This is a genomic window from Hymenobacter guriensis, from assembly GCF_015773195.1.
Lineage (GTDB): Bacteria > Bacteroidota > Bacteroidia > Cytophagales > Hymenobacteraceae > Hymenobacter > Hymenobacter guriensis.
Genome location: NZ_JADWYK010000002.1, coordinates 1 through 457,794, shown reverse-complemented (window position 1 = coordinate 457,794; position 457,794 = coordinate 1). Strand labels below are relative to the sequence as shown.

Below are 457,794 nucleotides of genomic sequence, written 5' to 3'. Positions count from 1 at the left end.
CCCGTCGGGAGAGGAAGGTTACTCAGATAAGCCCTTAGCGCCTCAGGTCCCCCGCTGAAACGGGCTAACTCCGTTTTGGTATCGGTGCCAGCGGCGCGGGCTGCCAGTATTTCCTTCACGTTTGGGGGCAGCCGGAATTTGATAGGTAAAGTAAAGGATACCGGCACTGGTTTGCCTACCTGACGACCGGGCGTAAACGCGGGTAGCTTTTCTACGGCTCGCACAGCTTCGGCATCCAGCAGCGGATGCGTGCCTTTGCTCACCTTCACGTCCTCAACGCTGCCTGAAGTGCCTACTATAAACTGCACAAATACCTGGCCTTCGATGCCCTGCTCCAGGGCGGCCGTGGGATAGTATATGGTCTGGCCAAGTGTTTCAAGCAGCCCCGCTTGCCCTCCTGGGAATATAGGCATTTGCTCCACATAGGTGTAGAAGGGCAAATGAGCGGGCTTATCGGTGGTTTGCGCCTGGACAGTTGCGGCGCTGCATAAGGCTACAAAAACCAGCCAACGAAAATAATACATTACAGAATAGAGAGTGAGGTGATAAGGCCAGCAAAGATGCCGGAATTGGCACAAAGACACAAAAAAGCCCCGGAGCAACTGCCCCAGGGCCTGTAAAGCCGAGCCCGGTAATTTCTACCCCAGCAGCCCCATAGCCTGCATCTTTTCAGCAATCTGCACGGCATTGGTGGCGGCGCCTTTGCGCAGGTTATCGGCTACCACCCACATGTTGAGGGTACGGGGCTGGGTTTCGTCGCGGCGCAGGCGGCCCACCAGCACGGCGTCCTTGCCGTGGGCATCCTTGGGCATGGGGTACACGTTGTTTTTCACGTCGTCTACCACTTCCACGCCTTCGGTTTCGCGCAGGATGCGCACCACGTCTTCCAACTCAAATTCCCGCTCAAACTCCACGTTCACCGACTCCGAGTGGCCGCCCATGACGGGAATGCGCACCGTGGTAGCCGTCACCCGAATGTTGTCGTCGCCGAGGATTTTCTTGGTTTCCTTCACCATCTTCATTTCCTCCTTGGTGTAGCCGTTTTCCTCGAACACGTCGATGTGGGGTAGCACGTTCAGGTCGATGCGGTGAGGGTAGGCGGGGTTGCTGGCCGTCTGGCCGGCGCGCTCTTCCATAAGCTGATCCACGGCTTTTTTGCCGGTGCCCGTTACGCTCTGGTAGGTGCTTACCACAATACGCTGCACTTTGTAGGTGTCGTGCAGCTTGTTGAGGGCCACCACCATTTGAATGGTGGAGCAGTTGGGGTTGGCAATGATTTTATCTTCGGACGTGAGGTCCTTGGCGTTGATTTCGGGCACCACCAGCTTTTTGGTAGGGTCCATGCGCCAGGCCGAGGAGTTGTCGATAACCACGGTGCCCACGGCCGCAAAGCGCGGAGCGTGCTCCTTGGAAGTGGAGCCGCCGGCCGAGAAAATGGCTACGGCCGGCCGGGCCGCAATGGCGTCGTCCATGCTTACCACCTTGTATTTCTTGCCCAGAAACTCAATTTCCTGGCCCACCGATTTTTCGGAAGCCACCGGAATCAATTCCGTGACGGGGAACTGGCGCTCTGCCAGCACTTTCAGCATTTCACCCCCGACCAGGCCGGTGGCACCAACGACAGCTACTTTCATAAGAGTTACAAGGTTTGTCGGGCGTAAATGTACACTAGCATCAGGATTGATTTCTCGGTATATTTCTCCCGTTTCCGATTTCTAACGACGCATCCGCTACCCTTAACTGCCGTCCCGTGCGCATCTTTATCTGTTGCCTGCTTGCACTTCTGGCGCTGCCTGCCGCTGCTCAGCTCACCGAAACCTTCGCCGACGGCAACTTCACCCAAAACCCCGCCTGGACGGGCGACGCGGCTGGCTTCGAGATAAACGCGCAGCTCCAGCTCCAGACCAACGGCCCCGCCACCACCGGCACCGTGCAGCAGCTGGCTACGGCCAGCACCGCCGCAAATGGCGCTACCTGGGAGTTCTACGCAAATCTGAAGCTGGCCACCAGCTCCGGCAACTACGCCGATGTGTGGCTGCTCTCGGAGCAGGCTGATCTGAAAGGCGCCGGTAACCGCGGCTACTTCGTGCGCCTGGGCGGCACCCCCGACGAGGTAAGTCTGTTCCGCAAAGATGCCACCGGCAGCCCCGTGTACGTGGTAAATGGCCGCGACCAAAGCCTGAGCTCCACCACCAATAACCTAGCCCGCGTGCGCGTGACCCGCTCCCTGGCCGATGGCTGGACCCTGGAAGTGGACTACACCGGCACCGGCCAAAGCTACCAGCTCGAAGGCATTGGCGAAGACAACACCTACCTGCAAAGCAGTTATTTGGGCGTCATCGTCACGTACTCGTCCAGCAACAACCGCAGCTTTCTGTTTGATGATTTCAAAGTAACGGACCGGCAGGCGCCCGGCCTGGTGCGGGCCATGCCCACTGCTGCCCGCCAGCTGGATGTGGTATTTGATGAGGCCGTGAGCGAAACCCAGGCCGCGGGCAGCTACCAGCTCAGCGGCGGCCCGGCCATCATCAGCGCCACCCGCGACGCGCAAAACCAGAACGTAGTGCACCTCACGCTGGCCGCCGATTTACCCACGGGTGCCAATACGCTGGTCATCCGTACAGTGGCCGATGTGTTCGGGAATGTGCTGACGGGGCCGTTCAACCTGAGCTTTACCAACAGCGGCTTTGCTATTTCGCCCGGCGTCAACCAGCTGCTCATTACCGAAATTCTGGCCGATGAAACGCCGGTGATTGGCCTGCCTGCCTCAGAGTACCTGGAAATCTACAACCCCACGGCCAACATTCTGAATCTGGGCGGCATCCGGCTGCTCAAGCCCGGTAGCAATAGCAACCCGGCCATTTTTCCGGCCACGGCCACGCTATTGCCCGGAGAATATGCCGTGGTGTGCGGCAGTACGCGGGCCGAGCAGTTTGCTGGCACGGGCAAGGTTTTCGGGGTGAGCAACTTTCCCAGCCTCAGCAACGGCGGCGACCAGCTGGTGCTGCGTGCTCCCGCCGGCCAGACGCTGTTCGAAATCCGCTACTCGGATACGTGGTACAAGGATGCTGAAAAAAAAGAGGGTGGCTGGGCGCTGGAAATGATAGATACGGCTAACCCCTGCGGCGGCATCGAAAACTGGACGGCCAGCACCGACCCCAGCGGCGGAACACCCGGCCGCGCCAATGCCGTGCGCACTGCCAACACCGACAGCCGGCCCCCGGCCCTGCAACGGGCGTTGGCGCTAAGCGCTACGTCGGTAAGGCTGTATTTCAGCGAGAAGCTCGACAGTGTGGCCGCCAGCAACTCCGCGCTTTACACCATTGCGGGCAACACCATTACGCGGGTAGCTGCCGTCAGCCCCGATTTTCGGGTGGTGGAGCTGACGCTGGGAACGGCCCTGCAGCCCAGCCAGCCAGTGACCATGAGCGTGCAGCGCGCCACCGACTGCGTGGGCAATGCCACCGGCGCGGCGGCCACGGCTACGGTAGCGCTGCCTTCGGTAGCTGTAAGCGGGGATGTAGTCGTCAACGAAATCCTGTTCAACCCCCGCACCGGCGGCTACGATTTTGTGGAGCTGCTCAACCGCTCGGCCAAGTACATCAACCTGCAGGGCTGGCAGATCGGCAACGAAAAGCCCGATGGCAGCGTGGATGCCGCTTCTATCAGCAGTGAGGCGTACGTGCTGGCTCCCGGCCAGCTGGTGGCACTCACGGAGCGGCCCGATGTGGTGCAGGCTCAATACCCGACCAGCTCGGAGCCGGCTGCCTTCCTGGAGCTAGCCGACCTGCCCACTTTCCCCGACGACGCTGGGATTGTAACACTGTATGACCGAACCGGGGCCCCACTGGAGCGTGTGCCATACAGCGCCAAGCAACACTTGGCAATCTTGGATGATGTGAACGGCGTGTCGCTGGAGCGGATTCGGGCGGCGGGCAGCAACGAGGCCGGCAACTTTCACTCGGCAGCGGGCAGCGTGGGCTACGCTACGCCGGGCCGCCGCAACTCCCAGCTGCAGGAAGACCCCACCGGCACCAAGCTCTTCAGCCTGGAGCCCGAAGTCTTCACGCCCGATGCTGATGGCCAGCAGGATTTTACCACTCTTAACTACACCCTCGACCAAACCGGCTACGCCGCCAGCGTGACCATTTACGACGCGCAGGGCCGCCCCGTGCGCAAGCTGGTGCGCAACCAGACGCTGGCTACCAGCGGCTTCGTGCAGTGGGACGGCCTCACCGACCAGGGCCGTAAAGCCGGCGTGGGCGTGTACGTGTTGCACATCGAACTATTTCGGCCCATCGGTGGCGACAAGCGCGAGTACAAGCGCACGGTGGTAGTAGGGGCGCGGTTTTAAGATAACCTCCAGCTTCGATAAGCTCAAGGCTGCTACCTAATGCTGCACGAGCAAACGAAATGTACGGCTCTGCTTGGATGAGTTCATCGGGGTAATACATACCAGATAAGTTGCCGCGGGTAGCTGCGATACGGGCAGCACAAAGCGGCTGGCTTCAGAGGAGTAAGACTTGAGCAGCCTGCCCTGGGTGGTATATACCTGCACCTCACGGTGAGCTGCAGTGCCAAAATCCAGCGTGGCGTGCCGGGAAGCGGGATTGGGATATAGGCTGATGCTAGTGTCGGGCGCGGCGGTGTGAGGCTGCGTTACCACTGCCCGTTGAGCCGTACTCTCCGGTTGTACCCGGTATATGGGGAAAATGCCGGGCTGGCCGGCGTAAAACTTGCGTAGCGTGCGGCGGTCAAAGCGCAGGCGGAAACTGTCGCGGGCCGCGCTGTGGTAGCGTATCAGGTCGGGCCAAGCGTTCTGCTTAACCAGGGAGGTCAAGCTATCCATTTGCCAATAACCGGTGTTCAGGCCTTGCACCTGTCCGTGCTCAATGCGCACTGCGTGCACCCAGCAGCTGGAGCCCCGTAAGCTCTCGACGAAGTAGTAAAGTCCTCTGAAACGAAAAACTTCAGCTGTCAACAAGGTATCGGTAGCACCTTGCCGTAGCGTGTTCAGGCCTGTATGAGGGTCAAAGGTAATTTGCAGCGCCAGCGTATCCTGCGGGCTGATAAGTGTAGCTCTGGAGCCCAGTAGGCGCGTCAGATTTAGCGGATGGCGGACTGGAAAGGCGTCAAAGCGGGCGGTATTGTCGCAACTGCTCAGCAAAGCAACTGTTGACAGATATAAAAGAACTGGTAGTCGCATAGAGATAAGCAGATGGGTAGGACAAGGAATGCTTATGTGAATGCGCCAACCGGCCAAACGTAACCCAATGTGGTGCGGCCCGCCAAAATGCGGATATTTGCCCCGCTATGCCATCCGTTCCCCTGTCCGTCGTCATTATTACCTTCAACGAAGAAGCCAACATTGCCCGCTGCCTGGAAGCAGTGCGCGGTGTGGCCAACGAGGTAGTGGTAGTCGATAGTTTCTCGACGGACCAGACGGTGGCTATCTGCCAGGCAATGGGCGCCCGGGTAGTACAGCACGCTTTTGAGGGCTACGTGCAGCAGAAGAATTTTGCCACGGCGCAGGCGCTGCACCCGCACGTGCTGCAGCTGGATGCCGATGAAGTACTCACGGCAGCGCTGCGGCAGAGCCTGCTCCAGGCCAAAGCCAGCTGGCAGGGTGCTGGCTACACGCTGGCCCGCCTCACCAACTACTGCGGCCACTGGGTGCGCCACGGCGGCTGGTACCCCGACCGAAAGCTGCGGCTTTACGACCGGCGCCTGGGCCAGTGGCAGGGCCAGCTGCTGCACGAGCGGTACGAGCTAACACCCGGCCAGCCCGCTCCGCTGCCTTTGGCCGGCGACCTGCTGCATTATTCTTACCCCACCATTGAAAGCCATGTGCAGCAACTCAACCGCTTTACTACCATTGGGGCGCAGGAGCTGGCCGGCAAAGGGCGTAGCGCCGCTTGGTGGTACCTAGCGCTGAAACCGGTTGGCAAGTTCTGGCACCTGTACCTGCTGCGGGGAGCCTGGCAGGATGGCTTCGCCGGCTTGTGCATAGCCGCTTTATCGGCCTGGGGAGTGTTTCTTAAATACGCCAAGCTGCGGGCCCTTACCAAAAATCTGTCGGCATGAAGACCTTTCTGATCAGCCGCACCGATGCCATCGGCGACCTGGTGCTGACGCTGCCTATGGCCGGCTGGCTAAAGCAACAGTTCCCGGGCTGCCGGGTGGTGGTGCTGGGCCGCAACTACACCCGGGCAGTAGCCACTGCCTGTCCTTTTGTTGATGGGTTTCTGAGTGACGACGACCTGATAGTGCTTCCCACCCAAGCCCAGGAAGCCCGCTTACAGGCAGTCCGGGCCGATGTTATCCTGCACGTATTCCCTAGCCGGCGGCTGGCCCGGCTGGCCAAGGAGGCTGGTATTCCCATCCGGATAGGAACCCGCAACCGGTGGTTTCACTGGCTCACGTGCAACCGGCTGGTAAGCCTGAGCCGCCGCCACTCGCCCTGGCACGAATCCCAACTCAACATGCTGCTGCTGCGTCCGTTGGGTCTGCAGACTATTCCTGCTCTGGAGGAGCTTGTCCCCCTGGGAAAACTGCAGGCTTCCGAAGCGTTAGCAGCATCTGTGATGGAGCAGCTACAGCGGAAGCCGGTAGGTAAGCTCAACATCATCCTGCACCCCCGCTCCCGCGGCCACGGCCGTGAATGGGGCTTGGCGCACTTCGGTACGCTAGTCCGGCTTCTGCACGCGCAGGGGCATCAGGTGTTCGTCACGGGCACGGCCGCCGAGGCTGATACCATGCGGGAGTGGCTGCAGGCCCACACCGGCCTGCTGACGGACCTCACGGGGCAGCTGTCCTTGCCGCAGTTCCTGGCTTTCATTGCAGCGGCCGACGGGCTGGTAGCGGCCGGCACGGGGCCGTTGCATCTGGGCGCCGCGCTGGGCCGGCAGGCGCTGGGCTTGTTTCCGCCTATCCGCCCGGTACATCCGGGGCGCTGGGCTCCGCTGGGCCCGCACGCCGAGTACGTGGTGTTTGATAAGCCTGATTGTTCGGATTGCCGACAAAACCCGGCGGGTTGTTCCTGCATGCTGGCCATTGAACCAGCTCAGGTAGCCGCCCGCATTGCCCGGTGGCAGCCACTGGCACCGGCAGCTGCTTCCCATGGCTTTTCTGCCTGAAAATGATGAACCGGCATCTTCCCTGGATATTCCGGCTGTACGGGCGCGGCCAGCTTTCCCAGTATCTGCTGCTGCTGGCCTGCGTGGCGGGGGTGGCGGGTTTGCTGGCGTCGCGGGCCTTGGTGGCTATTAGTCCGCTGGTGGGCATTGCGGCAGTGCTGGCCAATCCTGCGTTGCGACAGGAGTGGGGCCGTTACCGGCGGCTGCGTACCGCATGGTTCCCCGCCCTGCTCTATCTGTTCTGGTGGGTTAGCGCCCTCTATACCTCCGATTGGCCGGTGTGGCGCCACGAAGTATACCGCCAGTTGCCCTTGCTGGCCCTCCCGCTGGCCTTTGGGCTAAGTGTGCCGCTCAGTGGGCGGCAGCGCTATGGGGTCGGGCTGCTGTTTGTAGCGGGCACGGCGCTGGTGGCGCTGGGTACGCTGAGGGAGTATTTCCGGCAGTATACGCACGCCAACGAGCTGTTTGCGCTGGGGCAGAACCTGCCTTCTATCACGGGTATTTTTCACATCCATTTCAGCGTTATGCTCGCGCTGGCCGCTTGTTTTGGCTGGCTGTTGGGGCAGGAGCCCGGAGCAGCAGGTTGGCAGCGGGTGTTGGCAGTCGGTAGTGCGGCAGTATGCGTGCTGGTCCTTCACATGCTGGCCTACCGCACCGGGCTGTTTGTTTTCTACGCTACACTTTTGCTGAGGGCCGGAGTGCTGGTGGCCCGGCGACGCTGGCTGCTGGGGGCTGGGCTGCTGGTGCTGCTGGTGCTGGGCCCCCTTGTAGCGTACCACACCTTGCTGCCCGTGCGCAACCGGGTGGCGGCTTCCCTGTACGACCTAGAGCAGTTCACGCTTCGGCACGATATCAACGACTACTCCCTTTCCAAGCGCTTGGCTGCCTGGCACACGGCGCTGGCCGTTAGCCGGCAGCATCCGTGGGTGGGCGCGGCCCCCGCCGATGTTCGCCAGGCTATGCAGGCACAGTATGCCCGCCAGAGCTTCGGCTTGCGGCCCGTCAATCAGGTGATGGTGCACAACCAGTACCTGCATCAGCTGGTAGGGGGGGGCATAGTTGGGCTGGCTTTATGGCTGCTGATGCTCTTTGGCCCCATGGTGCAACCCGGGCAGTGGCAAAACGCGTACGTGTATCATTTCCTGACTCTGCACGCCGTAGCCATGCTGACGGACTCGCTGCTCGAGCTTCAGATAAGTTTTAACCTGTTTGTATTTTGTTACGGATTTCTGCTGGTAGCCGCCGAAAGGCGGCAGCAGATGGATCCTATGGCTGATTCTGCTTGAAGGACTCGTCATAATCCGTACATTTAGCTGCTGCCTATGCAGGTGCCTTACCCCACCCGCTACCGCGTAACTCCCTAGCACCCCATGAGCGATTCTCCCGAACGGGTTTCCAAATTATCCAAAGAAGAGAAGGACCGCCGGTTTCAGGCTGAACTGATGCCGGTAATCGACTCTTTGTACAACTTTGCTTACCGGCTTACGCTGGATGAGGACGATGCCAATGACCTGGTGCAGGAGACGTATCTGAAGGCCTACCGCTTCTTCGAATACTTCGAGCCGGGAACCAACGCCAAGGCTTGGCTGTTTCGCATCCTGAAAAACTCATTCATCAACGACTTCCGTAAAAAAAGTAAACAGCCTGCCAAAGTCGACTACAGCGAAATTGAAGGCTATTACAATACGGAGGATGTGGAGGCTGAGGGCGATGCGGGAAGCACATCGTCTGACTTGCGGCAGCAATCCGTGCGTGACCTCATCGGCGACGAAGTGGCCAGCGCGCTGAACTCGCTGCCCGTGGATTTTCGCACCGTGATTATCCTCTGCGACCTGGAGGGATTCACCTATGAGGAAATGGCCAAAGTGCTGGATATCCCCATCGGTACCGTTCGCTCAAGGCTGCACCGGGCACGTAATTTTTTGAAAGACAAACTTGAAAAATACGCAAAATCAATCGGCTACGGTGGTAACCTTGAGGCCGATGAGGATGCGGAAGACCACGATTAACCCTCTCTTCCCTAACGACTATGGATGTTACCTCTACAAAACAAGACCAACCGGCTGCCGACGCTAACGGTACCGACTGTGAACGAGTGAATACAATTCTGGATCAAATCGTTGAAGGCCGTTCTCCCAGTGAGGAGGACGAGGATTACTTCATAAATCATGCCGAGGATTGCTCTCCGTGCTTCGACACCATTGAGAAACAGCAGGTGTTTATTCACTTCCTGGGCCAGCATGTGGGCCGCAAAGGAGCCCCATCTTCGCTGTCGGAAAGCATCATGGCACGGTTAAATGTAGAAATGGCCTAATTTTGCCCCATGCAGGGGAAAATTATTGCCTTTTCCGCTCCCTCCGGAGCCGGTAAAACCACCATTGTTCACCGGATGCTGGAGCGCATTCCGGAGCTAAGCTTTTCTATCTCAGCGTGTACGCGCGACCGGCGCGGCCGGAGCGAAACCAACGGGCAGGACTACTACTTCATCTCCGTCCAGGAATTCCAAGACAAGATTCGTCACGAGGAATTCGTGGAGTGGGAGGAAGTCTACGAAGGCGCTTTCTATGGCACGCTGAAATCGGAGATTGAGCGCATCTGGGCCAGCGGCAAACACGCCGTGCTGGATGTGGACGTGAAAGGGGGGCTGAGCATCAAAGAGTTTTACAAGGACCGGGCCTTGGCCGTTTTCGTGAAGCCGCCTTCCATGCAGGTGCTGGAACAACGCCTGCGGGCCCGCGCTACTGATTCTGCCGCCAGTATCTCCTCGCGCCTCTACAAAGCCGGGTTTGAGCTGACATTCGAGGACCGCTTCGATGAAGTCGTCATCAATGATGACTTGGATGCCGCTACGGCCCAGGCCGAAAAGCTGGTGCGGGACTTTATTACGGCGGAACCAGCCATTCTGTGAGTTGAGTAAGGCTAAAGTAGGACTGCTTTTCGGCTCCTTCAATCCTATCCATACCGGTCACCTCATACTGGCCGAGTTTATGGCCACGCATACCGATCTGGATGCCGTATGGCTGGTGGTTTCGCCGCAGAGCCCGTTTAAAGTAGGAGAGGAGCTGTTGCCTGAAGCTGAGCGTTACGCCTTAGTGCAGGCGGCTATTGCGAATAACCCCCGGTTGCGGGTGCTGGATATTGAGTTTGGAATGCCCAAACCCAATTACACCATTCACACCCTGGATACCTTGCGGCAGCAATACCCTTTACAAGACTTTGTGCTGCTGATGGGGGGCGACAATCTGCCGGGCCTGCCCCGCTGGAAAGAAGCCAGCCGGATTATGGCTGAGTATAGTATTTATGTGTATCCCCGGCCCGGTACGCCTATAGCCGAAGTGACAGCACAAGTACGGATAGTAGAGGCGCCGCTACTGGATATTTCCGCCACCTTTATTCGTGGGTGTGTGCGGGCTGGCCGCTCTATCCGGTACATGGTGCCGGCCGCCGTCGATGAGCTTATCAAACGCAACAAGTACTGGCAGGCGTAGTGTCTTGCTACAGTCCACATAGAAAAAGCCCCTGCCAAGCGAATGGCAGGGGCTTTTTCTATGTGGACTGGCTGACCTCAGATGGTCATGATTTCAGCTTCCTTCTTGCTGACGAGGTCATCTATCTTGACGATGTAGCTGTCGGTGGCTTTCTGCACTTTGGCTTCGGCATCCTTTACGGCATCTTCCGAAGCACCTTCTTTCAACAGCTTGCGCAGGGAGTCGTTTACATCTTTGCGGATGCCGCGGATACGCACTTTGCCGCTCTCCGATTCGGTTTTCACCTGCTTCACTAGGTCGCGGCGACGCTCCTCCGTCATGGGTGGAATATTCAGGCGCACACCTTCCGCGTCCGACTGCGGGTTGAGGCCCAGGTCGCTGTTCTTGATGGCTTTCACAATTTCGCCTACCATGTTCTTTTCCCAGGGCTTGATGAAGAGCGTGCGGGCATCGGGGGCAGCAATGTTGGCTACCTGGCTTATGGGCGTAGGCGTACCGTAGTAATCGACGCGCAGGCCTTCCAGCATGGCTGGTGAGGCTTTGCCGGCGCGGATACGGCTCAGCTCCGTGCCCGTGTGCTGGAGCGACTTGCTCATCGATTCTTCCGCTTCGTCCAGGTAGAATTTGATTTCTTCGTCCATTGTGTGTAGGCTGAATGGTTAAATGGCTGAGTGAGGAAAGTGGTTGAGGTTCTGAGAAAAGCACTGCACGGCAACCATTTAACCATTCAGCCGTGCAGCGGAAGTATACTATGCCTTGTGAGCAGCCGGTTGCAGGCCGCTGGGCTCAGGTGCCTGCGCCGGGGCGTTGTTTATTTTAACCAGCGTACCTACGGTTTCGCCCGCCAATAGGCGCTGCAGGTTCCCGTGCTTGTTCATATCGAATACGATAATGGGCAGGTTGTTTTCCTTGCACAGCGTGAAGGCCGTCATGTCCATCACGTTCAGGTTTTTGGCCATTACCTCATCGAAGGTGATTTCAGGGTACCGCACGGCCGACGGATCCTTCTCGGGGTCGGCCGTATAAATGCCGTCCACGCGCGTACCCTTCAGTACCACGTCAGCCTCAATTTCAATGGCGCGCAACGACGCGGCCGAATCAGTAGTGAAGTAGGGCGAGCCAATACCGGCGCCGAAGATAACCACGCGGCCTTTCTCCAGGTGCCGCAGGGCGCGCCGCCGGATATACGGCTCGCACACCCGCTGAATCGTCACGCCCGACAGCAGGCGGGTGTTCACGTTCAGCTTCTCAAGGGCGCTTTGCAGGGCCATAGAGTTGATAACCGTAGCCAGCATCCCCATATAATCACCCTGCACCCGGTCAAGCCCGAAGGCTTCGGCCTGCACGCCCCGGAAGATGTTGCCCCCACCAATGACTACGGCCACTTGGGTACCGGTAGCGGCGGCAGCCTTGATTTCTTCGGCGTATTGCATCAGGCGCTCAGCATCGATGCCGTATTGCTGGTTGCCCATTAGGGCCTCACCGCTGAGCTTGAGCAGGATTCGGGTATATTTCAAAACGGAGAAAATTAGCGTGAGAGAAGAAGCGAAGCCAACCAGCCAAGGCGGGGTTTAGCCGAATTGAATAAGAATCTGCCCTTTGGTGACGTTGTCGCGCATCCGCACTTTTACGTCTGAGATAGTACCATCGGCCGGTGCCTTCAGGATGTTTTCCATTTTCATGGCTTCCAGCACCAGCAGCGCATCACCTTTCTGCACGGTTTGGCCCGGCTCTACCCGAACGTCCACGATGAGGCCCGGCATAGGCGCTTTCAGCTGATTTACTTTCTGGGTGGCAGCGGCACCTAGCCCCATTTTATCCAGCAGCAGATCGAAGCGGTCCTTGCCCGTCAGCTCCATCTGCTGGCCATTGATTTTCAGCTCGACCGTTTTGCCGGGGCGGTCTACGTGTACAACCTCGACCGAAAAAGACCGTCCTTCGTGCACCACATGGTACCGCTCATTGCCCAGGGCCATGATATCCCAGTTAAAGGGCTGATCTTGAACCGTAATAGAACCGGGGCGAAAATCTACCTCCCAAACCTTGTCGGAACCGGCGGTGACTTGGAGCATCTGATAGGGGATAAGGTGGGCGGAAAAGGGCCTAAAGATAGGCCAAATCTCAAACTTATTTCGGAAATTGAGCCACATTACCCTATTGCCACCCGCATGAAATACCCGGTTCTCGGCACCCTTAGTTTAGTACTCGCGCTGCATGTGGTAGCACTGGCCCAGAACGTCAGACCAAATCAAGAGACGGTACCCAAAGCTAATACGCGCAAAAAAGCCCAGCCCGCCGAAGTTGTTTTCCCCACCGAAACAGCTACGGTGATTATTCCCTCGTGGCTTCCCTCTTCGGGGCCCACGCAGCCCGCCGCTACAATACTGAGCGACCTGCAGCATACCGCGCTGGACTTGCGCTTCGACTGGGCCAAGCAGCAGGTTATCGGCTCGGCTACCCTGACGGTGCGGCCGCATTTTCATCCGCAAAGCCAGTTGGTGCTGGATGCCAAGGGGTTTGATATCCGGAATATCCGTTTGCTGACCGGCAACGGCAAAGAAAAGGCCCTGACTTACGGCTACGACAAGCGTCAGCTCACCGTTAACCTTGACCGCACGTATGCTCGCACCGAAACCTATCAGGTACGCATTGCCTACGTAGCCAAGCCCAACGAGCTGCCCGCTAGCGGCTCCGATGCCATTACCAGCAACAAAGGGCTGTTCTTTATCAACCCCCTCGGCACGGAAAAGGGCAAGCCCCGCCAGATCTGGACGCAGGGCGAAATGGAAAACAACTCCAACTGGTTTCCGACCATCGACAAGCCCAACCAGCGGATGACGCAGGAAATCACCCTGACGGTGGATGGGCAGTACAAAACCCTGTCGAATGGCTTGCTGGTAGCCTCCAAGAAGAATGCCGACGGCACCCGCACAGATACCTGGAAGCAGGTGCAGCCCGCGGCACCCTACCTGGCCATGATTGCGGTGGGCGACTTTGCCGTGGTAAATGACACCTGGCGCGGAAAAGCCGTCGACTATTACGTGGAGCCGAAGTTTGCCGGTACCGCCAAAGCCGTTTTCGGGAACACGCCCCAGATGCTGGACTTTTTCTCGAAGAAATTCGGGGTGGAGTTTCCCTGGGAAAAATACGCCCAGATTGCCGTGCGCGACTACGTTTCAGGTGCCATGGAAAACACTACGGCCGTGGTGCATGGGGAAGGCATTCAGGCCACCCGCCGGGAACTGCTGGATCAGAACTTCGACTGGGTAATTGCGCACGAGCTGGTACACCACTGGTTTGGCAACTACGTCACCTGCGAGTCGTGGGCCAACCTGCCACTCAACGAAGCCTTCGCGGACTACGGCGAGTTCCTCTGGACGGAGTACAAGTATGGCGCCGATGCGGCCTCAATGGTGCAGGCAACGGCCCTGAACCACTATCTGCAGGAAGCCGAAGACAAGCGCGTGCCGCTAATCCGGTATCAGTATCGGGAAAAGGAAGACATGTTCGACCGGCACTCCTACCAGAAAGGCGGCCGCGTACTGCACATGCTGCGTAAGCACGTGGGCGACGAAGCCTTCTTTCTGGCACTTAATCACTATCTCACGCGCCATAAGTTCTCGGCGGTAGAAATAGATGAGCTGCGGATGACCTTTGAGGAAGTGACCGGCGAGGATCTGCACTGGTTTTTCGACCAGTGGTTTCTGCAGCGTGGCCACCCCGAGCTACGTATTACCCACAGTTATACCAACGGGCAGGTAAGCCTGCGCGTGCAGCAAACCCAGGACTCCACCTTCACGCCCATCTACCGTCTGCCCGTTACGGTAGCCATTTGGGGAAACAACAACCAGTCGACCACGCACCGCATCACCGTAACAAAGGCCGATCAGACCTTCCTGCTGCCTTCGTCGCAGCGGCCCAGTCTGGTGAAGTTCGATGATGAGTCCCAACTGCTGGCTAAAATAGAGGAGGAGCTTTCCCAGGATGAGTTGGTGTACCTGCTACAGCATGCTCACAACTATCAGCAAAAGCAGCAGGCTATTGAGGGGTTGCGCCCTAAAGTAGCAGATCTTACTGTCTCGGCTACCTTGCGAAATGCCCTCAATGATAAGTTCTGGGGGGGGCGCGTAGCCGCTGCCGAAGCGCTGCGGCGCTACAAAGGCCCTGAAGGCGGAGCGGTACGGAAGGAACTGCAGCGCGTAGCAACCACCGATACCCGGAGCGACGTACGAGCCGCAGCCATTACCACGCTGAACTCCTTCAGCAACGAAGACTTTGGCCAGGTCTACGACGCGGCGCTGAACGACAGCTCATATACAGTGGTGAGTGCGGCGCTGGCGGCTCTTACCCGTAATCCTACCGTAGCGTCGCAGCCAAAAATTGCTACCCTGCAGGAAACCCCCAACAGCCGGGTAATCACTGCTTTGGGAGGCTATTATGCGCTAAATGGGCATCTAGATCAGTACGAATGGTTTTTGCGGCACCTGGAAACGCTGCAGGATGCCGACTTGTATACCTTCCTGCCCAACTTCGGGCAGTTTATGCAGCGCATGCCGCCAATTGAGCGGGAGAAAGGCATCAAACGGCTGGAAGTACTGGCCCGGAACAATCCTTCGTATCTGGTACGGCTGGGCGCCTATAAAGGGCTAAGTGCCGTGGCCGAACGCAGCCAGGAGTTGAAAACGATACTGCAGGATATCCGGGCCAAGGAAAAGGACGAAGGGCTGAAGGGTATGTATAACCTGCTGTAACTGGTTAGCGGAGAATAATTCTGTCTGAAAACCGGGTTCAGTAAGCCGCTGAAGTAGAATCGTATACCTAGGCCTGAGGTCAAACCGGTGAAAAAATATTGCAGTAATTAAGCTCAATAGCTTGACTTGCATCTGAAAGCGGCTAATTTTGCAACTCCTTTAGCAATCGGCCTTCAACTAGGGCTGATTTAAGAGGGTCAATGTCAGCGCAAACGGTGCTGATAAAACTAACTGGGGGTATCGCATAGCGGCAATTGCGGGTGACTGTAACTCACCTCCTTCGGGTTCATAGGTTCGAGTCCTGTTACCCCCACAGTCAGTAAGCAGTGAAATAGTGAGTTGTTGGGTTAAGCTCATTATTTCACCATTCGCGGGAGTAGCTCAGTTGGTAGAGCGGCAGCCTTCCAAGCTGCAGGTCGCGGGTTCGAACCTCGTCTCCCGCTCTCTTAATAGTCAGCAGTCATTAGCTAGCTATTAGCTCAAAAAAGAATAAGCCGTTTTAGCTCAGTGGTAGAGCACTTCCTTGGTAAGGAAGAGGTCATGGGTTCAAATCCCATAAATGGCTCACAATTACGGTTGTCAACGGAGCAGCGCGACTGCCCCGTTCGGAGCTGTCAGCTAAGTAAAGCGACGTGCAGTTGTTGCCACTCAGTGGAGCTGCGTTTCGCTTTCTTGCGGTATAGTCAAGTCGCGTTTTCTCTTCTTTCTAAAATTCCTCTTAATCTCTTTACAATGGCCAAAGAAAATTTTGATCGTTCCAAGCCGCACGTGAACATCGGTACGATCGGGCACGTCGACCACGGCAAAACCACCCTGACTGCTGCTATCACCACGGTACTGGCGAACAAAGGTTTGGCCGCGAAGCGTGACTTCTCGTCTATCGACAACGCTCCGGAAGAAAAAGAGCGTGGTATTACCATCAACACCGCGCACGTAGAGTACTCGACCGAAAACCGTCACTACGCTCACGTTGACTGCCCTGGTCACGCTGACTATGTGAAGAACATGGTAACGGGTGCTGCTCAAATGGACGGTGCTATCCTCGTGGTAGCTGCCACCGACGGCCCGATGCCCCAGACGCGTGAGCACATCCTGCTCGCTCGCCAGGTAGGTGTTCCTCAGCTGGTGGTGTTCATGAACAAAGTAGACATGGTAGATGACCCCGAGCTCCTCGAGCTGGTGGAAATGGAAATCCGTGAGCTGCTGTCGTTCTACGACTTCGACGGTGACAACATTCCCGTAATCCAAGGCTCGGCTCTGGGTGGCCTGAACGGCGACGCCAACTGGGTTCCCAAGATCGAGGAACTGATGGCTGCTGTTGACAGCTACATTCCGATTCCTGCCCGTCTGACCGACCTGCCCTTCCTGATGCCCGTAGAGGACGTATTCTCTATCACGGGTCGAGGTACGGTTGCTACTGGCCGTATCGAGCGTGGTATCATCAACTCGGGTGAGCAGGTTGACATCCTCGGCATGGGTGCCGAAGGTCTGAAGTCGACCGTAACCGGTGTTGAGATGTTCCGCAAGATCCTCGACCGTGGCGAAGCTGGCGACAACGTAGGTCTGCTGCTCCGTGGTATTGAAAAAGAAGCCATCCGTCGTGGTATGGTTATCTGCAAGCCCGGCTCGGTAACGCCTCACAAAAAGTTCAAGGCTGAGGTGTACGTACTGTCGAAAGAAGAAGGTGGCCGTCACACGCCGTTCTTCAACAACTACCGTCCGCAGTTCTACCTGCGCACCACCGACGTAACGGGTATCATCACCCTGCCCGAAGGTGTTGAAATGGTAATGCCTGGCGACAACATCACCATCACGGTGGAGCTGATCAACAAAGTAGCTATGGAAAAAGGCCTGCGTTTCGCTATCCGCGAAGGTGGTCGCACCGTAGGTGCTGGTCAGGTTACCGAAATCCTCGACTAGTTTCCACTAGATCAATGCAATCCGCCCTCGATTTTTTCGGGGGCGGATTTGTTTTGTCCAAGCAGTTCAGTACATTTGCAGTCCCAATCCGGCCCCAGGCTGTTTTGAGACGCATCCACGGGCGTAGTTCAAGGGTAGAATAGAGGTCTCCAAAACCTTTGATGGGAGTTCGAATCTCTCCGCCCGTGCCATTACAGCTGCTCCGGCAGCAGGTACCACCAGCCAAATCGGCGACACCATGAGCAAGCTGACCAACTATTTCCGCGAAACGACCGAGGAGATGCGCTACAAAGTAACGTGGCCATCCTTTGAAGAGCTACAGAAGAGCGCTGGCTTGGTGCTCATTGGCTCGCTCGTGTTTGCGATTATCGTTGGCGTGATGGACTTGGTTTTCAAAACGGGGCTGGAAGCGTTCTACAACTCCTTCCGCTAAGCGTTACTGACTAATGGGAGAGTTGAAATGGTACGTTGTCCGTTCGGTCAGCGGGCAGGAGAAAAAGGCTAAGACCTACCTCGAAACCGAGATAGGGCGCCACGGCCTTTCTGACTTGGTGCCGCAGGTGCTGATTCCGGTAGAGAAGGTATTCGAGATGCGTAACGGCAAGAAGCGCGTGCGTGAGCGGAACCTGTATCCCGGCTACATCATCATCCACGCCGACCTGACCCACGGCGAAGTTGACCACATCATCACCAGCACTCCGGGCGTTATCGGATTTCTGAGTGATAAAGAGGGCAAAGCGGCCAACCAGAATACCAAGCCGGTTCCACTGCACATTTCGGAAGTAAACCGCATTCTCGGGATTGTGGACGAAGCCGAAGAGCAGACGGCCACGTTGGAGACGCCTTTCGTTGCTGGTGAGTTGGTGAAGATTGTAGATGGAGGTTTCGCCGGTATGTCGGGCACTGTTTCGGAGGTTTTCGAAGAACGCAAGAAGCTAAACGTCATTGTCAAGATTTTTGGGCGTAGCACTCCCATGGAACTCAGCTACACCCAGGTCGAGAAAGAGTCATAACAGAGCTTAGATTAGGAGAGCTTAGAACTTAGCTGCCAACGCATCTAAGTTCTAAGCTCTGATTTCTAAGTTCTCTTTCAATATCGTCGCAGGCCATTCGCTCCGGGCCGGCGGTGCTTCCACTAGGAGCAAATACATTCATCTGAGGAAGATACGAGTTACGTCGTGTCGTCCGCAGCCTTTCAATCCAAATGGCCAAGGAAATTAGAGGTTATCTGAAGCTTCAGATAAAGGGAGGCGCCGCGAACCCCGCGCCGCCGGTTGGACCTGCACTTGGTAGCAAAGGCCTTAACATCATGGAGTTCTGCAAGCAGTTCAATGCGCGCACCCAAGATAAGGCCGGCCAAGTTTGTCCTGTTCTCATCACCATGTACACCGACAAGTCATTTGACTTCGTGGTGAAGACTCCGCCAGCCCCGGTAATGCTGAAGGAAGCCGCTAAAATTCAGAGCGGTTCCAAAGAGCCTAACCGGAACAAGGTAGGGTCGGTAACGTGGGACCAGATCCGCACTATTGCCGAAGTGAAAATGCCCGATTTGAACGCGTTCAAAATCGAATCGGCCATGAAGCTGGTAGCTGGTACGGCCCGTAGCATGGGTATCACCATCAAGGGAGATTCTCCTTTCGCTGAATAATCTTAACGGAGAAGAATCAGATGGCACAAGTAAGCAAAAAGCGCAAGGAAGCCCTTGCCAAGCACGACCTGACCCAGGTGCGTAACCTCGTTGAGGCTGCCACTGTGGTAAAGGATATCACCTATACCAAGTTCGACGCCTCGGTTGATATCGACGTTCGTCTGGGTGTAGACCCCCGCAAAGCCGACCAGATGGTGCGTGGCGTAGCTACGCTGCCCCACGGTACCGGTAAAACGGTCCGCGTTCTGGCCCTCGTTACGCCCGACAAAGAAGCTGAAGCTACCGCTGCTGGTGCTGACTTCGTTGGTCTGGACGACTACATCTCGAAAATCGAGAAAGGCTGGACGGATATCGACGTAATCATCACGATGCCGGCTGTAATGGCTAAGGTTGGCCGTCTGGGTCGCGTACTGGGGCCCCGTGGCCTGATGCCGAACCCTAAGTCGGGCACCGTAACCACAGACGTAGCCAAGGCTGTGCAGGAAGTGAAAGCAGGTAAAATCGACTTCAAAGTCGACAAAACCGGCATCATTCACTGCTCGGTAGGCAAAGTGTCGTTCGACCCACAAAAGCTGGCCGAAAACGCCATCGAAGTAATTCAGACCCTGAACCGTCTGAAGCCTTCGTCGGCTAAAGGAACGTACATCCGCAGCATCACGCTTTCGAGCACGATGTCGCCCGCCGTTCCGGTTGACACCTCGGTAACTTCCGCATAATTTAAATCAACACGACGATATGATCCGGGAAGAAAAACAAGCCCTCGTCGACGAGTTGAGCGAGAAGTTTCAATCGCACAACGCGTTCTACATCACCGATGCTTCGGGGATGTCAGTGGCGAAAATCAACGAATTCCGTCGCCTGTGCTTTAACCGCGGCCTGGAGTTCAAAGTCTACAAAAACACGTTCATCCGCAAAGCCCTCGACACCCTCGATGGCAATACTGCAGAGATGGACGAGGCGCTGAAAGGCCAGTCGGGCGTGCTGTTCTCGAAAGAGTCGGGCAATGCTCCTGCCAAGCTGCTGAAAGACTTCTACAAGTCGCAGAACTACGGCCGCGGCGTTGAGCCTAAGCCCGTTCTGAAAGGCGCTTACATCGATGCCAGCATCTATCTGGGCGCAACCCAGCTCGAAACGCTGAGCACGCTGAAAGGCAAAAACGAGCTTATCGGTGATGTTATCGGTCTGCTTCAGTCGCCTGCCAAGAATGTTATTTCTGCTCTGTCGAGCGGTGGCAACAAACTGGCTGGTATCCTCAAAACACTTTCCGAAAAAGAAGAGGTTGCAGGCTAACCGCTGCTCATCTTTTTCCCTTTCAATTTCCTTCAACAACCCCCCTTTTTAACAATCTACAGAAATGGCAGATTTGAAAGCATTCGCCGAGCAGCTCGTTAGCCTGACGGTAAAAGAAGTAAACGAACTGGCTGGTATCCTGAAAGACGAGTATGGCATCGAGCCTGCTGCTGCTGCTCCCGTAATGGTAGCTGGTGGCGGTGGCGCTGCTGCTGAAGCTCCCGAGGAGAAGACCTCGTTCGACGTGATCCTGAAGTCGGCTGGCGCTGCCAAACTGGCTGTGGTGAAACTGGTGAAAGACCTGACCGGTCTGGGCCTGAAAGAAGCCAAAGAACTGGTTGACGGTGCTCCCAAGCCCCTGAAAGAAGGCGTAACCAAGGACGAGGCTGAAGGCCTGAAGAAGCAACTGGAAGAAGCCGGCGCTGAAGTAGAAGTTAAGTAATTTCTGCTGCCTGCTCTAACACCAGCAAATAGGGAGAGGCCTGGCAACTAAGCCAGGTCTTTTCCTGTTTGTAGACAACAACTAGAACGGAAGTTCGTTTGCACGCCGCTTTGCGGCTTTTCGTGCCTACGGTGAGTACGGCGCAAGGTTCTGCCTTGCGCTTTCGTGCGACCATTAGGCTACCCGGTCAGAAAATATCTGAGGGGACTGCAACGGGCTTTCGGCTGATTCCCAAGGTAGCGGTTTTGCCGTTACGCTGGGCTGGATTCTCTCAGTGTCCATTTCCTAACCCCACATACATTGGCTACACCGAAAGCACAGACAGGACTGCAAAAACTGCAGGCCGCTGACGAGCGGATCAACTTCGCCAAGATTAAAAAGGTTATTGAGTATCCGGATTTCCTAGACGTGCAGGTTCGCTCGTTCATGGATTTCTTCCAGTTGGAGACGGCTGCCGAGAACCGGACCGATGAGGGGCTGTTCAAAGTATTCGCGGAGAACTTTCCGATTTCGGACTCCCGCGAAAACTTCGTGCTGACCTTTATCGATTACCACGTCGACCCGCCCAAGTACTCAGTTGACGAGTGCATCGACCGGGGCCTGACGTACTCGGTGCCGCTGAAAGCCAAGCTGCGTCTGGTCTGCAATGATACGGACAACGAGGACTTCGAGACGATTGAGCAAGAGGTTTTCCTGGGAAATATTCCCTACATGACCGAAAAAGGCTCGTTCGTTATCAACGGAGCAGAGCGGGTTATTGTGTCGCAGCTGCACCGCTCGCCGGGCGTGTTTTTTGCCCAGAGCAAGCACACCAATGGCACCAAGCTGTATTCGGCGCGTATCATTCCGTTCAAAGGCTCGTGGATTGAGTTTGCCACGGACGTGAACAACGTGATGTACGCGTATATCGACCGGAAGAAGAAATTCCCGGTTACCACGCTGCTACGCGCCATCGGCTACGGCACCGACAAAGACATTCTCGACCTGTTCGGGCTGTCGGAAGAGGTGAAAGCCGACAAGAAAATCCTGAAGAAAGCCGTAGGCCGCAAGCTGGCTGCGCGGGTGTTGCGCACCTGGACGGAAGACTTCGTGGATGAGGACACCGGCGAGGTAGTTTCCATCGACCGGAACGAAGTGCTTTTGGAGCGCGACTCGACCATCGAGGAAGAAGATATTGACACCATCCTAAATGCCGGAGCCAAATCGGTTATCCTGCACCGCGAGAATGTCAACATCGCCGACTTCGCCATCATCTACAACACGCTGCAGAAAGACAACTCCAACTCGGAGAAGGAAGCTGTGGAGCAGATCTACCGTCAGCTGCGGAATACCGAAGCGCCCGACGAAGAAACTGCCCGTGACATCATCCAGAAGCTGTTTTTCTCGGACAAGCGCTACGACCTCGGCGACGTAGGCCGTTACCGCATCAACAAAAAGCTGGGTATCGACACCGGCTGGGATGCCCGCGTACTAACGAATGAGGACATTGTTCTCATCGTGAAATACCTGATCGGTCTGATCAACTCTAAGGCCATTGTCGATGACATTGACCACTTGAGCAACCGCCGCGTGCGCACGGTAGGGGAGCAGCTCTACGCCCAGTTCGGCGTGGGTCTTGCCCGGATGGCGCGTACCATCAAGGAGCGCATGAACGTGCGTGACAACGAGGACTTCAAGCCCGTTGACCTGATCAACGCCCGCACGCTGTCGTCGGTTATCAACTCGTTCTTCGGCACCAACCAGTTGTCGCAGTTCATGGACCAAACCAACCCGCTGGCCGAGGTGACGCACAAGCGTCGTGTATCGGCACTGGGGCCAGGAGGTCTGTCCCGCGAGCGGGCTGGTTTCGAAGTACGTGACGTACACTACACGCACTACGGCCGCCTCTGCACCATCGAAACGCCGGAAGGCCCGAACATCGGTCTGATTTCGTCGCTTTGCGTGCATGCCCGCGTGAACTCGATGGGCTTCATCGAAACTCCCTACCGCACCGTGGAAAACGGCAAGGTAGACACCACGGAGAACGTGAAGTACCTGACGGCCGAGGAAGAAGACACCCACCACATTGCACAGGCTAACGCCCGCATCGATGAGCAGGGCAACTTCATCAACGAACTGGTAAAAGGCCGTTTCGAAGGTGACTTCCCGGTAGTAGGCCCCGGCGAATACAGCTACATGGACGTGGCCCCGAACCAGATTGTGTCGGTGGCTGCTTCGCTGATTCCGTTCCTGGAGCACGACGATGCTAACCGTGCCCTGATGGGCTCGAACATGCAACGTCAGGCCGTACCGCTGTTGAAAGCCGAAGCTCCCATCGTAGGCACCGGGCTGGAAGGCCGCGTGGCTACCGACTCCCGTACGCTGGTAGTAGCCGAAGGCGACGGCGTAATCGACTACGTAGATGCAAACCGCATCGTAGTGAAGTACGACCTGACGGAAGACGACATCCTCGTAAGCTTCGACGCTGAGAAGATTTCGTACGACCTGATCAAGTTCCGCCGCACCAACCAGGACACCTGCATCAACCTGACGCCCCTCGTGAAGAAGGGTGAGCGGGTAAGCAAGGGCCAAGTACTGTGCGAAGGCTACGGCACCAACAAAGGTGAGCTGGCCCTGGGCCGGAACATGCAGGTGGCGTTCATGCCGTGGCAGGGCTACAACTTCGAGGATGCCATTGTCATTTCGGAGAAAGTAGTGCGCGACGACATTTTCACCTCGATTCACATTGAGGAGTTTGAGCTGGAAGTGCGCGAGACCAAGCGCGGCGAAGAAGAGCTGACCTCGGAAATTCCGAACGTGAGCGAAGAAGCCGTGCGCAACCTCGACGACAACGGCATCATCCGTCTGGGGGCGGAGGTTCGCGAAGGCGACATCCTCATCGGTAAGATTACGCCCAAGGGCGAAACCGACCCGACCCCGGAAGAGAAGCTGCTGCGTGCCATCTTCGGCGACAAAGCCGGCGACGTGAAGGATGCCTCCCTTAAGGCGCCACCGTCCCTGAACGGGGTGGTTATCGGGACCAAGCTATTCTCGCGTCCGAAAAAAGACAAAAACCTCCGGGCCAAGTCGAAGAAGGAAGTAGAAGAGCTGAAGGATACGTACGCTCGTGAGCTGCGCGGCATCAAAGCCGTGATGGTGGACAAGCTGGTGCAGCTGCTGGAAGGCAAAACCTCCCAGGGCGTAAAGCACAAGTTCGGCGACGAAATCATCTCGAAGGGTGTGAAATTCGGCAAGAAGAACATTGCCGAAAACCTGTTCCCCGATAAGAACCCCTATAAGGACGAAAGCAACTACGCTGTGCCCGAGGAGGTGAACATGTTCAAAGACCTCGTGCTGGAAGGCTGGACCGCCGACGCCCGCGTGAATGCTATGGTGACCGACTTGGTGAAGAACTACGCCAAGAAGCGCAACACCATCACGGCCCGCTTCAAGCGCGACCGGTTCACGCTGGAAGTAGGCGACGAACTGCCCGCCGGTATCGTGCAGCTGGCCAAAGTTTACATCGCCAAGAAGCGCAAGCTGAAGGTGGGTGATAAAATGGCTGGTCGTCACGGTAACAAAGGGGTAGTAGCCCGCATCGTGCGCGATGAGGACATGCCTTTCCTACCCGACGGCACCCCGATGGACATCGTGCTCAACCCGCTGGGTGTACCAAGCCGGATGAACATCGGTCAGATCTACGAGACCGTACTGGGCTGGGCCGGCCTCAAGCTGGGTCGCACCTACGCTACCCCCATTTTCGATGGTGCTACCGAAGAGGAAGTATCGAAGGAACTGACGGAAGCTGGGTTGCCCACTTTCGGCCGCGCGTACCTGCACGACGGTCTGACGGGTCAGCGTTTCGACCAGCCGGTAACAGTGGGTGTTATCTACATGCTGAAGCTGGGTCACCTGGTTGATGATAAGATGCACGCCCGTTCCATCGGGCCGTACTCGCTCATCACGCAGCAGCCGCTGGGTGGTAAGGCGCAGTTCGGTGGTCAGCGCTTCGGTGAGATGGAAGTATGGGCGCTGGAGGCCTTCGGGGCGTCCAACGTGCTGCAGGAAATCCTCACGGTGAAGTCGGATGACGTGGTAGGCCGCGCTAAAGCGTACGAAGCCATTGTAAAAGGCGACGTGCTGCCCAAGCCAAATATCCCCGAGTCATTCAACGTACTCATCCACGAGCTACGGGGTTTGGCCCTGGAAATCACGCTTGACTAAGATTTGAAAATGGTGGCTGCGGGTGCTTCGGTATCGGCAGCCACTTTTCAGGTCTTTCTATAATACAGAGTACGCGGTTCGGGAAACCGATAACACCTGCCGCCGGCGCCGTTCCGAGATATGGTCAGCACGGCATCAACCTCTGGCAGCAAGTGGCCGCACATATGTTCGGGTTTGCCCAAACCCGAGCCAGTACCCAATCAGACCTAGCAAAACCTACTGCGCGGCGTACCTATCCGACCCGCAGAGCACTTTTCGCAGAGTCGAACTGTTCGATTCCTTCCGACTTGTCTTAAGACCGGCGGAACCAATCAACAGCCACAAGCCAACAGCTAACAGCTTATTACATGGCGTTTGCAAAAAACAAGAAACTGGTACAGGACTTCTCGAAAGTTACCATTTCGCTGGCCTCGCCCGAATCCATTCTGGAACGGTCGAATGGTGAAGTAGTAAAGCCCGAGACGATCAACTACCGGACGTACAAGCCCGAGATGGGCGGCCTGTTTTGCGAGCGGATTTTCGGTCCCGTGAAGGACTGGGAATGCCACTGCGGCAAGTACAAGCGGATTCGCTACAAAGGCATCATCTGCGACCGTTGCGGTGTGGAGGTGACCGAGAAGAAAGTACGCCGGGAGCGGATGGGCCACATCGAATTGGTGGTGCCTGTTGCGCACATCTGGTACTTCAAGTCCCTGCCCAACAAAATCGGCTACCTGCTGGGCTTGCCCACCAAGAAGCTTGATCAGATTATCTATTACGAGCGGTATGTAGTAGTACAGCCGGGCGTACTGGGCGAAGAAGGCGTGCAGCAGCTCGACTTCCTCACCGAAGACGAATACCTCGACATCATCGACAAGCTCCCCCGGGAGAACCAGATGCTGCCGAACGAGGACCCCAACAAGTTTATTGCCCGCATGGGTGCCGATGCCCTGCAACTCCTGTTGGAGCGCATCAACCTTGATGAGCTGTCGTACTCGCTGCGTGACTCTGCTGCCCACGAAACGTCGCAGCAGCGTAAGGCTGAAGCGTTGAAGCGTCTGCGCGTAGTAGAAGCCTTCCGCGACGCCGCTACCCGCGTGGAAAACAAGCCCGAGTGGATGGTAATCCGCATGGTGCCTGTAATTCCCCCGGAGCTGCGTCCCCTCGTTCCGCTGGATGGTGGCCGTTTCGCCACGTCCGACCTGAACGACCTGTACCGTCGCGTTATCATCCGTAACAACCGCCTCAAGCGCCTGATTGAAATCAAGGCCCCTGAAGTGATTCTGCGGAACGAGAAGCGCATGCTGCAGGAAGCCGTTGACTCGCTCTTCGACAACTCGCGGAAAGTAAATGCCGTGCGTGCCGAAGGCAACCGTGCCCTGAAGTCGCTGTCCGACATGCTGAAAGGCAAGCAGGGCCGCTTCCGTCAGAACCTGCTCGGTAAGCGTGTCGACTACTCGGGTCGTTCGGTTATCGTCGTTGGTCCTGAGCTGAAGCTGCACGAGTGCGGTCTGCCCAAGAACATGGCGGCCGAGCTGTTCAAGCCGTTCATCATCCGCAAGCTCATCGAGCGCGGCATTGTGAAGACGGTGAAGTCGGCTAAGAAGATTGTCGACCGCAAGGACGCTGTGGTATGGGACATTCTGGAAAATGTGCTGAAAGGCCACCCAGTGCTCCTCAACCGGGCTCCTACGCTGCACCGCTTGGGTATCCAGGCGTTCCAGCCGCGCCTCATTGAAGGCAAGGCTATTCAGCTCCACCCCCTCGTTTGTACGGCCTTCAACGCTGACTTTGACGGTGACCAGATGGCTGTGCACGTTCCCTTAGGACCGGCCGCTATCCTGGAAGCCTCCATGCTCATGCTGGCCTCGCACAACATCCTGAACCCTGCCAACGGCGCGCCCATCGCGGTACCGTCGCAGGACATGGTTCTGGGCTTGTACTACGTAACAAAAGGCAAGCGCAGCACCGACGAAGAGAAGATCCAGGGCGAAGGCCGTGTTTTCTACTCGGATGAGGAAGTTGTTATTGCCATCAACGAAGAGCAGCTCTCGAAGCACGCCTATATCAAGGTGCGCACGCAGATTCGCGACGAGGACGATAACCTCGTAACGAAGATCATCGAGACAGTTGCCGGCCGCGTGCTGTTCAACCAGCTGGTTCCGAAGGAGGTAGGTTTCGTGGATGAGCTGCTGACCAAGAAAAAGCTGCAGCAGATCATTTCGATGGTATTCAAGCGTACGGGCATGGCCCGCACAGCGCAGTTCCTCGACGACATCAAGACGCTGGGCTTCCAGTCGGCTTACAAAGGTGGTCTGTCGATGGGTCTGGGCGACATTAACATCCCTGCCGAGAAAGACATCCTCGTAGCGCAGGCGCAAGCCGACGTGAAAGCCGTAACCCAGAACTACCAGATGGGTCTGATTACGGACAACGAGCGTTACAACCAGGTTATCGACATCTGGACGCGCATCAACAACCAAATCACTGAAACCCTCATGGGTCGCCTCGAAAAGGAGAACCAGGGCTTCAACTCGATTTACATGATGATGCACTCCGGTGCCCGTGGATCGCGCGAGCAGATTCGTCAGCTCGGTGGTATGCGGGGTCTGATGGCCAAGCCGCAGAAGTCGCTGCAGGGTTCGGTAGGGGAGATTATCGAAAACCCGATTCTGTCGAACTTCAAAGAAGGCCTGGACGTAATCGAGTACTTCATTTCGACCCACGGTGCCCGTAAGGGTCTGGCCGACACGGCGCTGAAGACGGCCGACGCCGGCTACCTGACGCGTCGTCTGGTAGACGTTTCGCAGGACGTAATCGTGAACGAAGTAGACTGCGGTACCCTGCGCGGCATCGAGACCTTCGCTCTGAAGGATAATGAGGACGTGGTAGAGCCGCTGGCTGAGCGTATCCTGGGCCGCGTAGCGGTGCACGATATCATCGACCCGCTGACCGACGAAGTTATCCTCACCGCCGGTGACGAAATCACGGAAGAGGTTACCCGTCGTATCGACGCAACCAGCATTGAGTCGGTGGAAATCCGCTCGGTACTGACCTGCGAATCGAAGCGCGGTATCTGCGGCAAGTGCTACGGCCGTAACCTGTCGTCGGGCCGCATGGTGCAGAAAGGGGAGGCTGTCGGCGTAATTGCTGCACAGTCTATCGGTGAACCCGGCACCCAGCTGACCCTGCGTACCTTCCACGTAGGTGGTACGGCTTCCAACATTGCCGTTGAAGCCAGCCTGAAAGCCAAGTTCGCGGGCGTAGTTGAGTTCGAAGACATCCGTACGGTGGAAACCGCTAACCCTGATGGGGAGCTGGTGAAAGTGGTAATGGGTCGTTCGGGCGAAATCCGTATCGTGGAGAAAGGCACCGGCAAGGTGTTTATCTCCAACCACGTTCCCTACGGGTCCTTCCTGCTGGTGAACGAAGGTCAGGAGGTAGAAAAAGGCCAGGAGCTGAACAACTGGGACCCGTACAACGCCGTTATTCTGGCCGAGTTCGATGGTACCGTTCAGTACGACGCCATCACCGAAGGCATCACCTACCGCGAGGAATCGGATGAACAGACCGGTCACCGCGAGAAAGTGATTATCGAATCGAAGGCCAAGGACCAGAACCCGGCCATCATCATTCGTCCCGGCAAGAAAGGCGACATGGAAGGCCACAAGGCCTACAGCATTCCGGTTGGCTCGCACTTGAACGTAGAGAATGGTGAGAAAATCAAGGCTGGTCAGATCCTGGCCAAGATTCCGCGTGCCGTGGGCAAAACCCGCGACATTACCGGTGGTCTGCCCCGCGTTACGGAGCTCTTCGAAGCCCGTAACCCCTCAAACCCGGCTGTTGTGGCCGAAATCGACGGTGTAGTAACCTACGGTACGGTGAAGCGTGGTAACCGTGAAATCTTCGTGGAGTCGAAAGACGGCGTGAAGAAAAAATACATGGTGCCGCTGTCCAAGCACATTCTGGTGCAGGACAACGACTTCATCCGCGCTGGCTCGCCGCTTTCCGATGGTGCCATCACGCCGTCCGATATCCTGAGCATTCAGGGCCCGGGCGCCGTGCAGGAGTATCTCGTGAATGAGATTCAGGAAGTATACCGCTTGCAGGGTGTGAAAATCAACGATAAGCACATCGAGGTAGTCGTTCGCCAGATGATGCAGAAAGTGGTTATCCTCGATGCCGGCGACACGACCTTCCTGGAGCACCAGGTAATCGACAAGATTATCTTCATGGAGGAAAACGATACCATCATTGACATGAAGGTGGTAACGGATGCCGGCGACTCGACCAACCTGAAGCCCGGCCAGATCGTGACGGCCCGCCGTCTGCGCGACGAAAACTCGTCGCTCAAGCGCCGGGACCTGAAGCTGGTGCAGGTACGCGACGCGCAACCGTCCGTATCGCGCCCCACGCTACAGGGTATCACGCAGGCTTCGCTGGGTACGCAGTCGTTCATCTCGGCCGCTTCCTTCCAGGAAACGACCAAGGTGCTGTCGGAAGCCGCCATCCGTGGCAAGGCCGACGAACTGCTGGGCCTGAAGGAGAACGTAATCGTAGGTCACCTCATCCCGGCTGGTACCGGTCTGCGCGAGTACACGCGTCAGATTGTGGGCTCGAAGGACGAGCTGGAAGCGCTGCAAGCGCCCAAAGCCGACGACGTAGTAGCTCCCGCCAAACGTCCTGCCCGCGCTGCCCGCCGCGAGTCGGTGTAAGCGTTAAGTTGTAAGTAGAGGGAAGGCCGGCCGAAGCAATTCGGCCGGCTTTTTCTTTTTAGCTTTCATAAATTGAATGCACATGGCTCCTGAACTTATGATTAGCACTATATTTCTGCTTGATACGTCTTTCCTTGATTTTGCAGGATCGATAATAAAATTTGTGTTTGCTATTGCGGGCGCTTCAGCTCTATTCCTGATACTAAAAAAAACCTAATTCTACGCATTACAGGATTAATACTTGCTTGGGTTTTAGCTCTCACCTCAACAACATTTTGGGATAGTAGTGGCTGGGGAGAAATGCTTATACTTGCTTCACCACTACTATTCGGTATATATAAAGCATTTTCGCGGTTCATTAAGTGGACTAAGTATAAGTAAAGGCAAGCCTTTACTATTTTGCTTCGTATAGAAGTAGGCTTTTAGCATTTCTGAACTACACAATACGTAATGGCCCAGCAACCAACCGACCCCAACATACCCCAGGACCCGAACGCCATCAACATTGAGCTGTCGGAAGCCATAGCCGAGGGCGAGTACGCCAACCTGGCCATGATTGCGCACAGCAGCAGCGAGTTTGTCATCGACTTTATCCGGCTGATGCCAGGGCTGCCAAAAGCCAAGGTGAAGTCCCGTGTTATCCTCACGCCGGAGCACGCCAAGCGGCTGCTGTCGGCCCTGCAGGAAAACATTGAGCGGTTCGAGCAGACGTTCGGACCAGTGAAAGTGCAGAACGATTCGCCGAGCTACCCCATGGGCTTCGGCGGCACGATGGGGGAGGCATAGTCAAACCCCTATCCCAGGAAAGGCTTCTGCACCCTGCAGAAGCCTTTTTTGTTGGCGCCTATGTGCAGCCGTCGGCCGATTTTCAGGCAGGGGCTGGGCCGTGCCGAATTCCTAAAATTAACTATTTCAACCTGTTTGCTATTTCAAAAGCAAGTCGATACCTTTGCAAGCCTAATTTTTTGGGAGTGAACCCCCCTAGACAAACCATTCCGTAAATGCCTACCATCAACCAGTTAGTACGAAAAGGCCGCGAGAAGCTGACGACCAAGTCGAAGTCGCCGGCTCTTGACTCGTGCCCGCAGCGCCGTGGCGTTTGCACCCGTGTGTACACCACCACGCCTAAGAAGCCGAACTCGGCTATGCGCAAAGTGGCCCGCGTGCGCCTCACCAACGGCAAAGAAGTGAATGCCTACATCCCTGGTGAAGGCCACAACCTGCAGGAGCACAGCATCGTGCTGATTCGTGGCGGCCGTGTGAAAGATCTTCCCGGCGTACGCTACCACATCATCCGGGGCGCCCTGGACACCGCCGGCGTAAACGGCCGTCTGCAGCGTCGCTCGAAATACGGCGCCAAGCGTCCGAAGCCCGGTCAGCCCGTGGCTACCGGCAAAGGCGGCAAACCCGCACCCGGCAAGAAAAAGTAATTGATACGAGTGTGGTAGCCTCCCGTGCTGGATAGCATATGGTTCTTATCCCACTCCCGGCTACCGCCTACTCCCATCTGAACCCATGAGAAAGTCAAAACCGAAAAAGCGCATCCTCCTGCCCGACCCCAAGTTTAAGGAGACGCTGGTTACCCGTTTCGTCAACTATATGATGTATGACGGGAAGAAAAACCTGGCCTACGGAATTTTCTACGATGCCTGCGAACTGGTTGAGCAGCGCACGAAGGAAAGCGGCCTGGAAATGTGGCGCAAAGCCCTGAACAACGTGATGCCGACCGTAGAAGTAAAGAGCCGCCGCGTAGGTGGTGCTACCTTCCAAGTGCCGATTGAAGTTCGCGCCGACCGTCGTATCGCCGTTGGCTCGAAGTGGCTGATTCAATACGCGCGTCGTCGTGGTGAGAAAACCATGAAAGACAAGCTGGCCGGCGAAATCATTGCCGCCGCCAAGGGTGAAGGTGCCGCCGTGAAGAAAAAGGACGACACGCACCGGATGGCCGAAGCCAACAAGGCCTTCTCGCACTTCCGCTTCTAATCAGTTGTTGGGGTCTTAGGGTCTTGGGGTCTTGGTTTATGTTCTAGAATGATTTAGAGCGATAACCAAGACCCTAAGACCCTAAGACCCTAAGACCCCAACAAAAATCATGGCTGTTAATAAAGACCTGCAATACCTCCGGAACATCGGGATTATGGCGCACATCGACGCCGGTAAGACCACGACCTCGGAGCGCATTCTCTACTACACCGGTAAAACCCACAAAATCGGGGAAGTGCACGAAGGTGCTGCCACGATGGACTGGATGGAGCAGGAGCAAGAGCGTGGTATCACCATCACCTCGGCTGCTACTACTACCTTCTGGAACTACCCAACCGACGCCAACGGCGACCCAACCCCGGATACCAAGCAGTACAAGATCAACCTCATCGATACCCCCGGCCACGTTGACTTCACGGTAGAAGTTGAACGCTCGCTGCGCGTACTTGATGGTGCTGTTGCTTTGTTCTGCGCTGTATCGGGCGTAGAGCCTCAGTCGGAAACCGTATGGCGTCAGGCTGATAAGTACAAGGTGCCCCGCATCTGCTTCGTCAACAAGATGGACCGCGCCGGTGCCGACTTCTTCAAGGCCGTAGCTGAGATTAAAGACAAATTGGGCGCTAACCCCGTGCCGCTGCAAATTCCGATTGGCGCCGAAGACACCTTCAAAGGTGTTGTCGACCTGCTGACTGGTAAGGCAATTGTATGGGATGATGCTACCCAGGGCAAATCGTACCACGAAATCCCGGTTCCCGAGGATCTGGTGGAAACTGTTGCTGAATGGCGTCAGAAGCTGGTAGAAAGCGTTGCCGAGTACGACGACGCGCTGCTGGAGAAATTCTTCGACGATCCGGACTCCATCACCCGCGAGGAAATGATGGTCGTTATCCGCCAGGCGGTTATCGACATGAAGTTCTCGCCCGTAATGTGCGGCTCGGCCTTCAAAAACAAAGGTGTGCAGTCGATGCTGGATGGCGTAATGGCTTACCTGCCTTCGCCGCTGGATATGCCTCCCATTATCGGTACCAACCCCGATACCGGTGAGTCAATCGAGCGTCACCCCGACAACTCGGAGCCTTTCACGGCCTTGGCGTTCAAAATTGCTACCGACCCCTTCGTTGGTCGTCTGTGTTTCTTCCGCTGCTACAGCGGGGTGCTGGATGCTGGCTCGTACGTGCACAACAACCGCACGAACAAGAAGGAGCGTATCTCGCGCCTGATGCAGATGCACTCCAACAAGCAGAACCCCATCGACAAAATCCAGGCTGGTGACATTGCTGCTGGCGTGGGTTTCAAAGACATCAAAACCGGCGACACGCTAACCGATGAGAAGTCGCGCGTGGTACTGGAGTCTATGAGCTTCCCTGAGCCCGTAATCGGCTACGCCATTGAGCCTAAGACTCAGGCTGACGTAGATAAGATGGGTATGGCTATTGCCAAACTCGTGGAAGAAGACCCCACGCTGGTGGTGCAAACCGACCCCGAAACCGGCCAGACCGTGTTGAAAGGTATGGGTGAGCTTCACCTTGAAATCATCATCGACCGGATGCGTCGGGAGTTCAAGGTGGAAATCAACCAGGGTGCTCCTCAGGTTGCCTACAAGGAAATCCTGACGAAGTCGGTAGAACACCGCGAAACCTACAAGAAGCAGACGGGTGGTCGTGGTAAGTTCGGTGACATCGTGTTCGAACTCGGTCCGAAACTGACGGATCCGGAGAAACCCGGTCTGGAGTTCGTAAACGACATCACGGGTGGTGTTATCCCCCGCGAATTCATTGCGCCGGTTCAGAAAGGTTTCGAAGAAGCCATGAAGAACGGTCCGCTGGCAGGCTTCCCCATCGAAGGCATGCGCGTACGTCTGTTCTACGGTTCCTACCACGACGTTGACTCGGATGCTCTGTCGTTCGAACTCGCAGCTCGCGGTGGTTTCCGGGAAGCCGGCAAGCTGGCCGGCCCGAAACTGCTTGAGCCCATCATGGCGGTAGAAGTGGTTTCGCCGGACGAATACACCGGCTCGGTAACGGGTGACCTGAACCGTCGTCGGGGTATCATGAAAGGGATGGACACGAAAGGTGGTGCCAACGTTATCAAGGCTGACGTTCCGCTGTCGGAGCTCTTCGGCTACGTAACCACCCTGCGCACGATTTCTTCGGGTCGTGCTTCAGCTTCGCTGACCTTCTCGCACTACGACCAGGTGCCTTCCAACCTTGCTGAGGCCATCATCGCCAAGCAAAAGGGTAACGCCATTCGCTAATACCGCTTTCATTCAACAGACATGAACCAGAAAATTCGCATCAAACTCAAATCCTACGACCACAACCTGGTGGACAAATCGTCGGAGAAGATTGTGAAGGCGGTAAAGGCTACGGGCGCTATCGTAAGCGGTCCGATTCCATTGCCGACCATCAAAGAGAAGTTCACCGTGCTCCGTTCGCCCCACGTGAACAAGAAGAGCCGGGAGCAATTCCAGCTCTGCACCTACAAGCGTCTGGTAGATATCTACTCGACCTCGTCGAAGACGGTAGATGCACTGATGAAGCTGGAACTGCCCAGCGGCGTTGACGTTGAAATCAAAGTCTGAGGACCTGACTTCGTCCATTAACTAAGAAAACACCCCGTAGATGGATACATCTGCGGGGTGTTTTCTTTTTATCCGCCAACTTAGCAGTTCGTTTTCTGCTTGTCAGGCCTGATGCAACGCCTGGCCAGGAGTACGGCTCTTACCGACATCTATGCGTTTTCTGCCAGCTTTCCTACAAGACCCACTTCTTCTGCAGCGGCTAGCCGCGCTGAGCTGTGGTGTCATCATGGCTGGCCTGTTCACGTTCGAGTTTTTGCGCATACTGCCCAGCATTGGCATCATCGGGTTGTTTGTAGCAGCCGGGTGCTACCGCGCCAGTCAGCCTCGGCTGTCAGCCAGTCGTTTTCCGGTGGTGTACTATAGTCTGATGGGCGTATTCGCGCTGAATCTGGCATCCGGGCTGCAAACGCAGGCCGGCTACGGTGCCGAGTTCTGGCGAGGAGTGGTGTTGCAGCTGCCCTTCCTGGTGCTGCCGCTGGCGTTTCTCTGGCTGCCGGGTTTGCCGGGGAAGTATCTGGTGCGACTGAATCTGCTTTTTATTGGGTTGGTGCTGGTATCGGCACTGGGCAGCACAGGCTATTATCTGCTGCACTTCAACCAAATCAATCAATTATACCTACAGTCACAGATTATGCCCACAGCGCCGGATCATATCCGGTTTAGTTTGATGGTGACGTATGCGGTAGCCGCTGCTGTGGTGCTGGTAAGTCGTCGGGTACTGCCGGTACGCTGGCACGGGGTGCTGTGGTTGACGATGCTGTTTCTGGTACTGTATCAGCATATGCTGGCAGTACGTAGCGGCTTGCTCACGCTATATGCCCTGGCTGGAGTGGCTATTATCTGGCTGGTGTTTTGGCGGCGCAACTACCAGGTGGCGGCTATTATTGCAGCGGCTATCCTGGTTGTCCCCACTCTAAGCTACGTGGCGTTTCCGACGTTCCGCAACAAGTTCCTGAACACACAGGAAGACATGGGCCGGGTGGAGCAAACCACCTCGGCCAACAACTACTCGCTCGTGGGCCGGGTGTATTCCTATAAAGTGGCCTTGGAGATTATCGAGGACCATCCGCTCCTGGGAGTAGGGCGGGCCAATATCCGGCCTGCGGTAGCGCACCAGTACCAGCGCCAGTTTCCGGCAATTGAGGAGGACGCCTATATTCTGCCGCATAACCAGTTTCTGTTTTACCTGGTCGCGTACGGAGGTATAGGGGTACTGCTGTTTGTGGTCTGCTTCTACTTTCCGGGTATCCGGATCTGGCCGCACTATGCGCCGTTGCTACTCGCGCAGTACATCATTGTCACGCTTTCCTTCCTCGTTGAATACACCTTGGAAATGCAGGTGGGCTTAACATTTTCTCTGCTTTTCCTGCTGCTGGCGCTTAATGGGCAGGAAAAACCCCTAGTGCTCGAGCAGCAGTGGCGCCCGCGGTAGCCGGAGCCACCGGATTGTATTATGACGGGGCTCGACAGGTACCCGAAAAGCCAAAATCGGCAGATACAAACCCAGAACCGTCGGCAGCTACTGGGATAAAGCACCTGAGACTGAATAACTACGCCGGCCGCAAACCAACCCGTAACTCCCTGAAAATATTTTAGAAAGGGGTTGGAAAATGCGCCAACAATTTCCTAGCTTTGCACTCCCATTCCGAAAACGCCGTTCGGGCGTTTTCGCTGTGTCATTTTCTAAACCCCAAACGAATGCCTGGCATCATCGGTAAAAAAATCGGTATGACAAGCCTCTTCACTCCGGACGGGAAAAATATTCCCTGCACGCTCATCGAAGCGGGTCCGTGCGTAGTGACGCAGGTTAAGACCATCGAAACGGACGGCTACGCAGCCATCCAACTCGGCTACGGCGAGAAAAAAGCCAAGAACACCAACAAGCCCCTGGCTGGCCACTTCGCTAAAGCGGGCACTACGCCCAAACACAAACTCGTTGAGTTTCGCACCGACGAGGTGTACACTGCTGGCAGCGAAATCAATGCTACCCTCTTCGAGGAAGGCGAATTCGTTGACGTAGTAGGTACCTCAAAAGGTAAAGGTTTCCAGGGCGTTGTGAAGCGTTACAACTTCGCAGGTGTAGGCGGGCAGACCCACGGTCAGCATAACCGTCTGCGTCACCCTGGTTCTATCGGTGCTTGCTCCTGGCCTTCGCGCGTATTCAAAGGAATGCGCATGGCAGGCCGTATGGGCGGCGACCGGGTGAAAATCCAGAACCTGAAAGTGCTGCGCGTGGTAGCCGACAAAAACCTGATCGTAGTAAGCGGTTCGGTTCCCGGTTCCCGGAACTCTTACGTGGTACTTGAAAAATAACCCCGAGAGATGGAACTGTCAGTATTAAACATCAAGGGTGAAGACACCGGCCGTAAGGTAACGCTGTCGGACGCTATTTTCGGCCTCCAGCCCAACGAGCACGTAATGTACCTCGACGTGAAGCAGTACCTAGCCAACCAGCGCCAGGGTACGCACAAGTCGAAGGAGCGCAATGAAGTAAGCGGCACGACCAAGAAGCTGAAAAAGCAGAAAGGTACAGGCGGCGCCCGCGCAGGCAGCATGAAATCACCGGTGTTCATTGGTGGTGGTCGTGTGTTCGGCCCCGAGCCCCGCGACTACGGCTTCAAGCTCAACAAAAAGACCAAGCGTCTGGCCCGCCTCTCGGCGCTGTCGTCGCTGGCACAGGACGGCAAAATCGCGCTGGTGGAAAACATCAGCCTGAGCGCCCCCAAAACCAAAGACTTCCTCAACATTCTGTCGGGTCTGAAGCTGAACAACGGCAAAAAGACCCTGCTGGTAACCGGCGAAGTAGACAAAAACGTCGTGCTGTCGGCCCGCAACGTGCAGAAAGTGAAAGTGGCTACCCCCGTAGCGCTGAATACGCACGATCTGCTGAACACCGATACGCTGCTGCTGTCGGAAGCTGGTCTCACGGCTCTGGAACAACTCTACACCTCCGCTGAATAATGAGCACGCTGAAAAAACCCATCGTGACCGAGAAGGCCACGGGCCTGAACGAAAAAGGGCAGTACGTTTTCCAAGTAGAGCGCACGGCCAATAAGGTTCAGATCAAAAAGGACATCGAGCAGCTGTACGGCGTGACGGTAACGGGCATCAGCACGATCCGCACCAACGGTAAGCTCAAGTCCAAGTTCACGAAGACCGGTGCCGTAGCCGGCCGCCGAGCCCATGGCAAAAAAGCCATTGTAACCGTGAAGGAAGGCGACGTTATCGACTTCTACAACGGCATCTAAGGCCCCAGCCTTCCTGCAAAAGAGCATTTCTAAGCTAGCGTAATGGCACTCAAAAAACTAAGACCAACATCACCGGGTCAGCGCTTCCGCATCGCCCCGGCCTTCGACGAGATTACGACGTCGGAGCCGGAGAAGTCGCTGTTGGCACCCCTGAAAAAATCCGGTGGCCGCAATGCAGCGGGTAAAATGTCCAACCGTTACATCGGTGGTGGACACAAACAAAAGTATCGTGTAGTTGACTTCAAGCGTGACAAAGCTGGTGTTCCAGCCACGGTGAAGACGATTGAATACGATCCAAACCGCACGGCGCGTATCGCCCTGCTCAACTACGCCGATGGCGAGAAGCGCTACATCGTAGCGCCCGCCGGCATCGAAGTTGGAGCCACGGTGGTATCGGGTACGGGTGTAGCCCCGGAAGTAGGCAATGCCCTTCCGCTGCGCGAAATTCCCCTGGGTACTATCGTTCACAACATTGAGTTGCACCCCGGCAACGGCGCCGCAATGGCCCGCTCGGCTGGTACGTACGCTCAGCTGGTAGCCCGCGAAGACCGCTACGCTACCCTGAAGCTGCCTTCCGGCGAGATGCGCATGGTACTCGTTACCTGCATGGCTACGGTTGGTACCGTTTCGAATGGCGACCACATGAACGTACGTCTCGGCAAAGCCGGTCGTAATCGTTGGTTGGGCCGTCGTCCGCGCGTACGTGGTGTGGCTATGAACCCTGTAGATCACCCAATGGGTGGTGGTGAAGGTCGTTCGTCGGGTGGTCACCCCCGCAGCCGTAACGGCATCTTCGCTAAGGGGCAGAAGACGCGCAACAAGAACAAGTACTCTGAGCAGCTCATCGTTAACCGTAAAGGCAAGAAGTAAGCAATGGCACGTTCGCTAAAAAAAGGGCCGTACATTGACTTCCGGCTCGAGAAGAAAGTTTCGGCAATGGAAGACTCCGGCAAAAAGTCGGTGGTGAAGACTTGGTCTCGCCGCTCGATGATTTCGCCAGACTTCGTAGGCCACACCTTCGCCGTTCACAACGGCAATAAGTTCATTCCGGTGTATGTAACGGAAAACATGGTTGGCCACAAACTCGGTGAGTTTGCCCCCACCCGTAACTTCCGTGGTCACATCGCCAAGAAAGATAAAGGCAAGCGCTAAGATGGAAGCAGTAGCTAAACTCCGTAATGTGCCCACCTCGCCGCGCAAGATGCGCCTGGTGGCCAACCTGGTACGCGGTCAGAAAGTGACCCGTGCTCTGGGCTTGCTGAAATTCGAAGCAAACTCCGGTGCCGCCCGCGTCGAGAAACTGTTGTTGTCGGCTCTGGCCAACTGGCAGCAGAAGAACGAAGACGAGCGTATCGAAGATGCGAACCTCTACATCAAAGAGATTTTCGTGGATGAAGGCCGTCAGCTGAAGCGTCTGCGCCCCGCCCCCCAGGGCCGTGGCCACCGCATCCGCAAGCGCAGCAACCACGTGACGCTGATTCTGGATTCGAAAGTAGAACCGCTCGGTAGCAAAGCTGCCGCCCAGCAGGCTGCCGAAACCAAGTCTGCCGATAACGCCGCCGCTCCGAAGAAAACGACTCGTCGCAGCTCGGCCAAGAAATCCACTGAAACCACGGCAGAAGCCACCGCATAAGCACTATGGGACAGAAAGTAAATCCGGTTGGCTTCCGTCTGGGCGTCATCAAAGGATGGGACTCGAACTGGTACGGCGGCAAGGATTTTGCCGACAAACTGGTGGAGGACGAAAAAATCCGCAAGTATATCATGGCTCGTATCCCGAAAGGTGGCATTAGCCGCATCGTGATTGAGCGTACCCTGAAGCGTATCACCATCACCATCAACACGGCCCGTCCGGGCGTGGTAATTGGTAAAGGTGGCGCTGAGGTGGATAAGATCAAGGACGAGCTGAAGCAGATTACCGGCAAAGACGTTCAAATCAACATCTTCGAAATTAAGCGTCCGGAACTCGACGCTAAGCTGGTAGGGGAGAGCATTGCCCAGCAGCTGCAGGCGCGTATCTCGTTCCGTCGTGCCATGAAGATGTCTATCCAGGCTGCTATCCGCGTTGGTGCCGAAGGCATCAAAATCCAGTGTGGTGGTCGTTTGGGTGGCGCTGAAATTGCCCGCTCGGAGCAGTACAAGGAAGGTCGTACGCCGCTGCACACGTTGCGCGCCGATATCGACTACGCCCTGTCGGAAGCTCAGACCGTGTATGGCAAGATCGGCATCAAGGTGTGGATCATGCGCGGTGAGGTATTCGGCAAGCCCGACCTGTCGCCTAACCAGGTTCCTGCCAACCAAGGCAACGATACCCGGGGCGGCAACGACCGTGGCCCACGCGGTGAGCGTGGCGACCGTGGTGGTGACCGTGGCCCGCGCCGCGACCGGAACGACCGGGGTGGTGACAACCGTGGCGGTGGTCAGGGTGCCGGCGGCGCGCAGCGTCGCAGCGGTGGTGGCCCCGGTGGCCAGAACCGTGGTGGTCAGGGTGGCGGCCCCCGTCGCTAGTCCTTTTCCTTTCTCTCGACTCTCAATTCAAGAATAACTCATGTTACAGCCGAAAAGGACCAAGTATCGCAAGATGCAAAAGGGTCGCGTGCATGGCCTAGCCTACCGCGGCAGCTCCATTGACTTCGGTTCGTTTGCTATCAAGTCGCTCGAAACGGCTTGGATTACGGCACGACAGATCGAAGCGGCCCGTATCGCCATGACCCGCGCTATGAAGCGTGAAGGCCAGGTGTGGATCCGAATTTTCCCCGACAAGCCAATTACCAAGAAGCCGGCTGAAGTGCGGATGGGTAAGGGTAAAGGTTCGCCCGAGTATTGGGTGGCCGTAGTGAAGCCCGGTACCATCATGTTCGAGTCGGATGGGGTAACCCTGGAAGTAGCGCAAGAGTCGCTGCGTCTGGCCGCGCAGAAACTGCCGGTTCGTACGCAATTCATCGTTCGTCGCGACTATCAAGAAGCATAAACCATGAAGAACGCCGATATCCGCGCCCTCTCCCTAGAGGACCTCAAAAACCAGATCAAGACCGAGCAAGCCACTGGCCAGAGCCTGCGTTTCGCGCACGCTATTTCGCCCTTGGAGAACCCGCTCCGCCTGAATCAAAGCCGCAAGAATGTCGCCCGTCTGCTGACCGAGCTCAAGCGTCGCGAGAACGAGCAGGCAACTAACACTGCTAACTAACGATGGCAAGCAACGAAGCACAGCAGGCCCCTGCCGCCGAAGAGCGGAACCTGCGCAAAGAAATCATCGGGCGCGTTTCCTCCTCCAAAATGGACAAGTCCATTACGGTGATTGTGGAAAGCAAAATGAAGCACCCGATCTACGGTAAGTTCGTTACCAAGTCGACCAAGTTTATGGCCCACGACGAAAATAACGAATGCGGCGAAGGTGATACCGTGCGTATCATGTCGACCCGTCCGCTGAGCAAGAACAAACGCTGGAGACTGGTAGAAATCGTAGAACGCGCCAAGTAAGATGATACAGCAAGAATCCCGTCTGACCGTCGCTGATAACAGCGGCGCCAAAGAAGTTCTCTGCATCCGTGTCCTCGGTGGCACGGGCAAGAAATACGCCAGCGTAGGCGACAAGATCGTAGTAGCCATCAAATCGGCTATTCCGTCTGGCAACGCCAAAAAAGGCGCTGTATCCAAAGCCGTGGTAGTTCGCACGAAGAAGGAAATACGCCGCAAGGACGGTTCCTATATCCGCTTCGACGACAACGCGGCCGTACTGCTCAACAACAACGACGAGCCCCGCGGCACGCGTATCTTCGGCCCTGTGGCCCGCGAACTGCGCGAAAAGCAGTTCATGAAGATTGTTTCGCTGGCTCCTGAAGTTCTCTAAGCAATGGCAACGAAAACGAAAGCAACGCCCGCGAAACTGCACGTAAAAACTGGTGATACCGTATTGGTAATTGCCGGCGACGAGAAAGGCAAAACCGGTGTTATCAAATCGGTGAACCGCTCGACGCAGCGTGTTATCGTGGAAGGCCTGAACCTGGCAACCAAGCACAACAAACCCAGTGCGAAGAACCCCCAGGGCGGCATTACGAAGATTGAAGCCGGCATTCACGTGAGCAACGTGAAGGCGGTGGAATCGACCACCCGCTAACCTGCCCTACCACAATGGCTCGACTCAAAGAGAAATATCAAAAAGAAGTAGTACCGGCGCTCCAGGAGAAATTCCAGTTCAAGAGCATCATGCAGGTGCCACGCATTACCAAGATCTGCATCAACCGCGGCATTGGCGCGGCGGTAGCCGACAAGAAGCTGGTAGACAACGGTGTAGATGAGCTGACGACCATTACCGGTCAGAAAGCTGTTCCTACCATTGCCAAGCGTTCGGTGTCGAACTTCAAACTGCGTGAAGGTATGCCAATCGGTGCCCGCGTTACCCTGCGTGGCAATCAGATGTACGAGTTTCTCGACCGTCTGCTGACCGTAGCGTTGCCCCGCGTGCGTGACTTCAAAGGCATCAATGACAAAGGCTTCGATGGCCGCGGTAACTATACCCTGGGCATCAAAGAGCAAATCATCTTCCCGGAAATTTCGATTGACAAGATCAAATCGATTGCCGGTATGGATATCACCTTCGTAACGACGGCCGAAAACGACGAACAGAGCTACGAGCTGCTGCGCGCCTTCGGTATGCCATTCGCTAACGCCAAGAAACAAAACAATGGCTAAGGAATCGATGAAAGCCCGGGAGCGGAAGCGCATTGCTGTCGTTGCCCGCTACGCCGAGAAGCGCAAAGCCCTGAAAGCGGCCGGCGACTACGAAGGCCTGGACAAACTGCCCCGCAATGCCTCGCCCGTGCGTTTGCACAACCGCGACAAGATTGACGGCCGCCCCCGTGGATACATGCGCAAGTTCGGCATCAGCCGGGTGCGTTTCCGCGAAATGGCCCTCGCCGGCAAAATTCCCGGCGTAACCAAGTCCAGCTGGTAGTACCGCTGCTATTGGCTTGCAACAGTTCGCCTGCGCAAGACAATGATACATGGCAGGTTGCCGAAAGAAACCATTGGCCGAGCCTTAACAAGCCGAGCCGAGTAGTCTTAACCGAAAATTTCGTCGCCGCTTTCCGTGGCGGCGAAATTTTCCTATCTTTGCGGCCCCTAGAATTAGGAGCTTCTTTTCTACATTCTCAATGAATACAGATCCAATTGCCGACTACCTGACCCGGGTACGCAATGCCATCAAGGCAAACCACCGGGTAGTAGAGATTCCGGCCAGCAACATCAAAAAGGAAATCACGAAAGTGCTCTATAAGAAAGGGTACATTCAGAGCTACCGCTTTGATGATGCAGCAGTACAAGGCACGATTAAAATCGCGCTGAAGTACAACCCCACTACGAAGGCTCCGGCCATCACCAAGCTGGAGCGCATCAGTTCGCCTGGTCTGCGCACGTATGCTCACGTAGAAAACCTGCCCCGCGTATTGAGCGGTCTGGGAATTGCAATTCTGTCGACGTCGAAGGGCGTGATGACGGAGAAAGAGGCAAAAGCCGAAAACGTGGGCGGCGAAGTGCTGTGCTACGTCTACTAATCTGAAAGGAAAACGAGACTATGTCACGCATTGGTAAACTGCCCATCAGCCTGCCCGCCAACGTGCAGGTTGAAGTGAGCAACGAAAATACGGTAACCGTGAAGGGCCCGAAAGGCACGCTGGTTGTTCCGGTAGACCGCGACATCATCGTGGCGCAGGAAGACGGCCAGTTGGTGGTAACCCGCCCTACGGAGCAAAAGCGCCACAAAGCTATGCACGGCCTCTACCGTTCCCTGCTGAACAACGCGGTAAGCGGTGTTAGCAACGGTCTGGAAGAAAAGCTGGAGCTGGTAGGTGTAGGTTACAAAGCCTCCATGGCTGGTACCACGCTGGAACTGGCCCTGGGCTACTCGCACAATATCTTCCTGGCGCTGCCGAAGGAAGTAACGGCTACGGCTGTTACCGAGAAAGGTAAGAACCCCATCGTAACCCTCACCAGCATCGATAAGCAGTTGCTGGGCCAAGTAGCCGCCAAAATTCGTTCCCTGCGTAAAGTTGAGCCCTACAAAGGCAAAGGCGTACGCTTCGTGGGCGAGCAGATTCGTCGTAAGGCTGGTAAAACGGCTTCGAAATAACATCACACCATGGCTTTCGATAAAGCAACTAGAAGAAAACGGATCCAGCGCATCATCCGCACTAAGGTGGCTGGCACGTCCGAGCGCCCGCGTTTGTCGGTGTTTCGCAGCAATACGGGCATCTACGCTCAGATTATTGACGACACCATTGGCCGCACGCTGGCAGCTGCTTCCTCGAAGCACGTTTCGGTGGAAGGGGGCAACGGAGTCGCCCTCGCCGCCGCAGTCGGCAAAGAGCTTGCCGCCCGTGCTCAGGAAAAAGGCATTACGAAAGTGGTATTTGACCGTTCGGGTTACCTCTACCACGGCCGTGTAAAATCATTGGCAGAAGGTGCCCGCGAAGGCGGCCTTAATTTCTAACGCATCATGGCAGAATTCAACAACAACCGTGGTGGCGGTAATGACCGGGGCGGCAATGACCGTCGTGGTGGAAACGACCGAGGCGGTAACCGTGACCAAGCGCCCCGCGCCGCCGAGTCCGATCTGAAAGAAAAAGTGGTTGCCATCAACCGCGTAGCTAAAGTGGTAAAAGGCGGTCGTCGCTTCAGCTTCTCGGCTATCGTGGTAGTAGGCGACGGCAACGGCACCGTAGGCTACGGCTTGGGCAAAGCAAACGAAGTAACGGACGCCATTGCCAAAGGCATTGACGACGCCAAGAAAAACCTGGTAAAGGTGCCGCTGTACAAGCACACCGTTCCTCACGTGATGGAAGGCAAGTACTCCGGTGGCTTCGTACTGGTTCAGCCAGCGGCTGCTGGTACCGGTGTAATTGCTGGTGGTGCTATGCGTGCCGTATTCGAAAGCGCTGGTATTAAAGACGTACTGGCTAAGTCGAAAGGCTCATCGAACCCCCACAACGTGGTAAAGGCAACCTTCGATGCGCTGCTGAAAATGCGTGACCCGATGCAGATTGCTCAGGCCCGCGGTATCACACTCGCCCAAGTATTTAACGGCTAAGAGCAGATGGCGCAGATCCAAATTAAACTCGTGAAAAGCGTTATTGACCGCCCCGAGCGTCAAAAACGCACGGTGAAGGCCCTTGGCCTCGGCAAAATGGGTAGCACCAAAAGCGTTGAAAACACGCCCCAGGTTGCTGGCATGGTAAACGCCGTGAAACACCTGTTGGAAGTAACCGAACTGTAGGAAGTATCTCGATCATGAATCTCAGCAATCTCAAACCCGCCGTAGGTGCTACCCGCAATGAAAAGCGCGTAGGTCGTGGTACGGGTTCCGGCCGTGGCGGCACGTCAACGCGCGGTCATAAAGGTGCCAAGTCCCGTTCGGGCTACTCCAAAAAGTCGGGCTTCGAAGGTGGCCAGATGCCCCTGCAGCGCCGCGTACCTAAGTTCGGCTTTAAGAGCCTGAACCGCGTGGAGTACAAAGCCATCAACTTGGATGTGCTGGCGGGCCTCGCCGAAGGTGGTGCTACCACCCTGGACTCTGCTTTCTTTGTAAATGCTGGTCTGGCTTCGAAAAGCGCCAAGATTAAAATCCTCGGCCGCGGCGAAATTGCCACCGCCTTGGAAGTTCATGCCCATGCTTTCTCGAAATCGGCTGTTGAAGCTATTGAGAAGGCCGGCGGTAAAGCAGTGACGCTGTAACGTCTTTTCGGCGATGAAAAAGTTTATCGAAACGATAAAGAACATTTTTGCGATTGAAGATCTGCGTACGCGGATCTTCAATACGCTTTTTTTCATTGCCATCTATCGGCTTGGCTCCTTCGTGGTGCTACCCGGCGTTGATGCCACTAAGCTGAAGCAAGGCGCAGCCGGCATCTTCGGCATCTTGGATACGCTGCTTGGTGGTGCTTTCAGCAACGCCTCGATCTTTGCCCTGGGCATCATGCCATACATTTCGGCTTCTATTGTACTGCAACTGCTGACGATTGCAGTGCCGTACTTCCAGAAACTGCAGAAGGAAGGCGAATCCGGCCGGAAGAAGATCAACCAGTACACCCGTTTCCTGACCATTCCAATTGTGCTGGCGCAGTCGGTGGGCTTTATTGCTACCATCAACGCTGATGCTATTGTTAATCCAGGGGTGCTGTTCACCGTGTCATCCATGATTATCATCACGGCCGGCACGCTGTTTTGCATGTGGCTGGGGGAGAAGATTACGGATAAAGGCATTGGGAACGGTATTTCCATGATCATCATGATCGGGATTGTGTCGCGTTTCCCCGGTGCTATTATCGGTGAAGCGGCGGCTAAGGGCCTGAACGGTGCCCTGATCTTCCTGTTGGAGCTGGTGGTGTTGTTCTTCGTGGTAATGGCCGTAATCGTGCTGACTCAAGCCGTACGGCAAATTCCGGTGCAGTATGCCAAGCAGATTGGTGGCACGGCACAGCTAAACTCGCAGCGGCAGTTCATCCCCATGAAGGTGAATGCCGCCGGGGTAATGCCTATCATCTTCGCTCAGTCGCTCATGTTCGTGCCGGCTATCGTAGCCTCGGTATGGCAGAACGACAGCGACCTGGCGAATACCATCGGCGTGAAGTTCTCGGATTACACCTCGTGGGAGTACAACCTAGTGTTTGGGACGCTCATTCTGCTGTTCACGTATTTCTATACGGCCATCAGTGTAAACCCCAACCAGATTGCCGACGACCTGAAGCGGAGCGGTGGTTTCGTGCCGGGCGTAAAGCCGGGAGCTGATACCTCTGAGTACATCGACGAAGTGCTGACGCGTATCACCCTGCCCGGCGCTTTGGCATTGGCTCTGATTGCCATCTTCCCGGCTATTGCCCTGCTGTTTGGGGTGACGCGTCCGTTCTCAGCCTTCTACGGCGGAACTTCGCTTATCATCATGGTAGGTGTGGTGCTGGATACGCTCAACCAGATTCAGAGCTATCTGCTGATGCGTCATTACGATGGCATGATGAAATCGGGTAAAGTGCGCGGTCGGTCAACGCCCATTGCCTTGGCATCCTAAACTCGGTCATGATCTTCTATAAGACCGAAGAAGAAATAGACCTGATCCGGGCCAGTGCGCGAGTGCTGGCTCAGGCCCACGGAGAAGTTGCGGGCATGATCCGGGAAGGAATTACAACGCGGGAACTAGACCGTCGCGCGGAGGAGTTCATCAAGGATCATGGCGGTAAGCCTTCGTTCAAGGGCTATAGGGACTTTCCCTTCAGCCTGTGCATCTCTCCCAACTCGGTAGTGGTGCATGGTTTTCCGAGTGACGTGGCACTGAAAAGTGGCGACATTATCTCGGTAGACTGCGGGGTAGAACTAAACGGTTACCATGCTGACAGCGCCTATACTTACCCGGTAGGGGAGGTAGCGCCAGAAGTGCTGGAGCTGCTGGCAGAAACCAAAAAGTCGCTGTACCTCGGCATCGAGCAGGCAGTGGCTGGCAACCGAATGGGCGACGTAGGCTACGCTATCCAGAACTATGTGGAGAAGCGTGGCTACGGGGTTGTTCGGGAACTCGTCGGTCATGGTATTGGCCAAAAGCTGCACGAGCGGCCAGATGTACCAAACTACGGCAAGCGTGGTTCGGGGCTGAAGCTGCAGACGGGCTTAGTGCTGGCTATCGAGCCAATGGTAAATCTCGGTACCAAGAGTGTGGTTCAGGAGAAAGATGGCTGGACCATCCGAACCAAGGACCTTAAGCCCTCGGCGCACTTCGAACATACAGTAGTAGTCAGAAAAGACAAGGCGGAAATTCTCACCTCCTTCGAATACATAGAAAAAGCCTTACAGTAGCCTTATGGCCAAACAAACTTCCATTGAGCAGGACGGAGTCATCCTGGAAGCCCTTTCCAACGCCATGTTCCGCGTGGAGCTGGAGAACGGTCACCAACTGATTGCCCACATTTCGGGCAAGATGCGGATGCACTACATCAAGATTCTGCCGGGAGATAAGGTAAAACTGGAAATGTCGCCCTACGACTTGTCGAAGGGACGAATTGTGTACCGTTACAAGTAGCGGGTCTTAGGGACTTGGGGTCTTGGGGGTCTTGGCTGAGAATCAGCCTGACAATCAGACTTCGGTTCCTTAGCCAAGACCCCAAGACCCTAAGCTCCTAACAACTCCATTCACATGAAAGTCAAAGCGTCCGTTAAGAAGCGCAGCGCCGACTGTAAGGTAATTCGCCGCAAAGGCAAGCTTTACGTCATCAACAAAAAGAACCCCCGCTACAAACAGCGTCAGGGGTAGTAGCACCAGACTTTTTTAAAAAAGCACATGGCTCGTATTGCAGGGGTAGATATCCCAGACAACAAGCGCGGTGAAATCGCGCTGACCTACATTTTCGGCATTGGTCGTCCTTCGGCCCAGCAGATCCTTACCAAAGCAGGCATCGACCTGAACAAGAAGGTGAAAGACTGGACGGAAGCAGAGGCTGGTGAAATTCGTAGCATCATTGCTGCTGAGTTCAAAACCGAAGGTGTGCTGCGCTCAGAAGTGCAGCTGAACATTAAGCGCCTGATGGACATCGGTTGCTACCGGGGTCTGCGTCACCGCAAAGGTCTGCCGGTTCGTGGTCAGCGTACCAAGAACAACTCGCGTACCCGCAAGGGCAAGCGTAAGACCGTTGCTGGCAAGAAGAAGGCTACTAAATAATCTGTAGCGGGAATCGGAGCATAGGCCTTCCGGATTGGAAAGCCGGCTTCAACACCTTCCGCAGTTTTTCGCGATAACCAAATGGCACAAAAGAGAAAAGACAAAGCCAAGAAGCGCGTTGTTGTTGTTGAGCCCGTAGGCCAGGTACACATCAAAGCCTCGTTCAACAACATCATCATCTCCATCACCAACAACAACGGTCAGGTTATTTCCTGGGCGTCGGCTGGTAAGATGGGCTTCCGGGGTTCTAAAAAGAACACCCCCTACGCAGCTCAGATGGCTGCCACGGATTGCGGCAAAGTAGCCCATGACCTGGGCATGCGCAAAGCTGAGGTGTTCGTAAAGGGTCCGGGTGCTGGCCGTGAATCGGCTATCCGCACGCTGGGCAACGTGGGTATTGAGGTAACGACCATTAAGGACGTGACGCCGCTGCCCCACAACGGCTGCCGTCCTCCCAAACGTCGTCGCGTTTGATTTAGCGAACTGGCCTTCGCTGGCCAGCGGTGCTGGAAATTAGTTGAAGCCCTTTGGCTGACAGCAATTACCCAACGCGCGCGGTTCAACCCCCTCAACACACAACAACCCCGAAATGGCACGTTATACTGGTCCTAAAACCAAGATTGCCCGTCGCTTCAATGAGCCGATTTTCGGCCCGAGCAAGGCACTCACCAAGAAAGCATACCCCCCCGGCCAGCACGGCCGTGGTCGTCGTAAGAAGCAGAGCGAGTACGCTGTCCAGTTGATGGAGAAGCAGAAAGTGAAGTACATGTACGGCGTCCTGGAAAAGCAGTTCGAGAACCTGTTCCACAAAGCGGCTACGCTGCCCGGCATCACCGGCGACAACCTGCTGGCTTTGCTGGAGTCGCGCCTCGACAACACGGTGTACCGTTTGGGCATTGCGCCCACGCGCCGTGCTGCCCGTCAGCTCGTTCTGCACAAGCACATTACGGTTAACGGCGAAGTAGTGAACATTGCTTCCTACAAGCTGCGTGCTGGCGACGTAGTTGCCGTACGTGAAAAATCGAAGTCGCTGGAAGCCATTACGACCAGCCTCAGCGCCCGCAACGCCCGTGCTTTCTCGTGGCTGGAGTGGGATGGCAAGGAAATGGTGGGCAAGTTCATCAGCGCCCCCTCGCGTGACCTGATTCCGGAGAAAATCACGGAGCAGCTCATCGTCGAGTTGTACTCGAAGTAATACGGGCGGCTCAGCTTTGGCTGGGCCGGCTACTGCTTCGATTTTTTTCCTTGTTACAAACTGGAATTGCATTTGGGTATTGAGTACAAAGCAGCTAGCTAGAAGCGCTTTTTACTTGATACCCATTGCTCCATACTAAAAAACGCCCCACTTATGTCAATCTTAGCTTTTCAAATGCCGGAGAAGGTAGTGATGGAGAAATCCGACGACTTCTACGGAACGTTTGAATTTAAACCGCTTGAGAAAGGCTACGGCGTCACGATCGGCAACGCATTGCGCCGTATCCTGCTGTCGTCGCTGGAGGGCTACGCTATTACGTCGGTTCGGACCAGCAGCGTACTGCACGAGTTCATGACCATCGAAGGCGTGATTGAGGACATGTCCGAAATCATCCTCAACCTGAAGCAGGTCCGCTTCAAAAAGGTGAGCGACGCCATTGAGGACAAAATAACGGTTCGTATCAAGAACCAGGAAACCTTCACGGCCGGCGACATCAACAAGTTCACCAACGGTTTCCAGGTGCTGAACCCGGATCTGGTGATCTGCAATATCGACTCGGCTACCGAGCTTGAGTTTGAGTTTACCATCCAGAAAGGCCGCGGCTACGTTCCCGCTGAGGAAAATAAGCCCGCCGATCAGGTATTTGGCCAGATTGCCATCGACGCCATCTTCACGCCTATCAAGAACGTGAAGTACAGCATCGAAAATACCCGCGTAGAGCAGAAAACCGACTACGAGCGTCTTCTCATCGAGATTCACACGGACGGCTCTATTCACCCGGAGGACGCGCTGAAAGGCGCCGCCCACATCCTGATTCAGCACTTCATGCTGTTCTCCGACAGCACCATGACCTTCGAAACGGCCAAGGCCGAAGAAGAAGAGACGGTAGATGAAGAAACGCTGCACATGCGTAAAGTCCTGAAGACGCCGCTGGCGGACATGGACCTGAGCGTGCGCGCCTACAACTGCCTGAAAGCTGCCGATATCAAAACCCTCGGCGACCTGGTGCAGTTGGATATGGCCGACATGATGAAGTTCCGCAACTTCGGTAAGAAGTCGCTGACCGAGCTGGAAAACCTTGTGGAGGAAAAGGGTCTGACCTTCGGGATGGACCTGGGCAAATACAAGCTCGACGAGGAATAGTTGTTAATGTAAAAATGTGCTGAAGTGTCAGATGTGCGAAATGCACAGTGACCACCTCAGCACATTTTTCATTTACCACATTCTGCACATCAGCACATTTTTCACATTCAACTTTTTTCACCAGTGCGCCCCAGGGGCAGCGGTTCTAATGTGAGAGCAACACTGTTGCTTTCCGCCGTGGTTGCTGCCCGCAAGCGTACATTTTCTCTTTTTTATGCGTCACGGTAAAACCATCAACCACCTCGGCCGCACGGCCTCTCACCGCAACGCGATGCTGTCGAACATGGCATCGTCGCTGATCGTGAGCAAGCGCATCACCACCACGGTGGCCAAAGCTAAAGCGCTGCGCAAGTTCATCGAGCCCCTGCTCACCAAGGCCAAGAGCGATACCACGCACTCGCGTCGTACCGTCTTCTCTACCCTGCAGAACAAAGAATCCATCAAGGAGCTGTTCGACGTGGTAGCTGGCAAGATTGCCAACCGTCCCGGTGGCTATACCCGCATCATCAAGCTGAGCGACTCTCGCCTGGGCGACAACGCCGAAATGTGCGTGATTGAACTGGTTGACTACAACGAAGCCCTGCTGGAAGCCAAATCGGCCGGCGAAGCCAAGACGACTACCCGTCGTTCGCGCGGCAAGAAAAAAGCTACGACGACTGAAGCGGCTGCTCCGGCTGCTGAAGCTGCTCCCGCTGCCGCCGCTACTACGGAAGTTTCGGCTCCGGAAGATACAGCTACCGAAACCCTGCACAACGACGAAACCCGCGAGGAAAAAGCCGCTGAGTAATTGGTTTCGTAAGCTAAGCTTACAAACTGAAAAGGGACGTGCCGCAAGGTGCGTCCCTTTTTCGTGCCCGGTGCGTACGGACTGTTAAATGGATTTTTCCCACAGTTCACCAGTAGTTTCAGCGGCTTGGCAGGATAGGCGGCGGTAGCGGCAGCCTGAACGGCGTGCTTTGAGGCATTCCTTCACGCTAATCCTTTCGTTGCCATGACTACAACCCGCTTTTCCCTGAAAACCCTGGTTTGTGCCGCCAGCATCTGGCTGGGAGCCACCCAAACTTACGGCCAATCGGCAGAGGCTGTGCAGCCGGCGGCGCGTTTTGCGAACGTGCCAGCATCAACCATAAAGTTTGGGGGCAAGGCCGCGTTTCCGGCTTTCGATGCGGCCTTCTACCAGAACGAGCTGTTTCTGCTGGGAGAAGCCCACGGTGTGCAGCGCCCGCAGGAAATTGACCTGGCCCTGCTTAAGCACCTGAACGAGCGGGCCGGCGTGCGAACCTACGTAGCCGAAGTGGACTGCGCCAAAGCATACTACCTGAACGAGTACCTGCGCACCGGGCAGGAAGCTACGCTCGACCGAATCTTCCGCAGCTGGAACGCTGAAACTTCGCAGTGGGCCAACCAGGAACTGCGAGCCAAATTCCAGCAGATTCGCAGCTGGAACCAGACGCTGCCCAAAAAGCGGCAGGTTCGTTTCCTGGGCCTCGACCAGCTGCAGGATCTGCCTCTGGCGGCAGATTACCTCACGGCGGTGCTGCCAAAAAAAGGACTGGATGTAGCATTGCGCGGGCAGCTGGATTCGGTAACTGTGCTGCTCCGACAGTTGCCGCCGGCTGGATCTTTGTTGGGGGCCGTAGCTCAACGCGCTTTGCGCACCCTACAGCAGCCCGAAGGCAACCACCGAACCGCTCTTGGCAAGCGGTATGAGGATGTACGGCATCTGCTGGTGGGCGCTACGCAGAACCGCAGCAGCATGCTGGTCCGGGAAAAGAACATCTTCGCCAACTTTCTGGCGCTGTATGAGGCACAGCACCTGACCGGGCAGAAGCTATACGGCTTCTGGGGGCTGGCGCACGTGCTGCAAAGTCCCCTGCAAAGCGGCGCCACCCTGTTTGCGGGGCTGGTGCGCCAGAGTAGCTTGCCGGTGCGCGACAAAGTAGTGTCGTTGATGTGCGTGTTTGCCGATTGCCAGATGCTGCTGCCGGGCAACTTTCTGTCCACGGCCGGCCCTGCCCAGCGCTACGTCCAATCCGATAAATTCAACCACGACGGCCCGCTGACGCTCATTGATGGAATGGCGGAGCTGAAAGCTCAGACCCAGCCGGGCAGTAGCACCGTATTTCAGCTGAATGCCCCGGCTGCAGCCACCAACCAGCAGCCCATTCGGGTAAGCTACGCGCCGGGCGTGCCCAGGGGCCAGCAAATCCACTTCCGGCCGGAGCTGCCGGCTACGGCTTATGTGCAATACCTGATTCTGGTACGCAACTCGGCCGCTGTGCAGGCCCTGCAGCCGTGAGCATGCACCTGCTTCTGCATGTACTCCCCGAAAAGCGTATTTGCCCGCCCAGCCCCTTGCCTTACATTCGTAGTATGACCTCGTTTCTGCTCAAGCACCGCCTCACGCGCTCCGACGTTCGGCTGATTCTGGCATATTGGGCCGTGGTAGCGCCGGTGCTGCTGCTCCAGTACATATCGGATACCGGCTGGAGCTGGTGGCGGACCCTGCCGGTAGTAGTCGTGACGGTGCTGTTCGATACCACCACAGTGGCGGTAATCGTCGGCCAGTTTCTGCCGCTGTTTCTGGACCGCAGGCACTGGTCGCGGCTGGGGCAGGTGCCGGTGTTCTTGCTGCTGAGCGGGGGACTGTACCTGCTGGTGTACGGCAGCCTGCTCGGGCACCGCATCGATTTGTCGGGTATGCGCATTGTGCTGGGAGCCGTAGCCCACGCCAAAAGCTACGGGCTGCTGGCGGTGCTGCTCACGGCCAAGCGCTACTTCGATCTGCAGCAAAAGCTGCTGCAGGTGCGCCAAGCCCAGACGGAAAGCGAGTTGCGCAACCTCAAAGCCCAGCTGGATCCGCACTTCCTCTTCAACAACCTCAACGTGCTGCGCGCCCTTATCCAGCACGACCCGGCCGAGGCCAATGAGTTTCTCAACCGTTTTGCGGCGCTATACCGCTTTCTTATACGCTACAAGGATGAGGACTTTGTGCCGCTGACGGAGGAACTGCGTTTCGTGGAAGAATACATCTACCTGCTCCGCCACCGTTTTGGAACGGCCTACGACTTCCGGCAGACGCTACCCGAAAACGTAGACCCGGACCGGCTGTTGGTGGTACCGGGCACGCTGCAGCTGCTGGTAGAAAACGCCATCAAGCACAACGCCGGCAACGACGACACGCCGCTGCTAATAACCATTGACGTCACCGAAACTGCGCTGACCGTGACGCACCCGCGCCGGCCCAAGCTCACCACGGTCGACTCGACTGGCACTGGTCTGGCCAACCTGCGGGAGCGGTACCGGCTGCTCGGCAACCGGGAAATTGCGGTGACGGATACGGCCGCTACCTTCGCTGTGACGGTGCCGCTGGTGGCTCCGGCGCGGGCATACTCGGCGGCCTGAAAGGAGTTGCCAGTCGTCCGTTATTAGTTTGCGGCTATACTATGGAGGTCATATAGAATTCAAAGAAGCAACTAGTGTGCAATATGGTAGCCTGATACTAACAACTGGCAGCTGACATCAGAAACGGGCAACTCAACACGATAAGATGCATATCCTAATCCTGGAAGACGAGGAGCCGGCCGCCCGGCAAACGGTGCAGTTCCTGCGGCAGGCGGGCCTGTGCGCCACTGCGCCGCCGGTGGTGCGCAGCGTGGAAAAGGCACTGGCGTGGCTGCAGACACACCCTATGCCCGACCTGATTTTCTCAGATATTGAGCTGCTTGATGGCAACGTGTTTTCACTGTACGAGCGGTTTCGCGTCACCTGCCCCATCATCTTCACCACGGCCTACGACCAGTTTCTGCTGCCCGCCTTCCAGGGCAACGGCATTGCTTACCTGCTCAAGCCATTCACCTACGAGCAGTTTCAGGAGGCGCTGACCAAGTACCAGCTGCTGCAGGGCAGCTTTGCGCAGCCCGCCACCCCAGCCCTTAGCCCGGAGGTAGTGCGCGAGCTAAGCCAGGCCCTGCGCCAGGTAGGCCAGCCGCAGTACCGGCAGCGCTTTTCGGTGCGCATGCGCAATGGCCTCTACATTCTGCAGGTGGAGGAAGTGGCCTACGTGCAGGCTGACGAGGGCGTAACCTTTGCCGTGGACGCAGCCGGCACGCGCTACCCGCTCAGCGGCACCCTCACGGAGGTGGAGCGCCAGCTGAACCCCGCGCACTTTGGGCGCCTGAACCGCTCGGAGCTGGTCAACATTGGTTTCGTGGAGAAAGTGGAGCCGTACTTCAACAACCGGCTGGCCGTGAAGTTGCGCGGCAAAGCCGACGTGGTACTCACCACCAGCGCCGCCCAGACGCCCGAGTTCCGGCGGTGGCTGGAAGGGTAGGGGCGGCCGGCTACGCTTGCGTGCGCATTTTTCGGTGCTGGCTTTGCAAGTGCCGGAAATTGCGCTGGGCTAAAAGACCTGATTGAGTACCTTGCTGCCGCAACGCGGCGGCCGGGCTCGGTTTGGCGCGGCGTTGCTCGGAGCGTTTTCATTTCTCAACCCAAACTTCTTCTTATGAGCATTATCACCGAAATCCACGCCCGTCAGATTTTTGATTCGCGCGGCAACCCCACCGTGGAAGTTGACGTGACCACCGAAAACGGCACCGTCGGCCGCGCTGCCGTGCCCTCGGGGGCCAGCACTGGCAAGCACGAAGCCGTGGAGCTGCGCGACGACGACAAGTCGAAGTACATGGGAAAGGGAGTGCTGAAGGCGGTAGAGAATGTGAACAGCAAGATTGCCGAAGAACTGGTGGGCTTCTCGGTATACGAGCAGGGTTTGCTCGACAAGATCATGCTGGAAATGGACGGCACGCCCAACAAGGCTAACCTGGGTGCCAATGCTATCCTGGGCGTTTCGCTGGCGGCTGCCCGCGCTGCCGCTGCCGAGGCAGGCATGCCGCTGTACCGCTACGTGGGCGGCGTAAATGCCACCACGCTGCCCGTGCCCATGATGAACATCCTGAACGGCGGCTCGCACGCCGACAACAGCATCGACTTCCAGGAGTTCATGATTATGCCGGTGGGCGCGCCTACTTTCTCGGAGGCGCTGCGCTGGGGTACCGAAATCTTCCACCACCTGAAAGACGTGCTCAAGAAGCAGGGCTTCAGCACGAACGTGGGCGACGAAGGGGGCTTTGCTCCCAACATCAAGAGCAACGAAGACGCCATCAAAATTGTCATCCAGGCCATCGAGAAGGCCGGCTACAAGCCCGGCGACGACGTGATGATTGCCATGGACGCGGCCGTGTCGGAGTTCTACGAGGATGGTCACTACCACTTCAAGAAAAGCACCGGCGACAAGCTCACGTCTTCGGAAATGGTGTCGTACTGGACCGACTGGACGAAGAAATACCCCATCATCAGCATTGAAGATGGCATGGATGAGGACGACTGGACCGGCTGGAAGGCCCTCACCGACAGCATTGGCGGCACTACCCAGCTGGTGGGCGACGACCTGTTCGTGACCAACGTGAACCGCCTGCAGCGCGGCATTGATGAGAAGATTGCCAACGCCATCCTCATCAAGGTAAACCAGATTGGTACGCTCTCCGAAACCATCGACGCCATCAACCTGGGCCGCCGCAACGGCTACAAGAGCATCATGAGCCACCGCTCGGGCGAAACCGAGGACAACACCATTGCCGACCTGGCCGTGGCCCTGAACACCGGCCAGATCAAAACCGGCTCGGCTTCCCGCTCCGACCGTATGGCCAAGTACAACCAGCTGCTGCGCATTGAGGAAGAGCTGGGCGAAGTGGCCTACTTCCCCGGCCGCAAGATGTAGGGCGCAGAATAGTACAACCTTACGCGTAAAATTTTCAGGAGCCGGTCTGCCAACAGATCGGCTCCTTTGCTTTACCTTTGAAACCTATGGTTTGGACTACGATGCTGGAGCGGGTGCCCGGTTTTCTGCGCAGCTTTTACTTCCTGGCCGGGTTGGCTTTCCTGGCCTGGATGTTCCTGTTCGATGCCAACGACCTGATCAAACAGTACGATGTGTATTCGAAATGGCGGGAGCTCAATACCGAGAAGGAATACTATCTAAGTGAAATCGATAAAGTAAAGAAAGACCGCGCCGAGCTGCTCAGCAGTCCGGAGTTGCTCGAAAAGTTTGCCCGGGAAAAATACATTATGAAGCGTCCCGGCGAAGACGTATTCCTGCTTGTGCCCCAGGAAGAAGAATAACCTTGCCTTTTCCTTTTTGCCCGCCGGCCTGCCCCAGTGCGTGGTGCCGACTGGCCTGCTCTCTGCTTTTTACTTGCTGACTATATGACCAAACGCTACGCATCAGCCTCGCCGTTCAAGTGGTTTTCTTTCTGGATACTGCTGCTGGCCAGCGGGGTTCTGAGCAACTCGGCCACCGCGCAGTCCTACACCATTCCGGCCTCGGGCACCACCTCCATTACCACGTGCGAAGGCATGCTGTATGATAACGGTGGCGCCAACGGCAACTACACCACCTATGCCGACGGCACTATTACCATTTATCCGGCCACTGCGGGCAGCAAAATCAAGCTGGACTTTTCGGCCGTTTCAACTTACTACTACGATGTGCTGCGCATCTACGACGGGCCATCCACCTCGTCGCCGCTGATTGGTGAGTACACCAACTCGTATTCCTCCAACCCCGGCACGGTGTATGGCACTGGCTCCACCGGCGCCGTAACGGTGCGGTTTGCCACCAGCTATTACAACTACGCCGGCTTTGCCGCCAGCATCAGCTGCGTGACTACCGTACCCAAGCCCGACTTGGCCGTGCAAGGTGCCTCCGTGCAGCCGCTGTCGGTGGTGGCTGGCAACAACGTGTACGTAACATCCTCTATCTACAACCTCACGGGCACCACAGCTACCAGCAGCTCGGTGGGCTACTACCTGTCGAAAGATGCGAAGCTGGACGGCAGCGACATTCTGATTGGCAACAGCACGGGCAGCAACCTGGCCGTAGGCGCCTCCAGCTACCGCGAAGCCTCCGTGCAGATTCCGGCCATTACCAACACGGGCAACTACTACCTGCTGTTTGTGGGCGACTATCAGGATGCCGTAGCGGAAAGCAACGAGGATAATAACATTGCTACCGTATCCGTCAACGTTATTCCGGCGGCGGTGGACCTGGTGATGACGCAGGCCAATGTGTCGCCAACTTCCACGGCGGCCGGCAATGCCATCAGCCTGACTTCGTACATCCAGAATACCGGCAACACCAATGCCAGCTCCAGCAGCGTGGGCTACTACCTGTCCACCGACAACAAGCTCGACAGCAAAGACCAGCTGCTAACGTCTACGTTCGGCGGCACGCTGAATGCCAGCTACTCCAACTACGCCAACGCCTACACCAACATCCCGTCCTCCGTGGTACCGGGCACTTACTACGTGCTGTTCGCAGCCGATTATCAGGATCTGGTAACCGAAACCAACGAGGACAACAACGTGACGGCCGTAGCCATTACAGTGGCCAAAGCCAGCATCGACCTGGTGCCTACCCAGTCGCAGCTAAGTGCCACTTCCGTCACGGCCGGCACTACCATCACGGGCACCACCTACATCTACAATCAGGGCAATACATCGGCCAGCAGCTCCAACGTAGGCTACTACCTGTCCAACGATACCAAGCTCGACAGCAAAGACGTGCTGCTGAACTCGGTGAACGGCTCGGCTCTGGCGGCCAATGCCAGTGACTACCGCGGGTCCTACCTCACCGTGCCGACTACCGCCACGGCGGGCACCTACTACGTGCTGTTCGTGGCCGACTATAAAGATCAGGTAGCGGAATCCAACGAAAACAACAACGTCAGCAGTGTTACGCTGCAGGTAGTGGAACCCTACGTGGATTTGACAGTGCAGTCAACTGGGGTCAGCCCTTCGTCGGTAGCCAGCGGCAGCAGCGTTTCGGTTTCGGCCTACGTGTACAACCAGGGCAACTCTACCGCCAGCTCGTCGAGCCTGGGGTACTACCTCTCCAAGAACTCCACGCTCGATGGCAACGACGTGCTGCTGACGTACAGCACCGTCAGCAACATCAGCGCGGGCTACTATGCCTACCCATATGCTTCCGTGCAGATTCCGGCCGGCACGGCGGCTGGCACCTACTACATCCTGTTTGCGGCCGACTTCCAGAATCAGGTAGCCGAGAGCAACGAGCAGAACAACGTCACGGCCTACACCATATCGGTGATTACGCCCGGCATCGACCTGGCTATCTACTCGGCCTCCCTGTCGCGCTACTCGGTGGCAGCGGGCGGCAGCCTGACCACGACGTTCTCCGTGTACAATGGCGGCAATACGGCCACTGCGTCCAGCAATGCCCAGGTATATCTATCGAAGGATGCCACGCTCGACAGCAACGACGAGCTGTTGACCACGTCTACCGGCGGCTACGTGTCGGCCTATGATTATTCGTACCGCTCGTTCAGCAACACCATTCCTACGGATGCCACGCCGGGGGCCTACTATATTCTGGTAGTGGCCGATGCAACCAACCTGGTTTCGGAAACCAACGAGCAGAACAACGCCACGGCCATTGGCATTACCATAACCGAGCCTTTCAACGGTACCGTGGTTCCTACATCGGGCATGGCCAGCATTACCACCTGCGGCACCAAAATCTACGACAACGGCGGCGCGGACGACTACACTTCCTATGCCAATGGCACGCTGACGATTTACCCGGCTACCAGCGGGGCCAAGGTGCAGCTCGACTTCACGCAGTTCACCCTGAACTACTATTCCTACCTGTACATCTACAACGGGCCGGACACGTCTTCCCCGCTATTGGGCTCCTACACGTACTACAATGCCTCGCCGGGTACGGTGAAAGCAACGGGCAGCACCGGGGCTATTACCATCGTTTTTGCCACCGATTACTACGTTTCCACCGGTTTTGAAGCCACCGTATCGTGTATCGGCGTGGCCGATAACCCGGACCTGACGTTATCGGGCGCTACGCTGAGTGGCAGCACCGTGGATGCCGGCAGCTCCCTTACGTCATCGGTGAAGGTTACGAACTCCGGCAAAGGCAGCGCCAGTGCCAGCACTGTAGGCTACTACCTTTCCACCGATACCAAGTTCAGCACCAGCGACGTACCGCTGGCTACCACCACCGGTGGCACGCTGGCGGCCGGCGCCAATGCAACCCGCAGCGCTACGCTCAGTATTCCTTCGGGCACGGCCGTAGGCAGCTACTACGTGCTGTTTGTAGCTGACCCTTCGGAAGCGGTGGCGGAATCCAACGAAACCAACAACGTAGCTTCCCTGGCGCTGAAGGTGACCAAGCCCCAGCCCAATCTGACGCTGGCTTCGGCTACGCTGTCCGCAACGTCGGTTACCAATGGCGGCGCCCTCACCAGCAGCGTCAGCATCAAAAATGCGGGTACGGCCAGCGCCACGGCCAGCACGGTAAGCTACTACCTGTCGAAAGACGCTACCTATGATGCCAGTGACGTGAGCCTGAGCCAGACCACCGGCAGCAGCCTGGCGGCGGGCAGCACCGCCACGCGCAACGGCTCGTTTACCGTTCCGGCTAGCACCACGGCCGGCAGCTACTACGTGCTGTTCGTGGCCGATGCCGCAGCGGCCGTAGCCGAAAGCGACGAAACCGACAACGTAGCCAGCGTGGCCCTGACGGTGAAAGCCGCACAGGCTGACCTGGCCCTGTCGGCAGCTACGCTGGGCAGCACTTCCGTGCTGGCGGGCAATACCGTAACCAGCTCCATTACCGTCAAAAATCAGGGCCAGGCTTCGGCTGCTAGCAGCACCATCAGCTACTATCTGTCGTCGAACACTACCTGGGACGCGAATGACGCCCTGTTGAAAACCGTGACGGGCGCTGCCCTGAATGCCTCGGCTTCTGACACGCGCACCACTACGCTCACGGTTCCGGCCAGCACCACGGCCGGCAGCTACTACGTGCTGTTCGTGGCCGATGCGGCCGCGGCTGTAGCCGAAAGCAGTGAGACGAACAACACTGCGAGCATAGCGCTGTCGGTAACCGTTCCGGCAGTAGCCGACCTGACGCTGAGCGCGGCCGAACTGCAGAGTACGTCGGTACAGCAAGGCGCCACGGTGACGGCCAGTGTGAAAATCAGCAATGGCGGCAACACGGCGGCTACAACCAGCACCGTAGGCTTCTACCTGTCGAAAAACATGACATTGGATGCCACCGACGTAAGCCTAGGGCAGACCACGGGCGGCAGCCTCGCGGCCAGTGCCACGGCTACGCGCACAGCTACGCTCACCATTCCAGCCGCTACGGTAGCAGGCGGCTACTACGTGCTGTTTGTAGCTGACCCGCTGAGCGCAGTTGCCGAGAGCAGCGAAACCAACAACCTGGCCAGCCTAGCCCTGACGGTGACTGACCCGGTGGCCACGCTGATGCCTGACCTCACGTTTGTGGCTTCTTCTACCAGCCTATCGGCCAATAGCGGTACCGCTGGAGCGACCATAACGGTGAGCAGCACCATCAGTAACACCGGCACGGGCCCGGCCAGCAGCCTCCCGTACGCGGTGTACCTCTCGGCCGATCAGAGCCTTGATGCCGGCGACGTACAGCTGAGCAGCGCCACAGGCACTGTGCTGGCCAGCGGCCAGACGAGCCCCCTGCAGCTTGGCGCGACCATTCCGGCGGCTACGGCTTCGGGCAGCTACTACATTCTGGTGGTGCTGAACCCTGATAACTCCCTAACCGAAAGCAGCAACGACAACAACACGACCAGTCTGGCCTTCACGGTAACCGTAGCCACCGCCGGGCAGCAGCAAACCGCGGGCCTCACCATCGGGGTGTACCCCAACCCGGCGCGCACGGGGTATTTCCTGGTTTCCCTGTCGGGGGCTAAAGCGGCTGCCGACGATGCCACGCTCACGCTCTTCAACACCCTTGGGCAGCGGGTGGCGCAGCGCCTCGTGCCGGGCCGTAACGGCGTGAGCAAGTTCGACACGCAAACGCTCAGCCAGGGTGTTTATCTGCTGCACATCACGGGTAAAAACCTGCACGTGGTGCAGCGGATAGTGGTAGAATAAACTAAAAACACTTTCGCTCGAATCGGCGGTACCGTAGCGTAGGCAGACAGGCCGGCTAGGTACCGCCGATTTTTTTGTGCGCCCGCTGAGTTATTTTCACCGGCGGCCTGTTGTAGCGGCTCTATCCTTCGCGCTGCCTTACTGATGCTACAGAAGTTCTCCTTGAGTGCGCTGGCTTTGTTGGTGGGCACTGCGCTACCGGCTACGCCGGCGCAAACCACCCCACCCACGCAGGTGCAGGTGGCGCGGCAGTTTCTGCAGGCGGTATTGCGGGCCGATTACCCGGCGGCGTACGGCTTGCTGGATGCCAGCGTAAAGCAGCGGGTAACAGCCGCCCAGTTTGCGGAGGTTGTCCGGCCGGTGCATGCGCAGGCCCAGCACTTTGGCCCCGGCTTCGACTTGTACAAGCTGGGGCTGCGGCTGGGCGAAGGCGGGAGTATGCGTTACTTCTGTGCTTTCACGTTCAAGAAAGACACCCTGGCAGGAGCGCCCCACCTTCAGCTGGATGTTTCTTTCCGGGATTCGGTGGCAACGCAGGTGCTGTATTTTACGCCGGTGCCGGCCCAGCCCGGTCAGCCCGGCCTGCCGCTGCCTTAGGCCGGCAGGGAAATCTTGCCGCACAATACCGCCGGCGCACCGGCCGCGTGCAGCTGCGTAGGCGTGCCGGCCACACTCTCATTGGCCAGCAGCGCAAACAGAACGGCTTCTTTCGCATCGGGAGGTACGCCCAGCAAATCAGTACTGACCAGCCTGCAGAAGGACAGCTTTCGTTGCAGTGCTGCCAACAGCGTGGCATTATGCGCACCTCCACCACTTACATACACAGCCAAAGCCGGTACCGGCCCGAATGCCTGTTGCAACGCCCGGGATACGCTCGTGGCACTAAGCTCGGTGAGGGTAGCCAGTAAATCCTCCAAGCCGAGGGCCAGCGTGCCGCTCAGTTCCTGAGCCTGAAGCAGGTAAGCGGCGCTGAACAGCTCCGGGCCCGTGGTTTTGGGCAGCGGCGCCGCAAAAAACGGATGGTCCAGCAAAGCTGTGAGCAGGCCGGCATGTACCTGCCCGGTTGCCGCCAGCTGGCCGCCTTCATCGTACACCAGCTCCGGCCGGTGGGAGCGGATAGCTGAATCCAGCAGGGTGTTGGCCGGGCCGGTATCCGTACTAAATATGGGGAGCACATCATTCTGCAGGCAAGGCAGAAAGGTGAAGTTGGCAATGCCACCCAGGTTGAGCAGGACGCGGGCTTCCGTGAGGCTGCTTAGCAGCAGATAGTCGCCGTAGGTAGCCAGCGGGGCTCCTTCGCCCCCGGCCGCCACGTGCTTCTGTCGGAAGTCACTGAGCGTGATAATGCCGGTACGTATGGCCAGCTGGTCGCCGTCGCCGAGCTGTAGGGTGGCGTTCTGACCTTGGAAGTCGGGTTGCTGGTGCTGGTGGTGCGGGGCGTGAAAAACCGTCTGGCCGTGGCTGGCCAGCAAATCCACGGCGGCGGGCGGCACCTGCCACGCGTGCAGGCAGTCCAGCACCATATCGGCGTGCAGCCGGCCCAGCCACGGATGCAGCAGCGTGAGGTACTCCAGGCTCACCTGGGGCCGGGCAAATACCTGCCGGATGCGGTGGCGCACCTCATCCGAGTACGGCACGGTGGCAAACTCCTCCAACTCCAGCCGGGTGCCTGGTCCGTGCCCGTGCAGGCGGCAAAGCGCCACATCCAGCCCGTCCAGCGAGGTGCCCGACATCAGCCCCGCAATACGGCGGCTGGGCTGTTGCGCAAGGTGGTACAGGCGGGCGACGTGCGGATTCAATGGGCTGAATGGTTATATGGCTGAATGGGTTTCTAATTAAATGGCTACAGGCCTAGACATTTAATCAGAAACCCATTCAGGCCTTTAGTCAATCTTCTTTCCGGCCATAGCCTGGCTGATGGAAATGTTCATTACTCGCTCGGCGAAGGGCCGCGTCAGCTCTTCCAGCTCATCCACGGCTTTCAGAATCACGTCCTTCTCCTGGGTGGTGAGGGCCGCTTTGAGTTGGGCTACGCCCGCCGTCGTCTTCGTAATTTCCTCAGCGGTGAGGTGCTGGCCGTTTTTGGCCACGAAGCGCTCTACTTGGTAAAGCATCTGCTCGGCCACGGTGCGGGCCTCAATCACCATGCGGGCGGCAATATCCTCCCGGGCATGGGTCATTGAGTCCATCAGCATCTGCTCTACCTGCTCGTCTGTCAGGCCGTACTGGGGCTTGATTTCCACTTCCTGGCGGGTGTTAGAGCGCAGCTCAATGGCTTCCACCTTCAGAATCCCGTCGGCATTTAGGATAAAGTTGACATCGACCTTGGGCAGACCGGCGGGCATGGCCGGAATGCCACGCAGGTCGAACTCGGCCAGCTTGCGGTTTTCCTTCACCAAGTCCCGCTCGCCCTGGTACACCGAAATCTTCAGGTTCACCTGTCCATCCACCGACGTCGTGTACTGGCGGCCGGCCTTGGTCGGAATTTTGGAGTTGCGCGGAATAATCGGGTCCATCAGCCCGCCCAGCGTTTCGATGCCCAGCGTGAGCGGCGTTACGTCCAGCAGCAGCACGTCGCGGCGGTTGCCACCCAGAATATCGGCCTGAATGGCGGCTCCCAGGGCTACCACTTCGTCGGGGTTCAGGGAATTGTTAGCTTGCTGCTGGAAAAACTCCGAAACCGCGTTGTACACCAATGGCACGCGGGTAGAGCCGCCCACCAGCAGCACGGCCGTCAGGTCCTGGGGCTGCAGCTTGGCATCGGCCAGGGCTATACGGCAGGAATCAATCGTGCGCTTCACCAATGGCCGGATCAGCTCCTCAAATTCCGGGCGCGTCAGGCGCAGCACCAGGTTGTCTAGGAAGTTGGCCCCGAAGTCGTCGTGCTGGCTGAGGTAGCGCTTGGCGGCTTCGGCCAGCAGGCGCAGCTCCTGCTGTAGTGGGCCGTTGTCGGCCAGGGTGGAAGCCAGATTGTGCTGCTGCGTCCAGTGGTTGATGATGGCGCGGTCCAGGTCGTCGCCGCCAAGGTAGGTGTCACCGTTGGTGCTGAGCACCTCAAAAATGCCCTGGTGCAGGTGCAGGATGCTGATATCGAAGGTGCCGCCGCCTAGGTCGTACACGGCCACGGTTTTTTCTTCCTCGGGGTCGAGGCCGATGCCGTAGGCCAGCGCGGCAGCCGTGGGCTCGTTCACGATGCGCAGCACTTCCAGCCCGGCCAGACGGCCGGCGTCGCGGGTGGCCTGGCGCTGGGAGTCGTTGAAGTAGGCGGGCACCGTAATTACGGCTTTGTTGACGGGCGTTTTGAGGGCGTGCTCGGCACGGGCCCGCAGCTCCTTCAGGATTTCGGCCGACAGCTCGATGGGGGAGTAGAACATCTCACCCACCCGGATTTTCACCAGCCCTTCGGAGTTGTCGTCGATGACCTTGTAGCCCAGGTCGCGGGCGTGCTGGCCCAGGTCTTTGTAGGATTTGCCCAGCAGGCGCTTCACCGAGTAAATCGTGTTCTGCGGGTCGGTAAGCAGGTAGTCTTTGGCATCGGTGCCCACGACGGGCGTTTCGCCGCCGGCCGGGAAGTGCACCACCGAGGGCACGATGGTGCCGCGGCCTTGGTCGTTGATGGCCACGGGCTGCCGGCCGTCGGGGTGGATGTAGGCCACCAGCGAGTTGGTCGTGCCCAGGTCGATGCCGACGATGATTTCTTCCTGCTGAATACTGCCGGTAGAAAGGTTGATTGCAACTTTAGCCATAGCAAAAAAAGAAGCGCCACAAAGGCGCACGAAGGGCGAAACGACGATAAAACAGCCGGAGCGGCAAACCGTTTCGGGTGCTACAAAAGTAACGAAGAATGCGCCGTTATTCTCCGGCTGTACGCGGTGGTAGGGCAGGTGTTTGCCGGTGGGTGCTAACTGAAGCCGCCCAGCGTCACGTCAGCAACCTTGGCCGTCTGGCCTTACCTGAACGGTAAAGTTGCTGTACTTTTCTTGCCGGTTTCTATCATTTCAACGTGCCACTCGCCTTGCGAAATGGGAACTGACCTACTTGCGTCGGCTGCTCCCAATGGATATTTCCCTGAGTAATGCTCTGCCTGAATGCTTGTTCAAATGGGAAGGCCGGCTTGTAGTCAGAACACTAAGTACGAACTTTAGCCCGTGCCGATGCTCAAATCGTTGATTTCTGTTACGTGGGCTGTCTGCTCCTGGCAGCCTCTCTTGGGGCTGATGGCTGTTTTAGCGGCCTGTCAGTCGCCGGAGGTTGCGCGGCAGGAGCCGCGGACCATGCCGGTGCCGCCCACGCCGGTAGCAACTGTGGTGGTGCCCGACTCGCTGCGGCTGACGCCCGTAGCGCCTCTGGCAGCCGTGCCCGATTCGTTGAGGCGGGCTGTACGGGCACTGCATAAACGACTGGGGCCGGCAGCGGCTACGCTGCGCCCTTCTGTATTGGAGCGAGCCTGCGTGGGGTACCTCACTCTGCGCCGGGCCGGGCGGGTACGTCGCGCCGGCGTGCTGGCTGTGGCCGACATGGATTTGCCTTCCTCCGAAAAACGCCTGTGGGTAATTGACCTGCGCCGGGCCGAAGTGCTGGAGCATAGCCCAGTGGCGCACGGCCGGGGCTCGGGCCACCTGCGGGCGCGCCGGTTTTCCAACACCATCAAATCGGCGTGCACGGCGCTGGGCTTCTACGCCACCCAAGACACGTACCAGGGCAAACACGGCCTTTCGCGCCGCCTGCGCGGCCTCGACGCGGGCCAGAACGACAACGCCCTGCGCCGCTACGTGGTGCTGCACGCCGCCGACTACGTGAGCCGCCGCCACCTGCAGCGGCACGGGCAGGCCGGCAACAGCCGTGGCTGCCCCGCCCTGCCCCCGGATCAGTACCGCGCTATCATTGCCGCGGTGCCCGAAGGAAGCTGCCTGCTGCTCAGCGGTCCCGGCCTGGAATCGAAGTGGCTGGATGGGGCAGTTGCTGCCGAAAGGTTGGCAGCGCGCGGGTGGTTGTAGAATACAAATGCTGATTATCGACCAATTAGATATCTTAAAAGATATGATAGTGGAATTTGGAGAGCCAAGCTACTATTGGCTGCCTGTCAGGATTGTCGTAAATGATAGTGAGCTATTATTCAAATCATCAGCAGTATTGCTGGAACCGGTGACAGAATTGGCTAAGGCGCTAAAAGAAGTAGTAATGGGGCCAGACGAAGTTAAAGTGACTATGTATTGGTGGCTGGAGCCAGAGTATTATGATTTCTGCTTTTGTCGAAAGGACACACAATACAAATTGACAATCTGGTATATAGATGATGATTACGCCGGCTATAGAGAGAGGAGAACTATGCACAGTGAAATCACAGGCTCTGTCAACGACATTATATTGCCATTCTATCGAGCAATCAAAAAGTTTGCTTCATATGCGTATGCTGAGACGCACTGGCCGGCACTTGACTCAATAAAAATCACAAGGCTTACACAGATTATTAAAGGCCGTAAAGCCTAATAAGAAAAAGAGCCGCTGGAAACTCCAGCGGCTCTTTTTGCAGATGGGCTTAAGCGGAAATTACCGCACTATCACCTTACTGCTGCGGTTCAGCTCGGGCGAGGAGAGCTGGTACACGCCGGCGGGCAGGGTTTCCACGCTCAGGCGCAGCTCGTTGGTGCCGGGGTAGAGGCGGGCGGTTTGCTGGTGTAGCAGGCGGCCGGTCAGGTCGTAGAGGCGCAGGGTGGCCGTGCGCTGCCCCACCGATTCCACTACTACGTCGATGCGGTTAGCGGCGGTAGGGTTGGGGTACACGTGCAGGGCGTCGGTCAGGGTAGCTTCCGAGGCAACGTCCGTTACGGTGGTGCCGCCCCGGGCCGTCATGGAGCCCACTACAGCCGTGGGGGCCGTGTACGTCACTTTCACAAAGGCGCGCTGGGCGGGGTTGGCGGTGCTGGCGTTTTTGGCGCGCAGCGTAATCCAGCCGGCGGCCGTGGGCGTGTAGGTGCCGGTGAGGTTACCAATACCGGTTTTGCTCGTCAGAATGGTGCCGCTGCCGTTCACCAGCTCCACCGTGAGGCTGCGGGTGGCATCAGTCGGGAAGAGGTTGTAGCTAACGGTTTTGCCGGAAGCCGAGTAGATGCGGCCCGCCGTGCGGTAAGCGGTAGATGCGGCTGGCAGCTGCCCGCCCTGCTTCAGGGAAGAAGCGTGGGAGTCGCCCAAATCATCGGCCAGCTCCCATTCCTGGGTGGTGGCCATAGCTGCCCGCACGTAGTTGGTGCCGATGCCCGTAGGCGCCCACACCGAGTAGCCGCGGCGACCGCCCGCGGCCGTGCCGTTGCAGGGCGGAGTGTTGATGCTCACCGTTTGCGAGCTGCTTACCGTCACGGTAGCAGTGCCGTTGGCGCCGGAGTAGTCCTTCAGCACGGTGCCGGGCGCGAAATCGGTGGAAACAGTGCTGTTCTGCCAGGCGCTCCAGTTGTCGTTGATGCCGATAATGGCCTTGGTGCTGCGCTCAATCACGAGGTGGTCGGCGGCCTGCCAGCGCACTTTGTAGGCGCCGTCCTTGAAGCGCAGGTTCTGGTGGCACCAGATCAGGTTCTCGATGTCGGAGTGGGTAGGCAGGTCGGTGGTGCTGGTGGGCTGGTGCGAGAACCGCTTGCCTGTCGTCGATACGTTAAACAGGTCCTCGAAGAAAATCTGCGGGGAACCATCCAGCGCCAGGGCAGCGGCGTAGGCGGCTGAAATACGCCCGTCGCCGGAGTCAATATGCGGGGCCAGCTCCGAACCGGTGTTCCAGCCCGTGATGTTGCCCGTGGCGTCGGTAGTGGGGCGGTAGGTGTCGTGGTTGTTCACGAAGGGCACGGTGCGGTGCACGTACTGCCCGTTGATGAGCACCACTCGCGTACCCTGCTGGTAGCCGGGCAAGGAGCCAATATCAAAATTGCCGCCCCCACTCACGATATTGTAGATACCGTTGCGCAGGGAAAAATCGAAGGTGCCGGCGCGGTTTTGTACGTTGCTCACCCAGCCGTCCATCTGGCCCGAGGAGCCCACCCATTCGCCTACGGCGTACATGGTGGCCCCGCCGCTGGCCCAGCCGGCATTGCTCTGGAGGTTATACAGGAAATCCTCCATGGCAAAGTCAGGGAAGTGCTTTACGGCATCCAGCCGCACCCCATCAAAGCCTACTTGCTTTTTGTACCACACCAGCCAGTTGCGCATGTTGTTGCGCATATAGTCGGAGGCCTGGGCGGGGTTGAAGGAAGCGTTGGAGCTTTGGCCGTAGGAGCCGGAGTAGTAGCTCACGTCGGGCCCGAAGTACACGGCGTTCCAGTCGCCGGAAGTTGAGTTGTTGCCCGGGTTGGGGTTGAAGTTCTGCCAGTTCTTGGGGAAGCGGCCATTGCGGGCCAGATAGTTGGCCGCATCTTCGGCCGAGGCGGGCTTGGTGTAGCTGGCGTAGCGGAAGTTCTTGTACTTGCTGGTAGAATAGTCTTCCCAGGCGGCTGGGTCCTGGCCGCCGGCGCCGCTCTGGGAACCAGCCCCATCCACGTGGTTGAGCACGATGTCCTGCACCACCTCAATGCCGTTGGCGTGCAGAATGGCCACCGCGCGCAGCAGCTCGTCCTTGGTGCCCAAACGCGTACCTACAAAGCCTTTCTGGTACTTGTCGCCCAGGTCGTAGTGGTCGAAGGGGGAGTAGCCGTTGCCCTGGTTGCCGTTCTTGATGCTCGGTGGCAGCCACACGGCGTCCACGCCCATGGCTTTTAGACGGGGTGCCAACTGAGCAATGTAGTTAGCCCAGCCGTTGGGGTAGTTGGAGTTCCAATAGTCCCACCAGAAGCCCTGCAGAACCACTTTCTGCGCGTGCGCCGGGTGGTTGCCCAGCACACAAAGCGCCGCGCCCGCCAGAACGAGTTTTTGTAACCATTTAATAGAAGTGTGCATGAAGGTTGGGGAATTTGGGGTGATGTAAAAAGAAGAAAGAGCGAAAATTCGCCTTTTTGAAGGAGGTTTCAGCAAAGGCGGTATGTAAATTAGGGAGCTTACTGCTAATTCCCATGAGAAGCCATAATGTTATTATTTGCAGAAAGTGAGTATTCACTCACAAATATTAAGCATGCCAGAATCGTGATGGGCCTATGTATATGTAATTCAGTATATTATCAGATAATTTCAATGCACCCTTGCCTCCTATTCTGCGTATAGCAGAACTACCGCAGGCACTCTTTCCGGGAGGCTGCTATTTTAAACACGCATCAACGCCTAACATCTATATGGAAAAGCCGAGTGTAATTCGCCGCAACCGCCTGAAGCGCCGGGCTCGTCGGGCGGCTCGTCGTATCCTGCCGTTCGTGGCTTCTTTGTTTATGGCCACCCCGCTGGCCACGCCCATGGGCTCGGCCAAAGCCACCGGGGCTGAATACCGTGTGCCCACTGCCTCGGAGCCGCGTACTTCGGCCTTCAATAGCACGGCGCATCAGCTCTACTCGGAGCTGGGTGCCGAGGCCACCGGTCTGCGCTATGAGGTATTTCAAAAGGCCCTGACCGGCTACCTGAATCTGCGTCACGACGGCCGCTTGAGCGACGACAAGCAGTTGCTCACGGTTATCGACTTCGAAAAGCCTTCGACCGAGAAGCGCCTGTGGGTGCTCGATCTGGCCGGCAAGCACATCCTGTTCAACACGCTGGTAGCCCATGGCCACAACTCAGGCGAGAACGTAGCCACGACCTTCTCCAATGAGAATGAGTCGAATATGAGCAGCCTGGGCTTCTACGTAACGCAGGGCGAGTACCAGGGCAAGCACGGCCGCTCGCTCAAGCTGGAAGGCGTGGATGAAGGCTACAACGACAACGCCATGAGCCGCTCGGTGGTGATGCATGGGGCCGAGTACGTGAGCGAAGACTTTATCAAGCAATTCGGCCGCCTGGGCCGCAGCCTGGGTTGCCCCGCGCTGCCCATGGACCAGTACAACGAAATCATCAGCACCGTAACGGGCGGCACCTGCCTGTTCCTGAACGGGGCCGACGCGCAGTATTCATCTAAGTACCTTAACCAGGACGTGGCGCTGCAAACCTATTTCCAGACGGGTGCCTTGGTATAAGTGTTTGACGAAAAGAAAAAAGCCCGGCTGCTTACTGCAGTCGGGCTTTTTTGTGGGGTAGCCGTTTTACAGCTTCACCCCAAACTTGGCGCCCACGGTTTCCAGGTCGCGCACCACAGGCTCCAAGAGCGGAATACCCTCCAGCAGCCGTTGTGCGGAGGTTTCGCGCTCAGGGTCACCGGGGATGAGCACCTGCTGGCCCGGAACGGCCTGGGCCCCGCGGAAGGTGGTAATCCAGTTGTCCATATGGGCCTTGAACTCGTCGGCGGGGCGGAAGGCGTCCACGCGCATGGCCCCGAAGAAGTGGCCGAGCCCCTGGCCTACGGGGTTGGCCGAGGGCTGCAGAAACGCTACAAACGGCGGCACCCATGGCCCGTAGTTGGCTCCGCTCAGCACCGCCGAGAAAATATCGACCACGGCGCCCAGGCCATAGCCCTTATGTGAGCCGGTGGCCCCGCCCAGCGGCAGCAGCGCCCCGCCGTTTTTCACGGCGTTGGCATCCGATGAGCCTACGCCGGCAGCATCCTGGGCCCAGCCTTCGGGAATGGGCAGCTGCTTGCGCTGGGCAATTTCCAACTTGCCGTTGGCGGCGGTGGTAGAGGCCATGTCCAGCACAAAATCGGGCTGCTCGCCGGCGGGCACGGCCACGGCAATGGGGTTGGTGCCCAGCAGCCGCTCCAGCGAATAGGTAGGGGCAACCAGGGGTGAGGCGTTGGTCATAGCCAGGCCAATCATGTCGTGGGCCAGGGCCTTCATGGCATGGTAGCCCGCAATGCCGAAGTGGTTGGAGTTTTTCACCGACACCCAGCCCGTGCCTACCTGCCGCGCCTTTTCGAGGGCTACTTCCATAGCCTTAGGGCCAACGACCAGGCCCAGCCCCCCGTCGCCATCCACCACGGCGGTGCTGGGCGTTTCGTAGGTGACGCCTACGCGCGGGGTGGGGTTGATGCGGCCGGCCTCCCAGAGGCGCACGTAGCCGATGAGCCGCGCCACCCCGTGCGAATCAACTCCGCGCAAGTCAGCCGAGAGCAGGGTCTCAGTGGCCAGCGTGGCATCGGCGGCAGGGCAGCCCATACCCCGGAAAACGGCTTCGGTGAAGGAGAAAAGGTGCGTATAGGAAAAGGTAGTGGTCATGGAGTGCGTTGTTCAGAAGAAGGAGACTGTCAGGCTGAGCAAAGTGGGAAAGGGGGGCCAAGCTCAACGTGACAGATGGATTAAGTTTCCGCTACCAACCTACCCTTCCAGCAGCTCCGCCAGCAGGCCTTCCTTCAGGGCGTAGGAGGAGGCCGTAATGCCGGGCAGCTGGTATGTTTCCAGCACGAAATCAATGAGTACACAGGCCACCACAATCATGTCGGCGCGCAGGGGCGTCATGCCGGGCAGAGCCAGGCGGCCGGCGTGGTTGAGGGAGGTGAGCTGGGCGTAGCTAGCGCGGAAGCTGGCCAGAGGAATAGCCGTTGCCGGGGCGGCTTTGCCCACCAACTCGGGCTGGCCGGCGCGGGCCGCCTGCAGGTCGCAGAGAGTATCGAAGGTGCCGCTGGCGCCTACCAGGGCCACGGGCGCGTGCGTAGCCACAGCCGCCGTGAGGGGCGCCAGTACCTCGGCCAGGTAGGCTTTTTCGGCCTGGATATCTTCGGCGGAAAGCGGGTCGTGGTGGAAAAACTTATCCAGCAGCCGCTGCGCCCCAATTTCAAAGCTTTGCTTCCAAAATATCGAATTGGCGTTGGCTATGATAAATTCCACCGAACCGCCGCCGATGTCCATCAGCAAATGCGTGGCCTCCCCCAGCGGCACGGCCTTCCGAATGCCCTTGGCAATGAGCTCGGCCTCCCGCTCCCCGGGAATTACTTCCACCCGAATGCCGGTTTGCTCGAAGATTTCCTGCACTAGCTCCGGGCCGTTGCGGGCTACGCGCATAGCGCTGGTGGCCGTGGCGCGCACTTCCGTCACCTGATGCAGCTCAATTTCCTCCTGAAAAGCGACCAGCGTGTGCAACGCCCGAGCGTAGGGTTCCGGCGCAATTTCACCCCGGCTAATGCCGCCTTCGCCCAGCTTCACGCCTACTTTGGTGCGCAGCAAAACCACCGGCTCCTGGTGGCGCGGCTCGGGCAATTCCACAATCAGCAGGTGAAAGGTATTGGTGCCCATATCAATAAGGGCCAGGCGGCGGTGGTGAAGCATCGTTCGGTTTTCGTTATGGGTTGTTCGTTTTCTGGTCGACGGCACAGCACCAGCGTACTGCGTCGGCTGAAAACGACGGGGCGTTCCTGCTAACAGGCTGCATGATACGCGTTATCGGCAGACGAAAAACGAACAACCAACAACAAAAAACGGGTCAGTTCGCAAACCGGCAGAACGTGCCCAGGGGCAGCTTGCGGGCGGCCTGGTCATGCAGGTAGATTTCGCCTAGCTCCCGGGTGACGTGGGTTTTCGGGAAGATGTCCGTAACGAGGTTGTCCAGAATTAGCGCCGAGAAGCCAAGGGAGTAGAGGTTGATCAGGAAGAAGTGGTCTTCGGGGTCGAGCAGCTGCTGGCAGAGCTTGAGCATTTCGTTTAGCTGGTCTTCGAGCTGCCACTTTTCCCCGTTCGGGCCGCGGCCGTAGGCGGGCGGATCCAGAATCAGGCCCTGGTACTTGTTGCCGCGCTTTACTTCGCGCTGCACGTACTTCCAGGCGTCTTCCACCAGCCAGCGCACCCCGTCGAGGGAGCTAGCTTCCATGTTGTCGCGGGCCCAGAAGTTCACCTGCTTTACCGAGTCGAGGTGCGTAACGTCGGCCCCGGCAGCGCGAGCGGCCAGGGTGGCGGCTCCGGTATAGGCAAACAGGTTGAGCACGCGCGGCACGGCAGCGCGGCGCTTGCGCGTCTGCTCGTAGATGAATTGCCAGTTGGGGTCCTGCTCGGGAAACAGCCCCACGTGCTTGAACGAAGACAGCCCCAGCCGGAACTTCAGCTTCAGGCCGTCGGGCCGCTCGTAGCCAATCACCCACTGCTCGGGCATATCGGGCCGCAGCTTCCACTGGCCACGCTCCTGGCTGCCTTTTTCGCGGGTGAAGGTGGCGTGGGCGCGCTGCCACTCGCTGGCCGGCAGCTTGGGGTCCCACACGGCCTGGGGCTCAGGGCGGGCCAGCACGTAGCGGCCAAAACGCTCCAGCTTTTCGAAGTTGCCGGCATCGAGCAGCTCGTAATCGGGCCAGGGACTGGTAGTGAGGAAGGAGTACATGCCCGCAAAGGTAACGATGAGAAGAGGTGAGGCTGGTAGGCGCGGCCTGATAAGATAGAGCGGCGCATTATCTTGGGGCAGCCTCCGCTTGCGTAAGCCGACCGCCCCGGGCAGTCTGCACTGGTCGAAACCATCCGGTTAGCGCAGCCCGGTGTACTTTTGCTGACTGGCCGAAACAAACCCGGTGGGACAGAGCTATGCTGGACGCAGGCTTTTCCGCCGCACCCAATCTCGCTATGACGCTACACTTCCATAAATACCAGGGCACCGGCAACGACTTCGTGATGGTGGACGACCGCGCCCGTCAGTTTCCGGCCGACGACCACGCCCTCGTGCGCCGCCTCTGCGACCGGCGCCTCGGCATCGGGGCCGATGGGTTGATTCTGCTGCGTCTGCTTGAGGGCTATGACTTCGAGATGGTGTACTTCAACGCCGATGGCTACCTGGGCTCCATGTGCGGCAACGGCGGCCGCTGCACCGTGGCTTTTGCCCGCTACCTGGGTGCGATAGAGCAAACCACCTCTTTCCTGGCTGCCGATGGTCCTCACCACGCCAGCATCGACCCGGATGGTACCGTACACCTGCGCATGCAGGACGTGGCGGGCCAGCAAGCCGTGGAAGAGGACGTGTTTCTGGATACCGGCTCGCCTCACCTCGTACGCTTTCTTCCCGCAAGTTCTCTGGCCGAGCTCAACGTGTTTGCCGAAGGTCGGGCCATCCGCTACAACGACCGGTTTCGGGAGCGGGGCACCAATGTCAACTTCGTGGAAGCGCCCACGGCTGCCGGTCAGCCCTGGCAGGTGCGCACCTACGAGCGGGGCGTGGAAAACGAAACGTTTTCCTGTGGTACCGGCGTCACGGCGGTAGCGCTGGCCGCCTCGCGCCGCGGAGCCAGCAGCCCAATTCACCTGCGCACCCCCGGTGGCGACCTGCGCGTATCGTTTGAAGCCCGCCCCGATGGCTCTTTCACCCAAGTTTATCTCAGCGGCCCCGCCACCCGCGTGTTTGAGGGAAGGTGGGAAGAGGTGACAGGTAACAGGTAACACGTTACACGTTGTCCTTGGCGGCAGACTTAGGCCAGACTGCCCGCCGCCGGATAGAAGCCAGTCTTCGGACTGGCGGCCGCAAAGCGGCCATCCGGTAAAGCACCCCAGTGTTCCGCCCCGTCTGTTCTCTGTTACTATCACACCTATGCTTGGCAACGACCTCGTTTTCCTGCGCGCCCTCGAAGCGGAGGACCTGGACTTCCTGTACGCGCTGGAAAATGATGCCGACGTGTGGGGCGTGTCCGATACGCTGGCGCCCGTGTCGCGGCACCTGCTGCGGCAGTACCTGGAGCACGCTGCTGCCGATTTTCATCAGGTGCGCCAGCTCCGGCTGGTCATAGCCAGTCAAGCCACTAAGCAGGCCGTAGGCACCGTCGATTTGTTTGATTTCAACCCTCTGCACGGCCGGGCGGGCGTGGGAATTATGGTGCTGGCAACGGAGCGTCGGCAGGGCTATGCCCAGGCTTCGCTGGCGTTGCTGCTGACATATGCCCGTCGCACCCTGCGTCTGCATCAGGTGTACTGCTCGGTGGCCGCCTCCAACGAAGCCAGTCAGCATCTATTTGAGAAAATTGGATTTTCTCGGGTAGGAATACGGCGCCAATGGTTACGTAATACGTTGGGCTGGGAAGACGTAGTAGAATACCAATATATGTTATAAATAACGGATGAGCTTGCTTGTGCAGGATTAAGGATCGGTTAAAAATTTCAGCTTTACCGCTGTATCCTTTTCTCTGGTTTGGGCGTAAGGCAGAAGGCTGACCGGCGCGTGTGGTATCGTTAGAAAGACCCCGGCCAGCACTTCACTTTCTTATTCTCCGTCCGTATGCCGTCCACGACCTCGGCCGAGGCGCCCGCGCGCGCCTCTATCCCGACGCCAGCACATTCCCAAACCGCTCTGCATTCCGCTACCCCTACTCACACCTCATTACCGGATTTAGTTTGTTTTGCGCATCTGCACTGGGACTTTGTGTGGCAGCGCCCCCAGCACCTATTATCGCGCTTTGCCCAGCAGGGCCGGGTGTTTTACGTGGAGGAACCTTTCTTTCACAACGACGACCTGATTGAGCCGCACATCGAAGTGAAAGAGCGGCAAAACGGCGTCAAGGTGATAGTGGCCCACTTGCCGCAGCGCCTGCGGGGCCAGGAAGATGCCACCGACGAAGCCCAGGCCAACCTGCTTACCCGCTTTTTCGCCGATAACAACCTCACCGAATACATTTTCTGGTACTACACGCCCATGGCGCTGGCCAAGTCCCGCCACCTGCAGCCGGTGCTTACCGTGTACGACTGCATGGACGAGCTGGCGGCTTTCAAGTTTGCACCCCCGGCTCTGCGGGAGCGGGAGCAGGAGCTCTTCCAGAAGGCTGATCTGGTATTCACCGGTGGCCACACGCTCTACGAAGCCAAAAGCCTGCAGCATGCCGACGCCCACGCGTTTCCGAGCTCCATTGATAAAGACCACTTCGGGCAGGCCCGCCAGGAAATGCCCGAACCAGCTGACCAGGCCAGTATTGCGCATCCACGCATCGGCTTTTTTGGGGTGGTAGACGAGCGGCTGGACATTGCCCTGCTGGGCGAGCTGGCGGCTGCCCACCCCGAGTGGCAGTTCATTATCATCGGGCCGGTGGTGAAGATTGACCCCGCGCTGCTGCCCCGTACCGCCAACATCCACTACCTCGGTGGCAAAAACTACCAGGAGCTGCCGGCTTACCTGCGCGGCTGGGACGTGGCCACGCTGCTGTTTGCCGACAACGAAAGCACCAAGTTTATTTCGCCCACCAAAACGCCCGAATACCTGGCGGCTGGCAAGCCCGTGGTGAGCACGCCTATCCGCGACGTGGTGCGGCCCTACGGCGACCTGAACCTAGTACACATTGCCGCTACTGCCGACGAGTTCGGCCAGGCCATTGAGAAAGCGCTTGAGCAGAACGCCGATACCGACTGGCGCCACCGCACCGATGAGTACCTCAAAACCATCAGCTGGGACCTCACCTGGCAGCAGATGGTAGACCTGATGGCCCAGCGCCTCGCCACCAAAAAAGCCTGACTTACGTACTAACCTCTGTTAACGCCCTCTTTTTCACCAACCAAGCCCAGCCATATGTTTGATTATCTCATCGTCGGAGCCGGGTTTGCCGGTAGCGTGCTGGCCGAGCGGCTGGCTACTCGCAGCAACAAGAAAGTCCTCATTATCGACAAGCGCAACCACATTGCGGGCAACGCTTACGACCATTACAACGAGGAGGGTATCCTGGTCCACAAATACGGGCCGCACATCTTCCACACCAACTCCCGGGACGTATTCGAGTACCTCTCCAACTTCACCGACTGGCGCCCCTACGAGCACCGGGTGCTGGCTTCGGTTGATGGTCAATTGGTGCCCATGCCCATCAACCTCGATACCATCAACAAGCTCTACGGCCTGTCGCTGAACTCCTTTGAAGTAGAGCAGTTCTTTGAGTCAGTGGCTGAGCAGGTGCCGGTTATCAAGACCTCCGAAGACGTAGTGGTAAGCAAGGTAGGCCGCGAGCTGTACGAAAAATTCTTCAAGAACTACACCCGCAAGCAGTGGGGTATGGACCCTTCGGAGCTGGATAAGTCGGTGACTTCGCGCGTGCCCACCCGCACCAACCGCGACGACCGGTACTTCACCGACACCTACCAGGCTATGCCGCTGCACGGCTACACCCGCATGTTTGAGCGGATGCTGGACCACCCCAACATCAGCATCATGCTGAACACCGACTACCACGACGTAGTCGACTTCATTCCCTTCAAGGAAATGATTTTCACGGGCCCGGTAGACGAGTATTTCGACTTCAAGTTTGGCAAGCTGCCTTACCGTTCCCTGGAGTTCAAGCACGAAACCCTGAATCAGGAAAACTACCTGGCCGCGCCGGTAGTGAACTACCCCAACGACAACCTGTATACGCGCATCACCGAGTTCAAAGCCCTAACCGGCCAGAAACACCCCAAAACAGCGCTGGTGTACGAGTTTCCCAAGGCCGAGGGCGACCCGTACTACCCCGTGCCGCGCCTGGAAAACGCCGAGCTGTACAACAAGTACAAGAAGCTGGCCGACGAAACGCCCAACGTCCATTTCGTAGGCCGCTTGGCTACCTACAAGTACTACAACATGGACCAGGTGGTAGCACAGGCTCTCACGCTGTATAAGAAGCTCACCGACAAGCCCATTGAAAAAGCGGCTACTACGCCTCCTATCACGGGCTCGGCCTCCATCATGGAGAAAATTCTGCCTCGCACTCCGGCCAAGGAATAGCAAAGGCGAAGTTGTGAAATGATGAAGTTGTGAATTGACGTGCTGCTTAAACATTCATATGTCGGCAAAACGTCAATTCACAACTTTACCATTTCACAACTTCACATCTTGCCAATGTGTCTGTCAAAAAGAAACCCCGCACACTCTTTGAGGTGTTGGGGTTTCGTCGTTTCGGGGGATTCCCGAAAAACGCCGTAAATTTGAGTTACGCTGCGGCGTTTTCAGTCAATATCTACCAGCATGTTTGATTTCATAGGGAAGGCAGTTGCCAAAGTGTTCGGTTCTAAGTCCGAGCGGGATTTGAAAGAGATTCTGCCGTATGTGGCACTCATCAACGCCGAATATGCCAAACTGGCACCGCTTACCGACGACCAGCTCCGCCAACACTCCGCCGACGTGCGGGCCCGCATTGACGAACGGCTGAAGGGCATTGACGACCAGCTTGGGGCGTTGCACCAGCGCATCACCGACGAGCCCAATCTGGATATTGTAGAGAAGGAGAAAATCTTCGACCAGATTGATACCCTCGAAAAGCAGCGCAACAAGGACCTGGAAGTGGTGCTGATGGAAGTGCTGCCCGCGGCCTTTGCCACCGTAAAGGAAACCGCCCGCCGCTACAAGGAAAACGGCCAGCTGGTAGTTACCGCTACAGATTTTGACCGGGAAATTGCCCGCCGAAAGAGCAACGTGACCATTCAGGGCGACCAGGCTATCTGGAGCAATAAATGGCTGGCCGGCGGGGCCGAAATCACCTGGGACATGGTGCACTACGACGTGCAGCTGATTGGCGGCGTGGTGCTGCACCAGGGCAAAATTGCTGAAATGGCAACCGGCGAGGGTAAGACGCTGGTATCGACCCTACCCGCCTTCCTCAACGCCCTGGCCCGCCGCGGCGTGCACCTGGTAACGGTGAACGACTACCTAGCCAAGCGTGACTCCGAGTGGAATGCCCCCTTGTTCGAGTTCCACGGCATCACCGTTGACTGCATCGACAAGCACCAGCCCAACACCGATGCCCGCCGCAAAGCTTACGCGGCCGACATCACCTACGGCACCAACAACGAATTCGGCTTCGACTACCTGCGCGACAACATGGCCCGCGAAACCGGCGAGCTTGTGCAGCGCAAGCACCACTACGCCATGGTGGACGAAGTGGACTCCGTATTGATAGACGACGCCCGGACCCCGCTCATCATCTCGGGCCCGGTGCCCCGCGGTGACGTGCACGAGTTCCACGTGCTGAAGCCCCGCATCGAGCGGCTGGTGAACGAGCAGAAAAAGCAGGTGCAGGAGTATCTGGTGCAGGCGCGCAAGCTCATCAAAGAAGGCAACGACGGCCCCAAAGAAGGGGAGGGTGGCCTGATGCTGTTCCGCGCCTACCGCGGCCTGCCCAAGAGCAAGCCCCTCATCAAGTTCCTCTCGGAAACGGGCATGCGCGCCGTACTGCAGAAAGTAGAAAACTACTACATGCAGGACAACTCCCGCCAGATGCCGGCGGCCGATAAGCCCCTGTTCTTCACTATCGACGAGAAGAACAACCAGATCGAGCTGACCGAAAAAGGCATTGACCTGATTACGGCCCAGGGCGAAGACCCGCACCTGTTCATCATGCCCGACATTGGATCTGAAATTGCGGCTATTGAGAAAAGCTCCGTGATTTCGGAAGAAGACAAGCTGCAGCAGAAAGAGCAACTCATCAACGACTACCAGGAGAAATCGGAGCGGGTGCACACCGTGAACCAGCTGCTGAAAGCCTACACCCTGTTTGAGCGCGACGACCAGTACATTCTGAGCGACGACGGCAAGGTGAAGATTGTAGATGAGCAAACGGGCCGCGTAATGGAAGGCCGCCGCTATTCCGATGGCCTGCACCAAGCCATTGAAGCCAAGGAAAACGTGCGCGTGGAAGACGCCACCCAGACCTACGCCACGGTTACGCTGCAGAACTACTTCCGCATGTACCACAAGCTGGGCGGCATGACGGGTACGGCCGAAACCGAAGCCGGCGAGTTCTGGGAAATCTACAAGCTCGACGTAGTCGTGATTCCGACCAACCGCGGCATTTCGCGCAAGGACGAGCACGACAAGGTCTACAAGACGGTGCGCGAGAAGTACAACGCCGTGGCCGAGGAAATCCAGACGCTGGTGAAAGCCGGCCGTCCGGTGCTGGTAGGTACCACGTCGGTGGAAATTTCGGAGCTGGTGAGCCGCATGCTCAAGCTGCGCAACATCCCGCACCAGGTACTCAACGCCAAGCAGAACCAGCGCGAAGCCGAGATTGTGGCCGCCGCTGGTCACCCCGGCACCGTAACCATTGCCACCAACATGGCCGGCCGTGGTACCGACATCAAGCTGCGCGGCACCGCCAAAGAATCGGGCGGACTGGCCATCATCGGTACGGAGCGCCACGAAAGCCGCCGCGTCGACCGGCAGCTGCGGGGCCGCGCCGGCCGCCAGGGCGACCCGGGTTCTTCGCAGTTCTTTGTGAGCCTGGAAGACAACCTGATGCGCCTGTTTGGCTCGGAGCGCATTGCCAAACTCATGGATCGTATGGGTCTGGAAGAAGGCGAAGTTATCCAGCACTCCATGATTACCAGCTCCATTGAGCGCGCTCAGAAGAAGGTCGAGGAAAACAACTTCGGCATTCGGAAGCGCCTGCTGGAGTACGACGACGTGATGAACGCCCAGCGCGAAGTGGTGTATAAGCGCCGCCGCAACGCCCTGTTTGGCGAGCGGCTGGAGCTGGACGTGTGGAATATGATTTACGACGTCTGCGAAGACATCGTAACGGCTCACAAAACCACCAACGACTTCGAAGGCTTCAAGCTGGCCGTTATCCGCCTGTTCAGCTACGATACGCACCTCACGGCCCAGGAGCTCAACAGCATGCCCGCGCCGCAACTCACCCAGAAGCTATACGATGAGGCTCTGGGCTACTACGAAGACAAGAGCCAGGTGATTGGCGAGCATTCCATGCCGCTCATCAACGACCTGATTGCCCAGAACGCACCCTTCGAGAATATTGCCGTGCCCTTCACCGATGGGCGCAAGCAAGTGCAATCGGTAGTGAACTTGCGCCGCGCCCAGGCTACCAACGGCCAGGAGCTGATCCGGGGCATGGAAAAAGTGGTAACCCTGGCCGTCATCGACGAAGCCTGGACCAAGCACCTGCGCGCCATGGACGACCTGAAGCAGGTGGTACAGAACGCCGTGTACGAGCAGAAAGACCCGCTGCTGGTGTACAAGTTTGAGTCGTTTGAGTTGTTCAAGCGCATGATTGCGAAGGTCAACGAGGAAACCGTGCATTTCCTGTTCCGCGCCGACATCCCGATGCAGGCCGGTGAGGCTGGTATCGACGAGCCTGAGTTCTACGTGGAAGACGAAATTCCGCAGGCCGCGCCCCAGCCTAAGCTGCGCGCCGAGAAAGAGGTGTCGTCGGTATCGTTGGGTGCTGGCCCCGAAGACTTGGAGCAGGCCGGGCAGCAGCCCCAGGTGCTGGAAAAGCAGACACCCGCCCGCTCCCAAAAAGTGGCTAACCGCAACGACCGGGTGAGCGTGCAGTACATGGACGGCCGCATCGTGCGCGACGTGAAGTACAAGAGCGTGGAGGAAGACGTGCTCAGCAACCGCGCCGTGCTCATCGACTAAGTTTCCTACAGCTATGTAGTTACAAGCCAGTGGCAGGTGAGTTTCGCCTGCCACTGCTGTTTCCTCTCTTTTCCCGTGCTGCCTATGTCCGCCTCATCCCCCGACCTCGTCGCCCGCATCGACCACACCCTGCTGCGCCCCGACGCTACCCGGGATCAGATTGCCCAGCTCTGCGCCGAAGCGGCTCAGTACCGCTTCGCCTCCGTGTGCGTGCCGCCGTGCTACGTACGTTTTGCGGCCGATGAGCTGCACGGCTCCGGTGTGCCGGTATGCACGGTGGTAGGCTTCCCGTTGGGCTATCAGCTCACGAAGGTGAAGTTCTTCGAAGCGCACCAGGCGCTGAATGATGGCGCGAAGGAAGTGGATATGGTCATCAACGTGGCGGCCTTCAAGTCGGGGCGGCTGGCGGAAGTGGAAGACGAAATAGGGGAGCTGGCTGAGCTGTGCCACTTCAAGCAGGCCATTCTGAAAGTCATCATCGAAACCGCCCTGCTCACGGAGGAGGAAATCATCCGGGCCTGCCAGCTGTGCACGGAAGCCGGGGCCGACTTCGTGAAGACGTCTACCGGCTTTGCCAGCCGGGGCGCTTCGGTGGCCGATATTGAGCTGATGCGCCGCCACCTGCCGGCCCATATCCGTATCAAGGCTTCGGGTGGTATCCGCACCCGCGAGGCCGCTCTGGCGCTGGTAGCGGCCGGCGCCGACCGGCTGGGTTCTTCCAATAGTATAGCTTTGCTGCCGACTGCCGATGAAACTTCTGCTACTTCGTAACGTGCTTTTGCTTTCCGCTTTGATTTCGCTGGGTGCCTGCGCGGCCTCGGCCCCGGCTGCGACTACCGCCAAAACATCGGCCCCGGATACCACCCGTCAGCCCGCTATTCCGACGTTGTCGGCGGAGGAGCTGAGCCGTTACCGACCGGTATTCAACGCTCCTAAAACGCCCGCCGCACCACCGACCAAGACGCCGGTGGCCGTTACGCCCACCAACCAGGTGAATGCCCAGGTGGAGCAGCGCCTGCGCGACCAGGCTTTCACCAATCAAAATGTGAAATATGCCCAGGGTTTCCGCATCCTGGCCTACGTGGGCCTGGAGCGCGAGCAGGCCATGAGCATCCGCCGCGAAGTCATCAGCCGCTACCCCGAGGAAACCGACTACATTGCCTTCAAGCAGCCACTCTATCGCCTCTGGATTGGGGACTACCTCACGCGCCTGGAGGCCGAAGCGGCATTGATGCGCATTCGGCCCTTGGCACCCAAAGCTGAGCTGCAGCCCGCGCAGGTAGTGCTCAGCAAAACCTCTTTTTAGCGCTTATGTCGTCGTTGCGCCAGTTGCAGTGGGATGAGCTGGACCTGTTGCAGGGGCTGGAAGCAACGCCTACGCCCGGCGAAAACGGCAGCTACCGTTACCGCGTGCAGCAGCAGGATCTACAGCTGCGCGTATCATTGTGGCCCGAGCACGGCATGGTGGACGTAACGCTGTTTTCCACTGCTTCCCGGGCTATTCTACTTGATCTGACAGTGGCCGTGCGCGGGCGCATCCGCTACAACAACGACAAGCGCGGCGAGTATCTGGAGTTTGCGGACTGTTTGCTGGTGAGCCGCCTGCTGGCTTCGGATGAGCAGTTGGAAGCCGCCTTCAGCCCCAATACGCCCGGCCGTCCGATGGTGCTTACGGTGAAGCCAACGCTGAGCGTATTGTTTGAATAAAGAGGGGTGCGGTTTTCTGCGGCTGGTCGTTACCTTGCATAGTTATGCAGCATCTTCTTTCCCGCCTAAAAACCCTGGCCGCTGAAGCCGCCGCCGAAACGGTAGCCCTGCGCCAGCACCTGCACGCGCACCCCGAGCTGTCGTTCCGGGAGTTTAACACGGCCGCATTCGTTACGGAGCAGCTGCGCCAGCTGGGGCTCAGCCCGCAGCCTATGGCCAAAACCGGCGTGGTAGCCCTCATCGAAGGCCGCAACCCGGCCAGCCGGGTGGTGGCCCTGCGCGCCGACATGGACGCGCTGCCTATTCAGGAGCAGAATGACGTGCCCTACAAATCTACCAACCCTGGGGTGATGCACGCCTGCGGCCACGACGTGCATACGTCGTCGCTGCTGGGCGTGGCGCGGCTGCTTACCCAGCTGCGCGACGAGTTTGAGGGAACCGTAAAGCTTATTTTTCAGCCCGGTGAGGAAGTGCTGCCCGGGGGCGCTTCACTGATGATTGCGGAAGGCGTGCTGGAAAAACCCGCGCCGGCCAGCGTGCTGGGCCAGCACGTATTTCCGATGCTGCCCGCCGGCCAGATTGGTATTCGGCCCGGCCGCTACATGGCCAGCACCGACGAGCTGTACCTGACGGTTCGCGGTAAGGGCGGCCACGGGGCCATGCCCGAACTCAACCTCGACCCCGTGCTGGTGGCGGCCCACATTATTGTGGCGGCGCAACAAATAGTAAGCCGGCGTGCCAACCCTAAGCTGCCTTCGGTGTTATCGTTCGGTAAAGTCATTGCCAATGGCGCCACCAACGTCATTCCCAACGAAGTGTATATCGAAGGCACTTTCCGTACGCTGAATGAGGAGTGGCGCAACCAGGCGCACGAGCACCTGCGCCGCCTCTGCGAAGGCCTAGCCGACTCGATGGGCGCTGCCTGCGAGCTGGAAATCCGGCGGGGGTATCCGTACCTGGAAAACGAGCCGCAGCTTACCGCTCGTATTCGGGCTGCTGCCGAAGAATATCTGGGCCCGGAAAACGTTATTGAGCTGGACCAGTGGATGGCCGCGGAGGATTTCGCCTACTTCTCGCAGGCCACCAGTGCCTGTTTTTACCGCCTGGGCACCCGCGCCCCCGACGGCCGCCACGCCTCTTCCGTGCATACGCCCACCTTCGACGTGGACGCTCATGCGCTGGAAGTAGGCCCCGGCCTGATGGCTTGGCTGGCCCTTACAGAGCTGGCGGCTATAGTGCCGGCAGCCGCTTCCCAACCCGAAACCACCTATGCATAAACGTATTCTACTAGGAGCTGCGGGGCTGCTGGCGGCCAGCCAGGCGCAAGCCCAGAAGCACATCCGCTACGAGCTGGAGCTGTGGCCCGAAGCTCAGGTAGAATATGCCCTGCAAAGCGGCAATTATGCGTTTGTGGAGCTCCGCGGGCAGCGCACCACCAACGGGGATATTCCCAACCCGGATGGCTTCTACGGCAAGCAGCTGCAGGTAGGGTACGAACATTTCTGGAGTTCGCAGTGGAGCATCGGCGGCACGGCCCGCTACCAGCGGGCGGAGGGTGCCGGTGCCCTGACCCCGGAAATTCTGCTCCGGCACCGGGGCAAGCTGGGCAGCTTCACGCTGGGCCAGCGCCTGAGCGCCGAGTACCGCATCACCGGCGTGGGCCAGAGCCGGGCCAGTACGCGCCTGCGCATAGACTTGGAGCGGGCTTTCCAGATTGGCCGCACTATCCGTATCCGGCCACGCTTGGCCTACGAAGCCACCGCTTACTTGCGTCTGCAGCGCGCTGAGGACGAACCCAAAGAACGTTTCATTGATTTTGGCCTTGCCCGCGCCGAAGTGGGGCTGCGCTTTACCGAATGGCTCGACCTGACGCCCTGGATCGGCTACTCTACTGCCTACCTGCTGGTGCTCGGCCAAACCGATGAGGAAGGCAACCCCATCCCCGGTGGCCCGCGCAACTTCCGCACGCCCATAGTCGGGGCCGATCTGCGCTTTACCCTATTCCAGGGTGGCCGCGTGTTTGAGCGGCGGCAGCTGCCTACGCAGCATTAGCAGATCATGTTGCCACAGGTTAGAGTATTTTATGTCATTATGGCATTTGTAAAAATTTCGTTACATTGATTATAAGTGCTATTTTCGCTGTTTTGATAAATTTCTTAGAAGCTGTATTTGTAAAAAAAGACATTTTGTCTGTATAAAGAAGGTGCTTTGGCGAGTGGTACAGAATTTATAGGAGTAGGGCAGATAGCAATGAATTGCTTCTGTGTTCAACCAACTTTTCTCGTACCACACCATGGCCACGATTCTGTATAACAACCTGCCCGCTCTCCGTCCTTCCCGCGCATTCAACTCCATGCTGAATGAAGTCCTGCGGGATAGTGTAGCGCCAACCGCTAAACCCTCTGCTTCCTTTGTGCCCCAGGCCGATGTGCTGGAAACCTCCCAGGGTTTTGAGCTCCATCTGGCGCTGCCCGGTGTAGCCAAAGAAGACCTCAAAGTAGACTTCCAGGAAGGCCGTCTTGAAATCAGCGGGGAGCGGAAAGCCCCTGCCACCGAAGGCGAAGATGCCCCGCAGCTGCGCCGCATCGAAACCCGCTACGGCACCTTCTCGCGCTCCTTCCGCCTGCCCGATACCGTAAACGTTACGGCCATTGATGCCCAGCTTACCGATGGTATCCTGCGGGTGGTGCTGCCTTTCGATAGTGCCAAAACCACCAGGCAGCACATCGAGGTTCGCTAACTATTTCGACCATTCGGCAAAAAAGGCACTACTGGTTGGTGCCTTTTTTGCAATACGCGGGTTATAGTCAAGCAACCCTATACCAGGTTGTCGGCCTCTTACGTTACGAACCCGCTGCCGCCGCTCACGCGGTATTCATACGGGAATTTGTATCTTAGAACTCTCTTCTTTTCTCAAAAACAAACTCAGTTCTCAATCCATGCAAGCCAAACAAATGATGCTCGGCCTCATGGCTTCCGCCGTGCTGGGCGGGTCGGTAGCCGTGGGCGGATACAAGCTGCTGGAGCCCGAGCGCACCAATTCGCCCCAGGCTCTTGTCGCCGACCCCAATGTGCGCTATACCAGCGAGCTGCGCTCCTCCGATTACGTGGTGCCCGAAGGCCTCAACTTTGTGGCCGCTGCCGGCAGCGTGACGCCGGCCGTGGTGCACGTGATGACTGAATACGCCCCCAAAATGACCCAGAACGACCAGATTCGGATGGACCCGTTTCTGCGCCAGTTCTTCGGCGACGACCTGGACCAGTACCAAGGGCGCGGCCGCTCCCAGGGCCCGCAGATGGGCTCCGGTTCCGGCGTTATCATTGCCGCTAACGGCTATATCGTCACGAACAACCACGTGATTGATAAAGCCGACAAGATTGAGGTAGTGTTGGACGACAAGCGCAAGTATCAGGCTGAGTTGGTAGGTGCTGACCCCACCACCGACCTGGCTTTGCTGAAAGTGAAAGCCGACAACCTGCCCTTCGTGCGCTACGGCAACTCCGACGACGTGAAGGTAGGAGAGTGGGTGCTGGCTGTGGGCAACCCCTTCAACCTAAACTCCACCGTAACGGCCGGTATCATTTCCGCCAAAGGCCGTAATATCAATATTCTGCAGCGCGAAGACCGCATGGGCGTGGAGTCGTTTCTGCAGACGGATGCCGTGGTGAACCCCGGCAACTCGGGCGGCGCCTTGGTAAACCTGAAAGGTGACCTGATTGGTATTAACTCGGCCATTGCCTCGCGCTCCGGCTCGTTTGAGGGCTACTCGTTTGCCGTGCCCAGCTCCATCGTGAGCAAAGTGGTAGACGACCTGCTGAAGTATAAAGTGGTGCAGCGCGCTTTGCTGGGCGTAAACATCCGCGAAGTGGATGCTACGCTGGCTTCCGAGAAAAAGCTCAATACCCTGAATGGCGTGTACGTGATGGGAATGAGCAAGAACAGCGCCGCCGCCGATGCCGGGCTGAAAGAAGGCGACATCATCACCGAAATTAACGGGGCAAAGGTGAATACGTCTTCGCAGCTGCAGGAGCAGGTGGCCCGCTTCCGCCCCGGCGACAAAATTAAGGTAACCTACCTACGCGACGATAAAGAGCGTACGGCCTCGGCTACGCTGCGCAATGCCACCGGTACCACCGATGTGGTGCGCGAAGAATCGATGGCATCGGTGGAATACGAAGGAGCCAAGTTTGCGCCGCTCACCCGCCAGGAAATGAATCGGCTGGACCTTGAAGGCGGGGCTAAAATTTCGGGCGTACGCGGCAGCAACTTCAAGGAAACCGGTATTGGCGATGGGTTCATCATCACCCGCATCGACAAAAACAAAGTAACCAAGCCGCAGGACGTGAAGCGCTTCCTGGAAGAAGCCAAAAACAACCAGGGCGCGCTCGTGGAGGGTATTTACCCCGACGGTCGTAAAGCGTTCTACCCGATTGGGCAGGCCCAATAAGCTGCCTGCACCGGGTTTGTTTGAAAAGCCTCCGCCTCCCCGGCGGGGGCTTTTTTGTTAGCTTTGTGTCGGTTAGGAGTCTTGGATGAAGTTCAAAAAACGTTGCTGTATTCAGGCGCGAAAACCAAGACCCTAAGTTCCTAAGACCCCAAGTTCCCTCAACCCACCCACACCCCATGAAACAAGCCCTCGAAGAAGCTACCGCCACCGGCACCGACGTGCAGGACCACGACCACCACGGTATCCGTCAGGTGCTGCGCGAGCTGGGCATCCAGGAAATAAATGCTGCCTACAGCACTGGTTTGAAGTGGGGCGGCACTGATAATGAGCAGCTCCTCAGCATCACCTCACCTACCGATGGCAAGCTGATTGCAAAAGTGCGCCTGGCCACGGCTGTGGACTACGAGCAGGTAGTGCGCACCGCTGAGGAGGCCTTCACAACCTGGCGGCTGGTGCCGGCTCCCAAGCGCGGCGAGATTGTGCGACAGATTGGCAACAAGCTGCGCGACTACAAAGACCCACTGGGCAAGCTGGTGAGCTACGAAATGGGCAAAATCCTGCAGGAAGGCCTCGGCGAAGTGCAGGAAATGATTGACATCTGTGACTTTGCGGTGGGCCTTTCGCGCCAGCTGCACGGCTTTACGATGCACTCGGAGCGCCCCGCCCACCGTATGTATGAGCAGTACCACCCGCTGGGCTTGGTCGGCATTATTTCGGCCTTCAACTTCCCGGTGGCTGTATGGAGCTGGAACGCCATGCTGGCGGCCGTATGCGGCAATGTGAGCATCTGGAAGCCTTCGGAGAAAACCCCGCTGGTAGCCGTGGCCGTGCAGCATATCATCAAAGACGTGCTGCGGGAAAACGAGCTGCCCGAAGGTATTTTCAGCGTGCTTATCGGTGATGCCGAAATTGGGAGCCGGATGGCGGCCGACGAGCGGCTGCCGCTGATTTCGGCCACGGGCTCCACGCGCATGGGTAAGAAGGTAGGCGCTGTAGTAGGTGCCCGCCTCGGCAAGGCCCTGCTGGAGCTGGGCGGCAACAACGCCATCATACTCACGCCCCACGCCGACGTGGACATGGCCATCCGGGCCGTGCTGTTCGGGGCCGTGGGTACGGCTGGGCAGCGCTGCACCACCACGCGCCGCCTCATCATTCACGAAGAGGTGTACGAAGACGTGAAGCAGCGCCTGCTGAGCGCCTACCCCAAGCTGCCCATCGGCCACCCGCTGCAGGACGGCAACCTGGTAGGGCCGCTCATCGACAAAGACGCCGTGCGCATGTTCTCCGAAGCACTGGAGCGCGTGCAGGCCGAAGGCGGTACGCTGCTGACGGGCGGTGAAGTGCTGAGCGGCACCGGCTACGAAACCGGTACCTACGTGCAGCCCGCGCTGGTGGAGGCCAAAAACGAATACCACACGGTGCAGGAAGAAACCTTTGCGCCTATTCTGTACCTCATCAAGTACAGCGGCGAGGTAGAAAACGCTATTGCCCTGCAGAACGGGGTGCGCCAGGGCTTGTCGTCGAGCATTTTCTCCCTGAACATGCGCGAAACCGAAGCCTTTCTGGCCCACACCGGCTCCGACTGCGGCATTGCCAACGTGAACATCGGCACCTCCGGGGCGGAAATCGGCGGAGCATTCGGCGGCGAGAAGGAAACCGGTGGCGGCCGCGAATCAGGCTCCGACGCCTGGCGCGTGTATATGCGCCGCCAGACCAACACCATTAACTACGGTACTGCGCTGCCTTTGGCCCAGGGCATCAAGTTCGATATCTGAGCAACATATATGGTAAGCCGAAACGGCCCGCCCGGTATTCTGGGCGGGCCGTTTTATTTTGCCTGTCATAACTGCTTAGGTAATATCAAAGGTAATATCAAGGATGGGTCGGTTGAGCCAACCGGCCACAAACTAGGTTTGCGCGGTGGTGCAACCCTGGGGGTAACCGCTTGTCTTTCCTTTGCTTGCCTCCCGGCGCTGGGAGCTTCGCCTGAAAAGTCGGATATTTACCTTTTCTCCGTTTCCCCCTTCCCGCCAACCCGATACCGCATGGAAGCAGTAGCCTACACCGACATCAATGCACCGCTCGTGGAGCGGTGCCGGCTGGGCGACCGGCGCGCACAGGCTGAAATCTACAAGCGCTACTCCCGCGCCATGTTCAATGCTTCCCTGCGCATCACCGGCGACTATGCGGAAGCCGAGGATGTGCTGCAGGAGGCGTTTCTGAGCGCCTTCCGGGAACTGCACACCTACAAAGGCGATTCGTCTTTCGGCTCCTGGCTGAAGCGCATTGTCATCAACAAAAGCATCAACTGCCTGCGCAACCGCCGCCTGCAGCTGGTGCCTTTGGCTGACCAGCACGACGGCATCGGGGCCGATGATGCGCACCCAAGCCTAGATGCCGACACCACGGGCTGGCGGGCCGATGTAGTGCGACGCTGTGTGCAGGAGCTGCCCGATGGTTACCGCGTGGTGCTCACGCTGTACCTGCTGGAAGGCTACGACCACGCCGAAATTGCTGGGATTCTGAATATCACGGAGTCTACCTCGAAGTCGCAGTACAGCCGGGCCCGCAAGAAACTGCTGGAACTGGCCCGCCAGCACGGAATGTAAAATCGGACGTTAGCCGGCGGGGCCACCCAAGCCTTAGCCACGCCGTATAACGGCCCCACGTTGGATTGTGCGAACTACCACCTGTATGCAAAAGAAACCTACCGGGCTTGAAGAATTCTTCGACCGCCACCGCGGCGAGTTCGATGCCTTTGAGCCTAGCCCTGACCTTTGGGACACCCTGGAAGCCAAGCTGAACGCCCCGGCTAATGAGGCAGCAGATGAGCCTGTACTGCGCCTGATGCCCATAGCTGAACCCGCGCCGGAAACCGCCGCGCTGCCCCGGCGGAGCATATCAATAGTGCGCTACGGCGTGGCTGCGGCCGTAACGCTGCTATGCATCCTGGGCATTGGTTTCCTGCTGCCCAACACCGCACCGCCCACGGCTGCCTGGAAGAAGACCCCGCTAGCCCCGTGGGCTATTCAGCCGGAAACCACCACTGCCGACGAAGCCCTGAGCTTTTACACCGGTGGCAACCCCACCGCTATTGCCACGGCGGCCGTCGACTCGCCCCGCCTGGAAATTGCCCGCGCCGTGCACCGCATGGAATCTTACTACGCGGCGCAGATTCTGGAGCGCCAAGCCGAGTTGCGCCAATTGGAGGAAGAAGCCCGCATCACCAACAGCCCCGCCGACTGGAGCCGCGAGCTGGCCAGCCTCGATTCTACCTACCATGAGTTGAAAGTAGAACTGGCCCGCAACCCCGACCCCAACATGGTGCTGGACGCCATGAACCGTAACCTGCAGATTCGGCTGGACATTCTCAACCAGCAGCTGCGCATGCGGGAGCGAATCAACGACTCCCAGCAAACCCCGACGCTTTACGCCGATAACCGATGAACTCCATATTTTCCTGGACTAGCCTTTGGCCCCGGGTCCTGGCCCTCGTGAGCCTGCTGACCTTGGCGGCCCCGGGCCGGGGCCAGATTGCCAGCCACCCGGTGCCCGATGCTCCCGTAGCTGACTATTACCGCCAGCCTGCGGCCGAGCAGGAGCGGAGCCCAGCGCAGACGAGTACCCAAGACCCGCAGGGCCCCCAGGCCGAGCCGACCACGCCTACTATCGAGAAAAGCCGCAAGCTCAGCCGCACGTTCCGGGCGCCGCTTACCAAGCCGTTTCTGCTCAGCACGCGCTACGGCCGGGTGCAGATCAACGTGTGGACGCGCAAGGAAGTGCGCACCGATGTGGACATCATTACGCGGGCCGACAGCGAGGAAAAAGCCCACGAGCTGCAGGAAATGATTCAGGTGGCGCTGCTGGAAAATGACCCGACTACGAACGGCGGCATCACGGTGCGGTCGAAGTTTGGAGCTATGCCTGGCGGCTGCTGGAGCCGGCAGCGGCTGTTTGAAGTCAACTATACCGTGTGGCTGCCCAAGAATCAGGCGCTGGCCGTGGCCAATACCTTTGGCGACGTGAGCATTACCGGTGACCTGACCGCGCCTGTGGACCTGAGTATGGAATACGGAACCCTGCGCACCGGTCGCCTCGAAGGCAGCGCCAACGTGGTGCACGTCAAGAACGGCTCCGCATCCCTGGAGTATGTAAACCGCGCTACGCTCGATGCCAACTACGCCAAGCTGCGCCTCGATGCGGGCGAGGTGGTGGAGCTGCGCAATAACTACTCGGATATCGACATTGGAACGGTACAGAACCTGATAGTGCACAGCAAGTACGGCGACGTAGCCCTGGGCACCGTGCGCAGCCTCAGCGGTACCTCGGGCTTCGGGCGCTTCAGTGTGGATAAGGTGAGTGAGCGGCTGGACATGAAAGTGCAGCACTGCCCCGCTTTTGAGGTGCGCAACACCAGCCCCAACTTCCGCCAGATCAACCTGGACGGAGGCTACAGTACCATTCTGCTGAACTTCCCCGACGGCACAGGCTTCAACTTCGACGTGAACACCCAATTTGGCAAGCTGCTCCTCGACAAGCGCCTCGTGACGGTTCGCTCCGAGGAGTCGAGCCCGGCTTCCAGCGACCTGCAGGGCCAGTACGGGCGCACCACGCCCAAAGCCGGGGGCAACGTAAACATCAAGGCCCGCTACACCAACGTGAGCTTCAACCGCTAACTTTTTGCTGCTAAGAACCCAAAGCCGGCCTCTGTTGCCGGCTTTGGTGTTTTCGGTGGGCTGCGGGCCGCTGGATAGGTATATTTGAGCCTATGTCCTGTTTTTCTCCTCAACCCTGGGGTTGGCTGCTGGTTGCGCTGCTGAGCGGCCAAGTGGCCTACGCGCAATCCTCCTCGCCCGCCGCTATGCCAACGCCCCCTGCCTCCACGCTGCGCACCTACGCCCTGCGCCTGCGCCCCGGCGACGACCTGCGCCGGGAGCTGCAGCGCTTTGTGGAGCAGCATCAGCTGCGGGCTGCGGCTGTGCTTACCTGTGTGGGCAGCCTCACCGAGGTTTCGCTGCGGCTGGCCAACCAGAGCGGTGCCAGCGCCTACCACGGGCACTTCGAAATAGTGTCGTTGGTAGGTACGCTGGCGCTAAGTGGCTCCCACCTGCACCTAGCCGTGGCAGACTCTACGGGCCGGATGCTGGGTGGGCATCTGCTGGAAGGAAACCGCGTATATACCACCGCCGAGCTGGTCATCGGGGAACTGCCGAAGCTGGAGTTCCGCCGCGAAACCGACCCGGTTTCCACCTATCAGGAGCTGACGATTTACCCGGCTACGCCTGCTCCGTCGCGCAAAGGCAAAAAATAAGGGGCAGCCAGTACAATGGGAGGTTGGCCTTTGCCGCTGATGTTGGTACTATTGTAAGAACACCCCGCTCTTTTCGTGTAATGGACGGGTATTATTGAATTTCGTTTTCCTGATTTTATGCGTCTGATTACTGCCAGTGGTGTGCTGCTCGGGTTGCTTTGGGGTGCGGGTCACGCAGCGCTGGGGCAAACCGTCCCCAACCTGCCTCCGCTGGTTAGCTCCACCGAGGTCCTCAAAGACGGAGTAGCCCTGCACGACGAAGGCAAATTCACGGAGGCTATTGCCCGCTACCTGGCCGTACCGGCCAGCGACACGAGCTATGCCCAGGTGCAGTCGGAGCTGGCGCTGTCGTACTACGCCAATAAGCAGTACAAGGAAGCCATTGAAGCCGGCGAACGGGCCATGCTCATGGGCCACCAGGAGCCCGGCATCTACAATACGCTGGCCTCGGCTCAGGAGGAAGTGCTGGGCTACGAAGCCGGGCTGAAAACCTACCAGCGCGGCCTTAAGCAATACCCTTACAGCCAGCTGCTGTGGTACAATCAGGCTCTTACCCAGAATATGGCCAACCAGCCAGAGGCAGCGTTTGCCAGCCTGCGCCGCAGCCTGGAGCTGAAACCTCTGCACGCGGGCACTCATTTGCTGCTGGGTCAGCTGGCTGCCCGCCAGGGCCAGACAACCCACGCCATGCTCAGTCTGATGGCCTTTCTGGCCGTGGAGCCGGGCAGTGAGCGTAGTAATGGTGGCCTGGTGCTGCTGGAGCAGCTGGCCTCCCACGCTACGCAGTACGAAGACAAGGAAAAGCTGCCTTCCACGTTTCCCAACGCTGACTTTGAGGAGCTCGACCAGCTCATCGACGCCAAGATTGCGCTGCGCAAGGAGTACACCACGTCCGTGAAGTTCAACGCCAACCTGGTAAAGCAGGTGCAGCTGCTGGTGGAGAAATACCCCACGGCAGCCAGCCCGGCCGCCGACTTCTGGGTGAGGGCCTACTCGCCCCTGGTAGAAGCCCTCCGCAACCCCGACACGCGCACAGCTTTCACCTATTTCATCCTGTCGTCGGCCAACGACGCGGGCGCGCGCAAGTGGGTGAAGTCCAACAAAAGCAAGGTGGATAAGATGGCCGCTGCCGTGGGCCCTGCCCTGACGCGTCTGCGCGAGCAGCAGCCGGTCAGCTACAAAGGCTACCCTGCGCAGCTGCCTGCCTGGTTTGATGAAGACGGCGACCTATACGGCCTGGGCGCCGGTACGCTGGTTGATGGCAAGGTGCAGGCTACCGGCCCCTGGCTGCTGATAGGCTACGGCGGTGCCGTGAGCGGGGAAGGCAGCTTCGGCCCGAACCACGAGAAAACCGGCGCCTGGCGCTTTTATCAGGCCGATGGCAAGCTGGAAAGCACACCCAGCTACGACGACGCCGGCGAGCTGACCGGCGACTACCGCAGCTACCACGACAACGGCGCCCTGTCGGTAAGCGGGAAGTACCTGGCCGGGGAGCCCGAGGGCAAAGCCACTGTGCACTATTACTGCGGCACGGTGCGGGAGGCCCGCACGTACAAGGCCGGCAAGCTCGACGGTCCGCTGGAGTCCTTCTACCCCGATGGCAGGCTGGAAGCCCGCAGCACGTTCCGCAACGACGAAAAGCACGGCACCGAAACCGGCTTCTACCCCGATGGCACCACCGAGTACGAATACACCTTCGTGGATGGGCGCCGTCAGGGGCCATTTGTGGTGTACTACCCCGGCAAGAAAATCGAGAAGAAGGGTAGCTACGACTTCAGCGAGCTGCACGGTGAGTACGCCGAGTACTTCGACAACGGCCAGGTGATGAGTGCCGGCACCTACGAGCACGGCAAGCAAACCGGCACCTGGAAATCCTTTTTCCGCAACGGCCAGCTCAGCGAGGTAAACAACTTCGATGCGGAAGGTGAGCTGCACGGCCTCTACCAGGACTACGAGGACGACGGCAAGCTGGCCGCCGAAATTCAATACGACCACGGCCGCGTCAGCTCCCTGGCGTACTTCGATAAAGGCGGCAAGGAGCTGGCCCGCACCACCCTCAAAAAAGGCAGCAATGCTGCGCGCGGTCTTTACCCCAGCGGCGCCGTGGCTTACACCGGCACCTACGTGGATGGGCAGCGCAGCGGCGAGTGGCGCTGGCTGCGCCCGGATGGCAGCGTGCGGCTGGTGCGCCAGTTCAAGAATGGGGCGCTGCATGGCCGCTCCGACGGGTTCTACCGCAACGGCCAGCTGGAGTCCCGGCAGGAGTACGTGGAAGGCACGCTCGAAGGGCCTACAACTTCCTTCTACCTCGATGGGGTGACGCGCCAGACGGGCTACTACCGCAACGGCCAGGCCGAGGGCCACTGGCAGGATTTCTATGCCGATGGCACGCTCAGCGAGGACTATAACCTCCACGAGGGCGAATCCCAGGGCCCGGCCCGCAGCTACTCGCCCACCGGCAAGCTCACCGAGGAGCGCCGCAGCGCCAGCGGCCGCCTGCTCACCATGGTCGCCTTCGACTCGACGGGGCAGGTGCTGGACCGCGTGGAGCTGGGGCCCGAGGCCAAGGGCTACACTCTGCGCTACCCCGGGGGCCGTACCCGCCTTACCGTGCCGCTGGGCTGTTACCAGCGTCAGGGCCTGAATACCTGGTTTCATCCGAATGGCAAGGCCTCGGCTACCCTGGCTTACCAGCGCAACCAGCCCGAAGGCCCTTCCCGCAACTACCACCCTAATGGTAAGGTGTCCACGGAAGGCCAGTACCAGAACGGGCAGCGCGAAGGCGAATGGAAGTCCTACTATGAATCGGGGCAGCTGCGCTTTCGGGGCCGCTACCGCCAGGGCAACGAGGAAGGAGAGTGGACCTACTACTTCGAGAACGGTAAGCCCGATGTGGTGCTGACCTACGAAGGTGGCGAGCTGCACGGCGCCAACCGCCAGTACAACCTGCTGGGCGAGCTGATGCTGGAGCGCATCTACCATCACGGCCTACTGACGCAGTACCGGCCACAGGTAGGGGCTACTGGTCCCGCCCAGGCTGTGCCCGCCGGCCTCAACTTTGCGTTGCGCACGCAGTTTGCCAACGGCAAGCCCGCCGCTGAGGAAATCTACCGGGCCGGCTACGTGGAAGGCCCCCGCACTCTCTACTACAGCTCCGGCCAGGTGTACCGCCGCTCCGAAAACAAACAGGGCGGGCTCACCGGCCTGCTCGTCACCTACTATCCCGACGGCAAAAAGATGGAGGAAGAGTACTACCTCCACAACGAGCTGCACGGCCGCAGCAAATATTATCGGCCAAACGGCACGCTGGAGCGGGAAGAGACATACCGCGCTGGGGAAAAAGCCGGGCCTACTGTATATTATGGGGCTGATGGGAAACCATTACGAACCGAAGTGTATTGGAACAACTATGTATACGGCACCAAATAACCGCCTGTGGGCCACTGGCCTGCTGGTCTTTTTCGCCCTCGCTGGCTCACTACCGGCCCGGGCCCAGCAGGCCGCCCAGCAGCTCACCCAGGCCCAGCAGCAGTACCCCGGCGAAAAAGCCGTGTACCTCGACTACCGCCAGGATCTGACGGTAGAAATCGTGGGTGACTCGGTGCAGGTGCTGGCCCGCCACCACTACGACATGCTGCACCTGGAGCCGCAATCGGCCATGTACGCCGACGACCGGGTGTTCAGCTCCCACTTCAACCGCCTGCAGAAGGTAGAAGCCCGCACCCTCGTGCCCAACGGCCGCGACTACAAGGCGGTAAAGGTGACGGACTTCAAATCGAAGTTTGAAACCCAACCCGGTATTTTCTACGACGATACCCGCGTCACCACCTTCAGCTTTCCGCAGGTGGCGCCCGGTGTACGCACCGTCACCGACTACACCGTGCGCCACCCCGACTCGCGCTTTCTGCAGCCGTTCTTTTTCAGCTCCTACGTGCCCGTGCGCCACGCTGAGCTGACGATTACGGCACCGAAAGGGGTGAAGATTGACGCCAAGTCATTTCACACGGAGCAGGCCAAGGTGCAGTTCAGCAAGCAGGAAAAAGGCAATACGGTGGTGTACCGCTGGGTGGCCGAAAACCTGTCCACGCCCCCGCGCGACGACAACGCGCCCGAAGGTGGCTACTACCGCCCGCACCTGATGTACTATATTGAGGAGGCCCCCGTGGCCGGTCAGCCGCGCAAGCTGCTGTCGGGCGTGCCGGAGCTGTTTTCGCTGTATTCCGGCTTTGTGGGCCAGATGGAAAAGCAGGATGCGCCGGCTATGAAGAAGACGGTGGACTCGCTGATGGTGGGCGCCAAAACCGAAGAAGACCGGGTGCGCCGCGTGTTCTACTGGGTGCAGGACAATGTGCGCTACATTGCCTTTGAAAACGGCTTGCGCGGCTTCGTGCCTCACGCGGCCGGTTTAGTGTACGGCCGCCGCTACGGCGACTGCAAGGACATGGCCAACCTCACCCACGAGATGCTGAAGCTGGCCGGCGTGAAGTCATACCTCACTTGGATTGGCACCCGCGACCTGCCTTACCGCTACTCCGAGGTGGCCACGCCCGGCGTCGACAACCACATGATTGCCACCTACGAAGCCAAGCCTGGCCAGTATGTGTTTCTCGATGCCACTGGCCAGTACACCCCGTACGGCCTGCCCTCGTCCATGATTCAGGGCAAGGAGGCGCTGCTGTCGTTGGATGGCAAGAACTACAAAGTGGTGAGCGTGCCGGTGATTGAAAAGGAAAAAAACCACGTAGCCGACGTATCGACGGTCACGCTGGACGGCACCGGGTTGCGCGGCAAAGGCCAGCTTTCCATGGCTGGCTACCCCAAAATCCGGCAGTCGTATGCCCTCGATGGCCTCGACCAGACCACCGAGCCCAAGTACCTGAAGCGCCTGCTGGAGCGCGGCAACAACAAGTTCTTCGTGGATAAGTACGCCGTGCACAACCGCGAGGAGCGCGACCAGCCCCTCACCATCGATTACGAGTACCATGTGCAGGACTACGTGCAGAAGCTCGACGACGAAATTTACGTGAACCTGAACCTGGAGCAGCCCTACGCCAACGACCGGATAGACCCCGCCAAGCGCCGCCTGCCCCGCTACAACGAGTACAACCATACCGACCACACCCGCACGGAGTTTGAAATTCCGGCTGGCTACGATGTGGAGTATCTGCCTGCTAACGCTGAGGGCAAAGACGCGGTGCTGGGCTTCAACATTCGCTATGAACGGCAAGGCAATAAGATTGTGCAGAGCAAGGACATGTATGTGAACTACCTGCTGCTGCAACCTGCCGAGTTTGCCCAATGGAACGCTATGGTTGACAAGCTCACCGCCGCCTACCGCGACGTCATCATCCTCAAGCGCAAGAAAGCCTAGTCGTTCTCGTTTATCGATTCTTTTTCTTGGTAGTCATACCAAGCATAGTTCCTCCGTTCTTTTCCTTTCTGTTTACCTATTTCTGCATGAAATTCAGTGTGTGGGCCCGTTTGTTGGCCGTGCTATCTATCTTTTTGCTGACGGGGCCGCTACTACTGGCCCAATCCATTCCCGCCAACCTTCGCCACGGCGCCTATACCTGGCAGGCTAAGCGCGCCCGCCTGCCCATTTCCGCCGCCGATGCCCAACTGCCCGCCGTGGTGGTGCGCGACTTTACGGCTCATGAGTACCTGTTTGATGAGAAAGGAGAAAACCTCCAGATCTACAGCACCGAGCACCGCATTGTGCGCGTGAACTCCGCCGACGCCATTGAGCGGTTCAACAAAATCTATATTCCGGTGCAGGATGGCGGCCAGCTGCTTTCCATCAAGGCCCGCACCATCAGTCCGCGCGGGGAGATGGTGGAAGTAAACCAAAGCAACATCAAGGAGCTACAGGACGACGACGGCGACCGGCGCTACAAGATCTTCGCGGTGGAAGGCGTGGAAAAGGGCAGCGAGATTGAGTACGTCTACACCCGTTCGCGCCCCATGCGCCTCTACGGCCGCGACTACCTCCAGAGCGAAACGCCCGCCCGCGACGTCACCTTCGAGCTGATTACGCCCGAGGCCCTGCGCTTCGACGTGCGCATCTACCACGGGCCCAAGGCTGAGCGCGACACGGTGGTACAGGGCAAGCGCGTGACGCGCCTGCACCTGGATAAGGTAGCACCCGTGCGCGAGGAGGCTTTTGCCAACGTGCAGGCCGAGCAGATGCGGGTGGAGTACAAGCTGGCCTACAACCAAGCCCGCGGAAATGCCCGCCTCTTCACCTGGACCGACGCCAGCCAGTACCTCTACGAGAACATCTACTCGCTATCCAAGGACGACAACAAAGCCGTGGATAAGCTGCTCAAGCAAGTCAGCGTGCCGGCCGGGGCCACGCCCGAAGCCAAAATTCAGGCCGTGGAGCAATATGTGAAGGGCAACTTCAACCTCGACCCCAGCGCCGATGGGAGTGTGGCCCAGTCGATTTCCACCCGCAACGCCTCCGAAAGCGTGTTCACTAAGCTGTTTGCCGCTTTGTTCACGCGGCTGGGCGTAGAGCACGAGCTGGGCTTTACCACGGGCCGCGACCAGGCGGTATTCGACGAAACCTTCGACACCTGGAACTACCTCGACAACGCCATCTTCTACTTTCCTGGCCCCAAGCAGTGGCTGGCGCCCGCCCGTCCCGACTACCGCTACGGCATGATTCCGGCCGAGTGGACGGCCAACCAGGGCCTGTTCATCCGCACTGTGAAGCTAGGCAGCACCACTTCGGCAGTTGGTAAGGTGCGGGCTATTCCCACTCTCACGGCCGCCCAGAGCAGCAACGACCTGGACGTGAAAGTGAAGTTTGCGCCGGCTCTGGACAAAACTACCGTTGATATTCGTCAGGTATTCGGGGGCTACAATGCGCAGGCTATCCAGCCCTACTATGCCTTCATTCCCGAGGACAAGCGTACTGAGGCCATGCAGGAGCTGGTGAAGGCTAACGTGAAGGACGCCACCTTCAAGAGCCTGAAAGTAACCAACGGGGAGCGGGGCCTTAGCCCCCTGAGCAAGCCGTTCATCGTGGATGCCACCGTAGAATCGGGGGCGCTGCTGGACCGGGCGGGGCCGCGCTACCTGTTCCGCATCGGGGAGCTAATCGGGCCGCAGTCGGAGCTCTACCAGACCGAGGAGCGGCAGTTCGACGTGGAAAACGACTTCAACCGCAGCTACCACCGCGTCATCACCTTCGAGCTGCCCGCCGGCTACCAGGTGCGCAACCTCCAGGACCTGAAGGCCGACGTGCAGGCCGGCTCCGACGCGAAGGCACCTGTTTACTACTTCCGCTCGGGTTACCAGCAGCAAGGCCAGCAGGTCACCGTCACCATCGACGAAGTGTATGACCAGATTCGCTGGCCCAAAAAGGACTTCGAGGCCTACCGTAACGTCATCAATGCCGCCGCCAACTTCAATAAGGTAGTGCTGGTGCTGGAAAAGAAAAGCTAGAAGAATCCCCTCACCCGAAGAACCGCCCGGCAACGGCGCCAGCTACCCGCTAGCTGGCGCCGTTGCCGCGTCTGGCGTGGACGGCCCGGTTGAATAATAGTCGGCATGCCGAACTTTTCGTACTTTGCTTTTCTATGGACAAAGCTGCTGCCTTCCGCCAAACCATTCTAAACCCCGCCAAGCTGCGAGTTTTCATGCTCAAAAGTCTGCCCATGGCCTACCTGGCGGGGCTGCGTGTGGTGTCCCTCACGGCAGAGAAAGCGGCCGTGACGGTGCCGTTTAAGTACCTCACCAAAAATCCATTTCGCAGCATTTACTTTGCCTGCCTGAGCATGGCGGCCGAAATGGCCAGCGGAGTGCTGGCAATGCAGCACATCCAGGCGGCAGCCGGTTCGGTTTCAATGCTGGTAGTGGGCCTGCAGGCGGAGTTCACCAAAAAAGCCGTGGGCCTCGTCACCTTCGACTGCGCCGATGGCGGGCTTATTGCCGAGGCAATTCGGGAAAGCCGGGCTACGGGCGAAGGGCGCCCCGTGGTATGCACCAGCACCGGCCGCGACGAGGCCGGCGACGTGGTAGCCACCTTCCGCATTACTTGGTCGTTCCGGGCCAAAAAAGCCTAGCATACGGCGGCAGCCGTTGGGCTTGCCGTTTATTTTGCGACCTTGCACCACTTTGGTATCGGCTATCCTGGGAAAGAACCGCTTGTTGAGCCCGGTTAGCATTACTCTGGTGGCCCGCGTCCAACGCCCCCAACCCTGAACTCTTACGTCATTGCGCCCGCGCCATGAGCATGAATCGGTATTCCGTTATAACGGCCACGGGCAGCTATTTGCCGCCTCGTACCGTCTCCAACCAGCACTTCGTCGATACCGCGTTCTACGACGCCACCGGCACCCGTCTCGATAAGCCCGGCGCCGAAATAACGTCCAAGTTCGAGCAAATCACGGAAATCGGGGAGCGGCGCTACGCCACCGACGACCTGCTGGCCTCAGACCTGGGCTTCCTGGCCGCGCAGGCTGCGCTGACTTCCTGGCACGGCAACCCCGAAGAGCTGGACTACATCATCGTGGCCCATAACTTTGGCGACGTGGCTGCCGACAACCGGCGCACCGACATGGTGCCCACGCTGGCCGCCCGCATCAAGGCCCGGCTGGGTATCCGCAACCCCTACACCGTAGCTTACGACCTGCCGTTTGGCTGCCCCGGCTGGTTGCAGGGTGTTATTCAGGCCAATTACTTTCTGCGGTCCGGCGATGCCAGCCGCATCCTGGTCATCGGCACCGAAACCCTCTCGCGGGTGTGCGACCCCCACGACCGGGACAGCATGCTCTATGCCGACGGAGCCGGGGCCGTGGTGCTCGAAGCCCGCGCCAGTAATGAGCCGGTAGGCATCCTGGCTCACCTCACCCGCTCCGATACCGCGCAGGAAGCGCACCTGTTGCGTATGGGGGCATCCTACAACCCTACCTATCCCGCCGGCGACCTGTTTCTGAAGATGGACGGGCGCAAGCTTTACGAGTACGCTCTCAAAACCGTGCCTCAAGCCATTCAGGCATGTCTGGAGAAGGCGGGCGTGTCGCTTACGGCGGTGCGCAAGGTGCTTATTCACCAGGCCAACGGCAAGATGGATGAGGCCATCCTCAAGCGCCTGTATGCGCTCTACAACCTGCCCGTCATTCCGGTTGGCGTGATGCCTATGACAATTTCCTGGCTGGGCAACTCCTCGGTAGCTACCCTGCCCACGCTGCTGGACTTACTGCTCCGGGACCAACTGCCCGACCAGCACATAGAGGCCGGCGACGTAGTCGTATTTGCCTCCGTCGGTGCAGGCATGAACATCAACGCCGTAGTATACCAGGCTGTGTAAACCGTCTATGGCTTTGGGCTGCCACCCATCGGTTGGAACAGTCTTCCCCTGAAAAGGAAATGCAAGATTTTTAGCGTGATAAGACGTTAGAACGGTAGCATGTGAGCAAAAACCGGTTAGCCTTTTCTGAAATAGCTATATGGGCTTAGGCCACCTGCCGAGGTTCAACCGGCCGCGCCAGGGTTATTTCTCCAGTTTGGCGTGCTTTATAATCCACTCGCGGATGGTTTCTTGTGCAACCGGCGAAAAGGAAGGCTGTAGTTTTCCTTCTACCATAGCCCACTCCGCCTGGTCGGCCTGAAACAGGTGATTTACACCGGGTAGCTTGCGGGCCGTAACGTCGCGGTTGCCTTTTAGGCCTTTCTCCAGGGCGGTCAGGTTGGTTTCCGGAGCGGCCTGTAGGTCTTTGGTACCATTGAGGGCCAGAACGGGGCAGCGGACTTTAGGCAGAACGGACTGTGGGTTGAAGCTTAAAAAATAGCGGTACCACGGTGTCGTCAACTCGGCAGCGCTAGCCAGCGCAGTGGCATTATCTATGGCCGTGTTGCTTTGCCGGAGCATATTGGCTACAATAGCCTGAGCTTGGGTATTATCAGCCGTTTGGGTGATGATTTCCATCATCGCCTGCTGCCGCTTGTTCATGGCATCAATCTGCGCCGCTTCCATCCCCACGGAGCGCATAATATTGGCTTGCTGCTGCACCAGTACGTCCTGGCCGGGAATGCCATATGCGGCCAATAGTACCACGAAGGCAGGCGGCAGAGGCTCGGCGGCCGCCATTAAGGCCACATTCCCGCCCTCTCCGTGTCCGATCAGGCCAATATGCGTGAGTTCAATTTCGGGGCGGGTACGCAGAAAGTTAAGGCCGGCCTGTGCATCCTTTACTAAGTCGGCGGTAGTGGCCGCCGCAGTGCTTCCCTGCGACTGGCCCACGCCACGGTCATCGTAACGCAGCACCGCAATACCTCGCCGGGTAAGGTAGTCGCCTAAAAGGCCAAACATGCGATATTGTTCCAGGGTCCCATCGCGGTCCTGGGGGCCGGTATCCGAAAGTAGCAGCACTGCCGGAAAAGGACCTTTACCAGCCGGCACGGTAAGGGTGCCCGCTAAACGAATATTGGCGAGGGTATTAGTAAACACCACCTCCTCTACCCGGTAGGGTGGTGGGAACTTAAAGCTCTTTGTTACGGCGGCAGGAGGAGGAGCCAGCGTCAGCTCCATTGAGGCTTTGTAGCCGGGCTGCTGCCAGGTGCCTAGCAGCGCTTTACCACTCTTCTGCAGTCGGCCAGTGAACCGGCTGTCGGCCTCAGCGGCGTAGATAATGACCGTATCGCCGCGCGTTTCCACGGTCATGGGCATACGGTTGACTTTTTGCAACGGCACATCCAGGAAAGCAAACCGCTTGCCGCTCGTCAGCTCTGTGATACTGATAATAATTTCCAGACTACCCCCCGGCATTTTGAGGGGACCCTTCCATTGCCCTGCCAAGCCACCAGCGGCAGGGGGTTGCCCATGACCGGCGAAGGGGAGTAGTAGAAGCACCAGCCACCAACTGTACAGGCAGCGGTTTAAAAAAATCATAAAAAGCGTACGCAAAGAGGTGCAGAGGAGAAGATTGAAAGCCACGTACAAGATCGGTGCCGGAAAACGAAAAACCAGCCACAGAAATTAGCTGCCGTATACCCGGCTGCTATGCCAAGCTTATTGAGCAGCCCGTCCTCTTCTTATTGATACGGGAGCCAAGGCCAGTATACTGGCTCTAAACTAGAAAGTTACAGTCCAAGGCTGTACACAGCTTTCAAGTACACAAACGTACCGTTGAATCCCATTTGAACAGGGTTGTAGGGGAAAATGTCGCGGTTTTCGGGTAAGTTGGATGGCTTGCCGAAGCGGCCCTGATAGTAGGCGTTGAACAATTCTTCCGTAGCAAAGCCGCCCGGGGGGCGCCCATTGCGGGCTGCTTCCGAAACTGTGTTAGGGAATACGTTCAGCACGTTGTTAACGCCCGCGGTGAGGCTCAACGATTTGGTTGGTTTATAGCCAATGAGCAGATCGGTAACAGTACGAGGCGCAAAGCTCAGGAAATAGCTCCCGAAGTCGTTTGTCGGGTCGGTTTGGGTATCGTAGTATTCTACTTTGCCAAAGTAGGTATTGCGCACCACCCCCGAGAACTTGCCGAGCTCGTAGCCCAGGTTAAGCAGGATTTTGCTTTTAGGGTTACCGGTTTCAATCAGCGAAAGCTGGCGGGGGTCGATGTAGTTGGTATTGGGGTTGTCGTCGGTTTCCAGGGACTGAAAGTTCGCGGGTACGTTCAGGCCCTGGATGGTGGTGCGGTTGAAGTTGGCCGCTGCGGTGGCCGTAAACGAACCCCGGCCCAACTCGTGCTGATAACTAGCCACCAGATCCAGGCCCATGGTGCGGGTATCCAAAGAGTTGGTGAAGAACTGGGCCCGGTCAATACTGTAGCGGAACAAAGCGGCATCCAGGTTCTGGTTGATGCCCGGCCCAAACAAGCCCGAAAGAATAATCCGGTCATTGATATCGATACGATAAGCATCGGCCGTGAAGCTGAAGTTGGGCAACGGCGTTAACACCAGGCCTCCGCTGAAGCTGAGGGATTTTTCGGGGCCGAGTGCCGGAATGCCTGCAGCCTGAGTTACTTCATCCTGGTTGTTGAAAATGCCGGAATAGCGCACTCCTGAAGCCGTAGACTCCAGCGAGAGTTGCCGGTAAAGTACCTGTTGGAGGGAAGGCGCCCGGAAGCCCGTGTTGAAAGCCCCGCGCACCGCCAAGGGCTTAACTACCTGAAACCGCGAAGTGACTTTATAAATAAATGCGGAGCCAAAGTCACTGTAGTTCTCGAAGCGCAAGGCCGTGCTTACCGACCATTTTTTGGTTACGTCGGCTTCAATATCAATGAACCCACCTATGTTGCTGCGGTTGCCGGTAACGGCCGAAGCTGGAGCAAACCCTAGAAAGCCTTGCGAGCCGCCTTCGGCACCAATTTCGCCCGCGTCAAATTCTCCCCATGAGGTCTGATCGGCCTCAACGATTTGGTACCGGTCATTGCGGTACTCTGCGCCGAAGGCCACGTTCGTACCCGCCAGTACTTTGGGAAACAGACGGCTTATGGTCGCGTTGGCCACATTCTGCAAGAACTGGAAGCCACCAGCTTCAAACGTTGTGGGCGAGCTTGGGCCAATAGAAGCGTTCAGTGTGTTGCTGACGTTGTAGCGCATCTGGTTGTAGCCCGCAATATTACTCACATCCAGGCTCCAGGGGCCTAGGCCGATAACGGCTCCTACGGCCGCTGAAGCATCATGAATCCGGGTATTGATATTGGGTTGGTAGCCGTACGGAAAGATGGATTCGATGATATCAAATGACTGCGTGGCGGGCAGCACCCATGGCGCGGCGGCATTGCCCCGGCGGTAGTTGTAGCCGCCAAAGGAGTACAGCCGGACTTTATCCGTGGCGGCCACGAGGGCATTGAATATGCCCCGGTAGTTGTCGATGCGCGCGTCGCCGTTACGCTGCTCAAAGTCGGCGTACGTTTTGCCGCTCGCAGCTAACGCGGCTTCTTCCTCCGCTCGGTCAAAGGAGAAAACCGGGCGCGACGCCAGGTCCCGGGAATAGTCGCGGGTAGTGGAGCCGCGGTGGTCGGCATCCAGCGTCAGGTTAAGAAAGCCTTTCGGGCCCAACTTAAACCCCTTATTCACGCTGGCCAGCACCGTTAGCCCGTCGCCCTGCGTCGTAACGCCGGTGCCCACCAGTACGTTGCCGCCTTTGTTGTCCGCTTTCAGATTGATGTTCATTACGCCCGCAATGGCATCAGAGCCATACTGGGCGGCAGCACCATCGCGCAGGATTTCTACCCGGTCTACGGCATTGGCAGCAATGGTATTCAAATCGGTGCCCACGTTGCCTACGCCACGGTTGCCGAATAAATTAATGAGAGCCGTGGTGTGGCGACGCTTGCCGTTTACCAGCACCAGCATCTGGTCCGTGCCCAAGCCTCGCAACGACGCCGGGTCCACATGATCCGAACCACCAGCAGAGGTTTGACGGGTAGAGTTAAAGGAGGGAACCGCGTACTGGAGAATCTGCGTCATGTCCGTCTGCGGAACCGTAGCCGATAAAGTACGCATATCGATAATATCAATGGGCACAGCTGATTCCAGCGCGGTGCGGTCGGAGCGGCGGGTACCTACCGCTACTACCTCCGTACTCAGAGTAAAGGTAAAGGCGGCCTCTTTGCCAGCAACCAAAAATACATTGGTGACCAGCACAGGCCTGAAACCAGGTTGCGCTACCTGTAGGGTATACGGGCCGCCTACTAGCAGCGCATCTATTGCAAACCCGCCACTGCTGTCGCTCGCTGCCGTACGCCGGATGCCGGTAGGCAAGTGAATAGCGGCAACGGTAACGCCAGCTAGCGGTGTATTCTTATCCGATGAAATTGTGCCCTTGATGCTGGCAGTCGTTGCTTGCGCGTGGGTTTGTGACGCACACAACAGGAATAGGCTGCACAGAAGCAGACACAAACGGGTAAAAAGTTGCACAGAGGGTAGTAGATGAGGTTGTAGAGGTATGTGTTAAAAATCAAAAGCCTTCGAAAGTTTTACGAAAGTGTATATTTATACAAAAAAATATAGTTATTAGATATTCGGGTTGTAAAAGAGGCTTTGTCAGGGGCTAAGGAAAGAACAGGGGAGGGCGGGTTTTAAGAATTTTACTATAATTAAATCATATATTACATATAACGTGCAGGTTAATTCGCTTTGAGAAGGTATAATAGAGGCTGTTGTTCCTGTGATTTCCCCTGGGGTTACCCGTTTGCACCAGGCAATGATAAAATTGGCGCAGGGTGTTCTTGCCTGTCTGAGTTTTAGCGATATGAGATTTATCCAAACGAAAAAGAAAGTCATAAACGTCGCTTGGCGGGTAGTAGAAACATTTTATTGATTTTGCGCTTTAGCTCCCACACACCTCGTCTCACTCTCTTACTTACCCTCATGAAAAAGTACGCTTACTTATTTCTGCTCCTGATGGGGCTAACCACTTTTGCCTGCGACAAAGAAGAGGAAGACAAGCCCACGACCGGGATAGTAAACCTCTCCGCTACCTTAGATGGTAAACAGCAGGTGCCGGCTAATAACTCGCCGGGAACCGGCACGTTCACGGGTACCTATGATAAAAGTACCCGCGTCATTACCTATAACATCGTGTTCAGCAACATGACGGCGGCCCCATCGGCCGGCCACTTCCACCAGGGAGCCCCGGGCGTTACCGGGCCCGTATCAGTGCCATTTCCCGGGCTTACTTCCCCTATCAATGGTACGGCAACCCTGTCACAAGCCGATGGCGCAAAGCTGCTGGGAGGTGAGTTCTATGCCAACCTCCATAGCCCTAATTTCCCCAATGGAGAGCTACGGGGGGACATCAAAGTGAAATAAACCTGAACTATCAAACACAAAAGCGGCTGCATTATCTGATGCAGCCGCTTTTGTGTTTGCGCTAAAGCCTGCTATACCTATTCTCCCAGGCTTTCCTTGGTGATGACGTCCACGAGCTTATCCTCGCTCACGACGATAGCCAGGCAGGGGTAGGGCGAGCTTTCTACGTAACGAATAGCTGAGTTGTAGCGGGCACCCCGGGTGCTGGTGCCCCGGCCGGTGGCCTTGCCGTCCAGAATTACGCCAATGGAATAGCAGTAGCCGTCGGGGGCGAGGAGCACGGCACCGTCGATGGCAGTAATGAGGCGGGTGATGAGGGGCGTAAGCGGTACGGGCTCGATGAGGGTGCACTGTAGCTTGAGGCGGTCGGCTTCGGCCAGAGCCTCGGTGGTGATGACGAGCAAGGTGCCATGCTTCTGGCGACTGGCTTCGAGCACCACGTCCCAGAGGCGCTCTATCTTGGCGTTATCGGTAAGGCCGAAGGTGCGGCGCAGGTCGCGGCGGAAGTGGGTACGGTTGAGGCGGGTTCGGGGCAGAGCGGGCTGGCCGTAGTTGGCACGCATAAGCACCTGCCCATCGTGTTGGAACTCCCAGATGTAGTGCTTCACGAAGTTGATGATGAACAAATCTTCGCGGGCAGGGTCGTAGTGGCCCACCAGGCGGCCCAGGGCATACACGTTTTCGCCGTCGGCTAGCAGGCTCACGTCGGGCGTAGTCATCTCCAGCAGCTTGCGCACGGCCTGGTAGTCCGTGAGCGGGGTGGGGCAGGTAAGGGCAAAGACTTCCTCCAGGTTGGGATGGTGGCGGCGGGCCAGCAGTAGCTTGCCCACGCCCTCGGCGCTTTCGTAGCGCAGGGAAGAAATGGTGTTGCAGGTGGCAAACAGCTTGGCGTCGTTGGGGTCGAGGCCCAGGTCCTGGGCGGGCGTATCCATAAACAGCCGCCCCGCCGCCCGTATTACCTCTTCGGTGTCGCGGGGACGCATAAAGAGGCTGAGGCCGGGTTCGGTTTCATTCAGGGCTTTCCAGCACTCCTCGTGAAAGCGCATCACCACCGACTGGATAAGCGAAGTAGCCAGCGGGCGGCCATCAGTGTAGAAGCGCAGAGGCTCCAGGGCAGCGTAGCGGCGCAGTACCTTGGCGTTGAGCTGCAATACCGTGAGCACGAAGTGGTTGTGTACCAGCACAGGCAGCCCTACAAAGCTTGCGCGCTTGGTGGCGGAGGGGTCGGCATCAAACACTTCCTGCACGGCCCGGCGCAGGGCCACGGCTTCCTGCCGCCACTGCTCAAACCACTCCGATACTACCTCGTAGCCCTGAAAAGGCCATGGCTCCTGCTGTTGCAGCTCCTGGCCCCGCTGCCGCACGGCGGCAAACCGCTCCCCGTGGAGCAGGGCCCCATCGGGCTCCAGCCGGATGAGCGGGCCGCCTTCCCCCTCGGGCGTGGCCGGAATGCCCAGCAGCAGCACCGTGGGGTTCAGCTCCTCGTCGAGGGCATCAAAAATGCTTTGGGCGCTCTGCTGGGCAGCCTGCCGAAAGCGGGCCTGGTGAGGCCACATGGCCAGCGGGCCCACCACGGGCTCGGGCACGAGCGGTTGAACAGGCGGAGCACTCAGCAGAGTTAGGGGGGCAAGCATGGGAAAGAATCAGGTAGGGGAATAGATAGCAGAGCAGAAAGGGATGCTTAGTGTAGATGAAGCATGCCCCGTGACGACTGGCTGATGGTTACAACTGGAATACAACCGGCAACACCATCTTTTGCTTTATGGGCTGGCCCTGATAGGTGGCCGGCACCCAGTTGGGCGAGGCCTGAATAAGGCGTACGGCTTCTTCGTCGCAGCCCGAGCCCAGGCGCTTCACCGGCTTGATGTCGGTGAGCGTACCGTCTTTCTGGATGATGAACTCCACAATGACGCGCCCCTCTACCTTGCGCTGCCTAGCCTGGGCGGGGTATTTCAGGTTCTGCTGAATCCAGGCAAAAAAGGCATCGGTCCCCTCCACGGGTCTGGCGGGTTGGTCGGGGGCTACTACGATGGGTTTGTTGGTAACCGCGGGTGCTGGTGGTACGGTGGGAGCCGGAGCTGCCGCAGCGGCGGGAGCAGATGCGGCGACCGGGGTGCTCTGGTCGGCCGGAATCTGGAAGGTGATGGGGATGCTCACGCGCATGCGCACTTTCTCGCCCCGGTTCTGGGCGGGCGTCCACTTTGGGCCTTCCTTGATGACGCGCACGGCCTCCCGGTCCAGGTCGGGGTCGATGGGCTGCTGGGGCTCCACGTGCGACACTACCCCCGACTTTTCCACCACAAACGTGACTACAACTGTGCCCTGCGTGCCGCGCTGCAGGGCGGCCGTAGGGTAGTTCTGCTTGTCGGCCAGGTACTGGGCAAAGGCCTCCATGCCGCCTACGGGCACGGCCGGCTGGGCCGCGGCTTCGTAGATTTTGTCTTCGTCGAGCTTGGGAGCTTTAAGTTTTTTCTGGGCCTGGGCGGGCGCCAGGGAAGAAGCCAGCAGGCCGGCCAGCAACACGCAACGGGAAAGCAACTGCTTCATAGCAAAAGGGGCTAGCGGGAAAGGGAGGTGGACCGGGCGGCCCGGCTTCTCAACGGCGGAAACCGGCTGGCGGGTTCAGCCTCTATACAAAGAGTCGAATTTCAATAGATTTGACTTTATGAAAGCCGAAGAAACTTCCGTTGCTCATCATTCCAGCCGCGCCCCGGAGCCCGTGGGCCTGTACCCGCATGCCCGCCGCGTCGGCCAGCTGCTGTTCCTGTCGGGCGTAGGCCCGCGCCAGCGCGGTCAGGTGGCCGTGCCCGGCGTGGAGCTGGACGAGGCCGGCCGCATCCTGCGCTACGACTTCGAAAGCCAGTGCCACGCCGTGTTCCAGAACGTGCGCTATATCCTGGAAGAAGCCGGGGCCCGCTGGGAAGACCTCGTGGACGTGACCGTGTTTCTGACCAACATGCAGGCTGACTTCGCCACCTACAACCGCCTCTACGCCGAGTACTTCGCGACCAGCCAACCTTGCCGCACCACCGTCGAAATCAACTGCCTGCCCACGCCCATTGCTATTGAACTCAAGTGCATAGCCGTGGTAGCCGGGTAACGGGTTGGGGCAAGAAGTATCCTTGTACGGCCCTGTGCCGTTGCGGGGAGTTGGCCAACAAGTCCTACTGCGATGGGGCGCACCACCAGCTGCCGCCGGGCTGAGACAAGGAATCCTCGGAGGGGCGGTCGGCCAAGCCAGCCCTGTTCGGGGTGGTCCGGCGGCCGGCGCGTACCTTCGCCTTTCCGCCGACGTCCGCTGCCGTGTCTATCGAATCTTCTGCTTTCCGCCCGCTTTCCGTGAATCCCGCCGAACTGTTTGCGGCCAACCTGCCCGCGCACGCCGAGCGGGAGCAGTACTTCGCCAGCCGTCACCAGGCTGTGGCCTGGCTGCGGGTAGCCGTATTCGGAGGCGGGGCTGTGGCCGCGTACCTTCTCCTGAAAGACCGGCAGTGGCTGGCAGGCCTGGGCGTGGTACTGGCCGCTTACCTGGTGTTTGTGCTGGTGTTGCGCTGGCACGCCCGCCTGGGCTACCAGCGCCGCCACTTTCAGTTGCTGGGCCTTATCAGCCAGGAAGAGCTGCACCGCCTGACGGGCCGCCTCACCGACTTCGACCCCGGCCTGCGCTACCAGGACGCTGCGCACCCCTATACTTCCGACCTCGACGTTTTTGGGCCGCACTCTGCGTTTCAGCTGCTGAGCCGGGCCACTTCCCGGCTGGGGCAGGATGCGCTGGCCAGCTGGCTGCAGCAGGCCGCTGCCCCTGCCGAGGTAGAGGCCCGGCAGCAGGCCGCCGCCGAGCTGGCGCCCGATGCCGCCTGGCAGCACGAGTGGCAGGCTCGCGCCCGGCACTTCCCGCACCAGGCCGACGACCCGCGCCGCTTCACGGCCTGGCTGCGCGAGCCGAACTTCTTTGCCGATAAAACTTGGCTGAAAGCGTTGCTGTTTGTGCTGCCGCCGCTGGCCCTAGCCAGCCTGGGCCTGTGGTTGAGCGGCCGGCCTTTTCTGGTAGTCGTGCCGTTTCTGGTGCTGCTGGGAGCCATCAACCACCGCTACCGCGCGGCCCGCGACGCCTACTTCGACCATAGCGAGCAGATGCACGACGTGCTGCGTGCCTACCGCGACCAGTTGGCCCTGCTGGAAGCCCGCGAGGTGCAGGCGCCCCGGCTGCGGGCACTGCGCCGGGTACTGCTCCCGGAGGATGGGCAGCCGGCTTCCGTGCAGCTCGGGCAGCTGGCTACCATCGTGGAGTATTTCTCGATGCGGCAAAGCACGCTGGCAGCCTTCTTTGCCAACAACCTGCTGTTCTGGGACTTCTTCTGGATGTGGCGGCTCGAAGGCTGGAAGCGCCGCCTGGGCTCCCGCCTGGACGAGGTGCTGGACGTGGTAGCCGAAACCGAAGCCCTGGTGAGCCTGGCCGCGTTTCAGCTGGCTAACCCTACGTACGCCGTGCCGGAAATCAGCGCGGAGGCGTTGGAGTTTACGGCTGAGGGCCTGGGCCACCCGCTGATTTTCGCGGCGGAGCGCATCACCAACGACTTCAGCACGGTAGGGGCGGGCCGCACGGGCGTGGTCACGGGCTCCAATATGTCGGGCAAAACCACGTTTCTGCGTACGGTAGGGCTGAACATGGTGCTGGCTCTGGCCGGAGCGGTGGTGTGTGCCCGTCGGCTGCGCGTGCGTTCTGCCCAGGTGTACACGGCCATGCGCACCCAGGACAACCTGGCCGAAAGCACGTCTTCCTTCTACGCCGAGCTTAAGCGCCTGCGCCTGCTGCTGGAACTCACCCAGGCCGGGCAGCCGGTATTTTATCTGCTCGATGAAATCCTGAAGGGCACCAACTCCCTGGACCGGCACCGGGGTGCCCGTGCCCTCATTCATCAGCTCCACCGGCTGCCGGCCAGCGGCCTTATCAGCACCCACGACCTGGAGCTGGGCGCGCTGGCTGAGGAACTACCCGGCTTCGTGACCAACTACAGCTTCAACAGCACCTTCGAGGGCGAGCAGATCCTGTTCGATTACCGCCTCACGCCGGGCGTGTGCCGCTCCTTCAACGCCAGCCAGCTTATGCGCCTCATGGGTATTGAGGTGTAAACGTACATGGCTGAAGGGTTTTCTGGTCGCCAGGCTATTGAAGTTTAGGCCGGCTTGACTCCGGCCGGTGGCATTCCCGGAATAGCCAGAGCCGGGCAGCACAGCCCAACGGCTGGTATGTAGGGTGCCGCCTTAGTATACTTGAGCTGTACCCTGCAACGACTAGCCCGGTTACTTGCGTAAGCAGGCAGCCGCACAGCTCTGCGGCCATTCAACCAGAAGCACCATCCAGCCAGAAAAACCTTTAGCCATGCAGCCATTCAACCATCAACCCCATTGCCTCCGTGTACATCCGTAACAACCTGCGCTGGCGCCTGATCTGGAAAGGGGCGTGGCGAAACATCCTGATTTTTACGCTGTATTCCCTGCTGGTGTGCATCATCTACGGGCCCATCGACTTTCACTCGCTGGCTATTCCGTGGCAGCCGGTGGCCACGCTGGGCATTGCCGTGTCGTTCTATATCGGCTTCAAAAACAGCGGCTCCTACGACCGTTTCTGGGAGGGCCGGCAGATCTGGGGCGGCATCGTGAATGCCAGCCGCACCTGGGCTATTCAGGCCCTGGAGTTCGTCACGTCGGTGGTGGATGCGCCCGGCGTGGAGGCCCCGGCAGCCTCGGCCGCGGAGCTGACGGACCGGCACCGCTGCCTGGTGTACCGGCACGTGGCCTGGTGCAATGCTTTGCGCCTGCAGCTGCGCCGCCAGCCCGAGCTGTGGGACACCGAGGTAGCGCCCTTCCTGCAGGCCGAGGAGTCGGAGAAGATGCGCCGCTTCCGCAACCCGCCAGCCCAGCTTCTGCGCCAGCAGGCCGCCGACCTGCGCATTCTGCGGGAGGAGCGGGGGCTGCTCAACGACTTCCAGCACGTGACGATGATGAACTCCCTGGAGCAGCTTTACACCCTGCAGGGCGGCTGTGAGCGAATCAAGAATACGCCGTTTCCGCGCCAGTACGCCTTTTTCAGCTACGTATTTGTGTGGCTGTTTGCGGCGCTGCTGCCCCTGGGCCTCATCGGTGAGTTTGCCCAAATGGGCCCCGACCACATCTGGCTGACGGTGCCTTTCTCCGTGCTGGTGTCGTGGGTGTTCAACACCATTGAAGTGGTGGGCCACACCAGCGAAAATCCGTTTGAAAACCAGATGAACGACGTGCCTATGACGGCGCTGTGCCGCAGCATCGAAATTGACTTGCGCGAAATGCTGGGCGAAACCGATATTCCGCCCAAGCTGGAGCCCATCAACGATATCCTGTATTAGCGCTGGCCTGCGCGTCACCATCCCGCGTCTGCCTGCGTATAAGCGCGCACCAGCGGCCCCTTGCCAGCGGGCCGCTCAGCCGGCCGAACTAGCCGCTGCTACCTTCCCAGTGCCGTTTTCTACGGAGAATTACCTGCTGCTCTAAGGCGAAGCGTCCTCGCGCTCCGCCGCCCTGCCTCCCCAATATCCCACCCATCATGGAAGTTTACCGCGAAATTCTCCCGGAAAGCTATTTACTGATTTTGGCCGATGAAGTGCCCGCCTCGCCCCGGGAAGAAGCCCTCGACTGGGCTCTGCGCCGGGCGGCCCGCAGCGGCAAGTCCAGCGTCTGGATCGACTGTTCCCACCTCACGCATCTGCCCCCCGACGCGGCGGAGCTGCTCACTTTCTACTACCACAAGCTGCACAAGCACGGCATGAGTCTGGTGCTTTGCCATCTTTCCGGCGAAGTGCGGGCCGAGCTGGAGGCGCTGGCCCCGGTGCTGCACCCGCCCATTGTGGATACCTTGCTCGACGCCGAGCACTACTGCCATCAGCTCCAGGCCGAGCAGCGCCAGGCCTCGTAGCCGTTATGCGTTATCAGTTATTCGTTGTTAGTAAACCAATGACTAACAACCGACAACGAACAACTGACAACTAACTTCTATGCCTGTTTCTTTCCGCTCGATTCGCTACTTCTTTTCCAGTCAGGACTTTTCCGATGGCCTGCGCACCACGCTCACTGTGTTGCTGCCGGGCCTCTGGATGGGCTGGTGGGGGCAGCTCGATGCCGGCCTGACGCTTTGCCTCGGCGCCCTCTGCGTGAGCGTTACCGACTCGCCGGGCCCGGTGATACACAAGCGCAATGGCATGCTCGCCGGACTGTTGCTGCTGCCCTTCGTGGCATTGGTTACCGGGCTGGCGGCTCCGCACCTGTGGCTGCTGGGGCTGGAGGTAGGCGTGCTGAGCTTCGCGTTTACGTTGTTTCTGGTGTATGGCAACCGGGCAGCGTCCGTGGGCACGGCAGGCTTACTGCTGCTCATCCTGATGATGGACCGCCACCTTACCCTGCCCCAACTGCTACAGTATGCCGGGCTGGTGACGCTGGGCGGGGCCTGGTACTTGGTGGTTAGCCTGCTCACGTACACCGTGCGGCCCTACCGGCCGGCCCAGCAGGCGCTGGGGGAATGCATTCGAGCAGTGGCGGGCTTCCTGCGGCTCAAGGCGGAGTTCTACCGCACCGGCACCAGTCTGGAAGAAGATTACCGCCGCCTAATGGCTCAGCAGGTAACGGTCAATGAAAAGCAGGATGCCGTGCGCGAGCTGCTGTTCAAAACCCGCCAGATGATGAAGGAATCCACGGGTACGGGGCGCCGGCTGGTGCTCACCTTCGTGGATGTGGTAGACCTCTACGAGCATATTACCGCCACCTACTACGACTACTCGGCCCTGCACCAGCGCTTTGAGGCTACCGGCGTGCTCGATGCCATTGCGGCCGTGGTGGAGCAGCTGGCCGCCGAGCTGGAAAGCATTGGCTTTGCCATTCAGGCCAACCACGGCTACACGGCCCGGGCCCCGCTACTGGCTTCCCTGGACCAACTCAAAACCCGCATCGATACTGTAGAAGCCGAGGGAAAGACGGGTAATGTACTGGTGCTGAAAAAGATTCTGGTGAATGTGCGCAACCTCACCCAGCGCGTGCAGGATATTCTGGCTTATTTCGACGCCAACGCACCCGCTCCGGCCCGGCGCGAGCTGGAATTTGGCCGCTTTGTCACGCACCAGACTTTTAGCCTGGGTCAGCTGCGCGACAACCTCACACTCAGCTCCGGGGTGTTCCGCCACGCCACGCGCATGACGCTGGCGTGCCTGGTGGGGTTTGTGGTGGCCAAAGTGCTGCTGCCCGGTCACCACAGCTACTGGATTCTGATGACCATTACCTATATGCTCAAGCCCGCCTTCAGCCTCACCAAGGAGCGCAACGTGCAGCGGGTGCTAGGCACGCTGGTAGGCGGCGTGATTGGGGCCCTGCTGCTCTGGCTGGTAACGGACCGGCAGGTGCTGGTGGCCCTGCTGGCGGTGTGTATGCTGGTGGCTTTCAGCTTCACGCGCCGCAACTACATTGTGGCCGTCATCTTCATGACGCCGATGGTGCTTATCCTGTTCAGCTTTGTGGGGCTGCCGTACCTGCAGGTGGTGGAGGAGCGGATGCTCGATACCGTGGTCGGCTGCCTGATTGCCTTTTCGGCCAGCTACCTGCTGTTTCCGCGCTGGGAATCTGAGCAGCTGCACGACTACATGACGGCCGTGCTACGCGCCAACGGCCGCTACCTGCACACGCTGGCCGAGAGCCTGGCCGGCTCGCCGGTAGCCGTGGTCGATTACAAGCTGGCCCGCAAAGAGGTGTACGTAAGTTCGGCCAACCTGGCGGCGGCCTTCCAGCGCATGATATCGGAGCCCCAAGGCAAGCAGCACCGCCCGTCGGAAGTGCACGAGTTTGTGGTACTCAACCACATTCTGTCGTCCAACGTGGCTTCTATAACGTCGTCCATCCTCACCGGCGAAACCCGGCCGCAGCTGTCGGCGGCCAGCCTGCGTAGCGTGCGACAGGCCCAGCAGGCGGTGCACCGCAGCCTGTGGCGCCTCGACCCCACGGAACCCGAAAATCAGCCGGCTGAAGCGCTGCTGCCCCTGGCTGCCGCCACCCCCGACCAGCAGCTACAGGAGCAGCTGGAATTCATCCGCAAAGTCAGCAGCGATATTGGGAAAGTGACGGAAGCCGTGCTAGCCTGACGTCAAGACTACAAAAGAAAAGCGGCGCCTTCCTGGGTGGAAGGCGCCGCTTTTTTGGCTGTTTGACGGTTGGGCGAAGTGCACGGTGCCACGGCAGTTAGTGCGCCACGACCAGGTGCTGCACCGAAACGCTGCTGCCGGAGGCCACGCGCAGGAAATACGTGCCATTCGCCCAGGCATCGGTAACCAGCGTATGGTGCCGACCCACGATGGTGGCCTGGTGCAGCTGACGGCCGCTCAGGTCGTACACCGTCAGCTGGGAGCGGGCAGCTGCGGGAGCATTCAGTTCCAGGCGAACTTGGGCGCTGGCCGGGTTGGGGTAGAGCTGCACGGCCAGCGCGTTGCGGCCGGTAGCGTTGGCCGTGGCCCGGGCCGGGCTGAGCTGCAGCAGCCACGTCTGGTTGGCGCCCAGCGAAGTCAGGTTTACCGACCAGCTGCTGAACCCGCCCCGCGTATCGAGCGAAACACTACCCACCGCCTGCCCGGAAGCCATATCAGTGACCGTATAGCTGCCGGCCGACAACGACGACACAGCGAGGGTAGGCGTGGCTGGGGTGAGGGAAGAACTGCCCAGGTTGGCCAGCACCAGCACGGCTTCGCGCTCATACACCCGGGCGTACCCCAGCAGGGAAGTAGCTGTGGTAGTAAGGGGCAGCAGGTAGCCTTTGCGCAGCGGGGCCGAAGCATTGCGCAGGCCGATCAGCTTTTTGTAGTGGTTGAGCAGCGAAGCCGGATCGGCCTGCATGGTGGCTACGTTGGCCTGGGTGTAGTTGGCGTTGAGGCCGCGCCAGGGCGTGCCGGTCGTGAAGCCCCCGTTGGCGCCGGCTGTCCACTGCATGGGCTTGCGCTTGTTTTCGTCGGCACCGGTGCCCAGCATGCCCACTTCCTCGCCATAGTACAGAAAGGGCACGCCGGGCATGGTGAGGTACAGCGACGCCGCCTGCTTCATGCGGGCTACGTCGTTTTTGAGCGTTTCGAGCACGCGCTCCTGGTCATGGTTCGAGAGGAAGGTGCCATACTGCAGCTTGGGGTAGCTCTGGTCCACGAGCTGGAGCTGGCTTTTGATACCGGCCGCGCTGCCCGCGTTCAGCCCATTGATAATGGCCGACGCCAAGTCAAACTCAAAGCAGGCGTCGAGCCGGTCGTTTGTCACGTAGGGCACCACTTTCGACGTGGCCGACCAGGCTTCGCCCACCGTAAACGCATCAGCTTTGGCGCCCTTCACCACGTCGTTGAATTCCTCCAGCAGCTTAAAGGTTTCCGGGGTGTCTTCCATCTGCCGGTCGTCTTCGTCGAGGTATTTTACTGCGTCGAGGCGGTAGCCGTCCACGCCCTTGTTCAGCCAGAAGCGGGTGGCGTCCCACATAGCGTTCTTCAGGTCGGCGTTGTTCCAGTTCAGGTCGGGCATCCCGTCCCAGAATAGAGCGTAGTAGTAGCTGCCATTGCGGGGGTACCACACAGCCGGTTGACCCCAGGGCCCGGAGTAGCCGGGGTTGGTGGCCGACCAGCGGTACCAGTCGCGGTAGGAGTTGGTGGTGTTGGCCGCCGACTGCGTAAACCAGGGGTGCTGGCTGGAAGAATGATTCAGGACTAGGTCGATGATGACTTTGATGCCACGGGCGTGAGCTGCCGCCAGAAAGGCCTCGAAATCGGCCATGGAGCCGTAATCGGGCTCGGTGGCCTTGTAGTTGGTCACGTCGTAGCCGTGGTAGCTCGGCGACTCCATCATGGGCATGAGCCAGATGCCGGTGATGCCCAGGTCGGTGGTCGTGTTCGGGTCGCCGTCGTTGAGGTAGTCGAGCTTGGCGGTGAGGCCTTTGAAGTCGCCTTTGCCGTCGCCGTTGCTGTCGTAGAAGCTGCGCACAAAGATTTCGTAGAACACGGCATCGTTCCACCAGTGGGTGGTGTACTCGGTGGGCAGGGCATCGCAGCTGGCGCAGGAGCTGTAGCAGAGCGTGCCGGTGGTGTTCACGTCGGCCGTAGCGCTGACGGTTCGGTTGAGGTTTCCGCTGTCGTCAAGGGTGCCGCATTCGGCCGGTACGGGTTCGGCCTCGGCCCAGGTGGTACCGTTGATGAACTTGAACTGAAACAGCCCCGGAGCGGGCAGCAGCACCTCGCCCTCGTAGATGCCGTCCTTGTTCAGATCCGCGAGGGGCGTAGCAGCCGGGTCCCAGTCGGTGCCGTAGCCGGCCAGCGCCTGAAAGTTGCCCGCCACGTGGACGCCCGTTTTCGCCACGGTCTGGCCCTTCATATTCACCGAAAAGCGCAGTACGGTGGCGCAGCCGTTGAAGGCAATGGCCGGCAGGCGCAGCGCGGTGGCGCCTACCGTTACCTCGCGGTTGAGGTTGCCGCCGCCGTCGTCCTGGCCGCAGGCGGCGGGCACGGGCTCGGCGCCGGCCCAGGAGTTGCCATTGATGAACTTGTAGCGGTAGGTGCCGGCCGGCACATCCACCGTCACTTCGTAGATTTTGTCGCCGTCGGCATCCGTCAGGGCCGTGGTGGCCGGGTCCCAGTCGGCCGGGAAGCCGGCTTTGCTCTGGAACGTGCCGGCCACGTGTACGCCGCCGGCCGAAACCGTCTGCTGGCGCATGTCAACCCGAAATGTAAGTTTGGTGGCGTGGGCGCTGAGGCCGCCAGCCAGCAAGGCCAGCAAGAGTAGTACGTGTTTCATGCAGTAGAATTAAGTTGGTCGGCAGCTTGCCCGCACCGTTGTGCAGGCACAGTCTTCAACAGCCCGCTACGAAAATAGTGCCTTGCCGTCGGCGTATCAGTGGAAGTCCGCGTTAATCAACCAGGAAACCACAAAAAAGCCCGGCCACAAGTGCGGCCGGGCTTTTCATACAGGCGGTAAATTTACTTTGTGGCCGGCACCTCGGGCCGTAGCGTGCGGCTCAGCCACTCAAAGAACACCCGGTTCCAGAGCACCGAGTTCTGGGGCTTGCTGATCCAGTGGCCTTCGTTGGGGAAGTAAAGGAACCGACTTGGAATACCGCGCAGCTGCGCCGTGCCGAAGGCTTCCATGCCCTGCCCCTCGGGCACCCGAAAATCCTTGCCGCCGTGGATGACGAGAATGGGCGTATCCCAGTTTCTGGCAAAGAGCTGGGGGTTGAACTCAGTGTAGCTTTTGTGCTGGGGCGTTTCCCAGGGCGCGGCCCCGATGTCCTGCTTGGCGAAGAACATTTCTTCGGTGCTGGGGTACCAGCTGGTGAGGTTGTAGAGGCCGCAGTGGGCAATAAAGGTTTTGAAGCGCCCCTCGTGCTTGCCGGCCAGCAGATACACCGAGTAGCCGCCGTAGGAGGCGCCCACGCAGCCCAGCCGGGCCTTGTCCACGTAAGGTTCGGCACTCACGGCATCAATGGCAGAGAGGTAGTCGCGGATCGGCTGGCCACCCCAGTCGCCGGAGATGCTGTTGTTCCACTCCGTGCCGAAGCCGGGCAGGCCGCGCCGGTTGGGCGCCACCACGATGTAGCCGTTGGCGGCCAGCAGCTGGAAGTTCCAGCGGTAGGAAAAGGCCTGCGTGATGGGGCTCTGCGGGCCGCCCTGGCAGTAGAGCAGCGCCGGGTACTTCTTGTTGGGGTCGAAGTCGGGCGGGTATATGACATACACCTGCATCTGCTTGCCGTCGGTGGTTTTCACCCAGCGAGCCTCCGTGCGGCTGGTTTTTACCCCGGCCAGCTCCTGCTGATTGATGCTGGTAAGGGCCGTTTCGCGGCCGGTTTTCAGATCGATGCGTACGAGGTCGGCGGGCTGGGCCTGGGTGGTTTTGTTGGCAATGGCTACGTCCTTGCCAGCCAGCTCAAAGGAGTTGTAATTGTGCGCGCCCTTGGTGAGCTGCTTGATTTTGCCGCCCTTGCTGGCAATAGAAAACAGCTGCTCGGTGCCTTCCAGCACGCTCACGAAGTAGATGGTTTTGCCATCAGGGCTCCAGCGGATGTTGGCAGCGGCCTGTTCCGAGCCGGCCGTTATGTCTGCGCGCTTCTTCGTTTTGAAGTCATACACCACAATGCCGTTGCGGTCCGACTCGAAGCCGGGCGTGGCCATGCTCAGCCAGGCCACTTTTGAGCCGTCGGGCGAGAAGCTGGGCTCGGTGTCGTAGCCGCCCAGCCCTTCGCTCAGGTTCTGGGTCTGGCCGGTGCGCACGTCGTAGAGGTAGATGTCGGAGTTAGTGCTTTCGGCCTCGGCTTTGCCCGTGAGCTTGCGCGAGGTGTACGCCAGCTGGTAGCCGTCGGGCGAAAAAGCCAGCTGCTCGTTGCCACCGAATGGCTGCAGGGGGGCGTCGAATTTCTCCCCGGCCATGACGTCCTTGCCGTAGCCGGTGGGCTTGCCGTCGTCGCCCATGGGCTGGAAGAACACGTGGCCCACGTGCAGGTCGTCCCACTGGTTCCAGTGACGGTAGTTCAGGTCGTCGATGATTTTGGCGTCGGCCTTGGGCAGGTCTGGGTACCAGTCCTGCACCGATTTGCCGGTTTTCACGTCCTGGGTGTACAAAATAAACTTACCGGTGGGTGCGTACTTGAGGTTGGCCACGCCCGCCTCGGGGAACTGACTCAGCAGCTGCTTGCCCGAGCCGTCGGCATTCATCACGTAGAGCTGCTCCGAGCCGCCTTCACTGCTCAGGAAAGTGAGTTTGCCGTCGGGCCGCCAGTTCAGGGTGCTTTCGGAGCCGGGCGTAGTGGTGAGCTGCCGGGCCGGGCCGCCCGCTACGGGCACCGTCCAGATGTCGGTGTTGCCTTTGTTGTCGGCCAGGGAGTAGCGCGTCACGGTGTAGGCCACCGTTTTGCGGTCCGGCGACACCTGCATTTCGCCCAGGCGGCCCAGTTTCCAGAGCAGCTCGGGCGTGTACACGGCGGAAGATTGGGCAGCGGCGGCCAGCGGCAGCAGCAGTCCGGCAAAAAGAAGTCTTTTCACAGAATACGGGAATAGGGGTGGGGAGGCGCCGGCCGGGCCGGGAGCACCGAAACTTCCGGCAAGATAAAAAAACCGTTGCCGTACTTTGGCGGCCGCTTGTCGCTCCTTTCCCTGCTGCTATGCCCGATTTTCGTTTGCGCGTTTTCCAGACGGTAGCCCGGCACCTGAGCTTCACCAAGGCCGCTCAGGAGCTGTACATCACCCAGCCCGCCGTAACCAAGCACATCCGGGAGCTGGAGCGCACCTACGGACAGCGGTTGTTCGAGCGCCGGGCGGGGCGCGTCACACTCACAGAGGCTGGCCGCCTGCTGCTGCAGCACGCCGCGTCCGTCGAGACCCTGCACCAGCAGCTCACCGATCAGCTTTACGCCCTCCACGATGAAGCCGCCGGCCGCCTGCGCCTGGGCGCCAGCACTACCCTGGCCCAGTACGTGCTGCCGCCCATTCTGCCCGCTTTCCAGCGCCGCTACCCGCAGGTGCAGCTTACGCTGCTCAACGGCAACTCCGAGCAGATTGCCGAGGCGCTGCTGCACGGCCACCTGGATCTGGGCTTTGTGGAGGGGCAGGCCCACACCCGAGACCTGCACTATGAGCTGCTGCTGGAAGATGAGCTGCTGCCCGTGCGCCGCGCTACGGCAGCTGGTCCGCCTGCCGCGCCGGTAGCCCTGGCGGAGCTGCTCCAGCACCCTTTGGTGCTGCGGGAGCGTGGCTCGGGCACGCTGGAAGTGCTGGAGTTTGCCCTGCGGGAGCAAGGCCTCAAGTTCACCGACTTTGCCGTGGCCCTTTACCTCGACAACACCGAAGCCATCAAGTCCTACCTCGAAGCTGCCCCCGACTGCCTGGGGTTTGTGTCGCAGCGGGCGTTGGCGAAGGAGCTGCGGGCGGGGCTGCTGGAAATAGTGCCCATTGCGGGCGTGCGGCTCACGCGCCGTTTCGAGTCGGTGTGGGTGCAGGGCCAGCAGCTGGGCACGCCGGCCCAGCGGTTTCTGCGCTTCGCGGCCAATGCCCTGAGTATGTCGGCTGGCTAGACTATAACTTTAGGTTATAGATGATAATCATTTTTGATTATCGATAGGCGAGAGGCTGCCGTACTTTTGTGGGTAATTCAGGCCCACCCCATGCCCGCCAAAGCTTCCTTCACCCCCCACCTCAACCTACCCGACCTCCTCAAAAACCTGCAGGAAGCCTTGCGCCAGTTCCGGCCGCTAGGCCACTTGTCACTCACGGGCCAGCAGCTTCTGTTTTTCCTGGCTTTGTTGGTTTGCCTGTCGCCAATCGGTTCCCCGCCACTGGCTTTGGTGCTGGGGTTGCTGGTGGCGCTGGTAGTTGGCAACCCGTTTCCGGCTCAGAGCAAACGCTTCACCACGCGGCTGTTGCAGTGGTCGGTTATCGGACTGGGGTTCGGGCTGAACGCGCAGCAGGCGTTACAGGCGGGGCAGGAAGGCTTGCTGTTTTCGGTGGCTTCCATTGTTGGCACGCTGCTGCTGGGCGGGCTGCTGGGCCGCTGGCTGGGCATTGACGGACGTATTTCTCATCTCATTGCCAGCGGCACCGCCATTTGCGGCGGCAGCGCTATTGCGGCGGTGGGCCCGGTGCTGCGCGCCGGCGAAGGCCAGATGTCGGTGGCCCTGGGCACGGTGTTTATCCTGAATTCGGTGGCGCTGTTTCTGTTTCCGGCCGTGGGCCATGCCCTGCAGCTTAGCCAGCACCAGTTTGGCCTCTGGGCCGCCATTGCCATTCACGACACCAGCTCCGTAGTAGGCGCCGCCAGCCAGTACGGCGACGAAGCCCTGCGCATTGCCACTACCGTGAAGCTGGCCCGGGCCCTCTGGATTATTCCGGTGGCACTGGGCACGGCCCTACTGTTCAAAACGCCCGGCGCGAAAGTAGCGCTGCCCTGGTTTATTCTTGGCTTCGTGGGCGCTATGCTGCTCAATACTTACGTGCTCGCCTTGCAGCCCGTAGCTCCGCTAGTAGTGGCCCTGGCCAAAGTGGGCCTTACCCTAACCCTGTTTCTGATTGGAGCCGGGTTATCCGGCACGGTGTTGCGCTCCGTCGGCATCCGGCCCTTTGTGCAGGGCGTGCTGCTGTGGGCGGTAGTTTCCAGCGTTTCGCTGTGGGCTATCCTGAAAATGGTGAAGTTGTAAAAGGTGAAGTCGTGAAAAACAGGCATTGCGAGCATATGGCGCATCAAGCCAGTTTCGAAGCAATCCGTCCTGTACAGCACCAGAGACGTATTTTTACCAGAAAGCCCCTGACGTGTGTACGTCAGGGGCTTTTTACGGTTTTAATGTATGCGCTAGTTCTTCCGGCCGGAGCCGCTCTTTTTGCCGCCGCCATCCTGCTTGTTGACGGTGGCCCAGGCACGTTTTTCGGCTTCTTCTTCCGAAACCCCGCGCTGCTCGTAGCTTTCTTCAATGTGTTCGGCCTGCCGCTTCTGCTTGTCGGTGTACGCCGATTTATCTCCCTGTGGCATGATGTAGAAAGGTTGAGGTGAGAAAAAATCCTGGGAAGGACGCTTAACTATACGCGGGCAGGGGCGGGGTGTTATCGTGGAGTTTTCCCCGGGGTTGGCGCCGGGTGGCTATCTTCGCACCAGTCAATTCGCCTGCCACTTTCTTTGTATGCGCCAACTGGCCGATATTCCGCACCCCGACGCGAAAATCACCCTGTTCTCCTGGAACGGGAAGTACCTTATCAAGCTCGAAAAAGGCCCTTTGGAGCAAACCTACAAGGTGAGCGAGCTGGACGTGACCAGCGAAGCCGACGTGTACGCGCTGCTGGACGCGGAATTTATTCAGGCGGCCGTGCAGCGTTTCACCCTCATGCGCCAGGATTTGCAGGCCGCCTTCGACCGGCAGGGCCTGTAGCGGCCCTTCTTTCCTTGTTCTTTTCCTTTGCTGACTATGAAATACCTCGGATTGTTGACCTTGCTACTTACGCTGCTGGCCAACCTGCCCGCCGCCGCGCAGCTTTACGAAGTGCGCCCCGGCAGCGTGCAGTTTGAAAAGCGGGAGCGGGATGCGGTGAAAGTGCAGATAGACGGCACCGCGCAGTGGACGCGCGAGTTCTGGCAAAGCTGGCTGAAGGATACCTACAACATCAAGCTGAAAGGCGGGGGCGTGCTGGGCGTGGGCAAGAAGGACGTAATGGAAGCCAAGCAGACGCAGGTGTCGAGCGTATCGGGCAAGCTGCTGGATCTGTACTCCGCCGTCACGGCGCCCACCGATTCCACCGCCGAGCTGTCGGTATGGGCCGCGCTGGGGCCGGACGCGTTTCTGCACCCCGACAAAACCGTGTCGGAGTACGCGGCTTTGCGCGGCATGGTGCAGTCGTTTGCCACGGCCGCCCGCCTCAAGGCCTACAAAGAGCAGATTGAGGAGGCCGAGAAGCGCCTCAAGGATGGCGAAAAGGAAAAGGACGACCTGAACAAGGATATCAAAAACATGCAGTCCAACACCACCGCCAACCTGGCCCGCATCGAAGCCCTGAAAAAGCAGAACATCGAAAACACGCTGAAAGCCCGGCAGGACTCGGTGAAGCTCATCGAAAACGCCCGGCTGCTGGAAATTCGCAAAGCCCAGCTGCAACGCCGTAAAGACCGTCTTTCTGCCCTCGACCGTAAATAACCCGGAGCCGCTATTCGGCGGCCGCGCCTTGCTATGTCCCAGGACTCTTCTCCCCTCGAAACCCTGCGCCAGCTGAAAGAATGGCTGGATGCGGGCACCATCACGCCCCAGGAATTCGACACGCTCAAGCGCAAGCTGCTGTTTGGGGAAGGCCAGGCGCCCGCGCCGGCTGCGCCGCCGGTGCCCGTGTCACCCGTGGTGCCGCCCGAAGAGCATGTAATTCCCGGTCCCGTGGAAGACCCGGGCTTGCCTATTTACGTGGAAAGCCCTCCCGCTCCGGCCCCGCCGGCTGCCGAGCTACCGCCCGTGCGCGCTACGCCCGCCGAGTTTTTCACGCACCCTACGGAAGCCGGCCGGCCCCAGGAGTCGCCTTCCGGGCAGCCCGACTTCTCCGCCAGTCCGCCACCCGTAGCCGCGTCGGAGCCGGAGTATGAGGAGCCGGCCCCGCGCAATCCGCTGATGCTGGTGCTGATTATTGGAGGTATCGTGGCGCTGCTGGGCTTGGTGGCGTATCTGGCCATCGGCAACCGCGAATCGGAGCGCCTGACCAGCACGACGATGACGGCTGCCGACTCCCTGGCCGTGCAGCCGGAAGAAGGCCCGCAATCCGAGCAGATAGAGCTGGAACCGGCTGCCGCCCCCGAAACCGTGCGCGTGGCCCCCGTACTGCCACCCGCTGCTCCCGTTACCGATTCGGCGGCCACGGCTCCAGCAGCGCCCGAAACGACGCCCGCCGCTACCCCTGCACCCGACGACAACGCTGTACGGAGTCAAGTAGAAAACGCGCTGACTTCTTACTACGAAGATCTGAAAGCGGCGCCCTTCGATGCTGCCAGCCACTTTGCCCCGCAGGTTGAGCGGTTCTACACCCAGCAGAATGTCACGCCCGCTGCCATCAACGAAGAGCTGGCGAAGTCGCACTTCCCCGAGTTTACGGAGGCCGAAACCAGCATCGAGCCCGGCAGCCTGCAGGTAGGGCCCGTGACGGAGGATGGCTCCCGCATGATTACCTACCGCGAGAAAAGCCGGGCCTTCCGCCAGTCCAAGCAGCAGCACCAGCAAACCACGGCGCAGGTGCGCGTGCGCCTCGACAAGAACTTCAAGATAACCTACTTGCGTCAGGAGCGGCTGTTGGAAAATGTATTCAGTGAATAAGGCGGGAGCATGGATTGGCCTGCTGCTGGTGGCAATGCTGGCTGGCTGCAGCATCAACGTTATCCGGCCTAAGCAAACCTTCACGGCTACCGTGCCCGCTGCGCCCGACTATAGTCGGCCCGAAAGCTGGGCCGCCCTGCCCACTACCCGGGACTCGGCCGACGCCCACCCGGACCATACCGCTTTCCGCGACCAGCAGGCTACGGCCCCGGCTGACGTATTTTTCCTGCACCTCACTACCCTTATCCGCCCCAAAGCCTGGAACGGCGACTTAGCCGATACCGAGCTGAACCGCTTCACCGATAGGTTCAGCATCCGTAAGCAGGGCAGCGTATTTAACGCCGCCGGCCGCATCTACGCGCCCCGCTACCGGCAGGCGGCGTTGTTTTCGTTTTTCGACAGCTCGGCCAACGCCCGTAACGCCCAGGAATTGGCGTACCAGGACGTGAAAAAGGCTTTTCAGTATTACCTGGCCAACTACAACCAGGGGCGTCCTATTATCCTGGCAGGGCATAGCCAGGGTAGCTTCCACGCCCGGCGCCTGCTGAAGGAGTTTTTCGACAATGACCCGAAGCTGCGCCGCCAGTTGGTAGTGGCGTACCTGGTGGGTTTCTCCGTGAACCCCAAGGAATACCAGACCCTGCAGCCCTGCCCCGATTCGTTGGCTACCGGCTGCTACGTGAGCTGGAACGCGGCCTCCTGGGGCAAAGAGTACCCGCCTTACGTGGGCTCGGCCGTCGTCAACCCGCTTACCTGGACCACCGACACGGCTGCCGCCCCTGCTTCCCTTAACCGCGGCAGCGTGCCCTACGGCTTCGACCGGCTCGATACGGCCGCCGTGGATGCCAAAATTCACAACGGCATTCTGTGGGTGCATCCACCCAAGCCCGGCGGCTACGTGCGCTTCCTGCTACCCGGCCACGCCGAGCTGCGGCACTCCTTCCACATCGTCGACTACGGCATGTTCTACCAGAGTGTGCGCCGCAACGCCGTAGCAAGGGTGCAGGCGTGGGAGCGGCGACAAAAGTGAAAAAGCTATGGGTTTTGAAGTAGATGGCAAGGGGTATGAAATCGTTGTGGCAGGCGACTTTTCAACCCGATTCGGAATAGGGTGCGAGCTGTGGGAAATACCAAGCCGGACACACATAGCTGAAATCTTCCGGGATGATAAGCGTAGGCAGATTTCGATGGCTGTCTTTATTTCATCAGATATTCCACTCCAAGTTCTAGAAGCGCTTATTCAAGCTTTTGATGAACGGGTAGGACGCGAGTTCTATACAGATGATGTACCAGAAGGATAAACTATAAGAAAAGCCCCGCCAACACGATGCCTGCGGGGCTTTCCCTGATATCTACCCAGAACGCAGAAGTGCTTCAAAAGCCACGCGCAAGTGTATGATATTCGTTTCTGGATTGCGTTGGTTAAAGCTGTCAATGGAAGCCCAAAAATGTCTTTCATCGAAATCAACGAAGTCATTTACGGAGGCTAATGCCAGATTGTGCAGTTGGTAAGCCACTGGTCCAGCGTACCTGCCCTTTATAATGGCGCGCTTATCATCCATTAGCGGAACAGGCTCAGTTCGAACGTCAAGTAAGAATTGGTAGATGATGTTTCGGTAAGCCGCTTTTCGAATGTTATTCATCCACTAAAAATAGAAAAAGCCCCGCTGGCACAATGCCAGCGGGGCTTTTTGTAAGACTAAACCAAAAGCTTAGGCACCAATGGCCACGCGCTTGAAGTCTGATACCGTCATGCCTTTCGACGTTTTGTCGAGCAGCTGGGCAATAGTCAGGGAGTTGTCCTTCACGAACTCCTGGTTCAGCAAGGTGTTTTCCTTGTAGAACTTGTTGAGCTTGCCCTGGGCAATTTTCTCCAGCATCGCCTCGGGCTTGCCTTCGGCACGCGCCTGCTCTTTGCCGATTTCAATTTCGCGCTCCGTGATGGAAGCATCTACTCCGTCTTTGTCCACGGCTACGGGCTTCATGGCTACGATCTGCATAGCTACGTCGCGGCCTACGGCGGCGGTGTCAGCACCACCAACGTTTTTCAGGCCTACGAGTACGCCTTTCTTGCTGTCGGAGTGAATGTAGGAAGCTACTTTCTCAGCCGTCAGGGTAGCATAGGTCAAATCCAGCTTCTCGCCAATTTTGCCCATCAGGTCGGTGATGTGCTCCTGAATGCTCAGGCCATCTTCTTCCTTGGTGGCCAGCAGGTCTTCTTTGGTAGCGGCGTTGGTGCGCACGGCGGCGTCCAGAATGCGCTGAACCAGCTCGCGGAAGCTAGCCACTTTCGCAACCGACTCCGTTTCGCAAGCCAAGGCTACCAGCTTACCGTTGGTGCCGTCTTCGCTTACGCTCACGGCTACAAAGCCTTCGGAGGTTTCGTTTTCAGCGCGCTTGTCGGCAATTTTCTGGCCCTGCTTACGCAGAATGTCGCGGGCGGCTTCGAAGTCACCATCGGCTTCGGTCAGGGCTTTTTTGCAATCCATCATGCCCGCGCCGGTCATGGTGCGGAGCTTGTTTACGTCTGCGGCGGTAATTGCTGCCATTGTATTGTTAGAACTTAGAGTTGAGAGCTTAGAACTTAGAGGAAAAAGCGAATAGGCTATTAAAAGCAAGAAGAAGCTAGAGGCAGAGTCTGAAAAGTGAATTAACTCCCCGAACCTCTAACCTCTAACTTCTCAGTTCTTGCTTCTACGAAAAGAGCTTATTCGTCGGCAGCCTGTTTTTCCTGGATGCCTTCTTCTTCAGCCTGCTTCTTGTCGGCGTCTTCTTTGTCGACTTTGCGCTCCGACAGACCGTCTTCGATGGCCTTACCCATGATGCTCACGATGAGCTGGATAGATTTCGAGGCATCGTCGTTGGCCGGAATCGGGAACTGTACTTGCTCGGGGTTTGAGTTCGTGTCGCAGATGGCAAACACCGGGATACCCAGCTTCTGGGCTTCTTTCACGGCAATGTGCTCACGCTTCACGTCTACCACGAACAGGGCAGCGGGCAGGCGGCTCAGGTCGGCAATGCCCCCGAGTACACGCTCCAGCTTTTCCCGCTCGCGGCTCATCATCAGCTTCTCGCGCTTGGCAAGGGCTGCATAGGCCGTGTTTTCCTTCACCATCTTGTCGATGGTGCTCATTTTCTTCAGCGACTTGCGTACGGTAGCGAAGTTGGTGAGCATGCCACCCAGCCAACGGTCCGTAACGAAAGGCATTTTCAGGCGCTTAGCCTCATCCGAAACAATTTCCTGCGCCTGCTTCTTGGTGGCAACAAACATTACCTTCCGACCGCTCTTGGCGATGTTGCGGATAGCGTTGGCGGCCTGCTCGAGCGAAACGAGGGTTTTGTTCAGGTCAATAATGTGGATGCCGTTCTTCTCCATGAAGATGTACGGCGCCATTTTTGGGTCCCACTTACGCGTCAGGTGACCAAAGTGGGCACCGGCGTCCAGCAGTTCTTTATACGTGGTGGTCTGAGCCATGATAGGGGTTCCTCTGGAAGATTAGCGTTTCGAGAACTGGAACGAACGACGCGCTTTGCGCTTGCCGAATTTCTTGCGTTCCACCATGCGCGGGTCGCGGGTCAGGAAGCCTTCTTTCTTCAAAGCAGGGCGAACCTCTGCGTTGTCGCCCACGAGGGCTTTCGAGATGGCCAGACGGATGGCTTCGGCCTGAGCCGAGATGCCACCACCGCGCACGTTCACCTTGATGTCGTACTGGTTGAGCTGCTCAACCGTCGCCAAAGGCTGGTTCACGATGTTTTCCAGGAGTTCATTGCCAAAGTAGGCTTTCATTTCCCGGCCGTTGATAGTGATATTCCCTTGCCCGGCCTGCATGTATATGCGGGCCACCGAGGTTTTTCTTCTACCAGAGGTGTTGGAGATTTCCATTAAGTGAAGAATTAAAGAGACGCCGAATTCGGCTTAGAGGTTAGTGAGTTCAACAGCCTGGGGCTGCTGGGCCTGGTGGGGGTGCTCGGCACCTTTGTACACGTACAGGTTGCGGAACTGGGCCGCGCCCAGCTTGTTGCCCTGCAGCATGCCTTTCACGGCGTGCTCAATCACGCTGGCCGAGTTCTTGGCTTTCTTGTCGCGCAGGTTGATGCGCTTCTGGCCGCCGGGGTAGCCCGAGTGCGTGATGTAGATTTTGTCGGTCAACTTCTTGCCCGTAACGCGCAGCTTGTCGGCGTTAATAACAATGACGTTGTCGCCGCAATCCGAGTTGGGCGTGAAGGAAGGTTTGTGCTTGCCACGCAGCATGTTGGCAATCTGGCTGGCCAGACGGCCCAGCGGCGCAACACTGGCATCAACCACCACCCAGGCCTTATCGGCGTTGGCTTTGTTGACGGATACCGTCTTGAAGCTCAGATGATCCATTGGGAAGGAAGGTAAGCGTTTGAAAATGAGACAGAACCCAGCATGGGTCCGGGAAAAACGGACACAAAGTTACCGCCTTTCACTATAAATCCAAACCAAACCCCACTATTTCTGCCTGAAAGTGTTGTCGTTAGCCTCACGTATCTTTTAGCTGTACTGGCGCAGCGTGTCGACCAGCACCCGGAAGTCCTTGGGATAAGGCGCCTCAATCGTCACAGTCTCGCCGCCGAGGCGTGCGAAGGTGAGGTTGGCGGCGTGCAGGGCAAAGCGCTTGATAAAGGGCTGCTCTTCCTCGCCCTGCTTCACATTGAACTTCTTCTTGAGCGACGACAAATAGAAGTCGTCGCCGCCGTACATCTGGTCGCCTACGATGGGTGCCTGCAGGTAAGCCAGATGCAGCCGAATCTGGTGCATGCGGCCCGTAATGGGTTGGCACTCGAGCAAGGTGTGGCGGGCAAAGGCCTCAAGGGTGCGTACCAGCGTGGTGGCAGGCTTGCCTTTATAGGCTAGCCGGGCTTTGCCTTTGGTGGTGGTTTCGATGCTGCGCTCCACGCGCAGGCCGTCGTAGTCATGCACACCCCAGGCTACGGCGTGGTACACTTTCTTTACCTCGCGGTTTTCAAACTGCATGGCCAAGTGGCGGTAGGCCTCGGGGTTTTTGGCCAAAGCCAGGGCCCCGCTCGTTTCCTTGTCGAGGCGGTGACAGGCCTGGATGTCGTCGTACTGCTCGCGGGCCAGGCGCAGGATGTTAGGCGCGCCGCCAAACCGCTCGTCGAGCGTGGCCAGGAATGGGGGCTTGTTGATGACGACGTAGTCTTCGTCCTCAAACAGAATCAGGTCGGAGAAATCGGGTAGCTTCATATCAGGAAGCACAAAGGTACGGTACCCGCCCCGAAGCATTAGCTTTCGGCTGCCTCAGGGAGCTGCCTGGGTTTGGCCAGCTTGAACTCCAGAGCCGTGCCCCTTCCGATTTCGCTGCGAATTTTGATGGTGGACTTGTGGGCTTCCACAATGTGCTTGCTGATGGCCAGCCCCAGGCCGGAGCCGCCCGAGTCGCGGGAGCGGCTCTTATCGATACGGTAAAATCGCTCGAAGATGCGGTGCTGGTGCTCTTCGGCAATGCCCGCGCCGTCGTCGCGCACCTCTACGCGCACACTTTTGGCAGTTTCGTGCAGCGTTACCGTCACCAGGCCGCTGGCCCGCCCGTACTTGATAGCGTTGTCGATCAGGTTGATGAGTACCTGCCGGATGCGGTTGCGGTCGGCCAATACCCATACGCCGGCAGGTGTCCCGGCCGGTAGCAGTTGGAGCTGTACTTGGCGCTGGCCAGCGCGCAGTTCCAGCTGCTCAAAAATATCCCGGATCAGCTGGGCCAGGTCGAAGCGCTGGCGGCGCATGCGCACCACCCCTTTTTCCAGCTGGGCAATGGTTACCAGATCCTGCACCAGGGCATCCAGCGCGTCGAGGCTGCCGGCGGCTTTCTGCAGAAACTTCTTACGGGTTACTTCGTCGATGTCGTCGTCGTCGAGAATGGTATGCACGAACCCCTGGGCGGCGAAGATGGGCGTTTTCAACTCGTGCGACACATCGGCCAGGAACTCACGGCGTAGGGCCTGCAGGCGCTTCAACTCGTCGATTTCCTGCTGCTTGCGCTGGGCCATGTCCAGGATTTCGTCGCGCATGCGCTTGAGCGGCTCCGGCCGGAACAGAAACTTGTTTGACAGCTTCCGGAATTCCTTGCGCTTCACGTGCTCCAGCCCGGCGTATATCTGGTTGACTTCGCGAAAAATCAGCGCCTCAAACGACAGGTACACCAGCAGAAAGCACGCCGCCACCGTGATGCCCGCGCCCAGGCACGCCTCCCGAAACGAGAGGGTTGGGCCAATCCAGGCAAACGTGGTGAGCACGCAGGCCACCAGCAAAGCCAGCAGAATGGCAATGGTGCGCGAGGAAAGGTTGAGTCTCACGGGGCGAAAGGTGAAATAGTGAACCAGTGAAATGGTGAGTTTTACGTTCTTACTTGGGCGGTCAGAACGTAAAACTCACCATTTCACTGGTTCACTATTCACTTAGTTGTCTGAATTGAACTTGTAGCCCACGCCTTTGATGGTCTGGATGTGGTGCTCGCCCACTTTCTCGCGCACTTTGCGCACGTGTACGTCCACGGTGCGGGCCAGCACGAACACGTCGTTGCCCCAGATATTCTGCAGCAGCTCGTCGCGGCCGAAGACTTTGTGGGGCGTGGCGGCCAGAAAGGCCAGCAGCTCAAACTCCTTTTTGGGCAGGGAAATCTTGCGGCCGTCCTGGTACACGGCAAAGCCCGTGCGGTCAATAGTCAGGCCGTTGATTTCAATGGTTTCGGACTGCTGCTGGGGGTCTTTGTCGCGGCGCACGAAGGCGGCCAGGCGGCTGAGCAGGGCCCGGGGCTTGATGGGCTTGGCAATGAAGTCGTCGGCGCCGGCCTCAAAAGCGGCTACTTCCGAAAACTCCTCGGCCCGGGCCGTCAGGAAAATGATGTAGGTATCCTTGAACTTGGGTTGCTCGCGCAGCTGACGGCAGGCCGCAATGCCGTCGAGGTGGGGCATCATCACGTCGAGCAGGATGATGTCGGGGCTGAACTGCGGGGCCACTTCCAACGCTTTGCGGCCATCGGGGGCGCTGGCGACTTCGTAGCCTTCCTTGCGCAGGTTATATTCCAGCAGCTCCACAATGTCGGGGTCGTCATCTACTACCAGAATCCGGTACGCATTGGGGTGGGCAGGTACTTGCATGGCGGAGCAGGTTGCAGATGAAATGGAAAACGCACAAAAGTACCGAAGCCCAGGCGCGACAGTGTGTTACGTTTTCGTTAACAGGTCAGCTTGCTAAGCAAAAAAGCGGCTCCCGTAGGGGAGCCGCCGACGGTCTAGTTTTTAGCTACGAGGCTGAGCTTGTTTTTCAAGCCCTGGTATTTGTACATATCCACTTTCACGGCCCCCACGAACAGCTCGGCCTGGATGAGGACTGGAATCTTATTCCGGTCATCGGAAAGGTAAACCGTGACGGCATTTTCCCCGCTGAAAAGCTTGTTCTTGGGCATACGCGGCACCAGCTTAATGGCGCGGATGCTGCCGACTTTCGTGGATACGGTTTCGCGGCCCCGGTAGATGACGTCCATGTCGAATACCTCATCATCGAAAAAGCCTTTCACCCGGATGATTTCACCGATGCGGCGCTGGTCGTAGTTGATGGTGCGCAGAAAGTAGAAGCCGCTCACCAGGTCCTGGATGTTGTCGGGCACTTTGTAGGTGCCGTGTCGGGGCTCCCGGTCCCGTTTGCGGGTTTCCACCACGGCTACGTCCCGCTCGTGGTCGAAGTCCACGGTTTCTTTTTTGCGGTAGTTGCCCTCCTCAATGTTGCGGAAAAACTTCTGCGGCAGAATGCTGGTGGTATCGATGTAGGAGCGCCACGTGTCGCGGACGCGCAGGAAAAAGTCGAAGGAGCCGGTGGTGCGGCCCGTGACGGTAGCACGGTAGCAGGGCCGCTCGTTCACGCGGTGTAGCTCGTCGGATAGTTCAATGGTGGCATCGGCGGCGTTTACCAGGCCGTAATGTACTTTGTAGTACATGGTTTCGCCCTTGGCAAAGCTGTTATTCGGAATAGCACGCTGCGTAGATTCGGGCCGGGCACTCAGCAAAGCTGATGCAAGCAACACAGCAACAGGAGTAAAAAGAAGCCAGCGGCGAAGCATAAGTGAGAAATGTTGGCAATGGCTGGCGCTATTCAAATGCAATGCCAGCAAATATACAGAGCGTGCCTGCGCGTCAAGCCCGCCTCCAGTAGCTGGAACGAAATACCGGGCGGGAGGTTCAGGAAGGCAAAACAGGCAGGTACCTACGGAATTGTATTAAGTGCAGATGCCGGCCTGTCCAAATTACGGAATGCCCCGCGAAAAGCAAGGCACAAAAAAACCTCGTCGGCCGGAGCCAACGAGGTTTTTGCGTTGAAGAAAGCAGCAGAGCTTATTCAGCCTCGTCCTCGTCTTCGTCGGTGCTACGGTCTTCGGGAATGGCCGCCAGAGCGGCTTCGGGCTCACCTTTCACCATGGCCCGAATCTGGGCCTCAATCTTGTCGGCCAGTTCGGGGTTGTCGAGCAGGATGGTTTTCACACCTTCGCGGCCCTGGCCCAAGCGGTTGCCTTCGTAGGAAAACCAGGAGCCCGACTTGGCAATGATGCCCATATCCACGCCCAGGTCCAGGATTTCGCCTACTTTGGAAATGCCCTGGCCGTAGAGGATGTCAAACTCAATAACCTTAAAGGGCGGGGCTACTTTGTTTTTCACCACCTTCACCTTGGTGCGGTTTCCGGTGATGTTGTCCTTGTCTTCCTTGATCTGGCCAATACGACGAATATCGAGGCGGACGGAAGCGTAGAATTTGAGGGCGTTACCACCGGTGGTCGTTTCGGGCGAGCCGAACATAACCCCGATTTTTTCGCGCAGCTGGTTGATGAAAATGCAGCAGCAGCCGGTTTTGTTGATGGTACCGGTAAGCTTCCGCAGGGCCTGGCTCATCAGGCGGGCGTGCAGGCCCACTTTGGAGTCACCCATGTCGCCTTCCAGCTCGCCTTTCGGCACTAGAGCGGCCACGGAGTCAATGACAATGATGTCGATGGCGCCGGAGGAAATCAGCTGATCGGCAATTTCCAGGGCTTGCTCGCCGTTGTCGGGCTGGGCAATGAGCAGGTTGCTGGTATCGATGCCGAGCTTCTGAGCGTAGGCCGGATCGAAGGCGTGTTCGGCGTCGATGAAGGCCGCAATGCCACCCTTTTTCTGAGCTTCGGCAATGCAGTGCATGGTGAGCGTGGTTTTACCCGACGACTCAGGACCGTAGATTTCCACCACGCGGCCTTTGGGCAGGCCACCCACGCCCAGGGCAATGTCGAGGCCGAGCGAGCCGGTGCTGATGACTTCCACGTCCATCACCTTGTTGTCGCTGAGCTTCATCACGGTACCTTTACCGTAACTCTTATCGAGCTTATCGAGCGTGAGCTGAAGGGCTTTCAGTTTCTCCGCCTGAGGGTTGGAAGCGGTTTTCTCGGCTTTGTCTGTGGTAGCAGCCATTAGAGAGGGGTTAGGGATAAATGCTTAGGTTTGGTGAATGTAGGCGTTTTGGGCCGGCCCTGCAACCGTAAAATCTGGTTTTGCCTGGGCCGCAGCCGGGGTGTTTCGGGCCGGCTAGTGGTAACGCCGCCGGCCTATATTTTGTGCCCGCAATGCTAAAAAAATTCGTTGAGTCTGGGGTAATTTTTCAATGCTAAAATTTTTGGTAAAGTTAGCGGCTGACTGTCAGGGACAAGGCAAATTTCGGGGACTGGCCTGGGCACTACTGGGGCTGATTTTATTTTCCCGGCCGGCCGCCGCCCAGCTCGATAACCGCGCCTTTCTGCACCGCTCCCCGGTTGGGCCGGCCTACGAGCGGCAGCTGCGGCTGGATGTGCAGGGCTTCCTGTTCAACAAAGACAACGAGTACTTCAACAAGATTGACCCCGGTCTTACCTACTTCGGGGCCCAGCTGGCGCCACGGCTGGTGTACTTCCCGACGGCCAACCTACGGCTGGAGGCAGGTGTGTTTTTGTGGAAGGACTACGGCACCCCCCGCTTCAAGCAGATAAGCCCGCTGTTCACGCTCAAGTACCGGCAAGGGCCGCACACGCTCATCTTCGGCAACCTGGAGGGCAACCTGCACCACGGCTACATCGAGCCTATGTTCGATTTTGAGCGCGTCATCACCAACCGGCTCGAGGAAGGCATCCAGTACCAGCACCAGACGCCCCGCGGTAGCCTGGATGCTTGGGTGAACTGGGTGCGCCAGCAGTACCGGTTCAGCAATTTTCAGGAAGAAGTAGCCGGCGGTCTGGCTACTGAGCACCGCCTCTTGGGCGACTCTACCGGCTGGCTGCTGAAGCTGCCGTTTCAGTTCACAGCCACGCACCGCGGCGGCCAGATTGATACCATTGACAAGCCGCTGCAAACCCTGTTCAACGTGGCTACCGGCCTGCGCCTGCGGCGGGCTTTGGCTTCCGACTTCGTTTCGGCGGTGCATTTCGATGGGTACGTGACGTATTTCAACGACTATTCCTTTACCGAGGAACTGCCCTTCCGCGACGGAACGGGCGTGTACCTGAACGCCGGGGTAGATACGCGCCTCAATAATGTGCAGCTCGCCTACTGGCACGGGCGCGGCTACGTGTCGCCGCTCGGTGGGCGGCTGTACCAGTCGGTGTCGTCGTCGCCGGTGGATGTGGGCTATAATGAACGGGAGCGGCAGCTGCTTATTCTGCGGTTTCTGAAGGACTACCAGCTACCCGGCCATCTCACACTCACCACGCGCTTCGAGCCGCTCTACGACCTCAACAACGGCCTGTTCGACTTCTCCTTCGCGCTTTACCTCAACTTCAACCAGAGCTTCCTGCTTTCCACCCTCAAGCGCGCCGCCGACTAAGCCGGCTGGATGACGGTATCTTCCCGCTTCAAAGAGAAATACAGGATATCGTCGGTGCGGAAGGCGCGCAGGGGCCAGGCCCGGGGGCGCGGGGGCAACAACTGAAACCCGGCCGCTTCGGCCACGGCGCAGCTGCGCGGGTTGTCGGCGCGGCATCGAATAAGCTGACGGGCCACATCGGAGCTAAGCCGGAACCCGAACTGTACCGCTGCGTGCAAAGCCTCGCGGGCGTAGCCCTGGCCCTCGGCATCAGCTGCCAGGTAGTACCCTATTTCCAAGGTTACCGGTTCCGTCCAGTTAGGCTTCAGGCTGATGTCGCCGAGGTAGCGGCCGGTGGCTTGCTCCCAGATGCCCAGCACGTAGAGGCGGCGCGTGCGCCAGTCGTGGCGAAAAGTATCCAGCACCCGCTCGGCGTTGGCCAGGGTACGCACGGCCGCGACGCGGGCCGGAAAAGCGGGCTGCAGCCGGAGGCGGTTGGCATCGAGCACGGTGAAGAAGGCCAGCGCATCAGTCGGGTGGTAGGGGCGCAGCAGCAGGCGCGCTGTGCTCAGCGGCACCGCGGGCGAAACAAAACCAGAAGCCAACAAACCAGCCATACGCAGCAGTGCGCCAGAAACGCGCATTGCCTACAGTACCACTACGGGGTTGCCAAAGTTTTGTAATGGCTTTATATGAACTCGACTTGGCAGTTGCCGTTAGAAAAAAGCGCCCCGTGCCCGTCTGCTCAAGCGGTGCATGAGGCGCTTTCACTTTCGTGGCCTCTGGCCGCTTAACTCCTGATGATATGACAACTGGAAGACTGCAAGGCAAAGTAGCCATTGTAACGGGCGCCGGCTCAGGCATCGGCGAAGCCATAGCCAAACGTTTTGCCCGCGAGGGCGCGGCCGTAGTGGTAGCCGGCCTGGCCGAAGACCCGGTGCGGGATGTGGTAGAAGAAATTCTGCAGGCCGGTGGCACCGCTACCGCCTTCACCGGCGACGTATCCCACCAGGCCACCGCCGAAGCCTGCGTGCAGGAAGCGGTGAGCCGCTACGGCAAGCTGGATATCCTGATCAATAACGCCGGGGTGTTTCCGGCCACGGCCGAGCTGGATAAGTACCCGGTAGAGGCGTTTGAGTACATGATCAAAAACAACATCTACACGGTGTTTATGATGAGCCGGGCGGCCCTGCCGGAGCTGCAGAAAACGCGCGGCAATATCGTCTCGGCCGGCTCAGAGGCGGGGCAGATGGGTTCCCCCATGATTACGCCGTACGGGGGCACCAAGGCCTGGGTGATGACGTTTTCGCGCGGCCTGGCCGTAGAGCAGGCCAAGCACGGCGTACGCGTGAACTGCGTCGGTCCCGGCCCCATTGATACAGCCTGGACGCACAAGGAAACCGGCCCGATGGACAGCAAAATGGAAAAGAATACCGTGAACGGGGTGCCGCTGGGCCGCCGCGGTACGCCCGAAGAAGTAGCCAACGTGTACCTTTTCCTGGCCTCCGATGAAGCCAGCTACGTAACCGGCGCCACGTATTTCGTGGACGGGGGCGTGACGCTTTCCAAGGGTTTGCACGGAGAAGAAGTGCCCAGCGACCTGAAAAAAGAGCCCGAGTCAACCCTGAACATCCAGCACGCCAAAGATGGGCACGCCGAAATCCGGCCGCAGAATGCCGGCACCATGGTCACGAGGTAGCAACAGCTGCGTCGGGCCGCAGCTGTTACGACAGTAAAAAGGCCGCTCCATAATCTGGAGCGGCCTTTTCAGTGCCAGTAGCAACTGAAACCTACTTCTGAACTTTCAGCGTGCCAATGCCGGAGCGCACCTGTGCAGGGCTGCCGAGGGAGCTTTGGGTACGCATCACGTTCACCTGGCGGGCAGCTTCGTTGAAGAACTCCAGTCGACGGATCAGCATTTCCTTGGTGAGCACGCGGCCTTCGGGCGTGCGCATCATGGCTTTCTTGTCGTCGAGCAGGCGCTGCATGATGCCTTCGGTGGCCGTGGCCTGTTGCTGATACTGCTCCTGAAACTCGGCTACGCGGGCCAGGCCATCAGTAGTAAGCCGGAACTGGCCGCCACCCTGGTTGAGCACCTCGCAGAGCACGTAGATTTCCAGCGGCAACGACACTTCGAGCGTAGTCGTGCGCAGGTCGAGGCCGGCCTTCAGCGCGTCGAGGATGATAGCCAGGTTGCGCTCAAACTGCGCGTAGTAAGCAGGGACTTCCATGATAGAATTCTGAATGTTGAATTATGAATTCTGAATTAGTTTGGGCTGCGCCGGGTAGTATCCCGGGGACAGCCTTGGCCTTGTCGAATTACAAATTCAGAATTCATAATTCAACATTCAGAATTGCCTCAAAGCAGCTCTTGCACGATTTGCTCGACCGTGACGCCTTCGGCTTCAGCCTTAAAGTTACGCACCAGGCGGTGTCGTAGGATGGGCAAAGCTACGGCGCGCACGTCTTCGATATCGGGCGAGTACTTGCCGTTGAGTAGGGCGTTGCACTTGGCACCCACAATGAGGTGCTGCGAAGCCCGCGGCCCGGCGCCCCATTCCAGGAGTTGCGAGGCGCGGCCGCCGGCACGGGCCGTGCCGGGGCGGGTTTTGTGCACCAGCCCCACGGCGTATTCCACCACGTTGTCGGCCACGGGCACGCGGCGCACCAGCTGTTGATAGGCCTGGATTTCGGAGGCGTGCAGGATTTTGCTGACGGTAGCTTTACGGTCGGACGTGGTGTTCTTCACGATTTGCAGCTCGGCCTCGTAGCTGGGGTAGCCCAACTCGATGTTGAACATAAAGCGGTCCAGCTGGGCCTCAGGCAGCGGGTAAGTGCCTTCCTGCTCGATGGGGTTTTGCGTAGCCAGCACGAAGAACGGGCGCTCCAGCGGGTAGCGTTGTCCGGCCACCGTCACGGCGTACTCCTGCATGCTTTCGAGCAGAGCGGCCTGGGTTTTGGGCGGCGTACGGTTGATTTCGTCGGCCAGCACGATGTTGGCGAAAACGGGCCCCTTCACGAAGTGAAAATCCCGTTGCTGGTTCATCGTTTCGGAGCCTACAATGTCCGAAGGCATCAGATCCGGGGTAAACTGGATGCGGTTGAACGAGAGGTCCAGCGAGTCGGCAATGGTTTGGATGAGCAGCGTTTTGGCCAGGCCCGGTACACCCACCAGCAGGCAGTGGCCCTGCGAAAACACCGCCGTCAGCACCAGCCGCACCACATCGTCCTGTCCGATAATGACCTTGCCGATTTCCTGGCGCAACGTACGGTACGAATTGGCCAGTGCGTCGGCGGCTTCTTTATCGGAGGCAAAAGGCATAGAAGAGCTGTTGATTATGGGCTTTAGTTGCAGACTGGCTTACGTACAACCAACAACTAAGAATGGCCAAGCAGGTTGCTTGCCGGTTTAGCTTTTTCAGAAATGAAGGTAGCCGAAAACTAGTTTACCGCGTCCAGCAACTTGCAGCCAGTATACTCGGGGTCTACTTCGATGAAAACGGAGCCGCGGTTTTTCAGGAACCAGTCATCCAGCGCCTTGTTTTTCTTTTCATTGAGGGCGGCCTGGGCAATCTTCTGGTAGTCGTCCTTGAGGTTGGCCTGGTGCGGCGGCGTATTCGACTTCAGCCAGATAAGGCGCACAGCATCCTTGCCGTCGTCGGTGCGGTAGGGCAGGGGCGGCGTGATGCTGCCCACCTTCATCGTATCAATGGTAAAGAAGATGGCCGGGTCAAGCTTATCTAGCGGCAAAAACGAACCGCCTTCCTGCCGGTTTTGCAGCAGACCCCCGCTGGCGCCGGTGAACTTGTCGTCGGAAAAGTCCTTGGCGGCTTTGGCAAAGGAGATACTGTCGCCCAGAATACGGGCACGCAGCTTGGCTAGCTCCTGGCCGGCCTCGCTCACGTCGGCGGTAGCGGCGGCGGGCTTGAGCAGGATGTGGCGGGTGGAATAACTGTCGCCCTTGCGCTCAATGAGTTGAATGATGTGGAAGCCGAACTGCGACTCCACTACCGGCGAAATACCGCCCGGCTCCAGGCGCAGCGCGGCCGCTTCGTACTCCGGTACCAGCTCCTTGCGCTTGAAAAAGCCCAGGTAGCCGCCTTCCTTGCCCGAGCCAGGGTCTTCGGAATACTGCTTGGCCAGGGTGGCAAAATCTTCGCCACCTACAATCCGCGCCCGAATATCGTTGAGCTTGGCTTGCGTTTCCTGCTTGGCCTTGGAGTTGGTTTTAGCCAGCTTCACAATCTGCCCGATTTCCACTTCGGTGGAGTAGTAAGGCAGGGAGTCCTTGGGAATGCGGGCGAAAAACTGGCGTACTTCCCGGGGCGTTACGGATACTTTGCCGGAAATTTCGTCCTGCATTTTCTGCGTTACCAGCTGCTCTTTTACCTGGGTGCGCAGCTCTTCCTTGAGCTGACGGATGGGCTTGTTGTAGTACTCCTCGAGCTTTTTCTCGGAGCCGATCTGCTGAATGAAGTAGTTCATGCGGCGGTCCAGCTCGTCGCGCACCCGGCTGTCGTCCACCACCACGGAGTCGGTTTCGGCCTTGGCCAGCAGGAGCTTGTTCAGCACAATGCCCTGCAAAATCTGGCACTTGAGGTCCAGCGGCAAGGCTTTCCCCTCGGCGCGGGCCTGCTCCTGCAGGTAGGCAAACTCCACGTCGGAGCGAAGCACAATCTGGTTGTCGACCTTCACGATGATGCCGTCCACAATCTGGCGGGCCACCGGCCGGCCTATACCCAGCTGGGCAAACGTGCTGCCGGCCACACCAGCTACCAGCCCAGCGGCCAGCACGGCCACGCGGGCCGAGGTACGCAAAAAATCAGTCATGAGAATTACCTAAAGAAAAGCCGCGGACGGCAAACAGCCGAGGCCGGCTCACTGACCCGGAAACGCCCAAAGTCGCCCGTAAATTTCATCATAATTACGTTCTCCGGCAAAAAGCCCCGGCCCGCCGGCCAAAAGAGGCCGCAAACACCCTGCAACGTTGCACCGACTACAGACAAAAACGCCTCAACCAGTCTTGGCCGAGGCGTTTGTTGGTTTTTGTCATGCCGAGCAAAGCCGAAGTATTTCGAATGCTGAGGTTAGGAGAATGGTTACCAAACTACTGAGATGCTTCGGCTTTGCTCGGCATGATGGGCAGCTATGAACTGACAACTTACTTCGTGATGAGCTTGTCGACTTCGGTCTGGTTGATGCTCACGGGGTATTTCTGGCGAAGCTCGGCAATCCACTCTTTTTCTAGGTAGTTCTGGTAGTCGGCCGTGGCCTGGCCGCGCGCATCGGCCAGGCTTTTGGGGCCGGCAGGCAGCACTTCCTCAACTCGCACAAAGTAGTAGCGGCCATCCTGCTGGGTGGTGTAGGTGCCTTTCTGCTGGGGCAGGGCGTCCACTACTTTGCTGTCGCCTTTCTGGTAGGGGCGCTGCTCTACTTTCACGGCCAGCGGGTTCTGCTCGTTCAGGGCTTCCTCCAGCCCGGTCAGGGCCGAGGTGGTTACGCTGAGCAAAGCGGTGCTGGCGACGGGGCGAGCGTTGGTGTTGGTCGTAATCTGGCCGGCGGCTACTTGCTTGCTTTTCAGGTAGTCGGCTACACGGGTAGCGCGGCGCTTGGCTAGCGTGGCGGTTTCACCACGCTTTATCTGGCCGGTTACGCGCACCGTCAGGGCCGTATCGTTACTGAGGCTTGTTGCCAGGCGGTCCAGGGCATCCTGGCCGGCTTTGGTGAGTTCCGCAGTGTTGGCTTTGAAGGTTACGCTGGCAGGCACGGTGCGCTTCACCGGATACTGGCCCGTAGCCAGCAGCTTCTGGGCCTGCGTCAGCAACTGCGGGGAGGCGGCGCTTACCACGGTGGCCTGCACCCGGGGCGCCCACTGATAGTTGGCCTGGTTGGCTGCGAAGAACTTCTGCAGGCCCGCCGTGTCTTCCACCGCTTTCGACCATACTTTCTCGTCCATCAGCTGAAACAGCAGAATCCCGTCGCGGTACTCCTTCACCAGCATGCGGTAGTCCTCATACTTGGCTTCCAGGTTCGACTTCTCGAAGTCGGTCAGCGTCTGGTTCACGTACTGGTCGTAGAGCAGCTGCATGGTGTGGCGTGCGTCGGCACCGGGGCGGGCGCGCTGGTTTTGCTGCACGTAGGTCAGGAAGTCCTTGGTGGAGTACTCCTTGCCTTTGATGGTAAACAGCGCGGTTTCGTCGGTTACTTTGCCTTTCTGAGCCTTTACGGCCGTAGCGGGCACGGTGTATTTGAAGCGGCCGTTGGTCAAGGACGTATCGGCTTTGCTGAACGCGTAGTCCAGTGCGGCTTTGTTTTCGGTGAACTGGTTTTCCTGACGGATGCGCTTGAGGAAAGCTTCCCGGTTCAGCTCCGAGCGGGAGTCCTTTGAAACCTTGCTTTTCAGCGTGGGTTCCATCTCCTCGAAGGAAGGCAGCTGCTGCTTGCCGATAAGCTTAATCACGTGCCAGCCGTAGGGCGTCTGCACGGGCGTAGACAGGTCGCCGGGCTTCTGTAGGCGGTAGGCAGCTTCCTCAAACGACGGAATCATGCGGCCGGTGCTGAAGGGCGGCAACTCCCCCGCGTTGGCGGCGGAGCCCACGTCTTCCGAGAACTGGCCCACGAGCTTTTCCCAGTTTTCGCCTTTCTGCAGGCGGCTGTAGAGTTCGTCAATCTTCTTCTTGGCCGTCACCGAGTCGGCAGCAGGCATGCCGGGCGTGGCCCGAATCATGAGGTGTGCCACCTTGATTTCGCCCTGGGCGGGCCGCACTTCGTTTACCTTGATAATGTGGTAGCCGAAGCGGGTGCGAACGGGCTGCGAAACCTGCCCGGCCGGAGTTTTGAACGCGGCCGACTCGAACGGATACACCATTTGCATAGCCGTGAAGTAGCCCAGGCGGCCGCCGTTTTCCTTGGCCGAGGGGTCTTCTGAAGCTTCGGCGGCTACTTTATAAAAGTCTTCCCCGCCGCTCACGCGCTGGCGCAGAGCCTGCAGCTTCTGATAGGCGGCCAGGGTGTCTTTGGGGTCGGCATCGGGAGCTACGCGCACCAGAATGTGCGCCGCATTGATTTCCTTGCTCATCCGGTCGTAGGCCTCGCGCACCAGCTTATCGGTCACGCTTTTCTCGGTGAGGTAGGGCTGGGCCAGCTGCTGCTTGTAGCCTTCCAGCTCCTGCCGAAAAGCCTGGGTGGTGTCGAGGCCGCGGGCTTCGGCTTCCAGCACTTTCAGCCGGAAGTTGGTGTACAAGTCCAGGTACTCCTGCACGCTGGCGCGGGTGCCGGCCTCGGGGGCCGAGGCGTTGTTCTTGCGATAAACGTAGGCAAATTCGGAAACCGGCACTTCGTGGGTGCCGAGGGTTTCGAGAACCGGCTGCTTGGCGGCCGTGGTGGGTTTGGAGGTTTGACACCCGGCTAGCAGCACTGCGGCGGCTCCGGCGAAAAGAATGCGTGTGCGCATACAGGGGAGTAGAAAGCTCATAACGTCGGCAAAGGCAGGGAATTGCCCGGCGCGCAGGCGGCCGACAGACGCAATTTTACGGATTTTTTTTGGTCGGTGGGGCGTATACGAAAGCACCCTGCCGCCGGGCAGGGTGCGTACAGGAACCACGCGTGGCGGGTTCAGATAAGCTGCTTGTAGAGCCGGCAGATGTTGTAGTCGCCGTGCTGGGTAAACTCCACCCGGTCCATCAGGCGGTTGACCAGCGCCATGCCCATACCGCCCTTGCGGCCCTGCTGGATGTACTCCGGCATGTTGGGCTCCTGGTACGAAGCCGGGGAATAGGACGAGCCCTGGTCGCGCAGCTCAATCCGAAAAACCTGGTTTTCCACGTTCAGGCGCACGTCCAGATGCTTGCTGGCATCCTCGGCGTTGGCATGAATTACGATGTTGGCCACGATTTCATCCACCGCCAGCACAATCTGATTGACGCGCAGCTCGCTCTGGCCCAGCGCGGCGAGGTATTCGGACACAAAGTCGCGCACTACCTTCAGGTTGCTACGTTCGCAACTGATGCGGATGGCGTTCTTCATGTGCTACGAGACGACCGAATACACAAAATCAGAGTGCGGCGGCCTCGGTTTCCGAGGGCACGATGGTCATCAGACTATCCAGCCCTAGAATTTCGAATACGTTGTGCACTTTTTCCTGCATGTTGAAGAAAACCAGCTTCACGTTGGCATCCTGAAAGCGCTGCAGATGCGAAATAAAAACGCCTAACCCGGCCGAAGAAATGTAGTTGAGCCGCTGGCAGTCGATGAGGACTTTCTGGTATTTCAGCACCGCCGGGTTGGAAAGCTCCGTATCGAGCAAAACCGACGAGCTGGCATCTAGCTCACCATCAAGCACTAGCGTAAGCGTGGTGTCCGAAGGGGTTTGAGTTATTTTCATAGCGCTTGCTTACGTTAAGCTGGACTAGTGGGTTGGGACGTTTTGAACTTAATAACCAGCAGGGTCTGGTCGTCGTGGATAGGCTGGCCGTAGCTGAACTCGTTGAGGTCGTCGAGAATAGCCTGCTTGATCTGGTCGGCTTCCAGGTAATACGTTTTTTCCAGCATGGCCAGCAGGCGCTCCTCCCCGTACTCTTCCTTGTTCCCGTCGCGGGCTTCCACGATGCCGTCGGTGTAAATCACCATCACGTCGCCGGGGTTGTAGTCGTAGAACTGGTTTTTGATGTGTTTCTCGTAGCCGTCGGTCCGAATGATGCCCAGGCCCAGGCCGGTAGAGCGGAAGTACGACACTTCTTCCTTCAGAGAGTGATAATAGAGCGTATGGCAGTGGCCGGCCCGCGCAAACACAAAGCCCCCGTTCTCATAGTCGACGATGTAGAGCGAGGCGGTGATAAATGAGGAGGCTTCGAGGCAGTGAACCAGCGCCCGGTTGGCCATAGCCATAAACTTGCTGGGCAGCGGGAACCGGTCCTTATCGTCCTTGGCCAGCGGGTTTTCCTGCATCAAAGCGTGGAAAATGCCTTTCATCTGGGCCATGTGGAAGGCTGCTGTCACGCCCTTGCCTGATACGTCGCCGATGAGAATGGCTAGGCGGCGGCCCGGCAGGTGCAGAAAGTCGTAGAAGTCGCCGCCTACTTCCCGGGCCGCCTGGGCGTGGGAGCTGATTTCAAACCAGTTGTCGGTCGGCAGGGTCTTCGGAATAAGGCTGTCCTGCACCGAGCTGGCTAGCTTCAGCTCCTCCTTGTACCGTTCGTTCTGGATGGCAGCCTGCGTGAGCTGGAGGTTTTCCACGCTGAGCATCGTCTGGCTAACGAAGGTTTGCAGTACGCTCAGGTTTTCGCGCTCGAAGCCCTGACGTGGCTCCCGGAACAGAAACAAGGCCCCATACAGGTGCTTCTGCGAGCGAAGCGGCATCATGAGCAGGGAGTTGAACGGCAGATTCAGCTGCTGGAAGCCGGTGCTGCCGCCCAGGTCATTGTTGAGGTAGTCGATTTCGGTGATGCTGTACGAGTCCAGCAGCGCGCGCACGGATTCGGCCTGCTCAGCTTCAATATTGTGCAGCTGGCCCAGGTAACCAGGCGAGCCGTCTATGCGCAACCAGGCGGCATCGGCATCGAGGGTTTGCACGGCAGCGTCCAGCAGGGTCTGATAGATTTCGGCTTCCGTCTGGCCGCGCTGGATTTCCTGGGTGAGGCGCTGCATGTTCAGCATTTCCTCGCGCTTCTGCTCAAACACGCCCGCCGTGGGCAGGTTGAACAGCGTGACGAGCATGCCCATGAGCGCATAAAACGCGGCGAAGAATACCGTAAGCATCAGGAATGCGTGCTGGGGCTCCGGCGCTACCAGCAGCGGGTCGAACTGAATGCGCAGGAAATACACGCAGAAAATGCCCAGGGAAAGCAGCAGCGCCAGCTGCAGCATAATCACCACGAACTTCTGGCGGCGGTTGAGATAAGCCACCCAGCGCTGGTGCGTGCTCAGGTACACGCCAAACGCCGCAACACCGCCCAGAATGATACCGGCCAGCATAGCTGGGATATCGATATAGAGCAGGCGCAGCAAGAGGGTGGCGCCCAGAATCAGCTCAAACCACAGCCACTGCTTATGCACCAGCTGCGGCGCCCGAAACAGCACCAGTGCCCGCCAGGTGTAGCAGGTGTACGCCAGAAACACGATGAACAAACCCAGGTTCAGGCCATAGACAATCGTGAAGAAAACCGGGTTGGAAGGCTGGGCCGCCGTGAGGCGCTGCACCAGGTGCAGGCCCACGCAGATGGTAGCCAGCAGGCCGGGGCCCAGCAACAGCCGCCGTAGCAGCCCGACGAAATCGGTACCGCGCAACGGGTCGGGCTGGTAGCGGCGGTGCATAAATACCGCGGCGGCAAACACGCCCTGGGTCAGCAGCAGCGCCCAGTTGGGGATGGAGAGCTGCAGAGGGATGCCGCCAGTACGCATCAGCATCATAAACAGAAGCAACAGCCAGCTGCTGATGGCAATGGGCAAGGCTATCTGTTTGACTCTGCGTAAAAATTGCTGCATGAAAACGGTGAAGAAGCCATGCCCGCGGGAACGAGCGGCGGGCAATGAGGGAGCAAGATAAAACAGTAGCCGGGTTTATGCCGCAGCCGCTAGCAAATTGTATTCCGGTCGGAGAGGTTCCCGGATTTATAAAAAAATACGGAGGCAGCCCGCTGTACGAGCCGCCTCCGCGGGCAGTCCTCAGAAACTGAGCCAACTAATTTTTATCGGCTGCTATAATTAGGGGCTTCCCGGGTAATCTGCACATCGTGGGGGTGCGACTCGCGCAGGCCGGCCCCGGTGATGCGCACGAAGCGGGCGGTTTGCAGCGCTTCAATGGTAGCAGCCCCGCAGTAGCCCATACCCGCCCGCAGGCCACCGGCCAGCTGGTAGAGTACCTCACTGGCCATGCCCTTGTAGGGCACGCGGCCCACAATGCCCTCGGGCACCAGCTTCTTCACGTCGTCTTCGGCATCCTGGAAGTAGCGGTCCTTGGAGCCTTCTTCCATGGCTTCCACCGAGCCCATGCCCCGGTAGCTTTTGTACTTGCGGCCCTCAAACAAGGTCACTTCGCCGGGCGCTTCCTCGGTGCCGGCCAGTAAGGAGCCAATCATGATGGTGCCGGCGCCGGCGGCCAGGGCCTTCACCACGTCGCCGGAGTACTTGATGCCGCCGTCGGCAATGAGCGGGACGCCGGTGCCTTCGAGGCCGCGGGCTGCTTCGAGCACGGCCGAGAGCTGGGGCACCCCAATGCCGGCGATGATGCGGGTGGTGCAGATGGAACCCGGGCCCACGCCCACCTTCACGGCGTCGGCGCCGGCGTCGGCCAGGGCCCGGGCCCCTTCGGCAGTGGCCACGTTGCCGGCAATGACTTCGAGCTTGGGAAACTGCTGCTTGATGGCGCGCACTGCGTCGAGCACGCCTTTGCTGTGACCGTGGGCGGTGTCTACGCTCACCACGTCTACACCGGCTTCTACCAGGGCGGCAATGCGGTCCATCAGGTCAGCCGTAACGCCTACGGCGGCGCCCACCCGCAGGCGGCCCAGCTCGTCTTTGCAGGCGTTGGGCGTGCGGCGGCGCTTACGGATATCCTTATAGGTAATGAGGCCCACGAGGCGGCCATCCGCATCAATGACAGGCAGCTTCTCCACTTTCGAGTCCTGCAGGATGTCTTCGGCGTCGGCCAGCTCGGTGCCGGCTTTGGCCGTTACCAGGGGCAGGGGCGTCATTACCGAGGTGACGGAGCGGGCCATGTCCTTCTCGAAGCGCAGGTCACGGTTGGTGAGGATGCCCTTCAGGTGCCGCTGTTCGTCTACAATGGGGATGCCGCCGATGTTGTGGTGGCGCATCAGCTTCTTGGCGTCGGCCAGGGTGGCGGTTTCTTCCAGCGTGAAGGGGTCGAGAATCATGCCGCTCTCGGAGCGTTTCACGCGGCGCACCAGCTCGGCCTGGGCCTTGATGCTCATGTTCTTATGGATGATGCCGATGCCGCCTTCCTGGGCCATGGCAATGGCCATGTCGGCTTCCGTCACGGTGTCCATGGCCGCCGACACGAACGGAAGCTTGAGCTGGATGTTGCGGGTGAGCCGGGAGCTGGGGTCGGCGTCGCGGGGCAGCGTTTCCGAGTAACCGGGCAGCAGCAGGACGTCGTCGTAGGTAAGCGCCTCGAAGGCAATTTTGGCAGCGTAATCAGCCATGGCAACAAGAAGGTTAGGTGCTACTTATTGCCGGGCAAAGCTACGGCGAATAATCGGCTTCCGTGTTATCAAACGGTGGCGAAATACCGGCAGCCGGGCCTAAGCGGTGCCTGCGCCGGCCGTTTGCTACGGGGTTACGCCTGGCATCAAGCGTGTTTTGGATTCGGGCGGAAGTGTTTTCGACTTGGGCGGAGGTGTTGCGCTTCTGGACGCAGGTGTTACGCATCCGGGCACAGGTGTTTTATGTTAGAGCGGAGGGGTTTCGTGTTTAGACGGAGGTATTTTGTGTTCGGGCGGAGGTGTTTTGCGTTCGGGCGGAAGTGTTTCGTATCTGGGCGGGAGTGTTTTGCGTTCGGGCGGGGGTATTTATGAAGTAGTTGCCGGGCAACGGCTGAGCAGCCTTGGCGCCTCCTGCCGGAAAACCGCCGGGGCGGTTTGGCGGTTAAAGAACTCAGTCGCCCCGGAAACGGGCGGCTTCTTCTCTTTTTCCCCTTTTCGACTTCACCGTACCCTTTCGATATGGCAACTCCTAAAACCTGGTTTATTACCGGCGTCAGCACCGGTTTCGGCAAAGAGCTGGCCGAATACTGCCTCAGCCAGGGCGACTCCGTGGCCGCTACCTTCCGCCAGCCGGCCCAGGCTGAGGAATTCTCCCAGAAAGACAACACCCGCGCCCGTGGCTTCGTGTGCGATGTGGTGAATGAGCAGCAGGTGCAGCAGGCCGTGCAGGACGCTATCCAGTTTTTCGGCCACCTTGATGTGGTCGTCAACAACGCCGGCTACGGCTCCCTGGGCAGCATCGAGGAAATCGGTGAGGCAGAGGTGCAGCGCCAGTTCGACGTGAACGTGTTCGGGCCGCTGCGGGTGCTGCGGGCCGTGCTGCCTCACCTGCGCGAGCGGCGCAGCGGGCATGTGCTCAACATCACCAGCATTGGTGGCCTCAAAACGTTTCCCGGCGTGGGCGTCTACAACGCCAGCAAGTTTGCCCTGGAAGCCATTGGGGAAAGCCTGGCCCAGCAGGTAGCCCCGCTCGGCATCAAAGTCACCAACATCGAGCCCAGCGGCTTCCGCACGGAGTGGGCCGGCTCCTCGGCCACCTACGTGGATACGGCCATTGAGGACTACCGCGCTACCGTGGGCGAAAACCTGAAAGGCATCCAAGGCTACAGCGGCCGCCAGCCCGGCGACCCGCAGCGCGCCGCCCGCATCATGTTTGAGGTGGTGCACCAGGAAAATCCGCCCCTGCATCTGCCCCTGGGCAAAGCCGCCGTGAAAGGTGCCCGCGACAAGTTCACCGCCCTGGTGCAGGAGCTGGCCAGCGTGGCCGACCTCGGCGACTCCGCCGATTACCCAGCGGGGGAGTAGCCTCGTTTGCAACTCCAGGAACAGCCCCGTAGCCGCGTGCTGCGGGGCTTTTTGCGTGTTTGTAAGGTTGTTCTAATCCTTTTGCCGATTTATAAAATCGAGAAAATCGTCGTTGGCCTTTTTGTCTATTAGATAATCAGCCAACGTATTGAAAAGGCTGGCGTGCGCTTTATCTGTCCGGTGCGAATTTTTAAGCAATACTCGGCCATCAGTCAGTTGCAAGCTTTCCCAGCCTTCTATGTTGTATTGCTCAGTGATTTTCGCGGCTGATTTGCCTTGGAGCAATTGCTTTTGCTCTGATGGGTTTAAGCGGACAAAACCATAAGCTGTGGATTGATCATGCCACGTATTCCGAATGTGTTCCCAGAAATTATGTGCATCGTCAACGGAGTGAAAAGCATACCCATATCTTGTTACAGGCGACAACTGTCTCTTTTGGTCAAAGCCTTCGTCCCAGTCTGGTTCTGACTCGTCAAAATCAAACGAGTTGAACGAGTTAAGCTGCCCGTAACATATGCCCTCATCTGATAAGTAAAGGGTCAGGTTCTCTCCATCTGCATCTTCTAGTACTTCGCAAGGCGTTGCACTTTCAATGCTGCTCGTCCACCTATGGCCAGTAAGTATTTCAAAGCTTAATAGCTTGTCATCAATCATCGGCAATTTGAAAGATAGTTTATGCATAAGATGTGGGGCAAAATAGATTTAAAATTAGGAGCGGGAACAGCAACAAAGTAAGACAACTATTCCACTGCACTGTGTTTGCCCGGCTTTGCAAACCGGCGGCTCCACAATAACCAACTAGCGTCGGAGCCGCTATACTTCTGCACGTATCTTGCCGGCCCTAACTTCTTCTCCGTGCTTCCCACCCTCAACGACCTCGTAGTAACTTCCTGGGCTGATCTGCAGCAGGCCCTGTTCCGCGACACCTGGGACGGGCGCATCGGCCGCTACCGCTCCCCGTTTGTATACCGGGGGCTGCGCTCCAAGGAATGGGCCCTCACCACCAGCCTGCAACGGCTGGGCGGCGAGTACGGGCAGCTGGAAAACCACTTGCTGCGCAACTTCCGCAAGTACGCCCGCGACTTCAGCCAGCCCGGCACTTCCGTGTGGAACTGGCTGGCCCTGGCCCAGCACCACGGCCTGCCCACCCGCATGCTCGACTGGACGTACTCGCCCTACGTGGCCCTGCACTTCGCCACCGATGACCTTGAGGCCTACGACCAGGATGGGGTCATCTGGGCCATCGACTATGTGAAAGCGGCTGAGTTTCTGCCTGCCGGTCTGCGCGCGGCCCTGCGCACCGAAGGCTCCAACGTGTTTACGCCCGAGCTGCTGGAACCCCTCTGCACCAACCTGCGCGACCTGGAAATGCTGCAGCAGGAGCCGTTTCTGCTGTTTCTGGAGCCCCCGTCGCTCGACGCCCGCATTGTGCACCAGTATGCGTTGTTTTCGTTGATGAACTCGGCCCAGGCCACGCTGCATGAGTGGCTGGAGCAGCACCCCGAGCTGTTTTTCCGCATTCTTATCCCGGCCCGGCTGAAGTGGGAAGTGCGCGACAAGCTCGATCAGGCCGGCATTACGGAGCGGGTGCTGTTCCCCGGGCTGGGCGGCCTCAGCCGCTGGCTGCACCGCCACTACACCCCCACGTCCAAGCAGAGCCAGAACCCTCCCGACATCGACTCTTTATCGGGCTAGAGCTGGTAGAAAGCAGATCGTCCCCGCCTTATACTTCGGCTGCAAAAGAAGGTAATAAGGGCATAGCGGGTGATTCCCTGTTGCCGCTTAAGCTTCCGGCATCAGACGCGGCTGCCTTACAGCCCGTTCTGCTTTTTGGTGCCCCGGATGGCCTGGGCTTCCAGCGGGTTTTCGGGCCAGTAGTGCTTGGGGTAGCGCCCGCGCAGCTCCTTGCGCACATCAAAGTAGCTGCTGGTCCAGAAGCTGCGCAGGTCGCGCGTGACCTGGGCGGGGCGGTAGCCGGGGGAAAGCAGGTGCAGGGTGAGCGGCACCCGGCCGCCACCCACGCTGGGTGTATCCAGCAGCCCGAATATTTCCTGCAGCCGCACGGCCAGCACCGGCGCGTTCGGGTCGGAGTAGTCGAGGCGGATGCGGGAGCCGGTGGGCACTTCGAGGTGAGCGGGAGCCAGACGGTCCAGCTCCTGGCGTTGGCTCCAGCCGCCCGGCAACCGGCTGAGCAGGGCTTCCGCAAAGTCCACGCGGCTTAGCTCCGCCAATGACTTTACACCGGTCAGGTGCGGGCCCAGCCACTCTTCCAGCTCCGCCAGCAGGGCCGCATCCGACACGTCGGGCCAGCTTTCGGGCTGCAGCTGATGCAGAAACCCTAGTCGTTCCCGCAAACGCACCGCCGTTTCCGGCCAGGGCAGGCGGGCGGTGCCGCCGGCTTGCAGCGCCTCCAGTAAAGCAGCCGAAATGGCGTCTGGGTCGGGGTTGGGCAGATGGGCATCCGACAGCACCAAGGCCCCCAGGCGGCGCAGGCGGCGGGCCGTGACACGGCCGAGGGTCTCATCCCAGCGCACTTCGTCCCGGGTTTCGATTTGCTGGGTGAAATACTCTTCGAGCTCAGCGCGGGAAAGGGGCGCAGCCAGCCCGGCACGGGGCTGCGCGGCCAGGCCTTCCAGCGCGGCCACGGCAAAAAACACGTCCTGCTGTCCAAAGAATTCGGCTGGCAGCGTAGCCCGCTGCCCCGTCACGAGGCGCACGCGCTCCGGGGTTTCGCGCTGAGCCAGCCGGTCGGGGTAAGCTAGGGCTGCCAGCAGGCCGGCCGCATCGGGCTCGATAGTCCCCTTGGCCTGCACCCGGGTACGCAACACCGCGGCGGCTTCGCGCACCCGGCGCACGGCCCCGGCGTCGGGCAGCAGCCCCGGCAAAGGGGCCCGGCCGGTGTGCAGGGCTTCGAGGCGCAACCGCAAATCGGGCGGCCCGAACGACCCGTCGGCGGGGCGCAGAATGTCGCGCTCCGTGAGCAGAGCGGCCAGGGCGCAGGCCGTGGCGCCGTGCCCGATTTCCTGCCCCCGCACCACTAGGTGGGCCAACCGCGGGGCCAGCCCTAGCCCGGCCAGTGCCCGGCCGTGGGCGGTGGGCAATACTTCGGGCGTGAGGGCCTGCAGGCGCACCAGCAGGTCGCGGGCCTGGGCCAGGGCAGGGGCGGGCGGAGTATCGAGCCAGCGCAGGGTAGACGCGTCGCGAGTGCCCCAGAGGGCCAGCTCCAGGGCCAGGGAGCTGAGGTCGGCGGTGAGGATTTCGGGGGCCAGATGGTGGGGCAGTTCCCGGAACTCGGCCTCCGTCCAGAGGCGGTAGCAGGTGCCGGGGCCAAGGCGGCCGGCGCGGCCCCGGCGCTGGTCGGCGGCGGCTTGGCTGACGGGCTCGGTACCCAGCGTGGTGAGGCCGGAGCGTAGCTCGAACCGGGGCACGCGGGCATAGCCCCCATCCACTACCATCGTGACGCCCTCAATAGTGAGGCTGGTTTCGGCAATGCTGGTGGCCAGCACCACTTTGCGGCGGCCGGCCGGGGCGGGGCGCAGGGCGGCGTCCTGCTGCTCGGCCGGCAGCTCGCCGTGCAGGGTGTGCACATCGACCGAAGCGGGCAAAGTCGTTAGCTTTTCGGCCACGCGGCGCTGGTCGGCCAGGCCGGGCAGAAACACCAACACGTCGCCGGTGGGGTGCTGAGCCAGGGCCTCGCGGATGATGGCGGGGGCGAGGTCCTGCAGCTTTTCGTGGGGGCGGCGCGAAACCGTGGCGGCCCGCTGCGGACTCAGGTAGTGGGTTTCGACGGGAAACATGCGGCCCTGGCTGCGCACCACCGGTGCCCTCAGCCAGGCGCCCAGCCGGTCGGCGTCCAGCGTGGCCGACATCACCAGAATGCGCAGGTCGGGCCGCAGCACGCTTTGCGCGTCCAGGGCCAGCGCCAGGCCCAGGTCGGCCTGCAGACTACGTTCGTGGAACTCATCGAAGAGCACCGCGGCTACGCCTTCCAGCGAAGGGTCGTCCTGCAGCTGGCGCGTCAGCAGAACTTCCGTAACGACCTCAATGCGCGTGTGCTTGGAAACCTTGCTTTCCAGACGCATCCGGTAGCCCACGGTGTGGCCTACTGGCTCGTCCAGCAGCTGAGCCATGCGGGTAGCGGCGGCGCGGGCGGCTAGCCGGCGCGGCTCCAGCACGATGATGCGCCCGTCCTGCCGCCAATCAGCCGCCAGCAGCGCCAGTGGTACGATGGTGGTTTTGCCGGCACCCGGTGGGGCCTGCAGCACGGCCGTGCAGTGGGTTTGCAGCGTGGCCAGCAGCTCCGGCAGGGCTTCTTGAATAGGGAGGTCAGGGAGGCGCATGGGCTTGGTTCAGTACGTATTATCTCGCAGCATCCGTTGAACAGCACCGCGGCCTCTGCGCATCCTTCAGCGTCTTCTGCGGGCTAAAAACAATGGGCCTTAATAAATAGCCACCGACGAATCGACCTGCGTGCTCCAGGCGTGGATGCCGCCGCGCAGGTTCAGCAGATTCGTCAGCTCGTGGCGGTGCTGCAGGTAGGCCAGGGCCTGCATGGAGCGCACACCGTGGTGGCAGATGAGCACGGCGGGCACCTCCGGGTCGATTTCTTGGGCGCGGCCGGGCAGCTCGCCCAGCGGAATCAGGCGGCTGCCCTCGATGCGGCAGTAGGCGTACTCGTCGGGCTGGCGCACGTCGATGAGCTGGAGGGCGTCGCCGCGCTGCAGGCGGGCGTGCAGGTCGGCAGGAGAGAGTTCGGGAAGCATGGAAACGGGCCGGAACAGGATAAAAAACAGGAGTGCCCTCCGCAAAAATACCGCATTGCTCGTTAGCTTTGACCGGCCGTTGGCGGTAGCCGGTTGGGTTTCCGTGTTTAATCAGTCTGCTGTGCCGTCTTCCTTCTTCGAGTTCCTGACTGCCGCCGTGGGCCAGAGCCCCCTGGAATGGGCGGCTGTGCTCACAGGGTTTGCCTGCGTGTGGCTGGCGGCCCGCGAGTCGCTCTGGAACTTTCCCATTGCCATTTTCAGCTGCGCCCTCTACGTGGTGGTGTACTACCGCGCCCAGCTGTATTCCGATTCGCTGCTGCAAACCCTGTTTATCGGGCTGAGCGTGTACGGCTGGTACGAGTGGCTCTACGGCGGCCGAAGCAAGACGCCGCTGGTCGTGACGCGCACGCGGCCGATAGAGTGGCTGGTCTGCGGGCTGTTTGTGGCCGCTTTCACGCTGGGCTTTGGTTACTACCTGCAGCGCCACACCGATGCTGCCCTGCCGCATTGGGACAGTTTTACTACCGCCACCAGCCTGGCTGCGCAGTACCTGCTGATGCGCAAGCGCCTGGAAAACTGGTGGCTCTGGATTGTAGTCGATATTATCTACGTGCCCATCCTGTGGTATAAGGAGCTGTACCCCACCAGCGCCCTGTACGCTCTGTACCTCGTGCTGGCTTCGTACGGCTACTGGCAGTGGCGAAAATCAATGAAGAAGGAGGAATTACCCATGAAGTTATAAGCCGTCTACCTGAATTCTTCATTTCTCAATCTTGATTATTCATTCATAAAAGAATGCTGCGTATTTCGCTTACCGGCCCCGAATCGACGGGCAAAACCACGCTTAGCCAGCAGCTGGCCGACCACTACGGTACGGTGTGGGCGCCGGAGTTTGCCCGCGAATACCTGGAGCGCCAGGGCGCGCACTACACCCTCGACGACCTGGAAGCCATTGCGCGGGGGCAGATGGCCGCCGAAGACGCCGCCGCGGCCCGGGCTCACCGCGTGGTCTTCTGCGACACCGACCTGCTGGTAATCAAGATCTGGAGTGAGCATGCCTTTGGCTACTGCCCCGAGTGGATTTTGCGGGAAATGGAGCGCCGCCGCTACGACCTGGTGCTGTTGCTGGACGTAGACCTGCCCTGGTACCCCGACCCGTTGCGGGAGCATCCCAACCTGCGTCAGCATTTCCACGACCTGTACCGCAGCGAGCTGGAAGATGGCCCCTCTCCCTTTGCCGATATCAACGGGGAGCCGGTGAGGCGCTTCGAGCAGGCCTGCTTTCTGGTAGATGAGCTGCTGGCCGCAACGTATGGACCCGCCGGCCGTATTTCCTGACTTATGTACGTACTGGAAAATGAGCTGGCCCGGGCTACCGTGCAGCCGCTGGGCGCGGAGCTGAGCAGCTTTCTGCGCAAAGACCTCGACAACCTGGAATACATCTGGCCGGCCGACCCCGCCGTGTGGGCCCGGCACGCGCCGGTGCTGTTTCCGATAGTGGGCCGCCTGCCGCAGGACCAATATCAGCACGCTGGCCGCACGTATTCGTTGCCGCAGCACGGTTTTGCTCGTGACCAGCCATTTGTGTTGGTGCGCCACACGCCCGCCGAGCTGGTGCTCGAGCTACGAGACAATGAGCAGACCCGTGCCGCATTTCCCTTTGCCTTTCGCCTGCGCATCAGCTACCGGCTGGCCGGGCCGATGCTTACCGTGGGCTGGGAGGTAGAAAACTCCGGCGCCGAAGAGTTGCCCTTCAGCATTGGGGCGCACCCGGCGTTCCGCTGCCCGCTGCTGCCCGGCGAGACTTTTGAGGACTATGCCTTTGAGTTTGATGAGCCCGTGACCCTGCACCGTTACCTGCTGCAGAACGGACTGCTCACGGGCGAAACGGAGTTGGTGCTCGACCAGGAAACGCAACTGCCGCTTTCCTATGCGTTGTTTGAGAACGATGCGCTGGTGCTGAAAGACGTGCACTTCAACCACCTCACCCTGCGCAGCCGCCGTAGCGGCCGGGCCGTGCGCGTGCGCTTCGACGGGTTTCCGTACCTGGGCCTTTGGACGAAAGCACCCGGTGCGCCGTTTGTGTGCATTGAGCCCTGGCAGGGCGTGGCCAGCTCCGTAACCGATTCGGGCGCGCTCATCGACAAAGAAGGCATCCGGATTCTCGGGCCCGGCCAGGAACACGCTACCTCTTATAGTATCACCATTGAATAGCCCCGAGTGAGGGCTACCCCACATGTCCGCTGAAGTACACATTCGCCCTATCACCGCCGCCGACACCTATGCACTGCGGCACCAGGTTCTCTGGCCCCAGGAGTCACCCAGCTACGTGCGCCTGCTCAACGACCACGAGGGCCAGCATTTTGGTGCCTTCGATGGCAGTCACCTGGTTTCGGTTATTTCCCTGTTCACGGAGGGCAACACGGCCCGTTTCCGCAAGTTTGCCACCCGCCCCGACCAGCAGCGCAAGGGCATCGGCTCGAAGCTGCTGCGCCACGTGCTGAACGTGGCCCGCGAGCAGGGTGCCCAGCGTATCTGGTGCGACGCCCGCGCCGAAAACCGGGCCTTCTACCGCGCTTTTGGCCTGGAGCCAGAAAGTGGTATCACGTACCGCGGTACCATGCCCTACCTGCGCATGGGTAAGGACTTGTAGGCAGCTAAGTCAGGCAAAAACAGGCCGCGCCGCCCCGTAAGCATCGGGGCGGCGCGGCCTGTTTATCAGTAGACGTAAGCGGCGAAGCTCACAGCAGCACCGGCTCCGGCGGGCGAACGGGCACGCGGGGGCGGCGGTTATAGTCGGGCTCCCAGTCGTTGATGGGGCGCGTGATGCCGGGGGGCAGATCTAGGTCGGGCAGGCCGTCGTCCAGGGGCTCACCGCCCTCGTCGTCGCTGTCGGAGGATGGTGGGTGCGGGTAGCGGTGGCGCGGCATCAGGAGGAAGTAAGCTAAAATAGCCAGCACCAGAAGCGTGTAGACGAGGCTAATCATGGCAAAAAAGCGTAGGAAACACCGCGTGCGGGGGCGAAACGGATAACTGGCTAACGGGTTGGCTGCAAGCGGCGTTATGCCTTCGGGCTAGCAACGTGTGTACGAATTCACCCTGGGTTTAAGTTACCGGATTTGGGCAGGAAAATCAACGCAAATTCGGGCTTGCTTGTACCGGCAGCTTGCAGGCCCTAGCTTTGCGCCACAAACTGTTTAGGGGTGCCCCGCGTCGGGAGTGGCGTTAGAGGCTGAGATCATACCCATTGAACCTGCCCGGGTAATGCCGGCGAAGGGAACAAACGATCCGCGAACGAAAAACCTATAGGTGCCGACCCCTGGCACCGGGTCCGTTCCACTTTTTCTTTTACCCATTTCTTGAAAAATTTTCTGGTTTCCGGGGCGGCGCTGCTGGCGCTGCCTTGCGCGGCATGGGCCCAAGGGCCTGTGTCTGGCTCGGTTAGTTCGTTTATACCCATGAGTGCAGAAGCAACGTCCTTGCCGGGGGCTACTGTTTACTTAGATGGTGTAGCCATCGGCCAAACGGACGACTTCGGACAATTTAATGTACCTGCTGTACCAGCTGGTAGCCACCAGTTGCGCATTACATCTATTGGACACAAACCGCTGGAAGCCAGTATTTCTGGGCAACCCGCTCTACAAAAGTTGCATTTCGTACTAGAAGGTGAGGTGCAGCTCACCGGCGAGGCCTTGGTAACTGCCTCCCGCGCCAATGAACGCACGGCCACGGCCTACACCAACCTGAGCAAGGAAGATCTGGAGAAGCGCAACTTCGGGCAGGATATTCCCTATTTGCTGGATCAGACGCCCTCCGTAGTGGTGAATTCCGATGCGGGCAACGGCGTGGGCTACACTGGCATCCGGGTGCGGGGCACGGGCATCGAGGGCATCAACGTGACGGTGAACGGGGTGCCGCTGAACGACGCGGAAAGCCACGGGGCCTTCTTCGTGAATCTGCCGGATCTGGCTTCGTCGGCATCGTCGGTGCAGGTGCAGCGCGGAGTGGGCACCAGCCAGAACGGCAGCGCGGCCTTTGGGGCCAGCCTTAACCTGAGTACGCTGGAAAGCCGGCAGCAGGCCTACGCCGAAAGCCAGAACTCCTTCGGCTCCTACAACACCTGGAAAAACACCGTGCAGTTTGGCACCGGGCGGCTGGGACCGGGCTTTACCGTGGATGGCCGCCTGTCGCGCATTTCCTCGGATGGCTACATGTTGCGCGGGGCTTCCGATCTGAAATCCTATTACCTGGCGGCTGGCTACCAGGGCAAGAACACCTTGCTGAAGTTCATTACTTTCTCGGGGCGCGAGAAAACCTACCAGGCCTGGAACGGGGTGCCCGAACCAGCCCTGACGCGCAACGCCGCCGGCCTGCAGCAGTACGTGGATAACTACGAGCTGACGCCCGAAGACGCTGCCCGCGCCCTGCGTGAAGGCCGTCGCTACGCCTACTACACCTACGACAACCAGACCGATAACTACCAGCAAAACCACTACCAGCTCCACCTCACCCAGGTCCTGAGCCCCGACTGGAGCGTGGCCGCCGCCCTGCACCTCACCCGCGGCTTCGGGTACTACGAGAGCCTGCGCCTCAACCGCAAGCTGGCCGACTACAACCTGCCCGACGTGGTGGTGGGCACGGAAACCATCAAGCGCACCGACCTGGTAGACCAGAAGTGGCTGGATAACTATTTCTATGGGGGCATCTTCGCGCTCAACTACCAGCCCGCCGCCGGCAAGGTGCAGGCTACACTGGGCGGGGGCTGGAACCGCTTCCTCAACGACCACTACGGTGAGGTTATCTGGGCGCGCTACGCTTCCAGCGGCAGCATCGGTCACCGGTCCTACTTCAACGACGCCACCAAAACTGACTACAACGCTTATGCCCGCGCCACCTGGCAGGCCCTGGACCGCCTGAGCTTCTACGCCGACGTGCAGGTGCGCCGCATCGGCTACCACCTTGGCGGCATCGAAGACAAGCAGGTGCCCGTTTCCGCCAAAGCTGAGTACACCTTCTTCAACCCCAAAGCGGGCCTTACCTGGCAGCTGACGGACCTGCAAACGCTCTACGCCAGTTACGCCGTGGCCCACCGGGAGCCAGTGCGCTCCGACTTTACGGACCGCCCCCTGGGCGACGCCGGCCCCCAGACCGAAGAACTACACGATATAGAGGGCGGCTACCGCCTAAACCGCAGCGTGAATGGACGAATCCTGCGCGCCGAGGTTAACGGCTTTTATATGCGCTACCGCAACCAACTAGTGAATACCGGCCAACTCAACGACGTAGGTACGGCTCTGCGCACCAATGCCCCGCGCAGCTACCGCACCGGCGTGGAGCTGACGGGGACTTACCAGCCGCTGGCCTGGCTGAACCTAAACAGCACGCTCACCCTCAGCCGCAACCGCATTCAGGATTACCGCGCTGTGACGTATGATAAGGACTACAACCCGGTAGTGGCTGAGGTAGGCCGCAATACCATTATTTCCTACTCGCCGGCCGTGGTATCGGCGCACACGCTGGAGGTAGTGCCCGTGAAAAACCTGCGGGCCGCGCTGCTCTACAAAACCGTGAGCCGCCAGTTCCTCGACAACACCGCCAGCGCCAACAAAGCCATTGCCGCCTACCAGGTGCTGGACCTGCGCCTGCGCTACACCCTACGGCCGACCTTCATGCGGGAGCTGGAGCTGGGCTTGCTGGTAAATAACCTCCTGAACCGCGAGTACGTGGCCAACGGCTACACCTACGGCTACCCCAACGCCGAAGGTCAGCAGCTTACCTTCAACTTCTATTACCCCCAGGCCACGCGCAACTTCCTGGCTTCCGTAGGGGTGAAATTCTGAACCACGGATTCGCGCGGATTTTTCGGATTTCACAGATTTTGTGGATGGCGAAATTCCGCTTGGACCAGAACATAAAAGGGGTTGCCTTCTGGCAACCCCTTTTTAATTGTCCACAAAATCTGTGAAATCCGAAAAATCCGCGCGAATCCGTGGTTCCTGCGGTGGTTCAGATAATCAGCCGCACGCCGCCCAGCTCGGAAATGTGGTAGGGAAACTGGTTGCCGGGCGAGCCAATGAACATGAAGTTTTTCGGGATGCCCCATTCCTTCGAAAGCTGGTCAATAAGCTCTGGACCGAACTTGCCTTCCAGCGTCACGAAATCCACCTCAATCTGGTCGTAGGCGCGGTCCAGCACCCGAATGTCGGTGAGCAGGTCCTGTGGATAAAGCTCGCCGGGCTTGAGCAACGTCACGATTTTGAGCCGGGTGGTAAACTCGTTTTCCACCACGTAGGCCATGACTTTATTGAGGTTCGACACGTTGTCGCCTTTCGTGAAAAACACGAATTCCTGCTTGTGCAGCTCCCGTAGCATGTGCAGCACCTTCAGGCGGCTCAGGCGCGAAACGCGTGGCGAGTGCGTGGCAAACGAGTTGGCCGCCGCCAGCACTAGGTTAAGAATGGCGGTGCGGTTCAGCATCACGTATACCACCAGCATGGCCGGCAGGAAGTACTGCAGAAAGACAATCAGGTAGTCGGGGTGAATTTTGATGTTGCCGTACAAAGCCACCAGAATGCCCAGCAGCGCCAGCGTCACCGTGAAGATGCCCGCGTACACCGGGCGGGGCAGCTTGGGCCGCTTGCTTTTGAGCAGGAAGTTGCCCAGCGCGAAGAAGGCCATAACCGACAAAAACGATATGGTGTACACGCCCGACAGTGGCCCCAGCTGCCCGTTGGTAATCAGCAGCACCGACACGCAGAGCACGAAAAAGATGATAAGAATGAGGTAGTTGCTGCCGGCTTTGTTCTCTTTCAGAAAAAACTGTGGCAGAATCCGGTCCAGGGTCATGCGCTTCATCAGCCCGCTCACGCCCACAAACGAGGTAAGCACGGCCCCACTGAGTACCGCCACGGCGTCGATGGAAATCAGCGTGCCCAGCCAGCGGCCCCCGGTGGTATTGCCCAGGTGCGAAAGCAGGGTTTCGGTATGCTCGCCCACCTCCACCATGGGCAGCACGGCTATGGCCAGAAAGGCAATTACGGGGTTGAAGAAGCTCACCACCACCCACATGTTGCGCAGCGTTTTCTGAAACACGCCCCGGGCCTGTTCCTCCACAAAGTTGGCCGAACTCTCAAACCCCGAAATGCCCAGCATGGCCGCGCTGAAGCCGAAAAACAGCGCCCCCACAATGCTGCCGCCTTTCACCGGCAGCTGAAAGTTGAGCGTTAGATTGTCGAGCCCTTGAGTAGCCAGGTACCAGATAGCACAGGCGACCAGAATGGTGAGGGAAGCCAGGTGTACCAGAAAAATGCCTACCGCTACCTTCGCCGACTCCGAAATACCCAGGATGGTAAGCACCAGAAATAGCCCCAGCAGCCCCAGTGTGGCCCCAATGATGGGCAGCCCGTGCCAGAGCGTGTGCAGGTAGTGCATGGCCTCGGAGGCCGAAATAACCGCCGTGGCCATGTACGACAGAATGGTGAGGCAGGCCGCCAGTGCCGCGTTCCGCTTGCTGGTGGTGTTCAGCAGCACGTTGTAGGCGCCGCCATTGAGGGGCAGCGCGCCCACCACTTCGCCGTAGATTTTGCGAAACAGAAACAGCACTGCCCCCACCAGCAGCAGCGCAATCCAGGCATACTGCCCGGCGTAGGCAATGGCCAGGGCCGAAACGTAGAGGCAGGACGAGGAAATGTCGTTGCCGCAGATGGCAGTGGCTTCCAGCTCGTTCAGCTTTTTTTCGTGACTCATGAGGGGGTGGAGAAGACGGGAAAGGAGGAGAATATACGCACTACGATGGAAACGGTATTCAAGCCCAAACAAATGCTCTGTGCCAGCCCGAAAATGCGAAAGCCCCGGTGGACCTGCCGGGCAATCAGCTCCGCCGAAACACGGTTGCGTGCCCGAAACTTCTATCTTTGGAGCTGATTCCCACCCACCCACTACTATGTCTTCAGAAACCGACGTTCTTTCGCCCAAGGCCCAGGTCCAGCGCAACAAAGGCTCCCTGAATGCCGCCGGCTTCACCGATTACTACGACATCGACGACCTGCTCACGGAGGAGCACAAGCTCATCCGCCAGAGCATCCGCGACTTCGTCAAAAAGGAAATTTCGCCCAACATCGAGAAGTGGGCCCAGCAGGCGCACTTCCCTTCCGAAATCGTGCGCAAGTTCGGCGACGTGGGTGCGTTCGGCCCCACCATCCCCACCGAGTACGGCGGCGGCGGGCTCGACTACATCAGCTACGGCCTGATTATGCAGGAAATTGAGCGCGGCGACTCCGGCATGCGCTCCACTGCCTCGGTGCAGGGGTCTTTGGTGATGTTTCCCATCTACCAGTATGGCTCCGAGGAGCAGCGCCGCAAGTACCTGCCCAAGCTGGCTTCAGGCGAGTGGCTGGGCTGCTTCGGCCTCACCGAGCCTGACCACGGCTCGAACCCCGGCGGTATGGTCACCACCATCAAGGACATGGGCGACTACTACCTGCTGAACGGTGCCAAGCTGTGGATCAGCAACTCGCCCGAAAGCCAGGTGGCCGTGGTGTGGGCCAAGGACGAAGTCGGCCGCATCCGCGGCGTCATCGTGGAGAAGGGTATGGAAGGCTTCACCGCTCCTGAAATCCACAACAAGTGGAGCCTGCGCGCCAGCATCACCGGCGAGCTGGTGTTCGACAACGTGAAGGTGCCCAAGGAAAACCTGCTCCCCAACATCGACGGCCTCAAGGGCCCGCTCGGCTGTCTCGATTCGGCCCGCTACGGCATTGCCTGGGGCGCCATCGGTGTGGCTATCGACTGCTACGAGTCGGCGCTGAAGTACTCGCTGGAGCGGGAGCAGTTCGGCAAGCCCATTGCTTCCTTCCAGCTTCAGCAGAAGAAACTGGCCGAAATGATTACCGAAATCACCAAGGCCCAGCTGATGGTGTGGCGTCTGGGCATGCTCAAGAATGCCGGTAAAGCCACTTCCGCCCAGATTTCAATGGCCAAGCGCAACTCCGTGGATATGGCCCTGCACGTAGCCCGTGAAGCCCGCCAGATTCACGGCGGCATGGGCATCACGGGTGAGTACCCCATCATGCGCCACATGATGAACCTGGAGTCCGTCATCACCTACGAAGGCACCCACGACATCCACCTGCTCATCACCGGCGCCGATATTACGGGTATCCAGGCGTTTAAGTAAGCTGCCATACGTACTATCAGCAAACGGCCGTTCTGGAAAGAGAACGGCCGTTTTTGCTATTGTCAAAGTCAGAAAGCGCCAGGCCCGACGGTGAGAGAAGTTTCGGAACTTAGCTGTCTGAGTAAATTAATCAAGCGCTTAGAAGGTTATTAGCGCTTTTCCAGCAAAAACGTCTTGGTAGACACGATATCCGTGCTTACAGCTGGGTAGGTGGTACCCGGCATGAGGGCGTCTGAGGATTGCATCTGGACCACCACCCAACCTTGAGCCCGCAGCTCGTTGAGCTTTTTCACCAACTGACTTTCGTAGCGGTAGGCGCTTTTGTCCTGCTTGCTGAGGGTAATTTCTTCGGGCTCGCCGGTAGGGGGTGTCAGTACCAACATGGGGCGGCCGGCTCCATTTCGGAGCGTTAGTAGCATGTAGCCTGTTGCCTCATCAGCGGCCGATTTTGGGTAAAACGCCCACGTGCCAATCGATACCAGCGCTAAGGCCATGAAAGAAAGTGCTTTTTTCATACAAGCGAAATAGAAGAAGAGAAGTAAGAAGGAACAACCTGGAGAATTTATACCGCTCCGCGAGTGGTATATGCTCTACCGCAGCTCGTCAAACGCGTACTGTCCCGTGCTCCAGAAGGCATCCAGGGCCATGATGCGGGGCTTGAAAAAGGAAATCAGCTGGGGCCAGTCGTCGCGGCTGAACAGGTTGGCGGGGCGCAACTCCTGGTAGATGCGGGCTACGGGCTGGCCGCTTTCGTTCACGGCTTCAGGCTCCCAGCGCCAGGCTTCGCCGGTGGCTTCTTCCAGCAGCGGCCGCACCTCCCGGAACTGCTCGAAAAACAGCTCCCGCAGGCCGGCATCGGGGTGCGTAAGTTCGATGCTGATGGTGGCGTGGCGGGCGTCGGCGTGCAGGCGGAAGTAGACGTGCTTAAGGCCGGTTTTGTAGTTGACCCAGTTCACCCGCTCGCCCTCGGCGCCGGGTACGGGCTGCATATACTGACCAAACGTGGTCCAGAAGGCTTGGCGCAGCTGCGCTACTTCGGTTTTGCTGTACATCGTGTATGGCGAAATTAGGGCCTGTAAGTGGTGCATCCGACCACGCCGGGCCTGAAATACTATATATTCCGGCAGGCAGCCCTGGCGCACTGAGGGTGTTGGTGTTATACTTACGGCTTCATCCACATCTTGTCGCCCTATGGCTATTGCTGTTTCCCCCACCGGCCTGGAGTTGGTTTTGCTTGAATGCCTCGTGGCCGGCACCACCCACCGCGCGGGCCTGCGCGAGTTTGAGCCCAAGCTGCAGCCCGGGCAGGCCCTGGCGGTGGAGCGTGAGGCCGACAGCACCTTCGACGACTGGGCCGTGCGCGTACTCACCACCGGCCCGGATGCCTTCTGGCTGGGCTACCTGCCCGAGGGCCGCAACGAAACCGTGGCCCGGCTGCTCGACGCCGGCTTTCCGCTCACGGCCCGCCTTACCCACAAAGCCTGGGAAGACGACTGGCTGCACCTGGAAATAGAAGTGCTGTTGCCGGCGCGGTAAGAGCAGTGCTTTTATAACGGACCATGCACGGGCTCCCGATACTAGAGAAAATCGGCTAAGGCCAGTACTTCCCCGCGGGCCTGCTGAATGGCGGGGTCGTCGGGGAAGGTGTGCTGCACCCAGCGCGTGAAGCCGCTCACCATCTCGCCCACGGCCTGACGGTTGCTGGCCGGGGCCGTTTCGCTGGCCGCGCTTTCCTCGGCCGGCAGCACCGGAAACACGTCTTCCAGTCCAATCCGGCTCATCACGTCCGACACGAACACCATCCCGCACACCTGCATGCCCTGGTAGAGCTGCACCAGCTCGGGCATAGTAAGCTGCAGCTGCTCCTGGGCGTGAATGCGGCCCAGGCGCTCAATCAGGGGCTCTAGGGCGGTGCGGTGCAGCTGGGGCAGCCGGCCCACGGCCCGCAGAAAGGGGTGGTCGGCGGCTTCGGGCAGGCTATGCACCAGCAGCAGGGCCAGCCGGAGCATCTGCAGCTGCGGCTCGGCCAGGCGCAGGTTGGCCGCCGGCACGGGCGGCGTGGGCTGGGCCCGCAGCAGCAACTCGAAAGCCTCTTCCACGCCCAACCGGTGCAGCCCTAGGGAAGCCGCTCCTTCCGGGGCGGGCACGTGCTCTTCCAGGGTAGCGAGGAAGGCTCCGCTCAGTTCCAGGCAGTAGGTGCGCAGCTGCTCCAGCTGCTCCGGCGAAATATGCATCTGCTGCTGCACATAGGCCAGTACCGGCTCGGCCAACGAGGTATCGAGCGTGAGGCGCCCCAGCAGCAGCAGATGATACAGCGCCAGCGGCTCCGCGCGTAGGGTTTGCAGCAGGGCTGCGTGCGTCTGGATGCCATTCAGGCCCTGCACCTGCGCCAGGTTCAGGTGCGTGAGGACGGCGAGCGGCTGGGCGGTTGGATAACTCAGCAGCTCGGCGCAGGCCATGCCGTGCAAACTCAGGCAGTGAGCCAGCTGATCGTAGAAATCGGCCGGCAGGGCATCAAGCCAGGAAGCAGAGGCAGAGGACATAGTAGGCAGTTGGGGCCCGCAAGGTACATAGCCAAACCAGAATGCCTAACGTTATCATGTGCTAAATTTATTAGTATACCGGATGGTCTTTCAGTTATTTTGCTAATAAAATTGCGTGCTCCGGGGACGAAACCTGCCGCGTCGGTGTTACCTTGCTACTCAACTTTCCGCTTCTTTTGCACATGCGCGAACAATACCTCACCGGCGGCAACACGCATATGGACGCCACCGACAAAGACATCGACAAGGCCCTGCGGCCCCTAAGCTTTTCCGATTTCGCGGGCCAGGATAAGGTGGTCGAAAACCTGAAAGTGTTTGTGGGCGCCGCCCGGCAGCGCGGCGAGGCCCTCGACCACGTGCTGCTGCACGGCCCGCCCGGTCTGGGCAAAACCACCCTTTCGCACATCATTGCCAACGAGCTGCAGGCCGGCATCAAGATGACCTCCGGCCCGGTGCTCGACAAGCCCTCCGACCTGGCGGGCTTGCTCACCAACCTGGAGCCGCACGACGTGCTGTTCATCGACGAAATACACCGCCTGAACCCGGTGGTGGAGGAGTACCTCTACTCGGCCATGGAGGATTACCGCATCGACATCATGCTCGACTCGGGCCCCAACGCCCGCTCCGTGCAGATTTCCCTGTCTCCGTTCACGCTCATTGGGGCCACCACGCGCTCCGGTATGCTCACCTCGCCGCTGCGGGCGCGCTTCGGCATCTCGGCCCGCCTGGAGTACTACGACGCCGCGCTGCTGACCAGCATTGTAAACCGCTCGGCCGAAATCCTGGGCACGCCCATTCACGAGGATGCAGCCTTTGAAATTGCCCGCCGCTCGCGCGGTACCCCACGTATTGCCAACAACCTGCTGCGCCGTACCCGCGACTTCGCCCAGATCAAAGGCACCGGCACCATCACCCAGGAAATTGCCCAGTTTGCCCTTTCGGCCCTCGACGTGGATGCCCGCGGCCTCGACGATATGGACAAGCGCATCCTGAGTACTATCATCGACAAGTTCAAGGGTGGGCCGGTGGGCCTGAGCACTATTGCCACGGCCTGCGGCGAGGAAGCCGAAACCATTGAGGAAGTGTACGAGCCGTTCCTGATCCAGGAAGGCTACATCAAGCGCACCAGTCGGGGCCGCGAAGCCACCGAGCACGCCTACCAGCACCTGGGCCGCCTCATGCCCCAGCACCTGCGCGGCAACAGCGGCACTACGGGGGAGCTGTTCAGTTAAGAATATGGAATGGTAAGAAACAAAGCGGGAAATAGTATCTTCGATACTGTTTCCCGCTTTTCATTTACGCTATATGCATCTCAAATATATTCTTACAGCAAGTGTAATTAGTATGTTAGTAGCCTGCTCAAGTAGTAATCAATTACGTAAAACCTATACAATGCAGGCTGATAATTATACAGTTACATACCTTAAAAAAGGTAAAGTAGAAGGTGTTTTCTTCAGTAAGGAATACCTTGTTATTATTGATGATAGTCTTCAAAGAGGCTTTACCCCTGTTATAGGTGATATAGAAGAAGCTGAACAAATACTATCCCAGAATCTGAAAAAAGCATACGTGCGTACCCATACTATTTACGATTGTGGGCCTAATATCTACCATAACCTCAAAAAGTATAGAAGGCAGTATTTTGGTTATACAGATAAAAGGGGGAATAAGATTATTCTGACTATATGCTATTGGCCTAGAAGAAATATAAATGATTTCGTAGATCAGGTATTTTATCGAGAACCGGCAGACACTGCATGGAAGAAAAATGCACAAGGATTCATTATAGGAGGGTGCGGTTATTATTGGGAGGCCAAAATAGACATTACGCGAAAAATTCTTTTCGATCTTAGAGTAAGTGGGCGTGATATTGCCAGCTTGTAAAATGCTGAAATATATCTAAGCCTTGGTTCCTCACTGCCATATTGGTTAGCAAGAATTATCTGAATGTATGCCCCGGCTCTAGCTAGTATGGATTAGGTTGGAACGCAATACGATACTTTTGTAGTTAGCCCCTTCAACAACGATGCTCCCAACCGCCCACTATACTGCTTTCATCAAACGCCGGGCGGCGGAGCTAGGCTTTATGTACTGCGGCATTTCCCAGGCTGGGTTTCTGGAAGAAGAAGCTCCGCGCCTCGAGTCTTGGCTCAACCGCAATATGAACGGCCAGATGGCCTACATGGCCAACCACTTCGATAAGCGCCTCGACCCGCGCCTGCTTGTCGACGGTGCTAAATCGGTCATTTCCCTGCTGCTTAACTACTACCCGCCCAAAGAAGAGCAGCAGCCCGACGATACGTTCAAAGTCAGCAAATACGCCTACGGCCGCGACTATCACTTCGTCATCAAAGACAAGCTGAAGACGCTGCTGCAGGATATGCAGGAGGAAATAGGGGAGGTAGGCGGCCGCTGTTTTGTCGACTCCGCGCCGGTTCTGGACAAGGCCTGGGCCAAAAAAAGCGGCCTGGGTTGGGTGGGTAAAAACTCCAACCTGATTACGCCCGGTGTAGGCTCGTTTTACTTCATTGCCGAGCTGATTGTGGACGTAGCGCTGGACTACGACGGCCCCATCAAGGACTACTGCGGCACTTGTACCAAATGCGTGGATGCTTGTCCCACCCAAGCCATTACCGAGCCCTACGTGGTGGATGGCAGCAAGTGCATCAGCTACTTCACCATCGAGCTGAAAGACCAGATTCCGCGGGAAGTAAGCGGGCAGTTCGGCAACTGGGTTTTCGGCTGCGACATCTGCCAGGACGTGTGCCCCTGGAACCGCTTTGCGCGGCCGCACCAGGAGCCGCAGTTTACCGCTCATCCCGCCCTCAAAGACCTCACGCGCGGCGACTGGCAGGAAATAACCCACGAGCTATTCTCGGAGCTGTTCAAGCAGTCGGCGGTGAAGCGCACGGGGTACGCAGGGCTACAGCGCAACATCCGTTTCGTAACAGACGCCGCACCGGTTATCTGGCCCGAAGAAGAGGGAAGTTAGGCGGTGGCCGCCTGACCAAACACGCGGTTGAGGATGGTGCGGTATACACGGGCAAACTGCTGGTAGCACCAGGCGCGCAGCTCCCGCAGCTCGTCGGGAACCAGCATGCGCAGGGCTTTGCGCAGCTCTTTTTCAAATAGAATTTTATCGAAGCTAACTTTAACCAGAATGGTTTTGGCGTACTCCAGCATGGTGTTCGGGGATTAGTAGTGCGGAGTGAAAAAAGGGGAACCGGCGAGGTATACGCAGGCCTTCGAAAAAAGCTAACCTGTCGGCTTGTTTGCAGCGCCGATAGGGAAATATACTGACTATGTATAGACAAATACAAGTACTGCCATAGTCTTGTACATGAGCGGGTTCCGATGCGGATAAAGCCTCTTCCAGTACCGAAAAATAATGGCCGCCAACGGGCAGATTCTGCTTTCGTTGGCGGCCAATTGAGGTGGGTTAGCTGATGATTGCTGTTCTCGATTAATAGATGAACAGGTTGGCCAGCGCCGTGCTTTGGGCCGTGCTCAGAGGCTCGTCGAAAGCTTCCTGGGCTGAGCGCAGGGCGCGGTCGGTGTCGGAGCCGATGGCCAGCTCATCGAGCCGGATGATGGCCGTGGGAAGCGGCTGCGTAATGGCTCCTTCATCCACGTAAGCGGCATCGGTAGCCGGGGCAGCCGGGCTGCCGCTCAGGCCGGGGCCTACCCAGTTGCGGATGGCCTCGCCCGTGCCCGACTGGCGGAGGCGCCGCAGCCGCCGGATGTGTGAGGCATGGCGGGCTTCCACGGAATGAATGCGGAAGGCGGCCTCCAGCAGCGCGTTGTCGCCGCTGAGAAATATAGCCTGGCCTTTGTAGGCCCGAACGCCGGCATCTTCGAGCGTTTGCGCTACCCGCAAGAACGTGTCGAAGTTGCTGAAAACATCCGGGAACAGGGCCGGAGTAGTACCGTTGTGGCTGCCCGTGAAATCGAAGCGCGGGCGGGCGGGCACGGCTACGCCGGAGTTTTGCAGGGCAGTCGTCAGAAACTGCACGTGCTGCTCTTCGTGCTGCTGCAGGGTTTCAATGTCGGCGCGTACATCGGCCGGCACAAAGCCAGCAGAAACCAGGCTGCCGTCGGGCTGAGCCAGCAAGCCCAGGGCCGTGCGGTAAAAGTCACTTTCGAGGTACTCGAGCGTAAGGGCCAGCGTGAGGGAGTCGAGCAGGTTTTCGTGAATACCGGCCTTGGCCGGACTGGCTAGCAGGCCAGCTAAAGGCAGCGCCGTGGCCGCTACGCGCACCCCGGCTTGGCTGAGCTGCCGAAGCATAGCGCGGCGCTGGCTGGCTTGGGTATAGACTGCAGGGTTTGTCTGGGCCAGGTCGGCCAGAAGCTGAAGAAAATTCATAAAGAAGAAGCTCCGAATCAGGAAGTGGGCAGGCCAGCGGCTGAAATCTTGATAACCAGGAATTTATTGACCTCCGTAATGACCTCAGACACAGTAAGACTGCGCTCCAGGCCCGCAAAAGCACCCGACGCATCCACCACCGTAGCGTCGGCAAATGAGCCGGGCTGCAGCAGGTCGTGCAGCAGCGCCGCGTGCCGTGCTTCTACGGACACAATCTTGCCCAGCAGCAGCAGGTACGTGGCGTCGGCAAACAGCTTGGCCGCACCGTTGTAGGCGGCTACAACCAAGTCTTCGAACATACGCGCCGCGGTCAGCACGCCGGCCCGCGTGGTCAGAGTAAGTGACGTGAAAGAGAATTCCACCGTGTTGAGCGGCGTGGCACTCGCCGTTTGCAGGGCCTTGAGCAAGAACTCCCGGTGTACTATTTCGTGCTGGTAGATCTGGGTGAGCAGGTCCTTGTCTTCGGCGCTCAGGTCAGCGGGCGGCGTGTCCAGCACCCGCTTGTAAAAAGCGGTTTCCAGCTGTTCCAGCACGTAGGCATAGTTGAGCAGGCCGGCATCGGCGCTGCCCAGGGTCAGTACCGGGTCGGGGTTGGAGGTGGTAGTGCCTGAGTCGTCGCAGCCGCTTAAAAGCAAGGTGGAAGCCGCGGCGGCAGCACCTGCCACCCGGAAAAACGAACGCCGCCGCAAAGGACGGTCAAAAGCTGAGAAAGAATTCGGCATAAGAAAAGTAGGCCTGGGCGCGCAGGCGTGAGGCCGGTTGTCAAACAAAGATAGGCTCTTATGTCGGGATGCACGAAAGGCACGGTAGGGTTGCATGCAAAAGGCGCCCCCTGCAACAGGAGGCGCCTTTACATAATTCAACAACGATTCAGCAGTCAGCTAGAACGTTACCACCGATTTGGCAATGTTGGTAACCGTGGTGTTGTCCAGGGCTTCGTCGAAAGCCGCGCTGACATCTTCGGCCGAGTAGGTAGCACCCAGGCCGGTAGTCAGCGTCAGGGTAGCCTGCATGATGTTGTCTTCAGCCGGGAAAGTAGCTACCGGGTTGCCGGCGCCATATACCGCGGCCGGTGCCCCATTCGACTCCTTGCCTACAATCCAAGGCATGATGTTGGCCTGCGCCCCGGCAGCTGCGCCCCGACGCATGTAGCGGATGTGAGCTGCGTGCCGAGCCTCCACCGAGTGAATCTGCAGGGCTACGGTTAGCACGTTTACGGTAGCTCCGCCCACGGTCGGGCTAAAGTCGCGCGGAATGTTGCCGGCCTGACCTTTGTAGGCCCGCACGCCGGTGTCTTCAAACGCCTGCGCGAACGTGAGGAACGTGGGGTAGGTAGCAAATGCGCCGCCGAAGTCGAAGCCGTTGGCGGGCTCAGGGGCCGCCGCAGCACCCAGGGCAGTCTTCAGCAGGTTCACGTGGGCCTGCTCGTGGCCACGGATGGTTTCGATGGCCGTGCGGGCAGCGCCCGTGAGGGTAGGGGTGAGCGTGGCAGCTTTCAGGGCCTGATCGTAGAAGCTGTACTCCAGCCGCTCCAGCAGTAGCGCGTAGTTCAGCACCGCCGTTGTGTCAGCCAAGTTGTTCTGACCAAGAACCTTGTTGAAAGCCGAGCCGATAGCAATTGGTGCGGCGGCCAGCGCCATTTTCTTGCCCAGCGAGCCAAGCGCCGAGAGGGCGCTACGACGGTGGGAGAGGCGGTCCATGATTTCAGGGTCGACCTTCTCCAGCTCCGAGATTATATTGAACAAATTCATATCAAAAGGAAATTGAGAGTGGGAGAAGGCTACTTACCTACGTTGTCGCCGTTGATGGTTTCTTTGATGTATTTCTGGGCAGCAGCCAGTACGGTGGAAACCGGCAGCGCCTGGTCCAGACCATTGGCGTCTACCACATCACTGCCCGAGAAGCTGCCGGGGGTAATCAGGTCGCGGATATAAGCCGCGTGGCGAGCTTCCACCGAGACAATTTTGCCTGCCAGCAGCAGGTACTTCGGATCCTGGATCAGACGGCCGGCTCCGTTGTAGGCGGCCACGCCCAGATCCTCAAATGTTTTGGCGGCCCCCAGCACCGAGTCGCGGCTGGTGAAGGTGATAGACGAGAAATCGGGGTTGAGGCCCGGAATACGCGACGCTTCAGGGATAGCGGCCTTGAAAAAGTCGCGGTGAATGGCCTCGTGCTTGGCAATAGCCGTCAGGGCTGTCTTTTCATCCGCCGACATGTTAGCGTAAGGCGTGGCGATTACCTGGGCGTAGAAAGCAGCTTCCAGCTGTTCAAGAGCATAAGCGTAGTTAAGTACGCCAATATCACCCATACCTAAGCTTACTGTGCCGGCGGCTGGGGTTTTATCATCTTCGTTGTCATCGTCGCAGCCCGAGAGCAGCAGAGCCGTAGCACCCGCCGTAGCACCGGCGTACATAAAAAACGAACGGCGCTTGATGGGCACTAGCAGCGGCGTGCTCAGATCCGCTTCTTCGCCTTCTTTTTTGAGGAGGTTGGACATGGAATAAAAAAAGTTGAGTGAGGGAATGGAGAGTCTGGGCAACACCGAGCCAGCCAAGCCCCAAAAGCTGGGAAACGGCTAATAAAAACCCGGAAAAAGCCGAATCTGACCTCACATACGGCGTGTTTGGAAAAGTAGATTGCTATGGCTATAATATTTTGTCGTTACTAGATTGTATATAACTTATCCGATATACAGTTGAGCTACCCGCAAAGCTTGCTTTTCGCATGATGGCAGGTTTTTACGTAGCTTTAAACAACCGCACTGTTTTCCTCGGCGCATGCACTTTTTTTTTCGTTGGGTAATGTGGCTTGGCTTGTTGCAGGGGCTGCTGCTAAGTGCTCAGGCTCAGCCAACTGTTACCGTTCCCGCGCAGCAGGGCCAGGTCAGGCTACTGATGGGCCCGGCCACGTTTCCGGTTAACGAGTACTTTACGCTGAGCTTTCAGCTGACCGGGGCGCCGCTAGAACGCTACTCGGCTTTCCCGGATATCGAAGGCTTCAAGAAAAGCGGTAAGTCCAGCACGACTACCACGCGCATCGTGGAGGGCAAGTCTTCCACCGAACTGACCATTACCCAGCGCTACGCCGCCTACAAAGAGGGTGAGTTTGTGCTGCCCGTCGTTACGATGACGGTGAACGGGCAGCAGGCCCGCCTGGCCGGAGCCACGCTGAAGGTGCTGCCTCAGGTGGCCGCCACCACTGCCCCACCCACGGCGGCGCCCGGCATCGGCCTGCTCGACCAGCTGTTTGGCAAGCAGAAGCCCCAGGAGTTTGTGGAGCCTCGCGACAATGCTTTTCTGGCCGTGGTGCCCGATAAAAGCAGTGTATTTGTGGGGGAGCCGGTGCACATGGGGCTCTATTTCTACCTCACCCCCGCCGACCAGGGCCTGCTGGATTTCTACGATTTCGGGGGGCAGCTGCCGCGTATTCTGCGCCGCCTGCAGCAGCCAGCCGTGTGGGTAGAGCCTTCCGATGAGCAGGAAGTGCTGCCGGAGTCTACCACCGTGGGTGGTAAGCCGTATCTGCGGTACCACTTGTACGAGGCCGTATACTACCCGCTTACACCCCGCGCCCTGGAGTGGCCGGCCGTGGATCTGCAGATGATTAAGTACAAGCTCCCGAAAAAGTCCGACCCCACCCTCGACAACCGGATGACCGGGCTGAAAACCTTCGTTTCGCTGCCCCGCACGGTAGCCGTGCGGCCCCTGCCCCCGCATCCGCTGCGTGACCTGGCCGTGGTGGGCTCTTACCGGCTGCTGGAATCAATCGACCGTACCAGCTTCCGGACGGGGCAGGCCTTTACCTACACGCTGCGGCTGGAAGGCGAAGGCAATTTATCGGCCGTGAATCCGCCGCCCGCACCGGTGCGGGCCGGTGTGGAGGTGTACGGGCCGGAAGTGCACCAGGAGGTGACGCGCGCCAGCGGGCGGGTGGGCGGCTACAAAACCTTCCGCTACCGCGTGGTGGCTCAGAAACCTGGCCGGCTGCCGCTGGACAGCTTGTTTTCCGTAGCCGTATTCGACCCCGCCACCCGCCGGTACCAGGTGCTGCGCTCCAGCCTGACGGTAGACGTGAAAGGCGCTGCCCGCCCGACTGCCATCAGCGCCCGCACCACCGACCCCTACTACCAGAGCCGCCTTTTCAACTCCGACAACCAGTTGCAGCCGATTACGGCCCCGGTTGATGTGCGCCGCTACGCCAACTATCTGCTGGTGGGGCTGCTGGCGCTGGCGGCTTTTGGGTGGTGGCGTGGCAATACCGGCGCGTAAGCCGTAGCTTGCGGCCCGGGCTGCCAGCGTAGCTCCGTTTCAACTAAGCCGGGGCCGGGAAGGCCGTTTTGGGAAATGAGCAACACGTTTGGGCGGCTGTTCCGCATCACCACGTTTGGAGAGTCGCATGGGCCGGGTATCGGCGTTATCATTGATGGCTGCCCTGCAGGACTGGCAGTAGAAGCTTCGGAAATTCAGTTGGCCCTGGACCGGCGGCGGCCCGGCCAGAGCGAGCTGACCACCCCACGCCAGGAAGCCGACCAGGTAGAAGTGCTGGCGGGTTGGTTTGAGGGTTACACCACGGGTACACCGTTGAGCTTGCTCATTCGCAACCAGGACCAGCGCAGCCACGACTACACCCACATCCAGCACGCCTACCGCCCCTCCCACGCCGACTACACCTACGACCAGAAGTACGGCCGGCGCGACTACCGGGGCGGCGGGCGTAGCTCGGCCCGTGAAACGGCGGCCCGCGTAGCCGCTGGCGCCGTGGCTGCGGCCTTCCTGCGCCAGCACGGCATTCAGGTGCAGAGCTACGTGTCGCAGGTAGGGGCCGTGAAAGTGCCCGTAGGCTACGAGGAGCTGGATATGAGCCTTATCGACTCGAACATGGTGCGCTGCCCCCACCCCGAAACCGCCGAGCGTATGGCCGACCTTATCCGCCAGACCCGCGACCGGCACGACACCGTGGGCGGCGTGGTAACGGGCGTAGTGCGCGGGGTGCCCGCCGGCCTGGGCGAGCCGGTGTTTGATAAACTGCACGCCGAGTTGGGCAAAGCCATGCTGAGCATCAACGCCGTGAAGGGCTTCGAGTACGGCTCGGGCTTCGAGGGCACGCTGCTGTTTGGCTCGGAGCACAACGATGCCTTCTATACCGACGAGGCCGGCCAGGTGCGCACCCGTACCAACCACTCGGGGGGCATTCAGGGCGGCATCAGCAACGGCCAGGATATTTACTTCCGCGTGGCCTTCAAGCCCGTGGCGACCATTCTGCAAAGTCAGGCCACCATCAATGACCAAGGCGAGGCCATTGCCCTGGCCGGCAAGGGCCGCCACGACCCCTGCGTACTGCCCCGCGCCGTGCCCATCGTGGATGCCATGGCCAACCTGGTGCTGGCGGACATGCTGCTACGCGCCCGCGCCAACCGGGTGTAGCTCACCTTAAGTCTAATCCAGAATTACGAACTCGACACGCCGGTTGCGCCGGCGGTTAGTTTCAGTGTCGTTGGCCGCTACCGGGCGGGAGGAGCCGTAGCCAGTGGTTTCCAGCCGGGTGGCGGCCACCCCGTACTTCACCAAAAAGGCTTGAATGGCTTGCGCCCGCTGCTCACTCAGCAGCTGATTTTTCTCCTCGGGGCCTTGGTTGTCGGTGTGTCCTTCCAGCCGGATGCGCAGCGCGGGCTGGTCGTTGAGGGCTTTGGCCAGTCGCGCCAGCTCGGGTTTAGAAGTGCCTAGCAACTCGGGTTTTCCCTGCACAAAAAATACGTTGCGAAGGGCCAGCCGCTGCCCCGCACGCAGGGGAGTGGCCAGGGCTGCGGCTGCGTCGGTGGCTTCGGAAGAAGCTACCGGAGTTGGTTTGGGTTCCGGCGTGACGGGCGCTGCGACGGGCTCTGGCTCCGGTTCCAGCAGCCAAACGCGCAGGTGGCGCAGGCTGGCTTCGGCGCCCAGGTTGGTTTCCAGCCCCAGGCCATGCCCCAGCATCCGCGTGAGTTGCTGCTCCCATACCCGCGTCCCGTTCACGAAGTACTGCACCTGCGGGCCGCGGCATTCTATCCGCATGGTGTGCCAGCTGGTTTGACGACCCACGGCGGCCGAATAAGCATTGTCGCCGTTCGTGGAGAAGAATTTCCCCCCGCGCCAGCCGCACACGGCAAACCGATGCTCGCTCATGGTACCGAACAGGCGCATGTTGTCGCGGCTGCCGGAACCCCAGGCCAGGCAGCCTGCCGAGGTAGTGCTCAGCTCGGCCTCAATGATGAAGTTCTGGCTTTTTTCCAGTTCCGGGATAAACAGCAGGGCCACGCTGGTGTTGTTTTCGTTGCCGCGCGCCTTGGCCACATACTCCCCACGCCGCACCTTATACTCGGCGTTGTTGATGAGGCCGGTGGGCCAGTTACGATGGTTGTCCTGAAAATCTTCCTCCAGGATCAGGCGGGGCACCAACGTTTGGGCGGGCGCCAGATGGGCAAACCAACCGCACGCTAGCAGCAGAAACAAGCGGGAAAACATGGAAAACCGACCGATGGTGAGGTAGCAAAGCTACCGGCACTGCCTGCGTCGCCCTATACCCGCCAACCCGTATTTCCGTCTACAGGCTGACCACATTCTGCTACCTTTGTAACCTATCGGGGGCCTGCGCTGTTGTGTGGGCAGCAGCGGCCGGTTAGCACTTGGCTGCCCCGAAGTTTTTGCTTTCTCCGTCATTTTCTTTTGCCCGATATGTCTACCATTTCCATCTACGCCGAAGCTTCGCCCAACCCGGAGAGCATGAAGTTCGTGCTGAATCAGCAGCTGCTCACCGATGGCGTGAGCGTGGATTACCCCAACCTGGAGGCCGCCGCCAACTCGCCGCTGGCCCAGGAGTTGTTCAACTTCGATTACGTAGGCCGGGTGTTTATTGCCCAGAACTTCGTGACCGTCACCAAAACCACCGACCACCAGTGGACGCAGCTGATTCCTGAAATCCGCACGTTCCTGAAGTCGTACGTAGAAGCGGGCGGCCCCATCTTCACTGTAGACCCCGCCGCTGAGCAGAAAGCCGCCCAAACGGCCGCCGCCACCGGCAACGCCTCGGAACAGGACCAGCAAACCAGCCAGAAAATCATTGACCTGCTTGACAACTACGTGCGCCCCGCCGTGGAGCAGGACGGGGGCAACATCACGTTCAAAAGCTACAACGCCGGTGTGGTAACGGTAAACCTGCAAGGCTCGTGCTCGGGCTGCCCTTCGGCCACCGTCACGCTGAAATCCGGCATCGAAAACCTGCTCAAGCGCATGGTGCCTGAAGTAACCGAAGTAGTAGCCGAAGGCATTACGGTGTAATGCCTGCTGTTCTAAAACAAGCAAGCCCGGTTCCTGCGAATCGGGCTTGCTTGTTTTATGGCTTCTCGGTTGCTCTGCCGTTGGCAGGACACCAATCGGTTACTTCCTTTTTACACTGAAGGCCCGGGAAACGTTGAAGCCGAAATAAATGTCACCGTCAAAGAAATTCCCTCGAGTTTCGGTCACAAAGAATTTTTCGATCATGCCCTGCGAGTTGGTGAAGTGCAGTTGAAACACGTGGCCGCCGGTTTCGATGTCGAAGCCCACGGCCAGGGAGTTACGAAAGTCGTCGGCAGTGGGGCCGGGCAGCAGGTAGTAGTACTCCAGGGTGAGGGCCACGCGCTTGCTGAGCTTCTGGCGGCCAGCCACGCCCAGGGCCAGTACGTCATTGTCGTCGCGCTCCGTGGCTACGAAGTTGCGGTGTACCAGCGTGGGCATGAGCTGCAGGGAAAGGCCAGGACTGAATTTGCGGGCCAGCAAAGCTTGGTAGGTATAGGTGAGGCGGGTGCGGAAAGGCCGCTCATTGCCAAAGCGCAACGTCGTAAGCGCCGTAGTTCCAAGCAGCGTAACCGAAACCGGCATGTGGGCTGGTGCTTGGCGGAGCAGGCGGTATTTCACAAAGCCGTCGTAGGTTTTCTCCAGGGAGCTGCGCCCGATGCCCACGGCCAGCCGGTCGTTGAGGCCGTACTCCAGCCCCAGCCGGATGGTGGCCTGATCGAGCCCAAAGAAATTATACGCGCCGCTGTTGAGCGTACCAAAGCGGTGCGAAATCAAAAACAGCAGCACACCCTGCCCCGGCGTTTCGATGGAGTGGCCGTTACTTACGCGCACTCCTTTGAAAGTGGCCGCAACGGGCTCGGGCACCCGGGCGCTGTCCTGGGCGGCGCTGAGCTGCTGCAGCAGGTCGTCTTGGGCCAGGGCCGGGAAGGTCAGTAGCAGGAAGCCGGCCGCGGCGAGCAGCCGGCGAAAAATAGAATGCCTGAAGAGCATGACTGGCAGCAAGGTTAAGGTTGGGGCGGACAGGTGAGGGCAACCGTGATGGTGACTGTTTTGGCAATATGCTCGCGCACCAGCAGCGGAATCTCAATCTGATAATCGGCGGGCGCTACCACAAACTTTGCGTTGACGGCCAGTGCGTTGCCGCGCAACGCCAGGGTGCCCGGCACGCGCACGCGGCGCTTCACACCATGAATCGTCAGGTCGCCCTCCACCGTCACATTGCGAGTAGTGCCCGGGGCCAGGGTTTCCGCAGCCGACCAGCCGGCCAGCTGCCCGGCAAACGTGGCCCGCGGGTACTTTTCCGACTCCACGTAGTTTTCGTTGAAGTGCTCCTGCATCAGGCCGTTGCGAAACACAAACGCCCGCATCGGTACCGTGAAGGCCAGCTGCCCGGTTTGCAGATCAAATACGGCCGCCACCTGCTCGTTGTGGGCTTCAATGTCCTCCAGCGGAGCCGAGGAAAAGAAACTTATGCGGCCCGTGCGGGTAAGGTATTTGCCCTGAGCCAAAGCACTGGAAGCAGTACTCAGGAGCAGGCTCAAAAGCAGCCAGAAAGGTTTCATCGGGAAGCAGCTCACAAGGGTTAATTATCAGGAGAACCAGCCGCTACCCACGCCCTGATGGCAGCCACCTCGCAGGGGTCTAAAGCGGGCCCGTTCTGGGGCATGGCCGGGTATCCAGACCCGGGTGTGAGCACGCCCAGCAGGGCACCATGCCCCGCATAATGCTGTACATCAGCCAGGTTGTCAAGGGCTGTATTCCCTTCTGTGTGAGTGCTGCTATGGCAGGAGTAGCAATGCTCCTGGAGCAATGGCTGTATGGTTAATCGGTAGGTCACAGCCGAAACGTCGCAGGCGGGCTGAGGCAGCAGCTCTTGAGCATTCTCATAAGCGCAGGCAGGCAGGAGCAAGCTTAGGGCTAGCCAGTATGGCCGAAACTGAAATTTCATAGTAGGTAATAGGAAAGGCGGAAGAGAATGCACTAATGTGAGGCTAATGCGGTTGGTTTCAGCAGCCGGTACTGCGCCCCAAAAAATACGCCCGCGCTACTTAGGCGAACCTGCCCGGCGCCTACACCGCCTAAGGGAATTTTTACGAAAGGCTCGGCCCGCAGTCCCCAGCGGGCTGCCACCTGCCGCTCGTAGCCCACCGAGAGGTTGACGACGCTTAGCCAGTGGTTGCTGCCTTTCTGCACCCGCCACTCGCGCTGCACCGGACGGTTGTAGTAGTTATAGTAATACAGGTACTGTTCGTCCCGCATCAGCAACGACGACAAGCCCGCGCTGGCAAACAGCTGATAGCGCGGCTGTACGCGCAGGGCATAGCGCACATTCAGCGGAATGTCTACCATGCGGCAGGCGGCGTCTACCTCGTCAATGGCCACATATGACGGCAGGTACGCCGGGCGGGCGTGGTAATCGGAGCCCCGGGCCTCGTAGCGCTTCATGGCCCGCAGCATGCCCACGTTCAGGCTCAGGCGCTCGGTGAAGAAGTACTCCAGCTGCCCGCCCACGTTGCTGCCGGTTTTGGTGACGGGCGAAAAGCGCACTGTGCTTACCTCCGGCGCATACTGCAGCAACACTCCCAGTCGGTACGCGGGGCGCTGCTTTTTCCTAGGTTGCGAGGAGTCGGCCGGGGCGGCGGCAACTGCTGGTTCCGGGGCCACTGGAGCCGGAGCCGGAGCCCTGGCGGAATCAGGTGGTGAGAGCAGCTCCGGCGTTGTATTCAGATGAGCCGAAGAGTCGGCCAGCGTAGCAACCAATGGAGTGCCAGCATTGGCAGCCCGGGCGCTGGGTAATGAGAGCGGCGTAGCCTGCTTCTCGGTGGTTTGCGCGGTAGGGTTGATTATCGTTAGCTCCGAGGCAAGCCGGCTGGCAGGCGCAGAAACGGCGGATTTTTCGGCTGTTGTGGTTTTGGGCAGCTCATTTCCCTTTTCGGCCACAGCCACCAGAACGGCCCCTGGAACCACGGTTTCCCCATCTGAAGCAGCAACGCCAACAAGGCCCGGATCCGAGTTGGAAATAGAAGGCCGCTGGCGGTTTGGCGGTGACGGTACCCAGGCCAGCCGCACCCGAGCAAGACGGCCCGGCTGCTGCTGGCCCTTCTGGGCCGTTGCCTCTGCCGCTGTGGCGGAGGCTATAGCGGCTGGAACTCTGGCTTTAGGCCCTAAAGCATCGGAGGCAGGATGCTGGCTGGCTTTCGTTGAATGAGACGCAGAAGCCGGGCCGGAAGCCAACTGGTGACCGGAACCCGGCGTTGCGGCGCGGGCCCGGGACGGAGCGGCCACCGATGGGGCGGAACCCAGGAGCGCGGGCGCATACGTAAACCACAGCAGCAACAGCACGGCCACTGTCGCAATTTCGGCGGCAAACCACCGCAGTACCTGGCGGTAAGCGCCGTGTTGCTGGGCCAGCGTGTCGAGGTGGCGCTCCATGCCCTGCCACGTCGCCGTGCCATCCTCTTCGGGAAAAGCCTCGGTAGCGCGCCGAAACAGAGCATCTAGCTCCTCATCTGACAGATTCGGCGTAGGCATGGTGGTTGATTTTCTTTAGCATTTCCTTTAAATGACCCCGCGCCTTCGAGAGGTTCGACTTTGACGCGCCTACCGAAATACCCAGTTGCCCGGCAATTTCCTCGTGCGTGAAGCCATCCAGCACATACAGGTTGAAGACGGTGCGGTACGCCGGCGACAAGCGTTGAATTAAAGCCACCAGCTCCTCGTAGGCCAGTGTATCCAGGGCTCCGGCGCTGCCATCGGCGTGTTCGTAAGCGTGTTCCGGCAGCTCCTGTGTCTGGTGGCGGAGCTGGGCGCGGTAATGGTCGATGGCCGTATGCACCATGATTTTGCGCAGCCACGCCCGAAACGAGGTGTTGATTTCCTGGCGGGCTGGGTCGAAGCGCACTACGTCACGGTACACTTTCAGAAACCCGTCGTTTACTACCTCCAGAGCCTCTTCGCGGTGGCGGGCATAGCGCAGGCACACGCTCAGGGCGTAGCTGTAGTAGAGCAGGTACACCCGCCGCTGGCATTCCCGGTCCATGCGGCGGCACCCGGCCAGCAAAGCCAGCAGCAGCGCAGAGTCATGTTCGGGTTGGGGCGGCACGGGCGCAGGGTTGTTGTGTATAGCCTACTCGGCGGTGGGGTAGAGCCGGGTTGCCTTACGCCCATAAAAAAGATGCTTAAATTAGCTAAGAGGCTGATAAAGCGCCAGAAATACATGCAGCGTTTGTGCAAAGACACAGAAAAAGCCCCGGCCAGGTAGCCGGGGCTTTGACGATAAGCGCTGAGGGCCGCTTACGCGTGCGTCGTGTTCAGCTTGGGAGCATCGGTATCGGTGATGGTAGTAGTATGGTCCACGCCCCGCTCACGGGCCTCCTTGCGGCCGTAGGTATCCAGGATGATGGGCGTAGCAATGAACAGCGACGAGTACGTGCCAAACACCATGCCAATCATCATGGCGAAGGAGAAGGAACGCAGGGTTTCGCCGCCGAAGAAGAACAGCACCGCCACTACCAGGAACACTGTGGTAAACGTAATCATGGTGCGGGAGAACGTGCTGTTCAGGGCCGGGTTGGCTACCTGGGCGAAGGTGAGGTGCTTGTTTTCGCGCAGGTATTCCCGGATTCGGTCGTAGATAACCACCGTATCGTTCATGGAGAAGCCAATGATGGTGAGCACGGCCGCCACGAAGATCTGGTCCATTTCGTAGTTCAGGCCGAACAGACGGGCAATGGGGTAGGCGGCAATAACCAGCAGCGCATCGTGGAACAGGGCAATTACGGCGGCCATCGAGTACTGCCACTTCTCGAAGCGCAGCAGCACGTATACGAAGATGCCCAGCAGCGTCAGGCCCAGGCTCAGCACCGAGGTTTTCTTGATATCGTCGGCAATGGTAGCACCTACTTTGGAGGTGCTCTTTACTTCCGGCGTGGCCGCGCTGAACTTTTGCAGACCCTGGTCGAGGGCGGTGCGTACTTTCTGGTCAGCTACCAGGCTTTCGTCATCGGCCAGGTAGCCGGTGGTGATGCGCAGGCGGTTGTTGGCGCCGTAGGTTTTTACTTCCGTACCTGCACCGCTAAAGTTTTCGAGTAGGGCCGTGCGTACTTCGTCGGCGGCCACGTTCTTGCTGAAGTCGACCACGTAGGAGCGGCCGCCGCGGAAGTCAACGCCCAGGTTGGGGCCACCCTGCACGGCCATCAGCACAAAGCCAATGACGATGAAAATAGTGGAGCCGATGTAAGCCAGCTTGCGCTTGCCCACGATGTCGAAGTTCAGGTTCTGGAACAGGTTGCGCGACAGCGCCGTGGAGAACTGAATCTTGCTGTTTTCCTTGTCTTTGGTCAGGAACTCGATGATCAGGCGCGATACGTACACCGCCGACAGGAAGGAGGTAAACACCCCGATGCCCAGCGTGATGGCGAAGTTCTGCACCGGGCCCGTACCGAAGAAGCCCAGGATGATGGCAATAATGAGCGTGGTAACGTTGGAGTCGAAAATGGCCGAGAAAGCGCGCGAGTAGCCTTTGTTGATGGCATCCTTAAGCTGCAGACCGTGGTTCAACTCTTCCCGGATCCGCTCGAAGATCAGCACGTTGGCATCCACCGAGGCGGCAATAACCAGCAGCAGACCAGCAATACCGGGCAGCGTGAGGGCCGTGCCAAACTGCGCCAGTACGCCCATTACCAGGAACATGTTGAAAAGCAGCGAGGCATCGGCTACCAGACCGGCACGACCGTAGTACACGGCCATGAAGATCATGATGATAACCAGGCCAGCCAGTGTAGAGTACAGACCTTGGTTGATGGCTTCCTGGCCGAGCGAAGGACCAACTACGGCTTCTTCCACGATGCGCGTAGGTGCGGGCAGCTTACCAGCTTTCAGTACGTTGGCCAGATCCTGCGCTTCTTCAATGCTGAAGTTGCCCGAAATGCTGGAGTTGCCGCCGGCAATTTCCGACTGCACCACCGGCGCGGAGTACACATAATCGTCAAGCACAATGGCTACCTGGCGGCCAATGTTGCTGGCCGTGAGGCGCTGCCACTTGCGGGCGCCGGCCGGGTTCATCTGCATGGATACCTCGGGGCGGCCGCCCTGGTCGTAGTCCTGGCGGGCATCCGATACCACGTCGCCACCCATGGGGGCCACGCCTTCGCGGGTTTTGCGGATGGCGTTCAGCTGCAGGTATTCCTGGCCGTCGATGGTAGTGGGCTTCACGTCCCACAGCAGCGTCAGGTTGGGAGGCAGTACGGCGCGTACTTCCGGGCTATGCAGCAGGGCATTCACGCGGGCCGTGTCGCGCAGGTTGGCACCCAGGCCACCAGGCATGGTGAACAGACGGGCCAACTGGCTGCTTTGGGCAGGGTTAGCGGAATCAGCTTTAGCCGCATCCTTCTTCTTGGCGAGTTGGGCGGCCAGGGAGGTAGAGTCGCCAGCGGCGGTGGCCGTGGCAGCAGTATCGGTGGTAGCGGCGGCGGTGCCGGTCGCTTTGCCGGCGGCTTCCTGGGCCGTCAGCACTTCATTCAGCTGGTTGAAATAGGGAGCAAACTCGTCGGTGCGCCACACTTCCCAGAACTCCAGCTTGGCCTGACCCTGCAGCAGCTTGCGCACCCGCTCGGGGTTGTCCACGCCGGGCAGCTCAATCTGGATGCGGCCAGTGCCTTTCACGCGCTGGATAGTGGGCTGGTTCACGCCAAACTTGTCGACGCGGGTGCGCAGGATGTTGAAGGAGCGGTCAATGGCTTCTTCCTCCTCCTTGTCGATGGCAGCAATTACCTGCTCGTTAGTCGAGTTGTAGGTCAGGCCGCGGCTCTTGTTGGTGGTGTTGGCGAAGATGCGGGCCAGCTTGTCGCCGGGGGCCACTTCGCGGAAGCTCTGGGCAAACAGGGCCGTGAACTGGGTAGTGGGGTTGGTTTTCTGCAGCTCCTGGGCCTTTTGCATGGCCTGCACGAACTTGGGGTCCTTGGAGTTGTTGGCCATGGCCCGCACAATCTCCACTGGCGAAATTTCCAGGGTCACGTGCATGCCGCCTTTCAGGTCAAGGCCCAGGCCGAGCTCTTTCTCCCGCACGTCGCGGTAGGTGAGGGGGCCGAATACGGGGGCGCGCCATACCGAGTCGAGGTAGTGCTGGCGTAGGTTCTGGTCGACGCGGCCACTGCGGGTGGCGTAGTTGACGGCCTTTTGCTGCACGCCCCGGGAGATGAACGTGAGCGTGAGGAAGTAGGCACACAACGCGGTAACGATGACCGTGAGGGTGATAATGAGGTTTTTATTACGCATGTACTAGGAAAATGGCAATGGAGAAGCAAGAATGAAGAAGGGGAATGAGTTACTAAGACTAAAGAACTGCGCAGCAACTCTTCACCTCTCATTCCTCCTGGGTCATTCTCCGCTAAGGAGCGTGCGGCGACAACGAAGTCGCCAGGAGCCGGGTGCGGAAGGCATCGGGCACAGCGCAGGGGCGGGGCGTGCCTACCGAGGCCGCCCGGGCCACCAAAGGCCAGTCCAGCAGCGGCCGCATCGGCGGCAGCCACACATCAGAAGCTGGCGAAACCCAGAGGCCCAGCGGGGCCGTAGCTTCCAGGGTTACTTTTTGCTTGACAACGGCTCCCTTCGGGGCGGCTCCTACACGGGTAGCGTGCCCGGGAGCTGTAGTCACAACCCGGTACATAGCCACGGCCTGGTGGTTCAGCCCCAACACCCACAGCAAGGTGAGTTGGAGTAGTATCAGCCGTAAGCGAGTAAGAAACGGGTTGAGGGTCAGGGTCATTGCGAAATTCGAAGTGCAAATATAACCAAAACCAGCGGGCAGGGAAAGCGCAATTCCGGCCTTTTTGCTGGGTATAGCCACCGAAAACGAGCAATGCCGCCCAAATCAGGAACGGCATTGCTCGTTTTTAGCAGCGGTACCAGCCAGTGCGGGCCTATACGTTGGCCGGTATCTTGCTTTTCAGAAACGACACCAGCACTTCCAGTCCTTTGTCGAAATGGTGGTTGTTAGGAATAATCAAGTCGGCGTCCTGCTTGAAGGGCTTGATATATTTTTCGTAGGTAGGCGCTACGTGGTTGGTGTAGCGGTAAAGCACGTCTTCCAGGTCGTAGCCCCGCTCGTCCCGGTCGCGCACAATGCGGCGCAGCACCTTCACGTGTTCCCGGGCATCGATGTACACTTTCAGGTCCAGCAGCCGGGCTACCTCTTCAAAATAGAATACGAAAATGCCCTCTACCACTACAATTGGCGCGGGCTTAAACACCAGCTCCTTGACCGGGGCGTTGGGGTTGTTGAACGTATACTCCGGCCGCCGCACCTCCAGGCCCTGGCTGATGCGCCGCACATCATTGGCGTACGCGGCCGAGTCGATGCTGCCGGGCAGATCAAAGTTCGTGACGCCGTTGCTGTCGACCTGCTGGGTTTCGCGCGGGTGGTAGTAGTTGTCCTGCGAAATCAGGCAGACATCCTGCTCGGGCAAGGATGCCAGCAAGCGGCGCAGGAAAGTGGTTTTGCCGGAGGCGCTGCCGCCCGTAATACCGACCAGAAAAGGTTTTTGCATGGGGTGGGAGTGCGGCCCGTTGCAGTGGGGCCAACCCTGCAAAAGTAATACAACGGCGGGGACTAATAGTGAAATGGTGAAATAGTGAGATGGTGAGTATGCTGTTCTGGCTGCGCAATCTGCTCAAGTGGCGCCATCAGAAGGTCAAACTCACCATCTCACTATTTCACCATTTCCCCGCTGAGCCACTGAACCAGACCGGCTACGGCGCGGGCCCGGTGGCTGATCTGATTTTTTTCGCTCAGCCCCATTTCCGCAAAGGTTCGGCCGTCGCCCTCAGCTGGCTGGAATACCGGGTCGTAGCCAAAGCCGCCCTGGCCCTGCGGAGTTTCGGTGATATGGCCCACTACCTCGCCCGCAAACAGCTGCGGCTCCGGCGTGAGGCCTACCAAGGCTACCACCGTGCGGAAGCGGGCCGAGCGGTCGGGGTGGCCGTGCAGCTCCTGCAGCAGCTTCTGCACGTTGTCGGCGGCCAGGCGCTGGGGGCCGGCATAGCGGGCCGAGTACACGCCCGGCGCGCCGTCCAGCGCAGTTACTTCCAAGCCAGTGTCGTCGGCAAAGCAGGCTACGCCGTAATGCTCCCACACGTATTCGGCTTTTTGGCGGGCATTGCCTTCGAGGGTATCCTGGGTTTCGGGCAGCTCGTCGCGGCAGCCGATGTCGGTCAGACTCAGTAGCTCGGTACCCGCCGGAAGCAAAGGCCGGATTTCATCGAGCTTATGGGCATTATTGGAAGCAAAGCAAAGGCGCATGGCAGATAGCAGGTTGAAAGTAAACGCAAAAAAGCCAGCGGTAAACCAACAAAAAAACCGGCGAAAGCCGGTTGTAGAAGAATCATAAAGACAGAAATCAGCTTAGCGGAACATCGTTTTTACGCTTTGCCAGGAATGCTGCACGGCCGTCAGCGGTGTTGCGGGAACCTCGCCCGCTACTAGGCTGGGCTGCAACATCTGCACCACCGGCGAGGCCGCGGCAGTGCCCCGCCAGGCCGGGCCGTTGCCGCCCACCGGCTGCGACCATAGCAGCGGACTGCAGATCAACAGGGCTAGGGTGCAGAAAACGGTCTTTTTAAGCGGCATACGGTTGAGATAAACAGACATAACCGCCCACGCAGTTGGCCAACAGGCAGCCTCAAATATAGACGGCTTTCGCTGAGGCAAGGTTAAGAATACGTTAAAACCGGAAAAAGCCGGCAAAGTCTTTTGAATTATGCCGTTACACTGTACCTTTGCACTCCCTTCCGCAAAATCGGCAGGCAGACAAGGTTTTAACGGGAACCCCGACCATGAAAAAAGACATCCACCCCCAGTATCGCGAAGTGGTGTTTCAGGACACTTCGAGCGACTTCAAATTCATCACCCGTTCGACGATGGGTTCGAACGAGACTATCACGATGGAAGACGGCAAAACCTACCCCGTTATCAAGGTGGAAGTTAGCTCGGCCTCGCACCCCTTCTACACCGGCAAAAACGTGTTTATCGACACCGCCGGCCGCGTGGAGAAATTCCGCAACCGCTACCAGAAGAAGTAAGCCTTTATGGAGCCGTCGGCCATTGGCCGCGGGCTCTTGGTTTGATAACAGACTCCCTCCGACAGCCGGGGGGAGTTTTTTATTTGCCAAATTTGACCCCGAGTCCCCACTCATTCCCCTTGCCTTTGTGTTGCTGTTGGCTGCCGGCCCACAGCTAAACGCCTTCCCCAATGCACGTTCTGCTTTTTGACGACCCGGCCATCCGGCCGCATCTGCTTCCGTTTACCTTCACGCGCCCGGTGGCGGCGCTGCGCTGCGGTATCCTCACGCTGGCCGAAAAGTGGCAGCACCGGCTGGGTGCCGCCTCGGTAGGCTACCTCACGGAGCCCTACCTGCAGGCCAAGTTTCCGGCCGGCAACACCCAGGGCCCGGCCCTGGTCATCAACGGCGCCGTGTGCCCCGATGAGGTGCTCACCCAGCAGGTGCAGGCCCTGCAGCCCGGCGAGGCCCTGTTTTGCGACGAACTGTTGGTCGCTGCGCATCTGTCCGATACTACGCAGGTGGCCGAGCTGATTCAGGATGGTTTCCAGCGCACCCGCGAGGTAGCCGAGCCGGTGACGGTCATTCGGCAGCCCTGGCACCTGTTCCTGCGCAACGGAGTGGAAATCCGCCGGGACTTTGAGCTGTTGACCAAAGGACGGCAGTCGGAACCGGTGGGCGACGTGCATACCATCGTGTATGCCCCGGAAAATATCTTCATTGAGCCGGGCGTGAAAATCCGGGCGGCCATCCTCAATGCCGAGCGAGGCCCCATTTACCTCGGCAAGGATTCTCAGGTGCATGAGGGCGCCATCATCAGCGGACCTATGGCCCTGTGCGAGGGCAGCCACATCAACGCCGGGGCCAAAATGCGCGGCGACAACACGGTGGGGCCGTTCTGTAAGATAGGCGGCGAAGTGGCTAACAGCATCGTGCTGGGCTATTCCAACAAGGGCCACGAAGGCTACCTCGGCAACTCCGTGGTAGGGGAGTGGTGCAACCTGGGCGCCGACACCAATACCTCCAACCTGAAAAACAACTACGCGCCCGTCAAAGTATGGAGCCACGCCGAGGGGCGCTTCGTAAATACCGGCCAGCAGTTCTGCGGGCTGATGATGGGCGACCATAGCAAGTGCAGCATCAACACCATGTTCAACACCGGCACGGTGGTAGGCGTGGCGGCCAACATCTTCGGCGCGGGCTTTCCGCGCACGTTCATCCCGAGCTTCAGCTGGGGTGGGGCCGCAGGCTTCGAAACCTTTAAGCTGCCAAAAGCGGCCGAAGTGGCGGAGCGCGTTATGGCCCGCCGTCAGCTGGAGTTCGACCAGACGGAGCAGGATCTACTACGCCACGTGTACGAACTGACGGTGAAGGACCGGGTGTGGGAACGAACGGGCCCGGCTGCTTCTGAGCGGAGCGTGGAACTGTAGATTCTTCTGCAAAAAAGCCTTCTGGAATCATGAAGCTCTCAGAACAGAACATGCGAATTCTATTAAAAGAATTGCGTGCTATTATCGATACTCATGCAGCACAGACCACTAGAGATATAGTATTAACGGATGCTAAAGATCTAATTCAATATCCTTTAGATGGTGGTTTAACCAGAGAAGAGATTATTGCATTAAAAAAACTGAAGGTTGATCAGACATTAACATCTGCCCTGCAAAAAGTATTTGTTTCCAATGCTGCCGGGGTGATATTTGACTTATTCTGCCTGATTGATGGTGTATCTGATCCAAATTCTTCAACCGGCTGGACGGGCGTGATGCTTGTGGATGAAGAAGAAGGAAGAGGACATTATGATTTTCTCCATGATGAATTTTTTGATTCTTCTGAGGAAAAATAACTGTTAAGCAATGCTGTATTTATTGATTCATTGGGAAGTATACTCGGCTTGAAATGCGCTTTTCTGACATTCCGGGGCAACAGAACGTAAAGCAGGTGCTGCGGCAGAGCGTACGCCAAAGCCACGTGGCCCACGCCCAGCTGTTTCGCGGGGCCGAGGGCTCGGCGGCCCTGGCGCTGGCCCTGGCGTATGCGGCCTTCCTGAACTGCGAAAACCGCCCTGCCGAGGCCGCTGATTCCTGCGGCCAGTGTCCCAGCTGCCAGAAAATCGACAAGCTGGTGCATCCCGACCTCAACTTCATCCTGCCCGTTACTACCACCAAAGCTGTAGTCAAGGATGCCGTGAGCAGCAAGTTTGCGGCGGAGTGGCGTACGTTCGTCCTGGAAAATCCCTATCAGGGCCTTAACGACTGGATGCAGTATATCGGGGCCGACAACAAGCAGGGCAGCATCTCGAAGGAAGAAAGTCTGCAGCTGCTGCGGCTGGTGTCGCTTAAAGCGTTTGAGGCGCAGTTTAAAATCGTCATCATCTGGCTGCCCGAACTGATGCACCCGGCCGCCGCCAACGCCGTGCTGAAGCTGCTGGAAGAGCCGCCACCTGCCACGGTTTTTCTGCTGGTGAGCAACGCGCCCGAGCAGCTGCTGCCTACCATTATCAGCCGGGTGCAGCCCGTGGTAGTGCGCCCGCTAACGGAGGAAGAGCTGACGCAGTGGCTGCACGAGGCGCGGCAGGTGCCCGAGGTGAAGGCCCGGCAGCTGGCTCAAATGGCTGAAGGCAACATCGGCAGTGCCCTCGCCACGCAGAGCACCGCCGCCACCGACCACGATTATTTTGAGCTGTTTGCGAAGTGGATGCGCACCTGCTATGGCAACAAAGTAAGCGAGATGCTGGAAAAGAGCGACGAGTTTCAGAAGCTGGGCCGCGAAAACCAGAAGGAGTTTCTACACTACGCCCTCACGGAGCTGCGCAAGGTGCTACTGTTCGGCCTCGACCCGCAGCTGGTGCCGCATTTGTCGGCCGCCGAGCAGCCCTTCGTGCAGGGCTTCAGCCGCTTCGTGACGCCCCGCAACGCCGAGCCGCTCACCCGGCAGCTCAACGAAGCCCATTATCACGTGGAGCGCAACGCCAACCCGCGCATGGTGTTCGTGGATACCTCTTTGCGCGTGGCGGAGCTGCTGCGGCAGAGCTAAAAACGCGTTAATCTGACTGGGAACGCAGAAAGTATAGCTTGCTAACTTGTTATAGCCGGCGTTAAAACTGCTATAGCCGGCAGGAACAATCCTGGGCAGTATCTTTGCCGGAGCGCCGCTGGCTGGCAAATAACTGCTTTCGGCGGCAAACGTCCAACTATGGCTTCTTCCCTGAAAACGACCATCCGCATTGGCACCCGTGGCAGCAAGCTGGCGCTGTGGCAGGCCCACCACGTAGCCGACTGCCTGCGCGCAGCGGGTTTTGAGCCCGAAATCGTCATCATCACCACGAAAGGCGACGTAGTGCTGGACCGCTCTCTCGATAAGATCGGGGCCAAGGGCGTGTTCACGGAGGAGTTGGAAGAAAGTCTGCGTTCCGGCCACACGGATATTGCGGTGCACAGCGCCAAGGATGTGCAAAGCAGCCTCCCCGCCGACCTGGAGCTGCTGGCCTTTATGGAGCGGGAGCAAGTAAACGACGTAATTGTCAGCTATAACCCTAAGCTGGATTTGCAGCGCCCCGGCCTCGTGCTGGGCACCAGCAGCACCCGCCGCAAGGCCATGCTCCGGCGCTTCCTGCCCCACGCCACTACCGCCGAGGCCCGCGGCAACCTCCAGACGCGCCTGCGCAAGCTTGATGAAGGCCAATACGATGCTTTGGTGCTGGCCTACGCCGGTGTGCACCGTATGGAGTACGACCACCTCATCCGCCAGGTGCTGCCCGAAACCCAGTACATACCCGCTACCGGCCAGGGCAGCGTAGCTATTGAGTGCGCCCGCAACCTGGAGCCCACGCTGAAAGCGGAAATACGCCGCGTGCTGGACCACCCCGCTACGCACCTGTGCCTGACAGCGGAGCGGGCGTTCCTGCGCACGATGGAAGGCGGCTGCAGCATCCCGTCCTTCGCGCTGGCCACGCTTTCCGCCGATGGCGCCCACGTGCAACTTCATGGTGGCCTCATCAGCCTCGACGGGCAGCAGTTTATCGAAGAAACCCAGTCGGCGCCGGTAGAAGCGGTGGAGATGCTAGGCGTACAGGTAGCCGAAAACGTGCTCAGCCGCGGTGGCCGCCAGATTCTGGACGATATCCGGCAGCAGCGAGAAGCTGAGGGAATGTAGCCTCTGTCATTGCGAGCAGCGCGAAGCAATCCGTCCTGGGCAACGTGCAGAGCCCTGAAATGTGAAATGCCCTTGACGTCCACGCTGACGTTAGGGGCTTTCTGGTAGAAGAACGGGTCTGGTATTGTACAGGACGGATTGCTTCGCTCCGCTCGCAATGACCACTCACGTAGTTGTAGTTGCCCTTCTGCCGCTCAGCGCATACACAATCAAAGCCAGCACGGCCCCGCTGGTATCGGCCAGCATATCTTTTTGCGCGTCCCAGATGTCGCCCTGGCTGCCGAGAAAGGCGGCTCCGGCGCTGCCCCCGGCTACTTCGGCGTACACCCACTCGATAAGCTCATACGCCATAGCAATGGTGCCGATGACGCAGAGCGGGAACAGGTAGCTGATAAAGCGGTTGCGGATGGTACCGTAGCGGTCCGTTAGCTCGATGATAGGGTAGGCGTAGAAACCGACGGAAAAGTGCGCCACCCGGTCGTACATATTGCGCTTGAAGCCAAACAGGTTGTTGAACCAGTCGAACGGTACTTTTTCGAAGGTGTAGTGCCCGCCCACGGTGTGCATGAAAATCAGCACGCTCATCAGCAGGTACGCCGTGTTGGAAAACCGTACGCCGCGCCCGTACAGCAGCACCAGCCCGCCCACAATCAGCAGAATGGGCAGGTTCTCAGCCCACCAAGTACCGCGGTCAGCGGGGCTGAAACCCAGCGCCACAAACTCGACGAGGGAGAGTACCAGTAGCAGTTTGGGAAACCAATGAGGGCGCGGCGTGGCCGCAACGGGCGTAGAATCGGGCATAAAGCGAAGAGCTGGAAAGACGAATGGCGGTGCATACGCAAAAGGCGCGGCGTACGGCCGGTTTTTGGCGCAACCGGCGCCCCCGAATGTAGCCGCCTCCGCAGAAAGCGCGTAAGTTTGAGCTGCTCTTTTACCCCACTGTTATGAAACTACTGTTCCGGCTGGCGGCCGCCCTCCTGATTATGTTGGCATTTGGCCAAGCTGCCACGGCCGCCAAAAAACCGCGCACTAGCAAGAAGGACGAAGTTGTAACCATCAGCACGTCCCTGGGCGACATTCGGCTGGTGCTGTCGGACCTCACGCCCCAGCACAAGGCCAACTTCCTGAAGCTGGCCAAAGACGGCTTCTACAACGGTACCACGTTTCACCGCGTGATTCCCAATTTCATGGTGCAGGGCGGCGACCCGAACACCAAAGACTCGGACCCCGGCAACGACGGCATGGGCCCGCCCAACGAGAAAACCATTCCGGCCGAAATCCTGCCGGCCCTGCGCCACAAGTACGGGGCGGTGGCCGCCGCCCGCCAGGGCGACTACGTGAACCCGCAGCGGGCCAGCAGTGGCTCCCAGTTCTACATCGTGCAAAACCATAACGGCACCACGCACCTCGACGGCGCTTATACGGTTTTCGGCCAAGTCATCAGCGGGCTGGAGGTAGTGGACAAGATTGCTCAGCAGCCCCGCGACGAGCGTGACCGTCCCACTACCGACCTCAAAATGACGGTGAAAGTGGAAAAGCTAAAGAAGAAGAAAATTACCGAGCTCTACGGCTACCAGTATCCCTGAGCGCGCCAGTTTAGGCCGTTTTTGCCTTTTGTTCTCTCTTAGCCTGCCATTTTATGCGTCTGCTGATAACGGGTTCCAACGGCCTGCTGGGCCAGCAACTGGTAGCCCGCCTGCACCAGGAGCCGGGCGTTGAGCTGATTGCCACGTCCCGGGGCGCTAACAAGCTGGCTGGCTTGTATCCGGCTGTGCGGTTTGTGCCGCTCGACGTCACGGACCGCGCCCAGGTGCTGCGCGTGCTGGCTGAGGAGCAGCCCACACACCTCATCCACACGGCCGCCATGACCAACGCCGACGAGTGCGAGCTGAACCGCGAGGACTGCTGGCGGCAAAACGTGACGGCGGTGGAAAACCTAGTGGCGGCCTGCGAGCAGCAGCGCATTCACCTGCTGCACCTCAGCACCGATTTCGTATTCAATGGAGACACCGGCCCGCTGACCGAAGACGCGGTGCCCGCGCCTATTAACTTTTACGGGGAAAGCAAGCTGGCCGCGGAGCATGCGGTGCAGGCAAGCCAAGGTCCTTGGACTATTCTGCGCACGGTACTGGTATATGGCACGGTCTATGAGTATGGCCGCACTAATCTGGTGCTGTGGGTGCGCGACTCACTGCGGGCCGGCAAACACCTCCAGGTAGTCAACGACCAGCTTCGCACGCCCACGCTGGCTGAGGATCTGGCCGAGGGCTGCTGGCTGGCCGCCCGCCAAAATGCCACCGGCATCTACCACATCAGTGGGGCGGAGGTGTTCACTCCCTACCAAATGGCCCTGCGCGTAGCGGCGTATTTTGGGCTGGATGCCGGTATGCTTACCCCTGTTGATGCCGCAACGTTTACTCAGCCCGCCCGCCGCCCGCTGCGCACGGGTTTTATCATCGATAAGGCGCGCCGGGAGCTGGGGTACGCACCCCATACCTTCGAGGAAGGAATTGCTCTACTGGCCCGGCAAACCGAGTAGCGGACATTTACTGCTTAGGAAGATGTACTGGCGCTTCAGAGTGTAGTATGTCAGGAACCGCTTGTTGATTTTTTGACCAGGGTTCCTATATTGACAGTGCGCTATCTATAATATGCCCCTGACTTGCACACCTGTCCGGCGGCGCTGTATTTCTTATTGGGAATTTTTATTCAGCCCGGTGCGAGCATGAAGCGCTTTCTGCTATCCTTTTATCTGCGGGTACACCGTTCCTTTCGCTTTTCGCGGGTCGAAACCAACGGGTTTGTGGTGCTGCTGGTGCTTATGAGCCTGCTCCTGCTGGTACCCACGCTGCTGCTCCCCGCCCTGTCTCACTATAATCCGGCAGCTGATCAAGAGGAACTCGACAGATTTGCCGATGAGCTGGCTGCCCGCCGGGCTCCAAACCGCCAGTACGCGGGCCGCAAGTCCCGGTATCCGTCGAAATACAGCCGCAGCTCCGTGGAGCAGGTGGCGCTGGCGCCCTTCAATCCCAACGCGCTGACGGCCCAGGACTGGGAAGCCCGGGGCGTGCCGCGCTACGTGGCTGCCCGCCTCGTCCGCTATGGCCAGGCCATAAAAGGCTTCCAGGCCAAAGACCAGATTCGGAAAGCCTATGGGCTGGAACCAGCTGTATATGCGCGACTGGACCCGTTTATTGAGCTGCCCGAGCATCTGCCGCCGCGCACCAAGCCAGCCTGGAACCGCCACGACTCCACGGCTTACGCAGGCACCCGGCGACCAGCCTTTACCGCTAATGCGCCACGCTTTAAACGTAAGCCGACGAACCTGCAGCCGTTTGACTTGAATGCGGCCGATACGGCGCAGTTTCAGCTGATACGAGGCATTGGTCGGAAAACGGCCCTGCGGTTGGTGGCTTATCGGGAGCGGCTGGGTGGCTTCGTCAAAGAGGAGCAGCTGCAGGAAGTGTTTGGCCTGCCGCCCGACCTGGCTGATAGCCTGCGCAAGTACACCTTTGTGCGCGAGGGCTACGTACCGACCCCGCTCCACGTGAATCGGGCAAGCTTTGGGGAACTGAAGGCGCACCCGTACGTAGGGCCCCGGCTGGCGCGGGTACTGGTGGCCTTTCGGGAGCAGCACGGGGCGTTTCAGCAGCCCGAGGACCTGCGCCAGATTCGGATACTGGAGCCGGCCGAGCTGGAAAAGCTTCGGCCGTATCTGGGGTTTGCGGTGCCGTAGCCAGGCTCGTTTTCCGCATATGCAGATGTGCTGATGAACAACTGAAGCAGGTGGCAGGGAAACACAGCAGGGTAATTATGCGCAGCAACTGTATTTTGCCGCGACAAAATTGCCGGCCCTGCGTAAGGGAAGGCATCCGGCCGGCCGTAGGGGCTGGCCGATATCCTGAACCTGAGAGCATGAATGTATTGCTACTGCTGCGCGACCGGCTGGCTCCTATAGCGTTTTTCCTGCACGCTCTGCTGTGCGGCTGCACCAAGGAGGGCGACCGGGGCAGCTTCGAGAAAATCAATTCCGAGTATACCGTGCAGCAGGTTGGCCGGATGCGCCGCGAGGATGTAGTGGAAAGCTCCGGCCTGGCGCTGGCCAATGCCCACGGCGACCTGTGGACCCACGGAGACGGGGGCAATACGTCGATACTCTATAAAGTAACAACCCAGGGCGACCTGCTGAGCAAGCACCGCGTACCCGATGCCAACAACATCGACTGGGAAGACCTGGCCCAGGACCGCCAGCATGGCTACCTGTTCATCGGCGACTTCGGCAACAACGGCAACAAGCGCCACGACCTGCGCATCTACCGCCTCAAGGAGCCCGAACTCAGGCAGGTAGATACTATTGCCTTCCGCTACCCCGATCAGCGGGTTTTTCCGCCGCGCAAAGCCGAGCGTAACTTCGACTGCGAAGCCTTTTTCTACGCCGATGACTCGCTGCACCTTTTCACCAAAAACCGGGGCAAAGGTGGCTCGGTGAAGTACTACAAAGTGCCCGCGCGGCCCGGCAACCACGTAGCCGTGCTGGCCGACAGCATCCGCATCAATACCTGGATAACCGGGGCCGACATTAGCCCCAATGGCCAACTGGTGGCGCTGCTCGGCTACGGCCACGCTTACCTGATTGAGCGGCAGCCAGGACACAAGCTGTTCGACGGCCGAAAAAGCTGTCTGCCGCTCGCCAAATCGGGCCAGGCCGAAGGGCTGGTGTTTGTAAGTGAGCGGGACTTCATTGTCAGCAACGAAAAAGGCAAGCTGTACCGGGCCACCCATCATTAGCCTGCACCCGTAGCCGCTCAACTCCGGGCAGGTTTGAAAGTTATGAAGCATAAAAAAAGCCTTCCTGCACTGCGGGAAGGCTTTTTTATGGCTATTACCTATGGTTTAACGCTGGTCGTCCTCGTCGCGGCCGCGGTTGCGGCGGGGCATGGGGCCATAGTCATCAGAATCGTTGTCCTGGTTACGGTACTGGCCGCGCCGGTCGCCACCGTAGTTCCGGTTTCTATCCTGCGAGTCGTAGTCACCGCGGGAAGGGGAGCCGCCGCGCATATTACCGTTGCCGGAAGTGTACTCGTCGTTGTAGGAGCCACCGCGGGAGCCGAATCCTTCGCGGGCGTTGCCTCCATAGTTGCCCGAACCCTGATTGTAGCCGCTGCGGGAGCCGTACTGGTCGCGGTCAGAGCGGCTGTTGCCGCCGTAGCCGCCCTGGCCACTGTAATGGTTGTTCTCGTCGCGGTAGTAGCCGCCCTGCTGGCCGTAGTCCTGCTGGCTGTTCATGCCACCACGCTGGCCCTGGCCATCCTGGCCCTGCGAAGGCCGGTAGTCGTTGTCTTGGTTGCGTTGCTGGCTGCCGTGCGAGCCACGATTCTGGTCGTAGCCCTGGTTGGATCCATACTGGTTCTGGTCGCGGCGGCCATAGGGGTTACCGCCCATCGAAGAAGAGCCATAGTCGTTGCTGTAGCCCCGGTCACGGCCTTCGCGGGAGCCGTTGTCGTTTTGGTAGCGGCTGTTTTCGTTCCAGCGCTGCTGGTCATCGTAGCGTTGGTTGCCGTACTGGCCGGAGTTGCCCTGGTTGTCGCGGTTGTACATATTACCGCCCGAATTGCGGCCGTTGTTGTCTTGGTAGCCGCGCCCCTGCTGGCCGTAGTTGTTTGAGGGGTGCTGGTTGCCCCAGCTGTTTGGGCCACCATAGTTGCCCTGGTTGCTCCGGCCGTAGTCGTTGCCACCGCGGTACTGGTCGCCCTGGCTGTAGTCGCCCCGCCCGTCATAGTCGCGGTAGGAGTTCTGATGGGTGCTGTAGCCGCCGGCTGGCTGGTTGCTGCCGTAGTAGCCGCTTCGGTTGTCGTGCTGGTTGTAGTCGTTGTCGCGGTACTGATTGCCGTATCCGCCCTGGGTGTTGCCAACGCCGTGCGTGCCAAACTCGCCCCGACCGGCACCGCTGCTCATATTCTCACCTCGGTCACGGTCCTGGTAGCTGCCTTCCATGCTGTTGCCAAAGTTGCCGCCATAGTTGTCCTGCCGGCTGTGCTGGTCGTTCTGACTGGCTGGCTGGCTTTTCTGGTCAGAAGCCTTCTTGCCGCTGCCCGAAGAAGCTGCGCTGGTTGATTTTTTGGCCGTAGGAGCGGAGCCACCGGTTTTCCCGGTGCTGCCACTGGATTTTTTGCTGTCAGTCTTCAGCGCCGAAGGCTTCACCTCTTTGTTGGCCTGGGTGCTCTGGCTCGTGTTGCCGAGGCCGCCCTGACCGGCACTCATCTCCGAAGAGGCCAGCGACTGGCTGGAAGTGGTACCAACGTTATTGAGGCTGGCAGACGGGTTGTTGGAGCCCCCTATGCCCGGGTTTTGTGCCGTGGGGGAGTTACTATCGGAAGTGGTTGCGGAAGTGCCAGGGGAGTTGGTCTGATTCTTTTGCTGATTGTCCATAAGGTGGGTGGTTAGGCGTGAAAAAGAAAGATGCAACGCCGATTTTATACGCAAGCTGTTCAGCCCCGGCCACATCTGTCGGCCCGAATGGCGTGTAACATCTTGTTGCTGCAGTTTTGGCTTGGGCACTACTCTTCAGCGCTATACTGCTCTGCTAAGGCGGGAAACGCTGAATATTGCGTAATTCCCCTATTGCACTATGCGCAGAATAACCTGTAGATTTACCGCCGTAATCTGTTTCTCTTTTTAACCTTTACCACAACCAAGTACCCAGCATGAAAACGGGCAAAGTCAAATTCTTTAATGAAACCAAGGGCTTCGGGTTTATAATAGACGACGAGCAAGCGCAGGAAATCTTCGTGCACCAGACCGGACTAGTACATGAAATCCGGGAAAATGACCGGGTAGCTTTCGAGGTCATTGATGGCAAAAAAGGCCTGAATGCCGTGAAAGTGGAGCGCATCTAGCTTTACGCCAGCGGTACCCTAGCGCCACCTCAGCTTCCAGCTTGGTTCGAAATCAAGCTGGAAGTTTTGTGTTCAGCTTGGTCGAAAACGAAAACTCCTTTCCGGCCAGAGCCAGAAAGGAGTTCGGAAAAGGCAGGAAACCGGGCCAGGCTATGGCTCGGTGGTATGCCGGGCTACGCGCACGCCCACGGCCATAATACCAGGCAGAGCATCCTGGCGCATGTATTGTTCCAGTGTGAGCCGGTACTCGCCCGGCTGCCGGAAGCGCTGCTGCGGCAAAGCCAGAATGCGGTGGTCGAAAATGTCGCCGCTACCACTGCCCAGGGGCTCACCGGTCTTGGCATCCAGCAGCCGCATTTCGTGCAGCAGCATTGAAACTGGCCGGCCATCCGGGGCAGTGAGCGTATGCTTCACATATAGGTTGTAGTACCCGTAATCCGCAGCGTTGCGAATATTGAAGTACACGTCATAGAGCTGCGTAGTATCGGTGATGGTAAACGTGAAGGATGGTTTTTCCTGCACGACCCACACGTAGGGCTGCCCACCGGCGTCCTTCAGGTCTACGTTCTGCTCGTACAGCTCACTGGTGTCGCAAGAAGCCAAGAGCAGCAAACTCAGCGCCGCTAACCACCCGCGCATCGGAAACAAACAAAAAGGCATAAGTAAATCAGGCTTGAGAAGGCGTTGAACCGGCAGCACCGCTACCTCCGCTTCGGCGGCCCCCGCGGCGGCCACCCCGGCCGGCACCGGAGCGGGGCTCAGCAGTGCCGCTGGCACCGGCGTCACCGGCCGGGCGCTCCGGGCCGCGCCCCTCGGGTTTAGCCGTGCCGTCGCCGCTGGGGCGGGGCGGACGGTGGCGGCGGTTGGCAGGCTTGGCAGCGGCGCCGCGGGGTCGGCCATCGGCGCCGCGGGGCGTTGCCGTAGCCGGCGGCGCTGCTACCGTACTCCGCGCAGGCGCGTCGGTTTCGCGGGGCGCAACGGAGGCCGTAACCGCCCCGGGCTCCTTCTTCTTTTTGCGCTTGCTGCGCTTACCGGCTTTTATTTTGTCGTCGAGGCGGTCGAGGTTGCCTTCTACAATTGCCGAAACCTCGGGCTCACGCTCTTCCTCACGCATGGGGGGCAGCAGGGACTCCGGCTTTTCGCCGCGCTTGTTCATATCCAGGATTTCGCGCACACGCTCCGTCGGCAGAACCACCCAGTTGTTGTCGCCCCGGAAGGCAAACCACATCTTCTTCTTGAAAATGTCAGTCTTCTGCAGGAAGGCTTCGCCTTTCTCGGTTTGCAAAGGGCGCTGCACCTGCGGAATGTCCTTGAGGGCTACCAGGTAGGTGTCGAGCTCATAGTTGAGGCAGCACTTGAGGCGCCCGCACTGGCCCGAGAGCTTGGCCGGATTCAAGCTCAGGTTCTGGTAGCGGGCGGCAGTGGTGCTCACGCTCTTAAACTCGGTGAGCCAAGTAGAGCAGCACAGCTCGCGCCCGCAGGAGCCAATACCGCCCAAGCGGCCGGCCTCGTGGCGCAGGGAAATCTGGCGCATCTCTACCCGAACCCGAAACTCCTCAGCCAGGCGCTTGATCAGGTCCCGGAAGTCCACCCGGTCGTCGGCGGAGTAGAAGAACGTGGCGCGGCTGCGGTCGGCCTGATACTCCACGTCGGAAAGCTTCATTTTCAGGCGCAGCTCATCCACTACCGAGCGGGCCCGGAACATGGTGCCGGTTTCCAGGTCGCGCACGGCTTCCCAGCGTTCCACATCCTGGGGAGTGGCCACGCGCAGAATCGGGCGGATTTCCTTGGAGTCGGTCGGCACTTTCTTCTTCCGCATCTGCAGGCGCACCAGCTCGCCCTTCAGGGACACGTGGCCGAGGTGCCAGCCGTTGCCGGCTGCTTCCACCACCACGGCGTCGCCGGTGACGAGGGGCAGGTGCTGCTCGTTGCGAAAGAATTCCTTGCGGCCGCCTTTAAAGCGGATTTCCACGAGGTTGAAGCCTTTAAAATCACTGGGCAGATCGAGGTCCTGCAGCCAGTCGAATACATTGAGGCGGTTGCAGCCACCCGTGCTACAGCTGCCTTTGGAGCCGCAGCCCTGGGCAGTTGTAGAGCAGCCTCCACCAGAGGAACAAGAAGAACAAGCCACGGCTTGGAAGATCTATATATAGTGAAGCAGCCCGAAAGCTGCTGAAAAACGGTTTCAAACAAAGATACACATTTCGGCAGGGCCGCTGAGGGAGCCAGTAAGCCACGTGAGCAAGTAACCAGGTACCGCTGCGTGTGGGTTCCTGGTTCCAGACAAGGTACAGGTTCCTGCCACAGCTACTGGTTATGGATTTGATAAACTCAGCAATTGAATGTACATAATATTGCACTTATCCCGATTTGACTTAGTTTTTATTTCTATCCTCGCAAAAACTCCTTACATTTTCAGCACTCTTTTCAATTCATTTCTTTCACACCACCCCACATTTATGAAGTTTACTTCTTTCTCTTCTAAGCTGGGCATGCTGGCCCTGGCTGGTTCGCTGCTCGCCTCCTGCGCCGAGAAAACCGAAATTGCCAAAGACCAGATAACCCCGGAGGCTATTGCCAAAATTCAGGCCCTGGGCTTCAGCTCGGCCAACGTGCAGCGCGATGGTGACGCCTACATCGTGGAAGGCGACATTCGCCTCACGGACCGTGACCTGGCTGCCGCCTACAGCAATGGCAAACTGCTGCGCGTAGGCAGTGAGGAGCAGTACCGCACCACTAACCTGGTAAAGGCTCCGCGTGTGGTTACCATCAGCCTGTCAAACAAAATGCCCGCTTCCTACGCTGCGGTTGTTGACGAGGTAGTGCGGCGCTACAACGCGGAAAACCTCACGCTGACGTTCTCGCGGGTAGCCTCGGGCGGCAACATCGTGCTGACTACGGCCAACGGCAGCTACCTGGCTTCGGCGGGCTTCCCCACGTCGGCTGGTGCTCCCTACAACCAGGTGAACGTAAACACCCGCGCCATTGGCACCAACCCCAACGTGAACTACGCGGCTACCATCATTGCCCACGAAGTAGGCCACTGCATCGGCTTCCGCCACACCGACTACATGGACCGCTCGTATAGCTGCGGCGGCTCTACTTCCAACGAGGGGGCCAGCACGGTAGGCGCCATCCTGGTTCCCGGCACGCCTGCTGCGGCTGACCCGAACTCCTGGATGCTGGCTTGCATCGGTAGCGGCCAGAACCGCTACTTCAACGCCAACGACAGAACGGCACTGAACTACCTGTATTAATCGGGACAGTTTCTCGCTTAGTCTGAAAGGCAAAAGAGCCCCGGCCGGATGGTCGGGGCTCTTTTTTGTAGAAGGGGCCGCTAATACACCAGCACGTGGCGGGACCAGCGGCGGCCGTCTTCGGTTTCGGCCCGGAGCAGGTAGCTGCCGGGTTTCAGGCCCTGGGTGCTGAGCTCGTTCAGCACGCCGTCGGCCGTAGTCTCGCGGCACAGGCGCCCTACGCTGTCAAACAGGCGCAGGCGCAGGGCAGGGCCACCTGTTACGGCCACTCGGACAAACTCACCGGCGCGCAACGGGTTCGGGAATACGGCCAGCTCGTTTTCGGGCAAATAAAACACCCGTTCTGCCTGGCTGTAGAAACTGGCACCGGAAGCGGTGGTTAGGCGTACTCGGTACAGGCTACTACCCTGGGGCGGATCCATATCGGCAAATTGCAGGGTAGTGGAGCTGATCGGGCTCTGGGTTTGAACCGCCACGAACCCGCTGGCGTCCTGCCGCTCCAGCGTAGCCGAAACCAGCTGGTAGGTGCTGGCCAGCTCCACGTCGAACGACACCGTGCTGTTGACAAGCCCGCTGGGCAGGAAGCTCACGATGTAGCACGCGGCTCCCTGCTGGTAGTTGACGGTGAGGCTCCGATACCCGGGTTGGCCCTGCACAAGCGGGGCCACGGCGTAGTATCGGCTATTAGTTTCCGCGTCGGTTAGTAGCAGAGTCGTATCCGTGACGGTGGGGCCCGGCTCCAGGTACCGGCCGCGGAGGGTGTAAACCTGGTACTGCGTGGTGCCGGGCTCCTGTTGCCAGGTCAGCAGGGCTTGGGGCTGGCAGTAGTACGCCACACGTAGCTTAGGGTCGGGGCTGATAGTAAATTCCTCGGATTCGGCGCGGAGGCTGCTGCCCTGCAGCCGCAGCTGCACCCGCGCCGCGGTGTCGGGCGGAAACCAGGCGTAATACCCGGCTTCGACTGGCACATCGGTAGCAATGGTCTGCCACTCAACTGTGCCCGCGAAACGGTATTGCAGCGCGGCCGTAGCCGCCGCTCCGGCCCACTGCCAACGCACGTAGTGAGGCTGCCTGGCTTCTATGGCGCTGCCTGCCATAGGCCAGGTCCACTGCAGACCCTGAGCGGTTTCGTAAGCCAGGTGAAACTCCTGCGCGCCCTGCAAAACAGCGTAGCCGCGCACCTCTACCTGATACTGGCCGGCCGGGGGAGAAGCCAGCGTAATCTGCTCCACGTTGTTGAGGTGGTCGGCGCGGCGGCGGGCGGGCAGGGCAAGGGAGTCGAGGTGAGGAGCGGTACTGAGCACCCAGGGTCGGAAGCGCCGGCCGGTAGCCACTTCTACCAGCTCCATATCTAGGTCATTTACCAAGGCTTTATCCGCGTTGGGTTCCGCAGTGGGGTCGTTCCAGGCCAGGGTGAGCTTGAAAAGCTGGGTCCCAGCCGGCACGCTGATGGAAAAGGTTTTCTGCTCCTGATTCGCCACGGAGCCGGTGAAAAAGCGGCTGTCGGCTACCGTTTGCACGGCTCCCAGCGCATCCAGCTGGCCAAACCCCGTCTTGAAATCCGGGCCGGCAGCGCCTACGTCATCAGTAGCGTTGAGCAGAATGGCTTTCATCAGAGCCGACGAAGGCAGCGCACCGGCGTGCTGGTTGCGGTAGGCATGCTGCACCAGCAGCGCGGCCCCCGATACCAGCGCGGCCGCATCGGAGGAGCCCCCGGCGCCATAGGCAACCAACTCCGGCTTCAGGCGGCCGTCGTAGGCGGGGCCGCGGGAGCTGCGCGGTGTAAGCTCTTTGATGGCATTGGTAGCGCCTACGCTCAACGTATTTTTCGAGTGCTTGAACTGGCCGGTGAGGTTGGCCACGCCCGGAAGGCCAGCGTAAGGGCCATCGGGGCTGGCCTGGTCGCCGCTGTTGCCGGAGGAAAACACGTGCAGCAGGGCCGGGAGCTGCCGGGTCTGCTCATCGTAAGCCACCGCATCCAGGCCGTAGTAATTCTCAATGGCTACGCCGTAGGAGTGGTTCTGGACGGATACTCCGGCTGAGGCTAGCTCGTCGGTAGCATCAGCTGACAGATTGTTGAAATCAGCGGAAACCACCCGCGCGTGCGAAGCGGCTCCCCGGCCCAGCGGCCCCGTGTTGCCGGCCCCGGCAATAAACGTGGCCATTTCTGTGGCGTGGGAGGTTTCGTTGCGGCCGGCCAGGGAAAAAGGTACCACGCGGCCGCGCAAATCAATATCCGTCGAGTCGAAAGCCTGCTCCTTGATAGAAGCCGTCAGTCCCTCGCCGGTCAGGGTGGGAAACTGATACCACACGGCCGCCAGCGTATTCAGCGTCATATCAGAGGAAGGGATACTGGTTTCTTCGTGAACCGGGCGCTTGGCTACATCCACGAAGCGCACCCAGGGGCAGGCAGCCAGCCGGGAAAGCTGGAAGGCCTCTAGGCGGTCCAGCAGCAAAAAGTTGGGCTGATTTTTATCGGCGGCGCTGCGCACGTTGGGCAGCTCCCGCCGTAGCCAGCCGGCAAATTCAGCAGGAAAAGAAACCAGCACCCGCACTTGCTGATACGAACCGGCAGGGGCGTGCTGCAACGGCAAAGCCAGGCGGGAGGGCGTTGTTCGGGCTTGCTGAGCCAGGCCAGCCAAGGGCAATAGCAGGCCCAGCAGCCAGCCGAGGCTGCCGTAGGTAAATGAGAAAACACGCATCATGCGGACGGTGGGGTGGAGGTGCGCAGATAAGACAAGAGAGGAAGCTCAAGGTACGTAATCCGGCCGTGTTGAACCCGGACTACCAGGTCAAAACGGCCGGCTGTCGCAAGCAGAAAGACCCGCCAAACGGGGCGGGTCTTACAAGGTTCAGCAGCCAGGCGTGATGCCGATTTAGGGTTTCAGCACCACTTTCACGCAGTTGTCTTTCTTGTTGCGGAAGATGTCGTAGCCGTGCGCAGCCTCAGCGAGCGGTAGGCGGTGCGTGATGATGTCGTCGAGCACCACTTTGCCATCGATAACGTACTGCAGCAGCTTGTCGATGTGCTTGTGGGCCGGGGCCTGGCCGCCCACAATCTTGATGCCTTTGTCGAAAAACTGATGAATGGGGAAGTTGTCGAACGGTGCCGAGTACACGCCCAGCACCGACACGATACCGCCCCGCCGCACGGCACTCATGCAGGTTTCCAGCACTTTGGGGGAGCCTTTTTCGAAGTTGATAACGGCCTTGGCGCGGTCAATCAGGTCCCGGTCGGGCTCGAAGCCTACGGCCTCGATGCACACATCGGCCCCGCGGCCGTTGCTCATGGCCCGGATCTGCTCCACCACATCCTTGCGGTTTTCCCACAGAATGGTTTCGCAGTACGTAGTGCGCTTGGCTTTGTCGAGGCGGTACTGCTGGGTATCCACGATGACCACCCGGGCGGCCCCCCGCAGCCACGCCGACTTAGCTGCCATGATGCCCACGGGGCCCGAGCCGAAAATGGCCACGAACTCGCCGCCTTTCACCTCGCCCCAGTCCACGCCTGAGTAGCCGGTAGGAAATATATCGGTCAGAAACAGCGCCTGCTCATCCGTCAGCGAATCAGGAATGACGCGGGGGCCGAAGTCGGCGTAGGGCACGCGCACGTACTCAGCCTGGCCGCCGTTGTAGCCGCCGTAGATATCGGTGTAGCCGAAGAGGGCACCGCCTTTTTCCGTCAGCAGGCCGCCCTCCGGGCCATAGTGGTCGGGGTTGGAGTTTTCGCAGTGGCCCGGCAGCTGGTGGTTGCAGAAGTAGCAGGTGCCGCAGGCAACCGGGAAGGGCACTACCACCCGGTCGCCCACTTTCAGCTTGTTGCCCACGCCTTTACCCACTTCCTCCACAATGCCCATAAACTCGTGGCCCAGCACCATGGGCCGGGGCTGCGGAATGCTGCCGTTGTAGATGTGCAGATCGGAGCCGCAGATGGCCGTGCTGGTCACCCGGATAATAGCGTCGCGGGAATCTTCGATTTTCGGATCATCGACGGTATCAACGCGGACGTCTTTCATACCGTGGAATACAAGAGCCTTCATGCGGGACAGGGTGTTTGGTTGGGAAATAGGAAAGTGAAAGAGGCCTTGGCTTGCGCTGCCTTCTCTTCCTGAAACCAAACGAGCCCCATCGGAGCGTAGTTATCAGATAGCTATTGAATAAAAAGTCATGTGTTTGATAGATAAACAGTTGTGCCTGCGTAAAGCCGAAATTATATAAGCGCTTCAGCCAGTGGTTATTGACGGCTACAAATGGTACACCAGAATGCCCTCGTCCGTAAACAGATAGGCGAACTTCTCGCCCAGCAGCACCAGTCGGCTGGCAGCGGCTTCGGACGGCAAAGGCACCGTGCGCTCGGTGAGCGTGTAGAGCTGAAAGAAATGCAGCGCCCCATCCCGCAGGAAATACAACTCATCTCCCCGAAACCCAATCTGATTAAGGCCCGCGAAAGGCAGCTTCTTGCGGTATGTGCCCAGGTTGTCGAACACGTAGATGCCGCTGGTGAAGTCGACGAGGTACAGATTATTCTGGTACTGGCGCAGAAACCGGAAATCGGGGCGGGTGCGGCCCACCAGCAGGTCTAGCGGGGTGCTGGCTACCAGTCGTTGCGCCCCGGAGTCGAACTGGCGCAGGGTCAGGTCCGACTCGTTGAGCAGCCACAGCTTGTCGTCGGGGGCCAGGGTGGCTACGCGGATGAGGCCATCGAGGTAATCGGTGAGGCGCACCTGGGTGAGCGGGGCCAGAAACCGGTCGAGCAACAGCACTTCCTGCCGGTCATCGTAGAACGCCAGCACCTTGGTCAGGTTCCAGGCTTCCAGCTGCGCCACGTGGCCCGGCAGCGGCGCCGAGTACGTGTTCAGCGCCTGTCCGTCGGCAGCGTATTGGCGAAGGTTGTTTTGCGCATCGGCCACGTAAAGCGTACCGCGCCGGTCGAGAGAAGCTGCCCCGGCCTTGGGCAGCGGAATGCTGCGAACCAGCGTCCAGGCGGCTGCGGAGGCGGCCGGAGTTGCCGCAGCCGGGGCCGTTTTGGCGGGGGGCGCCACGGAGGTTGCGGCCGGTACTGTAGTTTGAGCCAGCGCCCGGCCGGGTACCAGCAGCGCAAGCACAAAGCCACCCAGCACGAAGCGGAGCCGGTTACCCGAAAATGCGGCTGGTAGCAGTTGACTCATGATGCGGAAGTTACGGTTGCCGGGCCTCGAAGTGCTGCAGGTTCAGCTGTGTGCCATCGTACACGGCGTAGGAGCAATAATTGACCCACTCGCCCAGGTTCAGGTAGCGGCTGCCGGGCTGCACTTCCACATCGAGGGGCAGGTGGCGGTGGCCAAACACGTAGTAGTCGTGGTGGTAGCGATTTTCCAGCTCCCGGCAATACACCAGCAGCCATTCATCCTCACCGAAATACCGCTCGTCGGCTGCGCCGTTCTGCAGGCGGCTGTGCTGGCTCCAGCGGTTGGCAATGCCAATGCCCAGGTTAGGGTGCAGGCGCGCAAACAGCCACTGCGCCACCGACGAGGCAAAAACCCGCTTCAGTACCTTGTAGGTATGGTCCCCGGGGCCTAGCCCGTCGCCGTGGCCGATGTGAAACTCCTGCGTGCCGATGCGCTGACTGACGGGCTGGCGCAGAATGGGTATACCCAACTCCTGGGTGAAGTAGTCGAACATCCACATATCGTGGTTGCCGGTGAAGAACGTCACGGGCAGGCCGGCATCGGTGAGCTCGGCCAGCTTGCCCTGCAGGCGGATAAAGCCGCGCGGAATGGCGTGCCGGTACTCAAACCAGAAGTCGAAGATGTCGCCCAGCAGGTAAATGGCCACCGCATCCTGGGCGGCCTGATCCAGCCAGCGCACAATTTTCCGCTCCCGCTCCAGGGAGTGCGCGGCGGTAGGCGCACCGAGGTGGAAGTCGGAGGCGAAATACACCCGGCGGCCGGGCGGCAGCGCCAGATCAGGCAGTCGGGGAGGGGGTATCATCAAGCAAAAACAGCGCAATGGCCCGGGGACCGTGGGCCCCCAGAACCAGCGTTTTTTCAATGTCGGCCGTGCGGCTGGGACCGGTGGTAAGCGAAAACATAGACGGTATTTTGTCGTCGGCCCGGGCCTGCAGCAAGCTCAGTGCGTCGCCGATGTCGGCCACTACCTGGGAGGCGCGGGCCAGCACCAAGTGACGCTCGGGGTAGATGCTCAGGCGGCGGCCGCTGCCCGTGGCCCCGCTCAGCAGCACGCTGCCGGTACGGGCTACCAGGGCCTCGCAGGTGGTGAGGCTGGCCGAGGCGTGTTCCAGAAAGCCGCTTTCATCGCCCTGAAACACAATGTCCCCGGCGTGCAGGAGCTTTTTCAGCTCTGGCTCCCACACGTAGAGGTATTCCAGCTTGTGCTCCTTTTTGTAAAGAAACAGTTGGTTGTAAAAGTGCTCGACGGACTCGCAGTAGTAGAACTCGCCGCCTACCCGACGGAAGCTTTCAGCAAAAGCAATATCTAAGTCGTCGGTCGCCGGTGGGTGCAGTGGGGCGGTAAAATCGGGGGCAGCCGGCTGGGGAGCGGGCCGCTGCAGGGCCTCCCGAATACGGCCCAGCATAAGTTCGCGGGAAGAGGACGCCATGGCACGGGAAAAAATGAGGCTTAATCAAAGATAGGCGGTCGGCGGCGGATTGCTTACCGAACACAACAACGCCAGCCTCCGGGAAGAAAGCTGGCGTTGCGTTAGCGTTCTGACAACCAGCGCTACACTGGTGTAACGGCCGAGCCGGTAGGCTCGGAGGTAGCACCGGTTTCCGGCTTGTCGTCCACGCCGGGCAGATTCAGGGGTGGCAGGTCGTTGCCAAGCGCTACCGGGTGCTCGTTCTTCAGCTCGCTGAGGGTTTCGCTCCGGTCGGTGCCGGCCATGTGGGCCTGGTAGCTGGTCTGGTTGCCGTAGGGGCGTTTGCCCACCAGGCGCTCCAGATCATCCTGTAGCAACACTTCCTTCTCCAGCAACTCCTTGGCTACCACTTCCAACTCGTGCCGGCGCTCCGTCAGCAGCTCCTTGGTCCGCACGTAGGCATCGGCAATGATGGTGCGCACTTCCTCGTCAATCATCTGCGATGTTGCCTCCGAATAGGGCTTCGAGAAGCCATACTCATTCTGGCCCTTGGAATCATAGAAAGAGATGTTGCCCAGCTTGGCGTTCATGCCGTACATCGTCACGATGCTGTACGCCATCTTGGTGATACGCTCCAAATCGGAGAGGGCACCGGTCGAAATTTTGCCGAACACCAGCTCCTCGGCGGCGCGGCCGCCCAGGGTCATGCACATTTCGTCGGTGAGCTGCTCGGTGTTGTAGAGGAACTGCTCCCGCGGCAGGTACTGCGCGTAGCCCAGCGCCGCTACGCCGCGGGGCACGATGCTCACCTTCACCAAGGGGTCGGCGTGCTCCAGAAACCAACCGGCAATAGCGTGGCCAGCTTCGTGGTAAGCCACAATGCGCTTCTCGTCGGGGCTGATGATTTTGTTTTTCTTCTCCAGGCCCCCGATAACGCGGTCTACGGCGTCGGTGAAGTCCTGCATGGTTACCATCTTCTTGTCGCGGCGGGCAGCAATAAGAGCAGCTTCGTTGCAGACGTTGGCAATTTCGGCGCCGGCAAAACCGGGCGTCATGGCCGCTAGCTTCTTGGCTTCCACGTCGGGGCCCAGCGTTATGGGCTTGAGGTGTACCTGGAAAATCTCGGTACGGCCGTTGATGTCGGGCTTATCGATGCTGATCTGCCGGTCGAAGCGGCCGGGACGGAGCAGGGCCGAGTCGAGCGTATCGGGGCGGTTGGTGGCGGCCAGGATGATGACGCCGGAATCGGTGCCGAAGCCATCCATTTCCACCAGCAGCGAGTTCAGGGTGTTTTCCCGCTCGTCGTTGCCGCCGGGCACGTTGCCGCGGCTGCGGCTGCGGCCAATGGCATCGATTTCGTCGATGAAGATGATACAGGGCGCCTTGGCTTTGGCTTGCTTGAACAAGTCACGCACCCGGGCCGCACCTACCCCCACGAACATTTCCACGAAGTCGGAGCCTGACAAGGAGAAGAACGGCACGTCGGCTTCACCGGCTACGGCTTTGGCCAGCAGCGTTTTGCCGGTGCCAGGAGGGCCTACCAACAGGGCGCCCTTCGGAATCTTGCCACCGAGGATGGTGAACTTGGAAGGATTTTTCAGGAACTCTACGATTTCCTGTATTTCCTCCTTGGCTTCCTCAAGGCCAGCTACGTCTTTGAAGGTGATTTTGACTTTATCACCGCCTTCAAACAGGGCCGCGCGCGACTTACCAATGTTGAAGATCTGGCCACCGGGCCCGCCGCCACCGCTCATGCGGCGCATCAGGAACCAGAAGCCCACCATTAGCAGGATCATAAAGCCCCAGGTGCTAAGGAACTCGGCGTAGCCCTGGCGGGTGTCTACTTCCAGCCCGATCTGCTGCTCGCGCGGAATCTGCGCCTGAAGCTTGTCGTAATCCTCTTTAAAGGTTTTGCCGTCGATAACGCGGAACGCGTACTGCGGGCCGGCCTCCAGGGCCAGCACACCGCGGCGGCCCAGCTTCTGAGCATGCTCGGGCTTGCGCAGGGCCGAGGGCTTGAGCGTTACTTCTACCGTGCGGTCGTTTACCAGCGTCACGCGGCTTACGTCGCCTTGCGCCAGCCAACCCTCGAAATCTTTCTGGTTGGTGTCGAGGGCAGCGTTGCTGCGGCTGAAAAACAGCATCCCCAGAACGAATACTACCAGCCCAAGCAACATCCAGAGCTGCATACCCGGCTTTGGCGACGGGGTAGGCAGCAGGGGTTTTTTCTTTTTTTGCGGGGTCTTATCAGACATGAATAGGAGTGTAGTCTAAGACAGAAAACAATGAAGCAACCCCATCAGGCAGGGTTTGTTCGGGGGCTGACGCAGCAACCGGCCGTTTACTTTACCGCGCGGCGGTTTCCTCGGCTACGTGCGTGATTTCAGCGTCGCCCCACAAGTCTTCCAGCGCATAGAACTGGCGCCGGTCGCGCAGAAACACGTGCACCACCACGTCTACGTAGTCCAGCAGCACCCACTCGCGGTTGGTGCGGCCTTCGGTTTGCCAGGGGCTCTGGCCGGTTAATTTTTCAACCTCTTCTTCGATGGAGCGGGCAATGGCTTCAATCTGCGTATCGGAGGAGGCCGAGCAGATAACAAAATAATCTGCTACGGCATTTTTAAGTTCTTTCAGGTCGAGTACGACGATGTCGGAAGCCTTTTTTTCCTGCATGCCGCGTACTACAACATCTGCCAATCTGTCCGAATCCTGCCGAACCAGCGTACTTTTCATGGGGTATTGTTAGGTTTGAATATCACAAAGTACGAAAATCAGGTGGAGGCACTGCATCCCAAAACCCTCTTCACGGGCCAGCAAGTGATTTGGCTGGCCGAATGTGCCTCTACGAACACGGAGGCGCATGATTTACTTCTCAAAAGCCGCGCCACGGAAGGCTGCGTAGTACTGACCGACAAACAGACGGCCGGCCGCGGCCAGCGGGGCAACTGGTGGGAAGCCGCTCCCGGCGAGAACCTGACGCTGTCCGTTGTCTGGAAGCCCACGTTCCTGCCGGCGGCCGACCAGTTCCAGCTCAGCATAGCCGTGGCCCTGGCCGTGCGCGACTGGGCTGCCACGCTGCTGGGTGACTCGCTGGCGCTGCGCCTGAAGTGGCCCAACGACCTGTACTACCAGGACCAGAAGCTGGGCGGCATTCTTATTGAGAACACCTTAAACAGCGTTGGAATTCAATCCAGCATCGTTGGCATCGGAATAAATATCAATCAGCAGCAGTTTGCCGTGCCCACGGCTACCTCCATCGGGGTGGTTACGGGGCGGAGCTACCCGCTGGCTCCGCTGGTGGAGCGGCTGCTAGAAGCCTTAGAGCGGCGCTACCTGCAGCTGCGGGCCGGCAATGTGGCCGCCCAGCAGCAGGAGTACCTGCGGGTGCTGTACCGCTACCGACAGCCGGCGCAGTACCAAGCCGCTGGTCGGCTTTTTCAGGGCATTATCACCGGCATAGAAGCTACTGGTCGATTAGTGGTGGAGGAAAACGGGCAGGAGCGTACCTTCGGGCTACAAGAGCTACGGTACTGTTGATGCAACCAAGATGGGCACGATGCTTGTCTAGCTAGTACAACGTTCTTTTACCTCTTTCTCTTTGAGCTATGAAACTCTCTACTCTGGTTGTATTGCTGGCGCTGCTCGTGGGGCAGCAGCTCTCGGGCGTAGCGGCCGCCGTTACGGCGCGCAAAGATTCGCTGCCCGCGGTGGCCGCCCGGCAGCAGCCTGAACTTGCTGCCAGCATGCAGCTCTACCCCAACCCCGCGCGTGGCATGGTGATGCTCACGCTGCAGCAGCAGCCGGGGCAGGACTACAAGCTGCGCATCTCCAACATCATTGGGCGGGAAGTGCGCGTGCTGCCGCTGCGCGCCGAGCTTACGGCCGCCGGCCAGCCTCTCAACCTTTCCGATCTGCCTGCCGGTATGTATATGTGCAGTCTGCTGCAGAATGAAAAGGTGATGGGCACAAAGCGGCTGGTGCTGCAGAACTAGCCACGTTTTTTCCTGATATTTCGTGAAAGCAGCCGGCAACCCCGGCTGCTTTTTTTGCATCTGTGCCCCACCGGCAGGCCCGCCAGCGGTGCGGCGCGGCCGGATTTATTGCCTACTTTTGACTCTTCTCTGAACAAGTAAGGAATGCGTCGTTACAAAAGCCTGAATAATCTGGTGGGCTGGCTGGTGTTTGCCGTGGCCACCCTCACCTATCTGCTCACGCTAGAGCCCACCGCCAGCTACTGGGACTGCGGCGAATTTATAGCCTGCTCCTACAAACTGCTGGTGCCGCACCCTCCGGGGGCGCCCGTCTTCCTGCTGCTGGGCCGCATGCTTTCATTGCTCTCGTTTGGCGATGCCACTAAAGTGCCGCTGCTAATCAATGCGCTGTCGGCCCTTAGCTCCTCGTTCACGGTGCTTTTCCTGTTCTGGATTATCACCATGCTGGCCAAGAAGCTAGTGCTGCGCCGGCCCGGTATGGCCGACGACCGCACGCTGGAGCCTACCAGCGGGCAGACCTGGCTGATTCTGGGCAGCGGTGCCGTGGGTGCCTTGGCCTTTGCTTTTTCCGATTCGTTCTGGTTCAACGCCGTGGAGGCTGAGGTATACGCCATGTCGGCAGTATGCACGGCCGTGGTGGTCTGGCTGATGCTGAAGTGGGAAAACCGCGCCGATGAGCCCGATTCCGATAAATGGCTGATTTTGATTGCCTACGCCATTGGCCTCAGCATCGGCGTCCACTTGCTGAACCTGCTGGCTATTCCTGCCCTGGGCTTTATCTATTACTTCCGCAAAAACGAGCACCCCACGCTGCTTGGCTCTTTCCTCACCTTGCTCATCAGCAGCATTATCGTGGGCGTGATTCTGGTAGGTATCATTCCTGGCCTGCCGTCGTTGGCAGGCGGGTTTGAGGTGTTTTTCGTGAATAGCATCGGGCTGCCCTTCAACGGGGGGATTATCCTTTTCCTGCTGCTGTTTCTCACGCTTATCTGGATGGGCTTCCGCTACGCCGCTAGCACCGGCAACCGCCTGCTCAACACTGCCCTGCTGTCACTTGTGTTCATTCTTATTGGGTACTCTTCGTACCTGATTGTACCCATCCGCAGCTCCTACCACCCCACCATCAACCAAAACAACCCCGAGGACGTGCTGTCATTCGTTAGCTACCTCAAGCGCGAACAGTACGGCGACCGTCCCTTGCTCTACGGTCCGCAGTTTAATGCCCGGCCCATTGCCTCGAAGGAAGGCGCCAAGCGCTACATGCGTAAGGGCGACCAGTACGCCGAGGCGCCACCCCGCATCGAGTACGAATATGCTCCCGAGGACAAAATGCTGCTGCCGCGCCTCTACAGCGCCTCGCCTGAGCATCTGTACCAGTACAAAAAGTGGGTGGATGTTCGTGAGGACGTGAAGCCGACGATGGGCCAGAACCTGTCGTTTATGTTCCGCTACCAGTTCGGGCACATGTTCTGGCGCTACTTCCTCTGGAACTTTGTAGGCCGCGAAAGCGACGTGCAGCAAGCCGGCGTAGTGACGCCCTTCGAAAGCAAAAATGGTCTGCCCGAGCGGGTAGCCGACAGCAAAGCCTACAACAATTTCCTGGCGCTGCCGCTGATTCTGGGCCTCATAGGCTTGTTCTACCACACCCGCCGCGACGGCAAAAACGCCTTTATTGTGGGCTTGCTGTTTGTATTTACGGGCCTGGCCATTGTATTCTACCTCAACCAGCCACCCATCGAGCCCCGCGAGCGGGACTACACCTTCACGGGCGCCTTCTTTGCGTTTGCCATCTGGATTGGGCTGGGGGTGCTGGCATTGGCCGAAGGGTTGCGTACTGTGCTCAAAGCCGATGGCCTACGGGCTGGCGTAGCCACGCTGCTGGGTCTGCTGATTCCGGGCATCATGGTGGCGCAGGGCTGGAACGACCACAACCGCTCCAACCGCTATATCTCCATCGACTCGGCCAAAAACATGCTGAACAGCTGCGCGCCCAACGCCATCCTGTTCACCAATGGCGACAACGACACCTTCCCACTCTGGTACGCCCAGGAGGTAGAGGGCATTCGCACCGACGTGCGCGTGGCCGTACTCAGCTACATGAACACCGACTGGTACATCGACCAGATGAAGCGTGACTCCTACAAGTCGAAGCCGCTGCCCATTTCCATGGAGCACTCGCAGTACGTGGAGGGCACGAACGACTACTTGCCCTACGTGGCCAACCCGGCCGTGAAGGAAGTGAACCTGAAGGAGTTTATTTCCCTGGTGAAGCAGAACAGCCCGCTCCTGCAGGTAAGCTACGGCGACGGCGGCCCCACACTGCTGTCCTTCCCCACCAGCAAGTTCTTTTTGCCCATTGATACCGTAGCGGTGCAGAAGCTGGGCATTATTGCGCCGGAGCGCCGCCGCCACGTGGTACCGGTAATGGAGTGGGATATGGGCAAAGGCGCCATCGAAAAGAAAAACCTGGCTATCCTTGACATCCTGGCCACCAACAACTGGGAGCGTCCCGTGTACTTCGGTACCACCGTCAACTCCCAGGACTACATGGGCCTGGAACCTTACTTCCAGCTTGAAGGCATGGCCTATCGGATACTGCCCGCCCGCGACCCGGACTACAACCCCCGCAGCGGCGACGACGGCTATATAGTGAAAGACCAGATGTATGACATTCTGCTCAAGAAGTTCGTCTACCGCAACCTCGATAACCCTGGGGTGTACTACGACGAAAACAGCCAGCGCTTCCCGGCCAACTATCACGATAAGTTTGCCCGTTTAACCAACGCTTACTTAGCCGATGGCAACACGGCCAAAGCCAAGGAAGTGGCCGAGAAATGCCTGGCACTGATGCCTGACGCCGCCATTCCCTACGATTTCTACACTCCGCAGCTGGTGCCGGCCCTGGTGCAGGGTGGCGAAAAGGTTCGTGCCAACCAGATTATGGATACGCTCACCAACCGGGCGCAGTTGGCATTGGCTTATTACACCTCGCACAACCCGGCCCTGCACGACCAGGAAATCCAGCAAAGCCTGATTACCCTGCAAAGCGTGGCCCGTGCCGCCGACAGTATAGGCGACCAGGCCCGCGCTGCCAAATCCTTCGGTCTGATGCAGCAGTACATGCCCCAGCAGCAGTAAAGATCCAACCGAAAGTGCCTGAACGCCCGGCGTTGCGCAAGCAGCGTCGGGCGTTTGTCGTTTATGGGAGCCATTCGAGCTGCTACTTGGAAGCAGCCACGTTGAGCCGCCAGACGCCGCCGGAGGGTAAGGCGCATTCCGGGGCAAACGCCGTACCTTTGCCTTCTACCTTGTATCAATCGGTGCGCGGCCCGGCAGTTGCCGGCGCTTTGTGGTGCCGTGGACGTATGGAAAACCGCAACGACCGACCCCGGCAGCCCAAGAGCCGCCCCTTTTACGACGCCGATAACCGTCCCGTGCCTCGTTCCGACAGCCGCCGCACCGAGGGCCGCGCCGACTACCGCCCGGAAAGTCGCTCGGATGAGCGCCCTGACAGCCGCCGCGAAAACCGCGACGATGCCCGCGGTGACTATAAGCCCCGCTATCCGCACCGCCCGGCCGCCGACCGGGGCATCGACATGCTGTTTGGGCTGCGCCCCATTCTGGAAGCCCTGCACGCGCACCGCACGCTGGAGAAAATCTACCTGCTGCGTGGCACCAAGAACAGCATCACCCAGGAAATTACGGAGCTGGCTAAGGACGCCAACGTGCCTATCTCCCTGGTTCCGCTGGAAAAGCTCAACGACCTCACCCGCAAAAACCACCAGGGTGCAGTAGCCTTCGTGTCGCCCATCGAGTACCAGCCGCTGGACAGCATTCTGGCGGGCCTGTATGAGGACGGCAAAACGCCCCTGCTGCTAATCCTGGACCGGATTACCGATGTGCGCAACTTCGGCTCCATTGCCCGCAATGCCGAGTGTATGGGCGTGCACGCTATTGTGGTGCCCAGCCGCGGAGCTGCCCAAATCAACGGCGATGCGCTCAAAACCTCCGCCGGCGCCCTCAACCTGATTCCAGTGTGCCGCGAACCGAACTTAAAGGAGACGCTCACCTTCCTGCGCGAGTCGGGGGTGCAGGTGGTGGCCTGTACCGAGAAAGCCGATGCCAGCCTGGAGGCTCAATCCGTGGATATGAGCGGGCCGCTGGCCGTGCTCATGGGCAGCGAGGAAGACGGCATCAGCCCCGAGTACCTCAAGCTGGCCGACTACAAGCTGCGCATCCCCATGGCGGGCCAGATCAGCTCCCTCAACGTATCCGTTGCCAGCGGCATCATGCTCTACGAAGTGCTCCGCCAGCGCCTGACGAAGTAGAAAAGCTCTGACTTAGAGGGACTAGTATGCTGCCGGAAACAAAAGCTCAACAGTGGGACGCAATTGTTGCTCATTATCAAACCCTCGGGCAATACAATCGGGGCAGCGAAATGGCGTTTCTAGTTCAGCATATTGTCTCATCCGGAGCCGCAGCTCGTCTATTTGCTTTTACTTCACATGCTACGTTGAAATTGGGTATCTATGAGTTGATGACTACCAATCAGGAAATGCTGTGGATCAGCTTTATTCCTGAAAAGGGGCTGTTCTCATTTGATTACTATGCTAACGACGACAGGCGTACTCAGCCGGAGTTCAGCAGACTATACCCTGAAGAAATAGTTACTCAGAAGTTTGACCAGTGCATCCGCTGGTTAAGATGGTAAACAAAAAGGCCTGCTTCTCAAGCAGGCCTTTTTGTTTCAAGAGTAGCACATCAGCACATTTCTCACATTAGCGAAGCGAAACACATTAGTTATACCCGTTGCCTTTCTTCGACTTCACATCGGCCACGAAGTCTTTCACGCGCTGCTCTTCAGTGCGCTTGCAGATGAGCAGCACGTTGTCGTACTCGGCCACGATGTAGCCCTCCAGGCCCTGCACCACTACCAGGCGCTCGGAGGGAGTTTTGATGACGCACTCTTTAGTATCGTATAGCAGGGCGTTGCCGTCTACCACGTTGTTTTGAGCATCGTGGTGGCCCATGCGGTGCAGGGAGTCCCAGGTGCCCAGGTCGCTCCAGCCGAAGTCGGCGGGCAGCACGTACACGTTGTCGGCCTTTTCCATCACCCCATAGTCGATGCTGATGTTGCGGCAGCGCGTGTAAGCCTGGGCAATGAATTCTTCTTCCTGGGGTGTGCCAAGCAGCTGCTGGCCTTCATCAAATACCTCCGCAATGTCGCTCAGGTACTGATGAAAGGCCTGAATGATAACCTCGGCCCGCCACACAAACAGCCCAGAGTTCCACAGAAAGTCGCCGCTGTCGAGAAACATCTTCGCCAACTCGGGGTTCGGCTTCTCGGTGAAGGTCTTCACCTTCTTCAGCGGCCCGAGCGAAGACGTGTTGTCGTCCAGGAACTGAATGTAGCCATAGCCAGTGTCGGCGCGGGAGGGCTGGATGCCGAGCGTAATGAGGATATCATGCTCCCGGGCCGCGTCGGCAGCCTGCCGGATGACGCGTTGAAAAACGTCCTCGTGAAACACGGCGTGGTCGGCCGGCGTCACGATAATAACGGCGTCTGGGTCGCGCTGGGCAATGTGGTAGCTGGCGTAGGCAATGCACGGGGCCGTGTTGCGTCCGATGGGCTCGCCCAGAATCTGTTCGGGAGCCAGCTCCGGCAGGTGCTGTTCTACCAGGGAAGTATAGTCGCGGTTGGTTACTACCAGGATGTTCTCCACGGGGCAGATACCGCGAAACCGGTCGATGGTGAGCTGCAGCATGGAGCGGCCCACGCCCATCACATCATGAAACTGCTTGGGATGCTGGGTGCGGCTGAATGGCCAGAAGCGGCTGCCAATGCCGCCGGCCATGACCACGAGGTAGGTGTGTGCGTTCATAGAAGCGAGCAGCGCGGAAGGCCGCGCCGGGTGGGGAAATCAAATACCGGGGGCAAGGTACGGCTTTCCCGCATCCGGCTGGGCTATACCAGCCCTTCGCGTAACAAGTCGTGCAGGTGAATGAAGCCGCTGAACTGCCCGTTTTCCAGCACCACCAGCTGGGTGATGTTGCGCAGCTGCATGCGGGTGAGAGCCTCGGCCGCAAAGTCGTCGGTTTCCACCGTTACGGGGGCCAGCGTCATGATGTCCTGGGCCCGCACGTCGTCGAGGTAGGCGAAGTTGGTAAGCATGCGCCGCAGGTCGCCGTCGGTGATAATGCCGCGCAGTTCGTCGGTGCCGGGGTCGAGCACGGCGGTAGCGCCCAGGCGCTTGCCCGAAATTTCTAGGATGATTTCCTTGAGCGGCGCGTCGATGCTCACGCGGGGCTTTTCGTTGTTGCGGCTCAGGTCGCCCACTTTCAGGTAAAGCTTTTTGCCGAGCGTGCCGCCGGGATGCAGGCGGGCAAAATCCTGGGAAGTGAAGTCCCGGCTTTCGAGCAGGCACACCGCCAGCGCGTCGCCCAGGGCCAGGGCAGCGGTGGTAGACGTGGTAGGGGCCAGGTTGTGCGGGCAGGCTTCGCGCTCCACCGGGGCGTGCAGCACGTAGTCGGCCTGCTTGCCCAGGTAGGAGTCGGCGTTGCTGACCAGCGCCGCCAGGGCCGTGCCTTTGCGTTTGAGCAGGGGCACCAGCACTTTTATTTCGGGCGTGTCGCCGCTCTTGCTGATGCAGATAACGAAGTCCTCGGGCAGGATCATGCCCAGGTCGCCGTGAATGGCGTCGGCGGCGTGCATAAACAGGGCCGGAGTGCCCGTAGAGTTCAGCGTAGCCACTATTTTGCTGGCAATGTGGGCGCTTTTACCAATGCCCGTAACGACCACGCGGCCCTGCAGAGCCAGAATAGCCGCTACGCAGTTGGCGAAATCGGGGCGCTGGTCGAGGGCGGCAGCTACGCCCCGGATGGCATCGGCTTCTTCGAGAAGCACTTTTTTTGCCAGTGCGTTGGTGTCTTTGAGCGGTTTCAATCTAAATTTGATATCAAATAGAGAGCAGTGCGGCGAGAAAAGAGCGGCTTTAGTCTTAATTCCCGGTACCCGATACTCCCTACTGTAAATTTGTCTAGATTGAGAAAGCAACCCGTGGGTTGTCTGTCTCATCTGCATTCCCCAACCGAGAAGTGAGCAAGTCCATGCCAGCCGTTACCCAAGCCGCTAAGCCAGCAGCTGATCTGAAGGGCAAGTTAAAGGAAGTTTTCGGGTACGGCCAGTTTCGGGGTACTCAGGAAGCCATCATCCAGAACGTCATCGAAGGCCACAACACCTTCGTGATTATGCCTACCGGCGCCGGCAAGAGTCTTTGCTACCAACTGCCAGCCCTGGTGCTGCCCGGTACGGCCATTGTGATTTCGCCGCTGATTGCCTTGATGAAAAACCAGGTCGACCAGCTGAATGCCTTCGGGGTGAATGCCGCGTTTCTGAACTCGACCCTGTCGAAAACGGAAATGAACAAGGTGAAGCGGGACGTTATCAGTGGGGAGGTACGCCTGCTGTACGTGGCGCCTGAAAGCCTGACCAAGGACGAGACCATAGAGTTTCTAAACAAGGCCACCATTTCCTTCGTGGCCATTGATGAGGCCCACTGCATCTCGGAGTGGGGCCACGACTTCCGGCCGGAGTACCGCAAAATCCGCAGCATCATCGACGGGCTGGGCGTAGATGTGCCCATCATTGCCCTCACGGCCACGGCCACGCCCAAGGTGCAGCTCGACATACAGAAAAACCTGCAGATGGACGAGGCGTCGGTGTTCAAGACGTCCTTCAACCGCACCAACCTGTACTACGAAGTCCGGCCCAAGCACCAGACCAAAAAGCAGCTGATCCAGTACGTGAAGCAGCGCAAGGGGCAGGCCGGCATCGTGTATTGCCTCTCGCGCAAGAAAGTGGAGGAAATAGCCGAGCTGCTGCGCGTGAACGACGTGCGTGCCCTGCCGTACCACGCCGGCCTCGACCCGCACGTGCGCATGGCCAACCAGGATGCCTTCCTGAATGAGGACTGCGACGTAATTGTGGCGACCATTGCCTTCGGCATGGGCATCGACAAGCCGGACGTGCGCTTCGTGATTCACTACGACACGCCCAAGAGCATTGAGGGCTACTACCAGGAAACCGGCCGCGGCGGCCGCGACGGGCTGGAGGGTGACTGCCTGATGTTCTACAGCTACGATGACATCGTGAAGCTGGAGAAGTTCAACAAGGACAAGCCCGTGACCGAGCGCGACAACAGCAAGCTGCTGCTCCAGGAAATGGCCAACTACGCCGACTCGGCTGTGTGCCGCCGCAAACAGCTGCTGCACTACTTCGGCGAAACCTATGAGAAGGACTGCGGCTTCTGCGACAACTGCAAGCACCCGCGCGAGAAGTTCGAGGGCAAGGAGTTTGTGAAGCTGGCGTTGCAGGCCGTGGTGCAGACCGAGCAGCGCTTCGGCATCGAGCACCTCACGAGCGTGCTCACCGGCCTGACCAACCCCCACATCGAAAGCTACGGCCACAACAAGCTACCCATCTACGGGGCCGGCAAAGACCATGACGTGGCATTCTGGCACTCGGTGCTGCGCCAGAGCATGATTGCGGGTTTGCTGGGCAAGGATATCGAAAACTTCGGCGTAATCCGCATCTGCCCCAAGGGCGAAGATTTTCTGCAGTCGCCCTACAACTTCAAGCTCTCCAAGGACCACAACTACGAGGAGGAAATGCAGGAGCAGGTGGAGCAGGAGGAAGTGCAGCAGGCTGCCGGCCACGACCAGGCCCTGTTCGACATGCTCAAGGCCCTGCGTAAGAAGCTGGCTCACCAGAAAGGTTTGCCGCCTTACGTGCTATTTCAGGATCCGAGCCTGAAGGAAATGGCCACCACCTTTCCTACCAAGATAGAGGACCTGGCCCACGTATCGGGCGTAGGGCAGGGCAAGGCCCAGAAGTTCGGCGCGCCCTTTCTGGAACTCATCAAGAAGTACGTGGAGGAAAACGACATTATGACGGCCGCCGACGTAGTGGTGAAATCAGCCGTCAATAAGTCGAAAATCAAGATTTATATCATTCAGCAGATCGACAAGAAGATGGACCTGGAGGAAATTGCTTCTTCCAAGGGCATCGACATGCGGGAGCTGATGGAGGAAATTGAGCACATCTGCTACGCTGGCACCAAGCTCAACCTCGATTACTACATCAACGGCGTGCTGGACGAGGAGCGGCAGGAGGAAATCTACGATTACTTCATGACGGCCAGCACCGACAACATTGCCGAAGCCCTGAAAGAACTGGGCGACGACGACTACACCGAGGAAGATCTGCGCCTGATGCGTATCAAGTTCCTGAGTGAAGTAGCCAACTAAGACCACGGATTCGCGCGGATTGGTCGGATTTCACGGATTTTGTGAATGGAACAGTCTGCGTTTTTCGAGATTTCCAGATAAACTAAGAAAAAACAAAAAAGCCCCGCAGTATGCGGGGCTTTTTTGTTGGGGATAATCGTCCACAAAATCCGTGGAATCCGACCAATCCGCGCGAATCCGTGGTTTAGCAGTACTCGGCAAAGGCGCCCTGCAGGTTGTCGACGATGCGCATCATGTCGTTGCCTTCGATGTGGTACCGCTCAATCATGTGCACCAGCTCACCGTCTTTGAACAGCGCAATGCTGGGCGAAGAGGGCGGGTAGGGGAGCAGATGCTCGCGCACTTTGGCCACGGCGTCGGTTTCCATACCGGCAAATACCGTAACCAGCTTCGCGGGCTTTTTGTCGGTGCTGGAAAGGGCCAGCTTGAGGGCCGGGCGGGCTTTGGCAGCGGCGCAGCCACACACCGAGTTGACGGCCACCAGCACCGTGCCGGTAGTTGGCAGCAGCGCCTGGTCCACTTCTTCGGGCGTCATCAATTGCTCAAAACCGGCTTCCACCAAGTCCTGCCGGATGGGAGCCACCATGTATTCGGGGTACGTTGCCATATCTATTAGATGAGGAAGAAAAAGAAAAAAGGAAGCGGGCGGAAAAACCCGCCGACAAAATTACGCAAACAATAAGTGTCAGCCCTACCCAAAGGTTTTCAGGACCGACCGAAATCTGCCGGCTTGGGAAACTTCAATTACCCGGAAAGAATGCCGGATGGGTTGGGAGTGTTGGGAAAGGAAAGTACATTTATACCGGGTGGCACCACCTGGCCCGCCCCCGAACTTTCTATGAAACCACTCTTTACTGCAGCGGCGGCGCTTTTGCTGGTTGGTGGCCTGGCCCGGCCCGCCCAGGCGCAGGTAGATACCGTGCGAGCCAGCACGCTGCCGCCCGCCCAGCTGGCCGAAAAGCTCTACAACAGCGGCATTGCCAAGTTCAACCAGAAAAGCTACCGCGCCGCTATTCAGGACTTTGACCGCGCTTTGGCCGCTAAAGCTGATTTTTCCAAAGCCTACTACAACCGCGCTGCTACCCGCTACGAGCTGAAGGAGTACGACCAGGCTGTGCAGGACTACGACCAGGCCATCAAGCTGGAGCCCGAAGGCTTCACAGCCTACTTCGGGCGTGGGCAGGCCAAGCAGGCCCAGGGCCAGGCAGAAGCTGCCGAGCTGGACTACACCAAATCCACGGAACTCAAGCCCGACTACGCTCCCGCCTGGTACTACCGCGGCGACCTACGCTTTGAAAAAGGCAATTTCAAGGAGGCGCTGGCCGATTTTTCGGCGGCCGTGAAAGCCGACCCCGCCTATGCCTACGCCTATCACGACCGGGGCAGCGCCCAGCGCCAGCTCGGCAACTACGCCGCCGCCATTCAGGACTACGATCAGGCCCTGAAGCTTCAGCCTGAGCTGCTGCCGGCCCTGCTGAACCGCGCCAGCGCCAAGCGCCGCGCCGGCGACGTGAAAGGCGCCCTGGCCGACTTCTCCGCCTACCTCAACAAAGTGACGGACAACCCCGTGGCCTTCAACAACCGCGGTAGCGCCCGATTTGAGGCCGGTGACTATAAAGGTGCCGTGGCCGATTTCAGCAAGGCGCTGGAGCTGAACGCCGGCTATGCCTTCGCCTACAACAACCGCGCGGCTGCCTACCTCAAGCTCGAAGACTACAAGAAAGCCGCCGACGATGCCACGCAGGCCATCAAGCTAAATGCGCAGTACGCCGAGGCTTACCTCAACCGCGGCCATGCCCGCGAGATGCTGCGCGAGGCCGACGGCGCGTGCCAGGACTGGCGCAAAGCCGCCGAACTGGGCCTGGAAAATGGAACTGCCTACGCTAATGCCGCTTGTGAATAAGGTGACGTACTCGATGAAGTTTACCCGATTGGCCGCCCTGGCCGCCGCGCTGCTCCTAGCGGTTCCGGCGCTGGCTCAGAGTGTGGAGTTCAGCAAAGACCGGTTCGGCAACGACAAGGAAGGCCTGAAAACCGCACAGAAAGAAATAAAGGCCGGCGACGAATGGTATTTTGCTGACCCGCCCAAGTACGAGCGCGCCCTGCCGCACTACCTCGAAGCCCAGAAGTTCAACCCGAACAACGCTCAGCTCAACCTCAAAATCGGCGACTGTTACCTGAACTCCGGGTTTCGGCCGCGCAGCCTGAGCTACCTGCAGAAGGCCTTTGAGCTGGACGGTGAGGTGGACCCCCGCATGCACTTTCTGCTGGGCCGCGGCTTGCACCTGAACGCCCGTTGGCAGGAAGCAATTGCTGAGTACAAAAAGGCCGTGCCGCCCACCGGCGCTAAAAACGCCCTGGCTCTGCAGCAGGAAATACGAAAGCACATTACGGAGTGCGAGTCGGGCATGGCCCTCATGAAAAAGCCCACCCGTGTCTTTATCGATAACGCCGGGCCGGGCGTAAACTCACCGTTTCCGGACTACGGGCCGGTTATTTCGGCTGATGAGTCGGTGATTCTGTTTACCTCCCGCCGCAACAACTCCACCGGCGGCCAGACGGACCCCGAATCGGGCGGCTTTTTTGAGGACGTGTACCAGTCGAACCGTGCCGGCGACGGCTGGGGGCCCGCCCGCGCCCTGGCCGAGCCTGTCAATACGGACGGCCACGACGCCACCGTGGGCCTTTCCCCCGACGGGCAGCGTATGCTGATTTACGTGGAAAACAACGGCGGCGACCTGAACGAGTGCGACCTGCGTGGCAACAAGTGGAGCAAGCCCCAGACGCTGGGCAAGCGCGTGAACACCAACGCCCACGAGTCGTCGGCTTCCTACTCGCCCGATGGCCGCATCCTGTACTTCGTGAGCGACCAGCCCGAGGGTAGCCTCGGCAGCCGCGACATTTACCGGATTGAGCTGGAAGGCAAAGGCAAAGCCGTAAACCTGGGACCTGCCATCAACACGCCCTACGGCGAAGAAGGTGTGTTTATGCACCCCGATGGCAAGACGATGTACTTCTCCTCGGAAGGTCACAACTCCATGGGCGGCTACGACATCTTTAAATCGGTGTATGAAAACGGCAAGTGGAGCAAGCCCGAAAACCTCGGCTGGCCCATCAACACGCCCGACGACGACGTGTTCTTCGTGATTTCGGCCTCCGGGCGCCACGGCTACTATTCCTCTTACCGCGACGATGGCCAAGGCAGCAAGGACATCTACCAGATTACCTTCTTGGGGCCCGAAAAGCCGCCCGTGCTCAGCAACGAAGACCAGCTGCTGGCCTCGCGCGCGGCGCCCGTGAAGGAAACCGTGCTGGCCGCTGCCGTGCCTGTGGCTACCACCCAGGTAACTATCCTGAAGGGCATCGTGACGGATGCCGAAAGCAAGCAGCCACTGGAAGCCACTATCGACGTGGTTGACAACCAGAAAAACCAGACTATTGCCTCTTTCCGCTCCAACTCGCAGTCGGGCCGCTACCTCGTGTCGTTGCCTTCGGGCATCAACTACGGCATCGTAGTGCGGCAGGAAGGCTACCTTTTCCACTCCGAAAACTTTGATCTGCCGGCCGGCGCGGCTTATTCGGAAGTGGTGAAGGACATTGCCCTCAAGAAGCTGAACGTAGGCGCGAAGGTGGTGCTGAACAACATTTTCTTCGACACCGACAAATCAACCTTGCGCAAGGAAAGCACCGCCGAGCTGGAGCGCCTTGTGGCTCTGCTCAATGAAACGCCCAAGCTGCGCATCGAAATTTCCGGCCACACCGACAACGTGGGCAACCCGGCCTACAACCAGAAGCTTTCCGAAAACCGGGCCCGCGTGGTAGTCGACTACCTGATAACAAAAGGCATTGACAAAGGCCGCCTCACGTTTGCCGGCTACGGCCTCACGCAGCCGGTAGCGTCCAACACTACCAAGGAAGGCCGACAGCAAAACCGCCGCACCGAGTTTAAAGTGCTGGAAAAGTAAGCTAGTTACAGTTACTGCCGCTCCTTCGCCGTTCTGCGGTGGAGGAGTGGCTTTTTTGTGGCAGGTGCAAACGCAAAAAAACCGCAGACAGAGCCAGCGGTTTTTCTACACACCTATTGCAACATAATCGAGTAGTTTATAAAAACCCACTCGTTAAACTTTCTCTTCATTCCGTTGCTGACCTGCAGCAGCGCTATTCGGACTTCAACCAACCTCAGGCCGCAGATGCGGTACTTGGGGTGAGCTGCCGGTCTTTCTCGGATACAGCGCTATTGCCTCAGCAGTTGAAACAATAGCGCTGTTTTCCAGGCTTCCGACTTCCGTCATGGGCGGCAAAAGCTGAGAAAAACTCAAGGCAGCTACTTGCTGCGTCCGAATTCTTATGCAAGTATAGAGCGACCTTGTGCGGATGGAAAGGAAACAACGTGGGTGTTTGTGACATAGGAATAATGAAGGTATAGGCTCCTTTTTGAGAAGGGCTTTAAGGTAAAACGGTACAGAGGCTTTGTATGGCGCGTCACCAGACTGTTTGTTTACTGCCTGATTGTGACATGTGTCAGGAGTATTTCAGCACGTTGCGGACTATATTATTTTCTTCCGGGCTACAACCCGTAGGCTGAGTAGCGTCAGCAAAAGGCTTACACCCGGGAAGGCCGCTACCCACCAGGCTTCCGGGGCTAGCCGGGCGGCGGCTAGCAGATGGCCCCAGCTTGCTTGCTCGGCGGGCAGGCCAATACCTAAAAAGGAAAGAGTGGTTTCAAGACCGATAACAACGGTGAGGTAGAGCAGGGAGGACGTAGCCACCAAACCGCGCAGGGCCGGCCAGGCATGCCGCCACATAATCTGGGTATCCGTAAGGCCCAGCGCCCGGGCAGCCTCCAGGTAGGGCAAGGCCTTCATCCGCAGCATCTCGGCCCGTACCAGCCGCATCATGCCCGGCCAGAACAGCATCCCCAACATCAGGATAGCTGATACCACGGAAAAAGGCATTACCGCCGCCAGAATCACCAGCAGAATGAGCCGGGGAACGGACCCTAGGATGGCTGCTATGCCCAGGATCCAGCTATCCAGCGGCACGGCTTCCCTGGCACGTCCCCAACCTGTACGGCCTAGCCCCCATGCCAGTGCCCCACCAATGAGCAGCCACAGCAGCCACGCCATCATGGTGGCTCCACCAGTTCTTGGTAATAGCAGATACAGCGCAGTTAGTAAGGTAGCATAACTACCACCCAGCCACTGCGCCCGCGTCAGACGGAGCCGGGTGTTGCCCCAGTAGCCTGCGGTGGCGCCCAGAAGAACCGCCAGCAGCGTCAATAGTGCGGTAGCGGGCAGGCTTACTCCTACTAGCGTGCGGCTGCCATAAAGCAGTTCGGCCAGCACGTCGCGGCCCAGCGCATCGGTTCCCAGCCAGTGTTGGGTAGCCGCGCTGGGTGCAGTAGCTATAGAGGCCGTATCGGTTTGACCAGGCTGAAACGGCAACGGCAGCCAACTGGCACTGGCGGCGGCCAGAACTATCAGCGCCAGCCAACCGAGGGCTATCCACCGGTACCATGGCCTATGCATGAGTTGGCAAAGTAGTCTGGCGGCGCAGGCGCGGGTCTGCCCAGGCATAGAGGGCGTCGGCCAGCCAGTAGGATATCAGCCGGGCCGCTGCTACCAGGGCCACGCCGCCCAGCAGCACGGGGTAGTCGCGCGCGGCGGCGGCTTCGGCCAGCAGTCGACCCATTCCGGGCAGCGCAAAAATTACTTCTACCACTACCGCGCCGGCCAGCAGCGCCGGCAGCAGATCGGTGAGCAGGGTGATAAACGGCAGCGCGGCATTGCGCAGCACGTGACCCCGCAGTACTTGCCTGTCTGATAGTCCCTTCGCTCGTGCCGTTACCACGTACTGGCTTCCGGCTTCCTGCTCCAGTGCTGCCACCAGCTGCAAGACCAGGCCGGGTACCGTCACGAGCAGCAAACTGCCAATGGGCAGCGCATAGTAGTACAGGTGCCGGGTGCCTGATTCCCACAAGCTTTCGGTGCCAGCTGACTCCGGCAAGCCGTAAGCCGGAAACAGCGGAAAAGCGTCGGGGTTGGCGAGCAGCAGCAGCAGGGCCGTGGCAACCAGGAAAAGCGGGGCCGCATCCAGCGCCACGCACAAACTCAGCACCCAGGTGCGCCACCACCGCCGTCGGGCCAGCCGTAGTCCCAGCCAGAGGGTCAGCCCTACCGAGCTTGCGGCTGCCGGCAGCGTAAGACGGAGTGTGTTGGGCAAGGCTTCACTGATAATAGATGTTACCGGTTGTCCGTCCCGGTAGGAGCTGCCGAGGCTGCCCGCCGCCAGCTGCCGCAGCCATTGATGGTATTGGTTGTGGCGACCATGCCAGCGCACTGCCAGCAGCCACGGGCCGTAGGAAGGATGGGGAACGACCGACAGGTAAAACAGCGGTAAATTCAAACCCAGGCGCTTCTGCAAAGCTTGTTGGGCTTGTTGGCGCTCAAACTGCCGTGACGATAAAATGTCGGTTTCGGGCGTAAGATCCACTGTGCTGCCGAAGCCGGCCAGCCGGCTGAGCAGGAATACCACCGAAAGCAGCAGCCACCCCAGTAGCAGAGGCCTGAGCAGCCGATACAGCACCCGCCCCCGCATACTTAAGGCTGCGGCTTCTCCACAAACCCCGCTACCTCGTAGCCCGGCGACAAGCTCGACAAGCCCAAATTGGTAAAACGCTTCGACACGGCTATGGGGTTGCGCATGAAGTAAAGCACCCGCAACGGCCGCTCCCGCTGGAGCACGCGCTGAAACTGGCGCAGGAGCTTGCGTTTGCTGAGTGTGTCCTCGGCAGCTGCCAGCCGTTCCAGCAGCCGGTCGGACGCCGGGGAGCCGAAACCGGTGTAGTTGCCGCCGGCCGTGCCCGTGCTGGCCGAGTGTAGCAGCGGAATAAAGTTATGCGCAAACGGGTTGCCTACCACAGAGCGCAGGTACACGTCAAATTCGCCGGCTTGCAGCTGCTGCGTGAGCAGGGCACTTTCTGCCGGGCGTAGCTGCACCGCAATACCCAGGCGCGCCGCCGCCGTACGTACCTGCAGCGCAATAAACTCATAGGCGGCATTGCCCGCCCGGTATGAAATAGCGAAGGTCAGCGGCAAAGGCTTGCCATCGGTTCCAAGCTGCTGCCACGTGCCGTCAGGCTGGCGGCGCCAGCCGGCTTGCTGCAGGTAGGTTATAGCAGCCGTTGGGTTGAAGGTGTCCGCTGGCAGGCTGTCGTTGTAAAAGACGGGCTGGTGCGGGCTGATCATGCCCACGCTGGCATACCCTTGCTGATGCAGCGCCCCATTTAAAATACCTTCTACATCAAATAAGCAACTGATGGCCTGCCGTGTGAGGCTCTGCCGCAAAACCGGCCGTCGCGTGTTGAAGCCGGCCGTTACCATCTCATAGGAGTCGGGTGTGTACAGGCCCAGGCGCGCAGTATCGGCAGCCGACTGCCGGAGACGGGCAAAATCAGCCGGTGGAATTCCGGCGTACACGTCTACTTCCTGGCGGCGCAAAGCCAGCAGGGCGGCGGTTTGGTCGGGAATTATCTGAAAGCGAATCTGTTCGGGGCGGGCCGTGAGCTGGGGTTCCGTGGCCTGCAGAGGGTCACCCCACCACGGGTGCTTGCGCTGCAAGGTCAGTTGCTGACCGGTTTGCCAGGTTTTCAGCTGATAAGGACCGCTGCCATACCGGCCGGGCGAACGTTCGAGCCCGGCCGCCGCCAGCCGCTGAATGACAGCCGCCACGGCCGGTCGCGCTGCCGCCACGGAGTCGATGCCGGTCAGCGGCAGCGTACGCAGCGTGTGGGCAGAATCAAGCAGGTGCTCGGGCAGAATGGCGAAATCCCCTGACAGCATCCGATAGTCCGGGGCATAGGGGGCGCACACCAGCGTAAAGCGGCGCGGGTCAGCGGCTGAAATCTTAATGTCCTGAATGAAACCGTACTGGGCCTGCATCCGCTCGTTGGGCAAGTCGGGGCAACGCATAGCGCGCAGGCTGAATGCCACATCGGCTGCCAGTATAGGCTGCCCGTCGTCCCAGGTAGCCTGAGGACGGATTCGGTAGGAGAAAAAGGAAGCCGACCCGTTGCGCCGCACCGCGGGCAACGAATCGGCTAACAAAGGAACGAGTTGCTGCCGGGAGGCATCAACGGCTAATAAACTCTGATACGTGAGGTTAATGGCCTGAACGGCCATAGCATTGGCCAACATGTGCGGGTGCAGGGACTCCGGGTCGCGGGGCCAGCGGATACGTACCTGGGCCGCAGGAGGAGTAGCCGGCTTACAGGAGCCAAGCAGTAAAACCAGCAACGCCGTGCGGAACCACAATCCAAGCATCAGGGTAGGGCCGGATGTTGCCGGCTGCCTGGCAAGATACCCAAGTTTTGGAATGGCCTCAGCGAAATGCGGGTTTTAGGGCTTGCTTACCTGGCCTTCGCCCCAGCTGCCGCCACCGGTTGCCGCCGGAGGAGTAGTGGAGGTTGCTTGGCCTTCACCCCAGCTACCACCGCCCGTTTCAAGGGTATTTATGGGCTTGGGGGCAACTGTACCATTAGGCTTATTTAGGAAAGTAGCCAACTGCAGAAGGACGAGTGCAATAAGTTCTAACATGACACGCTTACTGTAGTGAGGTGGAGAGAAGTGAAGATTTGTTTCGAATTTCCCCTGAAATTTGGCCGAAGTAAAGGAAGGTATGTCTGTAAATGGGACTATAACTATGGTTTAACTCAATTGTATTTTTTTCTATTCAAGTTATTGCCTTCTTCCTTTTTTAATTACAGAAGTTAGTAAATAATATGGACGTATGCTAAAATATAGCTAATCTTGTGACACGTTGTTGGCGCCTGGAGGCCGGGGTTAACACAATAAATATTGTGTTTCTCTCAGAGAGTAAGAAGTAAGTGCCTGGTGAAACCTGCCTGGCATCACGGTTGGCTTGAATCACTTACTAAGGGAGGTTAGATGAAAGAATTGGCGTCTATTGCCCGAATTGTGACTAATAGACGGCAGAAAGTGATGCCGTTATTAGACTTTACTCAGAAGCCCACCCAGAGTAAAGAGTTGCAGCTACTGCATCTGCTGCAGACGCGCGACAGCGTGACGATGCTGCAAGCCGTACGGGAGCTGTACGGTAGCGGCAGCGCCGTCAATCAAACGGCCTTGCGCAAGCTCAAATCCCGGGTGCAGCATAAGCTGTTCAATAATCTGTTTTTTCTGGATTATACAGATGCCCGCCACCCGGTGTACCGGCGCTACGAGCAGGAGTGTCTGGACTTGCTGTACCAGGCCGGCGTACTGCTGCGGGAGGGCGAGTACGTAATGTCTGAGAAGCTGTACCGGCGGTGCCAGCGGCTGGCCGCCGAGGGCGAGTTCAACCAGCACGAGGTAACCAGCCTGCTGGGACTGCGGCAGATTTATGCCGAGCAGCGCCAGGCCGGCAAATACCGGCACGCAGTAAAGCAGCTGGGAGCGGCGGAGCGGCTGCTGCACATCGAGCAGCAGGCCAGCGAAATTTTCTGGGAGGCCAAAATGATGCTTTCCGATAAAGTGCGCATCCGGCAGCAGCTGCTTACCAAGCTGCCGGAGTTTGTGCGCCAGATGGAAGTGCTATACGCCCAGGCGCCCGTGTTCCGGGTGTACGACCACCTCTACAAGCTGCGCCTGATGCAGCAGGAGCTCAGCGGGGACTACGAAGGCATTATTCAGACGACCAGCGAGTCGGAAAAGCTGTGGGAGGCCGGCAAGCTGAACGCCAAGCGCTTCGACCGGCGCTACAATATGTTTTACAGCGTTTTTGCCCACCTGCAGGCCCGGCGTCTGCAGGCCGGGCTGGAACTGGCAGCGCAGTATCTGAGCGCCTTTCACCGCTCATCCGGCAACTGGTTTGTGTTCATGGAGCACTACCTGCTGCTGGCTATGCACGCAAGCGCATATGGCAAGGCCACCGAGCTGCTGAAAATGGCCTTCGACAACCCGTTTTTCAGCAAGCTGCGCACGGCGGCTCAGCAGCGGTGGGAGCTGTACCGGGCCTATCTGTACTTTGTGGCGCCCGAAAACCTGCCGGTACGCAACCTGCACTTTGCCCAGCTAATGCATGTTCTGCCCGAGTACAGCCGCGACAAGCAGGGCCTGAACGTGGCCATCCTGATCCTGCAGTTTCTGTATTACCTCAAGCAGCGTAACTTGGAAGAAGTACTGTCGCGCCTGGAGGGCCTGCGCAAATACGCTGGCACCCACCTGCGGGAGGCCGCTGCCCTGCGCGGGCGGTTATTCTTCCGTCTGCTGCAGCTCACCGTCACCGAGAACTTTGATGAGGCTCTGTGCCGCCGCAAGGGGCAGCCCCTGCTGGCCAAACTTGCTCAGACGCCCATGCCCGGCGAAGCCTTTGCGGGTATCGAAATCATTCCGTACGAAAACCTGTGGCAACTCACGCTGCACCTGATGGAGCAGGTGGAGCAGTAAGCTCCGTTATGTAATTCGGCAAGCCGCAGCGAAGTCAGAGCAGCGTCGGTCAGAACTTGTTGAGGCGCTGCGTGACGTCGCGCATGTATGTCTGGCCGATGGGAATCAGCTTGTGGTCGATGTTGATAGCGTTGTCTTCAATAGCCTGAATCCACTTCATGCCCACGATAAAGGAGCGGTGCACGCGCACGAACAGCGCCGGCGGAAACTTCTCTTCCACGGCCCGCATGGTGCTATACACGATGAGCTTGCTCTGGCCCGTAACGATGTGCACGTAGTCGCCCAGGGCCTCCACGTAGCGCACTTCGTCGAAGAGCACCTTCACCAGCTTGTTGTCCACCTTCACAAAGGTGAACTCGCTTGATTCGGCGGCACCCGGTTCCGGGGCGTTGTTGGTGAACTGGTCGAGGGCTTTCTGGGCGGCTTTCAGGAAGCGGGCGTAGCTGATGGGCTTCACCAGATAATCGACCACCGAAAACTCAAATGCCTCTACCGCATACTCCTTGCTGGACGTGATAAGCACTACGAGGGGCGGGCTGGGCAGGGCCCGCAGCAGCTCGATACCCGACATCAGCGGCATCTCCACGTCCAGAAACAGCACGTCCACGGGAGAGGTGCGCAGGAACTCAGCGGCCTCCACCGAACTGTTATAGTGCCCCACAGCCTGCAGAAACGGCGTATTGACAATGCAATTCTCGACAATCTGCACCGCCAGTGGGTCATCATCAACGATAAGGCAGCGGAGAGGAGCAGCGGGTACGGGCATAAAGCAGGAAAGGAGATTAAGAGAGTGGCCACAAGGTACGCGGCCCAAACGAATTTCAGGAGTCAGACCGAGGCAGCCAGTTCGTCGTGGCGGGCCTGAACAAGCGGCAGCACTTGCCGAAACTGCTGCTCGATAAGCTCAACTGTGCGCACGGCCTCCGGGTTATCGGCTTTGGCCGAAATTTCCAGCTGCTCCAGGTTATGCGTGAGGCTCTGCAGGCCAAAATACGCCAGCTGGCCTTTCAGTTTGTGGGCTTCGCGGGCCAGTTGCGGCAGGTCGGGGCGCTGAGAAGCGGCCAGTAGGGCCGTCAGCTGCCGGGGCGCCTCACGCAGAAACGTTTCCAGCACCCGCACCATGAAGGTAGTGTTAGCGCCCGCCAGCTCTTCCAGCAAACTCCAGTCGGGGCGCAGTTCGGTTTGAATGAGGGGAACGGGAGATGAGGCGGTTGGCTCCGGTGGCCCGGCCGCAGTGGCCCGGCCGGTGCAGTGAGCCAGCGCGGTGTAGAGCACAGCCGGCTCAAACGGCTTGGGCAGGGCGTCGTTCATGCCGGCGGCCAGGGCCAACGCGCGGTCCTCGGGCAAAATAGCTGCCGTAAGACCGAGGATGGGCAGCTGTTGAGCATCCGGGAAGTGACGACGCAGCTCCCGGGTAGCCTCATAGCCATCCATTTCGGGCATGTTCACGTCCATTAGCACCGCATCGAAGGGCTGGTGCAGGGCGGCCTCCACGGCCAAGCGGCCGTTGGCTGCCACCGTCACCTCCACATTCCAGGCTTCGAGGGTGCGGCGGGCCACCAGCTGGTTAAGACCGTTGTCTTCGGCTACCAACACCCGCAGAGGGGGCTCAAACGGCTGCAATATCGTGGGCAGCTGAAACGGCGCGGCCGTCGGATCCGGCTGGCCGGCATCGGTTCGGGAGCCGTCGAGCAGGTCATTGAACAGCGTGAGCAACGTATGCGAAGCTCCCTGCAACGCGGTAAGGTCCTCCAGTTGCCCAGGTGTCAGCGGACTTTGCTGCAGCAGGTGAGAGAGGCCCAGCACAGCGTTCAGCGGAGTACGAACTTCGTGGCTCATATCGGCCAGGAAGCGGGATTTGGCCAGCCGGGAGGACTCCGCCGCGGCGCGGGCTTCGGCCAGTTCGACGGCACGCTGCTGCAGTGTCTGTCTTAACTTCTGCTCGCGCCGCCGCGCCGCCCGCAGCAGAACGTAGCCAACCACCATTAACCCCAGAATTAGCAGTGCCCCAACCCAGACAGTATGCCAAAAAGCAGCGTGAATGTGCAAAACCAGGGGGGTATGAGCGAAAAATAGCGCCGCCAAAGGCTTGTTGCCGACGGCCGGCACCAACAGGTACTGCTGGGCGGGGCAGATCAGGCTGGTACTCCATTCGGTTAGCAAAAGCCCCATACAGCGCATAGACATACAATTCAGGCGGGAAAAGCCGGAAGCCCGGCCCCAAGGCAAGCAGTTCCGGCAGGAGGGAAGCCTGCAGCTGAGTTATGGGTGGGTTGCCGCGGCCATCCAAGTCTGGCCGGAGCAAGGGCTAGCGGCCTCCGGGGCCAAGATAAAGCGGAATGCCGCAGAAACCTCGGAAGGCGGCGCGGGCTTTGGCCGGCAAAAGGTTGGCTAAACGCGCTGAGACGCGTACCTTGCCTCGCTGCCACTGCTATCCTCCTGTCCGTATGTCTGCCTCTCCCACCCGCACTACTGAATTTCTCGACCAGCTGGAAAAAAGCATCCGCCGCGCCCAGGAAATAAATAATGCGCGTTTTCGCCAGCTCGACATCCAGGAGCTGAACCGCCGCCCGCACCCCGGCAAGTGGAGCGTAGGCCAGTGCCTGGAGCACCTCAACATTATGGGCGGCCACTACCTGCCCGATATGATGCGACGCGTGCGCCTGGCCCGCCAGCGCGGCAGCCGCCCCGCCGAGCAGGTAAAACACGGGTACTTCGGCAGCAAGCTGGTGGAGGCCATGCGGACGCCCGCCAGCGAAAAACCCCTGAAAACTCCGCAGCAGTACGCGCCCAGCGGCTCGCGGCTGCCGCGAACCGTGGTGGAGGTATTTGGCCGGCAGCTCGATGAACTGCTGCGCATTATTGCCGTGGCCCGCGAAATCAACGCCAACCGGGTGCGCATTCCCAACCCCGTGTTTCCACTGCTGCGCATCCGCCTCACCGACCAGCTGGAGGCGCTGGTGCTGCACCTGGACCGCCACCTGCTGCAGGCCGAGCAGGTGCTCGACACCAAGCCCGCCGCCGGCTCGGCCCGGCCCGCCACCTTCGAAACCGAATAACGAAAACGCCCGCTTCTGTCACTCCGGAAGCGGGCGTTTTCGTTGGGCGGAGCATAACGGTTGAGGTTATTTGCGCACATTTTTCGGCTGCGTGTGTGCTTTTGGCTGGATCCGTGCATCTATGTCTGTACTTACCCATGCGTTTCGCGCGTTATCGGCTCATGCGTTTCTTCCTGCTGGCTTGCTTTTCCCTGTTGATGCTGTTCTCCACTGGTTCTTCGGCGCCCACGCCACCCGCCGGCCCCGACCCTAAAAAATGGCAGCAGGTAGATGCCCTGCTGGCGAAGAACCAAACCACCTCGGCCGCCAGGCTGGTCGACGAGCTGTACCGCGCCGCCCGCCAGCGCCAGGATACGCCCGAGTACCTGCGCGCCCTGCTCTACAAGCTGCGGCTGCTGGAAGCCAAAGAGGAAGAAGCCGACGTGAAGGCCATTGCCTTGCTGGAAGCCGACCTGAAAACCGCGCAGTTCCCGGCCCGGCCCATTCTTCACAGCCTCTTGGGCCAGCTCTACGTTACCTACTACCAGGAGCACCGCTACCAGCTTTACGACCGTACCAGCGGCGCTACCGAAAATGCGGCGCCCACCGATACCAGCGCCCAGGACCTGCGCACCTGGGATGCCGCCCGTCTCGGCAGCGCCGTGGTGCGGCACTACCGCGCCTCGGTGAAGGAAGAGCCCGGCCGCCAGCAGCAACTGCCCCTGGCCCGGCTTGGCTACGCCGTGACGGGTGGCGACGTCGAGAGCCTTACCCTAGTGCCCACCCTCTACGACCTGCTGGCCCACCGCGCCATTGAGGGCCTCGGCAACGATGAGTATTACGTAACCCAGCCCGCCGAGCAGTTTAAGCTGACCAACCCAACTCTGTTCGGCTCTGCTGCCGAGTTTGCCCAACTGAAGCTGACCACCCCGCTGGCTGATTCGCTTAACGGCCAGTACCACGTGCTACTGGTGCTGCAAGAACTCACGGCCTTCCGCCTCCGCGAGGCCGCCAACCCCGCTGCCCTCGCCGACGTGGACCTAGCCCGCCTGCGCTTTGTGCGCGAGCATGCCGAAATGCCCGACCAGGACGCGCTGTACGAAGCAGCTCTGGTGCGCGCTATCGATACGTATCGTGCCCTGCCTATTGCCAGCCGGTTTATGTTTGAGCAGGCCAACGTGCTCCGCGAAACCAACCCTGCCAAAGCCCGTGAACTGGCGCTAGCCGCCGAAAAAGCCTACCCCAAATCTCTCGGGGCGCAGCAGGCCCGCAACCTGCGCCTTGGTATCGAAGCCGTGGCCCTGCACTTTACCACCGAGGAGGTCGTGCTGCCTAATAAGCCCTGGCTGCTGAAGCTGGAGGTGCGCAACGCTCCGCAGCTATATGCTACGGCTTACCGCGTCAGCAGCGCCCAGGTCGTGCGCCACTTGGAACAGGTAAACCCGAAGCCCCGCACCTGGCAGCAGCGCTACGCCCGCGTGCTGGCCGCCAAGCCCGCCGCTGCGTGGACGCTGCCCGTTGCGGGCCCCGCCGATTATCGGGCGCACAGTGTGCAACAGGCCGGCCCGGCGCTGCCGTTGGGGCACTATCTGATTGTGCTCAGCACGGCTGCTGATACTCCCACCAAAGACAAGCCTGGCGTGTCCACCGAGTACGGAGAGCTGCACGTGAGCGAGCTGAGCCTAGTGCGCCGCAACGCCAACACGCAGTCCGGTCCGCAGGTGCTGGTGCTGCACCGGCAGAGCGGCCAGCCACTGGCCGGGGCCAGCGTGCTGCCTTTCATGCAGTACTACGACCAGCCCAGCCGCAACTACAAGCAGCGGCGGGGCACGAACGTAACCACCGATGCCGAGGGCCAGGCCCAGGTTGCTATGGGAATGGTTACCGGCGAGAATATCCACCTACGGGCGCTGCTACTGACCAAAGGCGCCGATTCTTTGCTGATCGAGGAAGGCGGCTACTACGGCCCGCGCTACCGCCCGGACGAGGAGCAGCTCCAGCGCCGCACTTTTCTGTACACCGACCGCGCCATCTACCGCCCCGGCCAGACGCTCTACTTCAAAGGCATCCTGACGGAAACCCAGGCCGGCAAATCCCGCCTGCTCACCGGGCAGCCCGTTTCGGTGCGGCTCGTGGACGTAAACGGTCAGACCGTGCAGACGCTGCCCTTCACCAGCTCCGACTTCGGCTCTTTCCACGGCTCGGTGGTGCTGCCTACGGGCTTGCTGAACGGAGAAATGAGCCTGCAGACTGATAATGGTAGCGCGAGCTTCGCGGTGGAAGACTACAAGCGGCCCACCTTCCAGGTCACGTTTGAACCCGTAAAAGGCACGCCCGTACTGGGCCAGCCCGTAGCGGTGCGCGGCCAGGCCACGGCCTACGCCGGGCAGCCCGTGGATGGTGCCACGGTGCGCTACCGCGTGATGCGCCGCACGTTCTGGCCCCTGTACCGTCCGTACAGCGGCCGGATGAGTTTTCCGGGCCCCTATGGCCGGGCAGAAGTGGAAATCAGCAACGGCACCACCCAAACCGATTCGGCGGGCGGATTCACCGTCAATTTTACTGCGCAGAGTGAGGCTGCCGCCAACAAGCGCGGCGGCTGGGGCCCCGGCTACGTGTTTGAAGTAACGGCCGACGTAACGGATGCCGCCGGCGAAACCCGTACCGGTCAGCAAACTATCAGCCTGGGCAACGCGGCCCTCACGCTGCAGTTGGAAGTGCCGGAGCTCCTGAACCGCGAAAAGCTGCCGGCTCTGCGGCTGCTGAGCACCAACGCCACCGGCGAAGCCCGCCCTGCGAAGGGCCAGCTGCGCCTCTACCGTCTCACGCCACCCGCCCACGCCTTCCGCCCCCGCGCCTGGGAGCGGCCCGAGCGCGAAGCCCTCAGTCGCGAAGAGTTCAAGCGCCGTTTTCCGCTGGATGCCTACGGGAAAGAAGACAACGACAGCACCTGGGCGCGCACGGAGGTCTTCACCCAGGACTTTGATACCAATACCACGCCTCTGCTACCAGAGTTGGCCGCTGCGCTAACCAGGCAGCAACCCGGCCGCTATGTGCTCGAAGCCACCGCCACCTCGGCGGAGCAGCCCGCCAAAACCGAGCAGCGCTTCACGCTCTACACTCCCTCGGCTAATGAGCTGCCCGTGCCCACCACCGATTGGTTTGTGGCTCTGCAGGACAGCGTGCCCCCCGGTCAAGCAGCCCAGTTCCTGGTAGGCGGCAGCGAAGCCGGCGCCCGGGTACTGGTGGAAGTAGAAGCCGCCGGCCAGCCCCTGCGCCGCGAGTGGCTGACGCTGAACGCCAACGAGCAGCGCCTGGTAACCGTGCCCGTGCCTGCAGCTCTTGGTGAAACGCAGCTTTACATCCATACCACCCAGGTGCGCGACAACCGCCTGTACCTGCACAATGCCGTGGTGCAGGTGGCCACGCCGCCCGCGCCGTTGCGCCTGAGCATTGCCACCTTCCGCGACAAGCTCCAGCCCGGCCAGAAAGAAACCTGGCGCGTTACCATCCACAACGCCGAGGGCAAGCCTGCCAACGTCGAGCTGCTGGCCACGCTCTACGACCAGTCCTTGGACACGTTCCGGCCGCACAGTTTCATGGATCTGGATTTCCCGAAGCCGTACCATCCTGCGCTTTTGGGTTGGAATGGGCAGTTCAGGACGGAAGAGTCCACAGAACTCTTAGACGGCAACCCGGTAGCCGGGACCATTTGGAGTATCGTCTACCCGCACCTGCATATGTGGGGCTATCTGGGCGAGGATGAAACGACAGATCAAAAGGAACTGCGCGGCAAAGGGACTGTAAGTCGTATGCTGCAAGGGAAGGTTGCCGGTGTGCAGGTGGAATCGGCTGCTATGGCCGCTCCAGTAACTTCTGTGCGGGTAGCTGACGCCCAAGATGAGAGTCTGGCAGAAGTGGTGGTAGCCGGCGCACCCAAGCCTGCTCAACCCGACCTCTCCAGCGTGCAGGCCCGCAAGGATTTTCGCGAAACGGCTTTCTGGCTGCCCGCGCTGCGCACCAACGACCAGGGCGAAACCGTGCTGGAATTCCAGATGCCCGAAGCCGTGACGCGCTGGCAGCTCTTGGCCCTGGCCCACGACCAGGAGCTGCACACCGGCTTGCTTCGCCGCGACCTAGTGACGCAAAAGTCCCTGCAGGTAACACCCAACGCCCCGCGCTTTTTCCGGGAAGGCGACCAGCTGCGCTTCTCGGCCAAGCTCAGCAACCTCACCGCCCAGCCCCTGAGCGGTACCACCCAGCTTTTCCTCTTCGACGCCCGCACCCAGCAGCCCATCGAAAGCAAGGTGCTACAAGGCGCGGCCCAGCAGGCATTCCAGCTGGCCGCCAACCAAAGCTCGGCCGTAAGCTGGAGCCTGCGCATCCCTGAAACCGCTGAAGGCCAGATGCCGCTTGAAGCCATTACCTACCGCGTAGTCGCCTCTGCAGAACTGAGAAGTAAGAATCAAGAATCAAGAATTGGCAAGAAGAAGGGGAAAGAAGCCAAAAGCCAAAAACAAGCAACTAGAAACAAGCAACTAGAAACTGTTTCCGACGGGGAGGAGAACACCCTGCCGGTGCTGCTCAACCGCATCCTCATCACCGAAAGCCTGCCGCTGCCCATTGTGGGGCCGGCTACGCGGGAGTTTGAGCTGAAAAAGCTGACGAGCACCACGTCGGGCACACGGCGTAACTACTCGCTCACGCTGGAAATGACGCCCAACCCCGCCTGGTACGCCGTGCAGGCTCTGCCTTACCTGATGGAGTACCCCTACGAGTGCTCCGAGCAGGTGTTCAGCCGCCTCTACGCCAACCTGCTGGCCGCCCGCATTCTGCAGCAGAACCCCAGGCTGCAGCCCGTACTGGCCGAGTGGAAGCGCGCCGCCCAGGCCGGCGACAAATCGGCCCTTACCAGCAAGCTGGAGCAAAACCAGGAAGTAAAAGCCCTGCTGCTGCAAGAAACCCCCTGGGTGCGAGATGCTCAGAACGATACCGAACGGATGCGCCGCCTGGCCGAGCTGCTCGATGAGCCCCGCCTGCGCGCCGAAACTGCCCGCGCCCTGCTCAAGCTATCCAAAATGCAGCAGCCCAACGGCGCTTTTCCCTGGTTTGAGAAGATGCCCGACGACCGGTACATCACCCAGCTCATCGTAGCGGGTTTTGGCAAGCTGCAGAAGCTGGGCGCCCTCGATGCCAGCCAGGACGAGCAGGCCCGGCCCGTCCTGCAAAACGCCCTGCGCTACCTCGATGAGCAACTGCAGCGCGACTACACCGAGCTGCGCAAACAGCCGAAAGTCGACCTGAAGAAAGACCACCTCCAGGATATTCAGATTCAGGCCTTATACGCCCGCAGCTTCTGGTTGAAGCAGGCTGTAGCAAAATCGGCCCAACCGGCGCAGGCCTACTACCAGCAGCAGGCCGCCACCTACTGGCCCGCCCAGACGCGTTACCTCCAGGCCCAACTGGCGTTGGCCTTGCACCGCACGAAAGCCGCCCCCACCGCCGTGCGCGACGTCCTCACGGCTCTGCGCGAAAATGCCCTGCACTCGCCGGAGCTGGGTATGTACTGGAAGGAAGTACCCGGCGGCTACTACTGGCGCGAAGCACCCACCGAAACCCAGGCCACGCTTATCGAGGCATTCGATGAAGTGCAGGACGACCAGAAAGCGGTGGATGAAATGAAGCTCTGGCTGCTCAAGCAAAAGCAGACCCAGCACTGGGAAAGCACCCGCGCCACCGCCGATGCCTGCTACGCCCTGCTCCTACGCGGCTCCGACTGGCTGCAGCCCACCCAGCCTCTGCAAGTGCGGGTAGGAGGGGAACTGGTAAAACCCATGGCCCAGCAAACCGGCACCGGATACTTCAAAACCACGTGGTCGGCGGCAGAGGTGAAGCCAGCCCAGGGCAAGGTTTCGGTGCAGAAGACCGTTGCTGGGGTGGCCTGGGGCGCGCTCTACTGGCAGTACTTCGAGCAGCTCGATAAAATTACGCCTGCCACCACGGCGCTGAGCCTGGAGCGGCAGCTCTTCCGGGAGCAGCGCACGGCTGGTGGCCCGGTGCTGGAGCGCCTCACCGCCGCCGCGCCCCTGCGGGTGGGCGACGTGCTGGTGGTGCGCCTCGTGCTGCGTGCCGACCGCGACCTGGAATACGTGCACCTGAAAGACCAGCGGGCCGCCGGCCTGGAACTGATCAGCCAGACTTCGGGCTACCGCTACCAAGGCGGGCTAGGCTACTACGAAAGCCCCCGCGACGCGGCCACCAACTTCTTTATCGGCTTCTTCCCCAAAGGCACGCACACCTTCGAATACCGTCTGCGGGCCGCCCAGAGCGGTGATTTTTCGGGTGGCCTCTCGCAGCTGCAGTGCCTCTACGCACCGGAGTTTACTACCCACTCGGCCGGTACGCGGGTGCAGATCGGGGAGCAGTCAGGGAAATAGGAAGAAATTGCATTTTTACTTTCAATATCGTGGCGCAAAGGGCTGAAAAGGCCCTTTGCAGCCTGTCGGTTGGGACGTGGCTTGTTATTCGGCTGAGGATATGGTACTTTTGCCCTCCCATCAACCGAAGAAAGTAGCTGATGCGTATCGTATTACTGTGTGCGGGGCTGTTGTTGAGCGGGGTCGGAGCACAGGCTCAAGGCCAGAAAAAGCCGACTCCTTCCACCCCCGATACGGCCGGAAAAGTGGCCGTGCCCGTGCGCCCGGCTTTGCCCGGGGAAGAAAAGCTAACGGCCCAGGAGCGGGTAGAGCGGGACTTTCTGATGCCCGTGCGCCGCAAGATGCAGCCTACGGCGCCCAAGCCCGAGCCAGCGGCTTCAGTGGCAACTGCCGCCACGGCCCGGCACGTAGCCGCCGCCCCGGCACCGGCCGCTGAAGTCTCTGCTCCCGCCGTCGAGAAAACCACCACTGAAGCCACTGCCGCGCCGGCTGCCCCCGCCGCCCCGCGCCGCCGCTATACGCGCACCCGGCACCGTTCCGCCACCAGCCGTAAGGTCAGTAGCAAGAAACGGGTAACAAAGAAAAAAACTACTTCGCGCCGGCGCTAGCAGGGCCTTCTAATTGCAGCAAACCAGAGCAATAAAAAAGACGCGGCCGTTGCGGCCGCGTCTTTTTTATTGCTCAAACTTTTCGTCGGATAGTACGAAGTGCCGCAATCAGTAATTCTTATGCGTTCTGTGGCATCAGGCGCACTACCAGGCCATCCATCCGCTCGGTGATACGAATCTGGCAGGAAAGGCGGCTGCCCTGCGTCATCACCGGCAGGCTTTCCAGCATGGCCAGCTCATCGTCGCTGGGCTCGGGCAGGGCGGGGCCGGCCAGCACTTCCACGTGGCAGGTGCCGCACAGGGCCATGCCGCCACAGGTAGCCTGGATATCGTAGCCATCGGCCTTCAGAATTTCCATCAGGCTCAGGCCCATATCAGTGGGCGCTACTACCTCGCGCCGCTGGCCGGGCGCTTCTTCCACATACACACGTACTTCGTCGGTCATGCTATATCAATGAGTGAATGGGTGACTGAGTGACTGCGTGATTTAGTGAGTTGGTAATCAAGAGAACATCAACTCACTAAATCACGCAGTCACTAACTCACTTACAAGGTGGGTACCCCGTTGACGGTGGTGTACTTCAGTACGTACTTTTTGTCGGGGTTGATGTATTTGAATGCTCCCTGGGCCATGAGGGCTGCTTCGTGGAAGCCGCACAAAATCAGCTTCAGCTTGCCGGGGTAAGTATTGATGTCGCCGATGGCAAACACGCCGGGCTCGGAAGTGGAGTAATCCAGGGTGTTCACCTTCACCGCATCGTCCTGCAGCTCCAGGCCCCACTCGCCAATCGGGCCGAGCTTGGGGGTGAGGCCAAACAGCGGGATAAAGTGGTCCAATGCCACCGACTCCGTGCTGCCGCCGTTGGCCGTAATGGTTACGGCTTCGAGGTGGCCGTTGCCGTGCACGTGCGTCACGTTGCTGCTCAGCACTAAGCGTACTTTGCCGGCTTCGTGTAGCTTCTGCACTTTCTCGGCCGAGTCGGCGGCCCCGCGGAAGGTAGTGCCGCGGTGCACCAGGGTCACTTCCTTCGCCACATCAGCCAGGAAGATAGTCCAGTCGAGGGCGGAGTCGCCGCCGCCGGCAATAACCAGGCGCTGGTTGCGGAAGTGCTCCGGGTCGCGCACCATATAGTGTACACCCCGGCCGCCTTCAAACTTTTCGAGGTCCTCGATGGCCGGCTTGCGGGGCTCGAAGGAGCCCAGCCCGCCGGCTATGCAGATGGTTTTGCAGATGATTTCGGTGCCGTCGGTGGTGAAGAGCTGGAACGTGCCATCATCGAGCTTGGCGTAACGCTCCACCCGCTCGCCCAGCGTGAAGGTGGGGTGGAAGGGCGCAATCTGCTGCATGAGGTTGCGCACCAGGTCGCCGGCCAGCACCTCGGGAAAGCCCGGGATGTCATAAATCGGCTTTTTTGGGTAGATTTCGGAAAGCTGCCCACCCACCTGCGGCAGGGCATCCACCACGTGGCAGCGCAGCTTCAACAGACCGGCTTCAAAAACGGCAAACAGCCCCACCGGCCCGGCGCCGATGATGCAGATATCAGTGGAAATAGAATTCATACGGAAAGCAAAAGGCTGCGCGGAAAGGCTGCGCAGGCGTTAAACACCCAAACCCGCTAAAACGTTGGCGGGCCGCACTAAACGGCCGCAAAGGTACACTGCAGGGCGTTGTATTATACTATTTCTTCTACATTTGGTGGAGCAGGAGGTGGTAGTGACTGGGGTGGCTCCGCGTTAGGCCTCATGTTGTTGAGTACTGTAGCCCGGTTTGCCCGGGCGCAGGAATACTGTTTGGAGTAGCATGAATTTACCGGCACTGGCACATACCGAGTACCTCACCATCTATTACGATGAGGCCAATGGCTGGCTTTACAACCAGTGGCGCGGTGAGCAGACGCAGCAAACGGTAACGGCCGGTTGCCGCGCTGTGCTGGGCTTCGTGAACCAGCTGCAGCTGCGCAAAATCCTGAACGACAATTCCCTGCTTACCAAGCCCTGGACCGGGGCGGCCGAGTGGGTTGAGCGGGAGTTCTTCCCGCGCGCGGCCGATGCCGGAGTAGAAGCCATTGCCTGGGTAGCGCCCCCGGAGTATTACAACACTCTGTCGGCTCGCCTGCAGCTGCGCGGGCAGGAGCGGCCCATGATTTTTCCCTTCGAGCAAGCCAGCGTAGCCGCGCAGTGGCTGCGTGATGTGTAGTTGGTTGATATACAAAAGGGTGCATCGTATTCTGTGCAAACTCCGCAGCCGGACCGGCTGCGGAGTTTGTGTTTGGTAGGAGAGTAAGCGCAGGCTTTTCGGAGGAAGTTGAAAAATAAATTCGCTATGACGCAAATATACGACATACCATGTCGTATATTTGCGTCATAGTAAGATGCTCTTCGTATGACGCACGCCAAAACCACGGAGTTTACCCAGCAGCAGCAGGACCTTGCCCGCGTAGCCAAGGCGCTGGCGCACCCCGCCCGCGTGGCCATCATCCAGCTATTGGCCGCCAAACGAACCTGCATTTCCGGCGACATAGCCGCCGAGCTGCCCCTGAGCCGCACCACCGTGTCGCAACACCTGCAGGAGCTAAAGGCGCTGGGCCTGATTCGGGGCGAAATCGACGGCCTCACCGTTTGCTACTGCCTGAACTATGAGCTGCTGCAACAGGTCCGGCAGCAGTTCGCCGGCTTTTTCGGCGAGGTGGCTATTGCTCCCGCCAGCGGGCCGGCGGAGGCCTGCGCCTGCTAACTGACTTTCTCATCCTTCAAATACTCTGATCATGAAGATATCTGAAATGAAAGCCTCCCTTGCGGGGGTTGAAGCCGTTAATTTTCGCCTGCCGGATGGCTCCTACCTGCCCGCCCATTTCCATGTAACGGAAGTGGGCCTGGTAAACAAGCACTTCATCGACTGCGGGGGCGTGGAGCGACGGGAAACTGCGGCCAACTTCCAGCTTTGGGAAGCCGGCGACTACGACCACCGGCTTGCTCCCCGTAAGTTTCTGCACATTCTCGCCTTGTCGGAGAAAATCCTAGGGTCTGAGGATCTGGATATTGAGGTGGAGTATCAGCAGCAGACCATCGGCAAATTCGGCCTTATGTTCGACGGAACGGATTTCGTGTTAACTCCCAGGCAGACGGCCTGCCTCGCGCAGGATGCCTGCGGCATTCCCAGCCACCAGCTTGCCCTGCCGCAGCTGCAGGTTGCCGGTTGCGCCCCGGGAGGCGGATGCTGCTAGAGCTTCTGTTAGGCCTGGCCTCGCGAGAAACTCGTTTCCGGGTACTGCTGCGTTTTTTCAGATGACTATTGCCTTTTTCTCGGATGTGCACGGCAATCTGCCGGCTCTGCAGGCCGTGCTGGCCGATATCGGCCAGCGCCAGCCGGACATGGTATTCTGCCTGGGCGACCTGGTAGGCTACGCGCCCTGGCCGAATGAAGTCATAGCCGAAATCCGGCGGCGCGGCATTCCCACCCTGGCCGGCAACTACGACCAGGGTATTGGCCTGGGTAGCAGCGAGTGCGGCTGCGCCTACAAAACCGAGGAAGACAAACAGCTGGGCGCGCAAAGCATTGCCTTTACCAACGCCGCCGTGGGCGAAGCGGAGCGCCGCTACCTGCGCCTGCTGCCCAAGCACATGCGTCTGGAGTTTGTTGATGAGCCCTGCACGCTCAGTTTGTTGATGGTGCACGGCTCCCCGCGCTGCATCAACGAGTATCTGTTTGAAGACCGCCCCGAAGAAAGCCTGCTGCGGATACTGATCGATGCCCGCGCTGATGTGCTGCTGTTTGGGCACACGCACAAGCCCTTTCATCGGGCCCTGGCTTACGAGCAGGAAGGCCAGACCCGCTACCGCCACGCGCTCAACATTGGCTCCGTGGGCAAACCCAAGGATGGGAATCCGCAGGCGGCTTACCTGCTCCTCCACCTCGATAACGATACTTGCCTCACCCGCCCCGATGGCCTGCGTAGCGAGCTGGTGCGCGTGCCCTACGACGTTGAAAAAGTTGCTCAAGCTGTGGAGAATAGCCCCTTACCTAACGCCTACGCTGATATGTTGCGCCGGGCTTACTAAATTTCCCCATGGATATCCGCCTTCTTCCTCTCGCTGCGGTGCACTGGCCTGCCGTGCGCGCTATCTATGAGCAGGGCATTGCCACCGGGAATGCCACCTTTCAAACCGAAGCCCCCAGCTGGGAGGCCTGGGACGCCGCGCATCTCAAGCACAGTCGGCTGGTTGCTCTCGATAATACCGAGCAGGTACTGGGCTGGGCAGCCCTAACGCCGGTTTCGGGACGTTGCGTGTACGCGGGCGTAGCCGAAGTAAGCGTGTACATTGCCGCCGTCGCCCAGGGCCAGGGTATCGGCCGCCAGCTTCTGCAGGCCTTGGTTAAGGAGTCGGAGCAAAACGGCATCTGGACGCTGCAGGCGGGTATATTTCCGGAAAACGAGCCTAGCATCCGGCTGCACCAAGCCGCCGGCTTTCGGCTGATTGGGCAGCGGGAGCGAATCGGGCAGATGCGCGGAGTGTGGCGCAATACGGCGCTGCTGGAGCGCCGCAGCACCACGGTGGGCGTAGAATAAAACGAACATAAAAAAGGCCCTCAGCGTGCTGCTGAGGGCCTTTTCTGTGGTCGCATAAGGAGTCGAACCTTAAACCTTCTGATTCGTAGTCAGATGCTCTATCCAATTGAGCTATGCAACCAGGTACCGCCAACAGAACGATTTTCCGTTTTGGTTGTGCAAAGATAGCAGGGTAAGTACGGGCTGTGCAAGCTGGGAGCGGCATTTTGCCCGTTTTTTTTGCCGAAAGACTGCAAGATGCTGAAATTCAGCTGAAATTTTTGTGCTCTTTTTCGACGCCTTTTTGCAGCACGCGCTTTAAGGCGCGAGTAAACAGGTAGTAAAGTCCAAAGGCGGAAACGGCCAGCAGCAGCGCCACCAGCACCTTGCCCGCCGTACCCGTGTCTGGGTCCTGAATGAGCAGCAGCACATCCTGCGCCTTGGTGCCCAGCCAGTAGAAAAACAGGGTACGGGGCAGCATGCCAACCACCGAAGCCGTGAGAAACTGACGACGCGGCACCCCTACTACGGCCAGAATGAACGTGATAAGCGCGAATGGCAGCACCGGCGAAAGGCGCGTGAGCAGTACCAGCCGCCAACTGTCGCCGCGCAGCTCGTGCATCACGGCGTGGGCCTTCGGGAAACGCTCCAGCAGGCGAATCAGCTTGCCTTTGTCGAGAGTGGTAGCCAGCATATGCCCGAACAGCGCCGCCAGCATGTAAGTGAGCAGCATGCCCGGAAAGCCCGCCCAGTTGAAGTAGAAGGCCGTAATGAGCACTACCACCGTGGTATGCGTGAGGGCCAGCGTCATGGCTACGGCTACCACGCCAAAGTATAGGAGCATTTCCCAGGCCGTAGGCTGGGCTAGCAGCTCGCGGTTGTGGTGCAGCACCCAAGCCAGGGCACTATCGCCCAGCAGCGGGAGCAGGGCCAGCAGCAGCAGCAGCGCCAAGGTGGATTTATTCTGGTGGAAAAGCTCTTTCAGGAAAGCCATAGGCAGCGTAAAACAGACGGGCCAGCTGGAAACAGCTGGCCCGAAGGTAGAACGAAAGAATGAACGGAAAGGCTACATGTTCCGGATTAGCTGGTTTTGGCGTTTGCCGCTTACTCGTCTTCGGTTTTGCCCCCGAAAAAGCGCCGGATAGCCGTCCAGCCGCCGGCTACCAGGGCCAGAATGACTTTCCAGAACTTGACAAACAAAGCCAAGGCACCTGCTTTGGCCAGAACCTTGCCGGCCACCAGCCCGCCAATCCCGTAGGCAGCTACCTCGTCAAGCTTGGGGTTGAAGTCGGCATATTGCTGGCCTTTGGCAAACTCCACGCTTTTGATGATGGCGGGAATGGTGCGGCGGATTTCGGGTAGCTGGGTCATGCTCCCAATGGCGTTGAGGTTGAGCACGCCCTTGCGGCCCAGCACGCGCACGTTGTAGTTGAGCGTGGTTTCGGACGTGCCGCTGAAGCGCAGCTCTTTGGCCCAGTGCAGTACGTTGAGCTTCGCGTCGTAATAGGGTTTGGCGGCCCAGCCAATCAACAGTACGCGGCCGTAACCCGCCTTTTCCCGCTCCTCGTTGGCTTCTTCGGTGTCGTCCTGCATTTCTTTGAGCAGGTCGTAGTCGATATCGGCGGCATCATCGTCCTCCACGTAGCCCGAGGGGTCGTACTCAATGTCGAAAGCCCAGTTGTTGTCCGACAAAGGACCCCGGTCATCGGGGAGCAGCATACCGAGGGAGCCGCCTTCGGGGTTTCCCCAAAGCTTGGTCAGCACGTAGTTGCTTTGTTCAGCGTCAAGGAAGCGGAAGCCTTTGGGTACTTCCAGTGAGCCTAAGTTATCAGGCAGGACAATGTGCCCGGTCTGGTAGTGAAGGGTGGCATGGACGGAATCGACATAAGCCTTTTCACGGTCAAGGGAGTCGGCAGGCACTGGTGGGGTAGAGGCCGCGGCGCTCAGGTGGAGGCTGGCCAGCACGGCCAGCAGGAGTAGCAGTCTTTTCAAGCGACTATAGGTGAAATTGAGGATAGGTTTTACCCGACAAGATACCGCTGGCCCCCGCAGGATTGCAAGCATAACTCGCTAGCGGATAAAGAAAAAGTCCTGCTCTGCCCACGCCGCGCCGCCTCTGCCCAAACCCTTCTACCTTTGCGGCAGTATTCCCAGGCTCTGCCCAACCTCAGCATCCACCCATGAAATTCGGAACCAAAGCCATCCACGCCGGCGTGCATCCCGACCCTGCAACCGGGGCCATTATGACGCCTATCTACCAGACCTCAACCTACGTGCAACGCTCCCCCGGCGACCACAAAGGCTTCGAGTACTCACGCACCCACAACCCTACCCGCTCCCAGCTGCAGGACGCGCTGGCGGCCCTCGACAACGGCAAGCACGGCTTGGCCTTCGCCTCCGGTATGGCAGCCATCGACTGCATTGTGAAGCTCCTGCAGCCCGGCGATGAGGTTATCAGCACCAATGATTTGTACGGGGGGTCTTACCGGCTTTTCACCAAGGTGTACGCCACCTACGGTATCAAATTTCACTTTGTGCCCATGCACGACATGGCCGCCGTGGAAGCCGCTGTGACGGAGCGCACCAAGCTGATTTGGGTGGAAACGCCCACGAACCCGCTGCTCAACGTCATTGATATTGCCGCTGCCTCGGCCGTGGCCAAAAAGGCTGGAGCCCTGCTGGTCGTTGATAACACTTTCTCCACGCCCTACCTGCAAACCCCGCTGGAGCTGGGCGCCGATATGGTGATGTACTCGCTTACCAAGTATATGGGCGGGCACTCCGATACCGTGATGGGCGCTGTGGTGGTGAACGACGACGAGCTGCACCAGCGCCTAAGCTTTTTCCAGAATGCCTGCGGGGGCACGCCCGGGCCCCAGGACTGCTTTCTGGTGCTGCGCGGCCTCAAAACCCTGCATGTGCGTATGCAGCGCCACTGTGAAAACGGCCGAAAGGTGGCCGAATACCTGAAGGCCCACCCCAAGGTTGAAAAAGTGTTCTGGCCCGGCTTTGCCGATCATCCCAACCACAGCGTGGCGGCCCGGCAGATGCGCGATTTTGGCGGTATGATTTCCTTTGTGCTGAAAGGCGACCGGAAAGAAGATGCCATTGCCGTGCTGGAGAAGTTCCAGCTGTTCTCGCTGGCCGAAAGCCTAGGCGGCGTCGAAAGCCTTTCGGGCCACCCCGCCACCATGACGCATGCCAGCATTCCGGCCGAGGAGCGCCGCAAGGCCGGTCTCTCCGATTCCTTGATTCGGCTGAGCGTAGGCATTGAGGATGCCGAGGACTTGATTGAGGACCTTGCCCAGGCAATTGGGTAAGCGGCACTATTTGGTGCTATATGAAGTTAAGCGGAAGGGCCGGCAATCTAAGCCGGCCCTTTCCGGCGTATAGGCCTCATTGTTTCTGCCTTGATTTTCGTGCTGATGCGTATCCTGTTTGTCTTGCTGCTGGTGCTGGGTTTTGGCTGCGCCTCTTCCGGGGAAGAGCCCACGCCCACGGCCGGGCCGGCCGTTACGCCCCTGCCCGCGCCCCTTGGCCCCGCCATCGGGTTTCTGTCCCTCGGCGACTCTTACACCATTGGACAAGGGGCGCAGGAGGCTGACCGCTGGAGTGTGCAGCTGGCAGAGCTGGCCCAGGCGCAGGGCCTCAACCTGCAGCCGCCCACCATTATTGCCCGCACCGGCTGGACTACCGCCGAGCTGCAAAATGCCATTCAAGAAGCCAATTTGCCGAAAGACTTCGGGCTCGTGTCGTTGCTGATCGGGGTGAACAACCAGTACCGCGGGCAGCCGCTGGCCACCTACCGTACCGAGTTCCGCCAGCTGCTGCAAACGGCCATTCATCTGGCGGCTGGCCGCCCCGGGCGGGTACTGGTGCTGTCCATTCCCGACTGGGGCCGCACGCCCTACGCACAAGGGCGTAACCAGGAAAGTATTGCGTCGGAAATCGACCAGTTCAACGCCGTGGCGCGGGAAGAAAGCCAGGTGGCAGGCGTAGCCTTCGTGGATATCACCCCTGCTACCCGTGCGGCGGCCGGCGACGCCACCCAGTTCACTGCCGATGGACTGCATTATTCCGGCCAGCACATGGCGCAGTGGGCACAGCTGGCACTACCCGTGGTGCAGCTACTGCTGAAGTAGTTGCATGTTATTCTATTAACCGACGCCGGAAAATATCAAAGTCAGTGGTCTGGCCCTATTATTAAAAATGAGGTGAAACCAGAAAAGCCCCGCCCAGCGTATCCGCAGGCGGGGCTTTCTTGTCCTGAACGCGGCTACTTGGTGCCCGTAGTTGAGTTGGAGCCCAGGATCTGGAACAGCTGATCCAGCTTGGGCGTGAGGATGATTTCGGTGCGGCGGTTGAGGGCTTTGTTGGCGGGCGTATCGTTGGCCGAGACGGGCACATACTGCGCGCGGCCTGAGGCCGTCACGCGCTCCGGGGCCACGCCGTTGGTGGAAAGCAGGCGGGCAATTTCGGTGGCGCGCAGCACGCTCAAATCCCAGTTGTCCTGCATGCCGGCGGTGCCTTTCAGAATCGGGACATTATCGGTGTGGCCTTCCACCACCACGTTCACGTCTTTCTGCTCCTGCAGCACGGCAGCCAGCTTTTTCAGGGCTTCCTGGCCTTTGGGGTCCACTTTCGTAGAGCCCGATTTGAATAGCAGCTGCTCCGAAAGAGACACGTACACTTTGCCGTCCTTCATCTTCACCTGCAGCTCCGAGCCCTGGAAGCCGCGCAGGGCGTTGGCCACGCTGGTGCGCAGGTCGTTCACGGCCTTGTCCTTCTCTACCAGTGCCTTTTCCAGCTCCTGCACGCGTACTTCGCGCACTTTCAGGTCAGTATTCAGCTTGTCGATGTCGGCTTTACTGCGTTTGAGCGTGGTTTCCAGCTCACCCAACTCGGCTTCGCGGCGGGCCAGGTCGCGGGCTACCTTGTTGTAGTCGTCGGCTTTGTTGGCCAGGGCGCGGTCCGAGTTCTTGAGCAGCTTGTCGTAGGAGTCGGTAAGCTGGGTGTAAAGCTGGCGGGTGCGGCGCAGGGCGTTGCCGGTCTGGGCCGAGTCTTCGGCCAGGCGCTTGGTTTGCAGGCGCAGCTCACTTAGCGCATCCGTCGATTTCTGAAGCTCGGCTACGGCTTCGCGCTGCTGCCGCTCGGCCGTAGCCAACGACTGCTCAGTGGCCGCCTGACGGGCGCGCAGGTCGTCGTATTTTTTGGAAGCCACGCAGCCGGGCAATAGCGTTGCCGAGGCCAGGGCAGAAAGCAGCAGGAAGGCAGAAGCAGTGTTTTTCACAACCAAAACGTAAGTTAATCCCAAGCGCAAGGGCCGGTTTGTCAAATCAACCAATGCCCGGGCAAGGTAGTTACTTCGGCGGTTTCGTAGCAGGGCGGGCGGGCACTTAAGGATGAAGGAGCGCCGATATACGCCTGCCCGGCAGCTCACCGCTGGCAAAAAGCCGGTAATAACGGCAGGCCGGCATTACCGGCTGCCCACTTTTGCGTAATTTGGATGCTACCTTTGTCATCGTCGGCCGAGGCGCCGCCGTATGGACCCTTCCGATTTTCAGCTTCCAGCTCCTACTTCCCAGCAACAGTCTCCCATGTCTTGGTTTAAGCGTGTAGAAAAAGGCATCGTCACCCCGACGGACCAGAAAAAGGAAACCCCCGATGGCCTGTGGTATAAGTGTCCCGAGTGCAAAACCGTGGCCCCCATGGCCGAGCACAAGCGCCTGCTCTACACCTGCGCCAAGTGCAACTACCACGACCGGATCAACTCCGCCGAGTATTTCGAGGTGCTGTTCGACAACAACCAGTTCACGGAACTCGACGAAAACCTGACGTCCGGCGACCCACTGCACTTCGTTGATACCAAAGCTTATCCGCAGCGCATTGCCGCCACCCAGCGCGCCACTGGCTTGCAGGATGCCGTGCGCACTGCCCACGGCCTCATGAACGGCCAGGAGCTGGTGGTAGCTTGCATGGACTTCAAGTTCATTGGCGGTTCGATGGGCTCGGTGGTAGGCGAGAAAATTGCCCGCGCCATCGACTACGCCCGCCAGCACCGCATCCCGTTCCTGATGATCAGCAAATCGGGTGGGGCCCGCATGATGGAAGCCGGCTACTCCCTGATGCAGATGGCCAAAACTTCGGCCAAGCTGGCCCTGCTGTCCGAAGCCGGCGTGCCGTTCATCTCCTTGCTTACGGACCCCACTACGGGCGGCGTCACGGCCTCTTTCGCCATGCTCGGCGACTTTAACATCTCCGAGCCGGGCGCGCTCATTGGATTCGCCGGTCCGCGCGTTATCAAGGAAACCATCGGCAAAGACCTGCCCAAGGGCTTCCAGAGCGCCGAGTTCGTGCTGGAGCACGGCTTCCTCGATTTTATTGTCGACCGCAAAGAGCTGAAGCAGCAGCTCACCGATTTGTTGCACATGGTGCAATCTTCTGCCCCAGAGGCAGTTGAAACAGCTTCGGTGCCAACCCGGCAGACCCGCTAAGCTATTGCCATAAATTTAGGCCCGTATTTTGATTAAGGCCCTCAACCAGCGCATACGGCGCCGGTTGGGGGCTTTTTCATGGTTTCGCCGTACCTATGCAGGCAGGTTTTGGCAGCGTATAGCGCTGTCGCTATGTTTGCCGAACATTTTTCTGCCGAAATCAGTAAGCACACCAAACTCCCGAATTTCCCGTTTCCCTTTTTTCTCTTTCACCAAGTTTCATGCAAATGAACTCTCGCAAATCGATTCTCTCTCTGTTCATGGCCATGGTTATGTTCCTCGGCTCATGTGCTTCTTCTAAGCCCGCCAGCGACGGCAGCCTGCCGGAAGGCAACGGCTCGGGTGCCCGTAAAACCGGCATGAGCAAAACGGCTAAAGGCGGTATCATCGGTGCCGGTGCCGGTGCCGCCGCCGGAGCAGTACTGGGCCGCGTAATTGGCGGTAAGAATGGTACGGCTGCTGGCGCTATCATCGGCGCTACCGTGGGTGGTGCCAGCGGTGCCCTCATTGGCCGCAAGATGGACAAGCAGGCCGAAGAGCTACAGCGCGACATGGCCAACGCCAAAGTGGAGCGCGTGGGCGAAGGCATCAAAATCACCTTCGACTCGGGCATTCTGTTTGATACCAATAAAAGCGACCTGCGGGCTGCTTCGATGACGGAAATCCAGAAAATGGCTGAAGTCCTGAAGAAGTACCCCGACACGAACGTGCTGGTAGAAGGCCACACCGACAACTCCGGTTCCGACGCCATCAACCAGCCGCTGTCGGAGCGCCGGGCGCAGTCGGTAGCTAACTACACCGTAACGCAGGGCGTAGACGCTGCTCGCGTATCGACCAAAGGCTACGGCTCTTCGCAGCCCGTTGCCGACAACACCACGGTAGAAGGCAAGCAGGCCAACCGCCGCGTAGAAGTGGCCATCTATGCCAACGAAAAGATGAAAAAGGCTGCCGAAGCAGGCAAGCTGTAATTCGCTTTTCGCCGCAATAATCCATAAAAAAAGCCGCCCAGATGGGCGGCTTTTTTTATGCACTGTCCTGGAAACTGATCCTTAATGAGTAAGAAGATATTTCCTTGAAAAATGCCTTTGGCGTTTATAAAAAGGGTTTTTATGGGAAACGCAACCTGATATAATGCTTTTGGCAAGGTGGTTGCAAACGGCTCTTCAGCAGGCATTGCCAAGGTGCTGCTTTTCTTTCCTGAACAAAACCATTCCTTCCCATGAAAACTCTCCAATCTTCTTTCACCCTGTTGCTGGCCTTTGTGATGCTGCTGGCCGGTACTGTTTCTTCGCAGGCCCAAACTACCACTAAAAAACCCTGGAGCAAGACGGCTAAAGGCGCCGTAATCGGTGGCCTCGGCGGGGCAGCTGGTGGTGCTGTGCTGGGCCGGGTAATCGGCGGTAAAAAAGGCACTGCCAAAGGCGCCATTATCGGGGCCGCCGTGGGTGGGGCCGGGGGCGCCCTCATCGGCCGCCGTATGGACAAGCAGGCCGAAGAGCTGCGCCGCGAAATGGCCGGAGCTACCGTTGAGCGCGTGGGTGAAGGCATCAAGATTACCTTCAACTCAGGCATTCTGTTCGCCAAAAACTCGTCGGAGCTGACGGCCACGGCCCAGCAGAACATTGCGGAGCTGGCCAAAACCCTGGTGAAGTACGGCGACACCAACGTGCTGGTGGAAGGCCACACCGATATCAGCGGTAACGACGCCATCAACAACCCCCTCTCGATTCGTCGGGCGCAGTCGGTGGCCAACTACACGCAGCAGCAGGGCGTAGATGCCTCGCGCTTCACCGTGAATGGTTACGGCTCCCGCCAGCCCATTGCTGATAACTCGACGCTGGAAGGCCGCCAGGCCAACCGCCGCGTAGAAATTGCCATCTATGCCAATGAGAAGCTGAAAAAAGCAGCCGAGCGCGGCGACATCTAAGCCAGCTGCATTTATCAGTTTCTCTTCCGCAATCCGGCGGTGCCCACGTGGTGCCGCCGGATTTTTTGTGTGGCCGGCGCAACGGCGGTGCAACTTGCGCGGCCGGGTGGAGGTACACACTGTATGCCCGAGCCTACCGTTACCTACACCGCTACGCCCGCCGAAAAAGCTTGGCAGGACCATCTGCTGCTGAATGCTTTTTATGGCGTGCTCGATGCCACTCCGCGCCGTACGCCCATGCGGGAGCTCATCAGCACCGTGCTGTCGCACCGCACCACGCACCGCGACGAAGAGCTGGCCTACAACCGGATGCTGGAAACCTTTGGCGACTGGGAAGGCGTACTACAGGCACCCACGGCCGAATTGGCCCATGCTATCCGCACCACGCGCTGGCCCGATACGCAGGCTCCGCGTATTCAGGAAATCCTGCGCCGCATCAAGGCCGAGCAGGGCGAGTTTACGCTGGATTTCCTGGCTGACTGGCCGGTGGAAAAAGGGCTGGCGTGGCTGACTGATATGCCCGGCATCGGGCTGAAAACGGCTTCCTTGGTGTTGCTGTTTAACTTTCAGAAGCCGGTGCTGCCCGTAGATACGCACGTGCACCGCGTGGCCCAGCGCGTAGGCATGATCGGCCCGAAGGTTTCAACTGAAAAGGCGCACCACGTACTGTTGGAACTGCTCCCGAAGGATGCGGCCGGGCTGCTCAACTTTCACAAGCACAACTACTGGCTGGGCCAGCACATCTGCTTTTTTGCCAAGCCCGACTGTCCGCGCTGCCCGCTGAAAGGCTTCTGCAACTACTACCTGGAGCATTATGGCCCCGCTGATGTGGCCGCGCTGGCCTCTACGCCCACGCAGTGGCTGGGCGAAAAGCTGCATTAATACCGCTGGTATTACTGGAGCTGATTAAGCCGGGCACGTAAAACGTCGGTAAAGGAGTGGAGGTAAGCCGGGAGGTTCTCTTTTTTGGTATCAATAAGCCAATACCGACGTTCTTCACCGTTCTGTACCTCCAGGTAATAGCCGCCCCAGTCACCGGCATCGGGTTGGCCAATTACTACACCCTCCTTGGCAAGAAGAGTAAGAGGAATTTGTTGGACCAGATCTTTCACCGCGTCGAATTCGGCCGTGGTCCGGGCTACATAGGTGCCGTCATATGGCGAGGCGCTTGTCGGGTAATCGTCTTTGGTGTCTTCGGATAATGACTGAGTAACTGTATCTAGTTTATAAATCTCGATGCACTGCTCACCACCGCATTCATCATAGTAAGAGCCAAACAGCACCGTGCTGTTTTCGAGTGTGAGGGCTTTTTCCGGGTTGTCTTTTGCGCAGGAAAACAGTCCAGAGGTGCCCAATACGACCAGTACGATTGAAGCTTTCATAACAAGTGGAATCTACGTTGGTTGAGATACACGAAGGAGGCTTCTTAGGCGGAAAAAGGTTGCATTACCATGGTTTCAACCAAGCCCGGTCTGCAAATGAATAGATCGACGCTGCAGCATATAAGCGTTAGCTCCATCAGCATATAGTGTACTTTTGGTTATGCGTCTGGTTCGTCATCCGGTTCTGTGCAATTACTATGTCACGTACCGGTGCAATGCGCGGTGCTCGTTCTGCGACATCTGGGAGAAGCCTTCCCCCTACATCCAGCTCGACGATGTAGCCCAAAACCTGCGCGACCTGAAGGCACTGGGCGTTTCGGTGGTGGATTTTACGGGCGGGGAGCCGCTGTTGCACCGCCAGATCCACGAGTTCGTGGGGCTGGCGCACGACATGGGCTTCATCACCACGCTCACCACCAACTGCCTGCTTTACCCCAAGTACGCCGAAAGGCTGCGCGGCAAGGTGGATATGCTGCACTTCTCGCTGGACGCATCCGAAAAGGACGTGCACGATAAAGGCCGTGGCGTGGCCTGTTACGATTTCGTGCTCGAAAGCATTCGGGTGGCGCGGGAACTGGGTGAGCGGCCCGATATCCTGTTTACCGTGTTCCGGGAGAATATTCACGACCTGGAAAAGGTATACCAGGAAATCACCCAGCCCAATCAGCTGGTACTGATTCTGAATCCGGCTTTCGAGTACAACAGCGTGGCCACCGGCGAGCAGCTTACTGCTGAGGAGCTGGATTACCTCACCGCCTTTGGCCGGCGCAAAGGCGTGTACCTGAATGAAGCCTTCATACAGCTGCGCCGCGACGGCGGAAACCACGTGGCCGCGCCCGTATGCCGGGCCGCCAGTACTACGCTGGTTATTTCGCCCAGCAACGAGCTGGTGCTGCCCTGCTACCACCTGGGCGAGCGGAAGTTTCCCATCGGGGGTAAGCTGCGCGAGCTGTACCAGTCAACCGAAGTGCAGCAGTTGGCTGCGCTGGAGGGCCGTCTGCCCCAGTGCGAAGGCTGCACCATCAACTGCTACATGCAGCCCAGCTTCGCCGTCGAAACCAGCAAGTACTTCTGGCAGGCCCTGCCCAGCACGCTCAAGTACAACTGGGAAAAAGGCACTTGGAAACGGATGCTGGCGCGTTGAGGTAAAGGTGAGCTACAAAACAAGGGTATTACTTCATTGCGCTTCTTCGCAAGAACAGTATTTAGCACATTTTCCACATTCATTCCACATTAGCACATTCCCCTATTCCCTCCATGCCTGCTCTTATTCTGCCCGTTCACGGGGTTTTGCCGCAGTTTGGTTCCGACTGCTTTCTGGCCGATAATGCCACCATCGTTGGCGACGTGGTGATGGGCCACAGCTGTACCGTGTGGTTTACGGCCGTCATTCGCGGCGACGTGAACAGCATCCGCATCGGCGACAAAACCAACGTGCAGGACGGCGCTATCATTCATTGTGCCTATCAGCGGGCGTCCACTACCATTGGCTCCCGGGTAAGCATCGGGCACCGGGCCATTGTGCACGGCTGTACCCTGGAGGACGATGTGCTGGTGGGCATGGGCGCTATTATCATGGACCACGCGGTGGTGGGTACGGGCTGCATTATTGCGGCCGGCACGGTTGTGCTGGAAAACACCCAGTGTGAGCCGGGCTACCTGTACGCCGGCGTACCGGCCCGGCGCATCAAGCCCGTAACGGAAAAACAGCGCGCCGCCCTAGCCCGCACTGCCGACAATTACGTGCTCTACGCCAGCTGGCTGAAGTAACTAGAAAAGACCAACAAAAAGCCCAGCTGGGTTCAGCCGGGCTTTTGTTAAGATAAGGAAACAGCTAGCCCTCCAAGATTTCCTCGAACCCGCTCTCCCGCTCATCGGCAGAAGTCACACGGAGCTGCACCAGCTCCACCGCGCGGCGGGAGCGTTGGAGCACCCGAAACTCGTAGTTGTCGAGCACGGCCACGTCGCCCACTTCCGGAATGTTGCCGTAAATCAGGTTGAGCAGGCCGCCTACGGTTTCGTAGTCTTCGCCCTCGGGCAGGGGATACGGCAGGTATTCGTTCACGTCGGAAATGGCCGTAGCGGAGTTCACCCGAAACTCGGTGGGCGAAATCTTCTCCACGGCCGGTATTTCGTTGTCGTACTCATCCTGGATTTCGCCTACCAGCTCCTCCATAATGTCTTCGATGGTGACAATACCAGAGACACCGCCAAACTCGTCGGAGACAATGGCCATATGGGTGTGCTTGCGCTGGAACTGGCGCAGCAGCCGGTTGATCTTTTTGGTTTCGGGTACGAAGTAGGCTGGCCGCATGATCTTGGCCAGCTCAATGGCCTCGTTGCGCCGGATGATCTGCAGCAAGTCCTTCACGTAAAGCACCCCAATGATGTTATCGATGTTGCCCTCGAAAACGGGAATGCGCGAAAATCCTTCGTTGTACACCATCTCCAGAATCCCATCCTGGGGCGTGTTCACGTCGATGGCCGAAATCTTGGTGCGCGGCACCATAATCTGCTTTACCATCCGGTCGTTAAACTCGAATACGTTTTCAATCAGCTCGTGCTCCGAGTCCTGAATTTCGCCGCTTTGCTTGCTTTGATCCAGCAGCAGGCGCAGCTCGTCGGCGGAGTGGGCGTCGGAGCCGTGGGTGGCCTGACCGCCAAAAAAGCCCGCTACGATGTTGGAAAGCCGGTCGAGCAGCCAAATCAGCGGAAACATGACGAAGGCAAATGCCCGCAGCGGTATGGCAATAGCCAGGCTCACATTTTCGGGCTTCTGAATGGCCAGCACTTTCGGGGCCTGCTCGCCCAGCACAATGTGCAGCACCGTGATGATGGAGAAGGAGGTAACCAGCGAAATCTGGTGGACGGTGTTTGGCTCCAAGGTGATGTTGAACTGGTGCAGCAAGGCCATAACTACTTCGGCTACCACGCTTTCCCCAATCCAGCCCAGCGCCAATGAAGCCAGCGTAATGCCGAGCTGCGTGGCCGATAAGTAATAATTCAGGTCGTGCAGCATATTCTGCACGAGCTTGGCCAGCCGGTTGCCGCCCTGGGCCTTGATGTCAATCTGAGAGATGCGGACTTTAACGAAAGCAAACTCCGCTGCCACAAAAAATCCGTTCAGCAACACGAGCAGAACGGTAAGTAAGATGTTTAAGGCCATAGGTTCGGACACTGTGGCTCACGCGGCTCAGTATCCATATGTAGCACAAAAGTACGAGAATATAGGCAAGCGGTTGGGCCCCGCCGCTGTATGAGGGCTGTTGTTGCGCAAAAAGGGGCACCAGGCCCTGCAACCTCCCCTAAAAAATTGTGCTACTTCTTGCTGACCTTTGTTTAGGTACGCATCCCATTGGTGCGCTGCTTTTGCTTTCGCTGTATGTCTGCTGTTGTTAAATTTTTGCTTTCACCGCTTCTGCTGCTGGTTTTGCTGGCCAATACCGCTGCGGCGCAGGTGCTCACGCCGTCCAGGCTCACCAGTTCCGTCAGCCAATCGTCGGGCCGGGTGGGGGAGGAGCTGGACCTGATTGTGAATGCCCGCATCGACGAGAAGTGGCACCTCTACGCCACCGACTTCGACCCCGACCTGGGCCCCACGGTTTTCACCTTCACTTTCGCTAAAAGTCCCGCGTACGAGCTGGTGGGCAAGCCCAAGTCTATCAACAGCAAAAAGAAGTACGACGACGTGTTCAAAGGCGACGTCACGTACTTCGAGGGGACCGGCCAGATCCGGCAGCGCATTCGCCTGCTCCAGCCCGGCACCCTCATCATCAAAGCCGAGACGGAGTTTCAGACCTGCACCGATGTAGATGGCCGCTGCATTCCCGGCGAGCAAAGCCTGAGCTTCGGCCCGATTGAGGTAACGGGCACGGCCGCGGCACCACCTACTACGGCCGCCGCTACGCCTGTTGCCGCTGCCACGGCGTCTGAGGCTTCTCCGGCAGCTGCGGCCGTCAGCCCGGCTACCCCTGCCGATACGGCCACCGCATCTTTGGCTGCTGTGCCCAGCGTAGTGCCCACCGATACTGTTGTTACGGAAGCCCCGGCCACAACGGCGGCTACGGTAGCTCAAACTGCCGCAGCTGCGGCCCCGGCTACTAGCTTGTGGAGCTTTGCTTTAGCCGCCTTTGTATCGGGGCTACTGGCGCTGGTGACGCCCTGCGTGTTTCCGCTGATTCCGATGACGGTTTCCTTCTTTACCAGTGGGGGCGGCACACGGCAGCAGGGCATCCTCAAAGCTATGGTCTACGGCTTGTCCATCATCTTTATTTATGTGGTGGTGGGCTTGCTGGTGACAGTGCTGGCCGGGGCCGATGGCCTCAACCTGATCAGCACGCACTGGCTGCCCAACCTTATTTTCTTCGTGGTGTTCGTGGTGTTCGGGTTGTCATTTCTGGGGCTGTTCGAAATCACCCTGCCCCACGGCATGGTCAATAAAATTGACGCGCAGGCTGATAAGGGCGGCTGGGGCGGCATCTTCTTCATGGCTCTCACACTGGTAGTCGTGTCGTTTTCCTGCACGGGGCCCATCGTAGCTACTATCCTCAGCCTAGCGGCCCAGGGCGAGCGGCTGACGCCCATTGTGGGCATGCTGGGCTTTTCCCTGGCCTTCGCGCTGCCCTTCACGCTGTTTGCCATTTTTCCGGCCTGGCTGAAAAACCTGCCCCGCTCAGGTGGCTGGCTCAACACCGTGAAGGTGGTGTTGGGCTTCGTGGAGCTGATGCTGGCGCTGAAATTTCTGAGCATGGCTGACCTGGCCTATCACTGGAATTTGCTTTCGCGCGACCTTTACCTGGTCCTCTGGATTACCCTTTCCGGCCTGCTGGGGCTGTACCTGCTGGGCCGCTTCAAGCTTTCCCACGATTCCGACCTGCCGCACCTGAGCGTGGGCCGGCTGCTGATGGCCGTGCTGGCGTTCAGCTTCATGACGTACTTGGTGCCAGGTCTGTTTGGCGCACCGCTGCCGCTGCTGGCCGGCTACCTGCCCCCCCAGAGCCGCCACGACTTCACGCTGGCCGGGGCCGCTCCGGCCGCTCCGGCTCTGGCTACTATCAACAGCCAATGCGAAGCCCCGCGCTACGCCGGGTTTCTGGAGTTGCCGCACAACCTGCCGGGCTATTTCGACCTGGAGCAGGCCAAGCGCTGCGCCCGGGCCGCCGGTAAGCCCCTGTTTATTGATTTCACCGGCCACGCCTGCGTCAACTGCCGCAAGATGGAAGCTACGGTGTGGCGCGACCCGCAGGTGCTCAAGCGCCTGCGCGAAGACTTTGTAGTGGTGGCCCTGTACGTGGATGATAAAACCGAGCTGCCCCAGGCAGAGTGGTATGTATCCCGCCACGACAACAAGCAGAAAACCACGCTGGGCAAGAAAAATGCCGATCTGCAGCTCACGGGCTTCAACGTGAATGCCCAGCCCTACTACGTGCTGCTCGACCCCAACGCCCCAACTGACCTAGCGCACGTGCTGGCTCCGCCAGTAGCGTATGAGGCCGATGCCACCAAATTCCTACAATTCCTGGATGCTGGCCTGGCCCGCTACCGCCAGCAAAACCAACCGATAGCCACGCGCTAGCGCCCATTTCCGCGCAGCCCGTACCTTGCACAACCCGCCGGGCCGTTAGCTGCCGGGCGGGTTGCCCTTTTTCGTCTGCTCCCATTTTGCGTTTGTCATGAAAAAGCTCTTCGTACTTCTCTCGGGCTTGTTGCTGACTTGCGGCCCGCTAATGGCCCAGGTAGCTGCCTCCACGCCAGTTGCTACGCCGGCAGTTGATGCCGGCCGCATCACGCTGGTCATTCACGGCGGGGCGGGTACCATCACGCGGGCCCTGATGACTCCTGAGAAGGAAAAAGCCTACCAGGAGGCGCTAAACAAAGCCCTGCAGATTGGCTACGCTATTCTGAAAAAGGGCGGTACCTCGCTCGATGCCGTAGAAGCCACCGTGCGCTTCATGGAAGACTCGCCCCTGTTCAATGCCGGCAAAGGGGCCGTGTTCACCCACGAAGGACGCAATGAGCTGGATGCCTCCATTATGGATGGGCGCACGCTGAAGGCCGGCTCAGTAGCGGGCGTAACGATAGTGCGCAACCCCATCAGCGCCGCGCGGGCCGTGATGGAAAAGTCGGAGCACGTGATGCTGACGGGTGCCGGGGCCGAATTGTTTGCTCGCGAGAAAGGCCTGGAAATAGTGTCACCCGAATATTTCTACACTGAGGCCCGCTATCAGCAGTTACAAAAAGCCCTACAGGCTGAAAAAAGCGCGGGTACGCCTGATGAGCTCAATGCCCCTACCAAGCCCGCGGCCCTACCGAAGAAAACCAAGCTAAAGCTCAGGAACGGCCGTCAGCCTACCGGCGCCACGGAAAACATCTTTACCGAAGGCAAAAAATACGGTACCGTAGGCGCCGTGGCCCTCGATCAGTACGGCAACCTGGCCGCTGCCACGAGCACCGGCGGTATGACCAACAAGCGCTACGGCCGCGTTGGCGACGCGCCCATCATTGGGGCCGGTACCTATGCCGATAACAGTGCATGCGCGGTATCCTGCACCGGCTGGGGCGAGTATTTCATCCGGGCTACCGTAGCGCGCGACGTGGCGGCCCGCGTGGAATACCAGCGCGTGCCCGTGCAGCAGGCCGCGCAGGCCACCATCGACAAAGTGGGCCAAATGGGGGGCGACGGAGGCCTGATTGCGCTGGATGCGGCGGGCAACGTGGCCATGCCCTTCAACTCCGAGGGGATGTATCGGGGCTATATCAAAGCCGATGGAAAGCCTCAGATATTAATATATAAGTAGCTGAATGCAACCGTTGCCACAATAAAAGCCTCTACTGCATCGATGTAGTAGAGGCTTTTATTTGGTCTGCCAACTGACTTTTATGCAGGAAAAAACAGACCTTTGCGCGATTTTTCACGGGAAAAGCTTCGGGGCGAGGCTAGTAGGTAGGCGGGTTATGGTAGGTACAAAAAGAAAGGCTGCACCCACCCAGATGCAGCCTCCTGATAAAGGACGCACCCACCCAGATACGTCCTTGTTTTTTTCTCCCCCACAAATCACCCCTGATAATAGCTGTAGAAGAAGGATTCGAACCTCCACGGAGTGGTTAGCCGGCCGCCGGACCAGTTTTTCCCGAATCTCCACCCCCGAGAGAGGAGGGCATGTCTGCCAGTTTCATCATTCTACAAGATGTCCCGCGCCGTTTGCGTTGGATTATGACAAAGGTAAAAATGAATCCCTTATTGTAAAATACTTGCAGACAATTTGCTAAAAATTTACATTCTTTTTAATAAACAGTTCATTTGCTTGAAAAAACAGCAATCATAGTTTTTGAAAATGGCTCGTAATTACGAACTTGATGACACCGATCGGAAGATTTTGGCCCTGCTGATAGATGATGCCAAGATGCCCTACACGGAAATTGCCCGTAAAGTCCACGTTTCGGGGGGGACGGTGCACGTACGCATGGCGCGGATGGAGGAATTGGGAATTGTGCGGGGGGCTACCCTCAACATCGACTACGCCCAACTGGGCTACGATATCAATGCCTTCCTCGGGATTTACCTCAACAAAAGCTCGGTATATAACAGCGTAGCCGAGCAGCTGAAGGCCATTCCCGAAATCCTGAGCATCTACTACACCACCGGCAACTATAGCCTGTTTGCCCGCATCATCTGCCGCGACACCAACCACCTACGGGAAGTATTGCACGACAAGATTCAGCTGATTGAAGGCATTGAGCGCACAGAAACCCTGATTTCGCTCGAAGAAACCCTCAACCGCCCCATTCAGCTGCTCTAAGCTCTCAGCCGCGTACCTATTGCAGCCTGCCCCGCCAACCAGTGGCGAGGTAGGCTGTCTGTTTTTCATTGCTACTACGTCTGGTTGTTTACTGGTTTTAACGAGTAGCAGTATTTAGCACTATTGTGAGATGAAGCCTGTTGCTATAAAGTGCGTTATAATCAATCATGTAATTGAACAATTTGATGGGCTATATAAGCAGGAACGGGCGTAAACGAGTGGGGGAGAGGATAGTCACGCAGCGGAGCAGGAAGAAATTGCCATCATTTTTTGAGCCAGCCGGCTGCTGATTGCGTACTTCTGTTTTGTATATTTAGCTTCTCTCAATCCAGCTGCGCATGAAGACACTCGTACTTATCCTTGGATTGTTGTGCTTATCGGTAGGTGCTATAAGCCAGAGTATGCCGGCCATCTACCTCAATGAGCAGGGTGAGGAAGTGGTGCCCGACAGCGCCACCCACTACCGCATCATCGACCGCAAAACCGATGCGGGCTATACTATCCGCGAGCATACTATCAATGGCACCCTGCTGCTGCGGGGGACCTTTGCCAGCATCGACCCGGTATGGCGGTCAGGACTGTTTACATGGTACCATCCCAACGGCACCAAGGCCAGCCAGGTGCACTTCGAAGATGATGAGCCGGCCGGCGTGTATGTGGCCTGGTACGAAAACGGCAAAGTGCGGGAGCGGGGCCAGTTTGAAGAAGGCCAGCGCACCGGCCGCTGGGTAACGGTGCACCGCAACGGCCAGAAACGCTCCGAAGGCCGCTACCTCTACGGACGGCCCGTGGGCGAGTGGCGCTACTACTATGATAACGGGCAGCTAAGTGCCATTGAATTGCTGAACCGGGCCAAGGGCCCAGCCCTGGCATTCTTCAACCTGGATGGCAGCCCTTTCGTTGGCAAGCTGCAGCGCCGCCAGATGCCCGAATTCCCCGGAGGCGAGCAGGCTTTGCTGGATTTTATCAGCCGCAATACCCAATACCCGCGCGACACGCGCCGCAAGGGCATCAGCGGTAAAGTGTACGTGTCGTACACCGTAGGTGAGGACGGCCGGGTGGGGCAGGTGCGGGTGGTACGCGGCCTGGCCCCAGAAGCCGACAACGAAGCCCGGCGCGTGGTAGAAAGGCTGCCGCAGTTTCAGCCGGGCCGCGAGTACAACGTGCCCACGGCCGTAACCTACACAGTGCCTATTTCCTTCGCGCCCAACTTCAGCTTGTTTGGAAGCTCCAAGCCGCCCCGCACCCCGCCCACCGAAGCCCGCGCCAACTTTCCCGGGCAGCAGTATTAGGCTGTTAGCCGCCAGCTTCTGGCTAACAGCAGCGTATAGTTCTGTCGCTGGCAACCTGGCAAAGACCGGAAACAAAAAGCCCCTTGTGCCAGCGCACGAGGGGCTTTTTATATGATCTGTAACGCGCTTAAGCGGTTACCTGGGCGTCCAGTTTCTGGGCCAGAACGTGCTTCGGCACGGCACCTACTTGCTTGTCCACAATCTGCCCGTTTTTGAACACGAGCAGCGTAGGAATGCTGCGAATGCCGAATTTGGCGGACGTCTGCGGGTTGGAGTCTACGTCCACTTTGCCGATAATGGCTTTGCCTTCGTACTCGCCGGCCAGTTCTTCTACTACCGGGCCTACCATGCGGCACGGGCCGCACCACTCGGCCCAGAAGTCCACGAGTACGGGTTTATCGGAGTTGATGATCTGGTCGAAATTCGCATCGGTAATTTCGATGGCTTTATGTCCCATGATAGAAGGGGGTTTGTGGTGATGACAACGTGAAAATGCTGCTTACGAAACTTGGGCCCGCAAGGTAGCAGATTGCGTTTCAAACAAGGAGCGCGCCGGAAAGTTCAGTCGGTCAGGTTGGCAGCTTTGCCGCGCTCTTGGCACAGTCGGGTTTTCAATAAAAACGGCAGCTCATCAACGAATCGGAAGACTGTCGCCTATTTTTTATCGACCACAAACTGATAAGCCCGGGCGTATTCCTGCGCCCGGTTGCGGAGCTTGTAGAATACGTACAGGTTGAGGAAGTGCATGGCCCCCAGGATCAGGATGATAGTGCCGATTTTAATGCTGAGCGTTTCCACGCTGGCCTGGTAGCTGTTTACGGGCTCGGTAGTGCGCAGCGTGAGTGTAGCGTAGCCGATGTTGACGAGGTAAAAACCCGTCAGCAACAGCTTGTTGACGGAGTCAGCCAGCTGCTCATTGCCGTGGAAAATATCCACCAGAAACAGGCGGCCGTTTTTGAAGAGTGTGCGTGCTACCCACACCGTAAGCAGCACCGTGACGGGCAGATACACACCGTACACCAGCAGATGGTAATTCATGGCTTGAAAGGTTTAGAAGTGAAAGGAGAAAAAGGTGAAAAGCAGGAAGTTGGTTGTTATCAAGTATGCGGCGGTAACTCAAGTCAGCTTCGGCAGCAGATCGGCCAAGGCCTGTTGGCAAACCGGGTAATGAAACCGGAAACCGACTTCCAGCAGCCGCTGGGGCACCACTTTGCGGCTTTTTAAAATCAGCTCGGTTTCGGTGCGTAGCAGGAAGGCCCCTATTTCCAGCAACCATCGGGGCTGCGGCAGGTGCCAGCGCGGCCGGTAGTGCTGGTTGAGCAGGGCGTTGAATTCCCAATTGCGCAGCGGCTCCGGAGCGCACACGTTGAAGGTGCCATCCAGCGCCGGCTGCGCCAGCAGAAACTCTACCGCCCGGCAGAAGTCATCCACATGCAGCCAGCTTACCCACTGCTGCCCGTCGCCCTGCGGGGTGCTAAGCCCCCAACTTGCCAGTCGCGCCATTACAGGCAGCGCTCCGCCGTCGGCACCCAATACAATAGCCGTGCGCAAAGCCACGCGCCGCGTGCAGGGCGTAGGGGCCAGCCAGAACTCGGCCTCCCATTTTTGCGCCACCATCTCAGAGAAGTTTCGGCCAATCTGGCCGGAGGATTCCGTGTTGGCCGGCGCTTGGCCCGTGGTATGTTGGTAAATAGTAGCCGTAGAGGAATTGAGCCATACGGCCGGCGGGTTCTGGCACTGAGCCACAGCTTCACCCAGTACCCGCGTACTTTCGGTGCGGCTGCGCGTAATGGCGCGCCGATTGGCCGCGTGGTAGCGGCAATCCACCGATTTGCCGGCCAGATTCAGCAGGACTGCCGCACCTTCCAGCTTCCGGGCCCACGGCCCCAGCGTGCGCCCGTCCCAGCTTACTTCCCCAAAGCGCCGTGGCCGGCGGGTAAGCGTGAGCACCTCGTACCCCAACCTCCGAAAATGACGGGCCAAGTGCCGCCCCAGAAAGCCGTTGCCACCGGCCAGCACCATTAAGGGTTGATTCATGGAAGTAAGAGGTGAAAGTTGGAGATGAGGAAGGCAAGCGAGTATGCTTGTTGTTATTAAACTTTCAGTAAAAATTGAAATACATAGACAAAAAAATAGTCGGGCTACGGGCGGGGAAGCATCAGCTTCATGAAGGTGCTGATAAACCAGTTCTCATCGGCTTTGATAAGGGTAGCGGCGGCCTGATCGGCAAACTGGGCGAAATTCTGGATGCTGCCTATCATGTGGGTGAAGGCCTTGGTTTCTTCCGGCGTAGCTGCCGGCGACTCTTCCACCTGGCTTATTTCGCCGAGCACGCGCATCAATGGCGCTATTTCGCGCTTATGGCGCTCCTGCAGAATGAGGGTAGCCACCCGGTGAATGTCTTTCTCGGCCGAGAAAAACTCCCGCCGCTCACCCGGCCGCAGCTCTTTGCGCACGATACCCCAGTCGATAAGAGCGCGCACATTCATGTTGGCGTTGCCCCGCGAAATCTGCAGTTGATCCATGATGTCCTCGGTACTCAGGGCTCCCGGCGACACCAGCAGCAAGGCATGTACCTGCGCCATCGTCCGGCTCACACCCCAGGCCGAGCCCAGCGTGCCCCAGCCTTCAATGAATCTGCGCTTGGCTTCGTCGAGTTGCATGGCTCAAATGTAGGAGAGTATTTTAAACTTTCAATAAAAATTGAAAGTTTATTTTTGCTTGCTCTCCCACTCCAGTTGACGTCGCTTTCTTTCTGCAAGAAAAGTCTTGTGACTTTCAACAAAGGCTGCGGAATCCATCCTGACAAACTTTAGGCTTTCAAACATCAAGGTGTCCTGTTTCTGGCTCAACCCTGACCTCTGTAGAAAGATTGGAACATCACCAACAAGGCAACCTGTTCGAAGGGAAATAGAATCACCTTTGGTAGTTAATTCAGCATCTGCACTATGATAGTAGGAGGTCAACCATAACCTCGCACCGTTTTGGTAAAATGATAATATCATCAGGAAAGTCTGGATTTCGAAGCTTTACTGCTGTACTACGCCACGCACCAACTAATTCAGAATGCGTAAGCTTCTGTTCATTGCAGGAAAGCAGCACCAGCGCGCCAATCAGTGCATAAGCAAATCTTGGTTTCATATCAGCTGGCAGGCGTCGATTTCCATTTCGCGCATCCGGCGGATAAACTCCTTGGGCTCGATGCGGTAGCGGCGCGAGTAGGTGTCAACAGCCAGATGCTCGTGGGGCTCGGCGAACTTGATTTCCAGCTTTTTGGAGCCCTGACAACCTTCCACCGCTTCCATAAACCGGTCCATGAAAGGCTCGGTGATGGTGCGCAAATCCAGCTGCACGCGCACGCCGTTGGCCAGCTTCTCCGCCACGTTGAACAGGGGCTCCATAGTCAGAATCTTGAACTCGAACTGGTCGGAGTCGCGGAAGCGCTGGGCGTACTTGCCCCGGATGTACATGGGCGGCACCTGCTCCTTATCGTAGTTGCGCGGGTTAATGAGGGGAGAAAAGCGGGAGTAGTCGTCGCGGAACAGCGCTAGGTTCAGGGAGGAGTCGTAGTCTTCCACGCTGAAGGACACGAAGGGCTGGCCGGTCTTGGTGGTCTTGAACAGGACGTTGGTAATCAGCCCGGCTACCGTTACCTCGCGGTTTTTGTAGTTCTCTACTTTGTCGAGCCCACAGGTGCAGTAGGAGTCTATTTCCAGCTTGAAGTCGTCGAGCGGGTGGCCCGAGAGGTAGAAGCCTACCACTTCCTTTTCGCGGCGCAGCTGCTCCACGGCCGGCCAGGGCTCCATATCGGCCACCTTGGGCAGCGGCATGGCCACGGCGCCGAAAGCGCCGCCGCCGAACAGGCTCTGCTGGGCCGAATCCTGGTCGGCCTGGAATTGCTGGCCCATTTTCACGGCCTTGTCAATCAGGTTCTGGTCGCCACTTGGAGCTTCCACAAACTGGCGGCGGTGGTAGCGCTCAAACGAGTCGAAGGCCCCGGACAAGGCCAGGCTTTCAAACGTCTTCTTGTTGACGGCCCGCAGGTTGACGCGCTTCGAGAAGTCGAAAATATCGGTGTAAGGGCCTTTTTTACCGCGCTCCTCCACGATGTTCTCAATAGCAGCCTCACCCGCGCCTTTCACGGCGGCCATACCGAAGCGAATCTGGCCCTGCTTGTTCACGTTGAACTTCAGGATGGATTCGTTTACGTCGGGGCCCAGTACGGCCACGCCCTGCTTGCGGGCTTCTTCGATGAAGAACGTCACCTTCTTGATGTCGCCCATGTTGTTGGTCAGCACCGCGGCCATGTACTCGGCCGGGTAATGGGCCTTGAGGTAGCCGGTCTGGTAGGCCACCACCGAGTAGGCTGCCGAGTGGGAGCGGTTGAAGCCATAGGCCGCAAACTTCTCCATCACGTCGAACACCTCGTTGGCCTTTTTGGCCGCAATGCCATGCAGGGTTTTGGCGCCCTCACAGAATTTCTCCCGCTCCAGCGCCATCTTCTTCATATCCTTCTTACCCATGGCCCGGCGCAGCAAGTCGGCGCCGCCCAGGGAGTAACCCGCCAGAATCTGGGCCGTCTGCATGATCTGCTCCTGGTACACCATGATGCCCTGGGAGTAGTTCAGAATGGGCTCCAGCAGCTCATGGGGGTAGTCGACTGCCTCGCGGCCGTGCTTGCGGTTGATGAAGTTCGGGATGAACTGCATAGGGCCGGGCCGGTACAGGGCATTCATGGCAATCAGGTCCTCAATGTTGGTGGGCTTGAGGTCCTTGAGGTACATGCGCATCCCTTCGCTCTCGAACTGGAACGTGCCGATGGTGTCGCCGCGCTGGTAGAGCTCGTAGGTTTTCTGGTCGTCAATCGGAATTTCGTCGATGTCGATTTTGAAGCCGTGGTTCTGCTCGATCAGGTTAATGGCGTCCACGATAATCGTGAGCGTCTTCAGCCCCAGAAAGTCCATCTTGAGCATGCCGGCACTCTCAATCACCTTGCCGTCGAACTGCGTCACCAAAAGGTCCGAGTCCTTGGAGGTGGAGACGGGAATGTACTTGGTGATGTCGTCGGGGGCAATGATGACGCCGGCGGCGTGGATGCCGGTGTTGCGGACCGAGCCTTCGAGCTGGGTAGCGAGGCGCAGAATCTGGCCGCGCAGGTTGTCGGGGGCCTCGTCGCGCCGGATCATGTCCAGCTCCTGGTTTTCGGCAAAGGCCTTGGTGAGCGTGGTACCCACCTGGTCGGGCACCATTTTCACCAGGTCGTTGGCCTGGGGCAGGGGCAGGTCCATGGCGCGGGCCACGTCCTTGATGCTGCTTTTGGCGGCCATGGTACCGAAGGTGATAATCTGGGCCACCTGGGTTTTGCCGTACTTATCCACCACGTAGTCGATGACTTTCTGACGGTTCACGTCGTCAAAGTCAATGTCGATATCGGGCATGGACACGCGCTCCGGGTTGAGGAAACGCTCGAACAGCAGGGAGTACTTAATCGGGTCGATGTTGGTGATGCCGATGCAGTAGGCCACTGCCGAACCTGCCGCCGAGCCCCGGCCCGGCCCCACGGCCACGCCAATGTTGCGGCCGTGGTTGATAAAGTCCTGGGTGATGAGGAAGTAGCCGGCAAAGCCCATCGTCTCAATTACGCGCAGCTCGTAGTCGAGGCGTTCCTCAATTTCGGGCGTGCGCACCGAGTAGCGTGGCTTGGGACCTTCGAAGGCGCCCTTGAAGGTGAGGTGGCGCAGGAAGGCGTCGGCCGTGGGGTGCTCGGGCGGCAGCGGGAAGTTGGGAAGCAGAATATCACGCTGCAGCTTGGGCGGCGTGATTTTATCCACGATTTCGTTTGTGTTGTCCACGCTTTCCGGCACGTCCCGGAACAGCCGGTTCATTTCCTCCTGGCTCTTGAAGTAGAACTGGTCGTTGGGGAAGCCGAAGCGGGAGCGGGGCTTGGGCATCTGGAACTCCTCGTCGATGCGCATGAGCTGGCGGCGCACCTGGTCGTCGGAAGCCGCCAGGGGGCGCAGGTTGTCGAGGTGGTCGTAGAGCACCTTCTTGTCCTGCGACATCAGCCGGAAGTACTTGGTCTGGAAGTCGCCGACCGGAATGCTGTGCTCCTCGCCGGTGTTCACGCAGAGCAGAATGTCGTGGGGGGCGAAGTCCTCCTGGTTAACGTAGTGCGAGTCGTTGGTGCAGATGACTTTGACGTTGTACTTCTGCGCCCACTTGAGCAGCACCTGGTTCAGGTCTTCCTGGCTTTTGCCGGTGTTGTCGATGTTCTCGATGCCGTGGCGCTGGATTTCGATGTAGTAGTCGTCGCCAAACACGTCGAGCCACCACTTGAGCTGCTTCTCGGCCTCATCTTCGCTTTTCCACAGCAGGGCCTGCGGAATTTCGGCGCCGATGCAACAGGAAGTGGCAATCAGCCCCTCGTGGTACTGGAGCAACAGCTCCTTGTCGATGCGCGGGTACTTGCTGTACACGCCCTCAATAAAGCTCATGGAGCAGAGCTTGGCCAGGTTCTGGTAGCCGGCTTGGTCCTTGGCCAGCAGCAGCTGGTGGTGGCGCACGTCCCGCTCGCCCTTCTCCCGGCTGAAGCTCTTCTTGTGTCGGTCTTCCACCAGGTAAAACTCGCAGCCCACGATGGGCTTCACGTTGTACTTATTGGCCTCCGCTACAAAGTTGAACGCCCCGAACATGTTGCCGTGGTCGGTGAGGGCTACGGCGGGCATGCCATCGGCCTGGGCCTTTTTCATCAGGGCCCCGATGCTGGCCTGGCCGTCGAGCAGGGAGTATTGCGTATGGCAGTGCAGGTGCGAGAATACGGGCATGGGCAATAAGCTCCGCGCCGTTAGGGCCCGAAGCGAGAAGTAAAGTTACCCACGAATCAGCGGCCGGGAAAGGTTGCGCGGCAAGGGATTTTGACGTATTAGATACGATACAGGAAGGCAGATAACCCGGCTGCGGCCAACCCGGGCACGAATCCTGAGCCGGCCGGGGCAACGCAGCGAACCGGATTCGGGGTAAGAGCCCGGGGCAGCTTATATTTACTCGTCAAAGGCATTTGTTTTATTATACAAACGTGGTATTCGTAGGGAAAATGGCGGATAAATGGTTGTTATATAGTCTTATATGGCTATTAAGCGGGTGTGTTGAATCGTATGAGCCGACGGTTGACAGCAACGACAATAACCTGCTGGTAGTGGATGGGTTCATCAACAGCCGGGGAGTAACTACCATTAAGCTGGGGCATACCAGCAGCCTGAGCACCAAAGCTGCGCCGCCGGTTGAGGCCCGGGCCAGTCTGTACATCGAAGAAGAGGGCGGGCAGCGTTACCAACTTACGGAGGGAGCGGCCGGAACCTATACCTCGGCTCCGTTGATGCTGACGGTGGGCCAGCGCGTACGCTTGCATGTACTTACGGCCAAGCAGCGGGAATATGCTTCCGACTACACGTCGGTACTTGTTACGCCGGCTATAGACTCGCTGTCCTGGAAAATTGACGGAAACCGGCTGCGCATCGTATCAACCGCACATGATGATTTGGAGGCCGCCCGGCATTACCGCTGGAGCTATAAGGAAACCTGGGAATTTCGCTCCCGCTATCGTTCGTATCTGGATTATCGCAACGGCGAGTTGGTCGACCGCACGGAGGATATCGAGCATTGCTGGGGCTCGGAAGCACCCTCGACTATTCTGCTGGGCAATACCTTGAACCTAAGTCAGAATGTAGCTTCGACAAAAATCACGGAGCTGTTTGACGATTCGCCTAAGCTGCCAATCAAGTACAGTATTCAGGTGAAGCAGTATGCCCTCACGCCGGAGGAATACCAATACTGGGAGGCCTTGCGCAAGAATACGGAGAACATTGGCTCCCTATTTGATCCGCTGCCCACCCAGCTCACGGGCAACGTGCACAATGTAGCCGACCCCACCGAGCCGGTACTGGGCTTTATTGGGGCCCAGTCAATAACGGAACAGCGTATTTTCATTAATCGTGCCGATTTGCCACCAACTTGGCCATTGGTCACCGGTTATGAAGCCTGCGACTTATACAGAGCTTTGTCCGATGATCTTTTTGCTGATGCCAAGAATGTGCCCATTGCCAGAAGCGACTCTGGCACTTTCTACTCGACCGCCGAGTGCGTCGACTGCCGGAAGCGAGGCGTGAACGTAAAGCCAGCATTCTGGCCCTAACTGGCCCTAATAGGCTGCAAATGACACTGGGCATGCAACCAACCAAGCCAAAAAGGTACCTTTCATCCTTGAGGCGGGCTGCCAGATGAGTGGAAGCGTTCCGAGGGTGTACCTCCCGAAAGGCGAGGCTAATGGGCCGGCATCTTTCGCAGAACTACGGTGCCGGATAAGGTAGCCGACAAACAGGTTTAGTACGCAGTATGAATTATAAGTTGTTTACGATAGGACGAATAGGGGCTCTTTGGCTGCTATGGCTTGTAACGGGCTGCATAGAAACCTTCGAACCAGCGGTTACTCCCGCAGCTATTAATTTTTTGGTGGTAGATGGCTACATCAATACCCAGGGAGTTACGACTATCCGGTTGTCGCGCGCTGTTGCTCTGGATAAGGTTGGCAATACGCTGGTAGAAAGCAAGGCGCGCGTATATATAGAAGAGGAAGGCGGGCCGCAATACCCCCTGGCCGAAGGGCCCGCAGGTACCTATACTTCGGCCGCGCTGTCACTGAGTAACACGAGCCGGGTGCGCCTGCACTTAACCACCGCCGCTCAAAAAGAATACGTTTCCGAGTTCACCCAGGCTATCATCACCCCTGCCATAGACTCCGTTACGTGGAAGACCACCGCAGAAGGGTTGCAGATTGCCGTAAACGCCCAGGATAAGACGGACAACCTTAAATTCTATCGGTGGGAATACGTAGAAACGTGGGAATTCAACTCCGCCTTTGTTTCGAAGCTGGAATACAAAAACGGAAAAATACAGGAGCGCACCAATGCTATCAGCCACTGCTGGGGCAACGAAGCTTCAACCAGTATTCGGCTTGGCACTACGGAGAAGCTGGCGCAAAGCGTGGTATCGGACGCGCCTATTACGCTATTGCCCAGAAACACGCCCAAGCTGCAGCTTAAATACAGTATTCTGGTGAAGCAGTCTGCCCTGAGCCGGGAAGAATATAATTACCTGGATATTCTTCGCAAGAATTCCCAGAACATCGGCTCTTTATACGACCCGCTGCCTAGCCAACTCACGGGCAACGTGCAGTGTGTGTCGGATAGAGAGGAAGTGGTCATTGGCTTTGTGGGAGCCCACTCGGTAGCTGAGCAACGTCTGTTCATTGACCGTACGGACTTGCCGGCTACCTGGCCCCGGGCTACCGGCTACGAAACCTGCATACTCGATACAATTCCCCGACCGCACGCCCCACCTGAGGACTGGCCCGAACTCCCCGAGATTCTAGGGTTCTTTAGCCCCGGCTATTCCATTCCGGTAGATGTATTTGAGCTTAATACCTCGCTCGGAATCAAATCGTTCTACCTGTACTCTACGCCTGAGTGTGTGGACTGCCGCAAGCGGGGCGTAACGGAAAAACCCGCGTTCTGGCCGTAGAGCAGGTGCCAGCCTCCACCCGTTCTCTTAGCGTTCCTGCCTGTCGGCATTAGATACCCTTGATGAAGCGCCTATTTACCTCCTGTCTCCTGGCTGCCGTGCTTTTGTTAGCGGGCTGCGTGGAGCCGTATGTGCCGGAGGTGGCGCCCGGCGAGGCCAGCCTGCTGGTGGTCGATGGCTACATCAACAGCGTGGGGGTAAGCACCATCCGCCTCTCGCGGGCTGTGCAGCTGCAAACCACCAAAAGTGCGCCGGTAGAAGCACACGCCAAGGTCTTCATTGAGGAGGAAGGCGGGGCGCAGTATCCGCTCACGGAAAGCCAGCCCGGCACCTACACCTCCGCCGCCCTGACGCTGCCGGCCGGCCGGCCGGTGCGCCTGCACTTCACCACGGCCGGCCAGCGCGAGTACGTGTCCGACTACACCAGCGTGAAGGTCACGCCCCCGATTGACTCCTTGTCGTGGCGCACTACCGCTGACGGGCTGCAGGTGTACGTGAACACGCACGACGACTCGAACCTGAACCGGCACTACCGCTGGACCTTCGATGAAACGTGGGAGTTTACGTCCATGCTCAAATCAGTATTGGAGTATCGGAAGGGGCAGATTACTTATCGCACCGATAATATTTATAACTGCTGGGCCAGCGAGTCGCCGGGCACTATCCGGATGAGTAACACCACCAAGCTGGAGAAAAACATTGTTTCGGAACAGCCCATCGTGCTGCTGCCCTACCGCACGCCCAAGCTGAGTATCAAATACAGCGTTTTGGTCAAGCAGTATGCCCTCACGCCGGAGGAGTATGCCTACTGGGAGGCGCTGCGCAAGAACACAGAGAGTATCGGCTCTTTATACGACCCGCTGCCCACCCAGCTCACGGGCAACGTGCACAGTGTAGCCGACCCCAGCGAGCCGGTGCTTGGGTTCATCGGAGCTCAGTCGGTGATAGAAAAGCGGCTGTTCATCGACCGCAAGCAGCTGCCATCAGACTGGCCCTTTGTTACCGGCTACGAAACCTGCACGCTCGATACAATTCCGCGGCCTCACGATCCGGAGCCGCCTTCACCGCAAGAAGTGCTCAACTTCTTCTCGACCGGCGCCGCTATTCCTATTTTTGAGTATCAGCCTAACACCAACATATTTTATTACTCTACGCCTGAGTGTGTGGATTGCCGCAAGCGGGGGACCAACGTGAAGCCGAGCTTCTGGCCTTGAGTTTTACCGGCCTTCAAACCCAAACGTGCCCGCATAGCGGTGTTGCCGGCCGGTGAGGGCATCCCGGATAATCTCGGCGGCCAGCAGGCTGTAGGTGGTGCCGTTGCCGCCGTAGCCCAGGGCAAACCAGGCCCGCGGGAAATCGGGGTGCTGGCCGATGTAAGGCAGGCTGTCGTCGGTTTCGCCGTACACGCCGGCCCACACAAAGTCGCGGGTAAAGGCAATGGGCTGGGCAAACAGCTCCCGAAACTGTTTTTCCAGCTTATCGGCCTTGGTTTCCAGCATGGCGTTCTGAAACGTAGGCTGCTTGATAACTTCGTCGCGGCCGCCTACCATAATGCGTCCATCGGGCGTGCGCCGGGTGTAGATGTAGGGCCGGGCAGTTTCCCAGAGCTGGGCGTCGCCGGTAGGCAAGGCATCGGCCTGACCGACCTGGCTGAGCACTACATAGGTGGAGTGCAGGTTGACAATGTCCTGCGGCACCAGATCGGCCGCCGCAAACCCGGTGCAGACGACCACGTGCCCGGCCCGCACAGTATGCCCGCCGGCAGTGTGCACCGTCACGCGCTGGCCATCGGAGCTGACCTCGTAGCGTTGGGCCGCCGTGCGCTCATACACCCGCAGGCCCGCCGCCTGCGCTTGCGCAAGCAGCGTGTGCGTCAGCTCGTAGGGGTTCACCTCTGCCGTATCGGCGGAGTATAGCGCCGCCGGTTTTACCAGTTGAAAGCGGCGCAACAGCTCGGCTTCATCCAGAAATTCGGCTTCGATGCCAATGCCACGGCGGGCATCCCCTTCCTCTTCCAGAGATGCTACATCCGAGGCGCTGCTGGCCAGGTAGAGGCTATGGCAGTAGCGCAGGCCACAGTCCTGCGGCAGCTCCTGCTGGCACAGGCGGGCCACGCCGTGTACCCCGTAGAGGTTGGCCAGGTAAGCTTCGTTGGCGCGCGGAATGCCAACTTTTTTGCGCAGGTCCACCAGGTTTTCATCCAACTCGTACTGGAGCATAGCTGTGCTGGCCGATGTGCTGCCGCCGCCTATGTAACGCTCTTCGAGCAGCACCGCCCGCAAACCGGCCTGCGTGAGGTAGTAGCCCAGCATGGCGCCACTGATGCCGCCACCTATTATCACCACATCACACTGCTCGTCTTGTGCCAGCACCGGATAGCGCACCAGCCCCCGCTCGGTTAGCCAGAACGGCTGCCCCGTGGTCAGAATCATAAAAACTCTCGCGTAAAAACCGGCAACTCACTTGGCGTCGGCTACCATAGGTACGGGAAAGCTAATGCACACGTTCTGGGGCAAGCGGAAACAAAAAAGCAGCCCTGAGTGGCTGCTTTTTTGTTTCCGCTGGAAGCTGGGTTAGCGTGCTGCCTCCACTGTTAGCACTTCCCCGATCTTTACCCCATCATCCGGCTTGGCATTCCATGCTTGCAGCTGGGCGGCCTTCACGCCGTATTGCTTAGCAATGCTAAACAGCGTTTCGCCCTTCTGAACGGTATGTTTTTTCAGGGACGTCGCGGCCTTGGGAGCTACAGTTCCAGCCGCCGGCGCAGCAGGATTGACCGTCGCTGGGGTTGGGTGTGGGGCAGGGACGGTAGCCGCAGAAGCAACTGCCGGGCGCGTCGTGGCCGCAGCCGGTGCGGGGCTGGCTGCCGCAGCAACTGCCGGTGCAGCTGCGGTAGGAGCGGGCTTCGGGGCCCCGATAAAGCCGGCCATCTGCAGCCGGTCTGCGGCCGACTTCAGCGCCGGGTTTTTGGCGGCGCGGGCATTGAAGCCCTGAAACTGCGGGCTGCGCAGCAGGGTTTGCAGCTCCACCTGCCAAGGTTGCTGACGCAGCCGCTGCGCCAGCTGCAGCTGCTGTTCGCGGGGCAGGCTGGTAGTATAGCGCTTCAGTCGCTGATTGAGCGTCGGAATTTCCTGCAAAGCCGCTTCAATGCGCTTTACCGCCTGGGCGTCGCTGGGCTCGTAGTAGATGTCGTGCAGTTGCCGCACGCCACGCTGCACGATGCCCGACATAGCCTTCACCGAGTCTTCCGACAGCGGGGCCGGGGCAGGAGTTTCGGGCAGCTGCTGAGCGTGAGCGGTCAGCGCCGCACTCAAGGTCAGGCAGGCAGTAAGAAAGAAATAGCGCATTATAAAGACGAAAAAGGCAGCCTGGGCTGAGAAAACAGAAATTACTTGGCGGCTTTGATGAGCAGGACTTCCCCCAGCTTCAGGCTGGCGTCGGCTTTGTTGTTCCATTCCTGGAGCTGCTGCACCGTCACGCCGTACTTGCGGGCAATCCCGTACATCGACTCCTTGGCCGCGACTGTGTGCCTGATAGGCTCGGCTTCCGGGGTGGCAGCCGCTTCGGGAGCTGCCGCAACCGGTGCCACTTCTGCCGGCGCCGTCACCCGCAACGACTGCCCGATGCGTAGGGCCGGGCTGGCGGGCAGGCTGTTCCAGGCAATAAGGTCAGCGGGGCGCAGGTTGTAGCGGCGGGCCACCCCGTACAAGGTTTCCTTGGGCTGCACCACATGCAAGCCGCTGGCCGGAATCGGCTCTACTGTGGTGGCCGGTAGGGCGGAAGCGGCCGAGGCAGCAGGGGCAACGGGTGCGGATGCCGTTGAGGCAGGAGCTGCGGCCGTTGGTGCGGGTGCCGCTGGCATTTGTATCGGCGTCGTTTGCACCGGAGCCGCCGTAACGGGGCCGGAAGCTGGTGTAGCTGTTTTCGTTGGCGCGGCGCTGGCTACAGGTGAGGCGGCTGCAGCTGCCGGAGCAGCCGGAGAAGCGGTGGCCGGCGCCTGAGCCACGGTTGGCTCGGAGGCGGGCTGCTGGGGCTCGTCGGCCAGGGGCGTGGAAGCGGGCTGCGTGGCCGGGCGCCCGGTGTATACCGCTTTGGCTGGAGTAGTTGGAGCAGAGGTAGCGGCTGCCGTCGGCGCAGCCTCCGTGTCGGCCGGCTCCGGCTGGGCTGCGGTGGGCGGAGTTTCGGCAGAGGCCGACGCAGGGCGGGCAGCAGGCTTTTTCAGCAAACGACCCAGGCCTTTGCGCTTTACGCTGTCTTCTTCTTCGGCATTTTCATTGTCGTCGAGGATGCGCTGGCCGGCGGCCGTACGCCCGGCATATACATCGGCTTCTGCGGGCCGACTCGGCGCGGGCTTGGCAGCCGGAGCGGATTTCGTAGCGGCTGGCTCGGGCGCCGGGGTAGCAGCACCGTGGGGACGCTCGAAGGCGGCCAGCGCAGCGGGGTTGTTCACGGGCAGATATTCCACGGCTACCTCCCGGGGGCGGGTGTGCTGCAGCCACAGCAGGCGGCCGGCCTTCAGCTCCTCGTTGCGGGCCATGCGGTTTTTGTGCCAGATGGCCTTGGCGCGCACCCCATATTTCTGCGACACCGTAGCCACACTTTCGCCCGCCTGGGCTACGTGGTACTCCACATCGGCCTTGTCGCGCTTTCTCTGCACGAAGTAGGCCTGACCGGGTACGATGTTGTCGAAGGCGAACAGGTCGTTGTACTGCATCAGGCGGCGCACTTTGAGGTTGGCGCGCCTAGCCAGGGTTTCCTTGGTGTCGCCGGGCAGGGCTACCAGGGCGCGCAGGCCGTTCACGCGCACAAACTCCACGTTTTCGGGGTCGGGTTTCGGCGCGTGCACCAGGGCCGTGGCCGCTTCTTTCTGCTGGCCGGCCAGGGCCGTGAGCTGCAGCGGGTCGGTGATGGGCACTACCAGGGTGTAGGCACGGTCGGTGGGTACGGCGGTGCCGGCCAGCAGCCAGCGGTTGTGGCGGGCCACTTCCTCGGGGCTGGCGTGCAGCGTGGCCGCCACCGCCGCCAATGACTGACCGGGCGCCGCCGGAAACTCCTGGAGCAGCAGGGCCGGCTTGGGGTTGAGGCCACAGGCGGGCTCGTAGGCTACCTTGTGGGCCAGAAACGTGAGAATGTACGGGTGCGTCTGCTCCGAAATTTCCATGCTGGTAGCCCCAGCATCGGTAGGGAGGGTGTAAGGCTTGGCGCCGGAAGCGCCCAGGTTGTAGGTAAGCAGGGCGCTCAGCCAGTTGCGGTACTGCTGTTTGCTGCGCGTGAGGTACTGCGCTGCCGCCCGGGTAGAGGCCGTAATGTGTTTTCGCTCATCTACCACGTCGTTCATCACCAGCCCATAGTCCTGGGCCGATTCGCGCTTGAACTGCCAGTAGCCCACGGCATCGTGAATGCTCTGCGCGTCGCCCTGCAGGCCACTTTCCTGAATAGCCAGGAAGTGGAAATCCAGCGGCACGCCCTTCTCCTGCAGCACCCGGTCGATGATAGGGAAATAGGCGTCGGCTAGCGCTACGCGGGCCTGGAAGGACGCACTATGGCGACGCAGCGCGTCTACTTTCTGCTGCAGCACCGTGCGGCCACCGGGGGTAAGGCGCAGCTTCAGGCCGGCAAAGGCCAGCTCGGCGGGCACTGAAACACTCTGCGCGCCGGCCACCAACGGCAGTACGCAAAGCAGGAAAAGTACTAATCGTTTCATACGTAAGCAGCTCAAACAAGGCGCTGCCCAGCTGGACGCCGCGCCTCTTAGCTTACAAAGTAGGGGAAAAATTCCGGGCGCTTCTGCTCTAAACAGGAAAAAACGCCCCCGCATCAGCCAACGGGCCGGCGCAGGGGCGTTCTGAAAGCCAGGAAATTGGGTTACCGCGGGCTGCCACCAGGTGGCGGACCACCCACGCCGCCAGGCCCGCTGCCCGGGTTGCCGCCGCGTCCATCGGGCCGGTTGCCGCGCTCCGGCCGGCCGGTATCCGGGGCCTCGTCGCGGCTGACGGCCGAGCCAAAGGCGCGCAAGTTGTAGGTGAAGGCCAGCATCAGGTAGCGTTGCAGAATATTGGTGCGCACGTCCTCGGTGTATGCGGGTAGTGGCACACGCTGGATGCTGTTGTTCTGGCCCAGCAGGTCGAAGGCGTACACCTGCAGCTCGCCCTGCTGCTTGGCAAACAGCTTTTTGCCCAGGCTGGCGTTCCAAAGCACAAAGTTCTGGTTGTAGCCCGCCGAGAGGCCCGAGTACGACACGTGGTTCACGTCCGACTTCAGCGTGATGCCCTTGGTGATTATCCAACTCAGGCGCAGCGTGGTGTTCTGGCGGAAATAGCGACTGTTTACCTGGGTGCCCAGGGAGTTGCGCACGTACGTTTGGGTAGAGTTCGAGGACAGCGTGAAGTCCAGCTCCGGGCTGATGTTGCTGCTGAGGGCGGCCCCAAAGCCAAAGGCCGGCGTGCGGTTGTAGTTGAGCTGGTCGTTTACGAACCCAGGCGTTTGCTGGTAGGTAGCCGAAGCATTCAGGTTCAGGTTCGACTTCAGCACCGTGATAGGCATGCCGTAGGTGAGGGCCGAGCGAAGAGAATACTGCTGGTTGAGGTTGATGGGCTGGGTGATCTGGCCCCCGGCCGGCACCACCACGCCCCCGATGCTGGTAGGCTCCCGCACAATGCGCGTGGCGTTGGTAATGTAGTTATCAGTGTAGGAGCCGCCCAGGAGCGCGAAAAACGAGCGGGAGTTTTCGGGCTGGGCCGCCGAGTAGCGCACGAACACGTTGTGCTGGAATTCCTGCTCCAGGGCCGCGTTGCCGATGGTAATTTGCAGCGGGTTGGAGTTGTTTACCACTTCCTGCAGCTGGCTGATGCTGGGGTTGCTGGTGCGCATGCGGTAGGTCAGGCGCAGGTTCTGCTGCTTCGAGAAGTTGTAGCGCAGCATAGCATTGGGCAGCACGTTCAGAAAGTCGCGGCTGATGCGGGTATCCCGCGGGAAGTCCTGCTCGTTGCGCAGGGAGGCATACTGCACGTCGGCACCCACGCTCCACTGAAATTCCTTGTTGTTGAAGCGGTAGCTCAGGCCCCCGCTCTGGGTAAGGTAGCGGCTGGTGAAAACGTTGCTCAGGCTGTCGTTGAAGGCCGTGTAGCGGCCCGTGCTGGTATCGAAGTTATAGGTGCGTTTGTCGGAGTCGTTGGGGGCATAAGAGGTATTATAGCTGAACTGCAGCTGGCTGAACTGGCTGATTGGCTCGGTGTAGTTGGCATCGGCGCGCCAGCTCCAGCCCGTCTGATCCAGGCGCGAGTACTGGTCGGTCAGACTTTCCGCCACCGGGTCGGAGGTGAAGTCGGCGCTGCGGCTGGTGAGGTAGTTGCTGCCGTTGTGGCGGTTATAGCCCACATTCAGGCCCAGTGAAAACGTGCGCCCGCGCTTCAGAAAGCGGTGCCGGTAGAGCAGGGAGTTGGCAAAATTAATGCCCGTCTGGGCCGAGCGGTAGGCGCTGTTGTTGGTGCTCTGGGTGCTGTCGGAAGCGCTGGCCTCGGCAAAATCCTTGAACAGCAGCCCTTCCAGCGTGCTGGTGTTGGTGTTGCGCTGCACCGAGAGCGTGGGCCGCCAGAGCAGGGAGTTCAGCGAGTCGAACTTGTGCTCCAGACGCAGGTTGAAGCGGTTGTTGATGTTGCGGCTGCTCCCGCGCGAGTCTTCGTTGTAGCGCAGATCATCGGCGGTGTAGGTGCGCGCCGTGGTGCTGAGCAGGTTGTTATCGGAGAGGTTGAAGAAGTAGCTGCCCTGCACTTCAGTCTTAGTACCGAAGGAGTTGGAGTAGTTGATGCCCAGCGCGTGGGTGCGCGAAATGCCGTTGTTCTGGTTTACCAGGAAGTCGCCGGAGTTGTTGCCGCCTCCACCGCCACCCTGGTTGCCCCCCGGTCCGCCGCCCCGGCCACCACGGCCACCGCCGCCCTGGCGCGAGTTGCCCACCACGCCCAGCAAGTCCTCGGTCCCGAAGTTCTGCTCGTTGACGTTGTTGGACAAGGCCAGCACCGAAATCCGCCGCTTGTCTTTAAAGGAATTGATGTTGCCGTTGATGCGGTACTTGCCGCCATCCTTATCAGGACCGTAGCCGGCCACCACGCGCCCAAACTGCCCGTTGCGGAAGGAAGGCTTGGTGATGATGTTGATAGTTTTCTGCTGGTTACCGTCGTCGAAGCCCGTGAACTGGCTTTGGTCGGAGGCGCGGTCATACACCTGAATCTTGTCAATCACCTCGGCCGGAATGTTCCGAAGCACGGCGTCGGGGTCGTTGCCAAAAAACTCCTTGCCATCCACCAGTACGCGCTGCACCTGCTCGCCCTGGGCCTGCACCTTGCCGTTGGCATCCACCGTCACGCCGGGCATCTTGGTGATGAGGTCCTGGGCGTTGGCGTCGGGGTTGGTTTTGAAGGCGCGGGAATCGTACTGGGCCGTGTCGCCCTTCTGCACGGCGGCGGGGGCGCGGCCCGTCACTTCCACTCCTTTCAACTGTACGCCGCCGGCCTGCAGGGCCACGGAGCCTACCTCCAGGGGCTCGTCGGTGACTTCCACCGTGCGCTCCACGTTCTGGTAGCCCAGAAAGGAAATGGTAAGCTGGTAAGTGCCGGCGGGCACCTCGCTAATCACAAAGTTGCCTTCGGTATCTACGGCCGTGCCCAGCTTCTGGGCGCCGGGCTGGCGCGTGAGCACTACGTTGGCCCCAATCAGCGGCGACTGGTCTTTGCCGTCCAGCACGCGGCCGCGCACCGTGGTGGTCTGAGCCAGCAGGCTGGTGAAAGAACTGAAAACAAGGAAAATACTAAGGAAAAAAGCTTTTTGCATCACGTCTTGACAAGGCCACATGAGACCATAGACGTAACTTTTGCTTTGGCGTTTAAACCGGCGCCCAAAAAAGGCAAGTTTTCAGACGGCCTCGCTACCGTTTGCGCACCAGCAGTAGCCCGTCTCGCAGGGGCAGCAGCACGTTTTCCACCCGCGCATCGGCCTGCACCTTGGCGTTGAAGGCGCGCACGGCGTGGGTGTCTTTGTCAGCGGGCTTCACGGGGTAGTCGTCCAGCACCTTGCCGCCCCACAGCACGTTGTCGATGAGCAGGAAGCCGCCGGGCCGGACCCGGGGCAGCACCAGCTCGTAGTAGGTGTCGTTGTTGATTTTGTCGGCGTCGATGAACACCAAATCCCAGGTTTCCGCCAGCGCGGGCAGAATCTGACGGGCGTCGCCGATATGCAGATGCACCTGCCCGGCCATACCGGCTTCGGCTACGTAGCGCCGGATGCGGCTTTCCAGCTCGGGGTTCTGCTCCACGGTGTGCAACTCGCCGCCTTCTGCCAGTCCTTCGGCCAGGCACAGCGCCGAGTAGCCCGTGAACGTGCCCAGCTCCAGCACGCGCCGGGGCCGCACCATGTAGCTGAGCATACTCAGCAGCCGCCCCTGCGCGTGGCCCGAGAGCATGCGCGCATGCAGGAGCTGCACGTGGGTTTCGCGGTTGAGGCGGGCCAGTAGCGGGCTTTCCGGGGAAGTGTGGCGGTCGGCGTACAGCTGGGCGTCGTCGGCGGAGTACATTCAGCGAAGATTAGACGGGGCAGGATGATATAAATGAGCTTGATGATACCGTAGAAATTGGCTGTTTATCCCATGATCATCCAAGGTACGTAGTTGGCCGGTTAGCCCTAACAAGGAAAGATCATCGTTGATAGTAAAGCTGCCCAAGTCAAACAGAACGTGGTGGTTCGGGCATAAGCACAGTACATTGCTCAGAATATCGGGTCCGTGGTGCGGGGTTCCCAAGGGCTGGATATGCGCAGCTTCGGCGTAGAAGCCAACCGGGCCTTCCAATCGTAGGTCGCACACCTGGCACTGGTAGTCGTGGAGCTGCTTGACTAGGCGGCTAACGGCCGTATCCCGAACGATTCGTAAGACCTTGGTTTCGCGCCGCACCGCCGATGCATAAGGAGCCGCTGGCTCCTGAGCGGTATCAAATAAGGGCAGAACAGATTCTAAGGATTCTTCTGCTACCAGCAGCGGAGCTAGGGCTTCCAGCCGAAAGCGCCATACCTCAAACCCCGATTTACCAATAGCCTGCCAGAAGCTGGCCACCCGATAGAGGCCACTGTAGCGGTAAAACGTTACGCCCGGCTCTTTTACCTTCCGAATGACTCTGACAGGCAGCCCGGTAGATTGATTACGGGCTAGCTCCAGATTGGCTCCCGCCAACACCTGATGCGCTACCTGCTGTCCGGTTTCCTGGCTGCGGCTGCCTTTGCCGGTGTAAATAATGACGTTGCCATAGTCCTCATCATCCTCGTAAGCCCCCGACAGCACAATGGATTCGGCTCCTACACCGCGCAATGCGCTAATTCCGGCCTGGGTTTGCCGATGAACGCCAGCACCCCATAAAGCCAGCCGGTTCTCAAACTCGTGGCCGGGCGCTACCGCGGGTACTTCCCCAAAAACGACAACCGACTGCTTCGTCATACGATGCTGGAAAAGCTGAAGCGTACCGCTACTCGGGCAGGTACTGCAGCACGCTCAGGTTGTCTTCGCGCAGCAGATCCTGGGCAATGCCCTGGAGCTCCGGGGCCGTGATGCGCTTAATCCGCTCAAAGATTTCGGTGAGCGGCTCTACACGGCCCAAGTCAAGGGTGCTTTTGGCTAGCAGTTGCATCAGGCCGCCGTTGCTTTCCTCAGCCATAGCCAGCTGGCCCATCAGTTGCTCCTTGGCCACGTGCAGCTGGGAGGTGCCCAGGGCTTTGTCGCGCAGCAGCTTCAACTCCTTTTGCACCAGCGGGATAGTACGGTTCACCTGCTTTTTCTCCGTGCCGAAGTAGATGCCAAACAAGCCCGTATCGGTGTAGGGAGAGTAGGTGGAGTCGATGGTGTACACCAGACCGTACTTCTCGCGCACGGCCAGGTTCAGGCGGGAGTTCATGCCGGGGCCGCCCAGCAGGTTGTTGAGCAGGAAAAACGGAATCCGCCGCTCGTTCTCGATGGCGTAGGCGGCGCCCCCAATCAGGCAGTGCGCCTGGGTAATGGGCTTGTACTCGATGCGGGAGAGCGGCTGGTAGCCCGCAAATGCCACGCGCGGCCGCTCACCCAGCTTAGCCGGCAGCGGAGCCAGGTACTTATCGGCCAGGCGCTTTACTTCCTTGAAGGGCAGGTTGCTCACGGAGCTGAACACGAGCCGGTCGGTGCGCACGTTTTCCTGCAGAAACTGCCGGAAATCGGGCTGCTGGAAGCTGCTTACGCTTTCCCGCGTGCCCAGAATGTTGTGGCCCAGGGAATGGTTGCCAAACACCACGGCGTCGAAGTCGTCGATGATGGCGTCCTCGGGGGCATCCACGTACATGGCCATTTCCTCCAGAATCACGCCGCGCTCCTTCTCGATTTCCTTTTCGGGAAAGACCGAGTGAAACGTCAGGTCCGTCAGCAGCTCAAAGGCCCGCTCGAAGTGGGTGCTGAGCAGGGAGGCGTAAAAGCAGATTTTTTCCTTGGTGGTGTAGGCGTTCAGCTCCCCGCCCACGGTTTCGAGCCGGTTGAGGATATGAAAGCTCTTGCGCTTCTCGGTGCCTTTGAAGGCCATGTGCTCCCAGAAGTGCGCCAAGCCCTGTTGAGCAGGCTTCTCGTCACGGGAGCCGATGTCAAGCAGGAAGCCGCAGTGCGCAATTTTGGTGTGCAGTACTTGTTTATGCAGAACCCGGATGCCGTTGGGCAGCTCGTACAGGTCGTATTCAGACATTTGATAGGGACTTGGGGACTTGGGGTCTTAGGGACTTGGATTATCAGCCAGCCCCGCCCCGGCCCAGTATAACCGGCCAGCCGGGTTTCTGGGTTTCTGGGTTTCTGGGTTTCTGGGTTTCTGGGTTTCTGGGTTTCTGGGTTTCTGGGTTTCTGGGTTTCTGGAATCTACAAAAGTACGCAGAAGGGAAGGTGAAATGGTGATTTGGAAGCGTGTCATTGCGAGCAAAGCGAAGCAATCCGCCCTGTACAACGTGCCACGCCCTGAGACGTGAAAAGCTCTTTGTATAAGAACAGACGTTGGGTTTGGTGGGCAAAGGACGTGTTTGGTGCTGTACAGGACGGATTGCTTCGTCGTGCCTCCTCGCAATGGCAGAAGGTCAAACTCCCTAAATCACCGCTTCCGCTTCCGCCAGCACGGCCAGCAACTGTGAGGTGTGGATGTCGTGGGCGCAGCGGAAGTGCCCGAGCGGGCAGGCCTGGTAGCCGTGCAGGCCGCAGGGGCGGCATTCCAGCGCGTGCGGCACCTCTACCACCCGCGCAAACGAGCTAAGCGGCCCGAACCCGAAGGCCGGCACCGTGGAGCAGTACACGGCGCAGGTGGGCGCATCCACCGCCGAGCACAGGTGCATGGGCGCCGAGTCGTTCACGTAGTTGAGCACGGCCCCGCGCATCAGCGCTGCCGAGGCCACCAAAGAAAGCTGCCCCGCGAGGTTGACAACGTTGGGCCGTGGGCTGCGGGCCAGCAGCAGCGCGCAGGCCTCCGCATCGGGCGGGCCACCCAGCAAAAACACCGTGTACTGCGGGGGCAGCGCCGCCAGTAACTTCAGCCACTGCTCCTCCGGAAACTGCTTGGTAAACCACACCGACGTGGGCGCCACGCAGATGTACGGCCCGCCCCCGGCGCGCCCGGCGGCCTGGGCCGCGGCGGCTTCGTCGGCTGGGGTAGGGTAGAGGCGGGGGCGGACAGACAATGAAGAATTACCAGAGCTCAATTCTGAATTCGTAATTCTGAATTCTGAATTACCCTGGGTCTGCGGGAAGGCGGAATGACCGGAACCCACTTCAGAATTCATAATTCCGAATTCAGAATTACCGAGCAGCGCGAGGTTGCGGGCCACCTCGTGGCGTCCGTCGCCAATGACGTGGGGCACGGCGCGGGTGAAGCCCCAGGCAAAGGGGTTTTTATCGAAGCCCACCCGCTCGGGCGCGCCCGACAACGCCGTGAGAAAACCCGTGGAGGCAAACCGCTGCAGCGTGACCACGCGGCCGTAGCGGGCCTGCCGGATCTGCCGCAGCAGGCCCCAAAGGCCTCGGTATTTGTCCTTTTTCTTATCCCACACTAGCACCCGCCGCACGTGCGGGTGGCCCTGCAGCAGGCTTTCGTTGCCCTTGCGCACCAGGAAATCCACGGGCGTATTGGGCTGGGTTCGGTGCAGGTATTCCAGCAGGGACGTAGCCAGAATAACGTCGCCGATAAAGGCGGTTTGAATCAGCAGAACGGCGCGGGCACGGGCAGCAGGCATGGGCAGAAAAACCGCAGAAGGTGGCCACAAAGGTACGCAACACCGGGTGCGGATGCGCGTCATTCCCCTAACTTGCGGCCCGCGCCCCCGGGCCGCGCTTTGTTTACTTTCTTTCCCGCCTCCTATGCGTTACGGCTCCATCGATCCGCAGCTTTTCAGTGAAAACCGCCGCCGCTTTACTGCGCAGCTGCCCGCTGCTTCTCTGGCTATCTTCCACTCGAACGACGTGATGCCGACCAACGCCGACGGCACCATGCCCTTCCGCCAGAACAACGACCTGTTCTACCTCTCCGGCGTGGATCAGGAGGAAAGCATCCTCGTTATTTTCCCCGATGCTACGCTGCCCCAGTACCGCGAAATCCTGTTTTTAAAGGAAACCTCCGAGCATATTCTGGTGTGGGAAGGCTACAAGCTCACCAAGGAGCAGGCCCGTGAGCAAACCGGCGTGCGCACCATCATGTGGCTGGATTCCTTTAAGACGGTGCTGCCCGCGCTGATGAACGAGGCCGAAAACGTCTACTTGAACACCAATGAGCACATCCGCTCGGTAGTGGAAGTGGAAACCCGCGACGCCCGCTTTGTCAAATGGATCCGGGAGGCCTACCCGCTGCATCAGTACCGCCGCGTGGCGCCCATTATGCACCACCTGCGGGCCATCAAGAGCGAGGAGGAAATCCGCCTGATGCGCCGCGCCGCCGACATTACCGATAAAGCCTTCCGCCGCCTGCTGGGCTTCGTGAAGCCGGGCGTGATGGAGTATGAAATCGAAGCCGAAATCTTTCACGAGTTCCTTCGCAATGCCTCGCGCGGGCCGGCCTACGGCTCCATCATTGCCTCGGGCGCTAACGCCTGTATTCTCCACTACGTGAGCAACGACCGGGAGTGCCGGGATGGCGACGTGCTGCTGCTGGACTTCGGGGCCGAGTTTGCCAACTATGCCGCCGACTTGTCGCGCTCCATTCCCGTCAACGGGCAGTTTACCAAGCGCCAGCGGGCCGTGTACGAGGCCGTGCTGCGCGTGATGAAGTTTGCTACCTCGCAGCTGGTGGCCGGCAACAACATTGAGGACTACCACGCCGCCGTGGGTCGCACCATGGAGCAGGAGCTCATCAAGCTGGATTTGCTCAACGAAAGCGACGTGCGCAACCAGGACCCCGCCGCCCCGCTCTACAAAAAGTACTTCATGCACGGCACCAGCCACTACCTCGGCCTCGACGTGCACGACGTGGGCGCCAAGTACCGCGTGTTTGAGCCGGGCATGGTGTACACCTGCGAGCCGGGTATCTACATCCGCGAAGAAGGCCTGGGCATCCGCCTCGAAAACGATATTCTCATCACCAAAACCGGCAACGAAGATCTGATGAAGAATATCCCGCTGGAAGCCGACGACATTGAGCGGCTGATGCAGGCAGGCCGCTAAAGCGCAGTCCCGTTCCCACGTACCACGTTACCCGGCTGCAGCTGCCGGGTAACGTGGTTTTTTTATAGCCGGCGGCCTACGGTGGAGCTTCGGTGGGCCGGATTTCATCCAATCATAACCCGGCACACTACAACCTTCGCGGAAGCGGAAGGGTATAGCAGGCTGCAAGCCCCCGAAAGCTGCGGCCCTCGGGCCGGGCGTGGGGCCCTTCCACCACTTTATCTGCTGTACATGAAACATCTGCTTACTACCTGCCTGGCGCTGGGGCTGGTGCCGCTGGCTGCCACGCCGCCGGCCCAGGCTCAGACTGCCGACAAGAAAACCGCCATCAGCCTCTTCGGCAGCGCCTACGAGTACAAAGGCAACTACGGCTCCGACTTCTGGGACTGGAGCTCCAACAACTACGGCCCCGGCATTTCCTTTAACCGCTACCTCTCGCCCGGCCTCGACCTGGGTTTGCGCGGCAGCTACGTGGAAATCAAGAAGACCACCGATGCGGGGGCGCCCTTCTACGGCAGCAACTTCGCCACCAACACCGTGAACGTGAACCTGGCGTTGAAGCTTAAGCTCAACAACGGCTGGGCCTTCAAGGAAGACGCGTTTATTCAGCCCTACCTGCTGGCCGCGCCCGGCTGGACCTACACCAGCCGTGAGGGCACGTTCAACCGCAACGGCCAGACGCTTGATCTGGCCCAGGACAAAAGCTACTTCGACGTGTTTGGGGCCGCTGGTATCAACTTCCGCCTGGCCGACGGGGTGGGCTTGTTCGTGCAAACGGGCCAGCACATTCCGCTGAAAGCCAACATAGACGGCGACCCGACCCGCGACGACAACGCCTTCGACGACCGGTTTCTGGAGCACACCGTGGGCCTCACGGTGGCCTTTGGCAAGATGAAGGATGCCGACGGCGACGGCGTGGCCGACCGCAAGGATAAGTGCCCCAACACGCCCCAGGGCGTGGCCGTGGATGCCACCGGCTGCCCGCTGGATGGCGACAAGGACGGCGTGCCCGACTACCAGGACAAGTGCCCCACTGAAGCCGGCCTGGCCGCCCTCGAAGGCTGCCCCGACCGCGACGGTGACGGCGTGCGCGACGGCGACGATGCCTGCCCCGATACCCCCGGCAAAGCCGAACTGCGCGGCTGCCCCGACGCCGATAACGACGGCGTGACCGATGCCAGCGACAAGTGCCCCGACACCCCCGCTGGCGTAGCCGTAGATGCCAACGGCTGCCCCCTCGACAAAGACGGCGACGGTGTGCCCGACTACCAGGACCGTTGCCCCAACCGCCCCGGCCCGGCTTCCAACAAAGGCTGCCCCGAGATGAAGGTAGAAGAGAAGAAGAAGCTTCAGGAAGCCACGAAGTTCATCCAGTTTGACTTCAACAAGGCTACTCTCAAGCCTATATCCTTCCCCACGCTTGATGGGCTGGTGCAGATTCTGAACGACTACCCGGACTATAGCCTCGGCATTTCGGCCCACGCTGATAACAAGGGCGACGACAACTACAACCTGCGTCTGTCCGACGAGCGCGCGGCTTCGGCCCGTACCTACATGCTCAGCAAAGGCATTTCCGCCGACCGGATTGTGTCGCACGGCTACGGCGAGTCCAAGCCCATTGCCGACAATGCCACCGAAGCCGGCCGCGCCGTAAACCGCCGCGTGGAGTTCGACGTGTACCTGCCCGGCGACCCGAACCCGGCCGAAACCAAGTATGGTGTGGCCCCGGAAATTCCAGCAGCCCCTGTGAAGGCGGCTCCGGCAAAGAAAGCCCCAGTGAAAAAAGCACCCGTGAAAAAGGCCGCCCCCAAGCGTCGTTAGCCGGCTGTTCTCAGTATTTCAACTGCAAAAGCGTGGTCTGCCTCCGGCGGGCCGCGCTTTTGTGCTGTAGGGCCTCCGCTGCTAAAAAAAGCGCTGGTGCGCCTGATCTTAATATAGTGGTTATCAGATAAGAAGCCGATAGGATAGGTGCAAGCCGTTGCGTAGCTCGACCATACGGGAAACTTTTCCTACAACTTTATGACCAGGTGTCAGTATAGGCAGCTAGTAAAAAACCTGCATTCAGGTGCTTTCCTGCGACCTGTTAGGCACGCATATTTTTCACTTAACCTTCTCAAAATGAGGAAGATTTTAGCTTCTGCTTTGCTGTCTGGAGTTGCCTTGCTGGCAGCTGCGCCCGATGGCTCGGCTCAGACGGCTGACCGCAAAACGGCCATTAGCCTCACCGGCAATGCCTTTCAGTACAAAGGAAATTTTGGCTCTGACTTCTGGCAGTGGGGCGGAAACAAGTACGGCCCCGGTATCTCCATCAACCGTTACCTGTCGCCCGGGCTTGATGTGCTGCTGAGCGGCAACTATGTAGAGTTCAAGAAATTTACCAGCCCGCTGAGCGGGCCGTACTACGGCAGCAGCTTCGCCACCAACGTGGTGAACGTGAACCTGGGCCTGAAGCTGAAGCTGAACAATGGCTGGGCCCTGAAGGAAGACGCCGTGATTCAGCCTTACCTGCTGGCTGCCCCCGGCTGGACGTACACCAGCCGCGAAGGCACAATCAACCGCAATGGGGCTAGCCTGAATACAGACAGCGACAAAAGCTACTTTGACCTCTTTGGGGCCGCTGGTATCAACTTCCGCCTTTCCGAAGCCGTAGGTTTGTTCGTGCAAACCGGTCAGCACATTCCACTGAATGCCAACATTGATGGCGACCCGGCCCGCGACGAGAACAAGTGGGACGACCGGTTTCTGCAGCACACGGCCGGCATCACCATAGCCTTCGGTAAAGCCAAGGATACGGATAACGACGGCGTGCCAGACCGCAAAGATCAGTGCCCCGACACTCCGGCCGGTGTAGCCGTGGACGAAAAAGGCTGCCCGCTCGACGGTGACAAGGACGGGGTACCCGACTACCAGGATAAGTGCCCCACCGAGGCCGGCTCGAAAGCTCTGGAAGGCTGCCCCGACCGCGACAACGACGGTGTGCGCGACTCTGAAGATGACTGCCCCGACCAGGCCGGCAAAGCGGCGCTCCGTGGCTGCCCCGACGCCGATAACGACGGTGTGCGCGACCAGGATGATAAGTGCCCCGACACCCCGGCCGGCACCCAGGTAGACGCTACGGGCTGCCCCCTGAACCTAGACAAGGATGCTGACGGTATTCCCGACAACGTAGACCGCTGCCCCAACACGCCTGCCGGTACCAAAGTAGACTCGCTCGGCTGCCCTGAGATTCCGCAGAGCATCCGCCGCCTCGAGCAGCCGGTGCGCTTCGAAACCAACAGCACTGTTATCAAGCGCACCTCCTATGGCACGCTCGATAAGATGGTGCAGGTGCTGAAAGACCACCCCGAGTACGCCGTGCGCATCTCGGGCCACGCCGACAGCCGTGGTACCGATGAGTACAACCAGCGCCTCTCGGAGCGTCGCGCCGAATCGGCCAAGCGCTACTTCACCGGCAAGAACATCGACCCGGCCCGGGTAGTGACGCAAGGCTTCGGCGAGTCGAAGCCGGCGGCAGCCAACGGCTCGGCCGCAGGAATGGCGAAAAACCGCCGCGTCGAATTCAAGTTCGAGTTCTATATCCCAAGCCAGTCGGAGATATAAGCTGCCCGTCTCCGCAACGCAAAAAAGGCGAACCATAGCGGTTCGCCTTTTTCGTGCGCGGTGCTGAAAGGCTTACAGGATAGCAAGACATACAGGTCGCATATGAGTCTGGGAAATGCGGGCACTACTCCTGGCCCTCAGCCTGGCCCGCTCGGCTACGGGACTGGCAAACAGCTCGTCAACCGTCAGTTAAAAAGCCTACACGGCAGGCTCGGGGGCATAGGGCAAATGCACGGAGAAGGTCGAGCCTACGTCCAGCTGGCTCTGCACCTCAATGCGGCCGCCCACATTCTCGACGATGCGCTTGACCATATACAGCCCGATACCCGAGCCTTCCACGTGGTTGTGCAGGCGCCGGAACATGGCAAACAACTCCGGGTAGCGACTCTCCTTGATGCCCAGCCCGTTGTCCTGTACGCTCAGCACGAGGGCCTTGCCTTCCGGATCCGGCTGGCAGTAGATACGCACGTGCGGCGGGCGGTCCGGATGCCGGTACTTCACCGCGTTGCTGAGCAGGTTATATACCACGCTTCGCAGGTTCTTGAGCGAAAACGCGACGCGGGGGCAGGCGGCGACGTCTAGCTCTATTCTGGCACCGGTAGCCTCGATAAGCGGCTGCAGGTCGTGGCACACATCCTCAATAACGGGCTGCAGAAGCACCTCCGAAACCAGCGGCTCGTATTCCTGCTGCAGGCGGGTAATGTCGCTCAAGTGGCCAATCGTGCGCTGAAAGCGGGCCACCGACTCCTGCATCATTCTCAACAACGGTACCACGTCGTAGGTATGCTGCACCTCGGCCGGCAGCTGGGCCTGGAGCGCGTAGAGCAGGCCTTCGATGTTGGTGATGGGCGACTTCAGGTCGTGGGAGGCCGTGTAGATGAAGTTGTCCAGGTCCACGTTCGTGCGTGTAAGCTGCTCGTTGGAGTGCTGGAGCTGCTGCTGCGAAAGCCGAAGCGCCTCTTCCGCCTGCTTGGCCTCGGTAATGTCGAGCACGAACTTGACGCATTCGGTTTCATCGAGGCGCTTACCGGCCGAGAGGCCCCACCAGCGGGAGCCATCGGGGCGCAGGTACTGCTTCTCGAAGGGGGTACTCTCGCCGGCGGTGCGCAGCTCCTGCAGGGCCCGGTGGGTAGGAAGGATAAATTCCGGAGCCGTTAAGGCGTCCAGGTAGGCGTGCCCATTAGCCAACTCGGCACGGCTGTAGCCGCTCATGCGCTCGAAGGCGGGGTTGCTATCGTGAATGCCGCCTTCCAAGTCGAAGAAAAGTACCCCTACGGTGGCAATGGAGAGGACTCTTTGCAGGCGCTTTTCACTGCGGCGCAGGGCTACCTCGGCCTGCTTCCGGTCATGAATATCAACGGACGAGCCGAACCAGCGGGTTATCTGGCCGCTGGTCGGGTCGAGAAACGGCTCGGCGCGCACCAGAAACCAACGGTATGTACCGTCCGCTGCCCGAATGCGGTGCTCCACTTGAAAGGGGGTTCCACTGCGCCGCGCTTCCTCAAAGGCTTCCATCGTGTGGGCTGCATCCTCAGAGTGCACAAATTCGCCGGTCACAATGGCGGCCGTGCTTGGCTCGTAGGCCACACCAGTGTAGCGGCTCCACTGCCGGTTGAAAAACTCCGTGTGGCCCTCCGCGTCCGTTATCCACACAATCTGCGGCACGGCATCGGCCATCACCCGGAACCGCTCTTCCGATTCGCGCAGGGCTGCTGCGGTACGGGCATGCAGTACGGCAGCCCAGGTGCGCTCAGCTGTTTCCTCCAGTAAGGCCAGCTCGTCCTCCGTCCAGGCGTGGGCTTCCAATTCGTGCATGAACAGCACGGCCACCAGCCGACCATCCTTAAGCAGGGGCACATTGACGGTGGCCCCGAGGTGCAGCGCCGCGTGGGCCGCCTTTTCCGCTTCGGTGAGCGACGGGTCGTGGGCTACGTCGGGGCGAACCACGGTTTTTCCTTCCTTAAGCGCCCGCAACAGCTCTGGGCCATAGTCGTCGTAAGGGTAGCGGCCCTCGATGCCAGACACACCGCTGCGGGTATAGTTGCGCGTGACGACGATGTGCGCATCGTCGCCCTGATCCTCGGCATAGCCTACGCGGCTGGCACCCAAGTACTGGCCCAAAGCGCAAACTGCCTGGTACTGAATATCAGCCGGATTGACCAGGTGGCGCAGCTGGTCGCTGAACTGGAGCAGAAAAGCCTGCTGCCGCTCGCTTTTGCGGAGTGCTTCTTCGGCCTGCCGACGCTGCGAAATATCGTTGAACAGCACGGCCACCCGGTGCTGGCCCGGCTCACCCACACGAAAGGCATACACGTCGTACCAACGGTGCAGAGGCTCGGCCCGCTGCTCGAAGCGCACCGGCTGGCCCGTCAGCGCCACGGCCCCGTAGATGTCGAACCAATGCTGCTCCAACTGGGGGGCCATTTCCCCGACGGTGCGCCCGGTGGCATTAACCAATCCGGTCTGCAGCTCAAACGCGCGGTTCACTTCCTCAAAGCGGTAGTCAATGGCCTGCTGCTGTTGATTGAACAGCACCTCAATCAGACAGAAGCCCTCGTCGATGGAGTTGAAGAGCGTGTGGTACCTGGTTTCGCTGGCGCGCAGGGCCGCCTCGGCCTGGCGGCGCTCCGTTACGGGCTGGGCGCGGCCACCCACAGCTTCCACTGCGCCATCGGCCCCAAATAGTGGGACAAAGATGTACTCGTACTCGCCCGTTTGGCCGGTAGAGCTGGTGTAGGGCGTTTCCCCCGTCACGGCCTGCCGGGTAGTAATTACCTGCTGAATCTGGGCCTGCAGGAGCGTGGCTAGCGGCGCCGGATACTCCAGGTCGGAGAAGCTTTTCCCGACGGCCTGCTGCAGCGTCAGTCCCCACAAATCGAGCAAAGGCTGGTTGACGTAGCGGAAACGGCTTTCCAGATCGAAGACATAAACAAACTCCTGCAGGCTGCCCAGCACCGCATCAAAGCGCGCCAGCTGCTGAATGCCGTCGGCCTGAAGACTAGCTGGCTGCGTAGCTGCGTCGGGCACTTCCGTAAAACTGAGCAGTAAGCCGCCGCCTACCCGCTCACCAGCGAGGTGAAGGCAGGTCTGGTGACTGGTAACGGCCTGAGGCAAGTGAAACGAGCCGGGCGTGCTGGCTGAAAACGCGTCGCGCAGCAATGCCCAGGTTCCATCCGTGAGGCTTGCTGAGAATTGCTGCGTGAAGGTGGCCGTCGGCTGAGCCGGCAACTTCAGCAGGCGCTGGGCGGCCGGGTTGAGGTAGGTTAAAGTCAGATCTATGAGGATGCCGCCCGCGTTGCGGATGGGCGTGCAGAGCACCAGACCGTTTGCCGCAAGGTCAAGCACCGCGGAAAGCAGCGGGCCGGATGGAAACAGTTCAGAGTTCTGAAACGAGAAATCAGCAAGCATGGCAGCGCAGGGTGGAGCGCGAAAATACGCGTCCGTTAAGGTAGTTATCTACGCATGTTTCGGCAGATAAGAGGAAAAAGCCGCAGTGAAGTTCCTGGACCCGGCCCAACGTGCTCCTAGCACTGAGCCTTTCGCCGTCCGTAAATATCGGCCCATGAGGCTGGCAAGAGCTTATAGCGGGAAGTCGACTGCTGAATAGATACTGATAGTGCTGCTAGCCTGCTGTTCATGCCAGTCGCTAGGGTTGCTCTGCTGCCTGGCTGCGCAATAGGGTTAGGCAGCCCCAGCAGATGCGACACCACCCTCAGGAAATGGTGCCTGAAATGGAGGGGTGGATTCCAATCAAATCGGCGCCCTGCATGCCCTCGACCAACTCGGCCCTCAAGGCAGCCCGCGAATCAGTTCGTAGGGAGGAATGTGCAGAAAGAAGCCAACAGTTGCCTGGGCCCGCGCCTACCACAGCAGAGTGGACAGCAACAGGGCAGAATTTCTCGTTCACGGCTATGCAGGCCTCTTAGTGGCTCTGCTCGTAGGTGGCGTACTGGGAAAGTAGTGGAGAAGGTAGGCCAGAGCGTGGAGTGGCTGAAGCCCTCGTCAGAAACACGAGCACCAAGCAGGAGCAGGTGCGCTGGCAGCTACTCCTGCTTGGTGCTCGTGTTTCTGACGGGCCTAGCCAGCCTACCAAACCTGGACAGCCTACCAAACGGGGCCTTCGGCCTTATAGATAAAGCCCAGCCCGTAGTAAGGCCTTCTTTGGTGTGCAGTTTGATGAATGCCAATAGTTTAGATGTAATAATCGTTCTGGGTATCAAGTCAACGCGCCGGGTAATCGTTCGAAAGCTGCGTGGGTGCACCAGATATGCGCACGCCAGATACGCAAAGGCTCTGACGGGTGCCCCGTCTACTCAGGCTCGTTGAAGCCCGGTAGCGTAAAGCACTGCCCTTTGGACAGCAGGTGCAGGCGCAGGTCGCGGATAGAAAATACCTCGCCGGGCTTAATCTCATAAATGGTGTTGCCGGTGCAGTTATGCCCGTCGAGCAGGACCACGATGCCGTTGCCCAGCACTTCCAGCTCGCTGCCTTTGCTTACCAGCACGGCCGTGTCTTCTTCCAGTCCCAGCCCTATGCAGCCCGGGTTGGTGGCAATAATCTGCGCCATGCGCACGATGCGGCCGCGGGCCACAAAATGGGTGTCGATGGCTACGTCGCGCAGCAGCTGCAGGCCGGTGGTAATGTGGATTTCATCCTTGACAAACCCGGCGTTGTTGCGTCCCTGGTACACCATGGGCGTGCTCATGGCCGCTGCCCCGGCGCTGGTGCCGGCAATAAGAATGGGCTCCTGGTAATAGCGCTCCGTGAGGCGGCTCAGCAGCTTGGTGCCGCCGAGCAAAGCCGTAAGGCGTAGTTGGTCGCCACCGGTGAGCATCACCCCATCGGCCCGGTTGATAACGTCCAGGGCTTCGGGGCCGTTGGCTTGTTCGCGGCTCTGGATGTTGAGCACTGCAACGTGCTCGATGCCGAGTTCCGAAAAGAGTTTTACGTAGTCCTGAGCAGCTTCTTCGGGCTCTTCGGAAGCAGTAGGAATTACAACGATGGTGCGGGTGCCGGACAGCTCAGCGACGAAGCGCTGCAGGATGAAATCTGCCGATTCATCATAGCTGGAGTTTTCCTGGTCAGGCGTTTTACGCTGTTCGTGGCCGCCTATGGCGAGCAGGCGCCCTTTAGGGCGGGGAATACGGGTAGGCATTGCAAGAAAGAAGTTAAAAGACAGCGCGCATGTTCCGACCAGCCGGAGCGGCCAGAAACATGCGTGCTGAAATGCGGGGCAACCAAGCCAGCGTGGCAGTTGCTCCCAGCCCGTCAATACAGCTTGCGGCAAGGAAAGGCTCAGCCTTTTTACGGCGCCAAAAGCGGGCGGGAGCCGCTATAAATACGGATTTTGAATGTGGATAAACCCGTATCTGCGGCGGATATCCCGGGCACAGCAGCGCTTTATCGGGGGTACGCCCAGTCGTGCGGGTGGCGGCGCACAGTCCAGGTCGGTTCAGGCTGATTGATTCCTGGGCTTAGTCGATTTTCCTCTGAAGTGCTGGATAAATCCAATCTTGCTACCAGCTTTGCGAAGCCTGCCCGCATTTTCCCAACCTGCTGTTTATTTCCTGCCATGCTGCCTTTCTCCCTTCAGCCCAGCTTAGAAAACAACGTCGTTCGGCTGCTGCCGCTGCGGGAGGAAGACTTCGCAGAGCTGTACACCGTAGCTTCTGACCCCAGAATATGGGAGCAGCATCCCAACAGGGACCGGTGGCAGAAGCCGGTGTTTACCACGTTTTTTGAAGGAGCCATCCAAAGCAAAGGCGCCTTCAGAATCGTGGATAAGCCCTCCGGCGCTATCATAGGCAGCACCCGCCTCTACGATTACAACCCCGAGGAAAATAGCATCCTCATCGGATATACCTTCTACGGAACGCAGCACTGGGGCACGGGCATCAACCCGGCCGTAAAAGAGCTGCTGCTGAACTATCTTTTCCAGTTCGTGGACATCGTGCGGTTCCACATCGGGGCCGGCAACGTACGGTCGCAGATTGCCATTCAGCGGCTGGGAGCCACCAAGGTTGCGGAGCAGGAAGTGACGTACTACGGCGAGCAGCCCAAGCTGAACTTTGTGTTCGAGCTGACTAAGCAAGCGTGGGCCGCGCGGGCGGCGTGAGCTAGCCGGGGCAAACAGCGTTTACACGAAAGAGCCGAAGTTGTTCGCCGCCAATCCTGCTTAGGCCGACAAAAACGGGGTAAGCTCCCCGGTATACGTGAGCGTGAGTTGGTGCATGGCCCGGGTGCAGGCCACGTAAAGCATGCTCTTGTCCACCTCCGTTTTATAATTACGGGCGGAGGCAAACGGCACGATGACTTCATCAAACTCCAGCCCCTTGGCCAGGTGAGCCGTGGTGACGATGACGCCTTCCTTGAAAACCGTGGACTCCTCCGTGAGCAGATGCACGCCTGCAGCCTGCAGCGCCTCGTGCAGCTGCTCAGCCTGCCGCAGGGTTTTGCAGATAATGCCCAGCGAATGACTTTTGGCGCCCTGAAAGTTTGTAATCAGCCCCTGAATGGCCGTCACCTCCGCTTCCTTGTTCGCAAAGGGTGCCACCACGGGCTCCTGTCCGTGCCGCTCCAGCGGAATGATATCGGGGTTGGGCGTGATGCGCTGGGCAAAGGCCGTAATTTCGATGGTCGAGCGGTAGCTGCGGAAAAGCTTCACCACATCGGCTTGAGGAAAGACGCGCTCAATGGTTTCGGCCGAGGAGGCACTGTAGGGGTTCACCGTCTGGCTCACATCGCCTAGAATGGTTTTGCGGCAGCGGAACAGGCGCGACAGCACGGCGTACTGCACGGGGGTGTAGTCCTGCATCTCATCTACCAGCAGGTGCCGCACGTGGTCGTAGGCTGAGAGGCCTGCCAAGCGCAGACGCAGGTAAATCAGGGCAAAGACGTCGGCGTACTCCAGGCGCCCGCCGTGGTTTAGTTTCAGCAGCTCGGGCCGGCCAATCCAGCGGAAGAAGTCCCGGTAGAAATCCAGCACGTTGCTGAAGCGGAACATACGCGGAATGGCTTCCCCAATCGTGCCTTTTTCCTGGCCCGTGAGCTTGCGGCCGGCCGCGTCGCGCACGTACGCTCGTACGTCGTTGGCCACCAGTGCAAAGCGCTGCAGCAGTGGTACGCGGTGGTAGCCCTTAAACTTCTGCTGGATAAAAGCGGCCGGCACCACGGTGCGCCCCACCCGCAGCTCGCTCAGAGAGAAATAGTTGTTCTCGATATGCAGCAGATATTGGTTGAGCTGGCTAAGAAACTCAAACGAAGACTTAAACCGGATGCGCTCGATAAAGGCTGCGTCGTGGGTTTCCAGCAGCGCCGATACCTGCTCGAAGAAAGTCTGGAACGAGTAATGGCCTTCGAGCAAATCGGCCGCCAGCTCCTCCATGCCCATTTCGGGAATGTGCTCCTCGCCCAGCTCGGGCAGCACATTCGAGATATAGTCGGCAAAAACTTTATTGGGCGAGATGATGAGGATGTCCTTGGCCGCAATGGTGTCGCGGAAGCGGTAAAGCAGGAAGGCAATGCGGTGCAGGGCAATAGACGTTTTGCCCGAGCCCGCCACGCCCTGTATCACCATCACCACGGCTTCCTCGTTGCGAATTACCGCGTTCTGGTCGCGCTGAATAGTGGCGACGATGTTCTTCATCTTATCGTCGGACGACTTGGCCAGCTCGCGCTGTAGCACGTCGTCGTGGATGTTCACGCCGCTGTCGAGCATAAACTCCAGGCGGCCGTCCCGGATCCGGTACTGTCGCTTCAGCTCAATGCGGCCCCGCACGGTGCCCGACGGGGTAGGGTAGGAGGCCTCACCCAGCTCGAAGTCGTAGAACAGGGAGGAAATAGGAGCGCGCCAATCGTAGATGAGGCTCTGGTGCTGCCGCTCATCCAGAAAGGTATGCACCCCAATGTACACCGGCGTTGTCGTTTGGTTTGGCGCGAGGAAGTCGATGCGGCCAAAGTAGGGCGACTGGCGCAGCTTGAGCAGCCGGCGCTTGCGGGATACGGCCGCCTCGCCCGTAAAGGCCATGCGGTCGATGGACTGGCCGGCGGCCACCATGTCGGCGTCGTCCATACCCGACTGGTGCTCGTGGATGTATTCCTTTTTCTGCCGCAACTCGGTGGAAAACTGTCGCACGGCGTCGTCTACCCGGCGAATAGCCAGTGTAAGCTTCTCCTTTATTTCCTCCAGATATTCTTTTTCTTCCTGTTCGGTTGCGTTCATCACTGGCTGTCTGTGAAAATGGAGCGCAAAGGTCCGGGAAACTCCGCTCTGAAGAAGTTAAGCCAGCGAAAATATCCTATCAGGTTATAGTCACACCAAGCCCCGGGCGGGACGCACTCCTGCAGACAGCTGGTTCGCTTTGGGGTACGAAGGCCGTTTACTTGGGCAGCTGGTCTACCGCACCGGGCAAGAACTTAAGCAACTGCTGCAACTGGCTTTCGGTGAAGTTGCCGGAAATAGCCATCAGCACGAACGAGTCGGGCACGCCGCTAACCTGGCTGGTGCCCACCACCTCCTGCACCCGGCCATTGTTGCGGCGGGCTGAGAACTTGAACTGGGTGCTGGCATCGGCATCGGCGGCTACGGGCAGGGGCTGGTACTGCTCGTTCTGCAGCAAGCCTTCTACTTCCTGATTGAGGCCGCGCGCTACCAGGTCGCGGGCGCCGCCGGAAGTGGGCGTAAAAGTCAGCACCCGCACGCTGCGCAGGGCCGCTATAGCCTGGGTTGTTTCGTTGTCGCCCCCAATACGGCCCAACTGGCCCAGCAGCAGGCGGGTGGCAAAGTTGGCTTCCACCGTCTGGGCCTTGAAGCCGGAGCGGCTCTCATACTTGCGGAAAAACTCGGCGACTGTGCGGGCGGGTTGCTCGGGGCCGGCGGCGCGGCAGCCCGCTAACCACAAAAGGCCAAGGGAGAAACAAACAAGGAGAAGGCGGTTGCGCATACCAGGAAAGGCTGAAAGTTTACGCCAACATACGCGTTTTGGCGCTTTGCGGCCGTTCCGGCTTTATTCAAACACGACGGCATTCACAAAGAATACGTCCCGTCCGGTTCCTTTATCGGGGCGCACGTGCTGGTAGCCGTGGGCCAGGAACCTGGTGCCGGTCCAGGTCACCAGGTCTTCCTGCAAGGTGTAGGAAACCTTTTCCTTTTTTGCGGCCAGGTTGGTTCGGAGCGGCGTAAGCAGGTCATTTGGCGAAGGCTTGGTGCGGTCAATAATCTTGTAGCGGATATCTTCCTCATCCAGGTAAGCCAGCGCCAGCCGTCCATCGGGCAGGGGGCGCAGGCGCACGGTTTGCTGCACGTCGAAAGTTTCCACATTCTTCAGCACAAAGGTGTTATCCCACAAAAGGTTGCCCTGCCGGTCGAAGCCGCACACGATGGTGTGGGTAGTGCGGTAGCCGTCAAACTGCCGGTAGCTGGTTGTCATCGGCCCGCCGTAGCTGGAGTAGCGGTAGCGTGGGTAGTACACCTCCGCCGCCATCACGTAGCCCTCCGGGGTGGGCAGCATATCGTGCATGAACAGGCGGTAGTGCAAGCGCATAGGAGAGCCAGCTGCCCGGCGCCGGGCTCCCCGCTCCCGGATGCGGGCTTCGCGCGCTGGGTTCATAAAGTCGAAGAAGTGCTTGAGGCTCAGAAAGTCGTAGAAACGCATGGAGTTGCGGCCGCCGCCGGGCGTAGTGCCCGCGTTCAGATCGGCGGCAAACAAGCCCTGGGAGTAGCGCGGGTCGCGCAGAGTGTAGGTACCCGTCACCAAGCGAGTGGCGCTGTCGCCGGGGCTGAGCTGGGCCGTAATGAGGTTCCGCTCACTTTCGGCCTGAATAAACTCCGTACGCAGCAGCTGGCCGTCCTGCGAGAGTTGCTTGAGCTGCAGCCGCGACTTCAGGCCGTTGGTTTGGGTGAGCACGAAGGCCGCCCGCTTGGTCACCGAGTCAGCCAGGAACGTGAACTGCGCCGGCAGCTGCTCATACACGGAAGGCAGAAACCGCATCTGCTGGGTGAGCAGGTCGAGGTGCAGAATCGTCAGGTGCTGATCGACGAGCACCGTGGCAAACAGCCGCCCCGACAGCGCCTTCAGCTCGAAGATGTCGCGGGAGATGCGCGTGTCGAAGGCGCTGGTTTCGATGGTGCCGGTGCGGCCGTTGAGGTGCACGGCCAGCAGGTGCGTGGGGCGGTACATCGATTGAAACAGCGCGTAGACCTGCGCGCCCTCGGAGCAGGTGCGCACCAGCTCGTACTCACGCTCTACCACCAGCGGCTTCTGCCAGACGGGCTGCAGGCCGGCGTCCAGCTTTTGGAAGTACCGCTTATCGGCCTTCAGGCTGAACGTTTCCTCGTGTACCAGCAAAATCACGCTGCTATCGGGCAGGGGCAGCACCTCCACATCACTGGTAGCTGGCTGCAGAGCCAGCTCAAACCGGGCGGGCTGCTGTGGCGCCTGTGCCCAGGCAGCCCCGCAGCTTATCAGCCAAACCCATCCTAGCGCGAAGAAATGCCGCATACTTATCTACCGTTAACGTGTGTATCCAAGATACGGCAAGGGCAGCGCAAATCCTTGCGCTGCCCCGGGTTTTGCTGATTCTCCTGGCGAAAGAAGGCTAGCTGCCGAGCTCCAGAATGGCGTCGAACTCGGCGGCCTGGAGCGGCATCACCGACAGGCGCGACTGGCGCAGCAAGCCAATCTGATTGAGGCGGGCGTCCTGCTTGATCTGGCCCAGAGAAACCGGGCGCTCCAGTGCCTGCTGTGGCCGCAGCCGCACCGCTACCCAGGCACTGCCGGCGTCGGCCGTGGCATCGGGCGCGGCCGGGGCGGCCACTTCGGCCACGCCTACTACTTCCTTGCTCGTGACGCTGTGATAGTATAAAACCAGGTCGCCGGGCTGCATCTGCTGCAGGTAGTTGCGGGCCTGAAAGTTGCGGACGCCAGTCCAGTCGGTGGCGCCGTCGCGCACGAAATCGAGCCACGCGTAGGCAGCGGGCTCCGATTTTACTAACCAATACTGCATTCAGGAAAGGAAGCGAAAGTGGAACTGAGGAGTTTGGGAGGAAAGGTATGATCTATGCGAACCAGCCGAAAGGTCGAAAAAGAATTTCGACCTCCTCTCTTACTTCGGCGGGCTGCGGACCAGCCAACTACCGCAGAGCCACCACCCCGGCACTCCCGGTAGGGTCTCCCAAACTCCTCAATTCCCAATATCAGGCACGTTTTGCCGCTACTCGGCCAAAACCTGGATGGGTTCTTCGCTTGCCGCCCGGAAAGTGGGCGCTCAGTAAGTAGGAGGGGCAAATGGGTGGGGAGGTTGCAAGCCCGCTAAAAAAAACTCCTGCTCATCTGAGAAGGAGCAGGAGTTTGATGGTGCATGCGCAGGTAAGTAGCTGTAAGCGTAGGCGTTGAGTTGAGCCTGATTTGATGAACATTTTTTTGTGCTACAGCTTTGTGGCCCCTGGTGCGTTGCCCAAAGCGTGAAGTGGCCGAGCCTCTACTTCACCTGCCGCACTTTCAGCAGCTCCGGTTCGAGCGACACGATTTCCAACTGGTAGTCGGGCGTGCTATGGTCGTCGAGAGTGATACTAACACGGTTGTCGGATAGGGCTTTCCACTGGCCCTTGTGGCCTTCGAGGCCGTCGGTAGGGGCAATGTCGTACTGCGTAAACAGGCCGTTGTGCTCAAAGGCAAAGCCCGTGCGGCCCCGGGAAGGCGGAAAGGCGTAGGTGTTGGGCCGGTATACCAGTACTTCCCCCTGGTCTTCCTCGTGGGCGTGCAGCCAGGTGCGCTCCAGGAGCTGCAGGCGGCGGTTGCCCCCGCGCGGGTCGGAGCTGGAACAGGTGCTGGCCATCAAACTCAAGCTCAGGCAGGCAAACAGAAAGAGCAAACGCATACGGTTCAAAAGCAAAAAGTCAGCGTATACAACCGCCGAAGCGTGGCTGCTCCGGGCAGTCCTGCGCCGCGACCGGCCAGGATTATTCCCGGCAATCTACAACTTTGGCTTGTACCTTTACCCGCCCGTGCTACCCAACCGCCCTACTGTTTTGGACAACCGCGCCCTCATTCGTGCCTTCCGCCTCACCGCCCAGCTGATGGAGCTGCACGAGGAAAATCCGTTTAAAATCCGGGCCTACGAGGGCACTGCCAACGCCCTTGAGCAGCTGACGGTACCCGTGGCCGACCTGGACCGCACCGGCCTGCCCGACCGTACCGGCCTAAGCAAAACGGCCGCCGCCAAAGTAGCCGAAATGCTCGATACCGGCTCGTTTGAGGAGCTTACGCGCCTGCTCAACAGCACCCCGCCCGGCGTGGTGGAGCTGCTGAGCGTGAAAGGCATCGGCCCCAAGAAAATTCGCAGCCTGTGGAAGGAGCTGGGCATTGAAAGCGCCGAGCAGCTGCGCGAAGCCGCCGAAAAAGACGAGGTAAGCAAGCTCAAGGGCTTCGGCAAGAAAACCCAGGATGCCATTCTGGCCGCGCTGGAATTTACTTCCCAAAGCCGGGGTAAGCTGCTGTATCCGCAGGCCGAGGAGCTAAGCGAAGAAGTAGCCAGCCAGCTGCGCACCGCGCCGGGCGTGGAGCAGGTAGCCGTGGCCGGGGAAGTGCGCCGCCGCCTCGAAACCGTAGAAACCGTGCAGCTGGTAGCGGCCACCACCCGGCCCGCCGCCGCGCATGAACTGCTTAATGGCCTGAACGGGTTGACGGCCGATGCCCGCCGTAGCGGCCCATTCGCGTGGCGCGGCACGGCCACCGCGTCGGGCGTAAAAGTGGAAGTGACCCTGGCACCGCCGGCGGATTTCGTCAATCAATTGCTGGTGCACTCGGCGGCCGAGGAACATCTTTCGGAAACTCTTACCCAGGAAGCCCGGCCCGGTCAGCCTGCTACCCTGCGCCACTGGCTGAAGCGGGAACGGTTTGCCACCGAGCAGGATCTGTACCAGCGGGCCGGCCTGCAGTACGTGGAACCCGAGCTGCGTGAAGGCCTGGGCGAGCTGGCGCTGGCTCGCGAAAACAAGCTGCCCACTCTGCTCGAAGACCAGGACCTGCGCGGCTCCCTGCACAACCACAGCACCTACTCCGACGGCAGCCACACCCTGCGCGAAATGGCCACGTTCCTGCGCGACCAGGGCTACGAGTACCTGGGCATCTGCGACCATTCGCAGGCGGCACACTACGCCAACGGCCTCTCGCCGGAGCGCGTGCGCCAGCAGCAGCGCGAAATCGACCAGTTGAACCAGGAGTTGGCGCCGTTCCGCATTTTCAAGGGCATTGAGGCCGATATTCTCGGCGACGGGTCCCTGGACTACACGCCCAGCGTGCTCGAAACCTTTGATTTTGTAGTGGCCTCGGTGCATTCCAACCTGAAGATGGACGAGCGCAAAGCCACGGCCCGGGTGCTGCGGGCCATCGAAAACCCGTATTGCACCATGCTGGGGCACCCCACGGGCCGGCTGTTGCTGCGCCGCGAAGGGTACCCGCTCAACCACAAAGCCGTGATTGATGCCTGCGCCCAGCACCAGGTTATCATCGAAATCAACGCCAACCCCTGGCGCCTCGACCTCGACTGGCGCTGGGTACGCTATGCCCTCGACCAGGGCGTGCAGCTCAGCATCAACCCCGACGCCCACCACACCAATGGCTACGCTGATATGCACTACGGCGTGTTGATGGGCCGCAAAGGGGGCCTGACCAAAGCCATGACGTTCAACGCGAAATCCGCCGCGGAAGTAGCCGAGTACTTCGCCCGCCGCAAAGCCAGCATCAAGCCCCCGCTGGAGTTCAAGGATTCGTTGTTTAGCTGATGATGCAGTTGCCAGGGTTCCGTTGCCGGTCGTCAGTCCGTTCAACAATCCACTGGCAACCGGCAGTTGACCACTGGCAACTGAAACTGTATGAAGATTCTCGTTCTGCGCTTTTCCTCCATCGGCGACATTGTGCTGACGACGCCCGTAGTGCGCGGGCTAAAGCAGCAGGTGCCGGGGGCGCAGGTGCATTTTGCTACCAAGCCGGGCTTTCGCAGCTTTCTGGAGCCCAACCCCTATATCGATAAGGTACACTGCCTGACGGGCTCTTTGCGGGAGCTGGTGGCCGAACTGCGGGCCGAGCATTTCGATTTCGTGGTGGACCTGCACCACAACCTGCGCACCGCCCTCATCAAGGCGCAGCTGGGGGTGAAGTCGGCTGCCTTTGACAAGCTGAACGGCCGCAAGTGGCTCCTCGTGAACCTGAAGATTGACACGCTGCCCCGCACCCATATCGTAGACCGGTACCTGGCTGCTGCCGCTTCCCTGGGTGTGCGCGACGATGGCCGGGGGCTGGATTATTTTATCCCCGCTAAGGACGAGGTAGACGTAGCGACTGCGCTGCCCCAACGTTTTAAGGTCGGGTATGTGGCATTTGCTATTGGCGCGCAACACGCCACCAAGCGTTTGCCTACCGAGCGAATTGTGGAGCTATGCCGGCAACTGGCGCAGCCTATTGTGTTGCTCGGTGGCCCCGAAGATGAGCCCACGGGCCAGTTGGTAGCGCAGGAATTGACCGTCGGCGGGCTGCCCGTTTTCAACGCCTGCGGAAAGTTCAACCTCAACCAATCGGCCTCGCTCGTGCGTCAGGCCCGCGTGGTCGTCAGCCACGATACCGGGTTGATGCACATTGCGGCGGCCTTTGGTAAGAAAATCATCAGCGTATGGGGCAACACCGTGCCGGAGTTTGGTATGTACCCGTATCGCACCGAGTTTGAAGCCCTGGAAGTGCGCGGCCTGCCGTGTCGGCCCTGCTCCAAAATTGGCTATGCGAAGTGTCCGCAGGGACATTTCCGGTGCATGCGCGACATCAACTTTGAAGATCTAGCGGCTCCGCTACGACTTTAACCGGGAAAAGGATTCAAAATATCATTAATTATTTTTAGGGTTCATTTTCAACAATATATTTGTGCGGTATTCAGTCGAGTATCTTTTTTTTCATCTTACTCATTATGCGAATTTTACCTTTTCGGTTGGCCGTAGTAGCGTTGCTGGCCTCCTTGCTGACGGCATGTGGCCCTAGCATTTATCTGGCGCAGGACTTCCGGTCGTATGCTCCAAAACATAAGACCATAGCCATACTTCCGGCTGCGGTAGCCATTCAACTCAGGCCCAATCAAGCCAAGCAAACCACGCCCGACCAGCTGCTTGCTATGGAAAAGCAGAGTGGCATGGACTTTCAGGAGAAAATCTACTCCTGGCTGCTGCGCCGCAAAACTCAGCGAGGCTACACCGTCGAGTTTCAGGATGTGCTGCAAACCAACTCGCGCCTGCGGGAAAACAACTTAAGCTACGCCGACCTACGGACACGCTCGGCACCGGAGCTGGCAAAGATTCTGGGGGTGGATGCCGTTCTCACTACCAACGTGCGTACCAGCAAGCCCATGAGCGACGGTGCTGCCGTAGCCGTAGGGCTGTTGGTAGGGGCGTGGGGCGCTACCAATCAGGCTAATATTACCGTGAACATTCACGAAGCCGATGCTGGAAAGCTTTTATGGAAGTATGATTACATGGCCCAAGGCTCTACTTTCAGCTCTACGGAGACGGTAGTAGATGCGCTGATGCGCAACGCCTCCAAGAAATTTCCCTACACTCCGTTGAAATCGTAGGACCGATTCTGTTTTGACTGCGTACAAGAAAAAGCTGCTATCCTGCCGATAGCAGCTTTTTTATTGCCCTTCATTGCTCATTAACATGCTCACGCCCGAACCCACCGCTACCAATGCCACTGTGGTGGTGAAAGTTGGCGCCACCGATCTGGCGGCCGAAATCCAGGCGGGCCGCCATACGTTTTTCGTGGATGAGCCCGAAACGGTGGGCGGCCACGACCGGGGCCCCACGCCCTATGACCTGCTGTTATCGGCGCTGGGAGCCTGTACGGCTATTACCGTGCGCCTCTACGCCACCCGCAAAAGCTGGCCGCTCGAAGGCATTGAGGTGCGCCTGCGCCACCAGCGCGTGCATCGCCTCGACTGCGACAAGTGTGAGCAGGGCGGCGAAATGCTGGAGGAAGTGCAGAAGGAGCTGCGGCTGCTGGGGCCGCTGTCGGCCGAGCAAAAGCAGCGTCTGCACATCATTGCCGATAAGTGCCCCGTGCAGAAAACCCTGACCAGTGGTGCTCTGCGCGTGGTAACGGTGGTGGTAGAGTAAAAGTCAAACCGCTTGGCCACGGCCGCACGAGCTGGTGGAACCTGCCGCCCAACACTCGTGGTTTGGCTGGCGTGGCTGCCCGAATAACCCAGCCCAAGCCACACATGTGGCGTGTATTTCCGAATTTCGCTTTTATTGCCGTTCCGCCCGCTGCCTGCATGCCGCCTATTTCCAGTTCCGAAATCCTGACCCACTTGCGGCAGGAAACCCGTCCGTATCACGATGCGCTGGAGCAGAACAGCTTCAACCAAGCCCTGAGCGCCGGGCACGTCTCGCAGGAGGCTACCGTGCATTTCCTGCGTCGGCTCTACGGCTTTCTGGCCCCCTACGAGGAGCAGTTGCGCCGGCATCAGCCGGAGTTTTCGGATGAGTGGGAGCTAAGTGCCCGCTACCGGGCTCCGTTGCTACTGGCCGACTTGGCGGCTGTATCGGCCGAAGCTCCGCCGCTTTGCCCGGAACTACCGCCCCTGCACACGCGGGCGCAACTGCTGGGCGCCATGTATGTGCTGGAAGGCTCCACGCTGGGCGGGCAGGTAATTACGCGCCAGCTGGCCAAGGCTGGTATTCCGCTGCAGCGCTACTTCAACGGCTACGGCGAGCTGACGGGCCCGCGCTGGAAAACCTTCTGCCGACTCCTGACGGAAGAGTCGAGCCACCTCAGTCACGCCGAAATCAGCCAGTCGGCCGTGCGCACGTTTCAACTGCTTTACGCCTGGATCAATCAGCCATGAACTATACCGATGAAAGCCTGGTAGGCGCACCTATCACGCTCACCAACTGCGACCGGGAGCCTATCCATATACCGGGCTCCGTACAGCCGTTTGGCTTTCTGCTGTGCCTGGATGAAGAAACCCGGCAGATCGTACACGCCAGCACCAACACGGAGGAGGCCATTGGCATACCGGCACCGGCGTTGCTGGGCGGTACGCTTGGCCGGCTGCTGGGCCCCGGGCACCTGGCGCAGGTAGAAGCTATGTGGCCCACGCTGGGCGAAATTCCCAAGCTGCTGGGCGTACGCCTCGACCACGTAGCGGGGCAGCCGTTCTACAAGCTCATTCTGCACCGCTACGACCGGCTGCTGTGGGCCGAGTTTGAGCCCGTGGCCGAAACCACCGTGAGTACCCTGGACCTGCCTACGTTGAACACGACGCTAGGCCTGATGCTGGAGGCCGAAACCGTGGAAGCGTTCTGCCAGCACGCCGTGGAGCAGGTGCGCGGCATTACGGGCTTTGATCGGGTAATGCTCTACCGCTTTGCCGAGGACGAAAGCGGGGAAGTTATTGCCGAAGCCCGGCGCGCCGACCTAGAGCCGTTTCTGGGCCTGCACTACCCGGCCACCGATATTCCCAGGCAGGCCCGGGTGATGTACCTGAAAAACTGGCTGCGCTTTATCCCCGACGTAGGCTACCAACCCGCCCCGCTGGTGCCCGTGCGCAACCCCACCAGCGGCCGCCCGCCCGATATGACGCACGCCGTGCTGCGCAGCGTGTCGCCTATCCACATTCAGTACCTGCAGAATATGGGCGTGGGCGCCAGTATGTCCATTTCCATCATCCAGGACGACAAGCTGTGGGGCCTGATTATGGGTCACCACTATTCTCCGCGCTTGGTGAGCTACGAGCTGCGCGACCTGAGCCTGTTTATCGGTAAGACGTTTTCGGCCCTGCTCAAAAACAAAGAGCAGCAAGCCGACCGGGAATACCTGCAGCAGGCTCGCACAAACCGCCTGCGCCTGTTCGAGAAAATGACCACGCAGGCCAACTTCATTGAGGGCCTCTACAAGTACAAGCCTTCCCTGCTGGACGTAATCGACTGCGGCGGGGCAGCTATCTGCTTCGAGGGCGACATCATCACGCTGGGCAATACGCCCACTAAGCTCCAGATTCAGGAATTGGTGCTTTGGATGCAGCAGAACGCGCGCCAGGACGTATTTCAGACCAGCTCCTACGCGCTGCACAACCCGGAAGGAATGGCCATCCGGGCTACGGCCAGCGGTATTCTGGCCATTTCGCTGGCTAAGGAGCCCGGCGACTACATCTTCTGGTTCCGACCCGAGCTGCTGCAGAGCGTGACCTGGGCCGGCCGCCAGCAAAAAACCGAAGAAGTGCGTGACGGCGTGCTGCACCTCTCGCCCCGGCAGTCATTTGAGGCCTGGAAACAGTCGGTGGAAAGCACGGCGGCGCCCTGGAAGCCCATGGAGGTGGAAGCAGCCAAGGAAATCCGCCTACACATTTCCGATATCCGGGTCAAGATTTTCAACGAGCTGCAGGCCAAGGCCACGATGCTCAGCCGCCTCAACGCAGAGCTGGCCCGCAGCAACGACGAGCTGGATTCCTTTGCCTACGTGGCCTCGCACGACCTGAAGGAGCCCCTGCGCGGCATTCACAACTACTCGCTCTTCCTGCTGGAAGACTATGCCGAACAGCTGGATGCCGAGGGCGTGAGCAAGCTGCAGACGTTGGTGCGCCTGAGCCAGCGTATGGAAGCACTGATTGAGTCGTTGCTGCAGCTTTCCCGGGTGGGACGTATGGAGCTGACGGTAACGGAAACCGACCTTAATGAGGTGCTGGCCGAAGTGCTGGACTTGCTGCACCCGCGCCTGGAGCAAACCCAGACCACCGTAGCGGTACGGGGCTCACTGCCGCGCATGTGCCTCGACCCGGTGCGCATTCGGGAGGTGTTCAACAATCTGCTCACGAATGCCATGAAGTACAACGACAAGCCTGAAAAGCAGGTGATAGTAGGCATGGCTCCCGCCGGAACCGAAAGCCCGCTCGGGCCGGTAGATGCCGAGGATTTTCACGTGTTTTACGTTCGCGACAACGGTATTGGCATCGACGCCCGGCATTTCGAGAGTATCTTCAAGCTGTTCAAGCGCCTGCACGCCCCCGAAAAGTTTGGGGGTGGTACGGGGGCGGGTCTGGCCATCGTCAAGAAGATGATTGAAAAACACCACGGCCAGTTGTGGGTTGATTCCGTACTAGGCCAGGGCACTACCTTTTATTTCACGCTTTCAAAACACCTCTAAGTGATTTCCGCTCCGCTCAAACCCGTTTTGGTGGTTGAAGACAGCGCCGAAGACTTTACGGCCCTGGGCCGCGTCTTTCGCAAGTACGCGCTGCAAAACCCCGTACTGCGTTGCGAAGACGGCGACCAGGCGCTGGAATATCTGCGTGGCCGGGGTAAGTTGCCTGCCTGGCCCCAGGCCATGCCTGCTATTATCCTGCTGGATCTGAACCTGCCTGGCACGGATGGCCGCACGGTGCTGGATGTTGTTAAGCAGGATCCGTACCTGCATTCGATTCCGGTTATCATCTTCAGCACGTCCTCCAACAGCAAGGATGTGGAGGACTGCTACCGGCTGGGAGCCAACAGCTACCTGACCAAGCCCATCGATTTCGCTACGCTGGAATTGAAGGTCCAGCTGATTATCCGGTACTGGCTGGAAAATTCGGAGCTGCCGGCGGCAAGTTAAGCGGAGGCCGTGAAGAAGATTTTACTTGTCGACGACAACGAGCAGGACCGGATGCTCTACCGGCGCTACCTCACCCGCAGCCTGGGCTACGAAAGCCTGGAGCTGCACGAAGCTACTTCGGGCGAGGAAGCCATTCGCCAGTACCGCGCCATCCGGCCCGACTGCGTACTGCTCGACTACAACCTACCTGATACCACCGGGCTGGAAGTGCTTGTCGGTTTCAAGCAGTTCTTTCCCGTCGAAACGCTGTGCGTAATTATGATTACGGGCGGCGGAAGTGAAATGCTGGCCGTGCGGGCTCTCAACGAAGGTGCCCTAGACTACCTCGTCAAGCAGCACTTCGACCGGGACCTGCTGGTGAAGACCGTGACACACGCCATCGAGAAAAACGAGTGGCGCCAGTACCAGGCCCGCTACCACGCCGAGCTGCAGGGCGTAAACCAGCAGTTGCGCGACTCCCTGGCCGAGCTGACGGCCATTCGTCAGGAGCTGGCCCGCAAAAACGCCCAGCTGGAAAACGCCCACACTCAAGAAAAGGCGCATAACAAAGAGTTGGACACCATCAACCAGCGCCTGGCCCGCACCAACGCCGACCTGGACAACTTCGTGTACGCTGCTTCCCACGACCTGCGCCAGCCGGTGCACAACCTACGGGGTCTGTTTGATGAGCTACGGCGCACGGCCACCTTTCACGACCCCGAAGAAGCCGAGGTGCTACGGCTGGTGGATGAGTCCTTGCGCGCCTTGGTTACCACTATTACCGACCTGGCCCACGTGGTGCAGGTAGAGCAGCTCCCGGGTGAGCAGCTGGCCGAAACCGTGGATCTGGCCGACCTCACAGCCGATATCCTGCAAACGTTGCGGCCTCAGATGGTAGCCGTGGAGGCCGACATTCAGTCCGATTTCGCGGAGCTGCCCGAACTGGAGTACGTGCGCAGCAACCTGCGTACTGTGCTGCTGAACCTGCTGACCAATGCCATCAAGTACCGCCACCCCGACCGTGCCCCGCTGGTACGGGTGCGCAGCCGCTTACTGGACGGACAGCCCGTGCTGGAAGTGCAGGACAACGGCTTAGGCATAAATATGGAGCGGCACGGCGCCGAGCTTTTTCAGTTGTTCCGGCGCTTTCATCCTCAGGCCGGGGAGGGTACGGGCGTCGGCCTGTTCCTCGTCAACCGCTTGGTGCAGTCTGCCAGCGGCCATATTGAGGTGGAAAGCCAGGAAGATGTAGGCACCACGTTTCGGGTATTTCTCAAGAGCTAAGGCGACGTATCGTCATACTAAAAAGGCCCGCTGAATACCATCAGCGGGCCTTTTTGCCAAATATTTGGTCTGGTTAACGTGGGTGTTCCGGCTACTACCGTGTCCGTCCTGGCAGCAAAGCTTGTTTTGATCTTCGTTAAGATCGTTTTAGGCTTCGCTAAGCCTGTTTTGATCCTACGTAAGCTTGATTTTGCCTTCGTTAAGGTCGTTTCGATGTTCACGAAGACCGTTTTGGTCTTACGTAAGCCTGTTTTACTTTTAGCTAAGACCGAAACAGGCTTAGCTAAGGCAAATCAAGCATAGCTAACGGGTGCAGCTTACCCAATCTGGCTGAAGCCGCAGTAGGAGTGGAGAACGGCCGGCAGGGCGATGCCGCCCGCGTGCTGGTTGTTTTCGAGCAGGGCGGCCACAATGCGTGGCAACGCCAGGGCCGAGCCGTTGAGCGTGTGCAGCAGCTGGGTTTTGCCGCTTTCGGGGCGGTAGCGCAGCTTCAGACGGTTGGCCTGGTAGGTTTCAAAGTTCGAGCATGACGACACCTCCAGCCAGCGCTGCTGGGCCGCGCTCCACACTTCCAGGTCGTAGGTGAGGGCCGAGGTGAAGCCCATGTCGCCGCCGCAGAGGCGCAGCACGCGGTAAGGCAGCTCCAGCTTCTGCAGCAGCCCTTCGATGTGGGCCAGCATTTCCTCCAGCTGTGCGTAGCTGTGCTCAGGCTGGGTAATCTGCACGATTTCCACCTTGTCGAACTGGTGGAGGCGGTTGAGGCCGCGCACGTGTGCCCCCCAGGAGCCGGCCTCGCGGCGAAAGCACGGAGTATAGCCCGCGTTGCGGATGGGCAGCTTGTCGAGAGCCACGATTTCGTCGCGGTAGAGGTTGGTGATGGGCACCTCAGCCGTCGGAATCAGGTACAGGTTGTCCTGGGCATCGTGGTACATCTGGCCTTCCTTGTCGGGCAGCTGGCCTGTGCCGTAGCCCGAGGCCTCATTCACCAGCACCGGCGGCTGAATCTCAACGTAGCCGGCGTTGCGGGCTTCATCCAGAAAAAAGTTGATAAGGGCCCGCTGCAGCCGGGCGCCCTGGCCCTTGTACACCGGAAAGCCCGCGCCCGTAATCTTGTTGCCCAGCGCGAAATCGATGATGTCGTACTGCTCAATTAGCTCCCAGTGAGGCTTGGCATCGGCCGGCAGCGTAGGCTTCTGGCCTACCTCGCGCACTACTTCATTGTCGTCGGCCGAGCGGCCCTGGGGCACGCTGCTGTGGGGCAGGTTGGGCAGCTTGTAAAGCGTCTGCTGCAACTCTTTTTCCACTTCCACCAGCTCCTCGGAGTGAGCTTTGATGTGCTGCTTGAGCTCGGCGGTGCGGGCTTTCAGCGTTTCGGCCCCGGCTTTGTCGCCGGCTTTCATCAGGCCCCCGATCTGCCGGGCCAGTTCGTTGGCTTCAGCCTGGGCCTGGTCGTGGGCGGTTTGCAGGTCTTTGCGGCGCTGGTCGAGCGACAGGATGGCCTGCACGTCGGCTTCGGCCGTTTTATAGTGTTTTTTTGCTAAACCAGCCAGAACGGCCTCAGGGGACTCTCGCAGAACAGAAACTTGCAGCATAACAGCAGAAAACGCGGAATGGAACAGGGCAAAAGTAGCCGAATGATTTCGCAGATACAGCAACCGGCCCATATTTGCCGCCGGTTTGCTGGGCGCCAAGCGGGCGGCAGAGTCTAGTGCAAGGGAAAAGTCCGGGCTACCGACATCCTTGCCGGCCCCTTCTGCGTAAGCCGCATAGCCCGGGAAATCTGGGAGAGGATTTGGCAGTTTGCACGTATTACGCTAACATTGCGTTACTAAGCCAGCTGCTGACGCCGAGCCTGCGAAACAGTATACTTTCGCCTAGGGCCCGATTATCCTTCCAGCACCCTCCCGTTACGAGTCCGTTTTTCGCATCGACTTTCTGCTGAGCTGCGCCCCCGCTGGTGTGGCATGTGGTGCCTGGTAAGTCTGCCTTACGCTGTCAGCGGCTTAGCCCCGCGCGTTTCCCCCTTCCTTCTTTGTATGTACACTATTGACGAGTTAAAGGACCGCCTACTTTCAGAATTGAAAGAAGTAGCTGAGCAGCTGCAGGTAGGCAACTTTAAAAAACTCAGTAAGCAGGATCTGATTTATAAGATTCTCGATCAGCAGGCCATTACCCCTGCCGAGCAACTGCCCCAGAAAAAAGCTCCCGGCCGCAAAGCCCCGGCGGCGCCCGTAGCGGCCCCGGCTCCGGCTGCCGTAGCTGCCGTGCCAACTTCCGAACAACCGGCGCCAGCTCCAGCCGCCGCGCCCGAAACCGCTCCTGCGGAAGCCGTAGCGGCAGATGGCCCCGAGCGCCCCATTAAAGTATACCAGCGCCCCGAGCGCCGCACCCGCGCCGATAAGCCCGCCGCCGGCCGCAGCAATGGCCGCGCAGCAGTTCTGGAATCGGAAGCTGCAGGCGCACTGGTGGACGAGCAGCCGGCGGCAACTGCCCCTGAAACAGCTGATGCTTCTGCCCCGGAGGCGCCCGCACCGAAAGTGGCCGCCGAGGTGGTAGCCCGGCCAGTTGCCGTTGCGGTGGAGGCTCCGGCTACTCCGTCTCCGGTGACGCCTCCCGCTCCCATCATCTTCATTCCGGCCCGCGACGGGCGCGAGGTGCGCGAATACCGCCCCGACCGCACGCGTGAGTCGCGCCCCGCGCCCGTTCGTACCGAGGGTGCCAGCCCGGAAGCTCCCCGCCCCGCCGAAGCCCCGCGTACTGCCGAAGCTCCCCGCCCGGAAGCTTTGCGGGATGGTCGCGAAACCCGCGAATTCAGCCGCGACGCTCCGCGCGAGCGGGGTGAGCGAGCTGAGCAGCGTGACCCGGCCCGCCTGCCCCGCGACCGGGACCAGCGCCGGGAAGAGCGGTTTGCCCGCGACCAGCAGCGCCGGGAGGAGCGGCGCGAAGAGCGTCAGCAGCGTACGGCTGCCCCCGATGCCGCTGCCCCGCAGCGTACCCGCCAGGAATTGGACATTGTTATCCCGGGTGAAGGCACACTGGAGCTGATGCCCGATGGAGGCTACGGCTTTCTGCGCAGCCCGTTCTACAACTACCTCACTTCTCCCGACGATATTTACGTGGCGCCCCAGCAGATCAAGCAGTTCAACCTGAAGGCGGGCGACACGGTAAAATGCACGATTCGGCCACCCCGGGAAGGCGAAAAATACTACGCGCTGGTAAACGTGGAAACCATTAACGGCCGCTCCATTGAGGAAGCCCGCGACCGGGTACCCTTTAGCAGCCTCACGCCGCTGTTTGCCGAAGAGCGCCTCAAGCTCTCCACCAAGCCCACCCAGATGAGTACCCGCATTCTGGACTTGTTTGCCCCCATCGGGAAAGGCCAGCGCGGTCTGATTGTGGCCCAGCCCAAAACGGGCAAGACGGTGCTGCTGCAGGAAATTGCCAACGCCATCAGCGAAAACCACCCCGAGGTATACCTGATGATCCTGCTGATTGATGAGCGCCCGGAAGAAGTAACGGATATGGCCCGCTCGGTGAAAGCCGAAGTACTCAGCTCCACCTTCGACGAAACCGCCGACCGCCACGTGAAGATTGCCAGCATTGCGCTGGACAAAGCCAAGCGCCTGGTGGAGTGCGGCCATGACGTGGTGATTCTGCTGGACTCAATTACCCGCCTGGCCCGCGCCTACAACACGGTGCAGCCGGCTTCGGGTAAGATCCTCTCGGGCGGGGTGGATGCCAACGCCCTGCACAAGCCCAAGCGCTTCTTCGGCGCGGCCCGCAACGTGGAAGATGGCGGCTCGCTAACCATCATTGCCACGGCCCTGATTGACACCGGTTCCAAGATGGACGAAGTTATCTTCGAGGAATTCAAAGGCACCGGCAACATGGAGCTGCAGCTTGACCGCAAGCTGGCCAACAAGCGCATCTTCCCGGCCATCGACGTGCCGGCCTCCGGTACCCGCCGCGAAGACCTGCTCATGAGCAAGGACGAGCTGAACCGCATCTGGGTGCTGCGCAAGTTTATGTCGGACATGACGGCCTCCGAGGCTATGGAGTTCCTGAAAGACCGCATGAAGGGCACCCGCGACAACGAAGAGTTCCTGATTTCGATGAACGGCTAGGAAAGCGCTTATTCACAGAAAAGGCCCCTGATTTCTAGAATCAGGGGCCTTTTCTATTTGGGGTTCGGCTACGCTATATGTTGTAGAGCAGCTCCTGCAGATTGTAGTCGGGGATGCCGGGGGTGTAGGGCGGGTAGAAGCCGCCGTGGCGCGAGTACAGGCCGTAGAAGTACGTGCAGGGCTGGTTGTAGAACTTCTCGTAGCCGCTGGGCGTCGTCTGTAGCCAGGTGATAGGCTGGTTTGCCGCATACGTAGCTTCCATTTTTTCCAGCGAATAAGGGTCCTTGTTCTTGTCCAGGGCCAGCCACAGGTTGTTGGAATCGACGACCATCCAGCCTTTCTTGGTTTCAACCTCCAGGGTAGCGTGGCTGGGAATCTGGGCTTTGGTAAGCTCCTGCAGCTTGTTCATATCGGGCATATCGGCGTAGAGCGCAATATGTCGGGTATTGAAGCCCATACTCATAAAGATTTTTTCCAGCACCCGGCTACGGTCGTAGCACAGGCCCTGCCGCGCCTCATACAGGTTCTTGGGCTCACGGGGTACGCCGTGCGGAATGCCTTCGCCCACCCGAGCCTGCTGCAGCACTGCTCGCTGCGTAGCTTCCAGCGCCTGAATCTGCTCATCGTAAGACATATCGGCGGCGGGCTTGGCGGGAATGCCGGCCGTGTACAGCTTGATGTATTCAGCGTCCTCCTGTGTTACGTCTTTGCTGACGTTGTAGTACAAAATAACGCCCAGACCAACGACAATAATAGCCGCCATAATAGCCCAGAGCTTCTTACGGGATTTGCGCGTGGTGGCGGAGGAGGATAAAACGGCTTGCGTCATACAATCAGAGGGTTATTGGTCAAAACACAACCTATCGGGTCCTGGCGGTTGCTACTACAAAGGTTGCTACTACAAAGGTATAGCGCCCGCAGAACAATATAGAGCCAGCAACCAGTTCTGTTGAAAATAGAATTTATCTGTTGCCTGCCTTTCTGCAAAATGTATCGGCGCTACCCGATAAGTCAGAATGCCGATAAAAAGAAACAATCCGGAAGTTTGCGGGTACACTACTTTCTACCTCCTGCCTTTATGCCAGCTCCTGCCGACCTTCCTGAACTATTGTACCTGTTTGATCCGCTGTGCGGCTGGTGCTACGGCATGACGCCCGTAGTGCAGCAGCTGCAGCAACATCTGGCGGGCCGCCTGCACGTGACCATCCTGAGCGGCGGCATGATTACCGGCGCCGAAGCCGGCCCGATAGGGGAGATGAGGCCGTTTATCAGCCAGGCCATGCAGCAGATTACTCAGGTGACGGGGGCCACCTTTGGCTTGGCCTTTCAGGCAGTGGGTGAGGCTGGCGAGCAGGTGCAGGACTCGGAGCCGCCCAGCCGGGCCCTGGCCGTTTTCCGGCAGCTCGACGAGCGGGAGCAGGCCGTCAACTTCGCTCACGCGGTGCAGCACGCTTGGTTTGCAGAAGGGCAGGATCTGAATGAGGTGACGACGTATCGGCCGCTCGTGGAAAAGCTGGGGGTGTCGTGGCTGGAGTTTGTTTCCCGCTGGGAGCTGCCGGCCAGCAAGCAGGCCGTGCAGCAGGAGTTTGAGGCCGTGGCACGCATCGGTGTGCAGGGCTTCCCAATGTGCATTCTGCGCATCGGCTCCCAGGGCTACGTGCTGGCCCGGGGCTATCAGCCCTATGCCACGCTGCTGAATGGTGTAGAACAGGCTTTAGCCCAGGCTTCCGAGTAGGAGAATTGTTTAGCCCCCTGTGCTGGAGAGCCGGATTACCTGCTTGCGCAACGGCGACCAGGCTATGCGGCGCTGCTCTTCTTTGCCCACGAGGTACGTGAACCGCAGGGCATCAGGGCGCTTCTGCAGGTCTTGCCAAGCGGCTTTATCAGTGGCATCGGCCGGCGCCTGACCGGAGGCTGCCACGGCTGGTTTGCTGAACTGCTTATCCTCGAAAAAGGCGTCCATGCGCTTGCGAATGAAGGCCTCACGCTCCTGTTTGGAAGCCGTAGGGCCGGTCATGCTATACACCAGGGAAGCTTCGAGGTCGGCGGCCTGTAGCACTTCGCGGAAGATAACGATGCCCGTTGCGGAGGTAATGGTGAAAGTGGCCTCTCCGGTGGTTACGTCGGTACCGCGCAGGGCAAGCATGAACAAATCGGGCTGGCCGGGCGTGGAAAATTCATGGCGCCGCCGTACCACCTTGAGCGTATCAGCCTGCGCATCAATGCTGAGCGCCCGCGTGGTATCCATCGGCTCGGCGGGGGAGGTAGCCGCCGTAGAAGGTGTGGCAGACGTTTGCTCAGAAGTAGGGGAAGGGGATGAGCAGGCCGCCGTCAGCAGCAGGGGAGCCAAAAGGAGAGTAGCGCGCATCATAAAGTACAGATTAGTGTAGTTCCTACGTACGCGCCAATGGTGGAGGTTGTTGGCTTCAGCCCGTGCTCAGGGCCACAGCAGGATAGCCAGGAAGGCCGCGCTCATGCACACTGAGGAAACCTGGTTCATGCGCATGGTGTGCTCGTAATCGGCGGCGGCGGGAGTTTGCCACACGGCCAACGCCCACCGGCTGAACAGCAACAGCACCGGGCCGGTAGCCAGCAGAAACAGCAGTAGATGCCGCACCTCATGGCGCCACCAGTACACAGCCGCCAGCAGCCCGGCCCCCAGCAGCAGGCTTAGTCCCGCAAACACAAACGTGCCCCGGATGCCCAGCCGTAAGCTCAGCGTCAGGTCGCCGCGCCGAGCATCTTCCGCGTGCTGATACACCTGGGTAAGCGGGTAGGATCCGCACAGAAAAATGCTGCTCACCAGTGCCAGCAGGCAGTTTGTTTTCTCAAACAGCACGGCCGGCCCGGCACCCACACCTACCTGCGTCATCAGAAAGGTGAAAGCGCCCTGAAAGACAATAACGACCACTGTGCTCAGCAGCGGGTACTTTTTCAGTCGGATGCCCTCGTAGCTATAGGCTTTCGACACCAGCAGGTACACCAGCACCAGCGCGCCAAACTCCCACCGCAGCCACAGCGCCCCCACCAGCGCCAGCGCATCGAACAGCCACACCAGGTGCAGCAGCTCCGGCGTGACTTTCGGCGGCTGTTTAAGCCCGCCAATGCTGCCTTCGTCCCGGTCGTAGTAGGAGTTGTAGCCGTTGGATGCCGGGTACACCAGCACGTGCAGCACCACAAATACGGCCAGGGCCCGCCACCAGCTGAACGGCTCCCGCAGCGCACTCAGCCCAAACCAGTACACGGGCATCAGATACACTGAAAACGGAATGCGCAGCAGCGGCAGTGCGCGGCGGTAGGCAGCAACAGACATGGTAAACCGGGAAAACCTTTGGGCAGAGTGCCGCTGCAAGCTAAAGCTTACGCCTCAGACTGCGGCCACCCCACGAGGTAAGTCACCTGCGGCCCCCAGCGGTGACGCACTTTGCCGGCCTGCCAGTGGTACATACCGGTTGGATCGGCGCGGCGGGCCAGCGCCAACAACGCATCCGGCGGGTACAGGCGCAGCAACGAAACGCAACCGTCCCAGATGGTGCACAGCGGAATAAGCGGCAGCACGTACGTGAAAAATAAGCGGCTGAAACTGAATGGCCGAATGAAGGGTGTGATGCACAGCTGCGCCACCGGCAGCACCGTAAGAGCCAGCAGCACTTCCAACCAATGCTTGCCGGCCCCCTCAAATACGCCAATGCCCCGGCCGGCCTGCACGGCATCTCGCAGTAGCGCTTCGGCCGCCGGGGGAGAGAAGTGGTGAAAAGCCGAAAATACTGCCCGAAACCCCGGTAGCTCCGGCGCTACCTGCAGCGCATCCACCGGCACCGCCTCAAAGCCAATAGCACCCTGTGTATGGGCGTGCAGATGCTGCCAGGCCGCCAGCTGCGGGTATAAGTCGGTGAGTTGGATGCGGGCCGTAGGCAGGGGGCCGGTGCGCAGTGCCTGCAGTACATCCTCGGCCCCGCCGCCTGCCCCGGCGCACAGCTCCAGCACCTGCGTCTGGCCGGTGCGGCGCATGCCTTCGGCCAGCAGCGGCACAATGGGGCGGTAGGTGTGCAGCCGCGTAATCATGAAGCGCAGGTAGTCCATCATACCGGCCCGCACCGCTGCCGGAAACCAGGGCTGGTCTTCAAACTCAAACAACTGCAGACGAATACGCATAAGAGCCGCACTGAAAAAGAAAGGAGAGTCCTGGAGCGGCCTCCTCCAACAGCGCCAGTATACGCATGCCGAAGCAAGCGTTGCGGTAAAAACCCGTGAGCCAGCCCTGCTGACGAATTTTGGGTGTCCGGTTATACTGCTACCGCAGGCTGAGCAAACCAACAGCCGAAAAATTTCCCGCGCATTCCAAAGAAAGAGTTGCCGTTATTTGGGCAGTAAGAAGAATTTTACTTGCTTTGTGACGCAAAGTTCTTTTTGTATATGATGAAGCCTGCCGTCGATCCGCTAGCCCAGCTCACCGAGATACGCGCCATTATGGAGCGCTCCTCCCGCTTTATTTCCCTGAGCGGCCTTTCCGGGGTAGGGGCAGGGGTAGTGGCGCTGGCAGGGGCGGGCCTGGGCCATTGGTATCTGCGCGGGCAGTACGGCGACGCCGGCTTTCTGCACTTGCTCGACAGCAGCCCGGCCGAGCGGTGGCGGGTGCTGCCGTTTCTGGTGCTGCTGGCTGGGGGCATCATCGCGGCAGCGCTGGCCGTGGCCGTTTTTTTCACGGTGCGCCGGGCCCGGCAGGCGGGCCAGCAGATCTGGGGGGCACTGGGGCGGCGGCTGGCCCTGAGCCTGGCTATTCCGCTGGTTGCGGGCGGGTTATTTTGCCTGGCCCTATACCGCGACGGCGCCGTGGGCCTGGTAATACCGGGCATGCTGGTGTTCTACGGGCTGGCGCTGCTCAACGCCAGCAAGTACACACTGGAGGAAATCCGCTGGCTGGGCCTCACTCAAATCGGGCTGGGCTTGGGGGCACTTTTGCTGCCCGGCGCCGGATTGTTGATCTTTGCGCTGGGTTTTGGGCTGGGCCACATCGGCTATGGCCTGCTGATGTACAACCGCTACGAGCGGTAGCACTGCCGGCTCCGCTTCTTTCTCACTGCTTTCTACCTGTGTACCTACGGCCTGCTGGTCGCGAAATTCTACCTTGAAACACGTCATTCACACGCTCAATAAAGCTTTCGACCACCGCGTGCGGCTGGGCGTGATGGCCGTGCTGCTGGCCAACGACGTGGTGAGCTTCAATGAGCTGAAGGAGGCGCTGGACCTCACGGATGGCAACCTAGCCAGCCACGTAGCGGCCCTGGAAAAAGCGGGGTACGTGGCCGTCAGCAAGCAGTTCATTGGCAAGAAGCCCAATACCACCTATGCTGCCTCCGCGGAAGGAAAAAAGGCATTCCAGGAGCACCTGACGGCACTGGAAAAATTGCTGCGGAGCGGAAGCTAAATTTTTTTGTCTGTTTACTTTGTAATACAAAGTTCTTTTAGATAACCAACCATTCCACTTTTTGCCCATGTACCCTACGCCTGCTTACGCTATTCCCAACAAGGCCGCGGCCGGCCCGTTGCGCCCGGCACTGGTGCTCACCGCTCTGCAAAAGCTGGCCTTGCCGGTAGGAGCGGTGCTGTTTGACCTGCTGTTCTGGCACGAGCGCGCCGGACTGAACATGCTGCTGTACACGGTGGCAGTGGTGGTTGCCACTATAGCTGGCCTGCCCCGGTATGCTCCGCAGTGGCGCTCCGGCTACACTTGGCTGCTGCTGGCGGGTACTTTGCTAAGTGCGGGGCTGGTGGCCTGGTACGGCTCAGGCGCGGCTGTGCTGGCCTGCGTGGCCTCGTTGGCCTGCTGGCTGGGCTACCTGAATCAGCCCCACCTGCGGCTGCTGAGCAATGCGTTGCTTACGGCCCTGGCCAACGCCGGGCAGGTGTTAGTGGCGCTGCCTACGCTGCTACGCCTGCCGGCCAACGTAGGGGAAAAGGTGCGGCGAAGCTGGTTTTACGCCCGACTGCTGCTGGTGCCTCTCATGGTGCTGTTCCTGTTTCACGTGCTGTTCGTGGTAGCCAATCCGCAGTACGAGGCGTTGGCAGACCGAGTATTAGAAGTGGTGGCTCATTGGGTGGAATCCCTGTTCTGGCACTTCTCCTTCGCACACGTGCTGTTTTTCTTGCTGGGCCTGGCTCTCACGGCTGCCGCGCTGCTCATCGTACCGGTGCACTACTTCGCCGACCGGGAGTCGCGCTTCGCGGAGTTTGTGCAGCGGCAGCGGAATAGGGTGGCCTCGTTTGCCGTGCGCCAGCCCGACTTCCGGCGGCGGGAGCAGCGCAGCCTCGACCTGCGCAAGGAATACCTGGTGGCTGTAGGCTTGCTGGGGCTGGTGAACGTGCTGCTGCTGGTAGTAAACAGCGTGGACGTCAACTGGATCTGGTTTGGCTTCGAGCGGGAGCCGGGTTTTGACCTTACCCAGTTTGTGCACGAAGGTACCTACGTGCTCATCTTCAGCATTCTGGTGGCTATGGGGATTCTGCTGTGGTTTTTCCGCCGTAACCTCAACTTCTATGAGCCGGGTTTACCGGTGCTCCGCGGGCTGGCCACGGTGTGGGTGCTGCAGAACGTGGTGCTGGCCGTTTCGGTAGGGCTGCGCAACTACTATTATATCCTGTACACCGGGCTGGCCTACAAGCGCCTGGGCGTGTGCTTCTTCCTGCTGCTGGTGCTGTTTGGGCTGGGCACTATGCTCCTGAAAATCTGGCAGCGCCGCTCAACTTTCGCGCTGGTGCGCCTCAACAGCCTGGCGGCCTACGTGGTGCTGCTTTTGCTGGCGGCCGGTAACTGGGAAGTGTGGATAGCCCGCTACAATCTGCGTCCCCAGCTCATCAGCGTGGACTATGGCTTCCTGCTGGATATGCCCGATCGGGTGCTGCCCACGCTTCAGGCCCACGCAGCAGAGCTGGAACAGCACAAACTCAAGCACCAGCTCTACGACGGCAGCTACAGTCGTCTCAGCGCTGTGGAAGCCCGCGCCACCCTGCAACAGCGCATAGGGCAGTTCAAGCGCCAGCAAAAGAAGCGGCACTGGCCGAGCTACACCTGGGCCGACTGGGTGGCTTACCAGGCGCTGTAACCGCGGCCGGCAGCCTTCCTGCAAAGTCCCCGGATTACCTCACACTCATCCTGAAAAGCTCACGGTTATGCTCCTCCAATTCTCGCTCACGCTTGGCGGCCTGCTCATGTGCGCCGGCGACATTGTGGCCCTGGCTGGCCTGCTCACCTGGCAGCAACGCGCCCCCGACCCCGGAACCCGTCGTCGGCGCCTGCTGGCGGGCGTGATGCCCCTCAGCACCGTGCTGCTGCTTTTGCTGTTGGGGCTGCTGTTTTCGCTGATGGTGCTTTGGTCGCCGGAGGGCGCCACGATTCTGGCTGACCTTTAACCTGTTGTTCAATATGGAAATTGTAGAGGAACGGGCGTTGCAGTCCGGCTACCAGCCGCGGCCGCCGGCGCTGCCGGCGGCGGGCGAGGCGCTGAGCGTGTTGCTGGCCGTGTGCGCCGTGCTGTGGGTGTGGTGGATGCTGCCGGACCTATGGCCGCTGGCCCACCATCAGCTCGTGCGGCTGGTGCATAGCGAGTGGGCTTGGGCGCTGCTGCCACCGCTGGCAAACTGGGTCGTATTTCGGCAGGCTACCAAGCCCGTGTTGCAGGCCCTGCCCCGCATCCGGCCGGCCGTGCGGCGCAAGTACCGGTTTGTGCTGCTGCTGTGCCTGCTGTTTCATGTGGTGATGCTCTGCGGCTGGCTGCTGTTTATGCTGCTGGGCTTTATGCTCTACTGCGTGGCCGGCGAACTGAGCTTCTAAGCTGATAGCAAATGGAATGGGAGCAGGGCAATCTGTTTTCCAGGTTTTTAAGTATGTATGGCCCCTGCGCGGCGCGGCATTGTGCTCATCGTTGCGCCCTCGTACTTTCCACCGCTCGATCATGCTTCTGCAACTGTTTCTTTCCCTGCTGGCCCTGTTGGTAGCCATTGGCGATATAACCGCGCTGGCTATGCTTCTTTCCTGGCAGGAAAGCACCGCCGCCCAGCCCGACCACCGCTACCGTCTGCTAACGACCGTGGTGCCCGGCGTGGGAGCTTTGCTGCTGCTGTTGCTAGGGTTGCTCTTCGGGCTGTTCATCTTATGGTCGCCGGCCGGGGCGGCCTGGGCAGCGCAGGTTTAGCGAGTCATTTTCGTTTTTTCTTCACTCCCTGCTATGATTCATCTACCGGAAGCTGCTGGCCGGGCCTTGCGCCTGGCACCCGTTGCGCTCTGGTGGGTGCTGGTTGTGCTGGTGCTGGCCATTGGGAGCATCGGGTGGCAGCAGGAGTTGTGGCCCTATACGCCGGCGGCGCTGCCCCTCTCGCGCTTTGTGGTGCAGCTCTGCCTCTTGCTGCTGCCTTTGCTGGGCTTCTGGTGGCTTTGGCGACTGGCGGCCAGTATTTCCCACCGAGGCTGGCGGTGGCTGGGCTATGCGGTGGTGCTGGCTTTTAGCGGGCTGGCCGTGTTACTGGTAGTACTGGGCTGCGCCGTGTGGGTGTGGTGGGGGTAGGAGAAAGACACCCGGAAGCTTCACCTCCAAAAAGACCTGCGAAGAGGACTGAAACCTGGGCCTGAGGCGGGGCCGTGAATTTGCCCGCCAGGTGTACCGCTTGGCTGGGCCCAAATGGTATATTTGCGTTTCCCGTAGCCGCCAGCTGGCGTGGCTGCCGCCTAATCTGCTTTGCATGCCCGCACCTGACTCGTCGAAATCCACCATTCCTGCCGGCCCGCGCCGGCGCTGGCCCAATGTTCTGACGCGCTTCATCTGGGGCTTTTTTGTGGTGGGCCTAGGCGTGTTCCTGCTGTACCCCATCCTGGTCAGTATCAACTTCCTTTTCTTGTTTGGTAAGTCGCCGAGCCTGGAAGAGCTGGAAAATCCCAAGGTAGAGCAGCCCTCCGAGGTGTTTACTTCCGACGGGGTGATGATTGGTCGTTACTTCCGCGAAAACCGCGCCCCCGTGCCCTTACAGGACATGTCGCCCTGGCTGGTGAAAGCGCTGGTAGCTACCGAGGATGTACGCTACTACGAGCATGCCGGCATCGACCCCAAGGCCATTGCCCGGGCCGTATCGGGCGTGGTAACGGGCAACAACGGCGGCGGCGGTTCCACCATCACCCAGCAGCTGGCCAAGAACCTGTACCAGATTCGGCGTGGTGAAAACGTGGGCCTGCTGGGCCACGTGCCGGTGGTGGGCACTATCATCAGTAAAACCAAGGAGTGGCTCACGGCCGTGGAGCTGGAGCGCCGCTACACCAAGGAGGAAATCCTGCGCCTCTACCTCAATACCGTCGATTACGGCTCCCAGTCCTACGGGGTGAAGGTGGCCGCCAAAACCTTCTTCAGCACCACGCCCGCCCAGCTGCGGCCCGAGCAGGCCGCTATGCTCATCGGGGCCGTGAATGCGCCTACTGCCTACAACGCCCGTTTTCACCCCGAGGCCGCTAAGCGACGCCGCAACCTGGTACTGGCGCGCATGGGCCAAGCCGGCTACCTATCCAAAGACAGCGTGCAGCTGCTTCAGGCCAGGCCCATTGCCCTGCAGTACCAGGTAGAAAAGCACGTGGATGGCCCCGAAACCTACTTCCGCGGGGCTGTAAGCCAGTTCGTGAATGACTGGTGTAAGAAGAACGGTTACGACCTGTACCGCGACGGGCTGAAGGTGTACCTCACCATCGACTCGCGGATGCAGGCCCACGCCGAAGACGCCGTGCAGAAGCGCATGAAAGTGCTGCAGCGCTCCTTCGACAACTTCTGGCGCAATCGGGACTCCAACCCCTGGGTGGATGAGGACGGCAAGGAAATTCCGAACTTCATCGAAACCCAGATGAAGCGCACCGATGTGTATAAGGAGTTGGCCGCCCGCTACCCCGGCCGCCCTGATCTGCTCGACTCGGCTTTGCACCGTAAGCGCCCCATCAAGGTATTCACCTGGAAGGGCGACGGGGATACCACGCTGGTCATGTCGCCGCTCGACTCGCTGGCGTACTACAAGCACTTCCTGCACGCCGGCATGATGACGATGGACCCCTTCACCGGCCAGGTGAAAGCCTGGGTGGGCGGCCTCGACTACAAGTTCTTCAAGTACGACCACGTAAAGCAGGGCAAGCGCCAGGCAGGCTCCACTTTCAAACCCTTTGTGTACCTCACGGCCATCGACAACGGCTACACGCCCTGCGACCGGATCCGGGACCAGCGCGTGACCATCAACTACGTGGAAGACGGCAAGCCTATGGAGTGGAAGCCCGACAACGTAACCCGCGAGTACACCGGCATCAACATGACGCTACGCCACGCCATGGCCCGCTCCGTGAACTCCGTAACGGCTCAGCTCACGGAGCTGGTGGGCTGGGACAACGTGGCCAAATACGCGCACAAAGTGGGCATCAAGAGCAAGCTGCTGCCGGTGCCCAGCATCGGCCTTGGCTCGGCCGGCGACGTGAGCGTGTACGAGATGGTGAATGCCTACGGCACCTTCGTCAACCAGGGTTTCCGCACGGAGCCTATGTTTGTTACCCGCATCGAAGACCGCAACGGCAACGTCATCAAGCAGTTTGACCCCCAGCAAAAGCGTGTGATTTCGCCCGAAACGGCCTGGCTGATGCTCTACATGCTGCGTGGCGGTATGGACGAGCCCGGCGGTACCTCGCAGGCCCTGTGGGAGTACGAGCTGTGGAAAAAAGACAACCAGATCGGCGGCAAAACCGGGACCACCTCCAACTACTCCGACGGCTGGTACATGGGCGTGACCAAGGACCTGGTGACGGGTGTGTGGGTAGGTGGTGAAGACCGCAGCATCCACTTCTTCCGGACCCAGCAGGGCGAAGGCGGCCGCATGGCCCTGCCCATCTTCGGTACCTACATGGAGAAGCTCTACCAGGACAAAAACCTGGACATCACCATGGGACCTTTCCCGAAACCCACGGTTAAAATCAACAAGAAGTACGTGTGCTACACCGAGGAGCCGCGCCGCCGCCGCGAAGCCGTAGCCATCGACACCATTGCGGCCGACAACCTGCTGGAGCAAATCAACAGCGGCGCCATTGCCGTGCCGGATAGCCTTTGATTAAACAGTTGTGGGTCGGTAGCCCAAGCGGCGCATAATCCAGTAGAGTACCAAGGCCAGCACTGACGAAGCCAGGTGAAAGTTGAGACGCCAGTTGGTACCATTCGTAATCGTTCGGTTGTTTTCCAGCGCATTGCTCCAGGCAATAAAAGCATCCGCAATAGGCAACTGCCCGAAAACGTACCGCTTCTGACAGCGGATTTGAAATGGCATTCCGAATGCTTCAATACTATTGCGGAGCCCTACAGCTGTAGTGGTGTCGCCGTAGCGCTGCATGGTGCGTCGGCCAACAATGGATGCCGCCCCGCCAATACCTAGGATAACCGGGCCAGAGTCGATGTCAGCTACATCTGCGGTATCGTTGGCGGCTTCGCGGATGCCCGGTAGGCCAAGGCGGGTAGTCAGAAAATGCTGGCGGTAGCGGTTGAAGTGCTGCCGGGCATATACCGAATCAATTTCGATCAGAAAGTTGAGCAGTTGGCTTTGGGAAGAGCCCCGCGCGGCCTGCAGCACGTGCCCGGTTTGGGCATCAGCCGCGTGCGGAATCATACCCAAAGAATCCAAATGGGTGTTGGCTGCTGAGAGCCATTGCCGCAACTCCGGTTGGTATTGGGCCGCAAACAGCCGGTCGTGCCCCGCCAGGGCTGCTACACATACAACCGCATCGGCGGGCCAAGCAGCGCCGCGGTATGTTTCCAGGTAAGGGCTGGAATGTTGCCGGAGGGCCTGGGCAATAAGCGCGCAGCGGCTTCGGTAACGGGCAACCACGTCGGGCGGGCGCTGGGCTGGGGGCTGTACCGCTAGGTAGCGTCCTTCCAGGTAGGTCAGCCACCCCTGATAAAAGGCGCCATAGGGCAAGGGCAAGTCCTCATCAAAGATCAGCCGTGCGGAAGGGGAGTCAATTTCGTCAATGGACCAGGCCGCCTCGGTTAGTGCCCATTGTTTCACAGGGCTGGACTGAGGAAGGTGCGCCGTCAGATCCAGGCAAGATAGGCCATACAGCGCGTGTAGATAAACGAAGCCTTCGGGGTACACTTTCTGCATATCGGCCGGGGCGCCGTTGTGCATACGCTCCTGCAAAAACCGCAGTTGATTGAGCACGTCCTCATTGACGAGGCCACCGGATACGTGCGTCAGTTTGGGCTGGTAATGCAGCCGGTAGTTTAAATAAGCCAGGCAAAAAAGCAGACACCCCAAAAGAAACCGTGCGAGTGTCCGCATTATTTTCCGCTAGGCTTACAGCTCCTCTCCGTAGAAGGACTCCAGTGCCGGCTTCAGCTCCGGATATTCAAACGTGAAGCCTTCCCGCAGCACTTTCTCGGCGCTTACCCGCTGCGAGGCCAGCACGATTTCGCTCATTTCGCCCATCATCAGCTTCAGGCCAAACTCCGGCACTTTGGGCAGCACCAGCGGGCGGTGCAGCACCCCGGCCAGCGTTTCGGTGAAGGTTTGGTTAGTGACAGGGTTGGGTGCCACGGCGTTGTAGATGCCCTGCCACTGCGGCTGCTCCAGCATCTGCATCAGCAGGCGGCACAAGTCATCCAGATGAATCCAGGACATATACTGGCGGCCCGAGCCCAGGGGCGCGCCGGCCATCATCTTTACGGTGCGGGCCAGGGGTACCAGCGCGCCACCCTCAGTACTCAGCACAATGCCTACCCGCGGAATGATGGTGCGCACGCCCTGCTCCTGAGCCGCCAGCGCCGCCGCTTCCCAGCGCCTCGACACATCGGCCAGAAAGTCCTTGGCTGGGGCCGGGGGCGTTTCTTCCGTTACCAGCCGGTTGCCGGCGTCGCCGTAGATGCCAATGGCTGACACCGACAGAAAGGCCCGCACGTGGTGCTGCCGCTCGCGCAGTTCCCGCACCAGCAGGTTGGTGCCGCCCAGGCGGCTGTCCAGGATTTCGCGCTTGCGCTCCTCCGTCCACTTGCCTTCCGAAACGCTGGAGCCGGCCAGGTTTATAATATAGTCGGCATAGGGCACGGCGGCCTCGTCGATGGTGCCGGCGCGCAAATCCCAGCGGAAACGCCGGTAGTGCGTGGGCCCCGACTGGCGGCTCACGTGGGCTACGTCGTAGCCGGCATCAATGAGCATTTCGCTGAGGCGGGTGCCAATCAGGCCGGTGCCGCCGGCAATCAGTACTTTACGGGCCGCTTCCTGCGCGTGGGTTGCCATGAACGAACGGGGTGGGAAAATTGGGCGCGCAAGCTACAACCAAAAACGGCAACCGCGCCGCTACCGGCCTATCAGCCGCAGAAACTCAGCGCGATACTGCTCGCTCTGGGCAAACCGGCCGCCGTATTCCGCCGTGATGGTGCTGCTGCTCGTGTCGTTCACGCCGCGGCTCATCACGCACAGGTGGTCGGCCTCGATGAGCACGGCCACATCCTCGGTATGCAGACTGCGCTTCAGCTCTTCGGCAATCTGGCAGGTGAGGCGCTCTTGCACCTGGGGCCGCCGGGCGTAGTACTGTACCACGCGGTTGAGCTTCGACAGTCCCACCACATTTTCTCCGGGCAGGTAGGCCACGTGCGCTTTGCCGATAATAGGCACGAAGTGATGCTCGCAGCAGGAAAACAGCGTGATGTCGCGCTCCACCAGCATATTGTGGTACTGGTAGCGGTTCTCAAAAAGCTTCATGGCCGGCTGGTGCTCGGGGTTCAGGCCCCGAAACCACTCCTGCACGTACATTTTGGCCACCCGGCGCGGCGTACCACTCAGGCTGTCATCGGTGAGGTCGAGGCCCAGCAGCTCCATAATGGCGCGAAAGTGGGGCTCGATACCCGCTATTTTCTCGTCATCCGACAAGGCAAAGGCATCCGGCCGCAGGGGAGTGCGCAGGTCGGCGGGGAGGTGCAAATCGGCAGCGCCGGGCGCGGGGTTATCCATGGTATTCTACAAAATTACGCTCCGTCTCGTAGAGCGTCACCGACAGCTCCAGCTCGGCCGCAAGGTGAGGCCGCAGCCGGCGCCAGATAACTACGGCCATGTTCTCAGCCGTAGGGTTGAGTTGGCGAAAGTCCTCGGTGTCCAGGTTCAGGTTTCGGTGGTCAAAGGTATCCAGAATCTCGCGCTTGATGAGGGCGCTCAGCCGCTTCATATCGTACACATAGCCCGTATCGGGGTTGATGCCGCCCGTGAGCCGTACCACCAGTTCGTAGTTGTGGCCGTGGTAGTTGGCATTGGCGCAGGGGCCGAATACGTCGGCGTTTTCTTCCGCCGACCACGCCGGGTTGTGCAGGCGGTGGGCGGCGTTGAAGTGCTCTTTGCGGCAAACAGTTACCCTCATATGGGCGAATAAACTGTTTTACCGCCGAAAAGTTTAGTGCAAATAGTGCCTAGTGAGTAACGTTTGTCACAAAAGCCATGAGTTTACGCTTGATCTGTTGTATTTACGCAATATGCTATTGTGATTATATAACAAAAGCGTGCTGCTTCGAAAAAAAACGACGAGCGGCGCACGGTTTTTGGGTTTGAGCTAGTTAAATTTGGTGAGTTGCTTTTCTTCCCTTTGGAGGCTCACACCACCCTATTGCATTTTCTTAACATTCAACCACTTTCACTTCTATGAAACCAGGCGTACTCCTAACCCTGCTGTTGATGTTCGTTTTGACGGTGACTGGCTACGCGCAGAAGTCACCCGTGGATGAAACAGACATGGCCATCAAAGGCATTCCGCGCAAAGGCCAGCGCGTAACCATCCAGCTCGACAGCAAGCGGGTGGATGACTCGTGGCTGAAATGGATTACCGAAAAAGTCGGCAAAGTGAAGGCCGATAAAGGCGTCTACACCATGGACGGCGTGGTGGTAGAAGCTATTTCGAAAACGCCTATCCGCATCATCAGCAAAGTAGATGCAACGCCTACCGGTACCTCCGTATGGTGGTCTATTGACCTGGGCAACGCTTACCTGAGCAAGGATGCTACCCCTGTGCAGTGGAAAGCCGGCGAAAACTACCTGAAGGATTTCGCCCGCATGCTCTACCGCGAAGACTTGGCCCTGCAGGTGGCTGAAGCCGAAAAAGCCCTCGTAGCCTCGCAGAACAACCACATGACGGTAATTCAGAAGGCCGATGCCATCAAAAAGGACATCGAGAAAAACAAAGCCAAGAAGCTGGAAATTCAGCAGCAGCTGGTGCAGAATGCCACCGAGCTGCAGCAGTACAACAACCAGATCGACATGAACCTGAAAGAGCAGGAAGCTGCCCGCGCCGACATTGTGAACATGCGCGTGGCCCTCGAAGCTGTGAAGGAGCGCATGAACAAGATTGAGTAGTTCTGCTATTTCTTCTGTCTGCAAAAAGCCCCGCTGGTACACCAGCTGGGCTTTTCGTTTTTATTACATTTTCCCGCAAGTTACCGGGCCTGCCGGATAGCCTGTTCCGCTGCCTGCTCATCTTTCCAGCTTACAATGCGGATTTCGCCGGGGCGGCCCTGGTGCTGGTACCACTGCCCGATGGTGGTCCGGATGCCGGAATACTTATCCAACAAGGCCTGCCAGGTGGTGATGCCCGGCAGAATCTGCTGGCTGGGGCGCGCCGGCACGGTCAGGACGATCTGGCGGAACTGGCCGGCATCATCGAGCGTGAGCAGGCTCAGTGGCAGCACTTCCAGCACGGTGCCCGGCGGCTGGGTTTCGGCCAGCACCAGCGTCGGTAGTGGCGCGCCCGATTCGCCGGCCTGCGTGCCGGGAATAAAGCCCTGGTTGCCGGGGCAGGGCAGATAGTCTACCACCTGCGCCAGGCCCGCCCGCTGCACTGGCTCAAACTTACTGGTTTCCGGGTTGTAGGCCTGCAGGTGGTTGGTGCCGGCCGGTACTTCCACTACCATCTGCAGAAGCCGACGCTCTGCCGAATACGTGGGCAGAGAGCCGTAATCAGTGCCGCAGCCGCTGGCCCCACTCAGGAGCAAAGCCAGCAGCGCGGAGGTCACTCGGTTATTGCGCCAGCTGCTCATCCAGAAGGCGGAAAGGATTTAGCTTGTCGAGGCGAAACACGAAGCGCAGGTTGTCGGTGAAGTCTTTGCGGCTGCCGGGCAGCCCGTTGCTGTACTGCGAGCCGGCCACTGGCACATAGAACTGAAAGATGCCACCCGGAATAATAGGCACAATCAGCCCTGCGTCATAGAACAGGCGGCACTGGCGGCCATCTTCCAGTAGCACTTTGTGGCTGGTAGCACCAAAGTCAGCAAACACCTTGAGGCTGGTGACGGGCAGGTCGCCCTGCAGATTGAGCGTACTCAGCCACTTGGTGCTGGTTACCGGCAGGTAGGCTTTGAAGGCGCCGTCCCGGTCGTCGGTCTGGTGGCGCTGGGCGGCCAGAGCCGGCGAAATCTGCTGACGGTCGAGGAAAGCGGTTTGGTAGCGGTAGTCGGGGCTGCCGCTCAAACCTATTACGTACGACTGCATGGGGTCGGTAGCGGCTACGTTCGAGAGGAAACGCCCCCCGAATAGTCGCACCGATACGCTTTTGCGGGCATTATAGAACCGCTGATACGTGCCGGCCGCCCGCAAGAGGCGCGCCTCCGCCTGGCTGATAACCAAACCGGGCTTGGGCGTGAGTTGATTGAACTCTACGTAGCCCGTCCACTTCTGCAGAGCATTGCCGCCGCGCACGTGGTACTCCACCGTCTGGATGCTGCTGGTCTGGTCGAGGTCTTGCTGACGGATGGAGGCGGTAGCCAGCTTGAGGCTGTGCTGGGGACGGTCGTAGGCGGAGAACGGAAAGTTGAAGGTGATGCTGGGCTCCACTTTGCGGTAACGCTCGAAGCGTTGTACCAGCACGCCCGTTACAATGCTGCGGGCATATTTGTCAGGCAGCACGTTCACATTCACATCAGCAATGCCATTCAACTCTTTCTGATTAAAGCTGTACATGGGCATCAGCACGTAGCTCAGACGCTGCAGCACCAGCGGGCTGCTGTAGAACGCGGCCCCAAGCATAAACTTATCGGACGTGTTGGCCCCTATAACCGGCGTGAAGTTGACGACAGCCCGGTCCCAGCGCTGCACCGGCGCAAACAGGCCCTGCAGGCGGAACGGCTCCACACGGCGGAAGCTGCCGCTGGTTTTCAGCCGGTCGTCGCGGCGGTTCAGTTCGGTCGTCACGTAGTTGGCATCCACTACCACGGCACTTACGCCTTCGCGGCGGAAGTTGAGCTGGGCGGCTTCGTCTTCCTCCGTGATGCCCAGCACCGGCGACCAAAGCGTTTCCAGCACCTTGCCCTGCGCATCGAGTGTAGAAACCGGCACGGCGTACGGGGCGGGCGAATCGTTGCGCACTAGCACCTTCACGGTGTCGGAAACCTCCACGTCGTCAATCGTGGCATCGTAGCGCACACGCTTACCCAGCATATCCTGGAAAAACCAGCCCAGCTTCTGCCCGGTGCTTTCCTCGAAAGACGCCTGCAAATCCTCGGGATAGGGGTGGCGAAACTTCCACCGCTCGAAGTAGGCGTGCATGGCGGCATCAAACTTCTCCTTCCCCAGGTAATTTTCGAGGTAGTTGAACAGTGCCGCCGTTTTGCTGTACACAATAAACGGGTAGTTAATCAAACCATAATCGGCCGAGGTAACGCCGTGCACGGGCTGGTCGAGGCCGCGGGTAGCCTGGCTCTGGTACGTGGCCTGCTCCAGCGCATAAGCTGAAAGCCCATCCAGGTTGAACCTGGAGGCCAATGGCTTGATGCGGGTAATAACGCCCGTTTGCAGGGAGCCAGGCGAATTGTTGATCAACGCTACCCGATTGTCCACGTAGGAATTCAGGCCTTCGTCCAGCCACGGGTAGTCCCGCTCGTTGGAGCCCAGAATGCCGTAAAACCAGTTGTGGCCTACTTCGTGGGATATAGCATTCGGCTCGGTCACGGTTACCATGGGGTATTCCATGCCGGAGCCGGCACTCAGGGCCCCATCTACGGCCGTGGCTGAGGCGTACGGGTATTCACCTACCCACTTGGAGTAATAGGTGAGGGCGTCGTTGAGGTGCTGCAGGCCTTCAATCCAGCGGCTGGCTTGCTTGTTAGTGAACAGCACCCAGGAGGTTACCTGGCGGCCGGAGGGCAGCGTGACGCCGCTTTTGAGCACGTTGAAGCGCTTGTCGGCAAACCAGGCGAAGTCGTGCACCTGGTCCTGCACGTAGCGCAGCGTTTTGGTTTCCGGAGCCGAGGCCGGAAAGGAAAGGTCGTTGCCAAAGTCTTCGGAGGTTTTCTTGGCCGCCCCAGCCGTGGCCAACTGTTCCATCCGCTGCTGCTCCTCGGGGTTTTGCAGCTGACCTGTGGCACCCACCACGTAGTTGGCCGGCAAGGTAATACGCACGTCAAACGAACCGAACTCGGAGTAGAACTCCCCTTGATTCAGGTAGGGCATGGGGTGCCAGCCGCGCTGGTCGAGCACTGCGGGCTTGGGGTACCACTGCGTAATTTGGTACGACTGACCCACATGGCCCAGGCGCGAAAACGAGGCCGGCAGCTTCACGTGAAAAGGCGTGCTGATGGTAGCCGTAGCGCCTGGCGCCAGTGGCTGGGGCAGTACCAGCTTGGCCACGTCAGGGTTTTGTGGGTCGTATTCCAGCCGGGCCGTTTCGCCGTTTACCTTGAAGTCGAGCTGATCGATGAAGCCCCGGTCGGCGGCAGGCGCAAACTGAAACTTTCGGTCATTGTTGCGCAACTGCTGTTTGGCGAAGGCCGTGGTATTGTCGCGGTAGGCGTTGGGCCACAGATGAAACCAGATGAACGGTAGCGTTTCGGGTGAGTTGTTGGTGTAGCGCAGCTCCTCGCGGCCCGTCAGCTCGTGGCGCACGTCGTCCAGCGTCACATCAATGGAGTAGTTTACCTGCTGCTGCCAGGAGGCCGGCGGCGTAGTGGGCGTTTGGGCAGCCGCTGCCAGGGGCAAAAGCGCCAGCCAGCAGCCTGCCAGAAATTTTTTCATACCAGAATACCAAGAAAGGGATGCACGAAAGTACGTGGATGCGCCGGAAATGTGACAGACAACCTTTGCGGGAGCGGGGCCGTTTGCACAAGCTCAACATCCACTACCGCCCCTGGCGGTCCATCTTTTCCGACTATGTCTTTTCATAAACTGCCCAAAGACGATACCCAGCACCAGAACCACCTCGACGGCGCCATCAAGCTGCTCGGCCTCGACCTACAGCAAGAAACCGAAAAGGCCGGCCTCGATAATCATCTGCAGCGCTGGATTGAGGACCTCAAGGACGAAAACAACCCCGAGCTGCACCAACTGGTCATTGACCTGCAGGAGTTGAAAGCCCACTTCAACGGTGGCGGCTTCGACAAGGATCTAGTAGGTGCGCTGCTGGCCCGCTTGGGTGAAAATACCTCGAAAGCAGCCGTTTTCTCCGAAAACCCCAACACGGCAGAGCGTATCAGCAAGCTTGGCGAGGCTCTGACGGGCGCCGCTAGCCAGCTGAAATAGGCAACCAGCAGGCGCTAGTTGAAAAGCCCCGGTTTCCAAACAGGAGAGCGGGGCTTTTTCCGGCAGTGAATTCGCCTGCAAACAACAACGACCGGCTTCCCTAAGAAGCCGGTCGTTGCACATGGGGCAGATGCCCGATAGATTAAGCCTTTACTTTCTCTACCACGTTCAGGCGGCGCTCTTTGATACGAGCAGCTTTGCCCGACAGACCGCGCAGGTAGAACAGACGGGCGCGACGTACTTTACCACGACGAATCACCTCAATCTTGTCGATGTTGGGCGACAACAGGGGGAAAATACGCTCCGTGCCGATTTGGTTGGAAATCTTGCGAACGGTGAAGGTTTCACCGTTGGAGCTGGGGTTCCGGCGCTGGATAACTACGCCCTGGAACTGCTGGATGCGCTCCTTGTTGCCCTCACGGATTTTTACGTGCACGTTGATGGTGTCACCGGCGGCAAACTTGGGGAAGCTGGCGCGGCGCTCCTGGGATTCCGAATTGATGAAGTCGAGAAGTACGCTCATGGCTGGAAAAACTGTAAAAGGCGGCCGCGCCGCCGAAGTAGGTTCTATTAAGGAGGCGCAAATATAGCGGTCTGTTTTCAAATTGTGAAATGATGAGCTGGTGAAATGGTCAGTTTCTTGTTCTGCGTGCGGCAGTTACGCCTTTTAAACAGCTAATTCACCATTTTACCACTTCACAATTTCTCCTCCAGCAGATCGGGGCGGCGCTGGCGGGTGCGCTCCAAGGCCTGCTCGTGGCGCCACTCTTCAATTTTGGGCGTGTTGCCGGAAAGCAGAATGGCGGGTACTTCCTGCCCGCGCCACTCGGCCGGGCGGGTGTACACGGGCGGGGCCAGCAGGTTGTCCTGAAACGAGTCACTCAGCGCCGACTCCTCATTGCCCAGCACACCCGGCAGCAGCCGCACAATAGTATCGACCAGTACGGCCGCGCCCAGTTCACCCCCGCTCAGTACGTAGTCGCCAATACTGATTTCGTGGGTGATGTAAGCCTTGCGGATCCGCTCGTCTACCCCCTTGTAATGCCCGCAGAGGATGAGCAGGTTGCCGGCCAGGGAAAGACGGTTAGCCAGGGGCTGCCGCAGCGTTTCACCGTCCGGCGTCATATAAATTACGGCGTTGTAGGCGCGCTGGGCCAGCAGCTCATCGAAGCAGGCGGCAATGGGCTCAACGCGCAGCACCATGCCGGCCCCGCCCCCAAACACGTAGTCATCAATCTGGCCGTGCTTGTTGATAGCGTGCTGGCGCAGCTGGTGCAGATGAATTTCGGCCAGGCCTTTTTCCTGCGCCCTTTTTACGATGGAGTGCGCAAACGGGCTTTCCAGCAGCTCGGGCTGGCAGGTGACAATATCGATGCGCATAATGGGTGAGATTTTAGCGGTTAGCCGTTAGCAAAACTTTCCTGAACGTCCTGCTCAGCGGAGCAGCCAGCCGCTTTATTTCGCTGTTTCCAGCTCGGGGCCGTCGAATTCGTCGGGCTCGTCCCGCTCGCGGGAGGGCGGCGTGAGGTACACGTCGAGCAGGCCGGCGGGCAGTTTTACGTGTAGCGTGCGGGTGGCCTGGTCGGCGTGGGAAATCAGCTCATCGGCAACCGGAATCAGCACTTCCTGGCCCTGGTAGCGCATGGACAGCACATCCTGCTGGGGCAGCTCATAGAAGGTTTCTACGGTGCCCAGCTCGCCCAGCTCCTCGTCGATTACGGTGAAGCCGATGACATCGTGGAAATAGAACTGATCTGCGGCCAGCGCGGGCAGCTCGGCCAGGGGGCGCCACAGTTTGGCGTTGCGCAGCGGCTCGGCGTCCTCAATCCGGTCGATGCCTTTAAACTTGACCAGCGCCCGGGCTTCCGACTGCGGCGTGAGTTTCTCGATGGCGTAGGGCGTAAGCTTGCCGGGTGCCGTGGGCAGTTCCAGCAGCACCGATTTCACCTTGCGGTAGGTATCCAGGTCGTCCACATCAAGGGCAGCCACCACGAAGCCTTTCAGGCCGTGGGGTTTCACTATCGAGCCCAGCTCGTAGCAGTCATCAAGGGTAAGGCTCATGGCGGAGAGTAAAGAGAAACGAAAAGAGGTGATGAGAAAGAAAAACGGCGGACCGTTCAGCTTCTCATCACCTCCTATTGAAGGGCCTGTAGCTTAAGCGCCGGCTTCCTCAGTGGTTTCAGCCGTAGCTTCGGCCGTTTCGGCTTCGGCAGCAGCCGGAGCGGCGGCAGCCAGGGCAGCTGCCTGCTTGGCACGCTGGGCTTCGGCGCGGGCTTCTTTCACTTTGGTTTCAGCGGCCAGACGAGTTTTGCGAGCTTCGTCTTTGGCAGTGCCCAGAGTAGTGCGCTTGCCTTCGATTTTGGCGTCCTTCTGCTCTTTCCAGTCGGCGAAGCGCTGGTCGGCTACATCCTGCGAAATAGCGCCTTTGATTACACCCAGCTGCAGGTGCTTGCGGTAAAGCACGCCGCGGTAAGAGAGCATAGCACGTACCGTATCGGTAGGCTCGGCACCTTTCATGATCCAGTCGAATGCCTTTTCGCCATCGAAATTGATGGAAGCGGGGTTCGTGTTGGGGTCATAGGTACCGATTTTTTCGATGAAGCGGCCGTCGCGGGGCGAACGGGAGTCAGCAACAACGATGTCGAACTGTGCGGCCTTCTTGCGGCCACGACGGGCGAGGCGGATTTTAACTGCCATAAACCGGTTTGGTTAAGCGACGCATCCCGTGCGTCTGGTTGAAAATGAGGTGCAAAGGTAAGGGAAATAATGTGCTGATGTGGAAGAATATGAATAATGTGCTGATGATTGCCGTGTAAAATGAGTCTGTATCTATTGATGAGGCGCGGGCCGAGCAAGCTGTCCTGCGAAAGGTGCTGCACGTCCTTAAGCGAAAAGCCCTTAACCGCTTGCAACGATTAAGGGCTTTCTACTATCAAAACAGGGGCGCAGAAGGCAAACTACTTCGCGCTGCTTTCATTGCTAAGTGGGTTACGCGGCCATGTTCACGGGCTCCTGCCACTTGCGCTTGACTTTCACCACGCCCATTTTATCCATCGCCCAGATGAACATATAGGTTGGGTCGAACTCCCACCATTTCACGCCGAAGTTGACGCGCATGGGCAGCTTGTGGTGGTTGTTCTGGAACAGTTCCCCGAAAGCCAGAAAGTCCAGGGCCAGCGTGTTTTTGCTGTGGTCGTGGTTGTCGAAGTTCTGGTAGCCGTACTTGTGGCCGCCCCAGTTCACGATGGCACCGTGGATAGGGCCCATCAGGAAATGGATGGGCAGTAGCAGGTACTGCCACCACGCCGTAGCAAACTGAATGTAGAACAGCACGTAGAGCGTGCCCCAGCCGATGCGTGAGTACCACTTGTCGCCGAAGTCCTCAATGGCCTGCCACTCGGGGTAGTCGCCCTCAAACCGCTCGGCGGCAGCGTAGTTGCGGTTCAGCACATCATTATAGATGTTCTTGGTCTTCCACATCATCGAAAAAGCATTCGATGAGAACAGCGGGGAGTGCGGGTCCATTTCCGTGTCGGAATAGGCGTGGTGCATGCGGTGCAGCAGCGCATAGGCCCGGGGAGAGAGAAACGAAGAGCCCTGGCAGATGTAGGTGAACAGGAAGAAGAATTTCTCCCAGAACTTGTTCATCGTAAACATCTTATGAGCCGCGTACCGGTGCAGGTAGAACGTCTGCGTGAACAGCGACAGGTAATAGTGGGCAACGAAAAAGATGAGTATTGGCATGGGCCAGCAAATGAGGTGTGCGAAGGCGTGGTTGGGCAAGCTGCTACCCGGCGTAAACCCCTAAACGGGGCTTTCGTTCAAAAACATCTGCAAAACTATAGCCACGGTCAGCCAGCGCCATAGAAAGCGGCGAAAAGGCCAAAATCTTATTCAAGTGCAACGGATGCCTCCATCACCAAAGAAAATACCCGGTTCTGGCTTTCAGAAAGGCATAAACAGCCGGTGAAGCAGACTTGGTTAACCTTTAGTAGTACAATTGGGCAGCTTCCCAATGAGGCATGTCGGGCAGGGGAGCTTCAAAGCGCATTTCTTCCTTCGTGACCGGATGCTGGAACTCCAGCCGGCGGGCGTGCAGGGCAATGCTTACGTCGGGCAAAGGCGCCAGGAAGCCGTACTTCACGTCGCCCACGATGGGCGTGCCAAGCCCAGTGCTCAGCTGCACCCGAATCTGGTGGGGGCGTCCCGTGATGGGGTTCACCTGCACTAGCCAGCGGTTGCCGGCCTGGCCCAGCACTTCGTAGTCGAGGTCGGCTTTCAGGCCTTGGGAGTGGCGCTCGGGGTAGGCTTTGGTGGTGTTGCGAATGGGGTCTTTCACCAGCCAGTGCGTGAGGTGGCCGCTTTTCGGCTCGGGGCACTTGCCGGTGAGGGCCCAGTAGGTTTTGTGCACCTTGTTGTCGCGGAACAGCTCGTTGAGGCGGCTCAGGGCCTTGCTGGTTTTGGCCAAGGCCACCACGCCGCTCACGGGCCGGTCGAGGCGGTGCGCCACGCCGATAAAAGCCGCCCCGGGCTTTTTGTACTTGAAGCGCAGGTATTCTTCGGCTTTGGTCGATAGAGGCTCATCCCCCGTAGCGTCGCCCTGCACGAGCAGGCCGGCGGGCTTGTTGATGATGAGCAGGTGATTGTCTTCGAACAGAATTTCCTTCTGCTCCGACCACAAATTCGGACGATTCACTTTGAAAGAATTAATAATTAATAATCAGCAATTAAGAATCGGTCAGAAATGCCTTTAGGTGCGCAATAGGGCAAAAAAGCAATAGACAACAACCTTAATCAGTAATTATTAATTACTCATTATTAATTAAACTAATACGCTTCTTCCGCCGACGGGAAGTCACGGGTTTTGACGTCGTTGATGTAGCGCGCTACGGCGTCGTGCATCAGGTCGCCCAGGTCGGCGTAGCGGCGCAGGAAGCGGGGCTTAAACTCTTTGGTAATGCCCAGCATATCGTGCACGACCAGCACCTGCCCATCCACGTCGGGCCCGGCCCCGATGCCGATAACGGGAATGGTGAGCTGCTCGGCCACCTGCTTGGCCAGGGTGGAGGGTATTTTTTCGAGGACCAGCGCAAAGCAGCCAAGCTCCTGCAACAGCTGGGCATCTTCCAGCAGCTTCTGCGCCTCGGCTTCTTCCTTGGCCCGCACGGTGTAGGTGCCGAACTTGTAGATGCTCTGCGGGGTAAGGCCCAGATGGCCCATTACCGGAATACCAGCCGTAAGGATTCGGCTGATGGATTCCCGGATTTCGGCCCCGCCTTCCAGCTTGATGGCGTGCCCGCCCGACTCCTTCATAATGCGAATGGCCGAGCGTAGCGCCTCCGAGGAATTGCCCTGATACGAGCCAAACGGCATATCCACCACCACCAGGGCCCGCTTCACCGCCCGCACCACCGACGAAGCGTGGTAGATCATCTGGTCGAGCGTGATGGGCAAAGTGGTTTCGTGGCCGGCCATGACGTTGGAGGCCGAGTCGCCCACGAGCAGCACATCGATGCCCGCCCCGTCGAGAATAGTGGCCATGGAAAAATCATAGGCCGTGAGCATCGATATTTTCTCGCCCCGCCGCTTCATAGCCAGCAGCTGATGAGTGGTAATGAGCTTGACTTCTTTGTGCTGCGACATGGACTGGGGAAATGGTGTAGCCCGCGAAGGGGGGAGAGGCTTTGGGCCGAAAGATGAGCAACAGCGGCGAGAGAAAACCAAGCTGCTCCGTTGTGGAGGCAAAAGTAGGTAACTGGCGGCAGTTGCGGCTTCGGCTTTGCCTGGTGCACCATGGCCACTACTGGCAGCAGCCCCACGGGGTAGCCTACCGGTTGTAGAACGAGCGGTTGCGCGTCAGCTTCAGATCCTGCAGCAACGACGACTTGGCCGCAATGGTGAAGTTATAGCCCTGGCGCTGGCCAAACGGAATCCAGTTGCCGCTGATAGCCCAGCAGTGCAGGTCACGGTAGAAATCCAGCGAAGTGTAGGTGACTTCCTTGTGGCTAAAGTCGTAGCCGGTGGTGTAGCCCACGCGCAGCTTTTCGGTAATTTTGATTTCCCCGCCCAGGGTCAGGCTTACTGTCGTAAATGGGGATGTGCGCGACTCTCCAGCGCGCGGCAGCACAGGTAGCCGGCTTGAGTAATTTGCCGTGAAAGAAGCATTCAGCGACCAGGGAATCGAGAAATCCACGTAGTCCTCGTAAGGATTGACCGGAGTAGGGGCGCCTAGCGAAGGATTGTTGTTGGGCGGCGGGGTCTTGTTAACCTCGTTGGTTTTGCGCTGCTGCTTGTTGAATTGATAGGTGAGTGAAAGGCCGGCATCCTCGAGCCTCGCTATGCGCCACTTTTTCTGCTCCCATAAAAATGCTTCGATGGGCCTGTTGGCACTATCGCGCTGATAAGCAGAAAACGAAGAGTTTACGTTAACAGTCAGTCCACCGGCAACCTGAGTATTGAATGCAGCACTGATGTTAGAAAGCCTGAACTTGGCTTCACGTGCCAGGTTGTAGGAAGCATTGAGACTGAGATTATCAATCAAGCTGACTTTCTTAAACGGGGTGGTGCCTGTCGTATCTTCCTTGGTGCGCACCTTCATTTCTACCTGGTTGTTGAGGCCGAAGTTGATTAGGCTGGCTTGCCCACTACCCGAAAGCTCGTAGGGAAACCCGTTGTATAGGGGCAAGTATCGATTCCCCAGCAACTCCCCGTTGGCATTCGTCAGATTCTCAAATCTCACGGGTTCATACAGCCACCTGGAAGAGCGCAGATCCGGCGTGTAGGAGTAGCTCACAGAAGGCGACACCTTATGTCGGATAGCTTCCACCCGCTTCCCCTTGATGGAAAATAGTCCGTAGAAGTTGGTGCTAAGCGAGGCACTACCCTGATAGGTGTGTGCGTAGTTGAAGCCCCGGACAGTATCAATCCGTAGCGCCTGCACTTCCTGGATGTACTGGTAGTTCAGGCGCTTGCTGTACATGCTGGAGCTGTAGGAAACCGAGGGCGAGAAGTTCAGGTGCTTAAGCAGGGTGTAGCTGCCCAGCGAAATCTGAAACTGGTTCTGCAGGCCCGATTGGGTGTTTTTGAACAGGTCGCCCAGATTATTGAAACTAATCGGAATGCGGCGGGCCTCGCTGGTGCCGCCAATCAGTGGGATACCGTCGAGCTGGCGGGCGGGCTGCAGATTGCTCAGGCGGTTCTGGCCGTTGAGAGTATAGCCGATGGAAAACTGCTCGTAGAAGCGGCCCCGGGGCTCCAGGCCCAGCCACTCGTACGGGTACTGCCGGGCCACGCCCACCGTGAAGTTGGGCAGCGTCAGGTTCATCTCACCCGTGCCGGTGTTCTGGCTTTGGTCGAGGTTGATGGCGTAGTTTATCGGCGAGTTACGGATAGCCTTGGAATACCGGATGCTGGACGTGAACGAAGACGTAAGGACGCGTCGAGTATCGAATGAGTTGAGGCGGTTGTAGTCCTGGCTGCCCAGGTTGACGGAAGCACTGAACTGCCCGCCGCCCGGCCGGGTTTGGGGCGAGTGGCTCCAGCTCACCCAGAACGTGCGTGGCGACTTGGGCTTCTGGTAGGGCTGGTCGAGCGTCACATCCTCCTCCGGCAGAATCTGGTTGGCCGGGCGCTGGCTGAAGGCGACGTTGAAAGACCCGTTGAAGCGGTACCGCCTGCGGTACTGAATATCGGCCTGGGAGCCCCAGCCGCCGAAATCATTGCCAGCGCCGGAATATATTTCGCCAGTAAGGCGCACGCCCACGTACTCGCTGGCCGCCCAGTAGTAGCCGCCGTTGCGCAGGAAAAAGCCCCGGTCGGTGGTTTGCCCGAACGAGGGGAAAATCAGTCCCGAAGCCCGCTTCTTGCTGCTGGGGGTGGGAAAGTAGCCAAACAGGAAGCCCAGCGGCGTGGGAATGTCGCCGATAACCATGTTGAACGGGCCACTCACTACCTGTTCGCCTGGCACCGCTTTCATTTTTGTGGCGTTGATGTAGAAATGCGGGTTTTCCAGGTTGCAGGTAGTATATCTGCCGTTGCGCCCATAAATATCCCCATTGGCCTGACGCTTAATGGTTTCGGCGTGCACGTAGCCTTCGCCCTGCTGGGTCACGGCCTCGGCTATTTTACCCTTGCGCGTCTTAAAATTGTAGGCAATCCGCCCCGACTGGTAGGTTTCCGCGCCGTTTCTGAAAACAGGCTTGTCACGGATGCGGCCGGTAGTATCGGGTGCTCCTTCGGCCGTCAGGATGTTCTTGTTGTAGTCGATGGCAATGCGGGCGGCCTTCAGCGACAGGTCGTCGTAGTCAATCTTGGCCTTGTCGTAGAGGTAAGCTACGCGGCCTGCTACGTCGAACCGGATGGAGTCGGTAGCGGAGTACCGGATGGTGGTCTTGATGTCGCCCTGCGGGGCAGCGGCCACACGCAGGGAGTCGGCGGAGCGGGTGCGGGTGGTATCCACAGCCAGGCGCGGCCGGGCTTGCGGCACGGCTTTTGGAAGGGGCCGCTGCTGAGCTAATGCCATGCCGCTCAGGCCTAGCCACAAACCCAAGATCAGGGCCAGCCGGGGCACTTTGCCGGGTACTGAATACAAAAGGTAGCGGACGGGGAGCAGAGCAGGCAGGGCCACGTGGTTTTTAATCGTTTATTTTGTGGCAGTGTGCAAAGGTAGCGCCTTGCTACCCCAACAAACGAACTCAGTGCGGAATATTGTCGCTTTCGGAACAGCCGCCTGGCTGCTGTTTTCCGGCTTTTCAGCTCCTTCAGCCGTGGCTCCCGTTGCCGGGCCGGTATACAAGTACCGCCTGCGCACAGTGGTGCTCGATGCCGGCCACGGCGGCAAGGACCGGGGCTGCGCCGGCGTCAGCGCCCGGGAGGCCGATGTGTCGCTCAAACTCGTGCTGGAGCTGGGGCGCCTCATCGAGGAGAATATGCCCGACGTGAAAGTGGTGTACACGCGCAAAACCAATGTATTTGTAGAGCTGGCCGACCGGGCGGGCATTGCCAACAAGCACAATGCCGACCTCTTTATTAGTATTCACTGCAATGCCGGGCCGAGCAGTGCGCACGGTACGGAGGTATGGACCATGGGCCCGCACAAGACTGATGCCAACTTAGGCGTAGCCAAGCGCGAAAATGCCGTAATTCTGCAGGAAGAAAACTACAAAGAGCGTTACAACGGTTTTGACCCACATTCGCCCCAGAGTCATATTTTATTTTCTCTGTTTCAGAGCGCCTACATGGTCAACAGCATCCGGCTGGCCCAGAAGGTGGATGAGCAGTTCCGCACCACCGTGGGCCGGCCCAGCCGCGGCGTGAAGCAGGCGGGCTTTCTGGTGCTCTGGAAAACGGCCATGCCCTCGGTTCTCATTGAGGCCGGCTTCCTGACCAACCGCGCGGATGAGCGGTATCTCAACGATAAGTCGGGACAGACGTATATGGCCTCGGGTATTTATCGTGCCTTCAAAGAGTACAAGCGGGAGCTCGAAGGCGACTCCACTGCCGACTAGCCGGGCCGCACTCCTTGGATACCCGCACATCTTTGCCCGCCCACGTTCCAACTCAGCCGTATCGTGTCGAAAGAAATTAAAGTAGCTCTGCTGGCCATTGTGGCTCTGGTAGGGCTGTTCGTCGGATTCCAGTTCCTGAAAGGCAGCAACGTGCTGTCGTCCAACCGTACCTATTATACCAAGTATGACAGCGTAGATGGCCTAACGCCCGGCGGGCAGGTAATTCTAAACGGTATTCCTGTAGGACAGGTCAAGGAATTAGAGTTGCTGCCCAAAGAAGGCAACCAGGTGCGCGTAACAATGGAGCTGGGCAAAAACATTGTGGTAGGCGACTCCACCGTGGCCGTGCTGGGCGGCAGCATTCTGGGCTCCAAAACCATTACCCTGAAGCTGGGCAAAAATACCAAGCAGTTTGATGGCGGTGAAACTATCCTGTCGTACCACCCGGCCAGCATCACCGATGCCTTCCAGGCCCGCGCCCTGCCCGTGCTGGGTACGGTCGATTCGACCCTGATCAAGGTGAACTCCTTTCTGAACAAGGACGCCCGCCTGAGCTTGCAGGCCACGCTGCTGAACGCCCAGGGCACTACCGAAGCCCTCAAAAACCTGCTGCTGATGAACCAGCGCAACATCAACCAGATTACCTCCAACATGGCCAAGCTAACGGCCGACCTCTCGGGGACGCAGCGCAAGCTGGACCAGATTGCCGGTAACTTCAGTGAGCTGAGCGACTCGCTCAAGCGTGCCCCCGTAGGCCCCGCCCTGCGCAAGATGAACGCCACGCTCACGGAAGCCCAGGCCGCCATGACCACGCTCAACCACTCGCTCACCGACCAGAAAGGGTCATTGGGCAAACTCATCAACAGCGACTCTCTTTACAATAACCTCAACGCCACGGCCGCCAGCTCCAACGCCCTGCTACAGGACTTCAAGGCCAACCCCAAAAACTACGTGCACTTTTCGGTGTTCGGGGGCGGCAAGAAAACCAAGACCGAAACGACTACTAAGCCCAGCGGCGAGGTAGAAAAGAAAACCAAAGTAGTAACGCCGGCGCCTGCCACCGAGGCCCTAGTAACGCCCAGCGGCCAGTAGCTGCCGATGCGCCATCCCGGCACTTCCGCTACCTTTGAATCCGCCCCCGCTGGGGCGGATTTTTTTTGCCCGACCTACGGTGAATTAGTGACTCAGCGACTTAGTGAGTTTGTCTTTCCGCTGGCGCGGTTTCGCGCAAGTGGCGCGGTCAGAACATCAAACTCACTAAGTCGCTGAGTCACTAATTCACCGCTCATCCCACCCCGTATGAACCTCGAATTCAACAAAAACGAAGACCAGCTCAAACAACTCACCTTCCAGCTGCAGCAGCGCCTGAAAAAGGTGCACCTTGGCGGCGGCGAAAAGCGCATTGCCGCCCACAAAGCCAAAGGCAAGCTCACGGCCCGCGAAAGAATCGAGTACCTGATTGATAAAGGCTCCGAAACCGTCGAAATCGGCGCGTTTGCGGGCGAGGGAATGTACCAGGAGGAGGGCGGCTGCCCCAGCGGTGGCGTGGTAGTGGTCATCGGCTGGGTGCAGGAGCGGCAGTGCGTGCTAGTGGCCAACGACGCCACGGTGAAAGCCGGGGCCTGGTTTCCGATTACAGCCAAGAAAAACCTGCGCGCCCAGGAAATCAGCATCGAAAACAAGCTGCCCATTATCTACCTCGTCGACTCGGCGGGCGTGTACCTGCCGATGCAGGACGAAATATTCCCCGACAAGGAGCACTTCGGCCGCATCTTCCGCAACAACGCAGTGATGAGCAGCATGGGCATCGTGCAGCTGGCGGCCATTATGGGCCCGTGCGTGGCTGGTGGCGCCTACCTGCCCATCATGAGCGACGAGGCCATGATTGTGGACGGCACCGGCTCGGTGTTCCTGGCGGGCTCTTACCTGGTGAAGTCGGCCATCGGGGAAAGCATCGACAACGAGACGCTGGGCGGGGCTACCACGCACTCCGAAATTTCGGGCGTGACGGACTACAAGTTCAAGACCGACGAGGAATGCCTCGACCACATCCGCAACATCTTCGACAAGCTCGGGGCGCAGTTCACGGCCGGCTTCTCGCGCAAAACGCCCCAGGCTCCGGCCCAGAACGAGAAGGAAATCTACGGCATGCTGCCTTCCGACCGTGCCAAGCCCTACGACATGATGGACATTATCAACCGGCTGGTAGACAACTCGGAGTTTGAGCCCTACAAGGACCTGTATGGCCAGACGCTCATCTGCGGGCTGGCGCGCATTGATGGCTGGGCGGTAGGCATCGTGGCCAACCAGCGCAAAATCGTGAAAACCAAGAAGGGCGCCATGCAGATGGGCGGCGTTATCTACTCCGACTCCGCCGATAAAGCCGCGCGCTTCATCATGAACTGCAACCAGAAGCGCATTCCGCTGGTGTTCCTGCACGATGTGTCGGGCTTCATGGTTGGCTCGCAGTCGGAGCACGGCGGCATCATCAAGGACGGAGCGAAGATGGTGAATGCCATGTCGAACTCCGTAGTGCCCAAGTTTTCGGTCATCATCGGCAACTCCTATGGGGCTGGCAACTATGCCATGTGCGGCAAGGCCTACGACCCGCGCCTGATTGTGGCCTGGCCCACGGCCCAGCTGGCCGTGATGAGCGGGGCCGCCGCCGCCAACACCCTCCTTCAGATTCAGGTGGCCTCGCTTAAAGCAAAAGGCGAGGAAATTACGCCCGAAGCCGAAAAGGAGCTGCTGGACCGCATCAAAGCCCGCTATGAAGAGCAACTCTCGCCCTACTACGCGGCCGCCCGCCTCTGGGTGGATGCCATCATCGACCCGCTGGAAACCCGCAAAATCATTTCCCAGGGTATCAGCATGGCCAACCACGCGCCGATTGAAAAGGCGTACAATGTGGGCGTGATTCAGGTGTGAAAACTAGCTATATGGTGCTGACTCGTTTCCGTTATTTACTTGCGTATCTCCTTCCGCTGCTGCACTCTATGCCGGTAACAGGCCAGATTACGAAACCCAGCGTTGAGCAGTTGAATAATTCCGGAGCTGGACAACTAACCTTTATTAGTGCTGATTGCAGCAAAGCCGGAGCGTTAGCAGAGAAAGACATTGCGAATCAAATTCCGTTTCTAATCTTAAGAAGTGGCGAGGCACCTGTTGTATATGCTACGGATAAAGGGTTTGAAAATAAGTTTGGCGTAATCTATCGAGAAGAGGGATGCGTAGGACCTAACGTGGATTGTATAAGGCTGTACAATGTTCGCATTTTTAGCTATTTGGAACAGAAGTTTGGTCGGAGTTGGCGAAAGGATATTAGAAAGGACGTGGTTGGATTTAAAGAGTGGAAAAAAATAAGGAAACGATAGCTGGAATTTCAAGATGAAAAACCTGCATTCTGGCCAACGTTACGGCGCAGGCAAAGCCAAGGCATGCTGCGCCTAAACGCCCATGCTGTCTCATTTGCCGTAGCGCATGTGTCACCCACGTTGTATCTTCCCCACATTATGAAAACGCTGACCCTCACCGTTCCCGACTCGCTGGACCTCAGCGCCCAGGAAGCCGCCATGCTCCTGGCCGCTCACCTCTACGAGCAAGGCAAACTTACGCTGGGCCAGGCGGCGGAGGTAGCCGGCTATAGCAAGCGCACCTTCATGGAGCTGCTGGGCCAGTACGGCGTATCGGTTATCAACCACCCGGCTACTGACCTGGAAAACGACCTGCTGAATGCCGCCCGTTATCATTGCTGACACCAGTTGTCTGATTTTGCTGGAAAAAATCGGTGAGCTGGCCTTGCTGCCTCAAGTATTCGGGCCGATTACCGTGACTGGTACCGTAGCCAAAGAGTACGGCCTACCGCTACCGGAATGGGCGCAGGTAAAGCATCCACAAGACCTAAAGCAGCTACAAGTGCTGGCGCTTACCCTTGACCCGGGCGAGGCCAGTGCCATTGCCCTGGCGCTGGAGCAGCCGGACAGTTTGCTGATTATTGATGAACAGCGGGGCCGCCGCGTGGCCCAACAGTTACAGCTAACCGTTACGGGCACGTTCGGGGTGCTCCTGCAAGCCAAACGCCGCGGCTGCCTCGCTACCATCAAGCCGGTGCTGGCCCGCATCCGGCAAACTAATTTTCGTATTTCCGCTGAGCTGGAAACGCAGGTGCTTCGGCTTGCCGGCGAGCTATAACCGGGCACTACCACCCGCCCACGCTGCCCAATGTCCTGAGGGCTATTGCGCCTACCGGATGCAGGCGGCGCGCGTGCAACCTTTGCGGGCCGCGAGGCCTCCCTGGGGCAACGTACGCCTCCTTTTATTTTCCATGAAACACCGCTACCTTACCCTGCTGCTGGCTTTTGGCAGCGCTACCGCTGCCCTGGCCCAGATAGCGCCCACCGAGGTGATGATTGCGGGCTCCGACCACCTCAACCAAATCTACAGCAAGGATTATCCCACCACCGATGTGCTCACGGCCCGGGGCCAGCAGGATATCGGGCGCTTCACGGCGGCCCTGGCCCGCTACAAGCCCGATATGCTGGTCGTTGAAAGTCTGCCCGAGGAGCAGGCCGAGGTTGACAGCCTCTATGCCCTCTACCGGCAGGATAAGCTGAATCTGACGACGATGTCCGGCGGGCGCAGTGAAGTATTTCAGATAGCATTCCGGCTGGGCAAACAGCTTGGCCTTTCCCGGATTTATTGCGCCAATGCACCGGGGGGGACGTCGCAGGGGATTTTACGCACCGGCCAGAACATTGAGCTGTACCAGCAGGCCCAGCAGGAGCTAAGTAAAGTGTCCGGCGGCCTGAAAACGCAGTTGCAGCAAGGCACCCTCTCGCTCTACGACTACGAGGTGGCCATCAACCAGCCGGAGCTGTACAACCTGGTATACCGGCTGCGCTACGTGACGCCGGCCCGCGTGGTAAACGGCCGCTTCACCAAACCCGATGCTCAGGTGGATACTGCCTTTATCAATCCGAAATACATTGGAGCGGAGCTGATTTCGGTCTTCAAGAACCGCGACTATAAAATCTACTCCAACATCGTGGTGCAGGCGCTTCAAACCAAGCCCCGGCGCGTGCTGGCGCTGTTTGGGGCAGCCCACATCGGCTCCCTGCAAAGCATCTTCGCCAGCGACCCGGCCTTTCGGGTGGTGGAGTCGAAGAAGTACCTGAAAAAGTAACGGGCCAGGCTGGGAGTATAGAAGGAAGAACGATTGGCAGTAGGGGAAGGTGTTGCCCTATGATTGTTCAAATTTATACGGGTAAATTTCTATATTGGGCCCTATGGAGCCCGAACAGACCCCATTGCCCGTACTGCCTTTCTATAATCTGGTGTTCCAGCCGGCTCCACCGCTGCTGTATGGCGTCACGGTGCGGCCCCTTAGCCCGCTGGAAGTCACGGAAGTATGTGAGCTGCTGCTGGCCACGGCCGTGCGCCATGCTTGCCCCTACTGGATGCTGGATGGCCTCCGGCAACAGAGCCCGCAGCCTCAGGCCCTGCACAATTGGATGCGCGAGGAATATTTTCCGCGGGTGCGGCGCGAGCTAAAGCAAATGCCCTTTATTGCCTTTCTGGTGCCGCTGTTCATTTGGGAAGCGCTGCCAAAAGTAGGCTACGACAACCCGTTGGACGAGCAGGTGCAGGGCGTGCGCATGGGCTGGTTTACCGACCCCAAGCAGGGCCTGGCCTGGCTTAACCGCCACCGTGCCGACGTGGGCACCAGCGCCCGAAGTTTGTAGATAAGCTGCCACAGGCAATGTAAAAGCAGAAAATGCGGCCGCCTTACCTGCAACCAATTGTTCGGTGCGTGCCTCCGTGCTAATTGAACAAGGCACGGAGCCTTTCACCAGCAAGAGAAAAGTATGCAGCACCTGATACGGGTAGGTATTCTGGCTTTATTGAGCCTAAGCGCGCAGGCGCAGGACCTGAAAAGTGCAGTGAAATCGGTTGTGGCGGACAAGCCCAAAGAGCCCATTGAGATAGTGCTGCTGGGCAGCACACACTTTGGAGGGGAAAGCCTCTATCAGAAGTTTCCAAAGGCCGATTTGCTGAGTGAAAAGCGGCAGCAGGAAGTGGCGGAGGTAAACAAGCGTCTGGCCCGGTTCCGGCCCGATATGGTGATGGTAGAAGATACTCCGGAGGAACAAGCCAGCCTCGACAGCCTGTACACGCTCTACAAAGCGGGCAAGATAAAGGCGGCCGACCTGCCCTACAGCCGCTCCGAAAAAAACCAGTTTGGCTTTGCGGTGGCCCGGCAACTCGGCCATGAGCGTGTCTGGGGAATAGACTGCTACGAAAGCGTTTCGAGCCGGATGCTGACTTCCGGCACCAATCTCGACTACTTTATATCCAGCCTGGACAAGTTTTCGGCGGTTGGCCGCCTGGCCGATACGCAGTTCAAGGACGGCACGCTGGGGGTGCAGGGCTATCTGGAGTTTCTGAACCACCCCGCCATCCTGGATGTAACCTACCGCACCCTGTTTATCAACCCGGCCCGGGTGCAGCAGGGGCGGTTCACGAATCCGCCGGCCCAATACGTGGATACGGCCTACGTCTCGCCCCGCTACATCGGCGCTGAGTTCATTTCTGTCTTTACGGAGCGGGAATTGAAAATATACTCCAATATTGTAGCCACCCAGCTGGCGCACCCCGGCAAGCGCCTGCTGGTGGTGATTGGCCAGCGGCATGCGGCCGCCCTCACCAAGATCTTCGCCAGCGACCCCGCCTACAAAGTGGTGCCCGTGAGTACGTATCTGAAAGGAAACGTGCCTCTGTAGAAGCCAGGCGTGGGTAAGGCACCGGTGTTTTGGCTGATTTAACCTCGACTTAAACCCCATGCTCACTTTAGTGAAAACCACCTCGGCCGATGCCGACTTCCAGGAACTGGTGGCCCTGCTCGATCAGGACCTGGCCGTGCGCGACGGCGCCGACCACGGCTTTTATGCCCAGTTCAACAAGATTGACATGATCCGGCACGCGGTGGTGGCCTACTGGAACAACCAGCCGGTGGGCTGCGGCGCCATCAAGAAGTACGATGAGGAGGCGGTGGAAGTAAAGCGCATGTTTGTGCGGCCCGAGTTTCGGGGCAAGGGTGTGGCGCCGGCCATTCTGCAGGAGCTGGAAGCCTGGGCCAAAGAGCTGGACTACACAGCCTGCGTGCTGGAAACCGGTAAAAAGCAGCCCGAGGCCATCCGCCTCTACGAGAAAAGCCAGTATGCCCGTACGCCCAACTATGGGCAGTACGCCGGCGTGGAGAACAGCGTGTGCATGCGCAAGGAGCTGCGGGAGAAGTAAATGAGCCGGTTTAAGGAAGTGAACATTCTGCCCCCGTATGGGCGTTAGTTCTCAGCGGCGGTGGGGAAAACCTGCCTTCGTTGCGTTACTTTGTACTTCCTGTGCTATTTGTAGGCTTTCCGCTCTTCTGACTCTACGCTGCATCCCTTGACGAACAAAGAAATCAAAGCCCTTATTTCCCTGCTCGACGACCCGGAAATTGCTCCCCAGATCCAGGAAAAGATTCAGACACTGGGGGAAAGCATCATTCCGTTTCTGGAAGAGTCGTGGGAGGAAACCCTGAACTCCGACCAGCAGCAGCGCCTCGAAAATCTGATTCACCACCTGCAGTTCGACGGGCTGCAACAGCGTCTGCGCGTGTGGCGCGACTCAGGCGGCGAAAACCTGCTGGAGGGCATGTGGCTGCTGAACTCCTACCAGTACCCCGATGCCGATCTGCAGGCGCTGAACCGCTCCATCGAGCAGCTGCGCTTTGAGGTGTGGACGCTCACGCGCCCGGCCATGCACCCCGCCGACCAGGTGCAGACGCTCAACCACGTGCTGTTCAAGACGCACAAGTTCGCGGCTAACACCCAGAATTTTCATTCGCCGGCCAACTCCATGCTGCAGCGTGTGCTGGAAACGCGGCGCGGCAACCCGCTCACCTTGTGCGTAATTTACCTGCTGGTAGCCCAGCGCCTGGGCTGGCCGGTGTACGGCGTAAACCTGCCCAACCTGTTTGTGCTCATGTACCGGCCCACCAACCCCAACCTGGAGCCGTTCTACATCAACTGCTACAACCGCGGCCTCATCCTGTCGCGCACCGATATAGAGCACTACATTGCGCAGCTCAACCTCTCGCCCAATCCCATGTATCTGGAGCCCTGCTCACACCTGGATATCGTGCGGCGGGCCCTGCGCAACCTGTCCGTGAGCTTCGAGAAAATTCAGGAGCCTGCCAAAGCCGCCGAGGTAAACCAACTGCTGGCTATCCTGCTCGAAACTCCGGAAACCACTACCGACGCTACCGAGGACGAAACGGAAGAATAGCCACCCTTGTCCGGCCCTGGTGAGGAGTCGAAACACGAAAAACCCCTGACATCTGCGCAGACATCAGGGGTTCTCTATTCTGAAGCCAGCCTCTGAACCGGCTACTTTTTCTTGATGAGGCAGCCGGCGGCGCGCTGGGCCGCCACGCCGGCGGGCTTACCGGCCAGGAGGTTGTCGAGAACCTGCTGCACGTAGCGCTGCTTCACGTAGGCATCCATCTGGGGGTTGTCGTCGATGGCGCCGCGGTAGCGCACGGCAAAGCCGGTGCCGGCGGGCTGCAGCACCACGGCCTCAGGCGTTTTGCTGGCCCCAAGCAGCGTGCTTACCTGAGCCGCATCGTCGCGCAGATACGTCAGGCTGTTGGTGCCGTCGGCTTTGATTTTCAGCTTGTCGGCCTCAGCATCGGCGCTAGCTTCCAGGTTGATGGGGGTATCGATGAACATAAACTGCACGCCCTTGCCACCGTAGGTGCTGGCCAGCGCGCTGAGGCGGTCTTGGTAAAGGCGCGAAAACGGGCAGCTCTGGCTGATAAATACCACTACCACCGCTTTGCTGCCGGCATAGGAGCTCAGCTTCACGTCGGAGTTGGCGGCGTTTTTCAGGGTGAAGTCGGTGACGGTGGCCGGACCCTGCGCCCGGGCTACGCCCACGGCCACGGTACCCAGCAACAAGGCCGTGGCGACAAGAATGGAAATTCGGCGAAGCTTCATGGCGAAGAGGTTAGACGAGCGGAAAAGTAGGGCCATCGAGGCAGTAAGTGAGTACGTAGGAAGAGGTAAGGCACCGGTACTGTACCTGGTGTTGGCTGCGGGAGTTATCCAAGAGCAGGTGCCCCGTCATGGCACCTGCCTCCCGCAGCCGAAACGGGTCGAGCAGAATCTGCTCTTTAAACACCAGGGCCCGGCGGCTGTGCAACTTATACAAGGTTTCTTTGGCACTCCAGTACAAGCTGTATTTCAGGGCTTCGTCGCCGGCATCCTCCAACTCAGTGCTGGAAAGAAACCGGGGCGCAAGCAACCGGGCTTTGGGCCGCACTAGTTCAACATCTGTGCCAACGCGTCCGCCCTGGCTTAGCACCGCCGCCACCCATTCGCCTGAGTGCGACAAGGAAACGGCCAATGCCGGCTGCTGGGCGAAGAACGGCCGGCCATTCGGGTCGTTGCTGAGAGGGCCGGAGGGGTAGAGTGTGAGTTGCTGCTGAAGCGTGTGGGCCAGCACCCGCCCGGCCAGCCACTGGCGGGTGCGGGTTTCGTCGCGGCCGGCGGGCTGGCGGGCGGTGTACCACGCAGAGTAGGGCAGGAGAGACGCCAGCTCCGGTGCCGGTTCCGTCAGGTTCCAGAGGCCCAGCAGGGCGTGGGGAGCAAGAGGCGTGACGGAAGAAAGCGGCATGTGGAAGCGGGTACAGAAGTTCGGAGACGAAAGTCGGGGTTCCGGGCCGGATTCCGATGCGCGGCCCGAGCAAAACCAGTCGGGGCCAGGAAATCCGCCGTACTTTGCGCCTTGGTTTGTTTTCCGCTATGTCTACGCTCTTTCGTCCGCAAGTGCAGAAGCTGGCCACCCTCAGCGGCCACCGCGACTGTGTGTACGCCCTGAGCGGGGTCGCCGATGAAGCCGCCATCTACTCGGCCGGCACCGACGGCTTCGTGGTGAGCTGGAGCCTGGACGACCCCACACAGGATGGGGAGCTGGTAGCCCGCGTCGAAAACTCGGTGTACGCCCTGCGCTACGTGCCGGCCCGGCGCTGGCTGCTCATTGGTCACAACTTCCAGGGCTTGCAGGCCATTGATTTAGATGCGCGCCAGCTGGTACACGCCACCGCTTTGCCGCCGGCCGCTATCTTTGAAATTCTCTATGATGAAACCCGACAGCGCGTGTACGTGGCCCTCGGCAACGGGCAGCTGGCCGTGCTGCACGCGGCGGATCTACGGCTGCTGCAGCTGATTTCGCTCTCCGATAAAAGCCTGCGCTGCCTGAGCTTGCACGCCGGGCGTGGCGAGCTGGCCGTGGGCTCCTCCGATACGCGTGTGTACGTACTCGATGCCGACTCGCTGGCCGTGAAGCATACGCTGGCGGCTGGTACCAACTCCATTTTCACCGCCGCTTACTCGCCCGATGGCCGCTACCTGCTCACGGCCGGCCGCGACGCCCACCTGCGCCGCTGGGACGTGGCGGCCGGTTATGCAGAAGACCTCAGCGTGGTGGCGCACCTCTTCGCCATCAACCACCTCACCTTCAGCCCCGACGGGCAGCTGCTGGCTACCTGTAGCATGGATAAATCCATCAAGCTCTGGGACGCCGACTCGCTGCGGCTGCTGCGCGTGGTAGACTGCGCCCGGCACGCGGGCCACGGCACCTCGGTAAACCGGCTGTTTTGGTCGGCCCGCCAAAATCGGCTAGTTTCGTGTAGCGACGACCGTAGTCTGGTCGTTTGGCAAATCAGTAGGGAGGATTCAGGAACTGGAAGCTAGAGTATATTTCCCTTCGCACGCTATGTACGTTTCCTGACTTCTCGCTTCTAACTTCTCGCTCCTCCATGAAAATCACCGCCCTCGATATCCGGCAGAAAACCTTTGAAAAAGCCTTTCGGGGACTCGACAAGGACGAAGTACAGGCCTTTCTGAACTCACTCTCGCAGCAGTGGGAGCGGATGGGCGACGAAAACCGGGAGCTGCGCCTGAAGCTGGACCACGCCACCCAGGAAGTGCAGAAGATGCGCGAAGTGGAATCGTCGCTCTACCGCACGCTCAAAACGGCCGAGGATACCGGCAACAGCATCACGGAGCAGGCCCAGCGCGACGCCCAGCTGCGCATCCGCGAAGCCCAGCTGAAAGCCGAGCAGCTCCTGGCCGATGCCCGCCAGAAAGCCCGCACGGTGGTAGATGATGCCTACAACCAGGCCGAGAAAACCATTGCTGAAATGCAGAAGGAGGTGAACCTGCTGGGCCAGGAGCACCAGCGGCTCGAAGGCGTGCTCGAAGGCCTCGTGCGCGACCTGCAGCACCTGGCTACCGATGCCCTGGATAAAGTGGAGAAAAGCCGCAACCGGCCGAAATCCTCCATGGCGGCTATCCTTTCGCGGGCGGCCAGCGTAAAGGTGAACAAACCCGAACCTTCACCTGAAGCCCCCGCACCCATGCTTGTTCATACTGCTTCTACTTCATCGGCTGCGGCCGTTGGCAGCCCGGCCCGTGCCGTAGCGTCAGCCGCTGATGCTACTTCGACCGAACGCGCCCCCATTGGCCCCCAGCCCGGTGCCTACAACCCCAAGCCTGGTCAGCAGCCCGACCCCGGCGCCCCGGCCCAGGCGCCCGGCCCCGAGATTGAGCGGCCCGGCGCTCCGGCCGAAAACCCCGGCATCTCGCCGGCCCCCCACATTGATCCGCCCGCGCCTTCGCAGGTACCCGACCCCGCCGCCCCTCGCGTAGAGCCGCCCGCGCCTGACATCCGCCCCATCGGGCCGAACCACCCGGAAATCAACCAGCCCATACCCACCACGCACCCCGGTCAGCCAGGCATGGCCGCGGCCAGTGAGAAGTCATTCTTTGACGAAATCTAGCCCACAGATTGGAGTGGATATCTAGACAACAGAAAAAGCTGCCCGTTTGGGTGGCTTTTTCTGTTTTACGGTAGCGGGTCAGTAATCTGAGTTAGTTTCGGAACTTGCCGCCGATACGTCATTCATTCACTGATTTACCGCATGGGCCAGATTGCACTGGAAGGCATGGAGTTCTTCGCGTTTCACGGCTACTACGACGAGGAGCAGAAAATCGGGAATAAGTACGGCGTCGACCTCTACATCCGCACCGACCTGCACGCGGCCGGCGAATCGGACAACCTGCAGCAGACGGTGAACTACGAAGTGCTGTACCGCGTGGTGCGGGAGGAAATGCTGGCTCCGGCGCGGCTGCTCGAGCACCTGGGCCACCGCGTTATCGACAGGATAATGGCGGAATTCCCGTACGTGCGCTCCGTGAAGGTGAAAGTAGCCAAGTTCAACCCGCCGCTGGGCGGTATCTGCCACCGCGCCCAGATTACGCTGGTGCGCAAGCGGGCCGGGCAACGGTAGCGTCGTTTCTCAGATCTTTGGTAGGAACCGGCTGATTTCAAGCTGTTTTTCGATCAAGTGAAATATTATACGAAATAAATCGTAGGATAAATTTGCTTCTACGATTTCCTTCGTATATGTTTGAAGTACGAACCAATTCGTATGGATAACCTTTCTGAGCTATGAGCAAATCACCCCCGGCCAAACCTACGGAATCGGAGCTGGAAATTCTGCAGGTGCTATGGCAGCACGGCCCCAGTACCGTCCGTTTCGTGAACGACTACCTCAGCGAAAAGCGGGAGATAGGCTACACCACCACCCTGAAGCTGCTACAGCTGATGCTGGACAAGGGCCTGGTGCTACGCGACGACGACAGCAAAACCCACGTGTACCGCGCCGCCGTGCGCCAGGAAGAAACCCAGGGCCTGTTGCTCGACCGGTTTCTGGACGCCACGTTTGGCGGCTCGGCCCTGAAAATGGTGATGCAGGCCCTGGGCAACCGCAGCACCTCCCAGGAGGAGCTAAACCAGATCCGCCACCTGCTCGACGAAATCGAAAACCAAAACGACTCCGCCCAATGAACTGGCTCGAACAAACGTTGTCGCCCGCGCTGGTACGGGCTTTGGGCTGGACGCTCGTTCACTCCCTGTGGCAGGGCGCCGTGGTTGCCCTGGCCCTGGGCGGCCTGCTGCTGGTGCTGCGCCGGCACACGGCTACCGTGCGCTACCGCGTAGCCGGCCTCGCGCTGGGCACTATGCTGCTGCTGGCTTCCGTCACCTTCGGACGCTACTACTACGCCGCGTTGGTTGAGGTGCCGTCATCTTTCCAGGCGAGCAATGACGCCAACGTACGGCTGGCTTCCTGGCAGGCTACCGGCACGCCAACCATAGCACCGACCGAAGCTCCGGCGCTGGTCGTGGCCGATGAGGATGCCCCGCTTGGCCCGCTGGCTGCCTGGCAGCGTTATTTCGACCAGAACCTGCCCGTGCTGGTAACGGCCTGGCTGCTGGGGCTGCTGGCCATGACGCTGCGCCTGCTGGGTGGGCTGGCCTACGTGCAGCGCCTGCGACACTACCGCGTGCAGCCGCTGGGCGTGGAGTGGCAGCACCGCCTGGGGGCCCTGGCCGATAAGGCAAACCTTCAGCGCCCGGTAGCTTTGCTGGAATCGGCGTTGGTGCGCGTGCCCATGGTGGTTGGCCACCTGAAGCCGGCCATTCTGCTGCCCCTGGGCACAGTCACGGGCCTGAGTAACACCTATCTGGAAGCTATCCTTGCCCATGAGCTGGCCCACGTAGCCCGCCGCGACTACCTGATGAATCTGGTGCAGTCGGTAGCCGAAATCCTGTTCTTCTACCACCCCGCCGTGTGGTTTGTGACGGCCACTATGCGGGTGGAGCGCGAAAACTGCTGCGACGATACGGCTACCGCTCTGGTAGGTGGCAATCCGCTCACGCTGGCCCGCGCCCTCACCGCCCTGGCCGAGCTAAACCTTTCACCGCGCCTCACACCCCAACTGGCTATGGCCGCTGTAGGCAGCCGTGGTACGCTCTTAGGCCGGGTGCGCCGGCTGGTGCAGGGCCGCACGGCGCCCACCTTTACGGAGGGCTTTATGGCGGCTTGCGTGGTGCTGGGCGGCCTGATGCTGCTGACCACCGCCGTAGCCCTGGCCGACCCACGCCCCCTCACGCACCCCCGTAACCCACTGGGCAACCTGTTGCCGGACGCTTTCACCTCCGAAGACACGACCAAGCAGCAGTCGACTTCTACCACGTCCTCTACCAGCACCGAAACAACGACTCCGCTGGTTGCCAAAGTACCAGCCGAAGTGGAAGCCACGGATGAAACGCCTGCCGACGAAAAACCCCACCGCAAAGGCACACGCAGCCGCTCATCCGAGCAGGTGGTGATAGTGGACGGCGCCAGCCGCCGGTTTGAGCCGGGCCAGGGGGCCAGCACGGTAGTTATCGAGAAAGACAAGAAAGGCCGCGTAACCAATCTGACGGTGAACGGCCAGCCCGTGGAAACGGCTGCCAGGCCCGGCAAAAAAGCCAAAACGTCCACCCAGGTTATTCGGGTAGCGCCCAATGGCTACGTGATGCGCAACGAGCCCAATGAGGTATTTCAGTTCCAGTTCGGCAACGCACCCAGCCCGCAGGTGTGGATGCAGGTGCCCAACCAGCGGGATATGGCTACGCTCCGGCAGTTGTCGCGCGCCCAGGCCGAACGGGAGAAAAACCGTTTCTGGCTGAAGCGTGGAAGCCAGGGGCACACGTTTTACCTCGATGGCACCCAGTCGTTTGGGGACAACAAGGACTGGACGGAGGTAACGGATGAAGCTCTGCGCCAGGCTGAGCTAAAGCTCAATAAAGCCTACCGCGAAGCTGATAGCGAAGAAGAAAAAGAGCAGATTCAGGAAGCCCGGGAGCGGCTGCAGGAGCAGCGTGCTGAGTTGCGCGAACGGCTGGCCGACGCCCGGCAGGAGGCCGACGATGACCGCAACAGCGCGCAGGAGCGCCAGTTCGATGAGGCCATGCGTCTACACGACGAAGCCATGCGCGAGTATGACCGCGAAATGCGTGAGCTCGACGACGACATGCGCGGCCACGATGAGACTATGCGCCTGCACGACGAAGCCATGCGGGAGCACGACAAGGAAATGCTCCGCGCCGATGAAGCCCGCCGGGCAGACAACAAAGTGGAAGAGGCCCTCAGCCAGCAGATGCTGAACGACGGGCTGATCAAAAACCGCAACAACTACCAGCTGAACCTGAATGCCCGCGAAATGACGGTGAACGGCAAAAAGCTGCCGACCACCGTGCGAGACAAGTATCTGCGCCTCTTTACCGCTAAAGCGGGTCGCAAGCTCACCACCGGATCCTTCGTGATAACGCGCCGCAGCAATAGCACCAGCCGCAGCTACGTGAGCCCACCGGCGCCGCCCCGGCCGCCTCAGGTGCCTCGCGCACCTCAGGGGTTCCAGGCTCCTCGGGCCCCGCAGGCACCCCGCGCCGCGGATGCCCCCGCGCCACCGGCTCCACCCGCCCCTCCGCGCCTCGATTCCAACCGCATCCGGCAGGAGCTGCGCAAGGATGGCCTGCTCGGAGCCACGGAAAAAAGCTTCCAGTTTCAGCTCAACGACGACGGCCTAAGCGTGAATGGCAAAACTCAATCAGCCGAAATGGCCCGCAAATACCGCCGTATGCTCGATATGCCCGAGCCGACGGCAGGCCGGAAAAACAAGCAAACCTTCCAGATTTCAGTGAGTGAATAATGGATGCAGAAAGCCGGTGGCAACTGAAGCCGCCGGTTTTTTTGTGCCTATTGTTCAGCCGGAGGCAACGGTAGCGGGGGTATAGGTATCTATGGCTGCACTTCAGCTGCCGGCCTGCTGGCCGCGTCCGCTCTTTCCTCCGCAAACTTTGCTTCGGTCTACCATCTACTTTCTTTTTCTTTCTCCATGTTACGTGCAGGTTTCCTGTTGCTGGCTGGGCTGAGCTTGGTGCTCAGCAGCGCCCTGGCACAAACCGCCCCCGCGCCCGCCCCGGCCGCTGCACCCGCTGCAGTACGCCAGTTGCAAGCGGTGCGTATTACCGAAGCCATTAAACTGGATGGCCTGCTCGATGAGCCCATCTGGCAGCAGGCCCCCATAGCCACCGATTTCATTCAGAACCGACCCAACCCCGGTCCCCACGAAAAGCACCCTACTGAGGTGCGCATCCTCTACGATGATGCCGCCATCTACGTGGGCGCCATCATGCACGACGTGGCCCAGGACTCCATCTTCCGGGAGCTAGGCGAGCGGGACAACCTGCCCAATACCGACTTTTTCGGTATTTTCCTTGATACGTACCGCGACAAAATCAACGGCTACGGCTTCTTCGTGACCACGGGCGGGGTGCAGGCCGATGCGCGCTACTCGCCCGCCAGCGGCGAGGACTTCGCCTGGAACGCCGTGTGGGACTCGCGCACGGCCATCCGCGGCACCGACTGGATAGCGGAAATGCGGATTCCGTATTCGGCTATTCGCTTCAGCACCCAGGCCGAGCAGTCGTGGGGCCTGCAGTTTATGCGCAACCGCCAGAGTTTGCGCCAGGGCTTTTTCTGGAGTGAGGTGAAGCCCGCCGTGGATGGCTTTGTAAACCAATGGGGCGTGCTCACGGGTTTGCGCGACATCAAGCCCCCGCTGCGCCTCTCGCTCACGCCCTACATTTCGGCCTACGCCAACCACTACCCCTATAAGGAGCAGGGCACGCGCAACACCAGCACCAGCTTCAACGGCGGGGCCGACGTGAAATGGGGCATCAACGAAAGCTTCACGCTGGACGCCACGCTGGTGCCGGACTTTGGGCAGGTGCAGAGCGACAACCAGGTGCTCAACCTCTCGCCCTTTGAGGTGCAGTTTCAGGAAAACCGCCAGTTTTTCACCGAAGGCACGGAGCTCTTCAACAAGGGCAACCTGTTCTACTCCCGCCGCGTGGGCGCTACCCCCATCGGGTTTGGTACGGCCAGCGACAAACTGCGGGCCGGAGGTGAAAACGAGAAAGGCGAGTACATCCCGGGCGAAGTTTTGGTGTCGGACCCGGGCGTAACGCGCCTGCTCAATGCCACCAAGATTTCGGGGCGCACCAGCAAGGGTTTGGGCGTGGGCTTGTTTAATGCCCTCAGCAACGATGTGTACGCCATAGCCCGCGACTCGGTGGACGGCAAGGAGCGGCGTATTCTCACGCAGCCGTTCTCGAACTACAACATCTTCGTGCTGGATCAGAGTTTGAAAAACAACTCCTACGTGTCGCTGATCAACACCAACGTGACGCGCCTGGGCAGCACCTATGATGCCAACGTAACGGGCGGCCTGTTTCGCTTTGCAAACAAAAAGAACTCCTACGCCATCGACGGCCGGGTGGTGTACTCACGCCGCCGCGGCACCGAATTCGGTTCTTCGACCCCCATCGATGATCAGGATGGCTATAAGTATCAGGTAGGGTTCGGTAAGATCAGCGGGGCCTTCACCTGGGGCGTGAACCACGGTATCGAGTCGGACCACTACAACCCCAACGACCTGGGCATCCTGTTCGGTAACAACAATATTTCGCAGAATCTGTACGCCAACTACAACATTTATAAGCCGTTCTGGAAGGTAAACAACCTGTATAACTGGTTTAATCTCAGTCATTCGCTGCTTTACCGACCCACGCGCTATCAGGATGTCAGCATTGCTGGGGGTACGCAAACCACGTTCACCAAAAGCTTTATTACCACCGGCTTCGACCTGAGTATAGACCCGGCCCGCAACGACTTCTACGAGCCGCGCAAGTATCCGCTGGGCGAGTACTATGTGCGCGTGCCGACCAGAGCCGGCTTCAGTGCTTTCGTGTCGACGGACTATCGGAAAAAGCTGGCCTGGGACCTGAGTGGGGGCACGCGGCAGTACGTGGAGGACAGGCGCCTGGAGCGCCCGCGCCGGACGAGCTATTCGTTGTCGTTTTCGCCGCGCTACCGGGTCAACAACAAGCTCAACTTCCGCTATAGCATCGACTGGGAGCAGAACCAGAACCAGATCGGCTTTGTGAATGGCGGGCTCGACAGCAATGATCCGCTGGATAGGGCTATTATCCGGGAATTAGGTGGCAATGCGCTGCTGGGGCTGCAGCCCAAGAACGTGCTTTTGGGCCGCCGCCGGGTGGTGACGGTATCCAACGTTCTGTCGATGGGTTATACGTTTACCAACCGCATGTCCCTCACCGTGCGCACACGCCACTACACCAGTACCGTGCGCTACCAGGATTTTGCCCAACTGGGCCCTAACGGTATTGAAAACCCCGTGGACTACCAACGCAACCGCGACAATACCTTCAACGCCTTCAACGTAGATGCGGTGTACGCCTGGTGGTTTGCGCCCGGCTCCCAGGTGAGCGTGGTGTGGAAAAACGCCGGCAGCACCCAACTGCTGGCTAACGAGGCTACGCCGCTTTACTTCGACAACCTGAGCAACACCATAAACACACCCCACAACAACAACGTGTCCATCAAAATCCTGTACTACCTCGACTACCTGACCCTGCGCAAGCTCCGTTCGTAGCTGCATAGCAGCGTACTTTGCGCCCCGGCCAGTTGAGGACGGGGCGCTTTTTCGTTTCTTCCACCCCGTTCATTTTTCATGAAAATTCTTGTATCCGGTGCCCTGTTGGCGCTGCTGCCCCTGACCTCGGCCCTGGCGGGTTCGGAGCTAACCTACACCGTCAGCATCGACCCGGCCCGCTCCACCGACGAGTTCCAGGTGACGCTGCAGCTACCCAAAAAGCTGAAGAAAGACCAGGCCATCTACCAGTTTGCCTCCACCGCGCCGGGCACGTATCAGGTGATGGACATGGGCCGCTTCGTGCGCAAGTTCGAGGCCTTCGATAAGGCCGGCAAGCCGCTGGAAAGCAAGCAGCTTTCCACCAACCAGTGGCAGCTGGCCGACCCTACCCATACCCGCGAAATCCGCTACACCATTGCCGAAACCTGGGATACGCCGGTCAAGGACCACCGCATTTACCGCATGTGCGGCTCTTCGCTGGAGCAGGACCACGCCCTGCTCAACGGCCAAACCATTCTGGGCTACCCGCAGGGCATGCAGGGCCAGCCGCTCCGCCTGAAAATCAACTACCCCAGCGGCTGGCAGGCCGGCTCGGCCCTCACCTCCGATGCCCAGGGCTACTACCACGCTAAAAATTACGACCACGCCGTGGATTCGCCCATTCTGCTCGGCCGTCTCACGGAGGCTACCACCAAGCTGGGCGACGCCGAAGTGGCCCTGTACTGCTACTCCAAAACCGACCAAATCAAGGCGGGGCCGCTGCTGGCCGATATGCAGAAGATGCTGGGCGCCGCGCAGAGCTTTCTGGTGCAGCTGCCGGTGAAGCGCTACGCGTTTCTGTACCACTTCGAAGACCAGAGCCAGGGCGCCTGGGAGCATTCCTACAGCTCGGAGTACACCCTGCAGGAACAGCCGCTCACACCCGAGTACGCCCAGCAGATTACTGATATGGCCGCCCACGAGTTCTTTCACATCGTGACCCCGCTCAACATCCACTCCGAAATCATTGAGCAGTTCAACTTCGTGCAGCCCACCGGCTCCCAGCATTTGTGGCTCTATGAAGGCACCACGGAGTGGGCCGCCCACATGATGCAGCTGCGCGGCGGCCTCACGTCCCTCGACAATTACCTCACGACCCTGCACGATAAAGTAGCCTACGACCACCTGCGCGCCGATACTACGTACTCGCTCAAGCGCCTGGGCCTGCAGTCCTTCACCGACGAAGGCCAGCAGCAGTACGGCAACATCTACCAGCGCGGGGCCATGACGGCGGCCTTGCTGGATGTGCGCCTGCTGGAGCTCTCGGGCGGCAAGCGCGGCCTGCGCGACGTGCTGCTGGAGCTAGCCAAAAAGTACGGTCCCAGTAAGCCAGTGAGCGAGCAGAACTTCTTCGACGATTTCACCAAGCTGACCTACCCCGAAATCCGGGACTTCTTCACGCGCTACGTGGAAAACGCCGAGCCGCTGCCACTGCAGGAGTACTACGCTAAAGCCGGTATCCGCTACGATGCCAGCCTGCGCACCGGCCGCCAGCTGGCTTCCCTGGGTACCAACAGCTACGGTATGCTGCCCGCCGGCATTGGGTTTGCGGAGGTAAGTTCCACGCTGCAGGCCTGTGGCGTAAGCAAAGGCGACCAGTTCGTGGCCTACAACGGCACGCCCATCACCCCCGCCAACATGCGCCAGACCCTCACGGCCATGCAGAGCGGCACGCCCGGCGCGGAAGTGGAGCTAACCATCCGGCACGACGGCGCGGAAAAGAAAGTCCGCTGCCGCACTATAGCCCGCGACGAAGTAAAGCGCTACAACTTTGCCCTCGACCCGCAGGCCACCCCCGCCCAGCTGGCCCTTCGCCAGGCCTGGCTGAAAAACCTGTAGGTAGTTTGCACTTCGCCGAAAAGCCCTCTGACATCTAGCAGAGGGCTTTTTTATGCGTTTTGATTACAAGCCCAGCAGCTCGGTAGCGGCGCCAAACGCTGAGCGCTGTCCACTGAGCACCTGCTGACGCACGGTGTCAAGCTGGGCCTGCACAGCGGGGCGGGCATAGAACTGTTCCTCCAGTCCCTGACGAATGGCCTCGTGCAGCCAGTGCAGGTGCTGCTGTTGGCGGCGCTGCTCGAAGTAGCCGTTTTGCCGGGCATGCTGCACGTAGCGCTCCACTTCCTGCCACACCTCGGGCACGCCCGCACCCGAAAGAGCCGAGCAGGTAGTCACGGGTGGGCTCCAGCCCGAAGAGCCCAGCGGAAACAGGTGCAGGGCGTTCTGGTACTCGCGGCGGGCCCGGCGGGCAGCGGTTTCGTTGGGGCCGTCGGCTTTGGTGATGGTCACGGCATCGGCCATTTCCATGATTCCGCGCTTTACGCCCTGGAGCTCGTCGCCGGCGCCGGCCAGCATCAGCAGCAGAAAAAAATCGACCATGCCGTGGACGGCGGTTTCGCTCTGGCCTACGCCCACGGTTTCTACGAAAATCACGTCGTGGCCAGCTGCCTCGCACAGCAGCATGGCCTCGCGGGTGCTGCGCGTAACACCGCCCAGGGAGCGGCCTGCCGGGGAGGGCCGGATGTACGCCTGCGGGTGCATAGACAGCTGCTGCATGCGGGTTTTGTCGCCCAGAATGCTGCCGCCGCTGCGGGGCGAGCTGGGGTCGACGGCCAGCACGGCGAGGCGCTTGCCTTGGGCCACGAGATGCAGCCCCAGGGCTTCGATGAAGGTGCTTTTGCCCACGCCCGGTACGCCCGTAATGCCCAGGCGCACGGCCCGCCCGGTGTGCGGCAACACCTGGTCGAGAACCTGCTGGGCCAGGTGCTGGTCGCTGGGCAGGGTGCTTTCTACCAGCGTAATAGCCCGGCTCAACACGAGGCGGTTGCCAGCCAGCAGGCCGTCGGTATATTCAGAAACGGAAAAGCGCTTGGCCAAGAGAGGAATACTGTAGCGTAAGCTTTAGCTTGCGGCAGGTGAGAAGCGGAGCCCGCCAGGTTGTGGCGGGCTGCTGCGGGCTGGTGTACGCAACCGGGCGCCAACCCACCGCCGCAAGCTAAAGCTTACGCTACATTTTTGCTATGAAACACCTTTCTTACTGGCTGGCGGCCGCGCTGCTGGGAGCACCGCAACTGCTGCAGGCCCAGACCGACTTCAGCAACTTCGCGCAGGTGGGTCGGGGCGGGCTGGGCGTTACCTTCGCTACTGATTACCAGGCCATCGGCGTCAACCCCGGCAATCTGGCGCGGGTAGGCTCGCCCAAAATTGCCTTTACCGTGGGCGAGTTTGGCTTGGGCATAGGCTCCCAGTCGCTCACGCGGGCTACCATTAAGCGGTTTATCGACGCCTCGGGTCGGGAGCTGACGCAGGCCGAAAAACAAGGGCTGGCCCGCGACTTCACCTCCGACCAGGCCCTGAACCTGAACGCCGACGCTACCACCGTAGCAGTATCCGTGAGCCTGCCAGTGTTTGGTACGGTGGCTTTCAGCAACCGGCAGCGCCTGAGTTCCCACGTGGGCCTCAATAAGAATGCGGCCGAAATCATGTTCCTGGGCCGGGAAGCGCCTATCTTCCAGAACTTCGAGCCCGCCACGGCCCCGCTGGTTTCCGAGGCCCTTGATGGCACCAGGATTCAGCTGGCCTGGTACAACGAATTCAACTTCGCATTCGGGCGTCAGCTGGTGGATCTGCCCATGTTCCGGCTGTCGGGCGGCGTAGGCTACCGCTACATTCAGGGCGTAGGCGTGCTCGACGTGCAGGTGGCCGATGGCAAATCCACGGCGTACTCGGCGCTTTCCCCGCTGTTCGACGTCGATTATGGCAAGGTGGCCACGCAGCCGGGTTTCAACCTACGGGAGCGGGCCAGCGGCCTGCAGCCCGTGGGGGAGGGACACGGCTTCGATGTGGGCCTGGCGATGGAAGCGGGCAAGCTGCTGCGTGTGGGCGTATCTATCACCGACATTGGCCGGATGAAATGGGACGGTAACCTGCTCACGGCCCAGGACCAGCGCATCAAACAGCTCCAATCCGATGGCGTCGACAGCTACGACTTCTTCACCGAGGCGGCCCGCATCTTCGCGGCCGGCACCGACAGCCTGTTTGTGTACCAGCCGGGGCAGGAGCTAAAGAAAAATCTGCCTACCAAGCTGCGCATAGGCGCGGGGCTGCGCGTGAGCGAAAACCTGGAAGCCGGCGTGGAAGTCTCCACCCCGCTCAACCAGATTGCCGGGAGCCTGCCCAATACCTTCGTGGGCGCCGCACTGGACTACAAGCCGTGGCACTGGCTGCGGCTGAGCAGCGGCGTAAATGGCGGTGCCGGCTACGGTTTTGGTATTCCGTTGGGCATCACGCTTACCACCCCCATCTACGAAGCCGGCATCAGCACCCGCGACGTAACGGGCCTGCTGTCCAAGTCGAACCCCTACGTATCGGGCGCGGCCGGATTTCTGCGGTTCCGTTTTGGTAAGACGCAGTAGGTTATCATCAGGTAGGAATCAGTCGTTTCGGCTTATCGAATGAAGTTAGGAAGGCCGAGGCGGCTGCGGCGGCCGGCCAGGTGCAGGCCTTCATCCACGTACTGGCAGGCCTGCCCGGCGGCGTTGGGATTCTGAATAACGCCCAGGTACGGGTTGTCTTCGCGGGCTATGTAGATGCGACCATCGGGGCCAAGCAGCATAGAGCCCACTTTGCGGTTGGCTGATTTGCCTATGCTCACAGCTTGGCCAGTGCGCAGGTCGAACTGCCAGATCTGGGCGTCGCCGCCGCCTACGCCGTTGCTGGTGCCATAGAGCTTGCTGCCATCGGGCGAAAACTCCACTCCGTAGGCTTCCTCGTAAGGCCCGAACTGGCGCGGGTTGCTCACCAGCCCCGTGTTGCGGTCGAAGCTGAAAACCTCGAACTTGTTGGTTTCACGCCAGATGGCTGTAGCCAGCTGGGTGCCGTCGGGCGAGAACTTCAGGCAGCCGATGGCGTTGCGCCCCGGCCCGGCGTACATACTCCCCACGTTGCTCAGAATGGGCGTGGCGTCTACGCCCTCGGCTGTCACACGGTAGGTCACAAAGGCATTGGAGTTCCAGCGGTGCGCCACCACCCATACGTCGCGGCCGTTAGCGTGGGGCACGGCGGCCAGCTTTTCGGCTACCGGCGTGATGAGCAGCAGATTGGCGCGGGGCACGTCGCCGAGGCCATTGTCGCGGGTGAGGTCTACTACCGAGTAGCGCAGGCCGTTGCCGTGGCCCTGCAGGTCGGTGGTGAAGATGTAGAACACGTTGGCGCTGCCGGGGTCGGGCACGATAAGAGCACTCTGGGCACTGCTGGCGTCGCCCATCAGGCGGCGGCCGTTGGGCATGAGGCGGTGCTCCCGGTTCCAGACGTTTACGCCGTTGGTGTAGAACAAGAGCTGGCCCTGGGCGTTGGTGGCCACGGCGCAGCCTTCGTAGGTGTTCATCTTGCCGTCCAGGAGCGGGGTGGGTTGCCCGCCGGCAAAGCTAAGGCCCGCCTGATTGCCAAAATACCAGATGCTCTGGTTGACCTGGGCCACCGCCGCCACCAGCGGCAGCCAAAGCACAGCACACAGAAAGAACAGTCGTTTCATACGCAGAAAGCCCGGTCGTACTGGTCCGCCGACCCTGGCTACGGCGTTAAAACGCAATTTCGTGCCAAAGTGGTGTTCAATGAAAATGGCTGTCATTCCTTCGCTTTGCTCGCCATGACACACACCACCTTAGCACATCAGCACATTCAAAACGCCCACTCACCGGCCAGCAGGCGGGGGAGCAGCGGCTGTAGGATGCGGTAGCTGGCGCCCCAGAGCGGATAGTTGTTGCCCACCCGGTAGAAGGGTACACGGCGCGCGTCGGGCCAGCCGGGCAGCTGCCAGATTTCCTCTGTGTGTGTGGCCACGTCGGCAAGGTGGCGCAGGGGAATTTCCAGCACTTCATCAATTTCGGCGGCCTGCCACTGCCACGCCTCGGGCCGGCGGATGTGCCCCAGGTAGGGTGTAATTCGGAAGCCCGAAGGCACGTCCACTGTGGGCAGCTGGGCTAGAACTTCCACATTGGCAGGGGAGAGGCTGACTTCTTCCTGGGCTTCACGCAGGGCCGTGGCCTGCAGATCGGTGTCGGCGGGCTCGGGCTTGCCACCAGGGAAAGCCAGCTGGCCGCCGTGCACACCAAAGGCCGCGCGGCGCACCATCACCACGTGCAGCTCGCCGGCCGCGTCGCGAAAGATGGGCACCAGCACGGCTGAGTCGCGCAGGTTGGCGGGCATCGGAATATCATCCAGAGAACGGGGAGCAGACATATTGCCAAACTACGGCAATTTCATAGCTTAGTATCTGTTCATGCCGATGTTCTACGTTATTCCCCCACGCTATGCCTACTCTAGCTGGCTCTGCCCCACGGCCGGGCGCGCCCAAACGCCTGACTTTCCTGAAAGACCTGGTGTCTGACCCGCACATTGAGGTGGGCGACTATACGTACTACAACAACTTTGATTTTCCCTGCTCTTTTCCGCAAAACGTGCTGGTGGAGCAGCCCGGCAACCAGGCGCGGCTGCGCATCGGACGCTTCTGTATGATTGCCTCGGGTGTGAAGTTTATGTTGAGCGGTGGAAGCCAGACCAGCCACCCGTCGGCGGCACACGGTATCCTGGTGGGGCACGACGTCTGGATTGGCTACCAGGCGCAGATTATGCCCGGCGTGCGCATTGGCAACGGCGCCATCGTAGCCACGAAAAGCGTAGTAACCCAAGACGTGCCCCCGTTTGCAGTGGTGGCCGGCAACCCCGCTACCGTCGTCCATCAGCGGTTTCCTCCGGCGCTTGCGGCCCGGCTGCAGCAGCTGGCGTGGTGGAACTGGTCGCCCGCCAAGCTGGCGCGCCACCGTCGTGCCATCCACGCCCGCAACCTGGAATACCTGGTGCAAACGGCGGCGTAGTACGTTTCGAGAGCTGGCGCGGACTATGTAGTTCGCACTATGTTACTTTGTTTTGAATCAGGGCATAGGCTACGGGGCCACTGCGTAGCTGCCCTCGGCGGTAACATCCACGGTAGGCAGCTGACGGTGCTGCTCGAAGTAGCGGTAGCCGGGGGCCAGCTCCTGCCAGAAGCTGTGGTGGGGGCTGCTGGCGCGGGCCGTGAGGTTGGCAGGGGTGAGGTCAAAGGGGAAAATATGCACCGGAATCTGCTCCTGACCGCCCGTGCGGGCTTCTACCAGCAGCACGTACAGCTCCTCAATCTTCTCGTCGGTGATGGGCAGGCAGCCAATGGTGACGTTGGAGCCGTGGATGAAGATGTCGCCGCCCGGATGCTGCGGGTCACTACGCTGACGGTCGGCAGCGTTGGGGTAGTTCAAACCCAGCGAAAGGTGAAAGGTGCTGCTGGGGTTGAAACGGTCAATAAAATAGAACCCCTCGGGCACCTGCAGGTCGCCCTCGCGGCGCTTGGGGCCCAGCGTGCCCGAGGTGGCCGCAATGTGGTAGGCGCGCAGCAACTGATAGGCGCCCTGGCCGCTGGTGCGCCCCCACACTTCCAGCTGCCGCCTGGTTTTGATGGCCCGCACAAACAGCTCTGGCCGCTGCGGATCGATGCCATGACTCGCGAAAAGCGCCTGCACCGTACTCAGGTGGTGCTGGTAAGCGGCGCGCACCCGCGAAAACTGCAGCTGATCCTCCCGAAACGACCATTGCGGCTGTCCGCACGTAGCCAGCAGCATGCCGGCCCAAACTATCAATAAACGCATAGAAACGTGTGAGCTGCTGAACCCCGCCCCGGGCCGTTCAGACAAGCTGCAATGATGAGGTAACGCTGGAAAAATACGGCATAGTATGCACTCTATATAGAGGAAACAGAAAAAACAGCCCGCAGGGGCCGGACTTGCCCCGCCCGCTTTCCTGGTGCAGCTGCGGGAGTTGTTCAACGCCACCGGGGCCACGCGGCGGGTAACGGCAACAAGCCGGGGCAGCTTACCTTTGACTGCCCACTTACCGGCCTGCCGCGTGACTTTGCTGCCTCACCACTACGATGTCCTTATTCTGGGAGCCGGGCCGGCGGGCACCGCGGCGGCGCTGGCTTTGCACGGCCACGGCCTGCGCGTGGCGCTGGTAGACAAAGCCCATTTCCCACGCGACAAGGTGTGCGGCGACGCCATTCCGGGCCCCACGCTCACGGCCATCCGGCGCCTTTCGGAAAGCTGGTACCAGGAGTTGGTGGCCGTGCAGCCCCAGGCGCCGGCCAAAGCCAGCCGGCTGGTGGGGCCGGGCGGGCAGGAGCTGGTAGTACACTGGCAGAAACCTACATTTAACAGCCCGCGCCAGGATTTCGACTTCCAGCTGCTGCAGCTGGTGCGCCGCCACACGCAGACTACCATCCTCGAAAATCACGCCGTGCGCGACGTGCGCACCGATGAGCAGGGGGTAGAGCTGGTGCTGGCCGATCCTACACAGCTGCCCCTTTCGGCCCAACTGCTGCTGGCCTGCGACGGAGCCAACTCCGTGGCCGTGCGCAAGGTGCTGCCGCGCCCCCTCGACCGGCGCTACCACTGTGCGGCCGTGCGCGCCTATTACACCGGCCTCACGGGGTTCGATGAGCACACGAGCGAGTTTTACTTTCTGCGTGACTACCCCGCCGGCTACTGCTGGGTGTTTCCGGTGGGCGGGGGCGTGTACAACGTGGGGTTCGGGTTGCTGTCGGCGCAGGTGGCCGAGCGGCGGGTGGATATGAAACAGGCCCTGGCGCAGTTACTAAGGCAGCATCCGCAGCTGGTCGGGCGGTTTGCCGGAGCCCGGCAGCTGTCGGAAGTAACCGGGTTTGGCTTGCCGCTGGCCGGGCGCCGTCTGCCGCTGGCAGCTACCCGCTGCCTCTTGGCTGGCGATGCTGCCTCCCTTATCGACCCACTGCAGGGCCACGGCATCGACAAGGCGGTGATTAGCGGTATCCTGGCAGCAGAGCAGGTAGTGCGGTGTTTTCAGAGCCAGGATTTCAGCCTTCCCTATCTACGGCAGTATGAAGCGGCCGTGCAGCAGAAGCTGGGCCGCCGCCTGCAGCGCAGCTACCGGCTCATGCGCCTGCTGGCGGCGTGGCCGGGGTTGCTGCAAGTGGGCTTCTGGCTGGCCCGGCTGCCCGGTCTGCAGCGTCGGCTGGTGCGGCTGATAGGCTAAGATGGTACGTTTGGGGCCTTTTATTAACTTTCCGCCAGCCTCCGCGTTGTAAAAGCAGGGCGGTCCTTCGTCTTTGCTATCCGGTTTGCCCGTGCCTTCTGTTGCCTCCATCCTCCTGCGCCTGGTTCTGCTGGCAGCCTTGCTGTGCGGTGGGAGCCTAGGCTTAGCGCACGGAGCCGCTACCCCTAAGGCTACGCACTACCTGCGCGCTGCCGATGGCAACCCGCACCCGCAGTGGCGAATCATAGAGGCGGCTTACCAGGCTGCCCTTACCCCGGCCGACGACCATGCGCCCGGCGTTGGCGGTACCTGCTGGCTTCCGGCAAACAGTATCGGGGTGCCTGTGGCTTACAGCTGCTTACCCTACGTTGCCGCTGCGGCCGTTGCGCCGGTTGCGGGTTCTCCCGGGCAGGTGCAGCGGCTGCGGGCCAGTGTATTCCCCAACGCACCGTAGCGGGCCTTTCTGACGAAACATTTTCTTGCAACTGCCTCGCCGCGCCCCGTTTTTGGTTGCACGGCTGGTATGCCGTCGATAGGATTGGCAGCGGGCAGTTCTTACGTAAGCAGAAAACAGCAACCTCATGCTACTCCAGCAACTATTCATCAAACATCTGCGGGACAAAAAGGCCCGTCGTCTTCACGGAACCCAGCCTCCTATGCAAAGCTTTGATCAGGAAACCCAGGCGGCCTTCGATACCATCCATGAGGGCCGCCGCTGGGTACGCCGCCAGGGAATACAGGTGGCCCTGGTGGTGGCCGGTATTTTCTCCGCTGCCCTGGGCCTGAAGGGCTTCCTGCTTCCTAATGGGTTCATCGATGGCGGCGTAACGGGTATTTCCCTGCTCACCAATCAGCTCACGGGCGTGTCGTTGTCGCTGCTGATTGTGGTCATCAACATTCCCTTCATCATTCTGGGATATTTCCAGCTGGGTCGCGCATTTGCCCTGCGCACGTTTCTGGCCATTCTGGGGCTGGCGCTGGTGCTGCTGGTTATTTCCTTCCCGGTGCTGGCCAAGGACAAGCTGCTGATTGCCGTGTTCGGAGGTTTTTTCCTGGGGGCGGGCATCGGGCTGGCCATGCGCGGCGGGGCTGTGCTCGACGGCACCGAAATCCTGGCCGTCTACATCAGCCGCCGAACCCCGCTTTCCGTGGGCGACATCATCCTGGTTATCAACATCCTCATCTTTGGAGTGGCGGCCATTCTGCTTTCCATTGATACGGCCCTTTATTCCATCCTGGCCTACCTCTCGGCCGCCAAAACCATTGACTTCATTATCGAAGGCATTGAGGAGTACACCGGCGTCACCATCATTTCGCAGCGCAGCGAGGAAATCCGCCGCATGGTAACCGAAACCCTGGGCCGCGGCGCTACGCTCTATTCCGGCAAAAGCGGCTACGGCTCCCGCGGCGACCGGCTCCAGGGCATCGACATCATCTTCACCGTCGTTACCCGGCTGGAAGTAGGCCGCCTCACCGAGGAAATCGACAAGCTCGACCCGCAGGCTTTCGTGGTAATGAGCAGCGTGCGCGAAACCAAGGGCGGCCTCGTGAAAAAGCGCCCGCTGCATTAAGCCATCTAACCAGCCATTCAATCATATAGCACAAAAAAGCCCTGCCGGGAGGACGGCAGGGCTTTTTGTTTGGGGTGGTGACGAAAGCGGCGCTGAACCTAGTAGAGGTAGTTCAGGGCAATTTTGTCGTTGCTGTTGAAGGGGCGGTTTACACCGTTGCCTACGCAGGCCAGCATCCAGGAGTTAGGGTCGGCCGAGGCCGGCGTGCCCGAAATACGGATGGCGCCTACGTTGCTGGCACCCTCATTGGCGTAAGCACCGCCGCAGCTGTAGGAGCGGTCCATGTAGTCGGTGTGGCGGAAGCCGATGCAGTGGCCGGTTTCGTGCGCCAGTATGGTGGCCAGATAGTTGGTTCCGGGGTTAGAGCCCAGGTACGTGGAGTTCACCACTACCTGGCTGTAGGGGTTGCCACCCGAGGTAGGGAAGCCCGCTGAAGCCAGGTAAGAGGCGCCGCTGGGAGCCTTGGTAAACACGATGTTACCGCCCGTGCTTACGCGCTGAAAGCGCAGTGTCAGGTTTTCCGCGTTGTAGCGGCGCACCACTTCGTCGATGGCCGTTACGTAGGCCGAGGGCAGCGTGGAGCTTACCGACAGGGTAATAGTGCGCGGGCCGCGTACCAGATACGTGGTGCGATACTGCTCTTCCTCACCTACGCGCAGCAGCTTGCCGTCGGCATACTTGTTTTTCAGGTCGCTAGCCGACAGGCGGATGTCACCTTCTACCAGGTAATCGGTGCCCTCACGCTTCACGTCGTGGGTGCTGAAGCCCAGGGCGCGGATCTGCGAAAGGGTTTCCTCGTTGGGCGCATCGTTCTTGGCAACTTCTTCCTGCTGGCTGCAGCTGGAGAACAGGGCGGTTCCGGCCATCAATAGGGCGGATACGAGTAGTTTTGCGTTTTTCATGAAAAAAAGAAAGTTTTTTGGGGTGATGGTTGAAAAGAGTGCCCAAATCTACCTTTGTTTTTGAAATATTTACAAAACAACAAAATCTTATACAGGCCTTTTATGAAGCTTTAATGAAGAAAATAGACTTCGAGAATTTATGAAATACCACGGGATGATCATATAATTAAACAACAAGCAAACCCGCCTGTTTAATGCTAACGACTGTTCGTAAATACTTTGTGCTTAGCCGTGTTATCAGTTCAGCGCCGGTGCCAACCTAAGCAGTAGACTTGCCGGGCTGACTCGCCTAAGTGCTACCCGCGCAACCGAACGAATGCAGAGGATTTGCCGCAGATAGCGCCATATTTATGTACTTCGCGTATGCACCGCCGCCACCAGATTCACAGGCTTACTTTCCTTTTCTCATGACGTTTTCCTCTGCCCGCCCCGAAGACCTGTTGATTGATGCTGCCCGCCGCGGCAGCGTAGCCGACCTGCGGGAATTGCTTGCCCAGTCGCCTCTGGATATCAACCTCCAGAACGGCAAGGGCTTCACGCCGCTTATCGTGGCTTCCTATGATGGGCAGGTGGAAGCCACGGAGTTTCTGCTCCAGCACGGCGCCGACCCCAACGTGCAGGACCTGTCCGGCAACACGGCGCTGATGGGCGTTTCCTTTAAAGGCTACCCCGAAGTGGCCCGGCTGCTCATCCAGCACGGCGCCGACCTGAACCTGCAGAACGGCAATGGCGGCACGGCCCTCATGTTTGCCACCCTGTTTGGCCGCCACAACATCCTGCCCCTGCTGCTCGAAGCCGGCGCCGATACCTCCCTGCGCGACGTGCGCGGCCTCTCCGCCCGCGACCTAGCCCTGCAGCAAGGCAACGAATACGCCCTGTCGGTGCTGCCGGAATAGCACTTGCCTCAGAAACGCCGCAGCCCCCGTTACCGCAACACGTGCGGCAGCGGGGGCTGCTTTGTGTAAAGTAGCGCGCTGGTTAGTTGATGCTGCGCACCGTACCACCGTCCACGCGCACGGCGGTGCCGTTGGTGGCCGAGGCCAGCGGGCTGCTCAAAAACACCACCATGCTGGCAATTTCCTCGGGCGAAGAAAAGCGCTGCAGCAGGGAAGAGGGGCGGGCGTGCTGGAAAAAGTCCTGCTCGGCCTGCTCCCGGGTTTGCCCTTCGGCTGCCAGCTTGCCCAGAAACTCCTGTACCCCCTCGGAAGCGGTAGGGCCCGGCAGTACGGAGTTTACCGTGACGTTGGTGCCCTTCGTGAGCTCGGCCAACCCGCGGGCTACGGCCAGCTGGGCCGTTTTGGTGGTGCCATAGTGAATCATTTCCTGCGGAATCTGGATGGCCGACTCGCTGGAGATGAACAGGATGCGGCCCCAGTTTTGGGCCAGCATCTGCGGGAAGTAATGGCGCGAGAGGCGCACTCCGCTCAGCACGTTCACCTCGAAAAAGTGCAGCCAGTCTTCGTCCGTAATTTCGGTGAAAGGCTTGGGCTCGAAGATGCCCACGTTGTTGATGAGAATATCCACGGCGGGCACAGCCTGCAGCAGGCGCTGCACGTCGGCAGCCAAGCCAAAATCGACGGCCACGCTCTGCAAACGGGCTTGGGGCGTTTCGGCCAGAATGGCGGCGCGGGCGGCTTCCAGGCGGGCTTCGGTGCGGCCCGTGAGAATGACCTCGGCGCCCTCGGCGGCCAGCTGCCGGGCAATAGCCAGGCCGATGCCGGCCGTGGAGCCCGTGACCAGGGCGCGTTTATCGGTGAGTTGTAAATCCATGAGAAAAGCAGGTTGGTAGAAACGTTATCTGCCTACAACCCGCCAGTTGGGGTTTTGTCACGGGCCGCTGGGCGTATCAGTGCATACCTCGCGGCAACTCACCCCCGCTTCCCCATCATTTAGCGGGCTCTGCCAGGCGGTTGTACTTGCGCATCACTTCCTGGAGGCGGTTGGCGGGAAGGCCATAAATCGTATTGCCATTGATGCCCTCCATAGTTTCGGCGGCCACCAGCGCGTTGATAATAGCTTCTTCGGTGGCCTGGGCCGTGGCCTGATACAGGGCGTCGAGTCGTTCCTTGGGCACTGAGCGCCAGGTTTCCAGCGTGCCTTTATCATTGCCGGCCGGGCTTTGCGTGCTGAACGCCAGGAACAGGTCGCCGGAGCTGTTGCGGCCCAGCCCGCCGGTACGGGCCACCCCAATCGTGACGCGCCTGGCCAGCTGCTTGAGCTGGGAGGGCAGCAAAGGGGCATTGGTGGCAATGACCACTATAATGGAGCCGTCCTTCTGCTTGGTGGTGATGACGGGCATCAGGTCCTTGATTTCGCGCCCTACGGGTACGCCCGCTACCTGCAGATCCTGGCGGCCGCCAAAGTTTCCCTGCACGAATGCCCCTACCACGTAGCGGGCCGTATCCACCGACACCAGCCGCGAGGCCGTGCCGCTGCCTCCCTTAAACAGGAACAGCGACATGCCCGTACCCCCGCCCACGTTGCCCTCCGCCACCGGCCCCGTTTTGGCGTCGTCCAAAGCATCCCACACATCCTGCTTGGTTACGTGCAGGCCGTTGATGTCATTGAGCAGGCCATCGAAGGTTTCGGCTACCACGGGCAGGCCAAAGGAAAAATCGAAGGTTCCGCCGCTGGAAAACTGCTTGATATTCCAGGCGCCGATGGCGTCGCGCACCACGCCCACGCTGTTGGTGTTGGTGATGCCGATGGGGCCGGCAGTGGTGCCGTAGTCCTCGATGTAGGGCAGGCCCGTCATTTCGCCGTCGCCGTTGAGGCTAAACCAGGCGGCGGGTACGGGCGCATCCGTGCGGCCCTTGGGTAGAATCACGGTTACGCCGGTGCGCACCGGCCCTGTGCCCGGCTTCAACGCGCCTTTGCCCCGCACCAGCGTTTTGTAGCCTACCAGCACTCCCGGCACATCGGTTATGGCATTGTAAGGGCCAGGCTTGCCTTCAAATGGAATTCCCAGCTCGCGGGCCCGGGGTTTGGCCAGGGGAGCAGGAGGATTGGGGGTAGCTGCCAGGCAGGCAAGCAGCAGGGGCAAAAAGCGTTTCATAGAAGGCAGGGAAAAGAGCACGACAGGCCTTACTGGCCGCTGCTCTGCAGACCAGCCGGAAACCTTAACCGTTGCCCGACCAGCCCGCAAAAAGCCGGGGCCGGCATCCGGCGCGAAACCGAGGAGGAAACCGGCTACCGCGTGCGCAACGTCACCAAAGTGCTGGAGGCCTATATGTCGCCGGGCTCGGTGACGGAAATCCTGTACTTCTTCGTGGCCGAGTATGCCGAGGAGCTGCGGGTGCACGCCGGGGGCGGGGTGGAGCACGACCAGGAAAGCATAGAGGTGCTGGAGCTGCCCTTCGCCGAAGCCCTGCAGATGGTGCAAACCGGCGCTATCAAGGACGCCAAAACCATCCTGCTGCTGCAGTACGCGCAACTGAACAACCTGCTGGGATAAATGCTAGGGCAGCGTTTGCATGCCTTTTTCTTAGCGGGCTGTCAGGAACCGCTGGCGCAGCCACCGCCGCACGGGCTCGTCGTAGAGCTTGAGGGCGGCATAGGCCAAGCCCACGGCCAATACGAAGGTGAGCACTGCTACTGGCAGGGCCTGCTGCCAGCTGGGCTTGTGCGTGCTCACCCAGCCAGTATAGGTGTAGATGAAGGGATAGTGGGTGATGTAGAGCGGGTAGGAAATGTCGCCGAAGAACCTGCACACCCGCGCCGATACCTGGCCCGTCACCTGCCCGCTGGCGCCCAGCCACACAATCAGCGGGAACACCAGGATGATGCTGAGTGAGTCGTAGAGGCCGTTTTGCCAGAGGTGGTCGGCGCCGCCCACGCGGGGGAAGGCCAGCACCAGTAAAAGCAAGAGGCTGCACCACCCAAAGGCGTTCTGTATCCGGCCCAGGCGCGCCACCCGGCACAGCAGCAGCCCGCCAAAAAACGGAAACAGCATCCGTGTGAAGCCCACCCGCAGCTGCTCGGCATCCAGCGACCAGCCCCCGATAACGTCGCCGGCCGGGCTGGTGACGGCGAAGTGGATGAGGGCCGCACCCGTGAGGGCCACCAGCACGGCCAGCGCCGCATTGGAAAACTTGCGCACGCCCAGCGCATACAGCAGGTTAGCAATGTACTCGTAGAACAGCGACCAGCCCGGCCCGTTGAGCGGGTGCATTTCGTGCCAGCCCCGGATATCCATCGACAGCGGCACGGGCAGCAGCGTGCAGCCAATGAGCATCACCACCAGCACCAGCCAGCCGGGCACCTCGCTGATACCGGGCCACAGCGGCGAATCCTGGAAGTAGTACAGCGCGGCGCCCATCACCATGCCCAGCACTACCAGCGGCTGCAGCCGAATCAGCCGCACCTTGAAGAACTCCTTGAGCGTCATTTGCTGCCAACGGTCATCGTAGGCGTAGCCAATCACGAAGCCCGAAAGCAGGAAAAAGAAATCCACGGCCAGGTAGCCGTGGTTGATGCGCTGGTCGAGGTGGCTGGTGGCGTGGGCCTCAAACAGGTGGAACGCCACCACCGTGAGGGCCGCCACCCCCCGCAGCCCGTCCAGAATAGCGTAGTGCGGCTTGGTGCTCAACGCCGGGGCGGCAGGTTCGGCCAGTAGTTGTGTCTGCATACGCGAATGTAAGCGGCGCCGCAGCCAATGACGGTAGGGCTATAGAAAAAAAGAACGTCATGCTGAGCGCAGCCGAAGCATCTCTGCCGCTTCGTTGAAAAGGCCACATACGAAGCGGTAGAGATGCTTCGGCTGCGCTCAGCATGACGTGCTGGCGGCGCTCAATGGTGTGCTACTCCACTACCTCCACGTGCAGCCGCACGGCAGTGGGGCCGGCGGCGTGGCTGGCCAGCAGGTATTGGCCCGTGCCCAGCGTGGCGGCGGGTACCAGCACCGGCTCGGGACCCGCGACGGTGAGGGGTGTGCCCCCGCCCGCATCGGGGGCTAGTACCAGCTGCACGCTCACGCTGGCCTCGGCTTCCTGTACCCGCAGGCGCAGGGTGGAGGTGGCCGTGAGCAGGGTTTCGAGCAAAAGGGTTTTGAGGGCGCCGGTTTTGAGGGGCAGCTCGTGGGTTTCGGGGCCGGCCGCGGCGGGCGCGGTGAGGCGGTAGAGCTGCTGCTTGGCGTAGTCGCCCGCGAAGGCCACCTTGGCGGCCTCGCTCACCTGCCGGCCGAAGCCATAGGCCGCATTCTGGAGCTGCACAAACCCGTCGCCGTCCTCCACGTTGGTGCCCTTCTTCATTTCCTGGGTGGTGTTGGCCTGCGTGAGCTGGTCGGGGAAGGCCTTGAGGGCCGTGAGCTTGGCTGCCGAAAATCCTTTGGCGGCCAGGGCCACCTTGTCGCGCTCGGCGGCGGTTGCGGCCAGCTCCAGCAGCTCCCGCATCTTGTCGTGGTTGTTGCGGGCTTTTTCGTAGAGCTTTTTGCCGTACTGATCGAGGCGGGCCTTGTTGCCGGGGTAGGCCTGCTCCACAAAATAAAACAGGCCCTGCACCTGGGTGCGGGCCTTTTCCATCACAGCCTCTACGGCCTGGGTGTCTTCTTTCAGCTCGCCCACGCGGCCGGCACCGGGCGTGGCGGCATCGGCGGCATCGAGGGCGGCGGCCCAGCTGGTGCCGAACGCGGCGGTAAAACTGGGGTTGAAGGCTGCAAACGCGGCCTGGTCGGTGAGGTAGTGCCCCTGCATGGTGCGCATCTGCTGGCGCATGGTCGCATCGGAGCCGGTGTAGAGGCGGGTAATAGGTTCTGCGTGTTCCATAAAGCGTTGAAATAGTGAAGGGTTAAAGCGTGAAATAAGAATAGGAAGTATCTGATATAAAGTCAAGCCCACATGCCTTTACGGAGGCGTAAAGACCCGTAGAAGTGGCGTAAAGACCCGTAGAAACGGCGTAAGCCTGCGTAGAAGGCACGTAAACCCCCATAGAAGCGGCGTAAGCCCGCATAGAAGGCACGTAAAGACACGTAGAAGCGGCGTAAACGGGCGTAGAAGTGGCGTAAGGCCCTGTAGAAACGGCGTAAAAAGGCGTAGAAGGGCCGTAAGCGTAGTTAGAAGCAAACCCCCAGCCGCCGCCCCGTCGCTCAGCTGCCGCAGCGACCGGCAGAAGCTTCGGAAACGAAGCCGGCCCGCTGGAAGGGCGGGCCGGGGAGTTTTCAGGAAATAGCCGTTAACTCAAGGGTGGAAAGGCTGACTACGTTGCCGGGCAGGAGAGTGCGGCGCAACAGCTCCGCCAGCGGCGGTGGCAACTCGGCAACCGTGAGGGGGATGATGGGCCGGGCTACCACGTAATACCGCGCATCGGCGCGCTCGTGCAATTGCGTTTTGTTGAAGGAGAATAGCCCGCGCTGGGCATAACGCACGGAGCTATTGCCCTGCAACCCGGGCTCAACCGCTACGGCGTCGCCCCGTTCGGGCAGGGTAAGGAAATACTGATGCAGCAGCAGCAAATCTTCCTGGGAACTGGCTACCGACTCGGGCAGCACGCCCCCACCGGAAGCCACGTGCAACACGTGCCCGGCCTCATCGGTGGCAAACCAATCAATGTCCGCGTCTTCCTGGTCGATGTCGTCGATGCGCATACAAAGGGGAAAAGAGAGTTCGTGAGGCTGCATTACCTACCGTCTGCTCATTAGCTCAAAGGTAAGCCTGTGCCTTTGTATTGGCCTGTACACCAAGCTGCCGCGGCGGCGGCTGGCAGAAACCCTAGAAATATAGCCGGCCCGCTTGGAGGAAGGCGAAAAGCACAGAAAGTTTAAATCAATGCAACCTGCTGCTGCTCTGCAAGGTCATGCGTCTATATTGAAGTACTGATCCTTCCACCTTTCCTGATCTACTAGATGGCCATTTCTACTTTCGCGAGACAACTCATGCGCTGGGCCTTAGGGGTTGCTATCAGCTGCTGCGCCGCCCCTGCCTCCGCGCAGCAAGCGCCCACCGGGCCTGCCTGGGCGAGTGTGCAGCGCACCCTCACCGATGCCTACAGCATGGGCGAAGACATTGCAATTGGGGCCGATGGCAGCCAGTACACAACGGGCATCTTTGAAGGTACTCTCACACTAGGCAAAGTAAAGCTTACTGCAAGTACGGGAACCACGCATATTTTTTTGGCTAAATATAGTCCTGACGGTGAAGCTCTCTGGATTACCAATCTGGACGGGTCGGGGTATGTCTCCAGTAATAATATAGCAGTAGACTTATCCGGTAATGTATACGTTGCGGGTACCTTCAATCGAGATATTACCCTTGGTGCTACCACGCTCAAAACCTCCTCTTCCGATGTGTATTTGGCCAAATACAACACTCAGGGAGTGCAGCAATGGGTGCGACAGGGCGGCGGCCAGAACCACAAAAATCTCAAGGGAATTGCTACCAACGCTCAGGGAGAGGTAATCGTTGCTGGCGATTTTCAGGCCTCTATCGACTTCGGCGGACAAGCCCTCGTCGATGGAGGGATATTTTACTATCGGTTCTCACCGGACGGAAAGGTTAACTTGGCGAAAAGCTTTGGCTCATGGGCAAGCAGCATGGTGAATGTGGCTGGCCTTACTCTGGATAAGGAAGGCAGTGCCTACATCACGGGCGACTGTGGCGGTTCGCTTACCTTCGGCTCCGACACCATCTACTCATCTTACCAAGATATATTTGTCTGTAAGCTGACGGCTGCGGGAACTCCGGTATGGAGCCAATTCGCGCGGGCTACGCCGGACCGGATGAAACAGGTAAGAGCAATAGCGGTAGATGAAAGCGGCAATACAGTGGTTTGCGGGGAAAATTTCGATTACAATCCTGCCAAGGCTAACCTCTACGTGGCACACTTTAACGCCAAAGGTTCTCTAACCTGGTCATACGATATACCTACGTCTTCTTCAGGCTCTCCGGAAACGGGCTACAACTCTGCTTCTGGGGTGGCCTACGACCATAATGGTGGGTTTCTTGTGACGGGAGCCTTTTTAGGAAAAGCTGTTTTCGGCACTAACGAGCTTAATACCATCAACGGGCAAGTGTTTGTGGTACGCTATGACGGCCAGGGAAATGCTACGGCCGTCTTGCATTCCGTTGGCCTCCGGGTCGGTAACGATCATAGCTACGGCCACGGCATTGCGGTAGATACGAAGGGCAATATCTACGTGGCCGGTACTATATGGGGAGATGCCAGCTTCGGTAAAGTAAAAACCTTTGCCGACTACAACATGTGTGACACCGGGACCGATTCATATATTGCCAAACTGACTGTTCCGGCAGTTACTACCTCCGTAGAAACTCCGGAAGCTGTCAGCCGCAGTGCAGTTTTTGCCATCTACCCCAACCCGGCTAGTCAGCGCACAACCATCATGCTTCGCGGCGGTGAAAGGCAATTACTGATTTCCGATGCTCGTGGTAGTCTGATTCGTAAGCAGGCAGTAACTGGTATGTCAGGCCCTTATTCTGTGTCCTTATCCGGACTTGCTTCTGGGCTGTACCAACTGCGCGTTACCACGGATAACGGCCAGACAAGAAGTGCTAAATTGGTTGTGGAATAGCCCTCTGAAAGCCAAAACAAAGCCCTGCCCGAATGTATGTTCAGACAGGGCTTTGTTTTTTACTGCTGGCCTACTCCCCCAGCTTCCGCAGAATCTCCTGGGCGGCTACGGCAATGACGGTGCCGGGGCCGTAGATGCCGGTCACGCCGGCGTCGTAGAGGAAGGGGTAGTCCTGGGCCGGGATTACGCCCCCGGCAATGACGAGGATATCGGCCCGGTCTAACTTAGCTAATTCCTCAATAAGCTGGGGCACCAGGGTTTTGTGGCCGGCGGCCAGCGAGGATACCCCCACCACATGCACGTCGTTTTCGGCGGCCTGGCGGGCTACTTCCTCGGGCGTCTGGAACAGGGGGGCAATGTCTACGTCGAAGCCCACGTCGGCAAAGGAGGTGGCAATGACTTTGGCGCCCCGGTCGTGGCCGTCCTGGCCCATTTTGGCCACCATCATGCGGGGGCGGCGGCCTTCTTTCTGGCTGAACTCGTCGGCCAGCTGGCGGGCCTTGGCAAATTCCTGGTCGTAGTCCATTTCCTGGGAGTACACGCCCGACACGGTGCGGATAGTGGCCTGGTGGCGGCCATACACGGCCTCCATGGCATCGGAGATTTCGCCCAGCGTAGCGCGCAGGCGGGCGGCCTGCACGGCCAGGGCCAGGAGGTTGTTCGTTGTTTGTGGCTCGTTGTTCGTCTCCGATTGGGTCACTGAGGTGGAGGCTCCCTGGCGCGCAGCGTCGGTCAGGGCCTGGAGAGCTTGCTGCACGGCGGCGTTGTCGCGCTCCGCCTTCAGCGTGTTTAGGCGGGCAATCTGCGACTCGCGCACGGCGGCGTTGTCGATGTCGAGGATTTCGATTTGCGCTTCGCGGGCCTGCTCCTCCTCGGTGAGGCGGTAGCGGTTCACGCCCACAATGATTTCCTTGCCCGAGTCGATGCGGGCCTGCTTGCGGGCGGCGGCCTCCTCGATGCGCAGCTTGGGCAGCCCGGTTTCAATGGCCTTGGCCATGCCGCCCAGCTCCTCCACTTCCTGAATGAGGGCCCAGGCTTTGTCGGCCAGCTCGTGGGTGAGGCGCTCCACGTAGTAGGAGCCGCCCCAGGGGTCTACCACGCGGGTAATGTCGGTTTCGTGCTGGAGGTAGAGCTGGGTGTTGCGGGCAATGCGGGCCGAGAAGTCGGTGGGCAGGGCAATGGCCTCGTCGAGGGCGTTGGTGTGCAGGCTCTGGGTGCCGCCCAGGGCCGCGGCCAGGGCCTCCACGCAAGTGCGCGTGACGTTGTTGAAGGGGTCCTGCTCGGTGAGGGAGTAGCCCGAGGTCTGGCAGTGGGTGCGCAAGGCCAGGCTCTTGGGGTTTTCGGCCCCCAGGCTTTTCATGAGCTTGGCCCAAAGCAGGCGGCCGGCGCGCATCTTGGCAATTTCCATGAAGTGGTTCATGCCAATGGCCCAGAAAAACGACAGGCGGGGCGCAAACTGGTCGATGGTCATGCCCGCCGCGAGGCCGGCGCGCACGTACTCCACGCCGTCGGCCAGGGTGTAGGCCAGCTCCAGGTCGGCGGTGGCCCCGGCTTCCTGCATGTGGTAGCCCGAGATGCTGATGGAGTTGAACTTGGGCATCAGCCGTGCAGTGTAGCTGAAGATGTCGGCAATGATGCGCATGGAGGGCGCGGGCGGGTAGATGTAGGTGTTGCGCACCATGAACTCCTTCAGAATGTCGTTCTGAATGGTGCCCGCCAGCTTTTCGGGGCTCACGCCCTGTTCCTCAGCCGCCACGATGTAGAAGGCCATAATCGGCAGCACCGCCCCGTTCATGGTCATCGACACGGACATCTGATCCAGCGGAATCTGGTCGAAGAGAATCTTCATGTCCTCCACCGAGTCGATGGCCACGCCGGCCTTGCCCACGTCGCCCTGCACGCGGGGGTGGTCGGAGTCGTAGCCCCGGTGCGTAGCCAGGTCGAAGGCCACGCTCAAGCCTTTCTGCCCGCCCGCGAGGTTGCGGCGGTAGAAGGCGTTGCTGGCCTCGGCCGTGCTGAAGCCCGCGTACTGGCGCACCGTCCAGGGGTTCTGCACATACATGGACGAGTAGGGCCCGCGCAGAAACGGCGCCTGCCCCGCTCCAAACCCCAGGTGGTCGAGCGTCGCTATGTCCTCGGCCGTGTAGTAGGCTTTCAGCTCAATGCCCTCGGGGGTAGGAGAGGTGGCCGGCTGCGTAAGCGGCGAAGCCAGCGGCGCGGCGTTGTAGGGGATGGTGGCGAAGTCGGGTTTCATGGGTTTTGGGCGGGAGCGTGACAGGAGACACCAGAACGTCATTCCGAGCGAAGCCGAGGAATCTCGCGTGCTGATGTTGTGGTGCTATTTATAAGTAAATAGGTCGAATAAAAGAAGTTACTACACTAGGGTGTGTGGACAGTAATCGAAAAATGTATTTTTAGGCTTTCCAGGGCGTCATGCTGAGCTTGTCGAAGCATCTCTACCGAACGATTTCGTGCGACCGAAGCGGTAGAGATGCTTCGACAAGCTCAGCATGACGTTCTTCTTGCTTGCTGTCCACACAGCCTAGCAAGATTCCTCGGCTTCGCTCGGAATGACGTGCTATTTGAATGACGTTCTAATGGGGGCACCCCACAACTCACCTTCCCTGCAGGCGGGCCAGCACGTCGTCGGTGGTGTGGCCGTGGAGGGTGAACTCCTGGAAGCCGAACACGCGCATGGCCTCGCGCATGGTGGCCAGGTCGGCGGAGAGCAGCACGGGCGCGTCGTGGTCGGCCAGCATTTCCTCGGGGTCTTCCTGAGGCTCCTGCAGAATAAACTCCGAGAAGCGCCGGAACTGCTCATTTGTGGCCGACATGAGCGTGGCTTCTTCGGCCGAGGAAAACAGGATGGACAGGGCGCCCGCCGGCGGAGCCTCCGACAGCGCGGGCCGCTCGGCCGGAGGCAGCAGCCGCACGAAGGAGTCGTAGATCAGCTGAATGGTATCGGTGCCGAGCAGCACCACGGCGGCTTTTTTCTTTTTCTGCTCCTTGCGCACAAAATGCATGGCCGTGGCCAGCCGCAGCACCTCCGAGGGATAAGCAGCCCGGTTGGTATCGAAGTAGCGGCTGCGCAACAGCTTCTTGGCATCGAAGGCAAACTGCTCCTGAGCGTTCTGGAAGCGGTTGGTGCCTACAATCACCTGCTCACCGCTGGCAATGCGCTGGAATTCCTCCATCGTCTTCTGGCGAATAGCCTCCAGCATCCGGCCCCGGCCCGCCAGCAAGCCCCCGGCCGCTTCCATTTCCTGAAACAGCGCCCAGGCTTCCTGGGCCAGCTGGTCGGTAAGGGTTTCGATGAAGTAGGAGCCGGCGGCGGGGTCGGCCACCCGGTCGAGGTAAGCTTCTTCGCGCAGAATGATGGGCACGTTGCGGGCCACGCGGCTCGAAAACTCATTGGGCTCGGCGTACAGGCTGTCGAAGGGCGTGACGGACACCGAATTGGCCCCACCCAGCACGGCGCTCATGGCTTCGGTAGTCACGCGCAGTAGGTTGGTATGCGGGTCGAGCGTGGTTTGCACCCAGGAGGAGGTGGCGGCGTGAATATGGAGGCGGCCTGCTATTTCCGGAGGTACTCCATAGGCGTGCAGCAGCGTAGCCCACAGCCGGCGCAGGGCGCGCAGCTTGGCTATTTCCATGAAGTAGCTGGTGCCCACGCTCACGTGCAGGTGCAGGGCCGCTGCCACGGCCGCTGCGTCGATGCTGGAATCATCGGCTGGGAGGCTGTTCAGAAAGGCTACGGCCGTATTCAGGATGTAGGCCACCTCCTGCACGGCCGTGGCGCCGCGGTTGCTGAAAAAGTTGCCGTTGATGGCCAGCGGCAGAAAGTCGGGCGAGGTGCGGGCCAGCTGAAGGCAGCGGCGCTGGCCTTCCACCTGCAGAGCGTAGTCGTCGGGGGAGCTGCCCTGGCCGGGCGCGTAGCGCAGAAACCCGCGCAGCGTATGGGGCGGCACCGCATCGAGCAGGCGCTGCAGAAACTCGTCCGGGTGCTGGCACACGGTGTAGCACAGGTAGGCGGAGGAAACGGGTAGCGTGGCGGCCAGGTAGCCCACGTCAAAAAGCGCCGGGGAGCTGATATCGAAGTGGATACCGTCGGCACCTCGCTGCAGGGCCTGGGCAGCATGGTCGACGGCTGTGTGGCCGTTGTCATGGGCGGGCACCAGCAGCGTGGGCACGTTGCGCCAGCGGCCGGGCACGGCGGGCACCTGGGGTGCGGGTAGGTTGCCAAGGGCAGCCAGGGCTTCGCGATGATAGAAAGGCTCCAGCACCAGGCCCTCGGGCGTTTGCCAGCGCAGGTCGGCCAGATCGGCGCCTTTCAGGTCGCGGGTGAGGCGCTGCTGCCACTGCTCGGTGGTGAGTGGGGCAAACTCAGCAAAGGAAACAGACCCGGGGCGCGGCGTATCGGACATAGCAAAATGGGTGGAAAACGGGCTAAAGATACCGGAATGGGCTAGATATCGGCGAGAGTCTGCCCGGCGTTTAGCAGCGGCTGGCCGGGCAGACAAGCAAGGCACTACGCTCTACTTCCCGTACGGAAAACTTCCGGCTGCGGCGAAGAGCCCGGCCTCCGTCGGCAGTGCAGGTGCGCGCGGCTGCGTATCTTTGCCCTCTTCCTGACCTGAGCTTTCGCATGAAATTCACTTCTTCTGGTCTTCTGCTGGGCGTTGCCCTGGCCTGCGGCAGCCTGTTGCCGGCCTGCCAGCGCGCCCCTTATCAGGCCAAGGCCACGCTGGCGCCCGTTACGGCACAGCCCGTGGGCAAGCAGCTGCCTGCCGACCCGACGGCCGAGGCGACCATTGCGCCCTATCACCGCAAGGTAGAGGAAACGATGGGCACCGTGCTGGGTACGGCCCCGGTGGCTATTACCAAAAACTCCGGCGAGTCCCCGCTGGCCAACTTTGTGGCCGACCTGCAGCGCACCCGCGCCAGCCGGGAGCTCAAGCAGCCCATCGACCTGGGCGTGATGAGCAACGGCGGCCTGCGGGCTCCGCTGCCGGCCGGGCCGGTTACGGTGGGCTCGGTGTTTGAGCTGATGCCCTTCGAGAATGAGCTGGTTGTGCTGGATGCGCCCGGCGCCGTGGTGCAGCAGATGTTCGACTATGCGGCCCGGGTGAAGATGGCCCTGTCGGGGGCCGTATACACGGCCACGCCCGAGGGCAAAGCCACCAACATCCTCATCGGCGGCAAGCCTTTCGAGGCCGGGCGCACCTACACCATTGCCATCAGCGACTACCTGGCCGGCGGTGGCGACCAGATGACGTTCTTTCGCGCGCTGGCCCCGCGCAAAACCGGCGTGCTGCTGCGCGCGGCCATTACAGAGCACATTCAGGAGCTCACCAAAGCCGGCCGCCCGGTAGAAGCCAAAGTAGAAGGCAGAGTGAAGTTATAATGTGCTAAGGTGAGTTGAATGTGCTGCGCTTCGCTAATGTGCTGATGTGGATAATGTGAGAAATGCTTACCCATCCCACATCAGCACATTTTCCACCTTAGCACACCAACACATTCCCCACCTTAGCACATTCCCCACATTAGCATAGTAAAGTAGATGGACCGTCGCGAATTTCTGAAGCATAGTACGCTGGGCGCCGCCAGCCTGGGGCTGCTGGGGCTGAGCCTGCCGGCCGCCGCGGCCGATGCCACCAGGCTGGTGATTCTGCATACCAACGACATGCACTCCCGCATCGAGCCGTTCCCGGATAATGCGGCACAGTGGGCCGGCATGGGCGGCATGGCCCGCCGGGCTTCGCTGATAGCCCAGATCCGCCAGCAGGAGCCTAACGTGCTGTTACTCGACTCGGGCGACATCTGGCAGGGGACGCCGTACTTCAACTTTTTCGGGGGCGAGCTGGAATACAAGCTCATGTCGCAGATGCGCTACGACGCCAGCACCCTCGGCAACCACGACTTCGACAACGGCCTGGAAGGACTGCAGAAGCAGCTGCCCAACGCCGCTTTCCCGTTCCTGACGGCCAACTACGACTTCTCGCAGACCCCGCTGGCCGGTCGTTTTCAGCCTTATAAGGTATTTGAAAAAGCCGGACACCGCATTGGCGTGTTCGGAGTAGGCATTGAGCTGGCCGGGCTGGTAGCCGACCGCAACTACGGCGCCACCCGTTACCTCGACCCCGTGGCTACGGCCAAAGAAATGGTAGCCAAACTGCGCGGCCCCGAAAAGTGCGACATGGTCGTTTGCCTTTCGCACCTGGGGTATAAATACGAAAGCGCGAAAATCGACGATTTTAAATTGGCGGCCGGCGCGCCCGGCATCGACCTTATACTAGGCGGCCACACGCACACGTTCCTCGACAAGCCCGACGTAGTAGCTGGCCCTGGCGGCCACCAGACGCTGATTAACCAAGTTGGGTGGTCGGGCATCAACCTCGGCCGTATCGATTATGTGTTCGAGCGGGGCACGCGCCGGCCGGGCGTGGCGCGGGCGGCGGTGCTACCCGTGCATACGGCCTGACATTCGCAAGCAGAAATGGGTTTTTTTGTCTCCTGACTTTTCCACATTTTTGTCTCCCCCTAAAAAAAAGGCTCTGCCGGGAGCCTGGCCCTGCTTCTCTCTTTTTGCGCCTGCAACCACGCATTTGCCTGATTTTCATTGATGTTGAAGGATTGCCGTATCGTTTGGGCCAACTGTCTTCGCATCATCAGGAGCAGCATCGGGGAGCAGAGTTTCCGCACGTGGTTTGAGCCCATTGTGCCGGTAGCCCTGCACAACAACGTACTCGTAATTCAGGTACCCAGCCAGTTTTTTTACGAGTGGCTGGAAGAGCACTACGTGGATGAGCTCAAGCGCGGCATCTATCAGGAGCTGGGCCCCGAGGGCCGGCTGGAGTACTCCATTGTGGTAGACCAGGGCAACAGCCAGAACAAGCCGCGCACCGTCAACATCCCCACGGCCCGCAAGATGACGGGCCCGGCCGATGCCGCTACGGTGGCCGGCTCGGTGGCCGCGGGCGCCCTCACGGCCTCGGCCCGCAACGTGGCGGCGGCCGCGGCCGCGCCGGCGGCACCCGCCCAGCTGCGCAACCCCTTCGAAGCGTCCAAGGTAATCGACCGCAACTACCTGCAGTCCCAGCTCAACAACACGTATTCCTTCGAGAACTATATTGAGGGGGACTGCAACCGCCTGGCGCGCTCGGCCGGCCTTGCCGTGGCTAATAAACCGGGCACGACAAGCTTCAACCCGCTGATGATTTATGGCGGCGTGGGCCTGGGCAAAACCCACCTGGTGCAGGCCATCGGCAACCACATCAAAGCCTCGAACACCGATAAGTTCGTGCTTTACGTGTCGGCGGAGAAGTTTACGAACCAGTTCATCGAAAGCCTGCGGGCCAACGCGGTGCAGGATTTTGCCAACTTTTACCTGCTGGTGGATATACTGATTCTGGACGACGTACAGTTCCTGTCGGGCAAGGACAAGACCCAGGAAATGTTCTTCCACATCTTCAACCACCTGCACCAGGCCGGGAAGCAGATTGTAATGACCTCGGACCGCCCCCCGCGTGACCTGGTGGGCCTGGAAGACCGGCTCTTGTCGCGCTTTAAGTGGGGCCTGACCGCTGACCTGCAAAGCCCCGACTTCGAGACGCGCATGGCCATCATCCAGAACAAAATGCAGCAGGATGGCATCGACATACCGCCGCAGGTGGTGGAGTATCTGGCGTACTCCGTGGATACCAACGTGCGCGAGCTGGAAGGCGTGCTGATTTCCCTGATTGCGCAAAGCTCCCTCAACCGGCGCGAAATCGACCTGGAAATGGCCAAGCAGGCCCTCCGCCACATCATTGAGGATGTAGAAGCGGAGGTAAACCTGGACTTTATCCAGAAAACCGTGGCCGAGTACTTTGGCATTTCAGTGGACCTGCTGAAAGCCAAAACCCGCAAAAAGGAAGTGGTAACGGCCCGACAGGTGGCTATGTACTTTGCCAAGGAGCACACCAACCATTCGCTCAAAAGCATCGGCTACCACTTCGGCGGCCGCGACCATAGCACCGTCATCCACTCCGTGCAAACCGTATCGGACCTTATCGATTCCGACAAGCAGTTCCGCAGCCAGGTGCAGGAGCTGCGTAAGAAATTCGCGAAATAAGGGCCTGTAGAGCCTCACCCTCTGTCCTGTGGAGAGGGGAGCCTGACGACACAACGCCTCGGCTTACCAGCCGAGGCGTTGTCGCATTTAAACAATATCTTTCTTGGTAACGGCTGCGGAAGCGCGAGCCGAAGCAGCTGCGCTGGGCAGCGCGCCTGGCTCCCCTCTCCACGGGAGAGGGGGCGGGGGTGAGGCTACTCCCGCACCGGAATCTGGTGCTGGGCGGCAAACGTCCGGATTTTCTCCAGCACGAGGCGCCGGCGCTTAACCCCACGAACTTCGCGCAAACTCAGGGGGAAGCTGGTGCCATCCTTCAGCTTAAGGCGCAGCTGGCGGGGCAGCAGCTCAATAGCGGCAATGGTTTCGGCCGGAAAAGCCTGCTTGGCCCGGAACAGGCCGCTTTTGTGCACAATGTAGGCAGGCGTAAACTCCAGGTAGCTCTGGGTACCGAAAATAGGCGCATTGTGCACCAGCACGTAGCCCAGATACACGAGACTGAACACCAGAAACACGTAGTGCAGAAAGTGGAAGTCGCTGCTGCCTTCGCCCGAAACAATCAGCGCCAGCACGTAGCCCAGCCAGATAAGCCCGATAAACAACTGACCCCAGAACGGAATGCGCTGGGTGTTGGCGGGCTGAAGACGGAAACGGGTAGAAGCTGGAGGCATAAAAGCTTGAGAAGAGGAGAGAAGCCGCAAAAGTAAGGAGTTGTCGGTTGTGCAACACAGAGCAACCAACAACTACCTTTCGGCTTATTTCAGCGTGGCCGAGGCCAGCTCCATTTCGGGTACAGCTTTTAGTACCTGAGAAATGGGGCAATTTTCCTTGGCTTTCTCGGCGTACTGCTGAAACTCATCCTGCGAAAGGCCAGCTACTTCGCCTTCGGTGGTCAGAGAAATTTTCACGATTTTGGGCACTTCTCCGGAGGTATCCAGCGTCACCTTCGACTCGGTGCGAATCTGCTGAACCTGCTTGCCGTCCTTGGTCAGAATGCTGGCCAGGAACATGGTGTAGCAGCCGGCGTGGGCCGCTCCAATCAGCTCCTCGGGGTTGGTGCCCTTCTGGCCTTCAAACCGGGCGCCGACCGAATAAGGTGCCTGCACCGTGCCGCTTTGGGTGGAAATTTCGCCGCTGCCTTTGATGTCGCCGTTCCAGACGGCCTTGCCACGTTGGTTGATCATATAGAGAAAGTATGAAAGGTGAAGTTGTGAAGATATAACGGCCAGCCTGAAGCGGAGTTTTTGTGAACTTGCAAGCGCGAAGAATATAACTACGAGAAATATGTCACCTATTCAAGCTACGCAGCCGGCGGTGGGGAACAAGCGCCAATCAATACGGCCGTGGATTATTGGGCTTGGGTGGCTAGGCTGTGTGCTCTGGGCGCTTGAAGCAACATCAAATTGGCTTGGTATCGAACTAATAGACAGCACCAACCTCCGTCTGGTCTTTCATACCATGCAGGCAGCCCTGGGTTGGTTATGGCCCGTGGCCCTGGCTTTGCACTTTCGGGCCTTGGCGGTATGGCCAACGCCACGGTATGTACTGATGGGTGTCACAGGGTTCCTGGCAGTACCTGCATTCACTTTCTCTTTGCTTTTCTTAGCGTTTTACTGGATTGGTCATGATGCAAGCTGGCAGGATGAGCGGGTATTGTATACAGGCATAGCCAACTCCTCTATTCGGGTAGTGGAACAGTCACGCTATGACGGGTTTGCAACCAGTGATACACAGCACCGGGTTGTTAAGCTTACTCCCCTGCTGGGCCTTTGGCAACGAGTGGAGCCAGTAAACACCGCTACATTCGAGAGCAACAGCTTTCGGCGCGTACAGTATTAGCGGCTACATTTACCGGTCATCAATCTGCTTTCCCCGCATGGGAATCAAATCCGCTCTGAGCCGGCCACTGGCCGCTTACGTTGCCCGCCAGTACGCCCGCTGGCAGCAGGACCCCGTGGGCACCCAGCAGCAGGTACTGCGCGAACTGCTGCGCCAGGGTGCCCGCACCAGCTTCGGCCGCGACCATGACTTGGGCGCCGCCCGCACCGCCCAGGACCTGGCCGCCCGCGTACCTGTGCGCGACTACGAAGGTCTCAAACCCTACTTTGAGCGCCTAAAAACCGGCGAGGCCAACGTGCTTTGGCCCGGTAAGCCGCTGTACCTGGCCAAAACCAGCGGCACTACCTCCGGGGCCAAGTATATTCCCATCACCGAGGACAGCATTCCCAACCACATCAACGGGGCCCGCGACGCGCTGCTTCATTACGTGCACCGCACGGGCAAAAGCCACTTTCTGGATGGTAAGCTCATTTTCTTGTCGGGCTCCCCGGCCCTGGAATCGGTAGGCGGCATCCACACGGGCCGGCTCTCGGGCATTGCCAATCATCACGTGCCGGCCTACCTGCGCCGCAACCAGCTGCCCAGCTACCAGACCAACATAATCGAAGACTGGGAGCAGAAGCTGGATTGCATCGTCGACGAAACCCTGCACCAGCCCATGACGCTCATTTCGGGGATTCCGCCCTGGGTGCAGATGTACTTCGACCGGATTGTGCAGCGCGCCGGCCGGCCGGTGGGGGAAGTGTTTCCGCAGTTTGACTTGTTTGTGTACGGGGGCGTCAACTTCGAGCCCTACCGCAAAAAGCTGTTCGAAACCATTGGTCGGCCCGTCGACAGCATCGAGCTGTTTCCGGCTTCGGAGGGCTTCCTGGCGTTTCAGGACGAGCCCGGCAACCCCGGCCTGCTGCTGCTGCTGGATGCGGGTATTTTCTACGAATTCATCCCCGCCGAGCGGTTTTTTGAGTCCAACCCGCCCCGCCTCACCATTGCGGAAGTCGAGCTGGATCAGCAGTATGCTGTGGTGCTGAACAGCAACGCCGGCCTCTGGGGCTATTCCCTCGGCGACACTGTACGCTTTACCCAGAAGTATCCGTTTCGGGTAGTCGTCACGGGTCGTATCAAGCACTTTCTGTCGGCTTTTGGGGAGCACGTCATTGGGGAGGAAGTGGAGCAAGCCCTGCGCGAGGCCATGCGCCAGCACCCCGAAGCCGAAGTAGTGGAGTTTACGGTAGCACCCCGCGTAAGCGACGACCCCGCCGTACTTTCCCGCCACGAGTGGCTGATTGAGTTTGCCCATCCGCCCCGCTCTCTCGTCACCTTTGCCGAAGCCTTGGATGCCGGCCTGCGCCAACGCAACGTGTACTACGACGACCTGCTAGCCGGCAACATCCTGGCGCCGCTGCTGCTCACGCCGCTGCCGGTCGGGGCGTTTCAGCGCTACATGAAAAGCCAGGGCAAGCTCGGCGGCCAAAACAAGGTGCCGCGCCTAAGCAACGACCGCAAGCTGGCGGAAGGGCTTGCTTAGTATAGCCTACAAGGTAATGGCAGAGGTGCCGGCTTGGGCTCTAAAGATGGAGACAGAGCGCCGTTTGAATTTCATTCTTGTACTACAGTTCGTACTTTGCCTTGCAGGGCTCTTCCAAGAGGTCGTGCAAGTCGATTCTTCCTTTTTCAGCTCAGAGCTTTTATGCAGGATGCCCACGCCGTCAGCCCAGCTTCTTCAGGGGCACTCCTGACCTGCGCCATCCTGGATGACGACGAAATCAATCGTCTGTCGCTGGAGCATTTCATCCAGCTGAATGGCAAGCTACACCTGAAAGCTATGCTCACCGGAAGCGTAGAAGGGCTGGAGTTTTTCAGCGCCGGGCAGCAGGTGGATGTATTATTCCTGGACGTGGAAATGCCCGACTTAAACGGCCTCGACATGCTGCGGCTGCTGCCCCAGCCGCCGCAGGTAATCCTGACCACGGCGCACGAAAACTTTGCCTGGGACGCATTCGAGCTTCGGGTAGCCGACTACTTGGTGAAGCCTTTCACCTATGAGCGGTTTGTGCAGGCCGTCCGGCGCGTAACGGAGCGGTTGCACCCTCATGCCGATACCCCGCGGCTTTAGCGGCTTTTTGAGCGGAGTACATAGGCCCTGAAAGCTGCTTTGCTGCGCTAGTTAGGCCTGTTGGCGTCACTATTACTTACGGGCAGTTGCCTCCAGATTGGCTTGCAGCTGCACAAGCAGCGTTGGTAGCGTGTTCGAAAGCTGATGTGAGGCAGCCCGGCGCCCGGCGGCTTGTGCGGTTGGGTTTTCCAGTTCCCGAACGGCCGCCAGCAGTTCCGGGCTGCGCAAAAGCTTGAGGGAGGGCTTAAGCTTATGGGCGCACATAGCTACAGTCGGCCAATCGGCGTCGGTGGCGGCCTGCTGTAGCTGGGCCAGTACGGCCGGAGTTTGCTCCAGAAAGGATTCCAGAATGCGCCGCGCAAACGTAGGACTGCCGTGCGCCATCTGGTGCAGGTCATGCAGGTCGAAAAGTGGCGCGGTGGCTTCGGCTTTCTGGTGGAGAGCCAGCATTTTGCGCAACAGCTCGGCCTCATCGAAGGGTTTGGCCACGCAGTCATCCATGCCGGCGGCCAGGTATTTTTCGTTGTCGGCCCGGAAGGCGTTAGCCGTGAGGGCAATGATGGGCGTGCGGGCCCGTGCATCATCGGGGTGGCGGCGCATGGCGGCCGTCACATCCAGGCCGCTCATGTCCGGCATCTGAATATCCATCAGAATACACTGGTACCGGTGCTGCTCGAACAGCTGCAGGGCGGCGGCTCCGCTCACGGCGGCATCTACCGTCACGCCGTAGTGTTCCAGCACCAACTGGGCCAGCAGGCGGTTTACGTCGTGGTCTTCAACCAGCAACACGCGCCAGCCCTGCACCAGCCCGGCATCGTGGGGAGCGGGTGCATGGTGCTCCGCTACAAAACCCGCCGGGGCCTTTGGGAAAGTCAGCGTGAAGCTGAACGTGCTGCCTTCGCCCGGTACGCTGCACAGCACGAGGTTGCCGCCCAACTGCTCCACCAACGTGCTGCTGATGGTGAGACCCAGGCCCGTGCCACCAAAGTTGCGGGTGGTATCGGCGTAGGCCTGGGCGAAGCTGGCGAAGATGGCTTCCTGCTTGCTGGCCGGTACGCCCACGCCCGTGTCGCTTACCCGGAAGTGAACCATCAGCGCCGCCTCGGTTTCCTGCCGGCAGCGGGCCAGCAGGCGCACTTCGCCCTGCTGGGTGAACTTGATGGCATTGCTGAGCAAATTCAGGAGTACCTGGCTAAGGCGGTGCGGGTCGCCTAGTACCAGAATTTCCGGCAGATCCAGCGGCTCCAGCACAAACTGCAAGTCCTTCTCATTGGCTCGAAACGCCTGCGTTTGGGTGGCAATGCGGATAACGTTGCCCAGATCAAAAGGCATGTGCTCCAACTCCAGCTTGCCGGACGTGATTTTGGCTACATCGAGCACATCGTTGAGCACCGAGAGCAGGTGGTTGCCGGAATTGCGGATGATGCTCACGTACTCCTGCTGCTGGGCGCTCAGCTCCGTGCGGGCCAGCAAGCCGGCCATACCCAGCACCCCGTTCATGGGCGTACGGATTTCGTGGCTCATATTGGCCAGAAACGTTTCGCGGGCCCGCACGGCCGCTTCGGCTGCATGCCGGGCCCGGGTGGTTTCCTGCTCGGCCAGGTAGCGGTCCGTAATATCGGCGCTAGAGCCCACCACCATGCGCAGGGTGCCGTCGGCGTCGAACACCGGATGGTAGATGCGCAGCCAGTGACGCGTGCCGGCCAGCCCGTGCACCGTTTCCTCCCACATAACTTCGGACCGCTGCTGTACGGCCAGCTCAAACTTCTGCTGGCGCTCCACAGCCATCGTAATCGGATGGTTTCGGTGCTGGCAGTACTCAAAGTTATCCTTGCCGATAAGCCACTCCCGCACTTCGTCGTTGCGCACGGCCGCCGGATTTACGTACAGAAACCGCTGGTCGGCGTCGAAGATGGCAACCCCGGTGGGCAAATGCTGAAACACCGTTTCGAAAAAAGCCCGCTGCTCCGTGAGCTGCCGCGCGGTCGTATCCGTGAAATAGAGGGTGCGTGCATCGGCATCAGCCACCACGGCTACCTGGTAGTGCTGTCCGTTGAGCGAAATGTCCGCCGCAGAGGGCAGAGCCAGTAGCCGCTGAAGCACGACTGCCTCCTGTTCGGCACCTAACTGCCCGAGCAGCGCTTCGGCCGCCGGGTTAGCGTATGCTACGGCACCATTAGCCATAAGGCGCAACACGGGGTTGGGGCTCTGCGCGAGCAGCTGAGCAGCCAGAGAGTCGGGAGGGGTGGGCATAGCGTAAGAATAAAGCAAATTGCTGCAACTTGGGCAACGAATGCCAGCGCGGTAATGGAGTCAAGTGAAAATTGGCAAAAACTAATAAGTCTACCTAACGAGTTCAGTAATGCATAGCGGTAAGATTCTTATTGAAGCCAGCAGCGTCGAAGATGATGGATGCTGCACGTTTGATGTGACCATCACACGTGGAAAAATCGAAGCACACATGCACTTCTATGGTAACACCGACGCCTGGAAGGAATTTGGCCGTCAGCTCACGAACTTCCCGCAAAACGTTGCAGACAGCCACTCTTTTGAGTCCGGCCTCAATCGCAGGCATACCGATTTTATGGTACTTAGGGCGTATTGTTACGATGCCTTAGGCCATACGGCGCTTCAGGTACTACTTGACAATAATGAAAATTTACCCGCTAAATGCCGGCTGGAATTCTCGCTTCTGGCAGAAGCGGCCTCTATCAATAAGCTGGGCCTCTTATTAACTAACTGGCAGGTCGAGCATGATTCCAACATCCTATGGGAAGCCCAAACGAGCTGATCAAACCCCGCCTCCACCACCTCTGCCTGGCCTACGTGCAGGAGCGCATTGATGCCTGCCAAGCGGCCATCCAGGCGGCGCAGGAATCGGCCAACTCCGAAACCAAGAGCAGCGCCGGCGACAAGTACGAAACCGGCCGCGCCATGGCCCAGAACGAGCGGGACCGGAACGCCGTGCAGCTGCAACAAGCCCGCCAGCTCCTGGGCGAGCTGCAGCGCATCCACCCCGAGCTTTGCTGCGACACCGTACGCCCCGGCGCCCTGGTGCACACCAGCCTGGGTTGGTTTTATATCAGCATCAGCGCCGGCAAGCTGGTAGTGGAGGGGCAGGAATACTTTGCCGTATCGGCGGCGGCCCCGGTAGCGGCGGCGCTGGCCGGGCAGCGGGTTGGCGGGCAGGTGACGTTCAACGGCAAATCCGTTCAGCTTTTGGCCATCTGGTAAGCCAGACCTGCCTAAATCAACCGGCCCAAACAAAGTAGGAGCGGGGCTTGCCCCCGCCCGCCGGCTGAAACCTCAGCAAACCGTCGCGAAGCGTGTGAAAATGACGGCGAAGACTTTCGGAACGACGGCGCAGCCTGCGGGAGCAGCGGCGAAGTTTTTAAGAACAAAGGCGAAGCCTATCAGAGCGGCGGCGAAGCCTTTGAGGACAACAGCGAAGGTTGCTGGAACGAAAGCGAAGCCTTTGAGGACAACGGCGAAGGTTGCAAGGATGGCGGCGAAGATCCTGGCCGTGAAAGCGCATACCGCCGCGTTGGCGGCACTGACTGCGCCCTGCCTCACCCGCCCAGCTTTGGCAGCAAACCCGCAATACCTTTGATGTTGAGGCGCACGAAGTTGCGAATCCGCTCAAACCGGGCAGTTGTTTCGGTTAGCTCCTCGTCGGGTTCCAGGCGGCTGGGGCGGTGCGTATCCAGCAACGCGAAGATGGTGGCGGCCACGTCCATGTAGCCCAGAATCATCAGCAACAGCAGTTTTTTTTCGTCTTCCTGGTAACTTTTCAGGCGCACGGCCTTCACCAGGCTGTCGAGCTGGGTGGTTTCGTCCAGGTACAGGTCGCGCAGCTCGGCGCGCTGCTGCTGGTACTCAAACAGCTGCTGCGGATCTATCTGGGCCGCCGAAAACGGCAGGTCTTCGGTGCGGGGTACGGCAGCGCGGAAGCTCTTTTCGGCGGCGTATACGGTTTCGAGGTGCTTTTGCAGGCTGATCCAAAGGCCGTTGCGGGCTTTGTCGAAGGCCGAGAGGCTGGAATCGGAAGTAGGGCTGTTCATGATGGTAACAGAATACGGCAGGCGCAAAAATACGGCTTGCTAAGGCGGGCCCGCGCGCTGCGTCCTGCCAGGCCTCAAATACGGCGGATGATGGCAGCGCGGGAAACTTCCCCGTACTTTTGCCTTTCCGCGTCCCGCGTGCTTCTCCGAACTTCCCACCATGTCTTCTTCTCTTAAACGCGTCACCCTGCTTGGTTCCACTGGCTCCATCGGCACGCAGGCCCTGGATGTGCTCCGGGCCCAGCCCGGCCGTTTTGCCGTCACGGCCCTATCGGCGCAGTCCAATGCTGAACTGCTGGTAGCCCAGGCCCGGGAGTTTCGGCCGGCGGCAGTAGTTATCGGTGACGAAGGCAAGTACCCGGAAGTGAAATCGGCCCTGGCCGGCCAGCCGGAAACCGAAGTGCTGACGGGCGCCGCCGCCCTGGCCGACGTGGCCGGACGGGAAGACGCCGACATCGTGCTGACGGCTATGGTAGGCTACGCCGGGCTGCTGCCCACGGTGCGCGCCATTCGGGCCGGCAAAGACATTGCCCTGGCCAACAAGGAAACGCTGGTAGTAGCCGGCCAGCTGATTACAGAGCTGGTGAAGCAGCACGGCGTACGGCTGCTCCCTGTCGATTCCGAGCACTCCGCCATCTTTCAATGTTTGGTAGGGGAGGAGCGGAACCCCATTGAGAAAATTATCCTCACGGCCTCGGGCGGGCCTTTTCGGGGCCGCAGCCGCGCCGAGCTGGCCCAGGTTACGAAAGCTCAGGCCCTCAAGCACCCCAATTGGGATATGGGCGCCAAAATCACCATCGACTCGGCTTCCCTGATGAACAAAGGGCTGGAGGTGATTGAAGCCAAGTGGCTGTTTGGTCTGCAAAACGACCAGATAGATGTGGTGGTGCATCCGCAAAGCATCATTCACTCCCTGGTGCAGTTTCAGGACGGCTCCCTGAAGGCGCAGCTGGGTTTGCCCGATATGAAGCTGCCTATTCAGTACGCGCTGGGCTACCCGCAGCGGCTGGCCAACGAGTTTCCGCGCTTCAGCTTCCTGGACTATCCGCAGCTTACCTTCGAGCCGGCCGATACCAGCACTTTCCGCAACCTGGCCCTGGCGTTTGAGGCCATGCGGCAGGCCGGCAACGCGCCCTGCGTCCTCAACGCGGCTAATGAGGTAGCGGTGGCGGCTTTCCTGCGCGAAAAAATTGGCTTCCTGCAAATGTCGGAGGTGGTGGAAACGACCCTCGCGCGGGTTTCGTACCTTGCCGCCCCAACCCTGGACGACTACGTGCAAACCGACGCCGAAACGCGCCGCATAGCCCAGGAGCTGGTTCGATTATAGTTGTCGGTTATTTGTTGTCAGTTGTCAGAACCTGGGGGAAACCCAGCCGACAATAGGACACTTTATACATCCTGACTTGTAGTACGAACCGCAACCTGACAACTCTCAACTGACAACTCTCAACTGAATGGATATTTTAGTGATGGCCGGGCAGCTCATTCTGGGGCTGACGATTCTGGTAGGCGTGCACGAGCTCGGGCACATGCTCACGGCCAAGTGGTTTGGAATGCGCGTGGAGAAATTCTCTATCGGCTTTCCGCCCAAGATTTTCGGCAAGCAGATTGGCGAAACGGAATACATGCTGGGCGCCATTCCGCTGGGCGGCTTCGTGAAGATTACCGGCATGGTGGATGAGTCGCTCGACACGGAAGCCCTGAAGCAGGAGCCCCAACCCTACGAGTTCCGCGCCAAGCCCGCCTGGCAGCGTCTGATTGTGATGCTCGGCGGCATCATTGTAAACGTCATCACCGGCATTCTGATTTTCTCGGTCATCACCTTCCTCTACGGGGAAAGCTACCTGCCGGCCTCCGAGGTGCGCTACGGCGTGGTGCCCAACAAGCTGGGCGAGGAAATCGGCTTCCGCACCGGCGACAAAATCGTGAAAATCAACGGCCGCCCGTTCACGGAGTTCAACGACGTGTACAACCCCGACGTGGTGCTGGGCTCGGGCAGCTATTACACCGTGGAGCGCGGCAGTCAGCTGATTGATGTACCCGTGCCTGCCAACTTCATGGACCGCCTCTCTGACCAGGATCAGTCGTTGTTCGTGGCTCCGCTCGACCCATTTGTGGTAGCCGAAGTGGTGCCGGGTCAGCCCGCCGCCAAAGCAGGCCTGCTGGCCGGCGACCGAATTGCCCAAGTAGCCGGTAAGCGCATCAACTTCTTCCCGGAACTGCAGCAGGCGCTGAAAGAAAATGCCGGCAAGGAAACCCCGCTGCTGGTGGAGCGCAGTGGCCAGACAGTGTCGCTAAAGGTAAACGTGGACGAAGACGGCAAAGTAGGGTTCCGGCCCAAGTCGTTGCTGAACTATGCCACGCGGGAGTACAGTCTGGTTGAGTCAGTTCCGGCGGGTGCCAAGCAGGCATTCGGTATCATCACCACTCAGATCAAGGCCTTCGGTAAGATTTTCCGGGGCGAGGCATCGGCCCGCAAATCCTTGGGTGGGCCCATGGCCATTGCCCAGCAGTACGGCGCCACCTTCGACTGGCTGAAGTTCTGGACGCTCACCGGTATGCTCTCGATGGTGCTGGCCTTCATGAACCTGCTGCCCGTGCCCGCGCTGGATGGTGGCCACGTGATGTTCCTGACCTACGAAATGATTTCGGGCCGCAAGCCATCCGATAGATTCCTGGAAAACGCCCAGAAAGTAGGTATGGCTATGATTCTGTGCCTGATGGTGTTCGTGATTTTCAACGACCTCATCAAGTCCCTGTTTTAGCTTTCAGTACAAGGAAAACTCCCTGCTGCAACCGAAACTCCCGCCGGTGGTCTGATTGTTGAACGGCAGCCGTTCCCAGCCAGCCCTTCCGGCCCGAGTCGGTTTTGTGGCGGGGAGTTTTGCGTTTTTCTACTGCTATGCGTCGTTTTGTTTTGTTTTTGCCGGTCCTGCTGCTGTGCAGCCTCGCGGCCCTGGCCCATGCCTACCACACCAGCCTGATGGATGTGCGCTACAACGTGCCCAAGCAGCAGCTGGAAATTGCCCTCAAAGTCTTTACGGATGATTTTGAAAAGGGCCTGTCGGCAGGCCAGCCGCGGCCCGTGAGTCTGGTGGAAATGCCCGCCACCCAAACCACTCCACTCGTCGCCGCTTACCTGAAACGCACCCTGCACTTCGGCACCAAGCCCGGCGAAACCCTGCCCCTCACGTATCTGGGCATGCAGCACGAAGGCGACGCGCACTGGGTTTACGCCACTATCAAGCTGCCTGCCCAGAAGCTCCGCAGCATTTCCCTGCATCATCAGCTGCTCCTGGCCGAGTTCACCGACCAAATGAACATTGTGAACCTGGAGGCCGGCGGGCAGAAGCAAAGCGCCCTGTTCCGGGGCGGAGAGGAAAGCAAAACGCTCAGTTGGTAGCCTCCTTGGCCTCACCCCTGGCCCCTTTCCCGTGGAGAGGAGAGCATGACGAAACAAAGCCTCGGCTGGTAAGCCGAGGCTTTGTCGTATCTAAACGATACTAGTTGTGGTAGCGGCTTCGGAGGCGTTAGCCGAAGAAGCCGCGTAGGCAGCGCGGCTGGCCCCCCTCTCCACGGGAGAGGGGCCGGGGGTGAGGTCATTAAGGCCCTACCACCCGGAGCCGCCGCCAGCATCCTTGCCGTCGCCGCCGCCGCTGCCCTCGGGCTTAATAATGCGGAACTCCACGCGGCGGTTGGTGCGGGCATCTTCCTCCGTTATTTCGTCCTTGAGCGGCTTGGTACTGCCGTAGCCCATACTATCGATGCGGTTGGGCTTGAGCTTGCCCTTCTGCTCGATATAGCGGCGGATGGCCTCGGCACGGTCCTGGGAAAGTTTCTCGTTGAACTCGGGGTTGCCGCGCGAGTCGGTGTGGCCTTCAATGCTCAGCCGGAAATCGGGATGGTCCACCATAAACAGCGCAATCCGGTCGAGCACGGGGTACATGCTGGCGCGTATGCTGGCCTTGTCCTGATCGAACTCGATGTTCTTGAAAATCAGTGGCAGCCCGTAGTTGATGGAGTTGGTCATGAGCTTCATCACGGTGTCGCCCTTGAGTTCCAGCTGCTTTTCCACCGAGAAAAAGTCGGGGCTCTGAATGAGCAGCACATAGTGGGAGCCCTCAATCAGGTCGAAATCGAAAGAGCCGTCGTCGCGCAAGTACTTGCTGGCTACCTCAATGCCGTTGTCGGTATCAATTACGCTCACGATGCCGTTGAGCGGCCGGCTGGAAAGCGAGTCCATGAGTGTTCCTTCTACGTGCGTGGTGGCCAGGGGCTGGGCCTCCATGGGCAGCGGAAAGGAGTAGAGGTCGAGGTTCTTAAGGTCTTTTTCCTCCGAGCGGGCGTAGTACAGGTTTTTCGAGTCGCCGTCGATAGTGAAGTAATACTCCGAGCCTTTGCCGTTCACCAATGGCCCAATGTTTTTGGGTTCCTGCCAGCGGCCCCGCACGCGGTACGTTTTGTAGATATCGAAGTCGCCGAAATTAAGCAGCTGCCCACGCGAGCTGAAGTACAGCACGTGGTAGAGCGGGTGGTAGAACGGGCTGACTTCGCTTTCGCGGGTGTTCACAATCGGCCCCATATTCTCCGCCGCCGACCACTGCCCGTTTTTCAGCTTGCGCGTGTACCAGATGTCCGCCATGCCAAAGCCGCCGAGCCTGTCAGAGGCAAAATACAGCGTGTCTCCGCCCGGCGACAGGGTGGGCTGCGAGTCCCAGGACTTGGAGTTCACCTGCGGGCCCAGGCTCACGGGCACGCTCCACTCGCCGTTGGCCCCCAGCGTGGCCGTGTACAGGTCGCAGTTGCCGTTGCACTCCATACACTCGCAGCGTGCGAAAAAGATGGTTTTGCCGTCCTTGCTCAGGCAGGCGGAGCCCTCGTTGTACTGAGAGTTGATGGGCTTGGGCAGCGGCTCGGCGTCCGACCAGTACTCGCCCTCGCGGCGCGAGAGGTACAAATCCTCGTCCACCACGCTGTAGAGCCCGCGGACTTTGCGCTTGGAGGAGAAAATCAGCAGGTCGGCGTCGGCGGTAATGGCTGGGCCGTAGTCGGGGGCATCGGAGTTGATGGCCGAGCCCATAGTGGTGTATACGCCTTTGGGCGGCCGGAAGGTGGCAATGTTTTTCCGGTACTCCACCAAGGCGTAGTATTCCTTGAGCGGCACGTACAAATCGGTTTCCTTCTGCTCCAGCGAGTCGTAGTACAGCTGCACCTTGCGGATATCCTGGCGGTGGTGCTTAAGAGCCAGGCGGTAGTAGGCCTTGGCTTTTTCAGCCTGATTGGCCCGCTCGCAAAGCTGGCCCAGGCGCCAGAGCAGGTTGGTGTCGCGGTAAAAGTTTTCGATGCCGAACTGCGACACGTACTGCTCCAGCAGGGTGCGGGCCTGGGCGTAGTTGTGGCGCTTTTCGGCCTGCTGAATGGCTTTCAGCGCCTTCTTATTATAGAAGTAGGGCAGACGGTTGACGTTCAGAAACTCCGGGGTGCCATCGGGCCGCAACCGGAGCTGACGTACCTGGCGGGCATTGAGTGGGCGTTGACGCAGGTTGCCCTGAGCCCCGGCCCCCAAGGCCAGAAACATCAGAGCCAGCATGAGCCACGCAGAACGGATAAGGTAGGGCATACAATAGGGAAAGCCGCAACGACGGCTGCGGCTGGGTAGCTTCAAAAATAGGAGAATTTCTACGTTTCTCACGCATGCCACTTTCCCCAGACGTTGCGGCACCTTCCTGCCGGGCCGGCAGCCTCGCCACCCGAAATGACAGGCCCGCTGCCATGGCACAGCGCTTGCCGATTCAGTATATTCGGCAGCTTCCGTTTCTTGCGGCGGCGGCCGGTCCCGCTGGGCTGCCAATCTGGCACCGCTGCGGCCTTTCTCCTCCTATGAGCTACGACCCTTCCTCGCCTAGCGCTTTTTCTCGCCTGATGCTGCTTTCTTCTTCCGACGACCCGGCCGAGCTGGTTTCTGTAGTAGCTGCCGACCCTGAGCAGCCCTTGCCCGCCGACCAGGCCCCTGATGTGCTACCCCTGCTGCCCGTGCGCAACACGGTGCTGTTTCCCGGCGTGGTGCTGCCGGTCACCGTCACCCGTAAAAAGAGCATCCGGCTGGTGCGCAAGGCTTACCGGGGCAACAAAATAGTGGGCGTGGTGGCGCAGAAAAATGGGCAGAGCGACGACCCGGCCTTGGCCGACCTCTACCAGGTGGGTACCATGGCCAAAATCCTGAAGCTGCTGGTGCTGCCCGATGGGAATACGACTATCATCATTCAGGGGCAGAGCCGGTTTCAGATCGAGGAGCTGCAGCAGGAAACGCCCTACCTCACGGCGCGCGTGCGGTACTTCCCCGAGTCGTTTCCGAACAAGAAGTCCAAGGAAGTGAAGGCGCTGGTGGCCTCGCTGAAAGATGCGGCCACCAAGATGATGAAGCTGAACCCGGAAATTCCGCAGGAAGCTCAGGTAGCGCTGGACAACATCGACTCCCCGGCTTTTCTCACGCATTTCCTCTCTTCCAACATCAACGTGGAAGTGGGCGTGAAGCAGCAGCTCCTGGAAACACCTGACGGCGTACAGCGCGGCACTCAGCTGCTGGAGCTGATGCTCAAGGAAATTCAGCTGCTGGAAATCAAGCGCGAAATCCAGACGAAAGTCCACACTGATATTGACCAGCAGCAGCGCGACTATTTCCTGCGCCAGCAAATCAAAGTGCTACAGGACGAGCTGGGCTTCGACGGCCCCGACCAGGAAGTGGAAAAGCTGCGTCAGCGCGCTAAAACCAAGCAATGGTCAGAGGCTGTGGCCAAGCACTTCAGCAAGGAAATCGACAAGCTCAGCCGCATCAACCCGCAGGCCGCTGAGTACCCGGTGAGTCTGAACTACGTGGAGTTTCTGCTGGACTTGCCCTGGGCCGAGTACACCAAGGATAACTTCAACCTGAAGCGCACTCAGAAAATCCTCGACCAGGACCACTACGGCATGGAAAAGGTGAAGGCGCGCATCATTGAGTATCTGGCTGTGCTCAAGCTGAAAAATGACTTGAAAGCGCCTATTCTTTGCCTCTACGGCCCTCCTGGCGTGGGTAAAACCAGCCTTGGCCGCTCAGTAGCCAAGGCCCTGGGCCGCAAGTACGTGCGCATGAGCCTGGGTGGGGTGCGCGACGAAGCCGAAATCCGCGGGCACCGCAAAACCTACGTGGGCGCCATGCCGGGCCGCATTATTTCTCAGATCAAGAAAGCCGGCGTGTCGAACCCCGTCATCGTGCTCGACGAAATCGACAAGCTGGCCTCCGACTTCCGGGGCGACCCGCAATCGGCCTTGTTGGAGGTGCTCGACCCCGAGCAGAATGCCACCTTCACCGACAACTACCTGGAAGTGGAGTACGACCTCTCGAAGGTGCTGTTCATTGCCACGGCCAACTCGCTCGATACCATTCACCCCGCCCTGCGCGACCGGATGGAAATCATCGACCTGACGGGCTATACCCTGGAGGAAAAAACCCAGATTGCCAAAAAGCACCTCTGGCCCAAGCTCCTACACGAGCATGGCCTGGGCCTCAAGGACGTGAACATCAGCACGGCGGCCCTGCAGCGCGTCATCGACGACTACACCCGCGAAAGTGGGGTGCGCAGCCTGGAGCGCAAGCTCGGGGGGGTGGTGCGCAACGTGGCCAAAAGCAAAGCCATGAAGGAGACGTACCCGCCCACGCTGGAACCCAAAGACGTGGCCCGCATCCTGGGCGCCGCCATCTTCGACCGGGACCAGTACCAGGACAACGAAACCGCCGGCGTGGTAACGGGCCTGGCCTGGACCTCCGTGGGCGGCGACATACTGTTCATTGAAAGCCTGCTGAGCCGGGGCCGGGGCAAGCTCACCCTTTCCGGTCAGCTTGGCGACGTGATGAAGGAGTCGGCCGTGACGGCGCTGAGTTACCTGCGCAGCCGGGCCGAGGAGCTAGACATCGACTACCGTCTCTTCGACCAGTACGATCTGCACATTCACTTCCCGGAGGGTGCTGTGCCCAAAGATGGGCCGTCGGCCGGCATTGCTATTTTCACCAGCATTGCTTCGGTGTTCACGCAGCGCAAAATCCGCAGCCACCTGGCCATGACGGGCGAAATCACCCTGCGCGGCAAAGTACTGCCGGTGGGTGGCATCAAGGAAAAGATTCTAGCCGCCAAGCGGGCTGGCGTACGCGACATTATCCTCTGCCACAAAAACCGCAAGGACATCGACGAAATTTCGGCCGAATACCTCAAGGACCTCACCATCCACTACGCCGACCGGGTAGACGACGTGCTACGCGTGGCCTTGCTGGAAGAGAAAGTGGCCCAACCGATGAAGCTGGTCGTGCGCGACGAGGCTCTGCCGCTGCCGGGGGCTAGCGTGGAGGTACAATAAGTGGCAGTTATTCGTTGTTGGTTGTCAGTTGTTCGTTATTGGGTGGTAGCTTTCGGTAGTCGGTAATGGCTGGTTTGGCAATCGGGGAAGCAAGTAAAGCTTCCGCCAGAGAAACCTGCTCTCAATGGCCTGACTGGCAATCAACAACGGAATACAAGCAACTAAAGCAGCAGATGAGGCACGCGCTACGCATTCGGATAGGTATTGGTAGTTGGCTGCTGGGGTTGCTGCTGAGCGGCCCGGCAGCCCTGGCTCAGCTGGGCGGGCAGCGGGCATTTTCGTTTCTGACCTTGCCGCCCAGCGCCAAGCTGGCCGGCCTCGGCAGCGCCAACGTCTCCTCCTTCGATGCCGACGTGACCATGCTCTACGGCAACCCGGCGCTGCTGAACGAGCAGATGGACGGCCGCGCCTCGCTTACCTATATCGACTACCTGTCGGACATCAAGCAAAGCACCGCCACCTACGTGCACAACTCCGACCGGCTGGGGCGGCTGGGTTTCGGCCTCACGTACCTCAACTACGGCAAGTTCGAGCAGTTCGACCCGGCCGGCAATCCGCTGGGCGAGTTTTCGGTGAACGAGTACGCATTGGGCGTTACCAAGTCCGTAACGACAGGCCCGTTTACGATGGCAGGTACGGCCAAGCTGGCCGTGTCGGGCATTGCGGGCAACCACGCGCTGGGCGCTTTGCTTGATGCGGGTGGGTTGTTTAAGCATCCCACCAAGGATTTCACGGTGGGTCTGGCGGTGAAGAACCTGGGCTACCAGTTCAAGCCCTATACTGGTGCCGACCGGGAGCCGATGCCACTGGATGTGCAGATTGGCGCTTCCATCAAGCCCGAGCATATGCCCCTGCGCATGTCCATCACGGCGCACAATCTGCAGCAGTTCGATATCGTGTACCTCGACTCCACCCAGCGCGGCACTCTGGACGAAAACAACGAGGAAAAGAAACCTAAGAAAACCGTGGGAGACCAGATTGCCCGCCATTTTGTAGTGGGCGGGGAGCTGATTCTGAGCAAAAACTTTAACGTACGCATCGGCTACAACCACCTGCGCCGCCGCGAGTTGCGCCTTGATACCCGCTCGGCCGGGGCAGGTCTGAGCTTCGGCGTCACGTTCCGCATCAGCCAGTTCCAGTTCGACTACACGCGCGCCTACTACCACGCCAGCGGCGCCAGCAACTACTTCACGCTTTCCCGCAGCCTGGCTTCCATTTTTCAGAAAGACCCGGGTAGTTAGCCCCGGCCAGCGCTTTTTCGTACGGATGGCCGGCTGCCGGGGCAACGCTTAGGGGCTGCTCCGACTCTAGCCCTTTGTCCGTCTTTTTACTTTTTCTATGCTCGATTCCTCCCAGTTTCTCACGCCGGTCCAGATTGTGGCCGAGCTGGATAAGTATATCATTGGCCAGCACGACGCCAAGCGCCATGTGGCCATTGCCCTGCGCAACCGCTGGCGCCGCCTGCACGCCCCGCTGGACATGCAGCGCGAAATTGTGCCCAACAACATTCTGATGATTGGCTCGACGGGCGTAGGTAAAACCGAAATTGCCCGCCGTCTGGCCAGCATTGCCGATGCGCCCTTCACCAAAGTTGAAGCCTCGAAGTTCACGGAAGTAGGCTACGTGGGCCGCGACGTGGAAAGCATGGTGCGCGACTTGGTAGAGCAGTCGGTGAACATGGTGAAGCAGCGCCGCAAGGAAGCCGTGAATGTGCAGGCCGCTCAGGCCGTGGAAGACATCATTCTCGATGCCCTGATTCCGCCCGTAACCGGTTCCTCCCTTAGCCGCGCCCCCGGCTTTGGCCCGGCGTCGGACCCTAATGCCGTGCCCGACTCCGACCAGGAACTGAACGAGCGGACGCGGGAACGGTTTCGGGAGAAAATCCGGGCCGGCGAGCTGGATGACCGCAAAATCGAAATTCAGGTGCAGCAGAATCCTACCGCCGGCATCGGCGTGGTCGGCGGCTCGGCCGGTATGGACGAGGCTTCGATGGCCGGCCTGCAGGATATGCTGGGCTCGATGCTGCCCAAGAAAACCCGCAAGCGCAAAGTCACCATTGCCGAGGCCCGAAAAATTCTGCTCGATGAGGAAGCCGCCAAGCTCATCGATATGGATGAGGTAAAGGACGAAGCCATCCGGCTGGCCGAAAACGCCGGCATCATCTTCATTGACGAAATCGACAAGGTAGCCAGCCGGAGCGGCAAGGGTGGGGGAGGCCCCGACGTAAGCCGGGAAGGCGTGCAGCGCGACCTGCTGCCCATCGTGGAAGGCTCGGCCGTGAGCACTAAATACGGCATTATCCACACCGACCACATCCTGTTCATTGCCGCCGGGGCCTTCCACGTAGCCAAACCCTCGGATCTGATACCGGAGCTGCAGGGCCGCTTCCCTATTCGCGTAGAGCTGCAAAGCCTGACCAAGGAGGATTTTTATTTGATTCTCAAAGACCCCAAAAACGCCCTCACCAAGCAGTATGAGGCCCTGCTGCAAGCGGAGGAAGTACACTTGAGCTTCGACGATAGCGCCCTGCAGCGCCTGGCGGAAATTGCCTTCGACGTGAATACCGATGTAGAGAACATTGGAGCCCGCCGCCTGCACACCGTGATGAGCCGCCTGCTCAACGACATCCTCTTCGACGTGCCCGACCGTATCGGCCCCAATGCCCGCATCCTGATTACCCGCGAACTGGTGGATGAACGGCTGCAAAGCATGGTTCGAAACCGGGACTTGAGCCAGTATATATTGTAGCGGAATGTGCATCCAAAAAAGAAAGAGAGGCAGCCCAAGGCTACCTCTCTTTCTTTTTAGATAGTGGTATTATACTATATGTGGCCGACCGGCACAGCCCGGAATTTACTGCAACCAAAAGCGTAAGGGCAATGGGTAGCCCAAAGATAGACCTCTTATATAGTATTTATTGGGGAGAGTTGCACCCTAGTAGGACGGACTTTTCTGCAGGCAGCTGGATTGGTGCTGGGAGCCAGACGCAGGCATGCGGAAATGAATAAAGAATGAAGGCTGCTTTTAAGTATGACAAAACCCTGCTAAATTGTGCACTGATTGAAAGGGAGTAAGGCACGGAGGGCAGATTCAAGCAGCAAGGCTAATTGGTTGTAGGCAGCCGGGTTCCTTTTCTTCGAATTTTTACCAAGCAACGTTGACGGGCTCAGTAGCCTTTTCGGGTAGTTCCTGCGGTTAGAAATAGTATAATGCATCAACATGGCTCGTGTGACTAGCTGTAATTTTTAGCAAGGAGGCATGCAAGGAATCCAAGAAAAGACCAATGTTCCGGCGCATTTTATAAAAATACCCTGCTGCCATTGCCCAACAGATAATCTTTGGAATCATAATTTTTTGTACGTTTGACAATCATCATTCACTTTTTTACCCTTTTCACTCACCAAACCAAAAGTCCATGAAAAAAATCTTATTCCTGAGTTTCCTGCTCATTACGACTCTGTTGCAGCAGGTCGTGGCGCAGGATCGGGCTATTTCCGGACGGGTAACTGACCGTAGTAACGGACAGGGGCTGCCGGGAGTAACTGTTCTCGTCAAGGGAACAACCGTTGGAGCATCCACGAACTCTGATGGTACTTATACCCTTAGCGTACCCGCTTCTGCTACGACGCTCGTGTTTTCCTCCATTGGCTATACGCAGGTTGAGCGTCCTATCGGTACTGCTTCTACCATTGATGTAGGATTGGCTACGGATACAAAAACGCTGGGTGAAGTAGTAGTAACCGGTGCTCTGGGTATCCAGCGTCAGCAGCAGCAGGTGGGTTATGCCACGGCTACGCTTGACACGAAAGAAGTTACGCAAGCACGTGTTACCAACGTTACCAACGGTTTGGCCGGTAAAGTATCCGGTCTGCAAATCCAGACTATTGGCGCTGGTGTAAGCCCCCAAGTGCGCGTTACGCTGCGCGGCAGCCGTTCGCTGCTGGGCAACAACGAAGCCCTGATTGTTATTGACGGCAACATCTCTACCAATGACGCTCTGCTGGCTCTGAACCCCGACGACGTTGACAACATCTCGGTACTGAAAGGTGCCAACGCCGCCGCTCTCTACGGCTCACAGGCTTCGAACGGTGCTTTGGTAATCACCACCAAAAAGGGCGGTACCAAGCAGCAGGTTACCTTGTCTCAAACCTCGCAGTTTGAGTCCGTGTCGTTCCTGCCCGATTTCCAGGACCAGTTTGGTCTGGGTGCTAACTCGTGGAACCAGACTCGCGAGCCTTATGCTCCCGATAACGCAGTTGACCTTAACGAAGACTACCAGTACAACAGCTTCGAAAACCAGCAGTTCGGCCCCCGTTTCGATGGGGTAGTTCGTCCGCTGGGCAACGTGCTGTCTGATGGCACCACGCAGCTGCTGCCGTACAGCGCCCGCAAAAACGAGAAGCGTGATTTCTTCAACACGGGTTACCAGATGCAGAACTCGGTAACCTTCTCCGGTGGTGATGTAAAAACCAAGTATTACGCTTCTTACCAGAACGTTCGTAACAACGGTATCATCCCCAAAGACAAGTTCGACCGGAATACCTTCCGCTTCAATGCCTCGCACGAGTTCGACCGTCTGACCATTGGTACCAACATCTCCTACACGCTGCAGAAGGTAGATGCCACGTCCAACATCAGCCGTGATGAGTCGGTGTACTGGAACTGGTTCAACACGGGTGTACAGGTTCCCCTGACGTCTTATAAGGACTGGGAAAACAATCCTTACGCTTCGCCGGACGGTTACTACAACAACTTCTACCACAACCCTTACTACATCCTGGACAACAACCGCACGAAAGACCGTCGCAACACGATCATCGGCAGCGTTGATTTGTCTTATAAGCTTACTGACTGGCTGCGTGCGCAGTACCGCATTGGTATCACCAACATCGACCAATCGAGCCTGCAGTACCAGAACAAGCTGCTGCTGAGCACATACACCGTAGACAACACGTACAAAACCTACCAGCCCGGTGGCTTTGTACAGGATGTAGCCAGCAATCAGAACCGCATCAACTCCGATGCTTACCTGAGCATGGATAAAGCATTCGGTGATATCTCGCTGCAGGCTGTTCTGGGTAACAACATCCAGCAGTACAGTGCAGATTTCCGCAACGTAGCTTCGACTGGCCTGTCGTCTCCCGGTTTGTTCAACCTGTCGAACCGCGTAGGTAACCTGACCGGCTCCGATGCCAGCGCCCGTGTTCGCACGTACGCTTTCTATGCCGATGCTACCGTGGGCTACAAAGATTTTGTATACCTGCACGGTTCGGGCCGTTACGACAACGTATCGAACTTGAGCAAAGAGAACCGCAGCTTCTTCTACCCTGCTGTTGACGCCTCGTTCATTTTCAGCAACGCCATTCCGGCCCTGAAAGACGCTTCGTTCCTGGATTACGGTAAGATTCGCGGCGGTATCACCAAAGTAAGCCAGATCAACCTGGGCGGTACTACTGCCGGTGCTTTCAACAGTGCCGTTGGCGTGTACCAGAGCTTTGGCGCCTATGCACTGCAGCCTACGTTCAACCTAGGTGCAGGCTATCCTTTCGGTGCCAACGCCTCTTACACAGCTGGCAACCAGCTGGTGGATGCTGCTCTGGAACCCGAAACTACGATTTCGTATGAAACCGGTATCGAGCTGGCTTTCCTGAAGCGCCGCGTTTCGACTGCTGTTACCTACTACAAGCAGAACAGTAAGAACCAAACGATTCCGACGAGCATTTCCCGCGCTACTGGCTTCGCTTCTAACCTGATCAACGCAGGTGAAGTAGAAAACCGCGGTGTTGAAATTGATTTGAACCTGACCCCAGTGCGCTCAGAAAATGGCTTTACCTGGACGGTGGGTGGTAACTACAACTACAATGCAAACAAAGTGGTTTCGCTGCCCGGCGGTCTGACCCAGCTTGCTTTGTCGACTGGTGGTAACGCTCAGCTGTATGCTCTTCCCGGCCAGCCTTTCCCGATTCTGCGCGGTTCCTACTATCAGCGCACGCCAGGCAACCTGATCGTAATGGCTCCTACCAAAAACGCCTACGATGCAGGTGATCAGACGCAGTATTACTACCCTGTGAAAGCAGGTGACATTAAAACGCTGGGCGCTGGTAACACCCAGCCTAAGCATAAATACGGCTTCAACACGTCGCTGACCTTCAAAGGCATCACTTTGGCTGGCCAAGGGGAACTTCGCACGGGCTATGTAGTGTATAACTCGATAGGTGAAGATCTAGACTTCACTGGCAGTGGTGCCCGTAGCACGATGTACAACCGTGAAAACTTCGTATATCCGAACTCGGCTATTCCGCAAACGGATGCCAACGGTACTGTTACTTACGTACCGAACACGTCGGGTGTAACGCCTGGTGGTGCTGAGTTCTGGGCCCAGAACTCAACCTGGAACCGGACGGTAGCTGAAAACTACGTGACTTCTGGTAAGTTCTTCAAGATCCGTGAAGTGTCGCTGTCCTACGCTCTGCCTGCTGACCTCGTGTCGAAAATCGGTGTTGTGAAGGGCGCTTCGATCAACTTCTTCGGCCGGAACATCTTTACTTGGGTACCCAAAGAGAACATCTACACTGACCCGGAATTCAGCTTCAGCAACTCGAACGCCATCGGCATCAACACCAACCTGAACACCCCGCCGACCAAGTTCTACGGAGCAACCCTGAACGTAACTCTCTAAATTGCTCACGCATTCATGAAAATACTACCCAAAATTCTGTTTGCGGCAGCTCTTACAACTGCTGCATCCAGCTGCGACGATTTCCTCGACATCAACGAGAACCCGAACTCCTTCACGCAGGAGTCGGTAGCGCCGGATATTATTCTGGCTCAGGCACTCACCAACACAGCTGCTATCTATACCGGCAACAACCCCAGCTATAATAGCTATGCCAGCTGGGCTGCCGGATATTGGTCTAAAACCAACACGGTTAGCGGTTACGGGGAAGAGCAGACGTACAACTACTCCTCTTCTTACTACGCCGGCCTGTTCGACAACACCTACGACAACCTGAATGACTACAACATCATTCAGACCCGGGGTGCCACTACCGGTTTCCCCAACCACGCGGCCATTGCCCGGATCATGAAAGCGTATGGTTTTCTGCTGCTGGTAGACCAGTATGGTAATATTCCTTACTCGGAAGCGCTAAAAGGTGCTGGTAACGTTACGCCGAAGTATGACAAGGCGGAGGATATCTATGCCGATCTGCTAGTGCAGTTGAAGGGTGCCATTGCTGACATCGATGCAGCGCACGACGATGCAACGGCCCGGTTGGTAAGCCGTGAGGACGTTGTGTTCGGCGGCAACATGGACAAATGGAAGCAGTTTGCCAACAGCTTGCAGCTTCGTATTTTGTTACGTGAGTCGCAAACTGCTAGTGAGGCTATCAACAATGAGGTGAAGACGCAACTGGCTGCTCTGCAGACTGCTAAGGACGGCTTTATCACCTCAGACGTAGTAGTACAACCTAACTATGCAATTAACGCTGGTCAGCAGAACCCGCTGTACAACCGCTACGCTTACACCGCAGCCGGTACCGGTGCTACCGAGCGTAACTATCAGGTACCAACGCAGTACGTCATTGACCAGTACGTCAACAACAGCGACCCCCGCGTATCGCAGTTATACACCAGAGGTGCTCGTGTCATCGATGGTGTGAACACCCCGGGCTACGTTGGTGCTGTGTTGGGCGAATCTACGCCTCCTACCACTGGTACTGCTTCGGCCAGCACCCGCCAGGCTTCCCGTTTCCTGGGTGCCAACTCGCTTACGGCCAGCGGTGGTATCATTAAAGGCGCAACAGCCCCAACGCCATTGATGCTGCTTGCTGAGCAAAAATTCAACGAAGCTGAAGCTGATACCCGCGGACTCTTCACGGGTGGTGAAGAAGAAGCCAAAAAGGATTATCTGGACGGCATCAAAGCGTCGTTCATTTACTTCTACCGCCCAGCCAGCACCTCGCTGGGCGCAATCAACCTTTCTACGCTCGGTGGTGCTACGACTGAAACTCCTGGTATTACTCAGTACAACACCTACATTGCTACTACGGCTGCAGGTGGAGTGAATGAGAAGAATGCTTTGGTAAACTTTGATGAAGCCAAAACCAACGGCGCTCTTGGTAAGCAGGAAATCATTATCTACCAGAAATACCTGGCTTTGAATTCCATTGCCAGCGTAGAAGCTTGGGATGATATCCGTCGCACTGGTTTTCCGAAAATCCCTGTTCCAATTAGTGCTGCAGAAGGTAAACTGCCAGCGCGTCTGCTCTATCCATTGAGCGAGGTGAGCACCAACTCGGCTAACGTTCCAGCAGGAGTTACGCAATACAGCAAAATTTTCTGGGACGTGGTTGACTAACCAACCTTGTTTTCAGCAATTATGAAAAAGGGCTGCTCAATTGAGCAGCCCTTTTTCATTTATAAAAAATTTGGGTAAGCCAATAGTATAATTAAAGGCACCAACTCAGCTTTGCATCAGGAACCCCTTGATGTACTCGTCTAAGTCCCCGTCGAGCACGTTCTGCACATCCGTGCGCTCGATGCCGGTGCGTAGGTCTTTGATGAGCTTGTAGGGGTGCAGCACGTAGTTGCGAATCTGCGAGCCGAAATCGATGCGCTTCTTGGTCGCTTCCAGCTTGTCGCGCTCGGCGTGGCGCTTGTCCATCTCTATTTGGTAGAGGCGCGACTTGAGCATGCGCAGGGCGTGTTCCTTGTTCATGAGCTGGCTGCGCTCAATCTGCACGGCAATGATGATTCCGGACGGTGCGTGGGTCAGGCGCACGGCGGTTTCCACCTTGTTTACGTTCTGCCCACCCGCACCACCGGCCCGGAACGTGTCCCAGCTGATGTCGGCCGGATTGATTTCGATGTTGATAGTATCATCGATGACGGGATAGGCAAACACCGACGCGAACGACGTATGGCGGCGGCCGCTGCTGTCGAAAGGAGAAATGCGCACGAGCCGGTGAACTCCGATTTCACTTTTGAGGTAGCCGTAAGCAAAGTCCCCGTCGATTTCCAGAGAGGCTGACTTGATACCGGCACCCTCACCTGGCTGGTAACTGATTTGACGCACCCCAAAGCCGTGACTTTCAGCCCACATGATGTACATGCGCATAAGCATTTCGGCCCAGTCCTGGCTTTCGGTGCCACCGGCGCCGGGGTTGATGTCGATGATGGCGGAGAGCTGGTCTTCCTCGTCGCTCAGCATACGCTTGAACTCCAGCTGCTCTACTTTCTTGAGCGTGGCGTCAAAATCGGCCTGCATTTCAGCTTCTGTTACGTCGCCTTCCTTGTAGAAGTCAAACAAAACTTCCGTGTCGGCAATGGCCTGCTGCACGGCTTCGTAGTCGTCGGTCCAGGTTTTGAGGGCCTTGATTTCCTTTAGCAGGACTTCGGCTGCTTTGGAGTCGTTCCAGAAGTCGGCAGACGTGGTCCGGGCTTCGGCCTGTACTACTTGTTCTTTGCGGGCATCGTAGTCAAAGATACCTCCTCAGGGCCTCGGCGCGGCCCTTCAGTTCCTTCACCTGTTCGTAGGTCATGGAGTTAGTTGTGAGTGATGGGAGAAAGCGTAAAGGTAGCTATACACCAACGCCCGCCACCGGCTGAAACCGGTAGCGGGCGTTGAATACATGTAAAGACTGTCTTCTAGATGCGTACCATCCAGTTGTGCTCATCGGCGGCCTCGCCGGTACGGATAGCTTGCAGCGCGGCCGAAGCCCGCTTGGAGAAGGCATCGGTTCCGGCTACAGGCAGGTCGAAATCCGTGCCTTCGTAGCCAATGGTAGCAATGGGCGCGATGGTAGCGGCCGTGCCCACACCGAAGGCTTCCTGCAAAGTGCCGGCGCGCTGGGCTTCCAGGAGTTCGAAAATGGAGACTTTCCGCTCTTCCACGGGCATGCCCCAGTCGCGGGCCAGCTGCAGAATGCTGCGGCGCGTGATGCCGTCTAGAATCGATGTGCTAAGCGCCGGAGTAACCAAGCGGCCGTCGATGATGAAGATGGCGTTCATCGTGCCCGATTCTTCCACGTACTGGTGCTCGGAGGCATCCGTCCAGATAAGTTGGTTGTAGCCCTCCTGCTGGGCCAGCCGGGTGGGATACATAGCAGCGCCGTAGTTGCCGGCATTCTTGGCGAAGCCGGCGCCGCCTTCGGCCGAGCGCACGTACTTCTGCTCGAAGCGCACCCGTAGCGGCTTGTTGTAGTACAAGCCTACCGGACAGGTGAAGATGACGAAGCGGTAGGTATCGGAAGGACGCACGCCGATGAAGCCGTCGGTGGCAAACATGAACGGTCGGATGTAGAGGGCGCTGCCGGGGGCATCGGGCACCCAATCGGCGTCGAGGCGAATGAGCTGGGCCAGGCCCTGCATGAATAGCTCCTCGGGCACGGCTGGCATGCACATCCGCTCGGCGGAGGCATTCAGGCGCTGCAGGTTGTCGAGCGGGCGGAACAGGGCAATGTCGCCCTGCGCGTTCTTGTAGGCTTTCATGCCCTCAAAAATGGCCTGCCCGTAGTGCAGGGCCGACGTAGCGGGGCTAACCGACATTTCGCCGTAGGGCAAAATCTGAGGCTCCTGCCACTGCCCGTCACTGTAGTCAACCACAAACATGTGGTCGGCGAAGATTTTACCGAACTCAATGTGCTCAGGGTCGAGCTGCGACAGGCGGGAAGCCGTGGTGCGCTGCGTCTGAATCGTCAGGGTGTCGAGCATAGAAACAGGAAGTAAGCAGGAAAAAGGGGGGTGGGGGTAGGGAAGGAACGGATTTAATGGCGCGGCTTCCAGGTAACCTCGTCGGTACCCAGCTCCACAGCCATTAGTCTACTCAGCACAAACAGAAAATCAGACAGGCGGTTCAAATATACCGGTACCAGTTCGGCTACCGGGGCGTCATCGGCCAGGGCTACCACCAGCCGCTCGGCCCGCCGACAAACGCAGCGCGCCACGTGAGCAAAGGAAACGGACTGATGCCCGCCCGGCAAAATAAACTCGCGCAGCTCGGGCAGCAGCTCATTCATCTGGTCCATCTGCTGCTCCAGCAGCACCACATCCTCGGCGTGCAGATCGGGCAGCTTCATGCGCGACTTTTCGGGGTCGGCGGCCAGGGTAGAGCCGATGGTGAACAGACGGTCCTGGATTTCCTTGAGCAGGTCGCGTCGGGCAGCGTTGACAGGCTGGTCGCGCACGAGGCCCACGTAGGAGTTCAGCTCATCCACGGTGCCGTAGCACTCAATGCGCAGGCTGGCTTTGGAAACGCGGGTTCCGCCAATAAGCGAGGTAAGGCCTTTGTCGCCGGTTTTGGTGTAAATCTTCATAAAAGGAAACCCGGGAAACAAACAAGCCTTGGGCTGACGACATCAGCACCGGCAGGCTACCGTTCCGTGGCCGACAGATGGTGGGTGGTAATGTTCTGGTTGAGCAAATCGGACTCAATGCGTCCGTCGCGCAGGCGCACGATGCGGTGTGCGAAGTTGGCAATATCTTCTTCGTGCGTCACCATGATGATGGTGTTGCCTTTGGCGTACAGGGCCTCAAACAAATCCATGATTTCGTGGCTGGTTTTGGAGTCGAGGGCGCCGGTGGGCTCATCGGCCAGCAGCACGCTGGGGTCGTTGACGAGGGCGCGGGCAATGGCCACGCGCTGGCGCTGGCCGCCCGACAGCTCGTTGGGCCGGTGCTTGGCGCGGGTATCGAGGCCCACGCTGCGCAGAGCCAGCATGGCTTTTTCTTCGCGGTCGGCTTTGTTGTAGCCCGCGTAAATCAGCGGCAAAGCCACATTGTCGAGGGAAGTGGCGCGGGGCAGCAGGTTGAAGCTCTGGAAGATAAAGCCGATTTCCTTGTTGCGCACGTCCGCCAGCTGGTTGTCGGTCATGCGGCTCACGTCCTTGCCATTGAGCACGTACTGGCCGCTGCTGGGCGTATCCAGGCAGCCCACAATGTTCATGAGCGTGGATTTGCCCGAGCCCGACGGCCCCATAAAGGCCACGTACTCGCCCCGCTGAATGCTGATGGAAACGTCCTGCAGGGCGTGAATTCGTTCGGTGCCCATCTGGTACACCTTCGAAATATCCGTGGTTTCAATAACAAGAGGGGACATGGTCGGAGAGGTTAGTTCCAGGATGGGGTAAGGGGAGCAGAGGGGCGGGTAACACCGGGCTGACTTTGAAAGGTAGCGTATTCCGCCGGCGAAAGCAACGTGCGCAGCTTGCGCAGGGGTTCTGTGGCGTAGTCGGGCAACCCAGCCGCTACGGCCGCCAGGATGTAAGCTTTCAGCAAAGGAACGGATTCAGGATTATATTCTATGCCCCGCAGCAGCACCTGGTACGCCGCCAGCAACTGCCGCCGCTGCTGGTAGAACCGCCCCGCCGCCAGCAACGCTTCCTCCACGTACGGCGCCTCTTGCGCCACTTGTTGGTAAAGCTTATCGGCCTGGGCGGGCGTGGCAGCCGTAAGGGCGCGGAAGTAGATGGCATATCCCTTATCGAGCCCCTGAAAATAAGCCTGAGTTAGCAGCTGGCGTAGCGCGGTAAGGTTCTGCTGTTGAGCCAGCGTGCGGCCACGTACCACATTCCAGGCTGAGCCCTCAGCCGTGCGGGTATCTACGGGTGGAGCGAAGGTGGCCGTGAGGCTGGCCGCTTCGGCTGGCTGCTGCTGAGTGAGAGCCGCAGTGGCCTGCGCCCGGGCCGCCAGCCGCCGCAACGTCGGTTGCCGCACGGCAGTGGCAATAGCCACCCGCTCCACTGCTGATAAGGCTGCGCCGCGCAGCACCAGATAATCGACCTTGCTGGAATCCGGGGCCAGCAGTACCGAGCCGGGCGTGTGTCGCAAGGTTGCGAGTAGCCGCCGCGCGGCCTGGGCCTGGGCTGGTTCGGCAATGGCGCGGGCCGCCGTGTGCCGGGCCGAGTCCAGCTGGCCGGCCAGCGCCAGCGCGTAGGCCCGAGGTAATAGCGCCGACGTAGCCTGTGGTCCCTGGGCTTCACTCAGGCGCGCCACGGCGGTGGGAGCGGCCCCCTGTTCCAGCAGCCAAAGGCCCTGCAGCTGCTGGTAATACGCGGCGCTGGCGCTCTGGGCCGAGGCCAGCGGCGCCAGTGTATTCTGAGCCGAAGCCGGCCGGCCCCCATACTGCTGGGTGAGAGCCAGCAAAAACTGCAGCTGCTCCGCGTACGGGTCATTGCTCAGGTACTGCGGAAGTCGGCGCAGGGTAGGCAGCAACGTCGTGTCCTGCTGCCGCACCCGGCCCAGCGCCGCATGATAGAGCAGGGCAAAGGACGCGGGAGTAAGCACGGTGTCGGTGGGAACGGAGGCCGCTTGAGGCTGCGGCAGACGCTGGTGCAGGGCTACCAGGTGCCGGTTGCTTTGCAGGGCGTTGGAGCCCGTTCCCGCGCCCTGCTCGTACTTCTGGGCCTCCACCCATTGCTCCTGCTGCATCAGAAAAGCCAGCTGGTTGCTGTGTAGCGCCGCGTTGCTGGGGTCGGCGGCCAGGGCGCGCTGCTGGTAGTAGACAACGGAGTCGGTGAGGGAGGAGCGGGTGTAGAACTGAGCCAGCTCACTGGCCAGGGCAGCGCTGCCGGGGGTAGCGCGCAAGCCTGCCCACAGTGTGCGTTGCCGCTCAAAGAAGTCGGCCGGGTCGTTGAACAGGGAAGCCAGCCGCAGGGAAATCTTTTCCGAAGGAGCCCGGCTCAGGGCGCGGCGCAGCGCATTGATTTCGTTCTGGCGCTGCGTACGGGCGCGGTACAGCTCCGCCCGGCCCAGGCTGGCTTTGTGGTTGAAGCGGTCCATCCAGTCACTCTCGGCGTAGTACCGCTCGGCCAGCAGCGCCAGCGACTCGTCGTCGGGCTGCAACTCGCTCTGCCAGCGCGTGAGGTCGCCCAGCTGGTTGTAGTAGCCGGCCTGGGTCTGGTAGTACAGGTCAAGCTTATGGCGCAGCACAATGGCTATGAGCACCCCGATGCCCACCACGTATACCGCGTAGAATGGCAGCCGACGGGGCTCAAATACCACCCGGTACACCCGCAGCTTCTGGCGAATGAGGGGCGCGAAATTCAGCAGCACGTAAAGCAGGAACGCCGCCCCCAGCACCAGAAACGCGGTAGCGGTAAAGTAGCGGCCGGCTTCCATCAGCGGGTCGTTCTGCACGGCAAACGCATAAGCCAGCGTAGCGCCCGCATAGGTAGTCAACGCACCAAACAGATAGGGCGCCGCCGAAGCTGGTACCCAACCCGCCAGCGTAGGCTGCCGACGGGCTAGTCCCAGCGCCCCCATTACGGTAGCCAGCAGCAAAAGCAGGTAAGGGTCGAGGCGTAGGCCGGGCAGCAGCTGCACGTCGCCATTGGTGAAGTAGTAGAGCAGGAGCATGACCAGGTACAGCCCGCTGGCCAGCACAAACGGCCACAGCCCGAAGCGGCTTTGCTGGTTTTCGGCCTGGGTGTTCAGCCACAGCAGCAGGCGGATATTCTCGAAGCCCACCCAGAGTACCAGCAACCCTATGGCTACGCTGCCGCTTTGCGTGGCATAAGCTGCCAGGTGCAGAGCCGCTACCTGGGCCGGGCCGGAGCCTTTCGTGAACAAGACCGTGCCCAGCCCGCCAATCAGCAGCACAAACCACAGCAGCCGGCGCCCCACCGGAACCTGTGGCCAGAGCGCGTGGAAGGCGTAGGCCGAGCCTACCAGCAAAGCCAGCGCGAGGAGCAGAAAGTACTGCTTGGTATCAGTGAAAACGCCCAGCGCATCCAGGTTGAGCGACATCAGCAGGAAAATTACTGCCGACATAGCTATGGCAAAGCTCAGGCTCGGCAGCGTGCTCAGGAAGGCCAGCGCGTACGCTAAACAAACACCCAGCACGAGCACCAGCCCCAGCGCGGCCGCCGGCCGGATGAGGGGCCCGGCTACCGTAAAGTTTTCCGTGACGACGTAGCCATTCACCTGCACCGGCAGGCGGGCCGTGCCCACGGCCACCTGCGCCAGCTCCAGCGGAACCGGCGTCAGCTGGGCGGCCGTCTGCAGGGGCTGGGTGGCCTCGGGACCGACCACATATTGCCAGCCGGCCGCCAGCACCACGAGCAGGGCTAGCAGCCCCAGCAAAACCAGCGTCAGGGGCCGGCGGCGCTGGTTGGCAGCAGGAAGCAGGGGAGGAAGCAAGCTACTCCAGTACTTTCGGTACGCGGAAATAGTCGGAGTCCTTGCGCGGAGCGTTGCTCAGGCCCTCGGCGTGGCTCACGGTGTTGCGGGCCTCATCGGGGCGCAGCACGTTGATTTCGTGCGAGAGGTGCACGAGTGGCTCCACGTCGGTGGTGTCGAGCTGGCGGAGCTGGTCTACCCAATCCAGAATTTTATTCAGGTCGCCGAGCATTTGCTGCTCTTTGGCCGGGTCAAACTCAAGGCGGGCCAGGTGCGCCAGCTGGCGAAGGGTGGTCAGATCAGTACTCAAAACAGAAAAACGAATAGGATGAAAACGAAGAAAAACGGCTCTACGCCACTGGCTGTTCGGCTGAAGGGGCTGCCGGCTTAGCCCAGGGCCAGAACGACGGCGCCGGAATACCAGCCGCCTCGGGCAAAAAACCGCTGGAAATAGCCTCGTAGGCCTGTTGCCGAAGCCGGGGCGCATCGGCTTGGGAGAGGCCCTGGGTGGGAATGGGTTCGTGAAAGGTAATCTGCAAGGGCGAGTAGCGCACCCGCAGCGTGCCTTCCACATCGGGCATGAAGCGGTGGTTGAGCGGCATAGTGATGGGCACGATGGGCACCCCGGCCGCAATAGCCAGCTGGAAGGCCCCGTCCTTGAACGGCATCATTTCCTCGCCGGGCTTGCTGGAGATAGTGCCCTCCGGGAAAATAACCACCGAGCGGCCCTTCTCCAGGCTCTGGCGGGCCAGCACCATGGAGCGCCCGCGGCTCACGGCGCTGTTGCGGTTTACGGTGATGTAGGTGCGCCCGAAGATAGGCCCCCACACCGGCACTTCGGCCAGGGCACTTTTGCCGATGATGTTCAGGAAGCCCGGAATAGCCTTGAAGAGCAGCAGGATATCAACGTAGGAGCTATGGTTGGCCACGTACACGCAGGGCGGGTCGGAGGGGCGCGGCTGCCGGCCCAGGATGCGCACCGGTACGCCCCACATACGGATGGAGAAAATAGACCAGCGGCGGTTGATGCCGTGCAGGTAGCGGTGCCGTAGGGGCTTTTTGCTTAGCAGCAGCTGGGCCGGATACGTGACGGCAAAAGGCAGCACAAACCAGAACGTGCTCCAGCTGGTGTACAGGCGGTGTGCGATATAGCGAAGCGCGTGACGCATAGCAGCAAAGGTAACAGGTGCCGGGGGAATGCGGAATAACGAGCTGCCCGGATGAAGAATAGCGGAAGATACCCCGGCTATCAGAACTAATTACACTATGGCTGCGCACCGCGCTGCTGCAGGTAGCGCTCCGCCTTCAGCAGGCCCGCCACGCTGATGGCATCGGTGATGCGGTTGGCCATGGCCATGTCCACGGCTTCGGCCAGCGGCAGCTTCCAGAGGTGCAGCTGCTCGGTTTCCTCGTGCTCGGTGGGCCCGGGCGTGAGGTCTTCGGCCAGAAATACGAAGCCTTCTTCGTCCGTCACGGAGTTGGAGGTGTGCAGGCGGGCAATGTTGGTCCAGCGCGCAGCCAGCAGCCCGGTTTCTTCCCGCAGCTCCCGCTGGGCCGATTCCAGGATGTCCAGCTCCACCGGGCCGCCGCCCATCGGAATTTCCCAGCTGTACTCACTCAGGGGGTAGCGGTACTGGCCCACCAGCCAGGTGTTGCCTTCCGCATCCACGGGCACGATACCCAGCGCCTTGTTCTTCATGGAAACCACCCCGTAGATGCCAGGGTTGCCGGCGGGGTTTATGACCTGGTCTTCGCGCACCCGAATCCAGGGGTTCTGATACTTGATTTCGGAGCCCAGCACCTGCCAGGGGTTATGGGTTTCGTCGGGAGCAGGGTAAGCAGACATAGCTGGAAAACGGAAGGAGAAAGAGCTTAGGCAACCCGGCCGCCGTGCTGGGAGGCGTCGGTAGCCACCGCAAGTATAGCGTATCCGGCCGGATCAGGCCCTGCTCAACCCAGCTGCCAGCCGGGCCGTATCCTAGCAGACCGGCCGTTCACCTCCCGGCCGCTTTTGTGTAGTTTATGGCTAATCAACCAAACAAATCGGCTGCCCCGGAAGCCGGCGACCCGCTCTTCAATCTGAAACACGCGCAGGCCGAAAGTGAGCTGGCGCAGAAAACCGGCGGCCTGGGCCCGGTCACCAACGAATACGTGAGCACCGACGAAGATGAAGCCCTCGACGAAGGCCCCCGCGACAAGCAGGGCCACCGCCGCGGCGAGTCGGGCTCCGAAGACACCGGCAGCACGGCCGGCCGCCACTAAGTAAGCCACACAGTTCCTGAGTCCAGCCGCCCTGCGGCCCAAGAAGGCCTCTCCGGGCGCAGTAGCTGCCGGGGAGGCCTTTTTGGTGGGTAAATGGTCAGTAGCGCGAACTATGTAGCTCGTGCCCCCGCGCCGGTAGCGCCGGTCCGTTCCGGGACGCTGTACAGGCCCCAGTATCTCCCTCGAACTACCTCGAAAACCGCACACTCTCCGCGCGGGCGGCTCGCAACCGGGTTGCAGGCGGCTCCCGGCTTCCGGTGTACTTTTGCGGGCGTGATACTGCTTTCTTCTTTTTCCGGCCAGCCCCTGGAAGCGGGCCTCGACGAAGCCGGGCGGGGCTGCCTGGCTGGGCCCGTGTTTGCCGCCGCCGTGGTGCTGCCCCCCGATTTTACGTGCGACCACCTGAACGACTCCAAGCAAATGACGGCCCGCCGCCGCGACAGGGCCCGGGAGCAGATTTGCCGGGAGGCCGTAGCCTGGGCCGTGGCCGAAGCTTCGCTGGAAGAAATTGCCAGCCTCAACATTGCCCAGGCCAGCTACCTGGCCATGCACCGCGCCGTGGATGCGCTGGGCGTACGGCCAACGCACCTGATTGTGGATGGCAACCGCTTCCGGCCGCACGCCACCGTGCCGCACACCTGCCACATCGGTGGCGACGCCCGCTTCCAGAGTATTGCCGCCGCCTCCGTACTGGCCAAAACCTTCCGCGACGACCGGATGCACGAGCTGGCTGCCGCCTACCCACAGTATCACTGGGAGCAGAATGCCGGCTACCCCACCGCGCAGCACCGCGCTGCTATCCGGGAACACGGCCCTACCGCGCACCACCGCCTGGGTTTCCGGCTGCTGTAATACTAACTGATCAGTTGCTAGGCGTCAATTAATTGGGGATAGTATTCCGCCATTCCGAGCGCAGCCGAGGAATCTTGCGTGCTGATAGTTGAAAAGTAATTCAACGCTGGTACACAAGATTCCTCGGCTGCGCTCAGAATGACGGGCTTTTAGCCCTCGGTAACTTAGTTCTTCTCCTTCAGCTGAAGCAAATCCAGGAACAGGCTGAACCCGTCGACAGTGGAGCCGCCTTCTCCGAACTTGTCGAAGCTCAGGGGCTTGATGATGTAGCCGCTCACGGCCAGGTCGCGGGCTTTCAGCCGGTCGGTTTCCAGGTCGGACGTGGTCATGATAAACACATTCAGGCCCACGAACTCGGCATCGGAGCGCAGGGCTTCCAGCAGCTCCAGGCCATTCATGCGGGGCATGTTGATGTCGAGCATCACCACACTGGGCTTGGCAATGGGCTCCTGGCCGTTTTCGCCGCGCAGCAGCTGTAAGGCTTCGCGGCCGTTGCGGGCCACGTGCAGGGGCACTTCAATATTGTGCTTGCGTAGCTCGCGCTGCACATTCATGATATCCATCTGGTCGTCTTCAACGAGCAGGATACTGGGTTCAGAGGCAGAGTCAGACATACGGAAAACGGCTAAAGCAGCGCGTTAAAGTGAGGAGGGAATACGGCCTATACGGCTAGCGTGCGGTTTCGGCCACGGCCGAAAGGCTGGCTGGCTGGTCGCCGGGGCGCAACTCTTTGACTTTGGGCCAGGTGAAAATAAAGCGGGCCCCCTTGCCCTCCGCCGATTCGACGAGAATAGTGCCGCCCTGCCGCTCGATAATCTTCTTTACAATAGCCAGCCCCACGCCGGTGCTTTCCAGCGTGTCGCGCTCCGTCAGGGTCTGGAAAATCACGAAAATCCGCTCGTGATACTCTGGCGCAATGCCGGGGCCGTTGTCGGCAATGGTGAAGGTATAGTGGGCGCGGTGCTCGGTGCAGTTGATGCGTACCCAGCCTTTGGCGGGCTGGTGGTGGTATTTCACGGCGTTGCTGAGCAGGTTGCTGAACACCTGCTGCAGCTCCACCCGGGAAGTGAACAGCGTGGGCAGGTAGGAAGGCAGCTCAATACGGAAGCCTGCGGGCAGGCTTAGCATATCTATGGTTTCGGTGAGCAGCTCGCGCACGTTCACCCGCTCGTTCACGTGGCGCATCCGGCCCACCCGGGCCAGGTCCAGTATACCGGTAATAAGGTTTTCCATGCGGTGCACGCGGGTGCGCATCAGCTGCAGAAACTCCCGGATGTGCTCGGGCAACTGCTGGCCCATGTCTTCCTCGATCCAGCGCGAAGCACTTTCAATGCCCCGCAGCGGCGCTTTCAGGTCGTGCGACACCACATAGGCAAACTGGTCGAGCTCCTGGTTGCGGTTTTCCAGCTGCGTCACGGTGGTGTCAATGGTGTTCGACATCACATTCAGCGAGGTAGCCAGCTCGCTCAGCTCGTCGTGTGCTGTGTCGTCGATGCGGGTTTTGTAGTCGCCGCCGGCCAGGCGCGTGGCCAGCGACACCATGGTGCTGATGCGGCGGGCAAACAGGCGCGTCACGTAGTAGGCCCACAGCAAACCCAATATCACAGCCAGCAGGGTGATGACGATGGACAGCACCCGCGTTTCCCGGATGCTGTCGGCCAGCTTGGCACGCAGCTCGTCGCGGTCGGCCAACTCGGCCCGGTCGAAGTTGCGGAACATCGTGCGGATTTCATCGGTCAGCTCCTTGCCCGACAGGCTTTCCATTAAAGCCCGGTGCTCCATGCCATCGAGGCCGGTTTGGTTGGGTAGGCGCCGGCTGGCTTCCCGCTTTTCGGTAATGAGCAGGTGCGAGTACGACGACCACTGCTGGTACAAGCGGTGCATGCGCTGGAGGCGAGCATACTGTCGGCCCTGCGGGTTCAGGGTGTTTTTGAGGTGGGCAAAGCCCGAAAGCAGCTCCCGCTCGCCCTGGTAGTAAGGCACCAGCAAGGCTTCGTTGCCGATTAGCAGATAACCCCGGAACCCCGATTCCATGTCGATGATATTGCGCAGCAGCGAGGTGGCATCGGAGGTGACGCGCTGGGAGCGGGTAACGCGCTCCAGGTTGCGCAGCACCTTGCGGGAGAGCTGGTAGTTAACGGCTACTACGGCCGTAAACAGCAGGAAAATGGCCAGAAAGCCGGCAAATACTTTGGTTGCGAGGGTTGCCTTCATGCAGTTGAAAACCAGGGAACGGCCCACCCGCCACATCAGGCACGGAGCTTAGGCGCCGTTACGCAGCTTTTGCTCCATAGTTTGCAGCAGCAGGGTAATATGATCGGCCAGGCGCTGCAAAGCCGGAAAACCCGCCAGGGCTTCTTCGCGCTGCCCCCGCAAGTGCTGATCCATGAGCTGGTTGGCTTGCTGATGAATAAGCCGGTGCAGGCGGTCCAGCTCCTGGGTTTCGGGCAGGCGGCCATAGGCGGGCAGCGCCTTATCCCGAATCCACTGCCCGAAGCTGCACACCTCCGGGTCGCGGATGGGTCCTTCCTGCGTGCCCGAGCCGTGCAGAAAGGACCGCAGCTTGGATTTGAAGACCATATGCTTGATAAGGGCGCCTTCAAATTCCTGTTTTAGTTCGTCGAGCATAGATAACATAGTGGACAGCCAACAGCAGCTCGACCACAGCAAAGGTAGCGTTCTGCCTGGAAGGCATGGCGGGCCGGGGGTTTTGGCTAATTTCGCCGTACCGTAGCGGTTCGGGGCCGCAGTCAACGCCCGCCGCCGCTTTCCCCTTATTCACCTCAACCACCCGCTTGCTCATGGCCGAAGACCTCAAAACCGTTGTTCTCAACGACGTGCACCAGCAGCTGGGCGCCAAAATGGTGCCCTTCGCCGGCTACAATATGCCCGTGCGTTACTCCTCCGACCTCGACGAGCACCACACTGTGCGCCGGGCCGTGGGTATTTTCGACGTGTCGCATATGGGCGAGTTCCGGGTGCGGGGCCCGCAGGCGTTGCCCCTCATCCAGCGCGTAACCAGCAACGACGCCAGCAAGCTGCAGGACGGCAAAGCCCAGTACAGCTGCCTGCCCAACGAGCAGGGCGGCATCGTAGACGATTTGCTGGTGTACAAAATGGCCGATGAGGACTACATGCTCGTGGTCAATGCCTCCAACATCGAGAAAGACTGGAACTGGATTCAGCAGTACAACCAGGAGTTCGGGGCCGATATGGAAAACGTTTCCGACCAGCTCAGCCTCTTTGCCGTGCAGGGCCCCAAAGCTGCTGACGCGCTCCAGCCCCTTACCGATGTGGATCTGAAGAGCATTCCGTACTACTCCTTTGTGCAGGGCACCTTTGCCGGGCACGAGGGCGTCATCATCTCGGCCACGGGCTACACCGGCGCGGGCGGGTTCGAGCTGTACATTCCCAATGAAGCGGCTGCCGACATCTGGAACAAGATTCTGGAAGCTGGCCAGCCCTACGGTCTCAAGCCTATTGGTCTGGGAGCCCGCGACACGCTGCGCCTGGAAATGGGCTTCTGCCTCTACGGCAACGACATCGACGATACCACCTCGCCGCTGGAAGGCGGCCTGGGCTGGATTACCAAGTTCACCAAGGACTTCACCAACTCGGCCGCGCTTAAGCAGCAAAAAGAGCAGGGCGTACAGCGCAAGCTAGTAGGCTTCCTGATGGACGGCCCTGGCATCCCGCGGGCGCACTACGACCTGGTAAACGAAGCCGGCGAGAAAATTGGCGAAGTAACTAGCGGCACCCAGTCTCCGAGTCTAAGCAAAGGTATTGGCCTGGGCTACGTGCAAACCGCGCTGAGTGCGCCCGGCAGCAAAATCTTCGTGCAGGTGCGCGGTAAAAACCTGCCGGCCACCGTTACCAAGCTGCCCTTCGTGCCCGGCACGGAAGCATAGCCTACCGAACGTCATTCCGAGCGAAGCCGAGGAATCTTGCGTGCTAATGGTAGAGGAGTAATCCACTGTCAGCACGCAAGATTCCTCGGCTTCGCTCGGAATGACGGACTGGTTTTTTCGTTTTTAAGCTTCCTATTCATGCCCTCCGTCGACATCTGTTTTTCGCCTGAATTGCTGCCGCTGTATAAGCTTGAGGGCCGTGTGGCCGTGGTGGTGGATATTCTGCGGGCCACGTCCAGCATCGTTACGGCGCTGGCCAGTGGAGTCACGCACGTGTTTCCGGTGGCCGAGCTGGCCGAGTGTCAGGCCCTGGGCCGGCAGCACGGCTGCCTCACGGCCGGGGAGCGAGACGGCCGCCCCGCCGCCGGCTTCGACCTGGGCAACTCGCCCTTCGGCTACCTTGATGGGGAACTGCCGGTGCGGGGGCGGGCTCTGGCTATCAGCACCACCAACGGCACGCACGCGTTACGCCGCTCCCTGGCCGCCGACGCCGTGGTGGTGGGCGCTTTTCTGAACCTGGAAGCCGTAGCCGCCTTTGCTGAAACCCAGCAAAAGGACGTGCTGGTGGTGTGCGCCGGCTGGAAAGGCCAGTTTTGCCTGGAGGATACCGTGTTTGGCGGGGCTCTGGCTTCCCGACTGGCCCAGCGCGGCTTCGACGTGGCCGGCTCCGATGCTACCCTGGCCGCCTTGCACCTGTGGCAGCAGGCCCAGCCCGATCTGCACGCCTACCTGTTGCAGTCCTCGCACGTGCGGCGCCTCAACTCGCTCGAAGCCAACAAGGACTTCGACTTTTGCCTGCGCATAGATGAGTACCGGAGCGTCCTGCCGATCTGGCAGGAAGACCGGCTGGTAGCGAGGTAAGAGGAATGATGAGTTGTCATTGCGTGAACCCCGTCTCGCAATGGTAACTCATCATTCCTCGCTCTTCTTCCTCAATTTTTCATTGTCCTGGTGGCGGGTGGCGTCGCGCTGGGTTTTCTTTTCCAGGTTACGCTGCAGGGCTTCGGTGAGGTTGATGCCGGTCTGGTTGGCCAAGCAAATCACCACGAACAGCACGTCGGCCAGCTCATCGGCCAGTACTTTGTCGCGGTCGGAGGGCTTAAAGGACTGCTCACCGTACTGGCGGGCAATAATGCGGGCTACCTCACCAACCTCCTCCGTGAGCATGGCTAGGTTGGTCAGCTCGTTGAAATACCGCACGCCCGTGGTCTGGATCCACTGGTCAACGGTCTGCTGGGCTTCTTCAATGGTCATATGCGCTAAAAAGGTGAATTTGTGAAATGGTGAGTTGACGTTCGGCCGCCGCAAAACTGCGCAAATAGTGCCACCTGAACGTAAAACTCACTTTTCACCCTTTCACCTCCGGCGAATCCAGTACAATCGTAACCGGGCCGTCGTTGAGCAGCTCCACTTGCATATCGGCGCCAAACTCGCCCGTGGGCACGGGCTGGCTTAGCAGCACCTCCAGCTGGCCCACAAACTCCTGGTACAGCGGAATGGCCACGGCCGGCGGCGCGGCGCCCGTGTAGCTGGGACGGTTGCCTTTGCGCGCATCGGCCAGCAGCGTAAACTGGCTTACCACCAGCACCTGCCCGCCCACGTCCTGCACCGAGCGGTTCATTTTGCCCGCCTCGTCCGAAAAGATGCGCAGCTGCACCAGCTTGCGCGCTATCCAGTCGAGCGTCTGGGTGGTATCGTCGGGAGCAAAGCCGGCCAGCACCAGCAGGCCCGGGCCAATCTGGCCGGTCACGCGGCCCGCCACCGTCACCCGGGCGTGGCGCACCCGCTGAATAACTGCTCGCATCAGGAAAGGAAAAAAGGACAGGAAAAAGGCCATCCGGTAGCGGAATGGCCTTTTTGGTTTGTAAAAAACGGGAGGTATTACCGTGGCAGTGACGTGGTTGGCAGCTGGTTCACATCCAGCAGCGGCAGGTTTGCGCGGTAGTAGCTGTTGATCTGGCGAAGAAACTCATTGGCCACCAATCCGTTGCCGCGGGGCGTGAGCGAGTACAGATCCAGGGAGAAGAAGTTGCCCCGGATAGGGTCGCCGGAGTACTCCACGCCATTGATGTTGACGCCGCCCTGCACTCCACCCGTACCGCTCACGTTCAGAAACAGCTGGTTGATATCGACCAGGGCAATCTTGTACTTACCCTGAACGGGGTCAGTCAGCGTCTTCAGGGTAGCGTTGAACTGCTTGATAAACGGCGTCACGCGGCCGACCTCTGTGGCATCCAGCACCTCTGCGCGGGCCAGGGGTACGCGTGGGTCCAGCCCGTAGCGTAGGGTTTCCACGCTGCCATCAGCATTGGTGAAAGATACCTCTTTTCCTACGGCCGATAGCGCAGCCGGCAGCACTATGTCACTGTTGTCGATGGGGCGGGCTTCGTTGGTGAGCGAGGATACGATGTACAGCACTGCCTGGGCATTGCCAGAAGAAGCCCGGACGCTCTCCAGCACCCGCTGGCCGGTTCCCAGCTGGAAATATGGCAGCGCGCCCAGTTCCGGCAGGGTAGCAATAGCCCCAGGCCGGTTGTTGGCCGTGAGGGCATCCAGCAATACCGTGAGGTTGCTCAGAATCAGGTTATTGCTTGTGCTGGTGGGGCGCTGAATGCACTCGCCTCCCTTTAGCGCGTACGGCAGCAGGTCTTCCAGGCCCACCATAGCGGTGAAGAAGGTGGCTTTGTTTTCACTTACAGCCTGAATGTAGGGCCGGGAGTCGTTGGCTGGTAGCAGGCGCTCGAAGTAGCTGTTGAAAGGGGAGCCGGCCGCCGCATTGGCTTCCAGGCCTAGTCCGGGAGTGGTAAGCTGGGTGAGGCGGAAACCGGGAATGGCCAGATTGTTGGGCAGGTCAACGCCCGCAGCGCGGCTATATACATACGTCGTATCCGTAGTGCCGCAGCTGTTCTGAGCCGTGTACTTGGCCCGAATAGTGGTGCGGGCCGCGGGTACCCGCTCCGTAACGGGCAGGCCATTGACCCCTATTTCCTTTAGCTTCAGGTACCCGGTGCCCGCTTCGCCCGTTACCAGGGGCTGCGCGAAGGCAATACCAGGCTGGGCCAGCGAAAACTGAACGGCCAGCAGATTAGGATAGGAGTATAGCTGACTTTGGGTGGTGAGGCCGCCATTGCTGAAGCCGGCCGAATAAGCGTCGCCCACGGCTACGTAGCGCGTCAGGTTCAGCTGGGCCGCGCTGGGGGTGGGCTCGGTCTGGTCGGGCACGCAGGCGTTCAGGCCAAGTGCGGGCAACAGCCACAAGCGCGAAAAACGAGAAGGAAATAGCTTCACAGACAGAAAAGTTGAAGCCGCCTGCTAGGCAGGAGCCAGTAACCGGGTGAGTTAGAATGAATAAGACAGCCCTACTGCCGCCGTGTGCACAAACGTGCGGTACGTGCCGGCAATGTTGGAAACCTGATCCTGCGACTGATTGGCGCGGGCCTTGCGGTTGGACAATGCCCCAAACTGGTAGGCCAGGTCCAGGTTCAACTTGTCGGCCATGGCGAAGGAGACGCCCAGCGAAGCGGCCAGCTTGTTGCCGTCCGGCAGATCGGGCGCCACGTACTCGTCGCGCACCGGGCTTTCGTCGTAGAGTACGCCCAGGCGGAGGGCAGTTTTAGCGTCGAGCTGATACTCCCCCCCGATTTTGAAGGCCATAGCATCCTCGTAGCGGCGGGGCTGCGAAGACCGGGCGGCCTGGTTGTTGGCAAAGCGGAACGTGGCCGAGTCTGTCTTGGTCCAGTTGGTAAGCGTGAAATCAAACAGCACGTTCAGCTTGGGCGTAATCTGGTTGGCCAGGCCCACCGACAGCGTGCCGGGCAGGTAAATGTCCGTGGCTACGTTCTGGCTGTTGGTAAATCGGCTGGCATCGGCGGCGGGCACGTTGCGGAACGTGGCCGTGCCATCCGTCACTTTCAGCCGCACACCCGAGCGGTAGCTGATACCGAACGACAAATCCTCGGAAGAGCGCCCGTACAGGCCCACGTTGAAGCCCGCGCCATTGGCGCTGCCCTCGTACTCCGCATCGGCGTCGAAGGCATCGTACTGGCCCAGGGCGCGCAGCTGCCGCACGCTGCCGTGGGTGAGCATGGCGCCCGCACCCACGCTGAAGTTTTCGCTGATAGCTACTGCCACCGTAGGCTGCACCTGCACCGTGTACAGGCTCGACTCCTGCACCACGCTTCGGCCTTCCCAGCTGGTAGGCCACTTGGTAGTGTAGCCGAAAGGCGTAGTCACGCTCAGCCCACCCGTAATGCCCTTGCCAAAGTAGTGCGACGCGAACAGGTAGCCCGAGGCCACAGGCGTGAGGTCCTGGTAGGTTTTGCGCTGGGTGTCGGTGGAAAGAAACGAGGTGCGCCGGGCCAGGGCCATACCGCCCACGCTGATGCGCGTAAGCGAGTCGCGCATGCCCAGGGCGCCGGGGTTGTAGTAAGCGGCGGCCGGGTGGTAGGCCAGGGCTGTAGCAGCCCCGCCCAAGCCCAGGATGCGGGCTCCCTGCGGCCCGGTTTCAAAGCCCCCGGCCACAGCGGCCGGAGCAAGCAAGCAAAAGAAAGCGGAAATGTAAGGAAGCCTCATGCAGACGGGTTTGCGGACAATAGCACAAAGGTAAGAGATTGTGCTGTGTCATTCTCCCGGAAAAGCTTACAACTGTTGACTTTCTGCCCGGCACGCCGCTAGCGCATAATGCGCAGGCTGTCGAGGTAGTGCTGGTAGCGGCGGGCGTTGCGCTTGTGCTCGGCAAATGTTTCGGCAAAATCAGAAAAACCGCTGCCATCGGGCCGCGCGCAGAAGAAAAGGTACTGGTGCGCGGCGGGCTGCAGCACGGCGTCCAGGCTCTGGCGGTTGGCCGAGGTGATAGGGCCGGGCGGCAGGCCTTTGTGCTTGTAGGTATTGTAGGGCGAGTCCACCAGCTTGTCCTTGTTGAGCACGCGCTTCACCCCAAAGTTGCCAATGGCCCACAGCAGCGTAGGGTCGGCCTGCAGGCGCATGCCCCGGCGCAGGCGGTTGAGGTACACGCCGGCAATAACGGGCTTGTCTTCCTTTTTGGCCGTTTCGCGCTGCACAATGCTGGCCAGTACGTGCACCTCAGTGGGCGAGAGGCGCAAAGAATCGGCCTGCTGGCGGCGCCGCAAAGTCCAGAACCGGCCGTGCATGGCCGCCGCCGAGTCCAGCAGCACCGGCGCGGGCGTATTCCAGAGCAGGCGGTAGGTGCCGGGCAGAAACAGCGTGAGGACGGTAGTGGTATCCAGCTTGTAGCGCCGCTGCAGGTAGTCGTTCTGGTTCAGGAGGCGCCGGAGGCTGCCGGAATCAACTTCCAGCTGCCGGGTTAGCTGCCGGGCTAGTTGGGGCTTGTATTTGAAAGCGTTTAGTCCGAATACCACCGTATCCTGCCGGCCCTGCGTCAGCATTTCCAGCAGCCCTTGATTGTTGAGCGTAGGGGCCAGCAGGTAGCGGCCTGGCCGCACGCGCGCGTCATATCCCTGCCAGCGGGCCAGCCACGCAAAAGTGCGCGGGTCGCGCAGCAGCTCCTGGCTCCGCAGTGTGTCGAGCACTGCCTGAAACGAGCTGCCCGTGCGGATGTACAGGTATGCCGGGCCTTCCGGCGAGGCCGCCACGTTGGGTTGCCACCGCACAACCCAGGCGACGTAGCCTCCTGCCAGCAGCAACAGGCTCAGCAGCCCCAAACTTATCCAGCCTATCAGCCGTGTGCGGCTGGCAATGTCTCTACCCACGAAAAAGCAATTAGCCCAACCATTGGCCAAAGATAGGCAGCTGGCTGGGCTAAGCGGGCAGCGCGGGCGGGTTAGCCGGCGTTTACCAGGTTGGATATGGCATCACGGAGTTCCTGTTGCCGGGCGCGCCGCTCAATTTCCACCGGGGGAGCCGAGCGCACCTCGCAGTCCGGAATCTGGCACCGCTCACAGGTTTCGTTTACGCGCTTCTGCGGAATGGCCGGATCATCCACAAAGCGCACTTTGTGGCGCAGTGTATCGTCGCAGAGCAAGCCCACCGTTACGCTCACGGCCGGCTCCACCACGCTGCCCGCCCGCGCCAACGACAAGCATAGGTATTCGTCGCCGTTGGGGTATAAAGAGCGTTGGGCGCCGATGCTGAAGGCCGGGGCCTGGCGCAGGGCCTGCTGGCGGCTTTCGTGAATCAGGCGCAACGAAATCCAGCGGCGACAGTAGTGCTCGTGCAGCTCGTTGCCGTGCGGGTTGTGCAGGCGCGAGAGGTGCAGCTCCTTGGTCAGCAGGTAGCCGGTGTTGGCCTTGGCCTGGTCAAAGCGCAGGAAAAACAAGCTCTGCAGCCCGAAATGGCGGGGCAACAGGTTGGTGAGGCGCTGCATGAACATTTCCGGCGACACCCCATACTTTGTGAGCAGATCCAGCAGGCTGTTGGGGTCCCAGTGCGTGGCGCCAAAGAACTGCTGCAGGTCGCGCACGAGGTTGTCTTCCTCCATCAGCAGGGCACCGGCAAAGTAGGAAGCCTTGAAATTGTTGAGGACTTCGTCGAAAGAGCGCACCGAGAAGTTTGCATTCACGTAGGGCCGCTCCTTCATACCCAGGTAGTTGAAGGCTATTTCCCGAGCCAGTACGAAGGATTCCTGGGCGCGCGTGAGGCCGGGCCGCAACAGCAGGCGCTTGAGCTTGGGCTGATACACGGAACGTAGACGTCCCAGCGAGTCGTAGTCGCCCAGCGTAATGCGGTCCACGGTGTAGCCGTACTCTTCCATGAGCACCTTCTCCAGCTGGGCCGTATCGAAGGGCGGGGAGGTCGTGAGCCCGCGCTCCACGCAGAAGGTATGCACGTCCTGCTCCAGCTCCTCGAAGTAGTTGTCGTGCATTTCCTGATAGGAGCGCAGGGCGGCCAGAAAGAAATTTTCCTGCCTCAACTCGTAGTTGCGCCCTATTTCGAAGAGCGTGCTGATGAAGGCATTCATCTTGGCCGGCGCGTCGGCAATCAGCTCCACGATGCGGATGGGCTCCAGCCCGAACATCTCCAGCGGAAACTCCTTGAGCACATCCGACTGTAGCAGCTGCGAAATCGGCTCCAGGCGGCGGCTGAGTGTGAGCGAGGTAAGCTGGTCGTAGGATACGCCCAGTACTTTGCTCATACTCAAAATCTTATCGGCCTTAGGGTATTTTTTGCCCTTCTCGATTTCGTTAAGGTAAGACACCGAAACGTCGCAGGCGCGGGCCAGTTCGGCGGGCGTGAAGCCGCGCTCCTGGCGCAGCTCGCGCAGCTTCAAACCGAAAATTAAGCGAACAACTTGTCCGTGACTGAGCATAGCAAGGGGAAAGTGAGGCAGCCGCCTCAACGCAGTAACACTGCAAGAAAAGTGAATTTTTCGGGACTGAGGCCCACAAATTCTTTCGCAAAAATATGATTTCTTTGCGATTATACTCTTTTAGCGAATTTTCGCTTGTTTAATAAAATTCGCTAAAGTAAGTTTGACTTATTGCTTCTTCCACCAATTCAACCGATTACCTATGGCTACCTTTCCTCACCTGCTGCCGGCCGTGGCTCTTCCAACTTACCGCACTCCCGAACGCGTCAAGGTGCTGGGTGCGTATTCAGCAGAGTTTGCCGAAATTCTTACGCCCTCGGCCCTGGCTTTCGTGGCCGAGCTGCATAGGCGCTTCGATGCCACGCGCCGACACCTGCTGGCCCGTCGGGAGGAGCGGCAGCTCGATTTTGCGGCCGGTAAGCTCCCTGACTTTCTGCCTGAAACGCGTCTTATCCGGGAAAAGGCCTGGGAAGTAACCCCCGTACCCGCCGACCTGCAGGACCGGCGTGTGGAAATCACCGGCCCCGTCGAGCGCAAAATGATTATCAACGCACTGAATTCCGGGGCCAAGGTATTTATGGCCGATTTCGAGGATTCTAATTCGCCTACCTGGCAAAACGTGGTAGAAGGCCAGCGCAACCTCCGCGACGCCGTGCGCAGGACCATTTCCTTGAGCACACCCACCAAGGAATACCGCCTGAATGAAAAAACGGCCACGCTGATGGTTCGTCCGCGCGGCTGGCACCTCGAGGAAAAGCACGTGCTGGTGGATGGGGAGCCAATCAGCGCCGCGCTGTTCGATTTCGGGCTGTACTTTTTTCACAATGCCCACGAACTATGTGCCCGGGGCAGTGGCCCTTACTATTACCTGCCTAAGCTGGAAAGCCACCTGGAGGCCCGGCTCTGGAACGACGTATTCGGCTTTGCGCAGTGGTCGATGAAGATGGCCAAGTGCACCATTAAGGCTACCGTCCTGATTGAAACCCTGCCGGCAGCCTTTGAGCTCAACGAAATCCTGTACGAGCTGCGCGAGCATAGTGCTGGGCTTAACTGCGGCCGCTGGGACTATATCTTCAGCTACATCAAGCGCCTGGGCTGCCGGCCCGAGTTTCGCCTGCCCAACCGCGCTGAGGTGACGATGGCCGTGCCCTTTATGGCCGCCTACTCACAGCTGGTAGTGCAGACGTGCCACCGCCGGGGCATACACGCCATTGGGGGCATGGCTGCGCAGATTCCCATCAAAAACAATCCCGAGGCCAACGAAGCAGCGCTGGAGAAAGTGCGCCAGGACAAAGTGCGAGAGGCCCGCAATGGCCACGATGGTACCTGGGTGGCCCACCCCGGCCTTGTACCGGTAGCCCTGAGCGTATTCGACGAGCTGATGCCCGGCCCCAACCAGATCAGCAACAAGCGCGAGGATGTGCATGTGTCGGCCGCCGAGTTGCTGCAGGCGCCCGTCGGTACCATCACCGAGGAAGGCCTGAAGCTCAACATCGACGTGGCCGTGCAGTACATAGAATCCTGGCTGGGCGGCAACGGCTGCGTGCCGATTTATAACCTGATGGAGGACGCCGCCACGGCCGAAATTAGTCGGGCGCAGGTGTGGCAATGGATCCATACCCCTGCCACCACCCTGGCCGACGGCCGCCCCGTGACGTTGGAGCTGTACCGCTCCCTGATGCCCGGGCAGCTGAACAAGATCCGCCAGCTGGTAGGAGAGGAGCGGTACGCCGCCGGCCGCTACCTGGAGGCTGCCCGCCTGTTCGACCGGCTGGTGTGCTCTGCGGAGTTCACGGAGTTTCTTACCGTGCCCGCCTACGAGCAGCTGGCGTAACCAGCGTCGGCGAGGGCCAGGCCGGTAGCGCGCTTCCGTTTTCATTTTTATCGATTGCAAAAACAGCTGCTGGTAAGTGGCCGGGCCAAGCTTTGCCCTTTTCAACCGCTTCTTCAACCCAATCTTTTCACCTCAACCCAACCCGCACTATGAATACGCAGGAACGCATTGCCGCCATCCGCCACGACTGGGCTGCCAACCCCCGCTGGCAGGGAATTGAGCGGCCGTATACCGCCGAGGATGTACTGAAGCTGCGCGGCTCGGTGCAGATAGAGTACTCGCTGGCCCGGCAGGGGGCCGAGCGGCTCTGGCATCTGCTGCACTCCGAGAAATACGTAGCTGGGCTGGGGGCGCTTACCGGCAACCAGGCCGTGCAGGAAGTACAGGCTGGTTTGAACGCCATTTACCTGAGTGGCTGGCAGGTGGCGGCCGATGCCAACGGTGCCGGCCAGATGTACCCCGACCAAAGCCTGTACCCCGCCGACAGCGTGCCCAACGTGGTGCGCCGCATCAACAACGCCCTGCTGCGTGCCGACCAGATTCAGAGCGTGTCGGGCGAGGGCAGCGTGCACTGGATGGTGCCCATTGTGGCTGATGCGGAGGCTGGGTTTGGGGGCAACCTGAATGCCTTTGAGCTGATGAAGATGATGATTGAGGCCGGCGCGGCCGGGGTGCACTTCGAAGACCAGCTTTCTTCGGCCAAGAAATGCGGGCACCTGGGCGGCAAAGTACTGGTACCCACGCAGGAGGCCATCAACAAGCTGGTAGCGGCCCGCCTGGCCGCCGATGTGCTGGGCGTCCCCACGCTGGTGGTGGCCCGCACCGACGCCGATGCCGCCGACCTGCTCACCGCCGACGTGGACACGCGCGACCAGCCGTTTATTCTGCAGGAAGCCGAGCGCACTTCGGAAGGCTTTTTCCGGGTACGCTGCGGCGTGGAAGCCGGTATTGCCCGCGGTCTAGCCTACGCCCCCTACGCCGACCTGATCTGGATGGAAACCTCGCACCCTGACCTGGCGCAGGCCCGGCAGTTTGCTGAAGCCATTCATGCGCAGTTTCCAGGCAAGCTGCTGGCCTACAACTGCTCCCCGTCCTTCAACTGGGCTGCCAGACTGAGCCGCCGGGAAATGGAAACCTACCGCGAGGAGCTGGCTGCGTTGGGCTATAAGTTTCAGTTTATTACCCTGGCTGGCTTTCACGCGCTCAACACCAGCATGTTCGAGCTGGCTACCGCTTACCGCGACCGGGGTATGGCCGGCTACTCGGAACTGCAGGAGCGGGAGTTTGCCCTCCAAAAGCAAGGCTTCAAAGCTGTGAAGCACCAGGCCTTTGTGGGCACTGGCTACTTCGACGCCGTGCAGAACATTGTCACCAGCAACCTCACCAGCACCGCCGCCCTGGTTGGCAGCACTGAGGAAGCGCAATTCTGAACCACGGATTCGCGCGGATTAGTCGGGTTACACGGATTTTGTAGCTGGCGCAATTCCGCTTGAACCATAAAACAAAAAAGGCTTGCCAGAAGGCAAGCCTTTTTTAATCTGCTACAAAATCCGTGTAATTCGCTTAAATCCGTGCGAATCCGTGGTTTATATCGGCCGGGCAATTTGGTCGTAATCAAGCTCGTGGCGCTGGGCGGCCTCCTGCAGAATGGTTTTCTGCCAGGGACGCAGCACCGTATCGGCACCCTGCTCAATGATATCAGAAACCAGACGGTTGGAAAGGACCAGGTTAGCCACGTAGCCGTTCACATCGGTGGTGATATGGGTTTTGAGTTGGTTGAGCAGCTGCTCGCGGGCATCCGCCTGGGCGGCTTTTTCGCCCGTGAGGCGGCGGCGGAACGGAAAGCGACGGTTCTCGGCGGTAGCGGGCGGCTCGGGCTTGGCCACAAAGTTGTCGGGCGACAGTGCGGTAAGCTGCTCTAGGTAGGGCGTGCGGCGTAGCTCGGGGTGCAGGCCGCGGGCGTTTTTCCAGTCGTTGAGACTGCGGGGCGTGTCGCGCACCAACTCGGCCAGCCGGTCGTTGGCAAACACCATGTACGGCGGCCGGTCGAGCTGGCGGGCCATCGTGTCGCGCAGCATATACAGGTCGCGAAACAAAGGCAGCTCGCCGGGCAAAATGCGGTATTTGCCGGCTATGCGCAGGTAAGGCCGCTCGTCGCGGGAGTAGCGCACTTCCTCCAGCGCCTTGTTTTCCTCCGCAGCCCACTGGCTGCGGCCCAGGCTTTCGAGTCGGGCAGCCAGGCGGTCCGTCAGCTCAAACAGGTAAAGCACGTCGTTGGCCGCGTACAGCTTCTGGGCTTCGGTGAGGGGGCGCTTCAGCCAGTTCGACTTCTGCTCGCCCTTATCCACCTCAAGGCCCAGCTCCGACTGAATGAGGCGACCCAGGGAAATGTTATTGTCCGATTCGGCCAGCAGCGTGTACTGCACGCTGGTATCGGTGATGGGGCGTACGTGTACGCCATACAGCTCATCCAGCAGCAGAATATCCGACTTGCAGCTGTGAAACACCTTCTCCACGGCCGGGTTGCGCAGCACTTCCCACAGGGGCTCCAGCTCGTGCGCCGGGTTGGTAAGCGGGAGCGGGTCAATCAGATAAACATTTTCACCGTCGAATACCTGAATCAGGGCCAGGTTGCGGCCATAGCGGTAGCGCATATCGTCGAACTCCAGGTCGATGCCAATGCGGGGGCAGGCGTGCAGGGCCGTGGCGGCTTGCTGAATGGCTGCGGGAGTGGTGAGGTAGTGGATAGCGGGCATTTAGAAGAAATTTCACACAAAGAAACGTGGAATTTGCCGGGGTTCAGCATCTATAATATCCAAGCTCCTGCAGGGAGATTTGCCCGCTACGACCAACTATCTGCCCGCCGGCAGGCCGAAATCTGACATTCATTTCTTAGTATTGCCAAATAGGCCTTTCGTGCGGGGCTTGCAGGAACCGCCGATTCACTACTCTTTCACCACTCTTTCACTCACTTAAACCGACCGCAAGGTCACCCACATGAAACACAAAGTACTCCTCTCCCTGGTACTGTATCTCCTGCTGGGAGCAGCTGCCTGGGCCCAAACCCGCTCCGTGAGCGGCCGCGTAACCGGCGCCGGCGACGGCGCGGGCCTACCTGGGGTTACCGTACTCGAACGAGGTACTACCAATGGTACCAGCACCGACGCCAACGGCGCCTTTACCCTGACCGTACAGGATGGCGCTTCGCTGGTTTTCAGCTCTATCGGCTTCGTGTCGCAGACGGTTCCGGTAACGGGCAGCACCGTGGCCGTGCGTTTGCAAACCAATGAAACCCTGCTCAATGAAGCAGTGGTAGTAGGCTACGGCTCCCAGGCCAAAGCCGACCTGACCGGAGCTATTACGCAGGTAGCTGCCAAGGACATCCAGAACACGCCCGTTCCGACATTTGAGCAGGCCCTCCAGGGCAAGGCTGCCGGGGTATTCGTGGAGAATACCGGCGGTAAGCTGGGCCAGGCCGTGAAAGTGCGCATCCGGGGTACATCGTCGGTAAGCGGCAACAACCAGCCTTTGTATGTAGTGGATGGCATTCCAATTATTTCGGAAGACCAGTCAACCTCATCGGCTGCTACCAACCCCATTGCCGACTTAAACCCGAATGACATTGAGTCCATCAGCATTCTGAAGGATGCCTCGGCTACGGCTATTTACGGCTCGCGGGGCTCCAACGGTGTTATGCTGATTACCACCAAGCACGGCCGCAAAGGCAAAACCAATTTCAACCTGGGTGTGCAGTACGGCACCAGCGAACCAACCAACTACCGCAAGTTTCTGAACGCGAAGGAGTATGTAGAGCTGGTAAGCGAGGCCGCCGCCAACGAAAATGAGCGGGACCCCAGCTTCGATTACGTTGCTTATACCAACGTGCGTCTGCGCCGGTGGTCGGCCGGTAATGATGACTATAAAACCGGAGCCGTAGACACCGACTGGCAGAAAGAAGTGCTGCAGAAAAACCCCTTCAGCCAGTATGACCTGAGTGCTTCGGGCGGCGACGACAAAACGCGCTTCTACATTTCCGGCGGCTATAGCGACCAGAAGGGTATTCTGATTTCGAACCGGTTTCAGAAAATGACTTCCCGCATGAACCTCGAGCACACGGCTACCGATAAGCTCACGTTGGGAGTGAACCTGAGCCTGGCGCGTACGGAAAACCACCGGCTGGACAACGACAACTCGTTTGGTACCCCCATGCAGATTGTGGCTTTGTCGCCTATTACGCCCGTTATTGACCCCCGCACCCAGCTGCTGAGCGGTGCCTTGGATTTGACCACCGGTCTGCCCAACACGCTGTACCCCGTGTACTACAACCCGCTGCTGAGCGTGGAAAATGCTTCCAACGAAACGACGGTTTATCGTGCCCTGGGCAACGTATTTGCCCAATACCAGATTGTGAAAGGGCTGTCCTTCCGCACCGAAGAAGGTATTGACTTCCTCGACCAGAACGAAGAGTACTACTCCGGCCGCCTCACGGCCCGCAATACTGACTTTACCAGCAACGGTAATGCCCAGAGCAACTACTCGCAGAACGTACGCTTCACTACCAACAACTTCTTCAGCTACCGCTACACGGCCAGTGAGCAGCACTCGCTGGAAGCCATTGTTGGTATGTCCTACGAAGGCCGGAGCTACCGCGCCAACAGCGTATCGGGCCAGCAGTTCCCCAGCGACTCCTACAAGAGCATTGCCAGCGCGGGTCTGATCAACGCGGGCTCCTCTTCCGAATCGGCCAGCTCGCTGCTCTCGTACTTCGGCCGCGCCAACTATGCTTTCGACAGCAAGTACCTGGTGTCGTTGAGCGCCCGGGTGGACGGTTCTTCCCGCTTTGGAGCCAACAACCGTTACGGCTTCTTCCCCGCAGCTTCCATAGGCTGGGTAGTTACGGAAGAAGCTTTCCTGCAGGACCAGAAGGTGCTGAGCTTCCTGAAGCCCCGCATCAGCTACGGCAAAACGGGTAACCAAGGCTTCGGCGACTTTAGCGCCCGCAGCCTGTATGGAGCAGGCAGCTACGGCGCCCTCCCCACCCAGCGTCCCGTGCAGATTGGTAACCCCAATCTGAAGTGGGAACTAACTACTCAGGTGGATGCTGGTTTGGAATTCGGCTTTATTAACAACCGCATTTCCGGTGAGGTAGATGTGTACCAGAAGAAGTCCGACCAACTGGCCCTGAACGTGAACCTGCCCGGCACTACCGGCTTCACCCGTCAGCTCCAGAACCTGGGCAAAATGGATAACAAAGGCGTAGAGTTTGCCTTGAACACGCAAAACCTGGTTGGCAACTTCACCTGGTCGACCAACTTTAATGCGTCCTATAACAAGAACAAAGTAGTTAACCTGAATGGCCAGGTGATTGAGGGCGGCTATATCAACCGCGCAGTGGAAGGCCAGCCCATCGGTGTTTTCTACACGGTTGAGTACGCCGGTGTGGACCCAGAGAATGGCGATGCGCTCTACTACCTGAACACGACTAACGCCGATGGCAGCCTCAACCGCAGTACTACTCCCGACTACAACGCCGCCCAGCGGGTAGTAGTCGGCAACCCGAACCCAAAGTGGACAGGTGGTGTTACCAACACGTTTGGCTTCAAAGGCATTGATCTGGGCTTCACCTTCCAGGGTGTATTCGGCAACAAGGTGTTCAATGGTGCCGGCCAGTACATGTCAGCTAGCGCTGGCAATGGCTACGATAACCAGACGGCTGACCAGCTGGAGCGCTGGCAGAAGCCCGGCGACATCACGGATGTACCGCAGGCGCGTTTGTTTGAAGGCAATGGTGTGGCCAACTCCACGCGCTACCTCTCTGATGCCAGCTATGTGCGGCTGAAGCAGGTAACGCTGGGCTATAACCTGCCCACCGCCTGGACCACCAAAGTAGGGATGCAGCGCGTACGACTGTACTTTACGGGTGTAAACCTGCTCACCTTCACCGACTACGAAGGCTGGGACCCCGAAGTAAACACCGACTACCTCGCCGGCAACATTGGCCAGGGTAACGACTTCTACTCGACGCCGCAGGCCAAAACCTACACGTGGGGTATCAACATTGGTTTTTAATCCATCTGTACTAAACGGCTTCGCGCCTGGAAATTTTTAAGATGAAAACACAGTGGCATAAAATAGCCTTTGGCGCGCTGGTTTTAGCGCTACCCTTGGCCAGTTGCGACAGTAAGCTGGATATTGAGCCAGTAACCAACGTAAGCCCGGAAAAAGCACTGCAAACTTCAGCCGACGTGGAAGCACTGCTAAACGGTGGCTATGAGCAACTCGGTGGACAGTACCTGTACGGCGGTGGCCTGCAGTACTACGCCGATTTGCTGGGCGACGCCGGCGACGTACAGTTTGGCGGAACGTACCTGCAGCCCAAAGAGCTTATATCCAAGTCAGTACTCACCAATAACGCCTTCGTGGCCAGTACCTGGACGAGTGCGTACGCTACCATCAATACCGTAAACACAGTACTGGCCAACCTCGATAAGGTATCGGAGGTGCAGAAAAAGCGCGTGGAAGGCGGTGCCAAGTTCATCCGCGGCGCTTTGTACTTTGAGTTGGTGCGCTACTACGGCAAGGCCTGGAACGATGGCAACCCTTCCTCTAACCTGGGAGTGCCACTGGTGCTCACCCCTACGGATGTAAACAAGAGCCCTGGCGAAGAGGCGAAAGTGAAGCGTAATACGGTAGCTGAAGGGTACGCTCAGGCTATCAAGGACCTCACCGAAGCCGAGGCCCTGCTACCGGCCAGCAATGGCTTCTTTGCCACTAAATATGCGGCTTCTGCCATGCTGGCGCGCGTGTACCTGCAGCAGCAGGAATATGCCAAAGCAGCGGTGCAGGCGGATAAAGTTATCAGTTCTGGCAACTACGATCTGGTATATCCCTACGCGGCGGAGTTTGCAGCCTTAGGGAATACCCAGGAAGATATTTTTGCCATTCAGCTTACCCCGCAGTCCGGCATCAATGATCTGAATACGTTTTACTCCATCAACTCCCGGGGGGAGATTTACCTGACGGAAACCTTCGTGAGTCAGTTTGAGCCCGATGATGACCGGTTGAACTCCATTGACTACGACTACGGCCTGTCGACTAAGTTCGACAACATCCACGGCAACATTCACCTGATTCGGTTGGCGGAAATGTACCTGATCCGAGCCGAGGGGAACCTGCGGGCTGGTACGGAGGTAGGAGCTGCCCCGGTAGACGATGTGAATATGGTGCGCGAGCGGGCCTTGCTGCAGCCCTACGGCGACGTAACCATTGACGAGATTCTGCTGGAGCGCCGCCTGGAGCTGGCCTTCGAAGGCTTCCTGCTGCACGACCTGAAGCGCACCGAAGCGCAGGTAGATAACCTGCCCTGGAACTCGCCCAAGCTGGTGCTGCCCATTCCGCAGCGCGAAACGGACGTAAACTCCAACCTGGCGCAGAACGAAGGCTACAACTAGCATTTTCTGCATCAGCCCAATAAAAAAGGCCGTTCCTGATCGGGAACGGCCTTTTTATTTTGTACTAGGCTCTTTACTCTGCTTCGTCCTCCTCGTCATAGTGGCTGAAATCGAGCTGAGGCAGCAGCACCAGCGCGTCGAACAGCACGTCGTCCATGCCTTCGCGGGAGTCGGCATCGAGGGTGCGCTCAAACAGCTGGAGTACCTGCTCACCTTCGTCGTTCACGTAGAGGTTGGTGTAGAGCTGCTCGAAGGCCTGCGCGTCGCGGTGGATAACTTTGTCGATTTCGGCAATGGAGCGGGCCTGGGCAGCGCGGTGCAGCACGTTCAGCACCCGGCGGCTTTCGTCGTGGTCACCCAGGTCGGCCAGGAGCTTGATAAGGCCCATAGCTACCACCAGCCGTACCCGCTCGAAGCGGAAGGCTAGGTCAGGCTTGGGGGCTTTTTCCAACTCCGCATACGCCCCATACTCGGCGGGGGTGAGGTAGCTGGTTGCCTCAGCGGGCTGGGGAAACGCCTCGCGCAGGAGTTTTTCGAAAGCAGGAGCACTCATAGGAAATGGTAAGCCAAGTCTGAAAACAGGGTCAAGGAACTGCCAGGGCACGAAACAAACTGCCAAACCGTTGCAACCTAACCCCGCAAAGGTACGATTGAAGAAGTAGCCGGACAGGTCTGGCAGCCTGCAGGGGCTTGTGCGGCTTTTTCCTACACAGTATTTCAGCCACAACTACTATGACGCACAAAACGAAATGGCTGGCTTTTGCGCCGGCAGGTTTACTAACCATTGGCTTTGGCGCCTGCCTCGTGCAGTGGGCTAGCAGCCTGAAAGAAAAAGGTGAGCCTACGGCCAAGTGGGTGGGCGCCGGCACGCTGGCCCTGGTAGTGCTCAATTCCGGGGTCAGCCTGTTTGGCCAGGGCGTAGTGGAAAGAGTCCTCCACGAAGTGCGGGAGAAAGGCCCGGCCGCTGTGGTGGTTGATGAACTGCCGCAGGCCGAAGCCAGCTAGCAGCTAAAATTCTGCGAAACAACTCAGGGAAAAGCCAGCAAAGCGTCTGTCAGAAGATGCTTTGCCGGCTTTTCGTTGCGTGTGGCGCAACTTTTAGCCGGCCGGGGGCTACTTTGTGCTTTCTTTGGTCTGCCAATGTTTCCTTACACCTGCCGTCTTGAGCGGCTTATTCTTTTCTCTGTGCTACACGTTCGTTTCCGCGCCTTCGGGTGCTGGCTGTGGCTGCTGCTGTCCTGCTGGGCAGCTCCGGCCACGGCGCAATCATCCGCTGCGGCTGGGGCCCTGCTCACGCCCGAGCAGTTTCTGGGCTACCCGCTGGGCGGCCGCTTCACCCCCCACGCCGAGCTGCTGCGCTACGTAGACCACGTGGTGCAGCACGCCCAGGGCCGCATGAAGCTGCAGCCCTACGGGCAGACCTACGAAAACCGCCCGTTGGAAGTGGTGCAGGTGGCCTCGCCCGAAAACCTGGCCCGCCTCGATGCCATCCAACACAACAACCTGCGCCTGGCGGGCCTCGAAAATGGCGCCGTGCAGCGCCAGCAGCCGGGCATTGTGTGGCTGAGCTACAACGTGCACGGCAACGAGTCGGTGTCGTCGGAGGCAGTGATGCAGGTGCTCTACGACCTGGCCAACCCGCAAAATCAGCAGACGCAGCAGTGGCTGCAAAACACCGTGGTCGTCATCGACCCCTGCGTGAACCCCGACGGGCGCGAGCGGTATGTGCAGTGGTACAACCGCGTGAGCAACCGTCAGGCCAACGCCTCGCCCTACGCCTGGGAGCACCACGAGCCCTGGCCCGGCGGCCGCTACAACCACTACTACTTCGACCTGAACCGCGACTGGGCCTGGCAAACGCAGATTGAAAGCCGCCAGCGCCTTACGCTCTACAACCAGTGGCTGCCCCAGGTGCACGCCGACTTCCACGAAATGGGCCCCGATGCGCCGTATTACTTCTCGCCCGCCGCTAAGCCTTTCCACGCCGACGTGACGCCCTGGCAACGCACCATGCAGAATGTCATCGGCGACTACAACCGCAAGGTGTTCGACCAGAACAACTGGCTGTACTTCACCCGCGAAACCTTCGACCTGTTTTACCCCAGCTACGGCGATACGTACCCGACTTTCAACGGCGCCATTGGCATGACCTACGAGCAGGGCGGCTCAGGCCGGGCGGGCCTCAGCTTTGCCAAGTCCGACGGCGACACGCTCACCCTCACTCAGCGCATTGCCCACCACCACGCCACCAGCCTGGCTACCATTCAGGCTACCTCCGAGAAGCACGACGACCTGCTCAAGGAGTTTCAGCAGTTTTTCGAACGGGGCCGCACCAAGCCCCAGGGCGAGTATAAGTCGTTTGTGGTGGCCGGCTCCGGCGACCCGGGCCAGCTTCGTGCCCTCACCCAGTACCTCGACCGGCAGCAGATCCGCTACGGCTACGCGCCCAAGCGCTTGAAAACCCGCGGCTTCAACTACATGAGCGGCAAAACCGAGAACGTGCAGGTTGAAGCCCGCGACGTGGTGGTGAGTATGTACCAGCCCAAATCCACGCTGGTGAAGGTGCTGTTTGAGCCCAAACCCGCGCTGGAAGACTCGCTCACCTACGACATCACGGCCTGGGCCTTACCCTATGCGTTCGGGCTGAAAGCCTACGCCGTGGCCCAGCGCCTCGATAACTCGGGCGCGGCCCCGGCTACCACCACCGTGAAAGGCGCTGCCGCAACCGGCACGCCCTACGCCTATGTGGCCCGCTGGAACAACCTGCAGGATGTACGCTTCCTGAGTCGCCTCCTGCAGCAGAAAGTGAAGGTGCGGGTGGCGCAGCGGCCCTTCGAGGCGGCGGGGCAGCAGTACCAGTCGGGCACGCTCGTCATCACGCGCAGCGGCAACGAAAGCCTGGGCAAGCGCTTCGACCAGCTGGTGCAGGCCCAGGCCGACTCTTCGGGCGTAGTGGTACAGGCCGTGAATACCGGATTTTCTACCAGCGGCGCCGATTTTGGCTCGGGCTACGTGCGCTTCGTAAACATGCCCAAAGTGGCCGTGCTGGCCGGAGAAGGCGTGTCGCCCACGGCTTTTGGGGAGGTATGGCACTTCTTCGAGCAGCAGATCGGCTACCCCATCACGGTGCTCGGCACTGATTACTTCAGCTCCGTGCCACTGGCCAAGTTCGATGTGCTGATTCTGCCCGACGGCTACTACGGTGATGCCTTGTCGGACCGGCAGCTGGAAAACCTGAAAAGCTGGGTTCGGAGCGGGGGCAAGCTCATTGCTATGGAAGGTGGCGCGGCTTTCTTCGCCGGTAAAAAAGACTTCGCCCTGAAAACCAAGCCCGCCGACAGCACCGCCGCCAGCCAGAAAAACCCGTACCGTGCCCTGCGCCGCTACGCCGACGCCGAACGGGAGCAGATCCAGGAGTTCGTACAAGGCAGCGTGTATCAGGTACAGCTCGACAACACCCACCCGCTGGCTTTCGGCTATGGCCCCAGCTACTACGCCCTCATCCGCGACACGCTCAACTACCGCTTCCTAGGGGAAGGCGCCTGGAACGTGGGCGTGCTCAAGAAAAACAACTACGCCGCTGGTTTCGCTGGCTCCCGCGCCCGTCGCAAGCTCAACGATACCGTAGTGCTGGGCGCTCAGGACTTAGGCCGCGGCCAGGTCGTGTACTTCGGCGACAACCCCTTGTTCCGGGCCTTCTGGCAGGGCGGCAAGCTGCTCTTCGGCAACGCGGTATTCTTCGTGGGGCAATAGTTTTAGTGCTACGTTCCTGGTGCTTAGAAGTTAAGTTGCCATACAAAAAGGCCCGCTGATGAAAATCAGCGGGCCTTTTTGTAACTCTGAATCAGGCAAGACATATGCCCTAAGTCCCTAAGTCCCTAAGTCCCTAAGTCCCTAAGTCCCTAAGTCCCTAGTCAACTACGTCCTTGGCGGTGTTCTTTACGGCTTTGCCGGCCTTCTTCAGGCCTTTGCCGGTTTTCTGGGCACCTCTTTTAGCTACGTGGCCGGTTTTGCGGCCAGCACGTTTCACATCCTGGCCGGTGTTGTAGGCTTTCTGTCCGGCCTTCGTGCGACCCGTACGGGCTTCCGATTCCACTTTCACCGTGCCATTGTCGCGCACGTCCACTTCGGTGGTAGACTGGGCGCCGGTGGCGGGGTTCTGGGTTTGGGTTTTGATTTCTTCCTGGGCGAAAGCCGAGCCGGAAAACGCTGCAAATGCCAGCAGCAATACTATCTTTTTCATGGTTGAAGTCTGTGAGTAGATAGCTGCCTATACGGGCTTCGACAGTTTTGGATAACGAAAACCTACGCTGCCCAGCGTTAAGGTAGGAGTAGGGAACTGTCGCCGTAGCTCAGAAAGCGGTAATCGTGGGCCAAGGCATGGTCGTAAATCTCGCGCCAGCGGGGCCCAACCAGGGCGGCTACCAGCAGCAGCAGCGTGCTTTCGGGCTGATGAAAATTGGTGATAAGCCCCTGCACCAGCCGGAAGCGGTAGCCAGGCGCAATTAGCAGTTGGGTGGTGGCGTGCAGCACGTCTTCGCCCGTAGCCGTCAGATGTGCCAGCAGGGCTTCCAGCGCCGCTTTGGTGGCAACTTCCGGGACTTCCTCGTAGGGCTGCCATTGGCTTACGTGCAGTGCCGCGTCGGTTGGGTGCTGCACCAGCCGGGCGCCCAGCCAGTACAGGCTTTCGAGGGTGCGCAGACTGGTGGTGCCTACGGCCAGCACCGGGCGGGACGCGTGGTTCAGCAGCTGCCGCAGCAGTTCCGCCGACACGCTGATGGGCTCAGCGTGCATGGCGTGGCCAGCCATCTGGTCGGCCTTGACGGGCTGAAAAGTGCCGGCACCAACATGCAGGGTCACGCGGCCGGTGCTGATGCCTTTACTTGCCAACTCCGATAGTACTTCCTCCGAGAAGTGCAGACCAGCGGTAGGCGCGGCCACGGCGCCCTCGTGGGCGGCGTATACCGTCTGATAGCGCACGGCGTCGGCAGCAGTATCCGTGCGGTTGAGGTAGGGGGGAAGCGGCAGGTGGCCGGCTTCGCGCAGCACCTCGGCAAATGGCAACTCGGCCGGTTGCCAGCTGAACTGCACCAGGGAGTAGCCTTCCTGAGCTTCGAGCCGCTCAGCTGTGAGCGTGGCCGCCTGGCCGCGGGCCGTAAACGCTACCGTCGCCGGCCCGGTTTTCCAGCGCTTCCCATTCCCCACCAAGCATTTCCACACGCAGGCTCCGGTTTGCTGCATAGCCAGCTCCACGGCCCGGTGCGGAGCTACGGGTTCCAGGCAAAACAGCTCTACGGTGCCGCCCGTGGGCTTTTGCGCGAAAAGCCGGGCCCTTACCACTTTGGTGTCGTTGAAGACAAGCAGCGCATCGGCGGGCAGCTCGGCGGGCAGCTGGCTGAACACCCGGTCGGTGATGGTGCCGCCCCGGTACACCAGCAGCCGCGACTGGTCGCGCCGGGCCAGGGGCTCGGGGGCAATCCGCTCCGGCGGCAGCTGATACGTGAAGTCGTGGATGGAAAGCTGGCGCGGGTTGGTGGTCATAGGCCGCAAAGGTAAGGCCGCGCCTACTTTTTGCGGAAAATGAGCAGGTGCTGCTGGGGCAGGCTCTCAATCGTCTGCACGTACTCCAAGCCCACGGCTTCCATTTCCTTGCGCGCCTGGGCCACGCTCATCTTATGAATGCGCTTGATGGCCACGTTGGGGTCTTCGGCGCGGTACTCTACCAGCGCCACCCGCCCGCCCGGACGCAGGGCCGTGCGTACCGCCTGCATAATCTCCCGCGGGTGGTCGAATTCGTGGTAGGCATCCACAATCAGCACCAAGTCCACGCTTTTGGCGGGCAGGTTGGGGCTTTGGACGGTGCCCAGCACGGGCTGCACGTTGGCGGCGTTGGTACGGGCTTTGGTCTGCCGCAGCGCCTCCAGCATTTCGGGCTGAATATCCACGGCCAGGACCTTGCCGCGCGGTACCAGCGGGCTTATCCGAAAGGTGAAATAGCCGGTGCCGGCGCCTAAGTCGGCTACCACATCGGTGGGCTTCAGGCGCAGCTCCCGCAACAGGATGTCAGTGCCTTCCTCCTGACCCCGGTCGGCGCGCTCCAGCCAGCCGGCGCCTTCGTGACCCATTACGTGGGCAATCTGGCGACCCTGGTAGTACTTGCCGATACCGTTGGGGTCCTGCGCGGGCCGCACCTCATAGCCCAGGCTGTCGGGCAATATGGCACGGCTGGCGGTAGTTCGGGTTTCGAGGACGGGCTGGGTGCAGGCCACGGAAAAAGCCAGCAAAACGGCCGGAGCGACCGTTCTACCCAAAAAAGAAAGAGTGTTTCGAGGCATTCGTTTTCAACAGGTCTGCTTCTCTCAACGCGGTTGCAGCCGGAAGCGTTCGGCCTGGCCTTTCAGGTAAAAAGCCGGTAGTGTAGTCTGCCGCAAGTTAGCGGCCCGCAGGTAAATCATAGAGCAGGGTACACCAGGGCGTATCCCAGTCGCTGTGTTTAGGAAGTGTTAACAGTAGGTATTATTTTGGAGGATGGACTTTATGCTGACGGACGCGCAATGGGCGCGCATCGCGC

At 59.4% G+C, this 457,794-nt stretch carries 402 protein-coding genes, 5 tRNA genes, 2 pseudogenes and 1 riboswitch (1 of these 410 only partly in view); of the genes and pseudogenes, 238 read left to right on the top strand and 171 right to left on the bottom strand.

What is annotated here, in order from left to right:
* Both I5L79_RS05455 and I5L79_RS05450 read right to left on the bottom strand, forming a co-directional pair.
* Positions 1 to 524 carry the 5' portion of an energy transducer TonB gene (locus tag I5L79_RS05455; protein ID WP_196953991.1) on the bottom strand. Its footprint begins 97 nt before the window's first position, so 524 of the gene's 621 nt are visible here — the first part of the coding sequence; the start codon lies at positions 522 to 524; the stop codon falls past the left edge of the window.
* A 114-nt stretch (positions 525 to 638) separates the two neighbouring features.
* Entirely contained in the window at positions 639 to 1,634 is a 996-nt protein-coding gene (locus I5L79_RS05450; protein ID WP_196953990.1) for an aspartate-semialdehyde dehydrogenase, read from the bottom strand.
* 116 nt (positions 1,635 to 1,750) lie between these two features.
* Between I5L79_RS05450 and I5L79_RS05445 the strand changes: the two genes are divergently transcribed.
* Positions 1,751 to 4,354: a lamin tail domain-containing protein gene (locus I5L79_RS05445; protein ID WP_196953989.1), complete on the top strand. Its 2,604-nt coding sequence runs from the start codon at positions 1,751 to 1,753 to the stop codon at positions 4,352 to 4,354.
* Between the two features lie 36 nt (positions 4,355 to 4,390).
* Here I5L79_RS05445 and I5L79_RS05440 read toward each other — a convergent pair whose 3' ends face one another.
* A complete protein-coding gene (locus tag I5L79_RS05440) occupies positions 4,391 to 4,849 on the bottom strand; it encodes a T9SS type A sorting domain-containing protein (protein ID WP_196953988.1) in 459 nt (152 codons plus the stop codon).
* A 464-nt stretch (positions 4,850 to 5,313) separates the two neighbouring features.
* Between I5L79_RS05440 and I5L79_RS05435 the strand changes: the two genes are divergently transcribed.
* The 7 genes from I5L79_RS05435 to nadD all read left to right on the top strand — a co-directional run bounded on the left by I5L79_RS05435 (position 5,314) and on the right by nadD (position 10,624).
* The gene (locus I5L79_RS05435; RefSeq protein WP_196953987.1) at positions 5,314 to 6,084 is read left to right on the top strand and encodes a glycosyltransferase family 2 protein; all 771 of its coding nucleotides are present in this window, start codon (positions 5,314 to 5,316) and stop codon (positions 6,082 to 6,084) included.
* Positions 6,081 to 7,136: a glycosyltransferase family 9 protein gene (locus tag I5L79_RS05430; RefSeq protein ID WP_196953986.1), complete on the top strand. Its 1,056-nt coding sequence runs from the start codon at positions 6,081 to 6,083 to the stop codon at positions 7,134 to 7,136. Before I5L79_RS05435 ends, I5L79_RS05430 begins: the two co-directional genes overlap by 4 nt.
* A 2-nt stretch (positions 7,137 to 7,138) precedes the next feature.
* Positions 7,139 to 8,422 carry an O-antigen ligase family protein gene (locus I5L79_RS05425; protein WP_196953985.1) on the top strand — a complete coding sequence of 428 codons (1,284 nt, stop codon included), beginning with the start codon at positions 7,139 to 7,141 and terminating at the stop codon, positions 8,420 to 8,422.
* A gap of 84 nt (positions 8,423 to 8,506) precedes the next feature.
* On the top strand, positions 8,507 to 9,145 hold the full coding sequence (locus I5L79_RS05420; RefSeq protein ID WP_196953984.1) for a sigma-70 family RNA polymerase sigma factor: 639 nt from the start codon (positions 8,507 to 8,509) through the stop codon (positions 9,143 to 9,145).
* A 20-nt stretch (positions 9,146 to 9,165) separates the two neighbouring features.
* Positions 9,166 to 9,450 (top strand): hypothetical protein, encoded by a 285-nt coding sequence (locus I5L79_RS05415; RefSeq protein ID WP_196953983.1) that lies wholly within the window; start codon positions 9,166 to 9,168, stop codon positions 9,448 to 9,450.
* A 9-nt stretch (positions 9,451 to 9,459) separates the two neighbouring features.
* The gene (gene gmk / locus I5L79_RS05410; RefSeq protein ID WP_196953982.1) at positions 9,460 to 10,044 is read left to right on the top strand and encodes a guanylate kinase; all 585 of its coding nucleotides are present in this window, start codon (positions 9,460 to 9,462) and stop codon (positions 10,042 to 10,044) included.
* Between the two features lies 1 nt (position 10,045).
* Positions 10,046 to 10,624, top strand: coding sequence for a nicotinate (nicotinamide) nucleotide adenylyltransferase (gene nadD / locus I5L79_RS05405; protein ID WP_231402795.1), 579 nt, complete (start codon positions 10,046 to 10,048; stop codon positions 10,622 to 10,624).
* A 77-nt stretch (positions 10,625 to 10,701) separates the two neighbouring features.
* On the opposite strand, the gene frr is transcribed toward nadD, so the two are convergent.
* The 3 genes from frr to I5L79_RS23605 form a co-directional block, all read right to left on the bottom strand.
* Positions 10,702 to 11,265, bottom strand: a complete 564-nt coding sequence (gene frr, locus I5L79_RS05400) for a ribosome recycling factor (protein ID WP_196953981.1) — start codon at positions 11,263 to 11,265, stop codon at positions 10,702 to 10,704.
* A gap of 108 nt (positions 11,266 to 11,373) precedes the next feature.
* The gene (pyrH, locus tag I5L79_RS05395; RefSeq protein ID WP_196953980.1) at positions 11,374 to 12,141 is read right to left on the bottom strand and encodes a UMP kinase; all 768 of its coding nucleotides are present in this window, start codon (positions 12,139 to 12,141) and stop codon (positions 11,374 to 11,376) included.
* Between the two features lie 54 nt (positions 12,142 to 12,195).
* Positions 12,196 to 12,696 (bottom strand): acetyl-CoA carboxylase biotin carboxyl carrier protein subunit, encoded by a 501-nt coding sequence (locus tag I5L79_RS23605; protein ID WP_196953979.1) that lies wholly within the window; start codon positions 12,694 to 12,696, stop codon positions 12,196 to 12,198.
* A 96-nt stretch (positions 12,697 to 12,792) separates the two neighbouring features.
* On the opposite strand from I5L79_RS23605, the gene I5L79_RS05385 reads away from it, so the two are divergent.
* The 56 genes and pseudogenes from I5L79_RS05385 (at position 12,793) to I5L79_RS05110 (ending at position 62,022) form a co-directional block, all read left to right on the top strand.
* Positions 12,793 to 15,375: a M1 family aminopeptidase gene (locus tag I5L79_RS05385; RefSeq protein ID WP_196953978.1), complete on the top strand. Its 2,583-nt coding sequence runs from the start codon at positions 12,793 to 12,795 to the stop codon at positions 15,373 to 15,375.
* Positions 15,376 to 15,608: 233 nt separating this feature from the next.
* Positions 15,609 to 15,688, top strand: a tRNA-Tyr gene (locus I5L79_RS05380).
* A gap of 57 nt (positions 15,689 to 15,745) precedes the next feature.
* Positions 15,746 to 15,818 (top strand) — tRNA-Gly (locus I5L79_RS05375).
* Positions 15,819 to 15,868: 50 nt separating this feature from the next.
* Positions 15,869 to 15,940: transfer RNA gene (locus I5L79_RS05370), tRNA-Thr, on the top strand.
* Between the two features lie 167 nt (positions 15,941 to 16,107).
* On the top strand, positions 16,108 to 17,295 hold the full coding sequence (tuf, locus tag I5L79_RS05365) for an elongation factor Tu (RefSeq protein ID WP_196953977.1): 1,188 nt from the start codon (positions 16,108 to 16,110) through the stop codon (positions 17,293 to 17,295).
* 117 nt (positions 17,296 to 17,412) lie between these two features.
* Positions 17,413 to 17,486 (top strand) — tRNA-Trp (locus I5L79_RS05360).
* 47 nt (positions 17,487 to 17,533) lie between these two features.
* A complete protein-coding gene (gene secE, locus I5L79_RS05355) occupies positions 17,534 to 17,728 on the top strand; it encodes a preprotein translocase subunit SecE (RefSeq protein WP_196953976.1) in 195 nt (64 codons plus the stop codon).
* 13 nt (positions 17,729 to 17,741) lie between these two features.
* Entirely contained in the window at positions 17,742 to 18,308 is a 567-nt protein-coding gene (nusG, locus tag I5L79_RS05350) for a transcription termination/antitermination protein NusG (protein WP_149069445.1), read from the top strand.
* Positions 18,309 to 18,499: 191 nt separating this feature from the next.
* A complete protein-coding gene (gene rplK / locus I5L79_RS05345; RefSeq protein WP_149069444.1) occupies positions 18,500 to 18,943 on the top strand; it encodes a 50S ribosomal protein L11 in 444 nt (147 codons plus the stop codon).
* A 20-nt stretch (positions 18,944 to 18,963) separates the two neighbouring features.
* Entirely contained in the window at positions 18,964 to 19,659 is a 696-nt protein-coding gene (gene rplA / locus I5L79_RS05340) for a 50S ribosomal protein L1 (RefSeq protein WP_196953975.1), read from the top strand.
* 19 nt (positions 19,660 to 19,678) lie between these two features.
* Positions 19,679 to 20,233, top strand: coding sequence for a 50S ribosomal protein L10 (gene rplJ, locus I5L79_RS05335; RefSeq protein ID WP_196953974.1), 555 nt, complete (start codon positions 19,679 to 19,681; stop codon positions 20,231 to 20,233).
* Positions 20,234 to 20,297: 64 nt separating this feature from the next.
* Positions 20,298 to 20,675, top strand: a complete 378-nt coding sequence (gene rplL / locus I5L79_RS05330; RefSeq protein ID WP_149069441.1) for a 50S ribosomal protein L7/L12 — start codon at positions 20,298 to 20,300, stop codon at positions 20,673 to 20,675.
* 327 nt (positions 20,676 to 21,002) lie between these two features.
* Positions 21,003 to 24,878, top strand: coding sequence for a DNA-directed RNA polymerase subunit beta (gene rpoB, locus I5L79_RS05325; protein WP_196954111.1), 3,876 nt, complete (start codon positions 21,003 to 21,005; stop codon positions 24,876 to 24,878).
* Between the two features lie 347 nt (positions 24,879 to 25,225).
* Positions 25,226 to 29,572 (top strand): DNA-directed RNA polymerase subunit beta', encoded by a 4,347-nt coding sequence (gene rpoC, locus I5L79_RS05320; RefSeq protein WP_196953973.1) that lies wholly within the window; start codon positions 25,226 to 25,228, stop codon positions 29,570 to 29,572.
* Positions 29,573 to 30,022: 450 nt separating this feature from the next.
* Positions 30,023 to 30,358, top strand: a complete 336-nt coding sequence (locus I5L79_RS05315; RefSeq protein ID WP_196953972.1) for a DUF3467 domain-containing protein — start codon at positions 30,023 to 30,025, stop codon at positions 30,356 to 30,358.
* 215 nt (positions 30,359 to 30,573) lie between these two features.
* A complete protein-coding gene (rpsL, locus tag I5L79_RS05310; protein ID WP_054410986.1) occupies positions 30,574 to 31,002 on the top strand; it encodes a 30S ribosomal protein S12 in 429 nt (142 codons plus the stop codon).
* 85 nt (positions 31,003 to 31,087) lie between these two features.
* Positions 31,088 to 31,555 (top strand): 30S ribosomal protein S7, encoded by a 468-nt coding sequence (gene rpsG / locus I5L79_RS05305; RefSeq protein ID WP_149069438.1) that lies wholly within the window; start codon positions 31,088 to 31,090, stop codon positions 31,553 to 31,555.
* A 109-nt stretch (positions 31,556 to 31,664) separates the two neighbouring features.
* A complete protein-coding gene (gene fusA, locus I5L79_RS05300) occupies positions 31,665 to 33,809 on the top strand; it encodes an elongation factor G (protein ID WP_196953971.1) in 2,145 nt (714 codons plus the stop codon).
* A 21-nt stretch (positions 33,810 to 33,830) separates the two neighbouring features.
* Positions 33,831 to 34,136, top strand: coding sequence for a 30S ribosomal protein S10 (gene rpsJ / locus I5L79_RS05295; RefSeq protein WP_044016018.1), 306 nt, complete (start codon positions 33,831 to 33,833; stop codon positions 34,134 to 34,136).
* Between the two features lie 151 nt (positions 34,137 to 34,287).
* Positions 34,288 to 35,568: an O-antigen ligase family protein gene (locus I5L79_RS05290; RefSeq protein ID WP_196953970.1), complete on the top strand. Its 1,281-nt coding sequence runs from the start codon at positions 34,288 to 34,290 to the stop codon at positions 35,566 to 35,568.
* A gap of 266 nt (positions 35,569 to 35,834) precedes the next feature.
* Entirely contained in the window at positions 35,835 to 36,449 is a 615-nt protein-coding gene (gene rplC / locus I5L79_RS05285) for a 50S ribosomal protein L3 (RefSeq protein WP_196953969.1), read from the top strand.
* A gap of 9 nt (positions 36,450 to 36,458) precedes the next feature.
* Positions 36,459 to 37,097: a 50S ribosomal protein L4 gene (rplD, locus tag I5L79_RS05280; protein WP_196953968.1), complete on the top strand. Its 639-nt coding sequence runs from the start codon at positions 36,459 to 36,461 to the stop codon at positions 37,095 to 37,097.
* Positions 37,097 to 37,384 carry a 50S ribosomal protein L23 gene (gene rplW / locus I5L79_RS05275; RefSeq protein ID WP_149069433.1) on the top strand — a complete coding sequence of 96 codons (288 nt, stop codon included), beginning with the start codon at positions 37,097 to 37,099 and terminating at the stop codon, positions 37,382 to 37,384. The genes rplD and rplW overlap by 1 nt, the downstream gene beginning before the upstream one ends.
* Before the next feature lie 42 nt (positions 37,385 to 37,426).
* Positions 37,427 to 38,254: a 50S ribosomal protein L2 gene (gene rplB / locus I5L79_RS05270; RefSeq protein WP_196953967.1), complete on the top strand. Its 828-nt coding sequence runs from the start codon at positions 37,427 to 37,429 to the stop codon at positions 38,252 to 38,254.
* 3 nt (positions 38,255 to 38,257) lie between these two features.
* Positions 38,258 to 38,536 carry a 30S ribosomal protein S19 gene (gene rpsS / locus I5L79_RS05265; RefSeq protein WP_149069431.1) on the top strand — a complete coding sequence of 93 codons (279 nt, stop codon included), beginning with the start codon at positions 38,258 to 38,260 and terminating at the stop codon, positions 38,534 to 38,536.
* 1 nt (position 38,537) lies between these two features.
* A pseudogene (gene rplV / locus I5L79_RS05260) lies at positions 38,538 to 38,927 on the top strand (50S ribosomal protein L22); the annotation flags it as partial.
* Between the two features lie 95 nt (positions 38,928 to 39,022).
* Positions 39,023 to 39,892, top strand: coding sequence for a 30S ribosomal protein S3 (gene rpsC / locus I5L79_RS05255; RefSeq protein WP_196953966.1), 870 nt, complete (start codon positions 39,023 to 39,025; stop codon positions 39,890 to 39,892).
* Between the two features lie 40 nt (positions 39,893 to 39,932).
* Positions 39,933 to 40,355, top strand: coding sequence for a 50S ribosomal protein L16 (gene rplP / locus I5L79_RS05250; protein WP_196953965.1), 423 nt, complete (start codon positions 39,933 to 39,935; stop codon positions 40,353 to 40,355).
* A 3-nt stretch (positions 40,356 to 40,358) separates the two neighbouring features.
* Complete coding sequence (gene rpmC, locus I5L79_RS05245) at positions 40,359 to 40,571, top strand: 50S ribosomal protein L29 (protein ID WP_196953964.1); 213 nt, start codon at positions 40,359 to 40,361, stop codon at positions 40,569 to 40,571.
* A 2-nt stretch (positions 40,572 to 40,573) separates the two neighbouring features.
* Entirely contained in the window at positions 40,574 to 40,864 is a 291-nt protein-coding gene (rpsQ, locus tag I5L79_RS05240) for a 30S ribosomal protein S17 (RefSeq protein WP_196953963.1), read from the top strand.
* A 1-nt stretch (position 40,865) separates the two neighbouring features.
* On the top strand, positions 40,866 to 41,234 hold the full coding sequence (rplN, locus tag I5L79_RS05235) for a 50S ribosomal protein L14 (protein WP_045688459.1): 369 nt from the start codon (positions 40,866 to 40,868) through the stop codon (positions 41,232 to 41,234).
* 3 nt (positions 41,235 to 41,237) lie between these two features.
* Positions 41,238 to 41,495, top strand: a pseudogene (gene rplX / locus I5L79_RS05230) (50S ribosomal protein L24); the annotation flags it as partial.
* Positions 41,496 to 41,515: 20 nt separating this feature from the next.
* Complete coding sequence (rplE, locus tag I5L79_RS05225) at positions 41,516 to 42,076, top strand: 50S ribosomal protein L5 (RefSeq protein ID WP_196953961.1); 561 nt, start codon at positions 41,516 to 41,518, stop codon at positions 42,074 to 42,076.
* Positions 42,069 to 42,338, top strand: coding sequence for a 30S ribosomal protein S14 (rpsN, locus tag I5L79_RS05220; RefSeq protein ID WP_196953960.1), 270 nt, complete (start codon positions 42,069 to 42,071; stop codon positions 42,336 to 42,338). The genes rplE and rpsN overlap by 8 nt, the downstream gene beginning before the upstream one ends.
* A 199-nt stretch (positions 42,339 to 42,537) precedes the next feature.
* Entirely contained in the window at positions 42,538 to 42,936 is a 399-nt protein-coding gene (rpsH, locus tag I5L79_RS05215; RefSeq protein ID WP_149069422.1) for a 30S ribosomal protein S8, read from the top strand.
* A 20-nt stretch (positions 42,937 to 42,956) separates the two neighbouring features.
* Entirely contained in the window at positions 42,957 to 43,511 is a 555-nt protein-coding gene (gene rplF / locus I5L79_RS05210; protein WP_196953959.1) for a 50S ribosomal protein L6, read from the top strand.
* Between the two features lie 9 nt (positions 43,512 to 43,520).
* Entirely contained in the window at positions 43,521 to 43,871 is a 351-nt protein-coding gene (rplR, locus tag I5L79_RS05205; protein WP_168681477.1) for a 50S ribosomal protein L18, read from the top strand.
* A gap of 6 nt (positions 43,872 to 43,877) precedes the next feature.
* Entirely contained in the window at positions 43,878 to 44,468 is a 591-nt protein-coding gene (gene rpsE / locus I5L79_RS05200; RefSeq protein WP_231402793.1) for a 30S ribosomal protein S5, read from the top strand.
* A gap of 6 nt (positions 44,469 to 44,474) precedes the next feature.
* On the top strand, positions 44,475 to 44,654 hold the full coding sequence (gene rpmD / locus I5L79_RS05195; protein ID WP_149069419.1) for a 50S ribosomal protein L30: 180 nt from the start codon (positions 44,475 to 44,477) through the stop codon (positions 44,652 to 44,654).
* A 14-nt stretch (positions 44,655 to 44,668) separates the two neighbouring features.
* Positions 44,669 to 45,112: a 50S ribosomal protein L15 gene (gene rplO, locus I5L79_RS05190; protein WP_196953958.1), complete on the top strand. Its 444-nt coding sequence runs from the start codon at positions 44,669 to 44,671 to the stop codon at positions 45,110 to 45,112.
* Positions 45,113 to 45,125: 13 nt separating this feature from the next.
* On the top strand, positions 45,126 to 46,442 hold the full coding sequence (secY, locus tag I5L79_RS05185; RefSeq protein WP_196953957.1) for a preprotein translocase subunit SecY: 1,317 nt from the start codon (positions 45,126 to 45,128) through the stop codon (positions 46,440 to 46,442).
* An 8-nt stretch (positions 46,443 to 46,450) separates the two neighbouring features.
* On the top strand, positions 46,451 to 47,221 hold the full coding sequence (gene map, locus I5L79_RS05180; RefSeq protein WP_196953956.1) for a type I methionyl aminopeptidase: 771 nt from the start codon (positions 46,451 to 46,453) through the stop codon (positions 47,219 to 47,221).
* A 4-nt stretch (positions 47,222 to 47,225) separates the two neighbouring features.
* On the top strand, positions 47,226 to 47,444 hold the full coding sequence (infA, locus tag I5L79_RS05175; protein WP_022822146.1) for a translation initiation factor IF-1: 219 nt from the start codon (positions 47,226 to 47,228) through the stop codon (positions 47,442 to 47,444).
* A gap of 114 nt (positions 47,445 to 47,558) precedes the next feature.
* Positions 47,559 to 47,675 carry a type B 50S ribosomal protein L36 gene (ykgO, locus tag I5L79_RS05170; protein WP_034256541.1) on the top strand — a complete coding sequence of 39 codons (117 nt, stop codon included), beginning with the start codon at positions 47,559 to 47,561 and terminating at the stop codon, positions 47,673 to 47,675.
* Positions 47,676 to 47,702: 27 nt separating this feature from the next.
* Positions 47,703 to 48,080, top strand: a complete 378-nt coding sequence (gene rpsM / locus I5L79_RS05165; protein ID WP_149069415.1) for a 30S ribosomal protein S13 — start codon at positions 47,703 to 47,705, stop codon at positions 48,078 to 48,080.
* Between the two features lie 81 nt (positions 48,081 to 48,161).
* Positions 48,162 to 48,554: a 30S ribosomal protein S11 gene (gene rpsK / locus I5L79_RS05160; protein WP_022822149.1), complete on the top strand. Its 393-nt coding sequence runs from the start codon at positions 48,162 to 48,164 to the stop codon at positions 48,552 to 48,554.
* Positions 48,555 to 48,669: 115 nt separating this feature from the next.
* Positions 48,670 to 49,275 (top strand): 30S ribosomal protein S4, encoded by a 606-nt coding sequence (gene rpsD / locus I5L79_RS05155; protein WP_168681475.1) that lies wholly within the window; start codon positions 48,670 to 48,672, stop codon positions 49,273 to 49,275.
* 153 nt (positions 49,276 to 49,428) lie between these two features.
* Positions 49,429 to 50,418: a DNA-directed RNA polymerase subunit alpha gene (locus I5L79_RS05150; protein ID WP_196953955.1), complete on the top strand. Its 990-nt coding sequence runs from the start codon at positions 49,429 to 49,431 to the stop codon at positions 50,416 to 50,418.
* A gap of 214 nt (positions 50,419 to 50,632) precedes the next feature.
* Complete coding sequence (gene rplQ / locus I5L79_RS05145; protein ID WP_196953954.1) at positions 50,633 to 51,205, top strand: 50S ribosomal protein L17; 573 nt, start codon at positions 50,633 to 50,635, stop codon at positions 51,203 to 51,205.
* 204 nt (positions 51,206 to 51,409) lie between these two features.
* Complete coding sequence (locus I5L79_RS05140) at positions 51,410 to 52,717, top strand: erythromycin esterase family protein (protein ID WP_196953953.1); 1,308 nt, start codon at positions 51,410 to 51,412, stop codon at positions 52,715 to 52,717.
* A gap of 74 nt (positions 52,718 to 52,791) precedes the next feature.
* Positions 52,792 to 53,823, top strand: a complete 1,032-nt coding sequence (locus I5L79_RS05135) for a sensor histidine kinase (protein WP_196953952.1) — start codon at positions 52,792 to 52,794, stop codon at positions 53,821 to 53,823.
* A gap of 145 nt (positions 53,824 to 53,968) precedes the next feature.
* Positions 53,969 to 54,751: a LytR/AlgR family response regulator transcription factor gene (locus tag I5L79_RS05130; protein ID WP_196953951.1), complete on the top strand. Its 783-nt coding sequence runs from the start codon at positions 53,969 to 53,971 to the stop codon at positions 54,749 to 54,751.
* A 174-nt stretch (positions 54,752 to 54,925) separates the two neighbouring features.
* The gene (eno, locus tag I5L79_RS05125) at positions 54,926 to 56,197 is read left to right on the top strand and encodes a phosphopyruvate hydratase (protein WP_196953950.1); all 1,272 of its coding nucleotides are present in this window, start codon (positions 54,926 to 54,928) and stop codon (positions 56,195 to 56,197) included.
* Positions 56,198 to 56,283: 86 nt separating this feature from the next.
* Positions 56,284 to 56,598, top strand: a complete 315-nt coding sequence (locus I5L79_RS05120) for an FtsB family cell division protein (protein ID WP_231402791.1) — start codon at positions 56,284 to 56,286, stop codon at positions 56,596 to 56,598.
* Positions 56,599 to 56,682: 84 nt separating this feature from the next.
* Positions 56,683 to 61,425, top strand: a complete 4,743-nt coding sequence (locus tag I5L79_RS05115; RefSeq protein WP_196953949.1) for a CARDB domain-containing protein — start codon at positions 56,683 to 56,685, stop codon at positions 61,423 to 61,425.
* 144 nt (positions 61,426 to 61,569) lie between these two features.
* Positions 61,570 to 62,022 (top strand): hypothetical protein, encoded by a 453-nt coding sequence (locus I5L79_RS05110; protein ID WP_196953948.1) that lies wholly within the window; start codon positions 61,570 to 61,572, stop codon positions 62,020 to 62,022.
* Here the strand turns inward: I5L79_RS05110 and I5L79_RS05105 are convergent.
* Positions 62,019 to 63,224, bottom strand: coding sequence for an anhydro-N-acetylmuramic acid kinase (locus tag I5L79_RS05105; protein ID WP_231402788.1), 1,206 nt, complete (start codon positions 63,222 to 63,224; stop codon positions 62,019 to 62,021). The two genes, I5L79_RS05110 and I5L79_RS05105, sit on opposite strands and share 4 nt — an antisense overlap.
* 84 nt (positions 63,225 to 63,308) lie before the next feature.
* A complete protein-coding gene (gene hscA, locus I5L79_RS05100) occupies positions 63,309 to 65,171 on the bottom strand; it encodes a Fe-S protein assembly chaperone HscA (RefSeq protein ID WP_196953947.1) in 1,863 nt (620 codons plus the stop codon).
* Between the two features lie 471 nt (positions 65,172 to 65,642).
* Here hscA and I5L79_RS05095 point away from each other — a divergent pair, with 471 nt between their 5' ends.
* Positions 65,643 to 66,422, top strand: a complete 780-nt coding sequence (locus tag I5L79_RS05095) for a murein L,D-transpeptidase catalytic domain family protein (protein WP_196953946.1) — start codon at positions 65,643 to 65,645, stop codon at positions 66,420 to 66,422.
* Positions 66,423 to 66,429: 7 nt separating this feature from the next.
* A complete protein-coding gene (locus I5L79_RS05090) occupies positions 66,430 to 66,915 on the top strand; it encodes a hypothetical protein (RefSeq protein ID WP_196953945.1) in 486 nt (161 codons plus the stop codon).
* A 60-nt stretch (positions 66,916 to 66,975) separates the two neighbouring features.
* Here the strand turns inward: I5L79_RS05090 and I5L79_RS05085 are convergent, their stop codons facing one another.
* Entirely contained in the window at positions 66,976 to 69,342 is a 2,367-nt protein-coding gene (locus I5L79_RS05085; protein ID WP_196953944.1) for an alpha-amylase family glycosyl hydrolase, read from the bottom strand.
* Between the two features lie 329 nt (positions 69,343 to 69,671).
* Here I5L79_RS05085 and I5L79_RS05080 point away from each other — a divergent pair, with 329 nt between their 5' ends.
* Positions 69,672 to 70,499 carry a murein L,D-transpeptidase catalytic domain family protein gene (locus I5L79_RS05080; RefSeq protein ID WP_196953943.1) on the top strand — a complete coding sequence of 276 codons (828 nt, stop codon included), beginning with the start codon at positions 69,672 to 69,674 and terminating at the stop codon, positions 70,497 to 70,499.
* A gap of 66 nt (positions 70,500 to 70,565) precedes the next feature.
* On the opposite strand, the gene I5L79_RS05075 is transcribed toward I5L79_RS05080, so the two are convergent.
* The 3 genes from I5L79_RS05075 to I5L79_RS05065 form a co-directional block, all read right to left on the bottom strand.
* The gene (locus I5L79_RS05075) at positions 70,566 to 71,633 is read right to left on the bottom strand and encodes an Ldh family oxidoreductase (RefSeq protein ID WP_196953942.1); all 1,068 of its coding nucleotides are present in this window, start codon (positions 71,631 to 71,633) and stop codon (positions 70,566 to 70,568) included.
* Positions 71,634 to 71,732: 99 nt separating this feature from the next.
* Positions 71,733 to 72,680: a Ppx/GppA phosphatase family protein gene (locus tag I5L79_RS05070; protein ID WP_196953941.1), complete on the bottom strand. Its 948-nt coding sequence runs from the start codon at positions 72,678 to 72,680 to the stop codon at positions 71,733 to 71,735.
* 154 nt (positions 72,681 to 72,834) lie between these two features.
* Positions 72,835 to 73,719, bottom strand: coding sequence for a class I SAM-dependent methyltransferase (locus tag I5L79_RS05065; protein ID WP_196953940.1), 885 nt, complete (start codon positions 73,717 to 73,719; stop codon positions 72,835 to 72,837).
* A 236-nt stretch (positions 73,720 to 73,955) separates the two neighbouring features.
* On the opposite strand from I5L79_RS05065, the gene dapF reads away from it, so the two are divergent.
* The 22 genes from dapF (at position 73,956) to I5L79_RS04955 (ending at position 102,478) form a co-directional block, all read left to right on the top strand.
* Positions 73,956 to 74,762: a diaminopimelate epimerase gene (gene dapF, locus I5L79_RS05060; protein WP_196953939.1), complete on the top strand. Its 807-nt coding sequence runs from the start codon at positions 73,956 to 73,958 to the stop codon at positions 74,760 to 74,762.
* A 148-nt stretch (positions 74,763 to 74,910) separates the two neighbouring features.
* On the top strand, positions 74,911 to 75,426 hold the full coding sequence (locus I5L79_RS05055) for a GNAT family N-acetyltransferase (RefSeq protein ID WP_196953938.1): 516 nt from the start codon (positions 74,911 to 74,913) through the stop codon (positions 75,424 to 75,426).
* A 165-nt stretch (positions 75,427 to 75,591) separates the two neighbouring features.
* Positions 75,592 to 76,815, top strand: coding sequence for a glycosyltransferase family 1 protein (locus I5L79_RS05050; RefSeq protein ID WP_196953937.1), 1,224 nt, complete (start codon positions 75,592 to 75,594; stop codon positions 76,813 to 76,815).
* A gap of 54 nt (positions 76,816 to 76,869) precedes the next feature.
* Positions 76,870 to 78,048, top strand: coding sequence for a UDP-galactopyranose mutase (gene glf, locus I5L79_RS05045; RefSeq protein WP_196953936.1), 1,179 nt, complete (start codon positions 76,870 to 76,872; stop codon positions 78,046 to 78,048).
* Positions 78,049 to 78,288: 240 nt separating this feature from the next.
* Positions 78,289 to 81,696, top strand: a complete 3,408-nt coding sequence (gene secA, locus I5L79_RS05040; RefSeq protein ID WP_196953935.1) for a preprotein translocase subunit SecA — start codon at positions 78,289 to 78,291, stop codon at positions 81,694 to 81,696.
* 84 nt (positions 81,697 to 81,780) lie between these two features.
* Positions 81,781 to 82,467 carry a deoxyribose-phosphate aldolase gene (gene deoC, locus I5L79_RS05035; RefSeq protein WP_196953934.1) on the top strand — a complete coding sequence of 229 codons (687 nt, stop codon included), beginning with the start codon at positions 81,781 to 81,783 and terminating at the stop codon, positions 82,465 to 82,467.
* Positions 82,445 to 83,002: a sporulation protein gene (locus I5L79_RS05030; protein WP_196953933.1), complete on the top strand. Its 558-nt coding sequence runs from the start codon at positions 82,445 to 82,447 to the stop codon at positions 83,000 to 83,002. The genes deoC and I5L79_RS05030 overlap by 23 nt, the downstream gene beginning before the upstream one ends.
* 5 nt (positions 83,003 to 83,007) lie before the next feature.
* Complete coding sequence (locus tag I5L79_RS05025; RefSeq protein WP_196953932.1) at positions 83,008 to 83,403, top strand: hypothetical protein; 396 nt, start codon at positions 83,008 to 83,010, stop codon at positions 83,401 to 83,403.
* A gap of 44 nt (positions 83,404 to 83,447) precedes the next feature.
* Positions 83,448 to 84,680 (top strand): M20 metallopeptidase family protein, encoded by a 1,233-nt coding sequence (locus tag I5L79_RS05020; RefSeq protein WP_196953931.1) that lies wholly within the window; start codon positions 83,448 to 83,450, stop codon positions 84,678 to 84,680.
* Positions 84,673 to 85,455 carry a hypothetical protein gene (locus tag I5L79_RS05015; RefSeq protein ID WP_196953930.1) on the top strand — a complete coding sequence of 261 codons (783 nt, stop codon included), beginning with the start codon at positions 84,673 to 84,675 and terminating at the stop codon, positions 85,453 to 85,455. The genes I5L79_RS05020 and I5L79_RS05015 overlap by 8 nt, the downstream gene beginning before the upstream one ends.
* A 241-nt stretch (positions 85,456 to 85,696) precedes the next feature.
* On the top strand, positions 85,697 to 86,143 hold the full coding sequence (locus I5L79_RS05010) for an Hsp20/alpha crystallin family protein (RefSeq protein WP_196953929.1): 447 nt from the start codon (positions 85,697 to 85,699) through the stop codon (positions 86,141 to 86,143).
* A gap of 199 nt (positions 86,144 to 86,342) precedes the next feature.
* Positions 86,343 to 87,851: a Do family serine endopeptidase gene (locus I5L79_RS05005; protein ID WP_231402787.1), complete on the top strand. Its 1,509-nt coding sequence runs from the start codon at positions 86,343 to 86,345 to the stop codon at positions 87,849 to 87,851.
* A 176-nt stretch (positions 87,852 to 88,027) separates the two neighbouring features.
* Positions 88,028 to 89,626 (top strand): L-piperidine-6-carboxylate dehydrogenase, encoded by a 1,599-nt coding sequence (gene amaB / locus I5L79_RS05000; RefSeq protein ID WP_196953928.1) that lies wholly within the window; start codon positions 88,028 to 88,030, stop codon positions 89,624 to 89,626.
* Positions 89,627 to 89,896: 270 nt separating this feature from the next.
* Complete coding sequence (locus I5L79_RS04995) at positions 89,897 to 90,460, top strand: RNA polymerase sigma factor (RefSeq protein ID WP_196953927.1); 564 nt, start codon at positions 89,897 to 89,899, stop codon at positions 90,458 to 90,460.
* An 85-nt stretch (positions 90,461 to 90,545) separates the two neighbouring features.
* The gene (locus I5L79_RS04990; protein ID WP_196953926.1) at positions 90,546 to 91,298 is read left to right on the top strand and encodes a hypothetical protein; all 753 of its coding nucleotides are present in this window, start codon (positions 90,546 to 90,548) and stop codon (positions 91,296 to 91,298) included.
* Positions 91,295 to 92,527 (top strand): hypothetical protein, encoded by a 1,233-nt coding sequence (locus I5L79_RS04985; RefSeq protein ID WP_196953925.1) that lies wholly within the window; start codon positions 91,295 to 91,297, stop codon positions 92,525 to 92,527. Before I5L79_RS04990 ends, I5L79_RS04985 begins: the two co-directional genes overlap by 4 nt.
* Before the next feature lie 92 nt (positions 92,528 to 92,619).
* A complete protein-coding gene (locus tag I5L79_RS04980; RefSeq protein WP_231402785.1) occupies positions 92,620 to 93,162 on the top strand; it encodes a PPC domain-containing DNA-binding protein in 543 nt (180 codons plus the stop codon).
* A gap of 117 nt (positions 93,163 to 93,279) precedes the next feature.
* Entirely contained in the window at positions 93,280 to 96,591 is a 3,312-nt protein-coding gene (locus I5L79_RS04975) for a hypothetical protein (protein WP_196953924.1), read from the top strand.
* Positions 96,572 to 98,533 (top strand): DUF3857 domain-containing protein, encoded by a 1,962-nt coding sequence (locus I5L79_RS04970; protein WP_196953923.1) that lies wholly within the window; start codon positions 96,572 to 96,574, stop codon positions 98,531 to 98,533. Before I5L79_RS04975 ends, I5L79_RS04970 begins: the two co-directional genes overlap by 20 nt.
* Before the next feature lie 86 nt (positions 98,534 to 98,619).
* Entirely contained in the window at positions 98,620 to 100,611 is a 1,992-nt protein-coding gene (locus I5L79_RS04965; RefSeq protein ID WP_196953922.1) for a DUF3857 domain-containing protein, read from the top strand.
* A gap of 134 nt (positions 100,612 to 100,745) precedes the next feature.
* Positions 100,746 to 101,231, top strand: a complete 486-nt coding sequence (locus I5L79_RS04960; protein WP_231402783.1) for a DUF4442 domain-containing protein — start codon at positions 100,746 to 100,748, stop codon at positions 101,229 to 101,231.
* A 164-nt stretch (positions 101,232 to 101,395) separates the two neighbouring features.
* On the top strand, positions 101,396 to 102,478 hold the full coding sequence (locus I5L79_RS04955; protein ID WP_394368781.1) for a 3-oxoacyl-ACP synthase III family protein: 1,083 nt from the start codon (positions 101,396 to 101,398) through the stop codon (positions 102,476 to 102,478).
* Positions 102,479 to 102,661: 183 nt separating this feature from the next.
* Here the strand turns inward: I5L79_RS04955 and I5L79_RS04950 are convergent, their stop codons facing one another.
* Both I5L79_RS04950 and I5L79_RS04945 read right to left on the bottom strand, forming a co-directional pair.
* The gene (locus I5L79_RS04950; protein ID WP_196953921.1) at positions 102,662 to 103,837 is read right to left on the bottom strand and encodes an alpha/beta hydrolase family protein; all 1,176 of its coding nucleotides are present in this window, start codon (positions 103,835 to 103,837) and stop codon (positions 102,662 to 102,664) included.
* A 413-nt stretch (positions 103,838 to 104,250) separates the two neighbouring features.
* A complete protein-coding gene (locus I5L79_RS04945; RefSeq protein WP_196953920.1) occupies positions 104,251 to 107,040 on the bottom strand; it encodes a TonB-dependent receptor in 2,790 nt (929 codons plus the stop codon).
* A 453-nt stretch (positions 107,041 to 107,493) separates the two neighbouring features.
* Between I5L79_RS04945 and I5L79_RS04940 the strand changes: the two genes are divergently transcribed.
* Positions 107,494 to 107,934, top strand: coding sequence for a CHRD domain-containing protein (locus I5L79_RS04940; protein ID WP_196953919.1), 441 nt, complete (start codon positions 107,494 to 107,496; stop codon positions 107,932 to 107,934).
* Between the two features lie 77 nt (positions 107,935 to 108,011).
* On the opposite strand, the gene I5L79_RS04935 is transcribed toward I5L79_RS04940, so the two are convergent.
* Together I5L79_RS04935 and I5L79_RS04930 are read right to left on the bottom strand one after the other, a co-directional pair.
* Positions 108,012 to 109,568, bottom strand: coding sequence for a DNA integrity scanning protein DisA nucleotide-binding domain protein (locus I5L79_RS04935; protein ID WP_196953918.1), 1,557 nt, complete (start codon positions 109,566 to 109,568; stop codon positions 108,012 to 108,014).
* 88 nt (positions 109,569 to 109,656) lie between these two features.
* Positions 109,657 to 110,481 carry an energy transducer TonB gene (locus tag I5L79_RS04930; RefSeq protein WP_196953917.1) on the bottom strand — a complete coding sequence of 275 codons (825 nt, stop codon included), beginning with the start codon at positions 110,479 to 110,481 and terminating at the stop codon, positions 109,657 to 109,659.
* 118 nt (positions 110,482 to 110,599) lie between these two features.
* Between I5L79_RS04930 and I5L79_RS04925 the strand changes: the two genes are divergently transcribed.
* The 6 genes from I5L79_RS04925 to I5L79_RS04900 all read left to right on the top strand — a co-directional run bounded on the left by I5L79_RS04925 (position 110,600) and on the right by I5L79_RS04900 (position 117,092).
* Positions 110,600 to 111,034, top strand: coding sequence for a RidA family protein (locus I5L79_RS04925; protein WP_196953916.1), 435 nt, complete (start codon positions 110,600 to 110,602; stop codon positions 111,032 to 111,034).
* Positions 111,010 to 111,138 (top strand): CDGSH iron-sulfur domain-containing protein, encoded by a 129-nt coding sequence (locus I5L79_RS23725; RefSeq protein ID WP_196953915.1) that lies wholly within the window; start codon positions 111,010 to 111,012, stop codon positions 111,136 to 111,138. Before I5L79_RS04925 ends, I5L79_RS23725 begins: the two co-directional genes overlap by 25 nt.
* Positions 111,139 to 111,237: 99 nt before the next feature.
* Entirely contained in the window at positions 111,238 to 113,067 is a 1,830-nt protein-coding gene (locus I5L79_RS04915; protein WP_317191357.1) for a MutS-related protein, read from the top strand.
* 284 nt (positions 113,068 to 113,351) lie between these two features.
* Positions 113,352 to 114,320, top strand: coding sequence for a bestrophin family protein (locus I5L79_RS04910; RefSeq protein ID WP_196953914.1), 969 nt, complete (start codon positions 113,352 to 113,354; stop codon positions 114,318 to 114,320).
* A 197-nt stretch (positions 114,321 to 114,517) separates the two neighbouring features.
* A complete protein-coding gene (locus tag I5L79_RS04905; protein WP_196953913.1) occupies positions 114,518 to 114,886 on the top strand; it encodes an STAS domain-containing protein in 369 nt (122 codons plus the stop codon).
* A gap of 79 nt (positions 114,887 to 114,965) precedes the next feature.
* Entirely contained in the window at positions 114,966 to 117,092 is a 2,127-nt protein-coding gene (locus I5L79_RS04900; RefSeq protein ID WP_196953912.1) for an FUSC family membrane protein, read from the top strand.
* 97 nt (positions 117,093 to 117,189) lie between these two features.
* Here I5L79_RS04900 and I5L79_RS04895 read toward each other — a convergent pair whose 3' ends face one another.
* Positions 117,190 to 119,763: an alpha-amylase family glycosyl hydrolase gene (locus tag I5L79_RS04895; protein WP_196953911.1), complete on the bottom strand. Its 2,574-nt coding sequence runs from the start codon at positions 119,761 to 119,763 to the stop codon at positions 117,190 to 117,192.
* A 182-nt stretch (positions 119,764 to 119,945) separates the two neighbouring features.
* Entirely contained in the window at positions 119,946 to 122,000 is a 2,055-nt protein-coding gene (locus I5L79_RS04890) for a S9 family peptidase (RefSeq protein WP_196953910.1), read from the bottom strand.
* A 119-nt stretch (positions 122,001 to 122,119) separates the two neighbouring features.
* On the opposite strand from I5L79_RS04890, the gene I5L79_RS04885 reads away from it, so the two are divergent.
* Complete coding sequence (locus I5L79_RS04885) at positions 122,120 to 123,028, top strand: LysR substrate-binding domain-containing protein (protein ID WP_196953909.1); 909 nt, start codon at positions 122,120 to 122,122, stop codon at positions 123,026 to 123,028.
* A 90-nt stretch (positions 123,029 to 123,118) separates the two neighbouring features.
* The gene (locus tag I5L79_RS04880) at positions 123,119 to 124,147 is read left to right on the top strand and encodes a YeiH family protein (protein WP_196953908.1); all 1,029 of its coding nucleotides are present in this window, start codon (positions 123,119 to 123,121) and stop codon (positions 124,145 to 124,147) included.
* A 152-nt stretch (positions 124,148 to 124,299) separates the two neighbouring features.
* Here I5L79_RS04880 and I5L79_RS04875 read toward each other — a convergent pair whose 3' ends face one another.
* A complete protein-coding gene (locus I5L79_RS04875) occupies positions 124,300 to 124,476 on the bottom strand; it encodes a hypothetical protein (RefSeq protein WP_196953907.1) in 177 nt (58 codons plus the stop codon).
* Between the two features lie 148 nt (positions 124,477 to 124,624).
* Here I5L79_RS04875 and I5L79_RS04870 point away from each other — a divergent pair, with 148 nt between their 5' ends.
* The 5 genes from I5L79_RS04870 to I5L79_RS04850 are packed head-to-tail and all read left to right on the top strand — an operon-like array spanning position 124,625 to position 128,085.
* The gene (locus I5L79_RS04870; RefSeq protein ID WP_196953906.1) at positions 124,625 to 124,870 is read left to right on the top strand and encodes a hypothetical protein; all 246 of its coding nucleotides are present in this window, start codon (positions 124,625 to 124,627) and stop codon (positions 124,868 to 124,870) included.
* 36 nt (positions 124,871 to 124,906) lie between these two features.
* Entirely contained in the window at positions 124,907 to 125,629 is a 723-nt protein-coding gene (locus tag I5L79_RS04865; RefSeq protein WP_196953905.1) for a hypothetical protein, read from the top strand.
* A gap of 33 nt (positions 125,630 to 125,662) precedes the next feature.
* Positions 125,663 to 126,784: an SHOCT domain-containing protein gene (locus tag I5L79_RS04860; protein ID WP_196953904.1), complete on the top strand. Its 1,122-nt coding sequence runs from the start codon at positions 125,663 to 125,665 to the stop codon at positions 126,782 to 126,784.
* Positions 126,768 to 127,814, top strand: coding sequence for a DUF3089 domain-containing protein (locus I5L79_RS04855; protein ID WP_196953903.1), 1,047 nt, complete (start codon positions 126,768 to 126,770; stop codon positions 127,812 to 127,814). Before I5L79_RS04860 ends, I5L79_RS04855 begins: the two co-directional genes overlap by 17 nt.
* A 7-nt stretch (positions 127,815 to 127,821) precedes the next feature.
* Positions 127,822 to 128,085 (top strand): hypothetical protein, encoded by a 264-nt coding sequence (locus I5L79_RS04850; RefSeq protein WP_196953902.1) that lies wholly within the window; start codon positions 127,822 to 127,824, stop codon positions 128,083 to 128,085.
* Positions 128,086 to 128,136: 51 nt separating this feature from the next.
* On the opposite strand, the gene I5L79_RS04845 is transcribed toward I5L79_RS04850, so the two are convergent.
* From I5L79_RS04845 to recA, 10 genes are all read right to left on the bottom strand, one after another.
* The gene (locus I5L79_RS04845) at positions 128,137 to 128,427 is read right to left on the bottom strand and encodes a hypothetical protein (RefSeq protein WP_196953901.1); all 291 of its coding nucleotides are present in this window, start codon (positions 128,425 to 128,427) and stop codon (positions 128,137 to 128,139) included.
* A 69-nt stretch (positions 128,428 to 128,496) separates the two neighbouring features.
* Positions 128,497 to 129,333: a translation elongation factor Ts gene (gene tsf / locus I5L79_RS04840; RefSeq protein WP_196953900.1), complete on the bottom strand. Its 837-nt coding sequence runs from the start codon at positions 129,331 to 129,333 to the stop codon at positions 128,497 to 128,499.
* 158 nt (positions 129,334 to 129,491) lie between these two features.
* Positions 129,492 to 130,259: a 30S ribosomal protein S2 gene (gene rpsB, locus I5L79_RS04835; RefSeq protein WP_196953899.1), complete on the bottom strand. Its 768-nt coding sequence runs from the start codon at positions 130,257 to 130,259 to the stop codon at positions 129,492 to 129,494.
* A gap of 21 nt (positions 130,260 to 130,280) precedes the next feature.
* Complete coding sequence (gene rpsI, locus I5L79_RS04830) at positions 130,281 to 130,667, bottom strand: 30S ribosomal protein S9 (protein ID WP_196953898.1); 387 nt, start codon at positions 130,665 to 130,667, stop codon at positions 130,281 to 130,283.
* Between the two features lie 33 nt (positions 130,668 to 130,700).
* Positions 130,701 to 131,153: a 50S ribosomal protein L13 gene (gene rplM / locus I5L79_RS04825; protein WP_149070942.1), complete on the bottom strand. Its 453-nt coding sequence runs from the start codon at positions 131,151 to 131,153 to the stop codon at positions 130,701 to 130,703.
* Positions 131,154 to 131,300: 147 nt separating this feature from the next.
* Positions 131,301 to 132,014 (bottom strand): RluA family pseudouridine synthase, encoded by a 714-nt coding sequence (locus I5L79_RS04820; RefSeq protein WP_196953897.1) that lies wholly within the window; start codon positions 132,012 to 132,014, stop codon positions 131,301 to 131,303.
* A 38-nt stretch (positions 132,015 to 132,052) separates the two neighbouring features.
* Complete coding sequence (locus I5L79_RS04815) at positions 132,053 to 133,120, bottom strand: sensor histidine kinase (RefSeq protein WP_196953896.1); 1,068 nt, start codon at positions 133,118 to 133,120, stop codon at positions 132,053 to 132,055.
* Between the two features lie 102 nt (positions 133,121 to 133,222).
* Positions 133,223 to 133,924, bottom strand: a complete 702-nt coding sequence (locus I5L79_RS04810) for a response regulator transcription factor (protein ID WP_196953895.1) — start codon at positions 133,922 to 133,924, stop codon at positions 133,223 to 133,225.
* Between the two features lie 134 nt (positions 133,925 to 134,058).
* Positions 134,059 to 134,847, bottom strand: a complete 789-nt coding sequence (locus I5L79_RS04805) for a DUF3108 domain-containing protein (RefSeq protein WP_317191356.1) — start codon at positions 134,845 to 134,847, stop codon at positions 134,059 to 134,061.
* A gap of 307 nt (positions 134,848 to 135,154) precedes the next feature.
* Entirely contained in the window at positions 135,155 to 136,255 is a 1,101-nt protein-coding gene (recA, locus tag I5L79_RS04800; RefSeq protein ID WP_196953893.1) for a recombinase RecA, read from the bottom strand.
* 202 nt (positions 136,256 to 136,457) lie between these two features.
* Here recA and I5L79_RS04795 point away from each other — a divergent pair, with 202 nt between their 5' ends.
* Positions 136,458 to 137,636, top strand: coding sequence for a hypothetical protein (locus I5L79_RS04795; RefSeq protein ID WP_196953892.1), 1,179 nt, complete (start codon positions 136,458 to 136,460; stop codon positions 137,634 to 137,636).
* Here the strand turns inward: I5L79_RS04795 and I5L79_RS04790 are convergent.
* Positions 137,633 to 138,232 carry a GNAT family N-acetyltransferase gene (locus I5L79_RS04790; RefSeq protein ID WP_196953891.1) on the bottom strand — a complete coding sequence of 200 codons (600 nt, stop codon included), beginning with the start codon at positions 138,230 to 138,232 and terminating at the stop codon, positions 137,633 to 137,635. The genes I5L79_RS04795 and I5L79_RS04790 overlap by 4 nt on opposite strands.
* Positions 138,233 to 138,420: 188 nt before the next feature.
* Here I5L79_RS04790 and I5L79_RS04785 point away from each other — a divergent pair, with 188 nt between their 5' ends.
* Positions 138,421 to 139,314, top strand: coding sequence for an SDR family NAD(P)-dependent oxidoreductase (locus tag I5L79_RS04785; RefSeq protein WP_196953890.1), 894 nt, complete (start codon positions 138,421 to 138,423; stop codon positions 139,312 to 139,314).
* Between the two features lie 91 nt (positions 139,315 to 139,405).
* Here the strand turns inward: I5L79_RS04785 and I5L79_RS04780 are convergent, their stop codons facing one another.
* The 8 genes from I5L79_RS04780 to guaB all read right to left on the bottom strand — a co-directional run bounded on the left by I5L79_RS04780 (position 139,406) and on the right by guaB (position 149,773).
* A complete protein-coding gene (locus tag I5L79_RS04780) occupies positions 139,406 to 139,846 on the bottom strand; it encodes a hypothetical protein (protein ID WP_196953889.1) in 441 nt (146 codons plus the stop codon).
* Between the two features lie 128 nt (positions 139,847 to 139,974).
* The gene (locus I5L79_RS04775) at positions 139,975 to 140,937 is read right to left on the bottom strand and encodes an AAA family ATPase (RefSeq protein ID WP_196953888.1); all 963 of its coding nucleotides are present in this window, start codon (positions 140,935 to 140,937) and stop codon (positions 139,975 to 139,977) included.
* 119 nt (positions 140,938 to 141,056) lie between these two features.
* On the bottom strand, positions 141,057 to 142,445 hold the full coding sequence (locus I5L79_RS04770) for a peptidylprolyl isomerase (protein ID WP_196953887.1): 1,389 nt from the start codon (positions 142,443 to 142,445) through the stop codon (positions 141,057 to 141,059).
* A gap of 331 nt (positions 142,446 to 142,776) precedes the next feature.
* Entirely contained in the window at positions 142,777 to 145,068 is a 2,292-nt protein-coding gene (locus tag I5L79_RS04765; RefSeq protein ID WP_196953886.1) for a peptidylprolyl isomerase, read from the bottom strand.
* A 161-nt stretch (positions 145,069 to 145,229) separates the two neighbouring features.
* Positions 145,230 to 145,640: an ATP-binding protein gene (locus tag I5L79_RS04760; RefSeq protein WP_196953885.1), complete on the bottom strand. Its 411-nt coding sequence runs from the start codon at positions 145,638 to 145,640 to the stop codon at positions 145,230 to 145,232.
* Positions 145,641 to 145,668: 28 nt separating this feature from the next.
* Positions 145,669 to 145,998, bottom strand: a complete 330-nt coding sequence (locus I5L79_RS04755) for an STAS domain-containing protein (RefSeq protein ID WP_196953884.1) — start codon at positions 145,996 to 145,998, stop codon at positions 145,669 to 145,671.
* Positions 145,999 to 146,012: 14 nt separating this feature from the next.
* Positions 146,013 to 148,022, bottom strand: coding sequence for a PP2C family protein-serine/threonine phosphatase (locus I5L79_RS04750; RefSeq protein ID WP_231402781.1), 2,010 nt, complete (start codon positions 148,020 to 148,022; stop codon positions 146,013 to 146,015).
* 278 nt (positions 148,023 to 148,300) lie between these two features.
* Positions 148,301 to 149,773, bottom strand: coding sequence for an IMP dehydrogenase (gene guaB / locus I5L79_RS04745; protein ID WP_196953882.1), 1,473 nt, complete (start codon positions 149,771 to 149,773; stop codon positions 148,301 to 148,303).
* A gap of 519 nt (positions 149,774 to 150,292) precedes the next feature.
* Here guaB and I5L79_RS04740 point away from each other — a divergent pair.
* Positions 150,293 to 151,138 (top strand): oxidoreductase, encoded by an 846-nt coding sequence (locus I5L79_RS04740; RefSeq protein WP_196953881.1) that lies wholly within the window; start codon positions 150,293 to 150,295, stop codon positions 151,136 to 151,138.
* A gap of 72 nt (positions 151,139 to 151,210) precedes the next feature.
* Here the strand turns inward: I5L79_RS04740 and I5L79_RS04735 are convergent, their stop codons facing one another.
* Positions 151,211 to 151,819: a hypothetical protein gene (locus I5L79_RS04735; protein ID WP_196953880.1), complete on the bottom strand. Its 609-nt coding sequence runs from the start codon at positions 151,817 to 151,819 to the stop codon at positions 151,211 to 151,213.
* A 174-nt stretch (positions 151,820 to 151,993) separates the two neighbouring features.
* On the opposite strand from I5L79_RS04735, the gene I5L79_RS04730 reads away from it, so the two are divergent.
* Positions 151,994 to 152,833, top strand: a complete 840-nt coding sequence (locus I5L79_RS04730; protein WP_196953879.1) for an FRG domain-containing protein — start codon at positions 151,994 to 151,996, stop codon at positions 152,831 to 152,833.
* Between the two features lie 116 nt (positions 152,834 to 152,949).
* Here I5L79_RS04730 and hrpB read toward each other — a convergent pair whose 3' ends face one another.
* Together hrpB and I5L79_RS04720 are read right to left on the bottom strand one after the other, a co-directional pair.
* Entirely contained in the window at positions 152,950 to 155,478 is a 2,529-nt protein-coding gene (gene hrpB, locus I5L79_RS04725) for an ATP-dependent helicase HrpB (RefSeq protein ID WP_196953878.1), read from the bottom strand.
* Between the two features lie 99 nt (positions 155,479 to 155,577).
* Positions 155,578 to 155,901, bottom strand: a complete 324-nt coding sequence (locus I5L79_RS04720; RefSeq protein WP_196953877.1) for a rhodanese-like domain-containing protein — start codon at positions 155,899 to 155,901, stop codon at positions 155,578 to 155,580.
* A 121-nt stretch (positions 155,902 to 156,022) separates the two neighbouring features.
* Between I5L79_RS04720 and pnuC the strand changes: the two genes are divergently transcribed.
* From pnuC to I5L79_RS04700, 4 genes are read left to right on the top strand one after another with little or no spacing between them, the layout of a single operon-like run.
* On the top strand, positions 156,023 to 156,643 hold the full coding sequence (gene pnuC, locus I5L79_RS04715) for a nicotinamide riboside transporter PnuC (RefSeq protein ID WP_196953876.1): 621 nt from the start codon (positions 156,023 to 156,025) through the stop codon (positions 156,641 to 156,643).
* A 53-nt stretch (positions 156,644 to 156,696) separates the two neighbouring features.
* Positions 156,697 to 157,239 carry an AAA family ATPase gene (locus I5L79_RS04710; RefSeq protein ID WP_196953875.1) on the top strand — a complete coding sequence of 181 codons (543 nt, stop codon included), beginning with the start codon at positions 156,697 to 156,699 and terminating at the stop codon, positions 157,237 to 157,239.
* 3 nt (positions 157,240 to 157,242) lie between these two features.
* Positions 157,243 to 158,115 carry an aldose 1-epimerase family protein gene (locus I5L79_RS04705; RefSeq protein ID WP_196953874.1) on the top strand — a complete coding sequence of 291 codons (873 nt, stop codon included), beginning with the start codon at positions 157,243 to 157,245 and terminating at the stop codon, positions 158,113 to 158,115.
* 22 nt (positions 158,116 to 158,137) lie between these two features.
* On the top strand, positions 158,138 to 158,554 hold the full coding sequence (locus tag I5L79_RS04700) for a GNAT family N-acetyltransferase (protein WP_196953873.1): 417 nt from the start codon (positions 158,138 to 158,140) through the stop codon (positions 158,552 to 158,554).
* Between the two features lie 88 nt (positions 158,555 to 158,642).
* Here the strand turns inward: I5L79_RS04700 and I5L79_RS04695 are convergent, their stop codons facing one another.
* Positions 158,643 to 158,888 (bottom strand): hypothetical protein, encoded by a 246-nt coding sequence (locus I5L79_RS04695; RefSeq protein WP_196953872.1) that lies wholly within the window; start codon positions 158,886 to 158,888, stop codon positions 158,643 to 158,645.
* 202 nt (positions 158,889 to 159,090) lie between these two features.
* Positions 159,091 to 159,199, top strand: a riboswitch (TPP riboswitch).
* A 61-nt stretch (positions 159,200 to 159,260) separates the two neighbouring features.
* Between I5L79_RS04695 and I5L79_RS04690 the strand changes: the two genes are divergently transcribed.
* Positions 159,261 to 161,741, top strand: coding sequence for a TonB-dependent receptor (locus I5L79_RS04690; protein WP_196953871.1), 2,481 nt, complete (start codon positions 159,261 to 159,263; stop codon positions 161,739 to 161,741).
* Between the two features lie 166 nt (positions 161,742 to 161,907).
* On the opposite strand, the gene I5L79_RS04685 is transcribed toward I5L79_RS04690, so the two are convergent.
* Positions 161,908 to 163,647, bottom strand: coding sequence for an APC family permease (locus I5L79_RS04685; RefSeq protein ID WP_196953870.1), 1,740 nt, complete (start codon positions 163,645 to 163,647; stop codon positions 161,908 to 161,910).
* A 196-nt stretch (positions 163,648 to 163,843) separates the two neighbouring features.
* Between I5L79_RS04685 and I5L79_RS04680 the strand changes: the two genes are divergently transcribed.
* On the top strand, positions 163,844 to 165,076 hold the full coding sequence (locus I5L79_RS04680) for an acyl-CoA dehydrogenase family protein (RefSeq protein WP_231402778.1): 1,233 nt from the start codon (positions 163,844 to 163,846) through the stop codon (positions 165,074 to 165,076).
* A 149-nt stretch (positions 165,077 to 165,225) separates the two neighbouring features.
* On the opposite strand, the gene I5L79_RS04675 is transcribed toward I5L79_RS04680, so the two are convergent.
* Both I5L79_RS04675 and I5L79_RS04670 read right to left on the bottom strand, forming a co-directional pair.
* Positions 165,226 to 165,591, bottom strand: coding sequence for a hypothetical protein (locus tag I5L79_RS04675; RefSeq protein ID WP_196953869.1), 366 nt, complete (start codon positions 165,589 to 165,591; stop codon positions 165,226 to 165,228).
* 75 nt (positions 165,592 to 165,666) lie between these two features.
* On the bottom strand, positions 165,667 to 166,128 hold the full coding sequence (locus I5L79_RS04670; protein ID WP_196953868.1) for a DUF4268 domain-containing protein: 462 nt from the start codon (positions 166,126 to 166,128) through the stop codon (positions 165,667 to 165,669).
* 139 nt (positions 166,129 to 166,267) lie between these two features.
* Here I5L79_RS04670 and I5L79_RS04665 point away from each other — a divergent pair, with 139 nt between their 5' ends.
* Positions 166,268 to 166,612, top strand: coding sequence for an HIRAN domain-containing protein (locus tag I5L79_RS04665; protein ID WP_196953867.1), 345 nt, complete (start codon positions 166,268 to 166,270; stop codon positions 166,610 to 166,612).
* Between the two features lie 41 nt (positions 166,613 to 166,653).
* On the opposite strand, the gene I5L79_RS04660 is transcribed toward I5L79_RS04665, so the two are convergent.
* Positions 166,654 to 167,619 (bottom strand): hypothetical protein, encoded by a 966-nt coding sequence (locus I5L79_RS04660; protein WP_196953866.1) that lies wholly within the window; start codon positions 167,617 to 167,619, stop codon positions 166,654 to 166,656.
* Between the two features lie 182 nt (positions 167,620 to 167,801).
* Here I5L79_RS04660 and ruvB point away from each other — a divergent pair, with 182 nt between their 5' ends.
* From ruvB to queG, 3 genes are all read left to right on the top strand, one after another.
* Positions 167,802 to 168,851, top strand: a complete 1,050-nt coding sequence (gene ruvB / locus I5L79_RS04655) for a Holliday junction branch migration DNA helicase RuvB (RefSeq protein WP_196953865.1) — start codon at positions 167,802 to 167,804, stop codon at positions 168,849 to 168,851.
* Between the two features lie 73 nt (positions 168,852 to 168,924).
* Complete coding sequence (locus I5L79_RS04650; RefSeq protein WP_196953864.1) at positions 168,925 to 169,503, top strand: hypothetical protein; 579 nt, start codon at positions 168,925 to 168,927, stop codon at positions 169,501 to 169,503.
* Positions 169,504 to 169,645: 142 nt separating this feature from the next.
* Positions 169,646 to 170,611 carry a tRNA epoxyqueuosine(34) reductase QueG gene (queG, locus tag I5L79_RS04645; protein ID WP_196953863.1) on the top strand — a complete coding sequence of 322 codons (966 nt, stop codon included), beginning with the start codon at positions 169,646 to 169,648 and terminating at the stop codon, positions 170,609 to 170,611.
* On the opposite strand, the gene I5L79_RS04640 is transcribed toward queG, so the two are convergent.
* The 5 genes from I5L79_RS04640 to I5L79_RS04620 all read right to left on the bottom strand — a co-directional run bounded on the left by I5L79_RS04640 (position 170,608) and on the right by I5L79_RS04620 (position 174,479).
* Entirely contained in the window at positions 170,608 to 170,802 is a 195-nt protein-coding gene (locus I5L79_RS04640) for a hypothetical protein (protein ID WP_149070906.1), read from the bottom strand. The genes queG and I5L79_RS04640 overlap by 4 nt on opposite strands.
* Before the next feature lie 280 nt (positions 170,803 to 171,082).
* A complete protein-coding gene (locus I5L79_RS04635) occupies positions 171,083 to 171,982 on the bottom strand; it encodes a ferritin-like domain-containing protein (protein WP_196953862.1) in 900 nt (299 codons plus the stop codon).
* Between the two features lie 17 nt (positions 171,983 to 171,999).
* The gene (locus I5L79_RS04630) at positions 172,000 to 172,704 is read right to left on the bottom strand and encodes a ferritin-like domain-containing protein (RefSeq protein ID WP_196953861.1); all 705 of its coding nucleotides are present in this window, start codon (positions 172,702 to 172,704) and stop codon (positions 172,000 to 172,002) included.
* A gap of 159 nt (positions 172,705 to 172,863) precedes the next feature.
* Positions 172,864 to 173,733: a ferritin-like domain-containing protein gene (locus I5L79_RS04625; protein ID WP_196953860.1), complete on the bottom strand. Its 870-nt coding sequence runs from the start codon at positions 173,731 to 173,733 to the stop codon at positions 172,864 to 172,866.
* A 29-nt stretch (positions 173,734 to 173,762) separates the two neighbouring features.
* Positions 173,763 to 174,479, bottom strand: coding sequence for a ferritin-like domain-containing protein (locus I5L79_RS04620; protein WP_196953859.1), 717 nt, complete (start codon positions 174,477 to 174,479; stop codon positions 173,763 to 173,765).
* 280 nt (positions 174,480 to 174,759) lie between these two features.
* Here I5L79_RS04620 and I5L79_RS04615 point away from each other — a divergent pair, with 280 nt between their 5' ends.
* Together I5L79_RS04615 and aroC are read left to right on the top strand one after the other, a co-directional pair.
* On the top strand, positions 174,760 to 176,250 hold the full coding sequence (locus I5L79_RS04615) for a BatD family protein (protein ID WP_196953858.1): 1,491 nt from the start codon (positions 174,760 to 174,762) through the stop codon (positions 176,248 to 176,250).
* A gap of 75 nt (positions 176,251 to 176,325) precedes the next feature.
* The gene (gene aroC, locus I5L79_RS04610) at positions 176,326 to 177,405 is read left to right on the top strand and encodes a chorismate synthase (protein ID WP_196953857.1); all 1,080 of its coding nucleotides are present in this window, start codon (positions 176,326 to 176,328) and stop codon (positions 177,403 to 177,405) included.
* Between the two features lie 12 nt (positions 177,406 to 177,417).
* Here the strand turns inward: aroC and I5L79_RS04605 are convergent, their stop codons facing one another.
* Entirely contained in the window at positions 177,418 to 178,479 is a 1,062-nt protein-coding gene (locus tag I5L79_RS04605) for an OmpA family protein (protein ID WP_196953856.1), read from the bottom strand.
* 210 nt (positions 178,480 to 178,689) lie between these two features.
* Between I5L79_RS04605 and I5L79_RS04600 the strand changes: the two genes are divergently transcribed.
* Positions 178,690 to 179,292, top strand: coding sequence for a NifU family protein (locus I5L79_RS04600; RefSeq protein ID WP_196953855.1), 603 nt, complete (start codon positions 178,690 to 178,692; stop codon positions 179,290 to 179,292).
* A 99-nt stretch (positions 179,293 to 179,391) separates the two neighbouring features.
* Here I5L79_RS04600 and I5L79_RS04595 read toward each other — a convergent pair whose 3' ends face one another.
* From I5L79_RS04595 to I5L79_RS04555, 9 genes are all read right to left on the bottom strand, one after another.
* Entirely contained in the window at positions 179,392 to 180,282 is an 891-nt protein-coding gene (locus I5L79_RS04595; RefSeq protein WP_231402775.1) for a DUF5777 family beta-barrel protein, read from the bottom strand.
* Positions 180,283 to 180,296: 14 nt separating this feature from the next.
* A complete protein-coding gene (locus tag I5L79_RS04590) occupies positions 180,297 to 180,854 on the bottom strand; it encodes a YceI family protein (protein ID WP_231402773.1) in 558 nt (185 codons plus the stop codon).
* Positions 180,855 to 181,272: 418 nt separating this feature from the next.
* Positions 181,273 to 182,823, bottom strand: coding sequence for a porin family protein (locus I5L79_RS04585; RefSeq protein WP_196953854.1), 1,551 nt, complete (start codon positions 182,821 to 182,823; stop codon positions 181,273 to 181,275).
* Complete coding sequence (locus I5L79_RS04580) at positions 182,798 to 183,394, bottom strand: RNA polymerase sigma factor (RefSeq protein ID WP_317191355.1); 597 nt, start codon at positions 183,392 to 183,394, stop codon at positions 182,798 to 182,800. Before I5L79_RS04580 ends, I5L79_RS04585 begins: the two co-directional genes overlap by 26 nt.
* Positions 183,395 to 183,585: 191 nt before the next feature.
* Positions 183,586 to 186,567 (bottom strand): protein translocase subunit SecDF, encoded by a 2,982-nt coding sequence (gene secDF, locus I5L79_RS04575; RefSeq protein ID WP_196953853.1) that lies wholly within the window; start codon positions 186,565 to 186,567, stop codon positions 183,586 to 183,588.
* A 112-nt stretch (positions 186,568 to 186,679) separates the two neighbouring features.
* Positions 186,680 to 187,057 (bottom strand): hypothetical protein, encoded by a 378-nt coding sequence (locus tag I5L79_RS04570; protein WP_196953852.1) that lies wholly within the window; start codon positions 187,055 to 187,057, stop codon positions 186,680 to 186,682.
* Between the two features lie 154 nt (positions 187,058 to 187,211).
* On the bottom strand, positions 187,212 to 187,838 hold the full coding sequence (locus tag I5L79_RS04565) for a uridine kinase family protein (RefSeq protein ID WP_196953851.1): 627 nt from the start codon (positions 187,836 to 187,838) through the stop codon (positions 187,212 to 187,214).
* 161 nt (positions 187,839 to 187,999) lie between these two features.
* On the bottom strand, positions 188,000 to 188,590 hold the full coding sequence (rdgB, locus tag I5L79_RS04560) for an RdgB/HAM1 family non-canonical purine NTP pyrophosphatase (RefSeq protein ID WP_196953850.1): 591 nt from the start codon (positions 188,588 to 188,590) through the stop codon (positions 188,000 to 188,002).
* Positions 188,591 to 188,692: 102 nt separating this feature from the next.
* Positions 188,693 to 188,917 (bottom strand): hypothetical protein, encoded by a 225-nt coding sequence (locus tag I5L79_RS04555; RefSeq protein ID WP_196953849.1) that lies wholly within the window; start codon positions 188,915 to 188,917, stop codon positions 188,693 to 188,695.
* A 206-nt stretch (positions 188,918 to 189,123) separates the two neighbouring features.
* Between I5L79_RS04555 and I5L79_RS04550 the strand changes: the two genes are divergently transcribed.
* The 5 genes from I5L79_RS04550 (at position 189,124) to hemC (ending at position 193,503) form a co-directional block, all read left to right on the top strand.
* Complete coding sequence (locus I5L79_RS04550) at positions 189,124 to 189,369, top strand: type B 50S ribosomal protein L31 (RefSeq protein ID WP_196953848.1); 246 nt, start codon at positions 189,124 to 189,126, stop codon at positions 189,367 to 189,369.
* Positions 189,370 to 189,539: 170 nt separating this feature from the next.
* Positions 189,540 to 190,778: a GlmU family protein gene (locus I5L79_RS04545; protein ID WP_196953847.1), complete on the top strand. Its 1,239-nt coding sequence runs from the start codon at positions 189,540 to 189,542 to the stop codon at positions 190,776 to 190,778.
* A gap of 29 nt (positions 190,779 to 190,807) precedes the next feature.
* Positions 190,808 to 191,194 (top strand): hypothetical protein, encoded by a 387-nt coding sequence (locus tag I5L79_RS04540; RefSeq protein ID WP_196953846.1) that lies wholly within the window; start codon positions 190,808 to 190,810, stop codon positions 191,192 to 191,194.
* A 53-nt stretch (positions 191,195 to 191,247) separates the two neighbouring features.
* Positions 191,248 to 192,384, top strand: a complete 1,137-nt coding sequence (locus I5L79_RS04535; RefSeq protein WP_196953845.1) for a DNA polymerase III subunit — start codon at positions 191,248 to 191,250, stop codon at positions 192,382 to 192,384.
* Positions 192,385 to 192,543: 159 nt separating this feature from the next.
* Positions 192,544 to 193,503, top strand: coding sequence for a hydroxymethylbilane synthase (gene hemC / locus I5L79_RS04530; RefSeq protein WP_196953844.1), 960 nt, complete (start codon positions 192,544 to 192,546; stop codon positions 193,501 to 193,503).
* A gap of 165 nt (positions 193,504 to 193,668) precedes the next feature.
* Here the strand turns inward: hemC and I5L79_RS04525 are convergent, their stop codons facing one another.
* Entirely contained in the window at positions 193,669 to 194,304 is a 636-nt protein-coding gene (locus I5L79_RS04525) for a DUF2238 domain-containing protein (protein WP_196953843.1), read from the bottom strand.
* A gap of 143 nt (positions 194,305 to 194,447) precedes the next feature.
* Here I5L79_RS04525 and I5L79_RS04520 point away from each other — a divergent pair, with 143 nt between their 5' ends.
* From I5L79_RS04520 to I5L79_RS04505, 4 genes are all read left to right on the top strand, one after another.
* Entirely contained in the window at positions 194,448 to 195,089 is a 642-nt protein-coding gene (locus I5L79_RS04520; RefSeq protein ID WP_196953842.1) for a peptidylprolyl isomerase, read from the top strand.
* Positions 195,090 to 195,142: 53 nt separating this feature from the next.
* Positions 195,143 to 196,042 (top strand): SDR family oxidoreductase, encoded by a 900-nt coding sequence (locus I5L79_RS04515; protein WP_196953841.1) that lies wholly within the window; start codon positions 195,143 to 195,145, stop codon positions 196,040 to 196,042.
* A 186-nt stretch (positions 196,043 to 196,228) separates the two neighbouring features.
* On the top strand, positions 196,229 to 197,239 hold the full coding sequence (locus I5L79_RS04510) for a helix-hairpin-helix domain-containing protein (protein ID WP_196953840.1): 1,011 nt from the start codon (positions 196,229 to 196,231) through the stop codon (positions 197,237 to 197,239).
* 179 nt (positions 197,240 to 197,418) lie between these two features.
* Positions 197,419 to 198,291, top strand: coding sequence for a hypothetical protein (locus tag I5L79_RS04505; protein ID WP_196953839.1), 873 nt, complete (start codon positions 197,419 to 197,421; stop codon positions 198,289 to 198,291).
* Positions 198,292 to 198,396: 105 nt separating this feature from the next.
* Here I5L79_RS04505 and I5L79_RS04500 read toward each other — a convergent pair whose 3' ends face one another.
* Positions 198,397 to 199,932 (bottom strand): hypothetical protein, encoded by a 1,536-nt coding sequence (locus I5L79_RS04500; RefSeq protein WP_196953838.1) that lies wholly within the window; start codon positions 199,930 to 199,932, stop codon positions 198,397 to 198,399.
* 275 nt (positions 199,933 to 200,207) lie between these two features.
* On the opposite strand from I5L79_RS04500, the gene I5L79_RS04495 reads away from it, so the two are divergent.
* The gene (locus tag I5L79_RS04495; protein WP_196953837.1) at positions 200,208 to 200,399 is read left to right on the top strand and encodes a cold-shock protein; all 192 of its coding nucleotides are present in this window, start codon (positions 200,208 to 200,210) and stop codon (positions 200,397 to 200,399) included.
* Between the two features lie 150 nt (positions 200,400 to 200,549).
* Here I5L79_RS04495 and I5L79_RS04490 read toward each other — a convergent pair whose 3' ends face one another.
* Together I5L79_RS04490 and ricT are read right to left on the bottom strand one after the other, a co-directional pair.
* On the bottom strand, positions 200,550 to 201,038 hold the full coding sequence (locus I5L79_RS04490; protein WP_196953836.1) for a gliding motility lipoprotein GldH: 489 nt from the start codon (positions 201,036 to 201,038) through the stop codon (positions 200,550 to 200,552).
* A 28-nt stretch (positions 201,039 to 201,066) separates the two neighbouring features.
* Positions 201,067 to 202,530, bottom strand: a complete 1,464-nt coding sequence (gene ricT, locus I5L79_RS04485) for a PSP1 domain-containing protein (protein ID WP_317191354.1) — start codon at positions 202,528 to 202,530, stop codon at positions 201,067 to 201,069.
* Between the two features lie 328 nt (positions 202,531 to 202,858).
* On the opposite strand from ricT, the gene I5L79_RS04480 reads away from it, so the two are divergent.
* Complete coding sequence (locus I5L79_RS04480; protein WP_196953835.1) at positions 202,859 to 203,656, top strand: M57 family metalloprotease; 798 nt, start codon at positions 202,859 to 202,861, stop codon at positions 203,654 to 203,656.
* 80 nt (positions 203,657 to 203,736) lie between these two features.
* Here I5L79_RS04480 and I5L79_RS04475 read toward each other — a convergent pair whose 3' ends face one another.
* The 7 genes from I5L79_RS04475 to rsfS all read right to left on the bottom strand — a co-directional run bounded on the left by I5L79_RS04475 (position 203,737) and on the right by rsfS (position 212,966).
* On the bottom strand, positions 203,737 to 206,361 hold the full coding sequence (locus I5L79_RS04475) for a S8 family serine peptidase (RefSeq protein ID WP_196953834.1): 2,625 nt from the start codon (positions 206,359 to 206,361) through the stop codon (positions 203,737 to 203,739).
* 171 nt (positions 206,362 to 206,532) lie between these two features.
* Positions 206,533 to 207,696, bottom strand: a complete 1,164-nt coding sequence (locus I5L79_RS04470) for a zinc-dependent alcohol dehydrogenase (RefSeq protein WP_196953833.1) — start codon at positions 207,694 to 207,696, stop codon at positions 206,533 to 206,535.
* A 204-nt stretch (positions 207,697 to 207,900) separates the two neighbouring features.
* The gene (locus I5L79_RS04465) at positions 207,901 to 208,824 is read right to left on the bottom strand and encodes a hypothetical protein (RefSeq protein ID WP_196953832.1); all 924 of its coding nucleotides are present in this window, start codon (positions 208,822 to 208,824) and stop codon (positions 207,901 to 207,903) included.
* 10 nt (positions 208,825 to 208,834) lie between these two features.
* The gene (locus I5L79_RS04460) at positions 208,835 to 209,626 is read right to left on the bottom strand and encodes a UDP-2,3-diacylglucosamine diphosphatase (RefSeq protein ID WP_196953831.1); all 792 of its coding nucleotides are present in this window, start codon (positions 209,624 to 209,626) and stop codon (positions 208,835 to 208,837) included.
* Positions 209,601 to 210,254 carry a LutC/YkgG family protein gene (locus I5L79_RS04455; RefSeq protein ID WP_196953830.1) on the bottom strand — a complete coding sequence of 218 codons (654 nt, stop codon included), beginning with the start codon at positions 210,252 to 210,254 and terminating at the stop codon, positions 209,601 to 209,603. The genes I5L79_RS04460 and I5L79_RS04455 overlap by 26 nt, the downstream gene beginning before the upstream one ends.
* A gap of 122 nt (positions 210,255 to 210,376) precedes the next feature.
* A complete protein-coding gene (gene ftsH, locus I5L79_RS04450; RefSeq protein WP_196953829.1) occupies positions 210,377 to 212,488 on the bottom strand; it encodes an ATP-dependent zinc metalloprotease FtsH in 2,112 nt (703 codons plus the stop codon).
* Between the two features lie 91 nt (positions 212,489 to 212,579).
* Positions 212,580 to 212,966, bottom strand: coding sequence for a ribosome silencing factor (gene rsfS, locus I5L79_RS04445; protein WP_196953828.1), 387 nt, complete (start codon positions 212,964 to 212,966; stop codon positions 212,580 to 212,582).
* Between the two features lie 15 nt (positions 212,967 to 212,981).
* On the opposite strand from rsfS, the gene I5L79_RS04440 reads away from it, so the two are divergent.
* The 5 genes from I5L79_RS04440 to I5L79_RS04420 all read left to right on the top strand — a co-directional run bounded on the left by I5L79_RS04440 (position 212,982) and on the right by I5L79_RS04420 (position 218,936).
* On the top strand, positions 212,982 to 213,770 hold the full coding sequence (locus tag I5L79_RS04440) for a biotin--[acetyl-CoA-carboxylase] ligase (RefSeq protein WP_196953827.1): 789 nt from the start codon (positions 212,982 to 212,984) through the stop codon (positions 213,768 to 213,770).
* A gap of 68 nt (positions 213,771 to 213,838) precedes the next feature.
* Positions 213,839 to 214,225 carry a T9SS type A sorting domain-containing protein gene (locus I5L79_RS04435; protein ID WP_196953826.1) on the top strand — a complete coding sequence of 129 codons (387 nt, stop codon included), beginning with the start codon at positions 213,839 to 213,841 and terminating at the stop codon, positions 214,223 to 214,225.
* A gap of 144 nt (positions 214,226 to 214,369) precedes the next feature.
* Positions 214,370 to 217,363, top strand: coding sequence for a glycosyltransferase family 117 protein (locus I5L79_RS04430; RefSeq protein ID WP_196953825.1), 2,994 nt, complete (start codon positions 214,370 to 214,372; stop codon positions 217,361 to 217,363).
* A gap of 227 nt (positions 217,364 to 217,590) precedes the next feature.
* Positions 217,591 to 218,553 carry a 23S rRNA (guanosine(2251)-2'-O)-methyltransferase RlmB gene (rlmB, locus tag I5L79_RS04425; protein ID WP_196954098.1) on the top strand — a complete coding sequence of 321 codons (963 nt, stop codon included), beginning with the start codon at positions 217,591 to 217,593 and terminating at the stop codon, positions 218,551 to 218,553.
* Between the two features lie 26 nt (positions 218,554 to 218,579).
* Positions 218,580 to 218,936, top strand: a complete 357-nt coding sequence (locus I5L79_RS04420) for a hypothetical protein (protein WP_196953824.1) — start codon at positions 218,580 to 218,582, stop codon at positions 218,934 to 218,936.
* 85 nt (positions 218,937 to 219,021) lie between these two features.
* On the opposite strand, the gene I5L79_RS04415 is transcribed toward I5L79_RS04420, so the two are convergent.
* Entirely contained in the window at positions 219,022 to 220,107 is a 1,086-nt protein-coding gene (locus I5L79_RS04415; RefSeq protein ID WP_196953823.1) for a mannose-1-phosphate guanylyltransferase, read from the bottom strand.
* A gap of 83 nt (positions 220,108 to 220,190) precedes the next feature.
* Complete coding sequence (locus I5L79_RS04410) at positions 220,191 to 221,168, bottom strand: KpsF/GutQ family sugar-phosphate isomerase (protein ID WP_231402771.1); 978 nt, start codon at positions 221,166 to 221,168, stop codon at positions 220,191 to 220,193.
* Positions 221,169 to 221,332: 164 nt separating this feature from the next.
* On the opposite strand from I5L79_RS04410, the gene recQ reads away from it, so the two are divergent.
* Positions 221,333 to 223,531 (top strand): DNA helicase RecQ, encoded by a 2,199-nt coding sequence (gene recQ, locus I5L79_RS04405; RefSeq protein ID WP_196954097.1) that lies wholly within the window; start codon positions 221,333 to 221,335, stop codon positions 223,529 to 223,531.
* 184 nt (positions 223,532 to 223,715) lie between these two features.
* On the opposite strand, the gene I5L79_RS04400 is transcribed toward recQ, so the two are convergent.
* Positions 223,716 to 224,138 (bottom strand): BrxA/BrxB family bacilliredoxin, encoded by a 423-nt coding sequence (locus I5L79_RS04400; RefSeq protein ID WP_231402769.1) that lies wholly within the window; start codon positions 224,136 to 224,138, stop codon positions 223,716 to 223,718.
* A gap of 231 nt (positions 224,139 to 224,369) precedes the next feature.
* Here I5L79_RS04400 and I5L79_RS04395 point away from each other — a divergent pair, with 231 nt between their 5' ends.
* Positions 224,370 to 225,434, top strand: a complete 1,065-nt coding sequence (locus I5L79_RS04395; protein ID WP_196953821.1) for a tetratricopeptide repeat protein — start codon at positions 224,370 to 224,372, stop codon at positions 225,432 to 225,434.
* The gene (locus tag I5L79_RS04390; protein ID WP_196953820.1) at positions 225,418 to 227,496 is read left to right on the top strand and encodes an OmpA family protein; all 2,079 of its coding nucleotides are present in this window, start codon (positions 225,418 to 225,420) and stop codon (positions 227,494 to 227,496) included. Before I5L79_RS04395 ends, I5L79_RS04390 begins: the two co-directional genes overlap by 17 nt.
* A gap of 582 nt (positions 227,497 to 228,078) precedes the next feature.
* On the opposite strand, the gene I5L79_RS04385 is transcribed toward I5L79_RS04390, so the two are convergent.
* From I5L79_RS04385 to I5L79_RS04375, 3 genes are read right to left on the bottom strand one after another with little or no spacing between them, the layout of a single operon-like run.
* On the bottom strand, positions 228,079 to 229,059 hold the full coding sequence (locus tag I5L79_RS04385) for an ABC transporter permease (protein WP_196953819.1): 981 nt from the start codon (positions 229,057 to 229,059) through the stop codon (positions 228,079 to 228,081).
* Positions 229,052 to 230,128: an ABC transporter permease gene (locus I5L79_RS04380; RefSeq protein WP_196953818.1), complete on the bottom strand. Its 1,077-nt coding sequence runs from the start codon at positions 230,126 to 230,128 to the stop codon at positions 229,052 to 229,054. Before I5L79_RS04380 ends, I5L79_RS04385 begins: the two co-directional genes overlap by 8 nt.
* Before the next feature lie 2 nt (positions 230,129 to 230,130).
* On the bottom strand, positions 230,131 to 231,852 hold the full coding sequence (locus I5L79_RS04375; protein ID WP_196953817.1) for an ABC transporter substrate-binding protein: 1,722 nt from the start codon (positions 231,850 to 231,852) through the stop codon (positions 230,131 to 230,133).
* 678 nt (positions 231,853 to 232,530) lie between these two features.
* On the opposite strand from I5L79_RS04375, the gene I5L79_RS04370 reads away from it, so the two are divergent.
* Positions 232,531 to 233,976 carry a hypothetical protein gene (locus tag I5L79_RS04370; protein ID WP_196953816.1) on the top strand — a complete coding sequence of 482 codons (1,446 nt, stop codon included), beginning with the start codon at positions 232,531 to 232,533 and terminating at the stop codon, positions 233,974 to 233,976.
* A gap of 49 nt (positions 233,977 to 234,025) precedes the next feature.
* Here the strand turns inward: I5L79_RS04370 and I5L79_RS04365 are convergent, their stop codons facing one another.
* Together I5L79_RS04365 and I5L79_RS04360 are read right to left on the bottom strand one after the other, a co-directional pair.
* Positions 234,026 to 234,742, bottom strand: a complete 717-nt coding sequence (locus tag I5L79_RS04365; RefSeq protein WP_196953815.1) for a LytR/AlgR family response regulator transcription factor — start codon at positions 234,740 to 234,742, stop codon at positions 234,026 to 234,028.
* A gap of 62 nt (positions 234,743 to 234,804) precedes the next feature.
* Positions 234,805 to 236,163: a response regulator gene (locus tag I5L79_RS04360; protein WP_196953814.1), complete on the bottom strand. Its 1,359-nt coding sequence runs from the start codon at positions 236,161 to 236,163 to the stop codon at positions 234,805 to 234,807.
* A 260-nt stretch (positions 236,164 to 236,423) separates the two neighbouring features.
* On the opposite strand from I5L79_RS04360, the gene I5L79_RS04355 reads away from it, so the two are divergent.
* The 3 genes from I5L79_RS04355 to I5L79_RS04345 all read left to right on the top strand — a co-directional run bounded on the left by I5L79_RS04355 (position 236,424) and on the right by I5L79_RS04345 (position 244,059).
* A complete protein-coding gene (locus I5L79_RS04355) occupies positions 236,424 to 237,035 on the top strand; it encodes a DinB family protein (protein ID WP_196953813.1) in 612 nt (203 codons plus the stop codon).
* 161 nt (positions 237,036 to 237,196) lie between these two features.
* Positions 237,197 to 243,451, top strand: a complete 6,255-nt coding sequence (locus I5L79_RS04350) for an alpha-2-macroglobulin family protein (protein WP_196953812.1) — start codon at positions 237,197 to 237,199, stop codon at positions 243,449 to 243,451.
* Positions 243,452 to 243,591: 140 nt separating this feature from the next.
* On the top strand, positions 243,592 to 244,059 hold the full coding sequence (locus tag I5L79_RS04345; RefSeq protein WP_196953811.1) for a hypothetical protein: 468 nt from the start codon (positions 243,592 to 243,594) through the stop codon (positions 244,057 to 244,059).
* 118 nt (positions 244,060 to 244,177) lie between these two features.
* On the opposite strand, the gene I5L79_RS04340 is transcribed toward I5L79_RS04345, so the two are convergent.
* Entirely contained in the window at positions 244,178 to 244,504 is a 327-nt protein-coding gene (locus I5L79_RS04340; protein WP_196953810.1) for a 2Fe-2S iron-sulfur cluster-binding protein, read from the bottom strand.
* Between the two features lie 101 nt (positions 244,505 to 244,605).
* Positions 244,606 to 245,619 (bottom strand): NAD(P)/FAD-dependent oxidoreductase, encoded by a 1,014-nt coding sequence (locus I5L79_RS04335; RefSeq protein WP_196953809.1) that lies wholly within the window; start codon positions 245,617 to 245,619, stop codon positions 244,606 to 244,608.
* Positions 245,620 to 245,860: 241 nt separating this feature from the next.
* Here I5L79_RS04335 and I5L79_RS04330 point away from each other — a divergent pair, with 241 nt between their 5' ends.
* From I5L79_RS04330 to I5L79_RS04310, 5 genes are all read left to right on the top strand, one after another.
* Positions 245,861 to 246,256: a hypothetical protein gene (locus I5L79_RS04330; protein ID WP_196953808.1), complete on the top strand. Its 396-nt coding sequence runs from the start codon at positions 245,861 to 245,863 to the stop codon at positions 246,254 to 246,256.
* A 186-nt stretch (positions 246,257 to 246,442) separates the two neighbouring features.
* Entirely contained in the window at positions 246,443 to 246,793 is a 351-nt protein-coding gene (locus I5L79_RS04325) for an ArsR/SmtB family transcription factor (protein WP_196953807.1), read from the top strand.
* Between the two features lie 31 nt (positions 246,794 to 246,824).
* Positions 246,825 to 247,283 (top strand): DUF6428 family protein, encoded by a 459-nt coding sequence (locus I5L79_RS04320; RefSeq protein WP_196953806.1) that lies wholly within the window; start codon positions 246,825 to 246,827, stop codon positions 247,281 to 247,283.
* A 61-nt stretch (positions 247,284 to 247,344) separates the two neighbouring features.
* Positions 247,345 to 248,118 (top strand): metallophosphoesterase family protein, encoded by a 774-nt coding sequence (locus I5L79_RS04315; protein ID WP_196953805.1) that lies wholly within the window; start codon positions 247,345 to 247,347, stop codon positions 248,116 to 248,118.
* 8 nt (positions 248,119 to 248,126) lie between these two features.
* Positions 248,127 to 248,627 (top strand): GNAT family N-acetyltransferase, encoded by a 501-nt coding sequence (locus tag I5L79_RS04310; RefSeq protein ID WP_196953804.1) that lies wholly within the window; start codon positions 248,127 to 248,129, stop codon positions 248,625 to 248,627.
* 47 nt (positions 248,628 to 248,674) lie between these two features.
* Here I5L79_RS04310 and I5L79_RS04305 read toward each other — a convergent pair.
* The 3 genes from I5L79_RS04305 to I5L79_RS04295 all read right to left on the bottom strand — a co-directional run bounded on the left by I5L79_RS04305 (position 248,675) and on the right by I5L79_RS04295 (position 250,598).
* A tRNA-Arg gene (locus I5L79_RS04305) sits at positions 248,675 to 248,748 on the bottom strand.
* 126 nt (positions 248,749 to 248,874) lie between these two features.
* Entirely contained in the window at positions 248,875 to 249,600 is a 726-nt protein-coding gene (locus I5L79_RS04300) for a TVP38/TMEM64 family protein (protein ID WP_196953803.1), read from the bottom strand.
* A 110-nt stretch (positions 249,601 to 249,710) separates the two neighbouring features.
* Entirely contained in the window at positions 249,711 to 250,598 is an 888-nt protein-coding gene (locus I5L79_RS04295) for a DUF2167 domain-containing protein (protein WP_196953802.1), read from the bottom strand.
* A 188-nt stretch (positions 250,599 to 250,786) separates the two neighbouring features.
* Here I5L79_RS04295 and I5L79_RS04290 point away from each other — a divergent pair, with 188 nt between their 5' ends.
* Together I5L79_RS04290 and I5L79_RS04285 are read left to right on the top strand one after the other, a co-directional pair.
* Positions 250,787 to 251,926 (top strand): cystathionine gamma-synthase, encoded by a 1,140-nt coding sequence (locus I5L79_RS04290; RefSeq protein ID WP_196953801.1) that lies wholly within the window; start codon positions 250,787 to 250,789, stop codon positions 251,924 to 251,926.
* Between the two features lie 105 nt (positions 251,927 to 252,031).
* Positions 252,032 to 252,748, top strand: a complete 717-nt coding sequence (locus tag I5L79_RS04285) for an SGNH/GDSL hydrolase family protein (RefSeq protein ID WP_196953800.1) — start codon at positions 252,032 to 252,034, stop codon at positions 252,746 to 252,748.
* Between the two features lie 134 nt (positions 252,749 to 252,882).
* On the opposite strand, the gene I5L79_RS04280 is transcribed toward I5L79_RS04285, so the two are convergent.
* On the bottom strand, positions 252,883 to 253,896 hold the full coding sequence (locus I5L79_RS04280; RefSeq protein ID WP_317191353.1) for an OmpA family protein: 1,014 nt from the start codon (positions 253,894 to 253,896) through the stop codon (positions 252,883 to 252,885).
* A 307-nt stretch (positions 253,897 to 254,203) separates the two neighbouring features.
* On the opposite strand from I5L79_RS04280, the gene accD reads away from it, so the two are divergent.
* Positions 254,204 to 255,100 (top strand): acetyl-CoA carboxylase, carboxyltransferase subunit beta, encoded by an 897-nt coding sequence (accD, locus tag I5L79_RS04275; RefSeq protein WP_196953799.1) that lies wholly within the window; start codon positions 254,204 to 254,206, stop codon positions 255,098 to 255,100.
* A 227-nt stretch (positions 255,101 to 255,327) separates the two neighbouring features.
* Positions 255,328 to 256,068 (top strand): OmpA family protein, encoded by a 741-nt coding sequence (locus I5L79_RS04270; RefSeq protein WP_231402767.1) that lies wholly within the window; start codon positions 255,328 to 255,330, stop codon positions 256,066 to 256,068.
* On the opposite strand, the gene I5L79_RS04265 is transcribed toward I5L79_RS04270, so the two are convergent.
* The gene (locus I5L79_RS04265) at positions 256,020 to 256,274 is read right to left on the bottom strand and encodes a hypothetical protein (RefSeq protein ID WP_196953798.1); all 255 of its coding nucleotides are present in this window, start codon (positions 256,272 to 256,274) and stop codon (positions 256,020 to 256,022) included. The two genes, I5L79_RS04270 and I5L79_RS04265, sit on opposite strands and share 49 nt — an antisense overlap.
* A 45-nt stretch (positions 256,275 to 256,319) precedes the next feature.
* On the opposite strand from I5L79_RS04265, the gene I5L79_RS04260 reads away from it, so the two are divergent.
* Positions 256,320 to 257,027 carry an OmpA family protein gene (locus I5L79_RS04260; protein ID WP_196953797.1) on the top strand — a complete coding sequence of 236 codons (708 nt, stop codon included), beginning with the start codon at positions 256,320 to 256,322 and terminating at the stop codon, positions 257,025 to 257,027.
* Between the two features lie 123 nt (positions 257,028 to 257,150).
* Entirely contained in the window at positions 257,151 to 257,909 is a 759-nt protein-coding gene (locus I5L79_RS04255; RefSeq protein WP_196953796.1) for an endonuclease III domain-containing protein, read from the top strand.
* 11 nt (positions 257,910 to 257,920) lie between these two features.
* Here I5L79_RS04255 and I5L79_RS04250 read toward each other — a convergent pair whose 3' ends face one another.
* Positions 257,921 to 258,409 (bottom strand): hypothetical protein, encoded by a 489-nt coding sequence (locus I5L79_RS04250; protein WP_196953795.1) that lies wholly within the window; start codon positions 258,407 to 258,409, stop codon positions 257,921 to 257,923.
* Between the two features lie 160 nt (positions 258,410 to 258,569).
* On the opposite strand from I5L79_RS04250, the gene I5L79_RS04245 reads away from it, so the two are divergent.
* Together I5L79_RS04245 and I5L79_RS04240 are read left to right on the top strand one after the other, a co-directional pair.
* Complete coding sequence (locus I5L79_RS04245; RefSeq protein WP_196953794.1) at positions 258,570 to 259,553, top strand: radical SAM protein; 984 nt, start codon at positions 258,570 to 258,572, stop codon at positions 259,551 to 259,553.
* Positions 259,554 to 259,666: 113 nt separating this feature from the next.
* Positions 259,667 to 260,179 (top strand): gamma carbonic anhydrase family protein, encoded by a 513-nt coding sequence (locus tag I5L79_RS04240; RefSeq protein WP_196953793.1) that lies wholly within the window; start codon positions 259,667 to 259,669, stop codon positions 260,177 to 260,179.
* 64 nt (positions 260,180 to 260,243) lie between these two features.
* Here the strand turns inward: I5L79_RS04240 and I5L79_RS04235 are convergent, their stop codons facing one another.
* Complete coding sequence (locus I5L79_RS04235; protein ID WP_196953792.1) at positions 260,244 to 261,575, bottom strand: hemolysin family protein; 1,332 nt, start codon at positions 261,573 to 261,575, stop codon at positions 260,244 to 260,246.
* A gap of 216 nt (positions 261,576 to 261,791) precedes the next feature.
* On the opposite strand from I5L79_RS04235, the gene I5L79_RS04230 reads away from it, so the two are divergent.
* The 4 genes from I5L79_RS04230 (at position 261,792) to I5L79_RS04215 (ending at position 267,500) form a co-directional block, all read left to right on the top strand.
* Positions 261,792 to 263,984: a protein-disulfide reductase DsbD family protein gene (locus I5L79_RS04230; RefSeq protein ID WP_196953791.1), complete on the top strand. Its 2,193-nt coding sequence runs from the start codon at positions 261,792 to 261,794 to the stop codon at positions 263,982 to 263,984.
* Positions 263,985 to 264,135: 151 nt separating this feature from the next.
* Positions 264,136 to 265,206 (top strand): isoaspartyl peptidase/L-asparaginase family protein, encoded by a 1,071-nt coding sequence (locus I5L79_RS04225; protein WP_231402832.1) that lies wholly within the window; start codon positions 264,136 to 264,138, stop codon positions 265,204 to 265,206.
* 537 nt (positions 265,207 to 265,743) lie between these two features.
* A complete protein-coding gene (locus I5L79_RS04220) occupies positions 265,744 to 266,208 on the top strand; it encodes an Lrp/AsnC ligand binding domain-containing protein (RefSeq protein WP_196953789.1) in 465 nt (154 codons plus the stop codon).
* A 338-nt stretch (positions 266,209 to 266,546) separates the two neighbouring features.
* Positions 266,547 to 267,500: an energy transducer TonB gene (locus I5L79_RS04215; protein WP_196953788.1), complete on the top strand. Its 954-nt coding sequence runs from the start codon at positions 266,547 to 266,549 to the stop codon at positions 267,498 to 267,500.
* Between the two features lie 127 nt (positions 267,501 to 267,627).
* Here I5L79_RS04215 and trxA read toward each other — a convergent pair whose 3' ends face one another.
* From trxA to dnaE, 6 genes are all read right to left on the bottom strand, one after another.
* On the bottom strand, positions 267,628 to 267,957 hold the full coding sequence (gene trxA, locus I5L79_RS04210) for a thioredoxin (RefSeq protein WP_135397675.1): 330 nt from the start codon (positions 267,955 to 267,957) through the stop codon (positions 267,628 to 267,630).
* Positions 267,958 to 268,154: 197 nt separating this feature from the next.
* The gene (locus tag I5L79_RS04205; protein WP_196953787.1) at positions 268,155 to 268,538 is read right to left on the bottom strand and encodes a hypothetical protein; all 384 of its coding nucleotides are present in this window, start codon (positions 268,536 to 268,538) and stop codon (positions 268,155 to 268,157) included.
* Positions 268,539 to 268,616: 78 nt separating this feature from the next.
* The gene (locus I5L79_RS04200) at positions 268,617 to 269,537 is read right to left on the bottom strand and encodes a TIGR01777 family oxidoreductase (protein ID WP_196953786.1); all 921 of its coding nucleotides are present in this window, start codon (positions 269,535 to 269,537) and stop codon (positions 268,617 to 268,619) included.
* 104 nt (positions 269,538 to 269,641) lie between these two features.
* Positions 269,642 to 270,163, bottom strand: coding sequence for a GbsR/MarR family transcriptional regulator (locus I5L79_RS04195; RefSeq protein ID WP_196953785.1), 522 nt, complete (start codon positions 270,161 to 270,163; stop codon positions 269,642 to 269,644).
* Between the two features lie 283 nt (positions 270,164 to 270,446).
* On the bottom strand, positions 270,447 to 270,641 hold the full coding sequence (locus I5L79_RS04190) for a hypothetical protein (RefSeq protein WP_196953784.1): 195 nt from the start codon (positions 270,639 to 270,641) through the stop codon (positions 270,447 to 270,449).
* Positions 270,638 to 274,324, bottom strand: coding sequence for a DNA polymerase III subunit alpha (dnaE, locus tag I5L79_RS04185; protein WP_196953783.1), 3,687 nt, complete (start codon positions 274,322 to 274,324; stop codon positions 270,638 to 270,640). The genes I5L79_RS04190 and dnaE overlap by 4 nt, the downstream gene beginning before the upstream one ends.
* A 269-nt stretch (positions 274,325 to 274,593) precedes the next feature.
* Between dnaE and I5L79_RS04180 the strand changes: the two genes are divergently transcribed.
* The 3 genes from I5L79_RS04180 (at position 274,594) to I5L79_RS04170 (ending at position 278,290) form a co-directional block, all read left to right on the top strand.
* The gene (locus I5L79_RS04180; RefSeq protein WP_196953782.1) at positions 274,594 to 275,691 is read left to right on the top strand and encodes a DUF4249 domain-containing protein; all 1,098 of its coding nucleotides are present in this window, start codon (positions 274,594 to 274,596) and stop codon (positions 275,689 to 275,691) included.
* A gap of 200 nt (positions 275,692 to 275,891) precedes the next feature.
* Entirely contained in the window at positions 275,892 to 277,076 is a 1,185-nt protein-coding gene (locus I5L79_RS04175; protein ID WP_196953781.1) for a DUF4249 domain-containing protein, read from the top strand.
* Positions 277,077 to 277,174: 98 nt separating this feature from the next.
* Positions 277,175 to 278,290, top strand: coding sequence for a DUF4249 domain-containing protein (locus I5L79_RS04170; RefSeq protein ID WP_196953780.1), 1,116 nt, complete (start codon positions 277,175 to 277,177; stop codon positions 278,288 to 278,290).
* A gap of 3 nt (positions 278,291 to 278,293) precedes the next feature.
* On the opposite strand, the gene I5L79_RS04165 is transcribed toward I5L79_RS04170, so the two are convergent.
* The 8 genes from I5L79_RS04165 to I5L79_RS04130 form a co-directional block, all read right to left on the bottom strand.
* Positions 278,294 to 279,508 (bottom strand): NAD(P)/FAD-dependent oxidoreductase, encoded by a 1,215-nt coding sequence (locus I5L79_RS04165; protein WP_196953779.1) that lies wholly within the window; start codon positions 279,506 to 279,508, stop codon positions 278,294 to 278,296.
* 141 nt (positions 279,509 to 279,649) lie between these two features.
* Complete coding sequence (locus I5L79_RS04160) at positions 279,650 to 280,423, bottom strand: LysM peptidoglycan-binding domain-containing protein (RefSeq protein WP_196953778.1); 774 nt, start codon at positions 280,421 to 280,423, stop codon at positions 279,650 to 279,652.
* A gap of 41 nt (positions 280,424 to 280,464) precedes the next feature.
* A complete protein-coding gene (locus I5L79_RS04155) occupies positions 280,465 to 282,780 on the bottom strand; it encodes a LysM peptidoglycan-binding domain-containing protein (protein ID WP_196953777.1) in 2,316 nt (771 codons plus the stop codon).
* Positions 282,781 to 282,941: 161 nt separating this feature from the next.
* Entirely contained in the window at positions 282,942 to 285,902 is a 2,961-nt protein-coding gene (locus I5L79_RS04150; protein WP_196953776.1) for a TonB-dependent receptor, read from the bottom strand.
* Between the two features lie 94 nt (positions 285,903 to 285,996).
* Positions 285,997 to 286,641, bottom strand: a complete 645-nt coding sequence (locus I5L79_RS04145) for an O-methyltransferase (RefSeq protein WP_196953775.1) — start codon at positions 286,639 to 286,641, stop codon at positions 285,997 to 285,999.
* Complete coding sequence (locus tag I5L79_RS04140; protein WP_196953774.1) at positions 286,642 to 287,553, bottom strand: YDG/SRA domain-containing protein; 912 nt, start codon at positions 287,551 to 287,553, stop codon at positions 286,642 to 286,644.
* A gap of 28 nt (positions 287,554 to 287,581) precedes the next feature.
* A complete protein-coding gene (locus I5L79_RS04135; RefSeq protein WP_196953773.1) occupies positions 287,582 to 288,814 on the bottom strand; it encodes a M16 family metallopeptidase in 1,233 nt (410 codons plus the stop codon).
* 388 nt (positions 288,815 to 289,202) lie between these two features.
* Positions 289,203 to 290,339 carry a glycosyltransferase family 9 protein gene (locus I5L79_RS04130; protein WP_196953772.1) on the bottom strand — a complete coding sequence of 379 codons (1,137 nt, stop codon included), beginning with the start codon at positions 290,337 to 290,339 and terminating at the stop codon, positions 289,203 to 289,205.
* A gap of 124 nt (positions 290,340 to 290,463) precedes the next feature.
* Between I5L79_RS04130 and I5L79_RS04125 the strand changes: the two genes are divergently transcribed.
* The 3 genes from I5L79_RS04125 to I5L79_RS23595 all read left to right on the top strand — a co-directional run bounded on the left by I5L79_RS04125 (position 290,464) and on the right by I5L79_RS23595 (position 295,359).
* Positions 290,464 to 291,759: an aminopeptidase P N-terminal domain-containing protein gene (locus tag I5L79_RS04125; RefSeq protein ID WP_196953771.1), complete on the top strand. Its 1,296-nt coding sequence runs from the start codon at positions 290,464 to 290,466 to the stop codon at positions 291,757 to 291,759.
* Between the two features lie 231 nt (positions 291,760 to 291,990).
* Positions 291,991 to 293,580 carry an OmpA family protein gene (locus tag I5L79_RS23600; protein ID WP_196953770.1) on the top strand — a complete coding sequence of 530 codons (1,590 nt, stop codon included), beginning with the start codon at positions 291,991 to 291,993 and terminating at the stop codon, positions 293,578 to 293,580.
* A 297-nt stretch (positions 293,581 to 293,877) separates the two neighbouring features.
* Complete coding sequence (locus I5L79_RS23595; RefSeq protein WP_196953769.1) at positions 293,878 to 295,359, top strand: OmpA family protein; 1,482 nt, start codon at positions 293,878 to 293,880, stop codon at positions 295,357 to 295,359.
* A gap of 198 nt (positions 295,360 to 295,557) precedes the next feature.
* Here I5L79_RS23595 and I5L79_RS04110 read toward each other — a convergent pair whose 3' ends face one another.
* The gene (locus I5L79_RS04110) at positions 295,558 to 298,767 is read right to left on the bottom strand and encodes a PAS domain S-box protein (RefSeq protein ID WP_196953768.1); all 3,210 of its coding nucleotides are present in this window, start codon (positions 298,765 to 298,767) and stop codon (positions 295,558 to 295,560) included.
* Between the two features lie 901 nt (positions 298,768 to 299,668).
* A complete protein-coding gene (locus I5L79_RS04105; RefSeq protein ID WP_196953767.1) occupies positions 299,669 to 300,514 on the bottom strand; it encodes a cyanophycinase in 846 nt (281 codons plus the stop codon).
* Positions 300,515 to 300,931: 417 nt separating this feature from the next.
* Here I5L79_RS04105 and I5L79_RS04100 point away from each other — a divergent pair, with 417 nt between their 5' ends.
* Positions 300,932 to 301,474, top strand: coding sequence for a GNAT family N-acetyltransferase (locus I5L79_RS04100; RefSeq protein WP_196953766.1), 543 nt, complete (start codon positions 300,932 to 300,934; stop codon positions 301,472 to 301,474).
* Between the two features lie 60 nt (positions 301,475 to 301,534).
* Here the strand turns inward: I5L79_RS04100 and I5L79_RS04095 are convergent, their stop codons facing one another.
* The 5 genes from I5L79_RS04095 to I5L79_RS04075 form a co-directional block, all read right to left on the bottom strand.
* On the bottom strand, positions 301,535 to 303,580 hold the full coding sequence (locus I5L79_RS04095) for a HelD family protein (protein WP_231402763.1): 2,046 nt from the start codon (positions 303,578 to 303,580) through the stop codon (positions 301,535 to 301,537).
* Between the two features lie 157 nt (positions 303,581 to 303,737).
* Positions 303,738 to 304,301, bottom strand: coding sequence for a DUF4252 domain-containing protein (locus I5L79_RS04090; RefSeq protein WP_196953764.1), 564 nt, complete (start codon positions 304,299 to 304,301; stop codon positions 303,738 to 303,740).
* 63 nt (positions 304,302 to 304,364) lie between these two features.
* Positions 304,365 to 305,858 (bottom strand): hypothetical protein, encoded by a 1,494-nt coding sequence (locus I5L79_RS04085; RefSeq protein WP_196953763.1) that lies wholly within the window; start codon positions 305,856 to 305,858, stop codon positions 304,365 to 304,367.
* Positions 305,859 to 305,955: 97 nt separating this feature from the next.
* Complete coding sequence (locus tag I5L79_RS04080; protein WP_196953762.1) at positions 305,956 to 306,363, bottom strand: EVE domain-containing protein; 408 nt, start codon at positions 306,361 to 306,363, stop codon at positions 305,956 to 305,958.
* Between the two features lie 474 nt (positions 306,364 to 306,837).
* The gene (locus I5L79_RS04075; protein WP_196953761.1) at positions 306,838 to 307,236 is read right to left on the bottom strand and encodes a hypothetical protein; all 399 of its coding nucleotides are present in this window, start codon (positions 307,234 to 307,236) and stop codon (positions 306,838 to 306,840) included.
* A gap of 151 nt (positions 307,237 to 307,387) precedes the next feature.
* On the opposite strand from I5L79_RS04075, the gene polX reads away from it, so the two are divergent.
* From polX to I5L79_RS23590, 8 genes are all read left to right on the top strand, one after another.
* The gene (polX, locus tag I5L79_RS04070) at positions 307,388 to 309,142 is read left to right on the top strand and encodes a DNA polymerase/3'-5' exonuclease PolX (protein ID WP_196953760.1); all 1,755 of its coding nucleotides are present in this window, start codon (positions 307,388 to 307,390) and stop codon (positions 309,140 to 309,142) included.
* Between the two features lie 90 nt (positions 309,143 to 309,232).
* Complete coding sequence (locus I5L79_RS04065; RefSeq protein WP_196953759.1) at positions 309,233 to 310,210, top strand: glycosyltransferase family 9 protein; 978 nt, start codon at positions 309,233 to 309,235, stop codon at positions 310,208 to 310,210.
* A gap of 104 nt (positions 310,211 to 310,314) precedes the next feature.
* Positions 310,315 to 310,971: a hypothetical protein gene (locus tag I5L79_RS04060; RefSeq protein WP_196953758.1), complete on the top strand. Its 657-nt coding sequence runs from the start codon at positions 310,315 to 310,317 to the stop codon at positions 310,969 to 310,971.
* Positions 310,972 to 311,056: 85 nt separating this feature from the next.
* The gene (locus I5L79_RS04055; protein WP_196953757.1) at positions 311,057 to 311,512 is read left to right on the top strand and encodes an OsmC family protein; all 456 of its coding nucleotides are present in this window, start codon (positions 311,057 to 311,059) and stop codon (positions 311,510 to 311,512) included.
* 158 nt (positions 311,513 to 311,670) lie between these two features.
* Positions 311,671 to 312,243, top strand: a complete 573-nt coding sequence (locus I5L79_RS04050; protein ID WP_196953756.1) for a biliverdin-producing heme oxygenase — start codon at positions 311,671 to 311,673, stop codon at positions 312,241 to 312,243.
* Positions 312,240 to 314,540: an ATP-binding protein gene (locus I5L79_RS04045; RefSeq protein ID WP_196953755.1), complete on the top strand. Its 2,301-nt coding sequence runs from the start codon at positions 312,240 to 312,242 to the stop codon at positions 314,538 to 314,540. Before I5L79_RS04050 ends, I5L79_RS04045 begins: the two co-directional genes overlap by 4 nt.
* Positions 314,541 to 314,570: 30 nt before the next feature.
* The gene (locus I5L79_RS04040) at positions 314,571 to 314,987 is read left to right on the top strand and encodes a response regulator (protein WP_257872020.1); all 417 of its coding nucleotides are present in this window, start codon (positions 314,571 to 314,573) and stop codon (positions 314,985 to 314,987) included.
* Positions 314,988 to 314,996: 9 nt separating this feature from the next.
* The gene (locus I5L79_RS23590) at positions 314,997 to 316,250 is read left to right on the top strand and encodes a sensor histidine kinase (protein ID WP_196953753.1); all 1,254 of its coding nucleotides are present in this window, start codon (positions 314,997 to 314,999) and stop codon (positions 316,248 to 316,250) included.
* Positions 316,251 to 316,567: 317 nt separating this feature from the next.
* Here I5L79_RS23590 and serS read toward each other — a convergent pair whose 3' ends face one another.
* The gene (gene serS, locus I5L79_RS04030; protein WP_196953752.1) at positions 316,568 to 317,842 is read right to left on the bottom strand and encodes a serine--tRNA ligase; all 1,275 of its coding nucleotides are present in this window, start codon (positions 317,840 to 317,842) and stop codon (positions 316,568 to 316,570) included.
* Between the two features lie 444 nt (positions 317,843 to 318,286).
* Here serS and rho point away from each other — a divergent pair, with 444 nt between their 5' ends.
* Entirely contained in the window at positions 318,287 to 320,374 is a 2,088-nt protein-coding gene (gene rho / locus I5L79_RS04025) for a transcription termination factor Rho (protein WP_196953751.1), read from the top strand.
* 73 nt (positions 320,375 to 320,447) lie between these two features.
* On the opposite strand, the gene I5L79_RS04020 is transcribed toward rho, so the two are convergent.
* Positions 320,448 to 321,203: a hypothetical protein gene (locus tag I5L79_RS04020; RefSeq protein ID WP_196953750.1), complete on the bottom strand. Its 756-nt coding sequence runs from the start codon at positions 321,201 to 321,203 to the stop codon at positions 320,448 to 320,450.
* A 249-nt stretch (positions 321,204 to 321,452) separates the two neighbouring features.
* On the opposite strand from I5L79_RS04020, the gene I5L79_RS04015 reads away from it, so the two are divergent.
* Positions 321,453 to 322,109, top strand: a complete 657-nt coding sequence (locus tag I5L79_RS04015; RefSeq protein ID WP_196953749.1) for a DsbA family protein — start codon at positions 321,453 to 321,455, stop codon at positions 322,107 to 322,109.
* 9 nt (positions 322,110 to 322,118) lie between these two features.
* On the opposite strand, the gene I5L79_RS04010 is transcribed toward I5L79_RS04015, so the two are convergent.
* The 3 genes from I5L79_RS04010 to I5L79_RS04000 form a co-directional block, all read right to left on the bottom strand.
* Positions 322,119 to 322,745: a hypothetical protein gene (locus tag I5L79_RS04010; protein WP_196953748.1), complete on the bottom strand. Its 627-nt coding sequence runs from the start codon at positions 322,743 to 322,745 to the stop codon at positions 322,119 to 322,121.
* A 66-nt stretch (positions 322,746 to 322,811) separates the two neighbouring features.
* On the bottom strand, positions 322,812 to 323,687 hold the full coding sequence (locus I5L79_RS04005; RefSeq protein ID WP_196953747.1) for a UbiA family prenyltransferase: 876 nt from the start codon (positions 323,685 to 323,687) through the stop codon (positions 322,812 to 322,814).
* Between the two features lie 47 nt (positions 323,688 to 323,734).
* Positions 323,735 to 324,529: a class I SAM-dependent methyltransferase gene (locus I5L79_RS04000; protein ID WP_196953746.1), complete on the bottom strand. Its 795-nt coding sequence runs from the start codon at positions 324,527 to 324,529 to the stop codon at positions 323,735 to 323,737.
* Positions 324,530 to 324,790: 261 nt separating this feature from the next.
* Here I5L79_RS04000 and I5L79_RS03995 point away from each other — a divergent pair, with 261 nt between their 5' ends.
* The 8 genes from I5L79_RS03995 (at position 324,791) to I5L79_RS03960 (ending at position 331,489) form a co-directional block, all read left to right on the top strand.
* Complete coding sequence (locus tag I5L79_RS03995) at positions 324,791 to 325,429, top strand: hypothetical protein (protein WP_231402761.1); 639 nt, start codon at positions 324,791 to 324,793, stop codon at positions 325,427 to 325,429.
* 73 nt (positions 325,430 to 325,502) lie between these two features.
* A complete protein-coding gene (locus I5L79_RS03990) occupies positions 325,503 to 325,802 on the top strand; it encodes a winged helix-turn-helix domain-containing protein (RefSeq protein ID WP_196953745.1) in 300 nt (99 codons plus the stop codon).
* A 67-nt stretch (positions 325,803 to 325,869) separates the two neighbouring features.
* Complete coding sequence (locus I5L79_RS03985) at positions 325,870 to 327,477, top strand: DUF4153 domain-containing protein (protein ID WP_196953744.1); 1,608 nt, start codon at positions 325,870 to 325,872, stop codon at positions 327,475 to 327,477.
* A gap of 67 nt (positions 327,478 to 327,544) precedes the next feature.
* Entirely contained in the window at positions 327,545 to 327,784 is a 240-nt protein-coding gene (locus I5L79_RS03980) for a hypothetical protein (protein WP_196953743.1), read from the top strand.
* Between the two features lie 13 nt (positions 327,785 to 327,797).
* The gene (locus tag I5L79_RS03975; protein WP_196953742.1) at positions 327,798 to 328,205 is read left to right on the top strand and encodes a hypothetical protein; all 408 of its coding nucleotides are present in this window, start codon (positions 327,798 to 327,800) and stop codon (positions 328,203 to 328,205) included.
* Between the two features lie 121 nt (positions 328,206 to 328,326).
* Positions 328,327 to 328,566, top strand: a complete 240-nt coding sequence (locus tag I5L79_RS03970) for a hypothetical protein (protein WP_196953741.1) — start codon at positions 328,327 to 328,329, stop codon at positions 328,564 to 328,566.
* A 33-nt stretch (positions 328,567 to 328,599) separates the two neighbouring features.
* Complete coding sequence (locus I5L79_RS03965; protein WP_196953740.1) at positions 328,600 to 328,935, top strand: hypothetical protein; 336 nt, start codon at positions 328,600 to 328,602, stop codon at positions 328,933 to 328,935.
* A 175-nt stretch (positions 328,936 to 329,110) separates the two neighbouring features.
* Positions 329,111 to 331,489: a transglycosylase domain-containing protein gene (locus tag I5L79_RS03960; protein ID WP_231402759.1), complete on the top strand. Its 2,379-nt coding sequence runs from the start codon at positions 329,111 to 329,113 to the stop codon at positions 331,487 to 331,489.
* On the opposite strand, the gene I5L79_RS03955 is transcribed toward I5L79_RS03960, so the two are convergent.
* The 4 genes from I5L79_RS03955 to I5L79_RS03940 are packed head-to-tail and all read right to left on the bottom strand — an operon-like array spanning position 331,490 to position 334,778.
* On the bottom strand, positions 331,490 to 332,686 hold the full coding sequence (locus I5L79_RS03955) for a hypothetical protein (RefSeq protein WP_196953739.1): 1,197 nt from the start codon (positions 332,684 to 332,686) through the stop codon (positions 331,490 to 331,492).
* 39 nt (positions 332,687 to 332,725) lie between these two features.
* Positions 332,726 to 333,664 (bottom strand): TIGR01777 family oxidoreductase, encoded by a 939-nt coding sequence (locus tag I5L79_RS03950; RefSeq protein WP_196953738.1) that lies wholly within the window; start codon positions 333,662 to 333,664, stop codon positions 332,726 to 332,728.
* A 60-nt stretch (positions 333,665 to 333,724) separates the two neighbouring features.
* Complete coding sequence (gene folE / locus I5L79_RS03945) at positions 333,725 to 334,378, bottom strand: GTP cyclohydrolase I FolE (protein ID WP_196953737.1); 654 nt, start codon at positions 334,376 to 334,378, stop codon at positions 333,725 to 333,727.
* Complete coding sequence (locus I5L79_RS03940; protein ID WP_196953736.1) at positions 334,371 to 334,778, bottom strand: 6-pyruvoyl trahydropterin synthase family protein; 408 nt, start codon at positions 334,776 to 334,778, stop codon at positions 334,371 to 334,373. The genes folE and I5L79_RS03940 overlap by 8 nt, the downstream gene beginning before the upstream one ends.
* 278 nt (positions 334,779 to 335,056) lie before the next feature.
* Here I5L79_RS03940 and I5L79_RS03935 point away from each other — a divergent pair, with 278 nt between their 5' ends.
* Positions 335,057 to 335,764, top strand: a complete 708-nt coding sequence (locus I5L79_RS03935) for a nitrogenase component 1 family protein (protein WP_196953735.1) — start codon at positions 335,057 to 335,059, stop codon at positions 335,762 to 335,764.
* Between the two features lie 80 nt (positions 335,765 to 335,844).
* Here the strand turns inward: I5L79_RS03935 and I5L79_RS03930 are convergent, their stop codons facing one another.
* Positions 335,845 to 336,420 carry an inorganic diphosphatase gene (locus I5L79_RS03930; RefSeq protein WP_196953734.1) on the bottom strand — a complete coding sequence of 192 codons (576 nt, stop codon included), beginning with the start codon at positions 336,418 to 336,420 and terminating at the stop codon, positions 335,845 to 335,847.
* A 4-nt stretch (positions 336,421 to 336,424) separates the two neighbouring features.
* Positions 336,425 to 339,412: a M1 family metallopeptidase gene (locus tag I5L79_RS03925; RefSeq protein ID WP_196953733.1), complete on the bottom strand. Its 2,988-nt coding sequence runs from the start codon at positions 339,410 to 339,412 to the stop codon at positions 336,425 to 336,427.
* A 135-nt stretch (positions 339,413 to 339,547) separates the two neighbouring features.
* On the opposite strand from I5L79_RS03925, the gene I5L79_RS03920 reads away from it, so the two are divergent.
* Positions 339,548 to 339,916, top strand: a complete 369-nt coding sequence (locus tag I5L79_RS03920; protein ID WP_196953732.1) for a hypothetical protein — start codon at positions 339,548 to 339,550, stop codon at positions 339,914 to 339,916.
* A gap of 142 nt (positions 339,917 to 340,058) precedes the next feature.
* Here the strand turns inward: I5L79_RS03920 and rplS are convergent, their stop codons facing one another.
* The 8 genes from rplS to I5L79_RS03880 all read right to left on the bottom strand — a co-directional run bounded on the left by rplS (position 340,059) and on the right by I5L79_RS03880 (position 348,506).
* The gene (rplS, locus tag I5L79_RS03915) at positions 340,059 to 340,439 is read right to left on the bottom strand and encodes a 50S ribosomal protein L19 (RefSeq protein ID WP_196953731.1); all 381 of its coding nucleotides are present in this window, start codon (positions 340,437 to 340,439) and stop codon (positions 340,059 to 340,061) included.
* A 173-nt stretch (positions 340,440 to 340,612) separates the two neighbouring features.
* A complete protein-coding gene (gene trmD, locus I5L79_RS03910; RefSeq protein ID WP_196953730.1) occupies positions 340,613 to 341,296 on the bottom strand; it encodes a tRNA (guanosine(37)-N1)-methyltransferase TrmD in 684 nt (227 codons plus the stop codon).
* 75 nt (positions 341,297 to 341,371) lie between these two features.
* Positions 341,372 to 341,977 (bottom strand): ribosome maturation factor RimM, encoded by a 606-nt coding sequence (gene rimM / locus I5L79_RS03905; RefSeq protein ID WP_196953729.1) that lies wholly within the window; start codon positions 341,975 to 341,977, stop codon positions 341,372 to 341,374.
* Positions 341,978 to 342,070: 93 nt separating this feature from the next.
* Positions 342,071 to 342,613: a 30S ribosomal protein S16 gene (locus I5L79_RS03900; protein ID WP_196953728.1), complete on the bottom strand. Its 543-nt coding sequence runs from the start codon at positions 342,611 to 342,613 to the stop codon at positions 342,071 to 342,073.
* A 291-nt stretch (positions 342,614 to 342,904) separates the two neighbouring features.
* Positions 342,905 to 343,660 (bottom strand): acyl-CoA desaturase, encoded by a 756-nt coding sequence (locus I5L79_RS03895; RefSeq protein WP_196953727.1) that lies wholly within the window; start codon positions 343,658 to 343,660, stop codon positions 342,905 to 342,907.
* Positions 343,661 to 343,904: 244 nt separating this feature from the next.
* Positions 343,905 to 344,612 carry an RluA family pseudouridine synthase gene (locus I5L79_RS03890; protein WP_196953726.1) on the bottom strand — a complete coding sequence of 236 codons (708 nt, stop codon included), beginning with the start codon at positions 344,610 to 344,612 and terminating at the stop codon, positions 343,905 to 343,907.
* A 131-nt stretch (positions 344,613 to 344,743) separates the two neighbouring features.
* Entirely contained in the window at positions 344,744 to 345,559 is an 816-nt protein-coding gene (gene panB, locus I5L79_RS03885; RefSeq protein ID WP_196953725.1) for a 3-methyl-2-oxobutanoate hydroxymethyltransferase, read from the bottom strand.
* Positions 345,560 to 345,743: 184 nt separating this feature from the next.
* Positions 345,744 to 348,506 carry a putative LPS assembly protein LptD gene (locus I5L79_RS03880; RefSeq protein WP_196953724.1) on the bottom strand — a complete coding sequence of 921 codons (2,763 nt, stop codon included), beginning with the start codon at positions 348,504 to 348,506 and terminating at the stop codon, positions 345,744 to 345,746.
* Positions 348,507 to 348,681: 175 nt separating this feature from the next.
* Between I5L79_RS03880 and I5L79_RS03875 the strand changes: the two genes are divergently transcribed.
* The 11 genes from I5L79_RS03875 to I5L79_RS03825 all read left to right on the top strand — a co-directional run bounded on the left by I5L79_RS03875 (position 348,682) and on the right by I5L79_RS03825 (position 357,747).
* Complete coding sequence (locus I5L79_RS03875; protein WP_317191352.1) at positions 348,682 to 349,422, top strand: N-acetylmuramoyl-L-alanine amidase family protein; 741 nt, start codon at positions 348,682 to 348,684, stop codon at positions 349,420 to 349,422.
* Positions 349,423 to 349,485: 63 nt separating this feature from the next.
* A complete protein-coding gene (locus I5L79_RS03870; protein WP_196953723.1) occupies positions 349,486 to 350,514 on the top strand; it encodes an MlaD family protein in 1,029 nt (342 codons plus the stop codon).
* 207 nt (positions 350,515 to 350,721) lie between these two features.
* Entirely contained in the window at positions 350,722 to 352,350 is a 1,629-nt protein-coding gene (locus I5L79_RS03865; RefSeq protein WP_196953722.1) for an acyl-CoA carboxylase subunit beta, read from the top strand.
* A gap of 11 nt (positions 352,351 to 352,361) precedes the next feature.
* Positions 352,362 to 352,796, top strand: a complete 435-nt coding sequence (locus I5L79_RS03860; RefSeq protein WP_196953721.1) for an FEKKY domain-containing protein — start codon at positions 352,362 to 352,364, stop codon at positions 352,794 to 352,796.
* A gap of 138 nt (positions 352,797 to 352,934) precedes the next feature.
* Positions 352,935 to 353,177 (top strand): UPF0175 family protein, encoded by a 243-nt coding sequence (locus I5L79_RS03855; RefSeq protein ID WP_196953720.1) that lies wholly within the window; start codon positions 352,935 to 352,937, stop codon positions 353,175 to 353,177.
* Entirely contained in the window at positions 353,155 to 353,613 is a 459-nt protein-coding gene (locus tag I5L79_RS03850; RefSeq protein WP_196953719.1) for a DUF3368 domain-containing protein, read from the top strand. The genes I5L79_RS03855 and I5L79_RS03850 overlap by 23 nt, the downstream gene beginning before the upstream one ends.
* A 133-nt stretch (positions 353,614 to 353,746) precedes the next feature.
* Entirely contained in the window at positions 353,747 to 354,604 is an 858-nt protein-coding gene (locus tag I5L79_RS03845; RefSeq protein ID WP_196953718.1) for a DUF5694 domain-containing protein, read from the top strand.
* 103 nt (positions 354,605 to 354,707) lie between these two features.
* A complete protein-coding gene (locus I5L79_RS03840) occupies positions 354,708 to 355,163 on the top strand; it encodes a hypothetical protein (protein ID WP_196953717.1) in 456 nt (151 codons plus the stop codon).
* Positions 355,164 to 355,286: 123 nt separating this feature from the next.
* The gene (locus I5L79_RS03835; RefSeq protein WP_196953716.1) at positions 355,287 to 356,201 is read left to right on the top strand and encodes a DUF5694 domain-containing protein; all 915 of its coding nucleotides are present in this window, start codon (positions 355,287 to 355,289) and stop codon (positions 356,199 to 356,201) included.
* 58 nt (positions 356,202 to 356,259) lie between these two features.
* Positions 356,260 to 356,718: a GNAT family N-acetyltransferase gene (locus I5L79_RS03830; protein WP_196953715.1), complete on the top strand. Its 459-nt coding sequence runs from the start codon at positions 356,260 to 356,262 to the stop codon at positions 356,716 to 356,718.
* A 147-nt stretch (positions 356,719 to 356,865) separates the two neighbouring features.
* Entirely contained in the window at positions 356,866 to 357,747 is an 882-nt protein-coding gene (locus tag I5L79_RS03825; protein WP_196953714.1) for a transglutaminase-like domain-containing protein, read from the top strand.
* Positions 357,748 to 357,848: 101 nt separating this feature from the next.
* Here I5L79_RS03825 and I5L79_RS03820 read toward each other — a convergent pair whose 3' ends face one another.
* Positions 357,849 to 358,457, bottom strand: coding sequence for a redoxin domain-containing protein (locus I5L79_RS03820; protein WP_196953713.1), 609 nt, complete (start codon positions 358,455 to 358,457; stop codon positions 357,849 to 357,851).
* A 10-nt stretch (positions 358,458 to 358,467) separates the two neighbouring features.
* On the bottom strand, positions 358,468 to 359,136 hold the full coding sequence (locus I5L79_RS03815) for a 4'-phosphopantetheinyl transferase superfamily protein (protein ID WP_196953712.1): 669 nt from the start codon (positions 359,134 to 359,136) through the stop codon (positions 358,468 to 358,470).
* A gap of 128 nt (positions 359,137 to 359,264) precedes the next feature.
* On the opposite strand from I5L79_RS03815, the gene I5L79_RS03810 reads away from it, so the two are divergent.
* The 7 genes from I5L79_RS03810 (at position 359,265) to I5L79_RS03780 (ending at position 369,749) form a co-directional block, all read left to right on the top strand.
* The gene (locus tag I5L79_RS03810; RefSeq protein WP_196953711.1) at positions 359,265 to 360,215 is read left to right on the top strand and encodes a WD40 repeat domain-containing protein; all 951 of its coding nucleotides are present in this window, start codon (positions 359,265 to 359,267) and stop codon (positions 360,213 to 360,215) included.
* Between the two features lie 65 nt (positions 360,216 to 360,280).
* The gene (locus I5L79_RS03805; protein WP_196953710.1) at positions 360,281 to 361,303 is read left to right on the top strand and encodes a DivIVA domain-containing protein; all 1,023 of its coding nucleotides are present in this window, start codon (positions 360,281 to 360,283) and stop codon (positions 361,301 to 361,303) included.
* A 141-nt stretch (positions 361,304 to 361,444) separates the two neighbouring features.
* A complete protein-coding gene (gene folB, locus I5L79_RS03800; RefSeq protein WP_196953709.1) occupies positions 361,445 to 361,813 on the top strand; it encodes a dihydroneopterin aldolase in 369 nt (122 codons plus the stop codon).
* 161 nt (positions 361,814 to 361,974) lie between these two features.
* Positions 361,975 to 362,373, top strand: coding sequence for a BlaI/MecI/CopY family transcriptional regulator (locus tag I5L79_RS03795; protein WP_196953708.1), 399 nt, complete (start codon positions 361,975 to 361,977; stop codon positions 362,371 to 362,373).
* Positions 362,370 to 365,063 (top strand): M56 family metallopeptidase, encoded by a 2,694-nt coding sequence (locus tag I5L79_RS03790; protein WP_196953707.1) that lies wholly within the window; start codon positions 362,370 to 362,372, stop codon positions 365,061 to 365,063. The genes I5L79_RS03795 and I5L79_RS03790 overlap by 4 nt, the downstream gene beginning before the upstream one ends.
* 186 nt (positions 365,064 to 365,249) lie before the next feature.
* Entirely contained in the window at positions 365,250 to 367,871 is a 2,622-nt protein-coding gene (locus I5L79_RS03785; RefSeq protein ID WP_196953706.1) for a DUF5916 domain-containing protein, read from the top strand.
* A 78-nt stretch (positions 367,872 to 367,949) separates the two neighbouring features.
* The gene (locus I5L79_RS03780) at positions 367,950 to 369,749 is read left to right on the top strand and encodes a M61 family metallopeptidase (RefSeq protein ID WP_196953705.1); all 1,800 of its coding nucleotides are present in this window, start codon (positions 367,950 to 367,952) and stop codon (positions 369,747 to 369,749) included.
* Between the two features lie 63 nt (positions 369,750 to 369,812).
* Here the strand turns inward: I5L79_RS03780 and meaB are convergent, their stop codons facing one another.
* On the bottom strand, positions 369,813 to 370,787 hold the full coding sequence (meaB, locus tag I5L79_RS03775) for a methylmalonyl Co-A mutase-associated GTPase MeaB (RefSeq protein WP_196953704.1): 975 nt from the start codon (positions 370,785 to 370,787) through the stop codon (positions 369,813 to 369,815).
* A gap of 143 nt (positions 370,788 to 370,930) precedes the next feature.
* On the opposite strand from meaB, the gene I5L79_RS03770 reads away from it, so the two are divergent.
* Complete coding sequence (locus I5L79_RS03770) at positions 370,931 to 372,325, top strand: DUF5723 family protein (RefSeq protein ID WP_196953703.1); 1,395 nt, start codon at positions 370,931 to 370,933, stop codon at positions 372,323 to 372,325.
* A 32-nt stretch (positions 372,326 to 372,357) separates the two neighbouring features.
* Here I5L79_RS03770 and I5L79_RS03765 read toward each other — a convergent pair whose 3' ends face one another.
* Both I5L79_RS03765 and I5L79_RS03760 read right to left on the bottom strand, forming a co-directional pair.
* Positions 372,358 to 373,443, bottom strand: coding sequence for a WD40 repeat domain-containing protein (locus I5L79_RS03765; protein WP_196953702.1), 1,086 nt, complete (start codon positions 373,441 to 373,443; stop codon positions 372,358 to 372,360).
* A gap of 146 nt (positions 373,444 to 373,589) precedes the next feature.
* Complete coding sequence (locus tag I5L79_RS03760; protein ID WP_196953701.1) at positions 373,590 to 374,150, bottom strand: NUDIX hydrolase; 561 nt, start codon at positions 374,148 to 374,150, stop codon at positions 373,590 to 373,592.
* A 71-nt stretch (positions 374,151 to 374,221) separates the two neighbouring features.
* Between I5L79_RS03760 and I5L79_RS03755 the strand changes: the two genes are divergently transcribed.
* Positions 374,222 to 374,785, top strand: a complete 564-nt coding sequence (locus I5L79_RS03755) for a CatB-related O-acetyltransferase (RefSeq protein ID WP_196953700.1) — start codon at positions 374,222 to 374,224, stop codon at positions 374,783 to 374,785.
* A 69-nt stretch (positions 374,786 to 374,854) separates the two neighbouring features.
* Here I5L79_RS03755 and I5L79_RS03750 read toward each other — a convergent pair whose 3' ends face one another.
* A complete protein-coding gene (locus tag I5L79_RS03750) occupies positions 374,855 to 375,589 on the bottom strand; it encodes a L,D-transpeptidase family protein (RefSeq protein WP_196953699.1) in 735 nt (244 codons plus the stop codon).
* Between the two features lie 256 nt (positions 375,590 to 375,845).
* On the opposite strand from I5L79_RS03750, the gene I5L79_RS03745 reads away from it, so the two are divergent.
* From I5L79_RS03745 to I5L79_RS03735, 3 genes are all read left to right on the top strand, one after another.
* Positions 375,846 to 377,006, top strand: a complete 1,161-nt coding sequence (locus I5L79_RS03745; protein WP_196953698.1) for an NAD(P)/FAD-dependent oxidoreductase — start codon at positions 375,846 to 375,848, stop codon at positions 377,004 to 377,006.
* Positions 377,007 to 377,097: 91 nt separating this feature from the next.
* Positions 377,098 to 377,460 carry a hypothetical protein gene (locus I5L79_RS03740; RefSeq protein WP_196953697.1) on the top strand — a complete coding sequence of 121 codons (363 nt, stop codon included), beginning with the start codon at positions 377,098 to 377,100 and terminating at the stop codon, positions 377,458 to 377,460.
* Between the two features lie 202 nt (positions 377,461 to 377,662).
* Complete coding sequence (locus I5L79_RS03735) at positions 377,663 to 378,577, top strand: YitT family protein (protein WP_196953696.1); 915 nt, start codon at positions 377,663 to 377,665, stop codon at positions 378,575 to 378,577.
* 98 nt (positions 378,578 to 378,675) lie between these two features.
* Here the strand turns inward: I5L79_RS03735 and I5L79_RS03730 are convergent, their stop codons facing one another.
* Positions 378,676 to 379,479, bottom strand: coding sequence for a M57 family metalloprotease (locus I5L79_RS03730; protein ID WP_196953695.1), 804 nt, complete (start codon positions 379,477 to 379,479; stop codon positions 378,676 to 378,678).
* Positions 379,480 to 379,886: 407 nt separating this feature from the next.
* Between I5L79_RS03730 and I5L79_RS03725 the strand changes: the two genes are divergently transcribed.
* The gene (locus tag I5L79_RS03725; protein ID WP_196953694.1) at positions 379,887 to 380,375 is read left to right on the top strand and encodes an ankyrin repeat domain-containing protein; all 489 of its coding nucleotides are present in this window, start codon (positions 379,887 to 379,889) and stop codon (positions 380,373 to 380,375) included.
* An 82-nt stretch (positions 380,376 to 380,457) separates the two neighbouring features.
* Here I5L79_RS03725 and I5L79_RS03720 read toward each other — a convergent pair whose 3' ends face one another.
* Positions 380,458 to 381,249, bottom strand: coding sequence for an SDR family NAD(P)-dependent oxidoreductase (locus tag I5L79_RS03720; protein ID WP_196953693.1), 792 nt, complete (start codon positions 381,247 to 381,249; stop codon positions 380,458 to 380,460).
* Between the two features lie 115 nt (positions 381,250 to 381,364).
* Positions 381,365 to 382,534 carry a DmpA family aminopeptidase gene (locus I5L79_RS23165; RefSeq protein WP_231402756.1) on the bottom strand — a complete coding sequence of 390 codons (1,170 nt, stop codon included), beginning with the start codon at positions 382,532 to 382,534 and terminating at the stop codon, positions 381,365 to 381,367.
* Between I5L79_RS23165 and I5L79_RS23160 the strand changes: the two genes are divergently transcribed.
* A complete protein-coding gene (locus tag I5L79_RS23160; protein WP_317191359.1) occupies positions 382,484 to 382,933 on the top strand; it encodes an NUDIX domain-containing protein in 450 nt (149 codons plus the stop codon). The genes I5L79_RS23165 and I5L79_RS23160 overlap by 51 nt on opposite strands.
* 30 nt (positions 382,934 to 382,963) lie before the next feature.
* Here the strand turns inward: I5L79_RS23160 and I5L79_RS03710 are convergent, their stop codons facing one another.
* The 3 genes from I5L79_RS03710 to I5L79_RS03700 all read right to left on the bottom strand — a co-directional run bounded on the left by I5L79_RS03710 (position 382,964) and on the right by I5L79_RS03700 (position 386,059).
* Positions 382,964 to 384,106 carry an acyltransferase family protein gene (locus I5L79_RS03710; protein ID WP_196953692.1) on the bottom strand — a complete coding sequence of 381 codons (1,143 nt, stop codon included), beginning with the start codon at positions 384,104 to 384,106 and terminating at the stop codon, positions 382,964 to 382,966.
* A gap of 172 nt (positions 384,107 to 384,278) precedes the next feature.
* Positions 384,279 to 385,241: a hypothetical protein gene (locus I5L79_RS03705; protein WP_196953691.1), complete on the bottom strand. Its 963-nt coding sequence runs from the start codon at positions 385,239 to 385,241 to the stop codon at positions 384,279 to 384,281.
* 392 nt (positions 385,242 to 385,633) lie between these two features.
* Complete coding sequence (locus I5L79_RS03700) at positions 385,634 to 386,059, bottom strand: hypothetical protein (protein ID WP_196953690.1); 426 nt, start codon at positions 386,057 to 386,059, stop codon at positions 385,634 to 385,636.
* A 258-nt stretch (positions 386,060 to 386,317) separates the two neighbouring features.
* Between I5L79_RS03700 and I5L79_RS03695 the strand changes: the two genes are divergently transcribed.
* A complete protein-coding gene (locus I5L79_RS03695) occupies positions 386,318 to 388,000 on the top strand; it encodes an SBBP repeat-containing protein (RefSeq protein ID WP_196953689.1) in 1,683 nt (560 codons plus the stop codon).
* A 70-nt stretch (positions 388,001 to 388,070) separates the two neighbouring features.
* Here I5L79_RS03695 and scpA read toward each other — a convergent pair whose 3' ends face one another.
* Entirely contained in the window at positions 388,071 to 390,254 is a 2,184-nt protein-coding gene (gene scpA / locus I5L79_RS03690) for a methylmalonyl-CoA mutase (protein ID WP_196953688.1), read from the bottom strand.
* Positions 390,255 to 390,615: 361 nt separating this feature from the next.
* A complete protein-coding gene (locus I5L79_RS03685; RefSeq protein WP_196953687.1) occupies positions 390,616 to 392,424 on the bottom strand; it encodes a methylmalonyl-CoA mutase family protein in 1,809 nt (602 codons plus the stop codon).
* A 221-nt stretch (positions 392,425 to 392,645) separates the two neighbouring features.
* Here I5L79_RS03685 and I5L79_RS03680 point away from each other — a divergent pair, with 221 nt between their 5' ends.
* The 3 genes from I5L79_RS03680 (at position 392,646) to dnaA (ending at position 396,113) form a co-directional block, all read left to right on the top strand.
* Positions 392,646 to 393,404, top strand: coding sequence for a 5'-nucleotidase C-terminal domain-containing protein (locus I5L79_RS03680; RefSeq protein ID WP_196953686.1), 759 nt, complete (start codon positions 392,646 to 392,648; stop codon positions 393,402 to 393,404).
* Between the two features lie 156 nt (positions 393,405 to 393,560).
* Positions 393,561 to 394,481, top strand: a complete 921-nt coding sequence (locus I5L79_RS03675) for a bifunctional metallophosphatase/5'-nucleotidase (protein ID WP_196953685.1) — start codon at positions 393,561 to 393,563, stop codon at positions 394,479 to 394,481.
* A gap of 141 nt (positions 394,482 to 394,622) precedes the next feature.
* Entirely contained in the window at positions 394,623 to 396,113 is a 1,491-nt protein-coding gene (gene dnaA / locus I5L79_RS03670) for a chromosomal replication initiator protein DnaA (protein WP_196953684.1), read from the top strand.
* Positions 396,114 to 396,307: 194 nt separating this feature from the next.
* Here the strand turns inward: dnaA and I5L79_RS03665 are convergent, their stop codons facing one another.
* Together I5L79_RS03665 and I5L79_RS03660 are read right to left on the bottom strand one after the other, a co-directional pair.
* A complete protein-coding gene (locus I5L79_RS03665) occupies positions 396,308 to 396,781 on the bottom strand; it encodes a hypothetical protein (protein ID WP_196953683.1) in 474 nt (157 codons plus the stop codon).
* Between the two features lie 84 nt (positions 396,782 to 396,865).
* Positions 396,866 to 397,294, bottom strand: coding sequence for an OsmC family peroxiredoxin (locus I5L79_RS03660; RefSeq protein ID WP_196953682.1), 429 nt, complete (start codon positions 397,292 to 397,294; stop codon positions 396,866 to 396,868).
* A gap of 692 nt (positions 397,295 to 397,986) precedes the next feature.
* Between I5L79_RS03660 and I5L79_RS03655 the strand changes: the two genes are divergently transcribed.
* Entirely contained in the window at positions 397,987 to 399,474 is a 1,488-nt protein-coding gene (locus I5L79_RS03655; protein ID WP_196953681.1) for a GH3 family domain-containing protein, read from the top strand.
* Positions 399,475 to 399,636: 162 nt separating this feature from the next.
* Positions 399,637 to 400,062 carry a LytR/AlgR family response regulator transcription factor gene (locus I5L79_RS03650; protein WP_196953680.1) on the top strand — a complete coding sequence of 142 codons (426 nt, stop codon included), beginning with the start codon at positions 399,637 to 399,639 and terminating at the stop codon, positions 400,060 to 400,062.
* A 72-nt stretch (positions 400,063 to 400,134) separates the two neighbouring features.
* Here the strand turns inward: I5L79_RS03650 and I5L79_RS03645 are convergent, their stop codons facing one another.
* Complete coding sequence (locus I5L79_RS03645; RefSeq protein WP_196953679.1) at positions 400,135 to 402,315, bottom strand: response regulator; 2,181 nt, start codon at positions 402,313 to 402,315, stop codon at positions 400,135 to 400,137.
* 109 nt (positions 402,316 to 402,424) lie between these two features.
* Here I5L79_RS03645 and I5L79_RS03640 point away from each other — a divergent pair, with 109 nt between their 5' ends.
* Complete coding sequence (locus I5L79_RS03640; RefSeq protein WP_196953678.1) at positions 402,425 to 402,853, top strand: hypothetical protein; 429 nt, start codon at positions 402,425 to 402,427, stop codon at positions 402,851 to 402,853.
* Entirely contained in the window at positions 402,832 to 403,296 is a 465-nt protein-coding gene (locus I5L79_RS03635) for a 3-oxoacyl-ACP synthase (RefSeq protein ID WP_196953677.1), read from the top strand. Before I5L79_RS03640 ends, I5L79_RS03635 begins: the two co-directional genes overlap by 22 nt.
* A gap of 72 nt (positions 403,297 to 403,368) precedes the next feature.
* Here the strand turns inward: I5L79_RS03635 and I5L79_RS03630 are convergent, their stop codons facing one another.
* Positions 403,369 to 403,635 (bottom strand): hypothetical protein, encoded by a 267-nt coding sequence (locus I5L79_RS03630; protein WP_196953676.1) that lies wholly within the window; start codon positions 403,633 to 403,635, stop codon positions 403,369 to 403,371.
* On the bottom strand, positions 403,632 to 404,123 hold the full coding sequence (locus I5L79_RS03625; RefSeq protein ID WP_196953675.1) for a hypothetical protein: 492 nt from the start codon (positions 404,121 to 404,123) through the stop codon (positions 403,632 to 403,634). The genes I5L79_RS03630 and I5L79_RS03625 overlap by 4 nt, the downstream gene beginning before the upstream one ends.
* Before the next feature lie 160 nt (positions 404,124 to 404,283).
* Between I5L79_RS03625 and I5L79_RS03620 the strand changes: the two genes are divergently transcribed.
* From I5L79_RS03620 to I5L79_RS03610, 3 genes are all read left to right on the top strand, one after another.
* Positions 404,284 to 405,450: a 1-deoxy-D-xylulose-5-phosphate reductoisomerase gene (locus I5L79_RS03620; RefSeq protein ID WP_196953674.1), complete on the top strand. Its 1,167-nt coding sequence runs from the start codon at positions 404,284 to 404,286 to the stop codon at positions 405,448 to 405,450.
* 127 nt (positions 405,451 to 405,577) lie between these two features.
* Positions 405,578 to 406,888 carry an RIP metalloprotease RseP gene (rseP, locus tag I5L79_RS03615; RefSeq protein WP_196953673.1) on the top strand — a complete coding sequence of 437 codons (1,311 nt, stop codon included), beginning with the start codon at positions 405,578 to 405,580 and terminating at the stop codon, positions 406,886 to 406,888.
* A gap of 137 nt (positions 406,889 to 407,025) precedes the next feature.
* Positions 407,026 to 407,526 (top strand): DUF6702 family protein, encoded by a 501-nt coding sequence (locus tag I5L79_RS03610; RefSeq protein WP_196953672.1) that lies wholly within the window; start codon positions 407,026 to 407,028, stop codon positions 407,524 to 407,526.
* A gap of 207 nt (positions 407,527 to 407,733) precedes the next feature.
* On the opposite strand, the gene I5L79_RS03605 is transcribed toward I5L79_RS03610, so the two are convergent.
* Complete coding sequence (locus I5L79_RS03605) at positions 407,734 to 409,743, bottom strand: OmpA family protein (protein WP_231402753.1); 2,010 nt, start codon at positions 409,741 to 409,743, stop codon at positions 407,734 to 407,736.
* A gap of 302 nt (positions 409,744 to 410,045) precedes the next feature.
* Here I5L79_RS03605 and lon point away from each other — a divergent pair, with 302 nt between their 5' ends.
* The 5 genes from lon (at position 410,046) to I5L79_RS03580 (ending at position 420,873) form a co-directional block, all read left to right on the top strand.
* Positions 410,046 to 412,514, top strand: a complete 2,469-nt coding sequence (gene lon / locus I5L79_RS03600) for an endopeptidase La (protein WP_196953671.1) — start codon at positions 410,046 to 410,048, stop codon at positions 412,512 to 412,514.
* Between the two features lie 173 nt (positions 412,515 to 412,687).
* The gene (gene porQ / locus I5L79_RS03595) at positions 412,688 to 413,755 is read left to right on the top strand and encodes a type IX secretion system protein PorQ (RefSeq protein ID WP_196953670.1); all 1,068 of its coding nucleotides are present in this window, start codon (positions 412,688 to 412,690) and stop codon (positions 413,753 to 413,755) included.
* Between the two features lie 97 nt (positions 413,756 to 413,852).
* Entirely contained in the window at positions 413,853 to 415,262 is a 1,410-nt protein-coding gene (gene hslU / locus I5L79_RS03590; protein ID WP_196953669.1) for an ATP-dependent protease ATPase subunit HslU, read from the top strand.
* Positions 415,263 to 415,929: 667 nt separating this feature from the next.
* Complete coding sequence (locus tag I5L79_RS03585; RefSeq protein ID WP_196953668.1) at positions 415,930 to 419,193, top strand: SusC/RagA family TonB-linked outer membrane protein; 3,264 nt, start codon at positions 415,930 to 415,932, stop codon at positions 419,191 to 419,193.
* Positions 419,194 to 419,208: 15 nt separating this feature from the next.
* Positions 419,209 to 420,873, top strand: a complete 1,665-nt coding sequence (locus tag I5L79_RS03580; protein WP_196953667.1) for a SusD/RagB family nutrient-binding outer membrane lipoprotein — start codon at positions 419,209 to 419,211, stop codon at positions 420,871 to 420,873.
* A gap of 105 nt (positions 420,874 to 420,978) precedes the next feature.
* On the opposite strand, the gene prfB is transcribed toward I5L79_RS03580, so the two are convergent.
* From prfB to I5L79_RS03540, 8 genes are all read right to left on the bottom strand, one after another.
* Positions 420,979 to 422,056 (bottom strand): peptide chain release factor 2 gene (prfB, locus tag I5L79_RS03575; protein WP_196953666.1). Its coding sequence is split into 2 segments (ribosomal slippage): positions 420,979 to 421,995 and positions 421,997 to 422,056, totalling 1,077 coding nucleotides; the frame shifts between segments, so codons are not numbered across the junction.
* A gap of 106 nt (positions 422,057 to 422,162) precedes the next feature.
* Positions 422,163 to 423,227 carry a branched-chain amino acid aminotransferase gene (locus I5L79_RS03570; protein ID WP_196953665.1) on the bottom strand — a complete coding sequence of 355 codons (1,065 nt, stop codon included), beginning with the start codon at positions 423,225 to 423,227 and terminating at the stop codon, positions 422,163 to 422,165.
* A gap of 53 nt (positions 423,228 to 423,280) precedes the next feature.
* A complete protein-coding gene (locus I5L79_RS03565) occupies positions 423,281 to 423,829 on the bottom strand; it encodes a cob(I)yrinic acid a,c-diamide adenosyltransferase (RefSeq protein ID WP_196953664.1) in 549 nt (182 codons plus the stop codon).
* A gap of 56 nt (positions 423,830 to 423,885) precedes the next feature.
* Positions 423,886 to 424,611, bottom strand: coding sequence for an ABC transporter ATP-binding protein (locus I5L79_RS03560; RefSeq protein ID WP_196953663.1), 726 nt, complete (start codon positions 424,609 to 424,611; stop codon positions 423,886 to 423,888).
* 11 nt (positions 424,612 to 424,622) lie between these two features.
* Positions 424,623 to 427,652 carry a hypothetical protein gene (locus I5L79_RS03555; RefSeq protein ID WP_196953662.1) on the bottom strand — a complete coding sequence of 1,010 codons (3,030 nt, stop codon included), beginning with the start codon at positions 427,650 to 427,652 and terminating at the stop codon, positions 424,623 to 424,625.
* A 1-nt stretch (position 427,653) separates the two neighbouring features.
* Positions 427,654 to 427,941, bottom strand: coding sequence for an Asp-tRNA(Asn)/Glu-tRNA(Gln) amidotransferase subunit GatC (gatC, locus tag I5L79_RS03550; protein ID WP_196953661.1), 288 nt, complete (start codon positions 427,939 to 427,941; stop codon positions 427,654 to 427,656).
* A gap of 40 nt (positions 427,942 to 427,981) precedes the next feature.
* Positions 427,982 to 428,800 (bottom strand): lysophospholipid acyltransferase family protein, encoded by an 819-nt coding sequence (locus I5L79_RS03545; protein WP_196953660.1) that lies wholly within the window; start codon positions 428,798 to 428,800, stop codon positions 427,982 to 427,984.
* A 95-nt stretch (positions 428,801 to 428,895) separates the two neighbouring features.
* Positions 428,896 to 429,477, bottom strand: a complete 582-nt coding sequence (locus I5L79_RS03540) for an NUDIX domain-containing protein (RefSeq protein WP_196953659.1) — start codon at positions 429,475 to 429,477, stop codon at positions 428,896 to 428,898.
* A 176-nt stretch (positions 429,478 to 429,653) separates the two neighbouring features.
* Here I5L79_RS03540 and I5L79_RS03535 point away from each other — a divergent pair, with 176 nt between their 5' ends.
* A complete protein-coding gene (locus I5L79_RS03535) occupies positions 429,654 to 429,893 on the top strand; it encodes a hypothetical protein (protein WP_196953658.1) in 240 nt (79 codons plus the stop codon).
* Between the two features lie 276 nt (positions 429,894 to 430,169).
* Positions 430,170 to 430,745: a ribonuclease HII gene (locus I5L79_RS03530; protein ID WP_196954088.1), complete on the top strand. Its 576-nt coding sequence runs from the start codon at positions 430,170 to 430,172 to the stop codon at positions 430,743 to 430,745.
* Between the two features lie 164 nt (positions 430,746 to 430,909).
* Here I5L79_RS03530 and I5L79_RS03525 read toward each other — a convergent pair whose 3' ends face one another.
* From I5L79_RS03525 to I5L79_RS03515, 3 genes are read right to left on the bottom strand one after another with little or no spacing between them, the layout of a single operon-like run.
* The gene (locus I5L79_RS03525) at positions 430,910 to 431,359 is read right to left on the bottom strand and encodes a response regulator (RefSeq protein ID WP_196953657.1); all 450 of its coding nucleotides are present in this window, start codon (positions 431,357 to 431,359) and stop codon (positions 430,910 to 430,912) included.
* Between the two features lie 55 nt (positions 431,360 to 431,414).
* The gene (locus tag I5L79_RS03520; protein ID WP_196953656.1) at positions 431,415 to 432,959 is read right to left on the bottom strand and encodes a sensor histidine kinase; all 1,545 of its coding nucleotides are present in this window, start codon (positions 432,957 to 432,959) and stop codon (positions 431,415 to 431,417) included.
* Between the two features lie 48 nt (positions 432,960 to 433,007).
* A complete protein-coding gene (locus I5L79_RS03515; protein WP_196953655.1) occupies positions 433,008 to 433,373 on the bottom strand; it encodes a CZB domain-containing protein in 366 nt (121 codons plus the stop codon).
* A 173-nt stretch (positions 433,374 to 433,546) separates the two neighbouring features.
* Between I5L79_RS03515 and gcvT the strand changes: the two genes are divergently transcribed.
* Both gcvT and I5L79_RS03505 read left to right on the top strand, forming a co-directional pair.
* Positions 433,547 to 434,653 carry a glycine cleavage system aminomethyltransferase GcvT gene (gcvT, locus tag I5L79_RS03510; RefSeq protein WP_196953654.1) on the top strand — a complete coding sequence of 369 codons (1,107 nt, stop codon included), beginning with the start codon at positions 433,547 to 433,549 and terminating at the stop codon, positions 434,651 to 434,653.
* A gap of 138 nt (positions 434,654 to 434,791) precedes the next feature.
* Entirely contained in the window at positions 434,792 to 435,514 is a 723-nt protein-coding gene (locus I5L79_RS03505; protein ID WP_196953653.1) for a 2-phosphosulfolactate phosphatase, read from the top strand.
* Between the two features lie 51 nt (positions 435,515 to 435,565).
* On the opposite strand, the gene I5L79_RS03500 is transcribed toward I5L79_RS03505, so the two are convergent.
* The 6 genes from I5L79_RS03500 to I5L79_RS03475 form a co-directional block, all read right to left on the bottom strand.
* Complete coding sequence (locus I5L79_RS03500; protein WP_196953652.1) at positions 435,566 to 435,907, bottom strand: nucleotide pyrophosphohydrolase; 342 nt, start codon at positions 435,905 to 435,907, stop codon at positions 435,566 to 435,568.
* A gap of 94 nt (positions 435,908 to 436,001) precedes the next feature.
* A complete protein-coding gene (gene dtd, locus I5L79_RS03495; protein ID WP_196953651.1) occupies positions 436,002 to 436,457 on the bottom strand; it encodes a D-aminoacyl-tRNA deacylase in 456 nt (151 codons plus the stop codon).
* Between the two features lie 77 nt (positions 436,458 to 436,534).
* Positions 436,535 to 437,941, bottom strand: a complete 1,407-nt coding sequence (locus tag I5L79_RS03490) for a hypothetical protein (RefSeq protein WP_196953650.1) — start codon at positions 437,939 to 437,941, stop codon at positions 436,535 to 436,537.
* Positions 437,942 to 437,992: 51 nt separating this feature from the next.
* A complete protein-coding gene (locus I5L79_RS03485) occupies positions 437,993 to 439,192 on the bottom strand; it encodes an OmpP1/FadL family transporter (protein ID WP_196953649.1) in 1,200 nt (399 codons plus the stop codon).
* Between the two features lie 131 nt (positions 439,193 to 439,323).
* A complete protein-coding gene (gene mltG, locus I5L79_RS03480; RefSeq protein ID WP_196953648.1) occupies positions 439,324 to 440,382 on the bottom strand; it encodes an endolytic transglycosylase MltG in 1,059 nt (352 codons plus the stop codon).
* Between the two features lie 71 nt (positions 440,383 to 440,453).
* Entirely contained in the window at positions 440,454 to 441,938 is a 1,485-nt protein-coding gene (locus I5L79_RS03475) for a helix-turn-helix domain-containing protein (protein WP_196953647.1), read from the bottom strand.
* Between the two features lie 202 nt (positions 441,939 to 442,140).
* On the opposite strand from I5L79_RS03475, the gene aceB reads away from it, so the two are divergent.
* Both aceB and aceA read left to right on the top strand, forming a co-directional pair.
* Complete coding sequence (gene aceB / locus I5L79_RS03470; RefSeq protein WP_196953646.1) at positions 442,141 to 443,772, top strand: malate synthase A; 1,632 nt, start codon at positions 442,141 to 442,143, stop codon at positions 443,770 to 443,772.
* Positions 443,773 to 443,921: 149 nt separating this feature from the next.
* Complete coding sequence (gene aceA / locus I5L79_RS03465; RefSeq protein WP_196953645.1) at positions 443,922 to 445,202, top strand: isocitrate lyase; 1,281 nt, start codon at positions 443,922 to 443,924, stop codon at positions 445,200 to 445,202.
* Between the two features lie 156 nt (positions 445,203 to 445,358).
* On the opposite strand, the gene I5L79_RS03460 is transcribed toward aceA, so the two are convergent.
* On the bottom strand, positions 445,359 to 446,528 hold the full coding sequence (locus I5L79_RS03460) for a ribonuclease D (RefSeq protein ID WP_196953644.1): 1,170 nt from the start codon (positions 446,526 to 446,528) through the stop codon (positions 445,359 to 445,361).
* A gap of 241 nt (positions 446,529 to 446,769) precedes the next feature.
* On the opposite strand from I5L79_RS03460, the gene I5L79_RS03455 reads away from it, so the two are divergent.
* Together I5L79_RS03455 and I5L79_RS03450 are read left to right on the top strand one after the other, a co-directional pair.
* Positions 446,770 to 449,841 (top strand): SusC/RagA family TonB-linked outer membrane protein, encoded by a 3,072-nt coding sequence (locus I5L79_RS03455; RefSeq protein WP_196953643.1) that lies wholly within the window; start codon positions 446,770 to 446,772, stop codon positions 449,839 to 449,841.
* A gap of 41 nt (positions 449,842 to 449,882) precedes the next feature.
* Positions 449,883 to 451,223 carry a RagB/SusD family nutrient uptake outer membrane protein gene (locus I5L79_RS03450; protein WP_196953642.1) on the top strand — a complete coding sequence of 447 codons (1,341 nt, stop codon included), beginning with the start codon at positions 449,883 to 449,885 and terminating at the stop codon, positions 451,221 to 451,223.
* A gap of 73 nt (positions 451,224 to 451,296) precedes the next feature.
* On the opposite strand, the gene I5L79_RS03445 is transcribed toward I5L79_RS03450, so the two are convergent.
* On the bottom strand, positions 451,297 to 451,776 hold the full coding sequence (locus I5L79_RS03445; protein WP_196953641.1) for a hypothetical protein: 480 nt from the start codon (positions 451,774 to 451,776) through the stop codon (positions 451,297 to 451,299).
* Positions 451,777 to 451,955: 179 nt separating this feature from the next.
* Between I5L79_RS03445 and I5L79_RS03440 the strand changes: the two genes are divergently transcribed.
* Both I5L79_RS03440 and I5L79_RS03435 read left to right on the top strand, forming a co-directional pair.
* On the top strand, positions 451,956 to 452,228 hold the full coding sequence (locus I5L79_RS03440) for a hypothetical protein (protein WP_196953640.1): 273 nt from the start codon (positions 451,956 to 451,958) through the stop codon (positions 452,226 to 452,228).
* 180 nt (positions 452,229 to 452,408) lie between these two features.
* Complete coding sequence (locus tag I5L79_RS03435; RefSeq protein WP_317191351.1) at positions 452,409 to 454,976, top strand: M14 family metallopeptidase; 2,568 nt, start codon at positions 452,409 to 452,411, stop codon at positions 454,974 to 454,976.
* 157 nt (positions 454,977 to 455,133) lie between these two features.
* Here I5L79_RS03435 and I5L79_RS03430 read toward each other — a convergent pair whose 3' ends face one another.
* From I5L79_RS03430 to I5L79_RS03420, 3 genes are all read right to left on the bottom strand, one after another.
* Positions 455,134 to 455,466: a hypothetical protein gene (locus I5L79_RS03430; protein ID WP_196953638.1), complete on the bottom strand. Its 333-nt coding sequence runs from the start codon at positions 455,464 to 455,466 to the stop codon at positions 455,134 to 455,136.
* Between the two features lie 77 nt (positions 455,467 to 455,543).
* Positions 455,544 to 456,764: an S-adenosylmethionine:tRNA ribosyltransferase-isomerase gene (locus I5L79_RS03425; protein ID WP_196953637.1), complete on the bottom strand. Its 1,221-nt coding sequence runs from the start codon at positions 456,762 to 456,764 to the stop codon at positions 455,544 to 455,546.
* A gap of 23 nt (positions 456,765 to 456,787) precedes the next feature.
* Positions 456,788 to 457,534, bottom strand: coding sequence for a class I SAM-dependent methyltransferase (locus tag I5L79_RS03420; RefSeq protein ID WP_231402751.1), 747 nt, complete (start codon positions 457,532 to 457,534; stop codon positions 456,788 to 456,790).
* Between the last annotated feature and the right edge of the window lie 260 nt (positions 457,535 to 457,794).

What these genes read in the sequence shown, in the direction of transcription:
- I5L79_RS03830 (WP_196953715.1), top strand. Translation starts at nt 356,260, where the DNA reads ATGCTCACTTTAGTGAAAACCACCTCGGCCGATGCCGACTTCCAGGAA.
- I5L79_RS03840 (WP_196953717.1), top strand. Translation starts at nt 354,708, where the DNA reads ATGGAGCCCGAACAGACCCCATTGCCCGTACTGCCTTTCTATAATCTG.
- I5L79_RS05115 (WP_196953949.1), top strand. Translation starts at nt 56,683, where the DNA reads ATGACCAAACGCTACGCATCAGCCTCGCCGTTCAAGTGGTTTTCTTTC.
- I5L79_RS03785 (WP_196953706.1), top strand. Translation starts at nt 365,250, where the DNA reads ATGTTACGTGCAGGTTTCCTGTTGCTGGCTGGGCTGAGCTTGGTGCTC.
- I5L79_RS04860 (WP_196953904.1), top strand. Translation starts at nt 125,663, where the DNA reads ATGTCCCAGGACTCTTCTCCCCTCGAAACCCTGCGCCAGCTGAAAGAA.
- I5L79_RS03820 (WP_196953713.1), bottom strand. Translation starts at nt 358,457, where the DNA reads ATGAAGCTTCGCCGAATTTCCATTCTTGTCGCCACGGCCTTGTTGCTG.
- I5L79_RS04050 (WP_196953756.1), top strand. Translation starts at nt 311,671, where the DNA reads ATGCCGCCTATTTCCAGTTCCGAAATCCTGACCCACTTGCGGCAGGAA.
- I5L79_RS03580 (WP_196953667.1), top strand. Translation starts at nt 419,209, where the DNA reads ATGAAAATACTACCCAAAATTCTGTTTGCGGCAGCTCTTACAACTGCT.
- I5L79_RS04995 (WP_196953927.1), top strand. Translation starts at nt 89,897, where the DNA reads ATGGAAGCAGTAGCCTACACCGACATCAATGCACCGCTCGTGGAGCGG.
- rpsD (WP_168681475.1), top strand. Translation starts at nt 48,670, where the DNA reads ATGGCACGTTATACTGGTCCTAAAACCAAGATTGCCCGTCGCTTCAAT.
- I5L79_RS04750 (WP_231402781.1), bottom strand. Translation starts at nt 148,022, where the DNA reads ATGATGCTGATGCGTACTGGCGGCATCCCTCTGCAGCTCTCCATCCCC.
- I5L79_RS04420 (WP_196953824.1), top strand. Translation starts at nt 218,580, where the DNA reads ATGCTGCCGGAAACAAAAGCTCAACAGTGGGACGCAATTGTTGCTCAT.
- rlmB (WP_196954098.1), top strand. Translation starts at nt 217,591, where the DNA reads ATGGAAAACCGCAACGACCGACCCCGGCAGCCCAAGAGCCGCCCCTTT.
- rpsE (WP_231402793.1), top strand. Translation starts at nt 43,878, where the DNA reads ATGGCAGAATTCAACAACAACCGTGGTGGCGGTAATGACCGGGGCGGC.
- fusA (WP_196953971.1), top strand. Translation starts at nt 31,665, where the DNA reads ATGGCTGTTAATAAAGACCTGCAATACCTCCGGAACATCGGGATTATG.
- I5L79_RS04330 (WP_196953808.1), top strand. Translation starts at nt 245,861, where the DNA reads ATGAATTTACCGGCACTGGCACATACCGAGTACCTCACCATCTATTAC.
- I5L79_RS03440 (WP_196953640.1), top strand. Translation starts at nt 451,956, where the DNA reads ATGACGCACAAAACGAAATGGCTGGCTTTTGCGCCGGCAGGTTTACTA.
- I5L79_RS03665 (WP_196953683.1), bottom strand. Translation starts at nt 396,781, where the DNA reads ATGCCTCCAGCTTCTACCCGTTTCCGTCTTCAGCCCGCCAACACCCAG.
- I5L79_RS04590 (WP_231402773.1), bottom strand. Translation starts at nt 180,854, where the DNA reads ATGAAACCTTTCTGGCTGCTTTTGAGCCTGCTCCTGAGTACTGCTTCC.
- I5L79_RS05135 (WP_196953952.1), top strand. Translation starts at nt 52,792, where the DNA reads ATGACCTCGTTTCTGCTCAAGCACCGCCTCACGCGCTCCGACGTTCGG.
- I5L79_RS03760 (WP_196953701.1), bottom strand. Translation starts at nt 374,150, where the DNA reads ATGTCTGCTCCCCGTTCTCTGGATGATATTCCGATGCCCGCCAACCTG.
- I5L79_RS04885 (WP_196953909.1), top strand. Translation starts at nt 122,120, where the DNA reads ATGCCCGATTTTCGTTTGCGCGTTTTCCAGACGGTAGCCCGGCACCTG.
- I5L79_RS04980 (WP_231402785.1), top strand. Translation starts at nt 92,620, where the DNA reads ATGTCCTGTTTTTCTCCTCAACCCTGGGGTTGGCTGCTGGTTGCGCTG.
- lon (WP_196953671.1), top strand. Translation starts at nt 410,046, where the DNA reads ATGCTGCTTTCTTCTTCCGACGACCCGGCCGAGCTGGTTTCTGTAGTA.
- I5L79_RS23605 (WP_196953979.1), bottom strand. Translation starts at nt 12,696, where the DNA reads ATGCTCCAAGTCACCGCCGGTTCCGACAAGGTTTGGGAGGTAGATTTT.
- dtd (WP_196953651.1), bottom strand. Translation starts at nt 436,457, where the DNA reads ATGCGAGCAGTTATTCAGCGGGTGCGCCACGCCCGGGTGACGGTGGCG.
- I5L79_RS03635 (WP_196953677.1), top strand. Translation starts at nt 402,832, where the DNA reads ATGGGAAGCCCAAACGAGCTGATCAAACCCCGCCTCCACCACCTCTGC.
- rpsG (WP_149069438.1), top strand. Translation starts at nt 31,088, where the DNA reads ATGAGAAAGTCAAAACCGAAAAAGCGCATCCTCCTGCCCGACCCCAAG.
- I5L79_RS04620 (WP_196953859.1), bottom strand. Translation starts at nt 174,479, where the DNA reads ATGTCCAACCTCCTCAAAAAAGAAGGCGAAGAAGCGGATCTGAGCACG.
- I5L79_RS03640 (WP_196953678.1), top strand. Translation starts at nt 402,425, where the DNA reads ATGCATAGCGGTAAGATTCTTATTGAAGCCAGCAGCGTCGAAGATGAT.
- I5L79_RS03750 (WP_196953699.1), bottom strand. Translation starts at nt 375,589, where the DNA reads ATGCGTTTATTGATAGTTTGGGCCGGCATGCTGCTGGCTACGTGCGGA.
- I5L79_RS05415 (WP_196953983.1), top strand. Translation starts at nt 9,166, where the DNA reads ATGGATGTTACCTCTACAAAACAAGACCAACCGGCTGCCGACGCTAAC.
- I5L79_RS04375 (WP_196953817.1), bottom strand. Translation starts at nt 231,852, where the DNA reads ATGCTTGGATTGTGGTTCCGCACGGCGTTGCTGGTTTTACTGCTTGGC.
- I5L79_RS03560 (WP_196953663.1), bottom strand. Translation starts at nt 424,611, where the DNA reads ATGTCCCCTCTTGTTATTGAAACCACGGATATTTCGAAGGTGTACCAG.
- I5L79_RS04000 (WP_196953746.1), bottom strand. Translation starts at nt 324,529, where the DNA reads ATGCGTATTCGTCTGCAGTTGTTTGAGTTTGAAGACCAGCCCTGGTTT.
- rpsK (WP_022822149.1), top strand. Translation starts at nt 48,162, where the DNA reads ATGGCACAAAAGAGAAAAGACAAAGCCAAGAAGCGCGTTGTTGTTGTT.
- I5L79_RS03475 (WP_196953647.1), bottom strand. Translation starts at nt 441,938, where the DNA reads ATGCTCAGTCACGGACAAGTTGTTCGCTTAATTTTCGGTTTGAAGCTG.
- I5L79_RS05075 (WP_196953942.1), bottom strand. Translation starts at nt 71,633, where the DNA reads ATGACCACTACCTTTTCCTATACGCACCTTTTCTCCTTCACCGAAGCC.
- I5L79_RS04260 (WP_196953797.1), top strand. Translation starts at nt 256,320, where the DNA reads ATGAAAACTCTCCAATCTTCTTTCACCCTGTTGCTGGCCTTTGTGATG.
- I5L79_RS05110 (WP_196953948.1), top strand. Translation starts at nt 61,570, where the DNA reads ATGCTACAGAAGTTCTCCTTGAGTGCGCTGGCTTTGTTGGTGGGCACT.
- I5L79_RS04900 (WP_196953912.1), top strand. Translation starts at nt 114,966, where the DNA reads ATGCCTGTTTCTTTCCGCTCGATTCGCTACTTCTTTTCCAGTCAGGAC.
- hrpB (WP_196953878.1), bottom strand. Translation starts at nt 155,478, where the DNA reads ATGCGCCTCCCTGACCTCCCTATTCAAGAAGCCCTGCCGGAGCTGCTG.
- I5L79_RS03535 (WP_196953658.1), top strand. Translation starts at nt 429,654, where the DNA reads ATGGCTAATCAACCAAACAAATCGGCTGCCCCGGAAGCCGGCGACCCG.
- I5L79_RS03705 (WP_196953691.1), bottom strand. Translation starts at nt 385,241, where the DNA reads ATGGAACACGCAGAACCTATTACCCGCCTCTACACCGGCTCCGATGCG.
- I5L79_RS04395 (WP_196953821.1), top strand. Translation starts at nt 224,370, where the DNA reads ATGAAACCACTCTTTACTGCAGCGGCGGCGCTTTTGCTGGTTGGTGGC.
- rplS (WP_196953731.1), bottom strand. Translation starts at nt 340,439, where the DNA reads ATGAGCGTACTTCTCGACTTCATCAATTCGGAATCCCAGGAGCGCCGC.
- I5L79_RS04150 (WP_196953776.1), bottom strand. Translation starts at nt 285,902, where the DNA reads ATGCAAAAAGCTTTTTTCCTTAGTATTTTCCTTGTTTTCAGTTCTTTC.
- rpmC (WP_196953964.1), top strand. Translation starts at nt 40,359, where the DNA reads ATGAAGAACGCCGATATCCGCGCCCTCTCCCTAGAGGACCTCAAAAAC.
- I5L79_RS04340 (WP_196953810.1), bottom strand. Translation starts at nt 244,504, where the DNA reads ATGACCGACGAAGTACGTGTGTATGTGGAAGAAGCGCCCGGCCAGCGG.
- I5L79_RS04505 (WP_196953839.1), top strand. Translation starts at nt 197,419, where the DNA reads ATGAATGTATTGCTACTGCTGCGCGACCGGCTGGCTCCTATAGCGTTT.
- rimM (WP_196953729.1), bottom strand. Translation starts at nt 341,977, where the DNA reads ATGAGCCTTACCCTTGATGACTGCTACGAGCTGGGCTCGATAGTGAAA.
- I5L79_RS04435 (WP_196953826.1), top strand. Translation starts at nt 213,839, where the DNA reads ATGAAACTCTCTACTCTGGTTGTATTGCTGGCGCTGCTCGTGGGGCAG.
- I5L79_RS04380 (WP_196953818.1), bottom strand. Translation starts at nt 230,128, where the DNA reads ATGCGGGGGCGGGTGCTGTATCGGCTGCTCAGGCCTCTGCTACTGGGG.
- I5L79_RS03895 (WP_196953727.1), bottom strand. Translation starts at nt 343,660, where the DNA reads ATGCCAATACTCATCTTTTTCGTTGCCCACTATTACCTGTCGCTGTTC.
- serS (WP_196953752.1), bottom strand. Translation starts at nt 317,842, where the DNA reads ATGCTGCAAGTTTCTGTTCTGCGAGAGTCCCCTGAGGCCGTTCTGGCT.
- rplW (WP_149069433.1), top strand. Translation starts at nt 37,097, where the DNA reads ATGAGCACGCTGAAAAAACCCATCGTGACCGAGAAGGCCACGGGCCTG.
- I5L79_RS04810 (WP_196953895.1), bottom strand. Translation starts at nt 133,924, where the DNA reads ATGCAAGTACCTGCCCACCCCAATGCGTACCGGATTCTGGTAGTAGAT.
- I5L79_RS05315 (WP_196953972.1), top strand. Translation starts at nt 30,023, where the DNA reads ATGGCCCAGCAACCAACCGACCCCAACATACCCCAGGACCCGAACGCC.
- gmk (WP_196953982.1), top strand. Translation starts at nt 9,460, where the DNA reads ATGCAGGGGAAAATTATTGCCTTTTCCGCTCCCTCCGGAGCCGGTAAA.
- panB (WP_196953725.1), bottom strand. Translation starts at nt 345,559, where the DNA reads ATGTCGCAGCACAAAGAAGTCAAGCTCATTACCACTCATCAGCTGCTG.
- I5L79_RS04130 (WP_196953772.1), bottom strand. Translation starts at nt 290,339, where the DNA reads ATGCCTGCTGCCCGTGCCCGCGCCGTTCTGCTGATTCAAACCGCCTTT.
- I5L79_RS03565 (WP_196953664.1), bottom strand. Translation starts at nt 423,829, where the DNA reads ATGAAGATTTACACCAAAACCGGCGACAAAGGCCTTACCTCGCTTATT.
- rpsJ (WP_044016018.1), top strand. Translation starts at nt 33,831, where the DNA reads ATGAACCAGAAAATTCGCATCAAACTCAAATCCTACGACCACAACCTG.
- I5L79_RS04045 (WP_196953755.1), top strand. Translation starts at nt 312,240, where the DNA reads ATGAACTATACCGATGAAAGCCTGGTAGGCGCACCTATCACGCTCACC.
- I5L79_RS04550 (WP_196953848.1), top strand. Translation starts at nt 189,124, where the DNA reads ATGAAAAAAGACATCCACCCCCAGTATCGCGAAGTGGTGTTTCAGGAC.
- rplR (WP_168681477.1), top strand. Translation starts at nt 43,521, where the DNA reads ATGGCTTTCGATAAAGCAACTAGAAGAAAACGGATCCAGCGCATCATC.
- I5L79_RS04605 (WP_196953856.1), bottom strand. Translation starts at nt 178,479, where the DNA reads ATGTTTTCCCGCTTGTTTCTGCTGCTAGCGTGCGGTTGGTTTGCCCAT.
- I5L79_RS03960 (WP_231402759.1), top strand. Translation starts at nt 329,111, where the DNA reads ATGCCCGCACCTGACTCGTCGAAATCCACCATTCCTGCCGGCCCGCGC.
- I5L79_RS23595 (WP_196953769.1), top strand. Translation starts at nt 293,878, where the DNA reads ATGAGGAAGATTTTAGCTTCTGCTTTGCTGTCTGGAGTTGCCTTGCTG.
- I5L79_RS03685 (WP_196953687.1), bottom strand. Translation starts at nt 392,424, where the DNA reads ATGTCCGATACGCCGCGCCCCGGGTCTGTTTCCTTTGCTGAGTTTGCC.
- I5L79_RS04520 (WP_196953842.1), top strand. Translation starts at nt 194,448, where the DNA reads ATGAAACTACTGTTCCGGCTGGCGGCCGCCCTCCTGATTATGTTGGCA.
- I5L79_RS03790 (WP_196953707.1), top strand. Translation starts at nt 362,370, where the DNA reads ATGAACTGGCTCGAACAAACGTTGTCGCCCGCGCTGGTACGGGCTTTG.
- I5L79_RS04005 (WP_196953747.1), bottom strand. Translation starts at nt 323,687, where the DNA reads ATGTCTGTTGCTGCCTACCGCCGCGCACTGCCGCTGCTGCGCATTCCG.
- I5L79_RS04570 (WP_196953852.1), bottom strand. Translation starts at nt 187,057, where the DNA reads ATGACCCTGACCCTCAACCCGTTTCTTACTCGCTTACGGCTGATACTA.
- I5L79_RS04875 (WP_196953907.1), bottom strand. Translation starts at nt 124,476, where the DNA reads ATGCCACAGGGAGATAAATCGGCGTACACCGACAAGCAGAAGCGGCAG.
- I5L79_RS04775 (WP_196953888.1), bottom strand. Translation starts at nt 140,937, where the DNA reads ATGCCTTTTGCCTCCGATAAAGAAGCCGCCGACGCACTGGCCAATTCG.
- I5L79_RS03655 (WP_196953681.1), top strand. Translation starts at nt 397,987, where the DNA reads ATGGGAATCAAATCCGCTCTGAGCCGGCCACTGGCCGCTTACGTTGCC.
- I5L79_RS04930 (WP_196953917.1), bottom strand. Translation starts at nt 110,481, where the DNA reads ATGAAGCAGTTGCTTTCCCGTTGCGTGTTGCTGGCCGGCCTGCTGGCT.
- I5L79_RS04785 (WP_196953890.1), top strand. Translation starts at nt 138,421, where the DNA reads ATGACAACTGGAAGACTGCAAGGCAAAGTAGCCATTGTAACGGGCGCC.
- I5L79_RS03460 (WP_196953644.1), bottom strand. Translation starts at nt 446,528, where the DNA reads ATGCCCGCTATCCACTACCTCACCACTCCCGCAGCCATTCAGCAAGCC.
- I5L79_RS05085 (WP_196953944.1), bottom strand. Translation starts at nt 69,342, where the DNA reads ATGCACACTTCTATTAAATGGTTACAAAAACTCGTTCTGGCGGGCGCG.
- hemC (WP_196953844.1), top strand. Translation starts at nt 192,544, where the DNA reads ATGGCTTCTTCCCTGAAAACGACCATCCGCATTGGCACCCGTGGCAGC.
- I5L79_RS03985 (WP_196953744.1), top strand. Translation starts at nt 325,870, where the DNA reads ATGTACCCTACGCCTGCTTACGCTATTCCCAACAAGGCCGCGGCCGGC.
- I5L79_RS23165 (WP_231402756.1), bottom strand. Translation starts at nt 382,534, where the DNA reads ATGAAACGCTTTTTGCCCCTGCTGCTTGCCTGCCTGGCAGCTACCCCC.
- I5L79_RS04195 (WP_196953785.1), bottom strand. Translation starts at nt 270,163, where the DNA reads ATGCAACTCGACGAAGCCAAGCGCAGATTCATTGAAGGCTGGGGCACG.
- I5L79_RS04640 (WP_149070906.1), bottom strand. Translation starts at nt 170,802, where the DNA reads ATGCTGGAGTACGCCAAAACCATTCTGGTTAAAGTTAGCTTCGATAAA.
- I5L79_RS03900 (WP_196953728.1), bottom strand. Translation starts at nt 342,613, where the DNA reads ATGGCAGTTAAAATCCGCCTCGCCCGTCGTGGCCGCAAGAAGGCCGCA.
- I5L79_RS03585 (WP_196953668.1), top strand. Translation starts at nt 415,930, where the DNA reads ATGAAAAAAATCTTATTCCTGAGTTTCCTGCTCATTACGACTCTGTTG.
- I5L79_RS04820 (WP_196953897.1), bottom strand. Translation starts at nt 132,014, where the DNA reads ATGAAGCTACCCGATTTCTCCGACCTGATTCTGTTTGAGGACGAAGAC.
- I5L79_RS04215 (WP_196953788.1), top strand. Translation starts at nt 266,547, where the DNA reads ATGAAGACACTCGTACTTATCCTTGGATTGTTGTGCTTATCGGTAGGT.
- I5L79_RS04970 (WP_196953923.1), top strand. Translation starts at nt 96,572, where the DNA reads ATGTATACGGCACCAAATAACCGCCTGTGGGCCACTGGCCTGCTGGTC.
- I5L79_RS04310 (WP_196953804.1), top strand. Translation starts at nt 248,127, where the DNA reads ATGGATATCCGCCTTCTTCCTCTCGCTGCGGTGCACTGGCCTGCCGTG.
- I5L79_RS04665 (WP_196953867.1), top strand. Translation starts at nt 166,268, where the DNA reads ATGGCTATTGCTGTTTCCCCCACCGGCCTGGAGTTGGTTTTGCTTGAA.
- guaB (WP_196953882.1), bottom strand. Translation starts at nt 149,773, where the DNA reads ATGGCTGATTACGCTGCCAAAATTGCCTTCGAGGCGCTTACCTACGAC.
- I5L79_RS04765 (WP_196953886.1), bottom strand. Translation starts at nt 145,068, where the DNA reads ATGCGCACACGCATTCTTTTCGCCGGAGCCGCCGCAGTGCTGCTAGCC.
- I5L79_RS04850 (WP_196953902.1), top strand. Translation starts at nt 127,822, where the DNA reads ATGGGTTTTGAAGTAGATGGCAAGGGGTATGAAATCGTTGTGGCAGGC.
- I5L79_RS03720 (WP_196953693.1), bottom strand. Translation starts at nt 381,249, where the DNA reads ATGGATTTACAACTCACCGATAAACGCGCCCTGGTCACGGGCTCCACG.
- I5L79_RS05055 (WP_196953938.1), top strand. Translation starts at nt 74,911, where the DNA reads ATGCTTGGCAACGACCTCGTTTTCCTGCGCGCCCTCGAAGCGGAGGAC.
- I5L79_RS04110 (WP_196953768.1), bottom strand. Translation starts at nt 298,767, where the DNA reads ATGCTTGCTGATTTCTCGTTTCAGAACTCTGAACTGTTTCCATCCGGC.
- I5L79_RS04245 (WP_196953794.1), top strand. Translation starts at nt 258,570, where the DNA reads ATGCGTCTGGTTCGTCATCCGGTTCTGTGCAATTACTATGTCACGTAC.
- secE (WP_196953976.1), top strand. Translation starts at nt 17,534, where the DNA reads ATGAGCAAGCTGACCAACTATTTCCGCGAAACGACCGAGGAGATGCGC.
- rplJ (WP_196953974.1), top strand. Translation starts at nt 19,679, where the DNA reads ATGATCCGGGAAGAAAAACAAGCCCTCGTCGACGAGTTGAGCGAGAAG.
- I5L79_RS04365 (WP_196953815.1), bottom strand. Translation starts at nt 234,742, where the DNA reads ATGCCCGTACCCGCTGCTCCTCTCCGCTGCCTTATCGTTGATGATGAC.
- I5L79_RS03845 (WP_196953718.1), top strand. Translation starts at nt 353,747, where the DNA reads ATGAAACACCGCTACCTTACCCTGCTGCTGGCTTTTGGCAGCGCTACC.
- I5L79_RS03650 (WP_196953680.1), top strand. Translation starts at nt 399,637, where the DNA reads ATGCAGGATGCCCACGCCGTCAGCCCAGCTTCTTCAGGGGCACTCCTG.
- I5L79_RS04400 (WP_231402769.1), bottom strand. Translation starts at nt 224,138, where the DNA reads ATGGCAACGTACCCCGAATACATGGTGGCTCCCATCCGGCAGGACTTG.
- I5L79_RS04315 (WP_196953805.1), top strand. Translation starts at nt 247,345, where the DNA reads ATGACTATTGCCTTTTTCTCGGATGTGCACGGCAATCTGCCGGCTCTG.
- I5L79_RS03520 (WP_196953656.1), bottom strand. Translation starts at nt 432,959, where the DNA reads ATGAAGGCAACCCTCGCAACCAAAGTATTTGCCGGCTTTCTGGCCATT.
- rplM (WP_149070942.1), bottom strand. Translation starts at nt 131,153, where the DNA reads ATGGATCATCTGAGCTTCAAGACGGTATCCGTCAACAAAGCCAACGCC.
- I5L79_RS03765 (WP_196953702.1), bottom strand. Translation starts at nt 373,443, where the DNA reads ATGAAACGACTGTTCTTTCTGTGTGCTGTGCTTTGGCTGCCGCTGGTG.
- I5L79_RS03850 (WP_196953719.1), top strand. Translation starts at nt 353,155, where the DNA reads ATGCCGCCCGTTATCATTGCTGACACCAGTTGTCTGATTTTGCTGGAA.
- I5L79_RS03730 (WP_196953695.1), bottom strand. Translation starts at nt 379,479, where the DNA reads ATGAAAAACGCAAAACTACTCGTATCCGCCCTATTGATGGCCGGAACC.
- I5L79_RS04755 (WP_196953884.1), bottom strand. Translation starts at nt 145,998, where the DNA reads ATGAAAATAACTCAAACCCCTTCGGACACCACGCTTACGCTAGTGCTT.
- I5L79_RS03445 (WP_196953641.1), bottom strand. Translation starts at nt 451,776, where the DNA reads ATGAGTGCTCCTGCTTTCGAAAAACTCCTGCGCGAGGCGTTTCCCCAG.
- I5L79_RS04965 (WP_196953922.1), top strand. Translation starts at nt 98,620, where the DNA reads ATGAAATTCAGTGTGTGGGCCCGTTTGTTGGCCGTGCTATCTATCTTT.
- tsf (WP_196953900.1), bottom strand. Translation starts at nt 129,333, where the DNA reads ATGGCAGCAATTACCGCCGCAGACGTAAACAAGCTCCGCACCATGACC.
- I5L79_RS03610 (WP_196953672.1), top strand. Translation starts at nt 407,026, where the DNA reads ATGCGTCGTTTTGTTTTGTTTTTGCCGGTCCTGCTGCTGTGCAGCCTC.
- I5L79_RS04565 (WP_196953851.1), bottom strand. Translation starts at nt 187,838, where the DNA reads ATGCAAAAACCTTTTCTGGTCGGTATTACGGGCGGCAGCGCCTCCGGC.
- rpsN (WP_196953960.1), top strand. Translation starts at nt 42,069, where the DNA reads ATGGCTAAGGAATCGATGAAAGCCCGGGAGCGGAAGCGCATTGCTGTC.
- rplQ (WP_196953954.1), top strand. Translation starts at nt 50,633, where the DNA reads ATGCGTCACGGTAAAACCATCAACCACCTCGGCCGCACGGCCTCTCAC.
- I5L79_RS05425 (WP_196953985.1), top strand. Translation starts at nt 7,139, where the DNA reads ATGATGAACCGGCATCTTCCCTGGATATTCCGGCTGTACGGGCGCGGC.
- I5L79_RS04955 (WP_394368781.1), top strand. Translation starts at nt 101,396, where the DNA reads ATGAGCATGAATCGGTATTCCGTTATAACGGCCACGGGCAGCTATTTG.
- rplO (WP_196953958.1), top strand. Translation starts at nt 44,669, where the DNA reads ATGAATCTCAGCAATCTCAAACCCGCCGTAGGTGCTACCCGCAATGAA.
- I5L79_RS04735 (WP_196953880.1), bottom strand. Translation starts at nt 151,819, where the DNA reads ATGCATAAACTATCTTTCAAATTGCCGATGATTGATGACAAGCTATTA.
- aceB (WP_196953646.1), top strand. Translation starts at nt 442,141, where the DNA reads ATGGCTACCTTTCCTCACCTGCTGCCGGCCGTGGCTCTTCCAACTTAC.
- I5L79_RS03680 (WP_196953686.1), top strand. Translation starts at nt 392,646, where the DNA reads ATGAAATTCACTTCTTCTGGTCTTCTGCTGGGCGTTGCCCTGGCCTGC.
- I5L79_RS05150 (WP_196953955.1), top strand. Translation starts at nt 49,429, where the DNA reads ATGTCAATCTTAGCTTTTCAAATGCCGGAGAAGGTAGTGATGGAGAAA.
- I5L79_RS05385 (WP_196953978.1), top strand. Translation starts at nt 12,793, where the DNA reads ATGAAATACCCGGTTCTCGGCACCCTTAGTTTAGTACTCGCGCTGCAT.
- I5L79_RS04675 (WP_196953869.1), bottom strand. Translation starts at nt 165,591, where the DNA reads ATGAAAAAAGCACTTTCTTTCATGGCCTTAGCGCTGGTATCGATTGGC.
- I5L79_RS04125 (WP_196953771.1), top strand. Translation starts at nt 290,464, where the DNA reads ATGCGTTACGGCTCCATCGATCCGCAGCTTTTCAGTGAAAACCGCCGC.
- map (WP_196953956.1), top strand. Translation starts at nt 46,451, where the DNA reads ATGATCTTCTATAAGACCGAAGAAGAAATAGACCTGATCCGGGCCAGT.
- I5L79_RS05435 (WP_196953987.1), top strand. Translation starts at nt 5,314, where the DNA reads ATGCCATCCGTTCCCCTGTCCGTCGTCATTATTACCTTCAACGAAGAA.
- I5L79_RS03920 (WP_196953732.1), top strand. Translation starts at nt 339,548, where the DNA reads ATGTCTTTTCATAAACTGCCCAAAGACGATACCCAGCACCAGAACCAC.
- I5L79_RS04080 (WP_196953762.1), bottom strand. Translation starts at nt 306,363, where the DNA reads ATGCAGTATTGGTTAGTAAAATCGGAGCCCGCTGCCTACGCGTGGCTC.
- I5L79_RS05440 (WP_196953988.1), bottom strand. Translation starts at nt 4,849, where the DNA reads ATGGATAGCTTGACCTCCCTGGTTAAGCAGAACGCTTGGCCCGACCTG.
- I5L79_RS03805 (WP_196953710.1), top strand. Translation starts at nt 360,281, where the DNA reads ATGAAAATCACCGCCCTCGATATCCGGCAGAAAACCTTTGAAAAAGCC.
- rplB (WP_196953967.1), top strand. Translation starts at nt 37,427, where the DNA reads ATGGCACTCAAAAAACTAAGACCAACATCACCGGGTCAGCGCTTCCGC.
- I5L79_RS04540 (WP_196953846.1), top strand. Translation starts at nt 190,808, where the DNA reads ATGAAGCTCTCAGAACAGAACATGCGAATTCTATTAAAAGAATTGCGT.
- I5L79_RS03835 (WP_196953716.1), top strand. Translation starts at nt 355,287, where the DNA reads ATGCAGCACCTGATACGGGTAGGTATTCTGGCTTTATTGAGCCTAAGC.
- I5L79_RS03645 (WP_196953679.1), bottom strand. Translation starts at nt 402,315, where the DNA reads ATGCCCACCCCTCCCGACTCTCTGGCTGCTCAGCTGCTCGCGCAGAGC.
- I5L79_RS04085 (WP_196953763.1), bottom strand. Translation starts at nt 305,858, where the DNA reads ATGCGGCATTTCTTCGCGCTAGGATGGGTTTGGCTGATAAGCTGCGGG.
- tuf (WP_196953977.1), top strand. Translation starts at nt 16,108, where the DNA reads ATGGCCAAAGAAAATTTTGATCGTTCCAAGCCGCACGTGAACATCGGT.
- I5L79_RS03810 (WP_196953711.1), top strand. Translation starts at nt 359,265, where the DNA reads ATGTCTACGCTCTTTCGTCCGCAAGTGCAGAAGCTGGCCACCCTCAGC.
- I5L79_RS05050 (WP_196953937.1), top strand. Translation starts at nt 75,592, where the DNA reads ATGCCGTCCACGACCTCGGCCGAGGCGCCCGCGCGCGCCTCTATCCCG.
- rplL (WP_149069441.1), top strand. Translation starts at nt 20,298, where the DNA reads ATGGCAGATTTGAAAGCATTCGCCGAGCAGCTCGTTAGCCTGACGGTA.
- secA (WP_196953935.1), top strand. Translation starts at nt 78,289, where the DNA reads ATGTTTGATTTCATAGGGAAGGCAGTTGCCAAAGTGTTCGGTTCTAAG.
- I5L79_RS04545 (WP_196953847.1), top strand. Translation starts at nt 189,540, where the DNA reads ATGCACGTTCTGCTTTTTGACGACCCGGCCATCCGGCCGCATCTGCTT.
- folB (WP_196953709.1), top strand. Translation starts at nt 361,445, where the DNA reads ATGGGCCAGATTGCACTGGAAGGCATGGAGTTCTTCGCGTTTCACGGC.
- I5L79_RS03935 (WP_196953735.1), top strand. Translation starts at nt 335,057, where the DNA reads ATGAAACCAGGCGTACTCCTAACCCTGCTGTTGATGTTCGTTTTGACG.
- I5L79_RS04190 (WP_196953784.1), bottom strand. Translation starts at nt 270,641, where the DNA reads ATGAAACCAAGATTTGCTTATGCACTGATTGGCGCGCTGGTGCTGCTT.
- porQ (WP_196953670.1), top strand. Translation starts at nt 412,688, where the DNA reads ATGAGGCACGCGCTACGCATTCGGATAGGTATTGGTAGTTGGCTGCTG.
- rpmD (WP_149069419.1), top strand. Translation starts at nt 44,475, where the DNA reads ATGGCGCAGATCCAAATTAAACTCGTGAAAAGCGTTATTGACCGCCCC.
- I5L79_RS03505 (WP_196953653.1), top strand. Translation starts at nt 434,792, where the DNA reads ATGCCCTCCGTCGACATCTGTTTTTCGCCTGAATTGCTGCCGCTGTAT.
- I5L79_RS05420 (WP_196953984.1), top strand. Translation starts at nt 8,507, where the DNA reads ATGAGCGATTCTCCCGAACGGGTTTCCAAATTATCCAAAGAAGAGAAG.
- I5L79_RS04355 (WP_196953813.1), top strand. Translation starts at nt 236,424, where the DNA reads ATGTCTGCCTCTCCCACCCGCACTACTGAATTTCTCGACCAGCTGGAA.
- I5L79_RS03710 (WP_196953692.1), bottom strand. Translation starts at nt 384,106, where the DNA reads ATGCAGACACAACTACTGGCCGAACCTGCCGCCCCGGCGTTGAGCACC.
- dnaA (WP_196953684.1), top strand. Translation starts at nt 394,623, where the DNA reads ATGTTGAAGGATTGCCGTATCGTTTGGGCCAACTGTCTTCGCATCATC.
- deoC (WP_196953934.1), top strand. Translation starts at nt 81,781, where the DNA reads ATGTCCGCCTCATCCCCCGACCTCGTCGCCCGCATCGACCACACCCTG.
- I5L79_RS04200 (WP_196953786.1), bottom strand. Translation starts at nt 269,537, where the DNA reads ATGAATCAACCCTTAATGGTGCTGGCCGGTGGCAACGGCTTTCTGGGG.
- I5L79_RS04230 (WP_196953791.1), top strand. Translation starts at nt 261,792, where the DNA reads ATGTCTGCTGTTGTTAAATTTTTGCTTTCACCGCTTCTGCTGCTGGTT.
- I5L79_RS04270 (WP_231402767.1), top strand. Translation starts at nt 255,328, where the DNA reads ATGAACTCTCGCAAATCGATTCTCTCTCTGTTCATGGCCATGGTTATG.
- I5L79_RS05020 (WP_196953931.1), top strand. Translation starts at nt 83,448, where the DNA reads ATGCAGCATCTTCTTTCCCGCCTAAAAACCCTGGCCGCTGAAGCCGCC.
- ykgO (WP_034256541.1), top strand. Translation starts at nt 47,559, where the DNA reads ATGAAAGTCAAAGCGTCCGTTAAGAAGCGCAGCGCCGACTGTAAGGTA.
- I5L79_RS04975 (WP_196953924.1), top strand. Translation starts at nt 93,280, where the DNA reads ATGCGTCTGATTACTGCCAGTGGTGTGCTGCTCGGGTTGCTTTGGGGT.
- gcvT (WP_196953654.1), top strand. Translation starts at nt 433,547, where the DNA reads ATGGCCGAAGACCTCAAAACCGTTGTTCTCAACGACGTGCACCAGCAG.
- infA (WP_022822146.1), top strand. Translation starts at nt 47,226, where the DNA reads ATGGCCAAACAAACTTCCATTGAGCAGGACGGAGTCATCCTGGAAGCC.
- I5L79_RS04205 (WP_196953787.1), bottom strand. Translation starts at nt 268,538, where the DNA reads ATGAATTACCATCTGCTGGTGTACGGTGTGTATCTGCCCGTCACGGTG.
- I5L79_RS03950 (WP_196953738.1), bottom strand. Translation starts at nt 333,664, where the DNA reads ATGGCAACCCACGCGCAGGAAGCGGCCCGTAAAGTACTGATTGCCGGC.
- I5L79_RS04695 (WP_196953872.1), bottom strand. Translation starts at nt 158,888, where the DNA reads ATGATTAGCCTCGTCTACACGCTTCTGGTGCTGGCTATTTTAGCTTAC.
- rpsS (WP_149069431.1), top strand. Translation starts at nt 38,258, where the DNA reads ATGGCACGTTCGCTAAAAAAAGGGCCGTACATTGACTTCCGGCTCGAG.
- I5L79_RS05130 (WP_196953951.1), top strand. Translation starts at nt 53,969, where the DNA reads ATGCATATCCTAATCCTGGAAGACGAGGAGCCGGCCGCCCGGCAAACG.
- I5L79_RS03735 (WP_196953696.1), top strand. Translation starts at nt 377,663, where the DNA reads ATGCAAAGCTTTGATCAGGAAACCCAGGCGGCCTTCGATACCATCCAT.
- I5L79_RS03660 (WP_196953682.1), bottom strand. Translation starts at nt 397,294, where the DNA reads ATGATCAACCAACGTGGCAAGGCCGTCTGGAACGGCGACATCAAAGGC.
- I5L79_RS03695 (WP_196953689.1), top strand. Translation starts at nt 386,318, where the DNA reads ATGGCCATTTCTACTTTCGCGAGACAACTCATGCGCTGGGCCTTAGGG.
- I5L79_RS04250 (WP_196953795.1), bottom strand. Translation starts at nt 258,409, where the DNA reads ATGAAAGCTTCAATCGTACTGGTCGTATTGGGCACCTCTGGACTGTTT.
- I5L79_RS04165 (WP_196953779.1), bottom strand. Translation starts at nt 279,508, where the DNA reads ATGATTCTGACCACGGGGCAGCCGTTCTGGCTAACCGAGCGGGGGCTG.
- aceA (WP_196953645.1), top strand. Translation starts at nt 443,922, where the DNA reads ATGAATACGCAGGAACGCATTGCCGCCATCCGCCACGACTGGGCTGCC.
- rplK (WP_149069444.1), top strand. Translation starts at nt 18,500, where the DNA reads ATGGCCAAGGAAATTAGAGGTTATCTGAAGCTTCAGATAAAGGGAGGC.
- I5L79_RS04950 (WP_196953921.1), bottom strand. Translation starts at nt 103,837, where the DNA reads ATGCCCATGACCGTGGAAACGCGCGGCGATACGGTCATTATCTACGCC.
- I5L79_RS03755 (WP_196953700.1), top strand. Translation starts at nt 374,222, where the DNA reads ATGCCTACTCTAGCTGGCTCTGCCCCACGGCCGGGCGCGCCCAAACGC.
- I5L79_RS03940 (WP_196953736.1), bottom strand. Translation starts at nt 334,778, where the DNA reads ATGAGGGTAACTGTTTGCCGCAAAGAGCACTTCAACGCCGCCCACCGC.
- I5L79_RS05090 (WP_196953945.1), top strand. Translation starts at nt 66,430, where the DNA reads ATGCTGATTATCGACCAATTAGATATCTTAAAAGATATGATAGTGGAA.
- I5L79_RS04335 (WP_196953809.1), bottom strand. Translation starts at nt 245,619, where the DNA reads ATGAATTCTATTTCCACTGATATCTGCATCATCGGCGCCGGGCCGGTG.
- rplD (WP_196953968.1), top strand. Translation starts at nt 36,459, where the DNA reads ATGGAACTGTCAGTATTAAACATCAAGGGTGAAGACACCGGCCGTAAG.
- I5L79_RS04780 (WP_196953889.1), bottom strand. Translation starts at nt 139,846, where the DNA reads ATGGAAGTCCCTGCTTACTACGCGCAGTTTGAGCGCAACCTGGCTATC.
- I5L79_RS04455 (WP_196953830.1), bottom strand. Translation starts at nt 210,254, where the DNA reads ATGGCGTCCTCTTCCCGCGAACTTATGCTGGGCCGTATTCGGGAGGCC.
- I5L79_RS04625 (WP_196953860.1), bottom strand. Translation starts at nt 173,733, where the DNA reads ATGAATTTGTTCAATATAATCTCGGAGCTGGAGAAGGTCGACCCTGAA.
- rpsC (WP_196953966.1), top strand. Translation starts at nt 39,023, where the DNA reads ATGGGACAGAAAGTAAATCCGGTTGGCTTCCGTCTGGGCGTCATCAAA.
- I5L79_RS04160 (WP_196953778.1), bottom strand. Translation starts at nt 280,423, where the DNA reads ATGCGCTATTTCTTTCTTACTGCCTGCCTGACCTTGAGTGCGGCGCTG.
- I5L79_RS04925 (WP_196953916.1), top strand. Translation starts at nt 110,600, where the DNA reads ATGAAAGCCGAAGAAACTTCCGTTGCTCATCATTCCAGCCGCGCCCCG.
- I5L79_RS05005 (WP_231402787.1), top strand. Translation starts at nt 86,343, where the DNA reads ATGCAAGCCAAACAAATGATGCTCGGCCTCATGGCTTCCGCCGTGCTG.
- I5L79_RS03795 (WP_196953708.1), top strand. Translation starts at nt 361,975, where the DNA reads ATGAGCAAATCACCCCCGGCCAAACCTACGGAATCGGAGCTGGAAATT.
- frr (WP_196953981.1), bottom strand. Translation starts at nt 11,265, where the DNA reads ATGGACGAAGAAATCAAATTCTACCTGGACGAAGCGGAAGAATCGATG.
- I5L79_RS03425 (WP_196953637.1), bottom strand. Translation starts at nt 456,764, where the DNA reads ATGACCACCAACCCGCGCCAGCTTTCCATCCACGACTTCACGTATCAG.
- I5L79_RS05030 (WP_196953933.1), top strand. Translation starts at nt 82,445, where the DNA reads ATGAAACTTCTGCTACTTCGTAACGTGCTTTTGCTTTCCGCTTTGATT.
- I5L79_RS05080 (WP_196953943.1), top strand. Translation starts at nt 69,672, where the DNA reads ATGGAAAAGCCGAGTGTAATTCGCCGCAACCGCCTGAAGCGCCGGGCT.
- I5L79_RS04490 (WP_196953836.1), bottom strand. Translation starts at nt 201,038, where the DNA reads ATGCGCGGGTGGTTAGCGGCGCTGAGTTTGCTGCTCTTGGCTTCTTGC.
- I5L79_RS04145 (WP_196953775.1), bottom strand. Translation starts at nt 286,641, where the DNA reads ATGTACTCCGCCGACGACGCCCAGCTGTACGCCGACCGCCACACTTCC.
- I5L79_RS04345 (WP_196953811.1), top strand. Translation starts at nt 243,592, where the DNA reads ATGCGTATCGTATTACTGTGTGCGGGGCTGTTGTTGAGCGGGGTCGGA.
- I5L79_RS03780 (WP_196953705.1), top strand. Translation starts at nt 367,950, where the DNA reads ATGAAAATTCTTGTATCCGGTGCCCTGTTGGCGCTGCTGCCCCTGACC.
- I5L79_RS04635 (WP_196953862.1), bottom strand. Translation starts at nt 171,982, where the DNA reads ATGAATTTTCTTCAGCTTCTGGCCGACCTGGCCCAGACAAACCCTGCA.
- I5L79_RS04935 (WP_196953918.1), bottom strand. Translation starts at nt 109,568, where the DNA reads ATGCTTGCCCCCCTAACTCTGCTGAGTGCTCCGCCTGTTCAACCGCTC.
- trxA (WP_135397675.1), bottom strand. Translation starts at nt 267,957, where the DNA reads ATGGGACATAAAGCCATCGAAATTACCGATGCGAATTTCGACCAGATC.
- I5L79_RS04705 (WP_196953874.1), top strand. Translation starts at nt 157,243, where the DNA reads ATGTACGTACTGGAAAATGAGCTGGCCCGGGCTACCGTGCAGCCGCTG.
- I5L79_RS04235 (WP_196953792.1), bottom strand. Translation starts at nt 261,575, where the DNA reads ATGGCCTTAAACATCTTACTTACCGTTCTGCTCGTGTTGCTGAACGGA.
- I5L79_RS04905 (WP_196953913.1), top strand. Translation starts at nt 114,518, where the DNA reads ATGGAAGTTTACCGCGAAATTCTCCCGGAAAGCTATTTACTGATTTTG.
- I5L79_RS04660 (WP_196953866.1), bottom strand. Translation starts at nt 167,619, where the DNA reads ATGTCCTCTGCCTCTGCTTCCTGGCTTGATGCCCTGCCGGCCGATTTC.
- amaB (WP_196953928.1), top strand. Translation starts at nt 88,028, where the DNA reads ATGAAACAAGCCCTCGAAGAAGCTACCGCCACCGGCACCGACGTGCAG.
- rpsI (WP_196953898.1), bottom strand. Translation starts at nt 130,667, where the DNA reads ATGGAAATCTCCAACACCTCTGGTAGAAGAAAAACCTCGGTGGCCCGC.
- I5L79_RS04240 (WP_196953793.1), top strand. Translation starts at nt 259,667, where the DNA reads ATGCCTGCTCTTATTCTGCCCGTTCACGGGGTTTTGCCGCAGTTTGGT.
- I5L79_RS03500 (WP_196953652.1), bottom strand. Translation starts at nt 435,907, where the DNA reads ATGACCATTGAAGAAGCCCAGCAGACCGTTGACCAGTGGATCCAGACC.
- I5L79_RS03455 (WP_196953643.1), top strand. Translation starts at nt 446,770, where the DNA reads ATGAAACACAAAGTACTCCTCTCCCTGGTACTGTATCTCCTGCTGGGA.
- I5L79_RS04895 (WP_196953911.1), bottom strand. Translation starts at nt 119,763, where the DNA reads ATGAAACACGTACTACTCTTGCTGGCCTTGCTGGCTGGCGGCCTCAGC.
- I5L79_RS05290 (WP_196953970.1), top strand. Translation starts at nt 34,288, where the DNA reads ATGCGTTTTCTGCCAGCTTTCCTACAAGACCCACTTCTTCTGCAGCGG.
- I5L79_RS04595 (WP_231402775.1), bottom strand. Translation starts at nt 180,282, where the DNA reads ATGCTCTTCAGGCATTCTATTTTTCGCCGGCTGCTCGCCGCGGCCGGC.
- I5L79_RS03620 (WP_196953674.1), top strand. Translation starts at nt 404,284, where the DNA reads ATGTCTTCTTCTCTTAAACGCGTCACCCTGCTTGGTTCCACTGGCTCC.
- I5L79_RS04495 (WP_196953837.1), top strand. Translation starts at nt 200,208, where the DNA reads ATGAAAACGGGCAAAGTCAAATTCTTTAATGAAACCAAGGGCTTCGGG.
- I5L79_RS04790 (WP_196953891.1), bottom strand. Translation starts at nt 138,232, where the DNA reads ATGGCTGGTTTGTTGGCTTCTGGTTTTGTTTCGCCCGCGGTGCCGCTG.
- I5L79_RS04285 (WP_196953800.1), top strand. Translation starts at nt 252,032, where the DNA reads ATGCGTATCCTGTTTGTCTTGCTGCTGGTGCTGGGTTTTGGCTGCGCC.
- I5L79_RS04175 (WP_196953781.1), top strand. Translation starts at nt 275,892, where the DNA reads ATGAATTATAAGTTGTTTACGATAGGACGAATAGGGGCTCTTTGGCTG.
- I5L79_RS03605 (WP_231402753.1), bottom strand. Translation starts at nt 409,743, where the DNA reads ATGCCCTACCTTATCCGTTCTGCGTGGCTCATGCTGGCTCTGATGTTT.
- I5L79_RS04555 (WP_196953849.1), bottom strand. Translation starts at nt 188,917, where the DNA reads ATGCCGCTTAAAAAGACCGTTTTCTGCACCCTAGCCCTGTTGATCTGC.
- I5L79_RS04985 (WP_196953925.1), top strand. Translation starts at nt 91,295, where the DNA reads ATGAACTCCATATTTTCCTGGACTAGCCTTTGGCCCCGGGTCCTGGCC.
- rho (WP_196953751.1), top strand. Translation starts at nt 318,287, where the DNA reads ATGTACACTATTGACGAGTTAAAGGACCGCCTACTTTCAGAATTGAAA.
- I5L79_RS04180 (WP_196953782.1), top strand. Translation starts at nt 274,594, where the DNA reads ATGGCGGATAAATGGTTGTTATATAGTCTTATATGGCTATTAAGCGGG.
- glf (WP_196953936.1), top strand. Translation starts at nt 76,870, where the DNA reads ATGTTTGATTATCTCATCGTCGGAGCCGGGTTTGCCGGTAGCGTGCTG.
- scpA (WP_196953688.1), bottom strand. Translation starts at nt 390,254, where the DNA reads ATGAAACCCGACTTCGCCACCATCCCCTACAACGCCGCGCCGCTGGCT.
- queG (WP_196953863.1), top strand. Translation starts at nt 169,646, where the DNA reads ATGCTCCCAACCGCCCACTATACTGCTTTCATCAAACGCCGGGCGGCG.
- I5L79_RS05065 (WP_196953940.1), bottom strand. Translation starts at nt 73,719, where the DNA reads ATGTACTCCTTCCTCACTACCAGTCCCTGGCCCGATTACGAGCTGCTC.
- I5L79_RS05070 (WP_196953941.1), bottom strand. Translation starts at nt 72,680, where the DNA reads ATGCTTCACCACCGCCGCCTGGCCCTTATTGATATGGGCACCAATACC.
- I5L79_RS04370 (WP_196953816.1), top strand. Translation starts at nt 232,531, where the DNA reads ATGCCGTTATTAGACTTTACTCAGAAGCCCACCCAGAGTAAAGAGTTG.
- I5L79_RS05015 (WP_196953930.1), top strand. Translation starts at nt 84,673, where the DNA reads ATGCATAAACGTATTCTACTAGGAGCTGCGGGGCTGCTGGCGGCCAGC.
- rpsQ (WP_196953963.1), top strand. Translation starts at nt 40,574, where the DNA reads ATGGCAAGCAACGAAGCACAGCAGGCCCCTGCCGCCGAAGAGCGGAAC.
- I5L79_RS04700 (WP_196953873.1), top strand. Translation starts at nt 158,138, where the DNA reads ATGTCCGCTGAAGTACACATTCGCCCTATCACCGCCGCCGACACCTAT.
- I5L79_RS04585 (WP_196953854.1), bottom strand. Translation starts at nt 182,823, where the DNA reads ATGCCTACGCCGAATCTGTCAGATGAGGAGCTAGATGCTCTGTTTCGG.
- I5L79_RS04480 (WP_196953835.1), top strand. Translation starts at nt 202,859, where the DNA reads ATGAAGTTTACTTCTTTCTCTTCTAAGCTGGGCATGCTGGCCCTGGCT.
- rplF (WP_196953959.1), top strand. Translation starts at nt 42,957, where the DNA reads ATGTCACGCATTGGTAAACTGCCCATCAGCCTGCCCGCCAACGTGCAG.
- I5L79_RS04845 (WP_196953901.1), bottom strand. Translation starts at nt 128,427, where the DNA reads ATGAATAACATTCGAAAAGCGGCTTACCGAAACATCATCTACCAATTC.
- I5L79_RS03975 (WP_196953742.1), top strand. Translation starts at nt 327,798, where the DNA reads ATGGAAATTGTAGAGGAACGGGCGTTGCAGTCCGGCTACCAGCCGCGG.
- I5L79_RS04060 (WP_196953758.1), top strand. Translation starts at nt 310,315, where the DNA reads ATGCGAATTTTACCTTTTCGGTTGGCCGTAGTAGCGTTGCTGGCCTCC.
- eno (WP_196953950.1), top strand. Translation starts at nt 54,926, where the DNA reads ATGAGCATTATCACCGAAATCCACGCCCGTCAGATTTTTGATTCGCGC.
- I5L79_RS23600 (WP_196953770.1), top strand. Translation starts at nt 291,991, where the DNA reads ATGAAACATCTGCTTACTACCTGCCTGGCGCTGGGGCTGGTGCCGCTG.
- rpsL (WP_054410986.1), top strand. Translation starts at nt 30,574, where the DNA reads ATGCCTACCATCAACCAGTTAGTACGAAAAGGCCGCGAGAAGCTGACG.
- I5L79_RS04015 (WP_196953749.1), top strand. Translation starts at nt 321,453, where the DNA reads ATGCCAGCTCCTGCCGACCTTCCTGAACTATTGTACCTGTTTGATCCG.
- I5L79_RS03545 (WP_196953660.1), bottom strand. Translation starts at nt 428,800, where the DNA reads ATGCGTCACGCGCTTCGCTATATCGCACACCGCCTGTACACCAGCTGG.
- I5L79_RS04220 (WP_196953789.1), top strand. Translation starts at nt 265,744, where the DNA reads ATGGCTCGTAATTACGAACTTGATGACACCGATCGGAAGATTTTGGCC.
- I5L79_RS04415 (WP_196953823.1), bottom strand. Translation starts at nt 220,107, where the DNA reads ATGAACGCACACACCTACCTCGTGGTCATGGCCGGCGGCATTGGCAGC.
- I5L79_RS04475 (WP_196953834.1), bottom strand. Translation starts at nt 206,361, where the DNA reads ATGATGCGTGTTTTCTCATTTACCTACGGCAGCCTCGGCTGGCTGCTG.
- I5L79_RS04390 (WP_196953820.1), top strand. Translation starts at nt 225,418, where the DNA reads ATGCCGCTTGTGAATAAGGTGACGTACTCGATGAAGTTTACCCGATTG.
- I5L79_RS03855 (WP_196953720.1), top strand. Translation starts at nt 352,935, where the DNA reads ATGAAAACGCTGACCCTCACCGTTCCCGACTCGCTGGACCTCAGCGCC.
- rplA (WP_196953975.1), top strand. Translation starts at nt 18,964, where the DNA reads ATGGCACAAGTAAGCAAAAAGCGCAAGGAAGCCCTTGCCAAGCACGAC.
- recQ (WP_196954097.1), top strand. Translation starts at nt 221,333, where the DNA reads ATGCCAGCCGTTACCCAAGCCGCTAAGCCAGCAGCTGATCTGAAGGGC.
- I5L79_RS05450 (WP_196953990.1), bottom strand. Translation starts at nt 1,634, where the DNA reads ATGAAAGTAGCTGTCGTTGGTGCCACCGGCCTGGTCGGGGGTGAAATG.
- I5L79_RS03770 (WP_196953703.1), top strand. Translation starts at nt 370,931, where the DNA reads ATGAAACACCTTTCTTACTGGCTGGCGGCCGCGCTGCTGGGAGCACCG.
- I5L79_RS04880 (WP_196953908.1), top strand. Translation starts at nt 123,119, where the DNA reads ATGCCCGCCAAAGCTTCCTTCACCCCCCACCTCAACCTACCCGACCTC.
- I5L79_RS03865 (WP_196953722.1), top strand. Translation starts at nt 350,722, where the DNA reads ATGAACCTCGAATTCAACAAAAACGAAGACCAGCTCAAACAACTCACC.
- ruvB (WP_196953865.1), top strand. Translation starts at nt 167,802, where the DNA reads ATGCGCGAACAATACCTCACCGGCGGCAACACGCATATGGACGCCACC.
- I5L79_RS03995 (WP_231402761.1), top strand. Translation starts at nt 324,791, where the DNA reads ATGATGAAGCCTGCCGTCGATCCGCTAGCCCAGCTCACCGAGATACGC.
- I5L79_RS03965 (WP_196953740.1), top strand. Translation starts at nt 328,600, where the DNA reads ATGATTCATCTACCGGAAGCTGCTGGCCGGGCCTTGCGCCTGGCACCC.
- I5L79_RS04600 (WP_196953855.1), top strand. Translation starts at nt 178,690, where the DNA reads ATGTCTACCATTTCCATCTACGCCGAAGCTTCGCCCAACCCGGAGAGC.
- I5L79_RS04865 (WP_196953905.1), top strand. Translation starts at nt 124,907, where the DNA reads ATGAAATACCTCGGATTGTTGACCTTGCTACTTACGCTGCTGGCCAAC.
- I5L79_RS03700 (WP_196953690.1), bottom strand. Translation starts at nt 386,059, where the DNA reads ATGCGCATCGACGACATCGACCAGGAAGACGCGGACATTGATTGGTTT.
- rpsM (WP_149069415.1), top strand. Translation starts at nt 47,703, where the DNA reads ATGGCTCGTATTGCAGGGGTAGATATCCCAGACAACAAGCGCGGTGAA.
- recA (WP_196953893.1), bottom strand. Translation starts at nt 136,255, where the DNA reads ATGGCTGCTACCACAGACAAAGCCGAGAAAACCGCTTCCAACCCTCAG.
- I5L79_RS04760 (WP_196953885.1), bottom strand. Translation starts at nt 145,640, where the DNA reads ATGAAGAACGCCATCCGCATCAGTTGCGAACGTAGCAACCTGAAGGTA.
- I5L79_RS05120 (WP_231402791.1), top strand. Translation starts at nt 56,284, where the DNA reads ATGGTTTGGACTACGATGCTGGAGCGGGTGCCCGGTTTTCTGCGCAGC.
- I5L79_RS04265 (WP_196953798.1), bottom strand. Translation starts at nt 256,274, where the DNA reads ATGCCTGCTGAAGAGCCGTTTGCAACCACCTTGCCAAAAGCATTATAT.
- I5L79_RS03450 (WP_196953642.1), top strand. Translation starts at nt 449,883, where the DNA reads ATGAAAACACAGTGGCATAAAATAGCCTTTGGCGCGCTGGTTTTAGCG.
- I5L79_RS04140 (WP_196953774.1), bottom strand. Translation starts at nt 287,553, where the DNA reads ATGACGAAGCAGTCGGTTGTCGTTTTTGGGGAAGTACCCGCGGTAGCG.
- I5L79_RS04685 (WP_196953870.1), bottom strand. Translation starts at nt 163,647, where the DNA reads ATGAGTCACGAAAAAAAGCTGAACGAGCTGGAAGCCACTGCCATCTGC.
- I5L79_RS03970 (WP_196953741.1), top strand. Translation starts at nt 328,327, where the DNA reads ATGCTTCTGCAACTGTTTCTTTCCCTGCTGGCCCTGTTGGTAGCCATT.
- I5L79_RS04385 (WP_196953819.1), bottom strand. Translation starts at nt 229,059, where the DNA reads ATGCATAGGCCATGGTACCGGTGGATAGCCCTCGGTTGGCTGGCGCTG.
- I5L79_RS04320 (WP_196953806.1), top strand. Translation starts at nt 246,825, where the DNA reads ATGAAGATATCTGAAATGAAAGCCTCCCTTGCGGGGGTTGAAGCCGTT.
- I5L79_RS04325 (WP_196953807.1), top strand. Translation starts at nt 246,443, where the DNA reads ATGACGCACGCCAAAACCACGGAGTTTACCCAGCAGCAGCAGGACCTT.
- I5L79_RS04430 (WP_196953825.1), top strand. Translation starts at nt 214,370, where the DNA reads ATGCGTCGTTACAAAAGCCTGAATAATCTGGTGGGCTGGCTGGTGTTT.
- I5L79_RS05095 (WP_196953946.1), top strand. Translation starts at nt 65,643, where the DNA reads ATGGCTGTTTTAGCGGCCTGTCAGTCGCCGGAGGTTGCGCGGCAGGAG.
- I5L79_RS04680 (WP_231402778.1), top strand. Translation starts at nt 163,844, where the DNA reads ATGTCTTCAGAAACCGACGTTCTTTCGCCCAAGGCCCAGGTCCAGCGC.
- I5L79_RS03860 (WP_196953721.1), top strand. Translation starts at nt 352,362, where the DNA reads ATGGTGCTGACTCGTTTCCGTTATTTACTTGCGTATCTCCTTCCGCTG.
- rpsB (WP_196953899.1), bottom strand. Translation starts at nt 130,259, where the DNA reads ATGGCTCAGACCACCACGTATAAAGAACTGCTGGACGCCGGTGCCCAC.
- I5L79_RS04075 (WP_196953761.1), bottom strand. Translation starts at nt 307,236, where the DNA reads ATGCGTTTGCTCTTTCTGTTTGCCTGCCTGAGCTTGAGTTTGATGGCC.
- rdgB (WP_196953850.1), bottom strand. Translation starts at nt 188,590, where the DNA reads ATGCGCCTTTGCTTTGCTTCCAATAATGCCCATAAGCTCGATGAAATC.
- rseP (WP_196953673.1), top strand. Translation starts at nt 405,578, where the DNA reads ATGGATATTTTAGTGATGGCCGGGCAGCTCATTCTGGGGCTGACGATT.
- rplN (WP_045688459.1), top strand. Translation starts at nt 40,866, where the DNA reads ATGATACAGCAAGAATCCCGTCTGACCGTCGCTGATAACAGCGGCGCC.
- I5L79_RS04525 (WP_196953843.1), bottom strand. Translation starts at nt 194,304, where the DNA reads ATGCCCGATTCTACGCCCGTTGCGGCCACGCCGCGCCCTCATTGGTTT.
- rpoC (WP_196953973.1), top strand. Translation starts at nt 25,226, where the DNA reads ATGGCGTTTGCAAAAAACAAGAAACTGGTACAGGACTTCTCGAAAGTT.
- I5L79_RS03725 (WP_196953694.1), top strand. Translation starts at nt 379,887, where the DNA reads ATGACGTTTTCCTCTGCCCGCCCCGAAGACCTGTTGATTGATGCTGCC.
- folE (WP_196953737.1), bottom strand. Translation starts at nt 334,378, where the DNA reads ATGGATAACCCCGCGCCCGGCGCTGCCGATTTGCACCTCCCCGCCGAC.
- I5L79_RS04155 (WP_196953777.1), bottom strand. Translation starts at nt 282,780, where the DNA reads ATGAAACGATTAGTACTTTTCCTGCTTTGCGTACTGCCGTTGGTGGCC.
- I5L79_RS04710 (WP_196953875.1), top strand. Translation starts at nt 156,697, where the DNA reads ATGCTGCGTATTTCGCTTACCGGCCCCGAATCGACGGGCAAAACCACG.
- accD (WP_196953799.1), top strand. Translation starts at nt 254,204, where the DNA reads ATGTCTTGGTTTAAGCGTGTAGAAAAAGGCATCGTCACCCCGACGGAC.
- I5L79_RS04350 (WP_196953812.1), top strand. Translation starts at nt 237,197, where the DNA reads ATGCGTTTCTTCCTGCTGGCTTGCTTTTCCCTGTTGATGCTGTTCTCC.
- I5L79_RS05010 (WP_196953929.1), top strand. Translation starts at nt 85,697, where the DNA reads ATGGCCACGATTCTGTATAACAACCTGCCCGCTCTCCGTCCTTCCCGC.
- I5L79_RS04740 (WP_196953881.1), top strand. Translation starts at nt 150,293, where the DNA reads ATGGCAACTCCTAAAACCTGGTTTATTACCGGCGTCAGCACCGGTTTC.
- I5L79_RS04470 (WP_196953833.1), bottom strand. Translation starts at nt 207,696, where the DNA reads ATGAAGGCTCTTGTATTCCACGGTATGAAAGACGTCCGCGTTGATACC.
- I5L79_RS04460 (WP_196953831.1), bottom strand. Translation starts at nt 209,626, where the DNA reads ATGATACCCCCTCCCCGACTGCCTGATCTGGCGCTGCCGCCCGGCCGC.
- I5L79_RS03430 (WP_196953638.1), bottom strand. Translation starts at nt 455,466, where the DNA reads ATGAAAAAGATAGTATTGCTGCTGGCATTTGCAGCGTTTTCCGGCTCG.
- I5L79_RS04135 (WP_196953773.1), bottom strand. Translation starts at nt 288,814, where the DNA reads ATGTCTGAATACGACCTGTACGAGCTGCCCAACGGCATCCGGGTTCTG.
- ftsH (WP_196953829.1), bottom strand. Translation starts at nt 212,488, where the DNA reads ATGTCTGATAAGACCCCGCAAAAAAAGAAAAAACCCCTGCTGCCTACC.
- I5L79_RS04855 (WP_196953903.1), top strand. Translation starts at nt 126,768, where the DNA reads ATGTATTCAGTGAATAAGGCGGGAGCATGGATTGGCCTGCTGCTGGTG.
- secDF (WP_196953853.1), bottom strand. Translation starts at nt 186,567, where the DNA reads ATGCGTAATAAAAACCTCATTATCACCCTCACGGTCATCGTTACCGCG.
- I5L79_RS04065 (WP_196953759.1), top strand. Translation starts at nt 309,233, where the DNA reads ATGAAGATTCTCGTTCTGCGCTTTTCCTCCATCGGCGACATTGTGCTG.
- I5L79_RS04720 (WP_196953877.1), bottom strand. Translation starts at nt 155,901, where the DNA reads ATGCTTCCCGAACTCTCTCCTGCCGACCTGCACGCCCGCCTGCAGCGC.
- dnaE (WP_196953783.1), bottom strand. Translation starts at nt 274,324, where the DNA reads ATGCCCGTATTCTCGCACCTGCACTGCCATACGCAATACTCCCTGCTC.
- I5L79_RS04360 (WP_196953814.1), bottom strand. Translation starts at nt 236,163, where the DNA reads ATGTCTATGCGCTGTATGGGGCTTTTGCTAACCGAATGGAGTACCAGC.
- I5L79_RS03540 (WP_196953659.1), bottom strand. Translation starts at nt 429,477, where the DNA reads ATGTCTGCTTACCCTGCTCCCGACGAAACCCATAACCCCTGGCAGGTG.
- I5L79_RS05140 (WP_196953953.1), top strand. Translation starts at nt 51,410, where the DNA reads ATGACTACAACCCGCTTTTCCCTGAAAACCCTGGTTTGTGCCGCCAGC.
- I5L79_RS04100 (WP_196953766.1), top strand. Translation starts at nt 300,932, where the DNA reads ATGCTGCCTTTCTCCCTTCAGCCCAGCTTAGAAAACAACGTCGTTCGG.
- hscA (WP_196953947.1), bottom strand. Translation starts at nt 65,171, where the DNA reads ATGGCTAAAGTTGCAATCAACCTTTCTACCGGCAGTATTCAGCAGGAA.
- I5L79_RS03570 (WP_196953665.1), bottom strand. Translation starts at nt 423,227, where the DNA reads ATGCTCGACACCCTGACGATTCAGACGCAGCGCACCACGGCTTCCCGC.
- hslU (WP_196953669.1), top strand. Translation starts at nt 413,853, where the DNA reads ATGCTCGATTCCTCCCAGTTTCTCACGCCGGTCCAGATTGTGGCCGAG.
- aroC (WP_196953857.1), top strand. Translation starts at nt 176,326, where the DNA reads ATGAGCAACACGTTTGGGCGGCTGTTCCGCATCACCACGTTTGGAGAG.
- I5L79_RS04670 (WP_196953868.1), bottom strand. Translation starts at nt 166,128, where the DNA reads ATGTACAGCAAAACCGAAGTAGCGCAGCTGCGCCAAGCCTTCTGGACC.
- I5L79_RS04500 (WP_196953838.1), bottom strand. Translation starts at nt 199,932, where the DNA reads ATGGACAATCAGCAAAAGAATCAGACCAACTCCCCTGGCACTTCCGCA.
- trmD (WP_196953730.1), bottom strand. Translation starts at nt 341,296, where the DNA reads ATGCGCATCGATATTGTCACCTGCCAGCCCGAGCTGCTGGAAAGCCCG.
- I5L79_RS04870 (WP_196953906.1), top strand. Translation starts at nt 124,625, where the DNA reads ATGCGCCAACTGGCCGATATTCCGCACCCCGACGCGAAAATCACCCTG.
- I5L79_RS05025 (WP_196953932.1), top strand. Translation starts at nt 83,008, where the DNA reads ATGTCGTCGTTGCGCCAGTTGCAGTGGGATGAGCTGGACCTGTTGCAG.
- I5L79_RS05430 (WP_196953986.1), top strand. Translation starts at nt 6,081, where the DNA reads ATGAAGACCTTTCTGATCAGCCGCACCGATGCCATCGGCGACCTGGTG.
- I5L79_RS04300 (WP_196953803.1), bottom strand. Translation starts at nt 249,600, where the DNA reads ATGGCTTTCCTGAAAGAGCTTTTCCACCAGAATAAATCCACCTTGGCG.
- I5L79_RS04020 (WP_196953750.1), bottom strand. Translation starts at nt 321,203, where the DNA reads ATGACGCAAGCCGTTTTATCCTCCTCCGCCACCACGCGCAAATCCCGT.
- I5L79_RS03525 (WP_196953657.1), bottom strand. Translation starts at nt 431,359, where the DNA reads ATGTCTGACTCTGCCTCTGAACCCAGTATCCTGCTCGTTGAAGACGAC.
- I5L79_RS04770 (WP_196953887.1), bottom strand. Translation starts at nt 142,445, where the DNA reads ATGACTGATTTTTTGCGTACCTCGGCCCGCGTGGCCGTGCTGGCCGCT.
- I5L79_RS04105 (WP_196953767.1), bottom strand. Translation starts at nt 300,514, where the DNA reads ATGCCTACCCGTATTCCCCGCCCTAAAGGGCGCCTGCTCGCCATAGGC.
- secY (WP_196953957.1), top strand. Translation starts at nt 45,126, where the DNA reads ATGAAAAAGTTTATCGAAACGATAAAGAACATTTTTGCGATTGAAGAT.
- rpsH (WP_149069422.1), top strand. Translation starts at nt 42,538, where the DNA reads ATGAATACAGATCCAATTGCCGACTACCTGACCCGGGTACGCAATGCC.
- I5L79_RS04465 (WP_196953832.1), bottom strand. Translation starts at nt 208,824, where the DNA reads ATGAGTCAACTGCTACCAGCCGCATTTTCGGGTAACCGGCTCCGCTTC.
- rplE (WP_196953961.1), top strand. Translation starts at nt 41,516, where the DNA reads ATGGCTCGACTCAAAGAGAAATATCAAAAAGAAGTAGTACCGGCGCTC.
- rplC (WP_196953969.1), top strand. Translation starts at nt 35,835, where the DNA reads ATGCCTGGCATCATCGGTAAAAAAATCGGTATGACAAGCCTCTTCACT.
- I5L79_RS04650 (WP_196953864.1), top strand. Translation starts at nt 168,925, where the DNA reads ATGCATCTCAAATATATTCTTACAGCAAGTGTAATTAGTATGTTAGTA.
- I5L79_RS03515 (WP_196953655.1), bottom strand. Translation starts at nt 433,373, where the DNA reads ATGCTCGACGAACTAAAACAGGAATTTGAAGGCGCCCTTATCAAGCAT.
- I5L79_RS04535 (WP_196953845.1), top strand. Translation starts at nt 191,248, where the DNA reads ATGCGCTTTTCTGACATTCCGGGGCAACAGAACGTAAAGCAGGTGCTG.
- I5L79_RS03625 (WP_196953675.1), bottom strand. Translation starts at nt 404,123, where the DNA reads ATGAACAGCCCTACTTCCGATTCCAGCCTCTCGGCCTTCGACAAAGCC.
- I5L79_RS04010 (WP_196953748.1), bottom strand. Translation starts at nt 322,745, where the DNA reads ATGATGCGCGCTACTCTCCTTTTGGCTCCCCTGCTGCTGACGGCGGCC.
- I5L79_RS04225 (WP_231402832.1), top strand. Translation starts at nt 264,136, where the DNA reads ATGGCCCAGGTAGCTGCCTCCACGCCAGTTGCTACGCCGGCAGTTGAT.
- I5L79_RS03815 (WP_196953712.1), bottom strand. Translation starts at nt 359,136, where the DNA reads ATGCCGCTTTCTTCCGTCACGCCTCTTGCTCCCCACGCCCTGCTGGGC.
- I5L79_RS04515 (WP_196953841.1), top strand. Translation starts at nt 195,143, where the DNA reads ATGCGTCTGCTGATAACGGGTTCCAACGGCCTGCTGGGCCAGCAACTG.
- I5L79_RS04960 (WP_231402783.1), top strand. Translation starts at nt 100,746, where the DNA reads ATGGACAAAGCTGCTGCCTTCCGCCAAACCATTCTAAACCCCGCCAAG.
- dapF (WP_196953939.1), top strand. Translation starts at nt 73,956, where the DNA reads ATGACGCTACACTTCCATAAATACCAGGGCACCGGCAACGACTTCGTG.
- I5L79_RS04615 (WP_196953858.1), top strand. Translation starts at nt 174,760, where the DNA reads ATGCACTTTTTTTTTCGTTGGGTAATGTGGCTTGGCTTGTTGCAGGGG.
- I5L79_RS04255 (WP_196953796.1), top strand. Translation starts at nt 257,151, where the DNA reads ATGCCCGAGCCTACCGTTACCTACACCGCTACGCCCGCCGAAAAAGCT.
- I5L79_RS04095 (WP_231402763.1), bottom strand. Translation starts at nt 303,580, where the DNA reads ATGAACGCAACCGAACAGGAAGAAAAAGAATATCTGGAGGAAATAAAG.
- rplP (WP_196953965.1), top strand. Translation starts at nt 39,933, where the DNA reads ATGTTACAGCCGAAAAGGACCAAGTATCGCAAGATGCAAAAGGGTCGC.
- I5L79_RS04510 (WP_196953840.1), top strand. Translation starts at nt 196,229, where the DNA reads ATGAAGCGCTTTCTGCTATCCTTTTATCTGCGGGTACACCGTTCCTTT.
- I5L79_RS04940 (WP_196953919.1), top strand. Translation starts at nt 107,494, where the DNA reads ATGAAAAAGTACGCTTACTTATTTCTGCTCCTGATGGGGCTAACCACT.
- rsfS (WP_196953828.1), bottom strand. Translation starts at nt 212,966, where the DNA reads ATGAAAAGTACGCTGGTTCGGCAGGATTCGGACAGATTGGCAGATGTT.
- I5L79_RS04055 (WP_196953757.1), top strand. Translation starts at nt 311,057, where the DNA reads ATGCTCACGCCCGAACCCACCGCTACCAATGCCACTGTGGTGGTGAAA.
- I5L79_RS04090 (WP_196953764.1), bottom strand. Translation starts at nt 304,301, where the DNA reads ATGCGCAACCGCCTTCTCCTTGTTTGTTTCTCCCTTGGCCTTTTGTGG.
- I5L79_RS04990 (WP_196953926.1), top strand. Translation starts at nt 90,546, where the DNA reads ATGCAAAAGAAACCTACCGGGCTTGAAGAATTCTTCGACCGCCACCGC.
- I5L79_RS04630 (WP_196953861.1), bottom strand. Translation starts at nt 172,704, where the DNA reads ATGCCGAATTCTTTCTCAGCTTTTGACCGTCCTTTGCGGCGGCGTTCG.
- nusG (WP_149069445.1), top strand. Translation starts at nt 17,742, where the DNA reads ATGGGAGAGTTGAAATGGTACGTTGTCCGTTCGGTCAGCGGGCAGGAG.
- I5L79_RS03980 (WP_196953743.1), top strand. Translation starts at nt 327,545, where the DNA reads ATGCTCCTCCAATTCTCGCTCACGCTTGGCGGCCTGCTCATGTGCGCC.
- I5L79_RS03675 (WP_196953685.1), top strand. Translation starts at nt 393,561, where the DNA reads ATGGACCGTCGCGAATTTCTGAAGCATAGTACGCTGGGCGCCGCCAGC.
- I5L79_RS04290 (WP_196953801.1), top strand. Translation starts at nt 250,787, where the DNA reads ATGAAATTCGGAACCAAAGCCATCCACGCCGGCGTGCATCCCGACCCT.
- I5L79_RS03925 (WP_196953733.1), bottom strand. Translation starts at nt 339,412, where the DNA reads ATGAAAAAATTTCTGGCAGGCTGCTGGCTGGCGCTTTTGCCCCTGGCA.